Here is a 461,373-nt window from a genome sequence, read left to right as displayed (position 1 = left end):
TTCGCTGCAACGATGTCGATTCCTTCTTCTTTTGCTTCTGCTTCAGTGTATCCAACAGTTGCAAGTTCTGGCTCAGAGAATACAACAGCAGGAATACCAAGGTAATCAATTTCAGCTGGCTCTCCAGCGATTGCTTCAGCTGCAATTTTACCTTCGTAAGAAGCTTTGTGTGCAAGTGGTGGTCCATCAACGATGTCACCAATTGCATAGATGTTAGATACGCTTGTACGGCATTGTTTGTCTGTTTTGACAACTCCGCGGTCAGTCAATTCAACACCAACTTGCTCAAGACCAAGCTCATCTGTGTTTGGACGACGACCAACTGTAACAAGTACGTAATCAGCATCAACTGTTTTTTCTTCACCTTTTACTTCGAAAGTAACAGTGACACCATCAGATTTTTCTTCAACGCCTTTTGCAAGAGCGTTTGTATGGATTTCAACGTTTCCTTTTTTCTTCAGGTTACGTTTAACCAATGAGCTCATTTGCTTTTCGAAACCTGGAAGGATTTCGTCTCCACCTTCAAGGATGACAACTTCTGTTCCAAAGTTTGCATAAGCAGTACCAAGCTCAGTACCGATATATCCACCACCGATAACAACTAACTTCTTAGGTACTTCTTTAAGCGCTAAAGCACCAGTTGAGTTGATCACGCGGTCTGTGTATTTAAAAGTAGGCAATTCAATTGGACGAGATCCAGTTGCAAGAATTGCATTTTTGAAAGTGTAAGTCTGTGCTGAATTTTCATCCATTACACGTACAGAGTTGCTGTCTACGAAATAAGCTTCACCTTTAACGATGTCTACTTTATTTCCTTTAAGAAGACCTTGAACTCCACCTGTTAATTTGTTTACAACAGAAGCTTTCCACTCTTGAACTTTTGTGAAATCAACTGTTACGTTTTCAGCTTTGATACCCATGTCTTCAGAATGCTTAGCATTTTCGAAACGATGGCCAGCATTGATTAATGCTTTGGAAGGAATACAACCAACGTTTAGACATACACCGCCAAGAGTTCCTTTTTCAACAATTGTTACTTTTTGTCCAAGCTGTGCAGCACGAATAGCAGCTACATATCCACCAGGACCTGCACCGATGACAAGAGTATCTGTTTCGATTGGGAAATCTCCTACTACCATGACATTACGCCTCCATTAAAATTAATTGTGGATCATTCAATAAACGCTTGATGTGGTTAAGGGCATTTTGCGCAGTAGCTCCGTCGATCATACGGTGGTCAAAGCTTAGGGAAAGAGCTAAGACTGGAGCTGCAACGATTTCGCCATCACGAACAACCGCTTTTTCAGCGATACGGCCAATACCAAGGATCGCTACTTCTGGGTGGTTGATGACTGGAGTAAACCATTGTCCACCAGCAGAACCGATGTTTGTGATTGTGCAAGATGCACCTTTCATTTCAGCTGGAGCCAATTTACCATCACGTGCTTTTGTTGCAAGCTCGTTGATTTCGTTAGACACTTCGAAAATTGCTTTGCGATCTGCATTTTTCACAACTGGAACGAGCAGGCCTTTTTCAGTATCAGCTGCAATTCCGATGTTGTAGTAATGCTTTTGAACAACTTCATCTGTTTTATCATCGATAGAAGTGTTAAGTACTGGGTACTTTTTCAAAGCAGAAGTAAGAGCTTTTACAACGTAAGGCAAGTAAGTTAACTTGATTCCTTGATCAGCTGCAACTTGTTTGAATTGTTTACGATGTGCAACAAGGTTCGTTACATCAACTTCATCCATTAATGTTACGTGAGGAGCTGTATGCTTAGAGTTCACCATTGCTTTCGCGATCGCTTTGCGGATTCCGCTCATTTTCTCGCGAGTTTCTGGGAATTCCCCTTCAAGAACTGGAGCTGCTGCCGCTTTAGGAGCTGCTTCTTCTTTTGCACTTTCAGCTGCTTGAGGTGCTGCTTCTTGAGCTGCAGAACCACCATTAACGAAGCTGTCGATATCTTCTTTTAACACACGACCGTTTTTACCAGAACCTGCAACTTTGTAAATTTCAATGCCTTTTTCACGAGCATATTTACGTACAGATGGCATAGCAATTACGCGTTTGTTTGGATCAGCATCTACTTGCTCTTGTGCGCCTGCACCAGTTGCTGCTGCCGCTTCTTCTTGTGCCACTTCTTTCTTCTCTGGCTCGTTACCAGCTTCAGCAGTACCTTGTACTTGAGCTTCAGTTTTTGCTTCGCCTTCTTCTTCACTGCCTTTAAATTGAAGATTTTCGTAACCAGGTGCATCAAACGTAATGATTGTTTGTCCTACAGTTGCAACTGTTCCCTCTTCAACTTTTAATTCTAATACTTTTCCTTTAACAGGTGAAGGAATTTCTACAACTGCTTTATCGTTTTGTACCTCTGCTAAAACGTCATCTTCATTAATTTCGTCGTTTGGTTTTACAAACCACTTAACGATCTCACCTTCGTGGATACCTTCTCCGATGTCCGGAAGTTTAAATTCAAATGCCACTGTTTTTCGCCTCCTAGATTTTGTTGAATCCTTGTTGTGTAAACATTACACGATCATGTAATTGATAAAGGGGAAGAGAAATAAATTCTTTTCCCCCCTTGTCATTTAATTAAAATTCAAGAACTTTCTTAGCTGTTTCAAGCACGTCTTTATGGTTTGGAAGCCATACAGTTTCAGCTTGAGAGAAAGCAAATACAGTATCAGGTGCAGCTACACGAAGTACTGGAGCTTCTAAGCTAAGGATTGCTCTGTCATTGATTTCAGCTACTACGTTTGCAGCAATACCAGCTTGTTTTTGTGCTTCTTGAACAACGATCGCACGGCCTGTTTTTTCAACAGAAGCGATGATTGTTTCAATATCAAGCGGGCTTACTGTACGAAGGTCGATCACTTCAGCAGAAACGCCTTCTTTTTCAAGTTCTTCAGCAGCTTTAAGTGATTCGTGAACCATTGCACCGTAAGTAATGATTGAAAGATCAGAACCTTCACGTTTCACGTCAGCTTTACCGATTTCAATTGTGTACTCTTCTTCAGGAACTTCCTGACGGAAAGAGCGATAAAGTTTCATATGCTCAAGGAATACAACTGGATCGTTGTCGCGAATTGCAGAAATTAATAGTCCTTTTGCATCGTAAGGTGTTGAAGGAATAACCACCTTGATACCAGGCTGTTGTGCGATAAGACCTTCTAAGCTGTCAGCGTGAAGCTCAGGTGTGTGAACTCCCCCGCCGAATGGAGAACGGATTGTCACTGGAGAATGCCAGCGTCCGCCAGAACGGTAGCGCATACGAGCCATTTGTCCAGAAACAGAATCTAATACTTCGTAAACGAATCCGAAGAATTGAATTTCCATTACTGGGCGGAATTCTTGTAGTCCAAGGCCAATTGCAAGACCGCCAATACCAGATTCAGCAAGTGGAGTATCGAATACGCGATCCTCACCAAACTCTTTTTGCAATCCTTCAGTCGCACGGAATACGCCGCCGTTTTTACCAACGTCTTCTCCGAAAACGAGAACGTTTTCGTCATTTTTCAGTTCTGTGCGTAACGCATCAGTGATCGCTTGAATCATTGTCATTTGCGCCATGGCTTACTTCGACTCCTTCTGTTTGTAAATTTCAAGCTGTTCAACTAGGTTGAATGGTTTTACTTCATACATGTTTTCAATCAAGTCAGTGACTTTTTGCTTAGGCTGTTCGTCAGCTTCTTTGATTGCTTGTTTGATTTGTTCCTTTGCATCTTCGATGACTTTATTCTCTTCTTCTTCAGACCATAGGCCTTTGTTTTCCAAGAATTTGCGGTAGCGTACCAATGGATCTTTTTGCTCCCACTCGTTTTCATCTTCTTTTGTACGATATCTTGTTGGATCGTCACCAGCCATTGTATGTGGGCCGTAACGGAATGTAAGAGTTTCGATTAATGTTGGACCTTCACCATTTATAGCACGCTCACGAGCTTCAGCAGTCACTGCATATACAGCTAATGCATCCATACCGTCAACTTGTACGCCTACGATACCAGCTGCAGCTGCTTTTTGTGCAATCGTTTGCGCAGCAGATTGCTTTTCAACAGGTGTAGAGATCGCATATCTGTTGTTTTGGACAACAAAAATCGCTGGCGCTTTGTAAGCCCCTGCAAAGTTAATACCTTCGTAGAAATCACCTTGTGAAGCTCCGCCATCACCTGTGTAAGTGATTGCAACAGCTTTTTTACCGCGTTTTTTCAAACCAAGAGCTACACCAGCAGCTTGAATGATTTGTGCACCGATAATGATTTGTGGAGAAAGTACATTCACACCTTCAGGCATTTGGTTACCAACAAAATGTCCTCGAGAGAACAAGAATGCTTTTGTTAGTGGCAGGCCATGCCAGATTAATTGTGGTACATCACGATATCCTGGAAGAATGAAATCTTCTTTCTCAAGTGCAAAGTGAGTTGCAAGCTGAGAAGCCTCTTGTCCAGCTGTTGGCGCATAGAAGCCAAGACGTCCTTGACGGTTCAATGAAATTGAACGTTGATCTAATACACGTGTAAACACCATACGGCGCATTAATTCTTTTAATTGGTCATCTGAGAGATCTGGCATTGCCGCTTCGTTTACGACTTCGCCTTTTTCGTTTAAAATTTGAAACGTTTCAAACTGCTTTTTGATGGCATCAAATTGCTTTTTGCTATCAACAATTGCTTTTTTTGTTTTTGCAGCCATTCTAAAGTCACCTCTTCCTTTCTTTTAACAGTCAATTTGTCGTGAATCCATTTATACATACAGATATAGGATAACCCAAAATACACATATGACTCCTGTATTTAATAGCCACTAGGATCGTTGTCGAAACATGAGATGATCGCTCGTTTTTGAGTTCTTCTAACTGTATTAACGATAGTTCACAAATAACTAATACAACTTCTGTTAACAAGGACTAGTTTACAACAAGAAAAATAGTCCGTCAATTGATTTAACGGCTTTATTTAAATAAATGTATTCGCTTTACTTTTTATGGTGAGCTGTATCAATCTGTTTAACAAACACATCGAACTGTACTAGTATAGAGTATACTACTGTACTACAATAGAAAATGTTTGTTTTTGTCGAAAAATAAAAAAAGAGCTGTTTTTTCAGCTCTTTTTGGACTCTTGATCTGCCGCTTTAGACAAAGCCTGTTTATGCTCATTCAATTGCTTTGTATATTGATTGAACTTTTTACCTTCTTTTCTGACTTTGCTATAAGAACGGTTCACCGTCTTCAGCTTGGACTTTAGCTCTTTATATCCTAAGTCCTTTTTCTTTAAAGTTTGATATAAATGCTGATCTTGTTTCAACGCCTTTTGATACTCCTTGTAAAGCTGGTCATACGACGCATATCTTTTCTCAAGCGATTTGACCGTTTCATCTGCTTTTTCTTTTAAATCTGTATCTTGTATACGTCCCGCAGATTTCTTGACCGTTTTCAATTCTTTTTTCGATTCATCCATGCTGTCTTTTTCTGTTTTCAAATGTTCTTCTCGTTTCGCTGCAGATGCTAACGCCTGATCAGAAAGGCTTGTCACTGTTTTAGTGTGATCCTTTGTGGTTTGAATCATTTTTTTATAGAGCTGCTGCTCTTTTTTCTCATAGCTTTGCAGTGTGCCTTGCTCTTTTTCAAAGGATGCTTCTTTTTCGCTCATTTTCGTCATCGCATCTTGCATGTCATGAAATGAACTTTGACCTCCGCATCCCGCCAGCAAAAGGGTACATATCCCCGCTAAAGCAGCACCTGCTTTCATGCTTCTTCTTATTTGTTTCATCACAAGGTTCCCCCTTTACATCTCCACATACCACTATAATTTTTATAGGCGTTTGTGACAAGGAAAGAGGTCATTCTGATGAGCTCAAGAAGATTTTTTTCAAGTGATAGGCGCATGACTATACAAATAGTGCATTCATACATAGTTTATATTACACGCTTCGCCTTCACTTATGAGAGGCCGAGTGTATTTTCAAAGGAGGTCAAAAGTATGTCTAATTATAGTCATGGAAGTATGTATGGTGGATACGGCGGTTACGGGTATGGACACGGTGGTGGATATGGCGGTGGCTGTTGTTACCCAAGTTATGGCGGTGGATACGGATACGGCGGTGGACGGACATTCGCTTTAATCGTTGTCCTTTTCATCCTATTAATCATCGTTGGCGCAGCATTCTTAGGCGGCGGTGGCGGCTGCTGCTAATGGCTGTTTAAGCCTCTGACCGGTCTCATAGGACCGGTCTTCTTTATTTCATTGCATATGTTGTGTATCATTTTATATACTTTACATACAAAAGAAATAGGAGTGAAGATTTGTGATTACCATGGAAGATATCGTACGGGACGGACATCCCGTCTTAAGACAAACAGCTGAAGCGGTCGAGCTCCCGCCGACAGAAGAGGAAAAACAGCAATTAGCTGACATGATTGAATTCGTTAAAAATAGTCAGGATGCTGACATAGCTGAAACGTATGGACTCAGACCCGGCGTTGGACTCGCGGCTCCGCAAATTAATGTCAGTAAGCGAATGATCGCTGTTCACTGTGAGGATGAAGATGGAGAGGAATACAGCTATGCCCTTTTCAACCCGCGCATTGTCAGTCATTCCGTCAAAAGAGCTTATTTAACTACTGGTGAAGGCTGCTTATCTGTTGATGAAGCCATTCCTGGATTTGTCCCTCGATATCAAAAGATCAGGGTGAAGGCCACAACGCTTGAAGGAGAAGACATTGATATTCGCCTAAAAGGGTTTCCGGCCATTGTGTTTCAGCATGAAATCGACCATTTAAACGGCATTATGTTTTATGATCATATTCAAAAGGATCAGCCATTCGCTGAGCCTGACAACTCTGTTGCGATCGGCAGATCATAAAATAAAAATAAGACCCAATAACCTAAGGGTCTTATTAGATTGTTGACAAAGTGCTAAAATGATGTTTATTTTAGCACTTTGTCTTCTTTTCAGCGTGATAGAAAACCTTTGCAGTCTAGGAAGGGCGAGTACTGGCGCGGAGCGAATTGAACATTCGTGAGCACCAGCGCGCAGACCTGACAACGAATGCGAGTGTTTGTCTACACGCTGAGAAGACCCAATCACCTAAGGGTCTTTTTTTTATTCTTCAATCAAGCCTAAATGAGTCACTGAATGGAATATGCCGTCTTCATCCACCGGCTTTGTCACAAAATCAGCCAAATCTTTTAGTTCATTCACAGCATTTCCCATGGCGACGCCTGTACCAGCAAACGAAATCATCTCTCGATCGTTCAGACCGTCTCCAAAGGCAACGGTATCCTTTTGCTCGTAAGGCAGTCTTTCGATAACTCGTTTAATTCCCTCAGCCTTCGATCCGCCTTTTGGCAAGACATCTGTTGACAGCTCGTGCCATCTGACAAGATCAATTTCTTCGCGGAACGCCTCGTATTGGACTTCCTCTTCTGCCTTACAGAATAACAGCATTTGAAAAATCTCATTTTGTTTAAAGTAAGACAAATCATGTTCAGGATGCTCTGTTTTTAAAGTCCCAATCCCCTCATGGATAAACGGATGATTTGGCACAGAAGCCTTCATCGTTTTTTCCCCCATGAAAACAAGCGGATGATCATGACGATCCGCCGTTTCATAAATTTGCTCCATTAGCTCCAGTTTAAGCGGATTGCCGTAAATGACTTCTCCCTCATACATGACATACTGACCGTTATAAGCTATAAAGGAGTCAAGCCCCAATTCCTCTAAAATAGGCTTAATTAAAAAAGGCGAACGCCCAGATGCAATGAAGAGATGATGGCCTTTTTCTTTTAATAAACGAACCGCTCGCTTCGTTGATTCAGGTATTTTTTTATCATGATCATATAAAGTACCGTCGATATCAAAGAAGATGACTTTTTTATTCATATCCCGTCTCCTGTCTCTTGTTATGTATACCCACTCCCTTTTATCATACAGAAAGATTTCTGCTTTCGAAACCACTTCCTATGAAAACGCCCATTTCCCACATATAACCATGTAACATTCAATGGAAACGTCATATAATACAAGTATAAAGAGAGAACGGAATACAAGGTCTAATCTAACTTCAATTCGAAAGGAGGCGACCTGCGATGCTTCGTCGTCTGCGCAAGAAAATTAGAAGACAATGGAAGGACATGCTTCGTAAAAAATCGATCGCTTAAAAGGATCTTCCGCACATTTGCTGAAGGTCCTTTTTTCTCAGAGACTTTTCTTATGCGCGTTTTTTTAATATAATAGAAATAGCGAGTGTAACATACGGTATTTAAGGAGAGATTTGGATGATATATAAGGTATTTTTTCAGGCAAGTACTACTGAGGTACCTGTAAGAGAACACACAGATTCACTATACGTTGAAGCGGTTTCTGAAAGAGACGTACGCGATAAGTTGAAAAAACATAGCTACAACATTGAATTCATTCAGCCTGTAGACGGTGCTTTTTTAGACTATGAACGAGAAAGTGAAAATTTTAAAGTATTGGAGCTATGAGAGGAATGAAATTTGTAAAAAACGATCAGGCGGCAGTTTTTGCGCTCGGCGGTTTAGGCGAGATCGGTAAAAACACGTATGGCGTTCAATTTCAAGATGAAATCATTTTAATTGATGCTGGTATTAAGTTCCCTGAAGATGAGCTTCTTGGAATTGACTACGTCATCCCTGACTATACGTACTTAGTTAAAAACGAAGATAAAATCAAAGGTCTTTTCATCACTCACGGACATGAAGACCACATCGGCGGTATACCTTACCTTCTCAAGCAAGTGAATATTCCAGTTTACGGCGGCAAACTCGCAATCGGCCTACTTCGTAATAAATTGGAAGAGCACGGTCTCTTGAGACAAACAAAACTTCACATTTATGAAGAAGAAGATACCATTAAATTTAGAAAAACAGCTGTGTCTTTCTTTAGAACTACACACAGTATTCCAGATTCTTATGGAATTGTCGTGAAGACACCTCCTGGTAACATCGTACATACAGGTGATTTCAAGTTTGACTTTACGCCTGTTGGCGAACCTGCCAACTTAACAAAAATGGCTGAAATCGGGAAAGAAGGCGTTCTATGTCTTTTATCCGATAGTACAAACAGTGAAATTCCAGAATTTACGATGTCTGAAAGACGCGTAGGCGAAAGCATTGATGACATCTTTAGAAAAGTCGACGGACGTATCATCTTTGCTACGTTTGCTTCAAACATTCACAGACTTCAGCAAGTGATCGAGTCCGCTGTTGCCAACGGCCGAAAAGTTGCGGTGTTTGGACGAAGTATGGAGTCTGCCATTGATATTGGACAAGATCTTGGCTACATTAAATGTCCAAAAAACACGTTCATTGAACATAATGAAATCAACCGTCTACCAGCAAACAAAGTGACTATTCTTTGTACTGGGAGCCAAGGTGAGCCGATGGCTGCTCTTTCTCGTATTGCAAACGGCACTCACCGCCAGATTTCGATTAATCCTGGTGACACTGTTGTCTTCTCATCTTCACCAATTCCGGGTAACAATATTAGCGTAAGCCGTACCATTAACCAGCTTTACCGTGCTGGCGCTGAGGTCATTCATGGCTCACTTAATAATATTCATACATCTGGTCACGGCGGACAAGAAGAACAAAAGCTGATGCTCCGTTTAATTAAACCAAAATTCTTTATGCCGATTCACGGCGAATACCGCATGCAAAAAACGCATATTAAACTTGCGAATGATTGCGGAATTCCTGAGGAAAACTGCTTTATCATGGATAACGGTGAAGTACTTGCACTAAAAGGTGACGAAGCAAGTGTCGCTGGCAAAATTCCATCAGGTAACGTGTATATCGACGGAAGCGGAATTGGCGATATCGGGAATATCGTCTTAAGAGACCGCCGCATTCTTTCAGAAGAAGGTCTTGTCATTGTGGTCGTCAGCATGGACATGAAAGAATTCAAAATCTCTGCTGGTCCTGATCTCATCTCAAGAGGCTTTGTCTACATGAGAGAATCTGGAGATCTCATCAACGACGCACAAGATCTCATTTCAAAGCATCTTGAAAAAGTAATGGAACGCAAGACAACTCAGTGGTCGGAAATTAAGAACGAAATTACGGACACACTTGCACCTTTCCTTTACGAAAAAACAAGACGCCGCCCAATGATCTTACCGATTATTATGGAAGTGTAATCACAAAAAGAGACACGAGCCGACTGGCTGTGTCTCTTTTTTTCATCAAGTATTGAAAAAAGCCGCATATATACATCATACACATGCGGTTTCTCACTTTTTATGATTGAATCGGGAGGTGCTGAAAGTTTCTGACATCAAACAAGCCCTTTGTCGTCATTTTCACATCAGGAATGACTGGAAGTGCCAAGAAGGACAGCGTCAAAAACGGATTAAAGTCTAAGGTAAAACCTGTTTCTTTAAGCGCTTCATGAAGTGTATGAAGGCTTTCATTGACGAGATGTGCCGGCTGATCTGACAATAAACCAGAGATCGGTAATGGCAGCGTATGAAGAGAACGCCCTTCTTTAACAACAGTCAAACCGCCGCCTGCTTCTTTTAACGCCTCAATCGCTTTGATGATATCAGCATCATTTGTGCCAACTGCAATTAAGTTATGTGAATCATGTGCAACCGTTGTTGCAATCGCGCCCTGTTTGATGCCGAAGCCACTGACAATCCCTACGCCCATTTCAGATAAACCTTGATGACGTTCAACAAGCACCATTTTCAATACATCTCTGCCTGTATCACTTGTAAATTGTCCGTTCATTTCTGAAGGAGAGACTTGTTCTAACTTTGTTTCAAGCTGATTCGGAATAATACGGATGACATTCATATGTTGATCGCCCGTGATAGGTAGTGCAATGTCTTCCTCTTGAACATCTACTGCATGAACAGATTGTAATAATGCTGGGCTCGGTGCGCTCTTTTCGACACTCGGCTTGTACTCTCCGTTCTGTGCAACCAATTCACCTGCGATAAATACGCTTGTAATGTCTACATGATGAAAGTCTGAAACGAGCATAAAATCAGCATCATAGCCTGGTGCAATGGCTCCCTTTGTTTTAAGACCAAAACACTCTGCGGCATTTAAGCTTCCCATTTGATAAGCTAAAAATGGATCTAAACCTTCTTTTATGGACATCCGTACTTGCTCATCAATACTTCCCTGTGCCATTAAATCATCCAAATGTTTATCATCTGTACAAAAGAAAAAGCGTCTCGCATTCTTTTCATTGACAGCGGGTAAAACATTTTTCACGTTTTTGGCAACAGATCCTTCTCTCAGCATCACATACATACCCCTTTTCACACGTTCAAGGGCTTCCTGTGCAGTTGTCACCTCATGGTCTGTTTGGACATTGGCCGTCCGGTAGACGTTGATTAATCGATCTGTTAAGCCTGCTAAATGGCCATCAATCAGTTTATTCTCATTTTGAGCATCAAGCAGCTTTTGAAGCATATCTTCTTCTGCCTGCTCCACACCGACATAGTCCATCACCTCAGCAAGACCAAGCACTTCCTTTTCTTGATAAAGAGGCTTTAAATCTTTCGCTTTTAATGTAGCACCTGATCGTTCAAAACTGACTGCCGGTACACAGGATGGCAGCATGAAATAAATATGTAAGGCAGCTTTTCTCGCTTCTTCCAGCATAAAACGGATGCCTGTTATACCTGACACATTGGCGATTTCATGAGGATCTGTTACGACAGTTGTCACACCGCGCGGAACGACAGCTTTGGAGAATTCAGCAGGGGTAACCATAGAAGACTCGATATGAACGTGGCCATCAATAAAACCAGGCACAAGCATTTGACCTGCTGCATCAAGCTCCTGTTCTCCCTCGTACTCCCCTATCCCGACTATTTGTCCATTTTCAACAGCGACATCAGCGTCTATCCATTCCTGGTTAAACACATCCATGACTTTCGCATGTTTAATCACGAGGGCTGCTTTTTTTCTCTTTGCCGCTACCTCAATTTGATGTCTGAAAAGCTCCTTATCCAACGACACTGCCTCCTCCAAGTAAACAATATAATGTTTCTTATCGTAAACGAATCTGTTTGTCCAGTCAATGACATTTAGAGAAAATCAACCATATCAAAACACTGATTTTTATTTCTGAATAGTGATAATTGCACGAAAAATAAGATGACTCATTTTTGCGGTTATACATGAACAAAACAACCCTTTTCAGTGTCTATTTCCGTCTCAATGTCCACCTACCATGAACACATTCATATAAAAAAACACCCCGTTATCGGAGTGCTTAATAATCGTTCTGCATTTCTCGTTTTTCAAAGCGTCCTATATCGGCTACTGCCCCAATGACAATGAGGATATCTTCTTTTTGAATCATTTCATCTGCCAGCGGGGAAACAATGACTTCTTTTCCGCGCTTAATGGCCACGATGTTGATGCCGTACCTTGCCCGTATATCAAGATCTAAAAGAGAATGTCCCGCAAGCCTGCTGTTTGCCACAATCTCAATCAGGCTGTACTCATCTGACAGCTCGAGGTAATCAAGCACGTTATTTGAAATGATTTTATGTGCAATCCGTCTGCCCATATCTCGCTCTGGATGAACGATGCGATCCGCTCCAATTTTGTTGAGCACCTTTTCATGGTAGTCATTTTGCGCTTTCACGGTGACCATTTTGACGCCAAGCTCTTTCAACATAATCGTTGTTAAAATACTTGCCTGAATATTTTCACCGATTGCAACGATGACATGATCAAAGTTGCGAATACCAAGATTTTTTAAAACGTTTTCGTCCGTCGAATCACCAATGACCGCATGTGAGGCAATTTTCGCGTACTCGTTTACTCGATCTTCATTCATATCCATCGCCATGACTTCAAGTCCTTCTTCGCTCAGCGCCTTGCAAATACTTCCGCCAAAGCGTCCAAGACCAATGACTGCATATTCCTTTTTCATGTTCAGACTCCTTTTATCTCACTTACCATGCATTTTACTACGGTTTGATTAATGAATCCATATGCGAACGAATTTTTCTGCGGAACGCTTCACTTAAGTAAAGGTCTGCTCCTTTTTCGATTTCACTTCGATAATGAGCTGGCGGAGCGATTTCTTCGCTCTTTTGAAGCACAAGAAAGGTTAAACAGTCCTCATAAATTTGATCACCTATTTTGACATCGACAAAAGCTGGACGATATGTACCTTCATATACTCCCTCTCGTTTATACAAATAACGAATGGCATCAAAAGGAACTTCATATAATACACCCTCTGTTTCGCCGCCGTCTTCTACCATATCAGCTCTTGATCCATCTGGCCTCACCAATGTAAATCTCGTAGTAAAACCATTTAGTACACCACCGCCGATGATTTGTCTGAAGTGATGATCGACTTCTGCTAGCTTAAACCTAGCATCATCCATACAGGAGCCATAGGCAAAATAATAGAAGGATGATGGCTTCTGTTGCCACAGTTTATAAGCTTTCCAGCACCCTCTCTTTATTTCTTTCAGCGCTGATGCCTTCTGCTCTGGCAAAGTGTATGTCACGGCTGCTACCTGACCTTGATCCGTCATGACATTGATTTCCTGCTTGTCATACCCTTCCTCTAGTACGTCTATCTTATTCAACGTGTCAGCGGTTACCTCGTACAATTCCCCGTATACAGTGCCTTTTTCTGCGGGAACACACGCTGGATATCCTTGACTTGTATCATAAATCCTTCCATTCATCCAAGCAGATTTAGCTATTAGTCTGCTTTCTTTCATGTACGCTTCGTGGTGCTCTTCATGCTGCAATAGCGTCCCATATACAAATAAAGCTTTCACCGTCATGACTTCACGTCCTCTCAACTTGCTGCTGTCTGCTTTTTTGACACACAGGCAAATAAATATGAAAAGCTGTGCCTTTTCCAAGCTCACTGGATACGTCCATTGTTCCGTGATGATCTTTTAAAATCGTCGCACAGATGGTCAGACCAAGCCCTGTCCCTTCTTTTTTCGTTGAAAAGAAAGGATCATATATTTTTTGAATATCCTTTTCAGACATCCCTTTTCCTTCATCTTGAATGGTAATCTTCCATTCATTCAATACTTTTTCTGTAGATATGTATATGCTACCACCTTCAGGCATTGCCTCAATCGCATTTTTGATTAAATTAATGAACAGCTGCTTCATTTGGTTAGCGTCTGCTAGGATTGCGCCGGTATCCTGCCTTTTAAATGGCTGCTTGAGATCAATATTTGAAAGAACGGCATTTGTTTTTAATAAAGTAATCACTTGTTCTAGAAGCTCATGAAGCTGAACTTCTTGAAAATGGACCGATTGAGGCTTAGCCAATACAAGTAGCTCACTTAAAACAAAATCAATCCGTTTAATTTCAGAGAAGATAATGTCAAAATAATCGGTTCTTTCAGGATATTGTGTCTTCATCAGCTGTAAAAAACCATTTACTGATGTCAGTGGATTTCTGACTTCATGGGCGATTCCAGCGGCTATTTGTCCAGCGACGGCCAGCTTTTGCGCCTGCATTTGCAATTGCTGATTGGATCTTTCAAGCTCAAGCTTTGCCTGCTTTTGTTTCGTAATATCTGCTACTGTTCCAATTCCTCCGGTAAACTGGTGATGCTCATCAAAATAGAGCTTGTAATGAACGTCTCCCCATACCTTCTTTCCCTCTTTATGTAGAAGCTGCAGTTCTACCCGCCCCGCATCCTTATGCTCCTTGATCACAGATAACAAATGCTGCACCACGCGTTCCTCTTGATCAAAGTACTGATTGTACATGGTGCCTAGACATTCATCAATTTCATAGCCTGTCATTTGTGTCCATGCTTGATTCAAAAAAATAATTTCACCTTTTTCGTTTGTTTCAAAGACGATTTCTTGCAAGTTATCTGTGATTCGATTCAGCCGCTCTGTCAGTTCGTGTGCTTCTTTCTCTCTCGTATTTAAGTCTGACACAAATAGATTTAAGCGGTCTACATAGCCTGAGACAACCCAGATCCCTGTTAGAACAAGGACTGTAAAGGCTAGATCGAGCGGCCAATTAATTTGATAGCCGCCTAGATAATAAAAGAAATCCCAGCTTAATATTAAAATAAATGCAAGAACAGATAACACGATCCGCACTTGATATGTTTTGTTCAAATGATTCCACCTGCCGCCCTGAGATTCTTTGTCAATTGTACCATTTTCCACTTATTTTTTGAGGGAGATGGGGCATTTTTAAGGAACTTTTTTCATAAAAAATAGCCTGTTCTCCGCACAAAGAAAGAGAGCAGGCTATTTTCATTACTGTTGAAGGGCTTCTTGCAGCTCTTTTAGCAGTAGTTCTGCGCCTTCAGCGCTTAAATTAATTTTACCATTTCCATATTCATGATTCTCAGAAGTAATCTCACCAGTCATGAGACAAACACCTTGAGGCTGATATTTTTTCAAGACGATTTTATCTCCATCTATAAAAAATTCCATACTGTCTTTAATAGCAATATCAAGTGCTCTTCTCAATTCGATTGGCATCACAATACGCCCTAGTTCATCTACTTTTCTTACGACTCCGATAGATTTCAATTTCGTTCCCTCTTTCTTTCATTAGCTCAAGATCAATCTGTTTTTCACCAATTGATATATCGTAGACGTAAGAGATTCACGAAAGGTTTCTCCAACTTGAAAATTTTTTTCACAAAAGAAAAAACAAAGGGAAAATTTATTGTGATTGTCAAAATGATACTTGAATTTTACAAGTTCATTTCAAGGTCATCACAAACCCCCACAAATGACCTCAACCCTCTGAACTTTTAAATGTAAAATTGTTTAAAACAGCAAAAATAGAGATTGGGTGAAAACATGTTTCAAAATGCCGAAATTGGAATTGATTTAGGAACAGCTAACATATTGGTTTATAGTAAAAATAAGGGAATTATTTTAAATGAACCGTCCGTCGTGGCAGTCGATACAGAAACAAAAAATGTACTTGCCGTCGGAACAGAAGCAAAAGAAATGATTGGGAAAACTCCTGGGAAAATTGTGGCGATCCGTCCGATGAAAGACGGTGTCATCGCTGATTATGATATGACAACAGATTTACTCAAACAAATCATGAAAAAAGCAGGGAAAAATATCGGGTTTACCTTCAGAAAACCAACGGTCGTCGTATGTACACCTTCTGGTTCAACAGCTGTTGAGCGCCGTGCCATCAGTGATGCTGTGAAAAACTGCGGAGCAAAGCACGTGCATTTAATTGAAGAACCAGTTGCAGCCGCAATCGGCGCTGATCTCCCAGTAGATGAGCCTGTTGCAAACGTCGTAGTCGATATTGGCGGAGGAACAACGGAAGTTGCCATCATTTCGTTTGGCGGCGTTGTCTCTTGTCATTCCATTCGAATTGGTGGAGATCAGCTGGATGAAGATATCATTACATTTGTGCGAAAGAAATATAACCTATTAATCGGCGAGCGGACAGCTGAGCAAGTTAAAATGGAAATTGGTTATGGTCTCATTGAGCATGAGCCAGAGTCATTAGAAGTACGTGGACGTGATCTGGTGACAGGTCTTCCAAAAACGATCACACTTGAATCTCATGAAATTCAAGGTGCCATGCGAGAGTCACTTCTTCATATTTTAGAGGCGATTCGTGCCACATTAGAGGACAGCCCTCCAGAGCTTAGTGGTGACATCGTAGACCGCGGCGTGATCTTAACTGGCGGTGGCGCTTTGTTAAACGGGATTCAAGAATGGCTCTCACAGGAGATTGTCGTTCCAGTTCATATTGCAGCAAATCCACTTGAATCTGTCGCAATCGGAACAGGTCGTTCACTAGAAGTCATTCATAAATTGCAAAAAACATTAAAATAATCTTCTTGTTCTACTTCTTTTTTTATCATTTCGATCATATCGTGAGGAATGGATAAACGTGAAGGAGGAAGAACATGTTGCTTGATTTAGGTAAACGGGTCGTTGTCACAGTCATTTTAACGGGTATTATATTAGGAGGAATGAGCCTGTCGTTTTCACATATGCCCCCTTCTAATGCACAGCCTGTGAAACAACTGAACCGCTAAAAAAGCCGCATGAAAGCGGCTTTTTTATTTTGGCTTTTCGCGTGCTCCCCATTTTCCTTTTCGGTCTTAAATCTGATATGATGAACATGACTAAAGGAGGGTTTTTATGAATTCATTTGAAAAACAACTAGATCAATATGCGAAGACCATCGTTGAAGTCGGTGTGAATGTTCAAAAAGAACAAGAAGTCGTCGTATCTGCATCTACTGAATCTGCAGACCTTGTTCGTCTTGTTGCGAAACATGCGTATGAGCGCGGGACGAAAAACGTACATATCCGCTGGAGTGACGGTGTTCTTGCTCGTTTAAAATATGAACATGCACCGCAAGATGTGTTTGAGCAATTCCCAGAATGGGAAGCACAGATGATGGAAACCATCGCAAAACGCGGCGGCGCTTTTATCACGATCTTGTCAGAAAGCCCTGACCTTCTGCGAGGCATTGATTCGAAAAAAATCGCTGCACAGCAAAAAGCCGCTGGATCCGCCCTTCATACATATCGCCAATACGTTCAATCAGACAAAGTGGCTTGGACGGTTGTAGGCGCTGCATCAAAAGATTGGGCTAAAAAGATTTTCCCTGACCAGACAGATGAAGAAGCTGTCGCTTTATTATGGGATCAAATCTTTAAAGTCGCTCGCGCTGATCAAGCAGATCCTGTGGAGGCTTGGAAAAAGCACGATGAGTCGCTAAATGAAAAGGTCAAAATCCTAAATGAGCGCCACTACCAGAAGCTTCATTATGATGCTCCTGGCACTGATTTAACGATTGAGCTCCCTGAGCAGCACATTTGGGTAGGTGCCGGCAGCGTGAGTGAGCGCGGCGTCTCTTTCATGGCTAACATGCCGACTGAAGAAGTCTTTACTGTACCTAAAAAAGACGGTGTAAATGGGACTGTCTCAAGCACAAAACCGCTCAGCTATGCAGGAAATATCATTGATGAGTTTACTTTAACATTTGAAAATGGCCGAATTGTCGATGTGAAAGCGAAGGAAGGCGAAGACATTTTAACTTCGCTCGTTGAAACAGATGAAGGCTCTCATTATCTAGGTGAGGTTGCTCTTGTACCAGATGATTCACCAATCTCAAACTCGAATATTCTCTATTACAATACCCTTTATGATGAAAACGCATCGAATCACCTTGCCATCGGTAGCGGATATGCGTTCAATATCGAAGGCGGAAAAGAGATGAATCGTGAAGAATTGGATGCGGCTGGTGTAAACAACAGTATCACACACGTCGATTTCATGATTGGTTCAAAGGAAATGAATATTGACGGTATTACAAAAGACGGAAAACGTGAACCGATCTTCCGTAATGGGAATTGGGCGATTTAAGCGAAAAAAAAGACATCCAATTGTGGATGTCTTTTCTTATTTACGCATAAAGCTCAACGAGTCTCTTTTGAATCTCTTGATCTGATAAGAACTCATCATATGTTGTTTGTTTATCGACGATGCCATTTGGCGTCACTTCGATAATACGGTTTGCCACTGTTTCAACAAACTGATGGTCATGAGATGAGAAGAGCATCGCTCCTTTAAAGCTCATTAAACCGTTATTCAGCGCCGTAATGGATTCTAGGTCTAAGTGGTTCGTCGGCTCATCCAGAAGCAGTACATTCGCTCCTGACAGCATCATTTTCGATAACATACAACGAACCTTTTCTCCTCCTGATAAGACGCTTGCTTTTTTCTTTACTTCTTCCCCAGAGAAAAGCATACGTCCTAAGAATCCGCGTAAGAAGCTTTCGCTTTGATCATTAGGAGAATATTGGCGAAGCCAATCCACTAAATCGACATCGTTTCCTTCAAAGTATTCACTATTGTCTTTCGGGAAAAAGGCTTGAGATGTTGTGACGCCCCATTTATATGTCCCGCTGTCTGGCTCCATCTCACCAGCAAGAATTTTAAATAAAGTAGACACAGCAAGCTCATTACGGCTTAGGAACGCAATTTTATCCTCGCGATTCATGATAAAGCTGACGTTATCAAGTACTTTCACACCGTCAATTGTTTTCGATAGACCTTCTACTTGAAGGACATCATTTCCGATTTCACGCTCTGGCGCAAAATGAACATACGGATATTTACGTGAAGAGGGCTTAATATCGTCTAAAGAGATTTTATCAAGCAATTTCTTTCTTGAGGTCGCTTGCTTCGATTTAGAAGCGTTCGCACTGAACCGGGCAACGAACTCTTGAAGCTGCTTAATTTGCTCTTCTTTTTTCTTATTTGCATCTTGGCTGAGTTTCAGCGCTAGTTGGCTAGACTCATACCAGAAATCATAGTTACCGACATATACTTGAATTTTTCCGAAGTCTAGGTCCGCAATATGTGTACACACTTTGTTTAAGAAGTGACGGTCATGCGAAACGACGATGACGGTATTTTCAAAATGAATAAGGAACTCTTCTAGCCACTGGATGGCTTGTAAGTCCAAGTGGTTCGTTGGCTCATCCAGAAGAAGGACGTCAGGCTTGCCAAATAACGCTTGGGCTAGTAGTACTTTTACCTTTTCAGAACCACCAAGCTCAGACATTTTCTTCGATTGAAGGCTCTCTGGAATGCCAAGACCTTTTAATAAGATCGCTGCTTCACTTTCTGCTTCCCAGCCGTTTAACTCAGCGAACTCACCTTCAAGCTCTGCTGCACGAATCCCGTCTTCATCTGAGAAATCAGGTTTCATATAGATCGCATCTTTCTCCTGCATCACATCATATAAACGCTTGTGACCCATCATGACGACTTTTAATACTTCAAATTCTTCGTATTCAAAGTGGTTCTGTTTTAAAATCGCTAAACGCTCACCAGGGCTCATATGAATATCGCCCGTCTGAGCCTCAATTTCACCTGAAAGAATCTTTAGAAACGTTGATTTACCAGCTCCATTGGCACCAATTAAACCGTAGCAGTTGCCAGGAGTGAATTTAATATTTACTTCTTCAAATAGTTTACGATCAGCAAATCGCAAACTAACATTATTTACTGCAATCATTTATTAATCCTCCATCACTCATTCATCATTATGAAGTATAACATGAATAACGTTTGATAGAAACGTCTCTCACTAAGAACGAAGGCAAATTGTCCAATATGGTATAATAAGTGGGAATGATTTATTGAAGGAGTTCGTGCGATTTGAGATTACTTACACTGATGGAATACTGTTTATTGATTTTCTTTATGGGTATTTATTTATCTGCAACAGGCTTTAATGCGAGGGATTTTGGCCTTTATATTGGGCTTGTGCTTATTTACACACTGGTACACATCTTTTCGAAACGCTTTTTACAAAAGCGAGGGAAAGAAAATCATAAGATCGGATTGTTTCGGTCCGTTTTAGCCATTACTGGGTCTGTCTTCGCTTCTGTGTTGGCCATTGTGCTCATTGTTACAGTGCTCACGCCAAATTAAAAGCGACCCTTCTTTTAAGGGTCGCCCATTCAAGCACTTTTCTCACGCACCTGAGAAGGGTGCTTTTATTTTGTTTGCCGAATGTCGCCAAATGGGAAGAAAACAAATTCTGATGTCCCGACAACCCGATCCTTTTCAATGAGTCCAAGTCCATTTCTGCTGTCCATGGAATTGAGTCTGTTGTCCCCCATCACAAAGTAATCGTTTTTCGGTACTTTCACTGGACCAAAATCACCTGTCAAATGCACTTCATACTCTTTCGCATGTGCCTTGTTCTCTTTTAAGTAAGTCTCATCTACTTTTTTACCATTAATGTAAAGCGTATCATCCTTCATTTCAATCGTGTCTCCCGGAAGACCGATCAATCGTTTTACATAATGAATTTTCTGGCCATCTTTTCCATTAATAATCACGATGTCACCTCGTTTGACACCACCTAGATAGTTAATGGTTTTGTTGACAAACAGCTTTTCCCCATCATGAAGGGTCGGTTCCATTGACTCTCCTTCCACCACATACGGCTCAAATATAAACGTACGGATGAGCAAGACGAGCGCAAGTGCAATTAAAATGGCTTTGATCCATTCAAACAGTGAACTTTTCTTCTCTGTTTTGGCTTGCTTTGCATCAGATTGAATATCATTTTCGTTTTGTTTGTTTTCTTCGTTCAAAATACTGCTTCCTCCTAAGACTTTCTGCTAAAAGACTTGAAACGTGAATTGAATAACTTTACTTTATCACATGTCATTTAAAAATTCACAAGACAACCATTCAATTAGATATTTTTTCCTAATTTGTTCATAATTAAACAAAAAGAAGCACCGCTGTTCACGATGCTTCTCTTCTACTTTACGCTTCTAGTTTCACTGGTTTTTTCAAAATACCAAGTAAAATCGCTGTTACAACGGCACCGATTAAGATGCTGATGATATAAAGTATCGGATGATTTGTTACCCAGAAAACGAATAGTCCGCCGTGCGGTGCAGGAAGCGTGACTCTAAAGAATTCCGTTAATCCGCCAGCCACAGCTGCTCCAATGACAGCTGAAGGAATCACGCGTAGAGGATCAGCCGCTGCAAACGGGATCGCCCCTTCAGTGATGAAGGCAGCTCCCATGAAGTAGCATGTAATTCCTGCTTCTCGGTCACGTTTTGAGAATTTATTTCTAAAAATTGTTGTAGCAAGTGCAATACCTAATGGTGGTACCATTCCGCCTGCCATAATGGCAGCATGCGGTGCATAGTTTCCAGCAGCAATCATTGCAAGACCAAATGTGTAAGCCGCTTTGTTAATTGGCCCACCCATATCAATCGCCATCATACCTGCCAAAATAATGCCCATTAAGACAAGGTTTCCAGTACCTAAAGTTTCAAGCCAATGAGTTAATCCGTCCATCACCATTTTTACTGGTGTGTTAACAACGTAATGCATAATGATACCTGTGAAGAAAATACCGAACAATGGATAGAGCAGAACCGGTTTAATCCCGTCGAGCGACTGCGGTACGAAAGTGAATACTTTTTTAAGTAACACAACGACATAACCAGCAAGGAAACCGGCAATGAGTCCACCTAAGAATCCTGCACCTGCTGCTGACGCCATAAATCCACCGACCATACCTGGCGCAAAACCTGGACGATCAGCAATACTCATCGCAATAAATCCGGCTAATACAGCCACGATTAAGGCAAGTGCATTATCTCCGCCAATTCCTTTTAAAACAGCTGCAAATGAATTAAATGAAGGGTCATTAGGGTCAGCCGATTTAATACCCCAGAAGAATGAAATTGCAACAAGGATACCGCCCCCGACAACAAATGGAAGCATGTTGCTTACACCGCTCATTAAGTGCTTGTAGAAACCACTTCTCCCTTTGCCAGATGACTCATGTTCGTCTTTTGAAGAACTGCCGCCAGATCCTTTATAGATCGGCGCATCTTGATTGACTGCTTTTTCAATCAATTCCTGCGGACGACGAATTCCTGCTGTCACAGGTACTTCAATGACATGTTTGCCTTTAAAGCGTTCCATTTCAACTTGCTTGTCCGCTGCCACAATGATGGCTGGTGCTTCTTCGATTTCTTTTGCCGTAAGAGCGTGTTTAATACCACCAGAGCCGTTTGTTTCGACTTTAATGTCAACGCCCATTTCTTTCGCTTTTTCTTTCAAAGCATCTGCTGCCATAAATGTATGTGCAATACCTGTTGGGCAAGCTGTTACTGCTAAAATCTTAGCTGGTTTACCTGATGCAGCCGGCTCCTCTTGAACTTCCTCTTCTTCATCGTCCTTGTCATGCGTATTGATGATATCGATGATTTCATCTTCAGTAGCCGCTTCAAGAAGCTGCTTTCTGATTTCTTCACGCATCAGAAGTGTTGATAAACGAGAAAGTGCTTCTAAGTGCGTGTTGTTTGCGCCTTCAGTTGCTGCAATCATAAAGACAAGATGACTCGGCTGCGCGTCCAGTGATTCATAATCTACACCAGCTACCGAGCGGCCAAATGCAATGGCAGGCTCTTTGACACTTGCTGTTTTAGCGTGAGGGATAGCAATTCCTTCACCAATACCAGTAGAGCTCTGTTTTTCACGGTTGATCACTGCTTCTTTGTAGCCCTCTTTATCATTTAACTTGCCAGCTGTATCTAAAACAGTGACTAGTTCTTCAATGACTGCTTCTTTCTGCTGGCTGTCTAATTGAAGCTTAATGGTTTGCTTTGTGAGTAGTTCTGTTATTTTCATGATGACTCCTCCTTTAAATGCGTGTGACTTTTACTTGTGGTAATAGTGTGTCGACAAGCTCTTTTGTCCCAAGCTCCTCAGAAAATGCTGTAGCACTGCCTGATGTGACGCCAAGCTTAAATGATTCTTCAATCGAAAGGCCTTTCGAAACGCCGGCTAAAAATCCTGCAACGACTGAATCCCCTGCACCAACCGAATTAACAAGCGTACCCTTTGGAACATTGGACTGATAAATCCCTTCCTTACTGAATAAGAGAGCGCCATCTCCAGCCATGGATACGATGACATGTTCAGCACCTTGTTCTAACAGCTTCTTCCCATAAGGAATGGCTTCTTCTGCAGTAGAGATGCTCGTCTCAAACATTTCACCTAGTTCATGATGGTTTGGCTTCATTAAGAACGGTTTCAAGCCTGCTGCTTTTTTAAGGGCTTCCCCGGAAATATCAAGAACAACTCTAACGCCTTGCTTTTCGCACACTTCAGCAATACGTTCATATGTGTTATGAGGCAACGAAGAAGGAATGCTGCCAGCTAACACAACGACATCTCCTTCAATCAATGAAGTAAATTGAGACAGAAACGACTCAAATTGCGCTTCAGTAATTAATGGGCCGAGTCCGTTGATTTCGGTTTCTTCACCTGTTTTTAGTTTCACATTAATTCGTGTATCTTCTGACACCTCGTGAAAGGCTGTTTGTAATTGTTCGTTTTGTAAAAAGTCTTGAATATATTTGCCTGTAAATCCGCCTATGAATCCAAGCGCTTTTGATTCAACACCGTGACGTTTTAAAAGCCTTGAGACATTGATCCCTTTTCCGCCTGGATATTTTTTGTCATAGGTTGAACGATTCAAACCGCCGACTGCGAAATCCTCCACGTGTACGATGTAATCAACTGATGGGTTTAAAGTAACTGTATAAATCATGTTTTCACTACCTTTATAACCGTTTTTTCATGGTAATTATCGAATGAATCCTCTTTTGCGTCGTTTGTGATAATGGTGGCTTCCTGTAAACTAGCAAAGGTTGAAAACGATATTTCGCCAAATTTAGAGGCATCTGTTAAGATATAGGTTTTTTTCGCCTGCTTCATGGCCCTTTTTTTCATGAGCGCTTCCTCTGGATCAGGTGTTGTAAACCCTGCCTCGGGATGAATGCCGTTCGTCCCAACAAAGCTTTTGTCAAAACGGTAATTTTCCATCGCCGTCAAAGCTGCGGCTCCCACCATGGCTCCTGTTCGATGTTTCACTGATCCGCCTATCAGGTAAAAAGAAATGCCTTTTCTCATGAGTGCTTCAATGTGCATAACACCGTTTGTCACCACAACAATATCTTGTTCTGGATCGATATATTCAATCATTTGCTGTGTGGTCGTACCAGCGTCTAAATAAATACAATCACCTTGTTTTAAAAGTGAAGCAGCTGCCTCTGCAACCAATGACTTTTCTTGAAGGTTTTTGGCAGATTTCTCAAATACATCTGGTTCAAGACGGATACTTGATATCTTGGCTGCTCCCCCATGAACTCTTTTAAGAAATCCTTTTTCTTCAAGGGCTGATAAATCTCTTCTAATAGTAGATTCAGACGCATCCGTCATAATCATTAAGTCCTGTATTTTGATGACATCATTTTCTTCTAAACAGTCGATAATGAGTTGATGTCTTTCCGATGTTAACATGAAAACACCCCCTCTTGAAAACGTATTCATTTTGCGCGCACCTTTATTGTAATCGCTTTTTTCAACATTATCAATACAAAACAATCAAATACATTCAATAACTATCAAAATCTTTCACCATGGTCATCTTACCTTTATATGTACCATTTGTAAACTGAAAAATATGTGACATTAAGATGAAAGTCATGATCTTAGCATTTCTATCATTTTTCATTTCATTCAATAGAACTAAAAAAAGCTTTTATGCGATGTGCATAAAAGCTTTTGATGTTTGATTACAGCGGAATTCACACTGTTTGTATACTTTTGTTCTTCTCGAAATTATTCATATCTAAGAGAATCAATCGGATCTAGTCTTGCTGCTTTATTCGCAGGAATTAACCCAAAAACAATCCCAATAAGCATACTAAACAGCACACCTACACAGATGATTTGCCAAGATACTAAGGACGGCCAGCCGGCAATGAGTGATACTAACGAGGCACCGCCTATACCTAGTGCAATCCCCATCAACCCGCCGATCAAGGTTAAGACGACAGACTCAATTAAAAATTGAACGAGTATTTGAGCCCTCGTTGCTCCAATCGCTTTTCGAATACCGATTTCCCTTGTCCTCTCTGTCACAGAAACAAGCATGATATTCATCACGCCGATACCGCCGACAAGTAAAGAAATTCCAGCTATTGAGCCAATGATTGTGGTCATAACAGACGTGATTTGACCGATGCCTTCTGCGATTTCTTCCATGTTGATCATTTCATAAGCATCTTCTGTATGATGATTTTCATTTAATAATGCAGCCGCACTCTTTCCTACTTCCTTCATTTGATCAGCATGTGCGACTTGAATTGACAACTTATCGTATTCATTGATCCCAAATGTGGAGGTGAGCATTGCAAAAGGGACATATATTTCATTCATATCGAATGAGAGCATCCCTTTTTGTTTGGCTAAAACACCGATGACTTCAACCGGCTGTCCGTTCATCCAAATCATTTCGCCCAATGCCTTCTGTCCATTAAATAATTCTTTTTGTAAGCCTTCAGAGATGAGGGCGGCTCTTCTGCCGCTTCTAAAGTCAATATCTCTTAAATTCTGCCCTTCTGCTATTTGTAATGAATGTACATTCGTATACCCTTCATTTATACCGTTAACTGTCGCATCCACTGTTGTATCTTGAAATCTCAGCTGCATTCCTTGCGCAGTCGAAGAGGCAACCTGATTCACCCCATTGATTGTCTTAATACTTTTTATGTCTTCCTCAGTAAATGTGGCATCGAATAAAGCGTTGGGATTTGCATTTAACTCTTCGTCAGACGGCGTATACGTCATATCAACGGTATTGTTTGGACCTGAAATTGACCCTTTTAGCATTTGCTCGCCGCCTTGACCGATAGCCACGACCGCAATGACTGATCCAACACCAATAATAATCCCAAGCATCGTTAAAATAGAACGTAATTTATGAGCTAAAACAGAATTCATCGCTATTTTGATATTTTCAAAGAGTTTCATTCATAGCGTCCCCTTGTGTCAATCTATCTTCAACGAGTCGGCCATCTCTTACAACGACCGTCCGATTTGTATATGCAGCTATTTCTTCTTCATGGGTGACAAGCACAATCGTTGTCCCTTCCTCATTCAGCTTAGTAAACTGTTCCATGATTGAGAAGCTTGTTTTTGAGTCAAGAGCGCCTGTCGGTTCATCTGCTAAGATAAGCTGCGGCTTATTGACAATTGCACGGGCTATTGCCACTCTTTGCTTTTGTCCTCCCGACAACTCACTTGGCATATGTTTCATTCGGTCTGTCAAACCAACCTTTTCAAGTGCCATCTCTGCGCGTTCTTTTCTTTCCTTTTGACTGATACCAGCGTAAATCATCGGAAGCTCAACATTACGCCTCGCATTTAACCTCGGCAGCAGATGAAATTGCTGAAAGACAAATCCAATGAATTGATTTCGAATCACTGCGAGGTCTTGATCCTTTGCTGCTGACAGCTCTCTTCCTTGAAAATGATATTGTCCTGTAGTTGGCCGGTCTAAACAGCCAATGATATTCATTAACGTCGATTTTCCAGAGCCGGACGGGCCCATAATGGACATATACTCGTCTTTTTCGATGACAAGATCGACCTCACTTAATACATCAAATGATTCTTGGGCAACCTCATAGCTTTTTGTCACGTTTGAAAGCTGAATCATTCAGCATTCACTTCCATTCCGTCATACATGTCATCTGATGGATGAGAAATGATTTGATCCTCTGCTATGACACCTTTTGTCACTTCAAGATCATGACCTGACGTTTCCCCTAGCTCCACTTTTACTTTTTTAAGTACATTCTTTTTGACAACATATACATATTGTCCATCAGCCTCTTTTTTTACAGCTGATTCAGGAATCGTTAGGGCTTGACGCTTATCTGTTTCAATTTCCATGATCATTTTAAAACCAGGTTTTGCTTCAGGTTTTTTTCCCTTTATTTCGATTTCAACTGGATATTGCACCGTTTGATCACCTGCAGTTGTTTCAGATGCTGCCTGAGCAGGTACAACCCCCACTTTTTTCACGACCCCTTGCCAGCTCTTTCCGCGAATGACATCAGACGTTATCTTTACTTTTTGTTTCTTTTTCACTTTTATGGCGTCATACTCAGAAATCAATCCTCGCACAATCATTTTTTTCTCATTGCCAATATGAATGATCGGCTGCCTTTCTTCCGGCTTTCCTGCCCCTCCTTCTTGCTCAATGGAAATGACTGTACCGGCAATTTTACTATGTACGATTAAATCTTCTATTTGTGCTTTTACTTTTTCTTGGCTGATCTCTGCTTGTTTTTGTTCTAATTCAGCCGCTTTCAGCTCTAGTTCAAGCTGGTCTCGCTCGGTTTTAGGATTGGCAGCGGAGTCGCCTCCTTGTTTTTTATCTAATTCGCTCAATCTATTTTGTAATTGTTCGCGTTTTAACGTACTGGATTCAGCCGCAAGAGCTTGCTGCTCTTCTTCAAGCTCCAGCTCTCTATTTTCATATGTAAGAAGCGGCGTTCCGGGCTTTACCTTTTCTCCTTCTTTCACAGAAATCCCCTTCAAGTGTCCCTTTTCCTCTTCTGCATAAATGAACTGCTCTTCAGAGAATGAAAGTGTCCCTGGCGTCATGACCGTAGTGGTGATTTCTTTTTGCGTAGGTTTTACTGTTTTGATAGCTGCTGACGAAGCAGGCTTTGATTGATTTTTCGCAATGTTAAAGCCAATAAATAGACCGATAACAATAATAAAAATGGATCCGATGATGATTTTCTTTCTCATAAAGACATTCTACCCCCAGCTTACTGATATGGTGATTGCAGTTCCTACATATTGAAAAATGATAGATAAGAGATAAAAGACTCCTATAATGGTCCAAGCGATTCTTGGCGATATATGGCCAACTTTCATCAATAAAAAGCCTGTTAAAACAAGGTTCCAGATCACAAATAGATCAATATTGGCAAGCACAGCATGCCATGGACCAGGCGTTTGAATGAGTGCATTTAATGAGGTGATTGTGATGTTTTTTGGCACATGGAACAGAATGATGGACAGATGAGAAATAATCGTACCAACGATCGTAACTGGTGTAATAAAAAGGACTGCTGAAAATAGCTGCTGAAACGATGCATCACCCTTTGCTAAAAATACGATGAACTTATATATTGCAGCATTAATCACAAGCCCGAGAAGTAGACCAATTAGCGTCACCACATAAACGACCGATACCGGCAAGCTTAAATCTGCCCACATTCCTTCATTCACCAGCTCTGACAAATAAGTGACAATCACTGTTAAAAGAAGTACACAGGATAAAGGCCACCAAACCACCGGATTTTCCCATACTCTTTTCAGGTGCTCTGAAGGTCTTATGCTCACTCCAATGATCGTAGGCTTTTGCATATTTTCTTTCATCAAATGTCACCCTCTCTATGTCATGCAAGTATGCAAACGCACATGCTCTCTCTTATTCTTTCTATTTTATCAAAAGATTGCCAATAAGTGATGGATGATTTGATTTTCTTATTTTCATTGCGGAAAAAAATGATCTATTATTCTATTATCATGAATGACAACCTCCAAATGACACCATGACCAGACCATATTCATATCAAAAAATAGAGGTTTTACTGTCCTAAAAACATTTTATCAAAAAACACATGTCTTTCGGAATAAATATCCTTTTCCTTTGAATTTGGATAGTCTTCGTGAGACACAACAATTTTTTGTTAAAATAATCCTAGTAATTTCAACAAATCCCGGCTTTATAGGACTACGAATAGTTTCTTTTATAGAACAAATGAGCCTTTAGTAACAATACTTTCATATTAAAAAATTAAAAATATAATGATTTTACTTGATCAAAAGTTATTTTTTCATATAATGTAAAATAGAGGTAGGTTAAATGATAGTGGAAATGGAGTCAAGTGAATGTTAAGAGAAAAATTGAAAACGCAATTGATTTTACTTTATGAAAAGGAACAAGAAGCATGGCAATACTTTCGAAAGGAAAGAGAACTGATTTATCATGAGCTCAAATTACTTGATATGAAAGAAAGCAGACCATCTAATGACAAAATATACTACGCTGCCAGATGTGTAGATATTATTAAAGAGAAAAAGGGTAGCATTGTGAGCACAAAAGAATTAAAAGAACAGCTTCAAGCCCAGACAGATTTCAATGTGAGACGAATTAGTGAATTGTATGATCTGATTCAGCAGCTCGATCCTCACATATCTAAAGCACGAAGGGGATGTTTTATTTACGAAGATCACACCCAAATACCTCTACAATCTTTTCACACATAAAAAATTGGTTACAGCCGCTGGCCATAACCAAATCCTCTAATATCTATTATCCACCGCTTACAGGAGGAATGAATGCAACAGTGTCCCCGCTACGCACTTCAGCGTTTCCCCTCGTATATAGTTCGTTGACTGCAACCATCACATTTTGTGCAGCATCAACACCATATACCTCCTGTAATTCTAATTTAATCTCATCAACCGTTGTTTGATCTTTTTGAATGATGATTTGTTGTTTACCGGCCTTCTCAGCAAGGCCGGCGAACAATAATACACTAATCAAGCTGATCACCTTCTTTCTTTGCAAGTTGAAGATCGCTAGGTTTCCCCTCTGGATATGAAACTTTTTCAAGCTGATCACCTATCCAGGCTTCCCCGTCTTCCCAATATTCTTTTTTCCAAATCGGAACGATTTCCTTAATTCGCTCAATGGCATATTCGTTCGCTTCGTATGCAGCCTTCCTATGAGGAGATGAAACGGCTATCGCAACAGCAATATCCGTTATATCAAGTGTCCCGATCCGGTGCACAATGGCTGCTTCAGTATCAGGCCATCGTTTCTTGATTTCTTGTCCAATTTGACTTAGCATACTTTCAGCCATTGGTATGTAAGCTTCATAAGTTAAGCGCAACGTTTTCTTACCGTTTGTCCACTCTCTGACCGTCCCGATAAACGTCGTAATGGCCCCTGCCTTCCGCCTTGTCACATGCTGAATCAATTCATTCACATCAATCGGCACTTTTGTTATTTTAAAAAGTTCACTCAAATAGAGCCACCTCCCTTCAATAAGTTATAACAAAATGTATGCGCATCCTTTTCAAAGGCTGAAAACACTGGAAAAGAGTAATTTTTGGCTAACTGAAACTCTTGAGAAAAATAAATAGCTGCTTGTATATCGGAAAGTGTTGAAAGATCAATGAGCTCCTCTTCATTCTTCACACAAACGATTTTGCGGTATGGTGCCTGTTTATACCCTTCTATCAAGACCGCGTCTAATGGAAGATACTGACACATGTTGAGCAATTGCTTTAACGTGATGTGCTGCATTGAAAAGTGAAATTCACCCTCTCCTTCTACGCCAGTGGCAAATGCACCTGCCCCGACATATCGATCGGTGTCTTTTTCTTTCAAAAGACGATCTGGTTTACCGCCATGTCCATGGTGTTTAAAACAGCCTAGCTTCAGTTCATCAATTACAGCCAGCTGACAGAGCTTTTCAATCAACGACGTCTTTCCGCTGTTTTGATAACCGACCACCTGTAATATGCTTAATGTGTCATCCAGCATGGGGAACCCTCGCCTTCGTGCTGAAACAGCAGAACATGCACCTGATCACCAGCCTTAAAACCTCTTGTTCCACCTGGCAGCACGATGAAACAGTTAGCCTCTGCTATTGAGGTCACGGCACTTGATTTATCGAGACCTGTTGGGGTCACACTGAGCTGACTGCCAGTGAACTCAAGTGCCGCTCTAACAAATCGAGTAAACGGATTGGCTTTTGGGAAATCGTGTGTCAGCTTCGCCTCAGCAAAATCGGGTAACGACTGTGTCTTGAAAGACCATTTATAGATCATCGGTTTCACAAATAATTCAAAGCCAACGAAACAGGCAGCAGGATTTCCAGACAGCCCAAACAGCAGTTGACCATTTGGCATTGCAGCAACCGTCGTCACACTGCCGGGTCTCATGGCCACTTTATTAAATAGCACCTGAGCTCCCAGCTTTTCATAAATTGCAGGAAGAAAGTCAAAATCACCTACAGAAACTCCGCCTGTTGTAATTAAGAAGTCTACCTTGCTTAAGGCTGCTTTGACTGCATGATAGCTTTTGTCAAATTCATCGGACACACCGCCTAAATCAAGCGGCTCTCCCCCAGCCTTAAGGATCTGGGCATAAACCATACTAAGGTTACTGTTTCTAATCTTCCCGTCCACCATCGCATCACTCACTTGAAGAAGCTCTGTACCTGTTGAGATGATGCCGATCACTGGCTTTTTGACAACTGGAACTACCGCATATCCGAATGTCGCCAATAAGGCCGTAACGCCCGGAGTTACTTTGGTTCCTTTTTTGAGCATCACATTCCCTTCAAGTACCTCTTCTCCTTGACGAGAAATATTGTCCCCTTTTTTCAGCGGTCTTTTAAGTGACATGTAGGATTTTCCATCTTTTTCAAAGGTTTTAGTCAGCTCAAGCATGATGACGACATTTGCTCCATTCGGGATTTTTGCTCCTGTCATGATACGAATGGCTTGAAAGGGACCGATGGTTTTTGCTGAGACCACTCCTGCCCCAATATGATCAATGACCTCAAATTCAACCGGATGCTCGCTTGACGCTTCTTTTGTATCTTCTGCCCGAAGTGCAAAACCATCATACGGGGACCGATCAAATGCAGGCACATCATGATCTGCCAAAATATCTTCTGCAATGAACCTTTCAAGGCTATTTCTTAAGGGCACCCATTCTGCTTCTCCATGCTTTTCATATTGATGGACTTTCTGAATGGCTTCTTGTACTGGAATTGGCTGACGTCTTTCCATCACACTTCACTCCTATATCCCTAGCAGTTTTGCTAGTAATGAATTGGCTGCTTTTTCATCATTTGTCCCATGGATTAATGCACGTCCACCTTTGAAAAAGACAATACGATAAGATTCATAGCGGACATGGATTAAGAAGTCATTCACTTCCACCTCACAAATGGATGACAGTCGATCTTTCACATGCTGAAATGATAGATTAGCTAGATCCTTAGATACAACTTGGACTGTATCCCGCCCGCAAAGAATCGTCGTTTTTTTACGCTGCTCGTGTAAATAAGGATAGGTTCTATCTTTGCCGCAAGATGGACAGTCCTTCTGCTTAGTAAGAGACAAATCCATTTTAAACGATGTCGCCTGCCAAAGATCAAATGTGACAAATTTCCGTTCGATTTGATCTTCATGTCCTGTTAAATACTTTAGCGCCTCTGTTTGCTGATAAGCAGAAACCATCTGAACTGCTGGAGAAATAATCCCCGCTGTATCACACGTCAAGCCGCCAACAGGCAGTTCTGTAAAGACACACGATAAACACGGCGTTTTATCCGGTAAAATGGTCATATACAACCCCTGACTGCTCACACAAGCGCCATATATCCACGGCGTCTTCGTTTCCTGCGATAAATCGTTCATAATCATTCTCGTCTCAAAATTATCCGTCGCATCAATGACAATATTTGCGCTTTGAAATAACGGTCTTAACAGCTCCACCCCTGCATCTTCAATCAGGGCGTGTATGGTCACTTCATGATTGATCTCTTGGAGACGTTTTTTTGCCGCAGCTGCTTTTGGCACATGTGCCTTTGCATCATCTTCTGTGTACAGCTGCTGCCGCTGTAAATTTGAAAACTCTACATAATCACGATCAACAATCGTCAACTTGCCGATCCCAGACCGGACAAGCCCTTCCGCAGAGGCCGTTCCAAGTGCACCCGCTCCAACAATTAGAACATGACTGTCAGCAAGCGCACGCTGACCCTTTTCCCCAACCGGAGGGAACAAGATTTGTCTTGAATATCGGTCATTCAATGCTGTTCTCTCCTCACCATTTTTATGTATCATATCATACCGTTTTCAGGTAAATCGCTTCTTTTATTGATATTTCGAAATTCATTTGGTGTTGCGTTCAGTTGCTCCTCTGGGACGATACGCACCTTAAGCCTTTGAAGCAACTCTTTCATGGCTAATTGATTCTCTTTTAAACACGCATCAATGGACGGCAGACAGCGGCGGTGATAAAGCGCAAATAAAGGCTGTAATCTGCCCTGAACAAGCGGGATGATAGCATCTGCATGATCGCTGCAATAGGACGATAATGCTTCGGCGGTCTCCCTCCGTATGAAAGGCATGTCACATGCCGTCATTAAATACCATGCTGCTTCTTGCTTTTGCATCGCCGTATACATGCCGGCAAGCGGCCCGCATCCGCGAACCTGATCATCATCCAACCACACATCTCGTTCACCTCTTTCTTTAAAAAAAGTTAGAAGTGATGGATGGCTGATGATAACTGTCTGTCCTTTCAAAAGCTGCTTTTTCACATGCTCATATAGTGGTTTTCCTTGATACATATAACTTGCCTTTGGCTCTCCAAAACGTCTGGATGCTCCTCCAGCTAAAATGACATTGACTACGTCCATCCGCTCACCCTCCTTTGATATGGTTGTTCTAATCGCACTCATCTCGCATACTTTATTGGTAACATGAATAAGGAGGGTCTATCGATGAAAAGGCGCCATGCTTCTCCCCTATTCCATGACCTATCTCAAGAGAATTTATACTTAAAAGCGGAAACAGCCAAATATCAACAAATGATCGCTGATTTACAGTCCTCATATACGTATGCTAAAAATAAGAAGTTAACTCAAGAATATCACGAGATGAAAAAGGATTACACGCAATTAAAACAACAATTGGATGAAATGACCATTGATCAAGACGATGCAGCCTCAAAAATACAGGATCTTTCCTACAGCAAATCTGAATTATTACATAAAATAGTCCTTCTTCATGAAATGCTCCAAAAAGAAACCTTTCATAGAAGGAAAGAAACGGAAGAAAAACACCGGCTGCATTTAAAAGTAGTCAAATATAAAGAAATCTCTCAACAATTAAATGAACGGATGCAGGATCAAGATAAACGGCTTGCAAAAGAGGAGAAAAAAGGAAATACTTTATCCGCTGTGATTGAGAAACTGCAGCAAACATTAGGTGATAAAAACGCAGAGCTCAATCTATTACAGGAAGGCGTTAAACACCTGCAGGAGCGTTTTTTTGAAACACAAGAGAAATTACTGCAAATCGAAAAAGCAAAGGAAGCGATTTTTTATGAAACACTCACAAGCTATCAAAAGCAGTTAGCAGAAAGTGAGGAATGGATCGCATCTCATTTTGCTGATATTGACCAGTCAGCCCAAGCAAATTCACAGCCATTCTCTCGAGACAGCCTCCTGCAAACAACGGAAGAAATCGAACCCATCTTGAAAAAGCTGAACGAACAAGTTCAAACACTCCAAGCACAAGTCGATGCGGTGCAGCAAAATGGAGAAGTCATGACAGTGAAGATTGAAGGCTTCAAAAAACAGCGTGATCACCTGTCAAAGGAACGAAAAATTGTCTATACAGTTGATCAAAAAAAGTAATGCTCGCAATAAAAAAACTGCTGGCTTTTCGTCAGCAGTTTCTTTTTTATTTATTCGTCTTCTGTTTGAATATCGCCTTCTAAAATATACTGTCCGCGATATGGCTTTTTCACTTCAGGATACATTTTAATTAAGCTTTGCATAAACGTTGTCATATTTGGAATTTCAAGACCGCTCTCTTTTTCAATTTCTTTTTGAAGTTCAGAGCTTTTAATCGCTGCATTATGACGCTTTAACGTTTTAATCGCAGCTTCACGAAGCTTAGCTGCCTTTGAACCAGGGCGAGCTGTGCCTCTTCTGCGTCTTGTAGATCCTTCAGGAATACCTACAGGTGCACCGTTTAGCTGTCCTGTTCCTAAAGTTGATGCAGAATTTGATTGTGATTGTGCAGGCGGCTGGTAGCTTCTCATTTCTTGTGCAGCCAGTTCAGCTAATACAGGCAGTGAATCCGTTTTTCTTTCTGTACGCACTTCTTTTTTTGTATCTGACACTAGACCTGTTCCTTGACGGTCTAATTCTCTTAATTTTGCATAAATCGCATCTCGCTCAATTTGATATTCACGGATGACCTTTACTTCTGCTTCGTTTAATTGTTCCAATCGTAATCGTAACGCTTCCCTCTCATTAAACAATGGATTTCCCCCTCATCATATAAAAAATATTCTATAGTAAATATTAGATTAGAAAACTAATTTTATCAACTATTTTTTTATCATTTTACAGTTTGTTATCAGATAGGTATTTTCAACTAAAATTTTGCCAAAGAGGAACAATCGGCATCCATTTCATTGCCACTAAAGGCTTTTGACAAACCTTAAAATATTGTAAAAAATTTGAATAAACACTTATACTACTTGATTTACATCGTTATTTACCAAACTGAAATTTCTTTTGTGCAAAAACGTTCTGAATAGTAAAAAGTTAAAATCTTTACATTTTCATTTCAAAACAAAAATGTAAATAGGTCGTTATACCTTTTTGTTTCAGGAATATTTTTTTATAAACTCCCTCAATTTCGCTTTTCTTAGAAAGGCGAAGTCCATTCCGTGCAATAGGTCGCCTATTTTTGTCCATGAAAAAACCCCCATTTATGGGGGAAAGCCTATTCTGCAGCCTTTTCAGACTCAGAAAGCACTCGATTGACACGTTTCTCAAGCATTTTCATTCCGCTTCCGCCAGCTTGGAAGTGGCGCAGAGCACCTGTTTTATCAAATACATAATATGCTGGTACATATTCATTTTCAAAGGCTTCTGTTAATTTATGATCACTGTCCACAAAAATTGGCTGCGTGATTTCATGCTCTTTCGCAACTTCCTTGATCTTATCCAGATCTAGGTCATCCTCTGAACGCGGCATATGAACGGCTATCACGTTTAGTTGATCCTTGTATTCATCACGGAATTGATTGACTTGAGGCATTGCCTCTTTACAAAGATGACAGCTGACTGACCAGAAATGAATCAATGTTGGTTTCTCACCAATCAGATCTTCTTTTGTTACTTCTCCATTTAACCATTCTTTTGCACCAGTTAGTTCTGGCATTGGTTGACGTAATTTCATTATGAAGCGCCTCCATCCATTGTATGTGTCGAAACAAAAAGGTCTAACATTAGTTAGACCCTTCTGTTTCTTCAGCTATCAATTAAAGTGTTTTTTGACCAGGCTTCCAGTTCGCTGGGCAAAGTCCACCAGTTTGTAATGCTTGAAGAACACGTAATGTCTCATCTACATCACGACCGATATTGTTGTGGAATACTGTTTGATATTGAAGTTCGCCTTCTGGGTTGATAATGAATAAACCGCGAAGTGCAATTCCTTCTTCTTCAATTAAAACGCCGTATTCTCTAGATACTGTGTGGTTTGTGTCAGCAGCTAGCGGATATTTCAATTCACCTAGACCATTGTCTTTACGGTCTGTGTTGATCCAAGCAAGATGCGTATGGATTGTATCAGTAGATACACCAATGATTTCAGCATCTAAATCTTCGAACTCATCATAACGATCGCTCATTGCTGTAATTTCAGTTGGGCAAACAAATGTGAAATCCATTGGGTAGAAGAAAAGAACTGTCCATTTGTCATTCTTCATGTTTTCTTCTAAACTCACTTTACCAAATTCCTTGTTAGCAAGTACTGCTTCCATTTCAAAACGTGGAGCTTGTTTTCCTACAAAACGCTCTGCCATATGTAAATCCCTCCAAAAATAATATCTTTATACAGACTTCTAAGCTGTATATAAAATGAGAATCAAAAGTTGAAATTCTCATTTAGTTAATAACTTCACAATTACAATTATAATACTTAAGCGGTTTTTAGTCAATATTAATTAATAATAAATTTAATTAACGATTTGTCACAATCTCTTTCTCCACTTAACAAAAGTTTAACATGTCTTGCAGAAGGGAACAAATGATTAGCTTCTCTATTAGAGCATACATAGAAAGGTTTTGAAGATCATGAAAGGATTTGAACAAGTAGATTGGGTTTCCATTATCCTCAATAGCAGTATGATTTTGCTAAAACTAATCGCTATTTTCGCGATTTATTTTATCATTAGAGCCATCGGAAATAAGATGATTAAGCGTGCCTATTCCACATTCTCTGAAAAGCATGATGTCTCTTTATCAAGAGCTCAAACGCTGCAAAGTCTTACGTTAAATATTTTCGCCTACTTATTGATTTTTATTCTAGTGGTCATGATCCTCGACTTATTTCATTATAACCCGACCGCTTTATTAGCTGGGGCAGGCGTTGTGGGGCTTGCAATCGGCTTTGGCGCTCAAGGGCTAGTGAGTGATATTGTGACAGGATTCTTTATCTTATTAGAGAAACAATTCGATGTGGGAGAATATATAACAGTTGCTGGCTTTGATGGGATCGTAGAACAAATTGGACTTAGAACCACGCAGCTTCGAAGCTTTGACGGCACCCTTCATTTTATTCCAAATCGAAGCATATTGAACGTGAGCAATCATTCAAGAGGGACTATGCAGGCACTCGTCGATATCGAGCTATCTCCAGAAGAGAATGTGGATCAAATGATCACAGCTCTTCAAGCTGCGTGTGATGAGGTACGAAAAGACATTCCTCAAATTATCGAAGGCCCTCAAGTTGTCGGCGTGGAGGCGTTCGGATCCTCTTCCCTTGTACTGCGCATCATTGCAAAAACCGAAACAATGGAGCAATGGCGGGTAGAACGAATCTTGCGCAAAAAAATGAAAGAAGTTCTCGATATAGAAAAAGAGCAAAAAGAACCGGGATGATAATCTACCGGTTCTTTTTCTTGTTAGTTTTATTGAACACGCTGTTCTACTTCTTGACAAATTTCATCAGCCGTCATACCTGACGCGGTAATCACAGATGCTTTTGTCGTTGTGTCTGAGATGCCAAGAACATTTGAATCTAGTCCTGTGACAACATAGCAGTCACACTGATCCATTTGCTGTTCATTTTGAATACGTACGACGTCATATCCTTTTTGCTTCAGTAGTTCTTCTACATCGGATAAAGATGGTTCTACACCAATTCTTGTCATAATCAAGAACACCTCCTGTTCATAAGGTGTACAGGAGGCAGCTTGATTATTCATTCCCCTGCTTGCTTTTTGAAATAAGCTGTCATAACGTTTACAGCTGTTTCAATCGCTTTTTCATCAGGCATGAGTTTTGCATGATGCAGGCCATATTCTGAATCGACCCCTAACCAAAACATGAATCCAGGGTATTTTTTCAGCATGTAGCCAAAATCTTCTCCTGTCATGGCTTCTCTGCATTCAACCACATTCGCAAGCCCTTCTCCGGCAACATATGACATGAATTCCTCTGTCAGTTCCTTTGAATTGTCCACTTCGTAATAAGATGAAGGATATCGCACGGTTGCCTTGCATTCGTAGCCAATTTCAATCCCTTTTGCTAGTGCTTCAATTCGCTTTCTCACTTTTTCCATAGATTCTGGTGAAAGTGTACGAATGGTGCCATCAAGCTTCGCATGCTGCGCAATGATATTTTGAGCCGTTCCTCCTGTAATCGTGCCAACCGTAATGACCGCACTATCAAGAGGATCGACATTACGAGAAATAACCGATTGCAGCTGACCTACAAGTGCACTCGCAGCCACAACCATATCATTCGCTAAATGAGGGTAAGCAGCGTGCCCGCCTTTTCCTTCAAGATCAATTACAAGCTCACTCGTATTGGCAAAAAGCAGCCCTGGCTTTGTGGCTATCGTTCCGACAGGATACTCAGGTGCAATATGCAGCGCTGTAATAAAATCTGGCGTCCATTTTTTCAGCACATCACTTGTAAGCATCGGTTCAGCTCCGCCTGGACCTTCTTCTGCCGGCTGGAACATAAATAATAGATCTTCTTTGATTGGCTCATGAACAAAATGATCAATGATACCGAGTGCAATGGTCATATGAAGGTCATGTCCACACGCATGCATCTTCCCTTCATGTACTGATTGAAATGGATACCCTGTGTCCTCAGGAATTGACAGACCGTCCATATCTGCACGATACGCAAATACGCGCTCAGGATTTCTTCCCTTTACTTTGACAAAAAGTCCAGTTCGCCAAGTTTCTATCTCAACTCGATCTTTTGAATAAGCACCAAGATGATTGATGAGGTACGCTTGTGTTTTGAATTCCTTAAAACCAAGCTCAGGGATTTGATGTAAATCTCTTCGAATGGATATCAATTGCTCACGATTTAACAAGTGAACTCGCTTCCTTTCTTCTATACGAATAAGACGTGGATATATCATCCACGTCTATGTCTTCAGCTGCGAATTATTTGAATTAAAGCTGACGCAGTTCTTGTTTAATTTCTGTTTTACCTTTTGTTTTTTCATCAATGTCTTTGATTTTCTTTGCAGGTGTACCTGCTACAACTGTGTAAGGCTCTACATCGTTCACAACGATCGCACCAGCAGCTACGACTGCACCTTTACCAATTGTCACACCTTCTAGAACAACAGCGTTCGCACCAATGACAACTTCATCTTCTACGACAACTGGTTTAGCAGACGGTGGCTCAATGACACCTGCAAGGACAGATCCAGCACCGATATGACAGTTCTTACCTACTGTCGCACGGCCGCCAAGCACCACGTTCATGTCAATCATCGTACCTTCGCCGATCACAGAACCGATATTAATAGAAGCCCCCATCATGATGACTGCATTATCACCGATTTCAACTTGGTCACGAATGATCGCACCTGGCTCAATACGTGCTTTAATGTTCTTTAAATCTAACATCGGGATTGCAGAGTTGCGGCGGTCATTTTCCACGACAACATCTTCAATTTTGTCTTTGTTCGTTTCTAGCGCTTCTTGAATGTCGCTCCACTCACCGAAAACAACTCCAGTGTTTCCTGTGATGAACGTTTTTGCATGTTCACCAAACTCAATACCTTCTAAATCACCTTTAATGTAGACTTTGACAGGTGTTGATTTTGTACTATTTTGAATAAATGAAATAATTTCATTAGCGTCCATTTGTTTCATGTATGTATGTCCTCCTCTTAATTTATACTTCATTACTGTACCAAAGGAGAGTTTTAATGACAAGTGAAAGAGTTGACTCTTCAATGGAAAATAAAACAAGCGGGACCGATTACCCCGCTTCCTGCTGGTGAAGATGAACAAATTGCTTGCCAAAAGAAATCAATTTCTCCTCTTCTTCTCCTTCTGGATTTAGCTCGATCTTGACGGATGGCAGGACAATGTCACCGCCAAGCTCCTTCACTTTTTTTTCGATTAGGTCAACAGCTCCGCAAAAATGCTCATAAGATGTATCCCCGGAACCGAATACAGCAAATGCTTTTCCCGTTAAATCAAGCTCTTCCATTTCTTCATATAAATCAATAAAATCATCAGGAAGGTCACCATCTCCCCATGTGTACGCACCTAACATAATGTGCGTGTAATCATTGAGAAGCTCTGCATCAATATCCATCGCTTCATGACGGTCCACGCTAGCTCCTGCTTCTGTTATTCCTTTTTCAATTAAATCTGCCATCGCTTCTGTATTCCCAGACATCGTGGCATACACCAGTAAAACCTTTTCTGTCACTTTTTCTTCCTCCTTATCAATGAATCAATGCCGGCTCCTCATATGGCCTCACAAACTTGCTTTCATATAAACCAGCACAGAAAAAGTTTTCATTTTGATTGGCTACACGAAAACCGTGTCCTTTGATCGTATCAAACCATTTGAGCTCTTTTTGCTCAATATCAAGCTGATACACTTTAGAAAACCCATGTTCGTCTTGTGAAGTCGTCACATACACAATGCCATTATCCTCTGACACATCCAAGAATGATTCCTCTCTAGCAAAGGCTTGTGATTGAATATCATGCAGCATATTGGTATGTAAATCTAAAATTTGAACAGACCCCTTTTTACCTTTTTTTGACCCCAATGCGCAAACAAGCAGATGCTCCTGACAGAGCAGCATAGAAGCTGTCATTCGGTGCTCCTCTCTGTTTAGGAGAAAAACCTGTTCACTCTCCAAGTCATACACCCATATTCCTCCGTGAACCTCATGAATCTGTGTTCCAATATAAAGGTGATCACCCGCAGCACATAAAGAACGAATGACAGGCGGGTGGTTCACATGAGCAAATGGCTTCATAATTTCCCAGGAAATCCCGAAATCATTTGACACATAAATACTATGTTTTCCATGTGCACACACAAACCCATCTTTGCGTCCTGTAATAGACCAAACGACTGCATTTGTTGGAAATGATGATAGCGCCCATGTATGGCCTTCATCTCCTGATCTAATCACTGTGCCATTTTCACCAACACCGAATAAATAAGGTCCAATATAGCTGATGGCATGAATTTTATGCTTGAACTTAAACAGTTGCTGCCACCCGCGCTCCACACTGTAGTGAAAAATACCTTCACGTTTTACAGCGACAAAGTATCCACCGTTTTTAGATGCAGCAACAGCTGTCGCTCCTTTATGAAACATGATTTTCAACTCGTTTCTCAGATAACGCCGCCCACGTTAAGAAACTCGTGGCAAATTCCTGACAGCATGCCACATCCTCATCGGTATCAGGCGCAAGCTCCATTTTCAATGTTTCAGGAAATACAGATGCACCGGTTGATTTGAGCATGTCATGAAATGTATGGACAGCCTCACAAAACTTCGGGTAGCTGTAATCTCCAGATCCGAACACAGCTGCTTTGATGTCACTTAGTTCAAGCGTAGAGACCTCTTCATAAAAGTCCTCAGCTTCATAAGGTAAATCACCATCACCCCATGTATAAGAACCGATGAACACATAATCGTATGAAGAAAGGTCCTCTGCGCTTGTATCATCAAATTCCAACATCTCTGTATCGATCTCTTTTCCTTCTAGTGTTTGCTTTATGATTGCTGCCATATCTTCTGTATTACCAGACATACTCGCAAATGCAATTAGTGCTTTCATCTATCGGTCACCTCATCTAAATGATAATCATTTTCAATTATTATATGTACACTTTAAATGATAATGATTTTCATTGTCAAATGATTTCATAAAAAAGCTTTGACCAAATCAACACTATAACCCAATGAAAAACCCGCTCATTCCAATTGGAAGGCGGGTTTTTCGTATCGAAGAGATCATCGGTTCCTCATTCGTTCGTTTCATCTATTCGAATAAAATATGGACCATAATCCGTTTCGTGCGTCATCACAAATGTCCATTTTTCATTCCAGTCCATCACATACATATCGTTATAATCCATATGATTAGATTGATATGGTAAATCATTGATTAAAAGAGAGCTGGCATTTTCGAAAAGATACGCCTCGTCCACAAATTGATAAAAAACAGTACACTTATCCTTTGATTGTTGAAGAAATGCGTCTATCGCTTCAACCTTTTCAAGGCATGTAACCATTCCAAAACTGCATAAATGCCATAAAAAATCATCTTTTGATATCTCATTTTGTTCTTTAATTGAAAGATGACTAGCAAAACGTTCACGCCACCTCGCGCGCAAATGATCTCCCCATTCAGGTTTGTTGATTTTGATTAATTGATTGTTTTTCATAAGATCGAAGTCTCCTCTATGATTCGCTCCATCTATCTGTTGCTTTGATATGCGTGCAATAAGTAAATGATCATTCAACTAAAAAAAGCACCTCCTCTTCCAAGAAGGTGCTTACACCGCATCACTTTCAAGCATTTCTTTGACCACACCAACAAATGCTTGCACCTGTTTTAATTGAAAAGAAGCTTCATAGCCTAGCAGCCATGTGTCACGTCCGATTTGCTCTCCATTCACGTCAACAAGCGGTGTTTTATGAACACTTTTTTCGTGGTCGTATAAGGTGACCGAAGGCAAAATGGCGTAGCCGATGCCGTGGTAGGCCATTTGTTTACACGTCTCAATCTGGTCCACTAGAATCGTCTGCTTTGGAGACACTTTGAATTTTTGATGCCACCAGTGCTGGATTTCCTGATAATACGTGCTGTCGCTTTTAAATTGAATAAACGGGCGTTCTGTCTCGATTAACTCGTCCACGTCTTTGATAACAGAATCGACTAAATATAAATGATCTGTCATCAAATATTCCTTTGTTCCTTTCCAATCAGGGTTTCCGCGAATGATCCCAATGTGCACATGGTCCTCATATAAGCTTTTGAGCATTTCACTACTCCAGCCGGTCACAAGTGATACCTTCGCATTTGGGTACTTTTGGACATATCGCTTTAACACTTTCGGCAGCCAGTGCTGTCCAATAATGGATGCAACCGCAAGCTTTAGTGTACCGTGAATTTCCCCTTCAAGTTCATCGATTCGTTCTCTCACTCGATCTTGCTCAACCGTCACCTCTTTTGCAAATTGAATGATCTGTTCACCTGCTGAAGTTACGGTGAGCCCTTTCTGAGAACGAAAAAAGATTTTGATTCCCCACTCTTTTTCGATCGTCTGCAATCTTTGAGATAAAGCAGGCTGAGAGACAAAGAGCCGCTCCGAAGCCTTTCTCATATTCAATTCTTCACTTAGCACAACAAGCATATGTAACTCCTGAAACTGCATGGGCGTCCCCTTTCTCTCTATAAGTTTTTCTTATTCCATATGGTCATTATATAAATTATAGCTTATGAAGGCAAAAAAAATAAGCTGGGTTTCAGCTCATTTTTTCGCGGCATGAATCACTTCATTTAAGCGCTTTAATACAACACGTCGTGTAAATATTCCTTCAAAGACTTGCTCCTCATTTACGACACAAACAAATCCATTATTCGTTACAGCGTGAACGCCTTTTAGCACAGGATCCGTCGTTTTAAGCCTTGGGATATCAGTAAGCATAACCTCTTCTACCTTCAGTTGGTCCAGCTTTTCGAATTCAATTCGTTCTAAACCAAAGATCTTATCCATGATCATATTCGTTCCAATTAACCCATGCAGGTGATAAGAAGGATCTAATACCGGGATGGCTGTATATCCTGTTTTTGTAAGGACCAATAGAGCATGCTCAAGGTTATTTCCAATTTGAACATGTGCCACTTTATCTGCATCAATCATATGCTCGGCTACTGTTGACTCAAGCAATTGAGTTGGTTCTATCTCTATCATGTTTCTTCGACCCCTTTTCTCTCAATCATCAATCATACATTCCCCTTTACCATTAAGCATAAACTAAAACGAAATTTGTCGAAAGATTTTTTCTGCATAAAAAAGATACTCAGCTCCCGAGTATCTAATAGAATGTTAAATCAATATTAATTCTCAAACCTTACTCTGTCATACAATGTGATCAATTGCTTATACGTATTGTCATCGACATTTTTTGTTCCACATTCTATATCATTGATCTCACTGCTTAGTAATTCGACAGCATATTCCTGATTCAGCAATACGTTTAATAATAGCTTTTTCTCTTCTTCATTAAAACGATTTTCGATGACGCTCATCCAACATCAGGCCCCCTGTTTCATATATGCTTTTATATTGATTAGCAGGCTTTTGAATGTCTGCTTCCTCTCTATACAGCTAGAATAAGGAACTAGAATCGAATCGTCAACCGCACGTTTCGACAAGGTTTGGAGAAAAATGACGGAATTTATTTTGTGTATCGATTGGCATAGCAAAATGCTGCGTATGAGTCGGGTTTTATTTTAGCTTCAATTCCCATAGCTGTGATCATTCCGGTCATTTCCTGAATTAGATCTTTTGTACTTCCTTTTTTGCCAATATCCAGATGGGCTTCAAAACGGAGGTCTGCCCCTTCCTCAGCAAACGGAAGAAGCAAATCCATCAGTTCTGTTAAAGGCCCCTCAAGGATGTCTGCACATACCTTTTGGCTAAACGCTGTCTCTAATGAAATTTTTTCTCTAAGGCTTTGCACAGGCCTGCTGATCACTTGTTGCGTGAGGCAACCCCAAGCCCCTTTGCCAATCCGGTGGAGATGAATTGCAGTCATAAATCTTGTGACATTTTGATTGACCTGAGAGTCCGTACCAATTGATAACACATAGGCGGATCTAGGGTCTTTTCGAATAAAGTCTTTCATTCTCATGACGACATCAGAAAACGCTAAATGATCTTCAGAAAGATTGTAGTAAAAAGAATCACTCACAGAAAAGAACTCCTTTTTAATGGTCTCTTATCCGAAATGTGCGCTGATTGATCATCTTCCATTACACTGCCAAAAATGACACATGTATATTGCCGCAAATAAACGAAGGAATCCTTAGAAAAAACATTTCATACGATTCAGCTTAGGATTGTAGAAGCTCAAAAATCTCAATCGAAATCATATCAATGTTGTCAAATGGGAAAGTGTTTGGCTTATCCCCTTGTTGAAAAACAGTCAATTCAAACGTTTGATTCTTTTCGAAATACTTAACACTGCAGATTTTCTCACCGTTCACTTCGAAATAACGCTGTGCCGGTTCGTTTGCAGCTTCTGCTGTCTCTTGAAGACTTTGCAGCCTTGTAATGATACCCATTAATTGTGACATTCTAAAAAAAGACTCCTTTCAAAAAAACAACTCAAGATGAACCCGTATTGATTATACACAAGTCCTACAAAGCATCATACCATAAAGTGTTCTCAGATGATATTTTTCCTCTTGAATTCAAAAAAAGAAAAAGAATCTGTTTTTTTAGTTTGAGTCTTTTTTCTGATCTCATGCACCATGTTTTTATAAACCTGCAGATCTCATCAGCCGTTTGGCAATTTCGTCAAAATCCTCTTTGGAAATGCCTGGGGCAAACTCTTCCGGTAATTCTCTATAATCTGGCACAGGTGCTCCTTGCGGGGTGCCCTCAATCACTGTCAGCGGCTTTCCATCAATCGGATGGCTGCCCTTCCAAATCTTATTGATATCCTTGTAATCCGTATCACTAAATGTGTACAGCTTTGTATGAACATTTTGGTCTTCAAATTTCCTCGCTGAATCAAAGTATTTGTTGTCGAGGTTTGGGATCGGCAGCATCTTTCCTACATCTACTCCTGTGGCTACCTCAAGCGCCTTTGCATATGCCACAACATGCACTCCGCCCCTGACGAGTAAATAACCGATCATCTCTCTTGCTGTAGGATGATCTGTCATTTCATATACGCGCATTTTGTGCGTACGTGCTCCGCATTCTAGGAAGAAATTATGAAGGAGATCAAGAATCAGGTTTCCGCTTGAAAACACGTTCTCTCCAGTCCAAGGTTTTGCCATGGAATCAAACGGATAGCCTGTTTGAGCCGTTTGAATAAAATGCTGTGTATTTCGTTTATCGACAGCCGCTTTCATCGGTGTCGTATCTGGATCTCCACCATGAGTGGTCCCTGTAATCATGAGGTTCACAGCTGTGGTCACTAGCTCTACATGACCGAATTCTTCAGCCGTAATGCTGGATACGAGGTCATAAAACGGCTTGAGTTTTCGTTTTCCTCGAAAGTTAAAGGATTGAAACATGTAATTATTTAATGTGGACATTTCACCGAATTTTCCGCCGAGTAATTCTTGCACAGCAGCAGCACCATTTGCATCTGGGTGATCTGGTCTTGGCAAATCAATCAGCAGCCGCTTGTCGCGTTTAATCATGACGTTCCCTCCTACCATCTAACTGTCATCACTTAAGATGTATGGAAGGATTGGGCTGTCCTATGCATGAGGCAAAGATGAAAAGCACAAAAAAAACTTGGCGGGGGTAGCGCCAAGTTTTTTGGATCTTGATCTGATAGAGGGGTTGGGGAACAGAGAGTAGCTTCTCTCTATAACTAAATGATAATGATTATCAGTTTCATTGTCAACCATTTTTTATTTCTTTTTTTCAATCAAAAAAAGCAGCCTAAAAGGCTACTTAGATTGTTAATAAATGGATAATACAATCTTCACACTTTACTTTTAAATTAATCCATCTTGCTCATATAAATAGGCATACGGAAGATCTATAAATAAATACATATCTCCCTCTAACGGGTAAGAAAACGTACGTATCCTCTCACCAGTTTCTAAATCGCTGTATATATCACTGAAAAATCCTTTCCCGCTCATTCTCATTTGGAGAATATTTGCTAGGAAATAAGGACGCCAGCTCCAGTTTTTCTCGATATATTCAGGCTGAAATAGCCATTCTTTTTCTTTTTTAAACACATTTCCAGTGATTTGAAAGCCTTCTTCATTACACATATAAATTCGAAAGCTACAATCCGTTAATTCTAATGCCAGCTTTTGGATGAGTTCATCATTTGTACTGCATGATTTTTTTAAGGTCGTGACAGCTTGGTGAATTCGCTTATAAAATGTTTCAGAATGTTCGTAGACAGTTTGAAGTTTCTTTTTCTCATGGGCAATAAATTGCTGGAATTCTTCTCTCAGCTGATCTTTTCGTTTATTGCGATCAATTAATTCCGCCGCCGGCTCGTGAAGATAGAACCCTTGAAAGTATCTGCCACCATTTCTCCAAGCATATTGCAGCTGAAAATTTGCTTCAATGTCTTCATAAATTAAAGCCGCCCCTATTTTTCTCGCAAGCAATGAAATGCTGTACAAGACATATTCATAGGAAGGAGAAGGCGCCGATGCCCTTAATGCGTGTAAATCTATTTTTAATAGATCGGGTGAGAGCAAGGCAATCCGGTCAAGATTGCTGCTTTCTTTTCCGATATTCGAGATGGCGATTTTAATACCATATGTACGAAAATACGTTAACGTATGGTAAAGCTGTTCAATATCGCCGCTAAACGTATGCTCTGTAAATTCGATAACAAACCGATTAAGCTGAATGCCCCTTGCTTCATATCGCTTCAAGAGTTCTAAAAAGCTTTCACCATGATCAAGCATCAGGATATTGGCATCATGATTAATAAAAATGAGCAAATCATCATCTGCTGTTGTGAAAAGATCGAGTGCTTGCGTCAGTACTTTATGATCTACTTCCACTTTATATTCGTCAGGAATAGATGAATCCGTAAAGAAGGAGCCTAGGCTAACTGTTTCAGACTCGAGCTTCATTCTTCCTAAAATCTCATAGCCTATCACTTTTTGCTCTTCCGCACTGAATAACGCTTGATAGTGCGGGAAAACATCTTCAATATTCGTTAAAATATCCAATGGATCGACCATTTTCATCACCTGCTTCTCTCTTTGTGTGATTATAACACATCAAAAGCAGGTCTTACATCGTCATTCAAAATGGGGATTGGTTGAGCCATTGCCCCCCATCCATTGTGATACAATCTCCATTTATATAAGACGCTTGTTCAGATAATAAAAAGCTTGCAAGCTTTGCAATTTCCTCTGGTGTGCCAAGTCTGCCAAGAGGAACACTATCTAATGTTCTTTGCGCTGCCTCTTCCGATTCCCATAGTTTATCCGCACCACCTGTTCTCTCGATTGGACCTGGCGCGATGGCATTAACGCGAATTCGATATTGCTTTCCCCATTCCACTGCAAGCGTTCGAGTGAGAGATAAAACACCTGCCTTTGCTGCCGCTGAATGCGCCACACCTACACCAGCACCCCATGCATAAGTCGCCACCATATTGACCATACTTCCCCTTTTCTTTTGACGAATCCAGTAATTGCCCACTGCATGACTGCAAAAAAATGTTCCATTTAATACAATATCAATGACAGCCTTCCAGCCGTTAGGAGATAGTTTTTCTGCTGGAACCAAAAAGTTTCCTGCAGCATTGTTAATCAGAGCATCCACATCGCCAAATGTATCTACGGCAAAATTGACCATTTGATCAGCATCTTCTGGGTTTCGCACATCCATTTGGAAGTAAGCGATCGAGCCGCCATTTTGTTTTATTTCATTTGCTACCTTTTCTAACGTTTCTTCTGTTCTTCCAGTAATCACGACATTCCAGCCTTCATGTGCCAAATGGACAGCCATTGCCTTCCCCATTCCGCTTGATCCTCCTGTGACAATCACTGTTTGTTTCGTCATTTGTTCTCCCCCTCTTTGGTTTTGAATGACTATTCATTCATTATTTTCTATCATATCATGATTGACCCTAGATGCACCATATGGGAGATTCTTTAAATATGATGCTATACTTAATTTTATTTATAAAGGAGTCTTATATGAAGCAACTTTCTCGGAGACAGTTTTTAAAAGGAGCAGCTGGCGCGAGCATTCTCGGTTTTTTAGCTACAACATGTGGATACGGATATGCCAGATACATCGAACCACGCATGATCGATACCGTGTCAATGACCATTCGGGATGCTCAGCTTCCAGCTTCATTTGACCAGTTTAAAATCGCTCAATTTAGTGATGTTCATCTAAGTGATACATTTCCTGCGAAGGAATTAGAATCCGTCGTCCAGCAAATCAACGCTGAGTCTCCAGACCTCATTGTGTTCACAGGTGATCTCGTTGATTTTCAAGCATCGATTGAAGAGCATGAAAAAGCGAAAGCCTATTTGACTAAGCTCCATGCCCCGTTTGGTAAGCTCGCGATATGCGGTAATCATGACTACGGGCCATTTGGCATTGATCTTTATGAGAATACGATGAAAGATTGCGGCTTTACAATATGTAAAAATGATGTGTTTCCATTAGAAAAAGAAGGGACGCATATTCAGATTGCTACAATGGATGACCTGATGATGAGTGTGCCGGATTATGACCTGATTAAGCGAGAAGTATCATCTGATTTATTTACCTTGCTGCTCGTACATGAGCCTGATGCTGCATTGGAGCTGGATACAACCCCCATTAACTTGCAGCTTTCTGGACATACCCATGGCGGACAGGTGCAGCTTCCTTTCTACGGACCCATTCTCACAGCACCTTTTGGCCATACATATGTGGAAGGTTTATACGGAAGCTATCAGCACCGAATCTATGTCAACCGCGGACTTGGGACAACAAGACTGCCGCTTCGATTTTTAGCAAAACCTGAATTAACCTTTTTCACCCTCTCTTCTCGCATTTAGACAGAAGCCAAACCGCTCCTTTTTGCATATGTATAATCAAAGATCTTTCTCATGACAAATGTTAGGAGAAACCTTCCTTAGCCTGATTCCGTCCATATATATATCAAGTGACAGGCATCATGGCTTCTTTTATTTGAGCAAAAGGAGTGTCCTTTGATGCTGCGATATACGGTAAAACGCGGAGAAACGCTTGCTTCTATAGCACTTGATTTCCGAACAACAACAGATGCTTTAAAGGCTGCAAACCCTTCACTTCAAGGTCAAGAGCCGGTACAAAATGAGGTCATCATCATTCCTGGTCTACCCGATCCTAATACGATCCCTTACCGCATCTCTGTTTCGATTTCAAGGAAACGTCTCGTCTTGTTTTCTGGATCAGAGCTTATTCGGTCGTATCCGATTGCAACAGGAAGAATTTTAAATATGACACCGACAGGTTCTTATTATATTGTGAACAGACAGCCAAACCCAGGAGGTCCCTTTGGCGCCTATTGGCTGAGCCTCTCGAAAGTTCATTACGGCATCCACGGTACGAATAACCCGTCTTCAATTGGTAAAGCTGTGTCTAGGGGATGCATTCGTATGTATAATCAGAATGTCATCGAACTTGCTTCAATCGTTCCAAATGGAACACCTGTGACCATTAGCCAGTAGGAGAAATTAATTGTATGAATGCTTAAAATTTTATATGATATAAAGTGGGATCTTCAGGGTAAGGAGCGTATTTATGGATATTTTTAAAAACAGAAATTTTGTTCGTCTCTTTTTTGCAGCACTAGCTTCGCAAATGGGGACAACAGTAGGCAATATGGCGTTTGCCTTTTATTTGCTCGATCATTTTAGTCATCAGCCCGCCTATGCCACATTAGCAGAGCTCATGTATTCACTTCCAACGATCTTTGTCTTTTTTATGGTCGGTGTCGTAGCAGATCGTTTTGATCGTAAAAAAGTCGCAGAGAATTGCGATTGGATACGAGCTGGGCTGTCGATTGTTTTATTCATTGTTATTTATTTCAATTCACTTCCACTTATTTTCTTGATCTTGTTTATACGAAGTGCCATTACGAAGTTCTTCTATCCAGCTGAAGCCTCTCTCGTTCAGGCGATTTTAAATAAAGATCAATATGCAAAAGCCGCTGGCTTAAATCAAATGCTGTTTAGTTTATTCATGGTATTTGGTGTTGGAATCGGTGCGATTATGTATAAGACAATTGGACTTCACGGTGCCATTACCATTGATTTGATCAGTTTTATTGTGTCAGGCATCCTGATTCGTACATGTAACATTCCAATTGAAGCACGTCAGCCAAATGGACAAGCAGGCTGGAGAGGCATGACCATTAAAACGTCTCTAAAAGATTTTAAAGAAGGCATTCTTTACATTATAAAAAATAAATTGTTGGCTTCTTTAATTTTTGGCTTCTTTGTTTTTGGTCTAGTCAATGGCGCATTTGCTGTACTTCCGATGTTTACAATGAAATATGGCCTTTCACCGGACCATTTTGAACTGCATACATCATTCTTTACAATCGCGATCGGTGCCGGTCTACTTGTTGGCAGCTTAATGGGCTCTGTTCTCGCTAAAAAAGTAAAGATGCAATATCTCATGTCGCTTCCAATTTTGGTTGCAGGCATTCTGATTTTTGTACTTGGTTCCACGCATACACTATGGTTGTTTTATGTCACATCATTTGTCATTGGTACATGCATTGGCCCAGTCAACATTGTCATTGGCGGCTGGCTGCCGAGAATCGTCCATCCTCGTCTGATGGGACGTGTGTCAGGATGGGTTGATCCGCTTACCATGTTTGCTCAATCCTTGACATTAGGTTTGATTGCGGTACTATTTCCAAAACTCATTACAAACGTTTCTTATATTTATTACGGAATGGGCGTTATTATTTTACTCGTTTTCCTTTTTTACTTCTTTACACTGCCAAAGTTCAGCAGAGAAACTGACGACTTAGACGTGCAGCGTGAACTTAAAGGTCAGGGAGCGCAATAAATGAAGCAAAAAGGACTTTCTTCTATAGAAAGTCCTTAGATTGTTGACAAAGTGCTAAAATGATGTTTATTTTAGCACTTTGTCTTCTTTTCAGCGTGATAGAAAACCTTTGCAGTCTAGGAAGGACGAGCACTGGCGCGGAGCGAATTGAACATTCGTGAGCACCAGCGCGCAGACCTGACAACGAATGCGAGGGTTTGTCTACACGCTGAGGACTTTCTTCTATAGAAAGTCCTTTTTGCATGGCTGAAACAGAAACGGCGCTTATTTTTTCTGCTCATCGAAATGATTCGAAGCAAAATGAATGATTCTTTCAACTGCATAAATGCTAATAAATAGGATGAGAAATAGAAGCAAAGGATGAATCGACCGATCATCTATCACGTACACAATGCCTCCAACGACAAATGCGACCAATAAAGGAGTTAACATATCTTTCAATCTAAACAGTCCTTTCTGTTCTCATTCACTTTGATCTTCTTATCTTATAACATATTTTTCTTTTTATGAAATAAAAGGAATGTGTATAAAATCGCAATATTTTTAATTAAAAATATTTACATCACTGGAAGTTTTATAGTAGTATAGTCAGGTTGGAGGTGAGGGGTATGCTAAAAAGTTATTATTTTATTCATACAAAAGATGATCAAGGTCAGTATGTTGTACATACAGAGGATTGTGCATTTTTAGGTGATGCTTCAAGCCGTAAATTGATTGGTCTGCACATGAGTGGCGAAAGTGCCATTGATGAAGCTAAACAAATGACGAATGAAACTGATTTTAATGGTTGCTTCTACTGCGCTTATTCAAGTCATAAGAAATAGACCATGTGATTAAACCATATGTTCGGGCATGTTGTCTGGCATATGGTAGATTTTCAAACGCAACATGAATACAAATTGAGAAACTACCCATTTATTTAAAATAGGTAGTTATCACGAAGTAATAGTTCACTTCATGTATATTTCACCCAGTCAATTCTTCTTGCAATGAAAATCTCTCTTTGAACACCCTTCCTTCTCATTTTTTCGGCTGATATAATGCCATGAATAAAATCATGTATACAATACAAGCTGTCCCAGCCCATTGAAAAAAACCAAATGGCTCTTTTAACCAAAAAACAGTCGTGACAACTGCCGCAAGGGGCTCGACACTTCCAATTAAGCTTGACTCTTTCGGTGATAAATATTGCAAACTTTCTATGTAAAACCAAAAAGCGATCATTGTACCAAATATGATAACAAACAATAAATAAACATACGCTTCAACAGGTAAATGTGACAGATTTATCTTCCATGGCGGATGGACTAAGCTAAGGACAGCTCCCCCAATCAGCATCGCCCAGCCGACAACGACTAGAGAATCAAATTCTTTTAACAGATTGATTGGATATAGCGTATAAAACGAAAGCGCTACAGCAGACAGTATTCCCCAAACCACTGCGACAAATGGAACGGTTAATGTTGAAACAGAACCATTCGTCAATAAGAGAAACATGCCCATGAACGCCAATGACACCGTCAACATATCTCTTTTAGTAAAAGTAGATTGGCGGCGAAGTACTAAATACATGATAATCATAACAGGAGCCGTATACTGCAAAAGCGTCGCCACAGCTGCATTCCCAAGTTGAATGGATGCCATATAAGTATATTGAACAGCTAGCATGCCCATTACTCCAAATATAAGGACTTGCATAGCCGTCCTCTTCTTTTGCCACACACCAATTAGTTGCGCTCGTTCTTTTGTCATGAAATGAACAAATAAAAGCAGTCCACCTGAAATAAGCAGCCTGACAGTCACAAGCCAATTGACATAAATCCCATATTGCTGAAACAATTTTTGTGAAACCGTTCCTCCTACTCCCCAACAGATGGCACCAATCAGCACAAGCAAAATTCCCTTATTTCTATCCATTTCATTCTCCTCAACTCTCAAACAATCATGATAATATAGTTGATAGTAGTTCACTTTGTTACATATTGATATATCAATTGAACATAAAAATAAAAGAATATTGAGGAGAAACATGAACAACCATCATTTTCTTATTGACTACAATTTGAAAGAATTAACGGAGCATTCTACTACGACCTGGTCTATCGCTCTTTATCATACGAAAATTTGTGATCATAGAAGCGGCCACATCCCTCTACACTGGCATGACGAATTTCAATTTGTTTTTATTTTAGAGGGGGAAGCTGAATTTCACATCAATGAAGAGACGATATGTTTGAAGGAAGGAGATGGCGTATTCATCAATAGTGGCTGCCTTCATATGGCAAAAGATGCGAATGGGACAACATGTACATATCTTTGTCTAAACGTTTCCCCACATTTCATCACAGCCAATGAATTATTTACCACTTTCGTTCATCCTTATATGCATGCGAGTCAGACACCTTATATTTTATTGAACCGAAAAGACCACTGGCCAAATCATATCTATCAATGTATTCAAACCATTCAGCGATTAATTGATGAAACTCCAGCATATTATGAGCTTGAACTCAATATTCAACTCATCACCATGTGGAAATGTTTATTACAAAATGGCTTTCAAATAAAATATGATGCACGGCAGCATGATAAAAATGAACGGATGAAACCTATGCTGAATTGGATTCACCAGTATTATCATGAAAAGGTGCACCTTCAAGATATCGCTCGAGCAGGTCAGCTAAGCCGATCTGAATGCTGCAGATACTTCAAAGATATTCTAAAGAAGACACCTCTTCATTATGTGAATGAATATAGAGTTCAACAAAGCCTCATCCTGCTTCAAGAAACAGACTTCAATATAACAGAAATTGCTTACAAAGTCGGCTTCAACAGCACAAGTTATTTTATTAGTATGTTTAAAAGAATAAAAAATACGACACCTTTAGCATATAGAAAATTAAAAGCACCGCATTCTTTGTAACTGAAACAGATTGAAGAAAAATCATGATGGATAGATACTAGTGTCTTTGCACACCATTCTGTATTTTTATATACAGACACGTTTTAGAACCGTCATGAATGGCTATTGTATATTGTAAATAAGAACAATGGAAATCCTATCGCTTTTTACAATAAGTCTATTTGCAATTTACTAATAATAATCCAACACGTTACCAAACATACATTCTGAAATAATTGAAGTATTGATATGACTGACTTTCTCCTTATTCACAAAAATTCCACCTTCTTAAAGTCAACTATATGATAGTATTCTTTTGGGGGAAGTTTGGGGGAGTATTGGGGGAGTATTGGGGGAGTTTTTTTATAATGGACAGACGTAGAAGGAGCGCAGAATGAACATAAATAAAATAAGATCGATCCTTTATAAAACATCAAAATACCTGGGTGACGTTAACGCCGTTCAAAAGGGTACTATCGGAAAACGTATCATGCGACGTGCTGCGGGTAAAGCATCCGGCAAGCTAATGAAAAAGATATTCAAATAAAAAAGCCCCCGAAAAGGGCTTTTTTATTTAAGCAAAATAACCGATACTTGTTGTGTGTCCTCGTTGGGCTTCATTATGGATATCGTTTGATGAAACATAACTAAAAGCACCTAACATACTGACAATTATTAATACGGCTGCTACTGACTTAAATTTCATAAAGACAATCCCCTCTCTTAATTTGGAGTTGGAAATAAAGAATCTTCTCATAAAATTCGTTTGCACGCTCTTTATCTCCTGCCTTATTATAATGCTTCGCCGCATCTTTCGATAAATCTTCAAGATTCGCATAAAGAAATTTTGATTCTAAATATGCCATTGCTTCTTTTAAACGACTAACATTGTTTTCTAAATACAATGATCTCAATAGAGTGAATGTATTTATAAATATGTCGTCTTTCAATTTTCCAGCCAATTCAATTCCCTCGTTTAAGGCGTATAACCCTAAATCATTTTGATCAGTTTTAAAGTATGACTTTGTCAACATAACCATCGGATCAAGAATTTTATTTAAATGTTCGTATCCTTGTTCTTTAAATGAATGGATTGATTCGTTAAAGTATTTTATAGCCATTAATAGTTCATCATTGTGAAAATAACTTAATCCTATATTATAAAGCGCCGATCCTTTTAATCTTTTTGTTGAGTTGTCAGAAGATTTTTCTAGTGCGTATTCAAAATGAGGCATTGCTTTTTCGGGGCAACCCATATCAATATAATTTAATCCAATAACAAAAGAACACTGTATCTGCCTAACAGTATAAGTGTTTTTTTCTTTGTAACAATCTATTGCTTGGGCTATATGGTGCATCGACATGTGGTTTTGTTTCATGTGGTAATAGATTTCCGCTATCTTGAAATTAAACTCGGCACGTTCAATATCGTCACTTACTAAAGATAACTTCTTTTCTGCTCGTTTATAGAAGGTAATGGCGTTGAGGTATTCATAGTTTTCAAATTCGTACATGCCATAAAAAAAGTTAAAATAATAATCAAGTAAGCCTGTTAATTTCTCTTGATCCTTTTTGATCTTCATTGCTAACTCTCTAAAGTCGGCACGCTCTTTTCCATTTTCCAACGGATTCAAATAATCCAACATTAATTTATGTCGGAATTCCATAAGAGAGTAATATAATAATAAGTCCTGGTTTTCCTCCATATCATCGAGCAAAGATTTTATTTCTTCTTTATATGCTTCGGCGTCCGGCACGTTAAATCGTTGAATATGGTAATACCATTCATTGATTTTCATACCGACATGAGAAGAAAGCACTTTCTCCATAAGACCCTACCCCTTCCTTGCTATTCCCTATAATGACATATATTATCATTTTCTGAATAATTCCACACCGAAAACAAACCGCAATTTTTGTTTTCGTTCATCTCGTTTTTTTATGTCTATTGATAAGAATTTGAGTCGAAGGTATAATTTAAAAGTATATCTATATTTTAGGAGATGATGAGTTGAAACAATTTTGGGCTAACCAATCAGACGATCCATATACTTTTAAAAAAATATCTGAAAAAGATATTCTGAAAACAGAAAAAAAGCTAGGAGTTAAGCTGCCACAAGAATATAAAAACTTAGTCTTGGAGCAAAATGGCGGTTATTTAGAATGTAATGCTTTCCCTACGGCTAGACCTACTTCCTGGGCAGAGGATCATATACAATTTGATCATTTGCTAGGGATCGGCAAAAAAGAAGGGATTTTAGAAAGTGACTATTTAATAAAAGAATGGGAGCTTCCGAAAGATATTATTCTTATCTCGGGGGATGGTCATTCCTGGGTTGCACTAGATTACCGAAATACTACAGAGAATCCACCCGTTCATTTTTTCGATTTAGAAATGGAAGAGGACTTTAAATTAGCAGATAGTTTTAATGAATTTATTTCAAAACTCTATATTGATGAATCAGATGATAGTGAACCTGATTTAGAAGGGTTAGATCCCGACGACTATGAACTTACATACATATCGCCCGACGATCCAGACGCAATTACAAAGGATGAAGTAAATAGGATATTTGAAAAAAATAATGAAGAATTATTTTCTAATCTCAAGCTCTTCCCTATTCAAAATTATGACGATCTCATTTGGTTATTGAAAAAAATAGAAACTCATACTAATTCAACGAATGACGTTGATGGCGCTCTTGAATTGGGGTTAGTGCTAGATACAGTAGCAACATACAAGAAAAACTTGATTTTAGAGAACAAAGAATCACTGGAAACATTTAAAAGTATCATTAGTAACTTAAATAGATTAAATGATTCAGATGTTGAGATTATTGTTAATCAATTGGAAGATTTTATAGAATAGGTATTGTTTACCTCCAATACTTGTATTATACTTGCAATGTTTGTAAATATAATACAAAAGAGGTGCTTTAATTGAAATTAAGGAAGTTTTTATGTGCAACATTACCGCTATTGCTTCTAGTATCTTTTATTTTACCGGAGTTTGCAAAAGCGGAATCAGCACAAGTTAGAGAAAGTAATTTAACGGAAGATCAATTAAACGACTACATTGAATCTTCTTACGAAAACTATGATGATTTTCCATATGCTCAAGAATACGAGGATTGGGATAACTATGAAGAGTATCAAGGTTTACTTGAAGATGATGTTACAGATGAGGAGCTAGAAAAAGATACAATTTCTGATGATGTTTTTGAAAAAGGGGAATTAGTAGAACCATCGTTTTCTGCTCCAGCCGATGCAATTGGTACAGACGATGACGTTGATATTATTCAAGCTTACCCTTTTTGGTTAGTTCCTCTTGCTTTTCCTGTTGTTATGCGAATCGGTGGGAAACTATATGCAAAACAATATTTGAAAAACTCAACGAAAAAAGTTGTAATCAGAAATGGAAAACTTGCTAAAAAGAAACACCCTAAAACCGGTGTTAAATTCACTGCAAATGGCTTCCCTGTTTTCAATTCAAAATTCAATTACAATCTACCAGGTTTGTTAATAAAGTCATCTAACAAAACTCAATTCGCTAAGGCAAACGCATCTTTAAAAATCGGTATTAAGTCACCTAAACATGCTAAAAAATTTACTAAGAACCAAATCATTGATATAAACCATAACAAAACCCCTAGAGGCTATGTATGGCATCACCATGAAAACACAGGAAGATTACAACTTGTGAACAAAGAAATTCACAAGAAAACAGGACATACAGGCGGTAGAGCTATATGGGGAAGATTAAAATAAACTCTATATAAGTAAAACCCCCCATCCAGTAATGGACAGGGGAGTTTCTTGTTTTAAACTATCTATAGTCATAAGTCTATAGATTTTTTATTTTAATAGCTTTTCTAAAGCTGCTTTAGTCTTCGGTCCATAAATGCCATCGGCAGCAAGCCCATGCATCAATTGGAATCGTTTGACCGCATCCGCTGTTTTCGGTCCGTAATAGCCATCGACGCCGTTGTTTTTTGCTCCTTTGTCCGGGTAGTAGTAAACCGCCGCCAGGGCTTCTTGTACGGCTTTTACTGCTGATCCCTTTGTAAGAGGTTTTGTAACTTTTAAAATGCCTGTTGGCAAGCTATATGACTTTTTAGCAGGTTTGGAAGCTGCTGTTTTGGATGGTTCTGCTTTTGTTGGTTTAGCAGACGGCTTTTTATTTGTGTTAGCAACTGCGATCCCGGCTTTGAAGCTGTCCCAACGATCAAGCAACCTGCGGGGACATTCTTTTCCACTCCATCTTTTATGAGGAACAACGTTTGACAATGGAATGCCTTGATCCTGCATTAACTGGCGAATCAACCATTGAGCGTTCTCGACTGCCTTCTCAAAATTGCCGTCTGCATTTTCACAAATTTCAATGCCGATCGACTTCATATTGCCCGTGCCTCTGCCGTCTCCTGCGTGCCATCCGTTTTCGTTTAATGGTAAATGCTGATAGATACAATTTTCATCCACAGTGTAGTGCCAGCTAACGGCTGTACTAGATCGTTTAACAAAAGCTGCGTGACTTGCTGCGTCTGCGCCCTTTGACGTGTTAGACGTGTTATGAACTGTAATATATAAAGGCTTCATATAGTTGCCTGGTCTGTTGCGGTTACTCTTTGAAATATAGTCTTGAATGATTTTTACCATTGTTCATCTACTCCCTTAAAATTATTTTAGGTATTAAAAAAGAACTGGCTGGGGCAGCCCTTTATTTTGTTAATCCTTTTTGTTGCAGCGCTTCTTTTTGGGCTTTCCCTCGACTTGTCACATAGTTGTTTTTGAACCATGCGACAAGGGTTGTCACTAATGTAAAGACCATCGAGAAGGCAAGATATAAAGTTTCTGTTAATGTATTTACTTGGTCCTCACTGATCGGCAAAACAGGTTTGCCAAACATGATAAGTCCTTGATTGATTAGTGCAATAAAAAGAAGCACCGTGCGAACGACCGTGCCTTTGTCAAAGTTTTTCATATCAAAAATTCCTCTTTTCATTTTTATTTTTGGTTTCTTTCAATACGGTCCAATTTTTCGATTACAACGTCATATTTTTCACTGAATTTTGCTAGTACGTCATTTTGTGCGTCAATTTGTTCGTTTAGCTTGTTCTCACGCTCTTTTGTCGTGTTCAATACATAAAACAACACCCAACAAAAAAGCACCGCAAAGGGTCCTTGTGTCATTAAATACTGCGCCAAATCCATTTCCATAACTCTCACCTTCTCCCGCCATAAGCATAAAAAATAAGCCTATACCTCGTATGGCTCACCTGTTATTTCCTCGTATTGTTCGGGTGTGATTCTCCCCGCTGCTACTGTGTTATAAACCATTTCTTTTGTCCATAATTCTCTATCATAAAAACCTTTGATTCTACTGAACCAATCGAAATCACTCACGATGGATCACCCCCTAATGCAAACAAGTAATAAAGCTCGGCAACTTGTTTCTCCATGAGGTCTATTTTTGACGGCTGCGGCGTTGGTTGCAAGCTCTCTATATACTCTTTAGATGCTGATTCAAACCATACTCTTTTTTTCTCGTCATACTCGGGAAGATACAACCCCTCTTGTGGTCTTACATCCGTAGCATTTTTCGGCAGCTCGTCATGATCAATTACATCTTCGCCTTGATATTTAAAATTTTCGTCATAGTAATAAATGTGCATGATGCTTCCCCTCCTTTACCACAACGGAATAGATTCATTTATTTCAAATCTACTTACAAAAGAATTATCGTTAGCGGACATTCCATCAAAGCGTAAAGAACCATCTTTCTCTAATGTAAATCTAGCAGACCCATAAGAACCTACTGTTGCACCGACAAACACAGCTTTTGATGCCGGTTTTTGAGTAAAACGGGCAATGACTGCATCATTCGCCGGGACTCCCTCAAACGATCCCCGAAGTAGTAAATCATTTTGACGTATGGAAAATTGGAGGGGGTTTCCCGCAAATTGTTTTACTGTTCCAGCGACTAACGTTACCTGATTCCATGTGCTGATTGAATCATCATCCGTCAGCATCCTTTTCCATCCTTTAAATGATCCGTCCGTATGGACTGTGCCGAACCAATGTAAATTATCGCCGCTTCTAACAATATGAAAGTATTTACGGTTGTTACTGTTGTCAATAACGTAAATATTGAACCACGATGAATCGGTTTTACTCGGCATATTGACGACATTTGTTCCAACGGCATAATAACAACCGGACGGGAGCGTTAATATGTCCGTACCATTCGGCAACAATTGGCTTTGCCCTGTTTCAGATAGCAAATTGTGATTAGACAACCTCGCCCAACCGCTCCATACGTTATTGTTAAGGTAATTTGTATAGATATTGTTGATATAATCTGTTGCATACACCCATCCAAACGTACCTTTTCCATTTGTCGTCGCATCTGTAATGTGGAAGAAACCTCTAAAAGAACGGTGATTCGGCAAATCTTTTGAACCAGCTATTGCATAGAAAGTTCCTTGCCCTAATCCATTATTGATAACTTCGTCTAAGATGCTTAAAGAAGTATCCTTAATTGAAATCAATGGCATTCCTGAATCTAGCGTAATTTTCTTTTGTTGAAAACCCACAACTAACTCTTTAGCCATTTTCAATGCTCCGGCGGGTGTCTCTGCGTGATCGTCCGTATATTTTTTAGCTGCTGCAAGCGCTTCGGCTACTTTAGCTTTTGCGCCTTCTTTTGTTTCAAGCGCTTCAAGATCACCTAGTTTTTCTTTCAAGTGATCAAGCTGTTTTTGAAGCTCTTTCGTGATCTTATCAATGTTTCCTTGCATATCGTCAGTTCGCTTTTTTATATCTGCTTCAAGCTCCGCTGCCATGCGTTCAATTTGTTTTTTCAACGATTGAAAATCATCAATATAAAACTCCGCTGCCGGGGCAATGTCCTGGTCAATTAAATTTCGATCAATCTCAAATATAAATTCGTGAATAGACAAGGCTTGTCCATTTCGGTAATACAAATTCAAAGACGCTTGAACCTTGCCATATAGCTTGATCTCGTCATTATCTAGGACGTATTCGGCGATCCCATCGACTTTATCAATAAGAGTGATATTCCGAACGTTCTTGGATCCATTGTTAAATAAAAGTACAAGTTTTCCGTCAACCGCTGAAAGAGGCAAAGGCACGCCATCTTTACGCAATTGAAAAACTAGCTTTGCTGTGCCTATGTCCTGGGTTGAGAAAACAATTTTTGAATCGTACACGCTTTGATCATAGGCATCAACCACAAAAGGCAGCACACCATTTTTAAAAAGTTGATTCGTCATGTTATCCCCCCTCAAGTGATATTTTCAACGGTACGAATAGGATCAACGCTTTTATCGTTTAATGCAGATACTTTCCCGGCTCCTTTTAATCGGTTGCCGTAATGCTGAATAGCTGAACATTTGCTTGTTAAATACATACCATACCTTCCCGTTTTCCCAATTGCTGTATTATTACGAACGGCGCTATTTTTCACGCCATCCATAAATAAAATAAAATCGTAATCATCACCACGCTTGCCCGCATTAATGATCGTGTTTTCATCTACCTGTACATAATCAGAATCACCCGAGACAGATATTCCCGAAAACCCGATTTCTTCTAGCGTGTTATCATCCACAGAAACGAAATCGCAACTTCCTTCCTCGATCCGCACGCCGTTACCCTGGATGTCTCGCCCTGTGTTGTGGTGTACCTTTCCCCGTGTGCTACGGGTAACTAAAATGCCATGATGCCCGACATTTTCTAGGTTATTATCATGAATGACAAAGTGTTTGACGTCAGACACATGAATACCGTGCCTGGTTGTGCCGTCAATTTGATTGCCCTCAATCACCACATGATCAATGGTTTGATAGCCTTTACGACCGTAAACCTGGATTGCATGTTTATTTTTCATTTGTTTAAATTTATTATTTGTGATCGTATGTCGCTTTGTTTTGTTGACTCTGCCCGTTGGGTTACCGTTTTTATCTTGTGTATAAACACTATTAACCACTGGCAGCATGATTCTTACGCCACTGGCACAGTTTTCAAATGTGTTACCGTCAATACTCACATCCTGCCATTTGTTGCCCGACACCGCCCATTCTGTGCAATCGTAAACCTTGTTGTTGAGGAATCTAATACCCGAATAGAAAACGCCGTCCGTGCTTGTATGTGAATCTATCGCTCTAGGATAGCCCCCAAGCTCTGCTGATTTACGGATAGTACAATTTTGCATTGTAAGGTTTTTTGTCGGTGTGTGATCATAAGCGCCAAAAGCGCCAAAATTGCCCGATGATCTCATCAAATCGACTTGAACCGCTGCGGAAAACCATCTATCCCCCACATAATCCGCAAACCCTTCAAATGTCACATTGTCGATCAACACGTTTTCATTGCCCGCACAATCAAGAGCATGTCCCCCGCAAACATTTTTCAATGTGAGGTCTCGCATGATAATACCGGATGCATGAGCGAACCCAAAAATAGAGCACTGCTGCTTGATTTCGTGTCCCATGCTGTCAATTGTTCCTTGTCCGTCAATGATCAAGTTTCCATGCCCTTTGTACCCGGTGAAACTCTCATTTGAATCACCATTTACAAACATGCTGCCTACAAAGCCACGCTTGATCGTTGCCCCTGCCTGTAAAGTGATATGAGTATTTTTATAAATCCTTACCCGTTCACGCAGCGTATAGCTTCCTGGGGGAATATAAAGCCAAATGGGGCGATTCTTTGATAATTCTAATGCTGCTTGTAATGCCTTTGTGAAGTTGCCGTATTTGTTTAAAAACGGCTGCAAAGACACGATCGAAAGCATGTCATTCACTTTCTTTTCAAGCTGATCAAAGTCATATTCAAGACGATCATTCAAAGTCGGATGAATGGTCGCATCAAGCGAAACCCTTCCATCCACAACTTCTTTTATATCGTTGCCATCATGATTGACGATCAGATTAACAAGACGGGACCAATAACTATTGAGCCAGTGCGCAACGCTTTTCCCTCTGTGGACGATGCTTGCCGCTTCGTGGGCTTTTTCGCTCCCTTTATGTTCTTTGATTTCTATGTCTAGTTGGTTCAAAGCGTTTTCTATTGATCTTGCATTTTGCGATAGGTTGTCTTCAAACTCTGCATTTCTGCCAATTTTAAAGACTTTCAATAAATTGAACCTTCCCATGCTATCAGCTCCTTTCATAAAAAATAGCCGACGTTTGATCGTCAGCTATCTAAGTAAAATGAAATATTAATTTGTGCGCCGTTTGGTATATCGGCAGCCGTTGGGCTGATCCTTTGACCGTCTTTAGCAAGCATAATATTCATGCCGCTTGGGTTGGTCGTATCAATGGTTGCGCCTGCCGTGATCCCCTTTAGACTTAAATCAAAATCAACGCCCACCCTCGGGCTTTTCGGTTTTATGTCGAAACCTATATCAATATCTATGGTGTTCCCTATCTCGTCAATTTCAGCTCCGTCTATGCTGCTATCATCAATTGACCAGGTTTTCGTAACGCTTGAATACGACAAACTCAAGTCCTGGGAAACCTTCGTATTGATATTACTCAATTGACTTTGCGTGCTGCTTACTATGCTCTTTTGAGCCTCTAGCATTTCGGCTATTTCTTTCTTGATTAAATTACGCTGCTTTTTCATTGCGACTGTCTGCTCTAGTTGATAGTCAATAATGTCTTTACGATAATTCGTCAACGTGACAGACGGTTTCATGTCCAAATTGAGAGGGTTATATTTGATCTCTTGTACCCTTACCTCTCCTTCAAACAGGATGCCGTATGCTGTATCGGCAATGACTGGAACAATAGCGCCTTTACAAATGTTGTCCTCAATCGCTTCGAGCTTCGGATCATACACTTTTTCAAAATCCAATTCGATTGTTAATTTCGGATAAGGATCAACTTTCTTTTCCAAAAATTTATCCATGTCTTCTTTTTTTGAAATGGAATCCTCGTAAACTGTTTCCGCTACTCTCGGACGACCATCTACAAGAAAAAGTTTTTCGTCGGGGTGAATATATGTCACAGGCGGGAACATGTACTTTTCATCATTTTTAAAGGTCCGATAAAGTCCAATAAAATTCCCGTTAGGCACGCTCACCCGGAAACCCGTTTTCATTTTTTTAGTGTTCGGGTTTTTGCTGTCCTTTCCCTTAAACGTTGCAACGACCGTATGCTCTTTATCCTCAAGACCCCGGATCACGTCAACCGTTTCAACCACATGACTTTCTTTGCCTGTGTCTTTGTACGTGCTGAATGTTTTGTTTGTCTTTTTATCTATGTTGAACGTGATTTTCCCGCCTAATTTTTCTTTGATCAGCTTCACGCTGAAGCCTGTCCCTTTAAACGTAAAAGAGAACGTTTGTCCAACGTCCTCCGCATACATGGCATTTAAATCACTGTTTGTTTTCCATTTCGCCGATTTACTATCATAGCCTTTTGTTTCCTCGCTTGCTGTGTCCTTTTCTTCCTTCACCTTTCCATAACCCTTTATCCGTGTGTAAGACTCGGACAAGCTGCTTTTAACACTAATCGTATTCATATTCGCCCTGGTATCTAATTTGTAATTGATCCGCTTTTTGATTTCTTTATACACGTAAATATGATCGTTGTTTACATCAAGTTCCACAACAAAAGCCGATATAAGATCGTTCATTAGCTCTAACGACTTTTTCTTGCCGAAACCTTCTAGTTTGGCTTTCAATCCTTTAGCATCCGGCATGATGGTAAAGGATAAGCCGCTTCCTTTTAAAGCGTGTTTAAGCGCTGTGTCTATATCTATTTCTCCGTTAATTTCTTCATCCACCTGATTATATGTCAGACGAACAATATACATATGATCAGCCGAAACATTTCGGAATGATATGCCGTTTTCTGTGCGCTTTTCATCCTCTACAATGAAATAACGCTGCGCTTTATGCTCAATCTCATCTACAAGTAATACGTTGTCATTTACAAGCATATCGAAAGCAAGTTCAGTTTCGGGCATTTGTAAACACTGAAATGATAATTGCTTTGTGCCGTCTAATTTATCCGAGACTTCGGGTTCTACATGTTCCAAAGGTACTTTATTTGTTGGATCGTGCTTTGACTGTACAAATAATTGATTCATCATTTCACCTACTTATAGTAAAAGCGCAAGACAAACCGCATATCAATACTGGATGCGCCTTCGATCTCAAATGGATTAAAGCCAGGGCGCAAACTCGGAAAGCGCCCTGACGTGTCCGCCATTTTCCCATCGATCATGACATATTGACGTGTGATAATGATTTTTTGCTTTTTAGAAACTGATCCCCTTATCGTTAACGCCTCTTTCGTGGCATCATTGCGTATCTTCACGTCCTTACCTGTTAAATACATGGTGACGCTATAATCAAAGTCAATCGGATCAATTGTCACATCAGAAGCGTTGTAGACTTTGAACGTCTTGGACGTGAAACGGTATTTCAGATCGTCTTGACTCGGCAAATTCATCCCGAGATAAAAATACTCTCCACTCAAATTTAAGGGCTTTTCAGTATTAAAAACGGTTTCGCCAAGCCCAAGCGCTGCGGTGAATTCCACATCAACTTCTTTATAATTTTTCCCGTCATCTTTTTCGATTTCGATTTCGTCGTCACACGTCACCAGGTAACGTATACCGGGTGAAAAAGAACAACTAATGTAATAGGGTTCTTCTCTTACAAGTTCCCTTGTTAGCGCCGCTCTATATCTATTAAACTGATCCGTGCTTTTTGCTTTAATATAAAATCGGGCTTTGATTTTTCTTTCTTTGAAACGGACTTTTTTCGACGTTTGTTTTAATCCTGGTCTATTTGCCACAACCGCCGTTTGACGCTCGATTGAAGCCGACACAGGCGTAAATTTTACGCAACGTAAAAAGGGAAGGCGCTTGCTAATCAGTTGAAGCCCTTCCCCGTAATCCGTATAAAATTCATAACTCAAGTCGCAAGCCCTCCCCTACGCTGTCTATTTTTAAGTAAATCCATATTGTATTTGTTTAGTCCCTCAACATTTATCGTGGTGTCTTTCATGGCGATCTGTGTCAACAAACCGATCATTTGATCAAATTTGTTTTCTAGCTGCTTAATAGCCTCGGCACTATCATTTTGAACAATCACATTTGTTGAACCTTGTCCCGGCTGCTCGGGCTGATAACCCACCATTCGATTAGCTTGAGCAAGCACCTGCATAGCTCGGTTTCTTCTGAATTGCCTTAAAGGTAAAATCATTTCCCCTTTGTGGACTTCTGCCGTATGATTTCGGGTAATGATACCGCCTTTATCATAGCCAATGTACTTGCCGCCTTTTCTCATGTTGACCAAGCCAGGGTGCTTGTTAATTCCGCCATAACGACTATTCAAATAGTTGATAGCAGCAATAACCTGGTGTACAGGGTTTTTGATATTTCCGTAACCAGGTTCTTTGTTCGCCGTAAAAGTAGACGGAATGAATTGCATAAGCCCCTGGGACGGATGCCCCGCTTTTGCGTTGCTGTCCCAATTGTTTACGACTGTAGGGTTTCCGCCGGATTCTTTCATAGCGATCGTTTCAAGCGCTTTTGAAAAAGATGGGGAAATTCCCTTAATCGCAATTGCTTGAGCCACCCATTTTTTCACTGCTGCGCTGCCTCCCTCACCAGGAACAAAACCAAAGTCTTTGATCTTGTTTTTAATAAAGGAAACCGCTTTGTCCTTGATAAAAGAAAAACTGCCTTTGACGATCTGACCAAAGCCGCCTGCCATGCTCGGGGTCGTGATCCCCATTTTTTGAAGCAATGTATTCATTAGCTTGCTAGGCTTTGTAATGAAGTCAGACACATCAAGTACCAGGTCTTTCACTTTACCGAAAAGACTAGAAATGAAATTACCGCCCTTGCCTGTACCATCTTTATAAAATGGCACATCATCAAACAATGCTTTCGTTTTAGGTCCCGACAATACCTCGGTTCCTTTTGGAAGGTTCATCATTGTATCAGTTGAAGGAGACAGCCCCATTTGACCGCCAGGCGTGATAAACAACTCTTGCATTCCGCCATCACCTAAAATGGCGGGTCCTCCTGGGTGTCCGCCCGTCCCTTTTGCGTATTTCGGCGGCGTCCATTTCGGTATTTGATTTTCCTCGGGTACGCCCACTTTACCAAGAACCCAGTTAACGCCACCTATAACACCATTCACAACAAAGGATAGTTTGTCATTCATTTTATTTGCTAATGCCTTGACGCCTTTTAGTGCCTCCCCTGCCATGTTTTTAATTCCATTACCGATTTTACCCGGTAATTTTTTGGCTGCATCTACAATGTCCCAAAAACGTTTGACCATGCCGTCCTTCATGCTTGTCGCAATTGAAACGGCTTTGTCTTTAAGCCAAGTGACCATTTTCCCGGTATTGGTTGCCCCGTTTTTAAAGAAACCGACAATATTAGACCACATTTTCGGGAAGATGCCTAATAGCCCTTTTCCTAGTGATTTCGCAATCCCGAGAATCTTTCCGAAAAAGGACAATTGCACAAAATTCCATATCGCTTGAATCGAGCCGAAAAACACGCCTTTGATGCCTTCCCACATCTTGCCGAAGTCACCAGTTAACAGACCCGAGAAGAATTTTATGACGCCTTGTATCACTTGCATTGCGCCCATGACAACGCCTTTAATATTGCCCCAAACGCTTTTAATAATGGCAATGATGGCAGGCATGACAAATTGGACCACAGACCATATATTTTGTAAGGCTTGTGTGATCACACCGCCGTTTTCTTTCCAAAACGTTCCCCACACTGTGGCAAGCTGTCCGATAAATGATAAAATGCCGCCCAGGGCTTGTTTTACAATCGGCGCCATTGTGACAAATACATTCATCAAGATACCGCCGATAGCTTGAAAGATTGGCTGCATACTCTTAAATGAATTTTTAATCGTTTCTATTACGCCTTTTACTGTATCAGTAGTGTTTACAATCATATCAACCACGCCAGGCGGGAAAAGCTGCGATAATATGCCATAACCCTCTAATCTTTCAGCGCTACCCTCGCCTTGCAATATGCCCCAAATACCCGCCATTGCCTGTTTTACTGTATTGCCGGCGCTGGACATTTCTTTCATGATCGGATCAGCAATATTAAATGCCTTCTCAAGAAATGTAGCTGCTGCGCCTCCTAATGGCTCTAGCGCTGATAGTGCTTGTCGCCCGATCTTTTTAAAGCGTGTGCCTAGATTGTCTTGCAATGCCGCCCCTGCTTCGTTAGCTTTGCCCTTTACGTCACCGATCTTCCCATCAATGCCGCCCAGGGCATACATGGCATCAGCCTCTAGGTCTTCCCATTTTGTACCGAAAAGAGCCACGCCGATATTGTTAGCGTCCACCTGGTCTTTCATGCCTTTAAGCTCTTTTAAAACGGTGTTTGATACATCCTTGACGGTCCCTTTACCTTTTAAAAAGTCTTGCCATACCTTTTGTGTCGGTTTAGACATACTCGCCATTGCTTCATTAGTCGATTTCGAGCCATCCTTGACACGAATTTGAAACTCTTTCATGACGTCGTTAACGTAATCTAGGTTGTAAACGCCCGCTTTTGTTCCGTTGACGAGTAATTGAAAATATTCTTGTGCTGAATAACCCATTTTTCCGAACAATGTTGAATACTCGGAAAGATTATCGAACATTTCATTTGAGAAATTCAATCCATTTTGTGCGCCATATGTCATAAGATCAAACGCATCACTCACAGACACGCCAAAACCTTTCATAAGGTTGTTTCCTGCTCTCGCAACTTCGTTTACCTCGGAATCAAAAGCATCAGCAAGCACCAGGGCTTTTTTAGTTACGTCCGTAAGGTCCTTGTCTGCAATGCCTCGGATATTTTGTTTAATCTGAAACAGACCATTTCTAGCATCATCCAAGTTCTCTCCGAAGCCTTGTGACCACACGTCTTTCGCTATTCCTGTGAGCCTTTTGGCTTCATCACCCGTCAAGCCTAGCTGCGCTCTTAAACGCCCTTGAGATGCTTGTATATCAGCCGTCATTTTTGCGCCAAGCGTGCCAACGGCTGCCGTTAGTGCTCCAATGGCTGCCGTACCCGCCACCGCTGCCGTAGCAAATCCGCCCTTTAAAATGCTTGAGAGTTTGGATACCTCTTTACCCGCTGCCGTTACATCATTAGATACATTTTGATGACTTGTCGCTAAATCGTCGGCGCTGTTTGCTGCTTCTGATTCGGCACGCTCAAGTCTTTCAACCTGGCTTTGTGAAAGCCTTAAAGCATTTTGCATGTTGCGATAGCTTGTTATTTGAGAGTTTAAACGTTGTGCATATTTCTGCGCCTGGGTTGATCCCTCTCCATATTGCTCAACTTGCTTTTCATATGCTTGTCTATAGGAATCTACAATTCTTTCTTGAATCTTCAATTGATCCGACAAGCCCGACACCTTACTTTTACTTTCGCCGAGCTTGTCATCCAATGCTTTAAATTCGGCTGCGGTTGCTTTGGTTGCGGACTGTGCCGTTTTAAGCTGCTGCCTCAAGGCTGTAACGCCTTTGTCAAAGCCTGTACTATCTAACGTCGTATTAACGACTAAAGAGCCTATCGGACGCCCTTCTGTTGCCATATGGTTTACCTCCTTTCCTCAAAAATAAAAGAAGGCTTAAAAGCCCCCTGGTCTTAAAATCTGATCTATTGGCACGCTTCCTTCGCTTTGACCTTTTCGATTCGCAAGACGCAAAAATCCGTTCAAGTCCATGTTGTCTATCTCATGATACTTGTACCCTTCTTTCATTAAATCTTCGTAAATATCATCTAATGATTCTAGGTAATCTTGCCACGTTTCTAAATGCTCTATTTCTGTGCTTTCACCGCTTTCTTTTTCAAGCCGTCGTTTCCCTTTTTTTGTCCTGTCACTTGCATCATTACATCAGCAATAGTTGGAAATGTCTGATCAGACGGAACATTGTCCAAAAAGTCATCATAGGTAAATTGCTTCCCAAATACATCCACAACATAAGTAATCATTTCATCAAGCATTGTAGTACCTTCAATTTCCTCTTGTTCTGCTTGCGCTTGCAATTCAAGCGCACGTCTTAATTGACGAGCTGAAGGCATATCTTTTGTGTACGTTTTTTCTTCTTTTGTTTGTGCATCAATCATTGTTAATTTCAACATATTAAACACCTCGTATATTTTTTAATGAATCCAGTTTAACCAGGTAAAATAAATTACCTGGCTATCAGAAAACACTATTTTTTTGTTGTGGTGCTTGATGGCGCTTCCGCTGTTCCGTTGTCGCCGTCAGTGCTAGGGGCGATCCCTTTAAAGACAAAATCATAAAATCCCTTTTCAGTGAATCCAGGGCTTGCACTATGCGCCATGACATAGGTTAAGCCATCAGATTTACGGGGCATGAATTGTCCCTCAATAGTTGGCGTGATAAATTCGACTTTATCCTCTTTTGTTTTGCCTTCTGTGGACGGAATACCGAATTTTCCCCTTAAAAGCGCAACATACCAAAAACCGCCCTTTGTTTTCTGCCGGAATGTGACAGCAACGAAAGGTGGATCAGTATCTTTTCCGTATGTCTCAAGCCAACCGCCGATTGTTTCAGCACCTAGCAATTTATTTTTCATTTCTGTTGTAAGATCAGCCACGCCGATTTCTAACTTTGCTTCACCTACGCCCGATCCTTCTTGATCAAATACGCCATCATCACCATAAAGCACCGCAATTTCCGAGCTTGGTTCTAATTTTGATTCAATTGCCCCAGGTACATTTATTACTTCGGTTGCTTCTTTGGCGGCGTCATCCTCAAAAACGCCGACTCTAATATCTCTCAATCCTGTTGTAGCCATTTATTTCATCCTCTCTATGAAAAATTGATTTCTATTTCTTTATTTGCTCTGTACCTTCGTGCATATCTGTACAGCTTTATATCCGGGTCTTTATCAAAGGCGGAAGCGTATTGCTGATAGTCAGCCGAAGCCATCAAACGATCAATAATCGGTTGTATTTCTTGCGCTTCCTTGATTGTCCCGGTCCATAAATCTATTTGAATATCAACGCTTATGCCTGTCGCTTGATCATCCTCATACGCATTACGATAGCTTTCAAGCTCATTGATACGGATCATTGGGGCTTGATCTACCTTTTGATCTGTTTCCGGAACGTCCACAAGAAAGACTTTTTCATCCGGCACGTAGCTTGTCAGATCGGATGATCCTGTCAAAATCATTTCTACTTCTTGAATTGGCAGCATCATAGACCAAGCAACCCCCTATAAACACTTTGCATTTTTGATAAAACGAGTTGTTCATACTCGTTGATCGTGCGCTCTATAAAACTTTGCGGACGCTGCTTGATCGTTCCGAAGTTTGTAAAATGCAGCCTATAAGCCGTTTCCTTACCATAGCCAACGGTAGAAAATATTTCTCCGTCCTCTCTTGGTTTGGAATAGAAAACATCTGATTTTAAATGCTTCTTGTTGCCGCTATTGCTATCAAATGGCGTGTTCTTTTCCAAGCCATCTGCCATTAGTTTTGCGCCGGCATGAACGGCAGCCTTTTCCGCTTTTACATTTTGACGAGCCATCTTTTCAATGGCTTTATATGTTTCTTCTAAACCACTAGTTTCAAGCGCCATCAGCTCACCTTCTTTACAAAGACATTGATCAAGTCTTTGTCCTGCTCGTTCGGCAGAATATCAATGACTTGATAAAGCTCGTTGGTCAAGTGGTCCTGTACATGCATAGCATTGGAAATGGTTGATACTTGTTGATAGCGAATAACATAGGTCAAACTATCTTCTAAAACCGTTCCGGCTGTTGATAGCTTTTCTCTTAATTTTTGATCTCGCCGTTCCGCCCAGGTGGTGAAAAGTCTTTCTAATGTGGTCGTGTTCTCCCTGGATATAGGGTCTTTTGTATTTTCCTTTTTCACAAAAGAGATCGGCGTATTTAATCGTCCATAATCCATGAAGGGTATTCTCCTTTAAATTGTTGAATGTACGACATAACACCGAACGGCACTTCTTGCAAATTCTTGTTTGATACCGCTGATCGGTTTTCATATCTGTGTCCACAAAGCATCATGACCGCATCATCAAAACAAGGATTATCAATAAAAAAAGCGTCCCTTTCTTTCGATAAGGTGACGCAATCTTTAATAAACTTTTCAGAAGCCGCTTTTATGGTTTCTAGCATTTTGTCATCCAGGTCATGAGTGATCCTTAAAGCATGTTTTAATTCTTCAAGGGTCATATTTCTTCACTCCTATTCTGTAGCGCCTGTTTCAACTGGCGGCTTGATTGTTACATAAAAGCCTGCGTTTTTGTCCGCTTGCTTTACGTCGAAACGAATAGCAAGGGAAAGGACTTGACCATACACCGCATTTTCAACCCACTTCGCAACAACGTCTACACGATTCGCAAAGAAGGCAGCTCGTTTTAAGTCACCGATAAACATGTTCATATCACCGGCTTTTTTACCGAGCAACTTATCATCAACAACCTTGATCGGGCTTCCGAAAAGCGTTTTGCCCGATGGTGAAGAAATGTTACTTTGCAAGATGTATTGACCGTTTTTGTCTTTTAACGTATCTAGGAATTGGAATGCGGATGACGTCGAAAGAACATTACGAACATAGGCTTGCTTTAAATCAACATTTAAAATCTTTTTAATGTCGTCCGTTCCTGTAACTGTTTTAGCTGTAAACGTCTTTAAGACGCCTGCAATCTTTGTGTTTCTTGTATTTCGTTTTACTTGTTGCAAATGATCCGCTACAAGTGCCGTCAAATCTACGCCAGCATCATCAATTGATTCTTGAGAAATAGCCAATTGACCACGATACGTTTCAACTTTCCATTCGATGTTATTGAATTTTGGGTTTGCTAGCTCTGGATTTTTCTCAAGTTCCGCAACCGACACAAGTTCGGTTTCTGTGTTTTCCAAAACTGGATATGAACCGGATGGTGCTGTCACATTGACTTTATTTACAAATTCAGCTAGATCAACAATATCTTCCGGCGTTTTCTGCGGTGTCGTAATGACCTCGATAGGAATAACTGCCGCTGCTCCTTCTGTTGTCAAACCGTCTCGGACTTCACCTCTAGTACGCAAGAACTTTTCAAAGCTGCGGCGCTGTTCCTCAATTCCTTTATCCAAGCGAACCTGCGGCGTGCTTAATTGAAGTGATCTTTCTTCGCCTGTTTTTACTCCACGTGCCCCTTCTGTGATTTCTTCCGTTTCCATTCCTGCCAATTCTTCTAATTCTTTTAGCTTTTCTGTCATTGTCTCGATCTCTGCTTTTAAAGAAGTGATTTCATCTTTAATCGTTTTTGCTTCATCTAGCTTGTCTTCTTCCGCTCTTTGATGAGCCTCTTTGATTTTTGTATTGATAGCCGTTTGTCTCTTTGTGATCTCTGAACGTAATTCCTGGATTTTCTCTCTTAACATGTGTACATGCTCCTTTTCCAAATAAAATAAGCACCCGCAATGTACGAGTGCTTTCTAAAGACTTAATTCAATTAGATCAAGCTCTAACTTGATTTTTTCTTTTTCTAAATGGCTGCTTTGATGCTGCAATAAATGCCGCTGTGCGATTGATACGTCTGTATCTTCATAAGCCGGATAAGTGACGATAGAAACATCAGTAATACGTGAAATGTTGTTTAAGCTCCTCAACGGCAGCCCCGATTTTTCATCTCGTTTAAAGCTGTCGCCATTTTTGGCAAGGTGAAAGCCGAATGAACAATTTGAAACGTTGCCAAGTCTCAAGTTTTCATATAGATCGTTTGCGTATTGCGTGTTCGGTAAAGACAATTCAAATCGCAAGCCAATGTCATCCACAGATAGTTTCAATGTTCCGGCTTTGGTCCTTCCCAAAATTTTAGAAGGATCGTGATCAATAAGCGCCCTTACATCTGACATATCAGCATTTTGCAGCGCTCGTTTTTCAATGGTTTCGATGAAGCCGCCCAGGTTTTGGCTGCGTGTACCAAATTTCAATGCATAGCCTGTGATCATCCTGCCTTTATCGGTTTCTTCTGTGGCTTTTAGAGAACCCTCTTGAATGGCTCTAATCTCCTTCTCCAATATCATCACCCCCTTTATCGACCGAAGAAATCGGAAGCCCTTTCGCCTTTGCTTTTTGAATTTCGTCCATTATGTCAACATCCACATAGTTCAAACTCATAAAGCGCCTATCTCCATTTTCAATAGGCGCGATTCCGTATTCTGCTAATGCGTCGTTTTGCGAATAAATGCCGTTTTGAAGTAATGCAATGACATTTTCCCGCTTTGTTTTAGCGTCCGTTTCCTTGAATCTTCTAGCGTCAAACTGAAAACGTTTGGTCCTGCTTTCCGGGTAAAAAAGCATTTTGAAATTTAATTCCGCTGTAATGGCAGCAAAGTAATTTGAAAGCGTGTTTGTCAAATAGTCCAGGTTTGCTTGTTCTAACGAAGTGTTCACTTGCTCGATCCCCAACTTATGAGGCGGCAACCCGAACACTTTCGCAATTTGTTTGGTTGAATGCGTGTAGTTATTGACGATCTCAAGAACCTTCGTACTGATTTCAAGCTGCTTAAATTCTTCGTTTTCACTCAAAATGGCTATTCTTTGTTGATTCCTAACACCCGAATTGACCTTTTCAAATTCATTACGCAAGTTTTCCCTTGCTTCGGGCGACGGTACGCCTTTTTTAAGCGTTACAATACCGCTTAAATTTGTGCCACGTCTAAAAAAGTCCGTGACAAGCCTTTTGCCCGCTTCCTGGCTTTCAAGTTCGTGCTTGAGACATGATAAGAGGCTCTTTCCGTTTACCCCATCCAGTGAGGAAAACTTGATATGCAGTACGTCAGACGGTTTCAAAATAGCTTCTTTTCCGTCAGATGGGTAATAACGATAAACAATATCGTTCCGTCCCTTTATTTGATCAACCGAGACTTCACTATTTAACATGTGAATAAGCTCCCAGGGCGTGCCGTCTATATCCCGTTTGATATAAGCAAACGATTGACCGTTTAAAAGCGCATTGGCGACAAGGATATATTTAAATGAGTACCCCGAGTAATATTCGTTAGGGCGTTCATTGATTAGTTGAAACAGGTCACTATCCTTTTCTTCTATTCCGTTGTTTCTTATCATTATTGGGCTTGCTGCTATGTCAGACGCCAATACGTGAACCGCTGTGAACACATCACTATTTTTAATAGCTGTTGCCGGAACATAACTTAAACCATCTAAGCCCACCAAAATTTCGTTAAATTCCCTCTGTCCTGCGCTTTGTTGATTTATTGATCTAAAGAACGCCAATTTCCTCTACCCCCTTTCTGTTTCATGGTTGAGAAGAATGGCAACAAAGACTAGCAAAATACCACTAGCCGCAATCCCCAAAATCATCCCGACCATATAAACGGCGGTATTGATGAGGATTAGCCCTAACAAAAACAAAAGAGTATGAAGGTTCGATATGAAGAACCGCCATACTCCTAAAATTAGATGATTGAATTGTTTTGGCACTCTTTCCCCTCCTTCTATATTCCAAAGTCTTCACTTTGATAGTAGGCGTCCCAATCTGTTTCGTTTTGCTCGTAATGGTACATTGCTTCTGTATATGCATTCATTAAGGCAGCGATCGGGTCAATTTTTTCACGGTTCAAGTCCTTGTCGATCTGCACCGTATCATTGACCTTTTTCAAAATGGCGTTATTAATTGCAAGGTTTAGCAATGGGTTGTTTGTATGAAGAAGGCGTTGATCCATGACGTTGAGTCTAAAGTTTTTCGTCGGCTCTGATAATGTCCGTACCCCTTGCCTTACTTCAATAGCAGGATAGCCATATTGTTCAATTTCATTTAAAAACAATGAAATGTTATATGGATCATAAAAGATGCCCTTCACTTGCAAATCATTTTTCGTTAAGTGATCGACCATGTAATCAATCACTTGTTGTAAATTAATGATGCCGGACTCTTTGTCTGTTATTGTGCAATACCCTTCTTGCTCAAGCCGCTTGTAGTCAATTTTGTCACGCTGTATCTTGTTTTCTAAACCGCCTTTACGCCCGACAAATGAATGACTATCAATATAAAAGTTTTCCTCGGCATCCTCTAAAGGATAAATAAAACCGAGTGAAGATAAATCTTCCGACCTGGACAAATCCACACCGATATAGACAGGTTTCCCGTATATATCCGGCTTTTCCTCAACGGCACAATCTTTCCAATCGTCACCGTTCAATAAACTATCGGAAGAAGCAGAACGCCACAAATTAAAGTTTTTAACAAGCGTTCCGTTCAGATCGTCTTTTTCCTGGGCTTCTTTCAATTTTTTGCGTAAGTTCTTGAGCAATTTCTTTTTCATGCTTTCAACTTCAAGTAACGGGTTACTTTTTATCCAAGTGCTTTCGTCGCTTATCTCTTTTTCGTCATCTTGCTCATAGACAACGGCAAAATAGTTTTCGTTCTCTTTCTTCCCGCTCAATATATCCGTTACATACGGGTATTCTTGTGCATACATAGGACCGTTGAGCTTAAAACCCGCTGTACTAATGATCAAGATAAGTCCCTGGTCTTGCTGACCTTGTGAAGACTCTAAAACCTCAATCATTTTGGTATTTGTAGCTGTGTGAAATTCGTCAAGAATGCCAATTAATACGTTTAAGCCATCAAGGTTGTCTGTATCACGAGATAACGGCATGATGATGCTATCCTCTAGCAAAAAACGAATTTCATTTTGAATAATCTTGGTCATTTTCTTAATTTGTTTTGATTTCTTCCGCAACTTTTTAAGTTGCATAACAATCATGTTAAAAACCGCTTTTGCTTGTTTACGAGAGTTTGCCGTCGTGTAAATCTGTCGATCGTATCTAGGCGCATCACCGAAAAGCAATTCATATAAAGCGATCCCGGCAACAAGAACGGATTTACCGCCTTTACGTGCCATGCTGATATATGCCTTTGTAAATCGTCTATATCCTGTTTCTTTGTCTCGCCAGGCAAATATCATATAGACAATAAATTTTTGAAAGAGTGCTAATGACGTAGGTTTACCCGTTGAAATATCCGGCAGCATTTCAAGAAACTTTACAACCTTCGCCCCTTTTTTTGGCTTGTACTCGTATGGATAGTTAGGATCTTTTGATTTTTCAAGATCCCGCAAATGTCGTTCACACGCTTGGATGACTTTTTTACTTGCTACAATTTCCCCGTTTACTACTTTTTCAGAGTAAAGAGTACCGGGGTCTTTTTTAATCGTCGTCATCCTGCCTCATTGCCTCAAATATATCGTCATCCTCGCTGTCATCACCTAAACCAACTAGACGTAATCGAGCATCAAGCGCAAGACCAAGTTGTCCCGCAATGGCTCGAATCTCTTTCGACATTTGCATCATGATTTCAATAGACGGGTTTTTCTTTTTCACTTCAAACCCTTTACTATTCACTTCAAAAACGACTTGTCCCTCTGATGCCACATCTTCTAGTGCCTGTCGATACTGTGCGTAACTATTACAGTACATAGCCAACAAAGTGCGATCTAGTTCCGATATTGGCAGCTCGATAATATGAGGGTAAATTCTTACCCATTCGTTTTTTGCCATTGTTGACAGCCAATAAGGCGGGTTCTCTTTCAATGGCGAAATGCCTTTCAATTTTTCTTCATGCTGCTGCCGCTGCTCTCGTTCTTCGTTTGATATTTGCCCTTTTAATGTGTCCGTCATTTGTTTTCTTCTCGCCAATAAAAACCACCACCTTTCAGCAAAATCCAACCTATAAATTTTAGACAATCAAACAAATGAGAAATACCGCTCTATCTCAACGCCTGTAAAGGATCAAGCCATTTTATGAATGAGTGAAAAATCGCAAAAAACGGGTAAAACCAAAACTCCATTTCAACACTTTTTTTAAAGTTGAGGGGACGCCGATTTCTAGGAAACAAAAAAGCCCACCCCGCTAATTTGCAGGGGGACTTGAATAATTCCTATAAAGATTAGACAAAAACCATGCTACAGTTTTAAGATAATCAAAACAGAAATCTTTTTCTAAAATAATAGAGTTATGAGACCCGATACTGATTCCCTCCATTTTGTTAATCTTATTTTTAACTTGTGTATACTTTTTTGACCTACCTATGTCACCGCCATTGTGAACTATTTCATTTCTAATTAAATTTACTTTAAGAATCATTCTCCATTGCTCTGATCCACAAGGAAATTGCTGTTCTAGTTTTTCCGTAATAAATGAACCAGCTTTAGTTAAAGTGTTCCACATAACGATTTTCGAGTATTTTTTCGAGTTCTTTTTATTATATTTATGCCATTCCTTTTCATTTCCAAACCTACAAATTTCAACAACATACTCTTCTAATAAAGAATGAATCCTTATTAAAAATGAGTATCTATTCATCTGTTCAAACTCTCTAGCATATGGATCAAGAAACGGCAATATAGATTTATCGTAATGTTTTAAATCTTCATCAGGTAGACTTTCTAAAAAATCACTTGTTCTTTTTTCAAATACCTCTTCTACATAATCCATAAGTTTATGAATGTTATTTATTTTTTGTAGAATAAAGATATCGTACACTTTTGGAATATTTGATGGGGACAAAAACCCAAGCAAAGTAACCTCGCTCATATACTTCTCTCCTCAGCAGGCAAATTTTCTATATTATAGAAAATATTATAAAAGACATCAACTAAAATATTGTCACTTCTTAAATGTCTTCTGGTTATGATGAAACTGGCAAAGCACTTCAAGATTGTTTAAGTCATTACGCTTTATATCATCATGAAACACCTCTCTAAGCTCTTTATACTTATGATGGACCACTAACCTATTGGACATGTTTACACGTCCTTCTGCGGCACATACAGCGCATCTGTAATGACTCTCACGCTTCTTTGCTTCTCGAAGTGATTTCCATTCTCTGCTTTGATAGTATTTGTAATGCGCTTTGTTCTCCCTGTTGTATCTCACATCTTTGTTGTATTGCTTATCAGCATAGCCCTGATGCTTCATACAATAGCTTTCGGTCCAGTCTATATATTCTCGGCATGACGGTACGTTACAACGTTTTAAGGGCATGTATTCATCCCTCTCCCACTCTCCTTTTTTATTTGATCTAAGCCGTCCCTGTTTGAAGCCGCCATTGATTTTGAAAACAGACAGGGACGCTTTACTGCAAATAGCATAAGCACCATCGTTAATTCTACTGCAAGCTCGAACTTTGATTCTATTCAGATCATCTACTAAAAAACGCCCTCCCTTTTGGGAAAGCGCCATAATACAAATATTAAATTAAACATTGATTAGACATATTTTGAATAAGTTTGGCTAGTTATTGGAACTTGAAGTATTTTCAGTCTCAACCTTTTTTTCTTCAATTTTTTCTAAAATAAGATCATTAAGAAGTTCTTCATAAAGCTCGTTCTTTTTATTAATCCTGTGACCTAGAACTAAGAATTTACTCGCATAAATTAATCCCAGTAAAAGCAAAGTTACTCCATTAGTAAGATTAATAAAACTTTTATCAATTGAAGTTGCCCCATGTGTATTGTCAAGATACTTTATTACGTCCTTATTTAAAATGACAGAAGTCGTTAAACCAAGGATTAAAGTTACTATCGAATTACTAAAGAAATTAAACCTTTTTTTATCTGAACTAACTTTATCAAATATTCTTAATAACTTTAATCTTGCTATATCTTGTTCCTTATCTTTTTCTGCCCAATCATTGATAGATTCCTTTATTTTTTGAATCTCTAATATAATGTCATTGGTTTTCGGAATCTCATGCAAAAAATCATTACTCTTTAAATTCTTTATATAGATTGGGTCATTCCTGCTATTTAAATAGAAAACAAAAGTTAAAACCCAATAATTAACAGACAAATAAATTAAATTATATAACAGAAAAATCATAACTTCAAATACTTCCATCGAAACGTGAAAAAGCAACAAAATTATAGAAACTGAAATTCCCCATATTATCAACTGGATAAGTCTTACGGAAGAATTTTTTGATGGAATAAATATAAAAATTATAGTTTTTTTGATCACCACCACCAAATAAAACATCACCCACAAAAAATAAAACAATATCTTATTTATTATCATTATAATTACCTCCCGGATTTATATCGGAAGGAGACATAACTACTGAAGTAATCGCAAATTTTGTCGAACGAAAAAACGACCTCCTTCGGAAGCCGTTCTCAATCTATCGCATAATACAATATTACAACTTTTTTTCTGTCATGCTGCGCCAACATTACGCCAAAAACACGCCAGTTTTACGCCAATAAAACGCCAAAATAAAAAAGCACCTCGAAGGATGCTACATTTTCATTTTCTTATTATGTATCTTGTCTAAAAAACTCCCCTGAAAATAATTTAAGTTTGCGTAGTAGTATTTGAAACTTGATACCGCAATAAATACTATTAAAAGTTGTATAGCTAACATAATCATAACCGGCAGCGGATAATAAAACTTACCATACTTAAATAGTGATGCTATCACTATAAACACGAAAGCTAAACAATGACTTACCAGTACAGTACCCAAAGCATGAATTGTCGATAGCAGATACCTATACCTTTCAACGATATAGTTTCTTTTATCTTCTTTAAGTTTTAATAAATTTTCGTGCCATAAAACCTCAAAATAAAAATAATCGTTCATATTGTTATCTTTCCAATTTGCAGGTTCGGGAAAATCCTTCACCTGCTTAACTGCATTATCAAAAATCCGGTTTTTATTAAATATCCAATTCGCTACAAAGTATAAATGATGAATTATATAACCCACTACCACTCCAAATATACTTAAAGAAATGAAAACTCCTATTAATTTTCCAAACTCATTTAAATTTATGTGCGCTGATATATAGGCATATTCAGTGATTGCAAAGTAGGTCCCAATCCAAAAAATTAACATCCATCTAGGGATGCCCCATCTTATCAAATACTTCGTTTCAAAACTCATAAAATCCCCTCCTTCCTTTTTATCGACAAAAATCGAACACATGATAGTATTCACAAAATTTGTCGAACAAAAAAACACCTCTAAACGGGTGCTTTATATACAACTTCATTGAGAGCGTAAGCCAGGTCTAGGAAAGTCCTTGCTTTTAACCTTGTATACGATCTTTCGCTCATGCCGATTTCATTATAAACCTGGTAATCAAAAACAGGTTCTTGCTGCATATAACGTTTAATGATTATTTGCCTCTCATTATACGGAAGACGATTGACCGCTCTTTGCACCTTCTCAAGAAAGGCATTTCGTTTCTGTTCCCACTCAATACGTTTAATGGCTGTGCTTTCAGTCGAAGAATGAAAAGCATTCGTCGCAGCTGGCGGCACGATACTAAATCCGGCCGTTATTTTAGGCAGCATATCATCAGGAACTTGAAGAAGATACAAACGATAATTGTCTAGTATACTTTCAACTCTTTTTCTCGTTTCTTTTTTATCTATTACAGGTGGTTCACTCAACATAAAATGCCCTCCCCCCTTTATTTGCTTTTTAACACCCCGCCACGGCTTCTTTTATATGTTGGGCGGTAAATACCCACGAGCTCCTTTATCTCTTCATATGAAAGCTTATGCGTGCGATTTCGAGCACGTTTGTTCTTGGGAACGTCAGTTCTTTTTTTAGACATAGATTTACACCTCGTTTTCTTCTTTTCTGAATATAAAAAAGGGACACCAACCAAACAGCGCTTATGCTGTTATGATCAGTGCCCCCCGGCTTTCCGGTAGAACGGTTTTATTCAAATAGTTCGCCTTCGTTAAAAAGCAATCGAGTCACTTTATTATTATGAGTGACAATTTTCGTTTCACCATGCGGCGGTAATTGTGTATATTTCAATATCCCATTAGAGAAAACCAAAACGATGGGCTCTTTTGTGCCTAAAGTCTCGATATCTATAATTTTACTTGGAATGGCTTGTAATCTCAATTATATCATCCTTTCATTATTTAAATTACAACCTCTTAATTTTTTGGTATAATTTAGATTTAAGGAGGTTATCAAAATGACTAATTATGAACTCGTAACAACATTTACAGGGAAAACGTTTAAATTTAAAAAGATCCCTAAATATGACATACTTATAGATTTACCAGATCAAAAAAATAAAGTGATATTGGCTTTTTTAAATTCTATATCCGGCATAGCATGCTATATCCCAGACGAAGATGAAGTTTATCATTATGCAGGAGATGTAAATTTTCACAATTCTAATGGCACTCAATGTATTAACTTCCATAGTAGGGCATTCTCCGAAATAATATTTAATGATGCAGCTGTACCAATTCCTAAAAACAATTCTGAATTCTGTAATTTAAGTATTAAGTTAGATGTTAATAAATCGAAAAAATGGTTTGAAAATATAGGGAAAACCTTTTGATTATTGGAGAAGAGTAATTCTTCTCCAATGTTAGTTAAATGTTATAAATTATTTATTATTCCTCCAATTGAATTTTTGTATGATAATTCTTTAAATGCTCATTCATCTTTTCTTTAAATTTCGGCTGTAGGTAAAAGAAAAGTTTTTCATCTTGGTCCGTCCATTTTATTACTGCCTTTTCGTAAACAAGAAATTCGATTAGCAATATCAAGGCGTAATAATTGAATGTCATCGCCTCGTTATACCAATCTTTGACCGTCATGACGATTGCCTATATTCCAAATTGACGAATTGGTTATATTCTTTGACGAACGCTAGTGACACAGTACCAACGGGACCATTCCGCTGTTTTGCTATGATAACTTCAATTATGTTTTTATTCTCTGACTCTTTGTCGTAATAATCATCACGATAAAGGAAGGCGATCACATCAGCGTCTTGCTCGATCTGCCCTGATTCTCGAATATCTGACATCATAGGGCGCTTATCCTGGCGTTGTTCAACTCCACGTGAAAGCTGACTCAATGCTATGACAGCAATGTCCAATTCCCTTGCCATCTGCTTGAGCATACGGCTAATTTCTCCGATTTCTGCTGTTCTATTTCCTCTGTGGACTGGATTTCCGACGATCAATTGCAGATAGTCAATAATGATCATCATGTCCTTTCCTTCAAATTCCCTTCTCATCTTGCGAGCCTTTGCCCAAATGTCATTAATCGTCATGCCCGGTTGATCAAATATTCTAAGAGCGGCACTATCTAAAACCCCGTTCACTTTGCTTAATCTGCCCCACTCATCAGCGTTTAAATTACTCGTGCGAATGGATTGAGCATTAATGTTTCCTATGCTTGATTGCATCCGTTTTATTAATTGCTTACGTGACATTTCAAGTGAAAAGATGCCAACCGCTCCGCCTTTATTTAAGTTGAGCGGGTTTTCCATGAAGTTACTTGCGACATTCAAACAAAAGGCGGTTTTTCCTACGGATGGACGAGCGGCGACGATGATAAATTCTTGCTTCTGAAAACCCGACGTCATTCGATCCAATTCAGTAAAACCGCTAGGCATACCAGTTACATCACCTTTAGGTGTTTCTAACTCCTGATAGATTTCAACAAGATCATTATTGATAGACCCATCATCATCCGTGCCAGTCGCATCCTCTAAACTCATGAGAGAGCTAATACCTTCTTGAATAACTTGACTTGTGTCCTCACTTTTGGATGATTCTTTAAGGTCAGCGGCTATTTTTGCAATCTCTCGCTTTTGCCAGTATTCAATGATCACATTTTCAAAGTAGGACTGTCTTGCGGTGGTGGCTGCCGTGTTCATCAACCCGGATAAGTATTCTCTACCGCCTATACTTTTTATATTTTCACGCCCAACATGTTCAATAATTGCGACTAGGTCAATAGGTTCGCCCTTTTTATCAAGCTCTTGAAAGGCTTTGAAAATGGATTGATTTTGTTGTCGGTAGAAATGCAGCGGTTTGAGCTGCGAATATTTAATCAAATCCGGCTCTTGTAAGATTGCGCCTAGATATTGCTGTTCCGCTTCATCGTTGTAATAAAATACCGCTCCTGTCATGATGGATCACCTATCCCAAGTACCTTTCGTATCTCTGCTTTATGCCGCTCGATCTGCTCTTGTTCTTCCTCGGTTGGTTCAGCCTTGTCCATTTCAGCAAGATAGTTTTGAGTTTCCTCGGCGTTCGGTATGGCAGCGGATCGGTCTTTTCTTGCCTCTTTCGCTTTGATTAGATCAGCAACTTTAGGAGGAAACTGATTGTATTTCACATAAACGATCAAATTCGCCTCGATCTTCTCGTAATTCTCGGGCTTTAAGATTCTTGCCCATGCGTCTAGCTTTGTTTGATCAAACTCAAAATGCTCGTAATATGTCTTGATTAGTTTTAACAATTCAAGTGTCTCTGCTTTAGTCATCTGTCAAATCAAACTCCTTTTCATTCACAGCTACTTTTCTCTTTGCTGCTTCTCTATCGCTTTTAATTTTTACGGTCAATTTATCGAATTGCTTTCTTAGACTTGCAGGACTTAATATATTCGATTTCCAAAAACTATCTTTTTGCGTCCAGTTAATCAAATACTTCACCTGTGCATCCGTCCGCTTGTCGATCTGTCTAATCAACCTAAAATCACTAGCCCATTTTTCTAAGTTCGGTTTTTTAGCTTGCGGATTATTTTCAAGTATTTTTTGATAAAGCAAATTGGCATTCTCCATGTCACAAGGTTCGTACTTGTGACGAGAATTATTTATCTTCTTTTCATTCTTATAATTCTTTACATTCTTGTTTGTATGTTTTTGTGTTCGGTTCGTGTCTTTTTCGTGTTCGATTTGTGTCTTTTTTTCATTTTCTGAATCGTGGTAAACCCCATAATTGACAATGGTTATAAGCGTCTTTTTTGTGTCTTTTTTATATTCGATCATCCCATCGCTTTTTAACAGGTCGAGAAACTGCGAAACCTTTGTATTTGACCAAGACCAATGAATACCAAGTTTGCGAATTGAAGTCACTAGCTCGCCCTTTTTCAATTCATGCAAGTCATTTCCTGACACGAATTTATAATCTTTATGACTGGCTTTCATAAGTAAATCGAGCCAAGCTTCATATTTAGAAAACTTCCTTTTTTCTTGATATATCCAATGATCTTGTATGCTCCGATGAAGCTTAATCCAACCAATCATCACAATCACCTTACTTTAGAAAATTTACGTTCTTGCTGTACGCTGCTTCATCCATCAAGTAGCGGAAACCTGCCACAAATCCAGTTACAAAAGCGTCTTCTACCTCAAGACCCGCTTTTGCTGCGTGCGCTGAATCAAAATCTTTCAATAGATTTTTTGAGTGAGACAACAATCCTTCTAGTTTTTCGTATAAATCATCTACATTTTCTTGTGCCTGTACTGTTGATTCAGACCATTCAATGTCAGCGGTAAGCGGACCTTGAGGACCATAAAGTATTTTGGTAGCAACAAATTTTAGAACGGAAACCATGCCCGCATCATACATGTAAGCCTCTTTTTCATCTTGACGACCGATATGCTCTAGCTTCGCTCTCGCTTTGAATACCTTTGAAGGTGTCCCCATTAATTTCATTTGAAAAATCCCCTTTTTATCTCAAATTTGATTATTGTATTTTATTGTTAATCGTGTTAAAGTCTATTCAATATCGGGAAGTGTAGGAGCTTCCCGATACCCTTCCTTACTTGCATGACCCTATAATGATGACAAGTAAGAAATCTATGCTGATCCCGAGTGGGTCAGCTTTTTTGGTCGGCTATGTCTAAACGAAACTTGTCCAAACGTTTTAAAGCTGTTTCTATATTGTTGTGTGATAAAATCGAAAAGAACTCGTCGCTTTTTTCATCTTCTAACACCCATTCATGAACAAAATAACAAAATGTATTAAAATCAACTTCCTTAGGAATAGAATCAATATGGCTTTTTACTTCTTTCGCTCTCTCTTTGCTATGGTCAATTGTTAGCAATGACAAGAATTCGTTTTTAGTCATCGGGAAAAATGACAATTCAATAATTTTAGAAATATCCGAAACACGTTTAGGTCTTAAGAAAATGAGGTATCTAACTTGATGCATTAGCTCATAAACTTTTCTAACTTTTTTCTTTACATAATTCTGTCTATACGCTTCCTCTAGTTTTTCAAGTAAAGAATGAATTGTCCAAAGGCGATAACGATAATAACTAATAATTTTTTCTTGCTGATTCAAACCTCTTTGAATTCGTTTAGCCCAAACCAAAGCGTTGAATTTACTATAGTTTTTCAATGGTAGTACCTCATCCCACTCAAATGCCTCTTTTAACTTTGGTCCAAGTAATTCAAGGGCTTCTTCCTCTGTCAGATCGGTCATTATCTCTTTTAAGTTTGCGTGCATAATCTTTTTAATACCGTGTGAATATAAACATTCATAAGCATTGATAGCAGCGGTTAAGAGCGGTTCAATCTCTTTCACTTCGGTGTAAACCTTCTTTAGTCTCTTATTCCATGTTGTGATTGTTGTCATTTGTTTTGTCCTCCTAAAATGTATTTCTGCCAGGAGCGGCAGCGGGTATCACCTGTGAATAGAAAATATTTCAATTCTACCTTTTTTCCAATCCCTTACAATGGTATAATGTTCCTATCTATTAGATAGGAGGTGAAATTATGGCGGTATATCTTGTAACATATGACCTAAACAAAAGTGGCCAGAATTACGAAGATCTGTATAAAACATTAAAACAACAATTCATAGCCTACAACCACATAATGGAATCATGTTGGTTAGTCGAAACAAACAATACAGCTCAAGGAGTATATGAACTATTAAAGGATGCTTTAGATTCTAATGATCGTATACTAGTAACCCTTATTACAGATGATAGACAAGGTTTGCTAGATAAAGATGCCTGGCAATGGATAAGGGACCGAGTTTAAACTTATTCGAATTGTTTTGCTCACCTTTCAAGGTGACAATCGCTATTTTGAAATATAACCAGTCAGGGATTATAGTCGTTATTCAAATTTAGCAACTTGCAATCTTAGACCAATAATTTTAGATTCAAGGTTTTTCTCTTCTTTTCAACCTCTGTTGCCGCAGGGGTTGTTTTCTTTTGTTTGTCGCTCATGCTGTTACCTCCTTTGTTTCGATATTATCTAATGAAATTGCATGTTCTATCGGAATATACGCCCCTTCGCCCTGCGCTTTCAATTTTGCCTCGACGTCTAGTATTTCTTCTACAGACGCTTCTCTCAACCGCAGGACACAGGGAACACCGTTCACATCGAAGCTACTAATCGCAGCGCCACGCTCATGATGAACCTGTTCCACAACTTCAAAGATAGTACCGTTGTTATTGCTTTCCGATTTATAGAATAGGACGAAACCTTTAAGTCTAATAACAGATTGAACATTTCGGATAAAGCTCTCACGGTCTACTGGCTCGGGACAAATGTTTTCTATCAACAATTTCATTTGCTTTACCTTCTTTCTGTTTGTTTTGACTCCACAATTTTGAGGAGTGAGTTTTTTTGTTTGTTTATCGGTGGGGTAACGAAACGTTACGTGATCTCCAGTCATTTAAAACGACACCAGCTCATAGCTTCTTCATAGTTTGACAGCTCAAATTTGAGCTATGCGATTAATTCAACATTTGACGGCGCAAAATTGCGCTGTGAGGGTGTCACAAATCGTGCTTCAAAAGTCGGAAAATGCGACCTTTGAGGATGTCGGTTGAAACTACCCCCTATGTTCAACATAGTCCGTCATCTTTAAATTAACGGTCGCCATGTGCCAATCCATGAAATGGCTTCTTCAAAGTCTAGCTTTCTTAAATCCTTGTATGTCGGCACTGCAAAAGCGTCCCTAAAATTGCGGTGGATGCTCGAAAACATACGGCGTTTAATTTCTTCTTCTCCTCCATATCGCTCGATAAGCTCGTAAACACGCTTGTTAATTCGTTTTTGAATGACGGTTTGCTGATACGCATTGATAGATAAATTGTTCTCTAGTTTGCCAATCCGCTCATCTGTTTCGTTCTGCCTTTGCTCAAGTCGAATCATCTGTTGAAGCTGCGGGCTAAGATTAGAAAAGTTTTGTAAGTTTTGTTCCATCTGATTGAATTGGGTTACGTAAGCAGCGGTGAACAATACGCCCTTCTCGCCTGTCATTTTGTTAGCGACCATTTCGCAACCTTGTTTAGTAAGTAAATAATGTTTATAAAGTTTCCCAGTACCCGCTTGGTACGTGCTTTCAATAAAGAATCTATCAGGGCTCAAATTTGAGCTTTGACCCAAAACCTTTAAATATCCTTCGATATCTCTCACAAGGTTCTTGTGAAGTTTTCCAGTCATTTCCGCTACTTCTCGACTGTCCACCAAAAGCTGTCCATTCTGCTCAATTACTTGTAAATTGTTATTCATGTTGTTCCTCCTGTTTTTCAAGTTATTTGTCATTCCCCAAGTTTGGGGAGTGAGTCTTAAAACGACCTGTATATAAAGAGTGACCATTTAACAAAACGAGTTGCAGCGAATTTAAATTTTTTCAATTTGCGTCTGTCCACGCTGTTTTTTTACCATTCGTCCATAATTTGTTTCATTACTTCTTTTGATTCTTCATAGAACCAAAACCGCTTGCCACGTTCTTTACGTCTTTCAAGTAACTTCATTCTTGGATCATGCAAAAATTCGTTTTCTAAAAAGCTCTTACTCATGCATGTTCTCTTTGACATTTCATCTATGTCCCAAGTGAACAAAGTTTTTGCGATTGCGGAATTTAGTTGATCATTAATATAAGTCCGTAATTCATCTTGATTAAGGCTTATATTCAACTCTGCAAATTGCATACTTTTCCACCTTTCAGGCAAATTACAGAAAACTGTAATTACACTATTGCGTTATTTTAAATGACGGTTTATAATAATGACTATCGGAGCTTTAATACTTTTACTTCTACATCTAATAGATCAGGAAACAACTTTTCAGGTGAAGTATTAAAGTATTTCGATATTTTAAAAAGGAGTTTTGCGTCAGGGTTTCCCCTGCCAGCTTCTATGTTTCGCATATGATTTTCGCTAATATTTAAATCAATAGAGACTTGGCGTTGTGACACTTTATATTGTTTACGAAGTTTACGGAAAACTTCTCGACGACGTGTATCTTGCATAATTTTCACCACCTTCATTGTGCTTTTAATTGACACTTAGATCGTAACACGTCATTTATATAAACGTCAACTAAAAAAACGTCATTTTAAATGAATTTTTTCAGGAGGATCAATAATGACGGAAAATGAAAAGAAAGAACTAGGGAAGCGGATCAAAGAATGTAGGTTAGAAATAGGGCTATCACAAGAAGAATTAGCAACAATGTTAAAAATGAAACGGACCAATATTGCTAACTACGAGGGGGGAAGAATTGTTCCTCCAGGTTCAGTGGTTTTAGATATGAGTAGAATTTTCAACGTTTCAACTGATTATTTGTTAGGTAGAACTAAGGATAAAGAAGAATTAGTTAATTTAGATGAAATAGACAATATGACTTTAGCTTTTCACCGTGATGGTTCAGATTTAAGCAAAGAAGAAAAAGAAATGGTATACGACTTTATTCAATTTGTTAAATCAAAAAGAAACAAGAAATAGGAGTGACTGTTATTGTTTAATTACGAACAATTATTAGAGCAAGCGCAGTCATGGAATGTGTTTGTATATGAAAAAGATACAAAAGGAACAACCAAAGGTCTCTACGTTGACAGTCATATCTTAATTGACAAAAAGATGTCCACGATAGAAAAGAATTGTATCTTAGCAGAAGAATTGGGACATCATCATACAACCTTCGGAAATATATCAAATCAAAATAAATTACCAAACAAAAAACAAGAATTGCGTGCACGTGAATGGGGCTACAAGTTGTTGTTCCCGCTGGAAAAATTAATTGATGCACAAAAAGAAGGAATAAGAAATCGTTTTGAATTAGCTGGATACTTGAATGTAACTGAACAATTCCTTGAAGATGCTCTAAAAAGATATAAGGAGAAATATGGCTTATATAAACAAATAGGAAAGCATACTATTTGTTTCGAGCCTTTAGGAGTCATTGAAAATTTTGAGGTGGTGATGCCTAAATAAACGCCCCTTTTAATGCGTCTGTCCACGTAGAAAGGGCTGATACAATGAAGATGGAAAAAAGCAATAAAGATGATCATTTGTTTTATTATTATAATGCTAAAAATGAAAAACGGTGGTGCTATCGATACCGTTATTATGATGAATTTGGCAAGCGTCGTGAAGCCTCGAAACAAGGTTTCAAAAGTGAAAGCGAAGCCTATAGAATGCTTTTAAAGGTTAAATCTTCTATATTAGATGGAGAGATTAAAGAAATAGAAAGTACAAATTTAACTATTTCTAAGTGGTTTGATATTTGGATGGAGACAAACCGAGATCAATGGAAAACGCCCACTATCAAAGCGAGGGTTTTCACAATAGAGAACCACATCAAACCTTTGTTGGGGAATATAAAGATCAATAACCTAGACGCAGCAACATATAAGAAGAAGTTTATTAATAAGTTATTAGACAAATTAACTCCCAGTACGGTTCATGCGTACCATACAATCTTCAAAATCGGAATTAATGCTGCTGTCGAAAACGAAATAATAAAGAAAAACCGCTTTAAAAAGGTGAAAATAAGAAAAGACAATCCAAGCACTCTGATTGTCGATAATTTTTATACTGCTGAACAATTAAGCATTTTTCTGGAAGGCGCTCAAGCGCTTAAAAGTATTTCACATTATACTGCACTTCTCATACTTGCAAGTACAGGTATGCGTAAGGGTGAAGCGTTAGGTCTAACATGGAAAGACATTGATTTTAACAAATTCAGAATCACAATAAACAAAACCCGTGATTATGATGGTTTACGCCCCCCAAAAACTAATAATAGTTACCGCACTATAAAAGTCGGGGGGAAAGTAATAAACCAATTAAAATTATATCAAAAATGGTGTAAAGAATTAAAGCTTTCCTTTGGTCAACCTCTAAAAGAAGAAGATTTCATATTAATCAGTCGGACAAGCGGAAAACCTATATCACCTAACTCACTTAATTATGCTGTAAATACTGTCGCTGATAATCAAAAACTAAAAAAAATAACTGTTCATGGTTTAAGGCATACTCATGCGACTATACTTATAAGCAAAAGAATTCCAGTCAAAGTAATAGCTGATCGTCTTGGGAACAGCCCTCAAATGATTAATGATATCTATAGCCATACTTTTGAAGAATTAGAAATAGAATCAGTTGAAGTTTTTGAAGAGGCTATGAATTTATAATTTGGGGGATGTTTTGGGGGGGATTCTAAAACAATCAATTTTTAATCCCCTCTAATCCCTTTATACCAAAGGTTTTCTTTTTACAATAAGTCTATTTGCAATTTACTAATAAAAACGTATAATTTATACTAAGCACAGGAAGACGAAAGACAAAGGAGAGAAAAAATGGACGATTATGCTCATACTAAAGACATAGAACCTACAGCAGAAAACATCGCAAAAGCCATTTATACTGTTAACCGTCATGCTAAAACCGCACCAAATCCCAAGTTTCTTTATCTTTTGAAAAAACGTGCGCTGCAAAAACTATTGCAAGAAGGTAAAGGAAAAAAAGTGGGCCTACATTTCTCTAACAATCCCAAATATAGTCAACAACAGTCCGACGTGCTGATTGAAATTGGAGATTATTATTTTCACCTGCCACCAACCAAAGAAGACTTCGAATTTTTGCCACACTTAGGAAATTTAAATCAATCATATCGCAATCCGAAAGCGAATATGTCATTAAACCGAGCAAAGCAAATCCTTCAAACGTATGTCGGTTTAAAAGAAAAACCTGCCGCCACAAAACAAAAATCACATTATACGAAACCCGTCTTCAAACGACTAGGGGAAAGTTATTTTTAAACAAAAAACCACTCATGACGAGTGGTTTTTTGTTTAGATAATAAAGTGATCAACCTTTTCAATGAGCTGATGAATTTCTGGTTTACTAATTTGATCATCAGCACCAATTGTTTCCCCTTTATGCCGCAAATCTTCAGTGATTAACGAAGAGAAGATGAGAATCGGTATGGAACTCGTTAAAGGGTTTTCCTTTAGCAGTTTTGTTAATCGGTGACCATCCATTTTTGGCATTTCAATATCCGTAATAATCATATCAATTTCTTCTGTCACAGTAATTCCTTTGCTAACAAGATCCATGACGTGATCATATGCCTGTTTGCCATCTTCAAAGGTCACAATGTTTTTATAGCCTGCTTCAGTTAATTCATTTGATAATAAACGCATGAGAAGCGGAGAATCTTCAACGACATATAGCTTCTTCCCTGTTCTTCTTTCGTCTTTCTCACCGTCAAACATATGGTACGTTTCTACACCAGAAGCCGATTCAATATCATAAATGATTTTTTCATAGTCTGGAAGGAACATCATTTTCCCATCAAGCTTAATAATGCCTGTTAAATGACGTTCCATACCTTGATTGAGTGCAGTTGGCTTTTCAATCTCTTCCCAGCTGACGCGGTGAATTTGTGAAACCGTTCCTGTATGGAACACAAATTTCCGTTGGTTGAATTCAGTCACGATATACTTCTCTTGTTCGGACTGATCTGACTCGACATTAAAAAAGGAAAATAGATTGATGACTGGCAAAATCTCGCCTCGTAAACTAATCATACCTTCTACGTCTTTGTGAGAGTGCGGTACAACAGTCAACTCTACCGGCTGAATGATTTCTCTTACTTTCATCACGTTAATGCCGAATTGATTTGAACCAATTTCAAACTTTACAATTTCCAATTCATTTGTACCAGAATCAAGTAAAATTTCTTGTTTGTTTAAAGCCACGGAAATCCCTCTATTCTTCAATATAAGATTGTACTTTTTATATCGGCAGCATAGGTAAAAAGTTGACGTTTCTTTACGCTTTCTCTCGTACGAATTGATGAATCACAAGTCCTATCGCTGCGAGAATGAGTAAAGACCCTAGTGCAAGACGGCTTGCGAGGTTTCCGTGCTCTGCAAACAGCAGAGTGACTGACCCATAAATGATGGGTCCAATAATGGAAGACACTTTCCCTGAGAATGCAAAGAGACCAAAAAACTGTCCTCTCTTTTCCTTTGGTGTCAGCTCAATAATCAATATTCGTGATGCCCCCCAGCTTGCGCCGAGTGAAATACCGAATAAACTGCCAGCCACCCAGAAGATCCATTCTGTTGTGGCTGTCACAGCCAGAATCAGGGCAACGATCAAAATCACATACACGACTGTAATTGAGCGCTTTGCCCCAATCGCTTTTGTGATATATCCAAATAAAAAGGAGCCAATGATACTTGAAATGGTCGACACAAGATAAAGCAGAATAAATTGTCCTGCAGTAAAGCCAATGATGATTTTGGCATACACAGCCATCATCGCAATCGCTGTCTGTAAGGCATCATTCATAAAAAAGAAAGCAATCATAAAGATAAAAGCCGGCTTGTAATGCTTCATCTCTTTAAACGTGCGAATAATTTCTTTATACCCGCTGAAAAATGACGCCTTTTTCTCTTGCTGCGGAAGTGGATGAGGGTCTTTTACATAAAAGAGAAATGGCAGGAAAAAGAGAAAGAATAATAGTGCTGTCGGAATAAATGCTTCATGAAATTGGTCATTGCCAACAAGTAAATAAACTGAGAGACCGACGAGTGTCCCTAAATAACCAACGGCAATGCCAAATCCAGAAATTAGTGGTATTTCATCCTTTGTCCCAAGATCAGGCAGGATGGTGTCATAAAACACTAGGCTCGAGTGATAGAAAAATTTTGCAATCACAAACAAGGTGACCACTACTAATAAAGAGACAGGCAGCCCAAACCATTCGGCTGAGAAATCAATTCCAGCAAAGATCCCCATCAAAAACGTACAAGCTATACATATTAGAGTAAACACTGTGATGTAGCGCTTCTTTTTTCCTGTACGATCAATCAGGACTCCATATAATGGTGTGAAAATGACGAGGAAAAAACTAGCTAGTGCGTTTGCATAAGATATAAATGTACTAGCGATCTGATCCATTCTCGCACTGTCTCCGATCGTTTCCTGCAAGTAGAACGGGAAGAAAATGGTGATCATATTCGATGAAAATATCGTATTTGCAAAGTCATACAATGCCCAGGCCAAAATGGGTGCTGTCAAAAACAACCCGAAGCCTGCCCTTTTTTTCTGCATGGTCTTTTTCCCTGTTTTCAATCGTTTGTCTCCCTTCCCTGCCTAATTTTCCACTATCATTCTATTTTATGTCATACGTCCCTCTTCCATACAAGCAATCTATATAAAAAGCACCTCTTACGATTGAGCAGAGGTGCTTTTTTTCATTATTTCTTCACAACAATAGTACTTGCAATTAAATCGTGAAGTGCTTGTTTTTTCTCTGTGAAAAAGGCAATGATGTAGCCAATATATAAGATTGGAGACAAAAAGCCTTTTGCAAAGAAGCGGCCTGTTGCACGGCCGAATGTCACTTTTTCGCCCGTTACTCTTGTCACTTTAATCCCAAGAGCCATCTTACCAAGCGTTCCTTGCAGTTTTGTTGATTCCATAATGGCGTAATAAAGCCATGTCACCACGATACCGATCAAGATCGCTCCTATATAGAAAAAGATAAGTCCCATAATCACTGCCCATTCTTCATCTGTCATCACGGTTGTTGAATAGTAATAGCTGTCGTCATCCATCATCAAGGCTGCCTCTGGACTTGAGACAAAAAAGAGTGTTGCCAAAATAAACATGATAAAAGAATATGGTACGCCGATGATGATACCATCCAAAAGGTGTGCAAGAAAACGATAGCCTACGCCTGCTAGCTCAGGATGCTTCTTTTCTTGGATGTGTGGTTCTGTTATGTTTGTTTCCATCCTATTTCTCCTTTATTATGTATGTTTTCTATAAATTTCTTATAATCATTCGTTATTATATCTTATGAATATCGCAAGATCAATGTAACTTTACACTTTTACATATATTTTAGATCAGTTCATCCTCAATGATTTATGTGAATAAATACTGAAAATTTGTGAAAATCATGGCATTTCTAGTTCTTTTACCTCCTGATTTTTTAACATTTTGTGATATTTTCGTCTTGTTTCCATTCTGCTGTTGACAATCGTTCTTCACATGGTACAATAGTCAAGGATTTTTTAAAGAAAGGTGTTCATGATGGGAACTGTCGTACTATTAAAGAACAATGAAATGACTGTGATTGAAGATATTTGCGAAGCTGATTTTTTAGACATGAAGCATGATTTGTCAAATGATGACGCAGCTTATATCTCTTGGTATGAAGATTACGATACTGCTTATGGATATTGATTTCATTTCATAGATGAAGCGTAAAAAAAGGCGATACAACCTAAGTTGGTTGATCGCCTTTTTTACGTTTGTGAAGTCCTTTCACTTTCAGGTTCTACATGAATAAAGATTTGTGCATGCGGAAATTCTTGCAAAATCTTCTCTTCAATTCGATCACATAATTGATGAACATCTTCAATCGTTGTCTTGCCATCTACAATCAAATGAAAATCAATATATTCCTCTGCACCGGATCGTCTTGTTCGAAAGTCATGATATTCGATAAATTCTTGACTGAATCCTTGAATGATTGCTTCGATCGATTGTTCTTCCTCGGGCGTTAGCCGGGCGTCTACGAGCGGCGGGAAGGCTTCTTTCATGAGTTTAAATGCTTCACGCATAATAAAGAGAGCAAGTATCATTCCAATGATCGGATCTAAGAAATACCAGTCGGTTAATGCGACGAGCAATAAACTGAATGCGACCCCTAATGACGTATACACATCTGTTAACAGGTGCAATGCATTCGATTTCATGGCGACAGAATGTACTCGCTCTGCCTCTTTGTTCACAACCTTCGATACGATAAAATTGATGAGCGCGCCTATCAGCATCACCACAATGCCAAGCACAGGCAGCTTGACTGGCTCTGGATGCATTAGTTTGTGAACACATTCGTAGATGATCCAAATGCCCGCAACGAAAATCAGCAAGGTCTCAATCGTTCCAGAAATATTTTCGACTTTTCCGTGTCCATAAGGATGTTTAGAATCTGCTGGCTTTCTTGAAATACGAACAGAGATAAATGCAATAAAAGATGCCATTAAATCGAGAAAAGAATGAATGGCTTCTGATAAAACCGCAACAGATCCAGTGAGCAGACCTACAATGACTTTTAAGATGACAACAAATGTGTTACTTATCACGGATAGAAACGCTATTTTTGATGTCTTCGCTGATTGTTCCATTTATCGTCCTCCTTTAGGAGATCGTATGTCTATGAAAGCAATTCCCATGACCCTGATTCTCACGTTCTTTCAGTTTACGCAGTTGTGACGTTTTCTAATCATGTTCACCGCAGCCTGTATTTTCTCGTGAGGTTACGCTATAATAAATGTTGCTCTTTCTTCAATATATCACTCATGCTGTGATGAATAGGAGAATAGACTACAGATAATGATATCCAGTGCCTTTCGCAGGTGACATTTATGCAGTGAATGGTAAAATAGGATAAAAACATAAATTTTTAAGGTGATGAGAAATGGAGCATTTGCTGAATCCAAGAGTAAAGGATATTGAAATTTCAGGCATTCGAACATTTTCAAATCTCGTATCGTCATATGAGGATGTCGTTTCTTTGACGATAGGCCAGCCCGATTTTTATACGCCGCATCATGTCAAAACAGCTGCAAAAGCAGCCATTGACGAGAATTTTACTTCGTACACTCATAATGCTGGTTTCCTAGAGCTAAGACAAGCAATCCAGCACTACATCAAGAAGAAAGTCAACCTTGATTATGATGCAGAGTCAGAAATCATTGTGACGACAGGTGCAAGTCAAGCGATTGATGCTGCGTTTCGAACCATTTTGTCAGAGGGTGATGAAGTGATTTTACCTGGACCTGTCTACCCTGGCTATGAACCGATCATTCGAATGTGTGGCGGGAAGCCCGTACATATCGACACAACGAATGCTGGCTTTAAATTAAATGCCAAGCTGATTGAGGATGCATTAACGGAAAAGACAAAGTGTGTTGTGCTTCCTTATCCTTCAAACCCAACTGGTGTCACGCTTTCAGAAGAAGAATTGAAAGAGATTGCCCAGCTCCTTGAAGGAAAAGACATCTTTATTTTATCCGATGAAATCTATAGCGAGCTGACATTTGACCGGCCGCATCATTCAATCGCTTCTTTCTTAAAGGAACAGACCATTGTGATTAACGGACTGTCTAAGTCTCATAGCATGACCGGCTGGAGAATTGGCTTTTTATTTGCTTCAGCTCCCATTGCTAAACATGTATTAAAAGTACATCAATATAACGTGTCTTGTGCCTCGGCTGTCTCACAAAAGGCGGCACTTGAAGCTGTGACAAATGGTGTGGATGATGCACTCATCATGAGAGAGCAATATAAGAAAAGGCTCGATTATGTATATGATCGGCTCATTTCTATGGGGCTTCCGGTCATTAAGCCTTCTGGCGCTTTTTATATTTTTCCATCCATTGAATCGTTTGGGATGAGTTCCTTTGATTTTTGTATGGAGCTGTTAGAAAGTACAAGACTCGCTGTCGTACCAGGGTCTGCTTTCTCTCCACTCGGCGAGGGGTATGTGCGTCTATCCTATGCTTATTCACTTGAAACACTGAAAGAAGGACTTGACCGCCTAGAACAATTCGTTCTTGAAAAACGTTCCATTCATTTAACAGACTGAAACAACGGCTCTCCTGCCGTTGTTTTTATTTTGCAGGAAACATGATGTGAAATGCGGTGCCCTTTTCGGGATGACTATCCACACGGATCGTGCCGTTGTGATTTTCTAAAATATTAAATGTCACCATAAGGCCAAGTCCAGTCCCTTTTTCCTTTGTCGTTAAAAAGGGCTCTCCTATTCGCTTCATGACCGATTCAGGAATACCGACCCCTTCATCACGAATGGTAACGTGGATTCCATCTCTTTCTGCTTTGGCCGTAATGTCAACCTTCCCTCCGTCCGGCATGGATTCTACGGCATTTTTGATTAAATTGATAAACACCTGCTTGAGCTGATTTTGATCCCCGTTCATCAGGAGACCCTCTTCTATCTCACTAGTATTCATTAAAATGCCATTTAAGTTCGCTTGTGTTTCTAATAAAGCCGTGACTTCGCTGATGATTTTTTTCAAATCTAGTGTCTGCATCGATGCCGTTTGCTGCGGTTTTGCCAGCATGAGCAGCTCACTTAAAATAATTTCTATCCGGCTCAGTTCAGAGAAAACAATCTCGAAATATTGATCCCGATCTTTTGTTTGCGGTTTAATGAGCTGTAAAAATCCTTTGATGGCAGTCAATGGGTTTCTGATCTCATGTGCAATGCCCGCAGCCAATTGGCCTGCGATCGATAATTTTTCAGATCGGAGCATGAGCTCTTCTGTCTGCTTGCGTTCGGATATATCTCTTAAAATAATTTGAACGGCTGTTTCTCCAAAAAATGTAGTTGGGATACACACCATTTCTGTATAAATCAGCTTGTGTTTAAACGTATGACAGCTCATCGTGACAATCTCAGAATCTGATGCTCTTTCAATAATACGTGATATGCTTTTTTTCACTTTTTGCTGGTCACATGAATGGATTTGATGGAAAATATCTTTTCCTATTAATTTATCGTAATGCTCGGCTTCAAATAATTTAATGCCTGATTCATTCATAAACACCCATTTGTGATCATGAATAACCGCAATCGTATCAATGGAGTTTTGGATGAGCAGCTGATACCGCTCACGGCTTTTTTGCAGAACGGTTTGAAATTTCTTACGAGATGAGATGTCTACTAATAGCAAAAGCTCTGCCCGCTGATTTTGATAGATCGTTGGTGATGACTTCACTTCGATATGAATGCTGCTTCCATCTTTCCGTTTCCAAATCTGTTCAATCATTCCGACTGGAAGACCTTGCTGCAGCCTCGTAATTCGGCTTCTCACAATGTCATGGTACTCCTCAGCAATAAAGTCAAATGCAGTTTTGCCGATCATGTCATCTCTTGTACTTACCCCCATTAATTGAAGCATCGCATCATTCGCATAAACAATTTCCCCTAAAATCGTAATACATAACGGATTTGGCAGCATGGCAATCAATTGTTCAGCTTCACTGACATGTTGGAAAGCCGGCAGACTGCCTAACGACTGTTCTGACACTTCTGATGTTGTTTGAAATGCTGCTTTTTGCGGTTCAGCGTCCAGCACCCTCATTTTTAGGATCATTTCTCTACTTAATTCACTGTCTAACTCATCACAAGCAACAAAATCAATACTAGCTTCAATCCATACAGCTGTTAGGTCACTTCTAAGCAGCCTAAAGTGGGAAATCTCTAGCATGTGCTGATTGTAGAAATAACTCTCGACGAGAAATTGATCTTCGGTATGAACAAAGTCTTTCAAAAAACACCCTAGTAAATCCTTTTGTTCATAGAGCAAAAGCTGCTTACAGCTAGAAGAAATGTAGAGAAAGCGGCCATTAGAAGAAAGAACGGCATGTAAATCAATATTCGAATAAAGCTGATTCGAATCTTTCATTTTTTGTTCCATCGTCGTCCGACCCTCCTTTTCATTTTTTAGGGTTGTCCTTAGATTGATGTATAAAAAAGATTCGCTAGAAAACCCGTATTTTCCTTCCGTCATCGAGGGAAACGTCCATATTTTCAGCAAAAAAGAGCACATTCTCTTGATGTGCTCTCTGCTGTTTACTGCTTTTCGTATTTCTTTTGTAATTCAACGTACTTATCAATAATTTTACTTGGGATGGTTTTAATGACGGAATCTTTGTCTGAGACATAAGGGGTTACGACACTAAAAGCCACCTTCGGATTGGACGATGGATAATATCCTCCAAAGGTTAAATTGTACGTGGCATTTCCCCACCAGCTGCGGTTAGCACCATAGTAAAAGGTTTGGGCCGTCCCTGTTTTTCCTGCGACATCATGCTGACCAAAGCGGCCAGCGGCAGTACCGCCAGTCGATGTGACCATTTTCAGCCCCATTTTGACGCGGTCAATATCTGCTTTTGAATTGTTAATCGTGTTCAGCACCTTCGGCTCATATTTTTTCACGACTGGGCCTACTTCATTCTTCTTCGTTGGAAGGTGAACGCTTTTCACCACTCTTGGCTGAACGCGATTTCCTCCATTGGCGATCGTCGACATGTACTGGGCAACTTGAAGCGGTGTATACGTGTCATACTGGCCAATTGCTTCATCGAGCAAAAGTCCGCCGACCGTCTTCGGATGTGTCTGCATCCCGCTTGATTCCTGCGGCAAATCGATCCCTGTTTTCACGCCAAGACCGAATTGCGCATAGTAGTTTCTCATTTTTTGCAAGTGCTCAGGTCTTGCTCGTAACGGACCATTCTTTTGATAGTTAATACCTGCCATTCTCATCGCCACATGAAACATATAGACGTTCGAACTTTTTTGGAGTGCCCGCAGATCGTTGACCCATCCTAGATTGTTGTAAGACTTCTTAGGCTTTCCACTTCCTGCAAAATAGAGCGGTGTATCCATATAGGATTGGTTGTGCGACATACCGTCTTGATAACCAGAGAGGACAGTAGCTCCTTTGACAACAGAGCCCATTTCGTACTGGGTCGTAAATGTTCCGATGGCATAATCAGTGACGTCTCTGCCGTCCATTTTCTTGCCAGACATCGCAAGAACATCCCCAGTGTTAGGGTCCATCATCACGACAAATGCACGGTCCATCATATAGTTTCTCGCACTAGCGGCTCTAAGCTCTGATTCGACGATCTTGTCGACTTCCTTTTGCAGCTCCATATCAAATGTCAGTGCAAGATCAAGTCCTCTTCGTCCCTCTGTCCGCTTGATTTCATCGAGCAGCTTCCCGCCAACCTGAGTATATTGAACGGTCGCTTTCTCCGGGTTCAGAAAATCCTCGTATTGATACTCTAAATAGCTCTTCCCTACTCGGTCATTACGTGAGTAGCCTCTTACCATATAGTAATCTTCACGCTCTTTTATAATCCCTTGCTCTGGTGTGGTCACACCGCCAAGTACATTATAAAGGGTCTTCTCATACGGATATTTTCTTGTCCAATCATTGATGACATTCACACCAGGCAGTTCATCAAGATGCTCTGACACAAGTGAAATCTCTTCATAGGTCAAACTCACAGATGATGTCTGCTTTGACTCTTTTGTTTCATCGAGTAAAGCAACTTTTTCGTCCCCTTTTTTCTCTTCATTGGGGTCCATTGCTTTCACGATTTGAGGCTCAAAGGCATATCCGCCTGTAAATCGACGATAGATCGCTGCAACTGCTTTTTCCTCTGCATCTTTTTCGATCGCCTTAACTTCTTTCTTAGGCACACGCTCTACTTGAAGCGGATAGACATCTTTTGCTTTAAGATTCTTTTGCTCTGCTTTTGAAATGAGCTTATCCGCTTCTTTCGGATGGCTTGCCAGCCAAAAATCTCGAATGTCACGCTCTCTCAAAAAATCAGTATCCATTTTTATATAAGTCGCAAGTTTTCTTGCTACCTTAATCTTATCTTTCGCTTTCACACCGCTTTCTGATGTATAAACGATGGCAGGTACACTTTCATTATCAACGACGACTCTTCCTCTCGCGTCATACATTTTTCCTCTCGGAGAAGGGTATGATGCTGTTTTGACCTCTGTTCGGTTTGCTTGCTTTTTATAATCCTCACCATTGACGATTTGCAGCACACCAAGCTTGATCACAAGCACAGCAAACAAACTAAAGACAGCGAAGAAAAAGAGATTAATCCTCCAGGCGTTCCGGCGCTTGAATTTTTTCTGCTCGGCACCACCTTGATGCTGTTTCTCTCCCACTTATGTAGCTCCTCTCATCCTTTCAATCTTTTACAATTACCACTCATTATTGTAACACTTTTGTAATAGTTGTTACAGCGAAACAAGTGAAAAAAAGCTGTCAATCCCTATTATGCAAAAAAATATACTAACACTTTAAAATATTGGTATGTTTATGTCGTTTTCATTAAATGGAAGAATTCCCTATCCTTTGATATGAGGCGGGTTTTTTTGTCACTTTAACAAAAATGACAAACAGGCATTGTCAATGGAGGATGCTGGTACGTTTATAACAAAAAGTCCATGTTATGATTTTCTGTGAGAAAACAAAACAAAGATTTTAGGAGGAGTTACAATATGAAGAAGAAATCATTCTTTTTTTCAGCGCTAACGGCTGCTGCACTCATCACATTCACTGGGGGACATTCAGCTGATGCGAAGGAGCTTAACCTGAAACAAGTAATACATGTACAGCATCAAACCATTGATCTTCATACATTAGCTACAAAATTACATATCTCTTCAGATGTAAACAAGCTAAGCAAGTCGAATCAAAAAGAGATCGAAGCTCTTTTAAACAAGCTGATTAAAAGCGGTCAACCTGTCACTGGCACAAAAGTGGTGAAAGAAGTAAACAAAGCAAAAAATGAACAAAAACAAGAATCAGTGAAAAAACCTACTGCTTCTAAACCAAGTGCGCCAGCAAAACAAAATACAAACAACAATAACAATACAAAAGCTGATCAAAAAGACACAACGACAGCAAAAGCAGACAGCAGCTTGAATGCATTTGAAAAAGAAGTCGTTGAGCTTACAAACAAAGAGCGTGCAAAGCAAGGATTAAAAGCACTTTCTGTTGATTCAAAGCTAAGCAAATCTGCTCGCGCAAAATCTCAAGATATGAAAGATAAAAACTATTTCTCTCATACAAGCCCAACTTACGGATCTCCATTTGATCAAATGAAGAAATTCGGGATCACTTACAAAACAGCAGGTGAAAACATTGCCCAAGGTCAAAGATCTCCTCAAGAAGTGGTGACTGCTTGGATGAACAGTGAAGGTCATAGAGCTAATATCTTAAACAAAAACTATACACATATCGGTGTTGGTTATGTGAAATCTGGCAACTACTGGACGCAGCAATTTATTGGAAAATAATATCAAAAAAACCTGTCCCTCATTGGGGCAGGTTTTGAATTTGTCTTCTTTTTAGCGTGATTGAAAACCTTCAAAAAATGAGAGGGTTTGTTTACACGCTACAATCTGTCCCACGTAGATGGGACAGATTTTTTATTTCATCCATAATTTATATATACTTTGGGTGCCGCTGTTTTCTTCTCCCTGCTCACTCAGCTTTTCATAAAGTGACTTTGCAAGTGAGAGTCCTGGCATTTCTTCTCCCATCAGCTCTGCTTCTTCAAGTGCAATGCCCATATCTTTAATAAAATGCTTCACGTAGAACCCTGGCTCGAAATCACCTTTCAGCATTCTTGGTGCAAGGTTTGACAAGGACCAGCTTCCTGCCGCGCCCGTTGTGATGCTTTTGAGCACGTGCTCTGGATCAAGGCCTGATTTTTCGGCATAGGCCATAGCCTCTGCGACACCTACCATGCCTGCTGCAATCGCAATTTGGTTACACATTTTGGTATGCTGGCCGCTTCCTGCAGGTCCTTGATATTGAATGTTTTCGCCCATTTTCTCAAATAAGGGCAAACACGCTTCATAGGCTGATTTTTCTCCGCCAATCATGATCGCAAGCGTTGCATTTTTTGCGCCTACGTCTCCGCCAGAAACTGGTGCATCTAATGCAAACAGCCCTTTTTCTTTCGCTTTCACTTCAATTTCTTTTGCCAGCTGAGGCTTCGATGTCGTCATATCTATCAGATAAGTACCAGGCGCAGCATGTGCCACAAGCCCCTCTTCACCTAAATAGATTTCTTCTACATCTGATGGATATCCTACCATTGTGATGACAGCATCTGCATGTTGTGCAATTTCCTTCACTTCCGGCTTCCATGATGCGCCTTTTTGAATGAGTGCATCTGCTTTCGCTTTTGTTCTTGTATAAACGAGAACTTCATAACCTGCATCCATTAAATGTTCTGCCATACTGCGTCCCATTACACCAGTTCCAATAAAACCAACTGTTTTGATTTGTGTCATCACTTGTTCCTCCTTAAAGAGACTTTGTCAATCCACCATCAATGATAAGTGTTTGACCTGTCATATATGTACTTGCTTCAGATAAAAGAAAAGCTGCATATGCTGCAAATTCCTCTGGCTGTCCATAACGGCCAAGCGGAATCGTACGTTCAGCCTGTGCTTTGATTTCTTCAACCGTTTGGTGCTCTACCTGCGCGCGGTGCTTATCTAGCTGTTTGACGCGCTCTGTTTCAATTTTCCCTGGGGCTAACGTATTAATCAAAATACCATCCTTTGCAAGCTCCTGAGCGGCTGTTTTTGTCCAGCCGGCAATAGCCGGTCTAAAAGTATTTGACAGCATTAAGCCTGGGATCGGTTCTTTTACTGACATAGACGCAATGTTTAACACGCGTGCACCGTGTTTTTTCAAATAAGGCAAGGCCTCTTTTAATAATCGAATATAGCTGAGTAAATGAAGCTGAAATGATTCCATCCAGTCTTCATCTGTTAAGGTTTCAAGCGTCCCTGTTTTAGGCCCGCCTGTATTGTTCACAAGAATGTCTACACACTTCTCATCACCAGCTGCCGCTTGAACTAGCGCCTTGATTTGCTGCGCGTCAGACACATCACATACTTGATAAGTCAGCTTTCCTTTTACAAGCGGAGATAATTCTTTCACCGTTTCTTTCAGCGTGTGCTCATGCCTTCCTGAAAGCATCACATCTGCTCCCTCTTTTGCTAGAGCAAAGGCAATCGCTTTTCCGATACCTTGACTGCTTGCAGCGACCAATGCTTTTTTTCCAGATAAATTGACATTCATGTCAACACCTCCTCTGCTTTATTTTATCATACAAAAAGAACCTTGCTCACGTCGCAAGGTTCCTTTCCGCTTCATTACAGCTTAAACCGATCTACTGCCTGACGTAATGCATTGCTTGATTCGTTCAGCATTTCAGTCGAGGTTTTCGTTCTTTCTAAAACTTGGACTTGTTCATCTGTAGACGCATGCACTTCCTCAGCTGAAGCCGCCGATTCTTCTGAAATTGCAGCAATGCTTTGAATGGAGTCACTCATCTTCTGCTGTTCTTCTGTCATTTCATTGATCTGTGTATGAATGCTGTCGATTGTACCGACAAGTGCCTGCATTTCCATTGTGATGCTGCTCAGTGCCTCACCTGTTGCATTAATGGCGTCACCTTGTTCCTCATTCATCTTGCTTGCTGCTGTCATCGCTTCAGCCGCCTTCTTCGATTCATCTTGAATGAGTTTGACGGTTTCACTAATGTGTTTGGTTGATTGCGCAGATTGTTCAGCAAGCTTTCTGACTTCTTCTGCAACAACAGCAAATCCTCGTCCGCTTTCTCCAGCTCTCGCTGCTTCAATGCTTGCATTCAGTGCAAGTAAATTCGTTTGATCCGAGATTTGAGAGATGGCTGTCACCACGTTTTCGATATTTTTCGTTTTATGCTCAAGGTCTAGCAGCATTTGCTCTACCTTTTTCGATTCTTCGCTCGCTTGTGTTGATTTTTGAACGAGCACACCAAGTGCATCAAGCCCTTTATAGCTTGCATCTTCAGATGATTTTGAGTTGGTTTGCATTTGCGTGGCAAGCTCACCCATATGGCGCACTTTCTCATACAGTTGCTCTGATTTCTCATTAATTGTTTCTGCATCTGATGCCTGTTTAGACGCGCCTGTTGCCACCTCTTGAATGGCGGTCGCAATCTGTTCGCTCGACAGCAAGGTTTCATTTGAAATTTGTGTGACTTCATCCGTTGATGTCACTACTTGGTCTGAAGCCCCTTTCACTTTTTCAATTAACTCTCTGATTCCCTCAGTCATTTGGTTAAAGCTCTTTGTGAGGATACCAATCTCATCTTGAGATTTCGTTTCAAGTGAATTGGTTAAATCACCTTCAGATACTTTACGCACATGCTCGATCAGACGCTTGATTGGCGTTGTAATGCTTTTTGCTAATAAGAAACTGAGAATGATCGCAAGAATAATGGCAATCACTGAAATAATGATGCTCGTCTGATTCATTTGTTCTGTGATCCAAAGCAGTTTCTTTTTCTCAAAGCTGACACCTATTGTCCAGTCTGCCTCTTTGATTTTAGAAATGACCGTCAGTTCTTTATTATCATCAATACCGGAATTGTCGATCGCTTTTTTTACAGAAGCAACTTTTGATATGTTTTTTCCTTGCTCAGTTGGATGTGCCAAAATCGTTCCTTTGCCATCAACTAAGAAAGCAGTTCCCATATAAGGAATCTTTTGTTCCTTAATATATGATTGAATGGAAGACAGCTTCAAATCAAGTCCTGCGACGCCAACAACTTTTCCATTTCGCACAATTGCCTTGGTGGCTGAGACAACCATTTCATTCGTTGCTTTATCAATGTACGGATCTGTCCAGATGACTTCATCAGGCTTTTCAGCAGAATTAATAAACCAATCTCTCTTTGTTGGATCATATCCCTCGCCAAAATCAGATTCTGGGAAGGCAAACATTTTGCCGTCACTTGTTCCTATATAGGCAAGTGAGATCAGTTCATCCTGCTCCTGCAAGCCTTTTAGTTCATCGTTTTCAAAGGTTAATGTTTGTTTTGTTTGCTTTTGGGCAAAATCTTTTGTCAGTGTACTTGTTGCCAGTCTGTTTATTGTATCCCCGTAATTATCAAGCTTTTGAGCAATAATATCTCTCATGCTTTCTGCTGTTGCTGCTGTAGTCGTTTTTGCATCCCGTTCAATGAGTGGTGTCAATACTATGTTGGAACCCACTTGAACTGCCACAACGGTTAAAATTAAAATAACTGAGATAAAAACAGCTATTCTCACTTGAAGTTTCTTAAACATCTCATCACCCCTACATCCTACTTTCGTATCTTATTTTGTATATCGGCAAAATTGGTACCGCATTCAATAGTTGCAAGAAAATTTAAATAGAAAAAAACAAGCCAAAAAGGCTTGCTTTAAGTAAAATATTCAATTTTTGCAGACGGAAAGTACTGATCAATATATGATTCTAACGTCTGTCTTAGTTCTTGTTCCTCATCTTTTTGGTAGATATATTTCCCAATTCCATACCTACCCCACTTGTAACGTCTTTTTTCTTCATCTAATTCTAATTTTGATTTCGGATAGTTTTTTTGGATCACACGCTTCGCTGGTTTTGTAAAACGATGCTGGATCATTTCAAAGGTGATATCGTGCCTCACATCTTCAGGAAGAGCTGCATCGAGCTTTTCAAAAAGAACTTTATATCCTTCCTGCCAGCCTTCATGAATGTAGATTGGGGCAATAATAAAGCCAAGAGGATAACCTGCTTTCGCAACCTTGACAGCCGCTTCAACCCGCTGATCTAACGGTGATGTACCGGGTTCGAAATATTTAATGACATAATCCGCATTGATGCTAAAGCGGAATCTTGTCCGGCCATTATGTTTTGCATCAAGTAAATGATCGACATGATGAAATTTTGTCACAAAGCGAAGCTTACCAAGATCAGTCTGGCCGAAGTATTCAATCGCTGTCTTTAGTGTATGTGTCAAATGGTCAATTCCTACAATATCTGACGTACAAGAAGCTTCGAATCTCGTGATATCCGGTGCACGCTCGTTCATGTACTGCTCCGCCTGATCTAATATTTCTTCAACATTCACATATGTTCGAATGTATGGCTTACTTCCCATCGTCGTTTGCAGGTAGCAATAATGGCAATGCCCCATACAGCCTGTTGCAAATGGGATCGCATACTCCGCAGATGGTTTAGACGTATCAAACTTCAACGTTTTCCTCACACCAATGACAAGCGTTGATTTCGCATTACGATACTTTTGCAAGTCATTTTTACCCGGAATATTTCTTACTTGGTTATGTGAAGTCGTTTCTCTTATTTCAATACCCATCCCCTCGAACTTTTCCTTCAGCTCTCGTCCTAACGGGTACTCTAACGCCCGTGGTTCAATGTACACAAGCTGGGGCACAAAAGGTTTGATCATATTTAGCACATCCTTACCTTATAGGTTTTCATACCGTTACTTTAACCGTGCAGGATGGCTTTTATCCTTTCTAAAATCTCCCTTATTCAAATAAATCTTGATAAAGAGCTTCTGCTTCTTCATATGTCGGAAAGACCGCATCATCTGGAGCTAAAGGATGGTACGTTTCAAGTAAAAATAGGGCAAGCTCCTCTTCGTTGTATGGATGTGAAACGATTTCTGCTTCTTTGATTTGTGCTACGTTTGCTGCATGTGGATTTCGATAAATCACATATACTTGATCACCCGGTTTATAGTCTGAGAAAGGCAATCTGGACACCTCCATTTTTCTTATAGAATGCCCTTCTCTCTGACGGATATGACCCAATATGATAAAATTCGACAAAAAAACCAGACAGGGTTACTGTCTGGTTTGAATTCACTTAGTGATGTTGAAACGTTTTCTTCACGAAATCAACCACTTCTTCTGTAGTGCTAAGTGATAAAATATGCTCTTTAAATGATGCAGCTTCTTTCTTAGAAAGCTTGCTTAGCTGAGTTCTTGCTGGAAGAATAGATGTTGCACTCATTGAGAATTCATCTAATCCTAATCCAAGAAGAAGAGGAATTGCGATTTCATCTCCTGCCATCTCTCCGCACATGCCAACCCATTTACCTTCTTTATGCGCTGCTTCAATAACAAGCGTAATCAGACGTAAAATCGCTGGATTGTAAGGCTGGTAAAGATAAGACACTCGTTCGTTCATTCGATCAGCAGCCATTGTGTATTGAATCAAGTCATTCGTTCCAATACTGAAGAAATCCACTTCTTTTGCAAATTGGTCTGCAATGACAGCTGTTGATGGAATTTCTACCATTATACCGATTTCAATGGAATCGGATACGTCTATACCAGCGGCAACCAATGCTTCTTTTTCTTCAAGTAAAATGGCTTTTGCTTCTCTAAATTCTGATAACGTCGCGATCATAGGGAACATGATTTTCAAGTTTCCATATGTACTTGCACGAAGTAAGGCGCGTAGTTGTGTTCTGAAAATCTCCTGTTCTTCGAGGCAAAGGCGGATCGCTCTAAAGCCAAGAAACGGGTTCATTTCTTTTGGAAGCTGCAAGTAAGGGAGTTCTTTATCCCCACCAATATCTAGTGTGCGGACAACCACTGCTTTGCCTTCCATTTTCTCTAAAACAGTTTTATACGCATCGAACTGCTCTTCTTCTGTAGGAAGCTGATCTCTGCCCATGTATAAAAATTCTGTACGGTACAATCCGACTGCTTCGCCGCCATTTTCAAGCACACCTTTTACATCTTCAGGTGTTCCGATATTTGCAGCTAGCTCTACGTGAACGCCGTCTTTTGTGACCGTTGGCTGGTCAACCAGTTTCGCCCATTCCACTTTTTTAGCTAAATAGTCTTCATGCTTTTTTTGATACGCTTTCACTTCATCTTCAGAAGGCTGAATGATGACGTCTCCGCTAATACCATCAACAATGATCAGATCATTGTTTTTCACCGTTTTTGTTGCTTCTTTTGTTCCAACAACAGCTGGAATCTCCATTGATCTTGCCATAATCGCTGAGTGAGAAGTACGACCGCCGATATCTGTCGCAAATCCTTTGACGAATTGTCTGTTCAGCTGAGCAGTATCAGAAGGAGTTAAATCTTCAGCAATGATGACCACTTCTTCAGAAATCATGCTTGGATTCGGAATGTCAACGCCTAGCAAATGTCCAGTTACACGTTTTGTTACGTCGCGAATATCCGCTGCGCGTTCCTTCATGTATTCATTGTCCATTGCTTCGAACATCGTAACAAACATTGTCGCTGTTTCTTTTAAAGCAAATTCAGCATTTACTTTATCAGAGTTGATTTTATCCTTTACTGGGTTTAGCAGCTCTGGATCACTTAACACAAGAAGGTGTGCAGAAAAGATATCTGCTTTGTCTTGGCCAAGCTCTTTTAGCGCATGTTCTTTAATTGCTTCAAGTTCTTGTTTAGAAACATGAATTGCTTCTTCAAAACGCTTCACTTCTGTCTCTGGATCGTTGATGTCTTTTTGGTGAACTGTTAAATCTGGTTCTTCCAGACGATATGCTTTTGCAATCGCAACGCCTGCTGAAGCACCGATTCCTTTCAGTTGTTGCATTACTCGCCTAGGCCTTCACTTTTCATTGTGTCTTTAAGCGCAGCAAGTGCATCATTTTCATCAGAACCAGAAGCAGAGATAGTGATTGTAGCACCTTTCGCAATTCCTAGAGACATTACACCCATAATAGATTTCAGGTTCACTGTTTTACCATTATATTCTAAGTTGATATCAGCATCATATTTACTAGCAGTTTGTACAAGTACTGTTGCAGGACGTGCGTGAATTCCAGAATCTGCAGTTACTTTGAATGTTTGTTGAGCCATTTTTATCAATCTCCTTTTTATACAATTAATACATCCACAATATTATATCATACTGCCGAGCTTGTCATCTAACAAGAACGGCAGTTATGAAAATTATTTTGAAATTTTCATGATGTTTTCTTGACCAGCTTTGATTTCACCGGATTCTTGAAGGTCAATAAATTGTCCTTCACTTAAGTTGGTAAATACAATTGGTGTCATCAAAGATGGTACTTCAGACTTAATTTTATCAATATCAACCTCTAAGAGTTTTTGACCGATTTCTACTTGATCTCCCTCTTGTACAAATGCTTCAAATCCTTCTCCTTTGAGGCTGACCGTATCAATACCGAAGTGGATCAAAATTTCAAGTCCACCATCAGATTGCAGGCCAATTGCGTGTTTCGTTGGGAATACATTTAAGATCTTCCCTTTCACCGGTGAAACCACCGTTCCATCTGTTGGCAAGATGGCGAAACCGTCACCCATCATTTTCCCTGAGAATACTTGATCTGGTACATCTGTAATCGGATGAAGCTCCCCTGTAATTGGTGAAGCAAAGATTTCTTCACCTAGTTCGTTTTGAAGCGGTTTTGCAATGACTTCTTCGACCTGCTGGCTGACTTCTTCTTTTGCAGAAGGGTCTTTCGCTGGACGAGGCGTGCGGCCTGCAATGATGTCCTGCATTTGTGTTTTTAAATTATCAGAGCGAGGACCGAAGATGGCCTGGATGTTGTTCCCTACTTCGAGAACTCCTGAAGCACCAAGCTTTTTCAAGCGGTCCTTGTCCACTTTCTTCTGATCGTTAACAGTGACACGTAAACGCGTAATACAAGCATCAAGGTGTTTAATGTTTTCTTGGTCACCCATTGCTTCAAGAATTTCATAAGGTAAGTCATTACCCTTTTCAGACTTAGCACTATCTGCACCGTCAGCTGCTTCATCCTCACGGCCTGGCGTTTTCAGATTAAATTTGCGAATGGCGAATCTAAATCCGAAGTAATAAATAGCAGCAAGTGCGAGACCAACTGGAATCACAAGCCACCAAGCGGTTCTGTTTGGCAAGATACCGAATAAGAAGAAATCGATTAATCCTCCTGAGAAGGTCATACCGATTTTCACGTTTAGAATATCCATTATCATAAAGGATAATCCAGCAAATACACAGTGGATGGCAAATAACACTGGTGCAACAAACAAGAATGAGAATTCAAGCGGTTCAGTAATCCCTGTTAGGAAAGAAGTCAGGGCTGCTGATCCCATAATTCCTGCGACAAGCTTTTTATTCTTTGGTTTTGCTTCATGGTAAATCGCAAGTGCTGCTGCTGGCAGACCAAACATCATGAACGGATATTTCCCTGTCATGAATGTACCAGCTGTCAGCTGAACACCATCTTTGATTTGAGCCATGAAGATACGCTGATCACCACGGATAATATCTCCTGATAAGCTCTTATAGCTAAAGAACTCATACCAGAATGGCGCGTAGAATATGTGGTGCAGACCAAACGGAATTAATGAGCGTTCAATGACACCGAATACAAAGGCAGCAAGCGGCTCATTCGCTGCGAGCAGTCCTGTTGAGAACGAGTTCAGTGCACCTTGGATTGGCGGCCAAATGACTAGCATCAAAAGCCCTAAAATAAGTGCTGAAATAGATGTAACAATTGGAACAAAACGCTTACCAGCAAAGAAGCCAAGATATTGCGGGAGCTCAATTTTGTAAAATTTATTAAACATATAAGCTGCTAATACCCCGACAATAATCCCGCCAAAAACTCCGGTAGACAAGGTCGGTATGCCGAGCATATTAACATATGCTGGATGGCTTTCCTTAAAGAACTTAGCCAATTTGATTGAATCGGATGGAATGGATCCGTTGGCCATTAATACGGCACTCATCGTTACGTTCATGACAAGATAACCGATAATTGCGGCAATCCCTGCCACACCGTCTCCATTAGCAAGACCGATGGCAACCCCTACAGCAAATAAGAGCGGAAGATTCGAGAAGACAATGTTCCCCGCATTTTCCATGACGCTTGCAACAAGCTGAATTGTATCATTGCTTAAAAATTGAGCCACATCGATCAGTTGCGGATTTTGCATCGCATTCCCAAGTGCTAGTAAAATACCAGCAGCAGGAAGGATCGCAACTGGAAGCATAAGTGCTCGTCCAATTTTTTGCAACACACCAAAAAGTGATTTAAACACTAGTTGAACCTCCTTTTATTTTCCCTTACAACATACATGTGGGACGCTCCCTGACATACATTTCATAGTTAACCGTTTACATTTCACTTTCAAACACAAAAAAAGGCATGGTGATATAAGGTTGCGCAAATAACAGGATCTTATCCTGTATTTACCTTAAGTCACTCATGCCTGATCGAATCAGTTACACGTTTCAAGGAAACTATGAAATTTTATTTGTCAATCTGTACAGATGAAGGGTCAGGTAGACAGCCTCTGCATCTTGTACAGGCTTTTTCAATGCATGTTGTAATATTTTGATCATTTTCCAAGCAGTATTGTAGCATAAAGGATATTCATTTTTCAATAGATGAAGCAATTTTTCTGGCTCCTCTAAAGATTCTTCCCGTTTAATACGCTCAATCGAAAACGTAATATGGCGCAATAAGCGTAAATAATGAATACTTTCTCTGTCTACTTTCATATGAAATGAATCTTCTATGACTTGGACCATTTGCGTGATGAGCTGCGAATGACGGTTCACCTCAGATAATGGCCGATTCGTTAAAGCTGAGTGAATGTGGAGCGCAATAAAGCCAATCTCTCCTTCTGGCAGCTTTGTTTCGACATCAGGACGCTCGTTAATTAGCTCAACGACTTCCTTTGCGACCTCGTATTCTTTCGGATACAACGACTTCGTCTCAAGCATAAAGGGATTGGTGATATCATATCCTTGCTGCACCCGCTTAAAACTAAAGGCAATATGGTCAGTCAGGGCAATATGAATATGCTCATTCAAACGGTGTCCCATTTTTTCTCGTATATGATAAATGACGTCATTGGCAAGCTCGATCATGTTCTCATCAATGTGGTGAAGCAGTTGTTTATATTCTGTTTGTTCCTTTGTATTTTTAAGGACAAACATTTTTTCAAATGTATCTTGATCGAGAACATCACCCGATTTTTTCCCGAAGCCGATTCCTTTCCCAATCAGAACTACTTCGCCCAAAGAAGGGTGTCTTGCAATGATGACATTATTATTTAACGCTTTATCAACGGTGAAGGATTCCATGAACATCCCCACCTCCTTCTTATTCAATCCCTCTTATCGTACAAAACAGATGAAACGTGCGTCAACGATTGTTTTTGAAAACGGTGGTTGATCGCTCGATCAGGCGAAATGGCAGCATTCTTTTCTCTGGCACCTCTCCCTTTATGGCCCGATCGAACAAGTCAAACGCTTCCTGACCCATTCGTTTCAGCGGAATATCAATGCTGGAAATCCCCAAAGCCTCACTTAATTGGTTATATTGAAAGCTCAGTATGGCTGGAAATTCTCCTACTTTTATGTCATGACGCTGCGCCTCTAATAAAAAGCCTGCAGAGACATCGTCATTTGTAATGAATAATGCCGTTGGGCGATTTTTCATTTCCTTCCATTCTGCAAACAATCGTTTCCCATCAAGAAGTGATAGCTTCCCTTCGATGATCCACTCTTCATCAATGGCCTGCCCGAGCGATTTCATCATGTCTTGATAAGCCTGAAGGCGCGACTCGCTATTCGCTCCTTCTGTTCTGGCGAGAACAATCGCAATTCGTTGATGGCCGCATGCTGCCAAATGATGCAGGCCTTCCTTAAATGCTTGATCATGCGCAATTGACACTGTTGAGCATGTATCATGCGGCGTGGGATGACAAAATATAATCGGCCCAGATTCCTGCCACTTTAGAAGGTGCCCATCACTTAACGCATTTGAACAAAATATTAAACCATCGACACGGCGTTCTTTTAAACTCATTAACGCTTCTTTTTCTTTTAATGGATCATACCCCGTTTGAAATAAAGCAAAATGCATACCGCACGCCTGTGCTTTTTCTGCAATACCTGTGACAAGTCCGCTGAAATAAGAGTGTTCAATCGTCGGAAGAACGATGCCAAGCATATTTGAATAGCCCTTTGCTAAATGGACAGCTTGAATGTTTCTCGTATATTTAAGCTCTTTCATCGCATGTAGAACACGTTCTCGTTTTTCCTCTTTGACATAAGGATGATCATTCAACACACGTGATACAGTTGTCACAGATACGCCCGCTCTTTTCGCAATCTCCCTTATGTTTGCCATTTTTTCTCCTACTTTCTCTTGCTATGGTAAGCGTTTCATACTTTAAGATGTATGTGAGCTGAACAAATCACTGGATGGAAAGGAGAATTCAAGATGGGTTTCATCATATGGATTATATTATGTATGACTGTTTTGTTTTCTGCTCGTTTTGCACTACATCCTTTAGGAAAAGAACATAAAATCAAACCGTTTGAATCAATTGATGATTTTTTTGTTGATAAGGATCGAAAAGAGTGACAAAAAATCACGATGACACTTCCAAGACATGGACGTTCATCGTGATTTTTTTATTACTTGATGATCGTCAGCTCTTTCGGATAATTAGTTAAAGTGACTGGACCGTCTGCTGTGATCAATACATCATCTTCAATTCTGACGCCGCCGACTCCTGGGACGTAGACCCCCGGTTCGATCGTATACACCATGCCTTCTTGGAGAAGATCATCATTTGCCTGGCTCATCGAAGGAAACTCATGAACAGACACCCCTAGACCATGTCCAAGGCGGTGAGGGAAATAGTCTCCATATCCAGCATCTGTGATCAGCCCGCGTGCTTTTAAGTCCAGGTCTCCAATTCTCACACCCGGCTTACTCATTTCAAGTGCTGCCATTTCTGCGTTTAGAACGGTTTGATAGATGTCCTTTTGCTGATCAGAAGCTTCCTGATAGATGAATGTTCTTGTAATGTCTGAGCAGTACCCATCAACAATGACTCCAAGGTCAAATAACACAAAGTCGCCTTTTTTTAAGGCTGCCTGTCCTGGATTTCCGTGAGGCTCTCCTGATTTTTCGCCAAAGAGAACCATCGTCGAAAAGGACATGCCTTGAATGCCTTTTTTCTTTAGCTCATATTCAATGACAGCGAGCACTTCTGTTTCGGTGACTCCTTCTTTTAAGGCGTTCACCCCAATTTTTACCCCTTCATCTGCCAATTGAGCTGCTTTTTTCAGTGTAGCAATTTCAGATTCATCTTTAATCAGCCTTAGCTGATTGAGCTCTTCTTCTGCCCGGACAAAAGTTTCTGCCCCAGTGGCAGCTTGAAGCTGTTCTACTCTTTGAAGCGGAATCGACTCTTTTTCAATTGCAAGTCGAGTTGCTCTTACACCGCGTTTTTCTACTGCTGACTGAATGAAATCAAATGGATTCTCATGGTCTTCATAACCAATGATATCGCCTGACCATCCAGCATTTTTCGCCTGTTCGACTTCCATTTTAGGCAAAATAAAAAATGGATCTGCCTCTTGAAACACAAACAGCCCCATTACTCTTTCATGCGGCTCTGTGAAGTATCCAGATAGATAAAACACATTTTCCTTTGTATGTATAAATGCACCTTGAATGTCTTTTTCCTTTAGCCAAGAAGACAAGCTCTTCATTCGGTTCATCGTGATCCTCCTCACACGTTTTACTACTGATCTATTGTATCAGTTTTTGCTTTATTTCGCACAAAAGCGCACTGGCAGAAGCCAAGTGCGCTATGATGATTTGCTTAAGATGCACGAAGCAGACGCAATCCATTTAAAATGACCAAAATCGTACTTCCTTCATGCCCGATGACGCCAAAAGGCAAATCAAGCACTTGTAAGAAATTCGCACAAATTAACAAACAAATCACCGTTAATGAGAAAATAATATTTTGCTTAATAACTCGATTCATCTTTCTTGAAAGACGGATCATCTTTGTTAAGTTATTTAAATTGTTTTTCATTAAGATCAAATCTGCTGTTTCTAAGGCTACGTCTGTGCCTCCGCCCATCGCAACCCCGACATCTGCTGTGGCGAGTGCCGGTGCATCATTGATTCCGTCGCCTACCATGATGATCGAGTTCCCTTGTTTTTTTAATTGATTGACCTCATGGACCTTTTCATCTGGCAGACACTCAGCAACAACCGTTTGGATGCCGGCTTCCTGCGCTATGGCTTCAGCCGTTTTTTGCTGATCTCCTGTCAGCATGACGGTTTGGATGCCTAAATCATTCAGCTCTTGAATCATTTTCTTCGCTTCAGGTCTAATTTGATCCTTAAGGCCAAGGCATCCAACGACTTCTTTTTCCTTCTGAACATACACCACTGTATATCCTTTTTCAGAAAGATGCTCTCCTGCCTCTTCAATCTCGCGGTCCATTGAAGCCTTGCCAGCAAAGTCTTTCTTCCCAATCCGCCACGTTTCTCCATTCAATTGTGCCTTTACACCAAAACCAGAGGTTTCTTCAATGGTGACATGAGCTGATCTTTCTATTTGTTGCTCTTGTGCCATATCAGAGATCGCTTTCGCTAATGGATGGTTTGATTGACTTTCAATTTGATAAAGCGCCTGATAAAAGGCCGCTTCCTCTTGTCCTTTAGCGATCACCACCTGCTCCACAGCTGGCTTTCCGCTTGTAATCGTCCCCGTTTTGTCAAAAGCAATCATGCTGCTTGTGCCTAGCTTTTCTAAAAAGACGCTCCCTTTGACGAGCATTCCGTTTCTTGCGCCGTTTGAGATCAATGACAAAGCAGCTGGCATAATGGATGCAACAAGCGCACAAGGTGATGCAACAACCATAAACACCATGGCCCGGTAGAAGGTTTCACTCATACTCCAGCCTAGTACAAAATGAGGCAGAACCATTAAAATCGCAACGGTGATCAGTACACCTTTTACATACACACCTTCGAATTTTTCAATAAAAGCCTGGCTTGGTGACACACTTTCTTGAGCCGATTCGACAAGTTTAATAATTTTATGGAAAAGCGTTTCTTCATTATGTTTTGTCACTTCTACTGTTAAGGAACCATTTAAGTTCACTGTTCCCGCAAACACATCTTCGCCTTGCCCTTTTTCCTGGGGCACAGACTCGCCCGTAAGCGCAGATTCATCCACACTTGTTCTGCCGCTTAGAATCACACCATCTGCTGCAATACGTTCCCCAGCTTTGATCATGATACGGTCACCTGGTGTTAATGATGAAGCAGCGACTTGAATGGTCGTGCCATCTTCTTCAATGAAAGTCGCTTCATCTGGTGCGATGCTCATTAAAGCTGTTAAATCCTTCTTGCTTTTATTTGAAGTATACGTTTCAAGCGCACCACTTAATGAGAAAATAAAAATTAAGATCGCGCCCTCTGCCCAATATCCAATGATTGCTGAGCCTATAGCTGCGAAAATCATTAAAAGTTCAACATTCAAGCTTTTAGACGAAATGGTTTCTTCAATTCCTTCCTTCGCCTTTGCAAAACCTCCAATAATAAACGCAAGGATAAATAAAGGAATACTCCACATGCTCTCATCCTTTAACATCCATCCAACCAAAATGAGAATCCCCGAGATACCTGCTGCTATTAATTCTCCGTGCTGTGCCCATTGATGAAGGGACCATTTCGATTCCTTTTGATTTGTTGTTTGATAAAGTGCTGTATTCTCATTCATGATTGTTTTCTCCTCTCTAATTGATAATGATTTTCACATCATCAATTGTTGCACGTTTCCTTTTTTCATCTATATTTTCTGCTATTTCAAGCTTTTTATAGGTCTGTTATTCATTATAACAGGTTCTGACCGATTTTCAATTAATAATTATTATAATTTCTTTTTGATAATAATTATCATTATTGATGTAGACCATTTCATCTCTTCTGAGCACAGTTTATTCAGATAAAAAGCAATTGAACACAAAAAAAGAACCAAAGGAATGATCCTTGGTTCTTGAAATAATGTTTCGTTCTAAAAATCCGTCCACTCCTTGATTTGTTTTTTCGTCAGTGGACCTACATGATTTTTCACAATTTCCCCTTTTTCATTTATCAAAAAGCTGGTTGGAATGGTGATGATTTGGTATTTCTTCATCATTTCCCCTCGCTCATCTAGTATGACCGGGAATGTAAACTTTCTGTCTTTCACAAATTGGGCAACCGCATGTTTACTTTGTTCTGCCCCTAGTAAATTCACCGTTAAGATATCAACATCACTCTGATTTTCTTTCACGATCTGGTCAAATACGGGCAGCTCCATTTTGCAGGACGGGCACCATGTTGTCCAAAAATGCAAAATGGTCTTTTTTCCTTTCGCCGGAATCATCTGCGTTTCACCAGTTAATGCAGGAGCCTCTATCTTTGGCGCCATAACGGGCTCTTTCGCTTCAGCCTCGCTGCCTATGAGTAATAGAAGCAAGGTCATTATAAGAAGACTGGCGGGTAGATATTTACGATTCATCAGGATCTTCCTTCCCAGTTTTCTTATAGCTTGCCCGCTCGACGAAGAGGACATTCATGCTTTTTTCACTCTAAGAAACATGGAAACGCCGAGCTCCTTACAAATCGTCGCATAATGCAGTGCAGTCAACAGAAGCATGCCCGTATTCATCCCTAATATGACCCCCATCATATTCAAGCTTTCAATTGATCCGAGAAAATACACCATTGAAAACGAGACGACATGCACCCATATATTATGTAGGAACACATCTTTAATGAGCCCCATACCGATTAAGCACGCTTGAAATGGCATCACAAACAGGTGGCATAAAAAGTACGGCCAAAGCAGCTGTAAGTAGACAGCAGCTTGCGGTGAATCAAAAAAGAGCTGCGTGAGCGGATAAGCAAAATAATACATCACCATCACTGCCGGCACCCCGTACCCAAATGTAATGAGAATCGCCTGCCTGACACGTTTTTTCACAAGGTCATACTGACGTAAAGCATAGGCTTCAGATACATTGGGAATCATCACAATCATGATGGAATGAGCGATAAACGCAGGGAAAAAACCGATCGACATCGCGACACCAGCCAGCATGCCGTAATGATCAACAGCAAGTGTGCCAGAGATGCCTGCTGCAATAAGGGCTCCTTTGATTAAAAATGGTTCTATGGCATTTGCGATCGCATGAAAAATCCGCATGCCCGTTGTCGGAATGGAGACAGCTAATAGGCGCTTTCTCACGTCAATTCCTCTTAATTCAACAGACCTGACATTGACAGCATTTTTCGCCATGACGTATTGGGAGTATAAATAAATAAAGACGACGAGATCACTCGCGACAATGACACCAATGGCAATGAGTACCGCTGTTTCAATATCAAACGAATACCAATGGAAGAACAAAAACAAGCAGATAAGCTGGATCGTTTTCTTCAGCATATTGGCAAGAGCGATCCTGCCCATTTGCTGCTTTCCCATAAAATAGCCGCGTGCGATCGAGGTAAACGCAATAATTGGAATAAGAGACAGCACAAGCCCTTTCATGAGCGGATGATACGACTGAAACACTGGAATGAACGGCAGGACAATCGCAGCGATCCCCGTTGTTGTACATGTCACCACAAGCGTCATTTTAAACGCATGGCGGAGCATACTTTTATGGAGCCGCTCATGCGATTCTGCAATGAATTTAGAAATGGAGACTGGCAGCTCTAAGCTGGCAATCACAAGGACAAGCATAATGATTGGAAGGATACTCATATATAGACCCATTCCATGTTCTCCAAGCTCTCTCGCTAAAATCATATTGACTAAAAACTCGATACACTCCGCAATGAAAGCTGCGACAGATAGCAGAATGACCCCTTTTACAAATCGATTCATGTAGCCTCCCCTTTATCTAAAGCAAATTCTTTTCACATTCTATGAGACAAGTCCTGAAAATATTTTGATAAATGAAGACAAAAAAAGAAGCGATCCATCAAATCGCTTCTTTCTTCATACGGCAAATACGTGACGACCGATACGTTCTACAATTTTGCGGGAACGAATCCAGTTATCTGTTGCCGTTTTGGGATTATAAAAATAAATGGCCTTTGTTGTTCTGTCATGTTCTTTCACTACTTGCTTCACAGCTTTAACAGAATCTTGATCTGCTTTATCATGAATACTTCCATTCGATACTGGCTGGAAAGCATTTCGCTGATAAATAACACCTTTGACACTGTCAGGAAAAGAGCGATGCTCCACCCTGTTTAAGACGACGCTTGCCACAGCTTTTTTACCTGCGTAAGATTCACCTTTCGCTTCAGCATGTACCAATCGTGAGAGCAGCTCCATTTCTTCATTAGAATAGCGTTTGGCGCTTTCCTCATTCGTCGTTTCTGATTTTACTCTTTTCTTTTGCTTCGTTTTTGAAGACTTTTTTTCTGTAGACGTACTTAGCATTTTGACTTTCGGCTGACGCTTCTCCTCTGAAAATGCTGGGATGACTTGATCTTGATCATCTTGATCTATATATGAAAGCTCATGCTTAACAGGTGCTTGTGAAAGTTCGTGACTTAGTGTGCCTTGCTGCTCTTGTATGTTGTCCATCTTCATGGCTGCGATTAGCATAAGGATGACAAAAAGAGCGGTATGAATTTTCATCATTCGCCTCATTCCTCCTTTATCAAAGTAGGCGGTAAGATACTTGTCCACTCTAACAAGAGCTCCTTTTATTTTCACGCACAAAGATTTGCATGCTTGTCCAAATTCCGTCATTAAATGGCATGTCCTAGTTGAATTGCGTATCAACTGGAATTGTTAGCGCTTAAAAAGGCCCCTTTTCCGCCTATAATCATCCTTATGCTCCTGATTATGGGTTATTACATTTTCTTTTCAGATGTATCAAGCTCGTTTGAAGTGTGACAAAAGAACTAAAATAAAAAAGCTTTCTCTCATTCATGAGAAAAAGCTTTAGCTTCTTGCTTCTGTAAGATATTCAAAAATAACATCTCCACCATGTTTCGCAATCCCGCGAAAATACTTAAAATCATCTTGATTCACCAAGATCGAACGAAACGTTAAAAAATCATCTTTCTGAATGGTCACTTGCTTTTCTGTCCCATTTCGTAACGATTCAAGTATTGTGAGGATTTGTTCTTCCGTCAAATAAACCGCTCCTTTACAGCCATCATCAAATATTAAATATACCATCCGTTAGGAAAGCATACAACGAAAACAAAACAAAAACGTCTTTATCCTTTACATTGGTATGAAAATATTGCAAAATACTTTTTAATAGGGAATGAAATCTGTTTTTAAAGGAGAGGGATCGGTTGAAGATTGCAAAAATTGGAAATGTGATCGAATTTAGAAATGGTTTAACAGGTGTAGTTGAAAAAGTGAATGAAAACTCTGTCATTGTGGATGTCACCATTATGGACAACTATAGAGATTTAGAACTGGATTCACTAACAGTCGTTAATCATAAAAACTATAAAATCATCAAAGACTCCGTACATTAATTTGCAATCCTCAATTCAGACTATCGATACATACGTAAATACGAAGCAAAGCTGCTTTCTGACAGTTTAGCTCTCTTTGACAATCACATATGAAAAAGACTGACACCATATGAAGAAGTGTCAGTCTTTTTGCGTATGAAAGGTTTGCATTTCCGCTTTCGTTTTGTACATGTCCACTTCCTCGGGGGTGATAACGCCTTTATCAATCAAAAGTGCAATCACTCCAAGCAATGTGGAGGCACTCCATTTATATCGTTCTTTGTTTTGATGTTCGAGCATTTGAAGCTCTTCTTTTAGCTCCATCAGCAGCTTCTCTGTCTTTTCTTCTTTGTTTGCCAACTCAAACGCCTCCGTTATTCGTTCATTGCCTCTATTTTATCTCAAAGCAAATAAGATAAGCAAAAAACACAATTTATCTTTACAAACATACGTTCTGTCATGTATAATAAATTTACGAGCTGGTAGCCCCCAGCCGTCCTAGCAAGTTCTATTCCCATTTGTATGAGGAGAGCGACATGACTCTTCTCTTTTTTTATCACTTCAGTCTAATTCATCTCATTCAAACCCATAAAAAAAGACATGTCATTAGGCATGTCTTTCAGATTGTTGACAAAGGGCTAAAATGATCTTTATTTTAGCCCTTTGTCTTCTTTTCAGCGTGATTGAAAACCTTTGTAGTCTAGGAAGGCCAGCTACTTTTGCGGAGCGAATTTGCAATTCGTGAGCACCAGCGCACAGGACTGACAAAGAATGCGAGGATTTGTCTACACGCTGAAAGACATGTCATTAGGCATGTCTTTTCCTTTATTAGCGATTATCAATCGTTTCAGGATACATATCATGATTCATCATGCGATATGAAGCCATTTCTTCATATTTGGTACCAGATTTTCCGTAGTTCGTGTACGGGTCAATTGAAATACCGCCTCTTGGTGTAAATTTGCCCCATACTTCAATGTATCTTGGGTCCATCAATTCAATGAGATCATTCATAATAATATTCATACAATCCTCATGGAAATCACCATGGTTACGGAAGCTGAACAAATACAATTTTAATGATTTACTTTCAACCATGATTTCATTTGGGATATAGCTGATATAAACTGTCGCAAAATCCGGCTGACCTGTTTGCGGACAAAGTGACGTAAATTCTGGGCAGTTAAATTTCACAAAATAATCTCTATTTGTATGTTTATTCGGAAATGTTTCAAGCACTTGTGGTGCATAATCAAACAAATAATTGGTTCCTTGATTTCCTAGTAAAGTGACACCTTCTAATTCTTCTGGTTTTCTTGTCGTCATGTCGTCTCTTCCTTTCTATACGCCTCGTTTATTTCCCCACAATAATGTGTGCAGCTGCGGCAGCACTCTTACGCGATTTAAGTCTGGGTCTTGCGCTACTTGATCGACAAGCGCTTCATACTTCTTTAATAAGTGCGTCAATAAGTACGCATCATCACCTGTCGTTGTGTCATCATTTCCTACCTGCAAATAAAAAGGAAGCTCTGGATATTTCGCATGAACATCCTTTGCATAGGCTAGATCATGATCGTCAAAAATCACGACCTTCAGGCTTGCATGCTGTAATCTATTTCCGTTTTTCAGCTCATCTATAATACGTGTGAGTTTCGTAAAATCTGTTTTCATATTAGAGCTTGGCGGCTTCGGAGAAATGGTTAAATCATCAATTTTCAAAAACCAGTCCTGATACATCGTCCCTTGTGTTTCAAGCGCTGTATCAATTCCTTCTTCGTGAAGCAAATCAATAAGTGATTCCATTTGTTTTAAAAGCGCAGGGTTTCCCCCTGAAATGGTGACATGGGAAAAAGCCTGTCCACCTATTCTTTTTAATTCTTTGACAATGCCTTCAGCGTGAAGCCACTGAATGTCATGCTTTGCTGAGCCATCCCATGTAAAGGAGGAATCACACCAGCTACATGAGTAGTCACAGCCAGCTGTTCTGACAAACATGGTTTTTTGTCCAATGACCATCCCTTCTCCTTGAATGGTCGGACCAAAAATTTCTAATACAGGAATCGCTTTAGCCATTGTGTTCAACTCGTTTCGGACGGTAAATGCAGTAGCTTGTCGGTGTCTCCCTAACAAAGACCTGAACACATACTGGTTTATTTGCTAAAGTCGATAAATATGCTGCGACTTTGTCATGGACTGTCTTTGCCACAACCTCTGTAGTAGGCATCGCATATGGATCAGTTGATGAGAATTCCTCATGATCATTGAGCAGCGTGTGATCATACTGTCCATGAATAAGTTTTTTCAGTGTACTAAAATTGACAAGGAAGCCCGATTCATCTAGGTCGTCCCCAGCAATGGTTATATTGATGGTGTACGTATGACCATGTACACGGCTGCAAGCACCTGCATCTTCTCTTGGAATGAAATGAGCAGCCGATATATGCATATCTTTGTTCAATTCAAATGAGTATGGATGATTCGCTTGTGGATAGATTTGAGAAAGCATTTATTTTGCCTCCTTCATTTCCATATAAGTGTCATAGCCATTTTTCCGAAGCTTACACGCAGGACATTCCCCGCAGCCATCAGAAATGATGCCATTATAGCAAGTGAGTGTTTCATTTTTTACAAAATCCAGCGCATTCAGATCATCCGCCAGCTTCCATGTTTCTGCTTTATTGAGCCACATGAGTGGTGTATGGATGACAAATGGTTTTTCCATCGCTAAATTCACTGTGACATTACAAGACTTTACAAACTCGTCACGGCAATCTGGATAGCCGCTAAAGTCTGTTTCACATACACCTGTGATAATATGTCTTGCACCGATTTGATACGCAAGAATAGAAGCGAAGGATAAGAACACTAAGTTTCTTCCTGGTACAAATGTGGAAGGCAGCTCTCCTTCTTTTTCCTCAATGTCAATGTCATCTCTTGTTAAAGCATTTGGTGCCAGCTGATTCAAAAGAGACATATCTAATAGATGATTCTTCACACCTAACTTGTCAGCAATTCTTTTGGCGACATCAATTTCTTCTTGATGACGCTGATTATAATGAAAGGTCACGGTTTCTACCTCTTCGAATTGTTGAAGTGCCCATAACAAACATGTCGTACTATCTTGTCCCCCGCTAAAGACAACAACTGCTTTTTCATTTTTCATTTTCTGTTCTCCTCCTTTTGCAGATCTATACTATCGTACAAAGCTGCATCTGAAAGGCTCATGAAAACCCCTATTTTTCTCAAAAGAAAAGACACCTTTACATGTGTATGAGGTGTCCCAGCCATAAAAAATAAAAAATGCCACATCCAAGGATACGGCAAGTCCTTAGTTTTTTATAGAGGGTTTTGCTAGAACCTCTCCCGTTTACACGGATTTTTGTTCAATTTTCACAGAGGATAGTGTACCACATATTTGTCATGCAGGCTATCCCTTCTTTACTTATCAAGTGATGTAGGCACTTTTTTTAGAAAAAGAAAGAGGATAAAAAAGATGCTCACATATCCAAAAATAGGATAAACCGTTGATATCAATGTACCGTAACCAATTTTACTAATCACATAGCAGCACAAGAGAATAAGGGATATCGTCAAGACACTGTTCATTCGTATATACGCCCTCACTTGTCTCTCCAGTCCATATAAATTGCCTATGACGGATGTAAAGACTTCGCCGAAGATCACAAATAAATAAATGAGGTGAATGGAATTTGCTACTTGATACACGACCTGAGCCATTGGAATATCAAACGCCTCCAGCATATCTAATGAAGAAAGAGATAAAAAGCATACAAATAAAATAACTGTCAGCATGACGCCCCCAAGCACAGCTCCCTTTTTAATCACCGCTTCAGAGGTCATTTCATTTGCGACGGGCACTAATACCGCTTGAGAAAGTGCCAAATTAAAAGCACCATATGAGATAGCTGATAAAATCCACTCTCCCTCACCCATTTTCAGCGCAAGAACATAACTTTCACTACTGCTAAAAACGAATGAATCAAGAAATACGATCAATGAAAAGAAAATAAGCATTGGGACGACGAGAACATTGACACCAAATAACCCTTTTGATCCTTTCAAAAGCACAATTACGCTCAGAATAATCGTTAAAAAAATGCCATATTCCTTCGATATGCCAAGCTGTTCTTCAAATATAGCACCTGCGCCAGAAATCATCACTGAAGTGACGCCTAATAAAATAAAAAACATGACGACATTAATATACCTGCTTGCAGCTGCGCCAAATAGAAACCGGTTCATATCTTGATAAGACTCCGCTTCAATTCGTTTAGAAATGAGCATCATTTTTGCCCCAAGTCCAGTAAAAATAGCGCCGCTAATCAAGATTCCGAATAATCCAATCCAGCCAAAACGAACAAAAAATTCTACGATTTCTTTTCCTGTCGCAAACCCAGCTCCAACCACTGTTCCTACATATACAAAGGCAAGCTGAAAAGCGGATTCATTTGAACGTTTCATGTGACCCCTCCGCACCCATCACTTTCGATTGTCTTTTTTTATCCTATGAGACAAGTTCCTTGAAAAGAAGGACAAACCATGATTAAATGCAAAAAAGGATTTTCACCTGCCTTTGAGCAAAACAGTTGAAAGTCAAAATAGGTCAGAGTATACTATAGTCAAAGATGGTCAAACAACAGACCATTTTCTTTAAATTCATTGGTCAAATAAAGTCAAACTTTTATCATAAGGAGGTCATGGCAAATGCGTTGTCAACATTGTCAAGTAAATGAAGCAACAATTCGCCTGAATATGCAAGTGAATTCATCCCGGAGCCAAATGGTTTTATGTGAAGACTGCTACACCTCTTTGATGGAGCAATCAAAAATGAAAATGGGACCTCAATTGTTCGGAGGAAGCTCATTCTTCTCTGGGCAAGAGCAAGCAGGACATACGCAAAACGTAGAGCAGCCAAAGCAAAAAGGCTTACTCGATGAACTTGGCCGCAATTTAACAGATGGCGCAAATGCTGGTTTAATTGATCCAGTCATCGGCCGTGATGAAGAAGTCGCAAGAGTCATTGAGATTTTAAATAGAAGAAATAAAAACAATCCTGTCCTCATTGGTGAACCAGGTGTTGGGAAAACAGCGATCGCTGAAGGACTTGCACTGAAAATTGCAAGTGGCGATGTACCAAATAAATTAAAGAACAAACAAATCTATTTATTAGATGTCTCCTCCCTTGTAGCGAATACAGGGATACGTGGTCAATTTGAGGAAAGAATGAAGCAGTTAATTAAAGAACTACAAAGCCGTAAAAATATTATCTTATTTGTAGATGAAATCCATCTTCTTGTAGGCGCAGGCTCTGCTGAAGGGTCAATGGATGCTGGCAACATTTTAAAACCAGCTCTTGCACGAGGCGAGCTCCAGCTAGTAGGTGCGACGACATTAAAAGAATATCGTCAAATTGAAAAAGATGCCGCACTTGAACGACGCTTTCAGCCCGTCATTGTAGATGAGCCAACACAAGCTGAAGCGATCGAGATTTTAAAAGGCATTCAAGATAAGTACGAAAGCTATCATGGCGTCACCTATTCAGCGGAAGCCATTCAAGCGTGTGTTCAATTATCTTCCCGGTATATTCAAGACCGTCATTTGCCGGATAAAGCCATTGATTTAATGGATGAAGCAGGTTCAAAAGCGAACCTCTCCATTGATGCAGCAAGTGAAGATGAACTAACGAATCGTCTGACAGAAATCGCTGCTGAAAAACATGCTGCTTTAAAAGAAGAACAATATGAAAAAGCGGCGAAGCTTCGAGATGAAGAAGAAGCCATTGAAGCAAGACTTCAAAACAAAACAAATGACAAAGAACATGTCGTCACAGCAGAAGACATTCAAGCCATTGTGGAACAAAAAACAGGCATCCCTGTCGGCAAACTGCAAGCAGACGAACAAACCAAAATGAAAGAAATTGACGTCCGCTTAAAAGCACGAGTGATCGGCCAGGAACATGCGGTTGAAAAGGTAGCGAAAGCTGTGAAAAGAAGCAGAGCCGGCTTAAAATCGAAACATAGACCAACTGGCTCCTTCCTTTTCGTTGGACCAACAGGTGTCGGGAAAACCGAATTGTCGAAAACGCTAGCTGAAGAATTATTTGGTTCAAGAGATGCGATCATCCGTTTAGATATGAGTGAGTACATGGAGAAACACTCAGTATCTAAGCTCATCGGTTCTCCTCCTGGTTACGTTGGACATGATGAAGCAGGCCAGCTGACAGAAAAAGTGCGCAGAAAACCATACAGCATCATTTTGCTGGATGAAATCGAAAAAGCACATCCTGATGTGCAGCATATGTTCCTTCAAATCATGGAAGATGGCCGGTTAACAGACAGCCAAGGCAGAACCGTCAGCTTTAAAGATACAGTCATCATCATGACAAGTAACGCAGGCAGCACAGATAAAACGGTCAAAGTCGGCTTCCAGTCTGATCAGGAAGAAGCGATTGAAGAACAATCACTCATTGATTCACTCAGCGCCTATTTCAAACCAGAATTTTTGAACCGTTTTGACAGCATCATTCAGTTTGACTCATTAGATCGAGATGATTTAGTGAAGATTGTGGATCTTCTGCTCAATGAGCTGTCAGAACAATTAAAAGAGCAGAATTTGACAGTCCATGTGACAAAAGAAGCGAAAGAAAAAATTGCAGAACTTGGATATCATCCTGCATTTGGTGCTCGTCCACTGCGAAGAACCATTCAAGAGCACGTTGAAGATCAAATGACGGAAATATTGCTTGAAGAAGAAAAGCTTTCAGGATTTACTGTAGATGTTGAAGATAACGAAATTGTCGTAAAAAAAGGATAGTTACATCTTAAGAAGGATCTACAGCTCCATCATGTTGCGGTGTCTAAGTTCCATCTGCACGCCGACGCTCCCCCGCCTCTTTTCCTTTAAGATAAAAGAAAAAGAGGTGGATCACATGATGAATTGGAGCTATGATCTTGTCAAAATCATGTATGAAGAAAAATTAAAAGAGCTGCTTTTAAATGAAACTGCTCAAAGAAATTAAAAGAAACTCCCTTTATATCAGAGGGAGTTTCTTTTTTAAGGTAATAGAAAGCGCTTTCGTCAAAAATTCTTCACAGAAACTGCCTTAATTTGATATTCAGACTAAAACCCTTCTAGAAGACACCGATATTAACTATAGAAAAAGATAGTTAAAGGATTTGGTGAGATAATGGACAAAACATCGTTAATAGGTATTATTTTAGCATTTATTGCACTGAGTGTCGGTATGGTTCTGAAAGGTGTAAGTCTAACCGCTCTTATCAACCCAGCGGCTATATTGATCATTGTGGTTGGGACGATTGCAGCTGTTGTCATCGCATTCCCATCTAGTGAAATTAAGAAAACACCAAAATTGTTCGGCAAAATTTTCAAAGACAATAAGCTTCCAACGATTCAAGAAATGATCCCTCTTTTTTCAAACTGGGCACAAATTGCGCGTCGTGAAGGTCTTTTAGCATTGGAAGCTAGCATTGAGGAAGTAGATGACGATTTCCTTAAGAACGGCTTAAGCATGGCGGTTGACGGTCAAAGTGCAGAATTTATTCGCGACGTCTTAACAGAGGAGGTTGACGCCATGTCTGAAAGACATCAGTCAGGCGCATTAATCTTTACACAAGCCGGTACATACGCTCCGACGCTTGGTGTACTTGGCGCAGTTGTCGGACTTATTGCCGCACTTGCTAACATGGGAGATATTGAAGCACTTGGACATGCAATCAGTGCAGCCTTCGTTGCCACACTGCTTGGGATTTTTACCGGGTATGTGTTATGGCATCCATTTGCCAACAAGCTGAAGCGTAAATCAAAGGAAGAAGTAAAACTTCGTCTGATTATGATCGAAGGGATCCTTTCTGTTCTTGAAGGTCAATCTCCAAAAGTGATTGAACAAAAACTTCTTATGTACTTACCAGCAAAAGAACGTGCAAATCTTGTCATTGAAGAAGGAGAAAAACAAAATGGCTAGGAAACGTAAAAAACATGATCACGATGACCATGTAGATGAATCTTGGCTGATCCCTTATGCCGATCTTCTGACGCTTCTTCTCGCTCTCTTCATTGTGCTTTTTGCGTCTAGTTCGATTGACAAGGCAAAGTATGAACAGATGGCCAAGTCTTTTAATGTCGTCTTTACGGGCGGAACTGGTGTCATGGATCAGACCAGCATGCAAAGCACTGAAGAAACTGAAAATAGCAACCAGACCAAGAAAGCTGCTGAAGAAGATGAAGAAGCTAAAGCGAAAGCTCGAGATCATGCCGTTCTCTCAAAGGTCAAAAAGCAAGTGGATTCCTTCATTGCCAATAAGAAACTTGGAGCTAAGCTCGAAACAAAGCTCACGGACGAAGGTTTGCTCATTACGATAGAAGACAGTATCTTCTTTGATTCTGGCCGGGCGGTTATTCGCCCTCAAGATGTCCCGTTAGCAAAGGAAATCTCAAAACTACTCGTCATTAACCCCGCTCGTGACATCGTCATTAGCGGACATACTGATAATGTACCGATCAGAAATTCAGAATTTGAATCCAACTGGTATTTAAGTGCCATACGTGCTGTAAACTTTTTGAGTATTCTTCTTGAGAACAGCAATTTAAACCAAGAGAACTTTAGTACAAAAGGTTTCGGTGAATTCAAGCCAATCGCTTCAAATGATACAGCAGAAGGCAGAAGTAAAAACCGACGCGTAGAAGTACTTATTTTACCGATCGAGAAAAAAGCAAAATAAAAAAGGGAGCCCTCGGCTTCCTTTTTTATTTATTCTTTATGATCATATAAATGTTTTGCACGGAGTCCCACATGTTTAAGCATGTCAATGCAGGCATCCTTCTCTTCTTCGCTCAGGACACTGATCATCTCATGAATTTCTTTCGCATGATCTGGGAAGATATCATCAAGCAAAGCTCGTCCCTGCTCGGTAATATGCGCAAATGTGACCCTGCGGTCTTCTGCACAGGCCTTACGACTGAGGAGTTCTTTCTTCTCCAATTTATCGACCACATACGTGATGCTGCCGCTTGCAAGTAAAATCTTATCACCGATTTGCTGAAGCGGCTGATCCCCTTTATGATACAGCAATTCTAATACTGCAAATTCAGTCGGATTCAGCCCGTGCTTCACAATATGCTTGTTCATGTGATGATTAATCGAGCGATAGGCACGTGATAATACAATAAATAATTTCAAAGATTTCTCAACATTATGATTTTCCATTTTTTTATCATCCTTTATGAAATGCAACCCACTAATGTGACATTAATAAACAATAAGTAAAATGTCAACATCTTGATCCATCTTTAGCATGAAAATGAGACCAGAACGAATCACCTAATTTTTTAAAAATCACACAAGTCATCGTAATAAAGATAGGTTCAATGCTATAATAAGTCTATTAGGTAATACGTTGGAGCGATGAATGATGAGTATATTGAAAGGGTTTTGGAAGAAGATCAGGCTGTACCTTATTTTGGTCATGATTCCAACCCTAATCATTAGTTATTTTATCTACGAAAAAGAAACGGAAAAAATCGACTTAAAAAACAAACAAACTGCTACACTTATGTTAAATATTCACAAAAACCAAATGAATTATTTAATTAGTGAAACAGAAGCGAGATTAACTTCTCTTGCCATGGGATTTGACCAGCCTCTCGAGACGAAAAAAGTACAAAACATCCTAGAGAAAATCTATAAACAAGAACCTCGTTTTTCAGGTCTGTATCTCCTAGACAAAAAAGGAAATGTAACAGTAAGCACGACACCGTTAAAGGAAAAAATCAACCTATCATTCAGAGATTACTTTAAGCGCATTCAAGTGACCAAGCAGACGGTGATCACAGATAACTATGTGAGCCGAATTACAAAACAGCGGATTCTTTCCATTTGTGTGCCTGTGCTGGATGAAAACGAAGAAGTCACCAATGTGCTAGTCGCCGCCATTCAAATTGATTATTTAAGAAATATTATGAATGTATTGAACCCTGATCTTCATTTTAAGATGCTGAATCAAAATGGACATGTCGTGTTTACAAGTGGTCCACAGCCAGCATCAGAAAATGGCAGCACCGTGTCTACATATTTAGATGAAAACAGCTGGAAGCTGGAAGTCTATCCGCAGCGCGCTTCTACAGGTGAAGTGCTGTCTGTTATGCTGATCCCTTTATCCAGTGCTTTTATTTTATTAAATATTTTATTCACACTTGTTCAATATATCATTTTAAGGCGTCAAACCCAGCAGGAGCGTCACCAAAATGAAGCGCAAAAGCTTGAATTAATCGGGACCCTCGCAGCAAGTACGGCACATGAAATTCGCAACCCATTAACAGGGATTAGTGGATTTATACAGCTTTTGCAAAAGAAGTATCACTCTGAAGAAGATCAGCTCTATTTCTCTGTCATTGAAGAAGAAATCAAACGAATTAACCAAATCGTCAGTGAGTTTCTTGTATTAGGGAAACCAACGGCAGAAAAATGGCAGAATAACTCTGTAAAAGAAATTGTAAGTGAGATCATGCCGATCGTTTTCTCTGAGGCGAACCTTTATAATGTTGAGGTTGATTTGCAAATTAATACGATTCAAGATGTTGGTGTTTATTGCACAAAAGATCACATTAAACAAGTTGTATTAAATGTAGCGAAGAACTCATTAGAAGCGATGCCAAATGGCGGTCATTTGAAGATTTTGATTGAGGCTGAAAAAGAACATGTCATTATTAAAGTGAAAGATACGGGTGAAGGCATATCAGAAGAAATGTTAAAACATATCTTCCTCCCTTTTATTACGTCGAAGGAAAAAGGGACAGGTCTTGGGCTTGTCGTGTGTAAACGAATCATTTCGATGTATGGCGGAACAATTGATATCGAGAGCGAAGTGAATAAAGGATCAACCGTCGTGATCATGCTTCCTTCTGCTCACTCAGCATAGCTGAAACATTCAGCCGGTTTTGCTTAGGCAAGACCGGTTTTTCATGTCAATAAGAGGGACGGTTTACAGATAGAAGACTCATTTGAGATACAAGATCATGAAAGGAGGGGGCAGATTGTTTCTCATGAAAAAGGAGATGCTGATACTCATTCATCAGGTTGTCCAGTTCTTGACTATATTTAATTGTCGTCTCACCAGTGTAGCCTTCTGCTTGAGCAGCTTCTACCATCTGTTTTCTCTTCTCATCAATTGACATTAGCAATTGTTCTTTCCTTACATAACTATTCATGATCTCAGCTCCCACAATGAATTCGACTGTCTATGCTCAAAATGATCCGACACCAAAATTATACTTTATTTGTAAATTAAATTAAATATGCTAATTTTATTTAATTTTATACAGCCTAAAGACCTCTTACCCAATCATATTTGGGGGTAAACTTCAAATTTGGACAGGACTGACACATGGATTAAACAGAATTTTATCCTATGTAGAAGATCAAAATCAACTATTTTCTTTCTCATTTTATGTCTATTTCCCTAAAAAAAAGCTGATCTTCCGCCTCATGCGGAATGATCAGCTTTTGTCATTAAACCTTTTCTTCCTCGTAAATTGGCACCCAGCCCTCAGTTGTGACAAATATGCGAACTGCAACCACTTTTCGATCCTCTTGCAGTGTAAAGTAGTGACGAATATGTGGCGGAACAGAAATTAAATCGCCTGGATTCAGTCTCACGTCAAAAAAGACGCCATCCTTACCTTGAATGGCAAAGATTCCATGTCCGCTTACAATAAAACGTACTTCATCATCTGTATGGTGATGCTCACGCTGAAAGTTTTGGAGCAGCTCGTCAAGATTTGGTGTCGCATCAGATAATGAAATCACGTCCTGCGCTTTGTATCCTCGTTTTTCAGATATACTCTCAATTTCCTTTTGGAAAACAGTCAAAATCTCTTTCTTTTCCTCATCTGTTAAATCATACTTTTCTGATAAACGGTTTGGCAGCTTTGCAATATCCCAATGTTCATAAATGACCCCTTGGTTTTCTAAATAGGCTGCCACCTCTTGCTCGCTTTCAAGTAATGTGTTCTCTTCATTATGAATCAAAATCGTCGCCATGTGCTTTTCCTCCTTTTTATGTGACAAGCTGCTTTTGATAAAGTGTTAATTTTAAGTGGTAGCTAAACAAAAATTCATACGCCTCTAATACTCGTTTTGCTTCAGAGGCTGTTTTTCCCCAGACTGTGATGCCGTGATTTCGAATGAGCACAGCACCTGATTCCGACTCTTCAGTGAGATGCTTTGCAAATTGTGCTGCAAGATGCGGGATATGGGCTGGATTTTCAATAATCGGTAACGACACTTCTGCATCCTCCTCCCAGTAACCAAGCGCTTTGATGATTTCGTTTCCTTTGAAACGAACCTCGCCCTTATCCCCATACAGTTCAGAGATCACATTATTATCGATTGTATGGACATGGAGACAGCAGCCTGCATTCGTCTGCTCATACACGTAGTTGTGAAGCAGTGTTTCAGCTGATGGTCTAAGCGGTTCATTCAGATCAACAGGCTTACCTGCTGCATTTACTAAAACAAAGTCTTCATCTGTTTCTTTTCGTTTATCTTTGCCGCTTGCCGTCACCAAAAACGTGATTGGATCATCCGACACCTTGATCGATAAATTGCCGCTTGTTCCATAAAACCAGTCTCTTTGTGCCAGTTCACGTTTGACGTCTGCTAGCTCCTGCCAGCGCTTGCTCTTTGCGTCTGCCATTCCTTCACTTCCTTTATTTGATCAAATTGTGCTTTAAGATCAATAAATGTTTCATACTCTAGATGGACAAGCCCGAGCTCTTTACATTCGTTTAGTAAGTAGTCACGCGCAAATGTGAGATCCGCATGCTTTGCCGCCTCCACATCGGTGACTGAATCTCCAATCATGATAATGAAGTCATTCTCATGGGTCAGCTCTCGAATGATTGACGGCTTGCAGCATCCGCAGCCATTTTGACATTGCGAATCGCAGGCATGCGGCCATTCAATCTGAATATGCTCTTCCCCAAATGACGCATGATTGCAATAAATATCGTCTCGATCCACAATGCCCTCGAGTATGGGATAAACAAAGAAGTCCATCCCGCCACTTAGCACATAGAAGGGAATATCAGCCTTTTTCACATGATCAACAAATTGCTTGAATCCTTCTCGAATCTCTGTATCTTCTAAAATAAACGATTGAATGGCTTCTTTTTGATCACTCGTCAGTAATTGAAACATCTGCCCGACGCCTTCTTGAATGGTGATCTCCTTTGTGAGAACATCGTCCTTCAGCTCCGTCCATTCACTTGGTGCAAAGTGTTTCATGATGCGAATGATATTATCATTTTTCGTAATGGTTCCATCAAAATCACAACATACAATTGGTTTTTTCATTTATTCTGCTACCCTTCCCCATAGTTCAAGTGCTGCTTTTAAATCTTGGCAAGAAGCTGCCTTCTCTTGGATCGACTCTCCATGTGTCACCGCATCAATGATCGATCGAAATGCTTTCCCTCCCCCGATGGCTCCATGCGGATGTCCGTGAATTCCTCCACCAGCATTTATCACATGATCGAGTCCAAAATCTTTCATCAAAACTGGTACCATTCCAGGATGAATGCCTGCTGACGGAACAGGGAACGTTTTTTGAACCGAATCCTCTTTTACACAAGCTTCATAGATTCCAAAGGCATCTTTTTTCGGAAGTGCGACCGACCCATACGGTGAGGGAAAAAGACTCAAATCAGCACCAGCATATCGATTTAATTTACCTAAAAGAAGAGAATGGGAGAATCCATATTCGTGCGATGATGTTAAAGCACCGCTTACTGCGGGATGGGCCATAATAGGCAATCGAATATCTGGATCCTCAGCTAAGCTTTGCATGACATCTAGCCCATAGGCAAAGACATTGAATAAGAGTGCATCCGCTCCAAGTTCAGCTGCCTTTCTTGCTCGATCCTTTAGTTCAAAGGTTCTGCCTGTTAAATTAACGGCATATAGCGTTCGGTGCCCTGTCTCTTCATATGTTTCTTTTAATATCTTTTTTCCTTCTTTGATTCGTTCTTCAAAAGGGGCTAGTGGGCTCTCAAATAAAATTTCATCGTCTTTGATAAAGTCAACGCCGCCTAATGCTTGTAAACGGAGCTGTTCTTTTAAATCTGCCATATCACGGCCAATGACACCTTTAAAAATACTCATCAACAAAGGTCGATCAAACACGCCTGCTTTTTTTCGTATGCCATCAATTCCAAATACCGGTCCTGGCAGACTTCTTTTAAATCTATCTGAGAATTGAATGTCGACTAGCTTCACTTTTCCATCTAGTGAAAGCTTTCCAAAGATCGTCGTCAAAACGGCCGGTATATCCGCTGAAAAGTTAGCCTCAGGATAAGCAATGGTCACCTCAGATTGATATAGGCCATTTTCGGCTGGAGCAAACTTTTCTGATACCTTTTCCACCCGGCCTTTATGCTTTTGAAGCTGCTCTTTTTTGAGCTGCGGCAAATCCGTCCATGATCCAACTGTTAAACCAAGCGCGATCTGCTCCGCTTTTTGATTCACTTGTTCATCCTCTCGATGTGTTAATACGTATGTTGCCAGTAATTCACTCACTAGGGATCCCCTTTCGATTGCGTCATGCATATGGTCAATAAAAAAACCTCTTCAAGTGCTTTATCAGCGCCTTAAAGAGGTTGTTTCGTGTCATTCATCCGAATCTTATCTCTCAGCGCTTGCTGCAAGAATTAGCACCGTGCTTCATGGAAGTCGGTTGCCGGGCTTCATTGGGCTAGTCCCTCTGCCTACTCTTGATAAGAATATTCAATTTTCTTAAATATTGTCTGAATTATCGCACCGTTTATTCATGTTGTCAATGGCTTATTTTCAAACAGATTCAAGGCATCGATTCGCCGAGCGGCTTCTTTTAACCGCTCCTCATTTGTTAAAAGTCCTACTCTCACGTATCCTTCACCGTGAGTACCAAACCCATTCCCCGGCGCCACAACCACATGTGCTCTCTCTAATAATACGCCAGCAAAAGATTCAGATGTATATCCTTCTGGCACCTTTAGCCAAGCAAAAAACGACCCCTTTGGTGCAGTGACCTCCCAGCCAATCTCCTTGCAGGCAGCAATCCACACATTTCGCCTTTTCTCATATCGTTCATTTTGCACCTGTACGCACGTTTGGTCGCTTAATAAAGCTTCCGCTGCTGCATCTTGAGTGGCTTTGAACAGTGAAACAAACAGGTGATCCTGATAAAGCTCAATCGCTTCAATAACAGACGGATTTCCTGCTGCAAAACCTACTCTCCAGCCTGCCATATTATACGTTTTAGACAATGTGTATATTTCAATTCCTGTCTCTTTCGCTCCATCTGTTTGCAAAAAGCTGATTGGCTTTTCTCCATCAAACCCAATGCCGCCATAGGCAAAATCATGGACAACACAGAGCTTGTGATTTTTTGCGAATGTAACGGTTTCTTCAAAAAATGAACGGCTTGCCGTGGCACCTGTCGGATTGTTGGGATAATTTAAATACATCAACTTTGCTTTTTTCTTAACATCCTCAGGCAACCGGTCATAGTCAGGTAAAAAATCATTTTGTTCAAGAAGCGGCATCGTCACCATCTGAGCCCCAGCAAGCACGGCACCTGACCAATAATCAGGATAACCTGGGTCTGGAACAAGGAGTGTATCACCCGGATTCAGCAGGCATTGCGGCAGCTCAACAAGCCCCGCTTTTCCGCCAAATAAAATCGCAATTTCCGTCATCGGATCAAGCGTGACACCATATTCTCTGTCATAAAAGGCAGCGGCAGCCTTTTTTAATTTCGCTGTTCCGCGGAATGACGAGTATTGATGATTTTCAGGTTTTAATACCGCTTCCTGCATGGCTTTTACAATGTGCGCGGGAGTTGGCTGGTCAGGATTTCCCTGCCCTAAATTAATAATATCTGCGCCTTCCTGCACTTTTTTCTGCACCTTTTGGACAAGAGATGCAAAAAATTGTGTCGGTAATTGTTTCAATACATCTGATTGCTGAAATTCCATTTATCTTCACCTTCTATTCAAGTTACATAGCAATACAAATACTGTAATGGATTGTTTTACGAATTGTAAAGCAATTTTGAAAAAGGATTGACATGTGAAGCGCAGCTCTGATAATATCTTGAATTAAGAAATGCAAACAGACACGAGACAATGACATATTGATTTCTCTTATCGAGAGTTGGGCGAGGGATTTGGCCTTTTGACCCCAACAGCAACCGACCGTTAATACCACTGTGAAGTGGGGCGCAGCAAGTAAGCGCCAAGACAATTGTCTTATAGGGCACGGTGCTAATTCCATCAGACGTATGTGCTGAGAGATAAGAGAGGCTTTGAGCATACACACCATCAAGCCTCTTTCTCTCAGGAGAAAGAGGTTTTTTTATATGATTTGGAGGGGAAGCAATTGGTTACACTTACGGCATCATATGAAGAATTAACAGAAAGCTCGGCAGTTGCACTCGCAATTAGACTTGGCTTGATCCAAGAAAGCAGTCATTTGACATGTACGGAAATCGGTGACGGGAATTTAAATTACGTCTTTCATATTTTTGATCATAAACAAGAAAAAGGTTTGATCATCAAGCAGGCACTGCCTTACGCCAAGGTGGTCGGAGAGAGCTGGCCGCTTACATTAGACCGTGCGAGAATCGAAAGTGCTGCCCTGATCAAGCAGTCAGAGTATACACCGCATCTCGTACCAGCAGTCTATTATTCAGATACAACTCTTGCTGTGACGGCAATGGAGGATCTATCACACCTAGAAATCGTCAGAAAAGGGCTAATTGCCGGAAAACAATATCCGCATTTATCCGATCATGTCGGAGAATTTTTAGGAAAAACACTTTTCTACACTTCTGACTTTGCCACAAATCCTAAAGTCAAAAAACAATTTGTGAAGCAATTTACGAATCCGGACCTTTGTGACATTACCGAAAAGCTCGTCTTCACAGATCCTTTCTTTGATAGCGGCACAAATGATTTCGAAGAAGAATTAAGAGAAGCTGCCGAAGCGCTTTGGGCAGATCTTGAAGTACAGGCAAAAGCAGCTGAATTGAAGCGTATTTTCCTGACATCTGCCGAAACACTTGTTCATGGAGATCTTCATACAGGTAGTATTTTTGCAAGTGAGACGGAAACCAAAATCATTGATCCAGAATTCGCATTTTATGGTCCCTTCGGATTCGATATCGGTCACTTTATCGCTAACCTGTTCCTGAATGCTTTGTCCCGTGAGAATGAACATGATCAGCAGCACCTTTTTTACCATGTCGTCAATGTATGGGCAACCTTCAAAGAAGTGTTCGCAAAAGCTTGGAAAGAAGACAGTATTGAAGCGTTTAGTGTATCTGACAGTTTTTTAGAAACAACCTTTGACCGTATTTTAAAAGAAGCGACAGGCTTTGCGGGCTGTGAGCTTGTCCGCCGAACAATCGGTCTTGCTCATGCCGCTGATCTCGATGCGATTCCATCACCATCTAGACGGATTCAGCAGAAAAAAGCAGCACTTACGCTCGGAAAAACATTCATCAAACAATATCATGCAGTGGAAACAGCGTCTGACCTCGTCGCATTATTCCAGCAATCTGTAAAGGAGTGACGGGTTTTGTCTAAAGAATTTGAAGTCCCCCGTTCTGTCGAATGGGAAGAAAACCATATTAACATTTTGAATCAGCAAAAATTACCGGCAGAAACCGTATTTGAACATCTATATACAAAAGAAGACGTGTATAATGCCATTGTCACGTTAAAAGTGCGGGGAGCACCTGCCATTGGCATTACAGCAGCTTTTGGACTGGCGCTCAGTGCCCAAGACATTGAGACAGAAGAGATTGATGTGTTTAAACAAGAAGTCATTCAAATAAAAGAATATTTAAACAGTGCTCGTCCAACTGCTGTGAATCTAGCCTGGGCATTAGAGCGATTGTTGCAGCGCATTGATCGTGCAGCTTCGGTCAATGCAGCCAAAACAGACCTTGTCCATGAGGCCATTCAAATTCAAATTGAAGATGAAGAAACATGCAAACAAATCGGTCAAAATGCACTCCATCTCTTTAAATCGGGTGATCGGATTATGACCATTTGCAATGCAGGCTCCATCGCCACGAGCCGGTACGGAACAGCCCTTGCTCCATTTTATTTAGCCAAAAAGAAAAATCTCGATCTTCACATTTATGCCTGTGAAACACGCCCTGTTCTCCAAGGGGCTAGGCTGACAACATGGGAACTCATGCAAGGCGGCGTAGATGTGACGCTCATTACAGATAACATGGCAGCCCATACGATGAAAGAAAAGCAAATTTCTGCTGTCATTGTTGGAGCTGATCGCATTGCCCGTAATGGAGATGCGGCGAATAAGATTGGCACGTTAAGTCTTGCCATTTTAGCCAAGCATTTTCAAATTCCGTTTTTTATAGCTGCACCGCTTTCTACCTTTGATATCTCAACCAAAGACGGGGCAGATATTCCAATTGAAGAGCGCGACCCGCTGGAAGTAAAAGAATTAAACGGCGTCCAAATTGCACCACCTGATGTTCAGGTATTCAATCCCGCCTTTGATGTCACTCCTCACCATCTCATTTCAGGGATCATTACAGAGAAAGGGATTATTACGTCGAACTATACAGAAGAGATTGACGCTCTGTTCACTGAAAGCATCTCACTCTGATCATAAAAAAAGCGCCGTGTACTTCTTATTTAAGAGCACCGCGCTTTTTTATTTCATTCGTTTTTGCTAAAATTTCTTTTTTCTGTTCTTCTGTCAACACCTTCATTTTGACACATAGTGATGTGACGGCATACATTTTATTCTTTTTGTCCCAAAACATTCCCTAGCGCCCTCCTTTTTCCCTCAACCAACTTTTTTAGCTTAATAAAAGGATATGTCGCTAGGAAAACATTTGGAACAGGTCAATCGATTTATTTTTGAACAAATGGGATACCTTCTAATTCAAGCAGAACCGCTTTCATATCTGTCTTCGTTCCTGCATAGCCCGTCAGAGAACGGTCTTTTCCAATCACTCTGTGACAGGGAATAAAAATAGGTAATGCATTGCGTCTATTGGCTTGTCCAATCGCCCTCACTGCCTTTGGGTGACCAATCGCTTTTGCAATGTCTGCATAGCTTTTTGATTCACCATACGGAATAGTCGAAAGTGCTTCCCACACTTGCTCTTGAAACGAAGTTCCCTTTTGCTTGAGCGGGAGATCGAATACTTGGCGCTCCCCCTTGAAATATTCATCTAGCTGCTTTTTCGCTTCTTGTAATACTGACGTTTCTTCTTCTTTTAGATTAGATTCTTGCTTTTTTGCTAAAAACGGCTCATTTAATGAAAAGAGACATGATTTTAAAGATATTTTATGCTTTATTTTCTTTTTCATCAAAAAGAAAAAGACATCCTGTTGCAGAATGTCTTTTCGTCTTTCTTATTTTGCTTCTAGTCTTCTGATTCTTTCGTTTAAATCAGGGTGTGTTGAGAAAAGAGAAGCTTTTCGTTTACCACTGATTTTAAGGGTAGCAACTGCTGTTTGATCATCATCTTTGATTCTTGACGTATACGCCTCAAGTGAGCGAAGCGCATGAACCATTTTATCTTTACCGGCAAGGTCAGCTCCGCCGCGGTCTGCATGGAATTCACGATGTCTAGAATATGCAAACACGACAAGGCTTCCTAGGACAGAGAAAATGATTTGGAAAACAATCACTGCAATAAAATGAACAATCGGAACAAGCTCTTCACGCGAAACAAAGCGGCTTGCGATCCATGCCGCAATTCTTGAAAGGAAGACAACGAACGTGTTGACAATCCCTTGAAGCAGCGTCATTGTCACCATATCACCGTTCGCAACGTGAGCAACTTCATGAGCGATGACACCTTCAACTGCTGCATCATCCATTTCATGAAGCAATCCAGTTGAAACGGCAACAAGTGATCTTCTCTTAGAAGGACCTGTCGCAAAAGCATTTACTTCAGATGATTGATAAATACCAACCTCAGGCATTTTAGAAAGGCCTGCTGCTCTTGATAATCTGTGCACGCGGTCAACAAGCTGCTGCTCATCATATGTTAATGAATCCTTTTCAGGGTTTAACACCCGGACACCCATCATCATTTTTGCCATCCAGCGAGACATCGCAAGTGACATGAACGAGCCAACAAAACCAACAACTGCACTGAATACTAGCAGTGCCACCAAATTAATTCCACCGTCTGCTCCTATATAAGAACCAACACCAGTTGCTGCACTAATAACCGACAGTACAATACCAATCGTAGTGATAACAAGAATGTTCGTTAATATAAACAGAAATATTCTTTTACCCATACATAACCTCCGCTGTCATATTAAGTTCATTTGAACTTATTAATAAAATTATAAAAATAAACGTCTCAAATTGCAAGGAAAAAGGAATCATTCCTTCTGTTTATCATAACGGCTTAAGCCCCGTCACTTCAATATTTACGACTTTGTCACAGCTGAAAAGTGAACAAATTGTGACGCTACGTTCTGGATTTTAGTTTATTTTGCATTTTCATCAAAAAGAGATTATGATGTTGAATTAGATCAATAATCACGTTTTTGACGTACAAATGAGGTGGAACATGGTGACTTTTAAATTAACGAGAATTGACATGACGAGACTTCTATATTCTCTAAAAGGAGAGGGAGATCTGACTCCGCTTCAGCTTTTGAATCTATCTGTAAAGGGCGATAAGGATCATGAATATGATGAGTTAAAGATCCCTTCGTTTTTTGAAAAGCTCGAACGGCGGAAGCAAAAATCAGAGCACGGTCTTTCTACAAATGAAATTGTTGAGCTTGGCAACTTGTGTGAGCTAACGTCTCTTAAATCGACGGCGATTCAAAATTGGATCAAGCGTGATATTAAAGATATGATTGGTCATCCAGAGCTTGGCAAGAAGTACTCCATTGATCAGGTCATTATTTTATTAATAGTCAGGGATTTAAAATCAGTTTTTGACTTTGATGCCATTCGCATGATCTTATCTGCCTTATTTAACACGATCACAGATCGAACAGATGATATTATTAGTCCAATCCGTTTTTATGAAGCATATGCGCACGTCCTAGATTTTATTTATCACCATACACATTTTCCGTTAAAGGAAACAAATTTACGAGAAATGACTGAGGAGCAGACAGACATGCTCCATGAAGAGTTTACAGAATTAACGAAGAATCAATGGAATTTGATTAAAGGCATTATCTGTTCTACCGTCTTCTCTGTGTTCACTTCCCACTTGCAAAGTACAGCGCAAGAAATGATGTTTAATACGCTGCAGGCAGCTAAATAAGGATAAAAGAAAACCGAGGTGATGAGGTCACCTCGGTTTTTTTGTGCAGCAATTGCCAGCATAATTGTACGCCGTTTTCTTCAAAATAAGAAGGCGCAACAAAGATGAGGTGAAAGGAGGAATATGGACATGGCAAATCGAAATCAGCTTCTTGTTCCTGGAGTAGAACAAGCATTAGATCAATTTAAATACGAGATCGCTCAAGAATTTGGCGTGACTCTCGGTTCAGATACAGTCGCACGTGCAAATGGTTCTGTTGGCGGTGAAATTACAAAAAGACTCGTTCAACAGGCTCAATCACAAATGGGCAATCAATCTAAATAAAAACATGGTGAAATACGCCGGAGCTATTCTGGCGTTTTTTTATTGTTCATATGTGTGCTCATACCGGTTCTCACGATACGGGGACGGTGCACCTTTTCCTTGCTTCTTCATATGGTCTTTTTTTCGTTCAGTAAACGGCTGTTTCTGATCCCTGGCGTTTTTTTTTGCGTGCTTTTCAGCACCACCACGTGATGTGCCGTTTGGATTCCTTTTGTCACCAGGTTCCGTTGAGTGATTTTTTTTTTGTTCTTTATCGAGCGAGCGATCCTTTTCTACCTTTATTTGATTGTCTTTGTTTTTATCATCAGGTTTTGTTTGGTGAGGCTTTTGAATAGATCCTTGCTCTTCCCTCTCTTGATCCTTCTGCTCTTTGTCTTCAGCTTCAGGAGCCTCTTGATCTGGCTTCATCTCTTCGCTATCGTCTGTCTTGACGTCTTCTTGTTTGTCTTTCTCTGCTTGATCTACATCATCTTTTTTAGGCTCTTCTTCTTTAACAGCTTCACTCTCTGCTGCGTCTTCATCCTTTTGAATGTCTTCTTGTTCTTTATCTTGCATTTCTTGATTTCTGATATATGTGCCTGTTGAAATGCCTGCCTTTTGAGCTTTTTCTCTTGTTTCCAGGTCACTTTCTACAGTCTTTAGCTTGTAATCGCGCTTTTGATATTCACCAGAGATGGTGTTAATTTTACTTTTGACGTTGGTTTTATATGTATGGTCCTGCTTGTTTTCATAAACCGTTGAAATATAAATGCTCTTAGAGTTGTTCACATAACCTTTTTTGTCACAGTCATCTATGATTTCCTGCACGACTTTGGTCATGTCGTTTTTTTCTAAATCCTTCATACTAGCCAGTACTTGTCTCGCATCTTTATTCAGTGGTGTGACACCGATCACTTGATAATTGTGATCAAGCTTCAGTTCAAAGCTTGGATTAATGTCAATCGTCATATATGCATATGCTTTTTGACTTGAGAAAGATGGCATCATAGTAAAAATCACGACAATAATCGCTGCGATTGATAGGATTCCTGCATTTAATGGACGTAAACGAAGCAAGTCAAAAAAACCGGCTTTTTTTCTTTCGAGACGTGATTCATTCGGAAATGTCACTTCTTGACCGATTTCATAATCTTGCTGTTCATATTTTGTCCGCAGAAATTGTCCATCAGGGGTCAGCAGCGTGACATATTTTTTGTTTTTCTCTACTATAATGCCTCTTCTCATGAATTAAGCACCCCTTTAAGGTAATCTTTCAAATACACATAATCACCCGTCATAATGATCGCCATCGCAATGATATATTTTCTATTTCTCTCAATCGTTTTGCGGCTGACTTCCACTAGCTTTTCAAGCTGTTTGACTGGCAATTGTTTTTTCTGAAATAAAATGGTTCTGAGCTCATCGTGTTCAACGAGTGTGTGAGCTACTTTAATGGCATTTTGCCTTGCATCTGCATGCTTTGGTGAATGTTCAAGCAGCTCTTGAAACGTGAGGCCGTATACTTTCAATCGTTCTTTAAAATGTTCAATTTCTTCTCTTCTGTGTTCTTGTTCAATTAAACGTCTATATTCATTTGTAGACAGCTCTGCTTCAATCATGCTTTGAGAGTACTCGCCATTTTCACTTTCTTGCAGGTCCATTTGAACCGTTGGCGCATTTCTTGCTTCTTTTCGAATATAGTCGATCACTTTTCTTTTAATAATTAATTCTGCGAAAGCAAGGAGTGAGTTTCCTTTTTCGGCAGAGTATTTTTCTATCGCTTCGTTAAAGGCAATTAAGCCTATGCTGAATTCATCATCTTTTTCATCTATATATCGTTTACAAACGGATGAAACCGTCTTAGCGACAAATGGTTTGTATTGCTCTATTAATGCATTTTGCAGCTCGATATCACCTTGTTGAATACTGATAGCCGACTGCTCTAATGTTTGCTTTTTCTTTCCTTTTTTAAACAAAAGGCTAAGCAATGGTTTCACCTCAGTTCTCCCTATATTACTCATTTATGATAGCTAATTTATGAGGGAAGCGCAAAGGAAGAAATGAGGAATTCATTTCCTGTTACTCAATTATGACATGTATATCATCATCTACTTTACAATGTTTCGTCTAAAAGCAAAGAAATAAGGGGGTATCTCCCCCTTATTTGTAATATACGTGTTATGAAAATGAAATGATATTTCTTTCAAAAAACCTACTCTTCTAGGCGTCCCTCTTGTTTTTCCTTGTTTTGTTGCCCGCCTTTTCTTGATGGACTTGATAAAAACCAACCAAATGCTGCAATTGCGAGAAGCACTGTCCAGAAAATCACTTTCCATAATGTTGAATGAATAAAATGAGAGGACACGATACCAATGGCTGGATGTGACAGTGTGTAAAGCGTGAGCTTCACACCAACCCATCCGACAATGACAAAGGCTGCTGTTTCTAGGCTCGGTCTTGTTTTGAGCAGTTTCACAAAGACAGTCGCTGCAAATCTCATGATGATCAGACCGATGATACCACCTAAAAGAATGACAATAAATTGACCACCATCAAGTCCACCGATTTGCGGAAGACTTGTTGTCGGCAAAGTTACGGCTAATGCGACCGCCGCCAAGATGGAATCGACAGCAAAAGCGATGTCAGCAAGCTCGACTTTTACGACTGTTGCCCAGAAGCCGCTTTGCTTCATGTTTGTGTCTGATTCCTTTTTCTTAAATACGTGCGATTTTAAAATATGGTGAATGGAAATATAAAGAAGATAAATTGCACCAATGGCTTGAACTTGCCACACATCCACTAAAAACGAAATAAGAAACAGGGAACCAAATCGCATGACAAACGCACCCGCAAGTCCGTAAAACAATGCTTTTTTCCTTTGCTTTTCTGGAAGGTGCTTCACCATCACAGCCATGACCAGCGCATTATCAGCGGCTAAAATCCCTTCTAATCCAATCAGTACGAGAAGAACCCACCCGTACTCTAAAATAATTGCTGCATCCATCATCATTCCTCCTTGTTTTTTATCTATTGTCCCACAACAGACAAAGGCTTATGAATGCAAAAAAGACCTTTGCCTGTATTGGCAAAGGTCTTGCTAGACATGTGATATGTAGAATCATGCCAACAAAGCCGATGGAACTTAAGTCCATGTAATGACGACTTTGTTTCCGGTAAAAACCGGACGCTACTCCCCTTTGGTGGGATATAAGAATATTTAGATTACTTATATTTTAATCAATAGACACTGTATTGTCAACAGGGGACTTTCACCTTGTGTCCAGTGATTAGGCAGTTGGTGTTTCTGCTTTTCTTTTTCTACGTTTCAGCCATATATACATCACGAACAACAACACAATCCCGATCCCAATCGGCAGAAGATATGGATCTAACATTGCGCCAACCTCTTTCCAGTTCTCCCCGAGCACAAATCCAAGATACACATATACAAATGTAATAGGCGTAATCGCTAAAAACGTGTACAGGCAAAAGACCCACACATTCATCTTGGCAATACCGCACGGGATGGAAATAAGCGTTCTGACTCCTGGAATAAACCGGCCGCTAAAAGCGACGAATCCACCATGCTTTTCAAAGAAGGCATCCGATTTATCAAGCGACTCCGGTTTAACAAAAAAGTACTTCCCATATTTATTTAAAAAGGGTCTACCGCCATAACGTCCTAACCAGTACAAGGTCAAAGGACCAGCCACGCCGCCAATAGAGCCGGCTGCCACAACACCAATGAAGGCCATGTCCCCTTCTGAGACCCAGTAACCCGCAAGAGGCAGAACCACTTCAGCAGGAACAAATTCAATACATAATGCAAGGAAGATGCCAAAGTACGACAAGTTCTTAAAGGCATCAGCTAAAGAAATAATAAAATCTTCGATGTTTATCAATCCCTTTCACACATAATCGTTTAACTGATTCTATCTCTTTTAGAATCGCACATATATTAAACGAATAAAACCGAAGAAACGATTCACTTTTCGTCGTTTTTTTACATTAAATTTGATTTTACTATAAAAGACAAGTGAAAAAAACGTTGATTGTGGTATTTAAGTGAAGGAAAAGTGAACACAGAAGCCATTCGATCCGATATATTAGGTATACGTCTGTTTTAAGATACTGGAGGTTTTCTTACATGACCCATTTAACAGGAAGCTACAATGGATGGCTTGTCTTTCTGTCAATCGCAGTCGCCGCTGCCGCCTCCTACTCAGCTCTTCAATTAGCCAGCCGAGTGGCTCAGTCAAGCGGTGTAAAGAAAAAGGTATGGCTGATCGTTGGTGCCATGATCATGGGAATGGGGATATGGTCGATGCATTTTATCGGCATGATGGCATTTCACATGCGTGCTGGCATCACATATGAAACACCCTTGCTCATTTTATCGATTTTGGCATCTTTTGTCGGGTCCTTGATCGCATTCACAATATGCATTCAAGAGCAGCTCTCCACAAGACGGCTGCTCATTAGTTCAATCACCATGGGCTCAGCTATTTGCAGCATGCATTATCTTGGAATGGAATCAATGGCCAATGTCTCAATCAGCTATGATCCAGTCCTCTTTTTTCTTTCTTTTTTCATTGCTGCGATAGCGTCTTTCTTTTCGCTTCATCTCTTTTTTCGGCTCCATCGAACCGGGAAAAAGCAGGAGGATCATCTGTTAAAAATAGCTGGTGCACTCGTGATGGGCGGGGCTGTTTCTGGCATGCATTATACCGGTATGGCTGCTTCTACTATGTTTTTTCATTCAGACGGACAGTCCTATGGGGGTGGTTCTCTTGAATTATCACCATTCAGTCTGTCGATTTTCATCGGCTTAATGACACTGATTGTTCAAACACTGATGATTTTTGGTGCCTATATAGATCACCGAATCATGAAGCAGGCGGATAAGCTAAAGGAAAATGAACAGCGTTTCCAATCGCTCATCAAACATAATATCGATGGCATTATCGTGTTATCGGTCAATCGAAAGGTGCTTTCTGCGAACGACTCAGGTAAACAAATCCTAAAAATGTGCAATTCTTGGATTGGTGATGATGTCAGCCAATACGTCATGCCGACTGACACGTGGGAAGAATTTATTTACGAGTCAAAAAAAGCCATCACACGTGAAGCAGAACTAAAAACAGCAGATCGCTTTTATTATTATCATGTCACTTACATACCTGTTCATGTCAACAATACGCTTGACAGTATTTATCTTGTCTTAAAAGATTTAACGCAGCAGCGGATTGCAGAAAAAGAAATTCATGTCATGGCACATTATGATGCGTTAACTGAGCTTCCTAATCGGCGCCACGCCATCAACCATTTAAGTGATGTTCTCTCCGCTCAAGAAGAGACAGGAACATCGACGGCTGTTCTGTTTCTTGATTTGAATCGTTTTAAAATTATTAATGATGCACTTGGTCATAACATAGGGGACTTACTTCTTAAAGCAGCTGCAAACAGACTAACGCAATGTTTACCAGGCAACGGCTTTATAGCCAGACTAGGCGGGGATGAATTTTTAATGATCTTCCCTGACATGGGGCATGACACACAGAAAATTGAACAGCTTTCTCAAAATATCATTCGGCAATTTGAGCGTCCTTTTTTCATCCAGAATCATCAGCTCATTACTTCTATCAGCATTGGAATCGCTATCTCACCTCAAAATGGCAAAGATGGGATGGAGTTAATGAGGAAAGCCGATATGGCGATGTATTTATCCAAAAAACATAAGCAAAGCCGTTATGAGTTTTTCACCGAATCAATGGAAAGATCAAGTGAAGACAGGTTGAACCGAGAGCTTGAGTTACGGGATGCCATTCAAAGAAAACAGTTTGTGCTCCACTACCAGCCGCAAGTGAGTGCGAAAACAAGACAGATGACTGGCGTAGAAGCTCTTCTAAGAATGAAAGCACCAGATGGTTCGTTAAAATCACCCGAGGCTTTTATTGAACTGGCAGAGGAATCAGGACTGATCATTGATATTGGCAGATGGGTGATTGATACCGCATGCAGGCAGGCTAAAACGTGGTATGACAACGGGCTGAAAATTCCCGTGGCTGTCAATTTATCTGCAAAACAATTCAATTCTGAAGACTTAATTGATTTGATTAAGCTGACACTGAAAAAATACGATATGACACCGTCACTGCTCGAGCTTGAAGTCACAGAAAGTATGACAATGGACAATATCAAGCAATCAAAACAAGTGCTGACCTCACTGAAACATCTGGGCGTTCGCATTAGTATTGATGACTTTGGTACAGGGCATAGCTCCTTAAGCTATTTAAAGGATTTGCCCATTCATCGACTAAAAATCGACAAGTCCTTCATTGAAGATATTTTAAATGATTCGAAATCTGAACAGATTACAGGTGCCATTATCGCGATGGGACATCAACTATCTCTCGAGGTCATAGCAGAAGGTGTTGAAACCTTTGCGCAGGCGCAGCTTTTATCTGCGCAAGGATGTGACGACTTGCAAGGCTTTTATTATGCGAAGCCCCTTCCAGCAAACGATATCGAAAAATTCATTGCCTATCCAGCGCATCAGCTGGACACATAAAAAAGGTGCCAATCATGGCACCTTTTCGTTCTATCTAAATAATAAATGTTGACTGTGAATACCTGCTTTTTTCAATAGACTAATCAATTGTTCTTGTTCTTCTCGCGAGAGGCCAGAGAAGGCACGCGCAATCCGGAGAGAATGAATCGGGTAAATCTTATCAAGATAACTGCGCCCTTTATCCGTTAAATGGGCATAAACCGACCGTTTATCCTTTGGGTCCTGCTCTCTTTCAATGAAACCATTTCGTTCTAATTTGTCAATTACGTACGTCACATTCCCGCTGACAAGCAGGAGTCTTGAGCCGATTTGCTGAAGTTTTTGAGCACCTCTCGTATACAGCAATTCAAGAACCGCAAATTCAGTTGGATTAAATCCATGCTCTTTGCTGTCTCTAATGCTGTGTTCTGAAACGCTTTTAAATGCTCTTGCAAATACCTTGTAAAGTGTCATTGAACGTTCTACTTCTTCTTCATTAAACGATAGTCTCATCACATATCTACCTCTTATAATATTTTTTTAACTTCAAGGCTTTCTTGCGGTGCAGTTGGAGCCTTTCGTAAAAAATAGAAGTACGTTTTTGAAAACCCTTTCAACCACATAAGTGACTCCATTCGTGTTATGTATAAGATTTCGATATAAACTTTTAAAATCCTTCTTATTTTTCACAATCATCTCGAAAAAAAGGTTTTTTAGCAAACCATCAAGATACGACACAGTTTAACATAATCTGTAAGGACTCTATGTTTCTTTACACTGTATTCGTCAAATTTCTACAAAATTCAATATTGCTATAATATTGAGCACAAAAAAAGAACCCTTTATGTGACATACGCACATTTCAAGGGATTTTTACAAATCACGCTCTGTTTTGTTGAAATAGAAGTGATACTCTTTTTTTAAGTCACTAATTGTCATGTTCTTGGCCGCACTAGGGCTGTACACTCCCAATGAACAGAGCTGCTTCGTATAATAATGTCTTTCCTTTGCTAAAGCTTCTGTTAAGATACGCCGCACCGATTATCCCCCCTATCAATTGATCTGGAGCAGGTGCTTATGAAGACCTTTTATACAAATCATTTTGTACAGCTCTTAGAAGAGCATGCGCATTCTGACCTGCAGCCTGCATGAATCGCTCCAGTAATTCATCCCTCTTCATATCTAATGCGATAATTTCTTTTGCCATACAGATGATCCGTGTTTGCTCCATCATATGCTCCTCCTCCTATTTCAACTCATCATCATTATATTCATGCGTAGCAATCACTTCACATATGTTGTCAACTTTCCTTCCATCGTTTTTTCACTTTTATGTTTTTGTGTTATATTTTCTAACAAACGATAGGTTTTTTTCGTTGTCATTTTGTATAATATGAAGAAAAGACTTGCAGGGGTGAGTATATGACGCAGGAAGATGTATCTTATAAAGATAAAAAAGTCATTTCAATCGGGATTGTCAGTGAATTAACAGGGCTATCCGTCAGGCAAATCCGATATTATGAGGAACGCAGACTCATCTACCCCCAGCGCTCAACAAGAGGCACGCGTAAATATTCTTTTTCTGATGTAGAACGATTAATGGACATTGCCAACAAACGAGAAGACGGTGTGCAAACAGCGGAGATTTTGAAAGACATGAAGAAAAAGGAACAGGCCTTAAAAAGCGGACAATATAAGAAAAAAATGCTGGAAGGTCAAATTAACGCACACTTCAGGTACAAAAATCGATAAACAAATAAAGTTTAGCTGACTCTTTTAGGCTTTGTTCGCACTTGATTTTTGGTCATGGCTTAATGAAAAAGAGACAGCTTTTTTTGCTGTCTCCGTTATCAAACCAAAGCCCTTGGAAACCAATTACAGCTTAGAGCTATTTTAGTGAGAGTATAGCTTTAATAGTTCTTGTGTTGGCAAACGATTTGTATTGTTCGTGCCAACAAAATATTCTAATTGCCATTTCTGCGTTTGGATAGCTTGTATGCTAGCAGGTTTATCCCAGCTAGGATAAACCCTCATGGCCATTTTTCCTTTAGTCGTATCTGTTTTAAGAATATGTTGTTTTACAAGAACTTCTTTTGGAAAAACGAATTGACCAAAATCATTTTCACTAGTAAAGGTATTGATCACCAATAAATCCATAGCTTTTTCATATGAAAAAGGTTGGTTTTTATTTTCCTCATCCTTTTCCCAAAAAGCAACAAACTGTCCTATCTTAGTAGGCGTTATTTTTGCCACTCTAAATCTAATCGACTTTGAATTTAGCTGAAACACACCAGCTCCATAATTCGAATTTTGGACTTCTTCTCGGACAGCTTTCAAGGACAGTCGATTGGGTTCATAAAACATTTTATTTACATATGTTAACGCGTTATAAAATTCATTCACTGCTTTATCCCCTTATTTATTACTCATTCCAACGCTCTTTCAACATTATCTTAATTTGAACACAATGCCAAATCCTATTAAGTGAAATAAGCTATATAAGCAAGGACATCAGTTTAAATTTACTTTTTTCAGGCGGCGTGCAACAACATTTCATTCTAAGAAACAACACTATATCAAATAGCGTTTAGGTATATTGTTAAGTGCAGGCGATCTAGCGTTTATCCATTCGTTCAGGAATCGAAACAGTTCGTTCATTGATCACATTCCCCGTGTTTAGAGTCGTTTTTGGTTCAATTAAGAGCAAATGAACTTCTTCTTCAGCAATTGGCTGATGTTCAATTCCTTTTGGAATCACAAGAAACTCTCCTTCATTAAGCGCTATTTCTCTATCCCTAAAACGGATGACTAGATTTCCTTTCCATACAAAGAACATTTCATCCTCGTCATCATGGTGATGCCAAATGAATTCACCCTTAATTTTTACCATTTTCATGTATGAGTCGTTCAACTCTCCGCTTATTTTTGGATTCCAATAATCATTTATTTGCGAAAATTTCTCTTGGATATTAACCTTTGAAATCAATAGATTCCCTCCTCATTTACTTGAAAACGTCTTTTTATCTTTCCTAAGCTAAAACTCCCTACCTCGCAAATTCTCCTCCTCATGATCAGACACCAAGGGACACAATGAGCATCAACCTCTTATATTATTAAGTTTACTTATTCTATTGGATCACGTAAAATCAAAAAATAGTGTATAGTTCATCACAATTTGTGATGCAAAAAGGAGCATTATTTTGGATATTAAATCTTTGGAGATATTTAAAGCAGTAGCTATTGAACAAAGCGTTACAAAAGCTGCTGAGAAATTAAATTATGTGCAGTCCAATGTCACTGCACGAATCCAGCGTCTTGAACAAGAATTAGGTGTTCCTCTTTTCTATCGATATCACAAAAAGATATCCTTAACGCCTGCAGGGCGTGAATTGTTGCCATATGCAAACAAATTACTCTACGATTTTGAAGAAGCGATAGAGGCCGTAAAGCTTTCCTCTACTCCGCGGGGAACTTTGCACATTGGATCTATAGAGTCTACTGCTTCGACAAGATTGCCCAGCATTTTCGCAGCATATCACAAGACATTTTCACAAGTAGAATTGAGCTTGTATATGGCACCTACTGTAGATCAGGTTCATGCTATTCTCAACTACAAGGTAGATGGTGCATTGGTTGATGGGCCTATTCTTCATCCCGACATTATTGAATATCCGGTATTGGAAGAATCTCTTGTTCTCATTACAAGCTACTCCCAGGAGGAATTCCAGGTAGAATCAATTTTGCATGAACCATTGCTTTCGTCATTTGCGCATTGCATCTATTTGGGGCGTTGGCAACGATGGTTAGAGAGCAATGGCTTTGCTCCGATGAAGGTAATGGAATATGGCACTTTAGAGGGCGTGCTTAAATGCGTCGAAAACGGGCTAGGGGTTACCGTATTACCAAAATCTATGGTCGAATCTCGGGTGCAAGGCAAATTTACCTGTCATCCTTTACCGGAACCACATAGAATCGTGCCCACTGTGTTTATAAGGCGCCGCGATTCGTACATGACCAGTGCCCTCTCACGGTTTATGGAATTATTGGGCATAACTCATATGTGATCAGGTCATTTGTGGTAAAAAAGAGGATAGATAGAGCAAAGTTCTTTCAGCTCTTCTATCCTTTTTAAATAAAATCATTTTAACTTTCATTGAGAGGAAGCATCAGTTCCTTCAACGAGCCCTACAAAGTCAATCCGTACACCGCCTTTTTCAGGATCTTCTATGACCCGCATGGCCAGTGCCTTTTTCTCCCCTGTTTTTTCATCTTCGTAATTCGCACGAAAGACGTGAATGCTGGCTTCTTCCAATTGAAAATCTTCATAAGAAAGTGTCTCTATGCCCCATTCTTTTTTCATTTTTAGAATGTCTTTTGGACTTGGGACAGCGCCTTCAACATAGATGTTTTCTATTTTTTGTTTATTTCCTTCGGTAATCGCTTCAATCATATGCTCTGCTGCCACCAGTCTTCTGTCTTTCCCCTCGTCTTCCCTTGAACATGCACCTAGCAATACAATTACAATGCACATTAAAATGAATAAAAACTTCTTCATTTTTCTCTCCCACCTTCTCCTTAAAATGTAAAGGATGGAAGCGCTATATGCAATCTTTATTCAAAAAAGACTGTAAAACGTCACGTTTTACAGTCTTTTTGCTACATCAGTGTATGAAGGAATGCTGTTGCAATTCCAAAATAGATCAGTAAGGATAAAATATCATTCAATGTTGTGATCAGCGGCCCAGATGCAATAGCTGGGTCCACGTTTAATCTGTGTAAAATAATCGGTACGACCGTACCTGCCATAGTCCCAATAATCAGTGTTGCAAGCAGCGAGGAACCGACAACAAAACCTAAAATCATATTGCCCTGCCACACCATTGCGACGACTGTAATAATAATGGAACACACAATCCCAATGTAAATACTCGTTCTCAGCTCTCTAAAAATAAGACGCATGATGGTTTTTTTCGTTAATTCTTCTTTTGAAAGCCCTCTAATGACGACGGCAAGAGACTGTGTCCCTGTATTCCCTGTCATCCCGGCAATCATCGGCATGAAGAACGCTAAAGCAACGACTTGCTGAAGGGTACCTTCAAAATAATTTAAAATACTGCCTGAAATCAGCCCAATGAACAAGAGTAAAATGAGCCACGGAAGACGGCGGTATGCCGCCACAAATGCCGGCGTATCGAACGTGATATCTTTACCAGAGGCAGCAAACTTTTCATAGTCTTCGCCCGCCTCTTGAATCACAACATCAATGATATCATCGACTGTAACAATTCCGACTAGAACATTGTTCTCTTCCACAACAGGAATCGCAAGGAAATCATATCGTTCAATCAGCTTTGCGATTTCCTCCTGATCCTGAAAGGCTCCAACGGCAATGACTCTTGTAAACATGAGATCCTGTACCTTTTCATCCGGTTCACCTAAAATGAGATCCCGGTATGAGAGAACGCCTACAAGCTGTTTTTGATCATTAATCACATATAAATAGTTGATTGATTCCGCAATTTCAGCAAAGCTTTTCAGCTTCACAACTGCATCCTGCACTGTAAAATGCTGAGGAATCCAAACGTAACGGTTGGTCATGATCCGTCCCGCTGTCTCAGCAGGATAATTCATAAGAAGCTGGACGGCTTTTGATTCCTCTGCTTCCATGTTAGATAAAAGCTGATCCTTTAGTTCATCCTCCATCTCATCAAACAAGTTAGCTAGATCATCGTTATCCATTTTGTTTGTGACGAAGGTCGCTTTGTCTTTCCCTACTTTTTCAAGAACAATTTCTTGATATTCCCGCTCCAGCTCACCCATCATTTCTGTCACGTCATCGACTGGTAAAAAGCTGAGGAAGCGGCCGCGGTGTTTCTCTGGAAGTTCTTTAAATAAGTAGGCCATATCATATGGCTGAAGTTCTTCCATGATGTTTTTAAATTCTTTTCGTTTTCCATCTCTTAGTAAAATAATGATGCGTAAAATGAGTTCATCATACGTAATATTTTGTATCATCGCTCTTACCTCCCCAAAGTCAGGAGATACCCGAATCCCTTAGAATGTGCGGGGGTCAGGATCTCCTCTATCTGATGTCTCAATCTGATCTTTTGACATATCCTCTATGTGTCTAGAATCGGGATGATCCATCCCCACACCTCCTTTTCTCATAAAAAAGCACCTTCAACCGAATGAAGGCGCTTTGTAAGCATGACAAATAAACACTTGCTCCTTCAATCGTAGAGCTTTAGCACTGTATGGCATAGGAAAAATCCAGCTGCATTAAAAATCACCTTATGTCGATGATTTCTGTTGACCCATTGGCGTCTTTGGACATTTTTGGGCAGCAGCGTATCTCCATACAGGAGCCTCACCTAACGAAGTCTCATATTGTTGACACACTGAGATTACAGAAAAAGCGCAGTGATGTCAATAAGCAAGATGCCAATTTCCCTTATGTATTCGCTTACTTTTGAAAAAAAGAGCGATAGACAAAGTAGACCATCGCCCTTTCATGTCTTTTATTCCTCTTCTGGCTGATTCATATCCTCTTGGGAGAGGAGATGAAAGGAATCATGCAAAAACAAAGCATATCCTTCTCCGTCAGGATGCGGAACATATTCCGCATGGTCCATTGTTTGCTCTTCTTCTTTTTTCTTCATATTCTCTCGCCTCCTTTCCCGTAGTTTGTCCCAATGAAAAAACCTTACACATGAAAGTGTAAGAAGTGATTAGTACAAAACGGCTGAACTCATAAAGGTGCGGCGAATGTCACCATTGGCAATGCACTGATAACCGTCGCTATAGCTAAAAATGAATGATTGTTTACAAAAAAAAGATCTCTCTGATTAGGGTACAGCCATTGATTGATAACACAATGTATAATACTAAGTATAAAAATTGAATATTGGGGGATATGATAATGAACGAAACTACACTGAACATGCACTTTTCAAATGATTTATTAAAAAAAGTAAGAGAACAATTTTTATATATTGATGAGGATCCTATCCTAAAAAAGGAACGACTTTTTTTTGACAATGCAGGTGGCTCTCTTCGTTTAAAACAGGCAAATCATATATTTTCAATCATTGATGGCATCCCAGATTGTTCTGAAAGAAATCATAAAACTGCAAAACACTTGATTGATATCCATAAAAAGGGGATTGTTGATCTTCAAACCATTTTTAACGTGAAACAAGGAAGCTTCGCCACATATCTGACAGCATCACAGGCTATCTTTCAAACTACGGGTATCATTGCAGAACATATTCAAGGAACAAATATTGTCACAACATCCTTAGAACATCCAGCAGCCTATGACGCAGCTAGTTTTTATGCAAATAAATTAAACAAAGAGCTGAGAGTGGCCAAGTCTAATCCTTTAACAGGTGGAGTGAACGTAGAAGACATCTTGGCATTAATCGATCAAGATACTGTTCTTCTAAGCGTCATCTATGCTTCGAATATCTCTGGTGCTATTTTAGACATTGAACAAATTGTACAAGAGGCAAGAAAAAAGAAACCAAACTTATTTATCATGGTTGATGCCGTTCAACATGCACCTCATGGTTTAATTGATATTGAAAAAACACCTGTGGATGTGATAAATTTTGCCCCATATAAATTTTTTGGTGTTAGAGGCTGCGGGATTGCTTATTTATCGGAAAGAGCTGCTCTTCTCCCTCATCATAAGTTAAAAGGAAAGAAAGAAACTGAATGGGGTCTAGGAACTCCAGCACCTGCTCATTATGCGGCTATTAGCGCAATTGTTGATTATGTGTGCTGGCTTGGAGGTCATTTTACAACAGTGAATGCCAGACGACAGTTATTCGCAGCAGGTATGGAAGCTATCGGAAAACAAGAAAGGTCTTTATTAAAAATAATGCTAGACGGGACACCCAACGTAAAAGGGCTAAGAGAAATCAAAGGAGTTACCGTGCATCTTGATGACCATGATTTATCAAAAAAAGATTTCATCGTAGCCATATCGATAGAAGGAACAAACCATGAGGATGCAGTAAGACAATATGAACAGCACGGTGTGATCGTATATGAAAGGTTGAATACAAGCATTTATTCTAAAAGGATGCTGGATTCCTTTGGAATGAAAGGGGCTATTAGAATATCACCTCTCCATTGTCATACTATTCAAGAGATTGAGACGTTTTTAAGAACAACTGAAATGATAAGCAATCAATATAAAAAGCATTAACATGCTTGCAGATTGTTGACAAAGGGTAAAATGATCTTTATTTTAGCCCTTTGTCTTCTTTTCAGCGTGATAGAAAACCTTTGAAGTCTAGGAAGGACGAGTACTGGAGCGGAGCGAATTTGACATTCGTGAGCACCAGCACGCAGGACTGACACCGAATGCGAGGGTTTGTCTACACGCTGAAAGCATTAACATGCTTGGTGTACAGATACATGGAAGTACGCTATTCAGTTTGATATTCATTTGTACTTGTATACAATCAATTAGGCAAAAATAACGGTCTGAACCATCGGTTCAGACCGCATACAAATTTATCTTAGGATTGCTGGCGTATTAATCATCCCATTCTTGCTTCAGGATTTTGCCTGTTTTAGCGGAAATCTCAAAATCAACTTCCTCGCCGTTTGGTGTGGTGATTTCGACTTCATATAAGTACACACCATTTTCTTTATCTAAATCAGAATCTGTGACTGTTCCTTTTACTTTTGCAAGGGCAATTTGTTCAGCCTGCTTTTTAGTGATTTTCACATTTTGTTTCTTTTCTTTGACTGGATCATTCAACGCTTTTCCTGTTTTGGCATCGACATATACTTTATATTCAAAGCCGCCTTTTTTAATCTCGACCTCGTACACCCATTTTCCTTTTTTACGCTCAAGATCCACATCGTCCACATACCCTTTCACCACTTTTAGGGCTGCTTTTTCTGCTTGTTTCTTTGAGACAAACGAAGATTTCTTTTGCACCACTTGCTCCGCGTGTGCTGTTTGATTTGTATTTTGCGCTTGAAGTGTGAAACCACCTGCGACAAGAGTTCCTGTTAATGCTGTAATTACTAGTACTTTTTTCATCATGTTCATGTCCTCCTCTATTTGATTTCTCCTTTATCTTAAAGAAACAAGATGATAAAGGAAGGAAAGAAACATGAGAAAATCATGAGAAAAGGATTAGTTTTCGTACGTAATTCCTTCTATATCCCCTGTATATGCGTTCACAAGCACCTCTGCCTCTCGCCCATCAGGCAAATCCAGCTCCACCTCAAATACGAGCATACCGCTAAATGTTTCAAGATCGGCATCATCCACTGTCCCTCCGACTTCTTTTACTGCAATTCGGATGGCTTCTTCGACCGTGATTTTTGTCATTTTCTTTTCTTTAGAGGTCGGGTTTTTCTTTTCTGCTTCAAGCACCTTAAACGTTTGCTTATCGACATCGACTTGATATAATTCTTTTTTTGATTGGATCGTAAAGATAAAACGATCGGACTTTTCTTTCTTTTGAATGACCGTACCGCTCACTTTTTTAACAGCCGCTTCTTCTGCCAGAAGCTCAGCATTTTTTTCATTTGGCTTTTGATAGCTTTTTAACTGCTTGATTTCTTTCATTTGACCGCTTGCGGAGGATACAATGATTTGATAGATCCCATTTGAATTTTCCAGGGTCAAGGTATAGTCCTGTTTATGATTGATTAAATCAATATTTGTAATGTTTCCATTGTAGTCTTTTGCGATGATTTTTTTGATCTCTGCTTCACTTAATATTTTTTGATCAATGGTTTGAATCATGAGCATTGCAAAGGCTGCAACGACGAGACATCCTGCAAGCGCAAGCACCATTTTCGTTTTTCTAGACATGCAGCGCCTCCTTCCTATTTCCTATTTTATAAGGAGGAAATGAGAAATTGATGAGAAAAGACCCATTTATTTCGGGAAAAGAATGGTCATGGTTGTCCCTTCGCCGATTCGGCTGTCTACCATCAGCTCAGCTCCATGCTCTTCTGCAATTTGCTTCGCAATTGAAAGACCAAGACCCGTTCCGCCGGTCTCACTGTTTCTTGCTTCATCCACACGGAAAAAGCGGTCAAAGATTTTCGGAAGATTCTCTTCTTTTATGCCAATTCCATGGTCAACGACTGAAATATACGGCTTCTCTCCTCTCCATCCGCAGGTCACATCAACTGGCTCTGTACTATATTTGACCGCATTATCAATCAAGATGGTCAAAAGCTGTTTGATTTTCTCTTCATCCCCCTCAGCGACGAGCGGCTGATCTGTTTGCACATCAGGATCAATGGTTCGATTCGTTGCGACTTCAAGTGTATGGCATATCTGCTTGCATAAATGGCCAAGATCAACTGGCCTCATGTCCAAGTAAAGCGGCTGACCATTTTTCGCAAGTGTTAATAATTGATCTGTCAGCCTTTTCATTTTTTTCGCTTCATCATGAATCGCTTGAGAGGATTCTTCTATAACCTCTGGACGTGTTTGTCCCCAGCGCTTTAGTAAATTGCTGTAGCTCATAATGACGGTAATCGGTGTCTTCAATTCATGAGAGGCATCATGCAAGAATTGCTGCTCTTTCTCATAATGCTTCTCGAGTATTTCTGACATTTCATTAAAGGTTTGTCCCATTTGATACAATTCATCCTTTGAATCCCCTGCTAGTTTGATTCGCTTAAACGCCTTCTCCTTCATACTTGCCTTCATGGTGCTCGTCATTCTACTAATAGGGCGTACGATTTGTTTTGTTAAAATGTGGCCAGCAAAATAGGAAAGCACTATAATTAAAACGCCAGCAGCGATTAAAATCATTCTTAATAACGCCAAATTCTCTTCCGTATTTTCGATTTCTTCATATACTTGAAGCGACACAATCTCTCCATTTGTCCAAATGACCGGAATCGCAGCGAACGCAATCATATGCTTGTTGTATTCTTTTATTTCTGCTGTCTGACCAGTTTCATATGTAAAAGGCAGTGAGCTAAACGTTGATTCCTTTGTGACAGTCAACTTTGACTCACCCTTTTCTGTCACGACACGGATCATACCATTTTGGGGCAGGTACGCTTTCAGCAGCTCCGAGGATGGAAGACCCTCTTCTTCTGATTTTTTTAAGGCAATGGCAATATTTTCAGCGACCTCAGACAGCCGGGACATATCTTTTTGCGTTAAGGTCATCGAAAAAATAAAATAAATGGCTGTATGAAATAGCAGCACCATTAAAAACAAGGACAACGATGTATAAAGCTGAATTTTATTTTTTAATCTCATTCTTTATCCTTTCATCACATAACCCACACCTCTCACTGTGTGAATCAGCTGTTTTTCGAATGGGTAATCGACTTTTTTCCTTAAATAACGAATATAGACATCCACTACGTTTGTGTCACCGAAGTAATCAAAGCCCCAAACGGCTGTTAAAAGCTGATCTCTTGTAAGCACTTGCTGCTGATGCTTCAGCAAGTGGACAAGCAGGTCAAATTCTCTCGGTGTGAGCTCAAGCATTTGCCCGGCCCTTTGTATGTCTCTTGTTTTCTCGTTGACGGTCAAATCTGCTATGCTAAGCTCTGTTTCCTTTTCTTCTTGCGCATGAATATTCAACCTTAGCTGCGCACGAATTCGCGCTAATAATTCTTCTATGTCAAAAGGCTTTGTAATATAATCATTCGCCCCAAGATCGAGGCCGCTTACTTTATCAGGCACACTCCCTCTTGCTGTTATCAAAATAATAGGTGTCGCTGTATTTGTCTTTCGAACCCTTCTCAGCACTTCAAGACCGCTTAATTCTGGAAGCATGACGTCAAGCAGCACCAAATCGAAGCTTTCCTCTTCAAGAGCCTGGAGTCCATCCATTCCTGTCTCTTTGACTGTCACCTCATATCCTTCATATTCAAGCTCTAGTGACAGCACCCTTGCAATTTTCTTTTCATCTTCGACTACGAGTATCTTCCCTTTGTTCATCTCTATCTCTCCTATCTGAAAGGCAAGCTTGTCTTTCCATTATTATATGTTGCCTTTCCCATTTGGAACAGTCACAAACTTCACGTCTTTTTTTACTTAAAAAAGGGACACATATTTAATAAAGCTGTATTCATTTTCATCAATTTTTAAACATAGTCATTCAATCTCACGAAATACAGAGAAATCAAATTGAATAGATGCTCAACAAAAAAAGCCTCTTTCTTGAGGCTTTTTATTTATTTCGTTTTAGGATTATTGTCAAAAAGCTCGTCTACTGTGGTATCCAGAACAGTTGCAATGTCAAAGGCTAATTGTAAAGTAGGATCATATTTATCATTTTCAATGGCATTTATGGTTTGTCTTGAGACCTTACAACGTTTAGCCAGTTCTTCTTGGGATAATTTAAAAGATTTTCTGAGTTCTCTAATATGATTTTGCATTTAATCACCATATTTTTTTCTGTAAATGATTAATGAAAACAAATATATGATTGAGATCAGAGTCAAAAACATGATAGGGGAAACTCCAAAACCTTTATAAGAATTTTTTTCTTGAATCATTAAAAATATGGCCTGTGCGACTTCTAATACCAGTATACCGATTACCACCATAAAAGCATAGGATTGAGCTTTCGAGTAGATAAATTTCTTTCTCTCATCACCTTTTTGAATCATTGGTGCAATAAAGATGAACAGTCCGATCAGTAATAATATAACTGAATACAAAATTTTTACAACATCCATTTATTCGTCCCCTCTCCATCAAAATGTAAAAAACTCTTTACATTTAAAATCATAGCATCATTCCGATAAATGTCAAATATTTTTTACATTTTATTTTATATAACGTTATCATAAAAAAACAATCATTCGCCCCTCGCTTGTGCTCTTCCTTCCCTTCTATTTATCATCTCCTGATTTCATTGTTATGTAGTTTGCCTCTTTTAGTCCTTTTCACCCATTTTCATCTATACAGGTGCAAGCTCACTATGCAGCATTTCCTTCTTTTTCATATGATATCAAGAGTTTTCCTCAAAAGTTGAGTTCTTTCGTCAAGAAGTGAGGAGAACTGCACTTTTGATAATAGATTGATTATTTGAAAAATTATTACAATTGACCCTTTCCGATCAAAAGGTTCTTTTATACAATAACATTACGCAGCCTGAATCTACTTTGAAAACAAAATAAGGAGGGCTTTCTTATGAAAGGTGAAATTCGCTTAATTCCGTATGAAGTAAAAGCCAATGTGATGGAAGCGAAAGAGACGCCAGAAAGTATTCAGGAGATTAAAGCACCCGAACTTTGGTCAAGTGGCTTCAAAGGAAAAGGCATAACCATTGCTGTCCTTGATACAGGCTGTGACACAGAGCATCCCGACTTAAAAGATCAGATTATCGGAGGCAAGAACTTTACCGATGATGACAATGGAGATGCTGAAAATGTAAAAGACTACAACGGGCATGGTACCCATGTAGCAGGAACGATTGCAGCAACAGATCAAAATGGCGGAATTCTAGGGGTTGCCCCTGAAGCCAAGCTGCTGATCGTGAAAGTTCTTGGCGGTGAAAATGGCAGCGGGAAATACGAATGGATCATTAATGGCATCAACTATGCCGCTGAGCAGAAGGTGGATATTATCTCTATGTCTCTCGGTGGTCCAAGCAATGAGCCCGCCTTGCAGGAAGCCATTCAAAATGCGGTGAAAAGTGGTGTACTTGTTGTGTGCGCAGCAGGAAATGAAGGGGACGGGGACGAGCGTACAGAAGAATTCTCCTACCCAGCAGCATACAATGAAGTCATTGCCGTCGGCTCTGTCTCCCTTGCAAGAGAATCCTCTGAATTCTCCAACGCCAATAAAGAAATCGACCTCGTCGCTCCAGGAGAAGACATTTTATCCACTCTTCCTAACCATAAATATGGCAGACTCACAGGCACCTCAATGGCTGCCCCTCACGTGAGCGGTGCACTAGCCATTATTAAAAATGCCGAAGAAGAAGCGTTCCAGCGCAAGCTGACAGAGCCTGAGGTCTATGCTCAGCTTGTCAGAAGAACCCTTCCACTGAAGCAATCTAAAGCCCTCGTCGGAAATGGATTTTTATATTTAACTGCGCCTGATGTCCTTTTAGAAAAAACATTGGAAGCAGATCTTTTATCTCTATAGCTTGAATAGAGGTCCTGAGAATAGATAGAATTTTCTCAGGATTTTTTTAATTAAAATTATTCAAAATTTACTTTGACGAAATGAAATGGACGTTATATAATCGAACACAATAAATTCATAGTTTGAGAGTCGGTAATTCGATCATACGTCGAATTTTAATTGGGAAGACCGGTGAAAATCCGGCGCGGTCCCGCCACTGTGAGTGAGGAGAGCTTTTCTCATGAATCCACTGTCATAAGGACGGGAAGGAAGAAAAGCTTGCAGATTCACCAGCCAGGATACCAGCCGCTCTATCACATCAAACCCCCTACGGTTGATAGGAGATGTCGGAAAAAGCGTCAGTTATGCTCACGTCTTATTTCGCACACACATTTTGTCTTTTTAAACCAGACATTTGCCCTCATCAATCTTCACCATGAGTGTAAATGTCTTTTTATATTTAGAGGAGGAATTGGAATTGACAATTGTTAAAACAAGTAATCTAGGTTTCCCGCGAATTGGTTTAAACAGAGAATGGAAAAAAGCACTTGAGTCTTATTGGAAAGGTCAAACTGACCGTGAAACCCTCTTAAGCACACTGGATGAACAATTTTTAACTGCCATTAAAACGCAAATTGATCAACAAATTGATGTTGTTCCTTCTGGAGATTTTACCTTCTACGATCACGTGCTCGATACTGCTGTCATGTTCAATTGGATTCCAGAGCGCTTCCGCAGCTTAAAAGACCCGCTAGATACATACTTCGCGATGGCAAGAGGAACAAAAGATGCTGTCTCAAGTGAAATGACAAAATGGTTTAATACAAACTATCACTACATCGTTCCAGAATACGAAAAAACCACCGAATTCAAACTCACACATAACAAACCGCTTGAAGCTTACGAAAAGGTGAAAAAGGCGTTTGGTGTTGAAACAAAACCTGTCGTACTTGGTCTTTATACATTTGTCTCACTTTCTAAAGGCTATGAACCAAATGAAGTAAAAGAGATTCAGCAGCGTCTCGTCCCGCTTTATACTCAAGTTTTAAAAGAACTTGAAGAAGCCGGCGTCAAATGGGTACAAATTGATGAGCCAGCACTTGTCACAGCTTCATATGAAGACGTGAAATCCGTCAAAGAAATCTATCAAACGATCAAAGAAGCCGTACCTGCCTTAAATATTCTTCTTCAAACATACTTTGATTCAGTAGATGCCTATGAAGAGCTTGTCACATATCCTGTTGAAGCCATCGGTCTTGATTTTGTCCACGATCAAGGACGCAATCTTGATCAAGTGAAAAAGCATGGCTTCCCGAAAGATAAAATTTTATCAGCAGGCGTCATTGATGGAAGAAATATTTGGAGATCAGATCTTGGCGAAAGATTGTCATTCGTTTCTGAGGTCATTGCTGACGCTCAGCCGAAGGAAGTATGGCTGCAGCCATCAAGCAGTTTGCTGCATGTACCAGTTGCAAAACACCCAAGCGAACAGCTTGAAGAAAAACTATTAAACGGACTGTCTTATGCTACTGAAAAGCTGGCTGAATTAACAACATTAAAAGAAGGCTTAACAAAAGGCGCCGCAGCGATTGAAGCAGACATCAATGAAGCCAAGCAAGCACTTCTTACTTTAAAAGAATTTGCAAAAGGAACCAATGCGGATTTGACAGCAGAACGCAACAATCTTTCATCGAAAGACTTTAAACGTCCAGTTGCCTTTGAAGAGCGCCTTCGTATCCAAAACGAATCTCTTGAACTGCCGCTCTTGCCAACAACAACCATTGGCAGCTTCCCGCAGTCTGCTGAAGTGCGAAGTGCTCGTCAAAAATGGCGTAAAAATGAATGGACAGATGCAGAATATGATGAATTTATTAAGAAAGAAACAAAAAGATGGATTGATATTCAGGAGGAAATCGGTCTGGACGTTCTCGTACATGGAGAATTTGAACGTACAGACATGGTTGAATACTTTGGTGAAAAGCTAGCCGGATTTGCCTTTACGAAATTTGCTTGGGTACAATCCTACGGCTCACGCTGCGTGAAGCCGCCAATCATTTATGGAGATGTCGAGTTTACAGCGCCAATGACCGTGAAAGAGACGGTTTACGCACAAAGCTTAACGGAGAAAAAGGTCAAAGGAATGCTGACAGGTCCTGTCACCATCTTAAACTGGTCTTTCCCAAGAACAGATATCTCCCGAAAAGACATTGCCTTCCAGATTGCTTTCGCATTACGTAAAGAGGTAGAAGCGTTAGAAGAAGCAGGGATTCAAGTCATTCAAGTGGATGAACCTGCACTAAGAGAAGGTCTTCCGCTCAAGGAAAGTGATTGGGCAGACTATTTAAACTGGGCAGCAGAGTCATTCCGTCTATCAACATCATCTGTTCAAAATGAAACGCAAATTCATACACATATGTGCTACAGTAACTTCGAGGATATTGTCGATACGATCGAAGACCTTGATGCCGACGTGATTACTATTGAACATTCACGCAGTCATGGTGGATTCCTCGATTACCTAGAGAAGCACCCGTATTTGAAAGGACTTGGACTTGGTGTATATGACATCCATAGCCCGCGCGTTCCATCTATCGAAGAAATGAGTCAAATCATTGATGATGCACTGAACGTATGCCCGGCAGATCGCTTCTGGGTGAATCCTGACTGTGGTCTAAAAACGAGACAAGAGCCTGAAACCATTGCTGCTTTGAAAAACATGGTGACGGCAGCTGAAGTCGCTCGTAAAAAGCTGGCGCAGCATGCATAATTGATACCCTCTCCCCTGCTATCATGGCGGGGGATTTTTATGCGTAAATTGTCCTGCTTGACCATCTACTAGGAGGTTTCCTTTTCTAGCATGATTCGTTTATACTAGAGAAGTCAGTCGAACAAAGGGAGGAAGACAATGAATCACGAAGATTTTTTACAACGCGCAATTGATCTTGCAGTAAAAGGAGTCAATAGTGGTACTGGCGGCCCTTTTGGAGCAGTCATTGTCAAGGATGGACAGATTATTGCCGAGGGAAGCAACAATGTGACAACAACAAATGATCCAACCGCACATGCTGAAGTCACAGCCATTCGAAAGGCGTGCCAGACGCTGAATACATACCAATTAGAAGATTGTATTTTATATACAAGCTGTGAGCCTTGTCCGATGTGCCTTGGTGCTATTTACTGGGCTAGACCAAAAGCGGTCTATTTTGCTGCTGGACATCAGGATGCAGCAGTTTCTGGTTTTGATGACTCGTTTATTTATGAAGAAATCAATAAAGATTACGAATCAAGAAATATTCCATTTTATCAGCTGACACTTCAAAAAACCCTTGCACCATTTGAAGCATGGGAAACCTACGAACAAAAGAAAGAATATTAAAAAAGACACCTGCTCATCAGCAGGTGTTTCTTTTTTTCAGCGTAATAGAGAACCTTTTTTATTCAGCCACTTCAAGCTCTACTTCGATGTTTCCTCTTGTTGCTTTTGAATATGGACAGAATTCATGCGCAGCCTCGACAAGCTCTTTCGCCTTGTCATGGTCAAGGCCTTTTGCAGATACAATCAGCTTGACACCAAGCTTAAATCCGCCATCACTTTCATCTTTTAAAAGACTGACATGTCCCTCGACTTCTGATTCAATGTTGACCCCTTGCTTTTTCGCTACTTGTTCAAGTGCCCCTCCGAAACATGCTGCATAGCCCGCTGCAAATAATTGCTCTGGATTCGTACCAGTTTCTCCGTCTTTCTTTGCATTAGGCATGACAATGTTATGATCGAGCACACCATCTTCTGAACGAATATGTCCAGCTCTTCCGTGTTGTGCCTTTACTTTTGCTGTGAATAATGGTTTCATCTTCATCTCCTCCTTTATCTATTTATTCCTTTCACGTTCTATCCAATTCTCAAACATTTATCGCACATTAAAGAATTTTTTCGTTTTTGGGCTGTATTTATTTTAAAAAAGAAGAAAATCTTATACAATGATAAGTATGACAAAAAATAGTTGGTGACTGACATGACAAATGAATTCGAGCATATGAAGCTGGAAAATCAGCTTTGTTTCTTGTTATATGCAAGTTCAAGAGAGATGACGAAGCAGTATAAACCGTTATTAGAAGAGTTAGACATTACGTATCCGCAATATTTGGCACTGCTTTTATTGTGGGAGCATGGGACATTAAATGTGAAAACGATGGGAGAGCTTTTATATTTAGACTCCGGTACACTCACACCAATGCTGAAACGGATGGAGCAAAACGGACTCATCATCCGCGAGCGCTCGAAAGAGGATGAACGTTCTGTGCAAATTCGTTTAACGGAATATGGTGAGCAACTAAAAGAGAAGGCTACTGCAATTCCATTTCAGATGCTGTCTGGGACAGGCAGATCGGAAGAAGAGTTAAAAACGCTGCGCGCCTCTTTGCATGAGCTTTTGCAAAAATTAACACAATCAAAAGGCTGAGGGAATATTCCCTCAGCCTTTTATGATATCAATTATTGTGCGACAGCTACTAATTCTACTTCAATATTTCCTTGAGTTGCTTTTGAATATGGGCATACGCCGTGTGCTTTATGAACAAGCTCATCTAATGCTGATTGCTCGATTCCAGTTCCTTTTACTTCTAGCTTAACGCCTAGTTTGAAGCCGCCATCTGAACTGTCTTTTACTAAGCTCACATGTGCTGTTACTTCACTTTCAAAACGGATACGCTCTTGTCTTGCGACCATTTGAAGGGCTGAATCAAAACATGCAGAGTAGCCTGCTGCAAATAATTGCTCTGGATTTGTTGCTTTTTCAATTTTTTTCGCTCTTGGTGTTCCAGGCATTGCTACATCATGCTCAAGCACACCATCAGTTGAAACAACCTTTCCTTCTCTTCCTCCTACAGCTGATACCGTTGCAGTAAATAAAACTTCTGACATGTATATAACCCTCTTTCTCTCCAATAATATTTTCTACAATTGAATTGTACACAATTAAAATTCAAGAGTCAACGAATACACACTCTTTTTTTAAGATTTCCTTTCTCCTCTATTTTATGTACACAGTAAAAAAAGCCCTTAATAAGGGCTTTTAGAGGATGTCATACTGCGCATTTGGTTGTTGTAGCGTATGGTTTCTGTTATCCGGGTCGGCATTTGGTGCTGCTGCCAGCCATAATGCCAGGATGGTGATGCTTGTACAGACGACTGCCCATTTTTTAAAATTCATATAAACAATCCCCTCTCTGAATATAGATTCGAGCATGTTCCGCTTCTCCGTAGAACACGGAAGATTTTTCATAATCTTCCATTTCATTATAATGCTTTGCGGTGTCTAATGCCAGCTCCTCTATATCTGGATATGCATAGGAAGACTCTAAAAAATGAAAAATTCGTTTAATATGCTCCGCATCTTGCTTTAAATACAATGCTTCTAAAAATATCGTCTTTTGAATATGAATATCATCCTGAAGTGCTTCTGCTCGCTTCATACATTCTTCTCTGTAGTGTAAGGCTTCTTCGTGTTTACCTTGTTTGTATAATATCTGAGCGGCTGTATAAAGAGGGTCTATGGATCGACGAAGGTGATCGGATTGATTTTGGTCAAATAACGAGATGGATTCTTTCATTAGTTCCAGTGCGCGGTCAAGATCTCCCATTCGGTAATAACTGTTGCCCATATTAAACAAAGAGGAAGCAATAAAACGCACATTTTGAAAGTCTCTTGATCTCGCAAGCGCTCTCTCGAGATGTGGTAATGCCTTTTCATGTCTTCTCATATCATCATAATTACCTGCCACAATAAATTCGCACTGGATCGTGCGAAGCGCATATAGCTCATGCTGAATATAGACATCTAGCGCCAGTTTGGCATGATGCATCGAGATATGTGTTTGTTTCATGTGATAATATATTTCTGACATTTTAAAATGAAATTCCGCACGTTCAATATCATCTGACACAAAAGAAAGCTTGTGCTCTGCCTTTTGATAAGACGAGATGGCAGCAATATACTGCCTACGGCCAAATTCATACATGCCTCTGAAAAAATGATAGTAGTATTCAAGCATGCCTGTGACATGTGTTTGATGCTCATCTATTTCTTTCGAAAGCTCGGAAAAGTTGGCGCGAAGCTTTCCTTCCTTTAATGGCTTTAAATAATCGAGCATAACCTCATGTCTGAATTCCATTAAAGAAAAATAGAGAAGCAAATTCTGATCTTCTTCCATTGAATCAAGAGAGGTGCGAATTTCCTGCTTTAGTTGTTCTGCTTGTTCTGAATCAAATCTGCGGATTAATTCATACCACTTATTGATTTTCACTCCAATATCCGAAGAGGGAATGATTTTCGCCATACGTTGCCTTCTCCAATCTTCTCAAAATATAAAACATTACCATATTTTATCATACTTGACCGAAGAAATACAAAAATGAAAGGAAAAAGAGAGCCTATTGTCACGAGACTCTCTTTTGAATTCGTTATTCTCTTATTTGTCCTTGACCGCGAATGACAAACTTTTCAGAGGTTAAGGCAGGCAGACCCATAGGTCCTCTTGCATGCAGTTTTTGTGTGCTAATCCCTATTTCTGCTCCGTAGCCAAATTCAAAGCCATCTGTGAACCGAGTAGAGGCATTATGATAGACAGCGGCAGCGTCAACAGCTGTTAAGAAAAGTGACGCACTTTGATCATTTTCCGTAATGATCGCTTCAGAGTGCTTGGAGCTATACGTTTGTATATGCTGAATCGCTTCTTCTATGCTCTCTACGATTTTAATACTGACAATCGGGGCTAAAAACTCTGTTTCATAGTCCTCTGTGGTCGCTAATGAAGCACTTGGCGCAAGGGCACATACAGCTTTATCGCCCCGTATCTCTACCCCATTTGCATGAAGGGCTTCAAATAACGAAGCGCCATATGTTTTTGCCCATGTTTCATGAATGACAATGCTCTCGATCGCGTTGCAAACAGATGGCCTTTGGGTTTTAGCATTCAGAACAATCTGCTCAGCCATTTCGTTTTTCGCTGTTTCATCAATGTAGATATGACAGTTCCCTGCACCTGTCTCAAGCACTGGCACGGTAGACTCTCTCACGACAAGATCAATTAAATTTTTCCCGCCGCGCGGAATAAGGACATCCAGATATTCATTTAAAGTGAACAGCGTTTTCGCCGTTTCACGGCCTGTATCTTCAATCAATTGCACACTGTCTACTGGAATATCCGTTGTGTGAAGCGCTTCATGGATCACCTTCACAATCGCTTTATTACTATGAATGGCAGAGGAGCTCCCGCGAAGAATAACAGCATTCCCAGTTTTCAAACAAAGGGTGGCAGCATCTACAGTCACGTTTGGTCTTGCTTCATAAATCATTCCAACCGTTCCAAGAGGCACACGCACCTTTTCGATGTACAGACCGTTTTCTTTTTGAATGGTTTCTAATGTTTCACCAATTGGGTCTTTTAGATGAATGAGTTGAAGGGTCGCGTCTGCGATGTCTTCAATTCTCTCTTCCGTGAGTGTAATCCGGTCAATAACAGAAGGCGTGAACTGCTTTTCCTCTGCAGCCTGCACATCCTTTTTATTCTCCTCGAGTAAATAAGCGGAAGATGCTTTAAGTGCAGTTGCGATGGCATGTAAAGCTGCATTTTTTTGCTCCGTCGTTTTTAGGAGCATCTGATCTTTGGCTACACTTGCTTTTTTTGCTTTTTCAAGAACTTCATTCATCGTATTCCCTCCTCAGTTTTGTACATGCTGTACCCAGTGATCTCTGTGTATGACTTCAGGCTTCTCATTTGAAAGCTCATCACTTCGCATCCCTTTAATACCGAGAAGCTCATCGGATGCATACAAGGTTTGTCCTTTACCTACTAGTCCGTTCGGCCCTACGACTTCAACGACCTCTCCTTTAGAAAAGTCCCCAGCGACATCAATGACGCCAGCTGGGAGAAGACTTCTGCCATGATGCAAAATCGCCGCTTCTGCTCCTGCATCTATCATAATTTTCCCAGAAACGGGTGAATGGAATTGAATCCATTGACGGCGGTTGTTAACAGCTGATAAGTCCTGTTCTCCGATATACGTTCCGTCTCCTTGACCCGCTAGAATATGAAGCAGCTTATCTTCACCAGTACCTGTGCCAATGAAGACTTTCACGCCTAGTGAAAGTGCCGTTTGTGCAGCAGACAGCTTTGATTTCATCCCGCCTGTTCCCACTTTTGAGCCTGTGCTCTTCGCATATGAAAACAATTCTTCTGAAATGTGTGTTAGAACATCAAAACGCTTCGCCTCAGGATGCTCATTTGGATTTGCATTATAAATTCCATTAATGTCTGTTAAGATGATCAATTGGTCTGCATGAATTAAACCGCTGACAAGAGCTGACAGCATGTCATTATCCCCAAAGGTAAGCTCCTCAATGGAGACAGAATCATTTTCATTAATGATCGGTAAAATTTTTCTTTCTATCAGCTCCATCATCGTTGCGTAAGCATTTCGATATCTTGTTCGATCTGAAAAGTCATTACGGGTTAAAAGCATTTGCGCAGGTGTCATGTGAAACTGTGAAAATAATTCTGTATATTTCTGCATTAACAAGCCCTGACCAACGGCTGCTGCTGCCTGTTTTCCCTTTAAGGTCACAGGTCTTGATGGATACCCTAAGCTGCCAAACCCTGCTGCCACGGCTCCTGATGAAATTAAAATAATTTCATGCCCAGCCTCTTTCAGCTTTGCTATCGCTTTCACATGATCCTGCATTTTTTGTTCATCAATGGCTCCTTTTTGCTCTGTTAATGAACTGCTGCCAATTTTGATGACGATCCTTTGCTTTTTCATTATTGATTCCCTCCGCTATACCTTTAGGCACAAAAAAATCCCTTTTTCTCCTTATGTAAAGGACGAAAAGGGATTTTCCGTGGTACCACCTTCATTGAATAAGCATACATCTACTTATTCCACTCAACTCCTGTAACGCCAGGCACGCGCTTAGATTTTTCCTCTAAGGCTCAAAGGGTAGGTTCAGCAGCTGTCTGCGGCAAATGTTTCAGCATGTCATTTGCTCTCTTTACGCATCAGTTCCTGCTTACTATTCCTTTTCAACGCTCGTTAATTTTTTTATATTATCACCAATTGCTAAGGAAAAGTCAAGCGGTCAATTAAATACAATCGTTTTATTCTCATGCACAATAATTCGATCTTCTAGATGCCATTTGACGGCACGTGCAAGCACACTCCGCTCAATTGTTCGGCCAATATTTTTTAAAGCTTCCGCATCATCCCGGTGATCTACACGCTCAATATCCTGTTCAATGATCGGTCCTTCGTCTAAATCATTGGTCACATAATGAGAAGTTGCGCCAATTAATTTGACTCCTCGCTCATATGCCCGCTTATATGGATTTGCACCGATAAACGCTGGCAGGAAGGAATGATGAATATTAATGATTTTGTTCGGGTGCTGTTCTATAAATCCAGGCGTTAAAATTTGCATGTATCTAGCAAGCACAATGGCATCAATATCATACTCTTCTAATAATGCGAGCTGCTGTTTTTCCGCTTCTTTGCGAATGTCTTTGTTCGCCTTTACAAAATGGAATGGGATTCCAAGCGCTTCTACTGTATCTTTTGCCGTTTCATGATTGCTGATCACGACCGCAATTTCAGCCATCAAATTGCCGCTTTGCCATTCCCATAGCAGCTCATGTAAACAATGAAGCTCTTTTGACACAAAGATTGCCAGCTTTTTCAGCTCACTTGCACGCGACATGCTCCACGTCATTTGAAAAGATGCTGCAATTGGCTCAAACTGCTGCTTCAGCTGATCCATATTTGCCGAGATGTCTTTCCAATCAAATTCAATTCTTAAAAAGAACCGGCCGCTTTCATGATCTGTTGTGTATTGGCTGGATTCAATGATATTTGCTCCGTGCTCAAATAAAAAGGAAGAGACAGCGGAGACAATTCCAGGCTGATCCGGGCAGCTGACAAGCAATCTTCCTTTTTGCTCATGCTTTTGTCTGTGTAATTCAAGTTTCTCTGTTATCAAAGTTCTCATGTATCATGACCTCATTTACGTTTTCATTCTAATGAAATATTATACTGGACTGGAAAGAGAAAAAGCAATGTAGAGCCCTATTTTTTATTGAATATTCATTCAATTCTGCACCTGGCGTGATATAATGTGAATAGACCTTTTATCATAAAAGGAGTGGTGGAGATGAAAAGTATGACTTTGTTTGGAAAAGTTAGCTTTTGGCTCGGCATCGTTTGTCTGATCACAGGTATTTCCCTTTTTATAGCCGGTGAAAGACTCATTCCTTTTCTCACATTTGGTGTGTGTTTTCTGCTTGTGAGCCAGCTTTACCGCAAAAATGAAAACGATTCCAATCATCATTCGATGTAACAAAAGGCTGGCATCTATCTGCCAGCCTTTTCTTATTCAATGATTTTCAATCCTACTGCCGCAGATAAAATCAGCGCGATAAAGAAAATACGTTTTGCATCTTTCGACTCTCCGTAAAACAGCATACCGACGGTGGCGCCTCCAGCAGCTCCGATTCCTGTCCAAATGGCGTACGCCGTTCCCATCGGAATCGTGTTCATCGCAAGAGACAGCATCAGAAAGGACATCGAAAAGCCAGCCGCAATGAATAAAATCCATTTGACATGCTTGTCTTTTTGGAATTGGTTCATCATGGTCACACAAAACATTTCTAAGATGCCTGCTCCAATAAGTAAAAGCCAGCTCATGATTCAGCCTCTCCCTTCTTTTCACCTGTTGTCAGCTTCAGTCCTAATACACCGCACAAAAGCATGACAATCAAAAGCAGTTTAACAAGCTGAACCGGCTCACCAAGCACCATGCCTATGACGACGGTACCTGCTGTCCCAAGCCCGGTAAAAACGGCATAAAGTGTGCCAACTGGCAGTACACTTGTTGCTTTCATGAGTAAATAAAAGCTCACGATAATACAAACGATGGTTGCGCCCCATTCTATGAGCGAGTGGGCATATTTCAGCCCCATCACCCAGCCGACTTCAAAGATGGCCGCAATAAAGACATTTCCCCATTTCATCTGATCTTCTCCTTTCTGAACGATTCCAACCAACAAAAAAAGCCTGGAAATCGATCGTTTGATCAACTCTCCCGGGCTTTTATCCCTCCGTGTCCATATGGCCTCTTCTAAAGACCCTATGTGTTTTCTCTCGGTCCAGACTGCACCAGCGCACGGAACCCTAGAAAACCAATTCATGATAAACAGATCTGACTTAGAGCAGATTCTGTATTAAAAATCTTATCACACCCCGATATGCCGGTCTACCAGTGTGCTCTCCCTCTTCAAATATACTTGTTCAATTTTCGAAAGAAATGATTTGGGACCGGCGTATACTAAGTGTTAGAAACAGATCAACTGATAAAGAATATCTGCGGGATATTTGCGTGCTGCTAACCGAAGGGAAATGAACGTATATGACAATCCATTTATTTTTTATTACATTGACGATCAAGCGTAAATACAAGGACATGGAGACCGTTCTTTACGAACAAGAAGTTGAAACATTTTATGAAGAAATGAAACAGAAACAACTAAAGTATATGAGCTAAAACAGAAAAAATATGGAAGAAGGACCAAGTTAGACACGCTCAGACGTTAAAGGAACGATCATATCGCTGGTATAATGAACTCAGATTGATGTGATGAACGTTCAACTTTAGGATGCTGCATTTACAGATCATCCGTTGTATCGGCCCAAATAATGAAACCAAGAGGTGAATCGTATGATGATAACCGACGAACAGAAACATGAATTTTATCAAGCACTGGTTGACAAGAATCCGCAATATGACGGCACATTCTTCGCCGGCATTAAGACGACCGGTATCTTCTGCCATGCCACATGTACCGCTAGAAAACCAAAATATGAGAACTGTGAGTTTTTCTTTACAGCAGAGGAAGCACTGCTAGCAGGATATCGTCCGTGCAAGCGCTGCACTCCATTAACCTATCCAAACAGCATTCCAGAAGAAGTCAAAACACTCGTTTCAGCAGTTGAAACACATCCTGAAAAACGCTGGAAAGAAGAGGACTTTCGTCAATTAGGGATTCACTCTGCAACGGCTCGGCGAAAATTCAAAGAAATCTACGGCATGACCTTTGTTCAATATGCGAGATCACGCCGAATGGGGCTTGCCTTTAAAGAAATTATGAATGGAAAAAAAGTGATTGATCAGCAGGTCGCCTTGGGCTATGATTCTTCGAGTGCCTTCAATGATGCCTTTACGAAAATCATGGGAAACCCCCCTAAAAAGGCACAGACTAAGATTCTCCATGCCAATTTTATTTCCACACCGATCGGACGGATGATCAGCGTGACAGATGCCGCGCATGTGTATTTACTGGAATTTATGGACAGGCGGGGACTAGAAAAGGAAATTGAGAACATGAGAAAAAAGCATCATGCACGTATTTTAGTTGGGGAAACAAACGTCCATCAGCAATTGGTAAAGGAATTGACCTTATATTTCGAGAAAAAACTGACGCAGTTTACCGTACCGCTTTCCATGCATGGCACCCCTTTTCAAATGAAGGTGTGGGACCTACTTACACGCATTCCTTCAGGCGAAACAAGTTCTTACCGAGATCTTGCTGTGATGCTGGGCGATCCGCATTTGGTCCGAGCGGTAGGGAATGCAAATGGTGCCAATCAATTGGCGATCATCATTCCATGCCACCGCGTCATTCAAACAAGTGGTGAGCTTGGCGGCTACGGCGGAGGGGTTGAACGTAAGAAATATTTACTTCAGCTAGAACAGCGGATATAAAATAAAAACGGCTCTGCTTATTTTGTAAGCGAGCCGTTTTCTTCGTTGCGGGTGATGCTGTATACATCAATGATTTGGTCCCATTTTGAAATGGTTTTTTCTTTTTTCATGCCCATTTTTAAAGCGACCTTTACCGATGCTTCATTGTCTGGGCGGATTAAGCTCACCATTCGTCTGACCTTCATTTCTTGAAAACCATAGGTGAGACAGCCTTTTGCGGCTTCAGCAGCATAGCCATTTCCCCACGCTGCTTTTTTTAGCATGTAGCCGATTTCAAGTTCTGTTTGTCCTTCAATGTTTTGCAGAACAATCCCGCTTTGTCCAAGTGGTTCATTCGTTTCTTTGTCTTCAATGATCCAGAGAGAAGTATGATACATACGGTCATTCTTTTGATTCCATGCAATCCACTCTTTCGTCTGCTGCTCATCCTTCAAAGAAGGATAATACTTCATTACTTCTTCATCTTGGAACAACATGTCATATAAAAATGGCGCATCATGTTCATTCATCGTTCTCAGTCTAAGGCGCTCTGTTTCAAGCACTATGCGTGTTTGAAGTTTCATTTATGGTCTCCCCTCACTTACTGATTAAAAATATCACCGAACAATCCATTTGAATCTGGGGCAAAGTAATGGATTCCCGCACCGGTTAAACTAGCTGCCAATGCCGTCCACATGATTAAACTGACTGTCATCCACACTGCGACTTGCTTTCTTTTCGTTCCGAAGCTCATGCACATAAATGCCGCTAGATGACTGCCGATGATAAAAGGACCAATGAGCGCTAATCCCGGGAGACCATATCGTTCCCAAATTTTTCTGGCTCGTAGTTGCTTTTTTTCTCCTTTTCCATCACTTTTGTCCTCTTTTCTCCTCAACCGCCATGCTTTGAAGCGGTCTACGAAAACAATGAGGAGCAAGACTGTGAGAAAGTTGCCGATGAACCCGATTACAGCCGTTGTCACAGGATGCAGTCCACCTAAGATGGCCAGTGGAACAACACCAACCACTTCAAAAAAAGGCAAAGCAGCCAATACAAAAACAAGTACATATCCCCATAAGATATCCAAGCACAGAACCCCTTTTCATTTTTGTCCTCTTCCCATTGTAATGAAAAATACGCTACCATTTCTACATTTTTTTAGAAAAAGAAAAGCACATCGGATAGGATGTGCTCTCAGATTGTTGACAAAGGGCTAAAATGATCTTTATTTTAGCCCTTTGTCTTCTTTTCAGCGTGATTGATAACCTTTGAAGTCTAGGGAGGACGAGCACCAAAGCAGAGCGAATTTGACATTCGTGAGCACCAGCGCGCAGAACTGACAACGAATGCGAGGGTTTGTCTACACGCTGAAAGCACATCGGATGGGATGTGCTCTGTTTTTTACTTCGTGTTTTCATTTTTCTTGTTCGCCCGGCGTAAGACCATGAGCATAAGCCCTATTACGATCACAACCGATAGTAGACTTTGCATGAGAAGCACGCTTGGTGATGTCCAGCCAATCCATTCGAATATGAGCTGCGGTCCGAAGAAGATGACCGGAATCAATGAAATGAGATTCGCCTTCATGATCGCATTAAAGACAATGATACATAACAGCATAAGCAGGATGACGCCCCATCTTTGACCTGAAGTCAGCACAAGTAATGGTGTGCCGAGCTTTTGATCCAATAGTTTGATTGTGACCATTGAAGTCAGTTGAAAGATTCCTAAGATCCAAAAATAAAGAAATGCCCGGCCGCTTGTCTGAAAGGCAGACGCTCTAAACATCACAATGATCATGATAACATTGGCAACTAAAACGAGCGGATATCCTATTAACGCATACCAAGAATAGGATAAGCTTTGACTGATCGCATCTGATAAAATCATATAGAAGAGTGATCCAATTAAGAAGGCACTGACGAAGGGAATCCAGTCTTTATGGTTTCCTGACAGCTCTTTTGCGAGTTCATCAGCATAGCCCCTCGGATCTCCGCCAAACACAGCCTCCCCTGTTTTGCCATCTTTTTCAGCCTCAACGGCATGTGTCGTTAGCTCATCCATTAGCTCATCAATTTCGTCCTGATTTTTCCCCTTTGATATGAGATAGAGTTTCAGCTCTAGTAGGATGTGTCTTGTTTCTTTTGATACCATAATCTCACTTCCCTTTTTGTAGTAAACAGTTCACATTTTTTGAAAGCTCACTCCAGCGAGTAATAAACTCTGTGAGCGCTTGTTCTCCAGCTTGTGTGAGCGTATAGTATTTCCTTTTCGGCCCGCTTGCTGATGCTTTTGTGATAGTGGTCACGAGCTGTTCCTTTTGCATACGCAGCAGGATCGGATAGATACTTCCTTCACTAATTTGATCAAACCCATAATAAGCGAGCTTCTTCGTCATTTCATATCCATAAATCTCACCCTCTGAAATAATCGACAGCAGGCAGCCTTCTAAAATTCCTTTTAGCATTTGTGTGGATGTTGTCATCTTTGTTCCTCCGATTTCAGTATCTTGCATCACAAGATAGCATCATCTTACCACACACTATCTTGCCATGCAAGATACCGTTCTAGAAAAAAATCACCGCTTAAAGGGTGATTTTTACGCCCATGGTTTATCTGTCCCAAGTGCGTCAGCCAGTGCCTTGCTATGCTTTCGGCGGCTTTTTCTTTCTTCAGCTCGCTGTTTTGCGGTTTGATGCAGCATGATTTCTTCCTCTGTTTCCGGCATGACTTGTGGGACTTTCTTTGGCTTCCCATTGTCATCTAACGATACAAAGGTAAGAAATGAAGTCGCTGCGAGTCTGCGCTCTCCAGACATCAAGTTTTCTTTGATGACCTTGACGAACACTTCCATAGAAGACGTACCCACCCATGTGACATAGGACTCTAAACATACCGACTCCTTTTGTCCAATCGGCTCTAAAAAATCAACTGAATCCATTGATGCCGTGACCGTTTCACATCGGCTGTGCCTTGCTGCCGAGATGGAGGCAATGTCATCTATATAACTCATTAATTTCCCGCCAAATAAGGTTTGGTGATTATTCGTATCGAGAGGAAATACCCTGCTGGTTTTGACAACTTTCGATTCCTTGCAGTATTTGAAATTTTCTTCACTCATCATCATAGCTCCTTCTTGCTGTTTTCGTGAATGCGGAACGACTTTTATTAAACACTATTCTTTTAGGTTTGTCTAAACTTTTTGCTTTAGTCTCTTGTGAGAGATTTTCTTTCGGAAATGTTTCAACTATGACTAGAACGAGGAATAATAGAACTATGAACAAACAAGGAGGCCATTTGATGGATTCTATGAGAGCAGAACAAATACACAAAATGCCGCAATGCATGAGTGAATATGATGATTTACAAGAAGTCCTTTTATGCAGTCCCATCTATATGGAAATCAAACAGATCATCAACGAAACCCAAAAACAATTTGCAAGAGAAAATATTTCTCAAATGAAAGCCGTTGCTCAGCATAAGCAATTGATCCAAACCCTAAAAGACCATCAAGTACGCCCCATTATGCTTCCTGCAAATGACCGCTTTCCTGAGCAAGTCTTTACTCGGGATATTGGGTTTACGATTGGACATACACTTTTTGTTTCAAGCATGGCCGCTCCGGTTCGGCAAGGAGAAGAACAATTGTTAAAAGAGTGGGCACAGGGAACTGGCTTGAAAACTGTTACCCTGACAAACGGAACGATTGAAGGCGGCGATGTGCTTGTGGATCAAAGACGCGTATTTGTCGGAACGAGCAAAAGAACAAACCCAGCCGCTATTCATGAGCTTAAAAAAGAATTGCCGGATCATGACATCATTTCCATTCATCTTCCTCCTCACATTTTGCATCTCGATTGTGTGATGAATATTCTCTCTCATGATGAGATATTGATTTATCCAGAAGCGTTCAAAAAAGAGGATCTTCACCTGCTCAACATGCATTATCATCTAATTGAAATAAGCGAACAAGAGCAATTCACACTCGGCCCAAACGTTTTATCCATTGGACAGAAAAAAGTGATCAGTTTGCCCATCAATCAAGAAACAAATGCTGCATTAGCCGCTCACGGCTACACTGTCATTGAAGTGGATTTTTCAGAAATCATTAAATCTGGCGGCTCTTTTAGATGCTGCACATTGCCGATTCGGCGTTCGTTCACTAAAAAAGCCAGCGTGTAGAACAGCTTGTCTACTTGCTGGCTTTTTATCTGCCTATTTTTATGTCCGATCGTATAAATGACAGGCGACATCATGCCCTTCTTCTACTGCTTGTAATATTGGCTTTTTTTCAGCACACACATCCATCGCTGCAGGACACCTTGTTCGAAATACACAGCCGCTTGGCGGGTTCACTGGACTTGGAATTTCTCCTTTTAAAATGAACCTTTTGCGCTTGTCCTCCACGTCAGGATCTGGAATGGGGATCGCAGACAGCAATGCTTGTGTATAGGGGTGCAGCGGTGTTTGATATAACGTATCACTGCTGGTCAATTCGACGAGATGACCTAAATACATGACACCGATTCGGTCGCTAATATATTTGACCATCGACAAGTCATGCGCAATAAAGAGAAATGTCAGCCCTTCCTCCTTTTGCAGTTTCTTCAGCAAATTCACGACCTGCGCTTGAACGGAGACATCTAGTGCAGAAATTGGTTCATCTGCCACAATAAATTTCGGCGCTAAGGCGAGTGCTCTTGCAATACCGATTCTCTGCCTCTGTCCTCCGCTGAATTCATGAGGATAGCGCGTGGCAAAGTCATAGCTAAGTCCAACAGCTTCCAGTAGTTCTTTCACCCGGGCAACCCTTTTCTTTTGACTCCCATAAAGGTTATGAATCTCCATTGGCTCCAGCATAATATCTTTTACAGACAGCCGCGGATTTAAGGAGGAATACGGATCTTGAAACACCATTTGAATTTGCCGATTAAAATCAAATGATTCTTTTTGAGAAAGGTGATGAAGGCTTTTCCCTTCATATAAGGCTTCCCCATCTGTCGGTTCATAAAGACGCATAAGCACTTTTCCAAGTGTGGATTTCCCGCAGCCGGACTCGCCAACAAGGCCAAATGTTTCGCCTTGTTTCAGCTGAAAGGAGACACCGTCTAGCGCTTTTAGCGTTCTTCCTTTCGATAGATGAAAATGTTTTTTGAGATTGTTTACTTGTAAAAGTGGTTCAACTGCCATGACCTTTGCTCCTCTCGCTTGGCAAATACCGTCTTGCACCTGCCCATTCTTTTTCATATGAAGTGCCAGCAAGGGAAAGAAGTTCAATTTCTCTGCCGGTTTTAGGCGAATGAAGCATCATACCGTCACCTGCGTAGATCCCAACATGGCGGACTGCTCCCTTTCCGTTGTCATTGGCGAAAAACAATAAGTCGCCTTGTTCTAAATGGCTTGATGCGACCGGTGTTCCTTGCACTGCTTGGTCACTTGCGTCCCTCGGCAAAAGATATCCGCACGCTTTATACATGCTGTAAGCAAAGCCCGAACAGTCATAGCCAAAGCTGCTCATGCCGCCCCATAAATACGAAAGACCAATAAATTGTTTTCCCTTGTCTACAACATCTTTGCCGGCCATAGAAGAAATGGTTGAAACTGGCTGCACATCTGCTTTATTGATTTCTTTCGTACCTGATGGTGTGACAACACGAAAGCGATCACTCGTTTCTTCTACAGCTACGAGCTCTGTTAAAAAACTAATTTCCATGTCCGCTTGCCCGTTTCGATAGAGCATGGCTTTTTTCTGACAAACGATATGAGATGCAGTAGGTGCACTTCCTTCTGTCACTTGCTTTAGTTGGTTCGCAGGTATATAGCCAGGATAGCCTTGTGGATGTTTCCGGCTGGCCTGCTGCGGAATAACGACTTTCATCCAGCCGTCTGTTTCTTCTAATCCAATGACTCGTTCGCCGAGCAGTACTTGCGACTGGATCAGATTTTCTTCACATAAAGCCAGTTTTTCTTCATATGTTTGCTTGTCAATCCACTCTTTGATTTTGAAGGAGCCATGAAGAACCTTTTGATCGATTTCTCTCGGTGACTGCGGCGCTGTCCATACGTTCGCAACTGCAACCTTTGATTCAAATATCATCATGAGACTCCTTTCACCCCTTGAATGCCTAACCCATGTTGCGGCGGGAAAAAGATATTTTTTCCTTTGTACACGATTCCTCCGTCTACCATGTCCTCTTTTAGCATCAGCGGGGCATCAAAATCATAGCGGGTGATATTTGGCTGGCTGGCGGCGAGATGAGCGGCTGCTGTAATGCCAAGTTTTGACTCAATCATACTGCCAACCATGCACTTTACGCCGTATGCTTCTGCCAAAGCATTGATTTTTAAGGCTTCTTTTATGCCGCCTGATTTCATTAATTTTAAATTGATTAAATCACAGCTTCTCGTTTCAAGCACCTTGATCGCATCATGAAAACTGAAAATGCTTTCGTCTGCCATAATCAGTGTATTTGTTGCCTGCGTCACATGGCGCAGACCTTCGATATCTTCTTTTGGCACTGGTTGCTCGACTAGTTCGATATTCAGTGATTCCATTTTCCGAATGGCTACAACCGCTTCCTTCCACGTCCAGCCCTGGTTCGCATCGAGCCTAATCTGAATATCCGGCCCGATCTTTTCTCGAATTCGCTTGATACGCTGAATATCCGTGTCTATATCATCTTTTCCTACCTTGATCTTTAATGTCTGAAAGCCTTCTGCTGCGTATTGCTTCGCATCTTCCGCCATCTCAAGCGGACGGTTTACACTGACCGTATAATCGGTTTCAAGCTGACTGCGATATCCGCCAAGGTATTGATAAAGCGGAAGCCCTGCCTGCTTCGCTAAACCATCATAAATGGCCATGTCAACCGCTGCCTTTGCGCTTGTGTTGCAAGCGAGCACCCGGTTCATATGAGAAAAAATTTGTTCATATTCTGACAAGGAAGCTCCAAGCAAAATCGGTCTGATCACTTCGCAGATGGCATAGTCGATGCTTTCCAGCGTTTCACCTGTAATCACCGTTGTCGGGACTGCTTCTCCGTAGCTGACGTCACCTTGATCATATGTGATGATAACGATCAGAGATACTGCGTCATACACCGTTCGTAAAGCGGTTTTGAAAGGCTTTTTTAGCGGTACACTCATTCTGCATGTACGAACATCGACGATTTTCATTTGATCGCCTCTTTCGCTGCAACGCCTGGAGAAATATGCAGTTTTTTTCCTGTCGCATCTAATGCAGCCTGCGTGCCCATTGGAATGGCAAAGTTCGGCGAAGAATGACCGATTCGGAAGCCCCCAAGTGTAGGTTTCTTTTGCGGAACAATATAGGTGTCCCATACTTGATTCAATGTGAGAGACTGATCTTTCTTTTTTGGCTCACATTGATGAAAATCTCCAATGATGAATCCAGCCGCATCATCCAATTTTCCAGCAGATTTGAGGTGCTGCATCATTCGATCGATTTTATAGGGCTCTTCGTCAATATCTTCAATGAACAATAGCTTTCCCTTCGTATCGATTTCAAAAGGCGTACCAAGTGTTGTCACGATGAGGGCAAGATTTCCTCCTACAATCTCACCTGAAGCGGTGCCCGGATAGAAAGTATGAAGGGGTGACAAGTGGTGCGCATACGTAAAGGCTTTCGGTGCGAACAGCTGTAAAAAGGTATCTTTCGTATAAGGATGGACCTCCTCAAGTCCCACATCAGAGGAAAGCATTGGCCCATGAAACGTCACAAGACCCGTCTGCTGCTGGATGGCCGTATGTAAAAACGTAATATCACTATAGCCCCAAAAGATTTTTGGATTCCGGCGAATGAGGTCATAGTCAATGGCTTCCGCAAGTCTGCCAGTCCCGTATCCTCCGCAAGCACAAATAATCGCCTTCACTTCTGGATCTTGAAACATACGATGAAGATCCTCCACTCTTTCATGATCATGACCTGCTAAATATCCATACCGGTGGCCCAAATACTTTCCTTTTTCCACCTTTAGCCCGAGGCTTTCTAAAAAGGCAATCCCTTTTGCTAATTTCAGCTCATCAGGCGGACTTGCTGGTGCAATAATCCCCACCGTATCCCCTGTTTGAAGTGCCACTGGCAGCTGGCTCATGCCATATCCCCTCTTTCTCTTTATTTCTTTCAATCTATGGGTTTCTGCTTCATAACATGAACGAATATAAAGGAACAGACGCTTTTATCTCAAAGCGTCTTAGATTGTTGACAAAGGGCTAAAATGATCTTTATTTTAGCCCTTTGTCTTCTTTTCAGCGTGATAGAAAACCTTTGAAGTCTAGGAAGGGCAGCTACTTTTGCGGAGCGAATTGAACATTCGTGAGCACCAGCGCGCAGACCTGACAACGAATACGAGGGTTTGTCTACACGCTGAGACGCTTTTATCTAAAAGCGTCTTTCGACCCTAATATCACTCTCCATCTACTTGTGCCCATTTCAAATCGATATACCCAACAGGGTGACGGACAATCCCCTTCACGCCTTCTTTTTGTAAATGAACTTGGTTATAAAAATGAATCGGAATGATCGGTGCTTCTTCAATAAGTAGTGCCTCTGCATCATGAAGGATGTTGTTTCTCTTTTGTTCGTCTGCTTCCTGGCTCGCCTTCTTGATCAGTTGGTCATAGGTATCGTTTGACCATCCTGTCCGGTTCATGGCATTCCCTGTTTGAAAGCTCTCTAAGAAATTGATCGGATCTGCATAGTCTGCTAAAAATGAACTTTGTGAGAATTGAAATTTCAGTGCCTTTTGATCTTCTGCAAACACATTGGCTTCCATGTTTGCAAGCTTCACATCTACACCTAGCGCTTCTTTCAGCTGCTGCTGGATGGCTTCAGCTTTTTTCTTGTTCTCAGGCTTTGTACTGTATGTCAATGTGACGGCTGGCAGTTTTGAATAGTTCTCTTCTTTCAGCCCTTTTTCTAGCAGCTTCGCAGCTTCACTCTTATCATTCTTCACAAGATCACCGCCAGCTTTTCTGAAATCTTCACCCTTTGAATCAAGAATGCCTGGCGAGACGAAGGCACGTGCTGGCTTCTCTTCATTTTTCGTTACATAATCCACGATATCTTGCGGGTTGATCGCCATTTGAAAAGCTTTGCGGATGTTCTTATTTTGAAAAGGTTCCATGTTCACATTCAGACGATAAAAGAACAATCCAGCCTGGTCTTCAATTTGTACATCTTTATTTTTCAGCAGGTTTTCACTTTGCTCTGCTGGGACAAAGGCAGTATCTAAATCTCCTGATTGATACATTTGATAGTCTGTGTTTCGATCACTGATCATCAGCCACTTCACTTGATCCAGCTTGACTGTTTTTTTGTCCCAATACGTCTCACTTTTTTCCATTGTGAAGCTCTCATCATGCTTCCACTCTGTCAGCTTGAACGGTCCATTTCCGACAAAGGTTTTGGCGTCTTTTGCCCAGTTTGGGTCCTTCTTAGCTACCTGTTCATTGACAGGAAAAAAAGCAGGGTTTGCGGTCATATTTAAGAACGATTTCTGCGGATATGCCAGTGTGACCTTGAGCGTTTTGTCATTTACAGCGCTGACTTTCACGTCTTCTTTTTTTCCTTTTCCGCTGTTAAATGCCTCTCCGCCTTCAATCATGTAGGCTAGGAACGATGCAGATGAGCCTGTTTTCGGATCAAGCAGCCGCTTCCACGCATATTCAAAGTCACTCGCTTTCACTGGATCACCATTTGACCACTTGATGCCATCTCTTAAATGGAACGTGTACGTTTTTCCATCCTCTGAAATCTCCCATTTTTCAGCCATTGCAGGAGATGGTTCCTGCTTTTCATTTAGTCTTGTTAATCCCTCCATTAAGTTATTGAGTCCTTGCCACGATACATTATTAAAACCAATCGGCGGATCAAACGACGTCGGTTCATTTTCGTTATTTAAGGTTAATACTTTCTTTTCACCCTGATTGCTTGATGATCCTTTCCCTGCCTGCTCATTGGCTGTACATCCTGCGAGCAGCATGATCGTGAACAAACATATACTGATGATCCACCCTTTTTTTTTCATCAAAAACTCCCCCTTTGTGTTGAAGATAAAACCGTTTGATTCGCTCGCTCATCTTGGAGCCAGCAATGCACTGTGTGGGTAGGTGACCGTTGCGTTTCGTGCGGCATGATATGATCACATACCTTCATGGCGGACGGGCAGCGATCTGTATACGGACAGCCCTTTGGCGGAGCAAATAAATCAGGTGGGCTTCCTTCAATTGGAATGAGTTCATCTTTCATATCAAGTCTTGGAACGGATTGCAGAAGTCCTTTTGTATAAGGATGCTGCGGACTGTAAAAAATATCTCGCCTCGTTCCGACCTCCACCATTTTCCCTCCGTACATGACCGCCACTCGGTCTGCGACTTGGGCGACGACCCCTAAATCATGTGTGATTAAAATAATGGTGACACCTGTTTTTCTCTGAATCTCTTTAAACAGCTCTAATATTTGTGCCTGTATGGTCACATCCAGCGCTGTCGTTGGTTCATCAGCAATCAGCACTTTGGGCTCGCAAATCAGTGCCATGGCAATCATGAGCCGCTGCCTCATTCCCCCGCTGAACTGATGAGGGTATTGCTTTAGCCTTTCCTTCGGCTGCGGAATGCCGACCAAATCAAGCATCCGAATGGCGGCTTCTTTCACTTCTTTTTTCGTCAGCTTTTGGTGCTCCTTTGCCGCCTCCATGAGCTGATCGCCGATTGTCAAGGTTGGGTTCAGTGCGGTCATTGGATCTTGGAAGATCATCGAAATATCGACACCTCGTATGGCGCGCATTTCTTTTTCAGATAACGACAGCAAATTGCGGTCTTCAAACCAGATTTCTCCCTGATCAACATGAGCGCTGTATGCTGGCAGCAGCCTCATGATGCTTTGTGAAGTCACACTTTTCCCGCAGCCTGACTCTCCTACAATGGCAAGGGTTTCTTTTTCATATACATCCACATTCACTCCGCGTACCGCTCGAACTGAGCCGCCATATGTCCGAAAGCTGACGTGCAGATCGATGATTTGTAGAACTTTTTTCAAAGCGCCATCACCTCTTCATCTTCGGATCAAGCGCATCTTGCAAGCCATCACCTAAATTGTTAAAGCAAAACATCGTGAGCGAAATAAAAAACGCAGGGAAAAATAAACGCCACCAATGCCCGTTATCTGACAGCACTGTCGGCAGCGCATCATTTGCCATCACGCCCCAGCTTGCAAACGGTGCTTGAATGCCTAAACCAAGAAAGCTTAGGAACGCTTCTGCAAATATCGCGGTCGGTACAGTTAAGGTCATCTGAACGATAATCGGCCCCATCGTATTCGGCAGCAGGTTGCGGCGAATGATACGAAGGCTCTTTGCACCAAAGGTTTTTGAGGCAAGGACATATTCCTGGCTTTTCAGCTGAAGAACTTGACCTCTCACGATTCTTGCCATTCCAATCCATCCGGTGACAGTGAGCGCTACAATAATGGTGACGAGCCCTGGCCCCATCAGAACCATCAATAAAATGACAACAAGTAAATAAGGAAGACCGTAAAGCACCTCGACGATTCGCATCATGACATGGTCATATCTCCCGCCCTTATAACCGGCAATCCCTCCATAAATCACGCCGATGGCAAAATCAATCAAGGCTGCCATGACGCCTACAAATAAAGAAATACGAGCCCCGTACCATGTACGCGTGAACACATCTCGTCCAAGCTCATCCGTTCCGAACCAGTGAGCAGCGGATGGCGGCAGATTTTGCATCGAAAGACGCTGCTCTGTCACGCTATTAGGTGCAAGCAATGGGCCTAATAGTGCCATGATAAAAAGAAAAATCAATACCGATAGACTAAACATCGCAAGCTTATTTTGCTTCAGTCGTCTCCATGTGTCTGCCCAATACGAAAGAGAGGGCCTTTTAATGGCATGGGTCTCTGTGTTCTTTTGCTCTCTCGGAGAAAACCATTCGTCCGGCACTTCATGATGCGGATTCGGTTGATCCTGCTGCAAATGTATACTCATGCCTTGCCTCCTTTCTGATGCAGCTGAATCCTTGGATCAAGCAGGCGATACGCCACATCAACAATGAAAAGAAGTGTGATTAAAATGATGCTGTAAAAAACAGTGGTTCCCATGATGACAGGATAATCACGGTTGTTAATACTCTCGACAAAGTATTTTCCCATGCCAGGAATCGCAAATATTTTTTCAATGACAAAACTTCCTGTTAAAATGCTTGCGACAAGCGTGCCAAGAATGGTCACAACAGGCAAAAGCGCATTTCGAAGCGCATGTTTGAACACAATTTTAAAGGGAGAAAGTCCTTTTGCTTTAGCAGTGCGAATATAGTCCTGAGACAGCACTTCAATCATGCTCGATCTTGTTAACCGGGCAATAATGGCCATCGGACTAACGGCAAGAGCAATGGTCGGTAGCACCATATGCATCGGACTTGTCCACATCGCTGTAGGAAAGAGCTTCAAATTCACAGCAAGCTGCTGAATTAATAAAGTAGCAAAGATAAAGTTTGGAATGGATATACCGAAAACAGCAATGGTCATGGCGATATAATCAATCAAGCCATTGTGCCGGAGGGCAGCCATGACCCCTAGCAGGATACCGGAGATGACAGCAATCAATATTGAGATAAGACCAAGTTCTAATGAGACTGGGAAGCCTCTCGCCAATAGATCATTGACACTTTCAGAAGGCTTTTTAATGGAAGGACCAAAATCAAAGGTAACGATGGATTTTAAATAGATGACATATTGAACATACAGTGGTTCGTCTAAGTGATAGTAGCTTTCGAGGTTTCGCTGGACGGTTTCGTTTGTATTTCGTTCTTCATTGAAGGGCGATCCTGGGATGACCTTCATTAAAATAAACGTTAACGTCGTAATCGTTAAGATCGTGGCAATCATCGCAATAAAACGCTTGAGCAAAAAGCTGGTCATCTGCCGTCTCCCCCTCGCTTAACAAAATGTTGTACGTGCGGCAAGCTCTGTCATGACAAGCATCGCTTGGTAGGCTTCTAATATATTCTCTGCTTGATACGTCACCGTTGTTGTCCCTTCAATAATGGCAGTACCAGGCATTAAATTCGCCCATTCAGCTTGTCCATAATTGGCAAACTCAATCTTCAGCAGCGGCTGATCAGGAGGCGTCAGCGGCTTGATGTGATGAATCTGTTTCATTGCGACTTCCACTTGCTGTGAGATTTGTTGGTTGACTTTGGCAGGAGTGAGACATTTCACAGCAGATCTTGAAATGGTCTCTTTCACTGCCACTGTTTTCACACCAGGCATCAGCTTTTCTGCTTCAAGTGCCGCTTGATCATCTCCGCAAACAAGAATCACCGGTACACCATAGTAGCCTGCAACATACGCATTAAAGCCCATTTCACCAATTGGATGATCATTTATGTAAAAATGTCGGACACCAAAAATCATACTGTGGGACATCACACCTTTCATAGACGCCCTCGCATGATAGCCTAAAAAAACAGCAGCATCATAGGTTTGATCTAACCCTTGAACCATTGAATAAGGCTTGACGTCACCAGATATAAGAGATGCTTCTTCATGCAATTCTTCAATCAACAAATTATTCATTTTAGAATGACTGTCATTGACCAAAATATCCGTTGCGCCATGCTGAAGAAGTGCCTCCACACAGGCATTCACTTCACCCGTCATGATCTTTCTGCCCCGTTCATAATTGTGCTGACGGGCATCGACAAATGTATGATCAGCTAGACCAGTAATTCCCTCCATATCGACAGATACATAGAGCTTCATCCCCATCCCCCTTTAATTAAACTTAAAATTTGTGTATATTTTTCTAAATTTTCTAAAAAATTATATGATTACTTGATTGATTTTTCAATACAATGTCTGAAAATAAGGAAATTAGACTCAGTTAATACAGGTCAATAGACTGAATGAGAAAGGATTTTTTTAACAAATAAAACACCACTAACTGTGTCTTTAGTGGTGTTTGTCCGCTTCGTTAATCTGTGATTTCAGTTGTTCATATTTCTTCATGGTTTGTGTAAATAGATCATCAAACATCTGAGGTGCCTGCTTTTGAATCACCTCGGCGCCTTCTCCTGTAATGCCCCCTTTTGTCGCCACCCTATCGACAGTTTCAGCAAAGGTGAGGCCTCGTTCTACAAGGACTTGACCTGTGCCTAAAAGGGCATACGTTAAAAATTCATACGCTTCCTCTAAGGAAAGCTCACTATTTCTCACAGCGGCTCTCGCCATTTCTTCAAAAAGAGCAGCGATAAAACCAGGAGATGAACTCGTCAAGTTACTCGCCGCATCAAGCCGGTCTTCCTCCACTTCACGTACGATGCTAAAAGCTGAAAGCAGACGATGCAAACGCGCCTTTTCTTCCTTTCCAGCAGTTTCGCCATGCACAACGAGGGATACGCCCGTTCCAACAGCTGACGTGAGCGTTGGGATGTATCTGGATACTGGTTGAGTCGAATGCTTTGATAACTTGTCTAACGTCACAGCCGCGGCTACTGATACAATATGGACCGATTTGGTTGCTGAAGGCAGTTGATCGAGTACATCAAGTACAGCAAGTGGCGGCACGCAGATAAAAAGTACATCACATGACGCAGAAAGTTCGTCTAATGAGCAGATGTTTATTTCTTGATGCTTGTCTTTGAGTTGAAGCAGGCGGTCCGTTTCACTTCTTGTGTGGATCATGATTTGATGGGCATTGAGTACTTCTTTTTCCAGCCATTTTTGCACCATCATATCAGCCATGCTTCCATATCCAATGATTCCAATTGTCTCCACAGTTTAATCTCCTCTATTTTGCTTAGATTCACTACTTATTTTAACAATTTCCCACAATGTTTTCATTTTTATCCCACACTTTTTTCTTACGATCAAGTCAGTATCCACCACAAAAGGTAAAACCCCTTAAACCCATTCATGAAAAAATGATGAAAGAGAGTGATTTGAATGACACATCACAAAAATGAACAACAACCTTCTCAAGAACTTCAAACAACGGAACAGCCACAAAAACAAAAGAAGAAGCCAAACGGATGGTTTAAGCCATTTGTCAGCGGTGTTGTAGGCGGTACGCTGGCGTTAGGTGTGTACGTCCTTTCGCCATATGCCCAGCACGCATCAGACAACACAGCACATAACTCAGCAGCAAAAACAGAAGCTGTATCGACAAATGATACAAGTGCCAATTCCTCAAAAACAAGCGCCGTCCAAACATCACATTCATCAAACAGCATCTCCAGCATGGTAGAAAATGTATCACCAGCCATTGTCGGCATTACAAACTACCAAGCGCAAAGTCAAACAGACACGAGCTTCGGCGATTTCAATACACCTTTTGATGAGTCACAGCAAAATAAAAGCAGTCAAGAGGAAAAAACAGGTACAGGCTCAGGAGTGATTTTCAAAAAATCCGGAAGTAAAGCCTATGTCTTAACAAACAACCACGTCATTGAAGGGGCAAATAAACTAACAATCTCCTTGCACGATGGCAAAACCGCCAAAGGTAAATTAGTCGGAGCTGACCCGCTGACTGACCTAGCAGTTGTAGAAATTAGCAGCAACCAAGTAACGAAGGTCGCGGCATTAGGCGATTCCTCCTCGCTGCGTGCTGGAGAAACCGTCATCGCGATCGGAAACCCGCTTGGTGAAGATCTATCAAGAACCGTGACCCAAGGAATTGTCAGCGGTGTCGATCGAACAGTCTCGATGAACACATCAGCAGGCGAAAGCAGCATTAATGTGATTCAAACAGATGCAGCTATTAACCCAGGAAACAGCGGCGGCCCGCTTCTTACGACAAATGGAAAGGTTGTTGGGATCACGAGTATGAAAATTTCTGAAACAGGTGTTGAAGGCATTGGATTCGCGCTTCCAATCAATGATGTCAAACCAATCGCCGATCAGCTTCTCGCAAAAGGAAAGATTGAGCGTCCATATATCGGCATCAGCATGCTGGATCTCGAACAAGTCCCGGACGTGTATCAGAAAGAAACACTCGGTCTCAAAAATAGTCAGCTTGATCAAGGCGTATACGTCAAAGAAATCGCCGCAGGCTCACCTGCCGCCAAAGCCGGCTTAAAGTCAGAGGATGTCATTACCGCCATCAATGGGAAGCAAATCAAAACCGGAAGTGAATTACGTCATGAGCTATACACGAATACAAAGATTGGAGACACCGTGAGCATCACACTCATTCGAAACGGAAAAGAAGAAACGAAGAAGGTGACATTAACACAAACTGAATCTAAGCAGGTAAGTTCCTAATGCAAAAGAAGGGCTAAAATCATCTTGATTTTAGCCCTTTTTCTTCTTTTCGGCGTGATAGAAAACCTTTGAAGTCTAGGAAGGCCGAGCACTGGCGCGGAGCGAATTTGCAATTCGTGAGCACCAACGCACAGGACTGACAAAGAATGCGAGGGTTTGTCTACACGCTGAGCAGCTCATGAATGAGCTGCTTTTATTATGATGACTGAATTGGCGTTAATCTTTGTTCTATTTCTGTTCGTTTGTGCTCTAGAAATGGCGGAAGGGCTAATTGATCGCCAAGCTCATCTACTCCTTCGTCCACTGTAAACCCAGGACCGTCTGTTGAGATTTCAAATAAGATATCATTCGGTTCTCTAAAGTAAAGGGCTTTAAAGTAGAAACGTTCCACAACACCAGAATTCGTGAAGCCTGCTTTTGATATTTTGTCATACCATTTTTCCAGTTCCTCTGCATCTTCCACGCGAAAGGCTACGTGATGCACACTTCCTCTGCCGGAACGCTCAGAAGGCCCTTCCGTTTTTTCGATCACATGAATTTCTGTTCCAGCACCGCCATTTCCTGACTCAAAAATGGTCACGATCTCACCATCATTTGATTGTTCACGCGCTCTTTCGGTAAAGCCAAGGATGTCTGTTAAAACACGAATCGTTTTGTCCGCTTCTGCAACGGTTAATTCCACTGGGCCCAAGCCTCTAATGGCAAACTCTGCCGGAATATCATCATGCACTGGCGGTGAGCCTGCTTCTTGTGCGTTCGGTTCTACTGTTAAAAATAGCTGCTGTCCTTCTGGATCTTGAAAGCGCAAGGCAGGTCTGCCCCCTCTCAAGGAAGCCGTTTCTTGCTGCACGCCTGTCTCTTCAAAACGCTTTTCCCAAAATGAGAGTGCTTCTTCAGAAGAAACGAGAAGGCCTGTGCTTGTGATCGCGTTTGTTCCTTTCAAACGACGGGCGAGCATTGGAATTTCAAAGAATGTGAGCTCCGTTCCCGGTGAAGCGACCTCATCTCCATAAAATAAGTGATACATAGATGGATCATCCTGATTGACCGTTTTCTTTACAAGTTTTAAGCCAAGAATCTGGCGGTAGAAATCAACATTTTTTTGAGCATTGGCTGTTAATGCAGATACGTGGTGAATTCCATTGATTTTCATTACGTTCACTCCTCTTTCAAAATATCTCGAATTCAAGATAATATCCTTATGAATAAAATAGGTCATTTTTTAAGAAAAGTCAACCATTTGGCTAGATGTTCGGTTTCTAACGATAAAATTAACATTAAATCAAAAATAATCTTTTATTGTTCGTTTTTAACGAAACATTTACCCTGATATCTCCAATAAACGAACACTTTTAAATACAAATACGAAAATCAGAAAATTTTTTTAATTCTTGTTTTCCTAAAATCGTATTACAATGAACAAAATACATGTCACAGTAACGTACGAAAGTGATGCAGGAGGTCGCGAGTAATGAACAAAGAACAACCAGCGTTAAAACAGGACATCGGCTTATTTTTCGCCCTATCTCTTGTCATCGGGACGATTATCGGGTCCGGCGTCTTTATGAAGCCAGGCAACGTCCTTTCCTATTCAGGAAGCTCAAATATCGCATTATTCGCTTGGCTGCTAGGCGGCATTTTAACCCTTGCAGGCGGACTCACTGTTGCTGAAATTGGTACACAAATCCCTCGGACTGGCGGATTGTATGCCTACCTTGAAGAAGTGTATGGTGAGTTTTGGGGCTATTTATGCGGCTGGGTGCAGATTATCATTTACGGACCTGCCATCATCGGTGCGCTTGGTCTTTATTTTGGTTCATTGTTAGCAAATTTATTTTCTCTTTCTTCTTTATGGTCGACAACAATCGGCATTATCACTGTTTTATTTTTATGTTTGATTAACATCATGGGAACAAAATACGGCGGTTTTGTACAAGGACTGACCACCATCGGGAAGCTTGTCCCGATTGCCGCTATTATTGTGTTTGGCTTATGGAAAGGAAACGAAAATATTTTTATGGCTGTCAATGATAGCATTGCTCAAATGAACTTCGGTGCAGCGATCTTGGCTACGTTGTTTGCCTATGATGGCTGGATATTGCTTGCAGCACTTGGCGGTGAAATGAAAAACCCAGAGAAACTGCTTCCTCGTGCAATGGCAGGCGGGATTTTAATCGTCACGGCTTGCTATCTCTTTATTAATGTCGCTCTTTTGCACGTGTTACCAGCAGATCAAATTGTACAGCTTGGAGAAAATGCGACAAGTACTGCTGCGACAATGCTCTTTGGACCAATCGGCGGTAAGGTCATTAGTATCGGCATCATCATTAGTATCTTTGGCTGTTTGAACGGAAAGGTTCTTTCATTCCCACGTGTGATTTTCGCGATGGCAGAGCGAAAGCAAATTCCTTTCGCAAACGCGATCTCACGTATTCACCCTACATTTAAAACACCGTGGATTGCTGTATTTGTACAAATTTTGATCGCCATTGTGTTTATGGTCGTCAGCAATCCAGAAAAGCTGTCAGAGGTTTCGATCTTCATGATCTACATCTTTTATGTCATGGCCTTTTTCGCAGTCTTTAAACTGAGAAAACAAAACAAAGGAATGGAGCGTGCTTATAGCGTACCACTTTATCCGCTCACACCAATCGTTGCGATTATCGGTTCTTTGTTCGTCTTAATCAGCACCATGATCACCGACTGGAAAAGCTGTCTCATCTCCATGCTGATCGGGATTGCTGGACTGCCTATTTATTATTATATGAAAAAAGCACACAAAAAAGCAGAGCGTTAGGGACTGACCCCCGTTTTTGAGACAGGGATCAAAACACCTTTATACAGCCAATTGCCGATAGTTTATCGGTGATTGGTTGTTTAGTTTCGTTTGAATACGAATGTTGTTATAATAATAAATGTATTCTTTGACAGTGCGTTCTACGATGCTGGTCGTAGTGCGGTCAATCCTGTTAAGATAGAACGTTTCAGACTTTAGTGAGGAATGAAACGATTCGATGGAGGCATTATCAGCGGGCGTCCCTTTACGGGACATGCTCATGGTAATGCCTTTTATATGAACAGCTTTCTGATACTCGTAAGATGTATACACAGAACCTTGATCGCTATGTAACACGCAATTCTCAGGCAGTGCTGGGAGCTGATTAAGTGTGTTTAAGATAAAGTCTGTGTCCTGCTTATCACCAATCGTAAAAGCAATCACTTCTCCATTATATAAATCCAATATACTGGAAAGGTACAATTGTTTCTGTCCATAAGGCAAATACGTGATGTCCGTTACTAGTTTTTCAAGAGGGCGATCAGACTGAAAGTTCCGATCCAGTATATTACCGGCCACGGCATAGGGCTGCCCATTCTTCTTACGCTTTTTCATTTTAACCCGGCATTGCCACTGGTTTTTCTGCATGATACGTTGAACAGTTTTATGGTTAATACGCATTCTCATTTTTAGTATGGCTGTGATTTTTCGATAACCATATCGATATTTGTGCTTTCGGCACAACGTGCCGACCTGTTTCTCTAGTTGTCTTTTAGAATGATTCTGAGTCAGATCCTTTTTCCATCTATAATACGAAGTACGTAAGATGCCTAAATGGACACAGATGTCCTGTACCGTCATCGTTTTGCACAATTCTTCTACCAGTTTGATTGACGTTTCCTTATCAACTTCCTTTCCAATTCGTTGTACTTTTTTAAAACTTCATTCTGTTGACTCAAATAGCGATTTTCTGCCTGCAGTCTCTCTAATTCGGAAGAGTACTCGGGACCCTTTCCATAGGTATATTGTTTTCCAACAGGCTGTTCGAACCGGTGTGTATCCCCAGCCTTATGCCACCTCACCCATGTCTGAACCTGCGTCTTATTCTTGATATTCAATTTCTGCATGATCTCTTTCATAGGTACGCCTGCCAATCTCATTTCTACAGCCTTCTGTTTGACTTCAACCGGATAACTCACTCTTGTCCCCATAGAAAAAACACCTCCATGTTTTATTTCGGATCACAACGATCCATTTTCAAACTTGAAGGTGTTTTTTATTTGTCTCATCTTATGGGGTCAGTCCCATCAGCTCTGCTTTTTTTTATATTGCTTAATCACTTTGTATGATTCGTTTAAATATCTCATGAGCCGGTATGGCTTACTAAGCACGCGGATTGGGAGTCTTGAGATAAATCCATTCAAATTCGCCTTGTATTCCTGCGTCATCCGCTTTGGCTTTGTCGCAATTTTTTCGTATACTTCTTTGTAAAATTCCTTCATGATGTCGACTTGCACACTGATCTTCTGATGACACTCTGTACACTCAACGCTTTTCATCTGATCATTCACATAAACGATGCTGTGGAGGGTCTCTTCTTGGCACCGAGTACAATGTAGGTTTGCTTCCATTTCGGTTTTCTTCAAGATACACAGCTCCTTTCTCGTTTGATGTTGCTCTTTTTATACAATTCGATGGCTGTTAGCCGTTTATTGGACGGAAGCTTCCTTTAATATGGCTGCGGCCGTTAGTTCGTCTGTCACCAGCACTTGAATAAAGCCGCCATTTAAAGCCCCTAAAATACTTTCAGCTTTATGGGTTCCTTCTACAACAGCGATGACCGTTTTGACGCTCTTTAACTGCTCCAGTGATAAACCAATGACCTTTTGATTCAATTCATCTTGGACAGGCTTGCCTTGACCGTCAAAGAAACGAAAGCCAATATCACCAACAGCCCCTGATTGCCTTAAACCAGATAAATCCTCTTCTTTTAAGTAACCAACTGTTTTTAACGTTGAACCTTTATGCGGGTTGCCAATACCGATGAGGGCAATGTCTACATTTTTACCTTCTTCAAGCACAGCTTCTATATCCTGCATTGCCATGAGCCGCTCTTTTAATTCTTCTGTTTCTAAAATCGCCGGTGCATATAAATAGGAACATGTGCCATTCATTTTCTTTGCCAGCTCATATGCCAGCTGATTGGCATGAATGTCGACTGCCTGCCTGCCCATTCCGCCCTCTAAAGGAATGACCTTCACATCGTTTCTTCGCTCGAACGGGTATTCCTTTACAAGCGCAGCCAGTGTAGTTCCCCATGAAATACCGATTTTCTCCGCGTCTTTCATGTTTTTAGATAAATAATAGGCGCCTGCTTGACCGACTGCCCGTTTCACCATCTCAGACATTGTCCCGACGCTTGGGACAACGACAGCATCTGTTAATTGAAAAGTTGTTTCTAGCTGCTTTTCCAGTTCCACCGTATGAATACTTTCGTCTTTAATGTACACCTCAACGATTCCCACATCTTTTGCTTTTTGTAAGAGCTTTGAAATGACTGGTCTTGAGACATTGAGCTTTTTTGCAATTTCCTGCTGCGTCCACCCGTCTGTATAATAAAGATGAGCAACTTTGACGAGCTGTCGTCTTTCTTCCCAATTCAGCATGTGACATCATCCTTTTAATATACTATGATTCCCAGTATACCAAACATTCGTTTCTAATTGGCACAATTGTTATGAAAATGACAAAAAGAGCGATTACCTCTCCGCTCTTTTTCCCTCCGTATATTTTGGCTGATACGTTCTCCCGCCGTCTAACAGGATAATTTGTCCGTGTAAATAGCGTCCCTCGTCACTTGTAAGAAATAAAGTGAGTCCTGCGATATCCTCTGGTTTCCCTAATCTCCCGACAGGAATGAGCGATTGCAGCTGCCTTTTCTCCACCTCAGTAGGATAGAGCGTATCAAGCATTTGAGATTCAATCACGCGGGGTGCAATCACATTGATACGCACATGGTGTGCCCCTAATTCCTTTACAAGCGAACGCATCAGGCCAAAAGCACCTGCTTTTGAGGCGTAATACTGAATTCCACCGCCTGAGCCAGTGATAGCAGATCCTGATCCAATCACGACAATGCTTCCTTCTTGCCGCTCACATATATAAGGTGCTGACGCTTTGATGCAATAGTAAAGACCATACAAGTTCACAGCCAGTGTCTTTTTCCAAAGTGAAAAATCGACTTCTAAAAAAGGAAGTGATTTTGTCATCCCTGCTGAATACACAAGATGAGCAATGCCGCCTAGCTCCCTTTCAGCTGCTGAGATCATCTGCTGAACACTTTCCCACGATGAAACGTCAGCTTGAAATGTCAGCAGCTCAGAGTGCTGTTTTTTTAAAAGCGAAAGTCCTTGTTCATCTATATCAGACACAGCCACTCTGTGCCCTTCTTTTAAAAAACGCTCGGCAATTTCCTTTCCAATCCCTTGGGCACCGCCAACGATGAGAACTGGTTTTTGATCATTAGCCAGCACTCTCACCCCCATCAAGCATAATCGCTGCACCATCTGTAAATGCGCCATATGATGTACTTAAAAAGACCGTCATATTGGCCACAGACTCCTTGATTTGCTCTGCATTAGGAATCAAATGGAGAGGCGGCGGCAATAAAGCGAGCACCCGAATTCCTTTGTCTTTAAATTCTCGCGCCAGCCCTTTTGTCATGGCATTCAGCATAGAATTCGATGTCGCATGTGAAATTCCGCCATCACCAGTAATACTGCCTGATGACGATATATTAATAATGCAGCCTTTTTTCTGGTCAACCATGTGCCATACGGCAGCTTGACTGGAAAGAAAGACAGTATTCACAGCTGTTTCCACTTCGTCCATCCACTCATTAGGGTGAGCGGCATCAAGCTCCGCTTCAGCTCCTTGCGCTGCTTGATTGACCAAAATATCCAGTTTCCCGCATGTATCGATCACTTGCCTCAGCATACGCGTGGCATCACGTGGCGTTTCTAGCGGGTTCATGATGATACTCGCCTGACCACCCATTTTTTGAATGTCTTCACAAATGGTTCTAGCCTTTGATTCATCATGAAATGTGTGTAAAAAAACATGTGCACCTGCCTGGGCTAAAGCTAGGCAGATGGCTTCTCCAAATCCATCTGTGCTACCTGTCACAAGTGCCGCTTTCTGATGAAGCTGGACGTGCACATGCATCTCCTCCCTATCCCTTGTTTGGCATTTATTTTCTCAGCTTACTCACGATATCAAGAGCTGCTTCATAAAAACCTTCTGAGATGGTCGGATGCGGATGAATCATTTTCGCCATCTCTTCTGCTGTTCCTTCTAAATACATAAAGGAAGAAGCTTCTGAAATCATTTCTGTGACATGCGGACCAACCATCGTTGCACCGATCACTTCACCATATGCTGTATCGTACACCAATTTAATAAAGCCTGTTTGAACACCTGCCGCTAACGCTTTACCGCTTGCCGCTAAATCAAATCGTTCTGTTTGTACGCTGAGCCCTTTGGCTTTTGCCTCTTTCTCCGTAAGACCGACACTTGCTACCTCTGGTAATGTATAAATACATCTAGGCATAATATCAGCATTCATTTTTTCAGGCACGCCGCAAATATTGCTGACCGCAACAGCAGCCTCTGCCATCGCCGCATGAGCCAGCTGATAACCGCCGGCGACATCCCCAACTGCGTATACACCTTCAGCACTTGTCTGCATCTGATTATTCACCTTGATAAACGGGCCATCGAGCTGAAGATCAAGCTGGTTAACAGCTGATACATTCGGTTTTCTTCCAACGCAGACAAGCAGTCTTTCCGCTGTAAAGATGTGCGTCTCCCCTTTATCATCTATTGCATGAACCGCTTTGACTCCTTCGCTTTCCGTCACCTCTGTCACAGTGGTCTTCTTCGCGATATGGATGCCCTTTTTCTTGAGTTCTCTTTCTAGCAGCTTAGATGCTTCTTCATCCTCTTGTGGAATTATGGACGGTGCCGCTTCAATAATGGTGACTTTTGATTGAAGACTTTGGAAGATACAAGCAAGCTCAAGACCAATGACACCTCCGCCAATAATGACGACAGAAGCAGGAATATCTGGGATATCAAAGATTGTATCACTTGTATCAAATGAAATATCTTTAAGCCCCGGTATTGGTGGAATGGCTGGTGTAGATCCAGTAGCAATGATTAATTCTTTCGTTTCAATCGATTCTGATCCATCTTGTTTTTCTATTTCAATCCGATGCTTTGTCACTGCTGTGCCTCTGCCGTTATATACATCAATCTTTCCTTGCTTTAATAAAAAGGCGATTCCGCCTCTGAGCTTTTCAATGACGTCATCTTTGCGCTTTCTCATTTTATCGAAGGAAAGAATCATGTCACCTGTTTCGATTCCCCAGCTTTTCGCCTTCTCGATTGATTCAATGACTTCTGCATGTTTCAGCAGGGTCTTTGAAGGGATACAGCCTCGATTTAAACAAGTACCGCCTAGAAAATCCTCCTCAATCAAAGCAACCTTCCGTCCGCGCTCAGCCGCTTGAAGGGCGGCAGTATACCCGCCAGGCCCTCCGCCAATGACTGTCAGATCATACGTTTTCGTCATCCGATTCATCTCCTACATTAGCAATTCAAATGGTTGTTCAAGCACTTTTTTAAGGTCTGTTAAAAAGGCAGCCGCTGGTGCGCCATCTACCACTCGGTGATCAAACGATAAACTGACACCCATCATTGGCCGCACCTGAATTTCTCCATCTACTGCAACAGGTTTATCCTGAATCCGTCCTACACCTAAAATCGCCACTTCTGGCTGATTAATGATCGGGGTAAAGGTATCAATGGCATACATGCCTAAGTTACTAATCGTAAAAGTGGACCCTTTCAACTGGTCTGGAAGTAGTTTTTGATCGCGTGCGTTTCGGCCAATTTCTTTCGCTTCTTTTGTCAGTTGTTTTAATCCTTTTTGATTCGCATGAGAAATGACTGGTACCATCAAGCCGTCTTTCACTGCAACAGCGAGACCAATGTGTACATCTTCATGGAAATGGAGCTCATTTTGTTCAAATGTCATATTGATCTGCGGGTGGCGCGTGAGTACATGGCTGACCGCATGAATGATGATTTCTGTGAACGACAACCTGTAGCCTGTCTCTTTTTCAATCGCCGGAAGTAACTGCTGACGCACTTCTTTCGCTTTCGTCATATCAATTTCACTTGTTAATGTGACGTGCGGTGCTGTAAAGGCACTTTGTGACATGCGATCAGCAATCACTTTTCTCATGCCAGCTAATTTTTGTGTTTTCACAGGCGAAGCCTCTTTTGTTTGCGTTGCTGCTTGTACGTCACTCTTCATGATCTTACCGTGAGCGCCAGATCCAGAAACTGCTGCTAAATCGATTCCTTCACGAGCAGCGACTTTTTCTGCAAGCGGTGAGACGCGCTGGTCTTTCTCGCTAGAATGAACGACTGCCTCGACATCCCGCTTTTGGACTCTGCCTTTTGGCCCTGTGCCAGATACCTCTTGAATCGCCACATGATGATCCTTTGCCGTTTTTCTCGCTGCGGGCGTGGCACGTACTTTTTCATCAGATGTTTTTGGGGCTTCAGTAGAACTGGATGAAGACGAGTCTGGTGAAGACGATTCGCCGCTTTCTGAGGAATCTTCATCTGCCTGTGCTGGCGGCTCGCTTGGCACCTGTTCATTTGCCTCTCCGATATATCCAATAACAGCATTGACTGGAATTTGATCATCAGCTTCGTAGTATTTCTTTAGAAAAATGCCATCATCATAGGCTTCCACCTCGATGTTGATCTTGTCTGTCATAATTTCAAAAAGAGGCTCACCGACTTCAACCGAATCTCCTTCTTCTTTCAACCATTGAAGCAAGGTTCCGATCTCCATCGTACTGCTTAGCTTCGGCATAAATATCTCTTTTGGCATGATCTTCTCCCCTTTATTTAAGAGCGTACAAGCTCTTTTGCTGCTTCAATAATATCTGGCACTTGTGGAATGACCGCTTTTTCAAGCGTTGGGTTATAAGGTATTGGTACCGCAAGTCCGCCAAGACGTTTAATAGGAGCATCTAAGTAGTCAAACGCTTCACTTTCCGCTATCATACTTGCAATCTCTCCGCCATAGCCGCCTCGTTTGACCGCTTCATGAACCACGATACATTTACCTGTTTTCTTCACAGATTCGATAATGGTTTCTTCATCTAATGGGACAAGTGTTCTTGGGTCAATGATTTCAACATCGATTCCCTCTGCTTCTAGTTCCTTCGCCGCTTCTAATGCTTTGTGTACCATAATCGCTGTTGCTACAATCGTGACGTCCTTCCCGCTTCTTTTCACATCAGCTTTCCCTAGAGGAATCGAATACGGTTCTTCAGGCACTTCACCGATTGTTTTATATAAAAGCTTATGCTCGTAGAAAATAACAGGGTTGTCATCATCCATTGCTGCTTTTAAAAGTCCTTTGGCATCATAAGCTGTTGAAGGCTGAACCACCTTTAGTCCCGGAATATGAGCCATCCACGCTTCTAAGCTTTGTGAATGCTGCGCTGCGGCACCCGTTCCTGATCCTGCTGGTGTTCTCACAACGAGTGGTACTTTTCCTTTTCCGCCAAACATGTATCGTGTTTTGGCTGCTTGGTTTACAAGCTGATCCATTGCGATTGTAATAAAGTCAGAGAATTGAAGTTCTAAAATCGGACGCATACCTGTCAAAGCCGCTCCGACTGCACCTCCTGCGATGGCAGCCTCAGAGATTGGTGTATTGCGTACGCGCTCTGGACCGAACTCTTCAATCATGCCGCGCGTGACCCCAAAAGCACCACCATATACGCCGATATCCTCACCTAAAATGAATACATCTTGGTTCTCTCTCATTTCCTGACTCATAGCCTCTCGAACGGCTTCTAAATATGAAATCTCTCTCACTGTTGTTTTTGTCACGTGATTCCCCTCCTAATTAGGCGTATACATCCTCTAATAGTGTATCGATTGACGGTTCTTTACTGTTTTTAGCGAATTCTACAGACGCTTCAATTTCCTGCTTCGCTTCTTCCTGTAAGACCGCTGCCTGCTCTTCTGTCAAAACATTTAGTTCAATCAAGAGAGACTTAAAGCGTTTGATTCCGTCTTTTTGTCTCCACTCTGTTTCTTCTTCACGTGTACGGTATTTTTTCGCATCACTCTTAGAGTGACCTTTCCAGCGATACGTTTTCATTTCAATAAGTGATGGACCTTCTCCAGCTCTTGCGCGGCTGACTGCTTCATCTACTGAGTTCATAATCTCGACCATGTCATTTCCATCAATCGATTTCCCTGGTATTCCGTAGCTTTCTGCTCTTGTTGAAATGTCTTCAATGTTGATCATTTCTTTTACAGGGCCAGACATACCGTACTGGTTGTTTTCACAAATGAATACAACAGGTAGATCCCAAATGGATGCAAGATTTAGCGCTTCGTGAAAGCTACCTTCATTTGTCGCTCCATCTCCGAAGAAACAAAGAACGACAAAGCCTTCCTGTTTCATTTTAGATGTGAGCGCTGCACCTGTTGCCAATGGGATACCGCCGCCAACGATTCCATTTGCGCCAAGGTTTCCTTTTTCTAAATCAGCGATATGCATCGAGCCGCCTTTTCCTTTGCAATAGCCAGTCTCACGTCCGAATAGTTCTGCCATCATCTTATTGACCTCTGCACCTTTTGCAATACAGTGACCATGTCCACGGTGCGTGCTGATGATCTTATCTTCGTCCTTTAATACGGCAATTGATCCAACAGCTGACGCTTCCTGTCCGACACATAAATGAGTGGTTCCATGGATAAGTCCTTTGGCAAAGAATTGATCGACCTTTTCATCAAAATATCTCACTAACCACATTTGTTTATATAAATCTGCTAATCTCTCATGACTAATCTGTTCAGGCAAAGTGATTTGTTTTTGCATTTCTTCTCTCCCCTTTACATTTGTTCTTGTATGTTACATTTGTAATTATCATACGTTTAAGTATCATTGAAGTCAAGCATTTCTCTTTCATTTTTAAGCGTTTTCATCTTTTATCAGAAAAAAAGAGAAAGGCAAAGCCCTTTTCTAAAGAACTTCTCTTTCTCTTCCAATCTAGTGCGCCCTCATTCATCTGGATACATCATGATTTTGACACTCTCACCTTCAGGATGCCTTGCGCATTCTATTGCCTGAAGGAGCTGACTTAACGGATAACGATGCGTCACCATCTTTTCTGTGTTGACTACTTTTGCTCTTAGAAGTTCAAGGGCTTCGAGATAATGATAAGGATGTGAGGAATAGGCTCCAACTACTTTCACTTCATCATGGAAAAACCGATCAGCCGGAATGGAGACGTCTCCCTTTGGAAAATGAGCAAACACTAAAATCGATCCACCTCTCGCTACTGCTTGAAACGCTTCTTTTAAAAGCGCACTACTCCCAACAGAAATAATGACGAGGTCTGCTCCCTTTCCATTTGTTTCTCTCATGACCCGGTCTTCCACCGGCTCAGAGGCAGGATGAAAAGCGACGTCTGCACCTAAATTTCTCGCTTGCAGCAGCCGATTCTCATTCACATCCGTTATCATCACTTTCCCAGCCAAGTAATGTTTGGCAAGCTGTAGTTGAATACAGCCAATTTGCCCCGCTCCAAGGATCAGCACAGAATCTCCTGGATGAACAGGTGCTCGTTCAAACCCGTGCAGGCAGCAGGCGACTGGCTCCACCATCGCCCCTTGCTCATATGAGACGTCATTCGGGAGCTTGCCCATTGTGTGCTTGACATGCAATGCAGGTACGCGGATATACTCTGAAAACCCGCCTGGCTCTACATTAGTGGCTGCAAACTGCGGACACATTGTATAAAATCCCTTTTGACAAAAGTCACAGGTGAAGCAAGGTACATGGTGCGCAACATAAACCCTGTCTCCCGTTTTTATATTTGTTACATGCTTTCCAGTTTCAACAATATCACCAGCGATTTCGTGCCCTAGTATCGTTCCTGGAGGTACCGTCTCATGTGTTGCTTTGTAAATATCTGTGCCGCATAAACCGCAGGCACGCATTCTTAATAGCACTTCATCATCACCAATCGCAGGCCGGTTCCGCTCCTCATACCGAATGTCCTCTGAAGAATAAAAGACAGCTGATTTCATGTAGCTGCATCCTCCTTTTCATCACCTTTCGCAAAATCCTGCAACGTTTGCACAAGCTGCTTGTACTCACTCATCTCACTGGATATCCAGTAACGTCCTCCGAATATGCGAGATGGACCCACCCTGACATAAACTTTTCCGATATGAGGGTATGGCTTGATAAAAAGCTTTCCTTTAATATCAGAGACCGCATATGTGTGCCATCTGCCAAACGCTCCGATTTTGAGTTTATCTTCACTAATAATGACGTTTGTCGGCTGGTTCAGTCCAGTGATGCTAGAAAGCATGAGAATAGGCAGCGTATAAACGCCTAACACAGCTAACGGTTCAGGTCCTGCTGACATTAACGTATAAAGAGACCAAAGGAAAAACAGACAGATGAGTACGGCTGGAAGAAAAATAGACAACACTGCAGACGTTCGGCTATAAGCATGATGCTGCATGAGACGTCCTCCTTTCAGATACATAAAAGGAGCCGGGAAAGCTCCTCCATGGAATGATTGTTTACTTAATATGATCGATGATTTTTTCAATATCATCTTCAATGCCAAATCCGGTTAAAAAGGATAATGTTTGAATCACAGGCGTTCCTTTCGTATCACTCACTGGTGTTGTCGTTACGATTAAATCGGCGCCCTCCGCTTTTTGCGGGACTTCAGATGCCTTGCACTGTTCAACCACGACATCATATCCTTTTTCCTTTAACGTCTCTTCGACCTTTTTGGCAACAACCGTTGATGTTGCAACCGCTGTTCCGCATGAAACCAATATTTTCTTTGCCATAAGAATCCCTCCAGCTCTTTTATTGATCTTTCTGATCTAAGCCCATTTCTTTCGCATACTGCTTTCTAATATCATTTCGCACCCAGTACCATAGAAGCGCATAAGCCAGAGCACAGATGATGGCTGCAATAAAGTACGGGTTGCTCGGATCAAGAAGTCTCACCATGATCCAAGGAATGACGTGGGAACCAAGGTCAATACCTGAAATCATATTGGCTCCTTCTGGGAAGTCAAACCCGACTGCTTTCCCCATTGTTGTCGCAAGCGGTGCGAGATTCGTTGCGATAAAGAAGACAATCATTAATGTAAAAATACTGTTAATAAGACCGCGAATAATGTTTCCACGAGCGGCTGCTACTGCCCATACAACTGTAAATGGTAGAACTGATAAATCAGCAAACGGCAGCATGCCATTGTAAGGCAGAACGACTGCAAGTAGAATCGTAATCGGCACCATAAGAAGGGCTACCGCCATATTCGCCGGATGACCAATCACAATCGCTGTATCTAAACCAATATAGACATTTTTCCCAGGGAAGCGCTTTTGAATATAAGAACGAGCGCCCTCAGAGATTGGAATAAGACCTTCCATTAATAACGCAACCATTCTTGGCATTAGCACAAGAACTGCTGCCATTTGAATACCAAGTGTCATGACGCCTTTCGCATCATAGCCGCCTAAAAGACCAATAATGATACCAAGTATGAGACCCATCACAAGCGGTTCGCCAAAAATACCAAAACGTTTCTTCAATGTTTCTGGATCAGCATGAATTTTGTTTAAGCCAGGGATCTTGTCAATGATACGGTTGGACGCATACATAAGCGGTGCGAAGTTGACCGTTTCAGCATGAGCCATCGATACGCCTTTCAATCCAAAATGGTGTTCGATTGTCGGTGCCGTCCAATCAGCTAATTTAAGCGTGATAGCAGAGACGATCAAACCAACAGCAAGTGCCAAGAACATATTATGATAAGCGTAGTAAGTCACAGAGGCTGCGAAAATCAAATGCCAGAAGTTCCAAATATCCACATTCAGCGTTTTCGTAAAGTTAACGGACAATAAGATGACATTTAACAAAAGCACAAGAGGTATCATCAAAGGGGCAACAGGTGTACCGAAGGATATAGCCGCTCCAATCGGCCATCCAACATCCAAAATATCAAGCTTTAGTCCAAGGGAATTAACCATAGCTTTTGCTGCTGGCCCAAGGCCGCTCACAAGCAAATTAATGACAAGGTTGACACCGACAAAACCAATTCCAATTGTAATACCGGCTCGGAAGGATTTCTTAAAGCCTTGCCTTAAAACCATACCGAAAAGCGTCATAATAATCGGGAGCATAATAGTTGGTCCAAGGTCTAATATAAAATCGACAGCTTGCTTGATCATACATCCACCTCCTGGATTTTTCGTATAAAGCGCTTACATTCTTTTTGTGAAAGGCTATTGGTTTAATTCTTTCTGAAGCACAGCAACCGCTTCTTCATACAACGTCATATCAGACAACCTCATCATCACCTCTTCTTTTCTAAAAAGTGTCATGAGCTTCTCTAACATCACAAGCTGCTTACTAGGTTCAGAGATTGCTAGGACGAACACAATTTTGGCTAGCACAGTTTCATCAGGGCTCCCCATCTTGTGAAAGATAACAGGTTCCTTTAAAGTGGCTACACTAATCGCCGGTTTGTTCACATGCTCAGGATCTGTATGTGGAATTGCTACCCCAAAGGTCGCAAGTGGAAGGCCCGTAGGATATGTTTTTTCTCTTTCAAGCACCGCTGGTAAAAAGCTCGACTTAATATATCCTCCCGCTTCTAATCGCTCTGCTAAATATGTGGTCACCTCCTCTCTCGAAGATGCATCGTACTGTAGCTTGATCAGCTGTTCATCTAACTCAAACAAGTTGTTCAAACAACCACTCCTTTCATTTGGTATAAATATGAACACATGTAACAAAAAGAAAGAACATTTTGGAATAGAACCTTTTATAAAGCGCTTACAAATATACGTTCTGAAAAATGTTCAATGTTGTTACCTTTGTAAAGATATTATAATATTCTAAATTATAAGTCAATGTTCCTAGGAAAAATTTTATAAAAAAAGATGCAGTCTTTTCTGCATCTCAGATTGTTGACAAAGGGCTAAAATGATCTTTATTTTAGCCCTTTGTCTCCTTTTCAGTGTGACCTGAAAACCTTTGAAGTCTAGGAAGGACGGCTACTTTTGCGGAGCGAATTTGCAATTCGTGAGCACCAGCACGCAGGACTGACAAAGAATGCGAGGGTTTGTCTACACGCTGAGATGCGGTCTTTTCTGCATCTTTCATCAACTCTTCTTATTAAATGTGACTTCCTCTCTCTAATTACTCTGTACTTGCTCTTTGATGTCAGCAACAAATTTGTCATTCATACGCAAAAAAGACCCTTAATCATTGAGAAATACATTACAGTCCTGTACTTCATAAATGGCGAAGCGTCTTCCGCTCTCTGATCAGCTGTGTTTCTTTTATTTTAAATAAAAAAAGAAACGCCATCCTTAAGAGGCGCTTCTTTTCCCGGGAAATGTTCTTATTGGGCAGATAGCTTTAAATTGACGCCAACGGCAGTTCCGTTTCTCGAGGAGTCAGCCACTCCAGTAAAGGTTCCTGCTTTTCGATCAATGAGTAGTGCTTGGACATTTCCTATATCAATAGGCGAATTGCCGAAACGATGTCCCATGTCATTAAGCTTTGTTCTCACATCGAGAGGGACACCTACTTCATAACGATAAGAAGTTGGGCTGTTTGTATAAATTCTTGGTTCTTCAACTGCATCCTGAAGCTCCATCTCATATTCAAGCAAATTCAAAATGGTTTGTGAAACAGAAGCAATGATGGTCGTTCCCCCCGGTGAACCTACTGTCATGACAGGTTCATTATCTTTAAAAATGATGGTCGGTGTCATACTGGACAATGGTCGTTTATTCGGCTGAACTTCATTTGCTCCGCCTGGCCTTGCATCAAAATCTGTTAGTTCATTGTTTAAGAAAAAGCCATATTCCGGGACGAGAATCCCTGTACCAAATAACTGTTCAATGGTTGTCGTGAATGACACAACATTTCCCCACTGATCGGCAACAGTAAAATGTGTGGTCTCACCAATGGTTTTATCTTCAGGCTGCGGAACAATAGGGGATGGATTTTTTTCATCCTCATACGCCCATGGATCTCCTTCTTTCGGGTTACGATTCATTTGATCTAATTGAATAAGAGAGGCTCTTTCTGAAATGTAATCATCGTCTAATAGTCCGTTTAGTGGAACATCTACGAATTCGGGGTCGCCGGCATATGCAGCACGGTCAGCATAGGAGAGATGCATTGTTTCAGCAAGTAGTTGATATTTTTCGAATGATTTGGGGTCATATTGAGATAGGTTAAAGTGATCAAGTATTTTGAGCATTTGCAGCATAAACACCCCGCCTGAGCTTGGTGGAGGCATACTTGCAAGCTGGTATCCTTTATAGTCTCCCCAGATAGGCTTGTCAGTCTTGACCTCATAACGACCAATGTCATTAGTTGTCATTGTTCCGCCAAAATCTTGGACTGTATTTGCAAGTGCCTTTGCTACTTTTCCTTCATAAAATGCTTTGCTTCCTTTTTTCGCAATGAGCTTAAATGTTTTTGCAAGACCTGGCTGAACTAGGAGGTCCCCTTCTTTGAGCGGCTGATCATCTGGAAGAAAGATTGGCGCTGCGGCCGTTTTTTTCAATTTTCCTTGATGATCATCAATGGCTTTTGCCAGAACAGAATCGATTTCAAATCCATCCTCTGCAAGCTGAATGGAAGGCTTAATTAATTCCTTCATCGAGCGGGTTCCCCACTTATCTAATGCCGCCTCAAGACCTTTTACAGTCCCTGGAACACCAACAGCATTACCGTGTGTAGATCGCTCATCGAACGGGATGACTTTTCCCTCACCTGTTAAAAACATGTCTGGTGTTGCGCCTTGTGGTGCTCTTTCTCGACTATTGATGATGGATGTTTCTTTTGTCTTCCCATCATAAACCATCATAAATCCTCCGCCACCAATTCCAGACATCATTGGCTCTGTCACATTCAGTGCGTACTGGATGGCAACAGCAGCGTCAACAGCGTTTCCACCTTTCTTTAATACATCTGCACCCACTTCTGATGCGAGTGGATGGGCAGTAGCCACCATGCCATCCTTCCCAACAGCTACTTTATTCCCATGAGTTTCGTTTGCAGTGACCTGACTGACAGGCAGGAAAAACGAGAAAACCAACAGACATATGGACAAAATAGTTAGAGAAATGCGTTTCATACACAACACCCCTTCCATATTCTTACTTTGACCATACCGACTTCTTGACCAGAATACAATAGATTATTCTAAAATTTCTAAATTTTTCATTCTATCATCCTATATTCATCAAATATAAAGCGGATTTTCAAAACATATGACATACTTACTAAGTAGGGATAAAGACATGTCCTTTCATGTTTTTGATTTCGCGGTATAATAAACGCATCACGAAGGGGGAAGGATGATGAATCAGAAGAGCACCTTATTTTGGGAAACATATTGGAAAGAAAAATCAGAAAGTGCACCAATTGACGCATCTGTTTCCGCTTGGGCATTTGGAGCAAACCCAGATCATTTACTTGACCTTGTTCTGAAAGGGAAAAAAACAGCGACTTGTTCTGGACATCTTTTTTACGAAAAGGAACAGGAGCCGCTTCCTAAGGCAGGACAATATGCGGTCATTTTGGACAGCCATGACGAACCAAAAGCCATCATAGAAATCACGCATGTAGATGTCATGCCAATGAATGAGGTTCCAGAATCATTTGCCCAAGCAGAAGGTGAAGGCGATCTTTCATATAACTATTGGTACAGAGCCCATCAAGCATTTTTCACAGAAGCACTCAAACCGTACGGATTAGAATTTAAAGAAGACATGCTCCTAGTTTGCGAGCGATTTAAACTAGTTTATTCAGCTACTTAAGCTTTAAGCGGCGCCAAAAATGGACCGCTTTTTTCATTTCTTTTCTCCTTTCTGCAAAAGGTGTGTTGAGAACACATCTTTAGGTCAGAATAAGATCAAATAGAAAAAGTGAAGAAATTTTCGACTACACCTGTTTTTTTTCGACAAAAGAATATATAATTATTTGATGTGTGCATTGTCTCATTTATACAATGGAGGGTTTTTACATGTTAAAAAGGAAAAAAGACAAGTTTTCCGTCTTGTTAACGGAAATTGCTAAAAATTTAGATGAAACTGCTGAGTATTTTGTTAGCTATAAAGTAACAAATCAAACCACTCTGAAAGAATTTTCTGACACATTGAAGGAATATGAGACAAAAGGTGATAATCATGTTCATACGATGATTAAAGAACTGAACAAAGCCTTTATTACGCCGATTGAACGTGAAGACATTCTTCAATTGACGAATAGCCTCGACGATGTTTTAGATGGAATTGAGCATTTTTCAGCAACAATGGAAATTTATTCAATGACAAGCTCTGACGAACATATCGACAAATTCAGCCACTACATCAGAGAATGTGCAAAGGAAATTTTAATTACAATCGATTTACTGGCTGAAAATCGCTTAAAAGATATTCAACCACACGCAATCAAAATCAAAGAGATCGAGCATAATTGTGACAATCTTTATCGTAAATCACTAAAGAACTTGTTTGGAAAAGAAACTGATCCAATCAAGGTCATTCAATACAAAGAAATTTACGAAACACTTGAAGAAATTGCTGATTCCTGTCAAAGTGTTGCCAACAATCTAGAAACAATCATTATGAAGAATGCGTAACGGGGTTAGTTAAACATGGACACATTACTCATCCTTACCATATTTATTGTCATTTGTGCACTTGCTTTTGATTTCATCAACGGATTCCACGATACAGCAAATGCCATTGCCACTTCGGTTTCAACAAAGGCGTTAAAGCCTAGACATGCTATTATTATGGCAGCGTTCATGAACTTCTTAGGAGCAATGACATTTACAGGTGTGGCAAAGTCCATTACAAAAGACATCGCAGATCCTTTCACACTTCAAAACGGTTCTGTCGTCATTTTGGCTGCTTTAATTGCGGCCATTACTTGGAACTTGCTTACTTGGTATTACGGAATTCCGAGTAGTTCTTCGCACGCACTGATCGGATCAATTGCAGGAGCTGTTATTGCCTCTGCTGGTTTTGGCGCTTTAAACTATTCGGGGTTCATTAAAATCATTCAAGCACTGTTGCTTTCACCTATCCTAGCTTTCGTATTGGGATATATCGTGTATACCATTATCAAAATTATATTCAGAAACAACAATCTCGCAAAAACAAATAAACAATTCCGACGTGTTCAAATTTTAACTGCTGCACTGCAATCGTATACCCACGGAACAAACGATGCGCAAAAAGCGATGGGAATTATTACGATGGCTTTAATTGCAGGTAATTTGCATACAACTGACGACATTCCTTTCTGGGTACAATTTTCTTGTGCGCTTGCAATGGGACTAGGTACTTCTATTGGTGGCTGGAAGATTATTAAAACAGTCGGCGGTAAAATTATGAAAATTCGTCCAGTAAACGGAGTATCTGCCGACTTAACGGGTGCAGCTATTATCTTCGGTGCGACATTTATTCACTTACCTGTTAGTACCACTCACGTGATCTCATCTTCTATTCTAGGTGTAGGTTCTGCACACAGAGTAAAAGGAGTAAACTGGGGTACGGCAAAACGCATGCTTGTCACTTGGGTGATCACATTACCGATTTCGGGAACTCTAGGGGCTCTTATATACTTTGTGTTACATGCGATTATCTAATATCAAAGACCTGTCTGACAGGTCTTTTTTTATTTGCCCGCACACTTCAACACCTTTTCCTACAAGCCATTTTTTCATGAAGCAGGGTTTCCAATCATATCCATAGAAATGAATAAGTATCCATCTGTCTATGGGAGAGAAGAACATGCTATTATTTTTTCAATTGACCGTGTGGTTATTGCTAGGTGCTCTTGCTGTATATGTATTTGCCGTATGGCGCTTTGAACAAAAAGTAAAAGAAAAGATGTTTGCCATTCGTAAAACGTGGTATTGGATTTATGTAGCTGGTGCTGTTGTGTACTGGACAAATGACCCTTCTTCAATCTTTACCGATTGGATGCACTACTTGATTATTGCCGTTTTTTTTGCATTAACCGATGCATTCATCTTTCTCAGCTCCTATATTAAAAAACTCGGAAATCACGAACTGGAAACCGACACCCATCAACTCCTAGAACAAAATAACGATCTACTTCATTCTTACCTCAATAAGCTAAAAACGTACCAATACCTATTGAAAAATGAACCGATTCATGTATATTATGGAAGTGTAGAGGCATATATAGAGGGAATTGAACGGCTCATTTATTTTTTTGCCGACAAGATGAATATTCAAGCAGTTCTTTGTCCATACGATACGCAGGAACAAAAAGATGACCTGCTGCGGACACTTGACCAGCGAGCTCTTATTCAGGCGAAGCTTGACAGGCAGGAAGTCTATTACGATGATTTCGGCAAATTGGTGCTCATCCCGTTTTCTGTAGCAGATGATCACTTCGTCATTAAGCTCACCTCTGATGACATTGTCACTGAGTTCGACTATTTATTAATGACGTCACTTACAACAATTTATGACCTAATCTTGCCTGACGAAGAGGAAGGTGATGAAGATGGACCACGCACTTCAAGGGGATAACAACAATCGCAAGAAAAACCCTTTTAAGATTTTAAAGAAAAAGCAACATATCAGTATGGCGGATTACAAGGTAAGCCCCCATACAGAGCGTATTTTTAAAAAGAACGAACAGCTCTTGGGTGAGTATAAAAATAAAAGGGCTTGATTACACTAAAGGACGCGGAACAAAATCCGCGTCCTGCTTCCATTTTCACATAGACTTGCATACAATAATCTATACGCTGCAACGATTGAGGTGCCAATAAATGAAAAAGAAAATCAAACAATTGAGATATGTTCAGTTTGCTGAATATAAGTCGTCGCCTTATATGCGTCGATTAAATGAGCAAAGTGAAGCAGTCATCCAATCATACAAACAGAAACACTCACTTACTTAACAGCTTCAGAAGTTTTTCCTTCGTTTTAGGTCCGTATATCCCATCACTTGTCAGACCATTTACCAGCTGAAAACGCGCTACGGCGTTCGCCGTTTTTTCTCCGTAAACTCCGTCTATTCCTTTATTTGCAGCTGCTTTATCAGGATAAAAATAAACAGCAGCAAGCGCCTGTTGGACGAGGCGTACGTGCTCTCCCTTTGTCAATGGAGAAGTCACCTTTAAAACCCCATCTGGCAGCTCATACAAGCTCTTTGCATCGTTAAGATAAATTTTGAGAACCTGTCCAATTTGAATCTTATTCGGATCGCTAATGTCATTCCACTTCTGTAAATCCTGAACTGTGACCCCATGAGCTTTCGCAATACTCGTTAACGTATCCCCGCTTTTCACGACATACGTGATGACCGTCTCCGGATCTTCTGCCGTTTCAATCCCTTTTTTAAATTCATCCCAAGTAGATAGAAGCTGGCGTGGGCATGCTTTTCCAGACCAGTACTGATGTGTGACCACGTTTGCTAGCGGAATGTGATGTTCTTTTAACAGCTTTTGAATGAGCCATTGTGCATGTTTGACCGCTTGCTGAAAATTTCCATCTTCATTCTCACAAATTTCAATACCGATCGACTTCCGGTTACCCTTCCCATGACCATCCCCTGCATGCCAGCCATTTTCATTTAATGGCAGATGCTGAAAGATTTCATGATCATCCACTGTAAAGTGCCAGCTCACCTCAGTCGTTGGGCTTTTTACATAGACCGCATGACTTTTCGCATCCGCTCCCTTTGACGTGTTTGCTGTGTTATGCACCGTTACATACTCCGGTGTCATCGCATATCCTGGGCGGTTCCCGTTTCCAACTGGAATAAAATCTTGATAAATTTGTACCATCTACTGCACTCCCTTTTGCTAGATTGAATTGATCTTTCTCATCAATCGGTGGCGTTCGTAAGACAATACTTGTTTGTTTTCATGAGAAGACTATGGTAAAATTTGAATTCAATTCACTCTTTTTATTAGTGAAAAGTGCAAAAATACAGAAAAAAACAGGAATTAATTCCATTTTTCCTTGATTTTATGTTAAAATTGTTAAAAATATGCCGATATAAAAAGTAAGTAATAGCTCATTTAGCTATTTAGTCCTATATGGACTTTTCTTTTACGCCAAAAATAGAACATACGTTTGTATGGAGGTTTTCAAATGACTGGTTTTTTAACCCATTTAGAAGAAGATATTAAGCGTTTATATGATCAATTGCAAATAAGCGGTCCTGCTTATAGAGAGATGCAAAGGATCGCTTCTGAATTTCGTGTATGGGTCCATTACGAAGAGACTGGCAGCATGATGATCCAGCATCAAGGTCTTTACAGTATTATCTTAAACAGATCCCTATCACCTGAAGAACAGTGGCAGGATTTTGCCCACGAGCTTTGTCATGTGCTAAAGCATACAGGCAATCATTTCAAAATGAACAAACTCTTTCGAGAACTGCAGGAGTTTCAGGCAAAACAATTCATGTACCACTTTTGTGTGCCAACCTTTATGCTGCTGAAAATGAAGCTTCCAACCCTTCGGCAGCAAGCCATTTTGCATATTGCTCAAACGTTTCACGTCACTTGGGCTTTTGCTGAAAAACGGGTTGCCTTATTCGAACAGCGAAAAGCAGGTATTCGCTTTCAACAGGAGTTTACGTCTTATTTAATGAAAGCAGAAAGAGTCGCAGAAAAAGAAGCCGTTTATCAAACGTAAATAATCGGACATAAAACGATAGAAGTTTATTCATAAAGGGCTAATACTTGTTTGAGTACATTTGTGTACCGATAAAATTGTTCAGTTTGTGTATCTCGCCGGTATCGACGCCTAAAGTCTTGAAAGAATGCTCTTCTTTGCGCCTGACTAATTTCAAGTTGTACACTTTTTCCTGTCAAACATTTGTTATTGATATTATCAGGATGCGTTCCAGAAAAACGATCAGATTCGGCTAGCAGCAATGCGTGAAAGCCATTTAGCGTTAAACGCTTCACAGTTTCTGCCGCTCTTTCTCTGTCCGTACCCCCCACTAACGTTTGAAGCACCTCTGTTTCTCCGTAACCATGAAGTGCAAACGTATAATGATGGGTATGCACCTCTGAAAGGCAAAGCGGCTCATCAAAGCGTGTGCTTGTAATATGAAGAACATGATTGCCTTTTACTTTAAGGCCTTCAAATAAATACATAGAATAATCACAAGATATTTCATGAACGAGCTCACTCACGCCTGATTCAATTCCTCCGGCATGAGGCGACAAAACTAGTAGCTGGTCACCTTTCCGCTCATGAAGAATTTGATAATCAATCCCTTTTCTTTCATGAGCGGAAAGCTCTTCATAACTTTGATACGTATCGATAATTTGCCTCATGTCATCTGCTCCATTTCTTTATATGAGCATAAGTCTACTGATCCCTCATTCTTTTGTAAAGAGGTTTCGAATCAAATATACCACTTGAATTCTTCCTTAAATCTTCCTTACATTTACGCCATTCTGTTGAATTTTGAGAAAAAATGACCGATAATTGAAATGGATAGAACTTTTGGACTATATGAATCTTTTTGTATTCTCTCTCATAAATTAGAAATATTGTGATCTACATCTGGAGGAAATCATGTTAAAAAAGAAAACGACCCTCACTCTGATCATTTTACTCCTTAGCTTCGCTGGCATTATTTATTGGAAATGCTTCTCTCTTCAAGGCGTGTCTCACGGAACATTCATCCGCTCGATGTCATCACCTGACGGAATGTACATCATCAACACCTATCAGCATAGCGGAGGAAAGCTAAAGGAAAACGCAGTCAGAGCAGAAATTGAAAACAAACTGACCCACCGCAAGAAAACGATTTACTGGAAATACCCTGATAAAGACCCTCTCATCCAATGGAAAAACGGACAGCTTGTTCAAATTGGACATGAATTTTTAAATGTGGTGAAAGGCGACACGTATGATTATCGCTTTGATCAGAACAAGAGAAAATAACGACATACAAAAAACGAATCCTCTTGGATTCGTTTTTTACGTTGACATGACGGTTTGCATGAATTTCTCCATATCCTTACTAACCGTCGTCAATCGATCGACAATTTCACTAAACTCTGTCACAAGTGAAGCCTGTTCTGATGAAGAACCTTTCATATGGTCCATACTCTCAAGTAATGTATGTATATTGGAGGAAATTCCTTGCAGTGAGCTTTCGATGTTTTCTGTTGCACGTGAAGTTTCACTTGAAAGCTTTTGAACCTCACTTGCTACAACACTAAAACCTGCTCCCTCTTTTCCTGCCCTGGCCGCTTCAATTGACGCATTCAATCCTAGCAAACTCGTTTGTTTCGAGATGCCTTTAATCATTTTTGTAATATCGGTTGTTTGTTTCGAGCTTTCAAGAGTTTGCTGCGTTTGTAAGGTCATCTCCTCACTTGTAGCAGAAAGCTCCTCTGAATGTGCCGCCACCACGTGTACTTTTTCTTGAATACTTTGAATAATGTCATTCAATGATTCCATATATGCTTCAAGCTCTAATTGATTTTTGAGCGGAAAACCTAAAGCGAGTGCACCAATCACTTGCCCATTTCCATCAAAAATGGGCAATCCCATTGCATTTAAAGGTACTCCATATACTGATTCAGGCACAAACATACTCGATGTCTCACCTCTCAGCGCTTTTTTCATATTCAGATCATCTGGTTTAATACGTTCACCAGCTCGAATTTGAAAATCAACATCTTTCGATGGCAAATACAGCAAAAATTTCTCTCGGTCAATGACACCCATCGTCACTTCATTTTTTAAAATTTGCATCATATAAGGTGCTGCTGTCACTATACTCTGTAGTATATCCATTTTCCCTACCCCCTTGTATTATTTATCGGTCGTTCTTCTTAAAATAATAGTTATTTTTTAAAAATAATGATGATGATGAAAGTTATTTCTCATATGTACGAGTAAAAAGAAGGATATTCCCTATTTATATTCAACAAAACGTAAATTTGCTATAATTTAAGTATCAACATATGATGAAATGGTCATGTAATCATTTTATATATATTCATTGGAGGCGCATGTTGTGAGACAACCTATGACATATGAGCGGGCGATCGTCATTGGCAGTGGTATGACGGGAATACTCGCCGCAAAAGTTTTATCAACGTTTTATCATCAAGTTTTCATGATCGAAAAGGACGAAATGCCAGACTCTCCTAAGAATCGTCTCGGCACTCCTCAAGCTTTTCATCCACATAGAATGCTGCCACTAGGCAAGCAAATAGTGGAACGTCTATTTCCTGGTTATACAAAAGAGTTACTGACAATGGGCGGATTTAATACGTGGCATCAACCCTCTCGATTTATCACAAAAGATGGTGAATTAACGCTTACCGATACCGAAGAAACAGCCGTCACAAGACGTGCCATGCTAGAGTGGGTGCTGATGCAAAGAATGTTAAGTGAAAAACGGGTGCAATGTTTAGAAAAACATGAAGCCCTCTCACTTCAGTTGAAAGAGGGAACAAACCAAGTCATCGGACTGATCGTGAAAGATCGGCATGAAAAACCAGGACGCATTTTTGAAATGAAAGCAAACTTAGTGATCGATACATCTGGAAGAATGTCTAAATTGCCAAAATGGCTGAAGGATGCTGGACTGACCTTACCGCGGGCAGATGAATTAACTGTGTCACTCGGTTACAGCACAAGATACTACAAGATACCACCAGAAGCGCCATACCAGCAATCAATGGTCGTCGTGGGTCAGCCGGAGAGGCAAATCCCAACAGGACTGTTTGAACGGGTAGATCATGATTTAGTAGCTGTTCTTCTCTCTGCAGCTGGCGGATCACATTATCCAACAACGGATGCTGATCAATTTGATTCCGAAACGGCTGCACTGACCCATCCCGCAATAGCAGATGCCATTACTCATTTAACGCCCTATACAAAACCAAAAGGATTTAGAGTCCCTTCTTGCGTGAGATATCACTATGAACAAATGCACGATTGGCCGAGTGGATTATTGGTGATGGGCGATGCCTTGTGTACGTTAGATCCTATTCATGGGCAAGGAATGACAAAGGCCGCACTCGAAGCACAAACTCTTGAGCGTATGCTCAAACAAGCACAAAAAAAGGAGCAGCTATCTTTTGAAAAGGACACATTACAACAAATGCAGCATGCCAATGAACTCGGCTGGTGGCTTTGTGCGATTGCTGATATGGCGTGGGAAGGCGTCAAATTAAAAGGAGAAACAACCATTCCCCATTTGACGTTCATACAAGGATTTTTAAATCGCTACGTACAATACACCATAGTAACAAAACAGCCTGAACGTCTTGAAGCGTATCACCAAATGCATTCTTTCTTATTAGAACCGAGAGAAATCATCAACTTAGAACAGTTGCATAACATGATTCAAGCCGACACCTTTGGAGAAACGGCCGAATGGTGGAGTCAGTGGGATCAAGAGGACGATGAACGCAATCGAGCTTTTATCCATGAAGCGGTTCCTGACTTTCGTTTACAGCACTTGCTTTCATTAGATTGAAACAAAAAAAGCCCCTTAGTGGGGCTTTTTCATTAACGTAATAATTGAAGTACGTTTTGTGGCTGTTGATTTGCTTGAGCTAACATTGCTTGAGAAGCTTGAGAAAGAATGTTGTTCTTTGTGAACTCACTCATTTCTTTTGCCATGTCAACGTCACGAATACGAGACTCAGCAGCTGTTAAGTTTTCAGCAGAAGCGCTAAGGTTGTTAATTGTATGCTCTAGACGGTTTTGGACCGCACCAAGCTTAGATCGCTGATCAGACACTTGCTTAATGGCTGTTTCAATAATACCAAGTTGTGCATCAAATCCAGCAGCTTCCTCGCCATCTTCACCACTTGCACTAATAAATTTTGTCACATCGATTCCAGCAACAGAACCAGATCCATCTTCACCTTCAGCAGTCCCATCTGTACCTAAAACTGAAGCACCCATGTTTTCAATGTTAAGTGTAATTTGTTGTGTTGCGTTTGCACCGATTTGGAATACAAGGCTTTGTGCCTCACCTTCTCCTTCAGTACCCTTAGACGAATAAGTCCCGTCTAATAATTTTTTCCCGTTAAACTCTGTACGAGTAGAAATGCTTGTAATCTCATCTTGCAAGTTTGAGATTTCATCTTGAATTGATGCTAAATCCTCTTCCTGTTGTGTACCTGTGTTCCCTGCTTGAACAACAAGCTCACGAATACGTTGAAGTATCGCATGAGATTCAGTCAATGCACCTTCAGCCGTTTGAATAAGAGAGATACCATCTTGAGAGTTTTTAGTAGCCATTTCTAAACCACGGATTTGACTTCTCATTTTTTCAGAGATCGCAAGTCCTGCTGCGTCATCCCCTGCACGATTGATGCGAAGACCAGAAGAAAGTTTCTCCATGTTCTTTTGGCTTGAACCGTTGTTAGCAGAAAGACGATTCAATGTGTTAAGTGCTGCGATATTGTGGTTAATTCTCATGTTAAATGACCTCCATGTGTTTGAACCAATTAGACATCCTTGCCCAAAAGTTCTAAATTAGAATTTTTTTGTAAGCCTTACAATCCATTTATCGAACTTTAATGGAATTTGTTTAACAAAAAAGGATTAAATAAGGGAAAAGTCTCACTCATTATGATCATTTCGCTAGTGTATACCAAATTTAAAGGTCATTTTTCATGATTTACCAGAGGGATTTAAGAATCATAAGACTGGGGAAAAATCGAAGAAAAAAACACCATAAAAAAAAGCCCCATTAAGGGGCCTGTCATTAACGTAGTAATTGAAGTACGTTTTGTGGCTGTTGGTTCGCTTGTGCAAGCATTGCTTGAGACGCTTGAGAAAGAATGTTGTTCTTTGTGAACTCACTCATTTCTTTCGCCATGTCAACGTCACGGATACGAGACTCAGCTGCTGTTAAGTTTTCAGAAGAAGCACCAAGGTTGTTGATTGTGTGCTCTAGACGGTTTTGAACTGCACCAAGTTTACCACGTTGAGCAGATACTTGGTTGATAGCTGAATCAACAATGTTTAATTGCTCATCAAAACCACCAGTGTCATCAGCAGCTACATCTGCAAATTTAGTTACATCAATATCTTTAACAGATTGGTTAGCTAAGATTGCTCTTCCAGTTGTATCAGCTGGATCTTTAGCTCCAAGTCCATCAGTGCTCATCTTTTCAATGTTGACTGAAATTTGTTGAGTTGCGTTAGCACCGATTTGGAATACTAAAGATTTCTCAGTAGCAGTTGGTGCTGCAGGATCAGCAGGAGCTTTAAATGTACCATCTAATAATTTCTTACCGTTAAACTCTGTACGATTTGAGATACCGTCTACTTCTTCTTGTAGAGCTTTAATCTCATCTTGAATAGATTGAAGATCAGTAGTTTTATCCTGTGTACCAGTATTTCCAGCTTGAACGACTAGTTCACGTACACGTTGAAGGATTGAGTGAGTTTCAGTCAATGCGCCTTCAGCTGTTTGGATAAGTGAGATACCGTCTTGTGCGTTTTTAGAAGCCATTTCTAATCCGCGGATTTGTCCACGCATTTTTTCAGAAATCGCAAGACCTGCTGCGTCATCTCCTGCACGGTTGATTTTAAGACCAGAAGAAAGTTTCTCCATGTTCTTTTGGCTCGCACCGTTGTTTGCAGACAAACGGTTTAAAGTGTTAAGTGCTGCGATATTGTGGTTAATTCTCATTTCCTATTACCTCCATGTAATTGGGACCTGACAGACGTCCTTGTCTGAAAAAAGTCCTTTGTTCTAGGGTTTATCTACCCTGATAATTAAAATATCGGTTTGTTTGAGAGGATGTTTAGCATGATTTAAGATTAATTTATTAAATTATCTGTCTAAATTCATAATTTCAATTGGCACTTTTTCTCAATTCTTATTAAAAAATTCAAGGTTATCCATATTTTTTAATTAATAAATGTAAAAAAAGCCCCATAAAGGGGCCTGCCATTAACGTAATAATTGAAGTACGTTTTGCGGTTGTTGGTTTGCTTGTGCAAGCATTGCTTGAGACGCTTGAGAAAGAATGTTGTTCTTTGTGAACTCACTCATTTCTTTCGCCATATCAACGTCACGGATACGAGACTCTGCCGCTGTTAAGTTTTCACCAGAAGCACCAAGGTTGTTAATTGTATGCTCTAGACGATTTTGGACCGCACCTAGTTTAGCACGTTGAGATGATACTTGGTTAATTGCATCGTCAACAATTTTTAACTGTGCATCGTAACCAACAGTTGCTGTCGCAGGTGCATTATCAGCAAATTTAGTTACATCTAAAGAAGAGACATTTAAAGTATCGCTTGTTCCAAGTGCATCAGCAGACATTGCATCAATGTTAACTTTAATTTGTTGCGTAGCATTTGCACCAATTTGGAAAACCAAATCCTTTTGATCTGCAGGAGTATCTGTATTAACTTTGTATTCTCCAGTTAGTAATTTTTTACCGTTAAATTCTGTACGGTTAGAAATACCGTCAATCTCTTCGATTAATGCATCCATTTCATCTTTAATAGCAGTTAAATCTTCACCTTGTTGTGTACCCGTGTTACCAGCTTGAACTGTTAGTTCACGCATACGTTGAAGGATTGAGTGAGTTTCAGTCAATGCACCTTCAGCTGTTTGGATAAGAGAGATACCGTCCTGTGCGTTTTTAGATGCCATTTCTAATCCGCGGATTTGTCCACGCATTTTTTCAGAAATCGCAAGACCTGCTGCGTCATCTCCTGCACGGTTGATTTTAAGACCAGAAGAAAGTTTCTCCATGTTCTTTTGGCTCGCACCGTTGTTTGCAGACAAACGGTTCAATGTGTTAAGTGCTGCGATATTGTGGTTAATTCTCATTTCCTATTACCTCCATGTATGTGGGACCTGACAGACGTCCTTGTCTGAAAAAAGCCCTTTGTTCTAGGGTTTATCTACCCTGACAATTAAAATATCGGTTTGTCTTAAAGGATGTTTAGCATGATTTAAGATTAATTTATTAAATTATCTGTCTAAATTCATAATTTCTATCGGTACTTTTTTCTCAATCCTTATTAAAAATTCAAGTTTTTCCATATTCTTTAATTAATAAATATAAAGAAGCCCCATAAAGGGGCCTGTCATTAACGTAGTAATTGAAGTACGTTTTGTGGCTGTTGGTTTGCTTGTGCAAGCATTGCTTGAGACGCTTGAGAAAGAATGTTGTTCTTTGTGAACTCACTCATTTCTTTCGCCATGTCAACGTCGCGGATACGAGACTCAGCAGCCGTTAAGTTTTCAGCAGATGCACCAAGGTTGTTGATTGTGTGCTCTAGACGGTTTTGGACTGCACCAAGTTTACCACGTTGAGCAGATACTTGGTTAATAGCTGCATCAACAATCTTTAGTTGAGTATCAAAACCAACATCAGTAGCATCTGCTGCATTATCAGCAAATTTTCTTACATCGATGTCTTTAACGGCTTGATTTGCTACAATATTCCCAGCATTTTTAACTCCTAATGCATCAGTACTCATTTTATCAATATGAACTGAAATTTGTTGAGTTCCGTTAGCTCCGATTTGGAACACTAAAGCATTACCAGTTGCTGGGACTGCTGGTGTTCCTGTACTTGGATCAGCTGGATCTGTTGGCGGAATTGCTGGTGTTCCTGGGGTTCCTTCAAACGAACCATCTAATAATTTTTTACCGTTAAACTCTGTACGATTTGAGATACCATCTACTTCTTCTTGTAAAGCTGTAATTTCATCTTGGATAGATTGTAGATCTGTATCTTTATCCTGTGTCCCAGTGTTTCCAGCTTGTACAACTAGTTCACGAACACGTTGAAGGATTGAGTGAGTTTCAGTCAATGCACCTTCAGCTGTTTGGATAAGTGAGATACCGTCTTGTGCGTTTTTAGAAGCCATTTCTAGTCCGCGGATTTGTCCACGCATTTTTTCAGAGATTGCAAGACCTGCTGCATCGTCTCCTGCACGGTTGATTTTAAGACCAGAAGAAAGTTTCTCCATGTTCTTTTGGCTCGCACCGTTGTTTGCAGACAAACGGTTCAATGTGTTAAGTGCTGCGATATTGTGGTTAATTCTCATTTCCCATTACCTCCATGTAATTGGGACCTGACAGACGTCCTTGTCTGAAAAAAGTCCTTTATTCTAGGGGTTTTATGCCCCGTCAATTCTTTTATCGGATTATTTTATAGGAAGTTTAGCACTTTAAAGATTTATTAATTAATTTATCAGCCTTAATTCATGATTTAATTCTATGAAAAAGCTATGTTGTGAGCTCCGTTTGAAAATTTTATTGTTTCTTAACGCACTTTTAACTTAAAGTACGACAGCACATAAAATGATTCCAAAATGAGATCGCCTACAAGCAATAAACCAGTGAACAAAAAAAGCCCCATTAAGGGGCCTGTCATTAACGTAGTAATTGAAGTACGTTTTGTGGCTGTTGGTTCGCTTGTGCAAGCATTGCTTGAGACGCTTGAGAAAGAATGTTGTTCTTTGTGAACTCACTCATTTCTTTCGCCATGTCAACGTCACGGATACGAGACTCAGCAGCTGTTAAGTTTTCAGAAGAAGCACCAAGGTTGTTGATTGTGTGCTCTAGACGGTTTTGAACTGCACCAAGTTTAGAACGCTGTGCAGAAACTTGTTTGATAGCTCCATCAACGATTGCTAACTGATCATCGAATCCACCATCTTCATTAGCTGCAATTGTTTCAAATTTAGATACATCGATATCTTTAACAGATTTACCTGTCTCAATTGCACCATTGCCGTCATCAACGCCTAAAGCAGCAGCGCTCATACCTTGAATGTTTACCTTAATTTGTTGTGTAGCATTTGCACCAATTTGGAATACTAAAGCATCACCAGGAATTGCAGGTGTACCTGTACTTGGATCAGCTGGATCTGTCGGCGGAACTGCTGGTGTGCCTGTTCCATTAAACGTACCATTTAATAATTTTTTTCCGTTAAACTCAGTACGATTAGAAATACCATCTACTTCTTCAACAAGCGCTGTGATCTCATCTTTAATTGCAGTTAAGTCTTCACCTTGCTGTGTCCCAGTGTTTCCAGCTTGAACAACGAGCTCACGTACACGTTGAAGGATCGAGTGAGTTTCAGTCAATGCACCTTCAGCTGTTTGGATAAGTGAGATACCGTCTTGTGCGTTTTTAGAAGCCATTTCTAATCCGCGGATTTGCCCACGCATTTTTTCAGAGATTGCAAGACCTGCTGCGTCATCTCCTGCACGGTTGATTTTAAGACCAGAAGAAAGTTTCTCCATGTTCTTTTGGCTCGCACCGTTGTTTGCAGACAAACGGTTCAATGTGTTAAGTGCTGCGATATTGTGGTTAATTCTCATTTCTTATTACCTCCGTGTAATTGGGACCTGACAGACGTCCTTGTCTGAAAAAAGTCCTTCGTTCTAGGGCTTATCAACCCTAACAATTTTATTATCGGTCGTGGTTATAGGATGTTTAGAAGATTCTTTAAAAGATATCACATTTTTATCATGACGATGATCCTAATTTTAACAATTTCATAAAGACAAAAGCTGCTGATCTATCATCAGCAGTTTTGCCATTATATGAATATCATACAGTATTGTTTGATATCAAACATTAAAATATTTTGGTACACAACGTACTCTTTCTTACTTGTGAAAGGACCTTTATTGTGTTCATAGAAGTTCATACCAACTCCAAAGCTTCTTTCTTTGTACCAGTTAAGAAAATCGTTGATTTCTTTCATTGAGAGCAAATAATCCTTTTGCAGTCCGTTTATCATGGTAATTGAAAGTATACCTTTTGTTGCTTCTTCACCAGGTTTTGTCCCGTCCTGATCTTTTGGTTCTTCTGTTGACCCATCACCAGGTTTTGTTCCATCCTGATCTTTCGGTTCTTCTGTTGTGCCATCACCAGGTTTTGTTCCATCCTGATCTTTCGGTTCTTCTGTTGTGCCATCACCTGGCTTAGTTCCGTCCTGATCTTTCGGTCCTTCTGTTGTGCCATCATCTGGCTTTGCTTCATCTTCAGTTATTCGCAACTCGCTTAATGGAATAGAAATCACTGATTTGTAATCACTTTTTACAGAGAGGTTTCTCATGCTATTCGAGTAGTCACGTCCGCCAATGACATACAATTGGTCATCAACAATTACTGCCACAGCTGATACTCTACCTTCTGGCAAATCATACGCTGAATTTTTAAATTGACCATCTTTCGGATTGAAAATTTGAACGATATTCAGCATTTCACTTGAACGATCACCAGTCCGTTGTCCACCAATAACGAAGAATTTCCCATTATTTGCTTCGTAGGCCGGTTCAAATACAGTTGAAGTTAAGTCACTATCTTTTAATTTACTCTATTTATCTGTTGAAATATCATACTGGAACAAAGATCTTTCTCTACTATGTCCAATCAAATTTTCGCCGCCTGCAACATATATTTTGCCGTCAATTGCAGAAATGGCTCTCCCATTTCGAGATGGTAAAGCCGATGAGTTCAAGCTCTTCCATTCACCAGAGGCTGTATTATACTGATAGACATTATTCTTATAAGAGTTTTTTGAAGATACAATATATATATTCTCTTTCACTGCAACTGCGTACAAAGTTCCTTTGTCATAAGTTGAAAATACAGGGTCTCTTGGAATTTGAATCGGTTCTTCAGCCCACTGATCAAGTTCTGTATCATATATATCAATCGTGTTATAAGCTGTTTTTGTTTCTTCGTTTATTCCACCTATTAGATATATTTTCTTACCTACTGTAGCATATGTACCGCCTGTTCTATTTGTCGGCATGCTCGTTTTTTCTTCCCAAACATCTTTCTTAGGGTCATACATAAATGTTTGATTATTTAACTTATTTTTTCACTTGCGCCACCAAATAAATAAATTTTTCCATCTACCACTCCTACACCGGCATTAATACGTTCTTCTGGTAAATCAGCTCGTTTTGTCCATCCAGTTGATTTTGTTTCTGCATCTGCTTTAAATGGACTAAGAGTACTTGTTAAAAGAAGTACCATGATAAATAGTAAAAATTTCTTTTTCATTTTTATTCCTCCACATCATTATATTCCCTCCTTTTATCGATCTAACATTTGTAAAGTTTACAATTTAATGGTTTTTCAAATAAACTTTTTATAATAAAATCCTCATACATACATCACCGGCGTTGTATTTTAATAATCTTGCCGCCTCGACGATAAAACCTCGGCACACGGCTGCTTAAAGTAGCGATGACTTCGTAGTTGATTGTATTGAGCATTTCAGCGATTTCATCGACAAAAATTTCTCCGCCTTTTTGACGACCGTATATGACGACTTCCTCATCTTGCTTTGCTTTCATTTCTCCCAGACTGATCATCGTCATATCCATTGTGACTCGGCCAGCAATCGGCATTCGTTTTCCGCGGAAAAGCATAAATCCCCGATTTGATAAAGCACGTGAGTACCCATCTGCGTAACCGATCGGTATGGTGGCAATGACTTCATCCGGTTTTGCTACATATGTTGCACCATAACTGACGGTCCTTGGCTCTGTCACCATTTCCTTTACGAACGCAATCCTTGCTTTTAAACTGAGAGCGGGCTCTAGCTGAACAGCGTCTAAGCTTTTAATGTATTGAGAAGGATACAGTCCATAAAGTCCGATGCCTAGCCGAATCATATCGGCGCTAAATTCAGGAAACGCGATGGCAGCCGCTGTATTGTTCATATGTACGGTCGGCAGCTTAATTCCTTGTTTTTTCAAAAAACGAAGAAAATCAATAAAAATGCTGTGCTGCAGCTGCGTAAAATCAGGGTCAGGCTCATCTGCAGTGGAAAAATGCGTAAAAATCCCGTCCCATCTAAGGTTTTCACTCTTTTCAAGTGCCTCCACCACTCCTAAAAGCTCTTCCTTCGTCCGTACACCTAATCGCCCCATCCCTGTGTCGACATTGACATGTATCCCAAGCCGGCGCTGACTTTCTTCTTCCGCTAAGATCTCATTTGCTTCAACAATCCAGTCTTCACGAAGGCCAGATAGATCAATTCTCCAGGCCGCAGCCCTTTTCACACAGTCGAGCGGGGTAAATCCAAGAACCAAAATCGGTGCTTCAATTTTTGCTCTTCGCAGCACAATGCCTTCCTCCAAGCTAGCTACTGCGAGCTCCGTCGCACCGCTTTCCAGTGCCTGCCGGGCTACCTCCACTGAGCCATGTCCATAAGCATTCGCCTTCACGACAGCCATGATCTTACTTTTCCTTGGAATATGCGCTTGAATGGCTTCGATATTTCTTTTAATCGCATCGAGATTGACTTCGATCCAGACTTCCCTGCATAGCTTTTTCATTTATTTTTCCTCCTCATCACATGAGCGTTCTTTCTATCTCCATGCTCGCTTTTGCGTCTAGTCTATCTTTATTCATTTTTGAGAAAAACATTCAACTACAATGACTGGACCTGCTTTGTCTTGTTTCACATAAAAAAAGAAACCACATCAACTGTGATTTCTTCTCTATGAGCGATGATATTCAATTTCATCCGCAGATTTCATCATTTCATCAATATCATGATAAATCTCCTGCAAATTTTCCCGTTCAGTTAAGTATTGAGCATTGCTCTTAGGAACAGGCACATCAAATTGCAGGAAGTTGATTGTCATCGCGTGTAATTCTTGGTCATTCATTGTGAACCTTAATTCAAGCGTCGAGACCTCTTCTTTATCATCACTCTCCGCTACATCATCAATCGGCACACCATCTTCTAACATCTCAACTTGTTTCAAATCTTTCAAGGAAATATCTGTGACTGCAAATCTTTTTTTTCTAGTTGACCCGCCAGGCTGATGTTCAATAAAGCGCATTTTCTTTAACTCATCATCAATCGCAAAGCCCTTATCAACTTGCTCTGAAAATATATAGGTAGATGCTTGAAACCCATCTTCGTGAAAAAACATCATCATTTTGTCCAATAATATGTTGGGATCATTCTGTTCTTTTCGCCTTTGTAATCTACCGGCTATGAATAAAATGACCAGTCCTCCGATGATGCTGAGAACCGTCCCCAATCCATTCCCTACATCTACGAAAACAGTAAAACCTAAAATAGCAATCATAAAAGCAATGACAATGCCTATGATGAATATCACACAATGCTCCTCCTATCATGACCCTTCATGAATGGTTTAGCCATAGTATAGCATTTGAAGCAAGATGATTTAAGAATATAAATCTGATAGGAAGAAAAACAGACCATAAAGGTCTGCTTTTCTTATTGAATTTCGTTCAAGTGTTTAAAAGATAGGTAGTAAGAACTCACACACGCCTTCTTCTTCTCTATATCTCTCCATAATAGATGCCTGACGCATGTTCAATTGATTGTTTTGGATCATTTGAGGCAATTGGCTCCAAAACAAATTCACTTTTTCGATTGTATGTGTCACTGTAAACACAGCATACTTTCCCCCTTCAAAATGTCCAGTCTGAACCATTTGATCTTTTGAGAAATCTCTATTTGTCATCAACATGAGGTCGTATCTGCATTTTTCTGGTGGAATTTTTCCAGGATCATCTTGAGGAACACCATATATACCAAATTCCTTTAATTCATCATTTAATTGATGTTGATTGATCCATTTTTTAAATCTCTTCATCATCTCTATATTTTCTTTGTTGCCATATGGTCCTATATTCCTCATATACACCATCTTCATATTGCTTACTATTTCAATTTTGTAATTCATGATTCCCCTCCAACTCTTATTGGAAGATTGGCCAATCATTCCTTACATCCAACGGTAACATCCTTTAAAATATAATGCAGTAGGATATTAAAAATAATTGAATTATGTTGGAAAAACATTCACAGGAATTGCGATTTAGATAATTAAGTCATCTCATTTTCTCTTAAAATAGCATGTCCAATTTTTTAAAATAAAAAAGACCGGTCTTTAGCCGCTCACTTGTTTATTGATTTTCCTTTGAAGATTTAGCAAAGAGAAGGGTGACAATCAAATAGATAATTGTTCCGAAAAATAGACCATTTAACAAGCTGATAAACAACATCTTACAAACCAGGCCAACATAATAAGACACTGGCGTCCCCGGAAACATCGCCATATTGAACAGACTAATCATAAAGGTTAAAGCAAAAAATATAATGAAAATCTTTCGAAATACTGTTGATTTTAACATTGTCATTTCACTTCCTCCTCTGTATGTTTTCTATGGGAAAAATATTCTTTATACATAGCGTATATTCCGTTTTATAGTAAAAAGCCCTTTAAGGGCTTTTTACTTAAGCAGTATAACCAATACTTGCAGTATGACCTCTCCTAGCTTCATCATGACTTGCTGTCACTTCAGACGTAAAATAACCAACAACACTTATGACACTAATCATCACGAATACTACTGATAACGTTTTAAATTTCATACTGACAGTCCCCCCGCTTTACTTGAGTTTGGAAATAAAGAATCTTTTCATAGAAATGCATCGCGTTGTCTTTATCTCCCATTTCATTATAATATTTTGCAGCATCTTTTGCTAAATCTTCAAGGTCAGGATACATTGACTTTACTTCTAACAATTCCATTATTTTTTCCAACTGCTCAAAATTATTGTCAATGTATAGGGATCTTAAAAACTTGAATATCAATAATAAAATATGGTCTTTCAGCTTTTCAGATAGTTCTATGCCGTTATTTAAAGCGTATGTACCTAAATCCTGTTCTTTCTTTTTGAAGTAGGCTTTTGACAACATAATGAGCGGATCTAAGATTCTATTTAAATGCTCGTATCCCTGCTCTTTAAATGCTCGAATTGAATCATTAAAGTGAGTAATCGCTTGTGCTAATTCTTTGTTATGAAAATAACTCAACCCTAAATTATAAAGTGCTGATCCTTTTAATCGTTTTGTTGAGTTGTCGGCGGCTTTTTCTAGTGCGTGTTGAAAATGGGGTATCGCTTTTTCGGGGCAACCCATATCGATGTAGTTTAATCCAATCACAAAAGAACATTGAATTTCTCTGACTGTGTATGTATCTTTTTCTCGGTAACATTCTATCGCCTGTGCGATATGGTGCATCGACATGTGGGTTTGTTTCATGTGGTAATAGATTTCTGCCATCTTGTAATTGAACTCGGCACGTTCAATATCGTCGCTGACAAGAGACAGCTTTTTTTCTGCCCGCTTATAGAAGGTAATCGCATTTAGGTATTCATAGTTTTCAAATTCGTACATGCCGTAGAAAAAATTGAAGTAATACTCGAGCAATCCTGTTAATTTTTCTTGATCCCTTTTGATCTTCATTGCGAGTTCCCTAAAGTTCGCCCGCTCTTTCCCATTTTCTAAAGGATTCAAGTAATCAAGCATTAATTTATGTCTGAACTCCATAAGTGAGAAATACAATAATAAATCTTGATTCTCTTCCATATGATCAAGCATTGATTTGATTTCTTCTTTATATGCCTCGGCGTCCGGTACGTTAAATCGTTGAATATGATAATACCATTCATTGATTTTCAAGCCGACGTGAGAAGAAAGCACTTTCTTCATCAGACCTTACCCCTTCCTCTATTTCCCCTATAATGACATATATTATCATTTTATGATTCTTCCAGCACCGAAAAGAAACCGCAAAAGAACAAAAAAAGCTTCTTGAAAGAAGCCATGTGAGTGATCATAATTTTGAGAAGGAGGAATAACTGAGCTCGAATCAGTGCCCTCTGTACTCTCTAAGATTTGATGATAACATCAGGTCTAACGAAATATATGTATCTAGTCTATCCTTCACGTCATACTTGTTTTAATCGTTTCCATTTACGAATTTGAGTACGGAAATTTTTAAAAGGGGCGACGGTATTCACATGAATAAATTTATAAACTGGCCAAACAGCCTTTGCTGTAGCTTCATCCGCCCATTTTCGTTGATGAGGTTCAAACAATTCTTCTTCACTCATACGATCCAACATATCACAAATAGTTAACACATTCTGTTTGAGCTGAGCTCTTAATGCGACTAGTGGTTGACAAGCATACTTCTCATTAAAAAGAGAATATAATGCGCCAAGCTGATTCCATTTATATCCTTCTGCTGGCGTATGGACAACCTTTCCTTCAGTTTCGTCTTGCTCCCATTGAAGCAGCAGGGTTGTCCAACCAACTTGATAAGCCAAATTTTCTGCAGGAGTTCGGCTCACATCCTCTATTCGATCATCTTTCATTTCTTCTGGAATCATATCAAATTCTTCATCGTATTGATTGTACGTCTTCATGATTGCTTGCTTTAAAACATCTTTTGACTCATAGCTTGTCATATGATTCACCTCTAGTTTTTTTTGTGCAAATTTTTCTCGGAACATATCTTGCAAAAGTACAAAAAAGTAACTGTAGCTCATGCCTTCTGTTTTACAGTCTCTATGATAATCAAACTCTTAATCGAGCGAAAAAGCAATAGCTCAATAAAGAAAAGCTATAAAAGCGGCTGCGAAAAAAGAAGACACTCTTTACGTTCCATCATAAACAAACACTCAGTATCTCTCCCCAGGCCCCCCTTCTTCTACAACAGCCTTCCAGCCTCTTTTTTGATAAAAAGTCAAAGCGTTGTGATTGTCAGAGACACATATAAGGGTGACTGGAGTTCCCAGCACTTTGATAGCATGTTTGAGCAGCAGATCGCCAGCTCCTTGACCAGTCGCTTCTGGATGTACAAACAAGAGGTGAATAAAACGATCTGGTACATAGAGCAAGATGAATCCGAGGATTTTATTGTTTTCCTCAGCTAAGAAAATTTTTTCCTCCCATGTATTCTCATCAAAGTCATATAAATTCATGTCATCTGAGTTCAACCAATGAAAGCTTTGACGACGAGACGCTAAATAAACCTCTCTTAATTGTGGATAGTCTACCGTTTTTGCTCCTCGAATGAGCAATAGAATCCCCTCGTTTTGATTGAAATGTGAAGCTCTGATTTAACTCGACACTTCTTCCTCTTTTCTACCTAGTTTCATTGATAACTGAACACCAATCATTAACGAGACAATGACAAGCATGGCAACAATGGAAGCTTGAAAGTGTCCGCTTAGATCGAAAACTAGGCCAATAAAAAATGGACCAAACCCGCCCATGATATACCCGCCCATCTGCGACATGGCGGACCAGGTTCCGGCTTCCTCTGGAGTACGCGTCTCAATAATGGGCAGCATAAGTGCTAAAGGAAATAATCCACCTGCCCCAATACCTAGGAAAATGACGGCTGGCAAAATAGGCATTGGAAGTAGAAGGAAAATAAGGCCGATCAACTCTGACACACTGCATAAGATCAGAAATAATTTCGGTTTTCCTAAGCGAGTGACAACCCCTGGAACAAGTAATGCCACTGGAATCTGAATCAGTGTAAATATCGTTAGCAGCATAGCGGCATACTGTGGACTATTGCCAAAACTAAGGGCGATGGGTGAAATCCATGCTGTTAACGAGTAAAACATACTGGACATAAAGCCAAAGAACAAGGTGAATTGAATGGCTTTTTTGTTTCGCAGTGGCAGCCTTAGCGGTAAAACTGTATGATCAGCTTGTTGTTTTTTCCGAGCCAGCCCTAGCCATAAGATCAATGCGATGATCCCTAAAACCGCCCAGCAAGACAAGGCGAGCGGAAGATTATGCTCATTGCGAAGATAAATCGGAATGGTGAAGCCGGAAGCAAGTGCTGCCCCAATCGTCATCGAAATAGAATAAACACTCACAATCCCCGGATTTTTCGGGAAATACTTTTTGATAAAACTAGACAACAAAGGACCTGCAAAGCTAATCCCAACTCCTCCTGCAAATGCAGTGATAAGAAGGACGGCAACCGTTTGACTCGTCCCACGTAGTCCAGTAGCGATCGTGATGAGAAGAATCGAGAAAAAAAGCGTTCTCTCTAAACCAAAACGGCGGCTTAGTTTAGTTGCTACAGGTGCAAACACCCCCATGCACAAGACCGGTAAAGTGGTTAGAAGACTTGCTGTCAGCGCACTAACACCAAGCTCTGATTGGATCATACTCATCATAGAAGCCACGGACGTAATGATTGGGCGCAAGTTTAATGCAGCTAAAAATAAAGCGGCTAAATAAAATATTTTTTTCATCAATGCACTTCTTCCTCTCTCAACTTGTTGAAGTTACTTTGAGTATAAATCTGCCGCATTCATTGATCAATACAATAATTCGTATTATAATGATAGTAAAAAACTATCATCAATGAGAGGATGACAAATGGATACTCGGCATATTACATATTTCATGGCTGTATTCGATCATTTACATTTCACAAAAGCTGCTGAGCAATTAGGGATATCACAGCCTACATTAAGCCAGCAAATTCGGCTGCTTGAAGCAGAAGTTGGGATGCCGCTCTTTGATCGAATCGGCAAAAAAGTCGTCGCAACCGAAGCGGGTACTCTGCTTTATCAATATGGGATGAAAATGCTTCAAGCTGAAAGAGATGCAAAAAATGCGATGAAAGAACTATTATCTGAAAAACGGGGAAACGTTCGACTTGCAGTTCTCCCTTCCGATCTTGACTTTCAGCTTGTTCCGCTATTTGTAGAATTTAAAACACTTTATCCTGAAACCAATTTGAAAGCATATTCAACGATCTTCGTTCGTGAAGAAGTTCTGTCGCATAAAGTGGATCTCGGCATCGGACTGAGAGGGCCTGCGGATAAGCGTCTCATTCAAATTCCACTTGGAAGTGAGCCCTACGAATTATTTGTTCATTCAGAAAGTGAACTAGCCCAAAAGAATGAAGTGACATTGGAAGAGCTAACGCAGCATGCTTTGGTCATGTATCCGAAGGGGTATCTAGGAAGGGATTTAGTAGATGACGTATGTAAAGAACAGGGTGTTGAACTAGACACTGTCATGGACGTTGGGTCCGCAGCTTCATTATTGCAGCTGGTTGAAGCTGGCATCGGTGCAACCATTCAGCCGCGAGGATTGCTACAACAACATTCGACGTGGCCAAATATTGTTTCGATTCCTATTGCTGATCCGGCACCTGTTCGTCACTTGGAATTAACTTATTATGCAGATCGATTTGTCAGCAAAGCGCAGCAGCAGCTATCTGAATGGCTGATAGACTTTTTCAAATCGAAAACAAACTAAAAAGTGAGGTTAAAACATGAGTGCAAACAGCATATTTACAAGGACACACCGGGTTGTTATTCGCCAATTTGATCTGCAAGATATTGAAGCATTTTATCAGTATCGAGCAGATCCCTTTATTGCAACATTTCAATCCTAGGAAAACTATACGTACGAAGAAGCTGAATCATTTGTTCAACATCTAATGACGCAAAAACCTAATCAACCAAGGACATGGTTTCAATGCGCCATTGCCTTACCTGAATCCAATCAACTGATAGGAGATTGCGCCATTCATACACTTGACAGCGAGCTTAGAATCGTTGAAATCGGATTTACACTCGCACCTGAATTTCAAGGAAAGGGCTATATTCACGAAGCATTGAGTTCAAGGCTCGAATATATTTTCACTACACTGAACAAGCATAAAATCATTGCCTTTACTGATGTGCGCAATGAAAAATCTATTCGAGTGCTGGAACGTTTAGAAATGAGTCGCGAAGGACATTTGCTTCAAAATGATATGTCAAAAGGACATCGGGTTGATGAATATCAATATACGATTCTTCAATCGGAGTGGGTCCGTACCTCATTAAAAGACGCTTTTGATAAACCTTCTATATACATATAGAACTTTTCTATAACGCTCACCATGCTTTCTTTTTTTATAATAGAAAAAAAGAAATGTGGTGGCGTATATGTCTACAACGATCGGAATTATGGGCGGGATGGGTCCTTTAGCAACGATTGATCTGATGAAAAAAATCATTTCTCATACTCCAGCGATAAAAGATCAGGATCATATCCATGTGATTGCTGATAATTATCCGCAAATCCCTGATAGAACCAATGCCATATTTGGGAAAGGCGAAGATCCTACAGATGATATGATTGCATCAGCTAAGAGATTAGAACGTGCAGGAGCGGACTTTATTCTCATTGCATGCAATACCGCTCACTTCTTTTTAGAAAACGTACGACATTCCACTCATATCCCTATCATGAATATGCCATTAGAAACCGCAAATTATCTAAACAAACATCACTATACATCTGTGGGCTTACTATGTACTGATGGAACATTAAAAACTAAGCTCTATCAAAAGGCTTGTGCTCATCACAATATTGACATCATCACTCCTAGTGAAGAGCTTCAGAAAAACGTGATGAATGGGATATATGCGGTGAAAGCAGGAAAATTAAGTGAAGGCGAAAGTGAATTGGCGTTAGCTGCAGAAATATTAATCAATCAAGGGGCAGAAGCCATCATTGCCGGCTGTACAGAAATCCCCTTAGTCCTAAGGTCAACTAAAGATGTGAAAGTGATTGACCCTACTGTCATTTTGGCGAAAGAAGCTGTAAAATTAGTGTATGAGCTTGAAAAGCTAAACATTTAAAGAACGTAACATAAGGGGATAAAATGAATATTGAGAATATAGAAGCGTTTATTTATGTATGCCAGCTAGGCAGTATCAATAAAGCTGCGGAAGCACTGTATTTAACCCAGCCTTCTGTTTCGGCACGTATTCAATCGTTAGAAAAAGAATTAGACCTGAAATTATTTGATAGACAGAGAAATAAACTATCTCTGACGGAAAAAGGTGAACAGTTTTACCCGCATGCCAAAAAGATCCTCCATTCTTATCAAGAAGCAAAGCATAGTCTCAAACAAATGATGATTCCTTATGAATTGACGATTGGATGCGCATCCTCTATTTCCAATAATCTATTGCCTAACATATTACCCGCACTAAAAGAAAAATACGAAAACCTGAAAGTGAAAATTGTAACAGGACATTCAAAGGATGTTGTCAAAAAAGTGATTAACAACCAAGTAGACTTTGGGATTGTCAGGACTGAAACACATCCTCAAATTGAATCGATTCCTATTTTCAGCGATCCAATTGGGCTGTTCGTCCCAACTCATCACCCGCTCGCCAGCCATGACAACATCAATATGAAAGAACTAGAAGAACAGCCTTTTATTTTCTTTGACTATGGGTCATTTGATTGGCTGATGCTCCACCGATTATTTCAAAAGAACAACATCACACCGAACATTTCCATAGAGGTTGATCATATGGAAACCGCAAAAAATTTAGTGCTTCAAGGAATGGGACTATCGTTTCTACCTCATCATTGCGTTAGAAATGAGGTAGAACAAGGAACATTAAAACAAATTTCAATCGATCCATCCATCAATTTCAATATCAATATCGAGTTCATTTATAAAAAAGGAAAATCAAAATCCGTTTTCATTGATCAACTCAAACAGTTTTTTCATGAATTAGATTAAAAAAAGCCCTTTTTAGGGGCTTTTTCAGATTGTTGACAAAGTGCTAAAATGTTCTTTATTTTAGCACTTTGTCTTCTTTTCAGCGTGATAGAAAATCTTTGCAGTCTAGGAAGGACGAGTACTGGCGCGGAGCGAATTTGACATTCGTGAGCACCAGCACGCAGGACTGACACCGAATGCGAGGGTTTGTCTACACGCTGAAAAAGCCCTTTTTAGGGGCTTTTTTTTGGATTCGTCCTGATTGATTAGCTTTCGTTTGCCAACATGTATGCTGCAGTTTCATGCATATCTTTTAATCCTGATCTCTGTGCGTACTCGGCCACAGTGATCGCACTTGTCGTCAGAAGTTCTATTATATGTTCATCCATTCCTGGCCAAGTTCTCCCGCCTGCTTTTTCATACGCATGGATAAGTTTTGTTAATCCTTCTTTCCCAAAGAGAAGTTGATGCGACAAAAAGTCTGCAGATACATCACCAACCCCCACTTCAGACCAATCAATCACACCCGTAACACATTGATTTTCATCAATCAGAATGTGGCCAGGATGTAAATCTCCATGCTTCACCCCCACGAAAGGCGGCCATAAAGAATCTTTTGCTAGCCATGTTTGCCAGCGCTCCCATAAACCGCTGTTAATGGTGTATTGCGATTTGACACGTTCCATTCGCTGTTTCATTGATTCTCTTAATTCATGAGCACTGAGCATCTCCACACCGAGTGTTTTAAAAGGCTGTTGATCTAAGGAATGTACATTCGCTAAAACGCTTCCTAATGATTCATAATAAGCTTGCGGTACATTCGTTTGATCAAAACTCCACACATAAGATTGCTGTTCCACATCAATACTAGCCGCCGGTACACCCTCTAATTGTTTATAAGCAATCAGACTTTCTGTAAAGATAGACCACTTAGGAACCTGAAAGTGAACCTGCCTACTAATGTGATCTAATGTCTTTTTTTCTTGTAAGGTATGTTTCATTGATTCAGGTCTGCGAGGCATTCTTAATATCCATTGATCACCATGTAAACCTTCGACATGTGCAACACGGAAATCAACACCTGATTCATTGATTTTGATGGTATTCTCTAAAATCTCTAACCCGTGATGATTGGCTAACTGCTTTAATTCTAGTCTATTCATATCCATTCCTCCAATTGCTCATTTAGTCATGATCAATAGGCATCAAGAATATCATCACAAAAAACCACAAACAGGCTATTTTATGTGGTCAGAGTAAACAAAGCTAGACTTATGCCTTTCTTTGTATGATAAAAACATACAAAAAAGACAGATCTGCCTGTCTTCTAGTGAAATTGCATACTTTCCCGCTGAAGATCATTAAAAATGTGCAGACTCCCCCGTTTACTCCGTTTGATGAAAACAGAGCCTTTGAACATATGAAATTACTGATTGTTCAAAGTTTGCTGGCGTAATCTTCCTGCATGCATCATCTTTAACCATCCTCTTCTTTGTAATATAAAGTTACTATACTTTATTTAAATATGACTTTCAATAAGATTACAAAAAGAAGGATTTAAAATCATCAGACACCTTATTAAATTACACATAATGTAATAAATGTATTTATTATGATGCGATATGCTTGTTGATTCTTTTGTCTAATAAATTTATTAAACTCAAAAACCCGATGTACAATGAATTTTGAGTGTATGAGAGGCAATTAGAACAAATCAAATGTTGTTAAGTTATTTAAAGGGAGAATTGATATGACTCATTTAGAATTCGCATTCGGCTTGCTTCCAGTCAGTATGATTATCGCCTCTTTTATCGTCACATTGATTGTACAAAAGGTTTATTTCATGCCAGTTGTGAGCTTTATCATTTTACTCATCCTGACATTTACACTTTTTAATGTCTCCTTCTTAGGATGGGCAGTTGTTTACACTTTTGGCTCATTCATTGCTTCATATATAGCATTATTCATCATGAAAATTTTAAATAAAAAGAGGTCATAAACTACTACATTTAAAAAGCCCTTTTCAGGGGCTTTTCTTCTTTCACTATCGTTTTTTCACTGGATGAATGTCTTCTCCCAAAAAGGTGGTATTAGGCTCTCCACTCTTTTCTAGAAACTCAGCAATTTCTTGCAGCTCTTGATTGATACGGTCATTCCTTGGCATATCCGGGTTTAATAGAAGGATGGAGTGAATCGTTGTCGCTGTTTCATACAAAACATGTTGATCTTTTATCTGTTGGATGCATTGTTTCATACGATTGAAAAACCATTCGATCTCTTCCGTTTCTTCCATCGGATAATGTGCCATTTTGAAGAGATTCTGTTGACGAAGGTCTTGCCTCTCAAACTTGTGTTCAAGCTCTTCTTTACTGACATATAAATCCGAAGCTTCCTCCTCAATCTCTACTACTTCGATCATCGCATCTTCAGCTGTATATAACTTCTCAATAAAATCATCGAAAGTATCTGCAAGCTTAAAATCTACTTCCAGCTCTAAATCAAAATAGTGAATAGGAGGATGTTCCTTCGTTTCTCGATAATCCATGGCGATCCATGTATCTTCTTCTCCGCTGATGATCACAAGTCCCTCAGGCAGATCCAATTCATCACTTAACTGGGGACTATTCATGATGCCATCATCTTTGGCGATTCCTCTTAGATGTTCAAAATGAACATGATCCTCTGCCCATGAGTTCGGCTGTTCCGTTGGAAAAGCATTACGAACTGTAAAACCACCATTCCATTCTAAAATGAGCTTTTTGTATGTATTAGGTAAACTGACTCCAAGTGTTCCCTCTGCTTCACGAATTTGTTCCTCATTTATCTTTTTTAATGTGAAAGGGCTCTCTTCTTCTTTTTCCCAGAATGATATCAAAGTGGGTGCCTCCTCGTATCTATTGAGATAAGTATAACATTGACCAACGATTCATTTGCTCATTTTATACACTTACTGTGTCACTTTGAAATTGATATAATAAATAGAAAGATCATAGGTCCATTTAACAGTGGGTTCTCTATCATTATGTTAAAAACGATTCTAAGGAGCGACAATTGATGAAAAAGGCGTTTTTTCTTCTATTAGATGATTATGCGGATTGGGAAGGTGCTTATTTAGCCTCTTCATTAAATCAAAAGGAAGGTTGGTCAGTTTATACTATTTCTTTAGAGCAAATTGTTCGTTCAATAGGTGGTTTTAAAACAACTGTCGATTACATCATAGGATCAGAACCTGACCATTTTGATTTGCTCGTGATGATTGGTGGGAACTCCTGGGGTGATGACAGTAAAGAGCTGTTACATTTCGTTAAAAATACATTTCGGCAAAACATTCCGGTAGCAGCGATATGCGGAGCGGTGGATTATTTAGCAAAAAACGGATTGTTGAATCACCATATCCATACGGGGAATTCTGTTGACCTATGGAGAGATGAAGAACATTATGAACCGGCCTCTGAGTTCATAGAGAAACAGGCGGTAAGAGATAAACAATTGGTCACCGCAAATGGAACTGCCTCGATTGAATTTACTAGTTTAACTTTAGAAATGATAGAATTTGATACTCCTGAAAACATTGAAAAAATAATGTTTATGAATCGTTACGGTTTTTATGAATATTGTCGTAAATATGGAAATCCTTATGCTTAATAAAGGTAGAAGATATCTGTGAAGGTTTTATTATAAGCCTTGCTGTTTTAACATGTTTCCCAAAAAGAAAACAGACCTCCTTAAGGTCTGTTTTCTTTTCATCTATACGTTTTGAGATACTGTGTTTCGATCGATTTTTTGTGGAATGAAAGTTGTATTTCTATTCGAATCTTCCATTGTTGTATTTCGATTTGATGCTGGTTTTATCGTACTAGATGCTTCATATACACCTGCACCTAGAAAGATTATAGAGCTTATAACAATCATTTTTTTAATACTCATAAAGACACTCTCCTTTTTGAATATTTTGTTGGGCTTGAAATGCCATCTTGTAATATTCTGTTGCTTTCTCAAACTTTCCTCTTTTTTCATGAATAACTGCAAGATTTTTAGTGAATTCTTCTACGAAAACAAACAACTGCTTTTCTTCAAATGTCTGAAGCATAGCTTGAATCTTATCCTCATCATTACTTTCATATGTAGTTCTTATAGAACGTATTAATAGAATTTCGTGCGGATTCTCTTTATGAGAGATCAGCTTCAAAGCTTTATCCACTAATTTGGATGCTTCATCAGTTTCTCCTGTCTTATATAGCGCCCAACAAAGGTTAACATATATGACCGATTTTACATCGTCCATACCATCTTCTGATATTTCAAGAGACTCTTGATAATATTGGATAGCCTTTGCATAATCTTGTTTTTTTTCATAATTGTTTCCTATATTTAAAAGTACCTTGGCAATCAATCTTTTATCCGCTGTTTTTTCAGCGATGGAATAGGCTTTATTGAGATGTATTAATGATTTTTCATACTGCTTAAAATCATCATAATTTCCTGCTATTACAAATAAACATTGAACTTTTCTAATTTTGTATAACTCATACTGATCGTAAATTTCAAGCGCCTTAATTATGTGATGCATGGAAACATGGGTTTGTTTCATAATATAGTAGGCTTCAGCCACCTTGAAGTGAAACTCCGCTTGCTCAATATCATCTACAACCAGTGCGAGCTGTCTTTCAGCGATCTTATAATATTGGATAGCCTGTATGTATTCTTTCTTACTAAATTCATGCATTCCTCTAAAAAAGGCATTGTAATATTGCAGCATACCAGAAAGTTGATGATTTGAGTTTTCAATTTTATCAACCAAATCAGAAACAGAAGGAGATCGTTTTTCTGATGGTTTGATATAATCAAGCATCAGCTGATGGCGAAAGCACATCAATTGATAATAAATGAGTAAATCCTGATCTTCTTCCATCCGTTCAATTTCTTGTTCGACCTCAGCTTTCAAAATCTCTGCATCAGGTACACTGAATTGCCGAATCATTTTATACCATTCATTTATTTTCACACCTACATATGAAGAAAGAACTTTCTCCATCCCTTATTCCCCTTCCACTAAACTCCCTTATATTACATTTATTATCACATACAATAATTTACAAAGCACCGAAAACCAACTAAAAAATAAAAAAGAGCTCCTTCAAAGGAGCAATGTAAAAAATACACGAATAGTAGTGTAACTATACATAGGTTGTCAGATAACCTTTTCTTTAGCTGATACTTAATTTGTTATTCTCTTTGAGCTGTAATAAAACTTTAGCTCTATGCTTGTTACTATGAACTGATGAACTATTTTGGTGGCTGATTTTCTTCTAATAATTTTATAATTTTTTCATTAGATTGTTTTATATTCCTTAAAATCGACACAATGTTTCCTGTAAATCCTATCAATATGATTAACAAAATAATGATAATCCACATAAAATTGCCCCCTATGGTTGAATTAACGTTCTAATTGAAGAATAGCCTCTAAAATTAACTTCCTCAAATTTAGTACTATTATCAAAAGGTGCAGGAAAAGCAATTATTTGAAAATTATTTTCCTTTTTAACTTTTGGCAATTTTATTTTATAAACATTTGTTTTTTCATTCTCTACAGATACATACATCACATGTTTCCCATTAAATTTTTGTTGATTGTTTTCCGAGAAAGCCACTAAAGCATAATTCATTTTTTCTTTACCGTTATTATACAATTGGAGATAGACAGGCATTTGACTTTTGGAAGTATATAAAACCTTATTTGACATTTTTCCTGAAGCCATGAAAATTTCTTCTCCAGTTAATTCATCCGTTTTATATGTGGGGTGAAGTTCACTTCCAAACTTATTAGATGAAGCTTTTTTTGTAATGTAGCGCATAATATAGTTTTCTTGTAAGCCAGTGGCTATTTCTATATCATTGTCTTTTAAATGATACTTTGCCTCAGGAACGATAATAAACGCGATTTCTCCAACATCTTTCGGTAATTTAGCTTTAATTGGTAATGCGATCACCTGATCTTTAGTCATCTCAAATGTGTATGATTTAGATGGCTTATGATTATCTGCAGAGAATTCTATTTGTTTAAAATTTGCTAGTAAGAGTAACGTGTACTTTCTATCTGCATCTATGTAATGTGAGAAGGAAAGAACTTTGTTAATTTGGTTATTTTTAATGAAACCGATATCTAGTGTATCAAGCAATTTCCCCTCAGGTTCATACATACCATATGAAACGGTATCTGTTCCTGGACCAGTAACATCCATCATTTCATCATTATACTCTTTATCACTAGAGACTTTTTCTTGTCTGAGAAATAAAATAAGTGTCACTAGTAACACTATGAAAATTATTATGAATAAAATTGTTCTATGTCTCATCACTAATATTATATTTTAAAAGTCTTTTGGCGACTAACAGTTTTATAACCACTATCTTTATATAATGAGTTTCCTATCGCTTTACCTTTACATCCCCAACCCCCACTTACACCACCGGCAGCATTTGCTCCAGCATAATTAGATTTCTTTGCAGAATCGGTTTTGCTTTTAGAAAGTCCTCCATCTCCTCCATATAGTCGAGATTTCGCTTCAATATAATCAATTTTCCCCTTTGACTTCGCTGTAGTTAACATGCTGTATTTACATTGAAATATCTCACCAATCGCTCCACCAGTTTTTCTTAGTTTCCAATTAGTAACATAGTCAGATTTAGCCGATTTTTTGTTAATTGAATGCGATACAGAATCCCTTGCAGAATCCTCTGCAATCGTTATCCATTCATTTTCATTTTTATCAACATTTGTTGCTGAAACAGTTGCTGGGAATATCGTTCCAGCTAAAAGTATTGAAGAAAGTAATAATGTATTGCTTTTTTTCATAATTTAAACCACCTTTAGTCAATTTTTAGTAAAATATATACTGATAGTACAATATAACGGTATGAAGTTTCAGTGAGTATTAAGTTTTGTATATTTGACAAATAACTGTTTTTCTTTATTTAGAGTCTACCCCACCCTTCTTACTAAAAGGAAAGATTATTCTTAATTCCGTAGTTCATCACCTATAATATTTGATAAAAAACATATATAACAAACACTCAGAATCGTAACAATCAAGTTTACAGGCATACTCTTTAAGACAGTTTAAACTAGAATTCCCCACACCTCCTACTCACTTCCATTAAATTACCTTATATTACATTTATTATCACATAAAGGGATTTATAAAACACCGCAAAAAAACCGCAATAAAGAACTTCCGAGAAACATAACTTGATTGCTATTTTGCACACCAATAACCTTTAGCACAAGTACTTGTACATTCATCACAAAACAAAAAGGCAGACTCATTTCAGTCTGCCTTCATCTTCTAGATTTCCATAGGAGCACCTTTTGTCTTCAGGTAATTTGCATTGAATCATTTAACCACTCTTCACAATGTTCAATAAGCCACCTCAAATATTCTACATATTGACCGACGTGATAGCCATCACAAACAGCATGATGTACTTGTAAGGCAACGGGCAAAATGACTTTTCCTTCTTCCATCTTAAATTTGCCTATCGTAAATATTGGCAGTAAATAAGCTTCATCTGTAGATACATTAAGGTTAAAAGAAGTAAAATCAATCCACGGTAGACTTGAAATATTGAACATGTTTTCTGGCATATGAGGTTTCGGAAATAGGTTGTTGCTTTTGCTATATGTTTCAATGTCGGCTACACAGCTTTTATAAAACTGAGCAAAGTTTTCGTCATAAGGCGTCCAAATACTTGAAAATGTCTTTGTTTCTTTATTTAGAATCGTATAACTAGGATGGAGAATCTCCCAGTAACCCAGTTCATCGTTCACTTGATCCATCCGAAACTCAGGAATTTTTTGCACAGCTCTTGCTAACAAATAAATTTGCACAGGATATACTTTTAGCCTTTTTTCTTTTAATATTGCATGCAATGTCGTGATGTCTAGATTGATCACCAAGCTATATGAGCATCGGGTTAACGTCATATAATGGTGAAAGTGCTCTTTTCTTGGATAATTTTCGTCTATTTGTTTAAACATTTTTTATCTCCTCCTGAATGTGATTTACTGTATTCAGGAGGAGACTTTATCTGTTTTCACCACCACAATCATCCTTTCAAAAGATTTGTCATGTTTCTGTCTATCACTAATGTAAGTTATAACGTTTTCATTCAAAGGCTACCATAAGCTTAGCCTATGTTAAAGCCTGCAGCAACTCTTCGTAAGTTATCTTGCCCAACGTGAATTTTTCTAGTGCTATATATGTATTCTCCGCTGAGGTATTCATTCTATTATGACATTCATTCACTAACTCATGTTCATTTGGCAATGGTTCATGTATATGTTCTTTTTTTCGAAATGCTTCATAATATCTTATACCAAATATTCTCTGAGACATCGCATTGATGTGAATTCCGTCTGGGTTAGATGCAAGGCCTTTCGCAGTAACATAATAACAATTTTCATTATGATATGCATATTTTTGTAGTTCCTCATTCATCAGTTGATATTCCACACACCCTGCGCCAAATGCTCTCTTTCCCAAGAAATCGCCCAAACCTCCTATCACAAGCGGAATGTTAGGTACAGATAATTCAGTTCTTAGTTCATGAAATAATCTTCGTATTTTTTCATAGTATTCTTTGTATTTCCCATCTTGGCTGTCACTTTCTCCTTGATGCCATAATATCCCGACCAATTCGCTATCTTCCTTTGCAAATTTAGCTTCATTTATTGCATGACGAAATAATGCCCCATCTCGTGACCACTCATCAATGGAACTGCCACCCTCGGCACATGGAATAAGACCAATCTTCTCTCCCTCATGATCCTTGCACCAAGCCTCCGCGAAGGAAGCCGCTAGTCCTACACCAGCTACCGGCCTATCAAAATGAATAGGTTCAGTCATCATTTGCCATCTACCATTTCGCAGCATCATGATTCTTTCATTATAAATCGGAGGCACTTCATGCTTGAAGCCTCGACCCGCCATATTTGATTGTCCAATTAGTAAAAATGACTTCATATCATTTTCCCCTCCACTAAATATTTTATCAAATGTGTATTCGCTTGAACGTTATCATTTTCTTTTTTTATAAATTTCAACAATCTCAAGCCCTATTAGCGCTTACTTTAATTAATTCAAAAAGTGCATTCAGCTATTCACACAATGAAAACACAACAATCCTATAAAATGGTATTTTAGTCTCTTTTATATTTGTTGAAGAAGATAAGATGGTGTCGCAAGACTATATTTTCCATAGTAGGAATTACATGAAAAAACGGGCATTGTTTATTATTTTGTTGTCCTTGTCCCTGATTTTGACCTCTGTTCCCCCAAGTTTTGCAACCGAGAAAAACACTTCAAAAGAAAACGACTCTTTTAAAAATCACGAAGAATTCACCGAAGAAATAGACGGATTGAAAACAAATATATAAACCATGGAAAACGATTCACAACATGTTACCACTTTTAAAACTGAACTTGGCACAATCACCTATACATCTAACAAAGAGACAGGTAATATTTCTGTTTCTAGTAACTATCTAAAATCTGACGAAATAGCTGCAATTGAAGAACAGGTAAATAAGATTGCAAACAGCATTGTACTAGAAAATCAAATGAATCCAATGGTCACTAATTCCCTTGAACAATTAGCAAATGTTGATTTTACAACACTGAAACAAAAGGTAAAATGAGTGTGGTCCAAATATGATCATTACCGTATTACAGTAGAAGGAAAGGCAGTTTTAGGAGTAATTGTAGCAGCCATTTTAAACCGTATTCCTTATGTTGGTTGGATTGCTACTGCGGCTGCTCAAATAATGATTCAATTGAAAATGAAAACAGGTTACTTCTCCGCACGTTGGGGAACACGAGCCGACACTGATATTTGTTATTTGTGGAGAAAGAGACACTTGAAAATGTTCTCGGTCAGTAAACGTAAAAATAAAAAACTGGACGAAGTAGGATCGGCAGGAAAGCATTACATGTGCGGAACATAATTAAAACAGCCCCAGTCTAATGCAGACTAGGGCTGTTTTTATTGCTGTTTTTGCTCTTTTAGCTTTTTGAAAATCACAAATTGGTATACTCCAAATAGTACGGTTAGAATCATAATTGCGGTAAATATTTGATCGACTGGAAGCAAGAAATATACGACAATAAAAGATAAAAGCAATACAAAATAACCTATATTGAACGCTTTTTTAAATGTCATCACATTACCTCCTTTTTACAATCATATCACGTTTCACCTAACCTTATAACCAAATTTTTCCCAATTAAAACAAAAAAAATTCCCCATCCAACAAAAATGAGCTGGAATCGTTTAACCACATTTTCTGTTTTTGCTCCAAGTAGCCGTCTATTCCATTGTTTATGGCATCCTTTTCAAAGGCTCGGTCACTTTAACGATGCCAGATGATAAGTCGAATACCTTAATCGTTTTGATCCTAAAAATGCTGAGAAACAATCTGGTGGATAAAGTTCGGCCCCCATCAAAAGAAACTGAACAAATATTCGTTACTGAAAAAACAAAAAACCCTTGCTAGGCAAGGGTTTAAACGATGATTCCGACTGGGCTCGAACCAGCGACCTCTATCCTGTCAAAGACGAGACACGTTTTCTAACTAATTCTATAAAATTCTGAATAGTTGTCCAAATCATTGATGCATAAGGATTCATTCGATTTAGTTTACTAACTTATACTAAGTGATTCTTAATAGTAAAAACATTTCTTGTGACACCTCTGTGACTAAAATCTTCACCAATCCATGAGGTAACATCTCCTCTAAAAAAATAGACAAGGTTGCATCTCCCTGTCTACAAATTTAAGCTTTATCACCATTAATATATTTTACTAATATGGCTGCTGCGTACATAAAGAAAGCAGCGATTAATCCATTCACCATACTTCCAAAAACGACAATCAAAATCTGTCCTGCGTAATCTGTCCATGTCTTATCTGGAAATACAGCAATGTTCCATATACTCACCAGCATATAGAATCCAGTCACAACGATAAACGTCCAAACAACTAACTTTGATTTGTGCATTTACTGACAATCCCCCAATATCCATTTTCTTCTATGATAACCTGGGTTCTTTTCAAATCCTCGATTAATTCATCATGATCCATATTCCTCGCTTCATCTATCTCACGTTTTAATCGCTTCTTATCTTGTTCCGCTTCCTTTAATGCTTTCTTCACTTCACGCAACTCACGCACAGTCATTTCGTCTACAGTTTTTGTTTCACCTGTTGATGGGATTTGGTGAGAAATGGTTCGAGCATCTTCGGGTATCGTCGCAATTTCGTACAAAGTTTTCAGACCTAAATGTGCGCCCAGGCGCACATTTGATTCGCTTAGATTATCGAATACTTTGATGAAACGTGCTGCCTGATATCTATCCATGTCTATATTCTCTAACCACTTAATCCACTCACCATGCACCAAATCATTCTCTTTAACATGTTTTAGTCGTCTGCCAATCTCAAATATGGCTTGACCAGCTACTTGTTTATATGAGTTGATTTCTATTAAAAAGGCCAAAGAGACTACTACACTCTTTGACCTTTTTATTATTCTATTGGTAGAGTAAATTTATCCACTAAAATTCGTTGATTCTTTTCATTTTTTTCATAAGTTTTAATAGTGTATGTACTGCCATAAACGGCTTTAGTATAAACTTTACCATCAAATGAAAAACTATTATTTACATTGTTTATTTTTAAGTTTTTAATTCCAGACTTTCCATTGTTTGATAATGCATTCCAATAATTAATTGTGTCATCGGAAATACTACCTTTTTTGAGATGTGGTGTTCCATCGTACGCTATCCACATTGCAGTAGTTTTAATATTTGTTCTACCTAAATTACCTTTGGCTGTATAGGTAGTTGTGAAATCATATTGATCTCTAGTTAAATATGTTTCTACAACATAAGTTTTATGAGCAGGAACCTTAATTGTTTGAGGAGAAGCTGTAAGTCTTTGATTCTTTGTTTCGCTTGATACTGTTTTTGATGCTGTATTTTGAATAATATCAAACTTTTTTCCATCAATCATCTGTAACAAAATAGAAATAAATCTATTGCCGCCTAAATTGAAACCAGAAACATTTGAAGTGTCAAATGTTTGAGAAATCTCTTCTGAATAAGTTTGGGTCGTAAATCTCTGGGATTTATCTGTTCCATTAGCAAATTCACTTTGACCTATAAATACAGGTGATATAGAAGTTCTATTGCTTGTTGTCTTTACGCTAGACCTATCAATATCAAAATTGTAATAACTTGTATCTACTGATTTGGGTTCACTAGAATATTTGTATAAACCAGTCATAGTAGTACCAGCTAATCGTTCGTGATAATAACTTATTCCAATTTGATCTAAATCGGATTGGAGATTGTGAATCTGAATATCTTGTGCTTTTGTAACTAATGGGAATGAACTTAAAATAAAACTAAAGATAATCGTACTAAACAAAAAGACTTTTTTCATGTAATCTCATCCTTACCGTTTGTATTTTATATTGAACATAATTATCATAACACAAATATACATAAATACAATTTATTGTAAATTTAATTCACCCCTAATAGAATACCTTAGTTTTAAACGACTCAATTGTTCGTTAGATTATATCTCCACTCCTACAGTGGGCTACTTCACTTCCTTAAGTTCAACTTATCAGCTTAATACTCTCATTTAAAATGATAGTGGTGACCGTCATAGTGTTCCTATCATATAGGGTGTCGGTTAAAACTACTCCCTTTAATACCTGTCAAATGGACAGACATGAAGCTAACCCTTTGACATAAGTTTGAGGAGTCCCCATGTTTTCTTACAACTCCTCAATTTATTTTCACTATTAGTCTTGACTTGTCGTTTGCTATTTGGCTTGATAGGTTGAAAGCAATGGACAACGGCTATACAAGTTGTCTGCCTGAATTTGCTTATAAAAAAAGAAACAAACTCAGACAGGCAACTGATCATCTTGATAGTGTCAAACAAGCCTACTGTGTCAAGTGTCCCTAACAGTTTCAGAGCCCCAAAAAATGGATTCTCCTACTTGTGGCTTGTCCTGCATCGTCAGAAACGATACACCCATCCTTCGTACAGCACTTAATGGCAGCTTTCGCCTTTCAGATACATGTGCAAATAGGGAAGCAGGGTATGCTATTCTCATTAATTGCATTGATTTTTAGAACTTTTTCATTTTAAATAGACAAAAGCCATCCTTGAATAACTCAAGAATGGCTTTATATCAACGTCTTTTTATATGATTCCGACTGGGCTCGAACCAGCGACCTCTCCCCTGTCAAGGTTAATGACCTTATCCACAGCAAACAAACGTTCTCTGAAAAAGACTGATTTAATAAGGTTTTATGATGAGCCTTTCTGATAAAAAATGTGCATTTCTGAACAAAACTGAAAGGGTTGGTCCCCAATCCGTCCCCATAAAAAACAGACCTTAAAGGATCTGTTTTATTTTTGCCTATAGATTTTAAGTTGATATGTCTTTTGGGGATCATTGTCAGGTTTTGATCATTTTTTACTTACCCTGGCCGCCCTTGAATATCGTACTTACAAGGATCGATTTCGCAGCATGAATTTTTTATGGTTTTCCGAACTTTACCTCTTACAACTATCACACCCCTATCCATCATCCTTATACGTATCATACCAACTTTTTTGGATAACGGTCTTTCAAATTAATTGGATATATTTTTCCGTATTATCACAGAATCACCCATATCTATGGGATTCAACCTCATAAGGAAGAGTTTATGTACATTTTTATTATTATTTAGAAAGACTTGTAAAGAAAAACATTTAATGCAATCGATGCTTTCTTTCATTGCCATAAATATAAATCTCAAAAAATCACAGGACATGAAAAAGATCATGTCCTGCTTAAAACAAAAGATATTTATCTGGAATAAACAAAGTACAAACTGAATATGCACTTATCCTGCAATTTTCTTGATACTAGAGGGGTTAGATTAGAAGTCTACGAAATTCTGAAAATTGCTAACCTTATTTGAGCAGCTGTAATGGCCTGCCCACTGGTATTTCTTAAAGTTATATTCGCACCTGCAGCAATTTGCCCAGTAAAACCTATAGCAGTTACTTGTTGACCCAGACCGGTTCCATTATTTATCCCACTGGCAAAAGGAGTCACAGAATTATTTATAAATACGCCAATAGATGTCGGGCCACTTTGGCCAGCAGTAGGAGCAACTAATGCAGAGATATAATAATTACCTGCTTGCTGAATCGTGAAGGTATCTGGTGCTGTAAAAGTTACATTATCCAAAAACTGAGCACCAGCTAATGAAAAATTAGCATTATTAGCAACTGTTTGATTAGTACTATTAACAGTAGAAGCAGAGGCTGTTGCAAGCGTTCCTGTGGCTCCGGTAGGGCCGGTTGCTCCTGTGGCTCCGGTTGCACCGGTTGCGCCGGTGGCTCCGGTAGGGCCAGTTGCTCCTGTGACACCCGTTGCTCCGGTTGCGCCTGTTGCTCCGGTGGCTCCGGTTGCACCTGGATCTCCTGTGGCTCCTGTGCCTCCTGTTGCTCCGGTTGCGCCTGTTGCTCCGGTTGCACCTGTTGCACCTGGATCTCCTATGGCTCCGGTAGGGCCAGTGGCTCCTGTGACACCCGTGGCTCCGGTTGCGCCTGTTGCTCCGGTTGCACCTGTTGCACCTGGATCTCCTGTGGCTCCTGTGCCTCCTGTTGCTCCGGTTGCACCTGGATCTCCGGTTGCGCCTGTTGCTCCGGTTGCGCCTGTTGCTCCGGTTGCGCCTGGATCTCCTGTGGCTCCTGTGCCTCCTGTGGCTCCGGTGGCTCCGGTAGGGCCAGTTGCTCCTGTGACACCCGTGGCTCCGGTGGCTCCGGTGGCTCCTGGATCTCCTGTGGCTCCGGTAGGGCCAGTTGCTCCTGTGACACCCGTTGCTCCGGTGGCTCCCGTGCCTCCTGTTGCTCCGGTGGCTCCCGTGCCTCCTGTATCTCCTGTGGCTCCGGTTGCTCCTGTGGCTCCTGTGGCTCCTGTGACACCCGTTGCTCCGGTGGCTCCGGTCGCACCTGGATCTCCTGTGGCTCCTGTGCCTCCGGTTGCTCCTGTGGCTCCGGTCGCACCTGTTGCACCTGCGGCTCCGGTGGCTCCCGTGCCTCCTGTTGCTCCGGTTGCTCCGGTTGCTCCTGTATCTCCCGTGCCTCCTGTTGCTCCGGTTGCTCCTGTATCTCCTGTATCTCCTGTGGCTCCGGTAGGGCCAGTGGCTCCTGTGACACCCGTGGCTCCGGTCGCACCTGGATCTCCGGTGGCTCCCGTGCCTCCTGTTGCTCCTGTTGCTCCGGTTGCTCCGGTGGCTCCCGTGCCTCCTGTTGCGCCTGTTGCTCCGGTTGCGCCTGTTGCTCCCGTGCCTCCTGTTGCTCCCGTGCCTCCTGTTGCTCCGGTTGCGCCTGGATCTCCTGTGCCTCCTGTTGCTCCGGTTGCTCCTGTTGCTCCGGTTGCGCCTGGATCTCCGGTGGCTCCTGTGCCTCCTGTTGCTCCGGTGGCTCCTGTGCCTCCTGTTGCTCCGGTTGCACCTGGATCTCCTGTTGCTCCGGTTGCACCTGGATCTCCTGTTGCGCCTGTTGCTCCGGTTGCGCCTGTTGCTCCGGTGGCTCCTGTTGCTCCGGTTGCGCCTGTTGCTCCGGTTGCGCCTGGATCTCCGGTGGCTCCTGTGCCTCCTGTTGCTCCGGTGGCTCCTGTGCCTCCTGTTGCTCCGGTTGCACCTGGATCTCCTGTTGCGCCTGTTGCTCCGGTTGCGCCTGTTGCTCCGGTGGCTCCTGTTGCTCCGGTTGCGCCTGTTGCTCCGGTTGCGCCTGGATCTCCGGTGGCTCCTGTGCCTCCTGTTGCTCCCGTGCCTCCTGTTGCGCCTGTTGCTCCGGTTGCGCCTGTTGCTCCCGTGCCTCCTGTTGCTCCGGTTGCGCCTGGATCTCCTGTGCCTCCTGTTGCTCCGGTGGCTCCTGTTGCTCCGGTTGCGCCTGGATCTCCGGTGGCTCCTGTGCCTCCTGTTGCTCCGGTGGCTCCTGTGCCTCCTGTTGCTCCGGTTGCACCTGGATCTCCGGTTGCGCCTGTTGCTCCGGTGGCTCCCGTGCCTCCTGTTGCTCCGGTTGCGCCTGGATCTCCGGTGGCTCCTGTGCCTCCTGTTGCTCCGGTGGCTCCTGTGCCTCCTGTTGCTCCGGTTGCACCTGGATCTCCGGTTGCGCCTGTTGCTCCGGTGGCTCCCGTGCCTCCTGTTGCTCCGGTTGCGCCTGGATCTCCGGTGGCTCCTGTGCCTCCTGTTGCTCCGGTGGCTCCTGTTGCGCCAGCATCTCCGGTCGCTCCGGTTGGACCTGTTGCGCCGGTCGCTCCTGCTGCTCCGGTGGCTCCTGTTGCTCCTGCTGCTCCTGTTGCGCCGGTCGCTCCCGTTGCTCCTACTCCTGGTCCAGTTGGACCTGTTGGACCTGTTGGACCTGCTGGGCCTCTTCTACCTCTACCCCCTGGACGACCTTGGATGACACACACACAAGGATCCTTTCCACAGCAAGGATTTTTCACTGGTTTTCTTGTTTTTCCTTTCTTACAGCTATCACACTCCCAGTCATAATCTTCATACGAACCATACCAACTTCCTCGTTTATTATTATTTCCCAAATGAGATGTACATAATTTCCCACAATGCCTACACCTTTTCATAAAATCACCTCTTTGACATCTTATGCACCTTATCTACATTAGTGAGATTGTTTAGCAAAAATGTATAAACAGTCTAAATTAACAGATGATTTATAACAACATTTTTATTATTGATAAATATGTATAATGTTCTTTTTCTTATATAGTTTTCAAAAAAGCATTAGTAAAGCAATTACAATAAATTATTCCCCTCCACAAGAAAAGAAAAATAAGATAAAGACACAAAAAGAAAAGACCTCCCCATAGGGGGAGATTTTTTCTAGATGGGGTAAAACCATGAGAGATTAAAGACATGCGGCCTGTATACTATATGTAAGTGGAATTGGAAAAGTGATTTTTTATAAATTTGGAGTTATAACCACTAGAAAATTTAGGTAAAATATGTAAGAGGAACCTCCTCTAACGCTTGCGGATAGAAAAGGACCTCATTTGATGGTGAGGTCTTTTTTTTAATCGTTCAATTTCAAAGACAGTTGATGGCAAACCCTATGTTAAAGAACCTAAATCAAGAAGTTCTAAACGTTTTGTAAAGATGCCTAACTAGTATGGGAAGGAGATGATCACCAATATTTATTTCATAATGGCTTAATGGTCTAAGATCAAAAATAAACACAAATTAAAAAACATTCGATTACATGATTTAAGACATACAATGGTCGCACTCCTTATTGAGGCTGGTGAGAGCATGAATGCTATTCAAAAAAGAGCCGGGCATGCTAGTGCTAAAACTACCTCAGATATTTATGGTCATGTCACAAACAAATTAGAATTTAACACTGCAGAACACCTTAATCGTTCTGATCCTAAAAATACTCAGAAACAATCTGGTGGATAAAGTACGTCCCCAATCAAAAGAAACAGAACAAATATTCGCTGTCAAAAAAAACAAAAAAACCCTTGCTAGGCAAGGGTTTCAACGATGATTCCGACTGGGCTCGAACCAGCGACCTCTACCCTGTCAAGGTAGATATATGGAATCCTGTGATTATCAGCGATACCCTCTATTCACTTATAAACCCTGATACATAAGCTTTCCTTACCTTTCTGTATCCTATGGTGTTTCTTCGTATTCTTTAAAAATCGAAAAAAATGTTACCTTTTTTGTTACCTTTTTATACACCTGTTTTAAGCTTTATCACCATTAATATATTTCACTAACATAGCTGCTGCGTACATAAAAAATGCAGCGATTAAACCATTCACCATACTTCCAAAAACTACAATCAAAATCTGCCCTGCGTAATCTGTCCATGTCTTATCTGGAAATGCAGCAATGTTCCATATACTCACCAACATATAGAATCCAGTCACAATGATAAACGTCCAAACGATAAACTTTGATTTAAGCATTTATTGACAATCCCCCATTATCCATTTTCTTCTATGATAACATGGGTTAATAATTAATCCTCAATCAATTCATAGTCTTAGTTTCGTCTAACTCACGTTCTAAACGCTTCTTATCTTGTTATTCTTTCCAAACGTATATGAGCAATACACATAATTGGTTTCTTCATAAGTTGAAAAGTCTTCTACTTGTAAATAACCTTCAAAGCCTAAAGCAACTTCAACTATTTTTTCACTCTTTTTTAGCATATCTCTTTGAATATCATTATCTTTCATGCTTGAAATATCGTCCATAAACATTGCGTGTATTTCAAATCTATTATTCTCATATTCAAACCTAAGAACCTTCACTTTTAATCCTCCTAATTAATTTTCCTTAATTATACAGGGGATTTAGATTGAATGGAAAGAATATCATAGTTTTAAACGACTGAACGCAAATATGCGTTTTGATATAAGCTGATGTCATTTTAAATGACGGTAGGTATTTATGAGATCCCCACTGTAGGTTAAAACTACTCCCTTTGTAATACTGCAATTTACGATGAAGTAAACCCAGTATGAATAAAAAGGCAAGGGAGAGCCTAAACAATTTCAATATCATTCTTTTTCTCATCTCTAGCAAGGATTAGCAAGTCCTTAAAATAATTAACTGTTGCTTTGCTGAAACTGTCCATTATCACTGCCCAAGAAAACATTAGACAAATAATTACGGGAACTATGTATATCATTGCAATAGTTATAGCAATATCTAAATTGGTTGCATCAGGATCGAATTCTATATTTCCAAGAATGGTACCAATTGCAGCACCGATAATTGTGGACATTGCTCCAATAAAGAAGAAGAATCTTTTTTGATCATTAACATGATTAATCCTATCCATACGAGCAATTGCGCATGATATATCTTCCTTATCTAATGATTTCAGAATCATCATCTTCTTTTTATGTTCGGGATAATCTTGACCATCTCTAGGGAAGTTTTCTGTTAAGTAAACAATGAGTCCACGTGTACTCAACTTAACCAAATTATGCTTTAAATTTTGCTTAGTAAACTTCTGTTTTCTCAATTCCTTAATTTCTCTATTTTCCTTCAGTGTGCTTCTCACTTATAGTCACCTCATGGATAATATCGGAAACTATGTTAATGAACTGAAGTTGTTTTGAGCCTTTTTTAAAAAGTCTTGCCGACTTTTTCTCTAGCATATAATCAAATGATCGAATTAGATGTAATTATTAATTAAAAATAGAAATTATTTCAAAATTACTACACAATTCGACAAAATATATGTAAAGTAAATGTTAATATTAGGATGTCTATTGGTAATTCAATAGATACATAAATTTGAGAAGGAGTGTAATTTATGAATCTGAAAAAAATTATCGGGGCTATTTTTGTTGCAGGGGCTTTATTTGTTTCTGGAATTCCAGTCAATGCAGAACCAGTAAAACCAGGAGATTTAACACCTATCCGAAACAAACACGATACAGGCGAAGAGTATAGATGGATGGGTTATAAAAATGGGATAGGACAAGTTCGTATTTACTTTAGAGATGATGATGGAAAATCTTATTATGATGATTTCGATTGTGTTAAAGTTATCGAGGGCACGTGTTACGTCTACAAATGAGTCTATGCCTGCTTCTAACTAATGGAAGCAGGTTTTTATTTTATCGAATTTACCCATGGAATTTTCACAACTCATTCCTATACCACCTCAAAAGAATTATCGGCAGAAGAGGAAAATTGTTAAATGATGGCATAGAAAAACCCCACGTTAAGTGAGGTTCAAATTAAGATTGGGAATGTTGGAGTTCTCTTTCTTTAAATTCATTATACTTCTTCGCGCGGGTAACTACCTCGTTATAAAGATGGTCGTATCTAATTCTCGCAACACGCCTTTGGGAAATAGTTAGCCTCGGATCGCCCATCATGCTCAACCACTCGTCTAGCATCTTTTTCTCTTGCGCAGTTACAGCAATTTCCATCTTGATCCCTCCCCACAAATCATATTTATACAAATTAATTTTACCAAATTTAATCAGGACTTACCACTATGTTCTTTAGAAGAAGTAGCAGCTGCTTGTTTTTCGCCTTCATGAATAGTTTTCTTAGCTTCCTCAACTTGCTCCTCATCTGTTTTGAAAACGTTTGTTTTGTTTTTCTTTTCATGCTGCATATCAGTTTCAGAACGGTCTTGTACTTTTTGCAGATATGTGAATCCTCCGTAACCAGCCAACAATGAACCTGTTACTATTGCAGGAACGTTTGTAACTCCCGAAGTTACCACAGCACAATAGGCAAGAGTACCTGTCCCGATTCCGACCAAAAGATCACCTAAGAATCCCAATTCTAGAGTAATAGCGCCAGCTTCTATGTTCCTTTTGAAGCGTGCCCCTATAAGGAACAAAATGAAATCACCAATACACAGAGGTATTTTATAAAAACAAGAAAAAACATTAGCATTATGAAAAGACACATTGCTCTTATAATGTATGTAAACAACAGGCAATGTTATAACACCATTTATTCTAAAATGTCCAATTAAAGAACCTATTAAACTTGCACTAATAGCTAATAGGAACTTACTAAGTGTAATTTCTTCAATACTGAGCAATCTCATCAATTCCATGAACTAATCACCTTTACCACTTTTATTTAATTTTAACATATAAAGGTTTTGTATTCTATTTTATCAATGAATGAAATTCTTCTATTGAAATGGTGAATAATATTTACTTTCAATATTAGTCTTGACTTGTCGTTTGCTTTTTGGCTTGATAGGTTGAAAGCAATGGACAACGGCTGAACAAGTTGTCTTCCTGAATTTGCTTGTAAAAAAATAAACAAACTCAGACAGGCGACTGACTAACTTGATAGTATATCAAGCTTATGGTATCCGTATGTGTCACCCTATTTGCCGTTGGTTATTCCCCAAACAAGCCTACTGTGTCAAGTGTCCCTAACAGTTTCAGAAAGCCCATATCTGGACTCTTTTACTTATGGCTTATCCTGCATCGTCAGAAACGATACACCCATCCTTCGTTCAGCACTTAATGGCAGCTTTCGCCTTTCAGATACATGTGCAAATAGGGAAGCATAGTGGTATCCTATCCTCATTTATCGCATCGGCTGAGTCACTACCCTTTCAAGTTTAACGTGTGTTAGCGCATTCCACGACAGCCTTACCCTTAAATTTGGCATCACTAAAGACAACACCTTGATCCAGGAGTATAGACTGATTCTATTTAGTTAGATGAGGTAAACTCTACTTACCTCAAGAAATGCACGACCTATGTTTAAATGAGGTCATAATGCGAAATATTGAATATAGATTAAAAATAAGTTAGAATGGGCTGGTATCATGGAAGTGTACCAACCCATCAGATTAGATAGTGCGCCAACACTTTTCTAATCAGCTAGAAATGACGATCATGAGCAGTAGGAATAGCCCTAATGTGCTCATGATTGTTACAAATAGTAACTCATCTATGAACCTTCTAAACAGCTTCCCCATTAATTTAACCCCACTACAGCTAACTCATCACGATCATAAATATCAAGCATGTTGTACTCATCATCAGCGACTCCATATTGATTATTGCTATGTACTTCTTCAATTGTTCCTAGTCCGTATAACGTTTGTACTCTTTGACCTACAGATAACTTCATGTTTGGATTCACATTGTTTAACATGTTCATTTCCCCTTTGTAATTGGTTTAGTTGGATCAAGGATAATGCAATCAAATTCAGTTTCTTGATTCTTCGGTTCTAATATCCTCAAATTAGTTAAGACTTCCCACAGCGTGATTTGTTTCAATAGATGTGTAACGACCTCAGCAAGCGTTTCTAAGTCTGCGTATGGAACATTTCTTCCTATATACCAGATCGTTCTCTCATCGTAGTTACCGTCAGTTCGTTGAGTGATTTCAGCTAAAACAATCTGGCCATCACACTCCCCTACTGCATAACCTTCTTTAACAATGATTGCTGAGTAAAGGTTGTTAATTTCTTGTGTGTTGAATTCCGTTTGAACGATTGTGATATGGTTCATTCAATCACCTCCATTACGCATTTCGTGTAGTTATGTTTAAACTATACTACTCGAATCGTGTATTGTAAACCCATTTTTCAAATTAATACTTTCTGTAATCATTTGATTACGCAGACCGTGTAGTTATAATAGAGGTATACCAAATCGTGAGGCGGTTATTTATGGATTTTAAAACACGTTTAAAAGAACTACGAAAATTAAAAAACCTTTATCAAGAAGATCTAGCTTCTGAGTTAGGAATAGCCCGAACGACATACGCTTCGTATGAGCAAGGAAGTAGAGAGCCTGATCGTGAAATGTTGATTAAACTAGCTGATTTTTTTAATGTATCCCTTGATTTTTTGATGAGAGGCGAAGAGCATTATAGTGAGATAGCGAAGGATATAAATCAAAGAGAAGACGTTCACCACAGTTCGATTGATGGTCAAACTATTAAAGATGATGAAAAAGATGATATTCTAGTGGATGTCCTAAAACAAATTGACGGACTCGAAAAAGTAATCAAAGATCACCTAAATAAAAAAGACAAGGGTTAATTGCGCCTTTTATTAAACAAAACAATTGCAATGGTGATACAAATAAATTAGAGGTAAGCAAAATGGACGAAAAATTATTCAAGTTGATTGAACAATTGGCTGCGGACGTATCAATCATTAAACAAGATGTGAAGGAAATTAAATCCACAGTCACCAAGCTGGAAGAAAATGAGCAGTATTATAATTGGTCAGAGGTGAATTGAAATGACCGATCAAATTCTTAATGTGCTTAATGAGATGCGTAATCAGTTGCATGCAGGCTTTGAAAATGTCTATACACACTTAGACAAGATTGAAAATTCTTTGACACGAATTGAAGATAAAAACCATTATAAGGTTTAGAGGTGAAGCTATATGCCTGAAGCCGAACGAATTCTAAAAGCTATACAAGAACTTTCAACACAAATAAAAGAAATTGAATGCAATATTGTTGAATTCAGTGATGAAGTAAAAGATGAATTCAATCAGATAAATGAAAAATTAGATAGACAAATGACCACTTACATTCATGTGTAGGTGGTTTTTTTGTGTGCAAATATACCCCTTTTATGCTGTAAGAAATTAGTAACAAATCAAATAAAACAAAGACAAATTATGTGTGATTTAAATACTATTTCTTCTAATTTATGTAAAATTTATTTCATTTTGTGATATCCTCACTATTGAAAAATGATTAGAAAGGAAGTATTCCAATGAAAAAGTTTTTTGTTAAGATGTTGCTAGTTCTCATATCAGCAGCAGTATTTATTCCAACTACAGCTACATATGCAGCAGAAAAGATCGAACAGAAAGAAGATTTGGTAGTAACTATCAATCCTACTGAGCTACAAAAACAACTTGCTTTAAGAGATGTACCATTAGAAAAACAAGAAGCCTTGCTTCAAGCATTTAAAGCTATTGAGAATGCTAACAATGATCCACTTGCTACTACAAATGGCCCTAAGGGTGCGGCTATTAAGGCAGCAATCAAAGTAATTAAAGGATTAGTAAATAACGACTGGGCAAAATGGGTATTACAGCAACGTTTTGGGAAGGAAGCTGTAAATGGTACTGTCAAAAATGCAAACAAGATCATTAAAGAATTAGAAAAAATTATTGATACTCCAAAAAATGCAGCTGGCAGGGCTCGAAAGGTTGTCTCTGCAGAGCTTAAAAAACATATAGACTCAGGTGTAGCTGATACAATCGGACTTGTTGTTGAATACATTGTTCTCACTGCTGATCTACTCATACTTTAGAAAAAGGATGGTGACTGTATATGTCACAAAATCAATTCATTCAGTTCCAAAAAGCCAATGGTTTAGACGATGAAGACGTTCAATTCCTCATCACTCTCTCAGGAGCATTTTGCAGTTGTGAAGAGGAAGACAAAAAGGCATATGATATAACAAGGTTAGCGTTCATTAGACACTTTGGTGAGGATTTAAACCTTTCAGAAATTGAAGGAAACACTAGAGAAGAATATGAAAAGATCATCAATCAATTTCTAAGCAAGAAGGATAAAAAAATCAATGTAGATGAACTTTTACAATCTTTTTATGCTGCAGATATGATGGATGGATTAAAAAAGAAATTCAATTAATGGCCTTCATTTGAAGGTCTTTTTTAATACCATCATTTACATATAGACCCTCTCCTCTATTCTTCTTATTATTAATTTTATAAAATTAATTAGAGGAGTTTTATCGTGGTCAAAACTAATAGAGGAAATTGGAAGGAAATCTTTGAACATGCAAAGAAGAATACGACAGAGACATTAACTTTTCCAGGTAAGCCCTACTCAATAGCAATCTTTCCTCAAGTATACGGTGACCTTGTTACAGAAGATCAATTCTATCAAGATTTAGCAAACATAATCATAAAAGAAGCCCGTATGGAATCTAAATTTAATGAGGATGATCAACATGAGCGAACTGGAGAAAAACAAGTCAAAGAAGAAAAAGGAATCAATCGAAAACTATAAGATTGTTATAGATTTAACTGAAGAGGAAATTGAAGAACACGTAGATGAAATAATGGAATCTGAAGAGTTCTATAAGGTATTCGAAAAATTTATGTACAAATATAATCTAGTCTAAAATAAACAAACCAGTCCTCTCGATCAACTCAAGAGGACTATTTATTTACTTCAATAATGATGCAAGTTTTGCTCTAGTTTTATCACCATAAATTCCGTCAGGTACTAAACCATGCATAGACTGGAATCGTCTTACCGCATCAGCTGTTTTCACTCCGTAGTATCCATCAATGCCGTTGTTTTCAGCACCTTTTTCTGGATAAAAGTAGAGTGCAGCTAAAGCTTCTTGAATTTGCTTTACAGCCGTTCCTTTCATCATAGGTGTACTTACCTTAAAGATACCTTTAGGAAGCGTGTACTTAGCTTTTGAGGATGATTTAGAAGGTGTTTTTGTTGGGGTTTTTTTAGGTGGTTTTGATGCTGAAGAAGTCTTACCTGTAATTGATTTCAACTCTTTTTCAATTGACGCTTTAAACGATCCCCATCGACCTTCTGCAAGAATACGGTGTGGACAATACTTACCAGACCAATCTTGGTGCTTACGGATTCTATCAATGCCCCAACCACGTTCTTTTAAAAGTTGTGCGATAAATTTAATGGCCATCGCTTCAGCCTTTTTATATTTATCTCCACCTGATTTTGAATAGCAGATTTCTACACCAATTGATGTTCTATTACCTGAATTTACTGCTTCTCCATCACCAGTGTGTCTAGCTGAACGATTAACAGGCACACCCTGTACAACACTGTCACCATCTACAGCATAGTGAAATGATACTGCCTGGTTGTTGCCAATCATATAGTTTACCTCATTAGCTGCAGGAGCATCATTATAAGTGTTATGTACTGTGATGTATTTTGCATTCATAGAGTAAGGTGCTTTCAGTCTGTGTTTAGATGATGCTAATAGATTCTTTTTAATTGTAATTGCCATATTATCTACTCCTTTATTTTGTTAGTCCTTTTTGTTTGAGTGTTTCCTTTTGCAAATGCCCTTTAGAAGTTACATAGTTGTTTTTAAACCATGCTGCAAGGGTTGTTGCCAATGTAAAGACCATTGAACCAGCAAGGTATAACGTATCAGCCAATGAAGTCACTTGATCTTCCTCAATTGGCAAAACAGGCATACCAAACATAATCAACGATTGATTGACAAGCGCAATTAAAAGAAGCACTGTCCGAATTACTGTTCCTTTGTCAAAGTTTTTCATGTACAAATACCTCTTTCTTTATTTTTGGTTTCTTTCAATACGATCCAATTTCTCTATCACTACGTCATACTTCTCACTAAACTTTGCTAGCACGTTGTTTTGAGCATCGATCTGTTCATTGAGCTTGTTTTCTCGCTCTTTAGTTGTGTTTAGGACATAAAACAATACCCAACAAAACAACACTGCAAATGGCCCTTGTGTCATTAGGTATTGCGCCAAATCCATTTCCATTTAAATCACCTTCTTTCTCACAGGCATAAAAAATAAGCCTACACTTCATATGGCTCACCTGTGATTTCTTCATATTGTTCAGGCGTGATTCTCCCTGCAGCTACAGTGTTGTACACCATTTCTTTAGTCCATGTACCTCTTTCATAAAAACTTTTGATTCTGCTGTACCAATCAATCATGATGGATCACCACCACTCCCCAGTGCTAATAAGTAATAAAGCTCAGCAATTTGCTCTTCCATAATTTCTAATGCTGAAGGTTGTGGCTTTGGTTGCAAGCTTTCAATATATTCTTTGGATGCTGATTCACTCCACACCCTTTTTCCCTCATTATATTTCGGCAAATATAATCCTTCTGGAAGACGCACATCCGTAGCGTTTTTCGGCATCTCGTCATATTCGCTTATTACATCTTCACCCATGTACATAAAATTTTCGTCATAGTAGAAAATTTGCATAGTCAATCACTCCTTTACCACAATGGGATTTCTTCGTTTATTTCAATTCGTGTCACCTTTGAATTGTCATTTGCGTTTAAACCGTCAAATTTGAGAGCACCATCTACGCCAAGCGTCAAACGTGCTGTTCCGTATGATCCAACTGTTGTACCCCCAAAAGCTGTTGTACCCGATGGTTTTTGAGTAAACCGTGCAATAACTGTATCGTTCGCCGGGATTCCCTCAAACGATCCCCGAAGGTGTAAAGCATTTTGACGAATTGAAAATTTGAGTGGGTTACTAGCAAAATGTTTTGTTGTTCCAGTAACAAATGTGACTTGATTCCAGGAACTAGTTAAATCTTTTTCGCTTAACATTCGTTCCCAACCCTTAAATGAACCGTCAGTATGAACCGTTCCCCACCAATGAAGATTATCTCCACTTCTGATGATATGGAATGTTTTACGATTGTTGCTATTATCAACAACATAGATGTTAAACCATGAAGAATCCGTTTTGCTTGGCATATTGACTACGTTTGTGCCCACAGCATAGTAGTAGCCGGAAGGCAGCGTTAAAATGTCCGTGCCATTCGGAAGTAACTGGCTTTGTCCTGTCTCTGATAGCAAATTGTGATTAGATAGCCTTGCCCATCCACTCCATATATTATTGTTTAAATAATTGGTGTAGATGTTGTTAATGTAATCTGTTGCGTATACCCACCCGAATGTACCTTTTCCATTTGCCGCATCTGTAATGTGGAAGAAACCTCTAAAAGAACGGTGATTCGGCAAGTCTTTTGATCCTGCAATTGCATAGAACGTTCCTTGACCTAATCCATTATTGATAACAGAATCTAAGATGCTTATGGATGTGTCTTTAATAGAGAGCAATGGCATTCCAGTGTCAGTTGTAATTTTCATTTTCTGAAATCCTGATACAAAGTCCTTTGACTTTTGCACAGCTGCATCTGCTTTCGATTGTGCTCCTTCAGGTGTTTCTTTTGCATCCCATGATTTTTGTTTTGCTTCTGTGACATGCAACTTTGTATTCTTAGCGTGTTCATCTACCTTAGCTTGTGCGCCTTCTTTGGTCTCGATCTTTTCTAGATCTTCAAACTTCGCTCTTAATTCCTCTAGAGTTTGTTTTGCTTCAGAAGACATTTTCTCTATTGCGTATTTAAGAGTCTCAAAATCATCAATATAATATTCAGCTAGTGGCACAATGTCTTGATCTAATAAACTTTGTTCAATATTGAATGTAAATTCATGAACTGACATTGTTTGTCCATTGCTATAAAATAAAACAAGGACAGCTTTCACTGTCCCAAATTGCTTAATCTCATAATCATCAAGAATATATTCTGCTTTGCCTTCCACTTTATCAAGAATTGTAACTTCTTTCATCCTCTTTGAACCATTAATGAAGACCATTGTTAATTTCCCTTTTAAAGCAGACAATGGCAGAGTCTCACCATCTTTAAATATCTGAAAATCTAATTTAGCTGAACCTTTATCCATTGTAGAAAACCTTATTTTTGTTCCAGTTACTCCTTGATTATAAGGATTTACAGTGAATTCAATTGGTGCTTTTTTGTAAACAGGCATATGTTCTCTCCTTTAAGAAATGTTAACAGGCGTTGTTATCGCATCGCTGCTTGAATCTTTATAGCTTGATGAGTAACCCGATCCTTTTACGTTGTTTCCATAGTGCGTAATGTTCGATGTTGTGTTGGTGAAGTTGATTCCATGTCTCATTTTCTTACCTGATACTCGAATTTCTGTAATCTTTGAATCACTCACTCCAGTCATCAAAATAAGACCATCATATTCATTGTTTGAACCAGAAACAGAACGAGTCCCTGCATTAATAACTGTATCATTGTTAGAAACAAAGCCTTTAGAACTACCTGAAACAGAAATGCCCGAATAACCTGTATTCACGATAGTATTACTCTTTGAGGTTACATAGTTGCAAGACCCTTCTTCTAGGCGTAACCCGTTACCTTTTACATCTTTAATTGTATTGTTTTCGACTGTACCATAGCTACTTCTTGTAACAAGTACCCCATGATGACCAGCATTCTTTACGGTGTTATCTTTAATAATAAAATCATTAACGTCTGACACTTGAATACCGTGCTTCAACTTAACTCCATCAATTGTATTTCCGTTAATTTGAACATCATCAATTGTCTGATAGCCTTTTCTTCCATACACTTGAATCGCATGTTTTCCTGTAATATTTGTGAATGTATTACTGTTGATTTTTTGTCTTTTCACCTTGTTAATACGGTTAGTAGGATTACCATTTGCATCTTGAGTGTATTGTGAACTGATTGAAGGTAAAAGCGTTCTAACGCCTCCATAGCAGTTGTTAAAGGTATTCCCTTCTATTGCTATGTCTTGCCATTTGTTACCCGACACCGCCCATTCTGTAGTGTCCTCAACGGTGTTATTTTTAAAGTTAATGTGAGAGTATAGATAACCGTCAGTGCTTGTGTGAGAATCAATTGCTCTGGCGTAACCACCAAGCTTTTTAGATTTTCTAAACTTGCAGTTCTCTACATTTATTTTTCGAGTCACTGTATTGTCGTATGCTCCAAATGATCCGAAGTTTCCAGATGACCTCATTAAATCGACCTGGATTGCAGCAGAAAACCATCTGTCTCCTTTATAGTCCACAAACCCTTCGAATTTAATGTCATTGAAATCACTTTCTTCTATTCCTGCTAGGTCAAAAGCGTGACCTCCACATACGTTACTTACGGTTATCCCAGACACCTTGATGCCTTTAGCGTGACCAAAACCAAAGACTGAGCATTGTTCTTTCACTCTGTCTCCTGCACTATCTAATTCACCGAAACCATCAATCTTAATATTTCCATGTCCATTGTACCCAGTGAACATATCTCCACTCTGTCCATTTACAAACATTGATCCTACAAATCCATCTGCTCTAGCTAGGTAAACCCCATCTGAAAATGTAATGCGTGTATCTTTATAGATAGTAAGTTTCTCTGAAATTGTATAGTTACCTGGTGGAATAGCAATCCAAACTGGATAAAGCAACCCCAGTTGCAATGCTTCTTTCATAGCCTTAGTGAAATTACCATTATGTTTTCTCAATATCTCTTTGAACGGTACAGTCATTCTTGCGTCTTCAATCTTGTTATGAGTTAATTGGAAATCATAGTCCAATCTTTCATCCAACGTGGCCAATATCTTTGCATCTAAGGCTACTCTGGATACAATCAACTCTTTAATATTGTTGCCGTCTTGTTCAGTTGCCAAGTTCGACATTTTAGCTCTTAATCTATTCACTAAAGCAGCCAATTCAAATCCTTCATGATTTATATTTTTTGAACTGTGTGCTTTGGAGTTGCTTTTGTGATCACTAATAATTCTCTCCAAATCATTCAAGGCTCTCTCAATAGTGGACATATCGCCCTTTAACGCTGCTTGATAAACAGAGTTTAAAATCGTTGGGTATTCTTTTTTTAGTCTTACCGTCATTACTTCACTCCTTTATTGAGATGTAAAGTCTGCTAACCGAACATCATCAAAATATTTTTTTGTCTCAAGGATTTTTTTGGTTGCATTTAATTGGTAGTCAACAATGCTTCTTCTTGTATTGGAGAATGTTAGTTTGGGGCTTGAATAGGGGTTTAAGGGGTTGTACTGAATTTCTATGAGCCTAACATCAGATTCATATGTTATGCCGTAGCCAGTGTCCGCTATGATGTGTAGAGTGTCACCTTTCCAAAACTCTTCTTGAATATCTAAAAGTTCTTCGTCAAAGACGTTCACGTAATCAATTTCAACTGTGATTTCTGGGAATGGATTTACATGCTTCTTCAATTTAGAAAGCATAGTTGATGGTTTTTTAATCGTTTCATCTTTCAATGGTTCTCCCCAACGATACCCCCCATCTAATAGATATTTATCTTCATCGGGATGAATATATAAGATAGGTTCAAATAAATACTCAGGTTCCTTTGGCTTCTCTTTGTCTTTATCATCAGATGAAGATGCTTTATTTTCTTTCATAGCGCCATATCCCCAAGCTCTAGTGGTGCTGTTCTTTGTTGAGAAGGAGACGTTGATGCCTTTCATGTTTACTCTGGAATCTAATGTATGGTCAATGGTTTTTCCCATTTTCTTATAAACAATTATTTTATAGTTATTAACATCCAACTCTGCTTCATAGTCTTCTATAATTTGAGACAACAATTCAGAAGAGTTCTTATCACCGAAATTTTCTTGCTCAATTTCAGGAAACTTGCTCTCACTATCTTTCAAAACGTATGTGAATTTTGTATCCTTTAAAGCAATATCCAAAGCTTCTTTTATTTTCATTTTCTTAGTGATTGGCTTTACATCGTCATTTCTTTTGTTAATTAATAATACAAAAACATGACTCGCTTTAATTGTCTTTGTTACAGTGCCATTTTCATCTTGTTTCAGTTCAACATCCGTTATGAAATACTTTTGATGCTTATGTACTTTTTCATCAAGATATATAACATTATCAGGAACAAGCAAATTAAATTCAGCTTGGTTATCTGTAGTCCTAATTAGATTGAATGTGATGTCTTTCTTTCCTTCTGCATTATCAGTCATATCAACAGACGTTCCAATTATCTCAATTAAGTCTTTTCCATCTTTAGAAGCGACATGAATCTGATTAAAGTATATATCTTTTGGTAGGTTCTCATTTTTTTCGGATTCTGATCCCAAATCTTCTTTGCTTGGGAAAGGTATATCATCAGGAGTATCAGGAATGTCAGGATCATATGGCACGTTATTTATATCATCATATTGAGTTAGATTATAAGTCTCGATAATATTAATCAATTTAGAAGGATAGTTGATATCTGTCGCATAGCCAGCATCTTTAACAGCCTGACAAGCCTTCTTATAGTTTTTCTCACCAACAACTGCTTTGTACCTTGATAAACGAGTGTATAAACTTCCTAAATCTTCTAAGCTTTGAGTATATGATGGGTATTTTCTAAACTTAGCTTGAATTCTTGTTACATTCCCACGCTTGTCTTGTTCATAAGTCCACATCAGAACATATTTGCCATTATATGTTCCTTTAACACCAAATAAGTTCTTTGCCGATTTAGCTAGTCCACTTCCACCAAAACCACTCTCTAAGCAACCTTGAGCAATAACGAGACTGGCCAATACATTATACTTTTTATATACCTTTTGAGCGCCTGAAGACAGATCCTTTATAAAATCTTTCGCTGCCATTTTAGCCCCCTATTTATAATAAAATCTTGTGTTGAAATTAATGTTGAAACTTTTACAATTTCTCACTTCAAACTCATTCCATCCAATGTCTAGTCCAGGCATCCTTCCAGATGTTTTAAGCCTTTGATTTCCTACAACTAGATACTGACGCACATTCTTAACCTCTTGATTTTTTTTCAATTCATCACTTATAGTAACAATTTCTCCAGTGGTGTGATTGATCAATGAGATATTCTTCCCTGCTCCTTTGAATGAAACCTTATAGTCATGATTAACTGTATTGATGTAAGCATCACCCATGTTAAAGACTCTAAAAAAGTTTTGATTAGTAAATGAGTATTTTTTATCATCAATCGATTCCATATTCATTCCTATGTTCCAATTCTCACCACTCAAATTTAGAATTGTAGATGAAGTATGAATTGATTCTGCTAAACCATTAATCGCTGTGAATACAACATTAAAGCTCGTAGCAGTGCGTCTATCAGCTTTAGGTATTTCATAAGCATCATCACAGGTTACAAGAAATCTTCGGTTAGGCAATAAAGAAGAAGATATGTAGTACGGTTTTGGTCTAGTCAGTAATCTATAAATTTCGTGCCTATGTTGATAAAAGTTTTCATCAATGCCTGAATCAACCTTAATTTGAACAGTTATTTTTCGCTCTTTGTAAGTAATGTCTCTTGGGTGCTGTGTTTGAACGACACCATTCGTTCTAGAAAATGAAGTGGTCTCTCGTTCAATTGATGCTGATTCAGGAGTGAATTTTAATGCTTTAAAATAAGGAAGCCTCTCACTTAATCCGAGACTTCCTTCACCATCGTTAAAATCAATATTCAATATATCTCTCATATCCCTACTCTTAGACCACCTTTAAATGCCTTATCTTCTAACCTAGCTCCACTTTGTTTCTCTATCTTTGAAGTATCTATATGTTTTAAAGCTAATTGACCAATTGTTTTACCTTCTAGTGTAATTGGGGCAGGTTGAATAATTATCTGCTGTCCTTGCCCACCTGTGTCAACGCCTAAAGCACCAGCACTACTTAAAGCTGTGATAAGCTCATTTAGTTTTCTGTTTAATTGAGGAGTATCCACCTCGTTTTTAACAACTAAATCAGATTTAAAATTTAACATTTGTTGTTTTGCACCCTGAATATTCATGGACATTCCTTGAAGTTCGTCCTTTAATGATCCATGTGCAGTTTTCCCCATTGAAGCAGCACTAGCTTTAACTTTACTCGCAGTTTTAGACATCCCAATGACTAAACCCTCACCAAAGTTAACACCTTCCGCAATTGTTTTCTTGGCAGGAGACTTTGAGTCTATTGAGCTTTTAAGGGATCGAATTGCTACTTTACCAATAGCCCAAGCAGCTTTCCATATCGTTCCACCATCTCCACCCATACTACGGATACCATTAGCAAAACCCTTAGAAAAATCAGCTCCAGTGTTTTTTGTTTTTATGCTAGAGAGACCTTTCTTACCGCTGTTAGCAACAGTCCTACCAGATGCACCCGCATTACCTGATTGACCTTTTAATCCTGTAGCAAATTGAGATCCTGCTTTCGTACCTCCACCACCATCAGTTGTTTTAGAGAGTAGATTGGTTACACTAGAACTCAAAGAACTAGCTGTAGATTGGTTAGCTCCTTTTGTAGAACTTAAACCTGTATTATGAGCAGACCCTTTTCCTTTGCCTGCATTCAAAGCTTGCCCATTATTTTTACCAAGCTCAGTTAAAACAGTTTGCTGCAAGACTGAACTTGTTGAAACAGTGCCTTGTCTTGTTGACCCTAGTCCTGCATTAAACGAATTTCCTTTGTTAATACCAGCTTGTCTAGGAATGCCATTGTTACTATTAAGTTGATTATTTGCCGCTTGCTGAAGAATTGTTCCTTTTTGAGCACTGAACGGTTCAATTGATCCTAAACCATCTGCAAATTCTAAGCCTTGTTTTTTCCCAGCTTCCTTTGCGTTGGTCGGTTTGTTTAGTTCCTGCTCTACAGAATAAATTAATTCTGCAGCTTGCTCCTTAGCGTCAGCAGCTGTCATTCCTGAGCCTTGATAGAAGTCTTCTAACGCCTGTTGAGTAGCTTTACGAGCCTTATCTTTGGATTGGCCAAGGCTTTGCAGAAACTCTATTTGTTTATTCGCCCATCTCTCTTGATATAGGGTTTCATTTTCCTCAATCTCTGTTGCTAATCCCATTGAGTTTGAAGCGAACTCTCTTTGCTTCTCAAAAGCTTTTCCTGTTTCTAAATCCAGCAGTTTACCTTGATCAGACATTTTAGAAAACAAGGCTCTAGAATTTTCTTCATAAACGGAAGTGTTCTCCGCTAGTGCTGATTTATAATCTGCTGTACTCTTTTTCAATAGGGTTGTTCTATCTTTTGATTCAATATATCCTTGTGCATGAAGCTTATTAATTACTTCGTTGCGGTAGTTAAAATCTTGTTTAGCTGCTTTCTGTCCTTCTTCATAAATTTTCTTTATGTTGCTGTTGTATTCTTGTGCTTGTTTGTAAGAGAGCTTCCCTTGTTGGGCAGTAACAGCTTTTTGCATAGCGATAGCTTCTTTTTGATTCGCAGCAAATTTACTTGTAGACTGTTCGAAATAACTGAGGATGTTGTTGTATTGCTTTAATTGAGAGGCGTTCATTTTAGAGGTATCAAGATTGGTTTCTTCTTGAAGTTTTTTGAGGGCTTTATATTTATTCTTTGCTTCTAGAACATCTTTATCAATTTCACCAATCATCTTATCAGTGATTTTTTCGCCTTGCTTCTTTACGTTTCCATCAGTATCTTCATACAAACCCTTTAAAACAACTAAAGCATCCGTTTTAAGTTGCTCAAGTTCTTTGACTAACTCGTTTCTCATTTGTGAATAAGTCTCAACTAGCTGTGAAGACATCTTCTTAGCTTCAGCACCAGAAGTTCGAGTTAATTCAAAAAGTTGTAATTCTGCTTTTTCTCTTAGATCGACATAAGCTTTTGCAGCTTTCTTTGTCCCTTCAGATACACCTTCACCGTATAACAACATTGATTCTCTAGCTTTCTCTTGCTGTTTTTCTAGGTTTTTATGAGCTTCTACGGAAGCGTATATTCCGACACCTAGAACTCCTAAGAGAGCAGTTGTTCCAATAATAGCTAAACCTACAGGCCCCGCAAAAGCCATTAATGCCCCAATTCCAGCTACTAAAGTTGCTGTAGCAGCTGTCACACCTAGCACACCAGCTGTTAATAAAGCGGTTTTACCTACGATTGCTTGTGTACCACTGTCTAAATTATTGAACATTGAAATAAGCTTAGTCCCTTTATCCGCAAGCTTTCCGATGCTAGGAAGTATACCGTTAGCAATATTGATTTTTGCACCTTCTAATGCGGAATCAAACTCAACGATGCTTCCTTTGGCGTTATCTAACATCGTTTTGGCCATTTTCTTAGCTGCACCATCAGATTTTTTTAATTCTGCTGTATTTTTAGCTAACGCTTTTGACCCTCTTTCTAACAGGATTGCCCAATGCTTATAAGACTCTGCACCGACAATTGTTTTTAGAGCAGCTGCCTTTTGTTCTTTCGTCATACCTTTCATGCCTATTTCAAATTCTCGTACTACTTCAGGCATTGATTTCATGTTTCCAGCAGCATCAAAGAATGAGAAGCCCAATTTATCAATTTCTTTTTGAGCTTTCTTCGCTGGAGTCGCAAGACGAATAAGAGATGTACCAAATGCTTGACCAGCAATTGACCCTTGAAGACCAGCATCTCCAAATGCCATTACCGCAGCAGCAGACTCTTCCATACCCCACCCTAAAGAATTGGCATTTGGGGCTAGGAACTTCATAGCCTCACCCATTTGTTCAACGTTTGTATTGGCATTGGCGGCTGCATATGCAATAACATCTGATGCGTGTCCTGCTTTGCTGGCTTCTAAAGAAAATGCTTGCATCATGTTTGAAGAAATGTCAGCGGCAGCACCTAATTCTAGTTGCCCTGCCGCTGCTAAATCAAGCATCCCAGGCATTGCAGCCATAATATCTTTAGTTTTAAAGCCAGCCATAGCTAAGAATTGTTGGGCTTCAGCTGCTTGTGTTGCTGTAAACACGGTTGTTGCACCAAGATCCATAGACTGTTGTCTAAGTTGAGCAAACTCCTTAGCTGTTGCACCAGAGATAGCTTTAACACCGCTCATTTGCTTTTCAAATGTCATAGCTGTATCAATTGCATTTTTAAGTGGTGCAGCAACTCCAGCAAAAGCAATGCCTGTAGTAATAGCAACAGATGAACCTATATTCCTCATCTTGTTGCCGGTGCTCTCCATCCTATCACCAAGTTGATTAATTCTTGAAGCGCTTCTTCTTGCCTGATCTTCAAACTGTCTTAACCTTTGAGTTGTTTGAGTTATGGAGTTTTGAGTTCTGTTCATAGAAGTTTGCGCTTGATTCAATTGAATAGATAATCTTCTGGTTGTCTCAGCGATCTTCTTAGTTTCCTGAGCGTCTTTCCCCTTAGCCTTAGATGCTTGTTCATGAGCTTGTTGTAAAGCTTTTACTCTCGTCTTGTTAGCTTCTAAAACGTTGTTTAAATGCTTTAATTTTGCTTCAGATTCTTTAATTGAGTTTCCCCAAGTTCCAACCGCTGTTCTATTTTTATCAAACTCTGCTTTAGATTGCTTCATTATATTTGAAGCATCTTTCATATCTTTCCTAAATTTGGTGCTGTCTGCGTACAATTCAACGCCAATACGTCTATTACTCATCTTCCACCTCCAATCTTAAATAAATAATGGTATTTGATCGATATATAGCTTTTCATCTTTTTTACCAGGAGCATCGCTTTTAGAGTTTGCAACTAATCTCGCTTGGCGTTTAATATGGTAAAGCAAATCCATACTGTCTATTTCGTTTTGAGAATAGCCGAGTTCAGCTAGTGCATTATATAGATCTAGGACTGAATCGACTAATGTGACTTTCCCAATTCCTCACTAACTTCATTGTTTGAATTTAAAAGAGACAATGCTTCATCAATTGCACCTACAACATAAATACAGGTTGCGTAAACAACATTTCTTAAACTTCTAGAATCAATGCCTTTTTCAAATTGTTCCACATCAAACTGGTTGTCAAAGACTTCGACCACAAAGGAGCAGTATTGATCCAGATTGAATACCGCAAAGCCTACAGTTTCTAATTCTTCTGCTGTTTGAGCAGCTAATCTGTAATGTTCACCGGAAATAAATGGTTTCGTTGTAAACTTCTTTTTCTTGTTATTAATTTTTAACTCAATTGTTAATGGTTTCAAAAATTATTCCTCCTCATATAAAAAAGGAGTGCAAAAAGCACCCCTTAAGATTTGTCTGTTGTTGTTTTTTTAGAAGCTTGTGTGAAAACACTTCCTTCAAATACAACATCGTTGAACCAGTTCTTCCCGTTAGTGAATTCGCTGTCTCCATCCTCAGCGGTAGCCTTCCATCTGTTTTGACCATAATCAACAGGCATAAATTTAATTGAAATCTTAGGTACAGAACGTTCTGCAGATGCTTCATCAGTTTTATGTTCAGATCCCACAAGAGACGGAAGACCTTTTAATAACCAAGCATATCTGTAGTTTTCCGAATTGGATTGCTTCGCTCTAAACCCCAAAGCAATGTAAGCTGTCTGGTCGTTTTTGCTTGAGAACTGAACTCCATTCTCTCTCTTTTGATTGTAAATTTTCTCTTGAAGTTTTAACGGTAAATCAGCTACTTCAATTTCAACATCAATATCACCTAAACTGTTTGTAACATCATAAGTGCCATTGTCAGCATAGAATGAATCTGATTCAGATTTAGGATCAATTGATACGTTTACTGCACCAGGAAGCCTTTCTGGTTTTTCGTATTTCAAGCTTTCATATGTGTCCTCAGTTAGGATTGCAACATGAAACATGTCTAATCCGTGAATTGTTTTACCCAATAAATTTCCTCCTAATTAAAAAAGCTCTTGCGATATCGCAAGGCCTTATGATAAATTTTTTCTTCAATTTCTGGTAAGTCTTGAGAGTCATACCTGACATACCCCAATTCTTTGATGCATTTATTTAAAGCTTTAACAATGAGTTTCTCCTTTGAAACAGTAGCTGAATTACAGAATACACTGAATTGATAACGCACTTCTGAACCTTGTGATTCATTGTCATAAAAATTATCTTCAGCGTTTTTAAGCTCAAGGAATATAATTCTCGGATACTTGGTCGAATCAGATGCAATTCCTCTATGAATTCCGCCTTCAACTAAAGTATTTAATTCTTTGTCCAATTTTAACTTAGAGGCGATTTCTGAAGCTGCATCCAAACTCATTTAATCACCCCTGTTAAAATTCTTTCCACAGCTTGCATAGCTGCATCCCCAGCACTATCAGCACTTTTTTCGATGAATGGATGCGGACTCATCTTGGAAGTACCGTACTCTAAAAAACGAACACGATAATTCACTTTTCCATTACCGCCTATTGTTACAAACTTTTCAAGTGCTTTGTTTTCTTTAGACCTAGAAACAACTATATTATCCTTAATATGCGGCTGTTGCTTATCAGACACACCAACAGTTTTTCTTTGTTCGGCGGCAATTATTTCTCCACCTGTTTTTAATGCAATATCTTCTACTTTCTGGACATCATCAGCTACACGCATTAGGTCAGAAATAACTTGATCGAAGCCTGTGATATCGAGATTAGCTATTTAACTCAACCTCCTCACACAGAATTTCCAACGTTCTGTTTTTCTCTTCAACATTGTTTATATCTAGAATATTGAAAACCCTATACAGCTGCTCGCCATTTAAACCTTTTCCATTTCTTAATGTAAAACGCATGTCTCTAGTTATAAAAGGTCTATACCTAACTTCAATTCTCTTTGGAGACTTTGCTCCTAGAGCCCCTGCAATAGTCATTTCAGCATTTCTCAACATACCATTTATAGAGCCTTTAAACTCTGTTATGTCTTGGTATTCTTCAATTGTATTTAATTCGTCATCCTGATAGGAGACCCACTTCTGAAGAATCAAATTCTTGTTGTATTTTCCAGCACTTTTATTTTTCAAATAAGTAAACCTCCTCTTAACTTCCGATGCTCAGTTGAGTAAGAATACTTTTTAAGCTGAAATCTAAACTTTTTACACTTGAATCTGTAACTGGCAGTCTATTTTCATAATGATGAGACACAAATAGGAATAAACCAAGCTTATGCAGATCATCATCAGTATCCACTGTAATTCCGAGCATAGTGAAATGATTGACAGCTGCATTTAAAAGAAGAGTGAGGAGTTTATCATCCCCACTCCAATCTTCTTCTATAGATAGATATTGCTTCACCTCTTCCAACATAATAGCACCCCTTTTTATTCAGTAGGTTCAGTAGGCATTGGCGTAGGGTCAGGCGTAGCAGTTAAATCAATTTGACCGTACATATAAGCTTCCTTATCAGCAGGGATAACATCAAAAGACTCGATTAAACGCAATGCAACTTGGTTTTTATTGAATAGAGCATGATCCGACATGTCTAATTGCATTTGTTCACGTTCCACAAATGTGACTCCTTCTGTTGTTGCACCGTAAAAGATTGGCGCTTTCTTTTTCTCTGTTGGAAGTGTTGCGTTTGAGAAAACTTCAATGACTGTCCCATTAATCATCTTTTGAGTTTTGTTTGCTGGATTCGGTTCTAGGATAGGTCGTCCAAAACCGTCTTTTTCGTTATCCAAAAAGTCAAAACCATCTTGGTTTGTAATAATTTTCATACCGATTTGGAAAGTAGGATCAAGATCTTTATTGATAGAAGTTTTAAGATCAGAATAACCTTTGAGAACTTTTGGAGTCTTATCTTTCTTTAATTCAGCAAAGATTTTAGTGTTTTCAGTCTGGATAGCCTTTTTATTAAACCACTTTCCTAAATAGGGTACTAAACCTCCAGTTTCATTCTTTAAAAGTTTTCTAGAAACAGGGAGGAGAGCTCCGTAGTCTTTAACACTATAAGAAACATTTTTGAACTGAGGTTTATCGCTATCAGGAATTGTTTCACCGTCAGTAAAGTTCTCTAATTCAACAATTTCCCCATTGCTTTCATACACAAAAGAACCTTCAAGCGTAGTTGTAGGATAATTGTTTACTAGGTCTTTCGCAGATTTATATTCACGTCTAAGTTCAGTAATTTGAGTGTGAATATCTTTTGGCACTAAGTAATTCGCACTATCATCACCACCTGTGAGCAATGCATTCTCAGCGTCTGTAAGTGATTCACCTCTGATTACTTTGTTGAATGCTTCCATCTCATCAGCTTTGGTAGCTTTATCATTAAATTTATCTTCGAAGGCCAAATCTTCTTTGTCATCAGCAAGCAATGCAGACTGAATCTCAAATTCTTTGCGTAGATTTTCAATTTCATCACTTACTTCTTTAGCTTTATCCAAGTTTTTCTGTTCTAGCAAGCTTTTAGCTTCAGCCTTTTTGTTGTTGATTTGCTTCAGTAGTTCTCTTAGTTCTTTATTCAATATTTTTCCTCCTATATTTGAGCTTAAATAATCGATAGCTCAATTAACATTTGATTGATTTTATTTTGTTGGGATAGTTCTTTCTTTGTTTCTTTGGATTGGTTTTGAGGTTTTGTAAACTGTTGAGGTATTTTACTGTAGTTTTTGAAATAATCAGAGGTGCAAGCGACCATTTCATTTTCTTGGGATACTTCAACATTGAAGTATTTTGAAGCTTCAAATCCATTCAACCAAGTTTCATCATTGACCATTTGTTTAATAGTATTGATATCAACCCCCTCTTTTAAATTCTCTGCATACACGTTAAGAATTCCTTGCTCAATTTGTTCAAGGTCATCAGCAGTTTTCCTCATGTCATCAGAATTGCCTACAATGCCACTCCACGGTTTGTGGATCATTAGAAAGGCGTTTGAAGGGATCACTATTTTATCCCCTGCCATAGCAATAACAGAAGCTATTGAGCCAGCTAAACCATCTACATGAACTGTTTTAAATGCACTGTTCCGTTTCAGCATGTTATAAATTGCAAGACCTGCAAATACAGAGCCACCACCACTATTGACGTAAATATTTAGATTCTTCACACCTTCCACTTGCGTTAAAAAGTCTCTAACGTCTTCAGGACAAGTATCAGTATCTTCCCATTTGCCCCATTCAGAGCTAACAATGTCTCCATAAAAATAGACATCGGCTGATTGCTCAGATTGGTTTTTAATCTTTAAGAATTTATTCGCTATTTGAATCACCTCCTTTTAGAGCATTTGATTTACCTAGTTGATAGTTATCTGCAATATCGATAGAAACTGAATTTAAGCTAACTCTATGAGAATTACCTGACTCCCCAATTCCATTCATATCTTCTAGATTCAGTACATCGTTGATACTCAAAGCTCCAATGTCAGTCATGGTTTTATAATAATTCGATCGGGATTCATCATCACTTCTCAGTGAACTTCTAATATTGAACTTTACATAATGGTCAGAGTCGCTTTCAGTGAATAACTTAAAATTCAATTCCTCCTCAATGGCCACTAATTCAGGCTGTATCGTGTTAGAAACAAACTCCATTGACTGATGTTCAATGTTGTTAAACGAGCTCTTATCAAGTTCAGAAAGCATATGTAATGGAACGTTAAATATCCTAGCAATTTCAGCGATATTAAATTTCTGAGTTGCAATATACTCAGCATCAACTAGGTTCATCGACAATGGTTGATAATCAAACTTCCCATCTAAAACGGCAACTTTGTTAAAATTATCTAGACCAGAGTTAGCTTCCTCCCACGCCTGTCTAACTTTCTCTTTAGCCTCTCCTGAGAGTATTTCTTCGCTTTTCAAAATCCCTTTGGTAGTAGTTCCATTCTTATAGAAAGACCCCACATATTTCTGTGCCGCCTTCATAGTTCCAGCAGTTTCTCTTGCGATAGTTACTGGAGACTTACCAACTATTCCATCGATTGATAAATAAGGAACGTGCAAGATTTCTTCTGAGTGAAATATTTTAATATCCCCACTCTTACCTTGATATAAATACCATATATCCTCATTAGCATCTTCAACGATTCTTACCCTACTAGGCTCAAGTATTTTCAACTCTTTCGGATATCCATTTTTTCCAGATACAATTCTCACATAAGCATTCCCCCATAAATTCCTGTGGACTGTTATTGTGTGCTTAAAGACATATGGTGTTTGTAGTGAGTTTGGTCTCTTTTCCAAAAGCTTAACAACAGGATGATCTATAGCTCTTTGTCTTCCATTCTCAGTTTTTTTGAATACTTGTAACGGCAACTTCGCTGTGTGTCGAGCCTTAATATCAACAGCAGCAAAGATAGCACCTATGTTAAGTGAATTTTCTGGTGTAATGACTTCACCACTACTTGAAATACTTAAAGAAGAGAACGCTCCTAACCCATTCCAATTTGTTGCGCTGTTTTTAAAAATCTTATCTAAGATTATGATCTTTCACCTCCTTTCCACAGCAGAACACCCCAAGAAATAAGAATCCCACCTAGTAAATAATTACCGAAATTAAGGCTGATTCCATAAGATGTTAGAATAATTAGGAGTAATCCTGATAACAGAAAAAAGTCGCCCCATGTTAGTTTCACGACTCCTTTAAAACTGTTGAATTTATTCATGATGTTGCCTAAAATAGTTTTCAAAATACACCTCCTAAAAACTAAAATCATCTTTCAGTACGTGTTTATCTAAGCTGTTGCTATATTCATGCAGCATAGCTCCTGTGTGTGCATTCATAAGAGCAGCGACACTATCTATTTTTTCTTTTGATCTCTTCTTTGAAAGCTTGTATGCATATTCATCGCCTTCGGTTACAGCATTGGACATGGAGTATGTTAGTAAAGGGTTATTATCGTGAATCACTTTATTTTGGAAAACGAGGTGTTTGAAGTTTTTGGTTGCTGGAGACAGAGATTGTAGCCTTTGAGGAGTTTCGACTACAACAAAACCCGATTCTTCTAATAAAATTTTCAATTGACTTGCATCCCAAGAATCATAGTGGATTTGTTTTATTTTCCATTCTTCTTTTTCAGCTTTATCGATTAACCATTTCGCTATGTCTCGATAATCATTGACTGATCCTGGAGTTCTAGTAATCCAACCCTCCTGCTCCCATAAATCGTAAGGGGCTTTTTCATTATTTATTTTATTTTGCATCATTTCATCTGGAACGAAAGAATGACTTTGAATCGCAATCCGACCATCATCGAGAGGATGAATTGTAGACACTGAACAGTTATCGTCAGTTTTCGCTAAATCAATCCCAACATAACACTCGGAACCTCTTAAATTAGGAAATCTATCGCTGTCTAATCCTGACTCTTTCCATTTTTCAATTGGCATGTAAGAGCTGTCATGTTTTGAATCTAACCACATATTCATAGACTTTATTAAGTAGTCTTTTAAATCATCGCCTTGCTTTTCTTTTGCCTCTTTAGAAAAATCGATTAACTTTTCAAGTGAATCCTTGTCTTCTGCCGCTAAAGGATTTGCTTTAATAAAGTTTTTAACATCAAACAGATCATCATTTTTATCTAATTGTGCAATATATACGAAATACTTTTCATTTTTTACTGCACCTTTTAAAATTTTTTCACAGTAATCTTGTTCGACTTTACAAGCAGAAGTTGGATCATCCCCAGCTGTACTTATAATTGATATTAAACTTTGTTTTTGTGTCACAGTTCCCTTTTCAAGAAGCTTAACCATCTGATTGTCTTTGTGCGCATGGTACTCATCGATGATACCGCAGTGAGGATTAAACCCATCTATTGTGCCTGTGTCTTTACCAAGAGCGACAATAGTCCCTCCGTTAATTTTACATACTATCTCACTAGCATGTTCTCGTATTTTGAACATTTTTAACAAATCTTTATCTTCTTTTATGAACTTTGCAGTCTCTCCCCAACATATCCTCGCCTGACTTCTTATAGTTGCAGTCATATATGTTTGAGCTCCAGTATAGTTATCAAAGCCAGTCATATATAGGCCTATGCCGCTATTCAAAAGTGATTTAGAATTTTTCCTAGCAAGTAAGTTGAAACTCTTGTTAAACCTTCTGTAGCCACTTTCCATATGTATCCAACCGAATACAGATCCTAAAATAAAACACTGAAACAACTTTAGCTTGATCAGTTTTCCTTTTGTGTCTGATTCTCCACTGGTGAATTTAAGCTTCTCGAAGAACTTAAGCACTCTATTGGCTTTATCCTCGTCAAAAACATAAGGAAAATCCTCAGTTCCTTGCCTTTCTAAGTCATCCATATGCCTTTTACAAGATAGTTTAACGAGCTCTCCAGCTACAATTTCACCACTTAAAACTTTTGTAGCGTATTCAGTCACTCTATTCATTTTACATAAACTCACTGAATTTATTTTCTTCTATTTTTGTTTCAGGAACTACCAATTTCAAACGAGAATTTATGGTCAACCCTAGCTCTGTAGACTGTTTTCTAATTAATTCGGCATATTTGGTCTGGACTTGCACATGAGGGCTGACAACTGTATTTGTGTTTCCTGTAGCATTCGTATGTTCTACAGTCGTTCCATGCTCCTGAATTGCTTTAGAGGCTTTAAGGTAATTGGAGTAAGCATCACAATACACAGCCAGTGCCACAGTGTCTAAATTTGTAACTAATTCTAACTCAACTAAATCTTTTATGACTCTTTTCCATTCCTTTTTTGCATCTTTATCGAGCCAATTTGGACATTTAATTTTGTCATTTTTGGGTTTTAGCTTACTCTCGATTTCTTCTCTTTCAGCAATCTCTGCCTTAGTTAAATGCGTTTTACCTTCTGCTTTTATTACAGAAATCGGCTTGCTTGATCTACCTGCCAATTTACCACCTCCTTACAAATTCAAAAGGGAAGGTTTAAAAAAGGAAATTCACCGTAGGTTGGGGGGAGTGGGGTCTACAGAATGTTCTTTTATAGAGATTTAGGTACGGGGGGTGTATTTAATCTTGAGTTCATCTTTTCAAGAAAGCAATCTACTGAATATCTTCCATCGATTCTAATAAGGAAGTGTTTGTCTAGTGTTCGTAAAGCGAGTGCAGTTCCTTCCATCTCTCTAAGATATATCTCTCTTTCTCTCTCTAAGTTTTCCATGTGACCTAAGATTGTTCTCAATTTAGCTGCAAGATTATCTGAAGCTTCCTCGATGAATGCGTTATACGTATCTCTATCTTGCAACTCTAAGTCTGGATATATTGCCTTAGCTTGTTGGTATGTAAGACTTCTTTGAACTATATCACCCCTCTTCTTCTCGCTATCTACCCACACATCTACAATTTTCCCAGTACCTTCTTCATGTAATTCTAAACTATACGCCATACTTCAATTCATCCTCCATAACTTCTCTTTTATTTTCAAACACTTCAGTATGAATAGCCATGCAAATATTTCATATCGAACAACAATACGATTCAATAGACCAGCTACTCTTTTCCTCAAGCTAAGCATTACCCACAACCTCTAAGTGAGTATACTTTTTCTTAGCTGATTCATATGTATACCCATCCCATTGATCTTCCCTCTCTTCACCAGAAACACACACATCAACAATACGCCGTTCTTTTTCACTCCATAATTTTATTGTCTTACAACCCTTTCCCATACCTTAGCTCATCCTCTCTGGTCTTTTTATTGTGGCATTCATGACATAGCATCTGTAGGTTGTCATAGTCTAATCGCTTACTCCAGTCAACCATAATAGGTACGATATGATCACATACATCAGCCACTTTTAGTTTCTTATTCTCTAAACAGAATTCACACAGATTGTTTTTATCTCGCTTCCTTCTATCACGAACACTCTTCCATTTTGTAGAGTTGTAGAACTGTTTTGATTTCTTATTTCTTTTATGTTGATCATAGAATCTTCTATTGACTACAGACTCATCTATTGTTTCTTTGTGTTCTGCACAATACTTATCTCTCGTAAGGTTAGGACACATTACCTTTGCACATTGTTTAACTGTCCTACACATACCTATTCCTCAAACTTTAATCTCAACTCATGAATGCGTAACATGTTTGCATCCTCAAGAGCTTTAATCTTTTTCTGGTAATGTTTGATCTCCATAACATTCTTTCTAACAAACTTATCATTGTAGAAATATCTATACTCCTCTAGACAATGATCACACTTGAAGTAACTTACGTTAGTTTCGTTGTCGAGTTTCCTTTCCTTTACCGAACTGATGACAAAGTGTTTTCCACACTTGTCACACATGATTCCCTTTTCGCTACTCATTTTCTTCCCTCCAATAAAAAAAGCATCCAACAGGACGCTTTAGTTTGTCTCAATTTCTATACCAGTTATCATCTTGCTACCATCTTGAGCTTTGTCAACATACCCGTAAACAACTATATCATCACCTGGTTTGTATGTATCTGTAGTTAGATTAAATACAGTAAACGTTCCTGTTTCATTTGAAAGCATTAGATAATCAAGCGGACTTCCATCTTTAGCTACAGTTACAATATCCCCTGACACCTTAACTTGATCATCAAAGGATGATTCTTTTAATTGGTCTGCAGATATCTCTTGAGCGTTTTCAACCACGTTACTTTTATTTTCTTCAACGGACGCTTTTTCATCTATGTCTGCTTCGAATGAACCTTCTTCAGATGATACTGTGGTTTCTTCTTTAACATTCTCTTTGCTTGAATCACTTTGTTCTTTTGTACCCGAACAAGCAGCAAGCATCATAAGTATTAGAATAGCTATAAACACTTTCATATAATCCCCTCCCAAGAAGATTATACCATTATTCAACTAATTCAATTAAGCTTACTGAATCTCTTGAAGTCTTTCCTTTATCATGTTTGATCGTTTCTTTAAAAAATGCTCCAAAATTATTTGTATGTAACCTTTGAATCTCAAGATTGAACGGATTTTCATCTCCTTCATCAGTATCCCATTCAAAGTGAATTTTCACTCTGTTTGTAATTTCTTCTCCTTTATAAAACACTACTGGTATTCCATCTTCTTCATGCAATTTGATTTCAATTAACGCTGGATTTTCAATCATTGCTCGTCTCCTCTATATAACATCTTCCGTACGTTTGAAGCAGTCTCATTATAAGTCTTGCCCAATAGTTCCTTGCTGAATTTAATAACTCCTTCTGGAACTTCCTCATCTGCATAGTAATCAATTTCATAACCACTAATCACTGTTCCGTAAGTTCCATCACCACGATAAAGTGTATCAACTATTGGTCTAACGTTCCCAAATACAATCTCTCCATTATTATGATTGTGTTTTTTATGTAGGTTTTCAAAATAAGCATCAGTCTTCTTTGATTCACTCATAAACAAATTATCCTCAAATTCCGCAATCATTTCATCCAATCTTTCTCCAAATTTTTGCTGTGCATCTATAAATTTATCTAATTGATCCATATGTTCTCCTCCAATTTAAAAAGAGAGAGTGTCTATGATGCTCTCTCCGTTATGTTCATGTGTTTATATAGGGTTATGTATCTGAAGTTGTTATCGAAGTGTTATCCTAATTCAGAAGGCGTTCTGTAGAGTTATAATGGTATTGTGGATTGTTTACTCATCTTCTTTTGTTGCAAAAACTTTATCTCCAATAAGAATGGATTTACTTGCATGAAACCACGTTGAGCCCATACATTTTCCACATTCCATGTTTTCGTCTTTGAAATAGAGATCACACTTTGTACAATATATACCTGAGTCTAATAGCTTCTTCCTCATCCTACAAGCATCTCTTTCTTCAGTTTCTTGATGAAATAAACTTGCCCTTTACCTGTAATACGTGGAGTGAAACTGATTCTTTCAAACGTACCAGGTAAGTATCCAGCACTCTCTGCAAACGCAATACTCTCTCTTGCATCAATCACACCTAGATCCAAACTCTTTTGAGAAGGTCTATTCCAATCCTGAGTTAATAGGTATCCTTCCCGTCTAAGCCAAGCTGCGAACTTATTTCTTCCCAAAGGAATACCAGCGTTCTTCAACTGAGTCGCAAATTCCCCTAGACTTATAGTTGCTGAAGAACTTTCTATTGATACAGCAAACTCAACCTTAGGAACCTGTTCTTCTAATAAACGTTCGTTATATTTGTTCTTTTCTTGCTCACTCTTCAATTGAGTGGCCAGTCTAATAATGAAGTCAGGGTTAGTTAATGTTTCTTCTACAGCTTGCGGAGTTAAATAACCGCCATGTTTATGAATAGCAGGAATAACTTCATGAGTAATCCAACGTTTAAATTGTTTCGCTTCTTTCTTTCTGCTACTCAGAACCAAAGAATACAAACCATACTCGCTTATAATATTCGTTTCACCAGATAAGCCGCCTAAGTTGAACTTAGTCACCTCATCATAATCTAATCGACCAATCGCTACAGTCGGGTTACTCAATTCTAAAATCTCACATACATCTTTCGCTACAAACCATACCTCTTCATTCTTTACCACTGTTCTTACTTGTTGATCTTCATAATTAAAAATTTGTTCCATTGAAATACCTCCGATTATTTGATTTGTGCAAGCAGAAAAAGCCCTTCGACCATTTAAGGCGGGCTTCATCTCTTACATCAACTCATCTAAGCTATTGGAGGCTAAATTGTTTGCCAAGCGTATATTCTTAAGAACATACGGTACGATAGAGCGTCTCACCTCTATCCCATTCCCTGTTACTCTTTTTAATTCATTAACAGTTTAAAAAAATAATGATATAACCGTCATAGGGGAGATATACTAACCTTTTTAATTTGGATATTTGCTTTTTACCTCCCTTATGACGATTATCTCAAAAAGTGGTCTAAACCCTTGTGGCTGTAAGGTTGAAGCCACTTTTCACTAGGCTTATTTTTGCACAAAAACGCTGTAACCCTTGTGGCTCTAGGGCTCAAGGTACTTCCTAAACCGTCATTTTTATCCTGGATGAATATAATTTCTGTCTTTTTCTATGTTTTTCTTTTTCAATTGTGACTGAACACTTTGAACAAAAACTAGAGTTGTTAGAGGTAGGCTTATAGATTTGTCCGCACTTTACGCAACCTTTGAAAGTTTTTAAATTCCTTTTTAGATTATTGAGTATGGTCTCACCAAAACATTCCCACAACGTTGCTTTATATCTGCTTTTCTTTTTGTACAGATGTTTCATTAGATAACTGTTCCACAATACATTCACCTTGATTTTATTTTGTCGGTCTTTTTGTTTTAAAGACAGTTTTATCTTCAAGACATTATCAAATCTATAACATGGGGGATGCTTTAGATAGATAATGTTCCACTACGTTCCAAATTATCTATCGTGCAGCCAACCATCCCCCATACCCCCTTCAGACTGTGATTGGGATTTTGTTTTTCCTTCTAAAAAATAATCTCAATTATGCTGATTCACTATATTTAGAATAATACTAGAAAAATTCGACCAACAAAGGTAAGTATAGTTATTTGGATAAGGACGTTTACTGGTCGAATTTTATCAACTGAAAATTAGAGCTATTTCCTCATTGGTCTTCTCATCAAGCGTGCTAACGTCTATTTCTTTTAACTCTTCTGAAATAGATTCAGCATCATGTTTAATTAAAATATCTATCAATTTATTAATATCATCTATGTATTTTGACTGATTCCTATATACGTTTTGAGATGAATCAGTATGACGTTTTTTTGCGTTTTGTAGTAATCTAGCACACGCTTTAATATTAATCTCTTGAATATACTTAATGCGAGTTGCCTCTTTCAAAAGCAATTCCAACATACTAATACATTCATCTTCTAGGTGCTTACTGTTGAGAATAATTTCGTATACTTGAAAATAGGAACTGATGTTATTATACAAATATAACTCTTTATTAACTTTTGATTCGAAATCTCTCCACACCTTTTTCCCTTTTGCTCTAATTTGCGAGAGCTTAGTGCACCCAAATTCTTGCAATATTTTCTTTTGACTAACCAGAATTGCGTCTGTTTCTTTTGCTGTTGCTACTCTAGAACTTTGACCATTTTCGTTCACTTTATAAACAGTTGTGAAATGTATAATGCTTCTATCCGAAAGGCTATCTAAAGCAGCTTTGATAGTCTTTTTGAAGCTGCCTTGACATGTATTATAAAAATCTTGTACTACCTCACTGTCGGAGCCAATTAATAAAGCAATTTCGCTTTTTTTATGCATAGTACTAAAATAATTTTTATTAACAAAGCCAAGAGAACTAATTAATTTGCTTTTTGTAATATGAAGAAGTTTATTTCTTCTATATTCCTGTGCTAGCATATCTAACAAAAGCCATTCTATTAATTGAATGTACACGGCATTTTTAGTGTTTTTTTCTTTCGGCAAAGGTATTGTATAACGTGATTTAATAACAATTGTATGCCCTTGCTTTTCATATTCACAGTATCGGGCTAACTCTTTTAATTGAGACTTTTTGCTATTCGTAGAATTTTTATAAACCAAACCCGTTTTTGCACAAAAATCTTTATGATTTTTAAAAATTGCTCCTGGTTCAAGAACTTCAATTTTTATAACAATCTCTCCCCTTATTCGATGATAGACTTTTTAGTTTTTTCAAATTTGAATCAAGATGCTTAAGCACATGTATTTGATCATTAAAAAAATTGATTTCCTTTGGTGAAATCTTTTTTAGAACTTTATATTGATATGAATCCAATTCAGCAGAGTCACCAATGTCATCTTTAATAATTACATGCTTGACGTTCTTAACCTTTATAACTTTATAAACACTATCAAATCTAAGATTATTTAGAACTCGAAATCTATTGCTGAAACATGTATCCATATGTTTTTCTCTATTATCAACTGGAAGTATCCAATCACCCTCTAACGGCCATCTGTCTATAGCTCTAAAATATTGTTTTTCACCATTATCTTGAACAACTTCAACAATCTCCATTGAAGAGAACCTACTTTCTTTAAATTTGGTAATTACAGTATAACATTTCCATATCAATTAATGTCTCAATGTAATCATTATCTAAAATCCTTCGATGATGCACCTTCACCTTGATCAGATAACATACGAAGACACTTATCATATTGCCTATTTATGTATTTTGAAGCTTCCCAGATACGTTTCTTTTTTTCTGATTCAACAACAGATGATTTTTCATTATCGTTTGGTTTCATTGAATCCTCCCTCACCCATATTTTATCAACTTCGTCCAAAATCACTAATGAGATCAAATTTGATCAAAAAGGCAGGGATCCAACTCCCTACCCTTCCAATATGTATCGATTTATGCTCCACGCCCCATTCCTGCAGTATGATAATCAGCTGCAGTTTGAAACGATTGCTGACCACCTACAAAAGATACGGCTAGTGTTGCTGCAATAACAATACCAAATAATACTTTCTTCATATAATCACCTCCCTTCAAGTTATTTTGCTATTAAATAGCTAATAACTCTAAAATTCTCTCGCTCTCCCCTTGGCGTTCTAATTCACGTAAAGGAAGTTTTATGCAGTATTTATCTCCTGCCTTTTTAAAATGTTCAATTGAGTCATAGAGATAAGCCTTTTCATTGAACGCTAGTGCTTTGAGATAAAAATGATAACCTAGATACGAATCATGTTGATCCATTCCCTCTAGTTCTAAAAGTATTTGCTGTGCTCTAATCATTTCTCCTTTATTGATTAAGCTAAAAGCCTCTTCTTGGATATCTAATATGTTGTCAGCATTTTTAATGACCCAGGGATTATCTTTTCCCCAAACATTCTCTACAAAGCAAAGGCTGCTGATAATGTCATCATAAAAAATATCTCCTATGTTGCTTCTTTCTAACCCCTTAAGTAAGTTTTCCTTCGCTATGTCATAATCTTCGAAGATGTAGGTATTACCAATGTTCAAATATGCGTAAACAACAAATCTCCTAATCTTTGTTTCTGCAAGTGCATAACCAGCATACATACGACACTTCTTTGTGTTGTTTCTATTGAGGGCGTTGTTAGCTAACAAAATTAACATACGACACCTATAAGAGTCTCTGAAGTAGGTGTCTGTTTCAAGTACATCCAAGTCTATTTCACCAATAATCTCATCCAAAAGATCAAAACGTCCAAGATTTAAGTACCTGTAAAGAAGCATCAACCTGGAGAAGACTTTCATTTCCATTGAGATAATGTCTAACTTCGCTGTCTTCTTAATTGCATTAACTGTGCTTAACTCTCCATTTGTTAATTCTCTATGTACAGAATAGATTTGAGCACATTCTTTATTAATACAATTAGATGATTTCGACAGGAGCGTTATAAGGGCATCTGTAAGCCTGTGATACTGATTCACGTCCGCATACTCTAATATATCTCTTGCCCAATTTGCATCAATGTCCAGCCTTTCAGATACCTTCTTGATCGTACTGGGTGCTTCCTTTTGCCAACTTTCTTCTATTAATTTTATGATTGAATCAAAACCCTCAGAAACAACTGTTTTCATAGTAAACCCCCGAATTTATTTAATAAGAATAGTCTGGATCAAACATTTTTATTTCGGTGTCGATTTCTTGTTGAGCTAAAAAACTAAGTTCTGGTGTGTTTCTATAATTATTAAGAAATTGAACATAAGCATCAGGATTATTAAAAACAAACTCAGATCTCATAATAAGATTTGCTTGCTCTTGTCTGTCACTCACATTCGATTGAAAGGTTTCTGGATGTTCAAGTAAAGCTGACATTCGTTTACCTCCTTTTAATGTATAAGGGGGAAGCACCCCCCTCTCTTATACAGCTTCTCTATTTGCTAATAGATCAGCTATGAAGTCTGCGCCCTTTGGTGTAACAAGTGTGATTGTTTTAATTCCGATATTGGTTTCCTGTGTTTTCACCTGAAAGAATCCTCGGTCTACATATTTCTGATAAGGAACGTTTTTGTTTGTCCCACTCATTAAAATATTGTTTTCTCTTAAATATTTGAAAAGGTTATTCTGCCCCATTCCTTTGATACAGAGCACTTTAGCTAGTTGTCCAATTTTCATTAACCCGTCTGCATCTAAAAATTGGTTGTATTTCTCTACTTTAGGCTCTGCCAATGACAACTGCGCTTGTAGTTCACGCTTCGCCTTTCTTTCAGTGAAGTAAGCAATGGCTCGCTCTTCTTCATCCAGCCCAAGATAAGTGTCAATTAATGAAGGTCTAGCTTTTAACGCCTTCTCCATTTCTTCAAATCTAGAAACATATTGAGCTGTGAAAGATATCCCTTTATCTCCCGTCATCTTATTGGCTACCAGATCGCAACCTTTTTTTGTGAGTAGATAATGTTTGTAAAGTTTTCCCGTCCCTGCTTGGTATGTGCTTTCTATAAAGAAATCATCAGAACGCAATTTTGCGTTTTGATCTATTACAACTAAGTAAGACTCAATACTCCTTACCAAATCCGCATGTCTTTTCTCAACCATCTCTGCCACTTCACGACTATCCACCATAAGCTGTCCATCCTGTTCAATTACTTTTAATTTGTTTTCCAATATACTCCCTCCAGTTTAGATTTTTTGCTCTCAACTATATTGTAGGCAAAAGTAAACATTTCAATAACAATTGGCGTTCGTAAGACATGCTCGTAAGACAGTTATGTAAAAAAGTTTATTTAATTTTCAAGGAACGTATATGACTCTATTAATCTAGGTTGAGTTGGAGTAGTGCCAGTTTATTTTTCCGTTAGATATGTAAAGACTTTTCATTTGAATCACTCCAATTATGTAAAAGGTATTGCTTATGTATGTATTCGTTTATTCTGATACTCCGTTAAACCAGTTGAAAAATGCTTTTGCTGGAATACGGTATACTGTGCCAATTTTATGCGCTGGGAATAATCCTTTTTTCACAAGATCGTAAGCCTGTCTCTTGCCAATGCCCATAAAATTCTGGATGTCTTTCACTTCAAGTACCGGTTTCTCAAGAATTGCCGTCAACAAATTTCCTCCTTTTCTTTTGAACTCCCCTCATATCCTCTGGGTGTAATCTTATAATAATATTAAAATTAATTAAAGTCAACTTGAAATCAAATTTAAATTAAATTTATTTTATAGTTAAATTGAATAACGTTAATTTAAGTGCTATAATTGATTTGCTTTAAAGGAGGGATTTTGAATGGCCGAAAAACTTTTAATGAAAATTGGGAGTACGATAAAACTAGCCCGAGAACAAAAACAACTCAGAGCTGTAGATATCGCAGATGAAATTGATATTTCAACAGCAACTATCAGTAATATAGAAAACGGAAAAATCGGTAGAAGAGTCAATGCAATTAGAAATTTGTTTAAATTGTTAGAATATCTCGATATCGATCCTGAAGAAAACTCAGATATACAGAAGTTTTTGAACACTGTTCACCCTACAATAATGTTTCAGCTGTCTCACAAAGATAGTGATAATGAATCTTCTCGCAATAAAAAAGAAAGCAAGAAGCCACAAGAAGTTGAAGCGCAATTAGTTTTTAATGTAACTTCACCAATCGTTGGCACAATGACTAGATTTAATATTAGAGTTGCTTCATTTATTGGATATAACCCAGGTGAGGAAACTGAGTCTGACAGAAACATGTATCAACTAGAACATAAGGCCATTGAAAAAGTATTTAACGAATTTTTTGAAGAAGAGACTTTGTTTGAACTTGAAAGACTGGTTAACGAGCAGATTGAAGAAGATTTTAAAAAATCCTTGGAACGAGGAAGAAGGCTAGAGAAAAAAGGTTGGGAGACGAATACGAAAGGAAGATAATATGGCCTCTATTCATTCATATGAAAAGCAAGGAAAAGAGCATTACTATGTCATGTACGACATTTATGTGAATGGCAAACGCAAACAGAAAAAGAAAAAAGGCTTCAAGAAAATGAAAGAGGCTAAAGCATTTAAATCTAAAGTAGAGAATGAAATCAACGAAGGCACTTACATTGATCCAGCAAAGATATCTTTTTCTGAGCTTGCTGAAAAGTGGTTCACTAAGAAAAAAATAGGTTTAGCTAAGCAAACAATTGAAAATTACAGAATTAACTTAGATCAATATGTGCTACCTTTCTTGGGTGATGCAGCAATATCCAGGATTACCACAGAGGATATTGACAATTTTATAGCTGACATGCTTACAAGAAAAACAAAAAAAGGGAAAATAAAAAAAGGATATGCACCCGAAACTATAGATAAAGCTTTTGATGTTATTAGCGCATGTTTTAATTATGCGATTGATCATGAATTAATTAAAAAGAACCCCTGTGACAAAGCAACTCTCCCGAAGATGAAAAAACAAGAGACAAGTGTTTGGACTGAAGAAGAGGCCAAAACTTTCCTGGATGGTGTTAAAGATCATAGGCTATACTGTCTTTTTTATATAGCCTTACACACTGGTATGAGGCAAGGAGAGCTTTTAGGATTGCGTTGGAAGGACATCGACTTTAAACACAAACGCTTATCAATTAAACAAGTGATGTCGCATGATGCTAGAGAGATGTATCTTGGGGCTAAAACCGAAGCGGGTAATAGAAGTATCGATTTAGGCAATAAAGCCCTTGAAGTATTAAAAGAGCATAGAGCTAAGTTAGAAAAAGAAAAAGAAAAATATGCTGATATATATAAAGATCAGGATTTGGTCTTTTGTACACCGCGCGGAACACCATTAAATCCATCTAACATCCGAAACAGAATAATGAACCCTGCAATAGAAGAAACAGGCGTTACCAAAATACGGTTTCATGATCTGAGACACACTTGTGCAACGATCTTATTATTGAATGGCGCACCTGTAAAAGCAGTGAGTGAAAGACTAGGACATAAAAGTATAAAAGTAACACTTCAAACATATGCTCATGTACTACCTTCAACAAGCCAACAAATAGCTGATCAAATGGACGGCATTTTAAATTGACCACACTATATTTCAGTGTGGTTTTTATTATGCAATGTTACCTTTTTGTTACCTTCTTGGTTTTAAAAACACAAAAGCCACTCTCGATTATCTCAAGAATGGCTCTGTATCAACGTCTTTTCATATGATTCCGACTGGGCTCGAACCAGCGACCTCTACCCTGTCAAGGTAGCGCTCTCCCAGCTGAGCTACGGAATCGGGTTATGTATCAGTTCTGGGCTTTCTGTTACTGACAGTCTCTATTATATAATCATCATAATCCGTCGTCAATGGTTTTGTTGAAAAAAGGTCAAAAAGCCGGCGGCTGTGCCGGCTTTTTCTCTTCTTTATGATTGGTTTACAAGAACGGGCTTTAGTTGATCGAGTGCTTGTTTGAAGTCGCGTTTGAGGTCTTCTCCGTTTTCTACTCCTACACTTAATCGAAGCAGGCCGTCCGTAATCCCTCTTTTTTCTCTTTCTTCTTTTGGCATAGCAGCATGTGACATTTTGGCTGGGTATGACAGAATGGATTCGACGGCGCCAAGGCTGACAGCGAATACAGGTAATGTGACAGCATCCACTAATTCTTTGACCGCTGCTTGGTTTTCTAATTCAAATGAGAGAACTGCTCCAGCTCCGCTCGCTTGCTTTCGCTGAATGTCTGCCCCTGGATGGTCATCTAAGCCTGGATAGTATACTTTTTTCACCGCAGGATGTTCTTTGAGAAATGAAGCGAGTTCTAATGCCGTTTGGCTTGCTTTTTCTAATCTGACTTGAAGGGTTTTTAACCCTCTTAATACGAGCCAGCAATCCTGCACGCCAAGGACCGCACCGAAGGAGTTTTGCAGCGAATAAAGTTCCTCACCCAGTTTCTCGTCTTTCACTACAGCTAAGCCTGACAGTACATCACTGTGACCGCTTAAAAATTTCGTTGCGCTGTGCAGGACAACGTCAACACCAAGATCAAGCGGACGCTGAAGAGCGGGTGTTAAAAATGTATTATCTAAAAAAGTCAGACAGTCATGTTCTTTGGCAAGCTGGACGACGCCCCCAATATCCGTAATTCCTAGAGTCGGGTTTGACGGCGTTTCCATGTAAATGACTTTTGTATTCGATTGAATGCCTCTTTTGACTTCATACAAATCCGTCATGTCCACAAAGGTATGCTCAATGCCAAATCGCGAAAGAACTTGAGTAATCATTCTGAAAGTACCGCCATACACATCTCTTGTGACAAGGACGTGATCTCCTTTTGATAATAGAAGAAAAGCAGTTGAGATGGCTGCCATGCCTGATGCAAAAGCAAGCCCTCTTGTTCCTCCTTCTAGCGCCGCAATCGTATCCTCTAATGCTTGACGTGTAGGAGTTCTCGATCTTGAGTAGTCATATTGACCAAAATCATCGAAGCTGCTTTGATGAAAGGTGGATGCATGCTGAATCGGCACACTGACTGCACCTGTTGAACGGTCTGTTTTGAATGCATTATGAACGAGTTGGGTTTCGAATGTCCAATCATGTGTGGTCATTTGGCATGTACCTCCTCTTTTATTTGTGATAGTGCCTGCTTTAGGTCTGCCTTCAGGTCATCTACGTGCTCAATACCAACGGAGAAACGGAGCAGTTTGTTACACACACCGTTTTCAATGCGAATTTCCTCAGGGATATCCATGTGCGTTTGCGTCGCAGGATACGTAATGAAGCTTTCGATTCCGCCAAGACTTTCAGCAAAACAAATCGTTTTCAGCTGCTTTAAAAATGGATTGACCCAGTCCTCTTCAGCTACACGGAATGACAGCATTCCTCCTTTGCCCGGGTAAAGGACATCTTGAATTTCTGGCTGTTTCTTTAAAAACTCAGCTAGCTCCTTCGCATTTGCCTCGTGCTGGCGCATTCTAAGTGCCAGTGTTTTCACCCCTCTCATTAACAGCCATGAGTCAAATGGAGATAAAACGGCGCCAATTGCGTTTTGATGCTGGAACATGTCTTCAGAGAGCTTCTCTCCTTTTGTCACCACAAGCCCGGCAAGAACGTCATTGTGTCCACCTAAATATTTGGTTGCACTATGGATGACAATGTCCGCTCCAAGCGTAATCGGCTTTTGCAAAACGGGTGTGTAAAAGGTGTTATCGACAATGACCAAAGCGCCATGTTCTTTTGCAATCTTCGCTATTTTTTGAATATCCGCTTCCTGCATAAGTGGATTTGTCGGCGTTTCAATAAAGACTGCTTTTGTGTTTGGCGTGATTTTAGAGCGTAAACAGTCTTCATCTGAAAAATCATCGTAAAGAAAACGTAAGCCGTACTTTTTCCATTCGTTTTCAAACAAACGATATGTACCGCCATATAGGTCTGATGAGACGATGAGTTCATCACCGCTTTCAAATAGCGCCATGATCGTTTGGATCGCAGCCATTCCCGAACTGAAGGCAAATCCGGCCGTCCCTTCTTCGAGTGAAGCAATCGCATCCTCTACAAGCTGCCTTGTTGGGTTTTTCGTTCGAATGTAATCAAATCCGGTTGATTCCCCTATGCCTCTATGTCTGTATGCTGTTGAAAGATAAACGGGGGGACTGACCGTACCAGTTGCCTCTTCGCTACGGTTTCCAATTTGCGCTAATGTCGTTTCCACATGTTCTGTCATTTGACACCATCCTAAGTAAAAATCTGATTTCAAAACAGAAAACCCCTTCTTCATAAGAAGAAGGGGTTTTAATCGCTTCCTCTTATCTTCCAAGCAAAAAAGCTGCTTGCTGGATTTAGCACCTTGGTACATCACATGAAGTGATGCATACCGGTTGCTGAGGTTTCAAAGGGCCAGTCCCTCCACCTCTCACGATAAGAATGTGTTGTCTGTCTGTTCTAATTCTTAATACTGTAACGCATTAAATCTCATTTTTCAAGAGGAATCTGAACAATTAATTGAAATTTTCTGTATTTTATAACAGATTCGGTGTTAACTGAATTGATTGCATGTTAGCATATAGGAACAACGCTATTTTTCATGTTACAATGAATGGAAACGTTTCACTTTGTGATGAAATCGGTTAGCTGGAGGAATGGATTATGGTGAAGAAAACAGGCATTATTCAAGAAGAAACCTTACATTCAAAAGAACTTGGGGCGGATATGACCCTTTTGATCTATTTGCCAGTCAATTATTCCCCCCTTTATACATATCATGTCATCATTGCCCAAGATGGTCATGATTATTTCCGCTTAGGAAAAATAGGCAGACAGGCAGAAGAATTGATGCAAAACAAAGAAATGGAACGCTCCATTATCATTGGTGTCCCTTATGAAAATGTCACGGAAAGACGGAATACGTATCATCCAGATGGCACAAAATTTGAAGCATATAAACGCTTTTTAGCAAATGAACTTGTCCCTTATATTGATACGCACTACCCTACCTATCAAATTGGCTCAGGACGCACGTTTATTGGTGATTCGCTAGGTGCTACGATTTCCCTTATGACAGCGATTGATTATCCTTCTTTATTTGGCGGACTCATTTTGCAGTCTCCTTACGTTGATGATTCAGTCTTAGAAGCTGTTAAACAGTCGACAGCCCTTTCTCATTATGCGATTATCCATCAAATTGGACTGGAAGAAACGGCTGTGAAAACGACAGATGGCCAAGTGCTTGATTTTATTCAACCAAACGACGATTTAAAGGCACTTCTTGAACAGTCAGGTGCGGATTATTTATTTGAGACATTCGAAGGGGATCATAAATGGACGTTTTGGCAGCCACTCATTGCGCCTTCGTTAAAAAGAATGCTCCCATATTCGTTAATCAACTGAATTTTGTTATAATAAACAATAATAAATACTTTCTTAATCAGGAGGGAACACGATGAAATACGGAGTTGTTATATTTCCATCAAAAAAATTGCAAGATATTGCGAACTCTTACCGGAAGCGTTATGATCCGAACTATGCACTCATACCGCCTCATTTAACACTTAGAACACCTTTTGAATTAACGGATTTAGAAGCGGCTGAGGTCGTCTCAACGTTAAGAGAGTATGCAAAAAATGTTTCTCCTATTACGTTACGTATTAAAAAATTCAGTTCATTCGCTCCTGTAAACAACGTCATTTATATGAAAGTAGAACCGAACGAGGAAATCATGGCGCTCAATGAAAGATTGTACGCAGATCCACTTGCTGGCACACCTGAATATGCCTTTGTTCCGCATGTGACAGTGGCTCAAAAACTATCAGATGATGAGCATTCAGACGTACTTGGCACATTAAAGCTGAGAAAGATTGACCATGAAGAAACAGTGGATCGCTTCCACCTTTTATATCAATTAGAGAACGGATCTTGGACCGTCTATGAAACATTTATTTTAGGAGAAGAGGGTTAAAGACATTTGAAAACAGTCATCGCAACAGCACAAACACAACGAGAAGATGCATATTACGTTCGAAAAGAAGTATTCGTCAAAGAACAAGAAGTCCCAATAGAGATTGAAATAGATGAACTAGAAGACGAGGCCATTCATTTTGTCATTTATAACGATGAAATGAAGCCTCAAGCAGCAGCTAGATTACGGATCATTGAAGGGCCAAAGGCAAAGCTAGAACGAATTTGTGTGTTAAAAGAGGCGCGCGCTTTCGGCCTTGGCCACAAACTATTAGAAGCGCTGGAAACAGAAGCCATTGCGAATGGAGCGAAGGAAGCAGTTATGCACGCACAAGTCCAAGCTCTTCCTTTCTACGAAAAAAAAGGCTACAAAGCCGTATCTGAACCGTTTGAAGAAGCGGGGATCACACATATCAAAATGACAAAAACACTGTCTGTTTGACCAAAAGAAAAGCCAGAGCATTCAAGATGCCCTGGCTTTTCTTTCTTTATCATCGTTCGTCAACGGAAGAAAGCGCAATCATTTATATATACGTATTAATATGAACGCCTTTGCCTTCCTCCATAAACATATCTCGTACAAAGCGTTCCCGCTTTTTTTGCTGTACTTTCGTTTCCGCTTCTGTCACTAAGTCCTCTTTTTTCTCCAGCTCTCTGTATATCTTGTCATGAAAGGTGCGAGTAACCTTAGTTACTTTCGCGTAGTCTTCTTTATCCTGAGGAGCAGGACGATTGATATACTGAAAATACAGATCCGGCTGAATCGGGGCTATATATCCCATCAAGAACGCCTCCTTTGCTTCTCTTCTACTCTACTATTCCCTAATTATGACTGTTTGAAACACGTCTCATTTGATATGATTAGATGTGTTTCTTTTTAAGATTGATTAACTATTGGAGGACTAGCTTTGAAATGCGCACGACGACATGATCGAACGATCTCATTACATACGTATTCGAGAGAACATTATCAATTCCTCCATGACGAGGGAAAAAAAGGGCACTTATTCTGCCCATATTGCGGACAACCAGTCTTTTTCAGATTAAATATACATGAAGAACCTGCCTTTATTCATAAACATATGTCTCAGCACGAGCTGTGTGAACAAGCAGAAGAACAAGATAATCAGAAAAAACACGCAGAGCGAGAGGAAAATGCTTCTTATAAAGAACTTGGGGGCTTCCGTTTTCCAACAGGTAAACAAATCATCTCGCAAACGAATGAATCATATGACTGGCAGGAACCAAGGTCGATTCAATTTAGTGATGCGTTACATTTAGAAGAGAATGAACAAGCACATACCATCGATCTCTTTCCGCATATCACCTTTAGCACACCGCAGCTTCAAGCTGTCACACATAAAGACGGTCCAATGCTGGTGCTGGCTGGCGCTGGCAGCGGGAAAACAAGAGTCCTGACAGCAAGAGCGGCTTATCTCATGTCACATCATCATATTCCTGCTCACCATATCTTACTTGTGACTTTCACCACAAAAGCCAGCAGTGAAATGAAAGAAAGACTGCGCAAGCAATATCAGCTTCACCCATCACAAGCAAGCCAAGTGGTGACAGGCACCTTCCATAGTCTTTTTTATAAAATGCTGCTTCACGATGACGCAAACAAATGGAATGGCCAGCACCTGATTAAGTTTGATTGGCAGAAGGAACAGTACATTCGGAAAGCCATCATGAATGAAGGACTAGATGAAAAAGACTACCCTACCGATCAAGTCCTGCAATCGATCGGCTATTGGAAAAATGCTTTTTTACCAGGTGAGCTTCCTGATTTGAAGGATGAAAAGGAAAAGCACATGTGGACGATCTATCAATCCTATGAACATCAAAAACGAGATAATCAGCAATTTGACTTTGATGACATGTCCATTGCCTGCTTGCACATGCTGACTGAACAGCCTGAACTGCTGAAACGGTATCAAGAACGGTTCAAATATATATTGGTGGATGAATTTCAGGATATAAATCCAGTTCAATATCAATTGATTCAGCTGTTAGCTGGAGAATCTGAGCAGCTATTTTGTGTCGGTGATGATGATCAAGCCATTTATGCCTTTAGGGGCAGTAATCCTGCTTTCATTCTTGAATTCAAACGAGATTATCCTTCGGCTCAGATTGTCCATTTACATGCCAATTATCGGTCGCATCATACAATTGTCGCAAGTGCGGATGCCATTATTAAGAAAAATCAGCATCGTTATGAGAAAACGTTAAAAGCCGTCCGATCGGAGACAATCCCTCCTAAGCTCTTTTATCCATATGACGAGGAAGAGGAAGCGACCATGATCGTGGCAGATATTCAGGAGAAAATTAAAAACGGCGCAAAGCCGAATGATATCTGCGTACTCTTTCGCACCAATACGGGAGGCCGCGCGATTTATGAGCGTCTGCATCAATCCGCGATTCCGTATGAGACGGAGCCTGGTGTCAAAGCCTTCTACAGCAGACGAATTGTTCGGGTTCTTCTCGCCTTTCTCTCTTTAAGTCAGGATGCCGATGATGTGGCGGCTATGAAACAGCTGCTTCCGGTTTTCTTTTTAAAGCAGCAGACCTTAAACACAATGAAGGCACTAACCATCACGGAAGATTGTTCAATGGTCGACGCACTCGGAAAACTAACAGATATTCAGCCGTTTCAACGGAAAAAGCTGCAATCCATTGTTCCTCTGTTCCGCACGTTACGCAATTTAAAGCCGTCTGACGCTGTGGCGTTTATTGAACAAAAGATGGGACTTGGTGATTACTTGAAAAAACGAGTGAATGATACGAATGTACTTGAAAAGGGCGCGGATGATGTACGAGATGTAAAAACCGCCGCCAAACGCTTTGAAACGATTGAAGCCTTTCTCGCACATGCCGAACATATGAAATCTGCCGAAAAAGAAAAAACAGACGAACCAGGTGTTCAGCTCATGACGATTCACCGTGCAAAGGGACTGGAATTCCAAACGGTGTACATCACTTGCGTGGTCGACGGAGCACTGCCACATGATTTCTCACTCGATGAACTCAGAAACGGTGATGAAGAAGCCTTGGAAGAAGAGCGCCGTTTATTATATGTGGCTATGACAAGAGCTGAACAATCTCTTTATCTATCGGTTCCATCATTTAGACGAGGAAAAACTGCTCATCGCTCGCGCTTTTTGTATCCCCTTCTAAAGAAAAACCGAGAATTATTCACAGAAAAACAACAGGCCCCCCTTTAAGCGGAGAGCCTGTTGTTTATTTTTTGTTGTTCATCATTTTAGCGATGGTATTGAAATCAAGCTTTTCTTTTCCACTTGTAATCGATTGAACGATTTTGTCTTCCATTTCTTTCGGTACACGTTTATTCGCAAGCTGTGCTACTTTTTTAATGACGCCTCGAACTGTTGCTTCATCTTTAAAGTTGGCATTTTGCAAAGAACCTGCAAGTTTAAAAACGTCGTTCATATTCACACCTGTTTTATTTTCAACGCTTTTAAAGAATTTATTATCCATTCATTTGCCTCCTCTTTGTGGAGTAATCACCTTACTATATGAAAATAGGCGAGATATGTGCCTATCCTAAAGCCTTGTTTGCCCAAAGAGAAAGGAAAGCAAAAGGCTCCCCTATTGCTTCCCTCACCTTCTTACTGTTTAGTTAAAGAAAGAAGCACCAACGATGATTAGAAGGATGAAAAGCACAACGACAAGAACAAATGTTGATCCATATCCGCCGCCATAACCTCCGCCGTAGCCGCCGCAAGAACCGCCACCGTAACCGTAACAACTCATATATAAGCACCTCCTCTTCTCCCTTACAAAATATGAAAAATACAACAAATGGTTTGGACGATCACATAAAAAAGTGCGGAATTTTTATTTCTGCTGTTTAAAGACGTAATCTGCCTCTCCATGACGTATCATGAATGCTTCTGTTTCTTTCGCAAAAGCATCCATCTTCACGCCAAATGCTTTTAAATGCTCCTCAAGATCCTTCGCTTTATCCGTTAGATCCATTTCAACCTTTTCATGCGCTTGCTCTTTCCCATCATGGGGTTTAGTGAACAAGGAACCGATTAATTGTTCGAATGCATCCATTCTGGTCACCCCTTCTCTCTTACATATGCATCACTCAAAAAAAGGGCAACAAAAAAACCGGATAAATCCGGCTTTTGTTTTCTCTTCTATTGAGGTTTCTTTTTCTTTCCACAGCCGCAGCCTGCTTTTTTAATTTTCTTCGTATAAACAGATTGTTGATTTGACTGCGCTGGATAACCTTGAAGCATGTGTGACGGTGTTTCATTTGGTTTCATCGCAACCCTTCCTTTCCTCTTCCATGATAGTATATGCATTTTTTAAAAGCGTGTCTGATCAGAATGCCTGTTTATTTCACCAGCTTTGAGACGATCGCTTCAATCATGCCTGCTGCTGCGGCAATCGCTAATAGTAAATTAAGCCACATGCTAATGACAGGAAATAATATGTATATCAGAAGTAAAGCAGCAGTGCACCACATGCCAGTACACCAATAACAGCTTAACAGCTCTCCTACCCAAGACCGCAGCCCTTTACCTTTAATGATAATATATGTCTCTACTTCACCTTGTTCATTGACCTCTTCCTGTTCTTCATGAAATAAACGGCGGAAAGGAGCAGTAATGGTATCAAATACAATCAGCCTCGTCAGTCTAAAGGATGCGAGGGCAAACACGACAAATGACAAAGCACCGCTCAGGAGCCTCCACCTCCTTCTTTCTTTTTTTTTGCGTCCTTTCTTTATATATGCAAAAAGAATGAACGCCATGATGAATCGAGCGGAAATAAAATTGGGTTGTACTTTTTCACACTTTCCGATTCCACCTTGAGCCTCTGCTGCATTAAATAATGTATAGATAAGAAAGGAGTGAAAGTATTGTCTATTGAAGAAAGTGCTGATTTATTATACACACAACTGTTATACGAACTAATCAGCAATTATGATGATTTCATTGAGATCAAAGATTCCGAAAATGTCACAATTCATAAAACAGATGTAACAGCCGCACTCTCCCTTCAAGCGACCGTAACGACAATCATTACTCTTTTAATCCAACTTCTTGTACCAGACGATGAATTGGCTGCAGACATCACAGATCAGCTTTTAGCCACACAACAAGTAACAGTCCAAAAGAAAACTGTGATCCAAATCATCAATTGCTATAACGTCACGATTACATTATCAGATGCATCTATTATGAACTCTGTCCAAATTCTCACTCAAACATTGAATGTACTCTTAGTTGAAGCCGGCATTCTTTGACCCTTTCTTTTTCTAACATTATGTATGAAAGAGGTGAAATAATCGTGGCTGAAGAGAACGAAAAAAAGGAGTTTCAAATCAACACTGATGTTGATCCATTAACGAGCCTTCTTGTAAGTGATATTTTAAACAAAAACAATATCACAGATGATCAGAAAGCAAATATTTCAGATGATCAAAGAAGAATGATTTTGAAATTAGTTGAGGACTTACAAAAGAAAGCAGATGAATTCGTACAGCAGCAGCAGGAGAAAAAAAGGCAGGCAGAGTCAGCAACACATGTGGAAGAAGTACAGCCTGAACCAAAAGTACGTCCAAAACGAAATTCACTTCGAGATCGTATTCAGCAGCGCCGTGATGCGCAGCGAAACAACGATTAAATAAAAATGGGTTGCCTGCTAGGGTAAATGCCCGAGACAAAACCATTCATTCCAGCATTTAATAAAGTAAACGGAAGGAGGAATAGAAATGGATTCTAAACCATACTCTTGGGTCGCTCTAGATCGTAACTGTACACACCACGGCGATTACAACTATGAAAGAAAAGCAGTTTGTGACGGCCACTATTATGATGATGAAGATGTCTTGCAAGACTTTGATCAAGTGAGTTTTACAAAGCAGACATCTGAGGAAGTCATTATCGTCAGAGACTCTTGTGACATTAATGTCTCTTCTGTTGATGCACAGGTTGCAGCATCTATCCAAGTAGCTGTTCAAACAGCGATCATCACCATTACAAATATCTCAATCGCAGACGGTGATTTAGCAGACCGCGTCACACAGGATCTTTTACAAGCTGCTACTCACAAACAAACAAACCGCCAAAAACTTGTCATCGAAAATTCAAGAAACGTTACAGTATCGACAATCGATGCGGACATCTCAATCGCAATCCAAACACTTACACAAACACTTGTTGCGACAATCATTGCGATCGGTATCCTCTAATGTACAAAAGCAGAGCGAAAAGCTCTGCTTTTCCTTTTATAAAAATACAACAAATATAAATAGTCATTTACCCACACCAACTAGAGGGCGCATACATATGTTGTTAAGGACTAAAGTCAAATACCTTGTTAAAGGAGCTGAAATCCATGAGCTGCGGAAAACACCATGGCCGACATGATGAAAACTGTGTATGCGATGCGGTTGATAAGATTTTAGCAGAGCAGGAAGCTGTAGAAGATAAATGTCCTACGAGCTGCTACAGTAATTTATTAAGCCCAACCGTTTCTGGAAAAGATACGATTCCGTTTTTACTTTTCGATAAAAAGGGCGGATTGTTTTCTACTTTCGGAAACATTGGAGGATTTGTTGACGATTGCCAATGCTTCGAATCCATTTTCTTCCGGGTTGAAAAATTACACGACTGCTGTGCTACGTTATCTGTATTAAGACCTGTTGATGTACACGGACATACGCTAAGCGTTTGTCACCCTTGTGACCCTGACTTCTTTGGTCTAGAAAAAACGGACTTTTGTATTGAGGTTGATCTAAACTGCTTCTGCGCAATCCAATGTTTAAACCCAGAACTAGTAGACAGAGTCATGCCATCGAAAGATAAAAAGCATCATCACCACGGCTAAATCAACCGCCATTGATCTCACTTGTCATGAGTCAAAGCATCCCCTTCCTTACGAATGACAGTCAATCATGCGGAGCAGTCAGCATAAGAGCTGCCGCTTCCGCATTGATTGTAAGTAGAAGTATCAACCGGCAAAACAAAAAGCTTGTAGATGATGACAGTGCTCAAACACTCAAATAAATTTCCTAGTATAGGAGGGTTGAATATGAGCCGCAAACATTCATGGAATTGTGTAGCAGAGGCTGTTGAAAATATTAACGACTTACAAAATGCCGTCGAAGAAGAATGCCCGACCAGCTGTTACAGCAATCTCCTTTCTTCATCCCATTCATTAGGTGACACTGTCCCGTTTGTTCTCTTTACATCCAAATCAAAACCATTCGTCGCATTCGGAAACGTCGGAGAAGTAGATGCAGGTCCTTGCTTCAGCACTACATTTTTCAGAGTCGAACACATCTCTGACCACTGCGCAACACTCAGCTTGCTTATCGCATTTGACAAAGACCGTCATATTTTAGATTTTACAGACAAAGATTCCGTATGTGATGTGTTCCGATTAGAAAAATCGAAGTATTGCATTGAAGTAGATCTTGACTGCTTCTGCGCAATCGAGTGCTTAAATCCACGACTCATCAACCGTAACTGCTAACAAAAAAAGTCCCTCTATGGGACTTTTTTTTATTTGTTAAAAGCCAAGCGGATGAATTGAGGAAATTTCATCTATTGCTAATTCAACTGGATTTCCCCCGCCTGCTGTTCGAATGACCACTGTATCTTCTTTTCGATCCATGATAATCCCTCTATATGTTTTACCAGCAGCTTCAATCAGGCAAAGGGCTCTTGGCATATTATGAGGCAGGCTTGTGAGAAAATCGACTTTTTCGTCAATGCTCATCTGACTTAAAGGCTTTTTCACTCGTTTTCTTCTAGGTTCTTCTTTTGTTTCATGAAATACACCTTCTGGCGGCTTCTCCTCTTCTCGCTGAGGTTTTCGTTCTTGTATAAGCTCTGGTTCTTTTATGATGTCTTGTTCTTGGGTAAGCTCTGCTTCTTGCATCATGTCTTGCTCTTGCTGACGCTCAGGCGGCTTTGCTTCTTTTTTCTTCTCGATTTCTTGAGCCACGGGTTCCTCGTGTGTACTTTCTTCGATCTTGTCTTTTTTACTCTTAGAAATTTCTTGTGATTTTTCTGATTTCTTTCGCTTTCTCACAATATTTTGCATGGCCGGCATTGATTCATCATAGCTCGGCTGAACAATATACATAAGCGGCTTCTGGTTCTCATCACCTTTATTTGACATACTAATCCCTCCCGAATGATTCATTCCTTATATATATGAGCGGACGCCTCAAATCAGAAGAAAAATAAAAAAACAGCATACCCTTATTCGGTATGCTGCAAATCAATTAGTTGTTTAGCGAGCAATGATATGGAAGCCAGAATCAACATGCAGATTCTCACCTGTCATGCCGCGTGATAGATCACTGAATAAGAATAGAGCTGTATCGCCAACTTCTTCAGGAGTCGTTGTACGACGAAGCGGTGCACGCTCTTCAATATCCTTCAGAATGGTATTAAAACCACTGATGCCTTTTGCAGACAGCGTACGAATTGGACCAGCAGAAATACTATTCACACGAATACCTTCTGCGCCTAAATCAGCTGCTAAGTATTTCACACTTGCTTCAAGTGCTGCTTTCGCTACACCCATTACGTTGTAGTTAGATACTACACGCTCTCCGCCTAGGTATGTAAGCGTGACAATGCTTCCACCTTCTGTCATCAATGGACGTGCTGCTTTTGCTACAGCTGTTAAAGAGTATGCACTAATGTTGTGCGCCAAGAGGAAACCTTCACGGTTCGTGTTTAAGTATTCACCGACAAGCTCTTCTTTGTTTGCAAATGCAATCGCATGCGCAACGCCATGAATGACTTGTACTTTTTCTTTAATTGTAGCGAAACATTTTTCGATTTCTTCGTCACTTGTCACGTCACATGGAAGAATGATTGAATCATCACGCTCAAGTGTGCTTGCAAGTTCTTTTACAGATTTAGCAAGACGATCTCCAACATAAGTAAAAATCAAACGAGCTCCAGCTTCGTGAAGTGAGCGGGCAATTCCCCAAGCGATGCTTCGTTTATTGGCAACACCCATTACCACGATATTACGGCCTTCTAAAGAAAAGTTCATATGTAATAAAGCCTCCTATTTTTTCAAGACATAGTATTAGTACCTGATCATAATATTATCACAGATCAAGAGAGAATGACAATTTCCGCTGAAAGAAATTTCTTTTTCATCAAAAAACCGTCCTCGCAAATGAAGACGGTTCGATTCTCTTATCGTTTGAGCCGGTTTTGCTGATAAGCAAAATGGTTGGTAGGTCCGTGTCCAGCCCCAATATTCAAAGGGAACTTGATGGCTTCATGGACAAAGGTTTCTGCTGTGTCAAAAGCCTCCCTCATGGAGGATCCTTTCGCTATTTCAGCTGTTAATGCCGCTGCAAACGTGCAGCCTGTGCCATGTGTATGCGGTGTATCAATATGTTCATTTGTGACTTCTATAAAGCCTTTTCCATCATACAATAGGTCTGTAATCATCCCGCCAGATGGACCGTGACCGCCTTTGATCACGACATGCTTCGTACCAAGCTCATATAAACGCTCCGCTGCTAGATAGCGATCTTCTTTTGTCTGAATGCGCACATCTGTCAGCACTTCTGCCTCAGGAAGATTCGGCGTTACAGCATAGCTGACAGGCAGCAAGTGTGTTTTCAACGCTGAGACCGCATCTTCATTTAATAAAGAAGCGCCTCCTTTTGCGATCATCACTGGATCGACAATGAGCTTCATGTCATATTGAACCGTTTTTTCAGCAACTATCTTGATCATGTCTGCGCTCCACAGCATTCCTGTTTTGACGGCATCTGGCAGTAAATCCTCTGCCACTGCATCAATTTGACTTTCTAACGCCTCGTTTGAAAGCGGATATACTCCGTGAACACCTAGTGTGTTTTGTGCTGTAATCGCTGTGATCGCAGACATTCCGAACACACCGAGCTCCTGAAAGGTTTTTAAATCAGCTTGAATGCCTGCTCCGCCGCCAGAATCAGAACCTGCAATTGTGAATGCTTTTTTGATCGTCATTTCATCACACCTCTCATTAGCCAATCCATTGATGATAAATGGTTCTTGCTTTTGCCACATCATTTGTGCCATGGACAAGGGCTCTGCCGTCTTTAAATAAGACAAGCTTATATTCATTCTTTTGACAGGAAAGCAAATACGGATTTTCAAGAACATCCATCCCTGCTTTCTTTAACCGAAGAGCCACTTCGTGTAACGACGGCGGGGTTTCGGCTGCACTGCGGATTTGGACCGTATTGCGGCCGCATAGTACATCTGCTTTCGCTCTCTTGTCATAGGAGAGAAAAGGATATGTCTTCAGTCCGCAGCTTGGACATTGTTTCTTCTTTAAGGAGCTGGTTGATCGGATGTCAGACCGCTCATTGGTCCATAAATCAAACGATCTTAAAATTGGCGTCACTTGATGACCTGTTAAATACTTCAGGGCATCTGCCACTTGATATGCTGCCACCTGCTGCACAACTGGACTAATGATACCGGCTGTATCACATGTCATGCCTTGTGCAGGTAAATGTTCAAGCAGGCAGTGTAAACACGGTGTTTCATCAGGAATGACAGTAAATTGAATACCATAGCTGGCGACGCAAGCTCCATAAAGGAATGGAATTTGATGTTTGACAGCTGCATCATTAGCGATCATTCTCACCTCGAAATTATCCGCTGCATCGACAATAATTGAAGCGCCGCTGACCAGTTCATCAATATGTTCAGCGGTCACATCGACGACGATTCCTTTGACCTGCACGTCACTATTTATCTGTTTGAGTCTATTTTCAGCCGCCACGGCCTTTGGCAGCCGATCCTGCACATCTTGCTCTGTGTAAAGCTGCTGACGCTGAAGGTTGCTCCACTCAATATAATCTCGATCTAAAATGGTGACAGAACCAACGCCAGCACGAACGAGCATTTCCGCACTAGCTGTTCCAAGCGCTCCCGCACCAATAATGACAGCCTTTGAGTCATTTAACCGCTTTTGCCCCTCTAGTCCAATTGGCTGAAAGAGCTCTTGTCGTGAATAGCGTGTGCTCAAAATGCCGGCATTCCTTCCTGCGGACTGCTTGCTGTCCCATAGTTTTTCAAAGAAATACGTCCCGCCTCGAAGCCTAGCCTTCCTGATTCAATCGCCAGCTTCATGGCTTTTGCCATTTTCACAGGGTCCTTTGCACCTGACACAGCGGTGTTCAGTAATACAGCGTCAGCCCCTAGCTCCATCGCATAAGCCGCATCCTTTGGAGAGCCTACACCAGCATCAATAATCACCGGTACCTTTGCCTGCTCGATAATAAATGAGAGATTCAGAGGGTTTAGTAAGCCTTGCCCTGAACCAATCGGCGAAGCACCTGGCATGATGGCATGGACACCAAGCTCTTCTAATTTTCTTGCCAGTACCACATCATCAGATGTATATGGAAGCACGATAAATCCTTCTTCGAGTAGCATTTCGGATGCTTTTAACGTTTCGACTGGATCTGGCAGAAGAGACCTTGAGCAGCCAATGACTTCTACCTTGATCATGTCACACAGTCCAGAAGCCTTCGCTAAACGAGCAATTCGAACTGCCTCTTCCGCTGTACTAGCACCAGCTGTATTCGGAAGCAGCGTATATTTTGATAAATCAAGCTGCTCCAAAAAGTTTGGCTGAGATGCTTCGAAAATGTTCATTCTTCTCACAGCAAAGGTTAATATTTCTGCTTCTGATACGTTCACGGCTTCTTTTTGAACTTCAAATGATGGGTACTTCCCTGTACCAAGTAATAATCTAGATGTGAATGTTTTCCCGCCAATGTGCAGCATGTTGTCATCCTCCTCCTACAAAGTGAACGATTTCGATCGTGTCATTAGGTTCAATTTTCACTTGTTGAAACGCTTCTTTATCAATAATTTCTTGGTTCTTTTCCACAATCACTACTCGATTTTCAAGCTGATAGTCTGATAGCAGGTCATAGATCGTTCCATTCTCTTGTTCGAAATCAACGATTCTGCCATTCAATTGAATTTTCATACAAACAGTGCCTCCTTTCGGCCAATACGAAATGCGTGAAGCCATTCCGTTTTGACCGGCTCACCTAATATCAGGTCGCGAATGATTTCTCCAGTAATCGGGGCAAGTAAAATACCATTTCTGTAATGCCCTGCAGCAAAAAGAATACGCTGATCTTCTGGATGTCTACCAATGTAGGGATGCCGGTCACTTGTCGCCGGACGAAGGCCAGCCCAGCACTGATCAATCGGCATCTCCTTGATCGAAGGCATCAGCTGTGACGCCTTTTGAATGACAGCTTCGATGCCGCCAAGCGTCGGAACAGTTTGCCACTCGTTTGGCTTCATCGTTGCGCCAACGACCAGTTTGCCGCTATCTCGTTGAACGATGTAACAATGATCATGATAAATGGTGTGTTGGAGTGCTGGACCATGATTCCATACAGACACACATTCCCCTTTTACTGGATAAAGAGAATGAGATAATCCAAGCTCTTCAAAAAAACGGCCAGACCATACACCACTTGCTACAGTGAGATCATCACATGTGAATGTTCCCTTCGTTGTTCTAATCGCTAACTCTTCTTTCTCCCGCTTCACTTCGATCACGGGTGTACACTCTTTCACTTCTGCCCCGTACCTGACCGCCGCCTGCCAAAATGCCCGGCATACCGCATAAGGTTCGACATGAACATCCTCTTTAATCAAACCTGCTCCTAAAATGTTCTCTGCTATTTGAGGCATGCATTTTTTTACGCTGCTTGCGTCAAGCCACTCAAATGTAGACAAATGCTGCATCCGGCAAAGTGCTTGTTTCTCCTCTTCTGAAAAGGCTACCTTCATGATACCGCCCGCTGATGTTCGAATATCAATGCCAGATTCATGCTGTAGATCGACTTTTAACTTTTCGTACAATGCCTGGCTTGCTCTGCCTACTTGAAAAAAAATATCCTCATGACCCTCTCCTTCAGCATGTGCACCGAGCATCCCAGCAGCCGCACTTGTTGTTTGCTTCCCTACCTCATTCGCCTCAAGTAAGACGACCTGCTTTCCTGCTTTTGCAAGGTGATAGGCAATGGACATCCCTATGATTCCACCACCAATGATTGCAACATCATAATGCTTCTTCATAAGGATGCTCCTTTACTTGTTTAGAAAATGCTTGTGCCATCTTGCGCGGCTGATGATGAGTAAAAATTCCAGACATGACAGCAATCCCTTTCACATTCGCATGTCTCAATTCTGGAATGCGGTCAGGTGTCACACCACCGATCGCCACGACTGGAATAGATAGTAGAGATGTCAGTTCTTTCACAAGCTGTACGCCTCTTGCCTGAAGTCCTGGTTTACAAGTGGTGTCATATACGTGCCCAAATATGACATACTCTGCTCCATTTTTCTCAGCTGCTTTCCCTTCTTCTATCGAATGAACAGAGACGCCCGCATGAAGATGAGGGAATTTTTTCCGCAGCTCTTTTGGCGAAAAGCTATGGCCCGGGAGATGTACCCGGTGAATATTGGTGAGCAGCGCAACGTCTACTCTGTCGTTGATGATGAGCTTCTCTTTCGGTACACCTTCTAAAAGGAGACCTTTCACGAGATCAACAAGCTCACTTGCTGTTTTAGACCGTTCCCGGATATGAATAAAATCCACTTCAGGTGCAATGTTTTTTATTTGTTTGATCAGCTCACCCGCAGGAAGCGAATCATTTGTCACTGCGTGGAGTTCCATTTGCACCAACCCCATCTAAACATGCTGTTTGCCACAATTCTTTTTGATACGCCATCTCCCAGAAATGGTATTCGTAATAGCTAGAAATCACAAAATTTTCTTTCATATTGGTCCGTACATGTTCTGGTGCTTTTTCGGCTAGTTCATCAAAGCGGTTGACCTGTTCAAAGACGAGTTCCTTAAACCAATCCCCTCCATATGTCAAAATCCATTCTTGATAAATCGGATGGTCAGGTGTGGTTTGTTTCAGCTTTTCACCCACCTCATAATAAAGCCAGTAGCACGGCAATAACGCAGCTAAAATCTCTTCGAATCGTCCACTTTTCACAGACCGGTACATATGTGAGGTATACGCGTAAGCAGTGGGAGAAGGCTTAAAGTTTTCGATGGCTTCATCTGAAATCTCTAAAAGCTCTGTAAACTTTCTATGCAGCGACAGCTCCGCTTCATACGTTCCCTGCGCATGATACGCCATTCTGCCCGTCGTATGTAAGTCCTCACTAATCGCCGCTCCATATGCTTGCACCTTTGCAAAATGAGTTAAATAATATGAATCCTGCATCACATAATACGTGAAACGATCGAGTGACAGCGTGCCATCTCCAATTCCTTTCACAAAGGGGTGTGTAAAGCTTCCATTCCACCATGTTGCTGCTGCTTCTTTACATTCAATTGAAAACGTCATGTTCCTCTCCTCCTGTTTTTCCATATAAAAAAGCCACTTTCCGCGTGGAAAGTGGCTTGGAATTTGTCAAAAACATAGTCAAAAACCGCACCACTTCCCTACGCAGGTATGAACCTGTTCAGGTAATGAGGGTCTAAAAGTCGATACTTTTATCTCAGCCCTTTTAAAGGACTCCCCTAGTGGATCAAATATATGATGTTGTACTTCTATCTTAATCAGGAATTGTTCATTGGTCAAGGGTTCATTCTCACTCTAATTGGGCTCTAAGTCCTGCTACATACTCACGAGAGCCCGACACAAGCACACGGTCACCGCTTCTAAGCGTCGTATCTCCATGTGGGACTAAACTGTCTACCCCTCTGAAAATACGGACAAAGACCAAATCGCCGGTAAACGGAAATTCCCTCAGCATGACATTGTGATAGCGATGATTATTCATTTGAATTTGATACAAGGAAGTATCCTCATTTGTTAATAATCGAATCGCATCCGGTGCTTCAATCAAGGCTCTTAGCACCGTTTTAGATGATAGGAAATTAGAAAACGTATCAATGCCCGCTTCCTTCAATGTCAGCTCTGCCTCAGCTTTGCTCACACTCGCAATGACTTGTTTCGCTCCTTCTTCCTTTGCAAATAAAGCAATTTCCTTATTTTTCGTCTCACTGCCTGTTGCGACGACGAGGACATCCTCCTGGCCAACGCCTGCCTTTCGCAGCGTCTCATCATCGTACTCTTCAATCGATTCGACTTCAAAGATGGAGTCGGCAAGCATCGCTTCTTTATTTTCTTGAAAGACATGCAAAATTCGAATATCATATTCATCCTGATGTAAATCGAGTGTGACAGGTAAGGTCAGCTGATTTGCACCAATAAAGGTCACACGTTTTTTATGGCTCGCAGCTTGCTCTTTTTTAAACAGCGCTTTAAACCAGACAGGCGTTAATATACTTGTGAGTATCGCGACTAAAATCAGCGCGCCGGACATTTTATGATCAATGACTCCGAGCCGCTCCCCGATCGTCGCAGCTGCAATGACGAGTGATAATGTCGATGTTAATAAAAAGCCAGAACCGATCACTTTTTTCATGTCATACCATTTTTTCAAATAAAGAATCGGGATGAGCTTACTAATCAATAATGCAATAAATAGCAGCGGGATCATGATCATAATGGTTGGGTCCTTGAACAGTGCCCATATATTCAAATCCACGCCGACCATCACAAAGAAGATGGGGATCAAAAATCCGTAGCCAAATGAATCCAGTTGCTGGACAAGCTCTTTATTCGGCGAAAGAAGGGACACAAGTACGCCCGCTAAAAACGCTCCAAGAATATTTTCAGCACCGAGTGATTCAGATAAGGCAACTAAGACTATAATGAGAGTAAAGATCGCCCTTGTCCCAATTTGCACGGTCCCTTTTGACATGGACTGAAAAATTGACTTTGTCTTAAATACGCGGCCAAATAAATAAAGAAGGATGCCCGCAGCAAATAATAAGAGCAGAAGCCACATATTCCCTGTACCATCGCCATAAATAGAGGAAAATACAGCAAGTAAAATCATCGTCACCAAATCAGCAATGACAGCGACAAGCAAGATGATTTGACCGATATTCGTCTGCATCAACTTTTCCTCTTTTAAGGTGGGAACCACTACCCCTAATGAGATCGTCGATATAATGAGCGTCATTAAAAAGGCATTTTGGATAAACCCTGCAAGGACAAACGCATAGGACAGAATAAAAGAAATACTAAATACGCCAAGAAAAACAATAGTGGCTGCTTTAAACGTATTCGGTTCTTTTAGACCATTTGGTAGTTCTCGTGCTTTCTTCTTTGACTCGAAAGAAGAAAAATCTATTTCAAGTCCACTTAAAAACATCAGAAAAATAAAACCGAGCATGGATAACGTATCTAACCATGCATCATGTTCAACAACCAGCTGAAGACCGCTTTTTCCAATGATGAGCCCCATGATGATTTCAGCAACAACGACCGGAATGGTCAGCTTAAATCGGTGCAATAAAAGTGGGGTGAAAAAGGCGACAATAATAACGACAACGAGTGATGAAACAGATGTATGCTCCATTGGCTAAAGCCTCCTAACATTGATGTTTAATCTTCTAAGGTTTACGTTAAAGCATTGATTCTAACAATTGCCTAAACGAAAAGAAAGCCATTCGTTATATGTTCTAAAATTCAAACTTCTTTAGCCCCGATGAATGGATGAGAAAAATCAGGAGGAAATCTTATGGAATTTGATATCATTGGTGATATCCACGGCTGCTACGAAGAGCTGCTTACCCTCATACACAAACTAGGATACGAACTCAAACATGGATTACCCGTCCATCCTGATAAGAGAACGCTAGCCCTTGTCGGTGATTTAACAGATCGAGGACCTCAGTCTGTAGATGTGATGCGATTTGTCATTCATGCCTACTCACACGGCGCGATCCGCTACGTACCTGGCAACCATTGCTTTAAGCTTTATCGTTATTTAAAAGGAAATCCGGTGAAATTACTTCATGGCATCGAAACCACAGTGAACGAAATAAAAAAGCTGCCCCTTCATGAACAAACCAAATTGTCACATGAATTTAAACAGCTATTTGAGAAGGCTCCGCTTTACGATGTACTTATTCCTGATGAACTGATGATTGCTCACGCAGCGATGAAGGAAAAGGACATTGGTAGAAAGCCGAACAAACAGATGCGATCCTATCTATTATTTGGCGCAGTCACAGGAGAGACGTGGCCGGATGGACGACCTGTGCGGAAGGATTGGGCAAAGGAATATCGCGGAAAACCATGGATTGTCTACGGACATACACCAGTGAAAGAACCACGATTTGTTGGCAGAACTGTCAACATTGATACAGGCTGCGTATTTGGCCACCGGCTGTCTGCCCTCAAATATCCTGAGCTTGAAACGGTTTCTGTTCCTTCCTCTATGCCTTATGACGATTCAAGGTTTCAGCATTTCACATCATAAAAAAACCCGGCCCTGCGCTTGCAGGTAGCCGGGTTTCTCTATTTAAAGCAGCAATGATTTCATGTCTTCAGGAAGCGGAGCCGAAAATGTCATTACCTCTCCAGTCATCGGATGAGGAAAGACAAGAGTCTCACTATGCAGTGCCTGCCGGTTCATCCGCTCACTCGTTCCGCCATATAACGTATCTCCGATGAGTGGGTAACCAAGATACTGCATATGAACACGAATTTGATGGGTTCTCCCCGTTTCAAGTGCTAGCGTCACATCTGACATGTTCAACTCAGCGTCCACCGCTCGCACTGTAAAATGCGTCACAGCTTCCTGTCCAGTATCATCGACCATTCGCTCAATGATACTATCTCCTTTTCGGGCAATTTTTGCACGAATGGTTCCATGCTTTTCTTTGATCATGCCATGTGTAAACGCTCTGTATGTTCGTTTGACCGCTCCACTTTTCTGCGCTTTTGATAAAAGGCTGTGGGCAAAACGATGCTTGGCCACAAGCATGACGCCAGATGTATCACGATCAAGACGATTCACTAAATGAACTGTCAGCCGAACAGACTGCTCTGCATAATGGTGCAGCAACCCATTTGCAATACTGTGCTCTGGGTGCTCCCTAGAAGGAATGGACGGGATATATGGCTTTTTATTTAGCACAAGGACATGCTCGTCCTCAAATAAAATATCAAGCGGAATCGAAGCAGGCTTTAGCCCTTCACTCACTTTTTCCTGTGGGAATAAAATGGTGAGCCTGTCTCCGTTATGCAGCTTGTATCTCACAGTCACATGCTCTCCATTAATGAGAAGATCACCGCCTTCAAATTTAATATCCGTCAGCATTCTTTTCGAAATGCCAATATCTATTAAATAATCCTTTAAAAGCAACCCTTCTTCTTTGGCTGTCATGGTTTTGTTTAGTGTAAAGTATTCCAGCGAGAACGACCTCTTTCTTATTCTCCTTTTCCGATAAAGGAATCTTGCACCCTTTTCCAAAACGGAAATGGTCTAAATCGGGCAAAGCGGACATTCTCGTCTGCTACCCGGCATTGAATGGATTTGACATCCTTATGAAGCAGCGTCAAATGATCAATGGTTACCTGAAAATCGACATCATTCCTCGGTTTTATGACACAAGTATGGTGGTCTGGTAAAATAAGCGGCGAACCGACCGTTCTAAACACTCTGTTATTGATTGAAGCCATTTCTGCCAGCTGAATGGCTCTAATGGAAGGATGAATAATGGCGCCCCCAAGTGCTTTATTATAGGCTGTACTGCCAGACGGTGTAGACAGACAAAGACCGTCACCTCTGAATGTTTCAAACAGCTGACCCCTAATTTCAACATCTGCCACAAGTGTCCCTTCCATACTTTTAATCGTACATTCATTCATGGCTAAATATTTCTCTTCTCTGCCACCGTCGTTGTATCTGACAATGACTTCTAAGATCGGATATTCCACAATGTGATAAGGGGTTTTCGCAATAGCTAAGACGAGTTTTTCAATTTCACTTGGCACCCAGTCAGCATAAAAACCAAGATGACCTGTATGAACACCGACAAAAGCTGTTTCATTCAGACGGTCGCTATAACGGTGAAACGCATAAAGAAGGGTGCCGTCTCCACCAACCGTAATGACAAGATCTGGTTCCTCTTCATTGAGTTCCATCCCGAAATCCAATAAGTAGGTCTGAATTTTACTTTTAAGTGTGTCAGATACAGAATTCCCTTTCGAAGAAACTGCAAATTTCATGAATTCTTCTCCTTTTCCACCTTGCTGCTATGAGAGGGCAGCATCATATTTGATCAAGCACAGGCTCAGCTATCGTTTTTCTTTTTCCGGGAAAATGCCACTTGTGCTTCTTGAATTTCCCCTCTAATTTCAGACATCTCATCATCAAGAAGAGATGCTGCCTCAGAAGCTCTTTGAAGGCGCAGCTTGACTTTTTCCGGGATATTCCCGCTATATTTATAATTCAGAGAATGCTCAATGGTCGCCCAAAAGTTCATCGCAAGTGTACGAATTTGGATTTCGACGAGGAGCTGCTTCTCTCCGTTGATCGTTTGCATCGGATATAACACAACAAGGTGGTACGAACGGTATCCGCTTTCTTTATGCTCTGCAATATAGTCGCGTTTATCAACAACCACAAAGTCTTTTCGTGACTGGAGCATTTTTTTCACGACTTGTATGTCTTCTACAAACTGGCACATAATGCGAAGCCCAGCAATATCCTGCATCGTTTCGATTTCATGCATTGGGATGTTTTTACGCTTTGCCTTTTCTAATATGCTGGCAACAGGTTTCACTCGGCCTGTAACAAATTCTACTGGTGAATGGTCATCCTCGAATTCATATAGCTTTCGAATGCCTTTTAGTTTCACTTTTAATTCTTCGACTGCTTGTTTATACGGTGCGAGGAATTGATCCCATTGTTTTTTGTCCATGAAACTTCCCCCAATTCCATATACCTAATTATTTCAGAGGAATGTGCTCTTCACTTTCTCTTCCATATCTCCGTAATTGGCATTGTCTTTAATATTGTCGATTAAATAATGTAATTCTTGATGAAGCTGAATGAGTTCTAACGAATGTCCTCCCGCTGTCAAATAGACAGGGATGTCAAGATTCATTGCTTCTTTTAATGGAGCCCATGTATGTTCCCCTAAGATAAGATATGAAAAGGACTGCTCGTTTTCAAGTATGTAAACGAACGCAAAGTGATCAGAATCAACAAGCATTTGTCCTGATGCTTTTGCTTTTTGGATTTGCTCTTCTGACTTGGTCGTCAAAATCAGCCTGTCTTCTTTTAAAGTTGCTTCTGCGATTTCAATTCGGTTTTGCATCATGATCTCCTTTACAACAAAGTACAGCTTTATTTTATCATATCAAGTTCAATATTGATAAACCGAACTTATTGAGAAAATCCTATTTTCTTCTTATAAATGATCCTTTCACGTAATTATCCATTGATTTTGGCACATGTGGAAAGAGAAATAATAGATAAAAACAGTCTTTTACATGATGAACATACTTCATGTACAATAATCATATTTCCTCTAAATGAAAGGTTGATGTCAAAATGGCACAGGAAATTGAAATAGAACTAAAGCAATTGTTAATGAAAGAAGAATTTGAACAGTTGAAACAACATTTTCAATTGAAGGATTCGGATTTTCACACGCAAACCAACCATTACTTTGATACACCTCAATTTGATATAAAATCTCAATTCGCTGCATTAAGAATGAGAGAAAAAAACGGCCAGTGGGTTCTCACGTTAAAGGAACCACACGAAATAGGCTTGCTCGAAACCCACCAAACGATCGCTCCTCCTTCAAGCCTTGACGATTTTCAGCTACCAAAAGGTGAAGTGGCTGATAGGCTAGACCATCTGAACATTCAAAAGGATCAAATTGTGTATTTTGGTTCACTAGAAACGTCAAGAGCTGAAAAAATGATCAAAGAAGGCTTAATTGTTTTGGATCACAGCCGATATTTAACAGTAGAGGACTATGAACTTGAATTTGAAGTGAGCGACCTGGAAATCGGACAAGCCGCATTCTCCGCATTGCTCCAAAAATTCCAAATCCCTGTACGAAACACGAAAAACAAAGTCGTACGTTTTTATGAAGAGAAAATGAAAACACAGAAATAGATGAATTCCTTGAAGGAGGAACATGATGAACGTCAATCAACTTCAATCCTTTATGCAGCTCCAAGCGCTTAAAACATTACAATCAGACCCTGGACAAACGCAAATGCCGGGCGGCCAAGAATCGAATGCTCAAGCTTCCTTTCAGTCGCTGCTGCAAGATTTTTTAGGCGGATCAGAATTATCACGTCTGCCGCTTTCAATTTCTGCATTTATGGGAACGGACCCATCAACGGCTCCGAACACGCAATACGCGCGTACAAACCCATACTTATCTGCTATCGCTGGCGGTGAGCAGCTTCAAGCTCAACCTTCATATGCGAATGACGCTCAATTGAATACAGCGAATGGTATTGGAAATGTCTTAAACAACAGCTACACGCCGCCGCTTCAAAAGGCTGTTTCAAGCGGCTCATCATCAAAAGAAATTAATCAAATTGTGTCACAAATGGCTCAAAAACATGGTGTTCCAGAAAAGCTGATTCATGCGGTCATCAAGCAAGAATCCGGCTATCGTACGAATGCGGTCAGCCATGCAGGCGCGCTTGGTCTTATGCAGCTTATGCCATCTACAGCTAAATCACTTGGCGTGAATAATGCCTTTGATGCGGCCCAGAACATCGAAGGCGGCACGAAGTATATCAAACAAATGCTTCAGAAATATAATGGAAATGTCTCACTCGCCTTAGCTGCTTATAATGCAGGCTCAGGAAATGTTGATAAATACGGCGGCATTCCACCATTTAAAGAAACACAAAATTATGTAAAGAAAATCACAGCACAATATTTCGCTTAAACCGAAGAGAATAACCTCTTCGGTTTTTTGTATGTCGCTTTTCACCCTTTTTTGACTGAATGTGTTATGATATGGTCAATTGATCACGGAACCCGCCTCTCCCCTTATTTCCAATAGACCAAAGCGGTTTGTTTGTGGAATTGAGATGAGGTTGTTAAAATAAGTACAAGAATAGAAACATTAAAATAGAACAAACTGAATATCACTTTTGAAATAAATAAATTCACAATAGGGCGCTTCATCCTATTAACTACGAGTAAAAGGAGTAGTCAACATGGTACAATCGTTTAACGCACCTTACGAAGCGGTTGGAGAGGAACTTCTATCGCAACTTGTTGATACTTTTTATGAAAATGTAAAGTGTCATCCTTTGCTTCATCCTATTTTCCCGGATGACTTAAAAGAAACAGCAAGAAAACAAAAACAGTTTTTAACGCAATATTTAGGCGGACCCCCGCTTTATACAGAGGAGCATGGCCACCCCATGCTACGGGCGAGACATCTCCCTTTTCCGATTACTGAGGAGCGGGCTGACGCATGGCTTGAATGCATGGAGGATGCAATGGATCAAGTAGGATTAACCGGCGATATTCGTGACTTTTTATTTGAGCGGCTTTCTTTAACGGCTCGTCATATGGTCAACCAAACACCTGAAAAGGATGGACGATCTTGAGCTGCAATACGCACGATCAATATTTCTCACACTGTCACGGACATCCTCAAAAGCCGATTGAAATTTATGTATTCATTGACCCTCTAAGTCCAGACTGCTGGTTATTAGAGCCATCCATTAAAAAATTGAAAATGAAGTACGGCCGTTTTTTCACTTTGCGAACGGTGACAAGCTCTAGTATTAATGCATTGAATCGAAAACGAAAAAAGCATTTACTGACCGAAGCGTGGGGGAAATTTGCGACCAAAACTCAGACAAAAAAAGAACAAATGCTGTCTGAACAAATTGTGACTTCACCTTATCTCGCCTCGCTTGCATTAAAAGCGGCTGAACTTCAAGGCAGAAAATGCGGAATGAAATTTCTGCGTCTCATTCAAGAATCACTTTTTTGCCATCAGCAAGATGTTACAAGTGAACATGTACTGCTAGAAAATGCAAAAAGCGCTGGACTAGACATCGAGGAATTCCAGCGCGATATTCATTCTCAAAGTGCTGTCAAAGCACTAAAATGTGATATGAAAATTGCCGCTGAAATGGACGTGTCTGAGCTTCCGACCTTTGCCTTTTTTAATACAGTAAACGGAGATGAAGGATTAAAAATTTCAGGTGCGTACTCTTATGATATATACGAGGAAATCCTTTTTGAAATGATTGGTGAAAAACCAACACCTTCAGAACGGCCTCCAATTGAATGGTTTATTGCTTACTTTCAATTTGCATCTGCCAAAGAGATTGCGGTTGTTTATGACCTGACACTTGAAGAAGTTGAACGAGAAATGAAAAAGCTAGCTTTCGCTAAAAAAGTCGAACGTGTACAAGTGCATCAAGAAATGTTTTGGCGCTATAAAGAAGATGATCATCATTCAGATCTTGATGTCTATCGCTGTGAGAATGAACATGGGTGCTGACCCATGTTTTTTCTTTACCTCAAAAGGGAACATTTGTTCTTTTTTAAACCACGAAGAAACCGCGCCGGGATAAGCGCGGTTTCACTATGTCTTAACGACAACAAAGGGGATGGGAGAAATTTTTCACGGTCAAACAAAGGGGTAATGTTTGTATGTGATTAATTTCACATCTGTAGTATATCAAATTTTGTCGACTTATGACAACAGATATACTATATGTTCATATTTTTGTCACAAAACATAAGAGGGTTGTCACTTTCATATAGTGAAAGTAACGAAAAAATGGAGGGATCTGCATGCGCAGCACAACCATTGGACTTGTTTCCATTGGCTTATGTTTCTTTTTAAACATATTAGGCTTAATGAAAATGCTTCCTCTTTATCTCACATCGCCACTCTTATTTGCTGCAATACTTTTTACACTTTATCGAATGAACCACCGGAAGACCTTTAAGGGATTTAAAGGTTGATGTTAAGGATCGGCCTCTTCATGCGAAGAGGTCTCAGCATGTAGACAAACCCTCGCATTCGTTGTCAGTCCTGCGTGCTGGTGCTCACGGCTCCGCGCCAGTACTCGTCCTTCCTTGACTGCAAAGGTTTTCTATCACGCTGAAAAGAAGACAAAGGGCTAAAATCTGCGGCCTCTTCATGCGAAGAGGTCTTTTTTGTGAAAAAAACTCCTGTCAAAAGATGAGTATGCACTCACACGTCTGACAGAAGTCTTTTCATTACTCACCCGTTGTGGAGATGAGTTCTTCCATTTCTTTTAATTTTTCTTCGAACAATTGACATGCTGCTTCGATTGGTTCTTTGGAAGCCATATCAACACCCGCTTTTTTCAGCACATTGATTGGATAATCAGAGCTGCCTGCTTTAAGGAAGTCTGTGTAGCGCTCCACCGCAGGTTTTCCTTCTTCTAAGATTTGCTTGCTTAATGCCTGTGCAGCACTATAGCCTGTTGCATATTGATAGACATAATAGTTGTAATAGAAGTGAGGGATTCTCGTCCATTCTAATCCGATTTCTTTATCCACAACCATGCCGTCTCCAAAATACTTCTTGTTCAGGTCGTAATAAAGGTTCGTCATGAATTCTGGCGTTAAAGCCTCTCCTTCTTGTGCTTTCACATGAATCAGATGCTCAAACTCAGCAAACATCGTCTGTCTGAATACCGTTCCTCTAAATCCTTCTAGCAAGTGATTTAACACATACAAACGCTGTTTTTTATCATCCAGATGATTCAGCAGGTATTCGCCTAGTAACGCTTCATTTGTCGTGGAAGCTACTTCAGCTACAAAGATGCTATAGTTTCCATACGGATATGGCTGGTGCTTTCTTGTATAGTAGCTATGAACAGAGTGCCCAAATTCATGAGCCAGTGTAAATAAATTATCAATATTATTTTGCCAGTTCATGAGGATATAAGGATTTGTGCCATAGCTTCCAGATGAATACGCACCGCTACGTTTCCCTTTATTCTCATAAACGTCTACCCAGCGATTATTGAGTCCCTCTTTTAACACGGACACATATTCTTCTCCTAATGGCGCTAACCCTTTTAGCATATAATCCTTTGCTTCATCGTAGGTTAGCTTCATGCCAGCATCTTTTACAAGTGGTGTATACAAGTCATAATTGTGCACTTCATCAAGCTTTAACACCTTTTTACGCAATTCAATATAACGGTGTAATAACGGTAAATATTGATGAACTGTATCAATTAGATTGTCATATACTTCTTCTGGAATACTGTTTCGAGATAGTGCTGATTCTCTTGCCGATTTATAATTTCGTACTTTTGCATAAAAATTATCCTTTTTAATCGAACCGCTCAGTGTCGAAGCAAGCGTGTTTTTATACTGATCATACGTTTTATACACAGCTTTAAAGGCATTCTTTCTCACTTCACGGTCATCACTGTTTAAAAATGTGATAAAGTTGCCGTGGGTAATTTTCTTTTCTTCCCCATTTTCATCCTTTACAGAAGGGAACGAAATATCAGCATTGTTAAACATACTAAAAGTAGTAGATGAAGTTGAGAGAGGTTCAGATGCCTCAGCTAATAAGGCCTCTTGCTCCTCACTTAAAATATGTGGACGTTCTTTATTAATTTCTTCAAGAGCATGGGAATACAGTTTTAATTCTTCTTTTTCCAGAATAAACTGCTGCAATTTATCTTCTTGAATCGATAAAATCTCTGGAACAATATAAGCAGAAGTACTAGAGAGTTGTGTAAATAAATTCGATGCTTTATCATTCAGCGCTTGAAATGATGAGTTAGTTGTATCCTCATCGTATTTCATGTGCGCATATGTATAAAGCTTGCCAAGCTTTTCAGAAAGCTGATCCTGAAAGGTTAGGGCTTCATACAGTACATCAGCAGAATGGGCGAGCTTGCCTTTAAATTGAGCGAGCTTAGGAATTTCTTTTTTGACCGCTTCGAATTCCTTGTTCCATGCATCGACGCTTTCAAAAATATCTTCAAGTCGCCATTTGTTTTCTTCTTTTACTTCGCTTCTGTCTGGTAAATGGTTGTTTTTGCTTTGTGAAGTCATATGAATCCCCCTTGCATAAGTTGTGTTGAACCAACCTTTCGGAAAGTGAAAGAAATTGGTGTTGTATTTATCTTCTTTGTTTTGAACTATATTTGTCAAATCATATGCAGAAATAAATACCAAACAGACTAAAAAAATGAGAAAAAAGCGTTTCTTTCTATTCAATCGCAGCACCACCTTTTTCTTATCATGATCAAAGTGGGCATGAAACATGCTAATGAAATAAGAAAGTATCTCGTTTGAACGCTTCATCTACTGTTTGTATTGGCATTTGATTTGACGCTACTTCATAATTACCCTCTTTTGTCATGTGTAAAAACCCTTGTCTAACAAGCGCATGAACATATGCAGTGATGACCTCTTTTATTTCTTCTATTGAAATATCGCCATATCGGAGCTTTACTTCTTTCATCTGGACACACCGCTTGATTTCTTTCATCAGCAGTTGAATCGTTACTGACCTGTTTCCTTTTTTCCTCATTATCCAATCATACAGACACCCCTGCCAGACGTAAACGGGACTTGTGAAGATATACGCTTCTTTCAGCGGGATAAATAATTCAGTTGGCAGAAAAGGAAAAGCTGTTTGATGATGCTCATAAAAAACGTCTCTCAACCGTTTGCTTTCATTTGATAAAATACGAGGAGGCCGCTGCCTAAATTGCTGTATACATTTTAGCCATTGTTTGTAGACTTGACGCTTGCTTGAGGGCGGCGATAGAATATCCGAAAGTTTGCGGTATGCTGTTGGCGGTCTGACAGTCATGGCAGCACATATTTTCGTTGGTTGAAATACAAGGAGTTGAGCAAGATGGATGAATCGGTTCTGGAGCGGACAATAAAAAATCAGACTTCCTTTCTGTGATTCCCTTAACATTTCCCAATGAATGGAGGAGAAGGAAAAGAGCTGGGCAGATTTTCGCTTTAAACGATTTGCTCCTATAACCCATATAGGGAAGAGCCCTGCTTCGCGGAGTCCTGCTGTCCTTTTACGGAGCTCTTGCCGTGAAATATTTGAGCATTGATATTCGATTGCATAGCTTGTTCCTCCAATAGAGACAGCCACGTCAGGACGCTGATGAATCTTTGACACATACTTTTCAAGCACCGGTTTATGTCCAAGCCGCAGAAGCCAATTCATAATGGCTTCTTTCCCCGCCTGATGATATGCCGTTTCGCCTGAGGCTAGTGGACATGTTGTCAGCTGTTTATGTGCAAAATGATAAACACGTTGTTCACCAAGCTTTAATTGCACTTCTTCCCTGCATTCAGGGCAGTAAAATTTGCACGTCGTCCTGACATGCTCCAACCTGTTTTTAGATAAGTAATGTGTAATTCGAATAAGTTTTCCATTATCCATGATCGCTGTATTCATTCAGTTCGCCCCTTAGTCTTTGTTGACCGTATTATAGCTTTTTCATCTATAAGAGAGCGAATAGGTAAAATGAACTTTTATTGTGTGAAAACATGATTTTACTGTTGTTTTCCTGAGGAAAATGAAAAAACCCCCTCATAAAAAGGGGGGAAAATACAATCTTTATAGTAATGGCGATAATAATCTTGCTGTTGATTCAAAGAGTCTGACCCTTAACGGTCTCTTTGCAAATTCCTCTGGGACAATCTCGTGCGACTGCTCTAAATCACCTAAGAAGTCGTTCACGAGCTTCTCAGTGCTTTTCGTTTTATAGAGGAAGGCATTCACTTCAAAATTCAAATGAAAGCTTCTCATATCCATGTTGGCCGTTCCTATCGAAGCCAGCTCACTATCCACAATGATAAATTTACTATGCATAAAGCCTTGATCATATTCATACACCTTTGCCCCTGCTTCTAAAAGCTCCGGGAAGTATGAACGGGACGCATGGAAGACGATCCGTTTATCTGGATTCTTCGGTGCAATAATCCGTACGTCTACTCCGCTTAATGCAGCAATTTTCAGTGCAGACAAAATATCATCATCTGGCACAAAATATGGTGAAGCGATCCAAATAGACTTTTTGGCAGAGATAATCATGGAGAAAAAGAGATTTTTAATGACCTCCCACTGTTTATCAGGTCCGCCAGCGATCATTTGTACGCCTTGTGTTGTGCTTTCAAGGTGGCTGAAATCTTTAAAGTAGTCCACACCTGCGCATCTTTCATTCGTCATATAGTACCAATCCTGCATGAAAATCTGCTGCAGGTCACGAACAGCTTCACCCTTAATCATCAAATGGGTGTCACGCCAAAATCCATATTGTCTACTTCTACCCATATATTCGTCTCCAATGTTCAGCCCGCCAACAAATCCAACTTCTCCATCAATCACGACAATTTTTCGGTGATTTCGGAAATTGATTTTATTATTTAACAGAGGCAGCCTCACGGGTAAAAATGGAACGATCTGAACGCCAGCCTTTTCGAGGTCAGCAATATATTGACGAGAGAGCTTTAAACTCCCTACATCGTCATATAAAAAGCGGACAATCACGCCATTTTTCGCTTTATCAATGAGAATATCTTTTAATTCTTGTCCAAGGTCATCGTGGCGGAGAATATAATATTCTAAATGAATGTGATGTGTCGCCTTTTTGATTTCTTCAAAAATATGAGAGAATGTTTCTTCTCCATTCGTCAGGACTTTAGAGGACGTGCGATACGTAATAGGGGTATGTCCAAGTCTGTGGGCCAGCTTAAATAAGAGCTGCTGATGATCACCCATATGCGTCATTTTCTCAATCGCTTCTCTATGAATATGTTCATCTTCCTGGATTAACTGTTCGTCCAGGATGGCTTTCTTTTCAAACAACCGGCGCTTTTTGATATTGCGTCCAAAGAAAATATAGAACAAAAAGCCGAATAACGGAAAGCTGCCAAGCAGGACAAGCCACGTTATCGTTTGAGATGGATTCCGGTTCTCCAAGAATATGACAAACCCGATGAAGATAATCGATAAAGTGAATAGAACACTGACAGAACTTAATACACTTACCGCTAAATCACCGGCAATTAATTGAATGACTAAATAAGCACCTATCGTAATGATAAGAAAAAATAGAACTTTGACTAAATTTCTCATTTCATTTTCTCCTTGCCGATCTCTTTATTTACCTATTCATTCAGATAAAAAAGCCGATTCCTCTATAGAAATCGACTTTTGTTGGTTACGAGAAGTGCTGTTGAATCGTTTCAAGGGCATTTCCTTCGATAATCAGCTGACCATATTCTTTCAGTCTGTAAATGCTGACCACTGATTCATGAGCATATTCAAGCAAAATGCTGAGCTTATTCTCCACTTGCTCATCTGACAAATCCTCGTGGAAGTCAACATATAGATAATAGCGGTTTTCAAACGAATATAAATTTGTGGTAAAATCCTGCATATTTAATTGAGAAAGTGCAATCAAATCTTCAAAGTCATCCATTTTCAACACAAATTGAAGTTGAAGTTTTTTGTCCTTCTCATTATCGTCTTCTTGATCCTGCTCTTCTTTTTGAAAATCATCAAGCAGTGCGTCTAGACTTTCTTCATCTGTTTGATCTTTTTTATCTTCTGGAATCGGCAATTCGAGCTTTTGTCCATCTTTAGAAAGTTGGGCTTTCGTCACGACAATTTCAAGACCTTTGTCAAGTGCCTGCACTTGAATCCAAAGCGGTCCCTCAACTGCAAATTCTTCTTCTTCGTGCACTTCGTCCATTACTTCCCAAAACAGCTCTTCACTGCGTTCACGATTATACCAAATCTCTTCACGGTCAAATCCGCGGTCTTCAATATCACCGTAGGAAATATAAAATTTCACTGTATGTTCATTAATTCTTTCAATTTCCATTTTGCCAACCTTCCCTTCTATATAAGATGTTGAAGGGACATACAAGCTCCCAATTAATAGTACTTTACTACACTTTACCCGTTCCGTCTACATGTTAACCTTTTAAAGAATTGAGGTATTGCTTTGTACTGTCTATTTTATGATAAAACATGAATAAAAGAAATAAAAACGCATTTTTTGCAGAGAAAACTTACAGAAACATATATTTGAATTGTCTTCATATATTGGTTGTACGAGCTCTATTAGATATGAGGTGAAATGGATGGAAACAGAGTGGATCATATCCTTACTGATGATTATTGGCATCGATCTGATTTTAGGCGGAGATAATGCGTTGATCATTGCGATGGCTAGCCGCAGCTTGTCAAATGACAAACGCAATAAAGCCATATGGATCGGCACACTTTTGGCAGTGCTGATGAGAATAACAATGACAGGTGCCGCAGTTTATTTATTGACCATCCCTTATTTGCAATTTATCGGCGGACTTTTTCTCCTTTATATAGGATACAATTTGTTAATTGAACAAAAGAAAGAATCGATTCGCATTAAAAGCAGCGGCTCCCTTTGGCGTGCGGTTCAGACCATTGTGATTGCCGACCTCTTTATGTCACTTGATAATGTTATTGCAGTTGCAGGAGCGGCAAAAGGCAACATGCTGCTGACCGCTTTTGGCCTGATGATTTCAGTACCGATTATTATTTGGGGAAGTAAGCTGATTCATGCCGCTTTCACCAAATTTCCGTATCTATTATACGGAGGAAGTGCTCTTTTGGCTTTTACTGGCGGTGAAATGATTGTTCGTGATGTGAAATTGAATGAATTTATGGCTCAGCATGCGACTCTTGAATTGATGCTTCCGTTTTTAACAGTCGTAATGGTCATTTTAGCCAGCCTGTTTTACGAACAAACGGCTGAAAACAAATAAAAAAAGCTGCCAAATGATCGGCAGCTTTTCGTTTTTTTCTATTAGTTAGCAAGTCGCTGAGCTTCTCTTAGTTGGAATGTACGAACCGTTCTTGGAAGGAAACGTCTAATTTCATCTTCATTGTAGCCAACTTGTAGTCTTTTTTCATCCAAGATAATTGGACGTCTTAAAAGACCTGGATGCTCATTGATCAGTTTATACAATTGTTGAAGAGGCATTGTCTCAACATTCACATTTAGCTTTTGAAATACTTTTGAACGTGTTGAGATAATTTCATCTGTACCGTCTTCAGTCATTCGAAGAATTTCTTTAATTTCATCGATTGAAAGAGGCTCTGAAAAGATGTTTCTCTCTTGATACGGAATATTGTGCTCTTCTAACCACGCTCTTGCTTTTCTACATGATGTACAGCTTGGTGATGTGTATAATGTTACCATAAATCTTCACTCCTCAATTTGTAGAATGAATATTGATCTGTATTCTTAAATTAAAATTGTTCTAAATAAGTAATCTTTATAGTGATTATACTATAAAAAAGTAAGTGTGAACAGATATTCTTGCAATTTTTGTGACAAAAACTAGACAATTTCATTCATTTTGTGGTGTTGCTTGATGTCTGAACATTCTCATTTAGTCGAGATGATCGAAAATATTTTTTTGTTTTTTATTTTCAATGACCTTCAACACATCATCAACATCCTCATACGACTGCCCATACCATTCTTCATCTTTATACGTATGGATTCGTTCATAGGTCTTCCTCATAGCCTCCATCATTTCTTCCTCATTATCTGTAAGAGGCGACCAATAAAGGATTTCCATGCGGTTCACTTCATTTGTTGCAAGTGACCTGCGTTTATAACCGATTGATTCGGCATGCTTGAAGTGCTCTCTTTGGTAAAACTTTAGGCGTTTTGCAGTATCTGCATCATCTTCATCTACAGGCTCGACCTCAAGCAAGATCGGTTTCTTTTTTTCCTTCAGCTTATGAATGAGCTTTGATCCGAGGCCTTCACCTCTTGCATCTCTGGAAACAAATAAATAATCAATAAAGATGAAAGAATCAAATTCGGCGTACATCATCACATGATGAGGCCCTTCTTCCTTATGATAAATTTCACTTCTTTCCTTTAATAAAGCTTCCATATGCTCTTTTGACTTCATTTCTTCTATCGGGAAGTATTCACTGAGCTTTTCATACCAATTCATGGATCCGCTCCTTATGATATAGTGAAGAACCACTTCCTTATATATTCCCGATTTCCTGCTATTTAAACGCCTGTACTAGTAAGACGCAGCAAAGTCTCCTCTAGTTTCACTTTTTTTCAAACAACAGAAAAAAGTTTTATATCGAACGATTCATGAGTAATTGAAAACAGACAAACAGGATGAGTGTCATCCCAGTTTGGAACATGATGAAATAAAGATACTTCATGCGCCTTGCTTCCTCTTTCTGATTGCTTGTTTTCCGATGAAGCATATATTAGACAAGATGCCAATGAGCACCATAAATATGAGCATCCACTGCCCTCCATTTGGCTTTCTCAAAAAAGACGTTGAAAAAAGCATGAATACAATGAGAAAGTGAAAGAATGAATAGCGAAACGTCTTCCATATCGACATTTGATTTCCTCCTAAAACCCGCTTGTTGCTAACTAGAAATTACCATCATCTTGTTTTTTTGTAAAATAAAAAAAGAAGCACTGACATAGCAGTGCTTCTTCCTTCTTATGATTGTTTTGCCTGAAGCTCTTTGAATTCTTCCTCTGTGCAGCTCACAAAGTGACCTGGCTTCACTTCACGGAAATCAGTGTTTGTTCCTTTGTGAACGGAAGGATCATACTTGATTCGCTTGCGGTTACGCTCATAATCTGGATCTGGAAGCGGAATCGCAGATAGTAATGATTTTGTATATGGATGAAGCGGGTTTTCGTATAATTCATTCGCTGGTGCCAGCTCTACCAATTTCCCGAAATACATCACGCCAATACGATCGCTGATGTATTTTACCATGGACAGGTCATGGGCAATGAATAAATACGTTAAGCCTTTTTCTTCTTGCAGTTCTTTCATTAAGTTAACGACCTGCGCTTGAATCGACACATCTAATGCAGAGATTGGTTCATCGGCAATGATGAAATCTGGCTCAACTGCTAATGCACGGGCAATTCCGATACGCTGCCTTTGACCACCAGAGAATTCATGCGGATATCTGTTTGCATGCCCTTTGTTCAAGCCAACGGTTTCAAGCAACTGGTACACACGCTCTTTACGCGCTTGCTTTGATTTCGCAAGGCCATGAATGTCAATGCCCTCTGCAATGATATCAAGCACTGTCATTCTAGGGTTCAGTGAGGCATATGGATCTTGGAAGATCATCTGCATTTGACGGTTGAACTCAAGCATTTTTTGTCTTGATTTCTTCCCGTGTACATTTTCCCCTTTATAAAGAACCTCGCCATCTGTCGCATCATAAAGTCTAATGATAGATCGGCCCGTAGTCGATTTACCACATCCAGACTCACCTACAAGACCTAGTGTTTCACCTTTGTAAATATCAAATGAAACGCCGTCAACTGCTTTCACCGTTCCTCTTGCTGTATGGAAATGCTGCTTTAAATTTTTGATTTCTAACAATTTTTCTGCCATGCTATTCACCCTCTTTTACTAATACAGGTTTTTCGTAGCTACCTTCTAGTTCACGCATTCTCGCCTTTACAGCAGCAGGCGGTTCAACTTTAGGTGCATTTGGATGAAGTAGCCATGATTTCACATAATGCGTATCTGATACTTTGAACATTGGCGGTTCTTGTTCAAAGTCAATTTTCATTGCATAATCGCTTCGGAGTGCAAATGCATCTCCTTTCGGCGGGTTTGTCAGATCTGGCGGTGTTCCTGGGATTGCAGTCAGCTTTCCTTCAGCTCCGCCATCTGTGTCTAGGCTTGGCATTGATGCCAATAGTCCCCACGTATACGGATGTTGTGGATTGTAGAAAATTTCATCAACAGTTCCTGTCTCCACAATTTGACCTGCATACATAACAGCTACACGATCAGCGACGTTGGCGACAACACCTAGATCATGCGTAATAAAGATAATTGACGTTTCAACCTTTTGCTGAATTTCTTTCATTAATTCTAAAATTTGCGCCTGAATTGTTACATCTAGAGCTGTTGTCGGCTCATCGGCAATCAATAGCTTTGGATCTGCTGCAAGTGCCATCGCAATAACAACCCTTTGTCTCATCCCGCCACTAAATTCGTGTGGGTATTGTTTGATTCTTTTTTCAGGCATTGCAATTCCAACAAGCTCAAGTAATTCAATGGCTCTTTTTTCAGCCGCTTCTTTTGAAATTTGTTCGTGCTTGAACAGCACTTCTGTAATTTGTTTCCCGACCTTCATCGTTGGGTTCAAGGAAGTCATCGGATCTTGGAAGATCATTGAGATGTCTTTTCCTCGAATGTTTTGCATTTGTTTTTCAGTTTTCTTGACAATATCTTGCCCATCAAACAGGATCTGTCCGCGCTTGAAATAACCCGGCGGCATCGGAATTAATCTCATGATGGCCTGTGATGTCACACTTTTACCAGAGCCAGATTCACCTACAATAGCAAGTGTCTCGCCTTTATTTAAGTGGAAGTTCACACCACGAATGGCTTGAACCTCTCCACCATATGTTTTAAATGAGATTGCAAGGTCTTTCACCTCTAGAATACGTTCACGTTCCATCCTAATCACTCCTTATTTACGCAACTTCGGATCTAAAGCGTCTCTTAGTCCGTCTCCAACCACGTTAAAACCAAACATTGTAATACAGATAAATGCGGCTGGGAACCATAATCTCCACGGGTAGTACGTCATGGCTGGAATTCCGTCAGACGCCATTGTTCCCCAGCTCGCTAATGGCTGAGGTACACCAAGCCCTAGATAGCTTAAGAATGCCTCTGTGAAAATAGCAGAAGGAATGGTTAATGTCATGGTCACAAGAATTGGTCCCATTGAGTTTGGAATCAAGTGTTTAAATAAAAGTCTAGATGTTTTCGCACCTAATGTTTGTGCGGCAAGAACGTACTCTTGACTCTTCAATTGTAAAACCTGTCCCCGAACGATACGTGCCATGTTTATCCAGCCTACGACTGTCATGGCTAGGATAATCGTTAATAAGCCTTTTGGCAGAACAACCATCATTAAAATAACCATTAATAGTGTTGGGATTGCCCATAAAACGTCTGCGATACGCATCATCACTTCGTCCGTACGTCCGCCTTTGAATGCAGCAATACTTCCCCAGATAATACCGATGATCACATCAAGAACAGCTGCTGCAAGACCGATAAAGATCGAAATTCTTGCCCCAACCCATGTACGAACAAACATGTCTCGGCCTAAATCATCCGTACCAAACCAGTGCTCTTTTGAAGGCGGCTGATCTGCATTAAGCAAATCTGTCGTAGAGTAATCATATTTAGAAAACACCGGAACGAAGATCGCCAGCATCACAACAATAAAAATAATTGTAAGTCCTACCATCGCAAGTTTATTTGCACGGAAGCGAAGCATAGCATCCTTCCATAAAGATAGACTAGGTTTAGAAATTTTTTCGGATTCTGCTGCGTCAGCTGTCGCAGGAACAAATAAATCTTTTCTCATCTCTTCCATGTGTTAGACCCCTTTCTTCGCCTTCGTCAGTTTAATTCTAGGATCGATAATACCGTAAAGGACGTCAACGACTAGAATACTGATTAATAGAATAATACTGTAGAAGACTGTGACACCCATGATGACGGTGTAATCACGGTTTGTAATACTTGTGACAAAGTGAGAGCCTAATCCAGGAATACCGAAAATCTTCTCCACGACAAAACTACCTGTTAAAACTGAAGCAGCCATTGGTCCCATGTAAGTAATGACAGGTAACAATGCGTTTCGAATCGCGTGTTTGATCGTCACAGCTGATTTCGTTAATCCTTTCGCTCTAGCCGTTCTAATGTAGTCACTGTTTAGCACTTCAAGCATACTTGACCGTGCAAGTCTAGCGATAAATGCCATAGGCATGAAGGAAAGTGCAATAGAAGGTAGTACGGTGCTGGCCCAAGACTCCCATCCTGCAACTGGGAAAATCGCTATAACGCTTGCCTCAGATGCAAATACATATTGTAGTAGCGCAGCTAAAATGAAACTTGGAACTGAAATTCCAAAGATCGTTAAAATGGCAATCGTATAGTCTTGCCACTTGTTATGATAGAGCGCTGCAAGGACCCCAAACAATACACCAAATGCTAATGCGAGGAGAATTGCCTCAATTCCGAGGGTAAAGGAAACGGGGAATCCAGAACTGATTAAGTCATTTACAGTTTGTCCTTTATATTTAAATGAGGGACCAAAATCTAATTTTGCAACTGAACCTAAGTAGCTTACATATTGAACAAATAAGGGCTTGTCCAACCCGTAGTGCTCGTTTAGGTTTGCTTCAATTTCAGCAGGAAGTTTCTTCTCACCAGAGAATGGACCACCCGGTGCTGCCTGCATGAGAAAGAAAGTTGCAGTTACAATAACAAACAGTGTGATTAAAATATATATTAATCGCTTACCGATATATTTAAGCAACGGAATTGCACCTCCATGATTTTACAACATTTTCTCTAATCAGCAAGAAAGGTATATGGAGAGACATCCTCCATATACCTTAAGATCCTTGCCGTAGATCTCTTACATTATAACTCTTACTTTTCGAAATGTGCCCATTTGTATTGAACATCACCTAGTCCAGATACGACGACACCTTTAAGTTTTGGATCTTGTACCCAAAGCTGAGTGTAGAAGTAAATTGGTGCTATAGGCATATCGTTGATGATGATTTCTTCTGCTTTTTTCAGCATTTCTTCACGCTTCGTTTTATCTGTTTCTTTCGCAGAATCATTCAACAATTGTTTGTACTCTTTGCTTTCCCATCCAGTGTCGTTGTTTCCACCGTCTTTATCTTTGTAAAGCTCAAGGAAGTTCACTGGATCGTTGAAGTCACCTAACCAGCCCATACGTCCGATTTGGTAATCTCCGCTGTGGAGTTTGTCGATGTATACGTTCCACTCAGAGTTATCAAGTTCAACTTTCACACCTAAATCTTTTTTCCACATTTCTTGAATTGCTTGTGCAATCTTTTGGTGGCCTTCATCTGTGTTGTAAGAAAGTTTCAATGCTGGAAGATCAGAAACAGACTTATAACCTAATTCTTTCGCACCTTTTTCAAGAAGTTTTTTAGCAGTATCTACATCGTGATCTTTAAAGTAGCCAGTTTTGTTATCAGTGAATCCTTCCATTGTTGGTGGAACGATTGCCATAGCTGGAACTTGTTCACCTTGCGTAATTTTGTCAACGATCGCTTGACGGTTGATTGAGTATGCAAGGGCCTTACGGATGTTAGCATTGTTTAAAGGTTTTACTTCTGTGTTGAATTTGTAATTATAAATACCAGCGATCGTTTGGATTTTAAGACCGCCTTCTTTTTTCAATGTTTTTAAAGACTCAGTTGGAAGGCTTCCAGTTGGTGAACCAGCCCAGTCAAGCTCGCCTTTTTTGAACATGCTAAGCTCAGTGTTTGTGTCTTTGATCATAGACATGTTAATCTTTTTCAATTTCACAGTATCTTTATCCCAGTATTCATTGTTCTTTTCAAGCGTGATAGAACCGCCATGTTTCCATTGAGAAAGAACAAATGGTCCGTTAGATACGTAGTTTTCACCAGCATTTGTGAACCAGTTTTTATTCTTTTCAGCCACTTTTTTGTTGACTGGCATATACGTATAGAATGCAGTTAGTTCAGTAAAGAACGGTGTTGGGTTCTCTAGCTCAACTACAAGCGTTTTGTCATCTTTTGCTTTAATACCAACATCAGCAACTTTCGCTTTCCCTTTGTTCGCTGCTTCAGCACCTTTAATATAGTAAAGCTGGTAAGCATATTGAGATTCATTTTTAGGATCTAATGCCCATTTCCAAGCATATTCGAAATCTTTAGCTGTGACAGGGTCACCATTAGACCATTTCGCATCACGAAGTGTGAATGTGTATGTTTTACCATCAGCACTTGTTTTGATATCAGAAGCCATTGCATTTTCTGGCTTTCCTTCAGCGTTAATTCTTGTTAATCCTTCAAAAGTCTGACGGATGACACTTCCTGAAGTTGAATCATTTGCCAATCCCGGATGTAAAGAAAAAGGCTCAGTGGAGATATTCACATTTAGTGTTGTTTTAGCCTCTCCAGAACTGCTCGTGCTGTCGCCTGATTTGTTTCCGCTGAAACCACAAGCGCTTAATACAAGTGTGAAAATAAGCATTAAAGTAACTACAGACCAACGCTTTTTCAACTGTATTCCCCCTTATAATATGTTTTAGTTCAAAGGTCTCGATAGAAGATGAGATTCAGATTTAAGAAATAGCGTAAAAAAGTCCCTAAATAGCTTACTTTCTATTTCTTTTGTTTTTTCTGAATTTTCACTATGTAAAGAGCCTAGCACAAACGTGTGAACAAATTAATTATAATGAATAGAATAATTTATTGCAATATCAATTTCATATATTTTTAAAAAACGTAAATGGGGATAAAGAGGGATTTTTATAAACTAAAGTCTCAATCACTTCAACAAATTAAAGCGGAAATTGATTAAAATAATTTAACAAATTCAGCAGGAATAATGTTTTATACATATAATTAATCATCCTTTTTTAAAAAATTCTGACAGATAGTTGGTATTTTATCTAAAATTTTAAGTGTCAAACGACATGCTGAGAAGGTCACATGAGGGCTTCGTGACTTTTTTATGGTCATCCTTTATAATAGATAGACATACTGTTGCGATGAAAAAGAAGAGTACATATATTCACCATTTACAGAGAGTCTGCGGCCGGTGCGAGCAGATAATGGCATGTATGGAATGGGCTTTGGAGCAGCTAACCGAACACTTTTGAAAGTAAGTAGGCTTAGACGGAGCAGTCTCCGATATCAACGTCTTGAGTGATTTCCATGTGAAATAACAAGGGTGGTACCACGGTTCATTCGTCCCTTTTCTGTTGAAAAGTGACGGGTGGGCCTTTTTATATTGAAGAAAAGAGGTTTTAGTATGACAAAGAAGACAATTTTTTCAGGCATTCAGCCGAGCGGTTCTGTGACATTGGGGAACTATATTGGAGCGATGAAGCAATTTGTCGATTTGCAGCATGATTATCACGGCTATTTTTGTGTAGTCGACCAGCATGCGATTACGGTGAGTCAGGACCGGCTAGCCCTACGCCAAAATATTAGAAGCTTAGCAGCTCTTTATTTAGCAGTTGGACTTGATCCAGAGAAGGCGACATTGTTTATCCAATCAGAGGTACCTGCTCACGCCCAGGCAGGATGGATGCTGCAATGTGTTGCTTATATTGGAGAATTAGAAAGAATGACCCAATTTAAGGACAAATCCGCTGGTAAGGAAGCGGTTGTTTCAGGACTATTAACGTATCCCCCATTAATGGCTGGCGATATCTTATTATATGGTACTGATTTAGTCCCTGTCGGAGAAGACCAAAAGCAGCATCTTGAATTGACTAGAACGCTTGCTGAACGTTTTAACCGCAAATACAATGACATCTTCACTGTACCTGAAGTGAAGATTCCAAAAGAAGGCGCTCGGATTATGTCTTTAGCAGATCCAACGAAAAAGATGAGCAAATCCGATCCGAACCAAAAATCGTTCATTACCTTATTAGATGAACCAAAGCAGCTTGAAAAGAAAATCAAAAGTGCTGTGACGGATTCAGAAGGCATCGTTAAGTACGACAAAGAAAACAAGCCTGGGATCGCCAACTTGCTGACGATTTACTCTGTCTTAGGTAACATATCGATTGCAGAGCTTGAGCAAAAGTATGAAGGCAAAGGGTATGGCGAGTTTAAGGGAGATCTTGCGAACGTCGTCGTTGATGCTTTAAAACCAATTCAAGATCGATACTATGAACTCATTGAGTCAGACGAGCTTGACCACATTCTTGACGAAGGTGCTGAAAAAGCAAACCGCGCAGCAAACAAAATGCTGAAAAAAATGGAGAATGCAATGGGTCTAGGTAGAAAACGCAAATAAAAAAAGCTTGCAGCACATCACGCTGCAAGCTTTTTCTAATTCACCTTTGATTCGTTTTCCATTTCCCAAAGCTTTTCAAAAAACGGCTGTCCCTTAATCATTTTTTCACAAAATGCTAAATGATTCTCTGACCATCCATCAATGGTTTCATTGTAAAGCATATTCCAAATCTCTTCGAATGACATTCGTTTGATTTGATTGTACAAGCGCGGATTCCATTCCGTATACCAATACGCAATCTCCGCCCTGTTTTGAAGACCTTTTAATTGATCGAGCGCCATAAACATTAGCTGCTTCAGCTGTCTTTCTTTTCTCGTTAATCCGCTGATGTGCTGCGGAGGCAAAGACAAAATATGATACTCCTTCCCCGACTCAAGACTGTCCTGCGAGAATTCATATTCCTCAGCCTTCACATCCTTCACCATTTCATACACCAATTGCTCCTGCCTTGGGATTAAGCGGCTTTTCCTCACAGGAATGGAATACCCAATCGTATCCACAGCAATGATACGAATGCCGTCCGTGACCACAAAGCAATACTCTAATTTACGCCGTTCATGATTTTTTCGAATATATGATTTCTCAAATACAGACTCTAGCAGCGTCTTCGGCAGCTCTGAAAGATCATTCTCTATGTAATCAAACAAAGGACTCTGCACCTTAAGTAAAGGCACTTGATCTAACAGCTCCACACTGTCCTCCTTACGCCACTCATGAAAATGACACACATTGTAGCCATTTTCTTCCCCTTCAAACCAATTCACCCATACGTCATGAAGAAATAACATAACCAATCCCTCACTTTATAAAAACTGTTGTCCACAGTATGGGCAAGGGATAGAGAAATTATTCCAACTTTATTAAACTTCAAGCGGAGTGAATGATGGCATGCTTTTCTTTATGACATAAAGAAAAGCAAGGGTGCCGCAGAGTCCCTTTCATCTTGTCATAAAAATGAGGCATTACTTTAACTTTTTAGGATCAAGCGCATCTCTCAGTCCATCTCCTAAGAAATTAAAGCATAAAACGGTCAGCAATATCAGTAAACCTGGGAAGAGCGGATACCACCACGCCTGCACCATAATCGAGAAGTTTTGTGCATCTTGCAGCATGTTGCCCCAGCTCGCTGTTGGCGGCTGTATGCCAAACCCTAGATAGCTCAGCGTTGATTCGGCTAAAATGACGGAACCTACTTTTAGTGTAGCTGACACAATAATAGGACCGATACAGTTCGGTAAAATATGTGAAAAGATGATGACATGGTTTTTCGTTCCAATGGTTCTTGCAGCGAGTACGAATTCTCTTGTTCGCAGTGATAAAAATTCACTGCGGATCAGTCTCGCGGTTGTGGTCCAGCCGGTCAAAGCAAAGATTAAAATCAATTTATCAATGCCCGGTTTGAAAATGGTAACGAGCGTGATCAAGAGAAAAATATCGGGAATCGACAACACGACATCCACAAGTCTCATTAACAAGGAATCAACAAATCCTTTGAAATACCCCGCTACCGCTCCGACCACCGTACCAATGGTAATCGCACCGACCACCGAGACGAAACCGACTAATAAAGAGACCCTCGCGCCATAAAGCACCCTTGAGAAAATATCTCTGCCAAACTTGTCAGTTCCCATCAAATGCTCAGCACTTGGCGGCTGGAGTCGTTTTAATAAATCTTGCTGCTCTGGTGCGTAAGGGGCAATTACTGGAGCGAAAATGGCTGAAAAAATAATCACCAATAAGATCACGGAGCCGGCAACCGCCAATTTATTTTTGAAAAATTTCTCGCAAAATAAACGCAGCATCGTCTCTGGCTTTGACGGAAGACCTTCCTTTAATTTGATATCTACAGGAGGTGTTCCCATATTAGGCTGTGCCAATTGTGCTTCAGCTCCCTTCTAATATTCAATACGCGGATCAACGATCGCATAGAGAATATCCGCTATTAAATTTCCAACCACCACGAGCACTGCGGAAATAACAGTCATCGCCATAATGACCGGATAATCTCTCGAAAAGGCAGAATCAATGAACAGCTTTCCAAGCCCTGGCCAAGTGAAAATTTGTTCCACCACGACTGCACCACCAATAAAGGATGGAATCATCAATCCGAAAATCGTAATGACAGGCATAAGACCGTTTCTTAACCCGTGCTTGAAAATGACTTTGTTTTCTCGAAAGCCTTTCGCTCTTGCGGTACGAATGTAATCCTGCCTCATGACATCAAGCATACTCGACCTTGTGTATCGGGTGAGCCCTGCCATATCAGCGGTTGCTAAAACAAAGGCTGGTAAAATGATGTGATGAAGCCGGTCAAATACATTAAAATCGGCATTTAAGGTAGAGACGCCGCCTGTTGGGAACCATCCTAAATTCACAGATAACACCATTATTAGAATGAGTCCAAACCAAAAATTCGGAATAGCCAGTCCGATAAAAGATGTAACCGTAATGCCATAGTCTAGCTTTGTATATGGACGTTTTGCTGAAAGAACACCGAATGGGATGGCGATAATCAGGGCGACTAATGTAGAAAAGATCATGAGGATGAGGGTATTTGGCAGCCGGGCAAAAATCAAATCAGCCACAGGCGTTCCTTTTTTAACAATAGAGGTGCCAAAGTCACCTTGAAGCATATTGCCAAGCCATTTCATATACTGCACATATTCAGGGTCGTTCAAGCCGTACTTATCAATAAAAGCTTCCCGGTCTGCCGCACTAATGGTTGGGTCCATCATAAGTGACATCGGATCGCCTGGTGCTGCTTTCATAATGGCGAAGGACAAAATGGTAATCCCAAATAAGATGGGAATGGAAAGCAGTGTCCTTCTAATGATATATGTAACCATATGCACAACTCCTTTTTCATCGGATCGCCATACTGTGATGAAAAAGGGCTAAAATGATCTTTATTTTAGCCCTCTGTCTTTTTTGGTGTCTTCACGCTGAAAGGGGAGAACTCCCCTTTTTCACTAGCAGCCTACTGTTCAATCCACCATTTCTCGATTTTGTAATACTCATCTTTCGGGTGGTAAGAGTAGCCTTGGAGATTAGATGGCATCGCGCGATGTGAGTTGGCATAATAAAGGAACGTATATGGCTGATCTTCTGCGATCAATTCATAAATTTTTTCATATGCCTTTGAATATTCTTTTCGATCGCTTAAGTTCTTAGCATCCACTAACAGCTTATCGACCTCCTCATTTTTATACCAGATGTTATTCAAGCCTTTTTCTGACTGGCTTGAGTGGAAGATGCTGAATTGATCAGGGAATGTGGCAAGGCTCCAGCCGAGCAGCAGCGCATCATAATCCCACTTAGGCGGTGTCGTCTGCTCAATGAGTGCACTGAATTCCACAATTTGCGGCTTCGCTTCCACACCAATTTCTTTGAGCTGCTGCTGGACAACGACAGCAATATCTTCACGGACTTTGTTTCCTTGGTTGGTCTTTATGACAAAGGAGAATTTTTTGCCGTCCTTATCAAGATAGCCATCTCCATCTGTATCCTCCCAGCCCTCTTCTTTCAGCATCTTTTTCGCTTTTTCTTGATCAAACTCAAATACTGGAACACTTTCATTCTTCGGATAGTTCCATGACAGCGGACTTTCTGGAATGTTGGCTACTTTGCCGTCTCCATCTAACACTTGATCAACAATCGTTTGACGATCAATGGCATGTGTCAGCGCTTGACGGACCTTTTTACTTTTAAACAGATCATTTTTCTGGTTCCAGCCAATGTATGAATAATTGAGCCCTAGATCAGATTCAATTTTAATGTTGCTGACTTTTTCAGCCGTTTGCAGCTCTGCTCCCGGTACAGCAAAGAAATCAATATCACCTGCTGACAGCTGGGCAATCGCTGCGTTCTGATCAGGAATGGTTTTAATCGTGACGGTATCAAGATATGGACGTCCATCCCAATAATCGTCAAAGGCTTCTAGTTTCACGTAGTCGCCTTCTTTCCACTCGGCAAATTTAAATGGACCTGAACCAATTGGTTTTTTTCGGTTAAATTCATTTTCACCGAGATCCTTTACAGGCACATCACCTAAAATATGCTTAGGCAAAATGCCATAGCTTCCTAGTGTGACATTATAGAAATAAGGATCTTTTTTATTGAGCTTGAATTCGATTGAGTAATCTCCTGTCTTTTTAACAGAATCTAATACTTCAAAGCCTGATCCGCGCTCCCCGTTGTAGTCCTTATTGATCGGAATGCTGTATGTAAACACAACATCATCAGCTGTCAATTCTTCTCCATCATGAAACTTTACGCCTTTTTTAATGGTCACATCAAACTGCTTCCCGTCATCAGATTCTTTAATATCTTCTGCGAGTGATAGCTGAGGGTTCAACTTTCCGTCCGTTTGAAGTAAAAAGCTGTAGATTCTTTCTTCAATATCAGAGCTAGCCACATCTGTTGAATACAACGAGTTAAATAATGTTGGTTCTGCAATGGAACCGATGACAAGATCTCCGCCCTGTACAGGTTTACTGGTGGATTTCTTTTCACTGTCTCCAGAGGTTTTATTTCCACTAGAGCAAGCCGCAAGCATGAGCGTGAAAATCAGCAGTAAACTGATCAAAATGGATTTTCTATTTCTACCTTTCATATACAATTCCCCCTATCCTTTTTTAGAAATGACGACAGATGCTGCTTCATCCCCCCTCTCAAAGATGAAATCATCCAAGCTGATTAAGCGTCGTAGAGGTGGCAGGCAACGAAGTGATTTGGTTTTAATTCTTGAAATGCTGGTATTTTTTCTTTACAGATTTGTTTCGCATGCGGGCATCTTGTGTGAAATACGCACCCTTTTGGCGGATTCGCAGGACTTGGCAGATCGCCTTGAAGCATGATCCGTTCTCTTTTGATCTGACCCTTTTTACGGGTAACAGGTACAGAAGAAAGCAGTGCCTGTGTATATGGATGGAGTGGTTCATCGTACAGGCTGTGCTTATCGGCAAGCTCCATCATTTTGCCGAGATACATCACGCCGACTCGATCACTAATGTGCCTGACCACACTTAAGTCGTGAGAGATAAATAGATAGGTCAGGTCAAATTCCTCCTGAAGCTCCTCCATCAAATTAATCACCTGCGCCTGAATGGATACATCCAGTGCTGATACCGGCTCATCTGCGATGATCATTTCGGGATTCATGGCAAGCGCACGAGCGATGCCGATTCGCTGCCTCTGTCCGCCAGAAAATTCGTGGGGATAGCGATTAGCAAAGCTTGGATGAAGGCCCACCTTTGATAAAAGCTGTTCTACTTTTTCATTTCTTTCTTTTAAGGAATATAAGTGGTGTGTTTTGTAGGGTTCTTTGATGATGCTTCGAAGTGTTTTTCTAGGGTTGAGTGATGCAAAGGGATCTTGAAAAACCATTTGGATGTTTTTTCGTGTTGATTGTCTTAGCTTTGATTCTGATACACGGGAGATATCTTGCCCTTTAAAAAGGATTTGACCGTCAGTTGGTTCATATAAACGAATCATGGTCCGGCCTAATGTCGATTTACCGCATCCTGATTCCCCCACTATCCCTAACGTTTCACCTTTATAAATCTTCAAATCTATGCCGTCAACAGCTTTGACTGCACCGACTTTCTTCTGAAAGACGCCTGCTTTAATCGGAAAATGTTTTTTGATTTGTTTCAGTTCAAGAATGGTTTCTTTCTCTATTAGATCTGTTGCATGTGGTTGATTTTGAGCAAGAGTCATGTTTGGTCTGCCTCCTCATATAAGAAGCATCTGACGCTTCTGCCATTTTCAAAAGTCCTCAGCTTAGGCAGTTCACCTAGGCAGCGCTCCTTCACTTGCGGGCATCTAGGAGCAAAGCGGCAGCCGGCTGGAAGCTGATCTGGCGCAGGGACATTCCCTTTTATCGCTGTTAGCGGCTGTATGTCTCCGTCAATGACAGGAATCGATTCAAGTAGCCCTTCTGTGTAAGGATGCAGCGGCTGATCAAATAATTCTTCGACGGTCCCATTTTCAACAACCTGTCCGCAGTACATGACAATGACTCGATCTGCCACTTCAGACACGACACCTAGATCATGAGTAATGAGGAGAATCGATGTACCAAATGTCGTGCATAAATCTTTCATCAATGTGAGCACCTGGGATTGAATGGTCACATCTAGTGCCGTTGTCGGTTCATCTGCAATGAGAAGCTTTGGATCACAGCTTAGCGCAATGGCAATCATCACTCTTTGCCGCATACCGCCGGATAAACGGTGCGGATAATCTTTGATGATTTGTTCCGGTCTGGAAAAACCAACAAGCTTCAGCAGATCAATCGCTTTTTTCGTCGCTTCTTTTTTTGAAAGTTTTTTGTGATAGATGAGGATTTCTGTTATTTGTTCCCCGATGGTTAAGACGGGATTGAGTGAGGTCATGGGCTCCTGAAAGATCATCGACACGTCATTACCACGAATGCTGCATAATTCCTTTTCACCATATGTAACGAGATCCTTACCATCTAGCTTGATGGAACCGTCCATAATTTTTCCACCAGTGCCGTTAATCAAGCCCATAATGGATAAGGACGTAATGCTTTTGCCAGATCCAGACTCACCGACTAATGCAACAGTTTCTCCTCTGTTGATGCTGAAATCAACGCCATCTACAGCAGGTATCGCTTCTTTTTTTCGAAAAAAATAGGTTTTTAAGTTCTGCACTTCAAGCAGCGTGGTCATGTATTCGCCCCTTTCACCATCAATCAATCGAACTAAATCTAAAAATTCCGTCTTTTTTGAATAAAAAGAATTATCAAAATTTATATTTGTATATTATTACATTGTTATGACGAAATCAAGAAGAATTTAGTAAATTTGTAATATGTCTCTTTTTATGTGAATCATTCACTTTATGAGTCTATCGCCTTTAAAAAAGTTTCGGACGGCTCTGCAATCATAGACTCCTCGCTGATTCTGTGTTCACTGAAATACTTTTTCACAATATAATACCCAGTGGCGTAACCAAGCATTTTGGGGTAGTTCCCTTTTCCATAAAGGAGGTTCTGTATCAGTCTTTCGTCGTCCTGCACTTTTTGATCAAGATGACTGGATACCCATTTCTGATACATACGCTGAAGCTGCGTTTCGTCATAGAGAGTGGTCCATTTGGCTGTATAGCTTTCTCCGTATCTATGATACACAGCATATTCAGCGAGCCCCTCCATCATGATTGTATCAAGGAATGTAAAATCTTTTTCTTCTTTCGTGAGAAAATGCAACCTGCATACATGGTGATATTCATGAGTCAGCAATGTGCCGATACGTTCTTTCGGGGTATTTGGCGACAAAAAGAGAAAGACCTTGTCGTCAAATGCCATGCCGGATTGATAATAAAATTGCTCTCTAATTTCTTTACTGCTCTCATTGACTGGCAAAATAAAGACTGGAATGTCAGGGCCTTTCCACTGCTTTTGGAGCGCCCTGTATTCTTTCATGACGAGCTGGAAGTACCCTTTTTCTTTGAGCTTGTCGATCATGTCTTTGCATGATCGAAAAGACCGAATCATGCCGTGATGTTGCAGGTGGGAGAGAATAGAGGACCATTCTTTTTCCTCCGCCCCTTTAAAATAAGGAACAAAGCGCGACGCAAGCTCCTGAAATGATGAAGATTGATGAATGAGATATTGTGTATTGACTAGACCCATACCGCTAAACACCTCCATTTTCATCATATGCAAAAAAGCGGCGATCTGTTTATAGATCGCCGCTTTCCTAGGAAATATTACGCTTCGTATTTTTTAAAGATAATTGTCGCATTGTGTCCGCCAAAGCCAAGTGAGTTACTTAGAGCCACTTGTACTTCTTTTGAACGTGCTTCATTTGCCACATAATCAAGATCACATTCTTCATCCGGTGTTACAAGGTTAATGGTTGGAGGAATAACACTGTCTTTAATCGCAAGCACAGAGAAAATAGCTTCTACTCCACCTGCTGCACCAAGTAAGTGACCTGTCATTGATTTTGTCGAACTGATCGCAAGCTGATTCGCATGCTCTCCGAACACTTCTTTAATCGCCATTGTTTCAAATTTATCATTGTACGGTGTGCTTGTTCCGTGGGCATTGATATAATCAATTTCTTCCACAGACAAACCAGCATCTCGAATCGCTTCTTTCATTGCGCGTACGCCGCCTTCTCCGTTTGGAGCCGGTGCTGTAATATGATACGCATCTCCAGTTGATCCATATCCAACAATTTCTGCATAAATCGTCGCGCCACGTTTTAATGCATGCTCAAGTTCTTCAAGAACGACAATCCCTGCGCCCTCTCCCATAACAAATCCGTCACGGTTTTTGTCAAATGGACGGCTTGCTGTCTCTGGATCAGGATTTGTCGAAAGAGCTTTGTTCGCACAGAAGCCAGCAAACGACATTTTTGTTAACGGCGCTTCTGTTCCGCCTGTGATCATCGCATCTGCATCTCCGCGCTGAATGACTTTAAATGCATCACCAATTGAGTTTGTACCTGTTGCACATGCTGTTACAGTACAAGAGTTAACCCCTTTTGCGCCAAGTGCAATTGAAATTTGGCCTGTTGCCATATCTGGAATCATCATTGGAACGAAGAACGGGCTTACGCGTCTTGCCCCTTTATTTGAATACACTTCAAACTGCTCTTCAAATGTTTCAAGTCCGCCAATACCAGATCCAACCCATACACCAACACGCGGTGCGATTTCATCTGTGATTTCAAGACGTGAATCTTCTAGCGCCTTTTGAGCAGCAACGACTGCATATTGCGTGAAGCGTGCCATTTTTCGTGCTTCTTTTTTCTCCATGTAATCTTCAATGTTAAAATCTTTTAATTCTGCAGCCACTTTTGCTGTATATTCACTTGAGTCGACACGTGTGATCGGTCCAACTCCTGATACACCTGCTAAAGCATTTTTCCATGTTGATTCTACATCGTTGCCAAGAGGTGTCAAAGCACCTAATCCTGTAACAACTACTCGTTTTTTATCCATTAATTTGTGCACCTCACTCTTTTATCGGCCCCATCGCATAGCGATTGCGCCCCACGTTAATCCGCCACCAAAACCTACCATTACAATCACATCGCCGTCATGAATTTTTCCGGCTTCGATTTCTTCACATAGTGAAATTGGAATGGATGCTGCTGATGTGTTTCCATATTTATGGACTGTCTTCGACATTTTTTCAACTGGCAGCTCTAGGCGTTCGCGGGCTGCTTCCATAATGCGAATGTTTGCTTGATGCGGGATCAAGAAGTCAACGTCTTCTTTTGATAGTCCAGCTTTTTCGATGACGTTTACGCTTGATTCGCCCATTTGTCTTACAGCAAATTTAAATACTTCTCGTCCATTCATGATTGTATGATCTTTTTCATCTAAGTACAAGTGCTTACCGCCTCTTCCATCGGCTCCAAGCTCAAATGAGAGAATTCCTTTCCCTTCGCTGACCTCTCCTAACACAGCAGCACCTGCTCCATCTCCAAACAGAACAGCAGTATTGCGGTCATCCCAGTCGGTAATGCGAGAAAGTTTTTCAACGCCAACGACGAGTACGTGCTTGAACGTACCTGATTCGATAAATTGTTTTCCAGTAACAAGCCCGTACATAAAGCCAGCACACGCAGCGCTAATATCCATTGCACATGCTTTATGTGCACCGAGCTGCTCTTGAATCATACAAGCGACTGTCGGAAATGATTGATCTGGCGTGACTGTCGCCACAAGAATCATATCGATATCTTCTGCAGCTACATTTGCGTCAGCTAATGCTTTTTTTGCAGCAGCAAGCGCCATATGTGATGTATTGACATCATCAGAAGCAATTCTTCTTTCTTCTATACCTGTTCTAGTACGAATCCATTCGTCAGAAGTTTCAACCATTTTTTCTAAATCAAGATTTGTTAACACTTTTTCAGGTATATAGCGGCCAAGGCCAATAATTCCAGCATTCATTGAATAAGACTCCTTTTACTCATACGAGCATGTGATATTGTGATCTTATATTAGTATCTGGTACTAATTTTACCTTATTTTTTTCTCCTTGGCAATACAAACGTCTAACCTTTCCTCTCACTTTTTTCATAGATTATTGATATACCAAAAGTAGAAAGGAGCATTTGATATGGCGCAAAAAGATATTTTTTCGGCTATGATGTTTGGACAGCCGCTTGAAAAGGAGAAAAGCAAGGAAGAAGCAAAGGAGGAACGCGTGGAGACATCTTCAAGTGAAAAGTCCATTGACTACATGCATGTCATGAACCAAATTGGGAACATTATGAACTCCATCGATGAGCTGAAGCCTGTGTTTAAAGATGTTGGCCCTATGATTAGTGCCTTCAAAAAAAAATTATCATAAAAAAAAGCCACTATTCTGTGGCTTTTTCTGATTCTGCATCTGCTTTTCCAAGCTCATAAGCCTCTTGCATAACAGATGTAAACAATGATAAAAGCGGCTGAAGAGCTTCGGGCTCAAGCTGAATACCTGCTTTATCTAATTCTTCTTTTGCCTGCGGAAAATACTTCATGGCAATTTGTAAAAATTCCATCGATTTTTCGTGCTGCATCGCCTTGTCCTCACTTTTCATTTGGCAGTTTGCCAGTTTTTTTGTAAGACGCAATATCACTTTCAATGTCTTTCAAAAAAGCACGGTCAATGGTGGAACTAAATTTCCCCATTTCGATCACTCCTTCTTTAAAGTCAAAGGAGTACTCACCTTGTGCATTTAGCTTGCCTTCATTAAATTTCTTCGCAATAATACTATACGCTTTATCCACATGCTGGACTGTGCTTGTTAAGACAGTATGGCTGCCGAGGTTAGATTGATCGGTGACATATCCGATCGCTGATAAATTATCGGCTTTGATTTGTTCAATGACAGGGATATTATAACCATCACCTGCTGGATATACAACATCTACGCCCTGTTTTTTCAATTTTTGATAGAGCTCCACGGCTTTGTCCGCATCATCCCAGTTTTCGACAAACTCGGCAAGCACTTGTACATGTTCATCTTGATACTTTGCACCTTTGATAAAGCCGTCTACTTCGCTTTGCCAATCATATGTAGCAAGAATACCAATCTTTTTTGATTTTGACATATGTGCTGCTGTCATGCCTCCAAAAAAGCCCATCGCTTCACCTTTAAACGTCACATTCGCAACATTATCCGCCTGAGGCTTGTTTCCATTTACCGTGATAAATTGTGTTTTCGGATAATCTTCACTAATGATGTTGAAAATTTCGCTGTATTCATTGCCATGGCCAATAATCAAATTGACTCCTTTTTTGTGAAATTCTTCAATGGCATCAACGATTTTCTCTTTGTCGACCATTCCTTCCTTATAATAAACATCTACACCAAATGTCGATTGAATACTTAATAAGCCTTTATAACCTTTCGTTCCCCACACTTGATCATTAATTGTATCGGGGACGAGTAAACCCACCTTCTCAATCTGTCCTTTTAAAGGTGCCTGTGAGCAGGCAGATAATAGGAGAAGGAACGAAAAGATCATGACAAGCCGCTGATACTTCATGCCATGTTCAACTCCCTTTGCCACATGCAGGCATGAACCTGTATGTTAAATATAGGTTTATTTTATACTGAAAAAAGATAAGATGGAAGATCATTCTTGCTTTTTGTCGAAAAATGTTGAGTTTTGTCTTTTCCATTCTGCCATCATTTCTTCTGCTTGTTTGTCATCTGTTTGTCTTTCTACCTTCAATTCATGTGTTATTTCCTGTCTTTGTTCAGAGCCTGATGCCCACTTGAACAAATCCCTTGCCACATCTTCTACAAAAAATGCCTCATCACGCTTCGTTCTTTCTTTATCAAGTGTCCATGGTCCAAACATGCGAGGAAGAATAATAGCCGGCACTTTCTGATTGGATGATTCACCTTCGTTTTTTTCGTAAAGTACTCGGTACATGCCATGCGCCGCTTTCAAATCTTCCTGTCTTTTATCTGGTTCTTCTGATTGAATAAAGATCAGATCATACGTGTCTTTTCCATCCTGAAAGTCAATGACACGGAAAAGATCATTTCTGCCAAGCCACATCATTCGTTCTTCTAATAACCTCTTTTGCTCTTCTGTTTGATTATGAGGGCATGTGATATCCACATGAATGCCCTCTTTCATCATATATTCACACAGCGCTAGGCCAAAAAATTCATCTGCCCCTATGATCAGTCCTGTCTCCATGTTCATGTCCCCTTTTTTAGCTTATCAAATAAAAAGAAGAGCCCTTTCCATGAAGGGCTGTTATCATCCTATTCATCACAATTCTCTTTCATGCGATTTATAAAACTTGTGAATGGATTGAAAGATTCTTCTCGGATGATCAAACATATGCAAGGTGAGATCGATTTGACAATGCTCTGGATTCTTCATGTGCTGATCAATAAAAGGCTTTGCATGCAGTTCATATGCATAGGGTGCACCGTTTAGTCTTTGCCATATGTGAATCGGTACATGAGCAGAATGAACAGGGCAAGCTGGGAGCGGATACGTTTCCGCTTCCTTTTCAGAGCAGCCGTAGCTCTTCGCTAATTCTTTGATTAGCTGTTTATAAAAGAATTTGTGTTCCTTTTCTCTTTCTCGTTGTGCATAGAGATGCAGACATGGATTCACCATCGCAATGGATCTTAGCACTTCTGGCATCTCTTCAGCAAGGCTCATAGCAACGAGTGCACCCATCCCCTCTGCCAGCACATGAATTTCCCGGTTTAATATTTCTTGTTTTAATGTGTGATGAACGAGCTGCTTTGTACTAAAAACAGCATCTTCGCATCCCCAGTGATTCCCATGAAGATGACTATTAAACAATGTATATCCTTCATCCTTTAAGGCAGTTAAAAGCTGGTTTCTTCCATAGTGCTGAAGCCAGAATGATGTATTTTCCTGCACAAAGTGATTTCGGTCACCGAGGATAAGAATGCCAAAGCCATTTGGTTTTTGAGGAAGGTGAATGACGTTCCACTGGGAACCAAGCTGGAAAAACCGTTCGCTTACACCCATATGGCCAGCCTCCTTTCAGTGATTCTGCTTTCTATGATATGAACAACAACTCTTGTAGGAATAAGGAAATCCCCTAATGACAGAAGAATTCTTTTTATTTTTATAGAAGAAGGTCTAAAAATGGTCACATAAAGGCTAAAACAGTCTTTTCCCCTCACTCGTATCTATGGTATGATAATCAATAGATTGTTACATAAAGGACGGTGGGATTATGCATTATATTATCACCCTCATTTGGACTTTTCTGCTGACACATATGGCTGGTTACATCGTTGCTTCGATGAATGGCGCTGCTTATGACTTTACTTTGACTTCTATTCTTGCAGTGGTGTTTACGGTTATTTTATTCATCTTTGCTGAAGTAAGTCCAATGAAAGAAACGGAAAGTTCAACAAAACACTCTTAATACGTAAGAGATGAATGTGAGAAAGAGCTAAAATGATCTTGATTTTAGCTCTTTTTCTTTTTGCTTGAAAAGCGGTACGCTAAAACCCCCTGCAGCCACAGGGGGTTTTTTATTGCTTACACCTCGACGGTTTCGGATTTCTGTTTGTCTGCTGTCAAATGGCTTTTCGCAAGCCCTGTAAACAGGAAGATCGCGATACCTGATAAAATTTCAAGGACCCCACCACCAGCAATGACAGGTCCCGCTCCAAATCTTTCTGCCAGGACGCCTGATACGACAGCTGCAAACGGGAGGAAAACATTTGATGAAGCATTGATCACCGCGTATACTTGCGGCTGATCATCTTGGTCGACAGACGTTTGAATAATGACCATTTCCGGTACATTGATCGCACTAACGGCGGCACCAAATATAAAGGAAGCAAGTAAAACGACCGGCAGCCATGTACTCATCCCTGTGATAAAGAATGCAGCCCCTTCAATCATACCAGCGACAATAAAGAACAAACCAAATCTCTTAATTTTTACCTTCGCCAAAGCAAAGCCCATCATAAACGCACCGACTGCAGCAACTCCTCTTAAAATGGAATACACCATGGAATCACTTTGCAGCGCTTCTGCTACGTATACAGCAGATAGTGCCTGCCACGGAGCTGCGGCGACATTCATTAAAATACAATACAACGTCAGCGCAAATAAAATGTGATGATTTTTGACGACGAGAAACCCTCTTTTTAAGTTATACAAATATGTATTCTTTGCTTGTTTTATACCTGCTGCTTTATCTTCATCGGTTTTCTTTAATTTAACACCGATAATAAACAGGCCGGATATGATGAATAAGGCAGTGGTGATGAGCAGGGTATCTGCAGGTCCGATTAATTTGACTAAGAGACCAGCGACCATGACTGCTGCAAGTGCAACAATTTCAAAAGAAGATTGCAGGATGGCATTTGCTTTTTGAATCAGATGCTTCGGTACAATCTGCGGTAAAATCGCCACCGAGGCTGGGTTATACGCTGCACCTGTTGCCGATTGAATAACCATTAATGAGATCAATAACCATAATGGCAATAGATGCGAAAAATGCAGTAGCGGAATAATGAGTACAATGGTTGCTCGAACGACGTCTGAAGCGAACATCCATTTAGACAAATGGTGCTTTTTCATAAGAGGTCCTAGTATTGGGGCTAGCAAAGATGAAGGAAGTACGGTTACTGCTAGGAGAAGTCCTGTACCGAGCGCTCCATCCCCTCTCAAAATCAATAGCCAAAGGACGGATGTAAAAGCAAAACTTTCTCCTGTGTTTTTGATGAGTCTTGATATGAATAATGAGGTGAAGCGTTTATTCCAAACACTTTCACTGAGATTCGTCTTTTCCATCACACAAATCCTTTCAACAATGTATTACAATTACATATTTTACCTTATATTCTCTTTTATTCATACTATTTATTTGAAAATTTGAACTTAATTGTTTTTTATTATAAAGAAAAAAGAGGCATGACACATGCCTCTAAAGACTTATTCCAACCGACTCTTAGTCAATTACTTACGGCTTTCTCTGATAGGTCCAAACACGGTTATGGTTCGAGTTATCCGGAAAGACGTCGCCTGCTTGAAGCTTAATCTTTAAAGGATCTTTCACCATACTGCCGGTTTCACCGATCTCGACATACACACCATTATTTGGTGCTTTATTCCCTGATTTAAACTGATGCTGCTGACCCATTTTCATCCTCCTTTCTCGATGATGTTATTATGTCCCGTGACTTGCCCCTCCAATCCTTTATGCAAAAAGTCCCTGCTCCTACGAGTCAGGGATACTTTTCATTTATTTGGTTTGTTGATACATGAGCTCTTTGATTAATGCTTTTTGAACATGCAGGCGGTTTTCTGCCTGCTGAAATACTTTTGAGTGCGGTCCGTCAATAATGTCTGCTGTCACTTCTTCTCCGCGATGTGCCGGGAGACAATGAAGGAAAATATATTCTTTTGCTGCATGACGCATTAGTTTGTCATTGACTTGATATTCTTTAAATTCAGCAAGGCGTTTCTCTGTTTCTGCTTCCTGCCCCATGCTTGTAAACACATCGGAATAAATGACATCTGCATTTTTGACAGCAGAGATTGGGTCTGTTGTAATGATGACTTCTGCGCCTGATTGTTTTGCAAACTCACGTGCTGTGTCTGTTACTTCTTGAAGTGGTTCATAGCCTTTTGGTGATGCAACTGCAATATCACAGCCTAGCTGCGCACAGCCAACCATCAAGGAGTGTGCCACGTTATTTCCGTCACCGATGTAGGCGACTTTGATTCCTTTTAATGTTCCTTTTGCTTCTTTTATCGTCAATAAATCAGCAAGTGCCTGGCATGGATGGGAGTAGTCAGTCAGTCCATTGATGACAGGAATGGACGCGTATTGTGCCAGCTCCTCGACCTTCTCATGTTCAAAGGTTCGAATCATAATGCCGTCTACATAGCCAGACAGCACCTGCGCTGTATCACTGATCGTTTCTCCTCTGCCGATTTGCAAATCATTTGAGCTGAGGAAGAGCGCATGTCCCCCCAGCTGCGTCATTCCGGCTTCAAACGACACGCGGGTTCTAGTTGACGATTTTTCAAAGATCATCGCTAACGTTTTCCCTTTGAATAAATCTTGGTATGGGTTTTGTTTCATTTCTTCCGCTTTTTCAATTAAATAAGCAATGTCTTTGATTGAGAAATCTTTTAATGATAAAAAGTCTTTTCCGTATAATGTTGGTTGCAGATCAACTTGACTCATGCCGTCACTTCCTTTTTGTATAATTCTTGGAGCGATACTGGTGATACATCTCCATTTTTTCCTTGCAGGAATGCTTGAACTGTTTCATATTCGGTTAGAACCTGGACGCCATGTGTGAGTGCTTTTACGCGTTGCTCTTTTGCCTCTTCATCTTCGCCTAAATGGATGTGAAGGGATTTATCTTCGTTTTGCAGCCAAGTGTCAAAGCTGTCCGTCCAGACATCAAATCCTACATGTTTTGCTTCATCTACCAATTGTTCACTGCCTTTTATAAAGAGGCTACCTTTCTGATGCCAGATCGACGCAAACACTTTTTTCAAAGCGCTTTCTACGTTCTTGCCTACACACATTCCTTCTCCTGTCGCTTTCATTTCAGGTGTCAGCTTTAAGTCAATATCTTGAATGGCATGTGATGAGAAGACTGGGAATTTGACCGCTGTTCCCCCTTTGTTTTTCGTTACTGGGTTCAGTTCTTCAAGCGTTGCACCCGCTAATAATTGAGTCGCAAGCGGAATCATGTCAATGCCCATCACCTTGCTGACAACTGGAACGGTCCGGCTCGCCCGCGGATTCACCTCTAGTACAAGCGCCTGATCCCCTTTGATCACAAATTGGATATTCATAATGCCCTTAAACGCTAATTTCTTCGCTATTTGTTCGGACGCAATATGCACCTGCTGTTTGATGTCTTCACTGATGGAGACACTTGGTAAGATTGCAAAGCTGTCACCTGAATGGACGCCCGCTTTCTCAATATGCTCCACGATCGTTGGGATGAAAGTCGTTTTTCCGTCAGAAATCAGATCCACTTCAGCTTCTTTTCCAGTGACATACTCATCAATTAAAATTGGATATGGCAGATGATCTGGCTGATCAAGTAGTGACGTCAAATGCGCTTCTGACTGGACAACAATCATTCCCATTCCGCCAATGACATACGATGGGCGAATTAACACAGGGTAACCGATGCTTTTAGCATGCGTGAGCGCTTCTTCTTTTGAATGAGCTGTATTTCCTTTTGCATGAGGTAGGTTCAGTTCATCAAGAAGCTGATAGAACAGATCACGATCTTCCAGCGCATCTAGCGTGTCAAAGGATGTACCTAACAACGTAATGCCCGCTTTTTCTAAACCTTCTGCTACATTGATGGCAGTCTGTCCGCCAAATTGAACGATGACGAAATCAATTTGCTCTGCTTCCACAACGTTTAAGATGTGCTCTAATGTAATGGGCTCAAAATATAAACGATCTGCGATTTCATAATCCGTACTGACCGTCTCTGGATTGTTGTTCATCATAATGGTTTCAAAGCCAAGCTTTTGTAGGGTAAGAACGCCATGCACCGCACTATAGTCAAACTCGACTCCTTGCCCAATCCGAATTGGACCAGAGCCAATGATGAGTGCACGCTGTTTGGTTTTCTCTTGATGCTCTCCATCACTTTTGCCAAAGTATGTGGAATAGAAGTAGTTCGTTTTTGCATCAAATTCCGCTGCACATGTGTCGACAATCTTAAATGAAGCCGTAATGCCATATTCTTGACGAAGCTGTCTAATAGCCTCTTCACTATTGCCTGTTAGTAGAGCAATCGTTTCATCAAGGAAGCCCTTTTCCTTTACCTTTTTCAAGGTGTCTTTTGAGATCGTTCCCTCATGGTTCTTCAATTCCTGTTCGAGAGTGATCATATTGTTGAACACATGTAAGAAGAATAGATCGATTTTCGTCGCTTGATGGATCGCTTCAACCGTTTCCTGTCTTGAAAGAAGCTCCATGACAGCGAAGAAACGTCGATCGTCTGGTGTTTTGACAAGCTCAAATAGTTGTTCAGTCGATTGGTCTTTCAATTCTGGCAGGTGAAAGCCCTTTGTTTTGATTTCAAGAGAGGCGACCGCTTTTTGGATGGCTGATTCTAAATTACGGTCAATCGCCATGACTTCGCCAGTCGCCTTCATTTTTGTACCTAATTGCCGATCTGCCTGTTTAAATTTATCAAACGGCCAGCGCGGGAATTTCACGACGACATAATCGAGTGCCGGCTCAAAACTAGCATAAGTTGTGCCTGTGAGCGGGTTTTTCAGTTCGTCTAGTGTATAGCCTACCGCAAGCTTTGCTGCCATTTTAGCAATTGGATAGCCCGTTGCTTTTGAGGCAAGAGCGGATGAACGACTAACCCGCGGATTCACCTCAATGACAAAGTATTCTTTACTGAGTGGATCAAGGGCGAATTGGATGTTGCATCCCCCGACTACATCCAGTGCTGAAATGATTTTCAGGCTCGCTGAACGAAGCATTTGATAATCCTGATCCGTTAATGTTTGCGAAGGTGCAACGACAATCGAGTCTCCTGTATGCACGCCAACTGGATCGATATTTTCCATATTACAAACCGTAATACATGTATTTTGACGGTCTCTCATGACCTCATATTCGACTTCTTTAAAACCCGCGATGCTTTTTTCAACTAAACACTGATGAATCGGGCTCGCTAAAAGGGCTCCTTCAATAAGCGGTTTAAACGCTTCTTCTGTTAAAGCAATTCCGCCGCCCTTTCCGCCAAGTGTGTATGCTGGTCTTAGGATGACTGGGAAGCCTACTTCTTTTGCAAATTGAAGGGCATCCTTTGCATTATCCACAATTTCACTATCTGGCACAGGTTCGTTCAACTGCTTCATGAGAGCACGGAATTTCTCTCGATCTTCACCGTTTTCAATTGTTTCAACTGACGTTCCGAGCAGGGTTACCCCGTGCTTTTTCAGCACATCGGCTTTTTCGAGCTCGACAGCAAGGTTTAAAGCGGTCTGTCCGCCAAGGTTGGCTAAAAGACCATCTGGTTTTTCCTTTTCGATGATTCTTGTCACTGAATCAACTGAAAGCGGTTCAAAATAGATTTCATCAGCAAATGATTCGTCTGTCATAATGGTTGCTGGGTTGTTATTCACTAAAATGACTTTGTAGCCCTCTTCTTTTAGGGCCATACATCCTTGTGTTCCTGAGTAATCAAATTCTGCTGCCTGACCAATGATGATTGGACCAGACCCGATGACTAGAATGGTTTGTATGCTTTGATCTTTAGGCATGTGCAACTTCTCTCCTTGCTTGTTTCACTTTCTCAATAAAATCATCGAATATCCATTCACTTTCAGCAGGACCTGGGTGTGCTTCTGGATGAAATTGAACTGACATAATGAGCTTCTCTTTATGAATGAATCCTTCGACAGATCCATCATTAACATGAAGGAATTTCACGTCCACTTCTTTGTCATTCATGCTTTTTTCATTCACCACATAGCTGTGATTCTGACTTGTCATGAAAACACGTTTGGATTCTGTATCTTGTACAGGGTGATTCGCCCCGCGGTGGCCAAATGGAAGCTTATACGTATCCCCGCCAAGTGCAAGAGCGATTAATTGATGACCTAAGCAGATTCCAAGTGTCGGGAAGGTCATCATGATGTCATGAATGGTTTTTAAATATGGCTTCATTGTTTTGGGATCTCCAGGCCCATTTGATAGCAGGACCGCATCTGGCTTAATCTCAAACACCTTTTCCAGCTGTTTGTACGGAATGACGGTTACTTTACAGCCGCGCGCTTCAAGCGAATCTGCTATTGATTTTTTAAAGCCAAAATCAATAAGCGCTACATGTTCCTCGCCGCTGCCTTGAGTGTAGATTTCATCCTCTGTCACCTGTGCGACCACATTGTCTTGTTTCATGGCCGGCGGTGTTTCGTTTTCGTCTACACTGATCACAGCGTTCATCGTCCCATTTGCCCGGATGTTTTGCACGACTGCTCGTGTATCTGTATGAGTCAGAAGCGGAATGTTCCACTTCTGTAAATAATCTTTTAAGCTAACCGCTGCCAGATGGTGAGAGAAATGATCCGCTGCTTCATACACAACGACAGCTTTCACTTGTGGTTTTTTGCTCTCAAAGTCTTCATGATTAATGCCATAATTTCCGATGAGTGGATATGTGAAAACAATGATTTGTCCCTTATAGGAAGGATCTGTGAGCACCTCTTGGTAACCGGTCATCCCTGTAAAGAAAACCACTTCACCCGTCATGCCAGCTTCTCCTGTCAGATCTCCTTCAAAAGAGGCTCCATCTTCTAAATTTAAATAACCTTTCATGCTTGTGTCACCCCAAATTGAATAATTAGTAATATAAATGCATTTTTATGCGTTTTGGTGTAAAAAAATTTATGCCGTCACTGTTTCATTTGCTAAAACATGAGTCATCGCTTCTATTGCTTGATCTATTTCTGCTTTTTCTACATTCAGCGGAGGCAATAACCGAATCACATTCGGACCAGCTGGAAGTACTAGCAACCCCTGTTCTCTCAGAGCTGTGATATAATCTCCGACTGGCTGATGACATTCAATCCCTGCCATCAATCCTTTTCCGCGTACTTCTTTTACGATATTCAGTTGTTTCAGATCTTGCAGTTTTTCTAGCAGATAAGCGCCTTTTTCTTTGACTTCTGTCAGAAACTCATCTTTGAAAACGACATCGAGTGTTGCATTCACAGCAGCCATGGCAAGCATGTTGCCACCAAAAGTTGTTCCATGTGAACCTGGTAAGAATGCGTCTCCTAAAGCCTTTTTCCCGATGACTGCACCGACTGGGAAGCCATTTCCTAATCCTTTAGCAGAAGAGATAATATCAGGATCAAGTCCCGTCTGTTCGTATGCAAATGCTGTTCCTGTACGTCCAATACCCGTTTGAATCTCATCTACGATCAGAAGTGCTTCATGCTTTTGGCAAAACGCTTGAACAGCTTCTAGAAATTCTGTTGACGCTGGATTCACGCCACCTTCTCCTTGCACAACCTCAAGCATCACCGCTGCCACATCATCAACTTCACATGCGGCAATAGCGTCTGGGTCATTGAACGGTACATAATGAAAGCCTTCCAGCATGGGGCCAAAGCCCGTTTTGATTTTATCTTGACCTGTAGCAGCCATACCAGCATACGTGCGCCCATGAAAAGAGTGCAAAAATGTCACGATATTTATTTTCCCTGTTGCTTTACGCGCTAATTTGATTGCACCTTCATTTGCCTCAGCTCCGCTATTACAGAAAAACACGAGATCCCCTGAACTGTTTGCAGCCAGCTTTTCTGCTGCTTTTTCCTGCAGCCCATTTTCAAATAGATTCGATACATGCCAGACGTGATCAAGCTGCTTCTTGATGGCTTGATTAACCTTTGGGTGATTATGACCGAGATTTGTGACCGCAATGCCTTGTATAAAGTCTAAATATTTTTCCCCATTTGTATCGACTGCCCAAGAACCTGCTGCCTCTTTAATTTCAACATTCCACCGTCCATAAGTTTGAAAGAGATGACTCACAGGACCGCCTCCTTTTCCTTCACAATTCTTGTTCCTTTAAAGGTTTCCCCTGTAAAGATACTTCCTTTACCATTGACGATCATGACTTCATCCACATCTCCTGATAAAGCACTCAAAGCGGATTGTACTTTTGGAATCATTCCCCCGGAAATAATGCCTTCATCAATGAGCATGAGAGCTTCTTGTTCGGTGACGACATCTAATAATTCACCATTTTTTAAAATGCCTTCCACATCTGTAACAAACATGAGCTTATCAGCTTTCATCGCTCCTGCGACAGCTGATGCTGCTAAATCAGCGTTTACGTTTAACGTTTGGCATTCTTCTGTCATAGACAGCGGTGCAATCACAGGAATAAATTGTTTTTCCATTAATGCTTCTACCATCTCTGGATGCACTTCTTTGATTTCACCAACGTACCCGTACACGTCTTGATCAAGAAAATCAGCGACAAGCATCTGACCATCTTTCCCAGACACGCCGACAGATGAGATATCATGCTTTGCGAGCTCTGACACAAAGTATTTATTGACCGTTCCCGAGAGGACCATTTCGGCTACCTCTAATACCGGCTTCGTTGTTTTACGCTGCCCGTCAACAAATTCTGTTTTCACTTCTAATTTTTGCAGCATGCTAGTGATTTCAGGGCCTCCGCCATGGACGATAGCCAGCTTAAATCCAGCAGCTTGAAGTGAGCGGACATTTTCATAAAAGGTATCTGAAAGTTCTCGAATGACACTGCCTCCACACTTGAATACGATCGTTTTATCCATGTCTATCTCCTTCATTATGTGCGATAGCTCGCGTTAATTTTCACATAATCATAGGTAAGGTCACAGCCCCATGCCGCTGCCTGACCGTTTCCCTCATTCATTTGAATCAAAATCGTAATCTCATCCTGCTCTAGATACGATTTTGCTTCCTCTTCTGAGAATGGCTGCGGTTCATTATGTTTAAACAGACATTGTCCACCTAAATACACTTCTACCTCTTGTGGTGTGACGGACGCTGCGCTATGGCCAATCGCTCCAATGATACGCCCCCAGTTGGCGTCGGTACCGTATACGGCTGTTTTCACTAGACTTGAACCGACGATTTTCTTCGCTATGATGCCAGCTTCTAAATGATTTTTAGCACCAGCAACTTGCGCTTCAATTAATTTCGTTGCACCTTCTCCGTCTCTTGCAATCTCTTTAGCAAGATCCTCACAAGCTAGCTTTAATCCTTCTTTGAACAATGGCCATTCTGGATGCTCTTCATTTAGCACATCATTTTCTGCCATGCCATTTGCCATCACGAGCACCATATCGTTTGTCGATGTTTCTCCGTCGACAGTAATTTGATTAAAAGTCACATCGGTAATATCACGCAGTGCATTTTGCAGAGCTTCCTGTTCGACATTTGCATCCGTTGTTACGAAGCCAAGCATTGTTGCCATGTTCGGATGAATCATGCCAGAGCCCTTCGCTGCACCTGAAATGAGAACCTCTTTGCCGTTTATCGTCAGGGTGTATGTTGTGTTTTTAATGACTGTATCTGTCGTTAAGATTGCCTCTTCAAAATGACCATTTCCTGCTTTTGCTTCTTTCAGCTGAGTGATGCCTTTTTTGATTTTATCCATATCCAGACACTCTCCAATGACACCAGTAGAAGAAACAGCAATGTAATCAGGTTCTATCCCTAACATATCTGCGCAGGCTGCCTGCATTTCGTATGCGTCTTTCAAACCTTGCTCACCGGTACATGCATTGGCGATAGCACTATTGACAATGACCCCTTTTAATTGCCCTGTCTTTTTTAAGCTTTTCTGAGTGACTTGTAGAGGCGCAGCTTGAAAGTGACTTTGTGTGTATACAGCTGCACTCGCTGCCGGTACTTCACTGACGATCAGTCCAAGGTCTTTTTTTGAATAACGTAATCCAATATGAATTCCCTTTGCTTCAAAGCCTTTTGGTGATGATACGTCACCGTCTATTTTAACAATGCTTTTTTCATTCAATTCGATCATGTTTGTTGTCTCCCCTGTTCTTATGGATAGAGAGGTGTCATTGTGAGGCCCGCCTCTTCATCTAAGCCTTTGATGATGTTGAAGTTTTGAACCGCTTGGCCGGCTGCGCCCTTCATGAGATTGTCGATCACAGACACAATCGTGAGTCTGCCTGTACGTTCATCTAAATGAAAGCCAATGTCACAGAAATTACTGCCATATACTTCCCTTGTTTGCGGATACACCCCGTGATCTCTCACTCTGACAAAATAGGAATCTTCATAAAAGCCTTTCATATGCTTCATCAATTCCTCTTTTGTGATATCTGATTTCAGCTGGGTATACATCGTCGCCATAATCCCCCTTGTCATCGGGACAAGGTGCGTTGAAAAGGTGATGTTCGCCGTTTGCGGATTCCATTCTCTTAATATTTGCTCTATTTCAGGTGTATGTTGATGTTCATTTACCTTATAAATTTTGAAGTTATCGTTTAGCTCTGAAAAATGCGTTCCAAGTGAGGCAGATCGTCCTGCACCAGACACTCCTGTTTTTGCATCTATGATGATCATAGATTCATCGATTAGATTCTGTTTCATCAGCGGTGCTAAGCCGAGAAGAACTGCGGTAGGGAAGCACCCTGGGTTTGCAATGACTTCAGCCTGCTCAATCGTTTCACGATTCAATTCAGGTAACCCATACACAGCTTGTTGAACAGATGATTGATCAGCTGCCCTTCGTTTATACCAAGCTTCATAGGTTGCACCGTCTTGAATGCGCAAATCACCTGATAAATCAATGATAGGCACTCCTTGGTTCATGAGCTTCGGTGTGAGTTCACTTGATACGCCTGCTGGTGTCGCTAAAAACACAGCATCTGTTTCTCGCACAATGGCAGCAGGATCAATGGCTTTTAATGTTTGATCAGTAATCGTTGTTAGATGTGGATAAGATTGACTGTATAATTGACCATCACCACTTGATGAATACAATATACATTCATCCACGTGTGGATGTTGCTTGAAGATACGAACTAATTCCGCACCACCGTATCCCGTAGCACCTATAATACCTATTTTCAACGTCAATACACCCTCTTGATCTTTGTGAAATTATTTAACATTATAACATGTATAAAAATTAATTCAATTGTATATTTAATATTTCTTTTCATTTTTTTTCATAAAAAAATCCACATATCTTCGTGAGACATGCGGATTTATCTTTCGTATTTCATCAAGATGATCATAAGAGCACTGCATAAATATATGATGGAGCTTGCATAAAAAATGAAATAAACGGTAAAGAAATCTGCAAACAGGCCGCCAAGCATAATCGCTATCGCTGAAAAAAGAGCTGTCCAAAAATGGTAGCGGCCAACCTCCTTCATTCTTTTATTCTCTGTTGTCAGTTCCGTAACGATGAGTTTTTCCCCGTGCTTTTGAAAGCCGCCAAGCGCACCAAGTGCCAGCTGAATCATATACACTTGCTCCACTTCTGTTATATGAGGAAATAGCAGTAAAAGAAATGCCATTCCGAACGAATGAATGATTAAAAAGAGACGCCTGTCAGTGGTTTCGGGCAGTTTCCCTAAGAGTAAATGAATAAACGCTCCGCTTAAACCAAACAAGCCATAGGCAAGACCAAACTGTGAATAGCTTGAACCAACATTTTTAATAAAAAGAATGTAAAAAGGGAAAATCAAACTGCTGGCGAAAAACAGCAGGCTTTGTGAGTAGACGAACCATTTCATTGCTTTTGCATTCATTGTGTATTGTACCTTTCATAAAAGTAATTGATAAACCTGCCATCTGGATCTGCTTGCTTTTTCTTTTGGAAGAATACATCGGTTTTAGGATAGGCCCGCTTCATTTGTATCTTCGTTTGATAAGGCATGTACGGTAAGTAATAGCTTCCATGATGCTGAAGCGTGATATCTGTCATTTGCCGGATGATCCGCTCTGCTTCTGTCTTCTTTTCTTTCTCAAAACCATAATTCACTAAAAGAACAAGTGCAAACATATCTTCTTTCGCATATGAGAGATCCGCTTTTTCATTTTTTTGTACGTAGCGGATCGTGATGTTCATTAAATTCAAATCTTCCTGTTGTAAAAAGTGTCTCATTTCATCGATATACGCACGAAAGCGGTCGACTGGGACGTAATATTCCTGAAGCACATCTGTATCTGACTCATTTTCATATTCTAAAAAAGCAGAATCTGAGCGCATCACATTGTTTCTTGTGATCAGCTGATCATTTTGACTTTGGAAATACTTCTTTTGCAAATGCCATAGCAGATCTTTCCCCATATCAAACCTTCTTGAAAGACCGAGCATAAATTTGAGTGGCATAACGAGTTGATCCTCTTTCAGCTCTTGATATGATTCAATCTCTTGTTGTGAAGTGAGGGAATAATTCGTTACATAAATCTCTTTCAAAAAGTTTGTTTTCGCTGTTGAGATTCTGGCAAGATGCATGCGTACTTCTTTATTTTGTTTGACATGTTTTTGAAAATAATCAGTGTATTCATCGTAATTTAGAGAGGTTGTCTCCATTTTATATAATTCATCCTTTGTTAAGGAAAGTTCAACATCTAAAATGACACCGAACAAGCCGTACCCTCCAATAACGGCAGTAAATAAATCATCGCCTGGCCTCACTGTGATAATCTCACCATCTGCTTTTAACAGTCTGAAGGAACGAACGGTGTCTATGAGTGAGCCGTAGCGAATGTCACGTCCATGTGCGTTTGCACTGAGAGAACCGCCAATCGTGAAGATATTCTGTGATTGCATGACCTTCACGGCAAGACCATATGGGTTCACATATGTTTGTATATCATCCCATGTAACGCCGCTTTGGACCCGAATCGTTTTCTTTTTTTCATCAAACGCTAAAATTTGGCGGAATTCTGTCATATCGAGCACAATGCCATTTTCATAATACGTGTGGCCGCCCATGCTATGCTGTTTGCCGGCTATTGATATCGGCAAGTTTTTTACTTTCGCTTCTTCTACTACTTCTTTTAAAGTATCTATTTCTTTACCTTGAACGACTTTTTTTATTTTAACAGGCATAAGATGACTGACATCTGTAAACGCCTCAAGATCTTGTTTTTTGTGTGCTTGTTCCTCGCGGATGGTGATTGATGTAAAAAATGCAGCAGCGTATCCCATTAAAAGAACAATCCATAACCATTTTCGTTTCATTATGAGGTACTCCGATCTGTCATATTACACCCATTATATCAATCCATTCTCTTCCTCCACCTTATTTTTTCATAAAAAAACCTGGCATGAGTTCAACTCATACCAGGCATTTTCATTTGTGCTTATTGAATACCGAGCGCAATTTTTGCGTATCTTGACATTTTGTCTCGTGTCCAAGGCGGATTCCATACGATGTGAACTTCTGTTTCTTTCACTTCTGGAAGATCACTTAATGCTTTTTTCACTTCATCCACGATTACTGGTGCAAGAGGACACCCCATTGATGTTAAGGTCATCGTGATATCCGCTTTTCCATTCTCATCAAGATCGACATCATAGACAAGTCCAAGGTTGACGATGTCGACATTCAGCTCAGGGTCAATCACCTGTTCTAGGGCGCCTAAAATATTTTCTTTCAATGCTTCATCCATGATATCCACTCCTTTTCCATTAGTATAACGTACTTTTTCTTTTGACTAAACGTTTGTGCTTTTCAGATGTGTCACAAACCAGTCAATCGTTTCAAACATTGCTTGTCTTGAGACCTTATGGCCAGCCTGTCCATCTGTAATAAAACGAATCAGGTGCGGATCTTCTTTATATTGGGTTGCTGCTAACTCGTCATAAAGAGCTTTTGCATGCCGGTAAGGGACAACTGGATCATTTTCTGCATGCCAGAATAACAGTGGTCTTTTGTTTAATCGATCTGTTTGCAGCGTTAAATCATAAGGACGCAGCACGTCTAATTGCTGATGAACCTCTTCGTCTGTAATCTCTTTCATCAACCCTTTGTTCCGCATGTTCATGATTTGTGCTTGTAGAAATGTCGTATATTTCGGACTGCCCATCAAGCTAACTGCCGCTTTAATCCAATCATGCTTGGCGAGTGCACCAAAGGTCGTGATGCCGCCCATGGAAGTACCTGCAACACCGATCAGATCGGCTTCAATCAAATGTTTTTCTTCAAAGTATGTTTTGAGTATATCGATTTCACGTATTTCGTTCAAGACAATTTCCCAGAACCTTGACGCCAGTTCCTCTAAGCTGAGGTTTTCTGATCTTACACCATGATAAGCACAGTCAGGCAAAATCACTCTCATGCCTTTTTCCGCCAAATGAAAGGCGAAGTGTAAGTTGTGCTCGCGTGCACTTGTAAATCCGTGTATAAAAAATACAAGCGGTAGCGGTTTGTCTTTATTTTCAGCTTTTACGATATGTAAAAATGGAATATCGCGCGCAATTTGCTCATCAATGGTGATCACTGCCTATGAATCCTCCTTTATCATTCCCGTCTTTGTTTATTTTAACATGTAGACAACAAAGATGTGATAAAGATACACTATAGGTAGAGGCGCCGCACGAACTGCCTCCTATCACTTACAGATCAAAGGAGATTTTATGGAGACTAAACCTTACCTAATCGCACTTGACCTGGATGGCACGTTATTAAAAGATGATAAAACCATCTCTACACACACACTTGACGTCATTCAAAAAGTGAAAGACAGCGGGCATCATGTCTGTATTTCAACCGGCCGGCCATTTCGTTCCAGCTCTCCTTATTATCAGCAATTACAGCTTGATTCACCCATTGTGAATTTTAATGGAGCGTTTGTCCATCATCCTCTTGATGAAAAATGGGGCAGATTTCATACGTCACTTGATCTTCAAGTCGTTAAACAGCTTGTAGACATTAGTGAGGAGTATAAAGTGCATAATGTGCTAGCTGAAGTGTTAGACGATTTGTATTTCCATTATCATGATGAGAAGCTCATTGATATATTTAATATGAATGCAAATAAAGTCACTGTTGGAGACCTTCGGGACAACCTTGGAGAGAATGTGACGAGCGTGTTAATTCACGCAAAAGAAGAGGACGTCGGAGCCATTCGAAGCTATTTATCAGATGTTCATGCAGAAGTGATTGATCATAGGCGATGGGCTGCTCCGTGGCACGTGATTGAGATCATTAAAACAGGCATGAACAAGGCCGTTGGACTGCAAAAGATCAGTGATTATTACGGCGTTCCACAGGAGCGGATTGTGGCATTCGGAGATGAAGACAATGATTTAGAAATGCTTGAATTTGCTGGATGCGGTGTGGCTATGGGCAACGGAATCGATGCCGTGAAACGTGTTTCAAAGAAAATCACAGATACAAACGAACAAGATGGGATTGCAAAGTTTCTAACGAATTACTTCTCCCTTTAATTTTTCCATTCATACATAACCGAAGGAAGCGGGCATACTACCTTTAGACAGGTTGTCCTGTCAGCTTGTGTAAAGGGGCGGATTCCGAATGGGTAAAAGAAGCAAATCGAAACGCTTTATACAACAAGGTAAAGATTCAGTCAGTCTGCATGACGCACGTTTTCCTTATCGTTCTACGCTTGAAGAAGCGTCTGGCAGAGAAAATATGAAGACTGATGCTTCTGGAGGTTCATTGTGAGAAACGAACTTTTTGATCAAGCCAAATCATTTACTGAAGAAGCCCTTACTTCTTCATTTTCATCTGGGTTAGAGCGTCAACAGGCGGTCAAACGAGCCAAAAATGCCGTATCTTCTGCATTTGCCAATTCGACAGATGCAGAAAGAAACCAGCTGCATACCTTCCAAGACTTGCTCGATGATCTCTAACATAAAAAAGCTGTCCAACATTGGACAGCTTTTTCTGATTCTCATGAAGCTGAAAGCACTTATTTCACTTGGAACGTTTTCTTTTCCGTGATTTGCTTCAGCCCTTCTGCTTTTCCTTTAAATGTGACGACCGCTTCATACGTTCCCGGCTTGACACCATTTGACCACGTATCTTGAAAATCATAGGCTTCGCCTTTCTTCAGCACAAATGATTGGATGGCGTGTGTGAACATACGGTCTTTTGAATAGCGGTATTGTTCATTTCCGTTTTCATCATACACACTGAGTTCGAATTTCTGGCTTGTGTTAAAGGTAAATTCAATATCTCGATCTGATTCATTTTTCAATGACATGTTAAATTGAACCGAAGAACCTTTCTGGACGGGGTCTACTGTGAGTACAACCGTTTTTTCTCCCATTTGACCTGATACCTCCTTGTTTGGTTCATCCTTTTTTTGTTGTCCACAAGCGGTTAAAATCAATACAACGAGGAGAAGCACCAACCCTTTTTTCATTCGCTACCCACCTTTTAATCTCGTCTGAAAAATCCAAGAATATTAGTTGTTTGCACAATATTTGTAAAGGCTTTTGGATCGACTTCTTTAATAATTTGTTCAAGTTCATACAGCTCATACCTTGTAATGACGATCACCATCATTTCTTTTGGCTCATTGGTAAAAGCTCCCTTTGCAGGTACAGTCGTAATACCTCTGACCATTTTTCCATAAATGGCTTCCTTGATTTCATCAGCCTTCTTCGTCACAATCATCGCGGTCAGCTTCTCATGTCTTGTATGGATGGCATCAATGACCCTTGTGGTCACATACAATGTGACAAGGGTATATAATGCTTTCTCCCAACCTTGTAATAATCCTGCTGTAAAAATGATGATACCATTTAAAATGAAGAAATACGTGCCGACTGGTTTATCCTTCCACTTCGCTAAGATCATGGCTATGATGTCGAGTCCGCCTGTCGATGCCCCAAATTTGAGCGTGATCCCAATCCCTACTGCGGATATCACGCCTCCAAACACAGCATTTAGTAAAATATCATGTGAAACACTCGTTTCTGGTAAGATGCCGAGGAAAATGGTCGTCAGAGCCACACTGATGATGCTGTAAAACGTAAAGGAACGGCCCACTTTCATCCAGCCTAAAATGCCGACTGGAATATTTAAAATAAATAATAGAATCCCTGTGGATACATAAAATGGCGCATATTGATCCATTAAGCTGGATAACAGCTGGGCTACCCCTGTAAACCCACTCGCGTATACATCAGCTGGGATTAAAAATAAATTCAGTCCAATCGCATTGAGCAGTGCACCAATGACGACGACAATGAGTTTTTTTGCTTCTCCGATGAACATATTGTCATTCCTCCACTTACCATTCTCTCTATGGTTTTCCCTAAAATTTAGAATTTGAACACGAAAAGTTGATTTCTGTGATATAGTTAGGCTAAAAAGTTGTAAAATATGGCTGATTTTTTTAGAAAGAAGGGATTTTGATGACTGTTCATATCATAGCAGACAGTGCTGCTGATCTGCCTCTTTCTTATTATGATGAACATAACATGACGGTTATTCCGCTCCGTGTATTGCTTGGCGAGCAGGAATTTGAAGATTTGGTCACCATTGAACCAAAACAAGTATTTGATGCGATGAGACAAGGTGCCAGCCCAAAAACGTCACAAGCTTCACCAAACCGAATCAAAGAAGCCTTTGTTTCTCTCGCACAAACCCATACATCTGCAATCTATGTTGCCTTTTCATCAGAGCTTTCTGGTACATATCAAACCGCTATGATGATGGCAAACGAAGTGAAGGAAGAATACCCTGATTTTGATTTACGAATCATTGATTCTAAATGTGCTTCACTCGGCTATGGGCTTGCTGTCAAACACGCTCAATCACTTGCCATTGACGGAAATACAATACAAGAAATTGAAACGTCTGTAAAGCATTTTTGCGAATCTTTACAACATATTTTTACTGTAGACGATTTATCGTATTTAGCAAGAGGCGGAAGAATTAGTAAAGCGTCCGCATTTGTTGGCGGTTTATTGAGTATTAAGCCCATTTTACACGTCGAGGATGGAAAGCTCATCCCCCTTGAGAAAATCCGCGGACGTAAAAAGCTGTTGAAACGCATTATTGAACTGATGAAAGAACGTGGAACGGATTGGTCAAATCAAACTGTTGGCATTAGTCATGGTGATGATCCTGCACTTGCAGAAGACATGAGACAATTGATTGAAGCCGAATTTCATCCAAAAGAAATTGATATTCAGATTGTCGGCGCAGCTGTTGGGTCCCATTCAGGCCCAGGCACGCTTGCCATCTTCTTTACAGGCAAACCATCATAAAAAGCACCCTTCCCTGACACATCACGGGAAGGGTGCTTTTCTTATGACTTATGAAAGTTTAAAACGGTGGACGGTTTCATTTAACCTTGCCGTCATACTCATCAGTTCTTCTACCTGTTTGTTCATTTGATGGAATGATTGCAGCTGTTCATTGGCCGAGGCAGAAATTTCTTCACTGCCAGCTGCTGTTTCTTCTACAACCGCACTAATATTTTCAATCGAGTTGAGCACTTGTCCGCCAAGCTCTGTTGATTGAACAATTTGGTCATTTAAGACCGCCATTTCTTGTTTAATGTGCTGTGCTTTTGTTTCTATATCTTCAAAGGAGTGTGAGGTTTTGTCCATCGCATCCTGCTGTTGAAGTGAAAGCTTGACTCCTTCTTTGACAGTTTGACTAATGGATTGAATGCCTCTTTCAATATGACTGACCATATCAAAAATTTGTCTTGTAGCGTTAGATGATTCGTCGGCAAGCTTACGAATTTCATCTGCTACAACGGCAAAGCCTTTTCCAGCCTCACCTGCTCTTGCCGCTTCGATCGCCGCATTTAGCGAAAGTAAGTTTGTCTGATCCGCAATGTCAGAAACTGTTTTGGCCATAGCCGAGATTCCGCTAGCATATTGCGTGAATTCTCCTGCCGACTGCTCGATTTGCCTTGTGGCATGTGTATTTTTTTCAATCGCCGTTTTTGTTTCTGTTAACGTGTGCTTTCCACTTTCCACTGCTTCTATCGCATCCTCTGTACTTTGGATGACTGTTTGTGAACGTTCGGAATTTTTACGTCCATGCTGATCCATCTTTTCAATCAAGCTAACGCCATGCTGGAGATCCTCTGAAATGGCTTGTGACCCATTTGCCATTTCGTCTGTCGAGACAGATACTTGATTTGCAGATTCCATCAGCTTTTTGTTTTCATCATCTAACTGGATCGAGAATGTCTCTACTTGATTTGAGACATTACTGATTTCTTTAATCAAACTAATCAGTTGATCTGTCATTTGATTAAAGGATTCATTCAAGCCGCCGATTTCATCCTTACGCTGAATATCCAGTCGCTCGACAGCAAGGTTGCCTTCTGCGATCTGCTTCGCTCGGTAGGAAAGTGATTTAATCGGTGTCACGATGGATCTTGTTAATCCAATATTTAAAAAGACAGCAATGACAATCAGTGTGAGGGCTGCGACGAGTGCACTTGTGATGATCCATTGCACATTATCCGCTGTATTCTCTAGATTTTGTTTATATGCTTCTTCTGCTCTTTTATTCATTGTATGGATGTCGTTTAAAACACCATCAATTCTTGCAGCGACCCGTCTTGTATCCGATGCGTTTTTTTCACCAATGGCATTATTTGCTTCTTTGGTCCATGTGTCATATTTTGCATTTAACCTTGTTAATTCATCTTTATTTATATTTCCTGCATGTTTGTTTAAGGTTTGCAGTTGTTTTTTTGCTGTAGAAATACCGGTTTGAACAACCTCTAGCTGTTCATCAGAAAGTGTCATTGAATAATTGGTCATGGTTTGTTCGACGCTTTCAAAGCTTGCCTTTGTTTTTTGAACATTTAATAAGGTTTGAACTTCTGTTTCATTTGATGATTGGATCTTTGTCATACTGACAATGATAAAGGCGATGACGCCAACTGCTAAAAGAAGTGAGACGAGTGAGTTGAGTAAAATTTTGATGCGCAAGCTCATGATGCGTCCCCCTCATCTTTTAGCAATTTCTGCTTCAGTTCATTTACTTTTTTGGTCAATGTTTCAGCATCTTTGAGCACCCGAATTCTTGCCATATCGATTCCGTCATTGCTTAAGTCGTAAATAACATGCCCATTTTTGATTTGATTGCTCTTGACGAGCTGTTCGCTGAATTGATAGACCACTTCATCGACTTTTTTTACCATGGACGAAATCACCGCTTTTTCAGCGGTGTAGTACTGATCACTATCTACACCAATGGCATATTTGCCCTGCGCTTGCGCTTCTTTTAATACACCGACACCTGTATAGCCAGCTGCGGCATATAAAACGTCTGCTTTCTTTTTGATCATGCCTTTGGCTATTTTACTGCCTTTGTCCGCATCACTAAACGTATTAGCATAGGTGGATAAGATCTTGATGTTCGGATTCACTGATTTGGCGCCTTTTTGGAACCCTTTTTCAAAACGATGGATCAACTCCGCATCGACACCGCCAACAAATCCAATGACATCACTTTTCGTTGTCATTGCAGCAAGTGCGCCCGCTAAATAGCTGCCTTGCTCTTCTTTAAACGTCACGGAGGTCACATTTTTCAGCTCAGATACGGCATCGATGAGCAAAAAGTGCTTCTTCGGATATTTCTTTGCGACTTTTTCTAAGTCTTCTTGCATACTAAAGCCTACCCCGATGACGAGATCATTGCCAGCTTTTACAAGCTCGGTCAGTCCTTTTTCATATGTATCGGTTTCTGCAATTTCTCTATAATCAAATTCAATGCCTAGGTCATCACGTGCTTTTTCTAATCCTTTAAACGATGAATCGTTAAATGATTGATCACCAAGACCATCATCTGTGAGCATAACGCCAATATGCTTCGCATTTGATGCTGGTGGTTTCCCTTGTTGATTGCTGCATGCGGCGAGCACCATAAGCACGGCTGCCAACAGAAGCAATGAAATTTTAACTTTCATCCAAACACACACTCCTTTTATCATCCTTACTCCTTTCTTATCGGATTTGAGAGGCGTTGTTTCAATGATTAAGTGAAGGTTTTTCAGCTTTTTTCATGACTTTTTTCACTAAAAAAACCCATTATTTATCACAAATATAAAAAAAGGGATAAAACCATGATGATTTTATCCCTTTTTCTTCATTTCAGTGTGATATGAAAACCCATGAGGTTAGGGTTCTCTTTCACGCTGCTCACTTTTTCTCGTATGTCCAGCCCTCTTTTTGGTAAACTAGGCCGTTTTTCATCAAATGACCTAATGCTCGTTTAAAGGCTGCCTTGCTCATTTGGAATCGTTCGCGGATGTCTTCTGGATCACTTTTGTCTCCATAAGGCATAGCACCATTTCTCGTTCTCATATAGGTTAAGATTTCTTCTGCATCGACAGATAACGCTTCCTGTTTTCTAGGAAGCAGAGAAACATTCACGGTTCCATCCTCTTTCACTGCAATGACGCGTCCTGTCACGGTCGATCCTAATCTTGGCTCTTCCTTTCGTTCCGTACGGTGGATAAACCCTCGCACGCCTGTATCTGTCAGCATAAAAGAGCCTGTCGCAATTAAGCGATAAATCGTACCAGTGATTTCTTTGTTCATTAAGGTTTCGGGTGCTTCAGTAAACAATTCACTGATCACATCTTCAGTGGCTGGCTTTGCGAACATTCTGCCGTAGCTTGTGACTTTCAGCATACAGTAAAGTTTGTCTCCTTTTTTCGGCCATGCTTCCTCGAAAGGCGGAAGGTGTTCTGTTGCAACAAGTGCATCCTTTGACAGCCCAACATCCACAAATGCGCCCATGTCTTCTAGGACGTCTACGACTTCTACCCAGCCATATGTATGCGCATTGATTGTCGGTATTTTCATCGTCGCAGCTAGCCTTTCTTCATGATCTACGTATAAGTAGACCTCTACTTCATCTTGGTCACCAATATCTTCTGTCATTTCACTGCGGTGCAAGAGGACAGAATCTTCACCATCTGTCAAAAAGTAACCGTATTCCATTTCGTTCTCTATTTGCAAGGTCAGTTGCTCACCTGGTCTCATGTTCTCTTCCTTCCTATCTGCTCATAAAAGAGCGTTCGTTCATCTTTTGATTCACTTTATTCTACTATACTTCTCCTCACATGAACATCTCTAGTTATGTTAGCTAAAGTGGTCAAACCGAACGCGATTTATACCGCTGCCAGCAGAACTCTTTGACTCGTCTCTTCGATAAAGTTTCTTCTTCTCCACGTTGCATGATAAAATAGACGCAATATCTATCCATGGAGGTCATGTGTTATGGCAAAAGAAAGCTCATTTGACATTGTATCGAAGGTTGAACTGCCAGAGGTGCAAAACGCCGTTCAAGCAGCGCTGAAGGAAATTAAAAACCGTTATGATTTTAAAGGAAGTAAAAGTGATATTTCTCTTGAAAAAGAAGAGCTTGTGCTCATCTCTGATGATGACTTTAAGCTTGAGCAGCTAAAAGATGTACTTGTGTCGAAGCTGATCAAACGAAATGTTCCAACTAAAAACATCGACTACGGAAAAACCGAGCATGCCCTTGGCGGAACCGTACGCCAGCGTGCGAAGCTGATCAGCGGAATTGATCAAGACAACGCCAAAAAGATCAATGCACTCATTAAGCAATCCGGCATCAAAGTGAAGTCACAGTTTCAAGATGACCAAGTGCGTGTAATAGGAAAAAATAAAGATGATTTACAAGAGGTTATTTCTCTTATGCTCAAGGCAGATTTACCGATTGACGTTCAATTTATAAATTTTCGATAAATTTCAAATTTTCCATTGATTATTTCCGGTTTTTTCGATACAGTGGATGGAAGTTCAATTTATTGACATGTTCATATCGCTTTCTTATCAAGAGAGGCAGAGGGACTGGCCCTGTGAAGCCTCAGCAACCGGTGTAGTAGAAATATATTTTCTATGACCAAGGTGCTAAATCCAGCAAGCAACTGCTTGGAAGATAAGAAGAAGAATTACGATACAGCCAAAAAGTCTTCTTCTTATCAGAAGGCTTTTTTTGTTACATAAAAATAAGGAGGAAACCAATGGGCCTATTACAAGACTTACAAAACCGCGTACTGATTGCTGACGGTGCAATGGGAACACTTTTATACTCTTACGGCATTGACCGCTGCTTTGAAGAATTAAATTTATCGAAAGAAGATGAAGTAAGGCGCGTACACGAAGCATATGTGCAGGCTGGTGCGGACATCATTCAAACAAATACGTATGGCGCAAATTATATTAAACTATCCCGCTACGGCTTAGAGGAAGAAACAAAGCGTATCAATACAAAGGCGGTGCAAATCGCAAAAGCAGCCGCAGGCTCTGCTTATGTCCTTGGAACGATCGGCGGCATTCGAACGTTTAACAAAAATGCCTATACGATTGAAGAAATTAAACGAAGCTTTAGGGAACAGCTATACATTCTATTAAATGAGCAGCCCGATGGATTATTGCTAGAAACGTATTATGACATGGAAGAAGCGAAGGCCGTTCTCCAAATTGCACGAAAAGAAACGACTCTCCCGATTGTCATGAACGTCTCCATGCATGAACAAGGTGTGTTGCAGGATGGAACACCGCTCAAGGATGGTTTATCTGAATTGTCCTCTCTTGGCGCAGACGTCGTTGGCATCAACTGCCGGCTGGGCCCTTATCATATGATTCAGGCACTCGAAGGTGTTCCAATTTTAGAAAATTCCCACTTATCAGTCTATCCTAACAGCAGTCTTCCCTCTCTTGAAGAAGGCAGACTCGTCTATGATACAGATAACGATTATTTTCGAAAAAGTGCACTTGAATTTAGAAATCAAGGCGCACGTATTATCGGCGGGTGCTGCGGAACAACGCCTCAGCATATTCACGCAATGGCTGAAGCGGTCAAGGATTTAGCCCCGATCACTGAAAAAGAAGTAAAAGTATTAAAAGAAGAAATCATTTCGATTCAAGATCAGCGGACTGAACCAGGTCTTGATGAGCTCGCTACGAAAAAACGGACGATTATTGTAGAGCTTGATCCGCCGAAGAAGCTGAACTTCGAAAAATTCCTCGTCGCAGCAAATGAATTAAAGAATGCAGGTATTGATGCCTTGACATTGGCTGATAATTCTCTTGCGACTCCGCGCATTAGCAATGTGGCTTGCGGCGCTTTATTGAAACAGCAGCTTGATATGCGTTCACTCGTCCATATCACATGCCGTGATCGTAATTTGATTGGGCTTCAATCCCATTTGATGGGTCTTGACACCCTTGGTTTAACTGATATTTTAGCCATTACAGGCGACCCTTCTAAGATTGGAGATTTCCCCGGGGCAACGTCTGTGTATGATTTAACCTCCTTTGATTTGATTCGGCTGATTAAGCAGTTTAACGAAGGCCTTTCTTTCTCAGGGAAGCCCCTTGGCAAAAAGACCAATTTTTCAGTAGCTGGCGCGTTTAATCCGAATGTTCGTCACATTGATAAAGCGGTCAAACGTCTTGAGAAAAAAATTGAATACGGTGCTGATTATTTTATTTCACAGCCTGTTTATTCTGAGGAACAGCTTGTGAAAATTCATGAGGAGAGCCGTCATTTAGATAAACCGATTTATATTGGCATTATGCCATTAACAAGCAGCCGAAATGCGGAGTTTATTCACCATGAAATTCCAGGCATCAAATTATCTGATTCCATTCGTGACATTATGGCCAAGGCTGGTGAGGATAAAGAGAAGCAGCGAGCAGAAGGCTTAGCGATTGCCCGCTCTTTATTAGATACAGCCTGCGAATTGTTTAACGGCATTTATTTAATTACCCCTTTCCTTCGATCAGACTTAACAGCAGAACTAACCACCTACATTCATCAGAAAGAAAAGGAGTCAAACACCCATGTCAACTATCACTGAACAGCTTAAGAAACGCATCCTCGTCCTTGATGGTGCAATGGGGACCATGATTCAAAATGCCAATCTCACAGCAGAAGACTTTGGCGGAGAAGAGTATGAGGGCTGTAACGAGTATTTGAATGTGACAGCCCCTCACACCATCCGCGCGATTCATAGAGAATACCTTGAGGCAAGCGCCGACCTCATTGAAACAAATACGTTCGGGGCTACAAAGCTCGTCCTTGACGAATACGGGCTTGGCCACCTTGCCTATGAACTCAATATACGGGCTGCCCAGCTGGCAAAGGACGAAGCTGACCGTTTCTCCACGCCGGAGCAGCCCCGATTTGTTGTAGGCGCGATGGGTCCCACTACGAAAACATTATCTGTGACAGGCGGCACAACCTTCGATGAGCTCGTCAGAAACTATGAAGAGCAGGCCCGCGCCTTGATTGATGGCAAATGTGATGCCCTTCTTTTAGAAACAAGTCAAGACATGCTGAATGTAAAAGCTGGTTTCAAAGGCATTCAGGAAGCCTTCCAGCAGACAGGTATTGAGTTGCCTCTTATGGTATCAGGTACGATTGAACCGATGGGCACTACCCTCGCTGGTCAGGATATTGAAGCCTTTTATATCTCTCTTGAGCATATGAAACCAATGAGTGTCGGCCTGAACTGTGCGACGGGTCCTGAATTCATGACAGACCATATCCGCACGCTCTCCTCCATCGCCAAGTCAGCAGTTAGCTGCTATCCAAATGCTGGTCTACCAGATGAAGAAGGTCAATATCATGAATCCCCTGCTTCACTTGCTAAAAAAATTTCCGCCTTTGCCAAGGAAGGCTGGTTAAATATTGTTGGCGGCTGCTGCGGAACAACACCTGCACATATACAGGCATTGTCAGATGAAGTACGAATGATTCAGCCGCGTCACATTGCGCATGAATCGTCTCAGCATACCGTATCAGGAATTGAGCCCCTGATATATGAGGAATCAATGCGCCCTCTTTTTGTAGGAGAACGGACCAACGTGATTGGTTCACGCAAATTCAAACGACTCATTGCGGAACAAAAGTTTGAAGAAGCATCAGAAATTGCTCGTGCACAGGTAAAAAACGGCGCTCACGTGATTGATGTGTGTCTCGCTGATCCAGATCGCGAGGAGGCGGCTGACATGGAAGGCTTTTTACAAGAGGCTATGAAAAAAGTCAAAGCCCCTTTTGTCATTGATTCAACGGATAAACACGTGATCGAAAAGGCGCTCACATATTCCCAAGGGAAAGCCATCATCAATTCCATTAACCTTGAGGATGGCGAAGAACGCTTCGAAGAAATTCTTCCACTTGTGAAGCTGTACGGCGGTGCACTTGTTGTCGGCACGATCGATGAAACAGGGATGGCCGTAACAGCAGAACGAAAGCTGGAGATTGCGGTACGCTCTCATGATCTATTAACGAAGAAATATGGCATTCCCGCAAGTGACATCATTTTTGATCCACTTGTCTTTCCAGTAGGCACTGGAGACGAGCAGTATATTGGCGCTGCCGAAGAAACGATCAAAGGCATCAAGATGATCAAGGAAAACCTGCCTGAGTGCTTGACGATTTTAGGCATCAGCAACGTGTCTTTTGGACTCCCGCCTCTTGGGAGAGAAATCTTGAATGCCGTCTACTTGTATCACTGCGTCCAAGCAGGACTTGACTACGCCATTGTGAATACAGAAAAACTTGAACGCTTCGCTTCTATTCCAAAGGAAGAAATCAAGCTCGCCGAAACGTTGCTCTATGAAACAAATGATCAAACCCTTGCTGAGTTCACCCAATTTTACCGCGGCAAAAAGAAAACGGTGAAAAAACCAAAGGTCTCCTTATCACTTGATGAAAGGCTAGCACTCTACGTCGTCGAAGGAACAAAAGAAGGTCTTATCGATGATTTATCCCTTGCTCTAGAGCAATTTGAATCACCACTTCATATCATCAATGGTCCGTTAATGCAGGGAATGGCTGAGGTTGGACGTCTTTTCAATCAAAACGAACTGATTGTGGCGGAAGTACTTCAATCGGCAGAGGTCATGAAGGCATCTGTATCGTATCTCGAGCAATATATGGAAAAGCAGCATGCAAGCGGGAAAGGTAAGATTCTACTTGCCACTGTAAAAGGAGATGTCCATGATATTGGGAAAAACCTTGTCGACATCATTTTGAGCAATAACGGCTTTCACGTGGTCGACCTCGGGATTAAGGTGACACCACAAACATTGATCGAAGCTGTGCAAAAGGAAAAGCCCGATATGATTGGATTATCAGGATTACTTGTGAAGTCAGCCCAGCAAATGGTACTCACCGCTCAGGATTTACAAAAAGCGAATATTTCCGTGCCCATTTTGGTCGGCGGCGCTGCACTTTCTCGTAAATTTACGAAAATGAAGATTTCGCCTCATTATGACGGACCGGTCCTTTACGCAAAAGATGCGATGGACGGCTTATCTTTAGCCAATGAGTTAAAAGCAAATCCTTTTCAGTTTCAAATAAAGCCCGATGAAGAGTCTGTGGCACCTGTCAAAGAGAAAGAAACAAAGCAGCCACAAGCTGTCATTGAATTACTAGAAAAACGTGTGGCACTCCCTGAGGCACCTATTTTCACGCCGGAAAATACGGCACGTCATTATGTAAGAAATATCGACCTGCACCACATTATGCCTTATGTGAATGAACAAATGCTCATCGGCCACCACCTTGGATTAAAAGGAAAGGTCAAAAAGCTGTTGGCCGAACAGCATCCAAAAGCATTGGAATTAAAGCAGCTTGTCACAGATCTTCTAAACGAAGGTAGAGAAAAAAACTGGTTTGCCCCAGCGTTTGTCTATCAATTTTATCCTGCTAGTTCAAACGGAAATGATCTGCATATTTATGATCCCGAAGTGCCTAACCGTATCATTGAAACATTCCAATTTCCAAGACAGGAGAAGCTTCCGTACCGCTCCATTTCTGATTATGTGCGGGGAAGCGGTGAAAAGGAGAAAGATTATATTGCTTTATTTGCCGTTACAGCTGGTGCGCGTATACGTGAAGTCGCGCAGCAATTTAAGCAAGAAGGAGATTATTTAAAAATGCATGCAGTTCAAGCTCTAGCACTTGAGCTTGCAGAAGGATTAGCCGAAAGAACCCACCAAGTGATTCGTGACAAATGGGGCTTCCCTGACCCAGTCGATTTCACAATGGAAAAACGATTCCAAGCGAAATATCAAGGGCAGCGCTATTCCTTTGGTTATCCCGCTTGTCCAAATCTTGAAGACCAAGAAAAGCTGTTCAAGCTGCTTCAGCCTGAAAAAATCGGCATCCATCTAACAGAAGGATTTATGATGGAACCTGAAGCATCTGTTTCAGCGATCGTCGTTTCTCATCCTGAAGCTCGATATTTTAATGTTCATTAATGCAGAACCTCCGAAACTGGAGGTTCTTTTTTGCTGGGAAAATTAGATAAACTTCAATTTTTACACTATATCTTCTTATGGTACGATACACATAGATGAATTCAGCTAAGAAGGAGTTGCGTGTCATGACAAACGTTGTTCAACGAGCATTAACACTCGATGACATACCAGATCTTATCGCATTGTCTCAAGAGGTAGACTGGCCTGATTACAATGCGGAAGAGCTCTCATCTCTTTTAACAAATGGATATTTCACAGGTTTTTCAACAGCGGATGGACAAGTCATCTCATGCGCAGGACTTTTCCAATATGATCGAATGGCGTCAATTGGTGCTGTCATTGTATCTGAGACACATCGCGGCTTAGGTCTTGCAAGGAAAATGATTGACACCCTGCTAGATCAATGTGATCAAAGCGTTCCTGTCGTTTTAACCGCTACTGTCCAAGGGCGGCCAGTTTACGAAAAAATCGGGTTTCACACGGTTGGCTACATTACGACTTACAAAACGCAAAACCCAAACCCAGAAGCGCTTCGTGTGTCAGATGACATCCACCTGTCTCCTGCCGATGAATCGCACCTTCCGTGTATTGAAGCACTCGATGAAAAAGGCGCAGGCACAAATCGATCAAGCTTTTTAAAAAACAGGATGAACCGAGCAGCACGGCGTATCATTGCAAAGAATGAACGTCACGAAACAACTGGCTTTGCGTTTGGTGTTGAAACACCTGCCAATTTAATGATTGGACCGCTTGCTGCAAATGATGAACTTACAACTCTCTCGCTGATCCGTTCTCTCATTTCGTCTTATTCGGGTCCGATTCGTTTAGATATGCAGGAGGAAACAGCTGAGCGCCTCCATGAATCACTTGTTGAAGCAGGTTTTACGAAAACAAACAAGGCGCATTTTATGATGATTCGTGGAAAAGAAAAGCTGAACGATCCCGCACTTCTTTATTTCCTTGCCTCTCAAGCATTTTCGTAAAATATAAAAAGCTGTAGACACTTAATGTCTACAGCTTTAGATTGTTGACAAAGGGCTAAAATGATGTTTATTTTAGCCCTTTGTCTTCTTTTCAGCGTGATAGAAAGCCTTTGCAGCCCTAGGAAGGACGAGCACTGGCGCGGAGCGAATTTGTGATTCGTGAGCACCAGCGCACAGGACTGACACCGAATGCGAGGGTTTGGCTACACGCTGAAGCTGTAGACACTTGATCCCAGCTTTTCTATTATTTCTCGCCGACGGACGAAAGAACATGCGCGAGTGCATTTGTGACCTTTCCATGCTCTGATGCATGTGGGCGGTCATCTCCATCTCCATACCCATAATCAATCATTCGATTACGATTTAAGCACAGTTTTGTCAGCTTCGGCTGGAATAGATCAAATAGGTCAAAACGGTCCTTCAGCTGTGGGAATTGCTTTTGATACTGCTGAATTTCTTCAGCAAGCAAGCGCCAAAGCGCTGTTTCATCTAACAGTTGATGATTGTCTAACACATTTGATACGTAACGCAGGTTACAAATAAACAATCCTGTAAAGATAAACTGCACTAACCCTTCCGGCGGCTCACTCCGCAGCACTTCTTTTAAATCTTCTCCTAGAGAAGCCAATTCAGGCAGCGGCTGATCACTAATGTTCACATCGTCAACAAAATCTTTGATCGCTAAACGATGAGGCTGATGATCTTTTAACACAAGAATCGTATTTTGTCCGTGCGGTGAAAAGACGGTGCCGTATTGATACATAAAGTGCAATAGCGGTGGCATCACCACATGGAAAAATTTCGCCATCCACTCTTTTGCTGAGAGACCTGATTTTTCAATCAGCTGTTTCACATAGGGCTCACCTTCATGATCCTCATAAGTGAGTGCCGCAAGTGTAACAGGATTCTCTCCTTCATCTAAGTACGAGTAAATGCTTTCTCTAAAAATGACACCGAGCATTTCAAGATATTGATACGGGGCACCAGGCAGTTTGCTATAGTAAGGATGATCGACATTGATACTTGCATTCTCACCAGGTAATATCACGCGGCAGACATCAGATAAAAATGAATCTTGATCCGCGATCCCTTTAATATGCGCTGTAATGCGAGGGGCAATGACTGTCCGTTCTGACGGAAGTCCTCGGTACACAAGTGTATTTAAAATGCTCATTGGCAGTTTAATATGATGCTTGCCTTTATTTGAGATGTTCGTAAAGGTTCTGATCGACTGCTGCGGGATATATTGATCCAGTCCCTCTCCTACATACACAATCCGGCGCAACGCCAAATCTTCTGGGAAATGTTGAATAATCATATGTGTCCACTGCCATTTATGAACAGGCATCAAATAATAATCAGCTGTATTCAATCCTTCATCCTTTAGCACGCGGTGAAATTGACGAATCGTGACTTCATCTAACTCTTTGGCAATTACCTGCTCATAGTTTTCATGATCGACTGCATGGAATGTGGCAAGGTCCCGGTGAACAGCAATCCAAGACAGCTGCACACTTTCTTGCCTTTCAGGTGCATAGGCTAGGTAGTCATCGTAACTGAACCCAATGCGTCCTTTGTTATACACAATCCAAGGATGACCTGTCATTTCTCCTTCAATCCATGCATAATCAGTATCTGTCAGTTCATCCGCACGAAGTGCTTTTTTCGACAGCAAATGTACATCTGCTAACAGGGTGTGATGAAGCTCTTTTATTAGGTGTCCTGTTGTCTCAGAAGACATTGGAATGAGCGGCTGAATGTCTAGTAAAAACACAATTGCACTGACATCCTTTGACCATTTTCCGTCTTGACAGCACTCGATTGATTCAGCGATTGTATCAAAACTATCAAACAAACGAGGTTTTGTAAGATAGCGATATTTCTTATGTTCGTGAATGATTAATTCATACTGAGCAATGCCATCCTTATGATCTAGCTGCACGGGATGAAGCATATCCTCATACATGTATTCAGACAGCATTTTTGCCACCATTCGCTGGTTTGCCTTTTTCCAAGCAGCAGGATTCACCGCTTTTTTCAATTCATCTTGTACACTCATCGCTTCATCCTCCTTAACCTTTGATTTCTTCGAATGTATTGACGTGCTTTTGTGTACCAAATGTCTGGAAGACGTGCTTTTGATAAAGTGGATACACGGTTTGACGAGCAAGTTCATTGATAATCACACTGTTTCGATAAGCGCCAAGACCTAAATCCGGAGCGCCAACGCCATGTGTATGAAGCTCTGCATTTTGGACAAAAATATCATTTTCACCCATTGTATTTGTTTTCAAGCGATATTCACGTTCGACTTGGAACCGTCCTTGATCATCCCATTGAATGTGATGAGAAATTGGGTTGATAAACGGCGGCAGTACGGATTGATAGCCCGTCGCCAGCACGACAATATCTGTCTCGTGGGTAAAGGTGTCCTCTTTGACCCATTGCGTGCATGAAAGGGACAAGCCGCAAGCTGTTTCCTCAATCAAGTTGACCTCTGTCATCGCTTGAAGCACTGTGTTCAACTGCTCTCCGCAGGCAGAACGTTCATAAAGCAAATGATAAATATCACGGATCATTGCAGAGCTGATGCCCTTATACAGCAAGTCTTGCTGCTTTAACAACGCATCCTTTTTTGTTTGCGGAAGCTCATAAAAGAAATCAATATAATCTGGAGAGAAATATTCAAGACCAAGGTTTGAATATTCCATTGGGAAAAATCCTTTAGAGCGTGTGAACCAGTGAATATCCTTCGCCTCATCATCTGATAAAATATCATAGAACACTTCTGCCGCACTTTGACCAGAGCCGATCACTGTCACAGATTTCCCTTTGAAACAGCCTTCTTTCTTTCGTTTTAAATAGTCGGCAGAATGAAAAACTTTCTCTCCTAAAGCTGGCTGGAGCGATGCTGGTATCGCCGGCTGTGTACCAATTCCTAAGACGAGATGCTTACTTTCAAACACCCCTACCGTTTGGTCTTTCACATGACGCACATGCACTTCATATCGCTTTTCTCCTGCTTTCTCGATCAATGAGACAGATTCGACGTTCATGCCAAATCGGCAAGAGTCTAACTGGTCTGCGACCCAACGGCAATAATGACTATATTCCTTGCGAGGGATATGAAAATCCTCTAGAAAGTAAAATGAATACAAACGGTTTTGTTCCTGTAAATAGTTGAGAAAGCTATATTTACTTTTCACATCTGCCATACTGACAAGGTCCGCTAAAAAGGGAACCTGCAGTGTCGTCCCCTCAATGAGCATCCCTGGGTGCCAATGAAAGGCTTCACTTCTTTCAAAAAACAAAGCGTCAATTTCATTTACCTCTTCAGATAATGCGGCAAGTCCTAAGTTAAACGGGCCAATGCCAATTCCTATTACATCCACTACATTATTTTGCTTGTTGAACCACGTCATGGTTATACTTCCTTTCGAATCGTTCTCGATCACAAAACATTAAAAGACCTGTTTTATCCGGTAAATTGACTGGTTTTACACGTTCAAAGCCGCATTTTTCAAATACATGGATCATTTTTTCATTGCGAATATCCGGCTCAGCGACGACTTTTTCTGTTCGTTTGTTCTGCTCAAATTGAAATGCTGTCATGGCCAGAAGTAGCGGGGTCGCAAAACCTTTTCCCACATAATCCGGCTCCCCTATTAATAGATGGATTCCTTGATCATGCGGAGAAGGCTGATAGTAAGATTCAATGATGTCACCTTTGACGTTGTATGCCTCAAAATAACTCATGGGCGTCCCATCAATTGTGCCTAAATATAGGGTTTGATGCGGATCATGAATCGCCTGATAAAAATGCTTTTCAAAAGCAGGAAACGGAATATTCAAATGCCAAAATGGGTGAACATACTCCTCTTGCATCCACTTGTGGACAAGCCGGACATCTCTTTCATATTCAGCGCGAATAAACTTAATACGATCCCTCATCCAATCAGCGCCTCCTTATGTAAAAAGAGCGGATTCAAGACAGCTGTGTAACGAGACTGTGTTTCCAGAGATCCTGTCAGTTCATCCATATCTTCAAACCGTGTCAGCAAATTCGCTTTTGAAGGCAGTTCTTTTGAGCGCAGAAGGCTGTTTGTCAGCTCAGATGCCCCGTAAGTTTCCTCATGAGCAAGCAATGTGTCTCTCACGAGTGCGAGCAAGTCTTCTTCTTTCGCCAGACCTTCTGTACCAAAACCGTTAATGAGACCAAATAAATGATTAAAGAAGAAATAATAACGCAGTCTCTCAACGGCTACCTCATCTGCACAAATCGTTTCACTTCTCACGCTCAGGTTTTGGACAAGATTTGCGAGTTTATCCTTTTTCGATTCACTATAGTAGTAGCCTTGGTTGTCACGATAATAGAAGGTGTGCGGGTAACCACCCTTCATTTGCACAACAGCGTTTTGCTGATGGGCTTCCAGTGCAAGACCATACGTTTCAAACAGCCAGAGCATCGGTTCTAACGAAATGGTTAAATATTGCTTAAACCAATCTTGGCTTACAGCCTCTGGTGATCGACCTTCTGCGTCTGCAAGGTCATGGATGATCCCTGCTAATCGCGATTTTCCACCATACGCATGATCCTGACATAATCCAGCAATTAAGCTTGCCCCTTTTTCACGATGTAAAAATGGATTTTGACGAATGACTACTTCAAAGCCAGATTCCGCCTCTTCTCCTTGAATGGATAAATAGGCAGGATCTTCAATGACCCGGAATCCAGAGAATTCGTCGTATAGAGAAACGCCTAATTCTGTTTTTAAAATGCGCGACATCTCTACTCCGCGATCCAGTTCCTTTTGTTTATTGACACGTAAGGAGTTTGTAATTTTCACAGGAACAGAGAATTTGAGCATGTAAGCAGAATCCTTTTGATAGACTGTTCTGAAAGATGAAGTCGCTGTGTATTCAGAACCCATCGGTCCTAAATAAGTGAGTTTCCCTTCCTCTATATAACGGTTCACGAACGCTTTCTCCATGACCACCTTCACTTGAAGCGGGTGAATCGGAATGAGCACATATTCTCCGTTTTCTACTAACGTATTCAGTCTCTCTTTTTCTGCTGGTACCTGGCGCAAGAGCTCCTCTAGCATGAGGCTTGCCGCAGACTGTGTAATTGACGAATCCTGAAGCACAATCGAATGATGCGCTTTAAAGTAATGAAGCTGGAAAGTCCCTTTCAGCTCAGGAGAATAGATCGCTTCCTCCTCCTCTGTCATTCCTTGTCTGCTTTTTGGGGTAGGATGCGTTAAATGACCAAGGAGAAGTGACTGCTCAGCCTCGATATACTCAAAATCGGCTTCAGAAAGAGCGGCTCGATCACTTTCTCGCTCCTTTAAGAACCGTTCAATATTTCGGCAGCTTAAAATGATGCGAAGCATGAATTCATCCTCTGCATCTGTACGGCCATATTCAATGAGAAGCTCCTTTGAACATAAAGCAACAAGTGTCGTGTAATCGACGATTGCGCCATCTTGTTCACTGCCTTGCGGGCGAAAGCGAATCGGAAAATCAAAGAGATGGCGGCCAACAGATGAAACATATCGGATCGGAATCACAAGCTCTAGGTCTTGCTTTGCTAGTTTTGCGATGAAGACAAGCGAGCCATCTGCTCTCGTCTCTTTTTTTGCAGATCGATCGATTCCTGTTTCGCGTAAAAAACAGTTTAAAAAGCTTTGCATGGTTGCATTTTCAGCCATTTGTTTATATTGACTCAACGTAGTACCCTCCCGGATTGAATATGAGCGATCCCGATATCAACGATGTCAGAAAGGATTTCCTCAATATGTGTGATTGTCGTTCTCGGATTTAACAAAGTGAATTTTAAGCAGGTTTGACCATCCACTACTGTTTTTGCAACGACAGCAGTTCCTGTTTGGAATAATGTGCGATGAATGATTTTATTGACATCATCTGTTTGGTGGTCATCCTTAAATCGGAACACAACTGCATTGATTTCTGGCTCAGGATTGATCACTTCAAGGTCATCATTTCTCTCAATAAGCGCGGCCACATCCTTTGCAAAATGAATGGTATGGTCAATGATTTCTCCAAAGCCTTCTTCTCCAATTAAACGAAGAGAAAGAAGTAATTTCAGAGCATCAAACCGGCGCGTCGTTTGGACAGATTTATTGACGAGATGTAGAATACCATCGAGCTCGTCTTCCTTTGGATTAAGATAATCGGCATGATAATTGATCAAACCAAAATGTCTTTTATCCTTTAGCAAAAATGCCCCGCAGGATATCGGCTGATAAAATTGTTTGTGAAAGTCAATCGTGATTGAATCAGCAAGCTCAATACCGTCTAACTTCTTACGGTAGGTTTCGCTTAATACAAGTGCTCCGCCGTAGGCAGCATCTGCGTGAATCCACAGACCGTATGGCTTGACGAGGTCATATACCTCTCGAACTGGGTCAATACTGCCAAAATCCGTTGTCCCGCAAGTGGCTACTACCGCAAAAGGCAGCAAGTTCTGCTCCTTCAACTCAGCCAGCTTCTTTTTCAAATCATTGAGGTCCATTCGATGATGCTCATCTGTCTCGACTAGTACGACTGCCTGCTCTCCTAAACCTAACTGGGAGGCAGATTTTTTCACAGTGAAGTGAGCATTCTTCGAGCAAAGGATTCTCATGCGGTGAGATTCACTTGGTAAGCCTTTCTGCTGAACATTCCACTGCCATGTGTTTTCACAAAAGGCATCTCTCGCTAGAAGCAGCCCCATGTAGTTAGATTGGGTTCCACCGCTTGTAAATGTCCCATCTGCTAGGCTGCCATAAGAAAACTTCGCACATAGCCACTTGAGAATTTCTTCCTCAACCAAAGAAGCAATACCGCTTTGATCAAAGGAATCCATTGATTGGTTAAAGGAACTTACCATCACCTCTGCGGCAAGTGCAGGAATGAGCGGTGGACAATGCAGATGTGCCAAGCATTTAGGATGCGATACATCAATCAAATGCGGCAAAAGATGTTCTTTTATATCTTGAAAGACGGATTCAATGGATTCACCAAACGGTTGAAATCGGAATAGTGATTCGACACTAGCCGCTAATTTCCCAGGCAATATTCCACTGTAGGGGCCTGTGTCTTTTTGCCATTGATCCAGTAAGCTGTCGATAGATGTATGAAGAGCCGCTTGGAAGGACTCTCTTCCAAGCTGGCTTTGATTGATAAATAATGAATCCACAGAAGCTTTAGTTGATGGCATCGTACACGGCCTCTTTAAAAATAGCGATGACTTTTTCAAGCTGTTCTTCTGTCATAATGAGTGGTGGCAGAAATCGAATGACACTTCCGAAACGGCCTCCTGTCTCCACAATTAATCCTTTATCAAAGCAATTCTTTTGAATAAGACTGGCCAGCTCTGGATTCGCTGGATAGCTTCCATCCACATCCTGTTTCTCATTTGGATTGACTACTTCAACGCCAATCATTAAACCTCTCCCTCGAACATCACCGAGAGCAGGGACTTGTTTTTGGATGTCTTTTAGATGAGCCTGCATACGATCTCCTAACCGTTCTACATGATCAAGCAGGTTGGTTTCTTTGATAAATTTAAGCGTAGCGGTTCCTGCAGCCATCGCCATTTGATTCCCTCTAAATGTCCCGATGTGTGCACCTGGATTCCATTGATCTAAATCTTGATCATAAATCACAACTGAAAGCGGCAGGCTTCCACCAATGGCTTTTGACAGCACAATAACGTCAGGTACAATTCCTGCATGTTCAAAGGCAAACATCTTACCTGTTCGGCCAATGCCTGATTGAACCTCATCAATAATGAGTGGGATCCCTTTTTCTTTTGTGATTCTTCTCATTTCCTTCATCCATTCAATCGATGCTGGAATGGAGCCTCCCTCGCCCTGCACTGCTTCAAAGATCATACCTGCTGGCGGAAGAATACCACTTTCAGGATCATTTAATACGCGCTCAATATACGAACTTGAGATGCGGTGCGAATCCTTCCCACCAATTCCAAATGGGCAGCGATATTCATATGGGTAAGGCATAAAATGAACATCAGGTATTAACCCTTGCACTCTTTCCTTCGGAGATAAATTCCCGCTTAATGACATCGTGGCATGTGTCGCACCGTGATACGCACCATGGAATGATAGAATGCTTCGATTCCCTGTCGCTGTTTTGACTAATTTAATTGCTGCTTCTATGGCGTCACCACCAGTTGGCCCACAAAATTGAATTTTGGCTCTTTTTGCAAACTCTTCTGGCAAGTGTGAAAAAATTTCATTCACAAATTCTTCTTTAATTTCTGAGGTTATGTCCAGCGTATGCAACGGTCTTTTTTCATGAAGCATACGTTCAATAGCTTCTATAACAACTGGGTGATTGTGACCAAGTGCAAGTGTTCCTGCGCCTGCCAGGCAGTCATAAAACTCTCTGCCATCCGCATCTGTCACGATCATACCCTCGGCTTTTTGCATGGCTAATGGGAACCGTCTCGGGTAAGACCTTGCATTCGATTCTCTTTGACTTTGCTGCTCTAAAAATTGCTGATTTTTAGAAACGGTTTTGATGGACATAATAAAACACTCCTCCAATTGATAAAGATTATCATTTTCATTTACTAGCCTAGAGGATGTGAGATATGAAAGTCAATTGTATTCAAAAAGATGATTCGAAAAGCATATGAATGCTATATTCTCTTTTTAGCGAGTATTTTCGTGTAATCTTTACAAACCTCTACTGCCATAAAGACATAAAACGGATGAGACGGAATGATGTAGAAAAAAATTACAAATCATTATTCCTAGTTCTTTTGCTCTAATCATGATGAAACTCTCATTTTATATAGGAAACTGGATGAAAATGATGTAGAAAAAGAAAGAAAGAAACGTCATTCTATATTGATATAAATGGTTATAATGGTATAATTTCTCTGAAACAAAAGGGATTGGAGAGGGATCTGATGATTTTAACAAAGCATGATCTTCACCACTACTTAGCTCAGGACAAGAAAGCATTAGCCATTAAGCGCAAACGACCTAAGTGGTTTGGGGATGATATATGGAAATATCAAAGGATTTTACGAAAATATGAATACTATTCTAATAGCGGTGCTGCACTTCGCAAATGGTTTTATCGCTATTTACATAAAAAGAAAGGCATGCAGCTTGGCTTTGATATCCCGATTGGTGTCTTCGGTCCCGGTCTTAGAATCAATCATACGGGGCTCTTAATTGTGAACAAGTATGCAAAAATTGGGGCATTTTGTGATATTCATCAAGGGGTGAATATTGGTCAGAATCATCATAAAAAGGATGTGCCAACCATTGGGAATCATGTATGGATCGGCCCAGGTGCTAAGCTGTTTGGGGATATCCATATTGCAAATCATATTTCCATCGGAGCAAATGCTGTGGTAAACCGTTCTTTTCACGAGGAGAAGATTGTTATTGCAGGTGTGCCTGCGCAAAAGGTAAAAGAAAAAAGCCCTTCTTCATGAAGGACCCACCTGATAAAAAAGAATGATACCGATCAAAACAGAGATGAGCAGCATGAGGTAAAACAAAATCGTTAAAATAAGAATGGTCCAGCCAAGTCCCTTCCTCTCTGTCTTGATCAAATAAATACCGAGAACGATCGTACTAAATAAGACACCTAAAATGGCCCACAGCCATTTGTCTTTATCATGCTTTGGCGCATCAAACCATAAATAAATGGCAACAGCAAGTGAAACGAATAAACCCGTGATTCTCAAGATCAAACTCCCCCTTATGTACACACGTGCTTTCTATTATGCGTTTGAGTATCCGATCATCAGCAATAAGAAGTAAAAGACATAGACTAGAATGAAAATAGAATAGATGATAATGGACACGATCAGAACCGTCCAGCCCAATCCTTTTCTTCCTGTTTTGATCAGGTATATTCCAAATGTAAAGAGCCCGAATAAAAGGCCTAAAATCGCCCACAGCCATTTATTTTTCCCATGTTTAGGCGCATCTACAAATAGGTAAACGGCCACTATAATCGACACAAACCATCCGGTAATCCAGCGCAACTCATTCGCCCCCCTTCTTTTTTAGTTTATTCAATCCCGCTACTTTTTTACTAAAAAGAAAAGGAATTATTCAGTTGAATGTTGCAGAAGGCTTTGCCATTCCTCTCTCAGCATCCCGTAACGCATAGAATCATAATACTCTCCTTGGTAGTAACGGACCTTTCTCAGTCTTCCCTCAAGGGTAAACCCGCATTTCTCTGCGCACCGCATCATTCGTTCATTCCCAGACCAGGTGGTGAGACCGATTCGCGGGATATCAATGTGTGAAAATAACTCATTTATCCATAGATTTAAGGCCTTTGTTCCAACTCCTCCATTCCAAAAACGTGAGTCATAAATAAGAATCCCGCATTCAAGCCAGCGCGTTCGTTCATTCTCCCAATAATAAGAAACGGTGCCTTTCAATTCGCCACCTATGACAATGCCATATAGCTTTGGCGGAATGGCGTCATCCTGTACATATCGTTTCTTAAATGCAGCAAGCGGGATCTCGTGTTCATGAAAATAAGGTGCATTCCACTTTCGATAGGACTGGTCTGATGCTTTAAACTTTAAATGCCACACGACCTCTAGATCAGTTTCGTCTAATGGACGTATGCTCACATGCTCTTTTTTCCCTTTCATCATTTCACGTTCCTTTACTTTGTCGTTCTTTTTGCGAGATGACGGTACTCGATAGGCGTCATGCCTTCGTTTTGCCGAAACAGCTTAGAAAAATAAGTAGGGTCGTCAATGCCTATCTGTTCAGCAATCGCTGCGATTTTATCATTCGTTGAGGCAAGCATGCTTTTGGCTTTTTCGACCTTGAGACGATTGATATATTGGTTTGGCGTCAGTCCATAGACAGTCTGCATACACCTTGTCATGTAATCAGGGTGATAGTGCAGCTTCTCTGCAAGCTCCTCCATTTGCAGTTTCTTCATAAAGTGACGCTCAAGAAAATGAACCACTTCTGAGGCGACATTCTCCTTTGCACTTGGAATGTGAAATGCTTCTTTTTGTAAATGAATGAGCAGTTCTTCAAACTGAAGCTGTTTTTTCAGTGGCAGTTCAGATGCATCATCATTTAGTGCCCGCATCTGTGCAAGGTGCTTTTCTAATACATTTCTTCCTTTCACTTTTCCTTTACGGGGCAGGCTAAATTCATATGTTGCCGGTTTTTCAAAGGTGGCTTGATTTTGTTTCATATCAAACCAATGTTCTCTCGGCCGATTCGTGAGCTCATATGGGTCAATTGAGAAATGCAGCCACTCATAGTGCGTTTCTTCTTCGCATGGCAGGTGTCCGCCATGCGACAAGCCAGGTGAGAGAATGATATATTCTCCTTCTTTTACGTGATGAGCCTCTCTGTCTTCTATGATCCATAGCTGCCCTCTTGTGACATAAAGAAGATCAAACACGGTGAAGGTTCTAGAGATATGTCTTTCTCCTTGATAAAATACGCCTTTGCCTGAAACGATATAAACCGGGAACGGCGGTACAGTAAATGTAATAAATCGATTCATATTCATCCCCTTATGAAGTCGGATTTCTCCAATAAGTTTCGGTTTCATCTCTTCTTATTATAGTCGATGCAAGGTACACTATAAATCGGATTTATACGAAAGGAGGCTTATGATGAAACCTCAAGCACTGCCAATTCAAAAGATTCAAGCCAAGGATAAGAAAACCCATCCTTCATTATTTGCATTAACTTGGCCTATTTTTATTGAAATCTCTTTATATATGCTGATGGGAAGCGCGGATACCCTCATGCTCAGCCAATATTCCGATAATAGTGTTGCCGCAGTTGGTGTAAGCAATCAGCTCCTGAATTTATTGATTGTCATGTTCAGCTTCATTACAACTGGAACGACGATTGTGATTGCACAGCTTTTAGGAGCGAGCCGCAGGCAGGAAGCGACTCAAGTCGCCTATGTCTCACTAGGAACCAATTTTTTGATTAGCTTTGTCATTAGTCTTCTCATGTTTGTATTAGCTGTTCCCATTTTACACCTGATGGGCCTATCAAGTGAGCTCATGCCGGATGCGACTGTATTTTTACAAATTGTCGGGCTGCTGTCTTTTATTCAAGCGCTCATTATGACGTATAGTGCTATTTTAAAAAGCTACGGATATACAAGAGATACGATGTATGTCACCATCGGAATGAACTTGTTAAACGTTGCCGGTAACTATTTGGTGATTTTTGGTCCGTTTGGCTTCCCTGTATTAGGTGTCATGGGGGTCGCTTTTTCAACCTCACTCGCTCGATTGATCGGTTTAATGGCCATGATCCTCATTGTACGCCGCCGAATTGGATTACGCTTTTCACTAAAGAAGATGTTTCACATCCAGCGGACATATTTAAAAAAGTTGCTGAAAATCGGCATTCCTTCTGCTGGAGAGCAGCTTTCTTATAACGGCTCTCAAATGATCATTACACTGTTTATTACATTTATGGGGACGCAGGCATTAGCTGCAAAGGTTTATACTCAAAATGTCATGATGTTCATTATGCTATTTGGTGCAGCCATTAGCCAAGGGACACAAATTTTAATCGGGCGCCATATTGGGGCGAAGGAATTCGATGCTGCCTATCACAGATGCATGAAAAGCTTATACTGGGCCATTGGCATCTCCCTTCTTTCTTCTATTGCTTTATCTTTATCATCGACGCATTTGCTTGCTTTCTTTACTAGCAACAGCGAGATCATTCAAACCGCCGCCACCCTCCTCCTTTTGACCATTATTTTGGAACCGGGCCGTTCTTTTAATATGGTCATTATTAATTCCTTGCGGGCTGCTGGCGACGCGAAGTTTCCAGTGTATATGGCGATGATTTCAATGTGGGGTATTGGGCTTCCAATCGCTTACTTGTTAGGCATCCAGCTTGAGATGGGCCTCATTGGGATTTGGATTTCTTTTATCGTGGATGAATGGGTAAGAGGCATCTTTATGTATAGGCGGTGGCGTTCAAGGGTTTGGACGGAATATCGCTTTTCTTCCACATAAAAAGGACTGCGGGTGCAGTCCTTTTTTACGTAATATTTTCTAAAATAAGTGCTTTTTCTTGGTTTGAAATAAATGATCGCTGTGTAAATACGCGGTATTCATTTTCTCTTGTCTTATCTAAAATGGCTTTATAAAAGTGAGCAGCTGCTTTCACTGGTATACGTGAATAAAGCGGGAATTCATGAAGATGGTCAAAAAACTCCTCATAGTATGCCTCTGCCTCAAAGGCAATGTACTCCCATACGTGCTGAAATGCTTGATTGACAATGCCTTCTTGCAATTCTTGCTCTGTATATCCGAATTGATCCATGACTTGCTTTGGCAAATAAATGCGGTCTCTTTCGGCCTTATCCTCGCCAATGTCACGAAGAATATTGGTCAGCTGCATGGCAATCCCTAATGAAATCGCTGCTTCTTTCAGCTGTTCTTTTTTACGTGGTGCAATAATAGGAAGCAGCATAAGTCCAACGGTACTAGCAACATGGTAGGAATAAATGAGCAGTTCATCTAACGTTTCATATCGGTGCTGCTCTAAATCCATCTCCTGACCTTGGAGCAAGTCACGGAACGGAGCTTCATCCATACGGAACTCTTGAAATGTATGTTCTAGCGCCACCCACATCGGATCATTCCGATCTACCTCACCTTGTAAAAATCGATCAAACGTCTCTCGAAAGGAGGCAAGCTCCTCTTTTGGCGAGGGGGACTCATCTACAATATCATCTGCTTTCCGGCAAAAGGAATACACAGCCCAGACGGCCTGTCGTTTCTTTTTAGGCAGCATGGAAAAGGCACGGTAAAACGTTTTAGAATGGGTTTGAATCGTCTCCTCACATAATTTCAATGCTGTTTGTACATCAACCACTTAGCTTCACTTCCTTTCTGTCATTCAAATCTTTTAACAGCACAGAGGCCATCAGCTTCGCACTTTGCATCACGATCGGCACTCCGCCACCAGGATGGATGGAAGCACCTACTGCATAAAGATTATCAGTCTCAGCTGCCTTCACTTGCGGGCGGAACACACCTGATTGAAATAAGTTAGGCGCAAGTCCAAAGCTGCCACCTTCAAACAATCCTTCTCGCAAGGAATCATTTGGTGTTCTGATTTTTTTCCAGACAATCGACTCTCGCAAGCTTGGAAAGCCTCTTTTCTCAAGACGATCGACCATTTTCTCTACAAAATCTGTCTCCTCTTCCCAGTTGATATGATCTCCTGAGGGAACGGGAATCAGCATATATAAAACACTACAGCCTTCCGGGGCAAGAGATGGATCAATAATCGATGGATTAAATGTATAAAACGACGGGTCTTGAGGGATCGTCTTCGTTTGAAAAACCTCTTTCATATGCTGATCAAAGTGTTCGCCCATAAAGAATTGGTGCACAGGCGCATCATGGTACATTTTGTTTAACCCGAGATACACCATTACACAGCCAGAAGACGGCACGTATTTACGCCGATCTTGTTCGTCTAAACCAAGCTGTTTTAACGCAGCTGGATAATCTCCGTTGATGACAAAAGCATCAGCTGCTATATGGGCTTCACTGACTTTTGCTTTAACCACGCGCTTCCCATCAAACTCTAGCTCCGTGACTTCTGCATTTTTTCTCACATGCACACCCTTTTTCATGAGCTCCCTCTCCAATATATCTACTAAACTCGCATAGCCGCCTTTTAAATAGTAGATTCCATGTGCGTGCTCACTATATGAAACAAGCGAATATATAGCAGATGATTCATATGGATTTCCTCCGACATAGAGGGTTTGAAGTGCATATGCATCTCGCAGGCGTTCGTCTGAGAAATACTTTTTCAGGGCACTTTGAACCGTGCGATACGCCTTTAATTTCATTAAAATTTTCATGTTTGCTTTTGTAAAAAATGTACGTTTTTCATGAAATGATTTCTCTAGAAAGGCTTGTTGTCCTTCTTGAAACCGGTCTGTCATTTCTTCCATAAACCTTAGGAATCCTTGATCTTCCTTTGGAAATACACGTCTGATTTCCTCTAGCTGACGAAGTGCATCGGAGTACTTCGTGTAGGAGGTACCATCTTGAAATTGAATCGTATACAGCGGATCAAGCTGCAAAAGATCAAGAGATGCTTCGTCAATTCCAACCTCATGTAAAATACCTTTTAACATATCTGGAAGTAGGACAATGGTCGGACCTTCATCTACTTTATATCCTTTCTCACGTACAAAAGCAAGTCTTCCGCCAAGTCGCTCATTTTTTTCGACAAGCGTGACATCATGTCCCGCTTTTTTTAAATAAAGTGCTGAGATCATCCCGCCAATACCGCCACCTGCAATCAATATATGTTTTTTCATGAGGCGCTCCCCTTTTCTTGTTGCGGCAATGTTTTGTGCGTATGTTTCTCTTTTGAAAGAATCGCATTTGTCGTGATACGTGCTGATTCTAAAATGGTCGGCAGTCCGCTTCCTGGATGCGTTCCACCTCCTACGAGCCAGCAATGATCCAATTCATCAAATTCATTGTGCGGCCTTAGAACCATCATCTGCGTCAGCTGGTGACCAAGGTTAAATGTGGCTCCTTCGTATACGTAAAGGTCTTCCTCCCATTGCTTCGGTGTGATCATCCGCTCGACTTCTATATGCTGCCTTACATTCTTAAAACCGGTTTTTCGCTCCAGTGTATTCAGTACAAGTTCTCTGAATTCATCTTGATGCGCTTCCCAGTCAATGCCGCTTTGATTGTTAGCAACGGGTGTCAATACATAAAGAGCTGACTTTCCTTTTGGCGCAAGTGAGTCATCTGTGACACTAGCATTTTGAATATAAATAGATGGATCATCTGGCAGCTCATATGTTTTCGTAATGCCTTTGACAAATTGCGCATAATCATCAGAAAAAACGATGGTATGATGCGGCTCCTTATATATGGTATCTAATCCTAAATAAAGCATAAAGGTGGAGCATGAGAATTTTTTCTTTTTTAATTTTTTCTCGCTATATTTCTTTAAAAGTCCTGGCTCTACAAGCTTTGTCATCACATGTGCAAAATCTCCATTTACGACAACCTCATCTGCCTGTATTTCTTCCCCAGATTCTAAGCGAATGCCCTTTACTTTCCTGCCTTCTGTCAGCAGTTTTTCGACGCCGGCTGACAAATGAATCGTTGCTCCAGCTTCAATTGCCACTTTTGCCATCGCTTCTGACAGCTGATTGACCCCGCCCTTCGGATGGAACACACCTGTGTCATGCTCCATAAATGATAGAATGGAGAAAGCACCAGGGCACTCCCACGGTGACATGCCTAAATACTTTGATTGAAATGTAAACGCATATTTCACTGATTCATTTGAGAAATAATCTGACAGCACATCATATAAACTCTTATTCAATGAAAGCTGCGGAAGTGCTTTGAGCACCTTTGGACGCAGATAATGATGAAAACGATCCATTTTACTTTGTAAAATAGGTGTCAGCCGATCCATTTTGCGCTTCGTATCGTTCATAAATCGTATATACCCTTCGCCCTCTCCAGGTGCAAAGGCTTCTAACCGTCTATACATTTCATCACGATCTCGTATCATATCTAGCTGATCGTCTTGGAAAATCAATCTATACATTTCTTTTAATTCAATCACATCAATATAGTCATAAAGATTTTTACCAGCAAAGGTGAACAGCTCCTCTGCAATATGAATCATGCTGAGAAAGGTAGGACCCGTATCAAACGTGAAATCACCAAGTTGAAACTTAGAGTTACGTCCGCCAACAAAGGGCTGTTTTTCGTAAACATGAACATCATGTCCTTTGCTTTGAAGCATCATAGCTGCCGCAAGTCCCCCTGGTCCTGCTCCGATCACAATGATTTTCATTATCCTTTTTCCTCCAAATTAATTCACTTTAAGTTAATTATATAAATTAGAAAGATTAGATCAACTTTCGATGTGCTCTATTCGTCTCATGTTATGTATCAAAAAAAGCCGGCTTCCCTTCAACAAATGTAAGAAAGCCGACCCTTTATTACGCTTCTATATCAATTCGATACGTTTCAAACCAATGATGAATTTGCGCCAGATGAGCGATTAATTGCGGGCCCTTCATGAGCTGGCCATACCAAGGCACTTGAAAGGAAGCTCCTTCCGTTTCAATCAGCTGCTTTAATTGATGTGGATCTAGAAATTCGTGAAGGACAGAATCTTTTTGCGCAAGGCAGTCTGTTAACATCTCTTTCACAGCCTGGGTATAGGCTGGATGATGTGTTTTCGGGTAAGGACTCTTCTTGCGATAAAGCACTTCATTCGGTAAAATTCCCTCTAATGCTTTCCGTAAAACCCCTTTTTCACGATTTCCATGCATTTTCATTTCCCAAGGAATATTCCATACATATTCGACAAGACGATGGTCCGCAAATGGTACACGTACCTCAAGACTCGCCCCCATACTCATTCGGTCTTTTCGATCTAGCAGCGTTGTCATAAACCAGACCATATTTAAGTAAAAAAGTTCTCTCCGGGCTTTATCTACTCCAGTTTCTCCATCTAAAAGAGGCGTTTCAGCCACGGTTTCTTCATATTTGCTTTGTGCATATTCTTTTAGTGACAGCTTCTTTTGCCACGAGTCTTGTAAGAGCTGCGTTCTAGCTTCCGTCGATCTCATCCAAGGAAAACCATTCGTTTCATTTGCCGAATGGAACCAAGGATAACCTCCAAAAATTTCATCCGCACATTCACCTGACAAACCGACAACAAAGTCCTTTTTAATTTCTCGACAGAACCAAAGCAAAGAAGAATCAATATCTGCCATACCCGGTAAGTCTCGGACCTCAACCGCTTCCTTTAAATAAGCAGCCAGCTCCTTTTGTCCAATGATGCAGCTGTGATGATTCGTTTGAAACGCCTTGGTCATGTGGTCAATCCATGGACCGTCCGCATTTGGCTGGAATTGACTTGCTTCAAAGAATTGATCATTCCCTTCGTAGTCAACGGAATACGTATGAAGCGGTGCTTTCCCTATTTTCTCAAAGTGCTTAGCGGCAATGGCGGTAATGGCACTCGAATCGACGCCACCCGATAAAAATGTACAAACAGGCACATCAGAGACGAGCTGCCTTGTGACGGCATCTGTAAAGAGATCCTTGACGTGCTGTGCGGTGTCATCAAGTGAGTCCGTATGCACCTTGCTTTTGACATTCCAGTATCTCCACACACGCAATCCGTCTTTTGAAAAGGTCAAGGCATGAGCAGGTCTCAGCTCTTTTACCCCTTTAAACACTCCTTGCCCTGGTGTTCTAGACGGTCCTAAACCAAAAATCTCCGATAATCCCTCATGATCGACTTTTGCTTTCATATCAGGGTGAGCAAGAAGCGCCTTGATTTCTGAACCAAATAAAAAGGAATGATGACGTTCTGTATAGAAAAATGGCTTGACGCCGAGCCGGTCTCTCCCTGCAAATAATAATTCACGCTCACTATCCCAAATCACAAATGCAAAAATACCATTAAAATGGGTCACACACTCTTCCTTCCATTCTGTGTAGGCGTGAAGAAGTACCTCTGTATCAGAATGCCCTAGAAAACGGTGGCCTCTTTTTAACAATTCTTTTCTTATATCCTCTGTGTTATAAAGCTCTCCATTGTATACAACGGTATAAGCATGGTTTTGATGTGTATATGTCATCGGCTGTTTTCCGCCTTCTACATCTACAACCGCTAACCTTTTATGCCCAAATAGAACGTGCTCACTTTTCCACGTATTTGTATCGTCTGGCCCTCTTTTAGATAATGTATCTGTCATTTGATTGATTACATGGTCCTGTTGGATGAGCTGCTTTTTAAAGTCTGCCCAGCCTGTTATTCCACACATCATCATCAGCTCCCATCCGTTTTTCCTCAAGTGTTCTCATTCAGCCTTTCTTAGTTTATGCATCGTCTCCTTGATAGTTGATTTGTCCTTTTTTCTCGGGCGTATAGGACAAGCATGATTTGGTAAGAAAAGAAAGAGGAAAGGAGTGTCTGCAAATGGAAAAACGAATGAAGCAGCTTGAACGCTGCAGCCGAAGATGGCGCAGCGGGTATTTACTCATTGAAAACGGGCATTGTCTGATTGAAGATGAAGAAGGAGAAATCATGCTACCAGAAAGTCTTCAAAGCACGATGATCTGTTTGAAGGAAAATGACACGTGGACAAAAGGGGAACTGCTCGGGTCCATGATCCTTCATGAAAGTGGACAGCTTGTAGAAGTACAAGGCGGTGAAGTGATTCAATATACGGCATCACTTGCCAAAGGATGGCTTGACCTACTGATGTTGGTACCTGAAAACGTCTTTTATGAAATCATTGCACAGGTAGAGCAGCTTGGTTTTTCCGTCTACGATTGTGTTTTCTCCTCCTTTTATTCTTTTCAACGAGTTTCTTTCTTTCAGTTTTCGACAGATACACAATCACTTGCTCTTCAATGTCACCACGACTCTGCCGCAGGTCAAATTCGTTTTGAATGGACCTCTTCTGACGGTCACCGGTCGGTTTCGCAATTTGAAGGCATATAAAAAGGACACTGCTTCGTATAAGCAATGTCCTTTTTATGTTAAAAGATATGGAAGCCGATCGGCAGACGTAAACCGAGAAGAATGGTCACAATCGCGAGTACGATAAAACCAATCAATACACCAGTCACCGATTTTCCTTTTTTCTTGCGTACAAGAACCATTTCCATGAAGCCGATCACAAGGATACCGAAAATCATTTTACCGATATACTCGCCACCGAAACCTGGAATCTTCATTCCTGTGCGAACATACAGCTCTACGCCTGTTGCAATAATGATCAAGTACAATAGTCTGACAATCATGTGCACAATTTTAGCACCTTTGTCGTTTTTACCTGCTAGAGCAAAGGCCACGAAGAATAAAATAATTCCTAGCACCCATGCTGTAATATGTAAATGCGTTCCCATCTGTTATTTCCCCCTTTATCAGAACAATTACCTTCTCATCGTACCACGAAATAAGTCGAACACAAAGCGACAATCCTGTGTCACCTCACTCTTTATTTGACGCGATTTGATAGCGTCCCAATCGGTTCAATCGTGATGTCGATTCGATCCCCTGAAGCTAAGAATTTAGGCGGTTCAAAGCCTTTGCCAACCCCAGAAGGTGTTCCCGTTGCAATGATGTCACCAGCTTCTAGTGTCATCCCTTTTGAAAGAGTAGACACAATGTTCTCGATGGAGAAAATCATTAATTCTGTACTTGCAGACTGGCGAACCTCTCCGTTAACCTTTGTTTCCACATGGAGCGCGCCGTGATCCTCGATCACAGACTTATGCACAATATAAGGTCCTATCGGGCAGGTTGTATCTAAGCTTTTACCTACAAAAAATTGTTTGTGTTTTTTCTGTAAATCTCTTGCCGTTACGTCATTTAAAATAGTGTAACCAAATAGATAATCATGGACTTCTTCAGGTGCAATATTCTTCCCTGATTTGCCCATCACGATCGCAAGCTCTCCTTCATAATCCAGTTCACTCGTCACATCTTCATGAAGGAGGATATCCGCTTCATGTCCAACGACTGAAGTAGGTGCCTTTGTAAAGATCATCACATCTTTAGGGATATCCGCTGCACTTCCCATCTCCATGACATGATCTTGATAATTCTTTCCAACACACATAATGTTTTTAACTGGCTTTGGAATCGGCGCATGGAGTTTCACGTCTGACAGCGGATATACATAAGAACCCCGATCCTCTTCTTTTTTCTCAGCCCAGTCAAGGAGCTGTTTGACATGCTCAACAAACTTGTCCCCCATATGAATACATTCAGCTAAAGAGTTTGGCAGTGTCTCAAGCTCGAATAATTTGGCTTCTGCCTTTTTAACGTCCATGACCCATTCATCATCAATGACTACCCCGATAAACATCCTGCTATGTATCTCACCTGTAAAAAACTTCATGTCTTCCCCTCACAATCTTCTTTTCGCTAAGTGATGATGTCTCATTTTATTTCTCTATGAAATAAAAAAAACCCTTTTTTATCATACTCTCTTTTAAAAAGGGTTTCAAAAAAGATGATCTGATGTTTAGCGGTAGCGGCGATACTCCCACATGTTCCCTTGATCCCATTTGCGATCAACATTTCCTCTGCTGCGGGAATGATGCTTTTTCTTCCCACATCTTTTGCAAGAGCGGCTGCGTCTATGGTGATGAGATCGCTTAGATCGATGGCTGCGGCGCGACTTGCGGCTCTTCTTATGATGCGATCTGTGCTTGCTGCGATGTGACTTGCGGCAGCTCTTCTTATGATGCGATCTGCATTTGCTGCGGTGTGACTTGCGGCAGCTTTTCTTATGATGGGATCTGTGTTTGCTGCGACATGACTTTTTCGGTTCGCTCTTTTTGCTTCTGCAAGATTTCTTGCTTTTATATGACTTTTTACTCTTCATGCTTTTCTTCGAGCGATAACTTTTCTTTGAACGATAGCTTCTGTAGCTTTTTTTACTGCGGCATGATTTACGGCGTCCACCACCGCCAAAGAACCAATTACCGCGATTTGAATGACGAGAACGAGCTGACTTGTGCGATCGTCTCGATTCTGGTTCACGATCTAAGTGATGATCACGTCCTTCACTTCGAAGTGAATCCACTGCATGTTCAATATGTGAATGATCAAATGTGCTCACGAACGATTCCCCTCCCAGTCTATACTTTGACAAAACAAACAGATCAAACTGTTTATCTTCTCTGCTTTATGTTACGAGACTTGGTAGACAAGTGTTCTTGGCGGATGCCCCTTTCTTTTAAAACTCCATGAATACCTAACAAACGGGTACAGGACATTCCTTCATTTTCATATCGTAAAGAAGAGCATAGGAGGAGGATGAACGTATGACCACAGAACCTTTAAAGCAAATGGATATTTGGATTCACCCAAAGGACCTGATTGAATTACGAAAAGACATATGGAACGACGAACCTGTTGAGGGCATATTGAAAACTGGTCAGATCAAATCACACATTTATGCTTCATACCGGGGGTCTCACATCAGAAAGCTGAAAAAAAAGTCCTATCAAATTGAATATCGAAAGCCAAAACAAAGACAAGGCGAATCTATCTTTCATTTAAATGCAGAATACAATGACCCTTCGTTTATCCGAAACAGACTGTCCTTTTATTTCTTTGAGCAGATAGGGGTGCTGAGCCCTGCTGCGTCTCATGTGTTTCTTACTATAAACGGAAGAAAAGAAGGCATTTATTTAAAAATAGAATCCGTCGATGAGCACTTTTTTCAGAAAAGACTGCTTTCAGAAGGCGGCATTTATTATGCAGTCGATGACGACGCCAACTTTTCCCTTTTGAGTTCGTTTGATAAAAAGCCAAAAAAACACCTTCTCCTCGGGTACGAGAAAAAAACAGGGACTTCTCAACATGATCAGCAGCTAAGTGAATTTATTTACTTTCTCAACACAGCGAAAGATGACATATTTGCAGAAAAGATTGAGCATTACCTAGATGTGACCCAGTATTTCCGCTGGCTCATTGGTGTCGTGTGCACTCAAAACTTTGACGGCTTTGTCCATAACTACGCTCTTTATGTGAATGAACAAGGCAGATTCCAAGTGCTTCCTTGGGATTATGATGCGACATGGGGCCGTGACATTCATGGAGAAGAAATGGCGTTTGATTATATTCCAGTAAGCGGCTTTAATACGTTAACTGCTAGATTACTAGATATCCCTTCGTTTAAGAGAGCCTATTACACGCTTTTCCAGCATGTACTCGATACACAATTTTTAGAAGAACGTCTTTGTCCAATTATTGAGAAATGGCATGCTTCTATTGAGAACCGAATTGGAGATGATCCTTATACGAGAGATAGAAAAGACATCCTACAATCAGAACGAGAGGTCATCCGGCAGTATATCAACAAAAGACGACGTTATTTACAGGCTGAAATAAGAAAAGAGAGAGATCGCACGTAAGGACGCTTTCGAATTTTGTCACTTTATTACTCATATTGACGAAACAACTTTTTTTATAGAAAAATAGGGTATACTAACCATATCCTTCTATTCGATAAAAAATGTGAGAGTTGGCGTCCGTTATGATCAATTATGAAATTGAACAAAAAAGATTACATTTAATTGAGACCGCAAAAAAATTCGGGATGAATGCCGAAGAAACCATCAGGTGCAGTCAAGAGCTTGACACACTCTTAAATAAAGGCAGCAAATACACCTCGAATGAATGCTCTAAAAAAGGGTAAACCATACACCTCAACCCTCTCATCAAAAGCTTTCAAAAAGACAATCACACATTAAAAGACCCATCATAAGCTATGGTGAAACGCCCAAAAACAAAGTGCCTTATTTTTATAAAGGATGTGCACCGCTATGCCGGCTATTGTTGGAGCCTTTAAAGTAAATGCCGTCGGAACGAGCGGAGTCGTTCATGTTGGAGACTGCATCACCATTTCTCCAAATAGTCAGGTTAAAACGTTTGCTGGCGCAGGCAGTTTTAACACTGGTGATCAATTGCGCATTAGCAACTATAAAAGTGTGACAAATACGTATGACAGTGATGTCATTGATCAACCGCTTGTTGGTAACTTGTAAGGAGTGAGAATCCGTTGAACTTCTATATTAATCAAGCGATACAAATTAATTATTTACGCGTGGAGTCTGTCAGTAACTCATCTGTTCTGCAAATTGGGAGTGCTGGATCAATCAAGGCGCTTTCCAACCTGTATAACACAGGCAGCTACGTAGAATCAGCACCTGCCGCAGCAGGCTCACAAGGAATTGAAGAATCCCAAGGCGCAAGCACAGCACCTTTTGTACCGCTTCAGTCACCAACAACTTAAGTTCATCTGCAATCCCCGGAGGTGTATGTAAATGTATGACTATCAAAGCAACGCTTCACAAGTGTATGGCATCATTCAAAAACAAACACAACAAATCATGATGCTTGAAAAAAGGCTTAACGAGCTTCAGCAGGAAATGCAAATGATCAAAGATAAACCGACAACGAATATTGAACGGATTGATTATCAATTTGATCAACTGAAAATCGAGCGGCTGGAAGGTACATTGAATATCGGCCTCAATCCATCTGATCCAAACAGTGTTCAAAATTTTGAAGTGGGCCAAACAACAACCCCGGGCATTGGTATGATGCAGCAAGAAACGGCTGATCAATTTTTCAATCAAACACGCCAGCTTGTCGACGCATTCTTAAACGAAGAAGCGCCAGAACTTCTTGAAGAACTAGAGCAGCGATATGAAGGCTCTCTTGATGAAAGCAATAAACACCATATCATTGAGGACATTCGCAAGCAAATTGACAGCAGAATCAAATACTATGCAGGACAGCTCCCGCACCGGGAAGATATGACCCCGCTGCAACGTTCAGAGCAAATTGCTGAATATGTGAAGCATGATGTCAAACGGGCAATTGAACACTTCTTAGCCCATATTCCAAATGAAACGAAAGGAGAGGAAAACGGATGAATTTCACAGTCGTCAACCGCAACATCGAGACCGGAAGCATTAAAGTAGTTGGGGTTTCGTCCTCTTCCCTATTTATCATCGGGGACACAGATCACGTACAATTATCCTCCATTTTTGATACACCGCCAGAATCTTTGATCATTGGCCCGTTTGTTCCTCTGGCTCCTCGATAATGATAAAGCGCACATCTCAAGTGAAGTTCACGAAGGTGAATTCTGTCGGGATCTCAAGTGTTGTTCAAATCGGCGATACGCAGGAGCTATGCCCGAAGGTCAAGGTGTTAGCTGTTCAACGGACGCTTAGTTTGTTTTATGGCTATGAAGCAGAAAACTTAAATGCGAAAGAATTTGAAGTATATTTTGAGCCGATTCCATTGATGCTGCCAGAACGATCAGTTAGAACGGCATTTTACCATGAAAAGCCTGTGATTAAAGTTTCTTCGATACATGTAGAAGGGGTATCATCGTCCTCTGTCTATCAAATCGGCTCTACTTGTAGAATGAATGCCGTTGCGCGAGTGAAGCATATTCGAGAGTTATTTAGCAACGACGAAAGTCCGCCAAACTCACAAATGGACCTACCTGCGCATATGATGGTGATATGACTTCGAATAAAGGATGTCGATTATGCCAGCAATTGTCGGACCCATTTACATTAACTCTATTTCTGGAGGCGTCGTAAACGTCGGTGACTCATTCTACTTGTCGCCTAAAAGTTCGTCGAAATCTGCTTTAGGCTCTGGAGCGGGAAATACCGGAGATTTCTTGATATTAAATAATGGCATTAGCGCCACCAACTATGTGGATCCTGACTTAAATGATCAGAATATGGTAGGCAATGCATAAAGCAGCTCCTCTACAGTCATTTCATGAGAGGAGCGCTTTTTATGCTTATTTTTTTCTGTGTTGTCTCGATTTTTTTGTTTTGACCAGCTTGCTTGCGGGCTGTTTTCGAATCCATTTGATGTACGAAGCAAGCTTTTCATCCTGCCTTAGTGCATCAAGTGTGTTTAAGCGCACGGCAAGCTCCTGGTTTGTAAAGAGGGCATGCACTTGTTTATGGCAAGGGATACACAGGAAGGCAGTCGGTAAAAAAGCCCCACCTTCTTCTCTTGGTGTTAAGTGGTGTTCTGTGAGCAGGACATGTTGTCTTCCGCACAGCTCACATAATCCAATGGTTTGCTTTGCCACCCTGTCATCACCTCAACATTTACATTAATTCCATTGAGACCGTTGTCCCTTTCCCGCTTGGATCTGCTGGATGGACAATCAGTTTCTTCGGTAGTCTCATTTTCAATTCTTCCACGTGGCTAATAACACCAACTGCTAAATTGTGAGACTGAAGCTTTTCTAATGCGGTAATGACCGTATCAAGCAAGTCTTGATCGAGCGTACCGAATCCTTCATCAAGGAAAAAGAATTGCAGCGGGAATTCACCTCTCAGCTGAATTTGTGCAGAAAGAGCAAGCGCAAGCGCCAATGATGTCAAGAAGGTTTCCCCGCCGGACAAGCTGGACACGGGACGCCTAACACCGCCATTTGCATCATCACGCATAACAAAGCCGCCTTCTGAGTCGACCTCAATCGCATATCTTTGTCTCGTCAACATACCTAAGCGGGCGGATGCATCACGACTGACACTTTCCAGCTGTTCTTCTGCTAAAAATTCAACAAACGTATTCCCTTTAAAAACAGTTTGCAGTTTATCAAGGCGATCAATTTCTTCCTGCAGTGCTTCCAATCGTTCGTGAATACTTGCAAAGCGCTTATGATTCTCTTCAATCACACGCAGGTGTTCATGTGCGGACCCACTCATTGCTGTCGCTTCTTCCAATGCTTTTTCAGCTGCAGCTTTTCTGTGCTGAATGTCCGTCCACTGCTTTTCATCCAGTGACTCTTCTTTCAGTAATTCAGAAATTCGCTTTAAGTTTGCGGCACATTCCTTTCTTTTATCCTCAAACTCCTCAATTTCCTGTTTGACCGATTGACGTACTGGCTGTTCCATTGAAACAGACTCAATTTCCTGCGGCATATGAAAAGGAGAAGATTCTGCTTCTTTTTCCCATGCTGCTTCTGCTTCTTGTTTTCGCCTGTTCGCCTCTTGAAGCTGACGCTCACTGCTTGAAAAATGACTTTGCGCCTCACTAAACAACTGCTGCGCGTGCTGCAATTGCTTGTACGATTGCTGCTCTTTTTCATTAAGAAGAGAAAGGGTGTGTTCAACCTCTATAAGTTCATCAGAAATAGAGGCAGCTTTTAATGGATATCGGCCTAAATCTATTTCATATTGTTGGATAAGCTGATGCTGACTTTCTAGCTGATGCGCTAGTTTATCAAGTTCTTTCTCGACATTGTATATCACTGTCTGCAGCTGCTCTTTTGCTAGCTGTTTTTCTTCCAAAAACGAAATGCTTTTCTCAATACGTTCTTTATAGCCTTCCGCTTGTTGGTCCTTTTCATCGATTTGCTTTTGCATTTCTTGTACTTGATTCAATATAAGATGCGGGAAGGTCTGTTCAAATTGAGTCGTTTGCTCTGAAAGCTCAGCATCAAACTCTTTGATCAGCACCTCTAATTCTTCGATGCGCTGCTGTTCAAAAGTCAATTGCTCTTTTATCTTGCTCATCTCTGCTGCTTGATCATGCGTTTCATCCATTAAACGAGCTCGTTTATGTTCAACTTCTTGAATATCTTGCTTTATGCCTTTCCATTCTTGCATTAGATCCTGCAAAGACTGCGAATTTTGTACTGTTTCTACTGCTGCAGCGACTTCCGCCCCAGGGGCTTTCTGAGATAAGAAAGCGAATTGCTTCACTAATTGATTGGCATGCGTTTCGAGAAGCTGCTTTGCGGCATACATGTCTCTCCCATAATCCTCTGCCTGCTTGAGCTCTTTGTCCATCCGTTGAATGACTTCATCAACTTGTGCCACGGTTTCTTCATGGTCATTGGATTTCAAAGCCTTTGGATCATGATGAATCGACCCACAAACCGGACATGGCTCACCATCTACTAGCTCTGCCGCTAATTCTTTTCTTAATTCTGCAGCCCTTACCGCATCTCGCTGCTTTAATTTTTCGAGTTTCTGTTGTTGTTCTTTTTGACTCCATTCTGTCAGAGCTCGTTCGAGTTCACATACATAAAAATAGAGGTGTTCAATTGCTTGAAACGATTGGTCTATTTTTTCATGATGGTCGCTTTGCTGCTTTTGAAGCTTTTCATATGCTTCTGAAGTCTGTGAGGCTCGCTTGTTGAGCTCCTCCAGCTTTTGCTTTTCCTTTTGAATACTAAGGTTTATTCTTTTAACATTTTCACTTAAACGTAAAGCATCCTGTACACTTTTGCGTTCTTTCACTGAAACTTGTAACTGCTCCAGCTCATTCTTCAGCTGTGTTTGTTTCGTTAGTGCACGCTCTAATAGAGATTGGAGATTCTCCGCTTCTTTCTTCTTTTGAAGGAGTTGCTGCGCTTTTTCATTTTTTTGGCGCTCTATGCTCGTCTTTTCCTGAAGAGCTGCCTCTTTTTTACGTTCAATTTCTTTTAGCTGAATCAGCTGTTCTTTCTTTTGGAGAAGGTCTGGCTCTGTCTCTATTTTCTTTTGCCGGGCTTGCTCATACTCCCGCGCCATTTGATCATAGATCGTTCGTTGATGCTGCAGCTGCTTTTCTGCTTCCTGTTTCTCTTTCGATGCTTGAGAAAGCTGTTTTTCAGCCTTTGTCAATGCATCCGCATAAGGCTTTAGCGTCTCTGCCTGCTCTGCGATATGGAGCTTCGTCTTTTTCTCTTCTATTGATGGTGCCAGTAAATTCAGCTTGTTTTGTTCAGTCTCGTAAGCTTCTTGTTCCTTTTGATACTGCCAGATCGCTTGCGCCTTTGTAAAAGCAGTGAACGCTTCGTCCCGCGCTTGTTTTTTCTCATGAAAAATAGCCTTTGTCTGCTCAGCTGCTTCCTTTGCTTTTGCCAGCGCCTCTGGACCAGCTTCTCCTAAACCATTCAGTTCAGCCAGCAGTTCATTTTTTTGCCCATAATGTTTTTGAGCCTTTGCACGCAATCGCTTGACGAGTTGATCCCCATATTTCTCCAAGTTAAACAACCGCTGAAGCATTTGACGTCTGTCTGTCCCTTTGAGTGAAAGAAATTCTGCAAACTTCCCTTGAGGTAAGACAACCGCACGGGTAAAGTCATCAATGGTTAATCCGAGTAGTTCTTCTACTTTACGATTCACCTCACTCGCTTTATCTGCGAGAACTGTCTGCGTATCACCGATTTCAATTAGGCGGCATAATGTCGTTCTGACTTTCATTTCATCCGCTCGTTTGAAAGCACGTTCAACTTTATAAGAAATGTGGTGTTCCTTTTGCAAAGCAAATGTAAAGGAAACCGACAGCTTTTCTTCCGCTTGGTTCAAAATACCATGTGTATTATTTAACGCACGCTCCACTTTGCCATAGAGTGCCAGTGTCATGGCGTCTAATATGGACGACTTTCCACTTCCTGTCGGTCCAAATATGCCAAACACACCCGCATCACATAATGAGCTAAAGTCAATTATTTGTTCTTCTCTGAAGCTATGAAGTCCTTTAATGGTCAGCGTAATCGGCTTCAAGTCGCTTCCTCCTCTTGCATATCATTGGCTAGCTCTAAAAACAGTTTGACTGTTTTTTCATCAGGCAGACCGCCACCTGTCTGGCGCTCATAAAACTTCACGAACCTCTCTTCGATCGAGAGTTTTTCCACTTGCTTTTGCTCTTCTATTTGCTGTAGTTCTTTGAATTTTGGACGAATGTGAACAAATCCACTATGCTGCTTTCGGAGCTGATGAATCTCTTCAATAGAGAGCTGATCTGTTAAATGAATCTCTAGATCAATCCATGCCTGAAGATCCCGTTTTTCATCCAGCCACTCGTACACTTGACTCAGTCCCTCAGTCGCCTTCCATTTCATAAGTGGTTTTCCGCTTGATAAAAACACTTCTTTCCAGCTCGCTTTTTCATTCGGTTTTGCCTCCACAATTGTGACTGATTTGGCATAGCCTGATTCAGAAAAGCTATAAGCAAGAGGTGATCCAGAATACCGGGCAATCGTTTTGGCACGTTTGATCGTTTGCGGGCGGTGCAAATGACCAAGTGCAACATAGCAAGCGGCTTCTGGCAGACTTTCAGCCGCAACAGTATATGCGCCGCCTACTTCAATCGGTCTTTCTGAATCTGTTTGACTTCCCCCTGCCACATAAATGTGGCTTGTTGCCATATTGACCGTATCCGGTTGAAATTGATTACTTAAATGTTGAAACGCTTGTTGAATCTTTAAATTGTAATGATCACGAAGCAATTTCTCTTCAAATGTTTCAGCTAGCACCTCATTTAGTCTCGCCTCAGACGGATAAGCGAGTGCTGCAATGGATAAACGTTCATCCGCAGAAGGAACATCGACACGGATGATGTCATTTGTCGGATATCCAATTAAATGAATCCCTTGATCATTTGTTAAAGGTGATGCGGCTGATAAGCGATCCGGATTATCGTGGTTGCCTGAAATGACCACTACCTGGCGTTTTCCTTTATCAGATAAAGCAGATAGACTTTCATAAAAAAGCTGCTCTGCTCTAGCAGGTGGATTCACTGTATCAAAGGCATCACCGGCCATCACAATGACATCAATGTGTTCGTCTTTCACGATTTGATACAGTTCATCTAAAAACTGTGCTTGCTCATCAAGCCGGCTTCGACCTTCAAGGGTTTTCCCTAAATGCCAATCCGCTGTATGCAGAATCCTCATGTGATTCACCTCTCATTCCGATACATTTATAAAGAAATTTCTAAATTCCCATCGAAGAAATAGAGAATTTTCTCCTCTAATGTTCTGTTTGTCAAACGTTCTACAGCTTTTGCATATAACGCTATTTGGGTTTCATAACGCTTTTTCAAGATCGGTTCAGCAGCGTCAACTGTATATCTGCCTTGTACTCTATCAGTTTTATAATCTAGTAAATATAGCTTTCCATCTGTTTCAAATAAACAGTCAATCATCCCTTGAATCAGAACAGGCTCTCCCTCCGTATCAATATGACTGTATACCTCTTTAACAGGTAACACCATACTAAATGACACCTCTCGTTTCACCCAGTCCGCTTTTAGCAGTTTTTGACCAATTGAAGTAGAGAAGAAAGCAGCAATTCCCTCTTGATTTATTGACTGGATCTGCTCATCTGTTAGCAAGTCTCGCTGCTGTAAGGATTCGAGCAAGTGTCCTATACGTGATTCATCATAGGGCTCCTCAGAAGGAAGCGGGATATGCTGCATCACTGTATGCATTGCGGTGCCTTGTTCTGCGGCAGTGAGTGTTTTTTTCTTCATGAAAGCCGGCCGGTCATACAATGTTGCACGAGCTTTTCGAATAGAAGAAGGAACACTGTACTCATCCTGTATTTCTTTCATTCTTTTTATCTCGGAAACAGACTGCTTTGTGCCGACTTGCGAGGCCGCTAGATACGGATATTTCCATGAGAGCCTCTCTGCCACCTGCTCATCAGCATCACCATATCCTTCAACAGGCAGACCATTGATCAATGCTTGTACAATCTCGTCTTGCTCATTCTTTTCAAGTGACATATCTTCCTTTAAAAGATCAGAAGCTTGCGTAAATGAGATAGTGAATGTAGACGGATGCGAAAGAACAACATCTCCTGTTTCTTCTAAAACAGATGACATCGCTTGATGACGGATGAGGGCAGGGCCAATGAAATCTAAGTATGTTTTCGATTGATACCGTTCAAAATCAGGGAGCAGCCACTCTTCTCCGGTTGCGGCATTTTGCCATTTGCTTAATGCTCTCACCTGATTTTTGACAGAGCCGACCAGAAATAATTTTTCTTTAGCCCTTGTGAGCGCTACATATAGGACCCTTAATTCTTCAGATAATAACTCTTTTCTCATCTTTTTTTTCATCGCCACAAGCGGTAATGTCGCATAACTAATTCTCAGCTCAGGATGGATATACTTGCTTCCAAAGCCTAGTTCTTTATCAAGTAAATAAGACTGGTTTAAGTCCATCATATTAAAGTTCCTGCCGAGCCCTGCGGTAAAGACGACTGGAAATTCTAATCCTTTACTGCTATGGATCGTCATCATGCGCACAACGTCCTCTGTTTCACTGAACGTTTTTGCCGCACCAAGATCATCCCCACGCTCCTGCATTCTTTCAATAAAACGAAGGAATCGAAATAGCCCTCTAAAGGCAGCTTTTTCATATTGCTTGGCCCGGTCATAAAGGGCACGAAGATTCGCCTTCCGCTGCTTACCTCCAGGCATCCCGCCAACATAATCAAGATACTGCGTGTCACGGTAGACTTCCCAAATTAATTCTGCCACCGAATGATTGATAGAAAAATCACGCCACTTGCGCAGTAATTGGAAAAATCGCTCTAGTTTTTTGCATGTAGGGTGATCAGAATGCGTCACACTCATAAATGCCTTTACAGCATCATAATACGTGCCTTTTTTATCACTTGTTCGAATCAGTGCCAATTCATTTTCGTCTAAATAAACAATAGGTGATCTTAAAACAGCAGCAAGCGGGATATCCTGATATGGATTATCGATGACTTTTAACAAAGAAAGAATGACAGACACCTCTGTTGCTTCAAAATAACCAGAGGAAAGATTCGCATATACAGGGATTCCCTGCTTCTTTAATTCCTCCATCATTTGCGGAGCCCAAGGCATAGATCGAAGCAAAATGACAATGTCACGATACTGTAAGTTACGGGTCATTTGCTGCTTTGCATCGTACACTTGAAATGGCTGCTCCACTAATTCTTTTATTTTTTTAGCAATGATTCTCGCTTCAAATTGGACGGTCTCGAGCTCTTCTCGCTCTTCGCCGGGTTCTGTTTCCTGCTGATCTAAGTGGACAAGAAGCATTTCTGTCGTTGTATCTTTGCTTTCTGGATAACTCGCTCCAAGCTTTAATTCAGCTTGTTCATCATATTCAATTTCTCCAACTGTTTCCCCCATCAGCTGCTTGAACAAAAAGTTCGTACTATCTAAAACATCTGAACGGCTGCGGAAGTTTTTATTTAAATCGATCCTCTTCCCTGTTTCTTTGCCGTCTGGTTGAAAGTGTTTATATTTGTTTAAAAAAAGCATGGGCTCAGCCAGTCTAAAACGATAAATAGACTGCTTTACATCACCAACCATAAACAGATTGCCCTCTGCAGAATGTTTCCCCTTAGATACAAGCTTTAAAATCGTTTCTTGTACAAGGTTTGTATCCTGGTATTCATCAACGAGTACTTCTTCAAACTGCTGTTGATAGTACTTGGCAGCTTCTGTTTCGATCAAATGTCCTTCTGCATCCTGCTCCGCTAAAATGCGTAAGCAATAGTGCTCTAAATCCGAAAAGTCGACAATTGACTTTTCCTGCTTCGCTCTTTCGAAACGCTCACCAAATTGGATCACAAGCTCTACAAGTGTCTCCACAACTTGCTTCATTTCAGCTAAGCTTTTTAAATGCTGGGCAGGACTGCGCATGAAATATTCATCTTTTAGTTTTTCTAATTGTTTTTTTGCTTGATTACGTGCATCTGTGGCTTTTTCTATTAAAGCAGGGTCATATTCGTCCCCTTTGCACGTTTTGAGCCTTTTAAAATTGACGTTCGGCAAAAGCTCATAAAGTTTCTCAAAATCATCTTGATGACGGATTAATTCATTAACTTGCTCTAAATCATCTATAAAATTCTCTGCTCTCGGTGCTGGGCCGCTCGGTTCTTTTGATAGCGAAAGAGCTCGTTCAAGCAGCTCCTGGCAGCTCCGGAGAACGAGAGAAAGATCTTCTTTGATATATGGATAAAACGGTAATTCTTCTACTTTTGTTTGAGCATCTACATCATAAAGTGAAAGAAATGCCCGCATCCATTGCTCCGGAGAAGGATGTGATCTCGAAAACTCATAAATTCTCTTCACGAGCCATTGCAAATCTAAGTCGTGACGGTCAGACGTGTAACGATCAACCAATTCAAAGAATGATGGCTTTCCAGCCTTATATTCATCCTCAAACAGTTCGTCTAACACTTCATCTCCTAATAGTTCTCCTTCTGTTTGGTCAGCCAAACGAAAGCCTGGATCAAGATCAATTTCATAGTAAAAGGTGCGCAAAACCTGCAAGCAAAAGGAGTGCAAGGTTGAAATATTGGCTCGATTCATGAGGGACAGCTGCCTTCTCATATGAAGAGACCCAGGGTTTTTGGCTAATTCTTTTTCAAGTGCTTCTGTGATCCGATGCTTCATCTCTGCCGCAGAAGCATTTGTAAAAGTCACAACGAGCAGACGGTCCACATCAACTGGATGTTCAGGCCGGGTCATTTTTCGAATCAGGCGTTCAACCAAAACAGCTGTTTTACCTGACCCAGCCGCCGCCGCAACCAAGATATCTTGTCCTTCTGAAACGATGGCTTCCCACTGGTCATCCGTCCACGTACTGTTATTCGGTTTTGGTATTTGCATACTGATCCCCTTCTTTTTTGATCCGTTCTATCACAACATCATCCTTTTCAGAGGTGAGCACCCTAAAATCATTATCTTCTATTGATTCATCGAATTGGCAAATAGACTTGAATGAACAAAAGCGGCAAGGTGTTTGATCCTTTAATTTATATGGATTAATTGCGACCTCTCCATTTGTAATTCTTTCGCCTGCTTCTTCAAATGTGCGCCGAACGTGTTGTGTGAGTATATGGAAATGATCTTCACTTAAAACTGCCGAATCAGAACGGAAAGACCCATCCTTTTTCAAACCGGCTTGAATGACTTGCGATCTACCTGAATCAAGCGTTTGATCCATTAGCTTTACTGCTTCCACATCTTCAAGCAATAAACCCTTCATTTTAAATTTCTTGAATATTTCCTGCTCAATTTCATCCTCTGCAAGTGGAATCGGTGCTTGAATGAGCGGATCATGAATATGGAAATATAAAATGCCAGCAGGCGTTGCTTCTACGCCGAGCCACTCTTTCGAATACGTAATGGTTAGGTCTAAGTATGTGAGCATTTGCAAGGCAAGACCATAGTATACTTCTGCTAGGTCAAGACCTTTCTCACTGGATTTGTAATCGACGATTCTTAAAAGCAGCCCTTTTGAACCTTCTGCTTTATCTACCCTGTCAATTCTTCCGACAAGCTCCATCGTGCAGCCATTCTTTAATTGAAAAGTAAACGGCGGCAAAGGCCCTTGGCCCCCAAAACCTAACTCAAGCCCTACTGGAGAAAATCCACTCAATTTGGCATGTTCACTTAATATAGAAGAGACTCGAATTAAGATTTTCTGAAGCTTTTCTTTAATATAAGCATGCCGATTAGAGCTTAATAGAATCTCCTTTTGAAGACGCGGAGCAAGCTGTTCGATTGCATATCTTGAGTAGTTTACACAATCTTCCTTCGTTAGGTTTTTCCAATCCTTTTTTTGTTCAACTAGCGTATCTGAAATATGCTTCAAAGCCGAGTGAAACAACTGGCCAATATCGGGTGCTTCCAATTTGTAAAATTGTCGATCCTTTAGTTTTAAACCGTGGGAAGCAAAGTGAGAAAATGCACACGCATTGAATTTCTCCATTCTTGAAACACTGCCCTGAATATGGTCACCGTAAAGTTCTTTTGTGACATTAGGTTTTAATGGCTGCGCTCGATTTGTAAAAAACAAACTTGACATGATGTTTTTTGATACATCCCGATGAGGAGATGTCATTAAGTAGTTATAGACACTCCACCATACACCGCTAATGGGATATTGATTGAGCCATTGCTGCAGCTGTGAGACGGTATACGACAACGAAACATGCTCATTCGCTACAAATTTTAATTGCTCCTCATCTTCTAGCTGTTCTGGATCTAACACATAAAGAGCCTGCTGATGATTTGGCATAAGCTCTTGGCAATACTTGATGAGTGTCGAAGGCAATAGAGAACGTCCTTCTGCATCAGAAGCCGCATAGGATAGATACAAATGTCGGGATGGACTTGATAACGCTTGGTAAATTAAAAATTGCTCATCTAGCAGCCGTTCCTTTCCTGTCTCTGCTAGCTCTGCTCCTGCTCGTTTTAACCATTCTCGGTCATCCTCAGACAATACACTCTCATCAGAGGGGCGTGCGGGAATAACGCCATCATTTACACCAATGATAAACGTACACTTCACTTGATACATTCTGGATAAATCCATACTTCCGATAAATACTTGGTCGAGTGAAGGCGGAATCAAAGCGAATTTTAGAGAAGCTAATCCTGTATCTATCATCTGTTGGAATAAAGGAAATGAGAGCTCTTCGTCACCTAGCATGTCAACAAATTCATCCATTAATTGAATCACCGCATCCCATACTTGCCCGTGCTGCATTGCTTCAGCTAATCGACCTGCTTCTTCAGCCTCAAGCCTCGCTTTTTCAAGCTTATCTGGTACTTGTATCTCTTCTAAAAAGACATAGACAGCCTCTACCATGTCCCTTACCTTTTGCGCTTTTTTGAGCCCTTTTTGCAACTGGTAAAGCGGGGGCGCGATCCATTCTTTGACGTCATTTAGCATTTGTTCCATTTCAATTTCTTGATCTGTTTGTCCGAAATCCTCATCTAATGATTGGAAACGCCTGTAATGAAACCGGGAACCGTTTGTCCAGCGCTCTCCTTTTACACCATAAGCAATACAATAGTTTTCAAGCTGATCTGCATGCTCTCTCGCTTTGTTCTTAGTGATTTCAGCCGGAAATAAGAACTCTGTTTTCACGCAGCGAAATACCGCTTCATACCGCCAATTTCCTTTTATGACATCCAAGCTCGAACGAATCAATTCGATGAGCGGATGATACTGCATCGATTCATTTCCATCAATAAAAAAAGGAATATCGTAATCTCTAAAAACCTCTTTTAACGTATCTTTATAGTCATCTACATGCCGCGCTACAATCGAGATATCTCGCAGTCTGAGTCCTTTTTCTCTCACTAAATCAAGAATATCTCTTGCTACTCCCTCAATTTCAGCTCGTTTATTTGCACTTTTAGACACTGTGAGATGAGGGGTGTTTTCCTGATATGGCTGCACGGGCCGCTGCTCATATTGGTGTTCTAAATAAGCAAGATCTGGTGTATAAAGGTGCCGATGATTTCTTTCAAAAATGTTTTCAGAAATGTCAGCTCCGCACTCTTTAGCAAGCTGATAGAGCTGGAAATACGTTTTACCTGTCATACGAAATAAATCAAGTTCATTTGGCTGCCTATCATGATAGGATCGATCTACTGTGAAAGCCGCAGTTATTTTTGCTGCATGCAGCAAGAGCTGTTCAATGACAAGAAGCTGCTGCGGTGTAAATTGATAAAAACCATCTATATAGATGTGTGCTCCTTTTATTTCTTCAGCTGAAGGAATTTGCTGGGCAAGAAGAGTCAAATAGTCTTCTGAGTGCACATATTCATCTTGTAAATGCTGCTCCATCTGCTGATAAAGAACATGGAGATCATGCAATTTTTCGGCTGCCCGTCTTTCTTCTGTATACTCTGAATGCATGCTAGACGCTGAAATTTTCTCAATATCCTCCGGCAGCATACAGTATCTTTTGAATTCAGCCATCGTTTTTTCGATTTGCTCCACAAACCCCGGCTTATCACTCGCTTTTTTGAATACTTTAAACTTGTCTTTCTGCTCTTCAATCACTTTTCTTAAAAGCATTTGAATTCCTGTGCTTGTCACAAATTGCCGGTTCGCTCCACCAGTCTGCTGTAAAATAGACCAAGCAAGACGAGTGAAACTAAATACTTTAGCTCTGATCATTCCACCAGCTTCAGACGTTTTCGCAAGCTCATATTCCATTAAAAATGTCATTTGATCCGGGACTAAAAAAATGATTGGCGGACCCAACGGATCAAGCCGAAGCTGTTCTTTGATTTCCTCTAAGATTGCAGTCGTTTTTCCACTCCCCGATCTGCCTGCTAAAAACTGAATCTCCACGTTCCACAACACCTTTCTTATGTACTCATATTCTAGCGAAAATAAAGGTAAATAGCTATTTTCCTATCACGTTCCCATTCTCCTTTCTGAAAAAAACATAGGCACCTTTCCTCACTCTTTTCATATCATAAACCATCATGAACTAAAAGGAGGCTGGCAATATCATGTATTACGGTTACTATGACTACTCGCCTTATGACATGCGCCAAAACACAAGAATCATTTCAGACCTTGAGAAAGCGATCAATGGTGAGTATTCTGCGATCCAATGCTACGAAAAACTTGCCCAAAAGGCAAAAAATCCTGAAGCAAAGAAGATCATTCAAGAAATACGCCAGGATGAAGTCAGACACTATCAACTATTTTCAAAGCTATATTATTCTTTAACAGGTAAAAACCACAAACCAAGCGTAACAGAACCTTGTCCAGACCAATTCAGAGAAGGACTTATGTTTGCCTTTAAAGATGAACAAAAAACGGTCGATTTTTACTTAAGCGTATCAGACTATGTCCGGGATCAAGGAACAAAAGAGCTAATGAAACGTATCGCTCAAGATGAGCAGCAGCACGCTGTATGGTTTTTATATCTTTTAACGCACCATGCATCATAGATAGTCCTATTTTAATAGGAGATCGTATGTTCCGTCAAAAAATGAAATCGATATTTCGTTCATTCAATCTGTCAAAGAAAGCGCTAAATATAGCAAAGCCTCACATCCCTTCCTTATTTTCAAACGAGAAAATGAGAATTCGACCATTAAAAAAACTCCTCTGCCACAAAGAGCAGAAGGAGTTTTTTATCATCTTTTAATGAAATTTTGCTTCATTGCTTTGCTGCTGATGCTTGAGAATCCCATCAATTGATAACAGCTTACTGCCACTAAGAGTTAAATAAAGCGCCATGACGAAAAGCGAAAGTTCAAATTCATAACCACCAACAAATCCTTTAGAAAAACCAACAGTGATAATCGCTACTGCCATAATTGGTACGAATAATGCTGCGAAAATACGTGTTCCTAGACCTAAAATCAAGGCGATACCACCGACTAGCTCAATTGTCTTGACAATGTAGGCCATGAATTCAGGTACACCGATTTGTCCGAAGAATGCTGCTGTGCCTCCCAGCCCTTCTTGATATGCCTGAAGCCCATGTAAAAAGAAAATAATACCTAAAATAACGCGTACAAAAAGTGTTCCTATTTCTTGATTTGTTTTCATATAGTGATTTCCTCCTGTTTTTACACTACATAATGTAATGTTAATAAGTAAAAAAATTAGTAATTAAGGTTGAGCATAATCATTAAGACCACCATCAGAATCGCTGAAGTGACGATTGGAATCATTGGTACATTAAAAGGAATATTGTAAGTTGGATTTAAAATTTTTTGTATTCTTAAATTCAATGCCCGATCCCCAAAGGACACCGCAAACTTTGTTTGTTTTTGAAACTGGGTTCTCTTTTTAATCAGCTTCAAAAGGGCCTGCCCTACTCCAAGCTCAGTACCTGTCTGCTGAATGGCATAGTCATCTGCAATCACTTCACGAAAAACAGAGTAGCTTTGTCTCATATGCTTTAACACTGGAATGTACCAAATGACTTTTGTGAGCATTGAGAACATGAAAGCCTTTAAAGGATCATAGCTGTATTTGTGATGCAATTCGTGATGAACAACAGCGTCAATCTCTTCTTCATCTAGCATGTCCATGAGAGCTGTTGATAAATAAACCTTTGGGTGAAGCATCCCCATTGCAAAAGCAAGCGGTTCATGACAATGAAACACGATGATGTCATTGGCATATTTCTCAGATAAAGATTCGGTCGACTGGTGATCGACTGCAAGCATCAGATTTTGCTTGAATTGAATGTACTTTTTGATTTGTTTCGTCATATAAAAAATCGCAAAACCCAATGTGTAAAAGACTAAGGCATCCAGAAAGTATTTTAAAGGAGTGAACCCATAGAATTCGAGCACAGACTGGCATACATGGATCAGGTTATATGCTTGACTCCAGCCAAAAAAGCTTGAAAGTACGTAATACCCCATCTGATAAAAAATGGCTAAACCAATCAATATACCGCCTGAAAACAGCAGACTCGACTTCATTTTATTCATTTTGCTGCTCCTCTTTTTTAGACGCTAGTCGTGCTTCTAGTACTTTGAGTAATTCAGGATCAGCACTTTCAATCGCATCCACCATATGATTCACTGCCAGTGGACCGAAATCGTCCATCAATCCTTGTGTAATCCATTTTGTTTGCTCATTTAGAAATTCTTCTTTTGTTAAAATAGGATTATAAATAGATGAGCGCCCTTTTGTTTTTTTCTCCACAATTCCTTTTTCGGTTAAGCGGTTCAGCACAGTCATCACGGTGTTGAAATTAATCGGCTTCTCATCTGACAGCTTTTGCTGCACCTCTTTAATCGGCATATCCTCACCTTCATAAAGGATCTCCATAATTCTTCCCTCTAAAGGACCAAAAAAACGATTCAATCCCTTTTCATTATATTTAAAAGAAGGAATTTTCATGTTATCACCTCACACTAAGCATTGTAGTGTAATTGAAAATGATAGTCAACTGATAACATAAATAGGGGAAAATCGTTGTATATTGACTTTGTTTTTGGTAAAAATTATATCTTTCTTTATAAAAATATACTAACCATTTAGCGATAAGATAATCTTATGAAAATAGTGAAAAAATTCGTATTTTATTTATAGAGACTTTTGTATTATAGTGAAGTTAACAACATTTCACTTACTGAACAAACATATAGGAAGAAGGTTTACATGTGATGAAACAAGGAAACAGCCTTCGAACCGATCTCATTCTCATTGCGATAAGCGGTTTAGGTGGATTTCTTTTGTCTTTAACAGGTATGTCTATTGGCTGGATGGTAGGTACATTAATTACAGCAGCTTTTATTGCTATGCGCCGCCCCACCCTGTTTCAGCGTAAAGGAACCAGCACCTTACGTATTCACAGCAGATGGCTGCTCCTTGGTCAATTCATTCTCGGAATCGAACTCGGACAGAAAATGAATATGAAGGTCCTTCACATTTTCGCTGAAAATTGGCTCCCTGTGAGTTTCATGCTCGTCTTTTCTATTCTACTGGCGATGCTCTCAGGCTTTGTCTTATGGAAGCTGAGCAAAACAGATATGCTGACAAGCTTTGTCGGAACTGCCCCCGGCGGTTTATCCGCTATGCCGGGGATTGCCCAAGAGGTGGGAGCCAATACAGCTGTTGTGAGTCTTGTGCAAACGATACGTGTATTAATGGTTGTACTCACTATCCCATTTACAGTGTTTTATTTAAATACAAAAAACCAAGCGGATGCGGCTGTAGTTACGCAAGGGAGCGCTTTTTCTTCGGGTGTTTTCACCCTTTCAAACATCTCTTGGACCGCTGCGCTTATTTTAGGTGCCTGGCTCATGTCACGCCTAGCAGTTCGTCTTCATTTCCCTGCTCCTTGGCTGATCGGCAGCATGCTAGGCGTCGCAGCTCTTCAAGTTGGTGCGGGCGCACTCATAGGTTATGATTTGATTCCTTATTGGCCGGCACAAGCGAACATTGCGTCTCAAGTATTTCTAGGTGCAACCATCGGGTCAAAAATGAATAAAGAGATGTTTGTCGGGCTAAAAAACACTCTCATTGTGGCTGTCGTCAGCTCAGCTGGGCTAATTGCTGCGACTGTCCTCAGCTCTATTGCCATTGCTGAAATCACAGGTATCTCTGTCATTACAGCCATTCTTGCTTTTTCGCCTGGCGGTATTGCAGAGATGGCAACAACTGCAGTCACACTGCACGAGGATTCTACCTTTGTTGTGGCTGTACAAGTCGTCAGAATTATTCTCGTTATTGCAATGCTGCCACCGTTTTTCCGGTTCTTACACCATGTATGGGCAAAAAGGCAGCCTGATTATAAAGCCGCAAAATAAAAAAAGAGACGCTTTGCATGTGCAGAGCGCCTTTTTTTATTCGCTGGTATTCCTTTTGACACCGACAACTTGATCCTTTGAAATGGTGCCAAAATGCCGGCTGTCGAAGCTATGTATTCGGTTATCTCCGACCACAAAGTAATGATTGTTTTTGATTTTATCGTCTCCTGTGATGGCTTTCAGCTGAAAATCCCCTGTCAGGACGTTCCCCATTTTATGTTGTTTCTGCTCTTTTAAATAAGGTTCCTTCTTTTTTTCACCATCGACAAATAACTGATCATCTTCATACTTGATCGTTTCTCCTGGGAGTCCAATGACCCGCTTGATCAAGATTTGATTTTTAGGTCCGTGAAATAACACATAATCAAACCGGCTAATTTTCGTGAGTTTTGGCGAGAACTTATTGATTAATAATTCTGTTCCATCTGTAAAAGTTGGGTCCATACTAACCCCTTCTACTTTGTACGTGACAAACATGAAATTCTTTACTTGGAACAATAAGACGATGCCTGTAATAATCATCAACCATAGCAATGGCTTCTTTTTCATTAAGAGCCTCCTTTGTCCTCACGTTTGCTCATTCGAATGTTCAATCTATTTTCTACTCTCTTTCCAACATACCATAATAACGCAATAACTAGAACCGCAAAAACACTTCTTAACGGATTCTTAACTAAAGCAGAAAGATCATAACCAATAAAACTAATGATAAAGAGCATGACACACTTGCCCGATAAAGTAGCTAATGAGAATTGCCAAAAACTAATTCTTGATAAACCTGCTACAACATTGACGGCAGCAGAGGGCGTGAAAGGAAAGCAAAGTAAAATAAATAATGGACCAAACCCCCGCTTCTCCACCCAAAGCATCAATTTTTTAATGGAAGGATGCCTGCTGATAAAGTTGAGCATTCTCATCTGTCCAAATTTTCTGATCAGTAAAAAGACAAGAATAGACCCTGCACTTGCGCCAATCCAGGTCAATAAAAATCCTTCCCAAAGACCGAATGCATTTGCATTCGCTACAGCAAACGCAACGAGTGGTAAAAACGGAAGAAATGCTTCTATTAAAGGGAGCAATATGGCCACAATCGGTCCAAAGGCCTTGTAGCTCTCAAAAAATGATGTGATATTTTCGTGAGTAAATAGAGAAAGAAATGATGTCAACTTGTTTGACTCCTTCAAGATTTGTCTACTTTTCATTTTACATGGAAAACATAAAAATATACAAATGAATCCCCCCCTTGAGATTATTTGACTCATTCGGTATAATAAACAAGAACATGTGTTCTATCAAGAAAGAAAGCAGGCTTGGACATGACGAGACTATCAAGAATACAGCTTCAGATGATGGAACAGGCCATCTTTCTTCCAATGGTCGTCTCCATCCTCAATCGTGATTTGACTCACTTAAAACAACATCAAACATTCAAACTAAATGAACCATACATTCAGCTTGTAACCTCCGCCTTAAAGGAAGCACAGAAAGCACTTTATGAACTAAAGCAGCATTTACGTAAAGAAAAAATGAAGGTACAGCAAATTGAACACGATGAAGGATTTACAACGTATCTATTTATCATGGATGGCTATGAAGAAAAACATAAATACTTTAATCCACGTATACGTCACCGGGTAGAGGAACTACTGACTCGTTATTTTCTTCATCAAGCGAATTGAAGTTGCTTCATTGTCGCGCTTCCCCATTCAAAGCAAAAAGCCTGCCACAGCGGCAGGCTCCTACTTATTTATGATAATTCAAGCTGTTCTCTCAGCTCTGTTCTCACTTCTTCTAATCCAGCGCCATCTAACTCAAAGTAATACACATTCCCAGGCTGATAATCATGGCCCTTTAGCTGAATGGGATCCACTGATTTCAATGAGCTCAATAATGGGAAAAGACCGATAAACTGCTTCATGGACAGATTGGTTGAAACATTATCACCAAGTGTATCAATGATGTTGTCATAGGATGGGATCGAAGAAATAGATTTAGACTTTTCAAAGATGGCTTGAAGTGCTTCCATTTGGCGCTTCCCGCGCATGAGGTCACTATCTGCCTTTCTCGTTCTTACAAAGGCTAATGCTTCTTCGCCATTTAACGTATGTGTTCCTGTTTGCACATGAACTTTCCCTTTTGAATCCTTTTCCATTTGTTTTGCGATACCTTCATCTTCAATCGTTACTTCAATTCCATTTAACTCATCTACAATGTCTTGAAACGCCTTAAAGTTCCCTGAAATCACATAGTCTACCGGAATATTCAACAGGTTTTCGACCGTTTTGACTGACAAATCTGCACTCCCAAACGCATGGGCGTGGGCGATTTTATCATATCCTCTTCCCTGAATATCTACATAAGAATCACGAGGAATACTAAGGAGCTTGATGGTTTTCTCTGTTCGGTTCACAGCCGCCAGTAAGACCGCATCACTTCTTGCTTCGTCTACCGTTTCACCTGGACGGCTGTCAATTCCAAGCAGCAGGACCGAGAAGCTGTCCTTTCCTGGATCAAAAGCTTTCACACGCTTTTGCGAGGTGTCTCCTCTTTCTAATGACACTTGCGCCTTATTCGACGCTTTTGAAATTTTATAGTAGGCATATCCTGTCACGGATATTGCCATCACCATGACAAATGCCATGATAAACAGCACGACTTTCACCCAAGGTCTCAGCCTTCTTTTTGATCTTGTTTTCTCCTTCATCCTTTCCGAACCCTCACTCTATCTTAGTCTATCAATGTAGGTTCCACTATAACATATTTCAATGAAAGTTTCCTGCACGCAACATATTTTTATGAATCCACAATAAAAAAAAGCCGCTCAGTATGAGCAGCTTTTCTTCCATTATTTTTGGTCAATTCCTTGTTTTACTTCATCAATCATGGCAGTCAATGATTTAAGGCCGCCGCCAGATAAATACCACATGTCAGAGTTTAAATACACCACATGGTTGTTTTTGACCGCTTTGACTGATTTCACATAATCATTCTCAACAAGCTGTTTCGCAGAAGTTTCTTCTCCGATCGCTGCGCCTCGATCAATGACAAATAAGTAATCCGGATTCGTTTTGACCATGTACTCATACGAAATGCTTTGCCCGTGTTTGTCAGATGGCTCAAGCTTTTGATCTGCCGGCGTGATACCAAACACATCATGAATGAGTCCGTATCTTGACTTAGCACCAAAGGCTGTCATTTTACTGTCGTTGGCCATGATCACTAAACCATTCTGTTTCAACTCTTTTGTCTGTTTCTTTAATGCATCTACTTTTTGATCAATAGCTGCTAGTTCTTTTTTGACTTCGTCTTCCTTATCAAAAATTTCCCCTAACGTCGTGGCATTTTTTTTAAATGATTCCATATAGTTGGCAGTATCTACATCCATCAAAATCGTAGGAGCAATTTCAGAAAATTCATCGAATGCATCTGATTGACGTGACTGAATAATAATCAAATCGGGCTTAATCTCTGCAATTTTTTCGAAGTTCGGCTCTTTTAAACCGCCGACATTCTCATATTTGTCATCCTCATATTTGGATAGATATTTTGGGACCACTTGTTTTGGTAATGCTGTCACATTTACACCTAGCTTGTCTAACGTATCAAGACTTCCCATATCAAACACGACAACTTTTTTCGGGTTTTTCTTGATCTTCACGCCATCTTTATTCAGCATGTCTTTTACCGTGACGGTTTCCTCTTTTGTTCCTTCTGTTTTTCCTTGGTTCCCGCAGGCAGCGAGTACAACAATCGCTGTTAATACAGTCATCATCCAAATCCATTTTTTCATACGTGATCACCTCTTCATTTTTTTAAGAAAAATATAAGCAAATACGCTCACCGTGAATGACTTCAATCGGTATGCGCATGTCATAAATTTGTTCAAGTGCATCTGCTTGAATCACTTCTTCTACTCCGCCTTCTTTGATCACCTGACCATCTTTTAAAGCGACGATATGATCGGAATACACAGATGCAAAGTTAATATCATGGAGAACCACAACAATCGTTTTCTCAAGATCGTTGACGAGCTGCTTAAATAGCTTCATCATCTCAACAGAATGATTCATATCCAAGTTGTTTAAAGGCTCATCTAAGAAAATATAATCCGTATCCTGAGCCAGCACCATCGCAATAAAGGCTCTTTGCCTTTGTCCTCCGCTCAGTTCATCTACATATTGATGCTGGATATCGGCAAGCCTCATGTATTGGAGGGACACATCAATCATTTTCTCATCCTCTTTTGTCAGATGGCCCTGTGAGTAAGGAAAACGACCAAAGCTGACAAGTTCTCGAACGGTCAGGCGCACACTCATGTGATTGGCCTGCTTTAAAATGCTCATCTTTTTTGCTAGTTCCTGTGGTGGGTACGCGCTATATGGCTTGTCTTCTAAATAAGCTGCACCTGAGTCTGGCTGAATCAAGCGGCTCATGATTGATAAAAGTGTGCTTTTCCCCGCTCCATTGGGACCAATGAGAGAGGTCAGCTGTCCTTTTTTCACACTGACAGTTGTTTTGTGAAGCACTGTTTTTCCGTTATATGTCTTACTGACTCCCTTCATCACGACCATGAGCGACTCTCCTTTAAAAGTAAGTAAATAAAATACAACCCGCCTACTAAATCAATCAGGACACTCAGCGGCGTTTGAAAAGTAAATACCTTTTCTACAAGAAACTCCCCGCCTACAAGGGCAATCACACTGATGAAAAAAGAGCCTAGTAGCAAGTATGTATGCCGGTAAGTCCGAAAGAGCTCTCGTGCGACATTTACGACGAGTAAGCCGAGGAACGTAATCGGTCCCACAAGTGCTGTTGCGATGGACACAAGAACGGCTATCACGATCAGCATCTTTTTTGTGATGCTGTCATAGCCAATTCCCAGATTCACCGCATGCTCCTTCCCAAGTGACATGACATCTAATTTGGAGCGGAATGTCCAAATATAAAGGCACAGCGCCGCAAATAAAACAGAAGCAATGAGTAAGATATCTGTGTTCATGTGATTAAAGCTTGCAAAGGATTTATCTTGTACGACCTGGTATTCATTTGGATCAATCAGCATTTCCATAAAAGAAGAAAGGCTTTTGAACAATGTCCCAAAGACAATACCAACAAGCAGAAGCAAGAAAATGTGTTTATTTTTGCGTTTGAACATCACCGTATATAACAGCACAGAAAATAGAATCATCAGCCCAACGCAAAGGAAAAAATTCAGGTTTTTATTGACGATCATAAAATTGGTCGAGCCAAACAGATAAATAATCGCTGTTTGCAAAAACAAGTATAGTGCGTCTAAACCCAGTATGCTCGGCGTTAAGATTCGATTGTTGGTCAAGGTTTGGAAGACAACAGATGAAAAGGCAATCGCGCCTCCAGTCAATGTCATCGCCAGCACTTTCTTTAATCGACTTGGCACTGTGTACGGCCAGTACCCCATTTGAAAGGTAATGAAAATCACGATCAGCACGGCTGCAATGGCTGCAATCAGGCATAATGTTCGTTTCTTATGCATAGTGTTTCCTCCTTAATAACATGTACAGGAAGATCCCACTTCCGATGATGCCTACCATGAGCCCAACTGAAATTTCATATGGATAAATGATTACCCTTCCGAGCACATCACAAATCAGAACAAAAATGGCTCCTAGTAAGGCTGTATGCGGAAGGCTCTTTTTCAAGTGATCGCCGCGGTAGATCGATACAATATTCGGAATGATTAAGCCTAGGAATGGTAGCATCCCGACAGTTAATATGGTGACAGATGTAATCATCGAAACAATCACCAAACCAACCGCCATCACACGTTTATACGTTAAACCTAAGTTGATGGCAAAGCTCTCACCCATTCCCGCCACTGTAAAGCGGTCAGCATATAAATACGCGATGATCAATAGTGGAACACTCACATAGAGAAGTTCATAACGCCCCTGAACAATAAGAGAAAAATCCCCTTGAAGCCATGCGGATACGTTTTGAATCAGATCATATTTATAGGCTATAAACGTAGATATTGAACTGACAATCCCGCCAAACATTAAACCGACTAAAGGTACATAGATCGTATCGTTCACCTTAATATGCCGCAGGATTTTTAAGAAAAGAAGATTCCCAGCTAAAGTAAATAGAAACGCGATTCCCATTTTCATGAGCGGGCTCGCATGTGTAAAAACAAGCATTGCTGCTAAAATACCAAGCTTCGCCCAATCCATCGTTCCTGCAGTGGTTGGTGAAACAAATTTATTCCTCGTCATGCTTTGCATAATAAAGCCGCATAAACTAAGGCTCATGCCAGCAAGCACAATACTCATGAGACGCGGGATGCGACTTGAAACTAACGTATGCACTTGTTCATCTGTTAAATGAAACAGCTGTAAAATGGACAGATCCTGTACACCGACAAACAGTGATACACATGCCAAACATACAAATAATAAACTTAATTGATACAACTTCATACTGGTTTCTCACTTTCTATCAAGCTCTTCCCACTAAAAATGATTATCATTATCAATTAAACGACAATTCATATATTATCACATCTAGTAAAATATTCAAATAGCAGAATGAGAAAGACGGAAACTCATAAAAAAACAGCCTGCGGTAGCGGCTGCTTTTTCACCATTATTGAATACTCACTTGAAATTGTCCCTTCAATTCCTCTTCTGCTTCTTGAAATAACTGCTTTACGCTTTCTGCATACTCGCCAAGAGCGTCCTTGCTTGTGTCAAAATTCACCCATGTTAGCTCTACTGGCAGATTTACTTCTCCTGTCAAACAGTCCCATAGGGCATCAAGATTTTTCCCGTAATAGTCAGGAAGGTGTAAAACTGTTTTTAGTTGGTCATGAAGCTCTTCTTGCGACCTGCACGATGCGCCGTCCAGCTGCACTTTTTTCATGTCATCTTCCCCTCTCATGCCTTTATTTTAAACGAATGGAAGGAAAAAGAGAAAGCAAGACTCCTCACTTTTGTTTCTGTCTGACACTTGAGATCAAAAGGGTGAGACAAGCTGCCAAAACGACCAAGAAAAAGACGGTTAACACCATCTGGGTTCCGTACAGATCAGCGAAAAGCCCGACAAAAACACTTGGAAGTCCCAGACCTAAATAGGCAAACAAATAAAAACCTGCAACGGCTCTAGCTGCCTCCTTTTTTCCCCGCTCGACAATAAGCTGAAGACCACCTAAATAAGTAAATCCATAGCAGGCAGTACCCGCAATCATCGTTCCGGCAAGCACAAGAATGATGGACCCACTATTTGCTCCAAATAGCAAGAGACCGTATCCGCATGGAAGACAGATAAATCCGGCAAGGAGCGCTGCTGTGCTATTCATTTTGCGAACAAAAGGCTGCATCAGGACACCTGCCATATTAATCAAAAACAGTGCCGGACCTACCCATAATTCATATCCATACAATTTAAGCTGTGCTGGCAAAACCGAAATGACGAGGCCGCACACCGACCACGCGACAGCAATCGCTGCATTCGCTGGAATTGTTCCTTTTGGAAATGTTGGCATATTCATCATCCGTTTACCTGAATCTCCTTGTACAGGTGGAACGAAAAAGAAGACACCCACGATCGTTAGGATTAAAAAGCCAAGCACAATCCAATAACTAAGCGGCGCAAGCGACACATGCTTAAAAGAAAGAAGTGCCGTAAAAAGAGCACCGCCCCCAAAGCCAACCGAACTGCATAACGCAATAAAAGTTGGAATCCAGCTTGATTTTTCTGGATATAAAGCAATCAAATAAGCGGTGCATGTACCAACACTCAGGCCAAGCCCCACCCCTTGCAGCAGCCGGGCCAAAAAGAGCATCTGAATGGTAGGATGTACGATCATCAATAAGGTAGCACATAACGAAAAACTAAGTGCGACCAATAAAACCGGTTTGCGTCCAGCCCGGTCAGATATCCCGCCAAGAAAAAGCAAAACTGGAATCAGTCCGAAGACATATGCAGCAAATACAAGGGCTGTAGCTGCTTTTCCGTACCCTGCTTGTTCGGCATACAACGTATAAAGGGGCACCTGCAGGTTCACTGCGGTTGTAATCATAAAAAGACCAAATAAAACAAATATAAATGGAATGATGGATAGGGGTGCGATTTCTTCTTTAGATGCAGGGATCATTTCACTCTCTCCTCTAGTCATAAGCATATGAGAACAGTGTACACACCTTTTGGCTTACTTCCTATATCCAAAAATGACGCTGTTGACCACTCCATATTTCCGTGTCATCATCATGTTATATGTGACAATGAGAGAAGGTGCCCGATGTATATTTATTTAGACCGCTCAAGTACTACCCCGCTCTGGCAGCAAATCGTGACTGGGATCATTCAACAAATTCATTCCAAAAAACTGAATCCTGATGATCAGTTAACACCGACACGCGTATTAGCACAGGAGCTCAATGTATCAAGATCAACTATACAGCTTGCTTATGATGAACTGCTGGCAAGAGGATATGTCAGCACATCTAGAAGAGGCGGTACGAAGGTTATTTCGAGTGACCACTATGCAGCCTCCGCTCCCCATCAAGGTGAGCCTCCTTTTCCTCTTCCAATAAGACCACACTTTCAAGAGGCGGAGAAACAAATGAACCACTGGCTGTCGGCCAATCAATTTCATGAAAAGCTTGATATTGATTTTCGTCATCAGGAACCAGCCATCGATGAACATTTCCAAAACATATGGAAACGCTCGCTCATGAAAGCTTTACAGCGATTAGAGATGAAAGATTGGGGCTATTCCTCCCCGCATGGTTTATGGGAAGTACGTTCAGAAATACGCCAATACTTATCTGTAGAACGCGGTATCGATGTAGAAGAGGATCAAATCGTGTTAACAGGAGGCACGCAGCAAGGCTTTCCTTTATGCATCGTGAAATGAACATTTATCCCGCGCCCGTCGATGAAGAAGGAATGATGGTGAATACATTGCCACGGCGAACAAAGCTGATTGCGGTGACGCCCTCCCATCAGCGTCCAACCGGTGTATGTATGAGCGTCAACAGAAGGCAGCAGCTGCTGAAATTTGCCGTCAGCCATCAGTCTTATTTACTAGAGGATGATTTTGATGGAGATTATCGTTATCATGGCGGACCGCTTCCTTCATTATTTTCAGAAGCATCAGGCCATGTGATTTATATCTTAAGCTTCTCCAAAGTACTGGCACCCGGCATCCGTCTTGCTGCCATTATCGGCTCCAAAGCGATCATAAAAGAAATCGCTTCCTTGCAATCACTCATTCAAAGACAGCTGCCCATTATGGAACAGATCACACTCGCCTCTTTTTTCAGAGAAGGAGAATTTACGCGTTATGTCAGGCGAATGAGACAGCTATATAAAAAAAGACAGGATGCCCTTTTGACACAACAATTTGACAAGCACTTTCATATTTATGGAACAGATACCGGTCTTCATGTCTTTTTGGAAGGAGCGCCAGACTTTGACGAAAAAGGCAGTATTGAGGCAGCAAAAGCAGCAGGTATTGGCATTTATCCATTAAGTCCTTATTGTTTTGAGAGCAATCGAAAAGGATTACTGCTAGGCTTTGCTTGTACGGACGAAAACATGATTCAAGATGGTGTGCACCGCTTAAAGCAAATACTTTATATGTAAAAAAAGCCTGGAAGTCCGCCGCCTTCCAAGCTTTTTTATGTTGATTGCTGAATGCGGCCTACTTCTTCAATAAATGCAGCTGTCTGTTGCAATCCATCTTGGAGATGATGAGTAGCGGAAATAAACAGCTTTTCTTGATCTGGGCGCTTTAATAGCTGCTCCACCTGACCAATTCCTTTTTCAAATGAATGAAGACCTGTCTTTAATTGTTCATCTGCCTTTTGATAAGCGGCTGGAACTTCTTGATGAGCAAGCCCCTTTTGAATCACACGATCAAAGGCTTTCGTCGCCTTTTTCAATTTTTTATTTACTTGGATCTTTCCCTGTCCATCTGAAATAAATTGGTCGGTCATGTTTTCATAAGCTTCATTTAACTCATCCATATAACGCTGAACCCATTGTTCATACGCAGCTGCTTTTGTGTCTTGTTTTGAAGGCGATTGACCCGCTTGCTGACAGGCTGCTAGTAATGTCACTGTCAAGGTGAATAGCAGCAGCAATTGCGATTGTTTTTTCATACAGAGCCTCCATTTCTTATTCCCATTCGTTCATATCGGTCAAAATAGGAGGATCCTTTACCACATACGAACACTTTGCAAGAAATGATTTCTTTTATTGTAACAGACGGCTCGTGTCACTTCTGTGATTTATGAATAATTGCTTGAAAATACGTCTAAGGATCCACATTTCTCTGTCATTTGGTGGACAGTCTACCGATACACACTCAATAGACGACTGGATATATGGATTTGGTTTCAACAAATTCATGTGCATGGTGGATGTTGTCGTGTCATCATAATGATGCCCCAACGAAGTCGCCTTGTCCTGTTGATTTATTGAAGTTTACCTTTACAAGCAATGTCAAGCTCTTCGACTACTTCACCATCTTGGATGAGATAGGCTTTTTCATGGAGATTGACAGCGGGACAAATATGATTTGAAATGATTTGCACCTTCTCACCGATCTGGACAGTCTGACGGAAGCCTTCGTGATAAATGATGGCATGCTCATCAAATACACTGGAAACAAATACATCATCAAAGTCTTTTACCTTACCTAGTCCCTTTGTTTTCGTCAGCCCTTTTGTACGGGTTTGAGCCGTGAGCCCTTTGGCTCCAACATCTGTTATGACACGAGTCTTTGTTGGCTTACTAATCACCGTCGTCAGGACAGCTGCTGCGCAATGTGAAAAAGTGCCGATCACATTGGACTGAGAGGCATCCATGAAGATGTAAGTACCTGGTCTGATTTCGGTCACTCCCTTGGGAATATCAAATTGAAATAAGAACGGCGGTGTTGATCCTATGCTCACTACCTCTAGCAGCATGCCTGATTCTTTTGCAATCTGTGCAAACCGAAGCGTTCGATTCACAGCGTCTTCATATAATGTTTGACAATGCGCTTTACTTTCCGCCTTGTATGTATGACCATCATGAGAAAAAATCCCCTTTAAATGAACGAAGTCACATGTTTTTATCCCCTGCAAGATTTGACGGAAATCATTCTCTTCAATGACACCAGACCTCTCTTCTCCAACCTCTATCTCAATTAAAACCTCCGCTTTTTTCTCTGCTCCACGAAAGACATCTTCAATTTGAAACACATGCTCTACACAATCTATTCCAAATGAAATGTGTATCGACTCTGCCAGCTTTCGAATTCGCTTCAGCTTTGTCTCACCTACAATTTGATTGGCGATAAAGATATCTGTTAGCCCATGCGCTGCCATCACTTCCGCTTCCCCTACTTTCGCTACAGTTAAGCCAGATGCGCCCATCTCCTCCTGCACCTTTGCAAGACTAGGTGTTTTATGTGTTTTCGTATGAGGACGCAGTTTGACTTGCTGACGGTCCGCATATTGCTGCATAGCAGCTAGATTCTCCATCATCACCTGTTTATCAATTAATAGCGCCGGTGTATCTAGTTCATCATAACTCATCATCATATCCCCTTTCACTGCTGCACATTACATAAAAATCTATACATTTCAATTAAATTATATAATTTTTTATATAATTATCAATGTTTTTGATATGCTAAACCCTCGCTTCATAAGGAGTCCAGCGGCTGTGCTGCCGCTGGTTTTAGTTAATATCTGTTCCGAAGCTCCCTTAATATAAAATCATATACAAGGTTGAGCTGTTGTTCCTTTGGATACAGCATAAATTCTTGTTTTTTAGGAAGACCACCATCAAGGCGATCTTGAAATTTCGTTCGGAGATACGCTGTTCTGTGCACCTGACTCTCAAATGACTTATATGAGACATCGAGTTTGACGGTTTGCTCATTTGTAAAGATGACCACCGTGTCTCCGAGGGATGATTCCTGGAAGGTATGAATGTATTTGTGGGAGATCCAACCGCACTGAGGACGGTTGGATGAATAGGTTGGGAAGAAATACAGATGATTGGATGAGTCAATCACAATGGGAGGCTTGTGAGAAATTCCTGTTACTTCATATGTTCCCGCTTTTCTGCCTGCATAGCTTGAGCCGAAGAATCGGCAGCTGCGTTCAATAATTTGCAGGGGCTTTAATTCAACGTAAAAGCTTGTCTCTCTTTCTATGACTTTTGAATATACTCTTTTTCCTTCTTCAACCGGAAGGATCGCCATTGTTGTTTGATTAATGACGTATGAATCTAAAGGTGTTTCACTAATTCCTGACACTTCATTTCCTCCTGTGTTAATTTTTGGTTATTTTAGATACTATTAATCTATCACCAACATATAAGAAACGACAGGATTTTTTCAAAATTTATTAAAAATCATTTTTTTATCGTATTATTTAGTCCATTCGATCTATCGAAAAGCCTTTTTTAAAGATATATCACATTGTGTCGATCGGACAAGAGATGTCGATTTCGCTCAAAAATAAATTGTCTAAAAATTATAAATTCTTGTTGATTTTTTCTCCGCCAATCCATATACTATAAAAAAGGCATCGGGGGGATTCTTTATGAAAGAGAAAAAAACGTATGCTGAGCTCATGAAGTCCCGCAACACCCAAAAAACCGAAGAAAACGGCGTGACGATTTTAGACATCTATATTCAAATGGTTTTAGATGAGGCGCTTTATAAACAGCGCTTAACCTTCCTTAGAGAAGAGATTGATAAGGCACTGGATCAGCGCGATGAAAAACGATTCAACGACCTGTCAGCTCAATATGCAGAACACTGCTTACATTAATCATGATGATTTTACTTGCGGCAAAGAGGGCAGCAACTCGTCTCTTTACCGCAAGTTTTTTGTTTATCCATTTAAAATGGTTCCGCCATTTACATGCAGGATTTGTCCATTTATATAAGAGGAGTCTTCGCTCGCTAAAAATAAATAACTCGGTGCAAGCTCTACTGGCTCACCAGGACGCTCCATTGGAACATCTCCGCCAAATTCAGAGACTTCCTTTTCCGTAAAGGTCGATGGAATGAGCGGTGTCCAAATGGGTCCTGGGGCTACCCCATTCACTCTAATCCCTTGCTTAATGAGCGATAAAGATAATGATCTCGTAAATGTCACGACTGCCCCTTTTGTAGATGAATAGTCGATCAAGGTTTCATGACCTTTATAGGCTGTGACAGATGTGGTATTAATGATACTGCTTCCTTTCTTTAAATGAGGAAGTACCGCTTTTGTTAAGTAAAACATGGCAAAAATATTCGTTTGAAATGTTCGAAGAAGCTGATGTGAGGTAATCTGTTCAATGCTTTTTTGCGGATGTTGTTCCCCGGCATTGTTCACCAAAATATCAATGGAACCGAAAGCATCCTTCGTTTTTTTGACGACCTCGTTTGAAAACGACTCATCTCCTAAATCACCTGCAATTAAAATGGCGCGGCCTCCCGCCTTTTCAATATAGTCCTTCGTTTCCTCTGCATCGCGGTGTTCACTCAAGTAAACAATGGCGACATTGGCGCCTTCCTTCGCAAATAAGACCGAGACTGCTCTTCCGATCCCGCTGTCTCCACCTGTCACAATAGCTGTTTTCCCTGCTAACTTTTTATCCGGCATCTCTCGATCAAAAACAGGCCTTGGATTCATTTTATATTCAAGACCTGGACGCTCACTTTGATGCTGAGGCGGCAATGTTTTCTTCGGCTGCTTTGTTGACACGTCTGACCACTCCTTCCTTTTATCTTGTTTATTTTTATGTGTTGGCTATTTTTTTATGTATGCCGAACTAGTTTCCTTTCAAATGTATGATTTTCTTCATTGTGGAAAAATTATACACAACAAGTCACTAACTGGAGGCGACAGTATGGAACAAGAACATAAAGGATTGGAACAGGCAAAATCATTATGGATAGCGGATAGTCAAAAGCATTCTTTTCCTGCAGTAGATGAGGATCTCACAGCAGATGTCATCATTGTTGGCGGTGGTATTACCGGTATCGCTACCGCGTTTGAAATGACAGAACGCGGGCTGAATGTCATCATCATTGATGCTGATCAACTGCTGCAAGGTACGACCGGACATACGACAGCTAAGATTACCTCACAGCACGATGTGTACTACTATGAGCTGATCCAGCAAATTGGTATGCCCAAAGCCCGTTTGTATGTAGAAGCAAATGAGAAAGCAAAAGAGCTGATTCAAGCTCGTGTCAAAAAGTACGACATTGATTGTCAGCTAGAAGTCAAAGATGCGTACCTCTATACAAAGGAAGAAAGCGGTGTAAAAAAATTAAAAAAGGAATTAGATGCCTACAAACAGCTTGGGATTGATCGAGAATGGAAAACAGCGCTTCCTTTTGATGCTGACATCAAGGCTGCCCTAGCAATGACGCAGCAGGCACAGTTCCATCCCCTTCATTATCTCAATGCACTCATTGACCAGCTCCTAGAGCGAGGTGTACGTATTTATGAACAGACAACTGCTGTTGACGTGAAAGAAGGAAACCGCCCTGCTGTCGTCACAAAAGACGACCATCACCTGACAGGCCGCTATATCATTTCCTGTTCGCACTTTCCTTTTTATGATGGAAAAGGACTTTATTTCACGCGCATTCACCCAGAGCAATCTTATGTGGTAGCAGCCAAAACAACGAAGCCGCTACCAGATGGAATGTACTTAGGGATCGACCAGCCTGCTCATTCTTTAAGAACGGCAGAATGGCATGGTGAGGAAGTGGTTCTCATCGGAGGAGAAGGTCATAAAACTGGACAAGGCGGGGATGAATCTGCTCACTATGAAGGACTAGAAAGGTTTGGAGACGCTACCCTTGGAATTGAAGAGGTGCTGTATCGCTGGTCTACACACGATATGGTCACAATGGATCAAATCCCTTACATTGGCCGCCTAACCAAACACCATCAAAATATCTTTGTTGCGACCGGTTTTAGAAAATGGGGCATGACGACAAGCCATGTCGCAGCTACTCTTATCGGTAATTTGATTGAAGGAAAATTGAATCCATACGAATCCATTTTTACGCCATCAAGACCTGTTTCTGATTCTTTCGTCAAAGATTTCGTTAAAGAAAACAGCAATGTCGCTGCCAAGCTGATCAGTGGTAAATTAAAACGAACCGATCAAACCATTGATGATTTAAAGCCAGGAGAAGGCGGCATTGTCTCTTATGAACATAAAAAATGTGGCGCCTTTAAATCAGAGGACGGGAACATCTTTCTTGTCGATACAACGTGTACTCACCTAGGCTGTGAAGTCGCTTGGAATAATAGTGACCGCACTTGGGATTGCCCGTGTCACGGTTCACGTTTCTCCATTACTGGAGAGGTAGTAGAAGGCCCAGCAAAGAAACCACTAAAAAGGTCTTATAAAGAACAGTAAAATTTTACTGATTCCCTTTAAAAAATCCAATATTATCCGATAGATAATATAAAGTCTGATAATTTGTGATGATTATAGGGGGACAAAAACATTGTTATTTAAAAAAGAGACGAAAAGAAAAAACACTGCTTTTTTCACACAGCAGAATGATGGGATAAAACGTATCAACTTTTCTGACAATACGGATATCGCGAAACAAATCAAAATGATAGACCTGACGCAGCATGACCTATTGATTCTAAAACAGCTCAATCCAATTGTTCAGGAGGATATTGCACGTATCGTTGATAAATTTTATAAAAATTTAGAAGTCGAGTCTTCCTTGATGCATATCATTCAGGATAATAGTTCTGTCGAGCGTTTGAAAAAAACACTCCGCATTCATATTAGTGAAATGTTTGCAGGTGTGGTTGATGAAGCCTATGTGGCAAAACGAATTAAAATTGCGCAAGTTCATTTACGGATTGGCCTCCAGCCTAAGTGGTATATGGCAGCATTCCAGGACCTTCTGCTATCAATTATGGATTTATTTGCTCAGCATATCCAAGATTTCAAAGAATATCAGACAGCAGTCAAAGCGACGACGAAAATCTTAAATTTAGAGCAGCAGCTTGTCCTTGATACATTCCAAAATGAATATTCTAAAATTCGTGATGAAGCAGAACAGCAGCAGCAGGAGCTCCATACAAAAATCACAGAAACATCAAATTCGCTTGCATCTCTCTTCTCAAACACAACGAATGCAGTGGACAAGCTTGTATCAAAATCTGATGAGATGGCGGACATGTCGCAAGCTGGAACGCAAATTTCAGCACAGGTCGAGGAAAAATCGATTGGCGGAAAAAAAGAATTAGAGATTCAACAAACACAAATGAACCAAATTGATGGCAGCATGACAAAGATTGAAACAGAAATTAAACGTTTAGAAGAAATCGCCAAACAGATTGAACAAATCTTTGGGATTGTCACAGGCATTGCAGAGCAGACGAACTTGTTATCTTTAAATGCTTCCATCGAATCTGCACGAGCAGGCGAACACGGAAAAGGCTTTGCTGTCGTCGCAAACGAGGTTCGTAAATTATCAGAGGACACAAAGAAAACGGTTTCAACCGTATCTGAACTCGTCAACAATACCAATTCACAAATCTCCATTGTGTCTCAGCACATTGGGGACGTGAATTTACTCGTGACAGATAGTAAAGAAAAAATGACTCAAATCAATTCGCTCTTCGATGATATCGTCAGCAGCATGAACTTAAGCAAAAATCAAAATGGAAAAATTGAAATAGACCTTCAAACCTTCCTGAACGAATTGAAGGAAGTCAAACAAACGGTGTCCCAAGTTGCCAGCTCAGTCGAATCCTTAACAAGTCTCACAAATCGCTGATCCAGTCTTTTTTCTTCTGCTTTAGTATAATAGAAGAAAAGATAGAAAAGGCGGGATTTAATTGACAACAATTTGCCTAGTCAGACACGGGGAAACAGATTGGAATGCAGCGAAACGAATTCAAGGACGAACAGATATCCCTTTAAATGATACTGGTAAATGGCAGGCTGAACAAACGGGCCTTTATTTGAAGAATGCCCGTTGGGATGTTGTCATTTCCAGTCCACTCACAAGGGCAAAAGAAACAGCACACTTGATTTTAAAACATGTAGATGCGCCTCTTGTCATCATGGATGATTTCATTGAGCGTGATTATGGCGATGCTGAAGGCATGTCATTTGAGGAGCGCCAAAAGCTTTTTCCAGATAAACAGTATCCAAATATGGAGCCGCTTGAGACAATTCAAGATCGAATGGTAGAAGGCATTGAGAAAGTTAGAGCAGCCTATCCGAATCAACAAGTCCTGATCGTGGCACACGGCGCTGCCATCCATGCTTTACTCACCACCATAGCGGGTGAACATCTTGGTCTTGAGAACACGAGGCTCGTCAATGCTTGCTTAAATTATATGGAATGGAAAGATGGTAAATGGAAGGTGCTTGATTACAACGTGGTCAGCCATTTAACTCAATCCTCTCCTACTTAAAGAACCTGTTATGTAAACAGGTTCTTTAAGCGTGTAGACAAACCCTCGCATTCGTTGTCAGTCCTGTGCGCTGGTGCTCACGAATTGCAAATTTGCTCCGCGCCAGTGCTCGTCCTTCCTAGACTGCAAAGGTTTTCTATCACGCTGAAAAGAAGACAAAGGGCTAAAATCTGAGAACCTGTTATATAAACAGGTTCTTTTTAAATGACAAAAACAATGATAAAATAGTATTTTTTTATATCGAAATTCGAAATAGATGCTAGACGTTTCTACCTATTTTAAGGCTTTTCGGGTATCGAATATTTCTCCGAAAATGGATCATAAGAAAAAAAGCACACTTCCTTTTTAATAGATAACCGCTGAAATAGTAGAATAAACATATTTTACCATCATTTCCAAGTGACTTAATTCCCCACTTTTCGCTAGGACTTTCACAAAAATTCAGGTCTACTCTTATTTGCCTACTTCCCTTAAACTGAATATACAGAATAGTCAAACGGATCATTCTTATAGACTACGGATGATTATTCTGAAATAAGAAAAAAGGGATGTGGATTGTGCGTGAAAAAGAAAAATGTGATGACAAGTGTTTTATTGGCTGTCCCTCTTTTGTTTTCAGCAGGGTTTGGAGGCTCCATGGCAAATGCCGAGACGGTCTCAAAGTCAGATAGTGAAAAGAGCTATATTGTTGGCTTTAAAGCCTCTGCCACTACAAACAGCTCTAAGAAACAAGCCGTCACTCAAAATGGTGGAAAACTTGAAAAGCAATATCGTCTCATTAATGCCGCACAAGTAAAGATGTCCGAACAAGCCGCAAAAAAACTTGAACATGACCCTAGCATTGCTTACGTAGAAGAAGACCACAAAGCAGAAGCATATGCACAAACCGTCCCTTATGGAATCCCTCAAATCAAAGCTCCAGCTGTACACGCTCAAGGTTATAAAGGTGCTAATGTCAAAGTAGCTGTCCTTGATACGGGCATCCACGCTGCACACCCTGATTTAAATGTTGCAGGCGGTGCCAGCTTCGTCCCTTCAGAACCAAATGCCACCCAAGACTTTCAATCACATGGAACTCACGTAGCCGGAACTATCGCTGCCCTTGATAACACAATTGGTGTTCTTGGGGTCGCTCCAAGTGCTTCCCTATATGCTGTTAAAGTATTAGACCGTTATGGCGACGGACAATATAGCTGGATCATTAGCGGTATTGAATGGGCAGTAGCCAATAATATGGATGTCATCAACATGAGCTTAGGCGGACCGAACGGTTCAACAGCGCTTAAAAATGCCGTTGATACAGCGAATAACCGCGGAGTCGTTGTTGTGGCGGCTGCAGGTAACTCAGGTTCAACTGGCTCTACAAGTACAGTTGGCTATCCAGCAAAATATGATTCTACCATTGCCGTTGCCAATGTAAACAGCAGCAATGTCAGAAATTCGTCTTCCAGCGCAGGTCCTGAATTAGATGTTTCTGCACCTGGTACTTCTATTTTAAGTACAGTACCAAGCAGTGGATACACATCTTATACTGGAACGTCTATGGCGTCTCCTCATGTAGCAGGAGCAGCAGCGCTTATCCTTTCTAAGTACCCGAATCTATCAACTTCTCAGGTTCGCCAGCGCTTAGAAAACACGGCAACACCGCTTGGTAACTCCTTCTATTACGGAAAAGGGTTAATCAACGTTCAAGCGGCTTCTAACTAATAAATAAAATCCGGCTGATGCAGCCGGATTTTTTATTTATTGCTTCCTCGACGTTTCCTCTTTTTCCGCTGCTTTTTCCATTTCCATGATTCTCTCCATCATAGTTGGGTGCCCGTAGCGGAAGACCTTCACTAAAAGTGGTGGATTCACCTGAGACAGCCCTGATTTTGCAAGCTTTTGAAAAGACGTCACCCCTGCCTCTCCGTCTTTTGTCAGGTTTACCGCATACTCATCAGCTGCACGTTCTTGATGTCTTGAAACTGCATTTGTAAAAGGTGATGCTGCAAATGACAGCATCGATACAATAATGAGAAGAAGCGGAAGAGCAGCGATGTCGCGCGGATCCCTCAGCCGAAATAGAACTGCTCTCTTACGATAGAAATAAAAATAGAGACGGTCAATCGCAAAAAATCCCGCAAGTGACAGCACTAGATATCCTGCTAATCCTATATAGACATGCTTCATGACGTAATGTCCCATTTCATGTGCCATGATAAATAAAATTTCGCGATCTTTCAGCTTTTGCAATGTCGTATCCCATAACACAATACGCTTATTTTCACCAATCCCTGTGACATAAGCATTCATCGTGTTCGTTTTCTCAGACATATTGACCTCATATACATGATCTGCTGGGATATGAGCTTTGTCTGCAAGTGTTAAGATCTTGTTCTCAAGAGCTTGATTCTTTAGTGGATAAAAATTGTTATATAACGGATCAATGACGACCGGCTGTATAAAGAAGAGAAATAGCGTGAATGGAACTGTCAAACACCAGGCATACAGCCACCAACGCTTTCTTCTTTTTTGAATAAGCCAAAAGAATACAATGGCACATAGGGCAAGAAGCGGATATTGAATCCAAAAATCTAGAATTTGATCTTTAAACCAGCTTGCCGTACTTTGAGCAGATACTCCGTAGTGCAAAGACAGCTGATAACCAATCCACTTAATGGGAAGTGAAATCAGCATTGTCAAAAGCGACAGCACAAACACATATACAAGTTTACTTAAAAATGTGAAACGAGCTGCTGCCAGGCTCCAGTCTGCTAATTTTCGTGAAAACCCTGAAATGAGCAGAAGAAAAAAGACATACCAATCTAATGGAATTGTCATGAAAAATAGCAAGTTACGTAATCTCGAGAAATTCTCGCTGATGACAAGCTCATGGCTTGTCATAAAGGTATGCGGATCTGCACTTGTTCCTTTTACACTGTCAGGAACTGATGCATCCCCAAATAGAAACAAATAAGAATAAATAAAAAGACCGTACAATATGTATGCTACCGTTGCAAGAACTACCCATTTACGTACTCGCACAGGTCAGCCTCCTTTCCATCCCTCTCTCTATTCTAATCATCCATTATTTTGTTTAGAACCTGTCTCATGTGGCTCCATCATAGCATGCCCTATCTGAAAAAGCTTTCACGAAAAAAATGATTATGCTACTCGAAAATCGGAGATGCTACATATAAAATAGAGAGTTGGAGGATCGAAATGAAGAAAATCCTTGCAGGAGTTGTAATCTTTGGACTTTTACTTATTACCTTCTTTTATGTATTCAGCCGGACGAGCGAAATCTTTGATGAGAATCGAGCAGAAAAATTGCTCCTTTCATCTGAAAAAGAGTCCATTTCTTATGAAATAGATGATAAGGACACAGCAGAAGATTTAATAGAAGATTTAAACAAAGGTAAACAAACAAGCAATCATCTCAAGAAAAATTTAAAGAAACCAGATTATATTGCCAAGGTGATGTACGGCCGAACAAACGGCACCACCTTTCAGCTTTGGACAAACCGTTCGCAGGTCGTTTTTTTAGTAGATGGGACTTATTATGAGCTGAATCAAAAACAGTCTAATTCTTTTCAGAAACAGTTAAAAGAAGCCATTCAAAAGGGCTGAAATTTTATTTTATCCCTTTGTCTTCTTATCAGCGTGATAGAACCTGTACACACTAAGGGAGTCTCTTCATAAAAGACTCCCTTTTTTTTATTTACTTTCCTCTGCTTGATACTTTTCCTTTAGTGCTCTTCTTAAAATTTTACCTGTTGTGTTCTTTGGAATATCATCTATGAAATGGATCGTTTGGGGCTGCTTATATTTCGCTAAAAAGCGTGAACAATGTGTGATGATGTCTTCTTGATCGATGTGAGCATGTTTCTTAGGGGAAATGTAACAGACGACAGCCTCTCCGGTGTTTGGATCTGGCACACCGATGACAACGGCTTCTGCTACAGCTTCATGTTGATAAAGCACTTCTTCTACTTCTCTTGGATACACATTATAACCGCCAACGAGAATCATATCCTTTTTCCGATCGACAATATAAATGTATCCTTCTTCATCTCTTCTCGCTAAATCACCGGTGTACAGCCACCCGTCTCTTAGTGCAACTTCAGTATCTTCTGGCATTTGATAATAGCCTTTCATAATGTTTGGCCCTTTTGCTATGAGCTCTCCGACTTCATTTGGACCGACTTCTTCTCCCAGTTCATTCACAATCTTATTTTTCACATTCATAATGTCGGTCCCGACTGAACCGGGTTTTCTTTTTCCATCAAGAGGATTGAATGCAGTTACTGGGGAAGCCTCTGATAATCCGTAACCCTCCAGCACCGTGACACCAAATTTTTTCTCAAAACCGTGAAGTAAAGCAACAGGCATTGAGGCACCGCCTGATATACAAATCCTCACAGAGGACATTGCTTTCTCATGCCCTTCCTGGCGGTACAAATAGTTATACATAGTCGGAACACCAACAAATAACGTTGGCTTCTCTTTTTCCATCATACGCAAAAGCTCTGATGGGCTGAAATGCGGCAGAACATAGATGGTCGCGCCATGAATCAATGGTGCATTCATACAAACCGTTAAACAAAATACGTGGAACATCGGCAATGCGGCAATCACCTTGTCCTTTTCATCAATGGATAGGTACTCAGCAACGTCCCTGGCATTTGAATACAGATTAAAATGAGTCAGCATCGCACCCTTTGGTTTTCCTGTCGTGCCAGATGTAAATAAAATAACTGCCGTATCGTCCTGATGAATAGAAGGATGTACGCTTTCTTTCGCATGACCAGACACAAGCTTTCCAAAGAAGACAAGTCGATCAGATACTTCCTTAAAACTTGATCTGCACGCAGATTCATTTTCTGCACAAATAATCACCCGTTCAATAGACGGAAGCTGTTCGTACACCTGCTCGTACACTGGCAGTAGCTGTTCAGGGGCAACAATCCCTTTTACATCACCTGTAATCAGCATATAGCCAATTTCACTAGGCGTGTATGTTGGATTGATTGGTACTACGACAAGCCCTGCCTTTAAGGCACCAAAAAAAGAAATGACAAAATGCGGTGAATTTCCTAAAATAAGCGCGATATGATCCCCAGCTTGAAACCCTTCGCTCACTAAACCATCTGCAAAGCGCTCGATACTTGTCATGAGCTCTCGATAGGTCCACTGATTTCCTTCAAAGATCAGTGCGATATCTTCTCCCTTCGTCATCGCCGTCTGCTCTAGATTTTTGATCAAATCCATTCTCCCACCCCTTACATGTCATCAATGAATGAATAGCCATTCATTTTATGGCCAAACATTCCTCCTTTCTATTATAATAGACAATCGAAAAAATCCACAAGATCAAATGTAAATCGCTTTCATTTCTTTCAATCAAAAAAGCACCGCTATCTCTAGCCGTGCTTGTCCCTCTTAATAAATCAAATCAAGAAAATCCTCTTTTGATACGTTGCCAAAGTAGTGGCGCATGTCCATATCTTCTAATACGTCACTGATCGTTTTGCGATCATATTGCTGCCCAATGAGTCTTTTTTCAATATCAGCAATATCCCCTACACCAAAGAAATCACCAAAGATCTTGCAGTCCTGGATCATCCCTTTTTTCACTTCTAATCGAAGATCAATGGAGCCTGCTGAGAATCTCTTAGAATGCTGTAAATTAAATTTCGGTGAACGGCCGTAGTTCCATTCCCATTTTTGATATCGATCCCGAGAAATCTCGTGAATCTTTTCCCAATCCTTCTCAGTCAACTGATATTGAGGGACATCCCCATTCGTATCGAAAATGTAGCTTAACAGAATTTTTCTAAATTCTTCTGTTGTCATCTTTTGATCCATTAATTCACTAATATTGGCAACCCTGCTTCTAATGGATTTAATGCCTTTAGATTCAATCTTTTCTTTTTTCACATTTAAAGCCGAAACAACATGTTCAATTTCTGAATCAAATAGCAGCGTGCCATGGCTGAAAATGCGCCCTCTTGTAGCGAACTGGGCATTTCCAGAAATTTTCCGACCATCTGCCATGATGTCATTTCTGCCACTTAATTCAGCCTTGACGCCTAGCTTTTCAAGCGCCTGGATGACTGGCTCCGTAAACTTTTTAAAATTATGGAAGCTGTCCCCATCATCTTTTGTGATAAAGCTGAAGTTTAAGTTTCCTTTGTCATGATAAACTGCGCCACCACCGGACAGGCGGCGGACAACTTTGATGCCGTTGTCTTCCACATACTTCGTGTTGATTTCTTCTATTGTATTTTGGTTCTTTCCAATGATAATCGACGGCTGGTTAATATAGAACAGCAAGTACGTTTCTTCTGGGTCTAAATATTTTAAGCAATATTCTTCAATTGCCAAATTAATCATTGGATCATAATGTTGTTCGTTATCGATAAAGAGCATCTCTATCTTCCTTCCTTGTTCCACCTAAGCCCTGAATGGGCAAGCTGTATATTGCCAGTATATAACGCCTGTGCTTCATTGACTAGGTCTTTATGACGACCAAAATGGGGCAGGTGGGTGATGATAAGTTCCCCAACATTTGCTTCCATTGCAAGCTTGCCCACCTCTGTACTATTCATATGTCCTACACTCGATCCGTCCTGTCCAGCGTAAAAATTGCTTTCAGCAATCAGTAGATCTGCATCCTTGCTAAATGGGACAAATGCCTCCTGATAACTTGAGTCTGCTGTATACACCACCACAGCATCCTCTGCCTGAATTCTCATCGCATAGCATTCTGCTGGATGAACCGTTTTCAAAAAATCAATTTGAAATGGACCAATTTGAATACCCTCTTCTGGCTGATAAGCCTTTGCCTTAGTATGTACATCATCCGCAAGCCGCCCAAAAGCTTCTTGATTACCTGTATGTCCATAGACCGGAAGCGGACCGCTGCTTTTTCCTAAATGATATCCCACTAGCTTCGCATATTGGAGTGGTCCGATATCTGCAATATGATCGTGGTGATAATGAGAAAGGAGAACAGCATCAAGTTCTTCTATATCTATGTATTGCTGCAGTTTGGAAAGAACACCGCTTCCGCAGTCTACAAGTAGACGAAAGCCATCTGATTCAAAAAGATACCCTGACGTCGCTTCACCAGCGGCCGGAAATCCTCCGTAGCATCCAATGACAGTTAATCTCATCGTCATTTTTCCCTCCTTTTCTAAAAATCCCCTTCTTACAATATACCCATTTTTCATGAAAAAAGCATTCTTCTTGCCTATTGTTACAAAACAGATTGACAATTATTAATCTGTTATAATACAATAATAGCAACAAAACGTATTGGAGGATGACAAATGCTAGGAAAAATCACAGAGTTTTTTAGAAATTTGCCCTCAAAAAAATGCACAAAATGTGGAAATGATTTAATGGAACAACACGAGTGTTACGGTAATGAATGTGAGGAATGCTCACAAGTAAGTTATCTTAAATAAGGTAAAAAAATGAATTAAAAAGCACTTTTTTCCTCCGTCGTCAGTTGGAGTCAAAAGTGCTTTTTATTTTTTCTGAAAAATAGGTAAAAAGGTAAAACCCTTGTCCTAAAAGGGTTTTTTAGTATTTTCATCTGATGAGTTTTAGTTCTGAAGACACTTTTTATTGACTTGAATCAATAAAGGAGGTTCTAAATGTTCATTTTTTCAAACAATTTTGTATTTTCTTAATATAATTTAATCGTGGACGAACCTCTTTAATTTTAGTTATACTTTATTTCATATATTAAAACTTAATATGATGGGAATATTCCTTTAATGAATATGCTAGGGAGGAAATCTATGAAAAAATTAAAATTTGGATTAGCTACACAAATCCTAATCGGTCTTATTCTCGGTGTCGTTGTTGGGGCAATCTTTTTCGGTAACCCAGGCGTTGAGACTTATTTAAAACCAATTGGAGACTTCTTCTTAAGACTCATTAAGATGATTGTTATACCAATTGTCGTATCTAGCTTAATTTTAGGAGTTGCAGGTGCCGGTGATGGTAAAAAGGTAGGGAAACTTGGTTTTAGAACCATTCTTTATTTTGAAATTATCACAACATTTGCGATTATCCTTGGTCTTGTGCTTGCTAACTTTGTTCAACCTGGTGCAGGCGTTGACTTTGGAAATACGGAAAAACAAGATATTAGCCAGTATGTTGAAACGGAAAAAGAGCAAAGCAGCAAATCAATTGCTGATACGTTCCTTCATATCGTTCCAACGAACTTCTTCCAATCATTGGCGGAAGGTGATTTGCTTGCGATTATTTTCTTCACTGTGCTATTTGCTCTTGGCGTTTCTGCCATTGGTGAACGCGGCAAACCAGTGCTCGCCTTTTTTGAAGGTGTATCACACGCCATGTTCCATGTCGTCAACGTCGTGATGAAAGCTGCACCATTTGGTGTCTTCGCACTCATTGGTGTGACTGTATCAAAATTTGGTCTTGAATCGCTTATTTCATTAGGTAAGCTTGTAGGTCTTGTTTATTTTGCGCTCGCTCTCTTCCTTATCGTTGTATTCGGAATTATTGGAAAGATGATTGGCGTCAATATTTTCAGATTTCTTGCTTACATGAAAGACGAAATGCTTCTTGCTTTTAGTACATCCAGCTCTGAAACAGTTTTACCAAGAGTCATGGATAAAATGGAGCGCATTGGATGTCCGAAGGGAATTGTTTCTTTCGTTATCCCAATCGGTTATACGTTTAACCTGGACGGCTCCGTCTTGTATCAAGCGATTGCTGCGCTTTTCCTTGCACAGGTATATGGCATTGACCTCACGATCGTCCAGCAGCTCACACTTGTTCTTGTGCTGATGGTGACATCAAAAGGAATGGCTGCCGTTCCTGGTACGTCCTTTGTTGTATTACTCGCCACGTTAGGAACGATTGGTGTACCTGCTGAAGGTCTTGCATTTATTGCAGGTGTGGACCGTATCATGGATATGGCGCGAACAGTTGTTAACTTAACAGGAAATGCACTTGCAGCTGTTGTGATGTCTAAATGGGAAGGGCAATATGACCCTGAAAAAGGACATCGCGTAATGACTGGACAAGATGTACCTGAACCGACACAGCTCTCAAGCTAATGAAAAAGAACCCCATTTATCGGGGTTCTTTTTTTATGCTGTGATTAAGGATGATTGCACGTAGTGATAAAGAAGATTCGCTGTATGGACAAGGGAATCTTCATGTGTTCGTTCAAAAGCATGCGAGGAATCTATCCCCGGTCCAATCAGTCCATGAATGATATCATGACCTGCTCGAATCGCTGCTGATGCATCAGAGCCGTAATAAGGGTAAATATCTAGACGGTAATCTATGTTGTTCTCTTGTGCCAATGCGGCTAAATGCTTGCGTAATCCATAATGATAAGGACCGCTTGAGTCCTTCACACAAATAGACACGCTATATTCATCTGTTGATTGACCATCGCCGATCGCTCCCATATCAACAGCGAGATATTCCACCGTTTCTTCTGGAATATTGGAGTTTCCACCGTAACCAATCTCTTCATTATTAGAAATTAAGAAGTGCGTCGTATGCGGCAGTGTGATATTTTCCTTTTGAATACGGTGGATGAGTCGCAGCAAAAGCGCTACACTTGCCTTGTCATCAAGGTGTCTTGATTTAATAAAGCCTGATGACGTCACTTCCACTCTAGGATCAAATGAGATAAAGTCCCCTACTTGAATCCCAAGTGCTTTGACATCGTCTGCATTTTTCACCTTTTCATCGAGACGAATCTCCATATTTTCTTGGTTTCGTTTTGCTTTTCCAGCATCCGCATAGACATGAACGGACGTTTGATGCATAAGAATAGTACCTGTGTATGTATGACCTGTTGCTGTTTCAATTTCACAATATTCGCCTTCAATTGAGTTATATTGAAAGCCTCCAATGAGTGCAAGACGAAGCCGTCCATTTGATTTAATTTCCTTTACCATCGCACCGAGCGTATCGACATGTGCTGTCAGCATGCGGTGTTCCTCGTCATCAGTTCCTTTAATAGTGGCAATTAAGCCGCCCTTACGATTTCGTTTTGTCTCAATATTTACATCTTGTAAAAAGCGTTCAACAAAGCCGATCACCTTTTCTGTATTCCCTGACGGACTTGGGATCGATACGAGCTTTTGAATCAGCTGAACGGTTTCGTTTACTTCAGTAGTCATTCGGCATTTCCTCCTTTGTGTGAAAGCAATTCCTTCCATGTATGCCTTTTATAGCATCTCTCCTTAAAATATATCGCTTCGGGTTCAAGATGTCTAATTTCAAATCAAAAATCCTTCCTCTATCAAGAGAAAGGATTCATTGATTAAGCTTCGTCTTGTTTCATTTTTCTTACGTTCCAAGCAAAGTATGCAGTTGTTGCCGCCATCATGATGATCGCAACTGAACCGAGAATCGCTGCTTGGTGCCATAAATAGCTGTCATCACCGCTTGCAATGATCGTTCTAAATCCATTGATTGTATACGTCATTGGAAGCAGACTATGAATGATTTGGAAGAACTTCGGCACAAGCTCAAGCGGGAATGTACCAGCACTTGCTGCGAGCTGAAGAACTAAGATAATGACGGCAATGAAGCGTCCTGGGTTCCCCATTGTTGTGGCTAGCAGCTGAATAATCGCTAAGAATGTCAGACTGACGACGATCGCAAAGAGATAGAAGCGCCAGAGGCTTTCCACCTCAAGACCAAGCCCAAAGATGAGCATCGTACTTGCAATGACTGCTTGAAGGATACCGACAAGAAGAAGCACGCTATATTTGCTGACAAACCATTCAAACGCATTTCTAGGGCGTCCAGCAGGGTCTTTCATTGGGAATACAACGGTGAGCATTAGAGCCCCAACAAAGAGTCCCATGGATAAAATATAAGGCGTGAGCCCTGTTCCATAATTATCAATCTTTTTCGCTGTATCGTTTTCTGTTTTAACAGGGCTTGCAATCATATTGTAATTGTCTTGATTTGCATCAATTTCACCTGTTTCATCAGCAGCGCTTTTCAATTTATTGGACAGCTTACCTGTACCGCTTTTTAAATCTCCCAATCCTTTATCAAGCGATTTTGAGCCTTCGGCAAGCTTAGATGTATTGCTTTGGATATTTGTTGAACCACTTTCCAGCTTATTTAACGCTGCGCTAAGCTGACTTGATCCATTTGCAAGCTTATCCGCTCCGCTTTTCGCCGTATCAAGCTTTCCATTTGCTGTTTGCAGGCCATCTTGTAATTGACCTTGACCTGTTTGAAGCTTCAGTGCACCTTGATACAATTTATTCGTACCAGATGTCATTTGATCGATCGCATTTTGTATCGCAACTGTAGACGTGTACAGCTGTTCTGTTTTCTCTGGCAGCTGTTTGACTTGCTGCAGCTGCGCTTTTGCAGATGCAACTGCTTGTTGAACCTCACTTGCATCAGGCAGTTCCTGCAAGGCTGCTAAGCTTTGTTCGAGTCCAGACAGATCAGGCAGTTCGATTTTAGGCAGACTGTTCAGCTGATCCATTGCCGCCTTTTTCTCTTCATCTGTCATGGAGCTGTTTTGGATAATGCTTTTTACTTTAGCATCTCGATTTGATAATGCTTCTTTTAATGAAGCAAGTTTTGTACTGAACGTTTTTGCGTCTTTTTTCACCTGATCAAGTTTAGGCGCCATCTTTTCAAGATTCGCTAACTCTGGTGACGACAAGACTTTTTCTACTGCTGCAATTTTTTCTGAAAAGGATTGGGCTTTGTTGTTTAACTGCTCAATGCCTGCTGTGAATTGCGGCATTTTAGAAGCGAGTTGCTGATGTCCTTCTTTGCTTGTGTTTAATCCTTCGGTTAATGTATCAATTCCTGAACCAAGCTCTCCAAATTTCTGATCAATGGTTTGATAGCCTGTTAAGAGCTGACCAAGCCCACTGTCTAGAGACTGTATGCCTGTGTTCAGTTCACCCATTTTCCCTGCGAACTGATGAACACCTTCGCTATAGGTTAACGTACCTTCAGCCAATTTGGCTAAGTTGTCTTTTAACTTTGTACTGCCATCTTTTGCGCTTTTTGTTCCGTCATCAATTTTCTTCGCACCATCGCTTGCTTGATCTAATCCTTTTGCAATCGTTTTGAAGTTATCAAAGATGACCTCGGCGTAATTTTTTGTGACTTCTTTTGAAACTGAATCTTTTAATTTGATAATGGCATTATTCGCAATTTGTGACGCCGCATAGTTGGCGCCTGGATTCGTATAATATTTCAGATTCGATTTTTTCGGATGTTTTTCTAGCACTGTACTTGCATTTTTCGAGAAATTCTTTGGTATTTCCACCACGAGGTAATAGTCCTCGTTATTTAATCCTTTTATAGCCTTTTCATGACTATCGACAAAGTTCCATTTGAAATTATCGTTTTTCTTTAATTCCTTTACTAAATCATCGCCAACTTGAAGGGTTTTCCCGTCATAATGACTGCCTTCATCCAAGTTGACAACCGCTACAGGCAATTGATCAACTGTACCATAAGGGTCCCAGTACGCTTTTAAAAATACACCACTGTAAATCAGCGGAATAAATAAGACAGCTAAAATCGGGATCAGTAGTTTTTTGCTCGTTACAATGTCCTTCCATTGATTCCGAATTAAATTCATTGCTGTTTTCCTCCCATAGATGAATGACTAAATATAAAATTTGGTCATTTGAACTCAAAAAAAATTATGTTGTTGCAGATAGTCCTTTTAAGACATAAAGCTCCAGCGATTCGGCTACCTCTTCTTTTGTTAAAGGCTCGTATCGCTTTTCCCAATCAAAAATCAGTGCAATATATAGTTTCACCATCACAAATGCAGTCAATTCAGGATCACAAGGCTTAATGTCGCCTTTATCCATCGCTTCTTGTACTTTCATTTTGATATAGCGAATGATCATCTGCTCCATTTTTTCGATCATTTCCTTGACCGCTGACGTGCCAAGCTCTGCATTTTCCTGAAAAATCTTAATTGTGAGCTGGTGGTTTTTTCGAAATTCTAAAATTGCAAAGAGTGCTAAGTGAAGGTTTTCAGAGAAACTATTCTTCTCATCAATTGCCTCATCCGCAATTTTCCTCATCTCTAGTAAAAGGGATGTGAAAATTTCATCAAACAACTCTTCTTTGTTTTTGAAAAATGTATAAATGGTTCCTTTTCCGACGTTGGCAATCTTTGCCACAAGGTCCATTGTGGTCGCTTTATACCCGAATTGAGTAAATGCCTTCGTCGCACCATCTAAAATCATTTGTCTCCTATCAACACTCATGATCTCACTCCCGAAATGACTATTTGAACGTTTTGGTCATTAAGTACAGAAAGTAATATACCATATCCTTTTCCCCAGATGCAACAACTTTGTTCACATTTATGATTCCCCACTCTTTTTGAATGATTCGATCATGAAAAACTCCCTTTCCATGACAGAAAAGGGAGTCGTTTTTTATGAAAATAGGTACGATAAAGCCTCTGAGATGGCAGCTTTTCCTTGATCAATACAATCAGGGATTCCGACACCTTCAAAAGCGGCACCTGTGATATAAACACCAGGATATGATTGCTTAAACGTTTCTCGCATGTTCGAAATAGCTTTCTGATGACCGACGTGATATTGCGGCATACTTGTCTTCCAGCGAGTCACTGTCGTCAATTCTGGATCTGCTTTAATATCCATGATTTTCTTTAAATCTTCCAGCACGATGCTGACGATTTGACTGTCTGACTGCTCGACAATCGATTCGTCACCAGCTTTTCCGACGTACGCACGCAATAGCGTTTTTCCTTTCGGAGCGGTATGCGGCCATTTTTTGTTTGTCCATGTACAGGCCGTAATAGAGAAATCACTGTTTCTTGAGATGACAAAACCAGTGCCGTCATATTCATTATGAACATCCTCTTCTTTAAAACCGAGTGCTACTGTTGCAACAGAAGTAGAGGTCATGTCATGCAAATACTCTAGCCCTGCTTCTTTAGGAAACATGGAATAAATCGATTGATGCGGAGTCGTGACAATGGCTGAATCGGCAAAAAGCGTTTGACCGCTGTCTAATTGCAAGCCATAGCCCCCATCCGTTTTTTCAATCTGTTTTACTTTTGTCCCTTTATACACCGTTGTCAGCTTGAGCTTACTTTCTACTGCTTCCACAAGCGACTGCAATCCTTGATTGATCGTTTGGAACTGCCCTTGTTTTTTCGCAGTCACTTGCTGCGCTTTCGCATGCTGCTGTGATTTTTTCATCCCAAGAATCAAACTGCGATGCTGCTGTTCTGTTTGATAAAATTGCGGGAAGGTAGACATTAAGCTGAGGCGATCAATGTCACCCGCATAAATACCTGATAGAAGAGGCTCGATTAAATTCTCAACGACCTCATCACCCACACGTCTTCTAAAAAATTCACCAAGCGACTGATCTTCGGTCTGCTTGCTTTTTGGCAACACGAAATCCATCGCTGCTCTTGCTTTTCCCGCAACTGAAAAAAGACCAGTTGTAATAAATGGGCTGATTTGAGTTGGAATCCCCATAACAGCACCCTTTGGCATCGGGTGAAGCTTTTCATTGACTAGTACATACGCTTGCCCAGTTTCATTATTGACGAGCTGATCGGTCAGACCGACATCCTTTGCCAGCTGCGGCCCACTGACCTTTCTTTCTAAAAATGAATCAGGTCCACGTTCAATGATGTAGCCGTCTTTATATAATGTTTGTATTTTTCCACCTAGCCTAGGGCTCGCTTCAATAAGTGATATTTGAATCGGAAGACCTTTTTCTTCGACTTCCTTTTCCAAATAGAAGGCGGCGGCTAAACCAGTGATGCCACCGCCAATGATGACAAGGTGTTTTTGATTGTCATGCATAGGATCGCCTTCTTTTATATGATTACTTGCTTTCGTCAAGCTTCTTTAATACGACTGTTGCCAGAGCATCAATAAATGCTGGTTTCGCATTTGGCATTTCTGGACGATAGTAGGCTGCACCAATTTCATCTGTCACGACTTTACATTCATAATCGTTGTCGTATAACACTTCAAGATGATCAGCGACAAAACCAACAGGCACATACACGAATGTTTGATAGCCTTTTTGTTCAAATAAGTCCCGCGTTAAGTCTTGTACGTCTGGTCCAAGCCATGGATCCGGCGTATTGCCTTCACTTTGCCAGCCAATTTCATAGTGTTCAATTCCCGCACCTTCTGCAATCATTTTGGCAGATTGTGCGAGCTGATCAGGATATGGATCTCCTGCTGCAATAATTTTTTCAGGAAGGCTGTGTGCAGACACAATAAGTACCGCGGAATCTCTTTCCTCTTGACTCATTGATGCATACGTATCCTTCACTTGCTTCACCCAATAGTCCACAAACTTTGGCTCATCGTACCAGCTTTCAACAGACGTAATCTGTAGATTGCCGAGCTTGTCTGCCTCATCTTGTGCACGTTTGTTATATGATTTCACACTAAAGGTAGAGAAATGCGGCGCTAAAACGATACTCACAGCTTCTGTCATGCCGTCCTTGTGCATGTCAGCAACTGCATCCTCGATGAAAGGCTCGATATGTTTTAAGCCAATGTACACATGAAATTCAATGTCGTCTTGAATGTCATTCAAGTGCTCACACAAACCATGTGCCTGCTGCTCTGTAATTTTTGATAAAGGAGAAATACCGCCAATTGCCTTGTAGCGATCCTTTAAATCTTGCAGCATTTCCGGCTCAGGCTTTCTGCCTCTACGAATATGTGTATAATAACGCTCAATGTCTTCTTCTTTATATGGGGTGCCATATGCCATGACAAGAAGCCCCATTTTCTTTTTCTCCACAACCAACACTCCTTCAGATCAATTGAAATAGTTTAGATGGATGATTTTTTATGTGAAGCTGAATAGTCGTGAATAAAATCGGTCAGCTTCTTTAACGTATCTGGTGAAACATCTGGAAATACCCCATGACCTAAGTTAAAGATGAAGTGATCTGATTTCATCCCTTGATCTAATATGTCTTTTGCTCTTTCTTCAATGACTTCCCAAGGAGAAAGTAAGATCGTTGGATCAAGATTTCCTTGTAACGTTTTTGTGAGCCCTTCTTTTCGCGCTTCGTCTACACTCATTCGCCAATCAAGTCCAACGACGTCTAGCGGCAGGTCATGCCAATCTTTCACAAGATGGCTTGCACCAACTCCGTACATGATCATTGGTACATTTTCACTCTTCAACTCTGTGAAAATTCGCTGCATGACAGGTTTAATGAATGTCCGGTAATCCGCTGCATTTAAAGCGCCCACCCATGAGTCGAAGATTTGAAATGCACTGACCCCTGCTTTTACCTGCGCGCGTATGTACGTGATCGTCATATCAGCTAATTTGTTCATGAGTAGCATCCATGTCTCAGGCTCACTGTACATTAGCGCTTTTGTTTTATGATAGTTTTTAGACGGGCCGCCTTCAATCATATAGCTAGCCATCGTAAATGGTGCACCAGCAAAACCGATGAGCGGTACATTCAGCTGCTCTTTCGTTAAAAGCTGAATCGTATCGAGCACATATGGCAGGTCTTCTTCAGGATGAAGTTCCCCAAGACGTTCGATATCTGCTTTTGACCGAATCGGTGAATCAATGACAGGTCCAATGCCATTTTTAATTTCAACGTCCACTCCAATAGCTGGAAGCGGGGTCATAATATCTTTATATAAAATCGCGGCATCTACACCATATTGTTCTACAGGAAGTCGTGTTACATAAGCACATAGCTCTGGCTGATGCGTAATTTCAAATAGCCCGTACTTTTCTTTAAGGGCACGATATTCAGGCTGTGAGCGTCCTGCCTGCCTCATATACCAAACTGGTACATGGTCTGTTTTTTCCCCTTTGCACGCCTTTAAGAAAGTGTCGTTAAAAGCCTTCGTTTTTCCCATTACCTTTCATTCCACCTTTCGCCTTACACTCTCTTTGTATAAGGCTCAAACACTGCTTTTACTATACCGCTTTTTCAAGGCACGGTATACTAAACCGGCTCATTGTTCAAAAAATCGCCGAATATTAACGTCCAAAAGCCTCTGGCTTGACATATGGACTGCCTTCTCCTTCTTCTTGCGTTTGGGTATTATATGGAACCACCTTATACTCCGCATCTGAAAACACATTGGCATACGGCATTGTGTAGCTATTTGTGCCTGTCACTGAGTCAATCAGCGTTTCGCTTCCATTTCTCTTTTCATAGATGCGGTATTCAACGCGTTTATCCTCCTGCTTGTCCCAAGACAGCTCTAATGTAAACAATCCTTTGATTTTAAACACATAGCGGGCTTCAAATCCAGAAAGTCCTTCTAAATGAATTGGCGCTTGAAGTTCTTTAATCCCCTCTGGTTTTTTAAACGTTTCATTCGTTATTTGGGCTGCCGTTAAAATATCCTTAAACAGCTGCACTGGGTATTGACTTCCGCCAGTTAAATAGTGACTGTTATCGGTTTTGTCATACCCCATCCAGATCGCACCCGTTGTACTTGGCGTATAGCCGGCAAACCAAGCATCTTTTGTTGCACCCTTCACACCTGAATATGTGGTCGTGCCTGTTTTACCTGCTAAATCTCCAGCATACGAACCGCTCTGGGCTGTTCCGCCTTTGACGACTTGCTGCAGCATTCTTGTCATATTCCAAGCATTCTGCACGCTGAACACTCGTTCTGGCTTACTGCGATTTTTCTCTACCGTTTCTCCTTCATCATTGGTGATTTTCTGAATGAAGAAAGGCTTTTTATATACGCCTTCGTTGGCAAATGTGTGGAAAGCTCCCGCGATTTGAAGTGGAGAAACCCCTTTTTCTAAACCGCCAAGGGCTATCGCAAGTCCTTGATCCGAAATATCGATTCCCATTTTCTCGAGATATGTTTTCGAAGTATCAATACCAAGCTGGCTTAATGTCCACACCGCTGCTGTATTCTTACTTTTCATGAGGGCCTCCACCATCGTGACCTTGCCTTCATACTGTCCATCGTAATTCTTTGGTGAATAACCCTCATAGCTTTTTTCTTCGTCTTCAAGCAGGGAATAAGGTCGGAATTTTTTCTCCTGCAGCGCAGGTCCATATACCGCGATCGGCTTGAAAACAGATCCAGGCTGTCTAACAGCAGTCACCCTGTTATAGCCCCTCGCTTGATATTCTCGTCCTCCGATTGCTGCTTTTACTCCGCCAGACTCATTATCAATAAAGATGGCACTGCTTTCAGGAGAACCGCTTTTTCCCGGGAAATAACGGTTGTTTTTCATCGCATCGTAGGTGACCTTTTGCAGATTCATATCGATCGGAACTGTAATGGTATAACCACCTTGAAGCAATTGCTCATGTGAAATGGCATACTCTGATTCAGCTTCCTTAATGATGAGATCGACATAGCTATCGACCCAAGGCGTTTCCGATTTCTTTTTCAAATGAATGCCTAGTGTTCTCCCTTTTGCTTCTACTGTTTCTGTTGATGATAAATATCCTTGCTCATTCATTAAGTTAAGAATCGTGTCCCGCCTTTGTTTATTTTTATCAGGGTGTAAAACAGGCGAGTAAGTAGACGGCGCCTTTGGCATCGCAGCGAGTGTAGCCCCTTCGCTGACCGTTAAATCTTTCACATCTTTACTAAAGTAATAATTGGCTGCTGCTTGGATACCGTAGACGCCATGACCGAAGTAAAGCTGATTCAAATACATTTCGAGCAGCTTATCCTTTGAATAATCTCTTTCTAAATTAATTGCAATGATGACTTCTTTTGTTTTTCGCAGAAAGGTTTTGTCATTTGTGAGAAAAATATTTTTTGCGAGCTGCTGAGTAATTGTACTGCCGCCCTCTACCTTTCCACCTGCTAATATATCTCGATAAACCGCCCTTGAAATTGACTGCGCATCAATTCCATGATGCTCATAAAACCGCTTGTCCTCAACAGCCACAAAGGCTTTTGCTACTTTATCAGGTACATCCTTTATTGACACAGGGTCCCGATTTTCTGAATACATACTTGTGAGTTCTTTTCCATTCTGATCAATGATTTGGGATGAAGCGTGAAATACAAGCTTCTTTTCATCTATGACATAATGTCCTAAAAATAAAATGGTCAGATAGCCAATAAATGAAAGCACGATTGTACTTCCTGCAATGACTAATGGAATGATTATCTTCTTTTTCTTCAAATTAGGTCACCTCATTCCTTTATACGGATAGTATGGGATGTATGGCTTCATAATATGTTTTATGGATTGACTACCAAAGAATTATATATCATTCTTTTGTTATACTATCAAGCAGGAGGCGGTTTAGATGAATGTCTATATGACTTATGGAACAGCAGATTTCTTGCATAAAATCGCAAAAAAACACGATCAGGAGAATCTGCTTTATATGGTCGGAAAAGAACAAGCAGCTCTTTTCCATGAGACGGAGGGTGAGACTGTTTTTAAAGCCCCTCATGCCTATGATGTGATTTATGCGAAAGGCGAGCTAGTCCATTCTGGCTTCGTCACCTTGAATCATATCCCTGTGAAGCTTGAAAGTAGAGCACTGTTTGAATCTACTTTTCAGAAGAAGACGAACATCTCAGAACATCAGCGGGGCTTCAAGGCTCTTCGAGTGTTAAGACCGAAAAAAGATGAAGAAGTGTATTTGATTATGACACTCTGGGAATCAGAGGACTTATTTGAAGACTTTCAAGAATCAGAAGCTTTCTTTCAGCCAAACGATGATACTGGCTCCATCTTCTCTCGTCCTGCTTATCTCACATCCTATCATGCCGTTACAGACAATTAAGGAAGTGCTGCTTTCAGCACTTCTTTTTTCATGAAAAAAAGCCCAATCGCTGGGCTTTTCAGATTGTTGACAAAGGGCTAAAATGATCTTTATTTTAGCCCTTTGTCTTCTTTTCAGCGTGATAGAAAACCTTTGCAGTCTAGGAAGGACGAGCACCGGAGTGGAGCGAATTGATTATTCGTGAGCACCGGAGCGCAGACCTGACACCGAATGCGAGGGTTTGTCTACACGCTGAAAAGCCCAATCGCTGGGCTCTTCATTTTATCGTCGT

The 461,373-nt window shown here is 40.4% G+C and carries 499 protein-coding genes, 1 tRNA gene, 2 pseudogenes, 10 riboswitches and 2 other annotated features (2 of these 514 only partly in view); of the genes and pseudogenes, 131 read left to right on the top strand and 371 right to left on the bottom strand.

Annotated elements, in window-relative coordinates; all coding sequences use genetic code 11:
* The 5 genes from lpdA (MKY83_RS07535) to MKY83_RS07515 form a co-directional block, all read right to left on the bottom strand.
* On the bottom strand, window positions 1–1,139 hold the 5' portion of the coding sequence (gene lpdA / locus MKY83_RS07535) for a dihydrolipoyl dehydrogenase (protein ID WP_003211097.1). 274 nt of this gene lie to the left of the window's left edge; 1,139 of the gene's 1,413 nt are visible here — the first part of the coding sequence; it begins with the start codon at window positions 1,137–1,139; its stop codon lies beyond the left edge, outside the window.
* 4 nt (window positions 1,140–1,143) lie between these two features.
* Window positions 1,144–2,484 (bottom strand): dihydrolipoamide acetyltransferase family protein, encoded by a 1,341-nt coding sequence (locus MKY83_RS07530; protein WP_003211261.1) that lies wholly within the window; start codon window positions 2,482–2,484, stop codon window positions 1,144–1,146.
* A 109-nt stretch (window positions 2,485–2,593) separates the two neighbouring features.
* Window positions 2,594–3,571, bottom strand: a complete 978-nt coding sequence (gene pdhB / locus MKY83_RS07525; protein ID WP_003211433.1) for a pyruvate dehydrogenase complex E1 component subunit beta — start codon at window positions 3,569–3,571, stop codon at window positions 2,594–2,596.
* A 3-nt stretch (window positions 3,572–3,574) separates the two neighbouring features.
* Window positions 3,575–4,690, bottom strand: a complete 1,116-nt coding sequence (gene pdhA, locus MKY83_RS07520) for a pyruvate dehydrogenase (acetyl-transferring) E1 component subunit alpha (protein WP_044142026.1) — start codon at window positions 4,688–4,690, stop codon at window positions 3,575–3,577.
* A gap of 410 nt (window positions 4,691–5,100) precedes the next feature.
* Complete coding sequence (locus tag MKY83_RS07515; protein ID WP_065097209.1) at window positions 5,101–5,769, bottom strand: YkyA family protein; 669 nt, start codon at window positions 5,767–5,769, stop codon at window positions 5,101–5,103.
* 234 nt (window positions 5,770–6,003) lie between these two features.
* On the opposite strand from MKY83_RS07515, the gene MKY83_RS07510 reads away from it, so the two are divergent.
* Window positions 6,004–6,192, top strand: a complete 189-nt coding sequence (locus MKY83_RS07510; protein ID WP_106067392.1) for a YjcZ family sporulation protein — start codon at window positions 6,004–6,006, stop codon at window positions 6,190–6,192.
* Window positions 6,193–6,304: 112 nt separating this feature from the next.
* The gene (gene def, locus MKY83_RS07505; protein ID WP_065097207.1) at window positions 6,305–6,862 is read left to right on the top strand and encodes a peptide deformylase; all 558 of its coding nucleotides are present in this window, start codon (window positions 6,305–6,307) and stop codon (window positions 6,860–6,862) included.
* A gap of 240 nt (window positions 6,863–7,102) precedes the next feature.
* Here the strand turns inward: def and MKY83_RS07500 are convergent, their stop codons facing one another.
* Complete coding sequence (locus MKY83_RS07500; protein ID WP_342488455.1) at window positions 7,103–7,882, bottom strand: Cof-type HAD-IIB family hydrolase; 780 nt, start codon at window positions 7,880–7,882, stop codon at window positions 7,103–7,105.
* A 395-nt stretch (window positions 7,883–8,277) separates the two neighbouring features.
* Between MKY83_RS07500 and MKY83_RS07495 the strand changes: the two genes are divergently transcribed.
* Together MKY83_RS07495 and rnjA are read left to right on the top strand one after the other, a co-directional pair.
* On the top strand, window positions 8,278–8,487 hold the full coding sequence (locus MKY83_RS07495) for a DNA-directed RNA polymerase subunit epsilon (RefSeq protein ID WP_003211882.1): 210 nt from the start codon (window positions 8,278–8,280) through the stop codon (window positions 8,485–8,487).
* Window positions 8,488–8,492: 5 nt separating this feature from the next.
* Entirely contained in the window at window positions 8,493–10,160 is a 1,668-nt protein-coding gene (gene rnjA / locus MKY83_RS07490; protein WP_003212511.1) for a ribonuclease J1, read from the top strand.
* 100 nt (window positions 10,161–10,260) lie between these two features.
* Here rnjA and ade read toward each other — a convergent pair whose 3' ends face one another.
* The 5 genes from ade to MKY83_RS07465 all read right to left on the bottom strand — a co-directional run bounded on the left by ade (window position 10,261) and on the right by MKY83_RS07465 (window position 15,534).
* Complete coding sequence (ade, locus tag MKY83_RS07485) at window positions 10,261–11,991, bottom strand: adenine deaminase (protein WP_065097205.1); 1,731 nt, start codon at window positions 11,989–11,991, stop codon at window positions 10,261–10,263.
* 262 nt (window positions 11,992–12,253) lie between these two features.
* Window positions 12,254–12,922 carry a TrkA family potassium uptake protein gene (locus tag MKY83_RS07480; RefSeq protein WP_044142031.1) on the bottom strand — a complete coding sequence of 223 codons (669 nt, stop codon included), beginning with the start codon at window positions 12,920–12,922 and terminating at the stop codon, window positions 12,254–12,256.
* A gap of 37 nt (window positions 12,923–12,959) precedes the next feature.
* Window positions 12,960–13,796: a gamma-glutamylcyclotransferase family protein gene (locus tag MKY83_RS07475; protein WP_065097204.1), complete on the bottom strand. Its 837-nt coding sequence runs from the start codon at window positions 13,794–13,796 to the stop codon at window positions 12,960–12,962.
* 4 nt (window positions 13,797–13,800) lie between these two features.
* On the bottom strand, window positions 13,801–15,111 hold the full coding sequence (locus MKY83_RS07470) for an ATP-binding protein (protein ID WP_342488454.1): 1,311 nt from the start codon (window positions 15,109–15,111) through the stop codon (window positions 13,801–13,803).
* 144 nt (window positions 15,112–15,255) lie between these two features.
* Window positions 15,256–15,534, bottom strand: coding sequence for an AbrB/MazE/SpoVT family DNA-binding domain-containing protein (locus tag MKY83_RS07465; RefSeq protein WP_034325036.1), 279 nt, complete (start codon window positions 15,532–15,534; stop codon window positions 15,256–15,258).
* Window positions 15,535–15,810: 276 nt separating this feature from the next.
* Between MKY83_RS07465 and mreBH the strand changes: the two genes are divergently transcribed.
* The 3 genes from mreBH to MKY83_RS07450 all read left to right on the top strand — a co-directional run bounded on the left by mreBH (window position 15,811) and on the right by MKY83_RS07450 (window position 18,363).
* The gene (gene mreBH / locus MKY83_RS07460) at window positions 15,811–16,818 is read left to right on the top strand and encodes a rod-share determining protein MreBH (RefSeq protein ID WP_342488453.1); all 1,008 of its coding nucleotides are present in this window, start codon (window positions 15,811–15,813) and stop codon (window positions 16,816–16,818) included.
* A 74-nt stretch (window positions 16,819–16,892) separates the two neighbouring features.
* A complete protein-coding gene (locus tag MKY83_RS07455; protein WP_003210922.1) occupies window positions 16,893–17,024 on the top strand; it encodes a protein YkpC in 132 nt (43 codons plus the stop codon).
* Window positions 17,025–17,130: 106 nt separating this feature from the next.
* Entirely contained in the window at window positions 17,131–18,363 is a 1,233-nt protein-coding gene (locus tag MKY83_RS07450) for an aminopeptidase (RefSeq protein ID WP_113767616.1), read from the top strand.
* Window positions 18,364–18,403: 40 nt separating this feature from the next.
* Here MKY83_RS07450 and MKY83_RS07445 read toward each other — a convergent pair whose 3' ends face one another.
* A complete protein-coding gene (locus MKY83_RS07445; RefSeq protein ID WP_065097200.1) occupies window positions 18,404–20,023 on the bottom strand; it encodes an ATP-binding cassette domain-containing protein in 1,620 nt (539 codons plus the stop codon).
* A 143-nt stretch (window positions 20,024–20,166) separates the two neighbouring features.
* Here MKY83_RS07445 and MKY83_RS07440 point away from each other — a divergent pair, with 143 nt between their 5' ends.
* A complete protein-coding gene (locus MKY83_RS07440) occupies window positions 20,167–20,442 on the top strand; it encodes a hypothetical protein (protein ID WP_034619939.1) in 276 nt (91 codons plus the stop codon).
* 65 nt (window positions 20,443–20,507) lie between these two features.
* Here MKY83_RS07440 and lepB (MKY83_RS07435) read toward each other — a convergent pair whose 3' ends face one another.
* The 8 genes from lepB (MKY83_RS07435) to MKY83_RS07400 all read right to left on the bottom strand — a co-directional run bounded on the left by lepB (MKY83_RS07435) (window position 20,508) and on the right by MKY83_RS07400 (window position 28,800).
* Window positions 20,508–21,080 carry a signal peptidase I gene (lepB, locus tag MKY83_RS07435; protein ID WP_034620046.1) on the bottom strand — a complete coding sequence of 191 codons (573 nt, stop codon included), beginning with the start codon at window positions 21,078–21,080 and terminating at the stop codon, window positions 20,508–20,510.
* 211 nt (window positions 21,081–21,291) lie between these two features.
* Complete coding sequence (locus tag MKY83_RS07430; RefSeq protein ID WP_113767615.1) at window positions 21,292–23,181, bottom strand: PTS fructose transporter subunit IIABC; 1,890 nt, start codon at window positions 23,179–23,181, stop codon at window positions 21,292–21,294.
* A 13-nt stretch (window positions 23,182–23,194) separates the two neighbouring features.
* Window positions 23,195–24,106 carry a 1-phosphofructokinase gene (gene pfkB / locus MKY83_RS07425; protein ID WP_065097198.1) on the bottom strand — a complete coding sequence of 304 codons (912 nt, stop codon included), beginning with the start codon at window positions 24,104–24,106 and terminating at the stop codon, window positions 23,195–23,197.
* Window positions 24,103–24,858: a DeoR/GlpR family DNA-binding transcription regulator gene (locus MKY83_RS07420; RefSeq protein ID WP_342488449.1), complete on the bottom strand. Its 756-nt coding sequence runs from the start codon at window positions 24,856–24,858 to the stop codon at window positions 24,103–24,105. The genes pfkB and MKY83_RS07420 overlap by 4 nt, the downstream gene beginning before the upstream one ends.
* A 321-nt stretch (window positions 24,859–25,179) precedes the next feature.
* A complete protein-coding gene (locus tag MKY83_RS07415) occupies window positions 25,180–26,373 on the bottom strand; it encodes an ABC transporter permease (RefSeq protein WP_065097196.1) in 1,194 nt (397 codons plus the stop codon).
* Entirely contained in the window at window positions 26,360–27,061 is a 702-nt protein-coding gene (locus MKY83_RS07410) for an ABC transporter ATP-binding protein (RefSeq protein ID WP_065097195.1), read from the bottom strand. Before MKY83_RS07410 ends, MKY83_RS07415 begins: the two co-directional genes overlap by 14 nt.
* The gene (locus tag MKY83_RS07405) at window positions 27,058–28,164 is read right to left on the bottom strand and encodes an efflux RND transporter periplasmic adaptor subunit (protein ID WP_065097194.1); all 1,107 of its coding nucleotides are present in this window, start codon (window positions 28,162–28,164) and stop codon (window positions 27,058–27,060) included. Before MKY83_RS07405 ends, MKY83_RS07410 begins: the two co-directional genes overlap by 4 nt.
* 9 nt (window positions 28,165–28,173) lie before the next feature.
* Window positions 28,174–28,800: a YIP1 family protein gene (locus tag MKY83_RS07400; RefSeq protein WP_106065212.1), complete on the bottom strand. Its 627-nt coding sequence runs from the start codon at window positions 28,798–28,800 to the stop codon at window positions 28,174–28,176.
* Between the two features lie 516 nt (window positions 28,801–29,316).
* Here MKY83_RS07400 and MKY83_RS07395 point away from each other — a divergent pair.
* Window positions 29,317–29,694: a hypothetical protein gene (locus tag MKY83_RS07395; protein WP_003211488.1), complete on the top strand. Its 378-nt coding sequence runs from the start codon at window positions 29,317–29,319 to the stop codon at window positions 29,692–29,694.
* Window positions 29,695–29,740: 46 nt separating this feature from the next.
* Here MKY83_RS07395 and moaD read toward each other — a convergent pair whose 3' ends face one another.
* The 6 genes from moaD to MKY83_RS07365 are packed head-to-tail and all read right to left on the bottom strand — an operon-like array spanning window position 29,741 to window position 33,875.
* The gene (gene moaD, locus MKY83_RS07390; RefSeq protein ID WP_065097192.1) at window positions 29,741–29,974 is read right to left on the bottom strand and encodes a molybdopterin converting factor subunit 1; all 234 of its coding nucleotides are present in this window, start codon (window positions 29,972–29,974) and stop codon (window positions 29,741–29,743) included.
* The gene (locus MKY83_RS07385) at window positions 29,967–30,458 is read right to left on the bottom strand and encodes a molybdenum cofactor biosynthesis protein MoaE (RefSeq protein ID WP_044142044.1); all 492 of its coding nucleotides are present in this window, start codon (window positions 30,456–30,458) and stop codon (window positions 29,967–29,969) included. Before MKY83_RS07385 ends, moaD begins: the two co-directional genes overlap by 8 nt.
* On the bottom strand, window positions 30,455–30,979 hold the full coding sequence (gene mobB, locus MKY83_RS07380; RefSeq protein ID WP_065097413.1) for a molybdopterin-guanine dinucleotide biosynthesis protein B: 525 nt from the start codon (window positions 30,977–30,979) through the stop codon (window positions 30,455–30,457). Before mobB ends, MKY83_RS07385 begins: the two co-directional genes overlap by 4 nt.
* Window positions 30,961–32,238, bottom strand: coding sequence for a gephyrin-like molybdotransferase Glp (gene glp, locus MKY83_RS07375; RefSeq protein WP_260564573.1), 1,278 nt, complete (start codon window positions 32,236–32,238; stop codon window positions 30,961–30,963). The genes mobB and glp overlap by 19 nt, the downstream gene beginning before the upstream one ends.
* Before the next feature lie 9 nt (window positions 32,239–32,247).
* Window positions 32,248–33,264, bottom strand: a complete 1,017-nt coding sequence (locus tag MKY83_RS07370) for a thiazole biosynthesis adenylyltransferase ThiF (RefSeq protein ID WP_185107987.1) — start codon at window positions 33,262–33,264, stop codon at window positions 32,248–32,250.
* Window positions 33,265–33,293: 29 nt separating this feature from the next.
* The gene (locus MKY83_RS07365) at window positions 33,294–33,875 is read right to left on the bottom strand and encodes a molybdenum cofactor guanylyltransferase (RefSeq protein ID WP_185107989.1); all 582 of its coding nucleotides are present in this window, start codon (window positions 33,873–33,875) and stop codon (window positions 33,294–33,296) included.
* Between the two features lie 84 nt (window positions 33,876–33,959).
* Between MKY83_RS07365 and MKY83_RS07360 the strand changes: the two genes are divergently transcribed.
* On the top strand, window positions 33,960–34,877 hold the full coding sequence (locus MKY83_RS07360) for a sigmaE regulated sporulation protein (protein WP_065097188.1): 918 nt from the start codon (window positions 33,960–33,962) through the stop codon (window positions 34,875–34,877).
* 50 nt (window positions 34,878–34,927) lie between these two features.
* Here MKY83_RS07360 and rok read toward each other — a convergent pair whose 3' ends face one another.
* The 3 genes from rok to ahpA all read right to left on the bottom strand — a co-directional run bounded on the left by rok (window position 34,928) and on the right by ahpA (window position 37,063).
* Complete coding sequence (gene rok, locus MKY83_RS07355) at window positions 34,928–35,509, bottom strand: transcriptional regulator Rok (protein ID WP_044142051.1); 582 nt, start codon at window positions 35,507–35,509, stop codon at window positions 34,928–34,930.
* 470 nt (window positions 35,510–35,979) lie between these two features.
* Window positions 35,980–36,438 carry a TlpA disulfide reductase family protein gene (locus tag MKY83_RS07350; RefSeq protein ID WP_050945138.1) on the bottom strand — a complete coding sequence of 153 codons (459 nt, stop codon included), beginning with the start codon at window positions 36,436–36,438 and terminating at the stop codon, window positions 35,980–35,982.
* 82 nt (window positions 36,439–36,520) lie between these two features.
* Entirely contained in the window at window positions 36,521–37,063 is a 543-nt protein-coding gene (gene ahpA, locus MKY83_RS07345) for a biofilm-specific peroxidase AhpA (protein WP_003211758.1), read from the bottom strand.
* A gap of 271 nt (window positions 37,064–37,334) precedes the next feature.
* On the opposite strand from ahpA, the gene MKY83_RS07340 reads away from it, so the two are divergent.
* A complete protein-coding gene (locus MKY83_RS07340; RefSeq protein WP_065097187.1) occupies window positions 37,335–38,141 on the top strand; it encodes a mechanosensitive ion channel family protein in 807 nt (268 codons plus the stop codon).
* 29 nt (window positions 38,142–38,170) lie between these two features.
* On the opposite strand, the gene MKY83_RS07335 is transcribed toward MKY83_RS07340, so the two are convergent.
* The 15 genes from MKY83_RS07335 to fadH form a co-directional block, all read right to left on the bottom strand.
* Complete coding sequence (locus MKY83_RS07335) at window positions 38,171–38,413, bottom strand: YkuS family protein (RefSeq protein ID WP_003211408.1); 243 nt, start codon at window positions 38,411–38,413, stop codon at window positions 38,171–38,173.
* 50 nt (window positions 38,414–38,463) lie between these two features.
* Window positions 38,464–39,642, bottom strand: coding sequence for an N-acetyldiaminopimelate deacetylase (locus tag MKY83_RS07330; protein ID WP_065097186.1), 1,179 nt, complete (start codon window positions 39,640–39,642; stop codon window positions 38,464–38,466).
* Between the two features lie 34 nt (window positions 39,643–39,676).
* Window positions 39,677–40,387, bottom strand: a complete 711-nt coding sequence (gene dapD / locus MKY83_RS07325; RefSeq protein ID WP_044142056.1) for a 2,3,4,5-tetrahydropyridine-2,6-dicarboxylate N-acetyltransferase — start codon at window positions 40,385–40,387, stop codon at window positions 39,677–39,679.
* A 109-nt stretch (window positions 40,388–40,496) separates the two neighbouring features.
* A complete protein-coding gene (locus tag MKY83_RS07320; RefSeq protein ID WP_065097412.1) occupies window positions 40,497–40,922 on the bottom strand; it encodes a flavodoxin in 426 nt (141 codons plus the stop codon).
* Window positions 40,923–40,971: 49 nt separating this feature from the next.
* A complete protein-coding gene (locus MKY83_RS07315) occupies window positions 40,972–41,865 on the bottom strand; it encodes a hypothetical protein (protein WP_065097185.1) in 894 nt (297 codons plus the stop codon).
* Window positions 41,855–42,331, bottom strand: a complete 477-nt coding sequence (locus MKY83_RS07310) for a flavodoxin (protein ID WP_065097184.1) — start codon at window positions 42,329–42,331, stop codon at window positions 41,855–41,857. The genes MKY83_RS07315 and MKY83_RS07310 overlap by 11 nt, the downstream gene beginning before the upstream one ends.
* Before the next feature lie 187 nt (window positions 42,332–42,518).
* A complete protein-coding gene (locus tag MKY83_RS07305; protein WP_065097411.1) occupies window positions 42,519–42,941 on the bottom strand; it encodes a DUF4275 family protein in 423 nt (140 codons plus the stop codon).
* 111 nt (window positions 42,942–43,052) lie between these two features.
* The gene (locus MKY83_RS07300; protein WP_342488446.1) at window positions 43,053–43,934 is read right to left on the bottom strand and encodes a LysR family transcriptional regulator; all 882 of its coding nucleotides are present in this window, start codon (window positions 43,932–43,934) and stop codon (window positions 43,053–43,055) included.
* Between the two features lie 96 nt (window positions 43,935–44,030).
* A complete protein-coding gene (cbpB, locus tag MKY83_RS07295; RefSeq protein ID WP_003210874.1) occupies window positions 44,031–44,474 on the bottom strand; it encodes a cyclic-di-AMP-binding protein CbpB in 444 nt (147 codons plus the stop codon).
* 146 nt (window positions 44,475–44,620) lie between these two features.
* Window positions 44,621–44,812, bottom strand: a complete 192-nt coding sequence (gene abbA, locus MKY83_RS07290) for an antirepressor AbbA (RefSeq protein WP_003210802.1) — start codon at window positions 44,810–44,812, stop codon at window positions 44,621–44,623.
* A gap of 149 nt (window positions 44,813–44,961) precedes the next feature.
* Window positions 44,962–45,477, bottom strand: coding sequence for a ribonuclease H-like YkuK family protein (locus MKY83_RS07285; RefSeq protein WP_003212504.1), 516 nt, complete (start codon window positions 45,475–45,477; stop codon window positions 44,962–44,964).
* 142 nt (window positions 45,478–45,619) lie between these two features.
* On the bottom strand, window positions 45,620–45,862 hold the full coding sequence (locus MKY83_RS07280; protein WP_003212254.1) for a DUF1797 family protein: 243 nt from the start codon (window positions 45,860–45,862) through the stop codon (window positions 45,620–45,622).
* A gap of 183 nt (window positions 45,863–46,045) precedes the next feature.
* Window positions 46,046–46,942, bottom strand: coding sequence for a manganese catalase family protein (locus tag MKY83_RS07275; RefSeq protein ID WP_003210823.1), 897 nt, complete (start codon window positions 46,940–46,942; stop codon window positions 46,046–46,048).
* Window positions 46,943–47,245: 303 nt separating this feature from the next.
* Window positions 47,246–48,466, bottom strand: a complete 1,221-nt coding sequence (locus tag MKY83_RS07270) for an EAL-associated domain-containing protein (protein WP_065097182.1) — start codon at window positions 48,464–48,466, stop codon at window positions 47,246–47,248.
* A gap of 64 nt (window positions 48,467–48,530) precedes the next feature.
* The gene (fadH, locus tag MKY83_RS07265) at window positions 48,531–49,295 is read right to left on the bottom strand and encodes a 2,4-dienoyl-CoA reductase (RefSeq protein ID WP_065097181.1); all 765 of its coding nucleotides are present in this window, start codon (window positions 49,293–49,295) and stop codon (window positions 48,531–48,533) included.
* 137 nt (window positions 49,296–49,432) lie between these two features.
* Between fadH and MKY83_RS07260 the strand changes: the two genes are divergently transcribed.
* The 3 genes from MKY83_RS07260 to MKY83_RS07250 all read left to right on the top strand — a co-directional run bounded on the left by MKY83_RS07260 (window position 49,433) and on the right by MKY83_RS07250 (window position 52,295).
* Window positions 49,433–50,290, top strand: a complete 858-nt coding sequence (locus MKY83_RS07260) for a metallophosphoesterase (protein ID WP_065097180.1) — start codon at window positions 49,433–49,435, stop codon at window positions 50,288–50,290.
* A gap of 156 nt (window positions 50,291–50,446) precedes the next feature.
* Complete coding sequence (locus MKY83_RS07255; protein WP_342488445.1) at window positions 50,447–50,944, top strand: L,D-transpeptidase family protein; 498 nt, start codon at window positions 50,447–50,449, stop codon at window positions 50,942–50,944.
* A gap of 73 nt (window positions 50,945–51,017) precedes the next feature.
* A complete protein-coding gene (locus MKY83_RS07250) occupies window positions 51,018–52,295 on the top strand; it encodes an MFS transporter (RefSeq protein ID WP_342488444.1) in 1,278 nt (425 codons plus the stop codon).
* Between the two features lie 264 nt (window positions 52,296–52,559).
* Here MKY83_RS07250 and MKY83_RS07245 read toward each other — a convergent pair whose 3' ends face one another.
* Window positions 52,560–52,736 (bottom strand): hypothetical protein, encoded by a 177-nt coding sequence (locus tag MKY83_RS07245; RefSeq protein WP_164847174.1) that lies wholly within the window; start codon window positions 52,734–52,736, stop codon window positions 52,560–52,562.
* A 167-nt stretch (window positions 52,737–52,903) separates the two neighbouring features.
* Here MKY83_RS07245 and MKY83_RS07240 point away from each other — a divergent pair, with 167 nt between their 5' ends.
* Window positions 52,904–53,119 (top strand): hypothetical protein, encoded by a 216-nt coding sequence (locus tag MKY83_RS07240; protein ID WP_050945147.1) that lies wholly within the window; start codon window positions 52,904–52,906, stop codon window positions 53,117–53,119.
* A gap of 196 nt (window positions 53,120–53,315) precedes the next feature.
* On the opposite strand, the gene MKY83_RS07235 is transcribed toward MKY83_RS07240, so the two are convergent.
* Window positions 53,316–54,212: a DMT family transporter gene (locus MKY83_RS07235; protein WP_065097178.1), complete on the bottom strand. Its 897-nt coding sequence runs from the start codon at window positions 54,210–54,212 to the stop codon at window positions 53,316–53,318.
* A gap of 112 nt (window positions 54,213–54,324) precedes the next feature.
* Between MKY83_RS07235 and MKY83_RS07230 the strand changes: the two genes are divergently transcribed.
* Complete coding sequence (locus tag MKY83_RS07230; protein WP_065097177.1) at window positions 54,325–55,218, top strand: helix-turn-helix domain-containing protein; 894 nt, start codon at window positions 54,325–54,327, stop codon at window positions 55,216–55,218.
* Between the two features lie 553 nt (window positions 55,219–55,771).
* Here the strand turns inward: MKY83_RS07230 and MKY83_RS07225 are convergent.
* A complete protein-coding gene (locus tag MKY83_RS07225; RefSeq protein WP_265208118.1) occupies window positions 55,772–55,903 on the bottom strand; it encodes a hypothetical protein in 132 nt (43 codons plus the stop codon).
* Entirely contained in the window at window positions 55,893–57,026 is a 1,134-nt protein-coding gene (locus MKY83_RS07220; RefSeq protein ID WP_283924453.1) for an aspartate phosphatase, read from the bottom strand. The genes MKY83_RS07225 and MKY83_RS07220 overlap by 11 nt, the downstream gene beginning before the upstream one ends.
* A 182-nt stretch (window positions 57,027–57,208) precedes the next feature.
* Here MKY83_RS07220 and MKY83_RS07215 point away from each other — a divergent pair, with 182 nt between their 5' ends.
* Both MKY83_RS07215 and MKY83_RS07210 read left to right on the top strand, forming a co-directional pair.
* Window positions 57,209–58,066, top strand: a complete 858-nt coding sequence (locus MKY83_RS07215) for an SMI1/KNR4 family protein (protein ID WP_283924452.1) — start codon at window positions 57,209–57,211, stop codon at window positions 58,064–58,066.
* A 71-nt stretch (window positions 58,067–58,137) separates the two neighbouring features.
* A complete protein-coding gene (locus MKY83_RS07210; protein ID WP_283924451.1) occupies window positions 58,138–58,965 on the top strand; it encodes an HNH endonuclease in 828 nt (275 codons plus the stop codon).
* 87 nt (window positions 58,966–59,052) lie between these two features.
* On the opposite strand, the gene MKY83_RS07205 is transcribed toward MKY83_RS07210, so the two are convergent.
* The 28 genes from MKY83_RS07205 to MKY83_RS07070 form a co-directional block, all read right to left on the bottom strand.
* On the bottom strand, window positions 59,053–59,853 hold the full coding sequence (locus tag MKY83_RS07205; RefSeq protein WP_283924450.1) for an N-acetylmuramoyl-L-alanine amidase: 801 nt from the start codon (window positions 59,851–59,853) through the stop codon (window positions 59,053–59,055).
* 61 nt (window positions 59,854–59,914) lie between these two features.
* Complete coding sequence (locus MKY83_RS07200; protein ID WP_265208113.1) at window positions 59,915–60,178, bottom strand: phage holin; 264 nt, start codon at window positions 60,176–60,178, stop codon at window positions 59,915–59,917.
* Between the two features lie 23 nt (window positions 60,179–60,201).
* Window positions 60,202–60,414, bottom strand: a complete 213-nt coding sequence (locus tag MKY83_RS07195) for a BhlA/UviB family holin-like peptide (protein ID WP_034324986.1) — start codon at window positions 60,412–60,414, stop codon at window positions 60,202–60,204.
* A gap of 39 nt (window positions 60,415–60,453) precedes the next feature.
* A complete protein-coding gene (locus tag MKY83_RS07190) occupies window positions 60,454–60,600 on the bottom strand; it encodes an XkdX family protein (RefSeq protein WP_106038152.1) in 147 nt (48 codons plus the stop codon).
* The gene (locus tag MKY83_RS07185; protein ID WP_265208112.1) at window positions 60,597–60,869 is read right to left on the bottom strand and encodes a hypothetical protein; all 273 of its coding nucleotides are present in this window, start codon (window positions 60,867–60,869) and stop codon (window positions 60,597–60,599) included. Before MKY83_RS07185 ends, MKY83_RS07190 begins: the two co-directional genes overlap by 4 nt.
* A gap of 15 nt (window positions 60,870–60,884) precedes the next feature.
* Complete coding sequence (locus tag MKY83_RS07180) at window positions 60,885–62,489, bottom strand: BppU family phage baseplate upper protein (protein ID WP_283924449.1); 1,605 nt, start codon at window positions 62,487–62,489, stop codon at window positions 60,885–60,887.
* An 11-nt stretch (window positions 62,490–62,500) separates the two neighbouring features.
* Entirely contained in the window at window positions 62,501–64,372 is a 1,872-nt protein-coding gene (locus MKY83_RS07175; RefSeq protein WP_342488443.1) for a right-handed parallel beta-helix repeat-containing protein, read from the bottom strand.
* A gap of 41 nt (window positions 64,373–64,413) precedes the next feature.
* Window positions 64,414–66,315: a phage tail protein gene (locus MKY83_RS07170; protein WP_342488442.1), complete on the bottom strand. Its 1,902-nt coding sequence runs from the start codon at window positions 66,313–66,315 to the stop codon at window positions 64,414–64,416.
* A gap of 8 nt (window positions 66,316–66,323) precedes the next feature.
* Window positions 66,324–67,151 carry a phage tail domain-containing protein gene (locus MKY83_RS07165; RefSeq protein ID WP_283924446.1) on the bottom strand — a complete coding sequence of 276 codons (828 nt, stop codon included), beginning with the start codon at window positions 67,149–67,151 and terminating at the stop codon, window positions 66,324–66,326.
* Entirely contained in the window at window positions 67,148–70,810 is a 3,663-nt protein-coding gene (locus MKY83_RS07160; protein WP_283924445.1) for a phage tail tape measure protein, read from the bottom strand. Before MKY83_RS07160 ends, MKY83_RS07165 begins: the two co-directional genes overlap by 4 nt.
* Window positions 70,811–71,037: 227 nt before the next feature.
* Window positions 71,038–71,358: a hypothetical protein gene (locus MKY83_RS07155; RefSeq protein WP_268508155.1), complete on the bottom strand. Its 321-nt coding sequence runs from the start codon at window positions 71,356–71,358 to the stop codon at window positions 71,038–71,040.
* Between the two features lie 77 nt (window positions 71,359–71,435).
* Window positions 71,436–72,044 (bottom strand): major tail protein, encoded by a 609-nt coding sequence (locus MKY83_RS07150; protein ID WP_185106897.1) that lies wholly within the window; start codon window positions 72,042–72,044, stop codon window positions 71,436–71,438.
* Window positions 72,045–72,058: 14 nt separating this feature from the next.
* Window positions 72,059–72,451: a hypothetical protein gene (locus MKY83_RS07145; RefSeq protein ID WP_342488440.1), complete on the bottom strand. Its 393-nt coding sequence runs from the start codon at window positions 72,449–72,451 to the stop codon at window positions 72,059–72,061.
* A complete protein-coding gene (locus MKY83_RS07140; RefSeq protein WP_185106900.1) occupies window positions 72,448–72,831 on the bottom strand; it encodes an HK97-gp10 family putative phage morphogenesis protein in 384 nt (127 codons plus the stop codon). Before MKY83_RS07140 ends, MKY83_RS07145 begins: the two co-directional genes overlap by 4 nt.
* A complete protein-coding gene (locus MKY83_RS07135; protein ID WP_113387281.1) occupies window positions 72,831–73,163 on the bottom strand; it encodes a head-tail adaptor protein in 333 nt (110 codons plus the stop codon). The genes MKY83_RS07140 and MKY83_RS07135 overlap by 1 nt, the downstream gene beginning before the upstream one ends.
* A complete protein-coding gene (locus MKY83_RS07130; RefSeq protein ID WP_283924443.1) occupies window positions 73,145–73,447 on the bottom strand; it encodes a head-tail connector protein in 303 nt (100 codons plus the stop codon). The genes MKY83_RS07135 and MKY83_RS07130 overlap by 19 nt, the downstream gene beginning before the upstream one ends.
* A 12-nt stretch (window positions 73,448–73,459) precedes the next feature.
* Complete coding sequence (locus MKY83_RS07125; RefSeq protein WP_342488436.1) at window positions 73,460–74,641, bottom strand: phage major capsid protein; 1,182 nt, start codon at window positions 74,639–74,641, stop codon at window positions 73,460–73,462.
* A gap of 54 nt (window positions 74,642–74,695) precedes the next feature.
* Window positions 74,696–75,286, bottom strand: a complete 591-nt coding sequence (locus MKY83_RS07120; RefSeq protein ID WP_185107940.1) for an HK97 family phage prohead protease — start codon at window positions 75,284–75,286, stop codon at window positions 74,696–74,698.
* Window positions 75,264–76,499: a phage portal protein gene (locus tag MKY83_RS07115; protein WP_342488434.1), complete on the bottom strand. Its 1,236-nt coding sequence runs from the start codon at window positions 76,497–76,499 to the stop codon at window positions 75,264–75,266. Before MKY83_RS07115 ends, MKY83_RS07120 begins: the two co-directional genes overlap by 23 nt.
* Before the next feature lie 6 nt (window positions 76,500–76,505).
* Window positions 76,506–76,706: a hypothetical protein gene (locus tag MKY83_RS07110; RefSeq protein WP_106032436.1), complete on the bottom strand. Its 201-nt coding sequence runs from the start codon at window positions 76,704–76,706 to the stop codon at window positions 76,506–76,508.
* A 14-nt stretch (window positions 76,707–76,720) separates the two neighbouring features.
* Entirely contained in the window at window positions 76,721–78,448 is a 1,728-nt protein-coding gene (locus MKY83_RS07105; protein WP_342488432.1) for a terminase TerL endonuclease subunit, read from the bottom strand.
* Window positions 78,435–78,923 (bottom strand): phage terminase small subunit P27 family, encoded by a 489-nt coding sequence (locus tag MKY83_RS07100; protein ID WP_342488431.1) that lies wholly within the window; start codon window positions 78,921–78,923, stop codon window positions 78,435–78,437. The genes MKY83_RS07105 and MKY83_RS07100 overlap by 14 nt, the downstream gene beginning before the upstream one ends.
* Window positions 78,924–79,137: 214 nt before the next feature.
* Window positions 79,138–79,821 (bottom strand): hypothetical protein, encoded by a 684-nt coding sequence (locus tag MKY83_RS07095; protein ID WP_159159648.1) that lies wholly within the window; start codon window positions 79,819–79,821, stop codon window positions 79,138–79,140.
* 72 nt (window positions 79,822–79,893) lie between these two features.
* Complete coding sequence (locus MKY83_RS07090) at window positions 79,894–80,271, bottom strand: HNH endonuclease (protein WP_159159647.1); 378 nt, start codon at window positions 80,269–80,271, stop codon at window positions 79,894–79,896.
* 249 nt (window positions 80,272–80,520) lie between these two features.
* A complete protein-coding gene (locus tag MKY83_RS07085) occupies window positions 80,521–81,303 on the bottom strand; it encodes a hypothetical protein (protein WP_276736209.1) in 783 nt (260 codons plus the stop codon).
* Window positions 81,304–81,523: 220 nt separating this feature from the next.
* Complete coding sequence (locus MKY83_RS07080) at window positions 81,524–82,171, bottom strand: hypothetical protein (RefSeq protein WP_342488430.1); 648 nt, start codon at window positions 82,169–82,171, stop codon at window positions 81,524–81,526.
* Window positions 82,172–82,251: 80 nt separating this feature from the next.
* A complete protein-coding gene (locus tag MKY83_RS07075; protein ID WP_185106920.1) occupies window positions 82,252–82,686 on the bottom strand; it encodes an ArpU family phage packaging/lysis transcriptional regulator in 435 nt (144 codons plus the stop codon).
* A 271-nt stretch (window positions 82,687–82,957) separates the two neighbouring features.
* Complete coding sequence (locus MKY83_RS07070; RefSeq protein WP_185106922.1) at window positions 82,958–83,149, bottom strand: XtrA/YqaO family protein; 192 nt, start codon at window positions 83,147–83,149, stop codon at window positions 82,958–82,960.
* 76 nt (window positions 83,150–83,225) lie between these two features.
* On the opposite strand from MKY83_RS07070, the gene MKY83_RS07065 reads away from it, so the two are divergent.
* Entirely contained in the window at window positions 83,226–83,600 is a 375-nt protein-coding gene (locus tag MKY83_RS07065; protein WP_185106924.1) for a hypothetical protein, read from the top strand.
* Between the two features lie 258 nt (window positions 83,601–83,858).
* On the opposite strand, the gene dnaB is transcribed toward MKY83_RS07065, so the two are convergent.
* From dnaB to MKY83_RS07040, 5 genes are all read right to left on the bottom strand, one after another.
* A complete protein-coding gene (gene dnaB / locus MKY83_RS07060) occupies window positions 83,859–85,187 on the bottom strand; it encodes a replicative DNA helicase (RefSeq protein ID WP_061418855.1) in 1,329 nt (442 codons plus the stop codon).
* Window positions 85,184–85,543: a replicative helicase loader/inhibitor gene (locus MKY83_RS07055; protein ID WP_250026781.1), complete on the bottom strand. Its 360-nt coding sequence runs from the start codon at window positions 85,541–85,543 to the stop codon at window positions 85,184–85,186. Before MKY83_RS07055 ends, dnaB begins: the two co-directional genes overlap by 4 nt.
* The gene (locus MKY83_RS07050; protein ID WP_047947400.1) at window positions 85,536–86,306 is read right to left on the bottom strand and encodes a hypothetical protein; all 771 of its coding nucleotides are present in this window, start codon (window positions 86,304–86,306) and stop codon (window positions 85,536–85,538) included. The genes MKY83_RS07055 and MKY83_RS07050 overlap by 8 nt, the downstream gene beginning before the upstream one ends.
* A gap of 10 nt (window positions 86,307–86,316) precedes the next feature.
* On the bottom strand, window positions 86,317–86,718 hold the full coding sequence (locus MKY83_RS07045) for a hypothetical protein (RefSeq protein WP_075621652.1): 402 nt from the start codon (window positions 86,716–86,718) through the stop codon (window positions 86,317–86,319).
* Window positions 86,719–86,882: 164 nt separating this feature from the next.
* Window positions 86,883–87,644, bottom strand: a complete 762-nt coding sequence (locus MKY83_RS07040) for a hypothetical protein (RefSeq protein ID WP_283924436.1) — start codon at window positions 87,642–87,644, stop codon at window positions 86,883–86,885.
* A gap of 140 nt (window positions 87,645–87,784) precedes the next feature.
* Between MKY83_RS07040 and MKY83_RS07035 the strand changes: the two genes are divergently transcribed.
* Complete coding sequence (locus tag MKY83_RS07035) at window positions 87,785–88,054, top strand: hypothetical protein (protein ID WP_283924435.1); 270 nt, start codon at window positions 87,785–87,787, stop codon at window positions 88,052–88,054.
* Window positions 88,055–88,241: 187 nt separating this feature from the next.
* Here the strand turns inward: MKY83_RS07035 and MKY83_RS07030 are convergent, their stop codons facing one another.
* The 4 genes from MKY83_RS07030 to MKY83_RS07015 all read right to left on the bottom strand — a co-directional run bounded on the left by MKY83_RS07030 (window position 88,242) and on the right by MKY83_RS07015 (window position 90,281).
* Window positions 88,242–88,697, bottom strand: a complete 456-nt coding sequence (locus MKY83_RS07030; RefSeq protein ID WP_283924434.1) for a hypothetical protein — start codon at window positions 88,695–88,697, stop codon at window positions 88,242–88,244.
* A 191-nt stretch (window positions 88,698–88,888) separates the two neighbouring features.
* The gene (locus MKY83_RS07025) at window positions 88,889–89,539 is read right to left on the bottom strand and encodes a Rha family transcriptional regulator (protein WP_283924433.1); all 651 of its coding nucleotides are present in this window, start codon (window positions 89,537–89,539) and stop codon (window positions 88,889–88,891) included.
* Window positions 89,540–89,688: 149 nt separating this feature from the next.
* Entirely contained in the window at window positions 89,689–89,961 is a 273-nt protein-coding gene (locus MKY83_RS07020) for a hypothetical protein (protein ID WP_283924432.1), read from the bottom strand.
* 80 nt (window positions 89,962–90,041) lie between these two features.
* On the bottom strand, window positions 90,042–90,281 hold the full coding sequence (locus MKY83_RS07015) for a helix-turn-helix transcriptional regulator (protein ID WP_283924431.1): 240 nt from the start codon (window positions 90,279–90,281) through the stop codon (window positions 90,042–90,044).
* Window positions 90,282–90,396: 115 nt separating this feature from the next.
* Here MKY83_RS07015 and MKY83_RS07010 point away from each other — a divergent pair, with 115 nt between their 5' ends.
* From MKY83_RS07010 to MKY83_RS06995, 4 genes are all read left to right on the top strand, one after another.
* Window positions 90,397–90,756 (top strand): helix-turn-helix transcriptional regulator, encoded by a 360-nt coding sequence (locus MKY83_RS07010; protein ID WP_061418827.1) that lies wholly within the window; start codon window positions 90,397–90,399, stop codon window positions 90,754–90,756.
* Between the two features lie 12 nt (window positions 90,757–90,768).
* Window positions 90,769–91,245 carry an ImmA/IrrE family metallo-endopeptidase gene (locus MKY83_RS07005; protein WP_283924430.1) on the top strand — a complete coding sequence of 159 codons (477 nt, stop codon included), beginning with the start codon at window positions 90,769–90,771 and terminating at the stop codon, window positions 91,243–91,245.
* Window positions 91,246–91,289: 44 nt separating this feature from the next.
* Window positions 91,290–92,447 carry a tyrosine-type recombinase/integrase gene (locus tag MKY83_RS07000; protein ID WP_047947392.1) on the top strand — a complete coding sequence of 386 codons (1,158 nt, stop codon included), beginning with the start codon at window positions 91,290–91,292 and terminating at the stop codon, window positions 92,445–92,447.
* Window positions 92,448–92,612: 165 nt separating this feature from the next.
* Window positions 92,613–93,074, top strand: a complete 462-nt coding sequence (locus MKY83_RS06995) for a YkyB family protein (RefSeq protein ID WP_044139814.1) — start codon at window positions 92,613–92,615, stop codon at window positions 93,072–93,074.
* Window positions 93,075–93,107: 33 nt separating this feature from the next.
* Here MKY83_RS06995 and MKY83_RS06990 read toward each other — a convergent pair whose 3' ends face one another.
* From MKY83_RS06990 to MKY83_RS06980, 3 genes are all read right to left on the bottom strand, one after another.
* On the bottom strand, window positions 93,108–94,016 hold the full coding sequence (locus MKY83_RS06990; protein WP_044139813.1) for a chemotaxis protein: 909 nt from the start codon (window positions 94,014–94,016) through the stop codon (window positions 93,108–93,110).
* 73 nt (window positions 94,017–94,089) lie between these two features.
* Window positions 94,090–95,400 carry an MFS transporter gene (locus MKY83_RS06985; RefSeq protein WP_081277092.1) on the bottom strand — a complete coding sequence of 437 codons (1,311 nt, stop codon included), beginning with the start codon at window positions 95,398–95,400 and terminating at the stop codon, window positions 94,090–94,092.
* Window positions 95,401–95,525: 125 nt separating this feature from the next.
* Window positions 95,526–96,065, bottom strand: coding sequence for an RDD family protein (locus MKY83_RS06980; RefSeq protein ID WP_065097176.1), 540 nt, complete (start codon window positions 96,063–96,065; stop codon window positions 95,526–95,528).
* Between the two features lie 301 nt (window positions 96,066–96,366).
* Here MKY83_RS06980 and MKY83_RS06975 point away from each other — a divergent pair, with 301 nt between their 5' ends.
* Window positions 96,367–96,519, top strand: coding sequence for a hypothetical protein (locus MKY83_RS06975; RefSeq protein WP_162839369.1), 153 nt, complete (start codon window positions 96,367–96,369; stop codon window positions 96,517–96,519).
* Window positions 96,520–96,581: 62 nt separating this feature from the next.
* On the opposite strand, the gene MKY83_RS06970 is transcribed toward MKY83_RS06975, so the two are convergent.
* Window positions 96,582–97,466, bottom strand: a complete 885-nt coding sequence (locus MKY83_RS06970) for a cation diffusion facilitator family transporter (RefSeq protein WP_065097175.1) — start codon at window positions 97,464–97,466, stop codon at window positions 96,582–96,584.
* 293 nt (window positions 97,467–97,759) lie between these two features.
* On the opposite strand from MKY83_RS06970, the gene MKY83_RS06965 reads away from it, so the two are divergent.
* Window positions 97,760–98,929: an aminotransferase A gene (locus tag MKY83_RS06965; RefSeq protein WP_003210942.1), complete on the top strand. Its 1,170-nt coding sequence runs from the start codon at window positions 97,760–97,762 to the stop codon at window positions 98,927–98,929.
* Window positions 98,930–98,954: 25 nt separating this feature from the next.
* Here MKY83_RS06965 and MKY83_RS06960 read toward each other — a convergent pair whose 3' ends face one another.
* Both MKY83_RS06960 and MKY83_RS06955 read right to left on the bottom strand, forming a co-directional pair.
* Entirely contained in the window at window positions 98,955–100,784 is a 1,830-nt protein-coding gene (locus tag MKY83_RS06960) for a PAS domain-containing sensor histidine kinase (RefSeq protein WP_268508008.1), read from the bottom strand.
* A 155-nt stretch (window positions 100,785–100,939) separates the two neighbouring features.
* Window positions 100,940–103,063 carry a penicillin-binding protein 2 gene (locus MKY83_RS06955; RefSeq protein ID WP_342488426.1) on the bottom strand — a complete coding sequence of 708 codons (2,124 nt, stop codon included), beginning with the start codon at window positions 103,061–103,063 and terminating at the stop codon, window positions 100,940–100,942.
* A 336-nt stretch (window positions 103,064–103,399) separates the two neighbouring features.
* Here MKY83_RS06955 and MKY83_RS06950 point away from each other — a divergent pair, with 336 nt between their 5' ends.
* The gene (locus MKY83_RS06950; RefSeq protein WP_044139808.1) at window positions 103,400–104,200 is read left to right on the top strand and encodes a CAP domain-containing protein; all 801 of its coding nucleotides are present in this window, start codon (window positions 103,400–103,402) and stop codon (window positions 104,198–104,200) included.
* Window positions 104,201–104,332: 132 nt separating this feature from the next.
* Here the strand turns inward: MKY83_RS06950 and MKY83_RS06945 are convergent, their stop codons facing one another.
* The 10 genes from MKY83_RS06945 to MKY83_RS06900 all read right to left on the bottom strand — a co-directional run bounded on the left by MKY83_RS06945 (window position 104,333) and on the right by MKY83_RS06900 (window position 115,887).
* Entirely contained in the window at window positions 104,333–105,205 is an 873-nt protein-coding gene (locus tag MKY83_RS06945) for an NAD(P)-dependent oxidoreductase (RefSeq protein WP_065097172.1), read from the bottom strand.
* A 13-nt stretch (window positions 105,206–105,218) separates the two neighbouring features.
* The gene (locus MKY83_RS06940) at window positions 105,219–106,004 is read right to left on the bottom strand and encodes an SDR family oxidoreductase (RefSeq protein ID WP_065097171.1); all 786 of its coding nucleotides are present in this window, start codon (window positions 106,002–106,004) and stop codon (window positions 105,219–105,221) included.
* Window positions 106,005–106,078: 74 nt separating this feature from the next.
* Complete coding sequence (locus tag MKY83_RS06935) at window positions 106,079–108,040, bottom strand: methyl-accepting chemotaxis protein (RefSeq protein ID WP_044139805.1); 1,962 nt, start codon at window positions 108,038–108,040, stop codon at window positions 106,079–106,081.
* Window positions 108,041–108,156: 116 nt separating this feature from the next.
* A complete protein-coding gene (gene splB / locus MKY83_RS06930; protein WP_065097169.1) occupies window positions 108,157–109,185 on the bottom strand; it encodes a spore photoproduct lyase in 1,029 nt (342 codons plus the stop codon).
* A gap of 82 nt (window positions 109,186–109,267) precedes the next feature.
* Window positions 109,268–109,510: a transcriptional regulator SplA domain-containing protein gene (locus tag MKY83_RS06925; RefSeq protein WP_044139803.1), complete on the bottom strand. Its 243-nt coding sequence runs from the start codon at window positions 109,508–109,510 to the stop codon at window positions 109,268–109,270.
* A 97-nt stretch (window positions 109,511–109,607) separates the two neighbouring features.
* A complete protein-coding gene (gene ptsP, locus MKY83_RS06920) occupies window positions 109,608–111,326 on the bottom strand; it encodes a phosphoenolpyruvate--protein phosphotransferase (protein WP_106067351.1) in 1,719 nt (572 codons plus the stop codon).
* Window positions 111,326–111,592, bottom strand: coding sequence for a phosphocarrier protein HPr (locus tag MKY83_RS06915; RefSeq protein WP_003211078.1), 267 nt, complete (start codon window positions 111,590–111,592; stop codon window positions 111,326–111,328). The genes ptsP and MKY83_RS06915 overlap by 1 nt, the downstream gene beginning before the upstream one ends.
* Window positions 111,593–111,685: 93 nt before the next feature.
* Window positions 111,686–113,785 carry a glucose-specific PTS transporter subunit IIBC gene (gene ptsG, locus MKY83_RS06910; RefSeq protein WP_106067350.1) on the bottom strand — a complete coding sequence of 700 codons (2,100 nt, stop codon included), beginning with the start codon at window positions 113,783–113,785 and terminating at the stop codon, window positions 111,686–111,688.
* A gap of 202 nt (window positions 113,786–113,987) precedes the next feature.
* Window positions 113,988–114,842, bottom strand: coding sequence for a transcription antiterminator (locus tag MKY83_RS06905; protein WP_003212366.1), 855 nt, complete (start codon window positions 114,840–114,842; stop codon window positions 113,988–113,990).
* A 55-nt stretch (window positions 114,843–114,897) separates the two neighbouring features.
* Entirely contained in the window at window positions 114,898–115,887 is a 990-nt protein-coding gene (locus tag MKY83_RS06900) for a LacI family DNA-binding transcriptional regulator (protein WP_268508012.1), read from the bottom strand.
* A gap of 93 nt (window positions 115,888–115,980) precedes the next feature.
* Here MKY83_RS06900 and MKY83_RS06895 point away from each other — a divergent pair, with 93 nt between their 5' ends.
* A complete protein-coding gene (locus tag MKY83_RS06895; protein WP_003211556.1) occupies window positions 115,981–116,124 on the top strand; it encodes a hypothetical protein in 144 nt (47 codons plus the stop codon).
* A 53-nt stretch (window positions 116,125–116,177) separates the two neighbouring features.
* Here the strand turns inward: MKY83_RS06895 and MKY83_RS06890 are convergent, their stop codons facing one another.
* The 6 genes from MKY83_RS06890 to MKY83_RS06865 form a co-directional block, all read right to left on the bottom strand.
* A complete protein-coding gene (locus tag MKY83_RS06890) occupies window positions 116,178–117,272 on the bottom strand; it encodes a Xaa-Pro peptidase family protein (protein ID WP_268508014.1) in 1,095 nt (364 codons plus the stop codon).
* Window positions 117,273–117,376: 104 nt separating this feature from the next.
* Window positions 117,377–119,296, bottom strand: a complete 1,920-nt coding sequence (locus MKY83_RS06885) for a heavy metal translocating P-type ATPase (protein ID WP_268508016.1) — start codon at window positions 119,294–119,296, stop codon at window positions 117,377–117,379.
* Window positions 119,297–119,590: 294 nt separating this feature from the next.
* Complete coding sequence (gene stoA / locus MKY83_RS06880) at window positions 119,591–120,079, bottom strand: endospore biogenesis thiol-disulfide oxidoreductase StoA (RefSeq protein WP_044139797.1); 489 nt, start codon at window positions 120,077–120,079, stop codon at window positions 119,591–119,593.
* Between the two features lie 54 nt (window positions 120,080–120,133).
* Complete coding sequence (locus MKY83_RS06875) at window positions 120,134–121,450, bottom strand: polysaccharide biosynthesis protein (RefSeq protein WP_106067346.1); 1,317 nt, start codon at window positions 121,448–121,450, stop codon at window positions 120,134–120,136.
* 114 nt (window positions 121,451–121,564) lie between these two features.
* Complete coding sequence (locus MKY83_RS06870) at window positions 121,565–122,218, bottom strand: cell wall hydrolase (RefSeq protein ID WP_106067345.1); 654 nt, start codon at window positions 122,216–122,218, stop codon at window positions 121,565–121,567.
* 306 nt (window positions 122,219–122,524) lie between these two features.
* Complete coding sequence (locus MKY83_RS06865) at window positions 122,525–122,719, bottom strand: hypothetical protein (RefSeq protein WP_044139794.1); 195 nt, start codon at window positions 122,717–122,719, stop codon at window positions 122,525–122,527.
* Window positions 122,720–122,886: 167 nt separating this feature from the next.
* Here MKY83_RS06865 and MKY83_RS06860 point away from each other — a divergent pair, with 167 nt between their 5' ends.
* On the top strand, window positions 122,887–123,075 hold the full coding sequence (locus MKY83_RS06860; RefSeq protein ID WP_003211747.1) for a DUF2187 family protein: 189 nt from the start codon (window positions 122,887–122,889) through the stop codon (window positions 123,073–123,075).
* 120 nt (window positions 123,076–123,195) lie between these two features.
* On the opposite strand, the gene MKY83_RS06855 is transcribed toward MKY83_RS06860, so the two are convergent.
* The 6 genes from MKY83_RS06855 to MKY83_RS06830 form a co-directional block, all read right to left on the bottom strand.
* Window positions 123,196–123,414: a hypothetical protein gene (locus tag MKY83_RS06855; protein WP_044139792.1), complete on the bottom strand. Its 219-nt coding sequence runs from the start codon at window positions 123,412–123,414 to the stop codon at window positions 123,196–123,198.
* A 468-nt stretch (window positions 123,415–123,882) separates the two neighbouring features.
* Window positions 123,883–124,380: a preQ(1) synthase gene (queF, locus tag MKY83_RS06850; RefSeq protein WP_106067344.1), complete on the bottom strand. Its 498-nt coding sequence runs from the start codon at window positions 124,378–124,380 to the stop codon at window positions 123,883–123,885.
* A 15-nt stretch (window positions 124,381–124,395) separates the two neighbouring features.
* Window positions 124,396–125,127: a 7-carboxy-7-deazaguanine synthase QueE gene (gene queE, locus MKY83_RS06845; protein ID WP_268454837.1), complete on the bottom strand. Its 732-nt coding sequence runs from the start codon at window positions 125,125–125,127 to the stop codon at window positions 124,396–124,398.
* Window positions 125,120–125,560: a 6-carboxytetrahydropterin synthase QueD gene (queD, locus tag MKY83_RS06840; RefSeq protein WP_044139790.1), complete on the bottom strand. Its 441-nt coding sequence runs from the start codon at window positions 125,558–125,560 to the stop codon at window positions 125,120–125,122. The genes queE and queD overlap by 8 nt, the downstream gene beginning before the upstream one ends.
* Window positions 125,561–126,217: a 7-cyano-7-deazaguanine synthase QueC gene (gene queC / locus MKY83_RS06835; RefSeq protein ID WP_106067342.1), complete on the bottom strand. Its 657-nt coding sequence runs from the start codon at window positions 126,215–126,217 to the stop codon at window positions 125,561–125,563. It lies immediately after the preceding gene.
* A 159-nt stretch (window positions 126,218–126,376) separates the two neighbouring features.
* Window positions 126,377–126,421: riboswitch (PreQ1 riboswitch) on the bottom strand.
* Window positions 126,422–126,492: 71 nt separating this feature from the next.
* The gene (locus MKY83_RS06830; protein ID WP_106067341.1) at window positions 126,493–127,536 is read right to left on the bottom strand and encodes a hypothetical protein; all 1,044 of its coding nucleotides are present in this window, start codon (window positions 127,534–127,536) and stop codon (window positions 126,493–126,495) included.
* A gap of 243 nt (window positions 127,537–127,779) precedes the next feature.
* Here MKY83_RS06830 and MKY83_RS06825 point away from each other — a divergent pair, with 243 nt between their 5' ends.
* The 3 genes from MKY83_RS06825 (at window position 127,780) to motB (ending at window position 131,813) form a co-directional block, all read left to right on the top strand.
* Window positions 127,780–129,888: an ATP-dependent Clp protease ATP-binding subunit gene (locus MKY83_RS06825; RefSeq protein ID WP_185106963.1), complete on the top strand. Its 2,109-nt coding sequence runs from the start codon at window positions 127,780–127,782 to the stop codon at window positions 129,886–129,888.
* A 373-nt stretch (window positions 129,889–130,261) separates the two neighbouring features.
* Entirely contained in the window at window positions 130,262–131,056 is a 795-nt protein-coding gene (gene motA, locus MKY83_RS06820) for a flagellar motor stator protein MotA (RefSeq protein ID WP_003212085.1), read from the top strand.
* A complete protein-coding gene (gene motB, locus MKY83_RS06815; RefSeq protein ID WP_106067340.1) occupies window positions 131,049–131,813 on the top strand; it encodes a flagellar motor protein MotB in 765 nt (254 codons plus the stop codon). Before motA ends, motB begins: the two co-directional genes overlap by 8 nt.
* 29 nt (window positions 131,814–131,842) lie before the next feature.
* Here motB and MKY83_RS06810 read toward each other — a convergent pair whose 3' ends face one another.
* Entirely contained in the window at window positions 131,843–132,298 is a 456-nt protein-coding gene (locus MKY83_RS06810; RefSeq protein WP_003211701.1) for a MarR family transcriptional regulator, read from the bottom strand.
* Between the two features lie 205 nt (window positions 132,299–132,503).
* Between MKY83_RS06810 and MKY83_RS06805 the strand changes: the two genes are divergently transcribed.
* Complete coding sequence (locus MKY83_RS06805; protein ID WP_065097156.1) at window positions 132,504–134,009, top strand: ATP-binding protein; 1,506 nt, start codon at window positions 132,504–132,506, stop codon at window positions 134,007–134,009.
* 46 nt (window positions 134,010–134,055) lie between these two features.
* Here the strand turns inward: MKY83_RS06805 and MKY83_RS06800 are convergent, their stop codons facing one another.
* The 6 genes from MKY83_RS06800 to MKY83_RS06775 form a co-directional block, all read right to left on the bottom strand.
* Entirely contained in the window at window positions 134,056–134,298 is a 243-nt protein-coding gene (locus MKY83_RS06800; RefSeq protein ID WP_065097155.1) for an aspartyl-phosphate phosphatase Spo0E family protein, read from the bottom strand.
* 301 nt (window positions 134,299–134,599) lie between these two features.
* Window positions 134,600–135,130, bottom strand: coding sequence for a cupin domain-containing protein (locus MKY83_RS06795; RefSeq protein ID WP_065097154.1), 531 nt, complete (start codon window positions 135,128–135,130; stop codon window positions 134,600–134,602).
* A gap of 16 nt (window positions 135,131–135,146) precedes the next feature.
* Window positions 135,147–135,785, bottom strand: coding sequence for a methylthioribulose 1-phosphate dehydratase (locus MKY83_RS06790; protein WP_065097153.1), 639 nt, complete (start codon window positions 135,783–135,785; stop codon window positions 135,147–135,149).
* On the bottom strand, window positions 135,749–136,444 hold the full coding sequence (locus MKY83_RS06785; RefSeq protein WP_065097152.1) for a 2-hydroxy-3-keto-5-methylthiopentenyl-1-phosphate phosphatase: 696 nt from the start codon (window positions 136,442–136,444) through the stop codon (window positions 135,749–135,751). Before MKY83_RS06785 ends, MKY83_RS06790 begins: the two co-directional genes overlap by 37 nt.
* A complete protein-coding gene (gene mtnW / locus MKY83_RS06780; RefSeq protein ID WP_065097151.1) occupies window positions 136,445–137,665 on the bottom strand; it encodes a 2,3-diketo-5-methylthiopentyl-1-phosphate enolase in 1,221 nt (406 codons plus the stop codon).
* Window positions 137,666–137,767: 102 nt separating this feature from the next.
* A riboswitch (SAM riboswitch) is annotated at window positions 137,768–137,869 on the bottom strand.
* Window positions 137,870–137,913: 44 nt separating this feature from the next.
* On the bottom strand, window positions 137,914–139,104 hold the full coding sequence (locus MKY83_RS06775; RefSeq protein WP_065097150.1) for a pyridoxal phosphate-dependent aminotransferase: 1,191 nt from the start codon (window positions 139,102–139,104) through the stop codon (window positions 137,914–137,916).
* A gap of 165 nt (window positions 139,105–139,269) precedes the next feature.
* Window positions 139,270–139,428: riboswitch (SAM riboswitch) on the top strand.
* A gap of 79 nt (window positions 139,429–139,507) precedes the next feature.
* Between MKY83_RS06775 and mtnK the strand changes: the two genes are divergently transcribed.
* Window positions 139,508–140,701, top strand: coding sequence for an S-methyl-5-thioribose kinase (mtnK, locus tag MKY83_RS06770; protein ID WP_065097409.1), 1,194 nt, complete (start codon window positions 139,508–139,510; stop codon window positions 140,699–140,701).
* A gap of 6 nt (window positions 140,702–140,707) precedes the next feature.
* Complete coding sequence (mtnA, locus tag MKY83_RS06765; protein WP_065097149.1) at window positions 140,708–141,769, top strand: S-methyl-5-thioribose-1-phosphate isomerase; 1,062 nt, start codon at window positions 140,708–140,710, stop codon at window positions 141,767–141,769.
* A gap of 25 nt (window positions 141,770–141,794) precedes the next feature.
* Here the strand turns inward: mtnA and MKY83_RS06760 are convergent, their stop codons facing one another.
* The 3 genes from MKY83_RS06760 to htpX form a co-directional block, all read right to left on the bottom strand.
* Window positions 141,795–141,929, bottom strand: a complete 135-nt coding sequence (locus tag MKY83_RS06760) for a hypothetical protein (RefSeq protein ID WP_003211599.1) — start codon at window positions 141,927–141,929, stop codon at window positions 141,795–141,797.
* A 91-nt stretch (window positions 141,930–142,020) separates the two neighbouring features.
* Window positions 142,021–142,482 (bottom strand): methylated-DNA--[protein]-cysteine S-methyltransferase, encoded by a 462-nt coding sequence (locus tag MKY83_RS06755; RefSeq protein ID WP_342490547.1) that lies wholly within the window; start codon window positions 142,480–142,482, stop codon window positions 142,021–142,023.
* A gap of 45 nt (window positions 142,483–142,527) precedes the next feature.
* The gene (htpX, locus tag MKY83_RS06750; RefSeq protein ID WP_003212518.1) at window positions 142,528–143,427 is read right to left on the bottom strand and encodes a protease HtpX; all 900 of its coding nucleotides are present in this window, start codon (window positions 143,425–143,427) and stop codon (window positions 142,528–142,530) included.
* Window positions 143,428–143,705: 278 nt separating this feature from the next.
* On the opposite strand from htpX, the gene MKY83_RS06745 reads away from it, so the two are divergent.
* Both MKY83_RS06745 and MKY83_RS06740 read left to right on the top strand, forming a co-directional pair.
* The gene (locus tag MKY83_RS06745) at window positions 143,706–144,419 is read left to right on the top strand and encodes a DUF1836 domain-containing protein (protein ID WP_065097144.1); all 714 of its coding nucleotides are present in this window, start codon (window positions 143,706–143,708) and stop codon (window positions 144,417–144,419) included.
* A gap of 129 nt (window positions 144,420–144,548) precedes the next feature.
* Window positions 144,549–144,743, top strand: coding sequence for an alpha/beta-type small acid-soluble spore protein (locus tag MKY83_RS06740; protein ID WP_003211343.1), 195 nt, complete (start codon window positions 144,549–144,551; stop codon window positions 144,741–144,743).
* Between the two features lie 39 nt (window positions 144,744–144,782).
* Here the strand turns inward: MKY83_RS06740 and MKY83_RS06735 are convergent, their stop codons facing one another.
* The 4 genes from MKY83_RS06735 to MKY83_RS06720 form a co-directional block, all read right to left on the bottom strand.
* The gene (locus tag MKY83_RS06735; protein ID WP_065097143.1) at window positions 144,783–145,967 is read right to left on the bottom strand and encodes an anti-sigma factor domain-containing protein; all 1,185 of its coding nucleotides are present in this window, start codon (window positions 145,965–145,967) and stop codon (window positions 144,783–144,785) included.
* Window positions 145,964–146,719: an RNA polymerase sigma factor SigI gene (gene sigI / locus MKY83_RS06730; protein WP_034662939.1), complete on the bottom strand. Its 756-nt coding sequence runs from the start codon at window positions 146,717–146,719 to the stop codon at window positions 145,964–145,966. The genes MKY83_RS06735 and sigI overlap by 4 nt, the downstream gene beginning before the upstream one ends.
* A gap of 215 nt (window positions 146,720–146,934) precedes the next feature.
* Window positions 146,935–147,726, bottom strand: a complete 792-nt coding sequence (locus MKY83_RS06725; protein WP_065097142.1) for a TerC family protein — start codon at window positions 147,724–147,726, stop codon at window positions 146,935–146,937.
* Window positions 147,727–147,822: 96 nt separating this feature from the next.
* Window positions 147,823–147,930, bottom strand: a riboswitch (yybP-ykoY riboswitch).
* A gap of 79 nt (window positions 147,931–148,009) precedes the next feature.
* Entirely contained in the window at window positions 148,010–148,624 is a 615-nt protein-coding gene (locus MKY83_RS06720) for a DedA family protein (RefSeq protein ID WP_003210834.1), read from the bottom strand.
* Window positions 148,625–148,869: 245 nt separating this feature from the next.
* Here MKY83_RS06720 and MKY83_RS06715 point away from each other — a divergent pair, with 245 nt between their 5' ends.
* Window positions 148,870–151,293 (top strand): EAL domain-containing protein, encoded by a 2,424-nt coding sequence (locus tag MKY83_RS06715; protein ID WP_185106976.1) that lies wholly within the window; start codon window positions 148,870–148,872, stop codon window positions 151,291–151,293.
* Window positions 151,294–151,323: 30 nt separating this feature from the next.
* Here the strand turns inward: MKY83_RS06715 and MKY83_RS06710 are convergent, their stop codons facing one another.
* The 3 genes from MKY83_RS06710 to MKY83_RS06700 form a co-directional block, all read right to left on the bottom strand.
* Window positions 151,324–151,788: a MarR family transcriptional regulator gene (locus MKY83_RS06710; RefSeq protein WP_088004396.1), complete on the bottom strand. Its 465-nt coding sequence runs from the start codon at window positions 151,786–151,788 to the stop codon at window positions 151,324–151,326.
* 357 nt (window positions 151,789–152,145) lie between these two features.
* Entirely contained in the window at window positions 152,146–152,310 is a 165-nt protein-coding gene (locus tag MKY83_RS06705; protein ID WP_044138874.1) for a hypothetical protein, read from the bottom strand.
* A gap of 37 nt (window positions 152,311–152,347) precedes the next feature.
* Window positions 152,348–152,503, bottom strand: coding sequence for a hypothetical protein (locus MKY83_RS06700; RefSeq protein ID WP_095117785.1), 156 nt, complete (start codon window positions 152,501–152,503; stop codon window positions 152,348–152,350).
* Between the two features lie 191 nt (window positions 152,504–152,694).
* Here MKY83_RS06700 and MKY83_RS06695 point away from each other — a divergent pair, with 191 nt between their 5' ends.
* Window positions 152,695–153,024, top strand: coding sequence for a MerR family transcriptional regulator (locus tag MKY83_RS06695; protein WP_012009715.1), 330 nt, complete (start codon window positions 152,695–152,697; stop codon window positions 153,022–153,024).
* A gap of 141 nt (window positions 153,025–153,165) precedes the next feature.
* On the opposite strand, the gene MKY83_RS06690 is transcribed toward MKY83_RS06695, so the two are convergent.
* Both MKY83_RS06690 and MKY83_RS06685 read right to left on the bottom strand, forming a co-directional pair.
* Complete coding sequence (locus MKY83_RS06690; protein WP_106067725.1) at window positions 153,166–153,675, bottom strand: MepB family protein; 510 nt, start codon at window positions 153,673–153,675, stop codon at window positions 153,166–153,168.
* A 211-nt stretch (window positions 153,676–153,886) separates the two neighbouring features.
* Complete coding sequence (locus MKY83_RS06685; RefSeq protein ID WP_080772912.1) at window positions 153,887–154,258, bottom strand: cupin domain-containing protein; 372 nt, start codon at window positions 154,256–154,258, stop codon at window positions 153,887–153,889.
* Between the two features lie 214 nt (window positions 154,259–154,472).
* On the opposite strand from MKY83_RS06685, the gene MKY83_RS06680 reads away from it, so the two are divergent.
* Window positions 154,473–155,336 (top strand): LysR family transcriptional regulator, encoded by an 864-nt coding sequence (locus MKY83_RS06680; RefSeq protein ID WP_065097139.1) that lies wholly within the window; start codon window positions 154,473–154,475, stop codon window positions 155,334–155,336.
* Window positions 155,337–155,422: 86 nt separating this feature from the next.
* Here MKY83_RS06680 and MKY83_RS06675 read toward each other — a convergent pair whose 3' ends face one another.
* From MKY83_RS06675 to MKY83_RS06665, 3 genes are all read right to left on the bottom strand, one after another.
* Complete coding sequence (locus MKY83_RS06675; protein WP_065097138.1) at window positions 155,423–155,827, bottom strand: hypothetical protein; 405 nt, start codon at window positions 155,825–155,827, stop codon at window positions 155,423–155,425.
* 101 nt (window positions 155,828–155,928) lie between these two features.
* Window positions 155,929–157,287, bottom strand: coding sequence for a magnesium transporter (gene mgtE / locus MKY83_RS06670; protein ID WP_003212108.1), 1,359 nt, complete (start codon window positions 157,285–157,287; stop codon window positions 155,929–155,931).
* Between the two features lie 207 nt (window positions 157,288–157,494).
* Window positions 157,495–157,658: riboswitch (M-box (ykoK) riboswitch) on the bottom strand.
* 132 nt (window positions 157,659–157,790) lie between these two features.
* Entirely contained in the window at window positions 157,791–157,931 is a 141-nt protein-coding gene (locus MKY83_RS06665) for a hypothetical protein (RefSeq protein ID WP_003212346.1), read from the bottom strand.
* A 260-nt stretch (window positions 157,932–158,191) separates the two neighbouring features.
* On the opposite strand from MKY83_RS06665, the gene MKY83_RS06660 reads away from it, so the two are divergent.
* Window positions 158,192–159,484, top strand: a complete 1,293-nt coding sequence (locus tag MKY83_RS06660) for an aminotransferase class V-fold PLP-dependent enzyme (RefSeq protein ID WP_185106978.1) — start codon at window positions 158,192–158,194, stop codon at window positions 159,482–159,484.
* Between the two features lie 333 nt (window positions 159,485–159,817).
* Here MKY83_RS06660 and MKY83_RS06655 read toward each other — a convergent pair whose 3' ends face one another.
* The 6 genes from MKY83_RS06655 to MKY83_RS06630 form a co-directional block, all read right to left on the bottom strand.
* Window positions 159,818–160,336 (bottom strand): PepSY domain-containing protein, encoded by a 519-nt coding sequence (locus MKY83_RS06655; RefSeq protein WP_003211816.1) that lies wholly within the window; start codon window positions 160,334–160,336, stop codon window positions 159,818–159,820.
* A 93-nt stretch (window positions 160,337–160,429) separates the two neighbouring features.
* Window positions 160,430–161,116: a PepSY domain-containing protein gene (locus MKY83_RS06650; RefSeq protein ID WP_106067723.1), complete on the bottom strand. Its 687-nt coding sequence runs from the start codon at window positions 161,114–161,116 to the stop codon at window positions 160,430–160,432.
* A 66-nt stretch (window positions 161,117–161,182) separates the two neighbouring features.
* Window positions 161,183–162,532 carry an ATP-binding protein gene (locus MKY83_RS06645; protein ID WP_106067722.1) on the bottom strand — a complete coding sequence of 450 codons (1,350 nt, stop codon included), beginning with the start codon at window positions 162,530–162,532 and terminating at the stop codon, window positions 161,183–161,185.
* Window positions 162,533–162,535: 3 nt separating this feature from the next.
* Window positions 162,536–163,222 carry a response regulator transcription factor gene (locus MKY83_RS06640; RefSeq protein ID WP_003211113.1) on the bottom strand — a complete coding sequence of 229 codons (687 nt, stop codon included), beginning with the start codon at window positions 163,220–163,222 and terminating at the stop codon, window positions 162,536–162,538.
* 236 nt (window positions 163,223–163,458) lie between these two features.
* Window positions 163,459–163,662, bottom strand: coding sequence for a helix-turn-helix transcriptional regulator (locus MKY83_RS06635; protein ID WP_050945187.1), 204 nt, complete (start codon window positions 163,660–163,662; stop codon window positions 163,459–163,461).
* Window positions 163,663–163,965 carry a hypothetical protein gene (locus tag MKY83_RS06630; RefSeq protein WP_065097134.1) on the bottom strand — a complete coding sequence of 101 codons (303 nt, stop codon included), beginning with the start codon at window positions 163,963–163,965 and terminating at the stop codon, window positions 163,663–163,665.
* Window positions 163,966–164,422: 457 nt separating this feature from the next.
* Here MKY83_RS06630 and MKY83_RS06625 point away from each other — a divergent pair, with 457 nt between their 5' ends.
* The 3 genes from MKY83_RS06625 to MKY83_RS06615 all read left to right on the top strand — a co-directional run bounded on the left by MKY83_RS06625 (window position 164,423) and on the right by MKY83_RS06615 (window position 168,737).
* The gene (locus tag MKY83_RS06625) at window positions 164,423–165,382 is read left to right on the top strand and encodes a S8 family peptidase (protein WP_003210884.1); all 960 of its coding nucleotides are present in this window, start codon (window positions 164,423–164,425) and stop codon (window positions 165,380–165,382) included.
* Between the two features lie 113 nt (window positions 165,383–165,495).
* Window positions 165,496–165,687, top strand: a riboswitch (cobalamin riboswitch).
* 152 nt (window positions 165,688–165,839) lie between these two features.
* Window positions 165,840–168,128, top strand: a complete 2,289-nt coding sequence (gene metE, locus MKY83_RS06620; RefSeq protein ID WP_106067719.1) for a 5-methyltetrahydropteroyltriglutamate--homocysteine S-methyltransferase — start codon at window positions 165,840–165,842, stop codon at window positions 168,126–168,128.
* A gap of 138 nt (window positions 168,129–168,266) precedes the next feature.
* Window positions 168,267–168,737 carry a nucleoside deaminase gene (locus tag MKY83_RS06615; protein ID WP_342488411.1) on the top strand — a complete coding sequence of 157 codons (471 nt, stop codon included), beginning with the start codon at window positions 168,267–168,269 and terminating at the stop codon, window positions 168,735–168,737.
* Between the two features lie 58 nt (window positions 168,738–168,795).
* Here the strand turns inward: MKY83_RS06615 and MKY83_RS06610 are convergent, their stop codons facing one another.
* Complete coding sequence (locus MKY83_RS06610; RefSeq protein WP_065097132.1) at window positions 168,796–169,212, bottom strand: organic hydroperoxide resistance protein; 417 nt, start codon at window positions 169,210–169,212, stop codon at window positions 168,796–168,798.
* Between the two features lie 162 nt (window positions 169,213–169,374).
* Here MKY83_RS06610 and MKY83_RS06605 point away from each other — a divergent pair, with 162 nt between their 5' ends.
* A complete protein-coding gene (locus tag MKY83_RS06605; protein WP_003212097.1) occupies window positions 169,375–169,821 on the top strand; it encodes a MarR family transcriptional regulator in 447 nt (148 codons plus the stop codon).
* Between the two features lie 32 nt (window positions 169,822–169,853).
* Here the strand turns inward: MKY83_RS06605 and MKY83_RS06600 are convergent, their stop codons facing one another.
* The 6 genes from MKY83_RS06600 to purU all read right to left on the bottom strand — a co-directional run bounded on the left by MKY83_RS06600 (window position 169,854) and on the right by purU (window position 175,398).
* Window positions 169,854–170,282, bottom strand: coding sequence for an organic hydroperoxide resistance protein (locus MKY83_RS06600; protein WP_044138892.1), 429 nt, complete (start codon window positions 170,280–170,282; stop codon window positions 169,854–169,856).
* A 151-nt stretch (window positions 170,283–170,433) separates the two neighbouring features.
* Complete coding sequence (locus tag MKY83_RS06595) at window positions 170,434–170,571, bottom strand: phosphatase (protein WP_342488410.1); 138 nt, start codon at window positions 170,569–170,571, stop codon at window positions 170,434–170,436.
* The gene (locus tag MKY83_RS06590; RefSeq protein ID WP_106067718.1) at window positions 170,561–171,697 is read right to left on the bottom strand and encodes a Rap family tetratricopeptide repeat protein; all 1,137 of its coding nucleotides are present in this window, start codon (window positions 171,695–171,697) and stop codon (window positions 170,561–170,563) included. Before MKY83_RS06590 ends, MKY83_RS06595 begins: the two co-directional genes overlap by 11 nt.
* Window positions 171,698–171,821: 124 nt before the next feature.
* Window positions 171,822–173,069: a glutamate-5-semialdehyde dehydrogenase gene (locus MKY83_RS06585; RefSeq protein WP_342488408.1), complete on the bottom strand. Its 1,248-nt coding sequence runs from the start codon at window positions 173,067–173,069 to the stop codon at window positions 171,822–171,824.
* 12 nt (window positions 173,070–173,081) lie between these two features.
* Window positions 173,082–174,179, bottom strand: a complete 1,098-nt coding sequence (proB, locus tag MKY83_RS06580; RefSeq protein ID WP_265208303.1) for a glutamate 5-kinase — start codon at window positions 174,177–174,179, stop codon at window positions 173,082–173,084.
* Between the two features lie 55 nt (window positions 174,180–174,234).
* Window positions 174,235–174,452, bottom strand: a binding site (T-box leader).
* Between the two features lie 43 nt (window positions 174,453–174,495).
* Entirely contained in the window at window positions 174,496–175,398 is a 903-nt protein-coding gene (purU, locus tag MKY83_RS06575; protein WP_113767580.1) for a formyltetrahydrofolate deformylase, read from the bottom strand.
* Between the two features lie 162 nt (window positions 175,399–175,560).
* Here purU and MKY83_RS06570 point away from each other — a divergent pair, with 162 nt between their 5' ends.
* Window positions 175,561–175,746 (top strand): hypothetical protein, encoded by a 186-nt coding sequence (locus MKY83_RS06570; protein WP_034663011.1) that lies wholly within the window; start codon window positions 175,561–175,563, stop codon window positions 175,744–175,746.
* Window positions 175,747–175,778: 32 nt separating this feature from the next.
* On the opposite strand, the gene MKY83_RS06565 is transcribed toward MKY83_RS06570, so the two are convergent.
* Complete coding sequence (locus MKY83_RS06565; protein WP_065097126.1) at window positions 175,779–176,093, bottom strand: multidrug efflux SMR transporter; 315 nt, start codon at window positions 176,091–176,093, stop codon at window positions 175,779–175,781.
* Complete coding sequence (locus MKY83_RS06560) at window positions 176,090–176,419, bottom strand: multidrug efflux SMR transporter (protein WP_065097125.1); 330 nt, start codon at window positions 176,417–176,419, stop codon at window positions 176,090–176,092. The genes MKY83_RS06565 and MKY83_RS06560 overlap by 4 nt, the downstream gene beginning before the upstream one ends.
* Before the next feature lie 66 nt (window positions 176,420–176,485).
* Window positions 176,486–176,594: riboswitch (guanidine-I (ykkC/yxkD leader) on the bottom strand.
* Window positions 176,595–176,814: 220 nt separating this feature from the next.
* Between MKY83_RS06560 and MKY83_RS06555 the strand changes: the two genes are divergently transcribed.
* Both MKY83_RS06555 and MKY83_RS06550 read left to right on the top strand, forming a co-directional pair.
* Complete coding sequence (locus MKY83_RS06555) at window positions 176,815–176,949, top strand: YrzI family small protein (RefSeq protein WP_065097124.1); 135 nt, start codon at window positions 176,815–176,817, stop codon at window positions 176,947–176,949.
* A gap of 174 nt (window positions 176,950–177,123) precedes the next feature.
* Window positions 177,124–178,167, top strand: a complete 1,044-nt coding sequence (locus MKY83_RS06550; protein WP_185106983.1) for a trifunctional transcriptional activator/DNA repair protein Ada/methylated-DNA--[protein]-cysteine S-methyltransferase — start codon at window positions 177,124–177,126, stop codon at window positions 178,165–178,167.
* Window positions 178,168–178,184: 17 nt separating this feature from the next.
* Here MKY83_RS06550 and MKY83_RS06545 read toward each other — a convergent pair whose 3' ends face one another.
* The 5 genes from MKY83_RS06545 to MKY83_RS06525 form a co-directional block, all read right to left on the bottom strand.
* A complete protein-coding gene (locus MKY83_RS06545; protein ID WP_065097122.1) occupies window positions 178,185–178,730 on the bottom strand; it encodes a GNAT family N-acetyltransferase in 546 nt (181 codons plus the stop codon).
* Between the two features lie 17 nt (window positions 178,731–178,747).
* The gene (locus tag MKY83_RS06540; RefSeq protein WP_106067714.1) at window positions 178,748–179,236 is read right to left on the bottom strand and encodes a small multi-drug export protein; all 489 of its coding nucleotides are present in this window, start codon (window positions 179,234–179,236) and stop codon (window positions 178,748–178,750) included.
* A 314-nt stretch (window positions 179,237–179,550) separates the two neighbouring features.
* Window positions 179,551–180,303: a hypothetical protein gene (locus MKY83_RS06535; RefSeq protein ID WP_283924410.1), complete on the bottom strand. Its 753-nt coding sequence runs from the start codon at window positions 180,301–180,303 to the stop codon at window positions 179,551–179,553.
* A 4-nt stretch (window positions 180,304–180,307) separates the two neighbouring features.
* A complete protein-coding gene (locus tag MKY83_RS06530; protein ID WP_342488401.1) occupies window positions 180,308–180,634 on the bottom strand; it encodes a PadR family transcriptional regulator in 327 nt (108 codons plus the stop codon).
* 114 nt (window positions 180,635–180,748) lie between these two features.
* Entirely contained in the window at window positions 180,749–181,270 is a 522-nt protein-coding gene (locus MKY83_RS06525) for an acyl-CoA thioesterase (protein ID WP_034619972.1), read from the bottom strand.
* Between the two features lie 179 nt (window positions 181,271–181,449).
* Between MKY83_RS06525 and MKY83_RS06520 the strand changes: the two genes are divergently transcribed.
* Window positions 181,450–182,331, top strand: a complete 882-nt coding sequence (locus MKY83_RS06520) for a dimethylarginine dimethylaminohydrolase family protein (RefSeq protein WP_342488399.1) — start codon at window positions 181,450–181,452, stop codon at window positions 182,329–182,331.
* Window positions 182,332–182,370: 39 nt separating this feature from the next.
* Here MKY83_RS06520 and MKY83_RS06515 read toward each other — a convergent pair whose 3' ends face one another.
* The 10 genes from MKY83_RS06515 to proG all read right to left on the bottom strand — a co-directional run bounded on the left by MKY83_RS06515 (window position 182,371) and on the right by proG (window position 192,967).
* On the bottom strand, window positions 182,371–183,339 hold the full coding sequence (locus MKY83_RS06515; RefSeq protein ID WP_065097116.1) for an oligopeptide/dipeptide ABC transporter ATP-binding protein: 969 nt from the start codon (window positions 183,337–183,339) through the stop codon (window positions 182,371–182,373).
* Complete coding sequence (locus MKY83_RS06510; protein ID WP_342488397.1) at window positions 183,329–184,246, bottom strand: NlpC/P60 family protein; 918 nt, start codon at window positions 184,244–184,246, stop codon at window positions 183,329–183,331. Before MKY83_RS06510 ends, MKY83_RS06515 begins: the two co-directional genes overlap by 11 nt.
* Window positions 184,246–185,325 (bottom strand): dipeptide epimerase, encoded by a 1,080-nt coding sequence (locus MKY83_RS06505; protein WP_106067751.1) that lies wholly within the window; start codon window positions 185,323–185,325, stop codon window positions 184,246–184,248. Before MKY83_RS06505 ends, MKY83_RS06510 begins: the two co-directional genes overlap by 1 nt.
* Window positions 185,322–186,263, bottom strand: coding sequence for an LD-carboxypeptidase (locus MKY83_RS06500; RefSeq protein ID WP_319610481.1), 942 nt, complete (start codon window positions 186,261–186,263; stop codon window positions 185,322–185,324). Before MKY83_RS06500 ends, MKY83_RS06505 begins: the two co-directional genes overlap by 4 nt.
* Window positions 186,264–186,575: 312 nt before the next feature.
* Window positions 186,576–188,198 (bottom strand): peptide ABC transporter substrate-binding protein, encoded by a 1,623-nt coding sequence (locus MKY83_RS06495; RefSeq protein ID WP_268508054.1) that lies wholly within the window; start codon window positions 188,196–188,198, stop codon window positions 186,576–186,578.
* Entirely contained in the window at window positions 188,198–189,208 is a 1,011-nt protein-coding gene (locus MKY83_RS06490) for an ABC transporter ATP-binding protein (protein ID WP_106067754.1), read from the bottom strand. Before MKY83_RS06490 ends, MKY83_RS06495 begins: the two co-directional genes overlap by 1 nt.
* Before the next feature lie 7 nt (window positions 189,209–189,215).
* A complete protein-coding gene (locus tag MKY83_RS06485; protein ID WP_319610480.1) occupies window positions 189,216–190,178 on the bottom strand; it encodes an ABC transporter permease in 963 nt (320 codons plus the stop codon).
* Window positions 190,175–191,110, bottom strand: a complete 936-nt coding sequence (locus MKY83_RS06480) for an ABC transporter permease (RefSeq protein WP_003211100.1) — start codon at window positions 191,108–191,110, stop codon at window positions 190,175–190,177. Before MKY83_RS06480 ends, MKY83_RS06485 begins: the two co-directional genes overlap by 4 nt.
* Before the next feature lie 18 nt (window positions 191,111–191,128).
* Window positions 191,129–191,953 (bottom strand): M55 family metallopeptidase, encoded by an 825-nt coding sequence (locus MKY83_RS06475; protein ID WP_224925177.1) that lies wholly within the window; start codon window positions 191,951–191,953, stop codon window positions 191,129–191,131.
* 189 nt (window positions 191,954–192,142) lie between these two features.
* The gene (proG, locus tag MKY83_RS06470) at window positions 192,143–192,967 is read right to left on the bottom strand and encodes a pyrroline-5-carboxylate reductase ProG (RefSeq protein WP_065097108.1); all 825 of its coding nucleotides are present in this window, start codon (window positions 192,965–192,967) and stop codon (window positions 192,143–192,145) included.
* Window positions 192,968–193,135: 168 nt separating this feature from the next.
* Here proG and MKY83_RS06465 point away from each other — a divergent pair, with 168 nt between their 5' ends.
* Window positions 193,136–194,452 carry a trypsin-like peptidase domain-containing protein gene (locus MKY83_RS06465; protein WP_342488395.1) on the top strand — a complete coding sequence of 439 codons (1,317 nt, stop codon included), beginning with the start codon at window positions 193,136–193,138 and terminating at the stop codon, window positions 194,450–194,452.
* Between the two features lie 196 nt (window positions 194,453–194,648).
* On the opposite strand, the gene MKY83_RS06460 is transcribed toward MKY83_RS06465, so the two are convergent.
* Window positions 194,649–195,605: a ring-cleaving dioxygenase gene (locus MKY83_RS06460; protein WP_342488394.1), complete on the bottom strand. Its 957-nt coding sequence runs from the start codon at window positions 195,603–195,605 to the stop codon at window positions 194,649–194,651.
* Between the two features lie 318 nt (window positions 195,606–195,923).
* Here MKY83_RS06460 and MKY83_RS06455 point away from each other — a divergent pair, with 318 nt between their 5' ends.
* Window positions 195,924–197,249 carry an amino acid permease gene (locus MKY83_RS06455; RefSeq protein WP_217012898.1) on the top strand — a complete coding sequence of 442 codons (1,326 nt, stop codon included), beginning with the start codon at window positions 195,924–195,926 and terminating at the stop codon, window positions 197,247–197,249.
* Window positions 197,250–197,288: 39 nt separating this feature from the next.
* Here MKY83_RS06455 and MKY83_RS06450 read toward each other — a convergent pair.
* The 15 genes from MKY83_RS06450 to ggt all read right to left on the bottom strand — a co-directional run bounded on the left by MKY83_RS06450 (window position 197,289) and on the right by ggt (window position 212,528).
* Window positions 197,289–198,439, bottom strand: a protein-coding gene (locus MKY83_RS06450) for an IS3 family transposase (protein ID WP_342488393.1) whose coding sequence is annotated in 2 segments (ribosomal slippage) — window positions 197,289–198,166 and window positions 198,166–198,439 — 1,152 coding nt in all. Because the reading frame shifts where the segments join, the coding sequence is not laid out codon by codon here.
* Window positions 198,440–198,535: 96 nt separating this feature from the next.
* The gene (locus tag MKY83_RS06445; protein WP_044138921.1) at window positions 198,536–198,874 is read right to left on the bottom strand and encodes a bh protein; all 339 of its coding nucleotides are present in this window, start codon (window positions 198,872–198,874) and stop codon (window positions 198,536–198,538) included.
* 63 nt (window positions 198,875–198,937) lie between these two features.
* The gene (locus MKY83_RS06440) at window positions 198,938–199,894 is read right to left on the bottom strand and encodes a sugar-binding transcriptional regulator (protein ID WP_003211594.1); all 957 of its coding nucleotides are present in this window, start codon (window positions 199,892–199,894) and stop codon (window positions 198,938–198,940) included.
* Between the two features lie 93 nt (window positions 199,895–199,987).
* Window positions 199,988–200,773 carry an SDR family oxidoreductase gene (locus MKY83_RS06435; RefSeq protein ID WP_340913791.1) on the bottom strand — a complete coding sequence of 262 codons (786 nt, stop codon included), beginning with the start codon at window positions 200,771–200,773 and terminating at the stop codon, window positions 199,988–199,990.
* Entirely contained in the window at window positions 200,751–201,452 is a 702-nt protein-coding gene (locus MKY83_RS06430) for an SDR family NAD(P)-dependent oxidoreductase (RefSeq protein ID WP_342488391.1), read from the bottom strand. Before MKY83_RS06430 ends, MKY83_RS06435 begins: the two co-directional genes overlap by 23 nt.
* Before the next feature lie 25 nt (window positions 201,453–201,477).
* Window positions 201,478–202,860: a dihydrolipoyl dehydrogenase gene (gene lpdA, locus MKY83_RS06425; RefSeq protein WP_340910428.1), complete on the bottom strand. Its 1,383-nt coding sequence runs from the start codon at window positions 202,858–202,860 to the stop codon at window positions 201,478–201,480.
* 12 nt (window positions 202,861–202,872) lie between these two features.
* A complete protein-coding gene (locus MKY83_RS06420) occupies window positions 202,873–204,195 on the bottom strand; it encodes a dihydrolipoamide acetyltransferase family protein (protein ID WP_106067730.1) in 1,323 nt (440 codons plus the stop codon).
* Between the two features lie 17 nt (window positions 204,196–204,212).
* Window positions 204,213–205,193, bottom strand: coding sequence for an alpha-ketoacid dehydrogenase subunit beta (locus tag MKY83_RS06415; protein WP_034620051.1), 981 nt, complete (start codon window positions 205,191–205,193; stop codon window positions 204,213–204,215).
* A 31-nt stretch (window positions 205,194–205,224) separates the two neighbouring features.
* Window positions 205,225–206,208 carry a thiamine pyrophosphate-dependent dehydrogenase E1 component subunit alpha gene (locus tag MKY83_RS06410; protein ID WP_044138927.1) on the bottom strand — a complete coding sequence of 328 codons (984 nt, stop codon included), beginning with the start codon at window positions 206,206–206,208 and terminating at the stop codon, window positions 205,225–205,227.
* A 182-nt stretch (window positions 206,209–206,390) separates the two neighbouring features.
* Window positions 206,391–207,422, bottom strand: a complete 1,032-nt coding sequence (locus MKY83_RS06405) for an alcohol dehydrogenase catalytic domain-containing protein (protein ID WP_342488388.1) — start codon at window positions 207,420–207,422, stop codon at window positions 206,391–206,393.
* The gene (locus tag MKY83_RS06400; protein ID WP_003211419.1) at window positions 207,419–207,865 is read right to left on the bottom strand and encodes a hypothetical protein; all 447 of its coding nucleotides are present in this window, start codon (window positions 207,863–207,865) and stop codon (window positions 207,419–207,421) included. The genes MKY83_RS06405 and MKY83_RS06400 overlap by 4 nt, the downstream gene beginning before the upstream one ends.
* Window positions 207,866–207,926: 61 nt before the next feature.
* Window positions 207,927–208,205, bottom strand: a complete 279-nt coding sequence (locus MKY83_RS06395; RefSeq protein WP_003212259.1) for a PTS sugar transporter subunit IIB — start codon at window positions 208,203–208,205, stop codon at window positions 207,927–207,929.
* Between the two features lie 19 nt (window positions 208,206–208,224).
* Window positions 208,225–209,598: a PTS transporter subunit IIC gene (locus MKY83_RS06390; protein WP_044138930.1), complete on the bottom strand. Its 1,374-nt coding sequence runs from the start codon at window positions 209,596–209,598 to the stop codon at window positions 208,225–208,227.
* Between the two features lie 54 nt (window positions 209,599–209,652).
* Window positions 209,653–210,120, bottom strand: a complete 468-nt coding sequence (locus MKY83_RS06385; RefSeq protein ID WP_283924402.1) for a PTS sugar transporter subunit IIA — start codon at window positions 210,118–210,120, stop codon at window positions 209,653–209,655.
* A 656-nt stretch (window positions 210,121–210,776) separates the two neighbouring features.
* A complete protein-coding gene (ggt, locus tag MKY83_RS06380) occupies window positions 210,777–212,528 on the bottom strand; it encodes a gamma-glutamyltransferase (RefSeq protein WP_342488381.1) in 1,752 nt (583 codons plus the stop codon).
* A gap of 226 nt (window positions 212,529–212,754) precedes the next feature.
* Between ggt and MKY83_RS06375 the strand changes: the two genes are divergently transcribed.
* From MKY83_RS06375 to MKY83_RS06350, 6 genes are all read left to right on the top strand, one after another.
* A complete protein-coding gene (locus tag MKY83_RS06375) occupies window positions 212,755–213,213 on the top strand; it encodes an ASCH domain-containing protein (RefSeq protein WP_044138933.1) in 459 nt (152 codons plus the stop codon).
* Between the two features lie 206 nt (window positions 213,214–213,419).
* Window positions 213,420–214,037, top strand: a complete 618-nt coding sequence (locus MKY83_RS06370; RefSeq protein WP_003212390.1) for a DUF47 domain-containing protein — start codon at window positions 213,420–213,422, stop codon at window positions 214,035–214,037.
* 15 nt (window positions 214,038–214,052) lie between these two features.
* Window positions 214,053–215,051, top strand: coding sequence for an inorganic phosphate transporter (locus MKY83_RS06365; RefSeq protein WP_044138934.1), 999 nt, complete (start codon window positions 214,053–214,055; stop codon window positions 215,049–215,051).
* Window positions 215,052–215,196: 145 nt separating this feature from the next.
* On the top strand, window positions 215,197–215,967 hold the full coding sequence (locus MKY83_RS06360) for a type II toxin-antitoxin system SpoIISA family toxin (protein WP_342488378.1): 771 nt from the start codon (window positions 215,197–215,199) through the stop codon (window positions 215,965–215,967).
* Window positions 215,936–216,112: a type II toxin-antitoxin system SpoIISB family antitoxin gene (locus tag MKY83_RS06355; RefSeq protein ID WP_080550290.1), complete on the top strand. Its 177-nt coding sequence runs from the start codon at window positions 215,936–215,938 to the stop codon at window positions 216,110–216,112. Before MKY83_RS06360 ends, MKY83_RS06355 begins: the two co-directional genes overlap by 32 nt.
* A gap of 100 nt (window positions 216,113–216,212) precedes the next feature.
* Window positions 216,213–216,344 (top strand): hypothetical protein, encoded by a 132-nt coding sequence (locus tag MKY83_RS06350; protein WP_257474525.1) that lies wholly within the window; start codon window positions 216,213–216,215, stop codon window positions 216,342–216,344.
* Here MKY83_RS06350 and MKY83_RS06345 read toward each other — a convergent pair.
* Window positions 216,333–217,232 (bottom strand): N-acetylmuramoyl-L-alanine amidase, encoded by a 900-nt coding sequence (locus MKY83_RS06345; protein ID WP_342488377.1) that lies wholly within the window; start codon window positions 217,230–217,232, stop codon window positions 216,333–216,335. The genes MKY83_RS06350 and MKY83_RS06345 overlap by 12 nt on opposite strands.
* Before the next feature lie 310 nt (window positions 217,233–217,542).
* On the opposite strand from MKY83_RS06345, the gene MKY83_RS06340 reads away from it, so the two are divergent.
* Window positions 217,543–218,091, top strand: coding sequence for an ImmA/IrrE family metallo-endopeptidase (locus MKY83_RS06340; RefSeq protein ID WP_065097685.1), 549 nt, complete (start codon window positions 217,543–217,545; stop codon window positions 218,089–218,091).
* A gap of 26 nt (window positions 218,092–218,117) precedes the next feature.
* On the opposite strand, the gene MKY83_RS06335 is transcribed toward MKY83_RS06340, so the two are convergent.
* Window positions 218,118–218,741, bottom strand: a complete 624-nt coding sequence (locus MKY83_RS06335; RefSeq protein WP_065097686.1) for a poly-gamma-glutamate hydrolase family protein — start codon at window positions 218,739–218,741, stop codon at window positions 218,118–218,120.
* 244 nt (window positions 218,742–218,985) lie between these two features.
* Here MKY83_RS06335 and MKY83_RS06330 point away from each other — a divergent pair, with 244 nt between their 5' ends.
* Window positions 218,986–219,357 (top strand): DUF5412 domain-containing protein, encoded by a 372-nt coding sequence (locus MKY83_RS06330; protein WP_044138938.1) that lies wholly within the window; start codon window positions 218,986–218,988, stop codon window positions 219,355–219,357.
* A gap of 36 nt (window positions 219,358–219,393) precedes the next feature.
* On the opposite strand, the gene MKY83_RS06325 is transcribed toward MKY83_RS06330, so the two are convergent.
* Window positions 219,394–220,218: a methyl-accepting chemotaxis protein gene (locus tag MKY83_RS06325; RefSeq protein ID WP_342488375.1), complete on the bottom strand. Its 825-nt coding sequence runs from the start codon at window positions 220,216–220,218 to the stop codon at window positions 219,394–219,396.
* A 223-nt stretch (window positions 220,219–220,441) separates the two neighbouring features.
* On the opposite strand from MKY83_RS06325, the gene MKY83_RS06320 reads away from it, so the two are divergent.
* A complete protein-coding gene (locus MKY83_RS06320; protein WP_342488374.1) occupies window positions 220,442–221,914 on the top strand; it encodes an FAD-dependent monooxygenase in 1,473 nt (490 codons plus the stop codon).
* 32 nt (window positions 221,915–221,946) lie between these two features.
* On the opposite strand, the gene hag (MKY83_RS06315) is transcribed toward MKY83_RS06320, so the two are convergent.
* The 17 genes and pseudogenes from hag (MKY83_RS06315) to MKY83_RS06235 form a co-directional block, all read right to left on the bottom strand.
* Entirely contained in the window at window positions 221,947–222,867 is a 921-nt protein-coding gene (hag, locus tag MKY83_RS06315) for a flagellin Hag (protein WP_319610467.1), read from the bottom strand.
* Window positions 222,868–223,156: 289 nt separating this feature from the next.
* Window positions 223,157–224,089, bottom strand: coding sequence for a flagellin Hag (gene hag / locus MKY83_RS06310; RefSeq protein WP_319610466.1), 933 nt, complete (start codon window positions 224,087–224,089; stop codon window positions 223,157–223,159).
* A gap of 264 nt (window positions 224,090–224,353) precedes the next feature.
* Entirely contained in the window at window positions 224,354–225,244 is an 891-nt protein-coding gene (gene hag, locus MKY83_RS06305) for a flagellin Hag (protein ID WP_319610465.1), read from the bottom strand.
* A gap of 263 nt (window positions 225,245–225,507) precedes the next feature.
* Window positions 225,508–226,473: a flagellin Hag gene (hag, locus tag MKY83_RS06300; protein ID WP_319610464.1), complete on the bottom strand. Its 966-nt coding sequence runs from the start codon at window positions 226,471–226,473 to the stop codon at window positions 225,508–225,510.
* 328 nt (window positions 226,474–226,801) lie between these two features.
* Window positions 226,802–227,755 carry a flagellin Hag gene (gene hag, locus MKY83_RS06295; protein ID WP_319610463.1) on the bottom strand — a complete coding sequence of 318 codons (954 nt, stop codon included), beginning with the start codon at window positions 227,753–227,755 and terminating at the stop codon, window positions 226,802–226,804.
* 221 nt (window positions 227,756–227,976) lie between these two features.
* The gene (locus MKY83_RS06290) at window positions 227,977–228,645 is read right to left on the bottom strand and encodes a hypothetical protein (RefSeq protein WP_342488370.1); all 669 of its coding nucleotides are present in this window, start codon (window positions 228,643–228,645) and stop codon (window positions 227,977–227,979) included.
* A 114-nt stretch (window positions 228,646–228,759) separates the two neighbouring features.
* A complete protein-coding gene (locus MKY83_RS06285; protein WP_319610461.1) occupies window positions 228,760–229,200 on the bottom strand; it encodes a kelch repeat-containing protein in 441 nt (146 codons plus the stop codon).
* Between the two features lie 56 nt (window positions 229,201–229,256).
* Window positions 229,257–229,454 carry a hypothetical protein gene (locus MKY83_RS06280; RefSeq protein WP_319610460.1) on the bottom strand — a complete coding sequence of 66 codons (198 nt, stop codon included), beginning with the start codon at window positions 229,452–229,454 and terminating at the stop codon, window positions 229,257–229,259.
* A 102-nt stretch (window positions 229,455–229,556) separates the two neighbouring features.
* Window positions 229,557–230,737 (bottom strand): annotated as a pseudogene (alr, locus tag MKY83_RS06275) (alanine racemase).
* Between the two features lie 165 nt (window positions 230,738–230,902).
* On the bottom strand, window positions 230,903–231,535 hold the full coding sequence (locus MKY83_RS06270) for a hypothetical protein (RefSeq protein WP_065097691.1): 633 nt from the start codon (window positions 231,533–231,535) through the stop codon (window positions 230,903–230,905).
* A 144-nt stretch (window positions 231,536–231,679) separates the two neighbouring features.
* On the bottom strand, window positions 231,680–232,129 hold the full coding sequence (locus MKY83_RS06265; protein ID WP_342488367.1) for a GyrI-like domain-containing protein: 450 nt from the start codon (window positions 232,127–232,129) through the stop codon (window positions 231,680–231,682).
* Between the two features lie 223 nt (window positions 232,130–232,352).
* Entirely contained in the window at window positions 232,353–232,586 is a 234-nt protein-coding gene (locus MKY83_RS06260) for a hypothetical protein (protein WP_065097693.1), read from the bottom strand.
* A gap of 97 nt (window positions 232,587–232,683) precedes the next feature.
* The gene (locus MKY83_RS06255; RefSeq protein ID WP_012009633.1) at window positions 232,684–232,821 is read right to left on the bottom strand and encodes a hypothetical protein; all 138 of its coding nucleotides are present in this window, start codon (window positions 232,819–232,821) and stop codon (window positions 232,684–232,686) included.
* Window positions 232,811–233,944: a tetratricopeptide repeat protein gene (locus MKY83_RS06250; protein ID WP_342488366.1), complete on the bottom strand. Its 1,134-nt coding sequence runs from the start codon at window positions 233,942–233,944 to the stop codon at window positions 232,811–232,813. The genes MKY83_RS06255 and MKY83_RS06250 overlap by 11 nt, the downstream gene beginning before the upstream one ends.
* A 239-nt stretch (window positions 233,945–234,183) precedes the next feature.
* Complete coding sequence (locus MKY83_RS06245) at window positions 234,184–234,705, bottom strand: ClbS/DfsB family four-helix bundle protein (protein WP_342488365.1); 522 nt, start codon at window positions 234,703–234,705, stop codon at window positions 234,184–234,186.
* 213 nt (window positions 234,706–234,918) lie between these two features.
* A complete protein-coding gene (locus MKY83_RS06240) occupies window positions 234,919–235,320 on the bottom strand; it encodes a GNAT family N-acetyltransferase (RefSeq protein WP_342488364.1) in 402 nt (133 codons plus the stop codon).
* Between the two features lie 39 nt (window positions 235,321–235,359).
* Window positions 235,360–236,517, bottom strand: a complete 1,158-nt coding sequence (locus MKY83_RS06235; RefSeq protein ID WP_065097696.1) for an MFS transporter — start codon at window positions 236,515–236,517, stop codon at window positions 235,360–235,362.
* Window positions 236,518–236,644: 127 nt separating this feature from the next.
* Between MKY83_RS06235 and MKY83_RS06230 the strand changes: the two genes are divergently transcribed.
* The 4 genes and pseudogenes from MKY83_RS06230 to MKY83_RS06215 all read left to right on the top strand — a co-directional run bounded on the left by MKY83_RS06230 (window position 236,645) and on the right by MKY83_RS06215 (window position 239,810).
* Complete coding sequence (locus MKY83_RS06230; RefSeq protein ID WP_065097697.1) at window positions 236,645–237,535, top strand: LysR family transcriptional regulator; 891 nt, start codon at window positions 236,645–236,647, stop codon at window positions 237,533–237,535.
* A 16-nt stretch (window positions 237,536–237,551) separates the two neighbouring features.
* Window positions 237,552–238,145, top strand: a pseudogene (locus MKY83_RS06225) (GNAT family protein).
* A 67-nt stretch (window positions 238,146–238,212) separates the two neighbouring features.
* Window positions 238,213–238,911, top strand: a complete 699-nt coding sequence (locus MKY83_RS06220) for an amino acid racemase (RefSeq protein WP_065097698.1) — start codon at window positions 238,213–238,215, stop codon at window positions 238,909–238,911.
* A 23-nt stretch (window positions 238,912–238,934) separates the two neighbouring features.
* Window positions 238,935–239,810, top strand: coding sequence for a LysR family transcriptional regulator (locus MKY83_RS06215; RefSeq protein ID WP_342488363.1), 876 nt, complete (start codon window positions 238,935–238,937; stop codon window positions 239,808–239,810).
* A 245-nt stretch (window positions 239,811–240,055) separates the two neighbouring features.
* Here MKY83_RS06215 and MKY83_RS06210 read toward each other — a convergent pair whose 3' ends face one another.
* Window positions 240,056–240,952, bottom strand: coding sequence for a macrolide 2'-phosphotransferase (locus tag MKY83_RS06210; RefSeq protein WP_113768782.1), 897 nt, complete (start codon window positions 240,950–240,952; stop codon window positions 240,056–240,058).
* Between the two features lie 587 nt (window positions 240,953–241,539).
* Here MKY83_RS06210 and MKY83_RS06205 point away from each other — a divergent pair.
* On the top strand, window positions 241,540–241,788 hold the full coding sequence (locus MKY83_RS06205) for a DUF2651 family protein (protein WP_003211793.1): 249 nt from the start codon (window positions 241,540–241,542) through the stop codon (window positions 241,786–241,788).
* A gap of 45 nt (window positions 241,789–241,833) precedes the next feature.
* Here MKY83_RS06205 and MKY83_RS06200 read toward each other — a convergent pair whose 3' ends face one another.
* Window positions 241,834–242,664, bottom strand: coding sequence for an SMI1/KNR4 family protein (locus MKY83_RS06200; RefSeq protein WP_342488362.1), 831 nt, complete (start codon window positions 242,662–242,664; stop codon window positions 241,834–241,836).
* Window positions 242,665–242,843: 179 nt separating this feature from the next.
* On the opposite strand from MKY83_RS06200, the gene MKY83_RS06195 reads away from it, so the two are divergent.
* Window positions 242,844–243,434 (top strand): type 1 glutamine amidotransferase family protein, encoded by a 591-nt coding sequence (locus MKY83_RS06195; RefSeq protein WP_065097701.1) that lies wholly within the window; start codon window positions 242,844–242,846, stop codon window positions 243,432–243,434.
* Between the two features lie 102 nt (window positions 243,435–243,536).
* Here the strand turns inward: MKY83_RS06195 and MKY83_RS06190 are convergent, their stop codons facing one another.
* The 6 genes from MKY83_RS06190 to MKY83_RS06165 form a co-directional block, all read right to left on the bottom strand.
* Entirely contained in the window at window positions 243,537–243,716 is a 180-nt protein-coding gene (locus MKY83_RS06190) for a RapH phosphatase inhibitor (protein ID WP_065097702.1), read from the bottom strand.
* Window positions 243,706–244,824, bottom strand: coding sequence for a tetratricopeptide repeat protein (locus MKY83_RS06185; protein WP_113768779.1), 1,119 nt, complete (start codon window positions 244,822–244,824; stop codon window positions 243,706–243,708). The genes MKY83_RS06190 and MKY83_RS06185 overlap by 11 nt, the downstream gene beginning before the upstream one ends.
* A 394-nt stretch (window positions 244,825–245,218) precedes the next feature.
* Window positions 245,219–246,100: a hypothetical protein gene (locus tag MKY83_RS06180; protein ID WP_223249863.1), complete on the bottom strand. Its 882-nt coding sequence runs from the start codon at window positions 246,098–246,100 to the stop codon at window positions 245,219–245,221.
* Between the two features lie 56 nt (window positions 246,101–246,156).
* Complete coding sequence (locus MKY83_RS06175) at window positions 246,157–246,648, bottom strand: hypothetical protein (RefSeq protein WP_044142121.1); 492 nt, start codon at window positions 246,646–246,648, stop codon at window positions 246,157–246,159.
* A gap of 519 nt (window positions 246,649–247,167) precedes the next feature.
* Complete coding sequence (gene catA / locus MKY83_RS06170) at window positions 247,168–247,830, bottom strand: type A chloramphenicol O-acetyltransferase (protein WP_268508133.1); 663 nt, start codon at window positions 247,828–247,830, stop codon at window positions 247,168–247,170.
* Between the two features lie 154 nt (window positions 247,831–247,984).
* The gene (locus MKY83_RS06165; RefSeq protein WP_044142117.1) at window positions 247,985–248,815 is read right to left on the bottom strand and encodes a sialate O-acetylesterase; all 831 of its coding nucleotides are present in this window, start codon (window positions 248,813–248,815) and stop codon (window positions 247,985–247,987) included.
* Window positions 248,816–249,063: 248 nt separating this feature from the next.
* Between MKY83_RS06165 and MKY83_RS06160 the strand changes: the two genes are divergently transcribed.
* Genes MKY83_RS06160 through MKY83_RS06150 form a run of 3 tightly spaced genes read left to right on the top strand, consistent with a single transcriptional unit; the run spans window position 249,064 to window position 249,795 of the window.
* Entirely contained in the window at window positions 249,064–249,228 is a 165-nt protein-coding gene (locus MKY83_RS06160) for a hypothetical protein (RefSeq protein ID WP_155758697.1), read from the top strand.
* A 3-nt stretch (window positions 249,229–249,231) separates the two neighbouring features.
* On the top strand, window positions 249,232–249,489 hold the full coding sequence (locus MKY83_RS06155; RefSeq protein ID WP_044142116.1) for a hypothetical protein: 258 nt from the start codon (window positions 249,232–249,234) through the stop codon (window positions 249,487–249,489).
* Window positions 249,490–249,795, top strand: a complete 306-nt coding sequence (locus MKY83_RS06150; protein ID WP_044142115.1) for a hypothetical protein — start codon at window positions 249,490–249,492, stop codon at window positions 249,793–249,795.
* 38 nt (window positions 249,796–249,833) lie between these two features.
* On the opposite strand, the gene MKY83_RS06145 is transcribed toward MKY83_RS06150, so the two are convergent.
* The 5 genes from MKY83_RS06145 to MKY83_RS06125 form a co-directional block, all read right to left on the bottom strand.
* Window positions 249,834–250,010, bottom strand: coding sequence for a hypothetical protein (locus MKY83_RS06145; RefSeq protein WP_181462043.1), 177 nt, complete (start codon window positions 250,008–250,010; stop codon window positions 249,834–249,836).
* 613 nt (window positions 250,011–250,623) lie between these two features.
* Complete coding sequence (locus tag MKY83_RS06140; RefSeq protein WP_185108882.1) at window positions 250,624–250,848, bottom strand: hypothetical protein; 225 nt, start codon at window positions 250,846–250,848, stop codon at window positions 250,624–250,626.
* Window positions 250,830–251,345: a DUF3102 domain-containing protein gene (locus tag MKY83_RS06135; protein ID WP_221450810.1), complete on the bottom strand. Its 516-nt coding sequence runs from the start codon at window positions 251,343–251,345 to the stop codon at window positions 250,830–250,832. Before MKY83_RS06135 ends, MKY83_RS06140 begins: the two co-directional genes overlap by 19 nt.
* Window positions 251,346–251,374: 29 nt before the next feature.
* Complete coding sequence (locus tag MKY83_RS06130; RefSeq protein ID WP_065097708.1) at window positions 251,375–252,292, bottom strand: ETX/MTX2 family pore-forming toxin; 918 nt, start codon at window positions 252,290–252,292, stop codon at window positions 251,375–251,377.
* A 1,513-nt stretch (window positions 252,293–253,805) separates the two neighbouring features.
* Window positions 253,806–256,517, bottom strand: a complete 2,712-nt coding sequence (locus MKY83_RS06125) for a hypothetical protein (RefSeq protein WP_342490546.1) — start codon at window positions 256,515–256,517, stop codon at window positions 253,806–253,808.
* Between the two features lie 598 nt (window positions 256,518–257,115).
* On the opposite strand from MKY83_RS06125, the gene MKY83_RS06120 reads away from it, so the two are divergent.
* Entirely contained in the window at window positions 257,116–257,352 is a 237-nt protein-coding gene (locus MKY83_RS06120; RefSeq protein WP_258395193.1) for a tyrosine-type recombinase/integrase, read from the top strand.
* A gap of 290 nt (window positions 257,353–257,642) precedes the next feature.
* On the opposite strand, the gene MKY83_RS06115 is transcribed toward MKY83_RS06120, so the two are convergent.
* The 3 genes from MKY83_RS06115 to MKY83_RS06105 form a co-directional block, all read right to left on the bottom strand.
* Complete coding sequence (locus MKY83_RS06115) at window positions 257,643–257,867, bottom strand: hypothetical protein (protein WP_342488360.1); 225 nt, start codon at window positions 257,865–257,867, stop codon at window positions 257,643–257,645.
* A gap of 99 nt (window positions 257,868–257,966) precedes the next feature.
* The gene (locus MKY83_RS06110; protein ID WP_342488359.1) at window positions 257,967–258,215 is read right to left on the bottom strand and encodes a hypothetical protein; all 249 of its coding nucleotides are present in this window, start codon (window positions 258,213–258,215) and stop codon (window positions 257,967–257,969) included.
* 233 nt (window positions 258,216–258,448) lie between these two features.
* Window positions 258,449–258,973: a hypothetical protein gene (locus tag MKY83_RS06105; RefSeq protein WP_342488358.1), complete on the bottom strand. Its 525-nt coding sequence runs from the start codon at window positions 258,971–258,973 to the stop codon at window positions 258,449–258,451.
* Window positions 258,974–259,228: 255 nt separating this feature from the next.
* Here MKY83_RS06105 and MKY83_RS06100 point away from each other — a divergent pair, with 255 nt between their 5' ends.
* A complete protein-coding gene (locus MKY83_RS06100; protein WP_342488357.1) occupies window positions 259,229–259,495 on the top strand; it encodes a hypothetical protein in 267 nt (88 codons plus the stop codon).
* Between the two features lie 163 nt (window positions 259,496–259,658).
* On the opposite strand, the gene MKY83_RS06095 is transcribed toward MKY83_RS06100, so the two are convergent.
* The 4 genes from MKY83_RS06095 to MKY83_RS06080 all read right to left on the bottom strand — a co-directional run bounded on the left by MKY83_RS06095 (window position 259,659) and on the right by MKY83_RS06080 (window position 261,920).
* Window positions 259,659–259,853: a hypothetical protein gene (locus MKY83_RS06095; protein WP_342488356.1), complete on the bottom strand. Its 195-nt coding sequence runs from the start codon at window positions 259,851–259,853 to the stop codon at window positions 259,659–259,661.
* 53 nt (window positions 259,854–259,906) lie between these two features.
* Entirely contained in the window at window positions 259,907–260,497 is a 591-nt protein-coding gene (locus MKY83_RS06090) for a hypothetical protein (protein ID WP_342488354.1), read from the bottom strand.
* Window positions 260,498–261,381: 884 nt separating this feature from the next.
* A complete protein-coding gene (locus MKY83_RS06085) occupies window positions 261,382–261,567 on the bottom strand; it encodes a hypothetical protein (protein ID WP_342488353.1) in 186 nt (61 codons plus the stop codon).
* Window positions 261,564–261,920: a hypothetical protein gene (locus tag MKY83_RS06080; protein ID WP_342488352.1), complete on the bottom strand. Its 357-nt coding sequence runs from the start codon at window positions 261,918–261,920 to the stop codon at window positions 261,564–261,566. The genes MKY83_RS06085 and MKY83_RS06080 overlap by 4 nt, the downstream gene beginning before the upstream one ends.
* Before the next feature lie 161 nt (window positions 261,921–262,081).
* On the opposite strand from MKY83_RS06080, the gene MKY83_RS06075 reads away from it, so the two are divergent.
* The 6 genes from MKY83_RS06075 (at window position 262,082) to MKY83_RS06050 (ending at window position 264,419) form a co-directional block, all read left to right on the top strand.
* Window positions 262,082–262,456, top strand: coding sequence for a helix-turn-helix transcriptional regulator (locus MKY83_RS06075; protein WP_342488351.1), 375 nt, complete (start codon window positions 262,082–262,084; stop codon window positions 262,454–262,456).
* Between the two features lie 62 nt (window positions 262,457–262,518).
* Complete coding sequence (locus tag MKY83_RS06070; protein ID WP_155887867.1) at window positions 262,519–262,659, top strand: hypothetical protein; 141 nt, start codon at window positions 262,519–262,521, stop codon at window positions 262,657–262,659.
* A 151-nt stretch (window positions 262,660–262,810) separates the two neighbouring features.
* Window positions 262,811–262,972: a hypothetical protein gene (locus tag MKY83_RS06065; RefSeq protein WP_342488348.1), complete on the top strand. Its 162-nt coding sequence runs from the start codon at window positions 262,811–262,813 to the stop codon at window positions 262,970–262,972.
* Between the two features lie 176 nt (window positions 262,973–263,148).
* A complete protein-coding gene (locus tag MKY83_RS06060; protein ID WP_342488346.1) occupies window positions 263,149–263,694 on the top strand; it encodes a hypothetical protein in 546 nt (181 codons plus the stop codon).
* 20 nt (window positions 263,695–263,714) lie between these two features.
* A complete protein-coding gene (locus tag MKY83_RS06055; protein ID WP_073979946.1) occupies window positions 263,715–264,038 on the top strand; it encodes a hypothetical protein in 324 nt (107 codons plus the stop codon).
* Window positions 264,039–264,143: 105 nt separating this feature from the next.
* Window positions 264,144–264,419, top strand: coding sequence for a hypothetical protein (locus MKY83_RS06050; protein ID WP_342488344.1), 276 nt, complete (start codon window positions 264,144–264,146; stop codon window positions 264,417–264,419).
* Between the two features lie 160 nt (window positions 264,420–264,579).
* On the opposite strand, the gene MKY83_RS06045 is transcribed toward MKY83_RS06050, so the two are convergent.
* From MKY83_RS06045 to MKY83_RS05875, 35 genes are all read right to left on the bottom strand, one after another.
* Window positions 264,580–265,407 (bottom strand): N-acetylmuramoyl-L-alanine amidase, encoded by an 828-nt coding sequence (locus MKY83_RS06045; RefSeq protein ID WP_342488343.1) that lies wholly within the window; start codon window positions 265,405–265,407, stop codon window positions 264,580–264,582.
* Window positions 265,408–265,420: 13 nt separating this feature from the next.
* The gene (locus tag MKY83_RS06040; RefSeq protein ID WP_321999269.1) at window positions 265,421–265,684 is read right to left on the bottom strand and encodes a phage holin; all 264 of its coding nucleotides are present in this window, start codon (window positions 265,682–265,684) and stop codon (window positions 265,421–265,423) included.
* 18 nt (window positions 265,685–265,702) lie between these two features.
* On the bottom strand, window positions 265,703–265,915 hold the full coding sequence (locus MKY83_RS06035; RefSeq protein WP_056704963.1) for a BhlA/UviB family holin-like peptide: 213 nt from the start codon (window positions 265,913–265,915) through the stop codon (window positions 265,703–265,705).
* Window positions 265,916–265,953: 38 nt separating this feature from the next.
* On the bottom strand, window positions 265,954–266,094 hold the full coding sequence (locus MKY83_RS06030; RefSeq protein WP_269195447.1) for an XkdX family protein: 141 nt from the start codon (window positions 266,092–266,094) through the stop codon (window positions 265,954–265,956).
* The gene (locus tag MKY83_RS06025) at window positions 266,091–266,372 is read right to left on the bottom strand and encodes a hypothetical protein (protein WP_216927391.1); all 282 of its coding nucleotides are present in this window, start codon (window positions 266,370–266,372) and stop codon (window positions 266,091–266,093) included. Before MKY83_RS06025 ends, MKY83_RS06030 begins: the two co-directional genes overlap by 4 nt.
* Before the next feature lie 14 nt (window positions 266,373–266,386).
* The gene (locus MKY83_RS06020; protein WP_342488340.1) at window positions 266,387–267,958 is read right to left on the bottom strand and encodes a BppU family phage baseplate upper protein; all 1,572 of its coding nucleotides are present in this window, start codon (window positions 267,956–267,958) and stop codon (window positions 266,387–266,389) included.
* Between the two features lie 12 nt (window positions 267,959–267,970).
* Window positions 267,971–269,866 carry a right-handed parallel beta-helix repeat-containing protein gene (locus MKY83_RS06015; RefSeq protein WP_342488338.1) on the bottom strand — a complete coding sequence of 632 codons (1,896 nt, stop codon included), beginning with the start codon at window positions 269,864–269,866 and terminating at the stop codon, window positions 267,971–267,973.
* Window positions 269,867–269,878: 12 nt separating this feature from the next.
* Window positions 269,879–271,612: a phage tail spike protein gene (locus MKY83_RS06010; protein ID WP_342488337.1), complete on the bottom strand. Its 1,734-nt coding sequence runs from the start codon at window positions 271,610–271,612 to the stop codon at window positions 269,879–269,881.
* 9 nt (window positions 271,613–271,621) lie between these two features.
* Entirely contained in the window at window positions 271,622–272,464 is an 843-nt protein-coding gene (locus MKY83_RS06005; RefSeq protein ID WP_321999273.1) for a phage tail domain-containing protein, read from the bottom strand.
* Complete coding sequence (locus MKY83_RS06000; RefSeq protein WP_342488335.1) at window positions 272,461–276,372, bottom strand: phage tail tape measure protein; 3,912 nt, start codon at window positions 276,370–276,372, stop codon at window positions 272,461–272,463. The genes MKY83_RS06005 and MKY83_RS06000 overlap by 4 nt, the downstream gene beginning before the upstream one ends.
* A gap of 200 nt (window positions 276,373–276,572) precedes the next feature.
* Entirely contained in the window at window positions 276,573–276,914 is a 342-nt protein-coding gene (locus MKY83_RS05995) for a hypothetical protein (protein WP_342488333.1), read from the bottom strand.
* 44 nt (window positions 276,915–276,958) lie between these two features.
* Entirely contained in the window at window positions 276,959–277,567 is a 609-nt protein-coding gene (locus tag MKY83_RS05990; protein ID WP_216927404.1) for a major tail protein, read from the bottom strand.
* Window positions 277,568–277,578: 11 nt separating this feature from the next.
* On the bottom strand, window positions 277,579–277,950 hold the full coding sequence (locus tag MKY83_RS05985; RefSeq protein ID WP_342488332.1) for a hypothetical protein: 372 nt from the start codon (window positions 277,948–277,950) through the stop codon (window positions 277,579–277,581).
* On the bottom strand, window positions 277,947–278,315 hold the full coding sequence (locus MKY83_RS05980) for an HK97-gp10 family putative phage morphogenesis protein (RefSeq protein WP_342488656.1): 369 nt from the start codon (window positions 278,313–278,315) through the stop codon (window positions 277,947–277,949). Before MKY83_RS05980 ends, MKY83_RS05985 begins: the two co-directional genes overlap by 4 nt.
* A 7-nt stretch (window positions 278,316–278,322) precedes the next feature.
* Complete coding sequence (locus MKY83_RS05975; protein ID WP_254117489.1) at window positions 278,323–278,691, bottom strand: head-tail adaptor protein; 369 nt, start codon at window positions 278,689–278,691, stop codon at window positions 278,323–278,325.
* Window positions 278,692–278,707: 16 nt separating this feature from the next.
* Window positions 278,708–278,974, bottom strand: coding sequence for a head-tail connector protein (locus MKY83_RS05970; protein ID WP_342488331.1), 267 nt, complete (start codon window positions 278,972–278,974; stop codon window positions 278,708–278,710).
* A 14-nt stretch (window positions 278,975–278,988) separates the two neighbouring features.
* Window positions 278,989–280,134: a phage major capsid protein gene (locus MKY83_RS05965; protein ID WP_342488330.1), complete on the bottom strand. Its 1,146-nt coding sequence runs from the start codon at window positions 280,132–280,134 to the stop codon at window positions 278,989–278,991.
* A 23-nt stretch (window positions 280,135–280,157) separates the two neighbouring features.
* On the bottom strand, window positions 280,158–280,871 hold the full coding sequence (locus MKY83_RS05960; protein ID WP_342488654.1) for a head maturation protease, ClpP-related: 714 nt from the start codon (window positions 280,869–280,871) through the stop codon (window positions 280,158–280,160).
* Window positions 280,861–282,000 carry a phage portal protein gene (locus tag MKY83_RS05955; protein WP_342488653.1) on the bottom strand — a complete coding sequence of 380 codons (1,140 nt, stop codon included), beginning with the start codon at window positions 281,998–282,000 and terminating at the stop codon, window positions 280,861–280,863. The genes MKY83_RS05960 and MKY83_RS05955 overlap by 11 nt, the downstream gene beginning before the upstream one ends.
* A gap of 309 nt (window positions 282,001–282,309) precedes the next feature.
* Window positions 282,310–284,007: a terminase TerL endonuclease subunit gene (locus MKY83_RS05950; RefSeq protein WP_342490545.1), complete on the bottom strand. Its 1,698-nt coding sequence runs from the start codon at window positions 284,005–284,007 to the stop codon at window positions 282,310–282,312.
* 1 nt (window position 284,008) lies between these two features.
* The gene (locus MKY83_RS05945) at window positions 284,009–284,494 is read right to left on the bottom strand and encodes a phage terminase small subunit P27 family (protein ID WP_216927410.1); all 486 of its coding nucleotides are present in this window, start codon (window positions 284,492–284,494) and stop codon (window positions 284,009–284,011) included.
* Between the two features lie 89 nt (window positions 284,495–284,583).
* Window positions 284,584–284,988, bottom strand: coding sequence for a hypothetical protein (locus tag MKY83_RS05940; protein WP_342488328.1), 405 nt, complete (start codon window positions 284,986–284,988; stop codon window positions 284,584–284,586).
* 266 nt (window positions 284,989–285,254) lie between these two features.
* Window positions 285,255–285,611, bottom strand: a complete 357-nt coding sequence (locus MKY83_RS05935; RefSeq protein WP_342488652.1) for an HNH endonuclease — start codon at window positions 285,609–285,611, stop codon at window positions 285,255–285,257.
* A 338-nt stretch (window positions 285,612–285,949) separates the two neighbouring features.
* Complete coding sequence (locus MKY83_RS05930; protein WP_342488327.1) at window positions 285,950–286,399, bottom strand: hypothetical protein; 450 nt, start codon at window positions 286,397–286,399, stop codon at window positions 285,950–285,952.
* 28 nt (window positions 286,400–286,427) lie between these two features.
* Window positions 286,428–286,691 (bottom strand): hypothetical protein, encoded by a 264-nt coding sequence (locus MKY83_RS05925; protein ID WP_342488326.1) that lies wholly within the window; start codon window positions 286,689–286,691, stop codon window positions 286,428–286,430.
* Window positions 286,688–287,062 (bottom strand): hypothetical protein, encoded by a 375-nt coding sequence (locus MKY83_RS05920; protein WP_342488325.1) that lies wholly within the window; start codon window positions 287,060–287,062, stop codon window positions 286,688–286,690. The genes MKY83_RS05925 and MKY83_RS05920 overlap by 4 nt, the downstream gene beginning before the upstream one ends.
* Window positions 287,063–287,376: 314 nt before the next feature.
* Window positions 287,377–288,144 carry a phage antirepressor gene (locus MKY83_RS05915; RefSeq protein ID WP_342488324.1) on the bottom strand — a complete coding sequence of 256 codons (768 nt, stop codon included), beginning with the start codon at window positions 288,142–288,144 and terminating at the stop codon, window positions 287,377–287,379.
* Between the two features lie 973 nt (window positions 288,145–289,117).
* Window positions 289,118–290,092, bottom strand: a complete 975-nt coding sequence (locus tag MKY83_RS05910; RefSeq protein ID WP_342488323.1) for a hypothetical protein — start codon at window positions 290,090–290,092, stop codon at window positions 289,118–289,120.
* Between the two features lie 58 nt (window positions 290,093–290,150).
* Window positions 290,151–290,549 carry a hypothetical protein gene (locus tag MKY83_RS05905; RefSeq protein WP_342488322.1) on the bottom strand — a complete coding sequence of 133 codons (399 nt, stop codon included), beginning with the start codon at window positions 290,547–290,549 and terminating at the stop codon, window positions 290,151–290,153.
* A 77-nt stretch (window positions 290,550–290,626) separates the two neighbouring features.
* Window positions 290,627–290,782: a hypothetical protein gene (locus tag MKY83_RS05900; RefSeq protein ID WP_342488320.1), complete on the bottom strand. Its 156-nt coding sequence runs from the start codon at window positions 290,780–290,782 to the stop codon at window positions 290,627–290,629.
* Between the two features lie 110 nt (window positions 290,783–290,892).
* The gene (locus MKY83_RS05895; protein ID WP_342488319.1) at window positions 290,893–291,015 is read right to left on the bottom strand and encodes a lysogeny pheromone AimP family peptide; all 123 of its coding nucleotides are present in this window, start codon (window positions 291,013–291,015) and stop codon (window positions 290,893–290,895) included.
* Between the two features lie 30 nt (window positions 291,016–291,045).
* Window positions 291,046–292,089, bottom strand: a complete 1,044-nt coding sequence (locus tag MKY83_RS05890) for an AimR family lysis-lysogeny pheromone receptor (protein WP_342488318.1) — start codon at window positions 292,087–292,089, stop codon at window positions 291,046–291,048.
* A 19-nt stretch (window positions 292,090–292,108) separates the two neighbouring features.
* Window positions 292,109–292,327 (bottom strand): hypothetical protein, encoded by a 219-nt coding sequence (locus MKY83_RS05885; protein ID WP_342488317.1) that lies wholly within the window; start codon window positions 292,325–292,327, stop codon window positions 292,109–292,111.
* 45 nt (window positions 292,328–292,372) lie between these two features.
* Window positions 292,373–293,116 (bottom strand): phage antirepressor KilAC domain-containing protein, encoded by a 744-nt coding sequence (locus MKY83_RS05880; RefSeq protein WP_342488316.1) that lies wholly within the window; start codon window positions 293,114–293,116, stop codon window positions 292,373–292,375.
* Window positions 293,117–293,377: 261 nt separating this feature from the next.
* A complete protein-coding gene (locus MKY83_RS05875; RefSeq protein WP_342488315.1) occupies window positions 293,378–293,560 on the bottom strand; it encodes a helix-turn-helix domain-containing protein in 183 nt (60 codons plus the stop codon).
* 178 nt (window positions 293,561–293,738) lie between these two features.
* On the opposite strand from MKY83_RS05875, the gene MKY83_RS05870 reads away from it, so the two are divergent.
* Together MKY83_RS05870 and MKY83_RS05865 are read left to right on the top strand one after the other, a co-directional pair.
* Window positions 293,739–294,368 carry a helix-turn-helix transcriptional regulator gene (locus tag MKY83_RS05870; RefSeq protein WP_342488314.1) on the top strand — a complete coding sequence of 210 codons (630 nt, stop codon included), beginning with the start codon at window positions 293,739–293,741 and terminating at the stop codon, window positions 294,366–294,368.
* 1 nt (window position 294,369) lies between these two features.
* The gene (locus tag MKY83_RS05865) at window positions 294,370–295,509 is read left to right on the top strand and encodes a tyrosine-type recombinase/integrase (RefSeq protein ID WP_342488313.1); all 1,140 of its coding nucleotides are present in this window, start codon (window positions 294,370–294,372) and stop codon (window positions 295,507–295,509) included.
* 125 nt (window positions 295,510–295,634) lie between these two features.
* Here MKY83_RS05865 and MKY83_RS05860 read toward each other — a convergent pair.
* The 3 genes from MKY83_RS05860 to MKY83_RS05850 form a co-directional block, all read right to left on the bottom strand.
* Window positions 295,635–295,707 (bottom strand) — tRNA-Val (locus MKY83_RS05860).
* A 128-nt stretch (window positions 295,708–295,835) separates the two neighbouring features.
* Window positions 295,836–297,014, bottom strand: coding sequence for a cystathionine beta-lyase (gene metC, locus MKY83_RS05855; protein WP_342488312.1), 1,179 nt, complete (start codon window positions 297,012–297,014; stop codon window positions 295,836–295,838).
* Window positions 297,011–298,129 (bottom strand): methionine biosynthesis PLP-dependent protein, encoded by a 1,119-nt coding sequence (locus MKY83_RS05850; protein ID WP_342488311.1) that lies wholly within the window; start codon window positions 298,127–298,129, stop codon window positions 297,011–297,013. The genes metC and MKY83_RS05850 overlap by 4 nt, the downstream gene beginning before the upstream one ends.
* 79 nt (window positions 298,130–298,208) lie before the next feature.
* A riboswitch (SAM riboswitch) is annotated at window positions 298,209–298,330 on the bottom strand.
* 221 nt (window positions 298,331–298,551) lie between these two features.
* Between MKY83_RS05850 and MKY83_RS05845 the strand changes: the two genes are divergently transcribed.
* Genes MKY83_RS05845 through MKY83_RS05835 form a run of 3 tightly spaced genes read left to right on the top strand, consistent with a single transcriptional unit; the run spans window position 298,552 to window position 300,301 of the window.
* A complete protein-coding gene (locus MKY83_RS05845; RefSeq protein WP_044140431.1) occupies window positions 298,552–299,292 on the top strand; it encodes an esterase family protein in 741 nt (246 codons plus the stop codon).
* A 52-nt stretch (window positions 299,293–299,344) separates the two neighbouring features.
* Window positions 299,345–299,860 (top strand): YjcG family protein, encoded by a 516-nt coding sequence (locus MKY83_RS05840; protein ID WP_106030372.1) that lies wholly within the window; start codon window positions 299,345–299,347, stop codon window positions 299,858–299,860.
* A 6-nt stretch (window positions 299,861–299,866) separates the two neighbouring features.
* Window positions 299,867–300,301 (top strand): GNAT family N-acetyltransferase, encoded by a 435-nt coding sequence (locus tag MKY83_RS05835; protein ID WP_342488310.1) that lies wholly within the window; start codon window positions 299,867–299,869, stop codon window positions 300,299–300,301.
* 82 nt (window positions 300,302–300,383) lie between these two features.
* Here the strand turns inward: MKY83_RS05835 and MKY83_RS05830 are convergent, their stop codons facing one another.
* On the bottom strand, window positions 300,384–300,641 hold the full coding sequence (locus tag MKY83_RS05830) for a hypothetical protein (RefSeq protein ID WP_003210759.1): 258 nt from the start codon (window positions 300,639–300,641) through the stop codon (window positions 300,384–300,386).
* A 126-nt stretch (window positions 300,642–300,767) separates the two neighbouring features.
* On the opposite strand from MKY83_RS05830, the gene MKY83_RS05825 reads away from it, so the two are divergent.
* Window positions 300,768–303,080, top strand: a complete 2,313-nt coding sequence (locus MKY83_RS05825) for an ATP-dependent helicase (RefSeq protein ID WP_342488309.1) — start codon at window positions 300,768–300,770, stop codon at window positions 303,078–303,080.
* 16 nt (window positions 303,081–303,096) lie between these two features.
* Here the strand turns inward: MKY83_RS05825 and MKY83_RS05820 are convergent, their stop codons facing one another.
* The 5 genes from MKY83_RS05820 to MKY83_RS05800 all read right to left on the bottom strand — a co-directional run bounded on the left by MKY83_RS05820 (window position 303,097) and on the right by MKY83_RS05800 (window position 304,573).
* Window positions 303,097–303,354, bottom strand: coding sequence for a stage VI sporulation protein F (locus tag MKY83_RS05820; RefSeq protein ID WP_003212292.1), 258 nt, complete (start codon window positions 303,352–303,354; stop codon window positions 303,097–303,099).
* A gap of 138 nt (window positions 303,355–303,492) precedes the next feature.
* Window positions 303,493–303,630, bottom strand: a complete 138-nt coding sequence (locus MKY83_RS05815) for a YjcZ family sporulation protein (RefSeq protein ID WP_003212017.1) — start codon at window positions 303,628–303,630, stop codon at window positions 303,493–303,495.
* A gap of 84 nt (window positions 303,631–303,714) precedes the next feature.
* The gene (locus MKY83_RS05810) at window positions 303,715–303,936 is read right to left on the bottom strand and encodes a hypothetical protein (protein ID WP_335365315.1); all 222 of its coding nucleotides are present in this window, start codon (window positions 303,934–303,936) and stop codon (window positions 303,715–303,717) included.
* A gap of 86 nt (window positions 303,937–304,022) precedes the next feature.
* Entirely contained in the window at window positions 304,023–304,151 is a 129-nt protein-coding gene (locus tag MKY83_RS05805) for a hypothetical protein (RefSeq protein ID WP_258395192.1), read from the bottom strand.
* Between the two features lie 71 nt (window positions 304,152–304,222).
* Entirely contained in the window at window positions 304,223–304,573 is a 351-nt protein-coding gene (locus MKY83_RS05800) for a DUF1360 domain-containing protein (protein ID WP_044140434.1), read from the bottom strand.
* A gap of 177 nt (window positions 304,574–304,750) precedes the next feature.
* Between MKY83_RS05800 and MKY83_RS05795 the strand changes: the two genes are divergently transcribed.
* From MKY83_RS05795 to MKY83_RS05775, 5 genes are all read left to right on the top strand, one after another.
* On the top strand, window positions 304,751–305,137 hold the full coding sequence (locus tag MKY83_RS05795; protein ID WP_342488308.1) for a spore coat protein: 387 nt from the start codon (window positions 304,751–304,753) through the stop codon (window positions 305,135–305,137).
* A 44-nt stretch (window positions 305,138–305,181) separates the two neighbouring features.
* Complete coding sequence (locus tag MKY83_RS05790; RefSeq protein ID WP_342488306.1) at window positions 305,182–305,517, top strand: spore coat protein; 336 nt, start codon at window positions 305,182–305,184, stop codon at window positions 305,515–305,517.
* A gap of 88 nt (window positions 305,518–305,605) precedes the next feature.
* Window positions 305,606–306,085, top strand: coding sequence for a spore coat protein (locus tag MKY83_RS05785; RefSeq protein ID WP_113768431.1), 480 nt, complete (start codon window positions 305,606–305,608; stop codon window positions 306,083–306,085).
* Between the two features lie 146 nt (window positions 306,086–306,231).
* Complete coding sequence (locus tag MKY83_RS05780; RefSeq protein WP_003211658.1) at window positions 306,232–306,723, top strand: CotY/CotZ family spore coat protein; 492 nt, start codon at window positions 306,232–306,234, stop codon at window positions 306,721–306,723.
* A 204-nt stretch (window positions 306,724–306,927) separates the two neighbouring features.
* Window positions 306,928–307,371 carry a CotY/CotZ family spore coat protein gene (locus MKY83_RS05775; protein WP_044140422.1) on the top strand — a complete coding sequence of 148 codons (444 nt, stop codon included), beginning with the start codon at window positions 306,928–306,930 and terminating at the stop codon, window positions 307,369–307,371.
* 36 nt (window positions 307,372–307,407) lie between these two features.
* On the opposite strand, the gene MKY83_RS05770 is transcribed toward MKY83_RS05775, so the two are convergent.
* The 10 genes from MKY83_RS05770 to MKY83_RS05725 form a co-directional block, all read right to left on the bottom strand.
* On the bottom strand, window positions 307,408–308,022 hold the full coding sequence (locus MKY83_RS05770; protein ID WP_342488305.1) for a spore coat CotO family protein: 615 nt from the start codon (window positions 308,020–308,022) through the stop codon (window positions 307,408–307,410).
* A gap of 114 nt (window positions 308,023–308,136) precedes the next feature.
* Window positions 308,137–308,913: an enoyl-ACP reductase FabI gene (gene fabI / locus MKY83_RS05765; protein ID WP_342488303.1), complete on the bottom strand. Its 777-nt coding sequence runs from the start codon at window positions 308,911–308,913 to the stop codon at window positions 308,137–308,139.
* 149 nt (window positions 308,914–309,062) lie between these two features.
* A complete protein-coding gene (gene thiD, locus MKY83_RS05760) occupies window positions 309,063–309,869 on the bottom strand; it encodes a bifunctional hydroxymethylpyrimidine kinase/phosphomethylpyrimidine kinase (protein WP_282061880.1) in 807 nt (268 codons plus the stop codon).
* 16 nt (window positions 309,870–309,885) lie between these two features.
* Complete coding sequence (locus MKY83_RS05755; RefSeq protein WP_044139613.1) at window positions 309,886–310,899, bottom strand: thiazole biosynthesis adenylyltransferase ThiF; 1,014 nt, start codon at window positions 310,897–310,899, stop codon at window positions 309,886–309,888.
* The gene (locus MKY83_RS05750) at window positions 310,896–311,663 is read right to left on the bottom strand and encodes a thiazole synthase (protein ID WP_185107543.1); all 768 of its coding nucleotides are present in this window, start codon (window positions 311,661–311,663) and stop codon (window positions 310,896–310,898) included. Before MKY83_RS05750 ends, MKY83_RS05755 begins: the two co-directional genes overlap by 4 nt.
* Before the next feature lie 4 nt (window positions 311,664–311,667).
* Entirely contained in the window at window positions 311,668–311,871 is a 204-nt protein-coding gene (gene thiS, locus MKY83_RS05745; RefSeq protein WP_044139614.1) for a sulfur carrier protein ThiS, read from the bottom strand.
* Complete coding sequence (thiO, locus tag MKY83_RS05740; protein WP_044139615.1) at window positions 311,868–312,980, bottom strand: glycine oxidase ThiO; 1,113 nt, start codon at window positions 312,978–312,980, stop codon at window positions 311,868–311,870. The genes thiS and thiO overlap by 4 nt, the downstream gene beginning before the upstream one ends.
* The gene (tenI, locus tag MKY83_RS05735) at window positions 312,964–313,581 is read right to left on the bottom strand and encodes a thiazole tautomerase TenI (RefSeq protein ID WP_044139616.1); all 618 of its coding nucleotides are present in this window, start codon (window positions 313,579–313,581) and stop codon (window positions 312,964–312,966) included. The genes thiO and tenI overlap by 17 nt, the downstream gene beginning before the upstream one ends.
* Complete coding sequence (gene tenA / locus MKY83_RS05730) at window positions 313,556–314,266, bottom strand: thiaminase II (RefSeq protein ID WP_044139617.1); 711 nt, start codon at window positions 314,264–314,266, stop codon at window positions 313,556–313,558. The genes tenI and tenA overlap by 26 nt, the downstream gene beginning before the upstream one ends.
* A 78-nt stretch (window positions 314,267–314,344) precedes the next feature.
* Window positions 314,345–314,454: riboswitch (TPP riboswitch) on the bottom strand.
* A gap of 59 nt (window positions 314,455–314,513) precedes the next feature.
* Window positions 314,514–316,355 carry a monovalent cation:proton antiporter family protein gene (locus MKY83_RS05725; protein WP_065098850.1) on the bottom strand — a complete coding sequence of 614 codons (1,842 nt, stop codon included), beginning with the start codon at window positions 316,353–316,355 and terminating at the stop codon, window positions 314,514–314,516.
* Window positions 316,356–316,517: 162 nt separating this feature from the next.
* Here MKY83_RS05725 and prpE point away from each other — a divergent pair, with 162 nt between their 5' ends.
* Window positions 316,518–317,261, top strand: a complete 744-nt coding sequence (gene prpE / locus MKY83_RS05720; RefSeq protein WP_113768423.1) for a bis(5'-nucleosyl)-tetraphosphatase PrpE — start codon at window positions 316,518–316,520, stop codon at window positions 317,259–317,261.
* Between the two features lie 42 nt (window positions 317,262–317,303).
* Here prpE and MKY83_RS05715 read toward each other — a convergent pair whose 3' ends face one another.
* The 4 genes from MKY83_RS05715 to MKY83_RS05700 all read right to left on the bottom strand — a co-directional run bounded on the left by MKY83_RS05715 (window position 317,304) and on the right by MKY83_RS05700 (window position 320,109).
* Window positions 317,304–318,170, bottom strand: coding sequence for an RluA family pseudouridine synthase (locus MKY83_RS05715; protein ID WP_342488302.1), 867 nt, complete (start codon window positions 318,168–318,170; stop codon window positions 317,304–317,306).
* A gap of 44 nt (window positions 318,171–318,214) precedes the next feature.
* The gene (locus tag MKY83_RS05710) at window positions 318,215–319,015 is read right to left on the bottom strand and encodes an NAD kinase (RefSeq protein WP_003211364.1); all 801 of its coding nucleotides are present in this window, start codon (window positions 319,013–319,015) and stop codon (window positions 318,215–318,217) included.
* 65 nt (window positions 319,016–319,080) lie between these two features.
* On the bottom strand, window positions 319,081–319,710 hold the full coding sequence (locus tag MKY83_RS05705; protein ID WP_044139621.1) for a GTP pyrophosphokinase family protein: 630 nt from the start codon (window positions 319,708–319,710) through the stop codon (window positions 319,081–319,083).
* Between the two features lie 33 nt (window positions 319,711–319,743).
* Window positions 319,744–320,109, bottom strand: a complete 366-nt coding sequence (locus tag MKY83_RS05700; RefSeq protein WP_044139623.1) for a hypothetical protein — start codon at window positions 320,107–320,109, stop codon at window positions 319,744–319,746.
* Window positions 320,110–320,345: 236 nt separating this feature from the next.
* Here MKY83_RS05700 and MKY83_RS05695 point away from each other — a divergent pair, with 236 nt between their 5' ends.
* The 5 genes from MKY83_RS05695 to MKY83_RS05675 all read left to right on the top strand — a co-directional run bounded on the left by MKY83_RS05695 (window position 320,346) and on the right by MKY83_RS05675 (window position 323,765).
* Entirely contained in the window at window positions 320,346–320,921 is a 576-nt protein-coding gene (locus MKY83_RS05695) for a CYTH domain-containing protein (protein ID WP_044139624.1), read from the top strand.
* 25 nt (window positions 320,922–320,946) lie between these two features.
* A complete protein-coding gene (locus MKY83_RS05690) occupies window positions 320,947–321,714 on the top strand; it encodes a lytic transglycosylase domain-containing protein (RefSeq protein WP_003212377.1) in 768 nt (255 codons plus the stop codon).
* A gap of 274 nt (window positions 321,715–321,988) precedes the next feature.
* Complete coding sequence (locus MKY83_RS05685) at window positions 321,989–322,387, top strand: thiol management oxidoreductase (protein ID WP_008355333.1); 399 nt, start codon at window positions 321,989–321,991, stop codon at window positions 322,385–322,387.
* Window positions 322,384–323,295, top strand: coding sequence for a ClpXP adapter SpxH family protein (locus MKY83_RS05680; RefSeq protein WP_044139627.1), 912 nt, complete (start codon window positions 322,384–322,386; stop codon window positions 323,293–323,295). Before MKY83_RS05685 ends, MKY83_RS05680 begins: the two co-directional genes overlap by 4 nt.
* A 296-nt stretch (window positions 323,296–323,591) precedes the next feature.
* Entirely contained in the window at window positions 323,592–323,765 is a 174-nt protein-coding gene (locus MKY83_RS05675; protein WP_044139629.1) for a hypothetical protein, read from the top strand.
* Window positions 323,766–324,023: 258 nt separating this feature from the next.
* Here MKY83_RS05675 and pepF read toward each other — a convergent pair whose 3' ends face one another.
* The 4 genes from pepF to mecA all read right to left on the bottom strand — a co-directional run bounded on the left by pepF (window position 324,024) and on the right by mecA (window position 329,659).
* Complete coding sequence (gene pepF, locus MKY83_RS05670; RefSeq protein ID WP_282959899.1) at window positions 324,024–325,850, bottom strand: oligoendopeptidase F; 1,827 nt, start codon at window positions 325,848–325,850, stop codon at window positions 324,024–324,026.
* A 214-nt stretch (window positions 325,851–326,064) separates the two neighbouring features.
* Window positions 326,065–327,225, bottom strand: coding sequence for a competence protein CoiA family protein (locus tag MKY83_RS05665; protein WP_185107549.1), 1,161 nt, complete (start codon window positions 327,223–327,225; stop codon window positions 326,065–326,067).
* A 162-nt stretch (window positions 327,226–327,387) separates the two neighbouring features.
* The gene (cls, locus tag MKY83_RS05660; RefSeq protein ID WP_003212118.1) at window positions 327,388–328,908 is read right to left on the bottom strand and encodes a cardiolipin synthase; all 1,521 of its coding nucleotides are present in this window, start codon (window positions 328,906–328,908) and stop codon (window positions 327,388–327,390) included.
* 85 nt (window positions 328,909–328,993) lie between these two features.
* On the bottom strand, window positions 328,994–329,659 hold the full coding sequence (mecA, locus tag MKY83_RS05655) for an adaptor protein MecA (protein WP_065098853.1): 666 nt from the start codon (window positions 329,657–329,659) through the stop codon (window positions 328,994–328,996).
* A 262-nt stretch (window positions 329,660–329,921) separates the two neighbouring features.
* Between mecA and MKY83_RS05650 the strand changes: the two genes are divergently transcribed.
* Window positions 329,922–330,587, top strand: a complete 666-nt coding sequence (locus tag MKY83_RS05650) for a TerC family protein (protein ID WP_003211565.1) — start codon at window positions 329,922–329,924, stop codon at window positions 330,585–330,587.
* 41 nt (window positions 330,588–330,628) lie between these two features.
* Here MKY83_RS05650 and spxA read toward each other — a convergent pair whose 3' ends face one another.
* The 8 genes from spxA to MKY83_RS05610 form a co-directional block, all read right to left on the bottom strand.
* On the bottom strand, window positions 330,629–331,024 hold the full coding sequence (gene spxA / locus MKY83_RS05645; RefSeq protein WP_003211421.1) for a transcriptional regulator SpxA: 396 nt from the start codon (window positions 331,022–331,024) through the stop codon (window positions 330,629–330,631).
* A gap of 193 nt (window positions 331,025–331,217) precedes the next feature.
* On the bottom strand, window positions 331,218–331,796 hold the full coding sequence (locus MKY83_RS05640; RefSeq protein ID WP_044139639.1) for a GNAT family N-acetyltransferase: 579 nt from the start codon (window positions 331,794–331,796) through the stop codon (window positions 331,218–331,220).
* 222 nt (window positions 331,797–332,018) lie between these two features.
* Entirely contained in the window at window positions 332,019–332,210 is a 192-nt protein-coding gene (locus MKY83_RS05635; RefSeq protein ID WP_260406797.1) for a hypothetical protein, read from the bottom strand.
* Between the two features lie 105 nt (window positions 332,211–332,315).
* Window positions 332,316–333,236 (bottom strand): ATP-binding cassette domain-containing protein, encoded by a 921-nt coding sequence (locus MKY83_RS05630; protein WP_044139933.1) that lies wholly within the window; start codon window positions 333,234–333,236, stop codon window positions 332,316–332,318.
* A 1-nt stretch (window position 333,237) separates the two neighbouring features.
* A complete protein-coding gene (locus MKY83_RS05625; RefSeq protein ID WP_095117782.1) occupies window positions 333,238–334,326 on the bottom strand; it encodes an ABC transporter ATP-binding protein in 1,089 nt (362 codons plus the stop codon).
* A gap of 3 nt (window positions 334,327–334,329) precedes the next feature.
* Complete coding sequence (locus tag MKY83_RS05620; protein ID WP_003211545.1) at window positions 334,330–335,247, bottom strand: ABC transporter permease; 918 nt, start codon at window positions 335,245–335,247, stop codon at window positions 334,330–334,332.
* 3 nt (window positions 335,248–335,250) lie between these two features.
* Window positions 335,251–336,195, bottom strand: coding sequence for an ABC transporter permease (locus tag MKY83_RS05615; protein ID WP_044139932.1), 945 nt, complete (start codon window positions 336,193–336,195; stop codon window positions 335,251–335,253).
* 116 nt (window positions 336,196–336,311) lie between these two features.
* Window positions 336,312–337,949 carry a peptide ABC transporter substrate-binding protein gene (locus MKY83_RS05610; protein ID WP_342488295.1) on the bottom strand — a complete coding sequence of 546 codons (1,638 nt, stop codon included), beginning with the start codon at window positions 337,947–337,949 and terminating at the stop codon, window positions 336,312–336,314.
* A 481-nt stretch (window positions 337,950–338,430) separates the two neighbouring features.
* Window positions 338,431–338,649: a binding site (T-box leader), on the top strand.
* A gap of 53 nt (window positions 338,650–338,702) precedes the next feature.
* Here MKY83_RS05610 and trpS point away from each other — a divergent pair.
* A complete protein-coding gene (gene trpS / locus MKY83_RS05605; protein WP_106067200.1) occupies window positions 338,703–339,698 on the top strand; it encodes a tryptophan--tRNA ligase in 996 nt (331 codons plus the stop codon).
* A 35-nt stretch (window positions 339,699–339,733) separates the two neighbouring features.
* On the opposite strand, the gene MKY83_RS05600 is transcribed toward trpS, so the two are convergent.
* The 9 genes from MKY83_RS05600 to MKY83_RS05560 all read right to left on the bottom strand — a co-directional run bounded on the left by MKY83_RS05600 (window position 339,734) and on the right by MKY83_RS05560 (window position 349,637).
* Window positions 339,734–340,486 carry a YjbA family protein gene (locus MKY83_RS05600; protein ID WP_217012846.1) on the bottom strand — a complete coding sequence of 251 codons (753 nt, stop codon included), beginning with the start codon at window positions 340,484–340,486 and terminating at the stop codon, window positions 339,734–339,736.
* 174 nt (window positions 340,487–340,660) lie between these two features.
* Window positions 340,661–341,560 (bottom strand): oligopeptide ABC transporter permease, encoded by a 900-nt coding sequence (opp4C, locus tag MKY83_RS05595; RefSeq protein ID WP_106067199.1) that lies wholly within the window; start codon window positions 341,558–341,560, stop codon window positions 340,661–340,663.
* A 33-nt stretch (window positions 341,561–341,593) separates the two neighbouring features.
* Window positions 341,594–342,544 carry an ABC transporter permease gene (locus MKY83_RS05590; RefSeq protein ID WP_044139928.1) on the bottom strand — a complete coding sequence of 317 codons (951 nt, stop codon included), beginning with the start codon at window positions 342,542–342,544 and terminating at the stop codon, window positions 341,594–341,596.
* A gap of 131 nt (window positions 342,545–342,675) precedes the next feature.
* Complete coding sequence (locus tag MKY83_RS05585; RefSeq protein WP_065098858.1) at window positions 342,676–344,310, bottom strand: peptide-binding protein; 1,635 nt, start codon at window positions 344,308–344,310, stop codon at window positions 342,676–342,678.
* Between the two features lie 83 nt (window positions 344,311–344,393).
* Window positions 344,394–345,416: a dipeptide ABC transporter ATP-binding protein gene (locus tag MKY83_RS05580; protein WP_065098859.1), complete on the bottom strand. Its 1,023-nt coding sequence runs from the start codon at window positions 345,414–345,416 to the stop codon at window positions 344,394–344,396.
* Window positions 345,413–346,393, bottom strand: coding sequence for an ABC transporter ATP-binding protein (locus MKY83_RS05575; protein ID WP_044139925.1), 981 nt, complete (start codon window positions 346,391–346,393; stop codon window positions 345,413–345,415). The genes MKY83_RS05580 and MKY83_RS05575 overlap by 4 nt, the downstream gene beginning before the upstream one ends.
* Window positions 346,394–346,563: 170 nt before the next feature.
* Entirely contained in the window at window positions 346,564–347,358 is a 795-nt protein-coding gene (locus MKY83_RS05570) for a DUF2268 domain-containing protein (RefSeq protein WP_044139924.1), read from the bottom strand.
* A gap of 77 nt (window positions 347,359–347,435) precedes the next feature.
* The gene (gene fabF, locus MKY83_RS05565; protein WP_003211631.1) at window positions 347,436–348,677 is read right to left on the bottom strand and encodes a beta-ketoacyl-ACP synthase II; all 1,242 of its coding nucleotides are present in this window, start codon (window positions 348,675–348,677) and stop codon (window positions 347,436–347,438) included.
* Window positions 348,678–348,698: 21 nt separating this feature from the next.
* Window positions 348,699–349,637: a beta-ketoacyl-ACP synthase III gene (locus MKY83_RS05560; protein ID WP_003212296.1), complete on the bottom strand. Its 939-nt coding sequence runs from the start codon at window positions 349,635–349,637 to the stop codon at window positions 348,699–348,701.
* A gap of 169 nt (window positions 349,638–349,806) precedes the next feature.
* Between MKY83_RS05560 and MKY83_RS05555 the strand changes: the two genes are divergently transcribed.
* Window positions 349,807–350,040, top strand: a complete 234-nt coding sequence (locus tag MKY83_RS05555; protein ID WP_065098860.1) for a hypothetical protein — start codon at window positions 349,807–349,809, stop codon at window positions 350,038–350,040.
* A 10-nt stretch (window positions 350,041–350,050) separates the two neighbouring features.
* On the opposite strand, the gene MKY83_RS05550 is transcribed toward MKY83_RS05555, so the two are convergent.
* From MKY83_RS05550 to MKY83_RS05535, 4 genes are all read right to left on the bottom strand, one after another.
* Window positions 350,051–350,248: a ComZ family protein gene (locus MKY83_RS05550; RefSeq protein ID WP_003211983.1), complete on the bottom strand. Its 198-nt coding sequence runs from the start codon at window positions 350,246–350,248 to the stop codon at window positions 350,051–350,053.
* A gap of 10 nt (window positions 350,249–350,258) precedes the next feature.
* Entirely contained in the window at window positions 350,259–351,221 is a 963-nt protein-coding gene (locus MKY83_RS05545) for a BMP family ABC transporter substrate-binding protein (RefSeq protein WP_106067197.1), read from the bottom strand.
* A gap of 90 nt (window positions 351,222–351,311) precedes the next feature.
* Window positions 351,312–351,887 (bottom strand): nad binding enzyme, encoded by a 576-nt coding sequence (locus tag MKY83_RS05540; protein ID WP_065098862.1) that lies wholly within the window; start codon window positions 351,885–351,887, stop codon window positions 351,312–351,314.
* A 75-nt stretch (window positions 351,888–351,962) separates the two neighbouring features.
* Window positions 351,963–352,703, bottom strand: a complete 741-nt coding sequence (locus MKY83_RS05535; RefSeq protein WP_003211061.1) for a hypothetical protein — start codon at window positions 352,701–352,703, stop codon at window positions 351,963–351,965.
* 211 nt (window positions 352,704–352,914) lie between these two features.
* On the opposite strand from MKY83_RS05535, the gene MKY83_RS05530 reads away from it, so the two are divergent.
* Complete coding sequence (locus MKY83_RS05530; protein WP_003211779.1) at window positions 352,915–353,109, top strand: YjzD family protein; 195 nt, start codon at window positions 352,915–352,917, stop codon at window positions 353,107–353,109.
* 116 nt (window positions 353,110–353,225) lie between these two features.
* Here MKY83_RS05530 and MKY83_RS05525 read toward each other — a convergent pair whose 3' ends face one another.
* The 13 genes from MKY83_RS05525 to MKY83_RS05465 all read right to left on the bottom strand — a co-directional run bounded on the left by MKY83_RS05525 (window position 353,226) and on the right by MKY83_RS05465 (window position 367,701).
* Complete coding sequence (locus MKY83_RS05525; protein WP_065098863.1) at window positions 353,226–354,491, bottom strand: MFS transporter; 1,266 nt, start codon at window positions 354,489–354,491, stop codon at window positions 353,226–353,228.
* A gap of 169 nt (window positions 354,492–354,660) precedes the next feature.
* Window positions 354,661–354,840 carry a YjzC family protein gene (locus tag MKY83_RS05520; protein ID WP_003211282.1) on the bottom strand — a complete coding sequence of 60 codons (180 nt, stop codon included), beginning with the start codon at window positions 354,838–354,840 and terminating at the stop codon, window positions 354,661–354,663.
* 102 nt (window positions 354,841–354,942) lie between these two features.
* Window positions 354,943–355,893, bottom strand: a complete 951-nt coding sequence (argF, locus tag MKY83_RS05515; protein WP_106067196.1) for an ornithine carbamoyltransferase — start codon at window positions 355,891–355,893, stop codon at window positions 354,943–354,945.
* Window positions 355,890–358,970: a carbamoyl phosphate synthase large subunit gene (locus tag MKY83_RS05510; RefSeq protein WP_106067195.1), complete on the bottom strand. Its 3,081-nt coding sequence runs from the start codon at window positions 358,968–358,970 to the stop codon at window positions 355,890–355,892. Before MKY83_RS05510 ends, argF begins: the two co-directional genes overlap by 4 nt.
* Window positions 358,963–360,024 (bottom strand): carbamoyl phosphate synthase small subunit, encoded by a 1,062-nt coding sequence (locus tag MKY83_RS05505; RefSeq protein WP_106067194.1) that lies wholly within the window; start codon window positions 360,022–360,024, stop codon window positions 358,963–358,965. The genes MKY83_RS05510 and MKY83_RS05505 overlap by 8 nt, the downstream gene beginning before the upstream one ends.
* 69 nt (window positions 360,025–360,093) lie before the next feature.
* Window positions 360,094–361,245: an acetylornithine transaminase gene (locus MKY83_RS05500; protein ID WP_065098867.1), complete on the bottom strand. Its 1,152-nt coding sequence runs from the start codon at window positions 361,243–361,245 to the stop codon at window positions 360,094–360,096.
* Entirely contained in the window at window positions 361,242–362,018 is a 777-nt protein-coding gene (gene argB, locus MKY83_RS05495; RefSeq protein WP_065098868.1) for an acetylglutamate kinase, read from the bottom strand. Before argB ends, MKY83_RS05500 begins: the two co-directional genes overlap by 4 nt.
* Window positions 362,019–362,032: 14 nt before the next feature.
* A complete protein-coding gene (gene argJ, locus MKY83_RS05490; protein ID WP_065098869.1) occupies window positions 362,033–363,253 on the bottom strand; it encodes a bifunctional ornithine acetyltransferase/N-acetylglutamate synthase in 1,221 nt (406 codons plus the stop codon).
* Between the two features lie 20 nt (window positions 363,254–363,273).
* Window positions 363,274–364,311, bottom strand: a complete 1,038-nt coding sequence (argC, locus tag MKY83_RS05485) for an N-acetyl-gamma-glutamyl-phosphate reductase (protein ID WP_065098966.1) — start codon at window positions 364,309–364,311, stop codon at window positions 363,274–363,276.
* Window positions 364,312–364,448: 137 nt separating this feature from the next.
* Window positions 364,449–364,997, bottom strand: coding sequence for an MFS transporter (locus MKY83_RS05480; protein ID WP_065098870.1), 549 nt, complete (start codon window positions 364,995–364,997; stop codon window positions 364,449–364,451).
* Window positions 364,994–366,439 (bottom strand): FAD-binding oxidoreductase, encoded by a 1,446-nt coding sequence (locus MKY83_RS05475; protein WP_065098871.1) that lies wholly within the window; start codon window positions 366,437–366,439, stop codon window positions 364,994–364,996. Before MKY83_RS05475 ends, MKY83_RS05480 begins: the two co-directional genes overlap by 4 nt.
* 122 nt (window positions 366,440–366,561) lie before the next feature.
* The gene (locus MKY83_RS05470) at window positions 366,562–366,870 is read right to left on the bottom strand and encodes a metal-sulfur cluster assembly factor (RefSeq protein WP_003211530.1); all 309 of its coding nucleotides are present in this window, start codon (window positions 366,868–366,870) and stop codon (window positions 366,562–366,564) included.
* 45 nt (window positions 366,871–366,915) lie between these two features.
* Window positions 366,916–367,701, bottom strand: coding sequence for a prolyl oligopeptidase family serine peptidase (locus tag MKY83_RS05465; protein ID WP_044139908.1), 786 nt, complete (start codon window positions 367,699–367,701; stop codon window positions 366,916–366,918).
* Between the two features lie 136 nt (window positions 367,702–367,837).
* On the opposite strand from MKY83_RS05465, the gene MKY83_RS05460 reads away from it, so the two are divergent.
* From MKY83_RS05460 to MKY83_RS05450, 3 genes are all read left to right on the top strand, one after another.
* Window positions 367,838–368,650 carry a Cof-type HAD-IIB family hydrolase gene (locus MKY83_RS05460; protein ID WP_065098872.1) on the top strand — a complete coding sequence of 271 codons (813 nt, stop codon included), beginning with the start codon at window positions 367,838–367,840 and terminating at the stop codon, window positions 368,648–368,650.
* An 88-nt stretch (window positions 368,651–368,738) separates the two neighbouring features.
* Window positions 368,739–368,888, top strand: coding sequence for a hypothetical protein (locus MKY83_RS05455; protein ID WP_060699564.1), 150 nt, complete (start codon window positions 368,739–368,741; stop codon window positions 368,886–368,888).
* Window positions 368,885–369,076 (top strand): DUF3813 domain-containing protein, encoded by a 192-nt coding sequence (locus tag MKY83_RS05450; protein ID WP_024425070.1) that lies wholly within the window; start codon window positions 368,885–368,887, stop codon window positions 369,074–369,076. The genes MKY83_RS05455 and MKY83_RS05450 overlap by 4 nt, the downstream gene beginning before the upstream one ends.
* 59 nt (window positions 369,077–369,135) lie before the next feature.
* Here the strand turns inward: MKY83_RS05450 and MKY83_RS05445 are convergent, their stop codons facing one another.
* Complete coding sequence (locus MKY83_RS05445) at window positions 369,136–369,591, bottom strand: BsuPI-related putative proteinase inhibitor (protein WP_342488285.1); 456 nt, start codon at window positions 369,589–369,591, stop codon at window positions 369,136–369,138.
* 14 nt (window positions 369,592–369,605) lie between these two features.
* Window positions 369,606–370,448 carry a YitT family protein gene (locus MKY83_RS05440; protein WP_003211320.1) on the bottom strand — a complete coding sequence of 281 codons (843 nt, stop codon included), beginning with the start codon at window positions 370,446–370,448 and terminating at the stop codon, window positions 369,606–369,608.
* 140 nt (window positions 370,449–370,588) lie between these two features.
* On the opposite strand from MKY83_RS05440, the gene MKY83_RS05435 reads away from it, so the two are divergent.
* On the top strand, window positions 370,589–371,446 hold the full coding sequence (locus MKY83_RS05435) for a DegV family protein (protein ID WP_065098873.1): 858 nt from the start codon (window positions 370,589–370,591) through the stop codon (window positions 371,444–371,446).
* Between the two features lie 48 nt (window positions 371,447–371,494).
* On the opposite strand, the gene MKY83_RS05430 is transcribed toward MKY83_RS05435, so the two are convergent.
* The 3 genes from MKY83_RS05430 to MKY83_RS05420 all read right to left on the bottom strand — a co-directional run bounded on the left by MKY83_RS05430 (window position 371,495) and on the right by MKY83_RS05420 (window position 375,199).
* A complete protein-coding gene (locus tag MKY83_RS05430; RefSeq protein WP_268452844.1) occupies window positions 371,495–373,144 on the bottom strand; it encodes a methyl-accepting chemotaxis protein in 1,650 nt (549 codons plus the stop codon).
* Window positions 373,141–374,118: a BMP family ABC transporter substrate-binding protein gene (locus MKY83_RS05425; protein ID WP_278178571.1), complete on the bottom strand. Its 978-nt coding sequence runs from the start codon at window positions 374,116–374,118 to the stop codon at window positions 373,141–373,143. Before MKY83_RS05425 ends, MKY83_RS05430 begins: the two co-directional genes overlap by 4 nt.
* 232 nt (window positions 374,119–374,350) lie before the next feature.
* The gene (locus MKY83_RS05420; RefSeq protein ID WP_003212403.1) at window positions 374,351–375,199 is read right to left on the bottom strand and encodes a S1 RNA-binding domain-containing protein; all 849 of its coding nucleotides are present in this window, start codon (window positions 375,197–375,199) and stop codon (window positions 374,351–374,353) included.
* Window positions 375,200–375,436: 237 nt separating this feature from the next.
* Here MKY83_RS05420 and MKY83_RS05415 point away from each other — a divergent pair, with 237 nt between their 5' ends.
* From MKY83_RS05415 to MKY83_RS05400, 4 genes are all read left to right on the top strand, one after another.
* Window positions 375,437–375,928 (top strand): YajQ family cyclic di-GMP-binding protein, encoded by a 492-nt coding sequence (locus tag MKY83_RS05415; RefSeq protein WP_268452847.1) that lies wholly within the window; start codon window positions 375,437–375,439, stop codon window positions 375,926–375,928.
* A gap of 81 nt (window positions 375,929–376,009) precedes the next feature.
* A riboswitch (SAM riboswitch) is annotated at window positions 376,010–376,128 on the top strand.
* Between the two features lie 78 nt (window positions 376,129–376,206).
* The gene (locus MKY83_RS05410; protein WP_044139898.1) at window positions 376,207–378,048 is read left to right on the top strand and encodes a bifunctional homocysteine S-methyltransferase/methylenetetrahydrofolate reductase; all 1,842 of its coding nucleotides are present in this window, start codon (window positions 376,207–376,209) and stop codon (window positions 378,046–378,048) included.
* Entirely contained in the window at window positions 378,032–381,460 is a 3,429-nt protein-coding gene (metH, locus tag MKY83_RS05405; RefSeq protein ID WP_106067191.1) for a methionine synthase, read from the top strand. The genes MKY83_RS05410 and metH overlap by 17 nt, the downstream gene beginning before the upstream one ends.
* 125 nt (window positions 381,461–381,585) lie before the next feature.
* The gene (locus MKY83_RS05400; protein ID WP_341027465.1) at window positions 381,586–382,443 is read left to right on the top strand and encodes a GNAT family N-acetyltransferase; all 858 of its coding nucleotides are present in this window, start codon (window positions 381,586–381,588) and stop codon (window positions 382,441–382,443) included.
* Window positions 382,444–382,687: 244 nt separating this feature from the next.
* Here the strand turns inward: MKY83_RS05400 and MKY83_RS05395 are convergent, their stop codons facing one another.
* From MKY83_RS05395 to MKY83_RS05370, 6 genes are read right to left on the bottom strand one after another with little or no spacing between them, the layout of a single operon-like run.
* Window positions 382,688–384,502, bottom strand: a complete 1,815-nt coding sequence (locus MKY83_RS05395; protein ID WP_342488281.1) for an IucA/IucC family siderophore biosynthesis protein — start codon at window positions 384,500–384,502, stop codon at window positions 382,688–382,690.
* A gap of 13 nt (window positions 384,503–384,515) precedes the next feature.
* On the bottom strand, window positions 384,516–385,865 hold the full coding sequence (locus MKY83_RS05390; protein ID WP_342488280.1) for a lysine N(6)-hydroxylase/L-ornithine N(5)-oxygenase family protein: 1,350 nt from the start codon (window positions 385,863–385,865) through the stop codon (window positions 384,516–384,518).
* The gene (locus tag MKY83_RS05385) at window positions 385,840–386,394 is read right to left on the bottom strand and encodes a GNAT family N-acetyltransferase (protein WP_044139893.1); all 555 of its coding nucleotides are present in this window, start codon (window positions 386,392–386,394) and stop codon (window positions 385,840–385,842) included. Before MKY83_RS05385 ends, MKY83_RS05390 begins: the two co-directional genes overlap by 26 nt.
* Complete coding sequence (locus MKY83_RS05380) at window positions 386,391–388,172, bottom strand: IucA/IucC family protein (RefSeq protein ID WP_106064971.1); 1,782 nt, start codon at window positions 388,170–388,172, stop codon at window positions 386,391–386,393. Before MKY83_RS05380 ends, MKY83_RS05385 begins: the two co-directional genes overlap by 4 nt.
* The gene (locus tag MKY83_RS05375) at window positions 388,169–389,665 is read right to left on the bottom strand and encodes an aspartate aminotransferase family protein (protein WP_278178559.1); all 1,497 of its coding nucleotides are present in this window, start codon (window positions 389,663–389,665) and stop codon (window positions 388,169–388,171) included. The genes MKY83_RS05380 and MKY83_RS05375 overlap by 4 nt, the downstream gene beginning before the upstream one ends.
* The gene (locus tag MKY83_RS05370) at window positions 389,652–390,998 is read right to left on the bottom strand and encodes an aspartate aminotransferase family protein (protein ID WP_127686852.1); all 1,347 of its coding nucleotides are present in this window, start codon (window positions 390,996–390,998) and stop codon (window positions 389,652–389,654) included. Before MKY83_RS05370 ends, MKY83_RS05375 begins: the two co-directional genes overlap by 14 nt.
* 386 nt (window positions 390,999–391,384) lie before the next feature.
* Between MKY83_RS05370 and MKY83_RS05365 the strand changes: the two genes are divergently transcribed.
* Window positions 391,385–391,921, top strand: coding sequence for a serine acetyltransferase (locus MKY83_RS05365; protein WP_341027460.1), 537 nt, complete (start codon window positions 391,385–391,387; stop codon window positions 391,919–391,921).
* Here the strand turns inward: MKY83_RS05365 and MKY83_RS05360 are convergent.
* The 4 genes from MKY83_RS05360 to MKY83_RS05345 form a co-directional block, all read right to left on the bottom strand.
* On the bottom strand, window positions 391,916–392,176 hold the full coding sequence (locus MKY83_RS05360; RefSeq protein ID WP_044139886.1) for a hypothetical protein: 261 nt from the start codon (window positions 392,174–392,176) through the stop codon (window positions 391,916–391,918). The genes MKY83_RS05365 and MKY83_RS05360 overlap by 6 nt on opposite strands.
* A 36-nt stretch (window positions 392,177–392,212) precedes the next feature.
* Window positions 392,213–392,479, bottom strand: a complete 267-nt coding sequence (locus tag MKY83_RS05355) for a hypothetical protein (RefSeq protein ID WP_003212235.1) — start codon at window positions 392,477–392,479, stop codon at window positions 392,213–392,215.
* Between the two features lie 66 nt (window positions 392,480–392,545).
* Window positions 392,546–393,103, bottom strand: a complete 558-nt coding sequence (locus MKY83_RS05350; protein WP_106067187.1) for a GNAT family protein — start codon at window positions 393,101–393,103, stop codon at window positions 392,546–392,548.
* Between the two features lie 14 nt (window positions 393,104–393,117).
* On the bottom strand, window positions 393,118–393,984 hold the full coding sequence (locus tag MKY83_RS05345; protein ID WP_065098886.1) for an AraC family transcriptional regulator: 867 nt from the start codon (window positions 393,982–393,984) through the stop codon (window positions 393,118–393,120).
* 112 nt (window positions 393,985–394,096) lie between these two features.
* Here MKY83_RS05345 and MKY83_RS05340 point away from each other — a divergent pair, with 112 nt between their 5' ends.
* A complete protein-coding gene (locus MKY83_RS05340) occupies window positions 394,097–395,473 on the top strand; it encodes an MATE family efflux transporter (protein WP_044139882.1) in 1,377 nt (458 codons plus the stop codon).
* A 25-nt stretch (window positions 395,474–395,498) separates the two neighbouring features.
* Here the strand turns inward: MKY83_RS05340 and MKY83_RS05335 are convergent, their stop codons facing one another.
* From MKY83_RS05335 to asnB, 4 genes are all read right to left on the bottom strand, one after another.
* Window positions 395,499–396,338: a phytoene/squalene synthase family protein gene (locus MKY83_RS05335; RefSeq protein WP_065098887.1), complete on the bottom strand. Its 840-nt coding sequence runs from the start codon at window positions 396,336–396,338 to the stop codon at window positions 395,499–395,501.
* Window positions 396,331–397,806: a phytoene desaturase family protein gene (crtI, locus tag MKY83_RS05330; protein ID WP_065098888.1), complete on the bottom strand. Its 1,476-nt coding sequence runs from the start codon at window positions 397,804–397,806 to the stop codon at window positions 396,331–396,333. The genes MKY83_RS05335 and crtI (MKY83_RS05330) overlap by 8 nt, the downstream gene beginning before the upstream one ends.
* Window positions 397,803–399,320 carry a phytoene desaturase family protein gene (gene crtI, locus MKY83_RS05325; RefSeq protein ID WP_342488275.1) on the bottom strand — a complete coding sequence of 506 codons (1,518 nt, stop codon included), beginning with the start codon at window positions 399,318–399,320 and terminating at the stop codon, window positions 397,803–397,805. The genes crtI (MKY83_RS05330) and crtI (MKY83_RS05325) overlap by 4 nt, the downstream gene beginning before the upstream one ends.
* Window positions 399,321–399,468: 148 nt before the next feature.
* On the bottom strand, window positions 399,469–401,310 hold the full coding sequence (gene asnB, locus MKY83_RS05320) for an asparagine synthase (glutamine-hydrolyzing) (RefSeq protein ID WP_106067184.1): 1,842 nt from the start codon (window positions 401,308–401,310) through the stop codon (window positions 399,469–399,471).
* 155 nt (window positions 401,311–401,465) lie between these two features.
* Here asnB and MKY83_RS05315 point away from each other — a divergent pair, with 155 nt between their 5' ends.
* The gene (locus MKY83_RS05315; RefSeq protein ID WP_342488274.1) at window positions 401,466–401,993 is read left to right on the top strand and encodes a DUF2777 family protein; all 528 of its coding nucleotides are present in this window, start codon (window positions 401,466–401,468) and stop codon (window positions 401,991–401,993) included.
* 38 nt (window positions 401,994–402,031) lie between these two features.
* Here MKY83_RS05315 and MKY83_RS05310 read toward each other — a convergent pair whose 3' ends face one another.
* Both MKY83_RS05310 and MKY83_RS05305 read right to left on the bottom strand, forming a co-directional pair.
* Entirely contained in the window at window positions 402,032–402,400 is a 369-nt protein-coding gene (locus MKY83_RS05310; RefSeq protein WP_003212021.1) for a YisL family protein, read from the bottom strand.
* Window positions 402,401–402,492: 92 nt separating this feature from the next.
* Window positions 402,493–403,398 (bottom strand): fumarylacetoacetate hydrolase family protein, encoded by a 906-nt coding sequence (locus MKY83_RS05305; RefSeq protein WP_065098892.1) that lies wholly within the window; start codon window positions 403,396–403,398, stop codon window positions 402,493–402,495.
* A gap of 931 nt (window positions 403,399–404,329) precedes the next feature.
* Here MKY83_RS05305 and MKY83_RS05300 point away from each other — a divergent pair.
* The 8 genes from MKY83_RS05300 to MKY83_RS05265 all read left to right on the top strand — a co-directional run bounded on the left by MKY83_RS05300 (window position 404,330) and on the right by MKY83_RS05265 (window position 407,796).
* Complete coding sequence (locus MKY83_RS05300; protein ID WP_065098893.1) at window positions 404,330–405,424, top strand: CotH kinase family protein; 1,095 nt, start codon at window positions 404,330–404,332, stop codon at window positions 405,422–405,424.
* Between the two features lie 122 nt (window positions 405,425–405,546).
* Window positions 405,547–405,708, top strand: coding sequence for an aspartyl-phosphate phosphatase Spo0E family protein (locus MKY83_RS05295; RefSeq protein ID WP_065098894.1), 162 nt, complete (start codon window positions 405,547–405,549; stop codon window positions 405,706–405,708).
* A 127-nt stretch (window positions 405,709–405,835) separates the two neighbouring features.
* On the top strand, window positions 405,836–406,057 hold the full coding sequence (locus tag MKY83_RS05290; protein ID WP_003211745.1) for a spore germination protein: 222 nt from the start codon (window positions 405,836–405,838) through the stop codon (window positions 406,055–406,057).
* Between the two features lie 14 nt (window positions 406,058–406,071).
* Window positions 406,072–406,305, top strand: a complete 234-nt coding sequence (locus MKY83_RS05285; RefSeq protein ID WP_034323585.1) for a spore germination protein GerPB — start codon at window positions 406,072–406,074, stop codon at window positions 406,303–406,305.
* 31 nt (window positions 406,306–406,336) lie between these two features.
* Window positions 406,337–406,951, top strand: a complete 615-nt coding sequence (locus MKY83_RS05280; RefSeq protein ID WP_065098895.1) for a spore germination protein GerPC — start codon at window positions 406,337–406,339, stop codon at window positions 406,949–406,951.
* Complete coding sequence (locus tag MKY83_RS05275; protein ID WP_003210893.1) at window positions 406,948–407,124, top strand: germination protein GerPD; 177 nt, start codon at window positions 406,948–406,950, stop codon at window positions 407,122–407,124. Before MKY83_RS05280 ends, MKY83_RS05275 begins: the two co-directional genes overlap by 4 nt.
* On the top strand, window positions 407,124–407,555 hold the full coding sequence (locus tag MKY83_RS05270) for a spore germination protein GerPE (protein ID WP_065098896.1): 432 nt from the start codon (window positions 407,124–407,126) through the stop codon (window positions 407,553–407,555). The genes MKY83_RS05275 and MKY83_RS05270 overlap by 1 nt, the downstream gene beginning before the upstream one ends.
* Window positions 407,556–407,577: 22 nt before the next feature.
* Window positions 407,578–407,796, top strand: coding sequence for a spore germination protein (locus tag MKY83_RS05265; protein ID WP_003211468.1), 219 nt, complete (start codon window positions 407,578–407,580; stop codon window positions 407,794–407,796).
* Window positions 407,797–407,841: 45 nt separating this feature from the next.
* Here MKY83_RS05265 and MKY83_RS05260 read toward each other — a convergent pair whose 3' ends face one another.
* Genes MKY83_RS05260 through addB form a run of 5 tightly spaced genes read right to left on the bottom strand, consistent with a single transcriptional unit; the run spans window position 407,842 to window position 419,940 of the window.
* Window positions 407,842–408,141 (bottom strand): hypothetical protein, encoded by a 300-nt coding sequence (locus MKY83_RS05260; protein WP_044139870.1) that lies wholly within the window; start codon window positions 408,139–408,141, stop codon window positions 407,842–407,844.
* A 19-nt stretch (window positions 408,142–408,160) separates the two neighbouring features.
* Complete coding sequence (locus tag MKY83_RS05255) at window positions 408,161–411,556, bottom strand: SMC family ATPase (RefSeq protein ID WP_106067180.1); 3,396 nt, start codon at window positions 411,554–411,556, stop codon at window positions 408,161–408,163.
* Window positions 411,553–412,728, bottom strand: coding sequence for an exonuclease subunit SbcD (sbcD, locus tag MKY83_RS05250; protein ID WP_106064954.1), 1,176 nt, complete (start codon window positions 412,726–412,728; stop codon window positions 411,553–411,555). Before sbcD ends, MKY83_RS05255 begins: the two co-directional genes overlap by 4 nt.
* Before the next feature lie 26 nt (window positions 412,729–412,754).
* The gene (gene addA / locus MKY83_RS05245; protein ID WP_065098900.1) at window positions 412,755–416,453 is read right to left on the bottom strand and encodes a helicase-exonuclease AddAB subunit AddA; all 3,699 of its coding nucleotides are present in this window, start codon (window positions 416,451–416,453) and stop codon (window positions 412,755–412,757) included.
* Window positions 416,431–419,940 (bottom strand): helicase-exonuclease AddAB subunit AddB, encoded by a 3,510-nt coding sequence (addB, locus tag MKY83_RS05240; RefSeq protein WP_065098901.1) that lies wholly within the window; start codon window positions 419,938–419,940, stop codon window positions 416,431–416,433. Before addB ends, addA begins: the two co-directional genes overlap by 23 nt.
* A 164-nt stretch (window positions 419,941–420,104) precedes the next feature.
* On the opposite strand from addB, the gene MKY83_RS05235 reads away from it, so the two are divergent.
* On the top strand, window positions 420,105–420,551 hold the full coding sequence (locus MKY83_RS05235; protein ID WP_044139865.1) for a ferritin-like domain-containing protein: 447 nt from the start codon (window positions 420,105–420,107) through the stop codon (window positions 420,549–420,551).
* A gap of 196 nt (window positions 420,552–420,747) precedes the next feature.
* Here the strand turns inward: MKY83_RS05235 and MKY83_RS05230 are convergent, their stop codons facing one another.
* Genes MKY83_RS05230 through MKY83_RS05220 form a run of 3 tightly spaced genes read right to left on the bottom strand, consistent with a single transcriptional unit; the run spans window position 420,748 to window position 422,469 of the window.
* Window positions 420,748–421,158: a DoxX family protein gene (locus MKY83_RS05230; RefSeq protein ID WP_065098902.1), complete on the bottom strand. Its 411-nt coding sequence runs from the start codon at window positions 421,156–421,158 to the stop codon at window positions 420,748–420,750.
* A 56-nt stretch (window positions 421,159–421,214) separates the two neighbouring features.
* The gene (locus MKY83_RS05225; protein WP_065098903.1) at window positions 421,215–422,054 is read right to left on the bottom strand and encodes a M56 family metallopeptidase; all 840 of its coding nucleotides are present in this window, start codon (window positions 422,052–422,054) and stop codon (window positions 421,215–421,217) included.
* Window positions 422,047–422,469, bottom strand: a complete 423-nt coding sequence (locus MKY83_RS05220; RefSeq protein ID WP_003210872.1) for a BlaI/MecI/CopY family transcriptional regulator — start codon at window positions 422,467–422,469, stop codon at window positions 422,047–422,049. The genes MKY83_RS05225 and MKY83_RS05220 overlap by 8 nt, the downstream gene beginning before the upstream one ends.
* A 266-nt stretch (window positions 422,470–422,735) precedes the next feature.
* Between MKY83_RS05220 and MKY83_RS05215 the strand changes: the two genes are divergently transcribed.
* Window positions 422,736–423,881 carry an AbrB family transcriptional regulator gene (locus MKY83_RS05215; RefSeq protein WP_044140720.1) on the top strand — a complete coding sequence of 382 codons (1,146 nt, stop codon included), beginning with the start codon at window positions 422,736–422,738 and terminating at the stop codon, window positions 423,879–423,881.
* A gap of 36 nt (window positions 423,882–423,917) precedes the next feature.
* Here MKY83_RS05215 and lepB (MKY83_RS05210) read toward each other — a convergent pair whose 3' ends face one another.
* Window positions 423,918–424,430 carry a signal peptidase I gene (gene lepB, locus MKY83_RS05210; RefSeq protein ID WP_041815362.1) on the bottom strand — a complete coding sequence of 171 codons (513 nt, stop codon included), beginning with the start codon at window positions 424,428–424,430 and terminating at the stop codon, window positions 423,918–423,920.
* Window positions 424,430–425,047, bottom strand: a complete 618-nt coding sequence (locus tag MKY83_RS05205) for a TVP38/TMEM64 family protein (protein ID WP_080772985.1) — start codon at window positions 425,045–425,047, stop codon at window positions 424,430–424,432. The genes lepB (MKY83_RS05210) and MKY83_RS05205 overlap by 1 nt, the downstream gene beginning before the upstream one ends.
* Before the next feature lie 150 nt (window positions 425,048–425,197).
* On the opposite strand from MKY83_RS05205, the gene MKY83_RS05200 reads away from it, so the two are divergent.
* Window positions 425,198–425,560: a hypothetical protein gene (locus tag MKY83_RS05200; protein WP_003210969.1), complete on the top strand. Its 363-nt coding sequence runs from the start codon at window positions 425,198–425,200 to the stop codon at window positions 425,558–425,560.
* Window positions 425,561–425,628: 68 nt separating this feature from the next.
* Here MKY83_RS05200 and MKY83_RS05195 read toward each other — a convergent pair whose 3' ends face one another.
* The 7 genes from MKY83_RS05195 to MKY83_RS05165 form a co-directional block, all read right to left on the bottom strand.
* The gene (locus MKY83_RS05195; RefSeq protein WP_065098905.1) at window positions 425,629–426,585 is read right to left on the bottom strand and encodes an LCP family protein; all 957 of its coding nucleotides are present in this window, start codon (window positions 426,583–426,585) and stop codon (window positions 425,629–425,631) included.
* Between the two features lie 141 nt (window positions 426,586–426,726).
* Window positions 426,727–427,671, bottom strand: coding sequence for a siderophore ABC transporter substrate-binding protein (locus MKY83_RS05190; protein WP_065098906.1), 945 nt, complete (start codon window positions 427,669–427,671; stop codon window positions 426,727–426,729).
* Between the two features lie 22 nt (window positions 427,672–427,693).
* Window positions 427,694–428,452, bottom strand: coding sequence for an ATP-binding cassette domain-containing protein (locus tag MKY83_RS05185; RefSeq protein WP_044140715.1), 759 nt, complete (start codon window positions 428,450–428,452; stop codon window positions 427,694–427,696).
* A complete protein-coding gene (locus MKY83_RS05180) occupies window positions 428,443–429,393 on the bottom strand; it encodes an iron chelate uptake ABC transporter family permease subunit (protein WP_065098908.1) in 951 nt (316 codons plus the stop codon). Before MKY83_RS05180 ends, MKY83_RS05185 begins: the two co-directional genes overlap by 10 nt.
* Window positions 429,386–430,336, bottom strand: coding sequence for an ABC transporter permease (locus MKY83_RS05175; RefSeq protein WP_065098909.1), 951 nt, complete (start codon window positions 430,334–430,336; stop codon window positions 429,386–429,388). The genes MKY83_RS05180 and MKY83_RS05175 overlap by 8 nt, the downstream gene beginning before the upstream one ends.
* A gap of 166 nt (window positions 430,337–430,502) precedes the next feature.
* A complete protein-coding gene (locus MKY83_RS05170; RefSeq protein ID WP_044140712.1) occupies window positions 430,503–430,778 on the bottom strand; it encodes a barstar family protein in 276 nt (91 codons plus the stop codon).
* Between the two features lie 64 nt (window positions 430,779–430,842).
* Window positions 430,843–432,012, bottom strand: coding sequence for an MFS transporter (locus MKY83_RS05165; protein WP_065098910.1), 1,170 nt, complete (start codon window positions 432,010–432,012; stop codon window positions 430,843–430,845).
* Between the two features lie 144 nt (window positions 432,013–432,156).
* Here MKY83_RS05165 and MKY83_RS05160 point away from each other — a divergent pair, with 144 nt between their 5' ends.
* Complete coding sequence (locus MKY83_RS05160; protein WP_223252845.1) at window positions 432,157–432,774, top strand: GntR family transcriptional regulator; 618 nt, start codon at window positions 432,157–432,159, stop codon at window positions 432,772–432,774.
* A 38-nt stretch (window positions 432,775–432,812) separates the two neighbouring features.
* On the top strand, window positions 432,813–433,505 hold the full coding sequence (locus tag MKY83_RS05155) for a PLP-dependent aminotransferase family protein (RefSeq protein ID WP_223252844.1): 693 nt from the start codon (window positions 432,813–432,815) through the stop codon (window positions 433,503–433,505).
* Window positions 433,506–433,540: 35 nt separating this feature from the next.
* Here the strand turns inward: MKY83_RS05155 and MKY83_RS05150 are convergent, their stop codons facing one another.
* From MKY83_RS05150 to MKY83_RS05140, 3 genes are all read right to left on the bottom strand, one after another.
* Window positions 433,541–434,023 carry a hypothetical protein gene (locus MKY83_RS05150; RefSeq protein ID WP_106067179.1) on the bottom strand — a complete coding sequence of 161 codons (483 nt, stop codon included), beginning with the start codon at window positions 434,021–434,023 and terminating at the stop codon, window positions 433,541–433,543.
* A 315-nt stretch (window positions 434,024–434,338) separates the two neighbouring features.
* Window positions 434,339–435,445 (bottom strand): D-TA family PLP-dependent enzyme, encoded by a 1,107-nt coding sequence (locus MKY83_RS05145; protein WP_106067178.1) that lies wholly within the window; start codon window positions 435,443–435,445, stop codon window positions 434,339–434,341.
* A gap of 149 nt (window positions 435,446–435,594) precedes the next feature.
* The gene (locus tag MKY83_RS05140; RefSeq protein ID WP_003212419.1) at window positions 435,595–436,173 is read right to left on the bottom strand and encodes a competence protein ComK; all 579 of its coding nucleotides are present in this window, start codon (window positions 436,171–436,173) and stop codon (window positions 435,595–435,597) included.
* A 289-nt stretch (window positions 436,174–436,462) separates the two neighbouring features.
* Between MKY83_RS05140 and MKY83_RS05135 the strand changes: the two genes are divergently transcribed.
* Entirely contained in the window at window positions 436,463–436,693 is a 231-nt protein-coding gene (locus MKY83_RS05135) for an IDEAL domain-containing protein (protein WP_003210924.1), read from the top strand.
* Between the two features lie 63 nt (window positions 436,694–436,756).
* On the opposite strand, the gene MKY83_RS05130 is transcribed toward MKY83_RS05135, so the two are convergent.
* Window positions 436,757–437,617, bottom strand: a complete 861-nt coding sequence (locus tag MKY83_RS05130; protein WP_113768384.1) for an SDR family oxidoreductase — start codon at window positions 437,615–437,617, stop codon at window positions 436,757–436,759.
* Window positions 437,618–437,762: 145 nt separating this feature from the next.
* Between MKY83_RS05130 and MKY83_RS05125 the strand changes: the two genes are divergently transcribed.
* The 4 genes from MKY83_RS05125 (at window position 437,763) to MKY83_RS05110 (ending at window position 443,035) form a co-directional block, all read left to right on the top strand.
* Window positions 437,763–439,295: an FAD-dependent oxidoreductase gene (locus MKY83_RS05125; protein WP_268452869.1), complete on the top strand. Its 1,533-nt coding sequence runs from the start codon at window positions 437,763–437,765 to the stop codon at window positions 439,293–439,295.
* Between the two features lie 91 nt (window positions 439,296–439,386).
* A complete protein-coding gene (locus tag MKY83_RS05120) occupies window positions 439,387–440,682 on the top strand; it encodes a globin-coupled sensor protein (RefSeq protein ID WP_065098915.1) in 1,296 nt (431 codons plus the stop codon).
* 61 nt (window positions 440,683–440,743) lie between these two features.
* Complete coding sequence (locus tag MKY83_RS05115) at window positions 440,744–441,328, top strand: histidine phosphatase family protein (RefSeq protein ID WP_113768382.1); 585 nt, start codon at window positions 440,744–440,746, stop codon at window positions 441,326–441,328.
* A 561-nt stretch (window positions 441,329–441,889) separates the two neighbouring features.
* Window positions 441,890–443,035 carry a S8 family peptidase gene (locus MKY83_RS05110; protein WP_044140726.1) on the top strand — a complete coding sequence of 382 codons (1,146 nt, stop codon included), beginning with the start codon at window positions 441,890–441,892 and terminating at the stop codon, window positions 443,033–443,035.
* Between the two features lie 36 nt (window positions 443,036–443,071).
* Here the strand turns inward: MKY83_RS05110 and MKY83_RS05105 are convergent, their stop codons facing one another.
* Window positions 443,072–444,355: a M48 family metallopeptidase gene (locus tag MKY83_RS05105; protein WP_113768381.1), complete on the bottom strand. Its 1,284-nt coding sequence runs from the start codon at window positions 444,353–444,355 to the stop codon at window positions 443,072–443,074.
* Between the two features lie 177 nt (window positions 444,356–444,532).
* Here MKY83_RS05105 and MKY83_RS05100 point away from each other — a divergent pair, with 177 nt between their 5' ends.
* On the top strand, window positions 444,533–444,940 hold the full coding sequence (locus tag MKY83_RS05100; protein ID WP_106067175.1) for a sporulation protein: 408 nt from the start codon (window positions 444,533–444,535) through the stop codon (window positions 444,938–444,940).
* An 87-nt stretch (window positions 444,941–445,027) separates the two neighbouring features.
* Here the strand turns inward: MKY83_RS05100 and MKY83_RS05095 are convergent, their stop codons facing one another.
* From MKY83_RS05095 to MKY83_RS05085, 3 genes are all read right to left on the bottom strand, one after another.
* Window positions 445,028–446,581: a fatty acid--CoA ligase family protein gene (locus tag MKY83_RS05095; RefSeq protein WP_106067174.1), complete on the bottom strand. Its 1,554-nt coding sequence runs from the start codon at window positions 446,579–446,581 to the stop codon at window positions 445,028–445,030.
* Between the two features lie 171 nt (window positions 446,582–446,752).
* The gene (locus MKY83_RS05090) at window positions 446,753–447,742 is read right to left on the bottom strand and encodes a lipoate--protein ligase (protein ID WP_044140700.1); all 990 of its coding nucleotides are present in this window, start codon (window positions 447,740–447,742) and stop codon (window positions 446,753–446,755) included.
* A gap of 2 nt (window positions 447,743–447,744) precedes the next feature.
* On the bottom strand, window positions 447,745–448,488 hold the full coding sequence (locus MKY83_RS05085) for an MBL fold metallo-hydrolase (RefSeq protein WP_342488650.1): 744 nt from the start codon (window positions 448,486–448,488) through the stop codon (window positions 447,745–447,747).
* Between the two features lie 156 nt (window positions 448,489–448,644).
* On the opposite strand from MKY83_RS05085, the gene yhfH reads away from it, so the two are divergent.
* Together yhfH and MKY83_RS05075 are read left to right on the top strand one after the other, a co-directional pair.
* Complete coding sequence (gene yhfH, locus MKY83_RS05080) at window positions 448,645–448,782, top strand: protein YhfH (RefSeq protein ID WP_008359029.1); 138 nt, start codon at window positions 448,645–448,647, stop codon at window positions 448,780–448,782.
* Window positions 448,783–449,121: 339 nt separating this feature from the next.
* On the top strand, window positions 449,122–450,411 hold the full coding sequence (locus tag MKY83_RS05075; RefSeq protein ID WP_044140699.1) for a cation:dicarboxylase symporter family transporter: 1,290 nt from the start codon (window positions 449,122–449,124) through the stop codon (window positions 450,409–450,411).
* A gap of 33 nt (window positions 450,412–450,444) precedes the next feature.
* On the opposite strand, the gene MKY83_RS05070 is transcribed toward MKY83_RS05075, so the two are convergent.
* The 7 genes from MKY83_RS05070 to MKY83_RS05040 all read right to left on the bottom strand — a co-directional run bounded on the left by MKY83_RS05070 (window position 450,445) and on the right by MKY83_RS05040 (window position 460,489).
* Window positions 450,445–451,494, bottom strand: a complete 1,050-nt coding sequence (locus MKY83_RS05070; protein ID WP_106067171.1) for a M42 family metallopeptidase — start codon at window positions 451,492–451,494, stop codon at window positions 450,445–450,447.
* Window positions 451,495–451,637: 143 nt separating this feature from the next.
* On the bottom strand, window positions 451,638–453,947 hold the full coding sequence (locus MKY83_RS05065; RefSeq protein ID WP_319610717.1) for a YhgE/Pip domain-containing protein: 2,310 nt from the start codon (window positions 453,945–453,947) through the stop codon (window positions 451,638–451,640).
* A gap of 64 nt (window positions 453,948–454,011) precedes the next feature.
* Window positions 454,012–454,590 (bottom strand): TetR/AcrR family transcriptional regulator, encoded by a 579-nt coding sequence (locus tag MKY83_RS05060; protein WP_065098922.1) that lies wholly within the window; start codon window positions 454,588–454,590, stop codon window positions 454,012–454,014.
* Window positions 454,591–454,764: 174 nt separating this feature from the next.
* Window positions 454,765–456,177, bottom strand: coding sequence for a protoporphyrinogen oxidase (gene hemY / locus MKY83_RS05055; protein WP_065098923.1), 1,413 nt, complete (start codon window positions 456,175–456,177; stop codon window positions 454,765–454,767).
* Between the two features lie 22 nt (window positions 456,178–456,199).
* Entirely contained in the window at window positions 456,200–457,138 is a 939-nt protein-coding gene (gene hemH, locus MKY83_RS05050; protein ID WP_050945387.1) for a ferrochelatase, read from the bottom strand.
* Between the two features lie 32 nt (window positions 457,139–457,170).
* The gene (gene hemE, locus MKY83_RS05045) at window positions 457,171–458,229 is read right to left on the bottom strand and encodes a uroporphyrinogen decarboxylase (RefSeq protein ID WP_065098924.1); all 1,059 of its coding nucleotides are present in this window, start codon (window positions 458,227–458,229) and stop codon (window positions 457,171–457,173) included.
* A 124-nt stretch (window positions 458,230–458,353) separates the two neighbouring features.
* Complete coding sequence (locus MKY83_RS05040; RefSeq protein ID WP_106067167.1) at window positions 458,354–460,489, bottom strand: PBP1A family penicillin-binding protein; 2,136 nt, start codon at window positions 460,487–460,489, stop codon at window positions 458,354–458,356.
* 127 nt (window positions 460,490–460,616) lie between these two features.
* Here MKY83_RS05040 and MKY83_RS05035 point away from each other — a divergent pair, with 127 nt between their 5' ends.
* A complete protein-coding gene (locus tag MKY83_RS05035) occupies window positions 460,617–461,102 on the top strand; it encodes an antibiotic biosynthesis monooxygenase (RefSeq protein WP_044140691.1) in 486 nt (161 codons plus the stop codon).
* 261 nt (window positions 461,103–461,363) lie between these two features.
* Here the strand turns inward: MKY83_RS05035 and MKY83_RS05030 are convergent, their stop codons facing one another.
* Window positions 461,364–461,373, bottom strand: partial view of a hypothetical protein gene (locus MKY83_RS05030; RefSeq protein ID WP_223252843.1) — the final stretch only. The gene runs 143 nt beyond the window's last position; only the last 10 of its 153 coding nucleotides appear in the window; its start codon lies off the right edge, out of view; the stop codon is at window positions 461,364–461,366.

The sequence above is a fragment of the Bacillus sp. FSL M8-0266 genome, assembly GCF_038613425.1.
GTDB classification, from domain to species: Bacteria; Bacillota; Bacilli; order Bacillales; family Bacillaceae; genus Bacillus; species Bacillus pumilus.
Note: the sequence above shows the minus strand (reverse complement) of the source record. Positions and strands in the feature narration are given on the sequence as shown.

Excerpts from the sequence above, each read along its gene's own strand:
- MKY83_RS07125 (WP_342488436.1), bottom strand. The coding sequence starts at position 74,641 with ATGTTAAGAGAGAAAATCCAGGAATTACGTTCAGAGATCACAAAGAGA.
- MKY83_RS06630 (WP_065097134.1), bottom strand. The coding sequence starts at position 163,965 with ATGGATGTTGTAAAAATTTTGTATTCAGTTATATTATTACTGATCGGA.
- MKY83_RS05175 (WP_065098909.1), bottom strand. The coding sequence starts at position 430,336 with ATGAAGTTGTATCAATTAAGTTTATTATTTGTATGTTTGGCATGTGTA.
- MKY83_RS06570 (WP_034663011.1), top strand. The coding sequence starts at position 175,561 with ATGAAAAGTATGACTTTGTTTGGAAAAGTTAGCTTTTGGCTCGGCATC.
- MKY83_RS06505 (WP_106067751.1), bottom strand. The coding sequence starts at position 185,325 with ATGAAAATCGTCGATGTTCGTACATGCAGAATGAGTGTACCGCTAAAA.
- MKY83_RS05400 (WP_341027465.1), top strand. The coding sequence starts at position 381,586 with ATGACAAACGTTGTTCAACGAGCATTAACACTCGATGACATACCAGAT.
- MKY83_RS07430 (WP_113767615.1), bottom strand. The coding sequence starts at position 23,181 with ATGAAAATAACAGAACTACTCACAAAGCAAACCATTAAGCTTCAATTA.
- MKY83_RS06390 (WP_044138930.1), bottom strand. The coding sequence starts at position 209,598 with ATGATCAAGCAAGCTGTCGATTTTATATTAGACCTTGGACCAACTATT.
- MKY83_RS05865 (WP_342488313.1), top strand. The coding sequence starts at position 294,370 with ATGGCCTCTATTCATTCATATGAAAAGCAAGGAAAAGAGCATTACTAT.
- MKY83_RS05265 (WP_003211468.1), top strand. The coding sequence starts at position 407,578 with ATGCCAGCAATTGTCGGACCCATTTACATTAACTCTATTTCTGGAGGC.
- MKY83_RS06405 (WP_342488388.1), bottom strand. The coding sequence starts at position 207,422 with ATGAAATCAGCTGTCTTTTATTCTTCAGAGGACATTCGGTATGAGGAG.
- MKY83_RS05440 (WP_003211320.1), bottom strand. The coding sequence starts at position 370,448 with ATGTTCATCGGAGAAGCAAAAAAACTCATTGTCGTCGTCATTGGTGCA.
- MKY83_RS07130 (WP_283924443.1), bottom strand. The coding sequence starts at position 73,447 with ATGACCCTTGAAGAATTAAAACATGCTTTAAGGATCACTCATGACCTG.
- MKY83_RS07420 (WP_342488449.1), bottom strand. The coding sequence starts at position 24,858 with ATGTTAACATCGGAAAGACATCAACTCATTATCGACTGTTTAGAAGAA.
- MKY83_RS06265 (WP_342488367.1), bottom strand. The coding sequence starts at position 232,129 with ATGAATTACAAAATTGAAATAGTAAGCAATATGAAGATGGTGTATATG.
- MKY83_RS06420 (WP_106067730.1), bottom strand. The coding sequence starts at position 204,195 with ATGCCAAAAGAGATATTTATGCCGAAGCTAAGCAGTACGATGGAGATC.
- MKY83_RS06475 (WP_224925177.1), bottom strand. The coding sequence starts at position 191,953 with ATGAAGCTCTATGTATCTGTCGATATGGAGGGAATTACTGGTCTAGCT.
- MKY83_RS06000 (WP_342488335.1), bottom strand. The coding sequence starts at position 276,372 with ATGAGTAATAGACGTATTGGCGTTGAATTGTACGCAGACAGCACCAAA.
- MKY83_RS06600 (WP_044138892.1), bottom strand. The coding sequence starts at position 170,282 with ATGTCAGAAGTTTTATTTACTGCAACGGTATCAGCTGTAGGAGGAAGA.
- MKY83_RS06090 (WP_342488354.1), bottom strand. The coding sequence starts at position 260,497 with ATGGAATTGATGAGATTGCTCAGTATTGAAGAAATTACACTTAGTAAG.
- MKY83_RS07395 (WP_003211488.1), top strand. The coding sequence starts at position 29,317 with ATGTTAAGAGAAAAATTGAAAACGCAATTGATTTTACTTTATGAAAAG.
- MKY83_RS06465 (WP_342488395.1), top strand. The coding sequence starts at position 193,136 with ATGACACATCACAAAAATGAACAACAACCTTCTCAAGAACTTCAAACA.
- pfkB (WP_065097198.1), bottom strand. The coding sequence starts at position 24,106 with ATGATTTATACAGTTACTTTAAACCCATCAGTTGATTACATCGTACAC.
- spxA (WP_003211421.1), bottom strand. The coding sequence starts at position 331,024 with ATGGTAACATTATACACATCACCAAGCTGTACATCATGTAGAAAAGCA.
- MKY83_RS06795 (WP_065097154.1), bottom strand. The coding sequence starts at position 135,130 with ATGGCGACGATTTTGATTCATAATGAAGAGAACACATTACTTGAAAGC.
- pdhA (WP_044142026.1), bottom strand. The coding sequence starts at position 4,690 with ATGGCTGCAAAAACAAAAAAAGCAATTGTTGATAGCAAAAAGCAATTT.
- MKY83_RS06545 (WP_065097122.1), bottom strand. The coding sequence starts at position 178,730 with ATGAAACTTCAAACACGCATAGTGCTTGAAACAGAGCGCCTTAGACTG.
- MKY83_RS06995 (WP_044139814.1), top strand. The coding sequence starts at position 92,613 with ATGGACGATTATGCTCATACTAAAGACATAGAACCTACAGCAGAAAAC.
- rnjA (WP_003212511.1), top strand. The coding sequence starts at position 8,493 with ATGAAATTTGTAAAAAACGATCAGGCGGCAGTTTTTGCGCTCGGCGGT.
- MKY83_RS05520 (WP_003211282.1), bottom strand. The coding sequence starts at position 354,840 with ATGGGTCAGCAGCATCAGTTTAAATCAGGGAATAAAGCACCAAATAAT.
- MKY83_RS07280 (WP_003212254.1), bottom strand. The coding sequence starts at position 45,862 with ATGTCACAATTAATGGGTATCATTACAAGGCTGCAAAGTCTTCAAGAG.
- MKY83_RS07515 (WP_065097209.1), bottom strand. The coding sequence starts at position 5,769 with ATGAAACAAATAAGAAGAAGCATGAAAGCAGGTGCTGCTTTAGCGGGG.
- MKY83_RS07350 (WP_050945138.1), bottom strand. The coding sequence starts at position 36,438 with ATGAAATTACGTCAACCAATGCCAGAACTAACTGGTGCAAAAGAATGG.
- MKY83_RS06010 (WP_342488337.1), bottom strand. The coding sequence starts at position 271,612 with ATGGCAGCGAAAGATTTTATAAAGGATCTGTCTTCAGGCGCTCAAAAG.
- MKY83_RS05195 (WP_065098905.1), bottom strand. The coding sequence starts at position 426,585 with ATGAAGGAGAAAACAAGATCAAAAAGAAGGCTGAGACCTTGGGTGAAA.
- MKY83_RS05365 (WP_341027460.1), top strand. The coding sequence starts at position 391,385 with ATGATTTTAACAAAGCATGATCTTCACCACTACTTAGCTCAGGACAAG.
- mecA (WP_065098853.1), bottom strand. The coding sequence starts at position 329,659 with ATGGAAATTGAAAGAATTAATGAACATACAGTGAAATTTTATATTTCC.
- catA (WP_268508133.1), bottom strand. The coding sequence starts at position 247,830 with ATGTTTAAACAAATAGACGAAAATTATCCAAGAAAAGAGCACTTTCAC.
- MKY83_RS07495 (WP_003211882.1), top strand. The coding sequence starts at position 8,278 with ATGATATATAAGGTATTTTTTCAGGCAAGTACTACTGAGGTACCTGTA.
- MKY83_RS05950 (WP_342490545.1), bottom strand. The coding sequence starts at position 284,007 with ATGAATAGAGTGACTGAATACGCTACAAAAGTTTTAAGTGGTGAAATT.
- MKY83_RS06755 (WP_342490547.1), bottom strand. The coding sequence starts at position 142,482 with ATGAAAAAGAAAATAAAGCATAAAATATCTTTAAAATCATGTCTCTTT.
- MKY83_RS05885 (WP_342488317.1), bottom strand. The coding sequence starts at position 292,327 with ATGTCAGCTTTACTTGAACATCCAGAAACCTTTCAATCGAATGTGAGT.
- MKY83_RS07170 (WP_342488442.1), bottom strand. The coding sequence starts at position 66,315 with ATGAATCAATTATTTGTACAGTCAAAGCACGATCCAACAAATAAAGTA.
- MKY83_RS06035 (WP_056704963.1), bottom strand. The coding sequence starts at position 265,915 with ATGGAAATGGATTTGGCGCAATACCTAATGACACAAGGGCCATTTGCA.
- MKY83_RS06775 (WP_065097150.1), bottom strand. The coding sequence starts at position 139,104 with ATGGAATTTCAGCAATCAGATGTATTGAAACAATTACCGACACAATTT.
- MKY83_RS06610 (WP_065097132.1), bottom strand. The coding sequence starts at position 169,212 with ATGAAACCATTATTCACAGCAAAAGTAAAGGCACAACACGGAAGAGCT.
- MKY83_RS06950 (WP_044139808.1), top strand. The coding sequence starts at position 103,400 with ATGAAGAAGAAATCATTCTTTTTTTCAGCGCTAACGGCTGCTGCACTC.
- MKY83_RS05215 (WP_044140720.1), top strand. The coding sequence starts at position 422,736 with ATGAAACAAGGAAACAGCCTTCGAACCGATCTCATTCTCATTGCGATA.
- MKY83_RS06725 (WP_065097142.1), bottom strand. The coding sequence starts at position 147,726 with ATGGATGCAGCAATTATTTTAGAGTACGGGTGGGTTCTTCTCGTACTG.
- MKY83_RS06640 (WP_003211113.1), bottom strand. The coding sequence starts at position 163,222 with ATGAACAAAGGGAAGATACTCGTAGTCGAAGATGAAAAGAAAATTGCA.
- MKY83_RS06735 (WP_065097143.1), bottom strand. The coding sequence starts at position 145,967 with ATGAGAAGAGGCATTATAGTAGAGAAAAACAAAAAATATGTCACGCTG.
- motB (WP_106067340.1), top strand. The coding sequence starts at position 131,049 with ATGGCTAGGAAACGTAAAAAACATGATCACGATGACCATGTAGATGAA.
- MKY83_RS05920 (WP_342488325.1), bottom strand. The coding sequence starts at position 287,062 with ATGGATCAATTAGATAAATTTATAGATGCACAGCAAAAATTTGGAGAA.
- fabI (WP_342488303.1), bottom strand. The coding sequence starts at position 308,913 with ATGAACTTTTCTTTAGAAGGCCGTAATATCGTGGTAATGGGTGTTGCC.
- MKY83_RS06215 (WP_342488363.1), top strand. The coding sequence starts at position 238,935 with ATGAATATTGAGAATATAGAAGCGTTTATTTATGTATGCCAGCTAGGC.
- MKY83_RS07090 (WP_159159647.1), bottom strand. The coding sequence starts at position 80,271 with ATGCCCTTAAAACGTTGTAACGTACCGTCATGCCGAGAATATATAGAC.
- yhfH (WP_008359029.1), top strand. The coding sequence starts at position 448,645 with ATGCTAGGAAAAATCACAGAGTTTTTTAGAAATTTGCCCTCAAAAAAA.
- MKY83_RS05685 (WP_008355333.1), top strand. The coding sequence starts at position 321,989 with ATGGTACAATCGTTTAACGCACCTTACGAAGCGGTTGGAGAGGAACTT.
- MKY83_RS05940 (WP_342488328.1), bottom strand. The coding sequence starts at position 284,988 with ATGGCGTATAGTTTAGAATTACATGAAGAAGGTACTGGGAAAATTGTA.
- MKY83_RS06115 (WP_342488360.1), bottom strand. The coding sequence starts at position 257,867 with ATGCTTAAATCAAAGTTTATCGTTTGGACGTTTATCATTGTGACTGGA.
- MKY83_RS07040 (WP_283924436.1), bottom strand. The coding sequence starts at position 87,644 with ATGACAACAATCACAACATGGAATAAGAGACTAAAGAAGGTTTACACC.
- MKY83_RS06255 (WP_012009633.1), bottom strand. The coding sequence starts at position 232,821 with ATGAAATTTAAAACGTTATCAGTAGTATTCGTGATGATTAGTGTCATA.
- crtI (WP_342488275.1), bottom strand. The coding sequence starts at position 399,320 with ATGAAAATCATTGTGATCGGAGCAGGACCAGGGGGACTTGCGGCAGCT.
- MKY83_RS05200 (WP_003210969.1), top strand. The coding sequence starts at position 425,198 with ATGACGAGACTATCAAGAATACAGCTTCAGATGATGGAACAGGCCATC.
- MKY83_RS07205 (WP_283924450.1), bottom strand. The coding sequence starts at position 59,853 with ATGGTAAAAATCATTCAAGACTATATTTCAAAGAGTAACCGCAACAGA.
- MKY83_RS07230 (WP_065097177.1), top strand. The coding sequence starts at position 54,325 with ATGAACAACCATCATTTTCTTATTGACTACAATTTGAAAGAATTAACG.
- MKY83_RS06830 (WP_106067341.1), bottom strand. The coding sequence starts at position 127,536 with ATGAAACGTTCAAATGAATCCGCTTTTCAGCTTGCCTTTGTATATGTA.
- MKY83_RS05900 (WP_342488320.1), bottom strand. The coding sequence starts at position 290,782 with ATGAAACCAAACGATAATGAAAAATCATCTGTTGTTGAATCAGAAAAA.
- MKY83_RS07510 (WP_106067392.1), top strand. The coding sequence starts at position 6,004 with ATGTATGGTGGATACGGCGGTTACGGGTATGGACACGGTGGTGGATAT.
- MKY83_RS05345 (WP_065098886.1), bottom strand. The coding sequence starts at position 393,984 with ATGAATCGATTTATTACATTTACTGTACCGCCGTTCCCGGTTTATATC.
- MKY83_RS05715 (WP_342488302.1), bottom strand. The coding sequence starts at position 318,170 with ATGACAGCCAAAGAAGAAGGGTTGCTTTTAAAGGATTATTTAATAGAT.
- MKY83_RS05535 (WP_003211061.1), bottom strand. The coding sequence starts at position 352,703 with ATGGGTGTAAGCGAACGGTTTTTCCAGCTTGGTTCCCAGTGGAACGTC.
- MKY83_RS06905 (WP_003212366.1), bottom strand. The coding sequence starts at position 114,842 with ATGTTCATGGAATCCTTCACCGTTGATAAAGCGTTAAATAATAATGTC.
- cls (WP_003212118.1), bottom strand. The coding sequence starts at position 328,908 with ATGAGAAATTTAGTCAAAGTTCTATTTTTTCTTATCATTACGATAGGT.
- hag (WP_319610464.1), bottom strand. The coding sequence starts at position 226,473 with ATGAGAATTAACCACAATATCGCAGCACTTAACACATTGAACCGTTTG.
- MKY83_RS06395 (WP_003212259.1), bottom strand. The coding sequence starts at position 208,205 with ATGGCAAAGAAAATATTGGTTTCATGCGGAACAGCGGTTGCAACATCA.
- MKY83_RS06175 (WP_044142121.1), bottom strand. The coding sequence starts at position 246,648 with ATGAAAAAAAGCAATACATTATTACTTTCTTCAATACTTTTAGCTGGA.
- MKY83_RS06130 (WP_065097708.1), bottom strand. The coding sequence starts at position 252,292 with ATGAAAAAAGTCTTTTTGTTTAGTACGATTATCTTTAGTTTTATTTTA.
- MKY83_RS07025 (WP_283924433.1), bottom strand. The coding sequence starts at position 89,539 with ATGAATAACAATTTACAAGTAATTGAGCAGAATGGACAGCTTTTGGTG.
- MKY83_RS06280 (WP_319610460.1), bottom strand. The coding sequence starts at position 229,454 with ATGAAAAAGAAATTTTTACTATTTATCATGGTACTTCTTTTAACAAGT.
- MKY83_RS05390 (WP_342488280.1), bottom strand. The coding sequence starts at position 385,865 with ATGACGTGGTTCAACAAGCAAAATAATGTAGTGGATGTAATAGGAATT.
- MKY83_RS07235 (WP_065097178.1), bottom strand. The coding sequence starts at position 54,212 with ATGGATAGAAATAAGGGAATTTTGCTTGTGCTGATTGGTGCCATCTGT.
- MKY83_RS07475 (WP_065097204.1), bottom strand. The coding sequence starts at position 13,796 with ATGACGGTGAAAGCTTTATTTGTATATGGGACGCTATTGCAGCATGAA.
- MKY83_RS05125 (WP_268452869.1), top strand. The coding sequence starts at position 437,763 with ATGGAACAAGAACATAAAGGATTGGAACAGGCAAAATCATTATGGATA.
- MKY83_RS07085 (WP_276736209.1), bottom strand. The coding sequence starts at position 81,303 with ATGATAATAAATAAGATATTGTTTTATTTTTTGTGGGTGATGTTTTAT.
- MKY83_RS06875 (WP_106067346.1), bottom strand. The coding sequence starts at position 121,450 with ATGAATCGATTTGTAAAAGGGGTCATTCTGCTATCTGTCGCAGCTTTC.
- MKY83_RS05630 (WP_044139933.1), bottom strand. The coding sequence starts at position 333,236 with ATGGCAGAAAAATTGTTAGAAATCAAAAATTTAAAGCAGCATTTCCAT.
- MKY83_RS05060 (WP_065098922.1), bottom strand. The coding sequence starts at position 454,590 with ATGAGTGTTGATAGGAGACAAATGATTTTAGATGGTGCGACGAAGGCA.
- MKY83_RS07415 (WP_065097196.1), bottom strand. The coding sequence starts at position 26,373 with ATGAAACTCTTTGAAAATATCAAAATAGCGATGAATTCTGTTTTAGCT.
- MKY83_RS06060 (WP_342488346.1), top strand. The coding sequence starts at position 263,149 with ATGAAAAAGTTTTTTGTTAAGATGTTGCTAGTTCTCATATCAGCAGCA.
- MKY83_RS05100 (WP_106067175.1), top strand. The coding sequence starts at position 444,533 with ATGAAGAAAATCCTTGCAGGAGTTGTAATCTTTGGACTTTTACTTATT.
- MKY83_RS07185 (WP_265208112.1), bottom strand. The coding sequence starts at position 60,869 with ATGCACATTTATTACTATGACGAAAATTTTAAATATCAAGGCGAAGAT.
- MKY83_RS06970 (WP_065097175.1), bottom strand. The coding sequence starts at position 97,466 with ATGGAACAATCAGCGAAGACATCAAAAATAGCGTTTCTATCCGTGATA.
- MKY83_RS06605 (WP_003212097.1), top strand. The coding sequence starts at position 169,375 with ATGACAAATGAATTCGAGCATATGAAGCTGGAAAATCAGCTTTGTTTC.
- MKY83_RS06495 (WP_268508054.1), bottom strand. The coding sequence starts at position 188,198 with ATGAAAAAAAAAGGGTGGATCATCAGTATATGTTTGTTCACGATCATG.
- MKY83_RS06935 (WP_044139805.1), bottom strand. The coding sequence starts at position 108,040 with ATGTTTAAGAAACTTCAAGTGAGAATAGCTGTTTTTATCTCAGTTATT.
- MKY83_RS05095 (WP_106067174.1), bottom strand. The coding sequence starts at position 446,581 with ATGGATTTGATCAAAAATCTAGAGCAGACGGCGATGACGAAGGGAGAA.
- MKY83_RS06800 (WP_065097155.1), bottom strand. The coding sequence starts at position 134,298 with ATGAATAGTTATGTAAGGAAAGAACAATTGCTAATGTCAATTGATGAG.
- MKY83_RS06260 (WP_065097693.1), bottom strand. The coding sequence starts at position 232,586 with ATGACAATGTTAAAATCAACAGTATTTCGAAAGATTTTCATTATATTT.
- mgtE (WP_003212108.1), bottom strand. The coding sequence starts at position 157,287 with ATGATACAAAATATTACGTATGATGAACTCATTTTACGCATCATTATT.
- MKY83_RS05725 (WP_065098850.1), bottom strand. The coding sequence starts at position 316,355 with ATGGAGCATACATCTGTTTCATCACTCGTTGTCGTTATTATTGTCGCC.
- MKY83_RS06095 (WP_342488356.1), bottom strand. The coding sequence starts at position 259,853 with ATGGAAATTGCTGTAACTGCGCAAGAGAAAAAGATGCTAGACGAGTGG.
- MKY83_RS05230 (WP_065098902.1), bottom strand. The coding sequence starts at position 421,158 with ATGAAAACAAATCAAGAAATAGGAACACTTTTTGTACGCGTTATTTTA.
- MKY83_RS06140 (WP_185108882.1), bottom strand. The coding sequence starts at position 250,848 with ATGCACAAATCAAAGTTAGTTGTTTGGACGTTTATCGTTGTGACTGGA.
- MKY83_RS07310 (WP_065097184.1), bottom strand. The coding sequence starts at position 42,331 with ATGAAAGCACTAATTGCATTTGCGAGTATGTCTGGTAATACAGAAGAT.
- opp4C (WP_106067199.1), bottom strand. The coding sequence starts at position 341,560 with ATGGGAACACCTCCTGTAGATATCAAATTAAAGGAAGGTCTTCCGTCA.
- MKY83_RS07455 (WP_003210922.1), top strand. The coding sequence starts at position 16,893 with ATGTTGCTTGATTTAGGTAAACGGGTCGTTGTCACAGTCATTTTAACG.
- MKY83_RS05545 (WP_106067197.1), bottom strand. The coding sequence starts at position 351,221 with ATGAAGTATCAGCGGCTTGTCATGATCTTTTCGTTCCTTCTCCTATTA.
- MKY83_RS06080 (WP_342488352.1), bottom strand. The coding sequence starts at position 261,920 with ATGAACCATATCACAATCGTTCAAACGGAATTCAACACACAAGAAATT.
- MKY83_RS06805 (WP_065097156.1), top strand. The coding sequence starts at position 132,504 with ATGAGTATATTGAAAGGGTTTTGGAAGAAGATCAGGCTGTACCTTATT.
- MKY83_RS05235 (WP_044139865.1), top strand. The coding sequence starts at position 420,105 with ATGTATTACGGTTACTATGACTACTCGCCTTATGACATGCGCCAAAAC.
- MKY83_RS05420 (WP_003212403.1), bottom strand. The coding sequence starts at position 375,199 with ATGAGACCAGGTGAGCAACTGACCTTGCAAATAGAGAACGAAATGGAA.
- MKY83_RS05075 (WP_044140699.1), top strand. The coding sequence starts at position 449,122 with ATGAAAAAATTAAAATTTGGATTAGCTACACAAATCCTAATCGGTCTT.
- MKY83_RS06945 (WP_065097172.1), bottom strand. The coding sequence starts at position 105,205 with ATGACACAAATCAAAACAGTTGGTTTTATTGGAACTGGTGTAATGGGA.
- MKY83_RS05410 (WP_044139898.1), top strand. The coding sequence starts at position 376,207 with ATGGGCCTATTACAAGACTTACAAAACCGCGTACTGATTGCTGACGGT.
- MKY83_RS05850 (WP_342488311.1), bottom strand. The coding sequence starts at position 298,129 with ATGACAGAACATGTGGAAACGACATTAGCGCAAATTGGAAACCGTAGC.
- MKY83_RS05570 (WP_044139924.1), bottom strand. The coding sequence starts at position 347,358 with ATGGGTCTAGTCAATACACAATATCTCATTCATCAATCTTCATCATTT.
- MKY83_RS05275 (WP_003210893.1), top strand. The coding sequence starts at position 406,948 with ATGAATTTCACAGTCGTCAACCGCAACATCGAGACCGGAAGCATTAAA.
- MKY83_RS07220 (WP_283924453.1), bottom strand. The coding sequence starts at position 57,026 with ATGGAGAAAGTGCTTTCTTCTCATGTCGGTATGAAAATCAATGAATGG.
- MKY83_RS05225 (WP_065098903.1), bottom strand. The coding sequence starts at position 422,054 with ATGAATAAAATGAAGTCGAGTCTGCTGTTTTCAGGCGGTATATTGATT.
- MKY83_RS06025 (WP_216927391.1), bottom strand. The coding sequence starts at position 266,372 with ATGCAAATTTTCTACTATGACGAAAATTTTATGTACATGGGTGAAGAT.
- MKY83_RS06015 (WP_342488338.1), bottom strand. The coding sequence starts at position 269,866 with ATGACGGTAAGACTAAAAAAAGAATACCCAACGATTTTAAACTCTGTT.
- MKY83_RS06960 (WP_268508008.1), bottom strand. The coding sequence starts at position 100,784 with ATGGAACAAAAAATGAAAGATTCGAATCAGCTTTATTCGAATATTGAT.
- MKY83_RS06435 (WP_340913791.1), bottom strand. The coding sequence starts at position 200,773 with ATGGGGGTGAGAGTGCTGGCTAATGATCAAAAACCAGTTCTCATCGTT.
- MKY83_RS05085 (WP_342488650.1), bottom strand. The coding sequence starts at position 448,488 with ATGAGATTAACTGTCATTGGATGCTACGGAGGATTTCCGGCCGCTGGT.
- MKY83_RS06760 (WP_003211599.1), bottom strand. The coding sequence starts at position 141,929 with ATGTTTTGGGACAAAAAGAATAAAATGTATGCCGTCACATCACTATGT.
- MKY83_RS06650 (WP_106067723.1), bottom strand. The coding sequence starts at position 161,116 with ATGTCTAGAAAAACGAAAATGGTGCTTGCGCTTGCAGGATGTCTCGTC.
- MKY83_RS06675 (WP_065097138.1), bottom strand. The coding sequence starts at position 155,827 with ATGAAGAAGTTTTTATTCATTTTAATGTGCATTGTAATTGTATTGCTA.
- MKY83_RS07095 (WP_159159648.1), bottom strand. The coding sequence starts at position 79,821 with ATGAGCGAGGTTACTTTGCTTGGGTTTTTGTCCCCATCAAATATTCCA.
- MKY83_RS06895 (WP_003211556.1), top strand. The coding sequence starts at position 115,981 with ATGGGTTTCATCATATGGATTATATTATGTATGACTGTTTTGTTTTCT.
- MKY83_RS05775 (WP_044140422.1), top strand. The coding sequence starts at position 306,928 with ATGAGCCGCAAACATTCATGGAATTGTGTAGCAGAGGCTGTTGAAAAT.
- MKY83_RS06550 (WP_185106983.1), top strand. The coding sequence starts at position 177,124 with ATGATGATAACCGACGAACAGAAACATGAATTTTATCAAGCACTGGTT.
- MKY83_RS07075 (WP_185106920.1), bottom strand. The coding sequence starts at position 82,686 with ATGTTGAGTGAACCACCTGTAATAGATAAAAAAGAAACGAGAAAAAGA.
- MKY83_RS07035 (WP_283924435.1), top strand. The coding sequence starts at position 87,785 with ATGGCGGTATATCTTGTAACATATGACCTAAACAAAAGTGGCCAGAAT.
- MKY83_RS06980 (WP_065097176.1), bottom strand. The coding sequence starts at position 96,065 with ATGGAAACAAACATAACAGAACCACACATCCAAGAAAAGAAGCATCCT.
- MKY83_RS06745 (WP_065097144.1), top strand. The coding sequence starts at position 143,706 with ATGGTGACTTTTAAATTAACGAGAATTGACATGACGAGACTTCTATAT.
- MKY83_RS05340 (WP_044139882.1), top strand. The coding sequence starts at position 394,097 with ATGAAACCTCAAGCACTGCCAATTCAAAAGATTCAAGCCAAGGATAAG.
- MKY83_RS05065 (WP_319610717.1), bottom strand. The coding sequence starts at position 453,947 with ATGAATTTAATTCGGAATCAATGGAAGGACATTGTAACGAGCAAAAAA.
- MKY83_RS07255 (WP_342488445.1), top strand. The coding sequence starts at position 50,447 with ATGCTGCGATATACGGTAAAACGCGGAGAAACGCTTGCTTCTATAGCA.
- MKY83_RS07195 (WP_034324986.1), bottom strand. The coding sequence starts at position 60,414 with ATGGAAATGGATTTGGCGCAGTATTTAATGACACAAGGACCCTTTGCG.
- MKY83_RS05890 (WP_342488318.1), bottom strand. The coding sequence starts at position 292,089 with ATGAAAACAGTTGTTTCTGAGGGTTTTGATTCAATCATAAAATTAATA.
- MKY83_RS05160 (WP_223252845.1), top strand. The coding sequence starts at position 432,157 with ATGTATATTTATTTAGACCGCTCAAGTACTACCCCGCTCTGGCAGCAA.
- queC (WP_106067342.1), bottom strand. The coding sequence starts at position 126,217 with ATGAAAAATGAAAAAGCAGTTGTTGTCTTTAGCGGGGGACAAGATAGT.
- MKY83_RS06410 (WP_044138927.1), bottom strand. The coding sequence starts at position 206,208 with ATGCAAAAACAAATCACTTTGCCTGAACAGATTAGTCATGAGAGATTA.
- MKY83_RS06235 (WP_065097696.1), bottom strand. The coding sequence starts at position 236,517 with ATGAAAAAAATATTTTATTTAGCCGCTTTATTTTTAGCTGCATTAAAC.
- MKY83_RS06245 (WP_342488365.1), bottom strand. The coding sequence starts at position 234,705 with ATGACAAGCTATGAGTCAAAAGATGTTTTAAAGCAAGCAATCATGAAG.
- MKY83_RS05830 (WP_003210759.1), bottom strand. The coding sequence starts at position 300,641 with ATGGGATATATAGCCCCGATTCAGCCGGATCTGTATTTTCAGTATATC.
- MKY83_RS06040 (WP_321999269.1), bottom strand. The coding sequence starts at position 265,684 with ATGAAAAACTTTGACAAAGGAACAGTAATTCGGACAGTGCTTCTTTTA.
- MKY83_RS07320 (WP_065097412.1), bottom strand. The coding sequence starts at position 40,922 with ATGTCTGGGAATACAGAAGCGATGGCAGATTTAATTGAAAAAGGAATA.
- MKY83_RS06290 (WP_342488370.1), bottom strand. The coding sequence starts at position 228,645 with ATGCTGAATATCGTTCAAATTTTCAATCCGAAAGATGGTCAATTTAAA.
- mobB (WP_065097413.1), bottom strand. The coding sequence starts at position 30,979 with ATGCTGGATGACACATTAAGCATATTACAGGTGGTCGGTTATCAAAAC.
- metH (WP_106067191.1), top strand. The coding sequence starts at position 378,032 with ATGTCAACTATCACTGAACAGCTTAAGAAACGCATCCTCGTCCTTGAT.
- MKY83_RS07480 (WP_044142031.1), bottom strand. The coding sequence starts at position 12,922 with ATGAAAAAGGAATATGCAGTCATTGGTCTTGGACGCTTTGGCGGAAGT.
- MKY83_RS05185 (WP_044140715.1), bottom strand. The coding sequence starts at position 428,452 with ATGGTCGTGATGAAGGGAGTCAGTAAGACATATAACGGAAAAACAGTG.
- MKY83_RS05135 (WP_003210924.1), top strand. The coding sequence starts at position 436,463 with ATGAAAGAGAAAAAAACGTATGCTGAGCTCATGAAGTCCCGCAACACC.
- MKY83_RS06485 (WP_319610480.1), bottom strand. The coding sequence starts at position 190,178 with ATGAGTATACATTTGCAGCAGGATCAACCGAATCCGCATCATGAAGTG.
- hag (WP_319610463.1), bottom strand. The coding sequence starts at position 227,755 with ATGAGAATTAACCACAATATCGCAGCACTTAACACATTGAACCGTTTG.
- addA (WP_065098900.1), bottom strand. The coding sequence starts at position 416,453 with ATGCAAATACCAAAACCGAATAACAGTACGTGGACGGATGACCAGTGG.
- queE (WP_268454837.1), bottom strand. The coding sequence starts at position 125,127 with ATGGCTAAAGCGATTCCTGTATTAGAAATTTTTGGTCCGACCATTCAA.
- MKY83_RS06165 (WP_044142117.1), bottom strand. The coding sequence starts at position 248,815 with ATGAAGTCATTTTTACTAATTGGACAATCAAATATGGCGGGTCGAGGC.
- MKY83_RS06350 (WP_257474525.1), top strand. The coding sequence starts at position 216,213 with ATGAAAAAGAAAATCAAACAATTGAGATATGTTCAGTTTGCTGAATAT.
- MKY83_RS07240 (WP_050945147.1), top strand. The coding sequence starts at position 52,904 with ATGCTAAAAAGTTATTATTTTATTCATACAAAAGATGATCAAGGTCAG.
- MKY83_RS05780 (WP_003211658.1), top strand. The coding sequence starts at position 306,232 with ATGAGCTGCGGAAAACACCATGGCCGACATGATGAAAACTGTGTATGC.
- MKY83_RS07300 (WP_342488446.1), bottom strand. The coding sequence starts at position 43,934 with ATGCAGTTTCAGGAGTTACATATGCTTGTTGTGCTAAGTGAAGAATTG.
- MKY83_RS05190 (WP_065098906.1), bottom strand. The coding sequence starts at position 427,671 with ATGAAAAAATGGATTTGGATGATGACTGTATTAACAGCGATTGTTGTA.
- stoA (WP_044139797.1), bottom strand. The coding sequence starts at position 120,079 with ATGAATCGTAAATATCTACCCGCCAGTCTTCTTATAATGACCTTGCTT.
- MKY83_RS05270 (WP_065098896.1), top strand. The coding sequence starts at position 407,124 with ATGATAAAGCGCACATCTCAAGTGAAGTTCACGAAGGTGAATTCTGTC.
- MKY83_RS05305 (WP_065098892.1), bottom strand. The coding sequence starts at position 403,398 with ATGAAGTTTTTTACAGGTGAGATACATAGCAGGATGTTTATCGGGGTA.
- cbpB (WP_003210874.1), bottom strand. The coding sequence starts at position 44,474 with ATGATAGAGATAGAACCAACTCAATTGCTTGAGTCAACAGTAGCCGAG.
- MKY83_RS05435 (WP_065098873.1), top strand. The coding sequence starts at position 370,589 with ATGACTGTTCATATCATAGCAGACAGTGCTGCTGATCTGCCTCTTTCT.
- MKY83_RS05480 (WP_065098870.1), bottom strand. The coding sequence starts at position 364,997 with ATGAATGCAAAAGCAATGAAATGGTTCGTCTACTCACAAAGCCTGCTG.
- MKY83_RS05145 (WP_106067178.1), bottom strand. The coding sequence starts at position 435,445 with ATGAGTTATGATGAACTAGATACACCGGCGCTATTAATTGATAAACAG.
- MKY83_RS06220 (WP_065097698.1), top strand. The coding sequence starts at position 238,213 with ATGTCTACAACGATCGGAATTATGGGCGGGATGGGTCCTTTAGCAACG.
- MKY83_RS05300 (WP_065098893.1), top strand. The coding sequence starts at position 404,330 with ATGACCACAGAACCTTTAAAGCAAATGGATATTTGGATTCACCCAAAG.
- MKY83_RS05710 (WP_003211364.1), bottom strand. The coding sequence starts at position 319,015 with ATGAAATTTGCAGTTTCTTCGAAAGGGAATTCTGTATCTGACACACTT.
- tenA (WP_044139617.1), bottom strand. The coding sequence starts at position 314,266 with ATGACGTTTTCAATTGAATGTAAAGAAGCAGCAGCAACATGGTGGAAT.
- MKY83_RS05590 (WP_044139928.1), bottom strand. The coding sequence starts at position 342,544 with ATGGTTACATATATCATTAGAAGGACACTGCTTTCCATTCCCATCTTA.
- MKY83_RS06890 (WP_268508014.1), bottom strand. The coding sequence starts at position 117,272 with ATGAACCGAATGAAGAGCTTGTCTTCTTGGCTAAAGGAAAAAGACATT.
- MKY83_RS06250 (WP_342488366.1), bottom strand. The coding sequence starts at position 233,944 with ATGAAGAAAGTGCTTTCTTCTCACGTCGGCTTGAAAATCAATGAATGG.
- MKY83_RS06625 (WP_003210884.1), top strand. The coding sequence starts at position 164,423 with ATGAAAGGTGAAATTCGCTTAATTCCGTATGAAGTAAAAGCCAATGTG.
- MKY83_RS06190 (WP_065097702.1), bottom strand. The coding sequence starts at position 243,716 with ATGAGTATTAAAAAAATGATTGTTATAAGCTCTATAATCTTTCTAGGT.
- sbcD (WP_106064954.1), bottom strand. The coding sequence starts at position 412,728 with ATGAGGATTCTGCATACAGCGGATTGGCATTTAGGGAAAACCCTTGAA.
- MKY83_RS07030 (WP_283924434.1), bottom strand. The coding sequence starts at position 88,697 with ATGACTGGAGATCACGTAACGTTTCGTTACCCCACCGATAAACAAACA.
- MKY83_RS06195 (WP_065097701.1), top strand. The coding sequence starts at position 242,844 with ATGAAAAAGGCGTTTTTTCTTCTATTAGATGATTATGCGGATTGGGAA.
- MKY83_RS06585 (WP_342488408.1), bottom strand. The coding sequence starts at position 173,069 with ATGAATGAAGTTCTTGAAAAAGCAAAAAAAGCAAGTGTAGCCAAAGAT.
- MKY83_RS05415 (WP_268452847.1), top strand. The coding sequence starts at position 375,437 with ATGGCAAAAGAAAGCTCATTTGACATTGTATCGAAGGTTGAACTGCCA.
- MKY83_RS06900 (WP_268508012.1), bottom strand. The coding sequence starts at position 115,887 with ATGGCAAACATAAGGGAGATTGCGAAAAGAGCGGGCGTATCTGTGACA.
- MKY83_RS07145 (WP_342488440.1), bottom strand. The coding sequence starts at position 72,451 with ATGATGCTGCCAATTCAAGAAGTAGAAATGATTTTGACAGGATCATCC.
- MKY83_RS06965 (WP_003210942.1), top strand. The coding sequence starts at position 97,760 with ATGGAGCATTTGCTGAATCCAAGAGTAAAGGATATTGAAATTTCAGGC.
- MKY83_RS07010 (WP_061418827.1), top strand. The coding sequence starts at position 90,397 with ATGACGGAAAATGAAAAGAAAGAACTAGGGAAGCGGATCAAAGAATGT.
- MKY83_RS06560 (WP_065097125.1), bottom strand. The coding sequence starts at position 176,419 with ATGAAATGGGGAAATGTCTTTATTGCGGCCATCTTTGAAGTCGGCTGG.
- MKY83_RS05620 (WP_003211545.1), bottom strand. The coding sequence starts at position 335,247 with ATGGAAGAGATGAGAAAAGATTTATTTGTTCCTGCGACAGCTGACGCA.
- MKY83_RS07360 (WP_065097188.1), top strand. The coding sequence starts at position 33,960 with ATGAAAAGGCGCCATGCTTCTCCCCTATTCCATGACCTATCTCAAGAG.
- MKY83_RS06700 (WP_095117785.1), bottom strand. The coding sequence starts at position 152,503 with ATGGAGCAAACACGGATCATCTGTATGGCAAAAGAAATTATCGCATTA.
- MKY83_RS05290 (WP_003211745.1), top strand. The coding sequence starts at position 405,836 with ATGCCGGCTATTGTTGGAGCCTTTAAAGTAAATGCCGTCGGAACGAGC.
- MKY83_RS06020 (WP_342488340.1), bottom strand. The coding sequence starts at position 267,958 with ATGCCTGTTTACAAAAAAGCACCAATTGAATTCACTGTAAATCCTTAT.
- MKY83_RS06375 (WP_044138933.1), top strand. The coding sequence starts at position 212,755 with ATGAATCAGAAGAGCACCTTATTTTGGGAAACATATTGGAAAGAAAAA.
- MKY83_RS05750 (WP_185107543.1), bottom strand. The coding sequence starts at position 311,663 with ATGCTGCACATTGGCGGGAAAACATTCACATCTAGATTATTACTTGGT.
- MKY83_RS07015 (WP_283924431.1), bottom strand. The coding sequence starts at position 90,281 with ATGCAAGATACACGTCGTCGAGAAGTTTTCCGTAAACTTCGTAAACAA.
- MKY83_RS06160 (WP_155758697.1), top strand. The coding sequence starts at position 249,064 with ATGAAAAAACGGGCATTGTTTATTATTTTGTTGTCCTTGTCCCTGATT.
- MKY83_RS05430 (WP_268452844.1), bottom strand. The coding sequence starts at position 373,144 with ATGAGCTTGCGCATCAAAATTTTACTCAACTCACTCGTCTCACTTCTT.
- MKY83_RS06365 (WP_044138934.1), top strand. The coding sequence starts at position 214,053 with ATGGACACATTACTCATCCTTACCATATTTATTGTCATTTGTGCACTT.
- mreBH (WP_342488453.1), top strand. The coding sequence starts at position 15,811 with ATGTTTCAAAATGCCGAAATTGGAATTGATTTAGGAACAGCTAACATA.
- MKY83_RS06635 (WP_050945187.1), bottom strand. The coding sequence starts at position 163,662 with ATGCAAAATCATATTAGAGAACTCAGAAAATCTTTTAAATTATCCCAA.
- MKY83_RS07270 (WP_065097182.1), bottom strand. The coding sequence starts at position 48,466 with ATGGTCGATCCATTGGATATTTTAACGAATATTGAAGATGTTTTCCCG.
- crtI (WP_065098888.1), bottom strand. The coding sequence starts at position 397,806 with ATGAAAAAACATATATTGATTGCAGGTGGCGGTATTGGCGGGATGATC.
- trpS (WP_106067200.1), top strand. The coding sequence starts at position 338,703 with ATGACAAAGAAGACAATTTTTTCAGGCATTCAGCCGAGCGGTTCTGTG.
- MKY83_RS05070 (WP_106067171.1), bottom strand. The coding sequence starts at position 451,494 with ATGACTACTGAAGTAAACGAAACCGTTCAGCTGATTCAAAAGCTCGTA.
- thiO (WP_044139615.1), bottom strand. The coding sequence starts at position 312,980 with ATGAAGAAGCATTATGATGTTGCAATCATTGGTGGTGGAATCATAGGG.
- hemE (WP_065098924.1), bottom strand. The coding sequence starts at position 458,229 with ATGGGAAAAACGAAGGCTTTTAACGACACTTTCTTAAAGGCGTGCAAA.
- MKY83_RS06205 (WP_003211793.1), top strand. The coding sequence starts at position 241,540 with ATGACTCATTTAGAATTCGCATTCGGCTTGCTTCCAGTCAGTATGATT.
- ggt (WP_342488381.1), bottom strand. The coding sequence starts at position 212,528 with ATGAAACGCATTTCTCTAACTATTTTGTCCATATGTCTGTTGGTTTTC.
- MKY83_RS06330 (WP_044138938.1), top strand. The coding sequence starts at position 218,986 with ATGTTAAAAAAGAAAACGACCCTCACTCTGATCATTTTACTCCTTAGC.
- MKY83_RS06335 (WP_065097686.1), bottom strand. The coding sequence starts at position 218,741 with ATGAGGCAAATTATCGATACGTATCAAAGTTATGAAGAGCTTTCCGCT.
- argB (WP_065098868.1), bottom strand. The coding sequence starts at position 362,018 with ATGGATAAAACGATCGTATTCAAGTGTGGAGGCAGTGTCATTCGAGAA.
- MKY83_RS06100 (WP_342488357.1), top strand. The coding sequence starts at position 259,229 with ATGAATCTGAAAAAAATTATCGGGGCTATTTTTGTTGCAGGGGCTTTA.
- queF (WP_106067344.1), bottom strand. The coding sequence starts at position 124,380 with ATGACGACAAGAAAACCAGAAGAATTAGAAGGTGTCACTTTACTAGGA.
- MKY83_RS06530 (WP_342488401.1), bottom strand. The coding sequence starts at position 180,634 with ATGACAACATCCACACAAATGCTAAAAGGAATTTTAGAAGGCTGCCTG.
- MKY83_RS06480 (WP_003211100.1), bottom strand. The coding sequence starts at position 191,110 with ATGACCAGCTTTTTGCTCAAGCGTTTTATTGCGATGATTGCCACGATC.
- dapD (WP_044142056.1), bottom strand. The coding sequence starts at position 40,387 with ATGAAACAAATGGACGCTAATGAAATTATTTCATTTATTCAAAATAGT.
- MKY83_RS06230 (WP_065097697.1), top strand. The coding sequence starts at position 236,645 with ATGGATACTCGGCATATTACATATTTCATGGCTGTATTCGATCATTTA.
- MKY83_RS06615 (WP_342488411.1), top strand. The coding sequence starts at position 168,267 with ATGAATCACGAAGATTTTTTACAACGCGCAATTGATCTTGCAGTAAAA.
- MKY83_RS07105 (WP_342488432.1), bottom strand. The coding sequence starts at position 78,448 with ATGACGACGATTAAAAAAGACCCCGGTACTCTTTACTCTGAAAAAGTA.
- proB (WP_265208303.1), bottom strand. The coding sequence starts at position 174,179 with ATGAAAAAGCAAAGGATCGTCATCAAAATTGGCAGCAGTTCATTAACA.
- MKY83_RS05805 (WP_258395192.1), bottom strand. The coding sequence starts at position 304,151 with ATGAAACCAAATGAAACACCGTCACACATGCTTCAAGGTTATCCAGCG.
- pepF (WP_282959899.1), bottom strand. The coding sequence starts at position 325,850 with ATGACTTCACAAAGCAAAAACAACCATTTACCAGACAGAAGCGAAGTA.
- MKY83_RS07305 (WP_065097411.1), bottom strand. The coding sequence starts at position 42,941 with ATGAAAAACAATCAATTAATCAAAATCAACAAACCTGAATGGGGAGAT.
- MKY83_RS06885 (WP_268508016.1), bottom strand. The coding sequence starts at position 119,296 with ATGAATGAGAATACAGCACTTTATCAAACAACAAATCAAAAGGAATCG.
- MKY83_RS05640 (WP_044139639.1), bottom strand. The coding sequence starts at position 331,796 with ATGAATTGGTATGAAAAGCTCAGTGAATACTTCCCGATAGAAGAAATG.
- MKY83_RS05935 (WP_342488652.1), bottom strand. The coding sequence starts at position 285,611 with ATGTGTCCTAACCTTACGAGAGATAAGTATTGTGCAGAACACAAAGAA.
- MKY83_RS06715 (WP_185106976.1), top strand. The coding sequence starts at position 148,870 with ATGACCCATTTAACAGGAAGCTACAATGGATGGCTTGTCTTTCTGTCA.
- MKY83_RS05505 (WP_106067194.1), bottom strand. The coding sequence starts at position 360,024 with ATGAAAGGTTATTTAAATTTAGAAGATGGAGCCTCTTTTGAAGGAGAT.
- MKY83_RS06645 (WP_106067722.1), bottom strand. The coding sequence starts at position 162,532 with ATGAGATTAAAAAATAAAATTCAGCTTTATACATCGTTGTCCTTGTTT.
- MKY83_RS06460 (WP_342488394.1), bottom strand. The coding sequence starts at position 195,605 with ATGAAAATCAATGGAATTCACCACGTATCTGCATTAACAGCCAATGCT.
- MKY83_RS06665 (WP_003212346.1), bottom strand. The coding sequence starts at position 157,931 with ATGAAGAAAAAAGAAGAAGAGCAAACAATGGACCATGCGGAATATGTT.
- MKY83_RS07250 (WP_342488444.1), top strand. The coding sequence starts at position 51,018 with ATGGATATTTTTAAAAACAGAAATTTTGTTCGTCTCTTTTTTGCAGCA.
- MKY83_RS05395 (WP_342488281.1), bottom strand. The coding sequence starts at position 384,502 with ATGAGTGTACAAGATGAATTGAAAAAAGCGGTGAATCCTGCTGCTTGG.
- MKY83_RS07200 (WP_265208113.1), bottom strand. The coding sequence starts at position 60,178 with ATGAAAAACTTTGACAAAGGCACGGTCGTTCGCACGGTGCTTCTTTTT.
- MKY83_RS06455 (WP_217012898.1), top strand. The coding sequence starts at position 195,924 with ATGAACAAAGAACAACCAGCGTTAAAACAGGACATCGGCTTATTTTTC.
- MKY83_RS05090 (WP_044140700.1), bottom strand. The coding sequence starts at position 447,742 with ATGCTCTTTATCGATAACGAACAACATTATGATCCAATGATTAATTTG.
- MKY83_RS07225 (WP_265208118.1), bottom strand. The coding sequence starts at position 55,903 with ATGAAATTTAAGTCAGTAGCAGCCGTATTAATAATTGTCAGTATGTTA.
- MKY83_RS06520 (WP_342488399.1), top strand. The coding sequence starts at position 181,450 with ATGGATTCTATGAGAGCAGAACAAATACACAAAATGCCGCAATGCATG.
- MKY83_RS05560 (WP_003212296.1), bottom strand. The coding sequence starts at position 349,637 with ATGAATGCTGGAATTATTGGCCTTGGCCGCTATATACCTGAAAAAGTG.
- MKY83_RS06360 (WP_342488378.1), top strand. The coding sequence starts at position 215,197 with ATGCTATTATTTTTTCAATTGACCGTGTGGTTATTGCTAGGTGCTCTT.
- MKY83_RS05315 (WP_342488274.1), top strand. The coding sequence starts at position 401,466 with ATGGAAAAACGAATGAAGCAGCTTGAACGCTGCAGCCGAAGATGGCGC.
- MKY83_RS07055 (WP_250026781.1), bottom strand. The coding sequence starts at position 85,543 with ATGACTAAAGCAGAGACACTTGAATTGTTAAAACTAATCAAGACATAT.
- MKY83_RS07120 (WP_185107940.1), bottom strand. The coding sequence starts at position 75,286 with ATGATATTGGAGAAGGAGATTAGAGCCATTCAAGAGGGTTCTCTAAAA.
- MKY83_RS05585 (WP_065098858.1), bottom strand. The coding sequence starts at position 344,310 with ATGAAAGGTAGAAATAGAAAATCCATTTTGATCAGTTTACTGCTGATT.
- MKY83_RS05915 (WP_342488324.1), bottom strand. The coding sequence starts at position 288,144 with ATGGAACAAATTTTTAATTATGAAGATCAACAAGTAAGAACAGTGGTA.
- MKY83_RS07400 (WP_106065212.1), bottom strand. The coding sequence starts at position 28,800 with ATGAAAGAAAATATGCAAAAGCCTACGATCATTGGAGTGAGCATAAGA.
- MKY83_RS05770 (WP_342488305.1), bottom strand. The coding sequence starts at position 308,022 with ATGTCAAATAAAGGTGATGAGAACCAGAAGCCGCTTATGTATATTGTT.
- MKY83_RS05425 (WP_278178571.1), bottom strand. The coding sequence starts at position 374,118 with ATGAAAGTTAAAATTTCATTGCTTCTGTTGGCAGCCGTGCTTATGGTG.
- MKY83_RS06590 (WP_106067718.1), bottom strand. The coding sequence starts at position 171,697 with ATGGCGAAAATCATTCCCTCTTCGGATATTGGAGTGAAAATCAATAAG.
- MKY83_RS06515 (WP_065097116.1), bottom strand. The coding sequence starts at position 183,339 with ATGGCAGTTGAACCACTTTTACAAGTAAACAATCTCAAAAAACATTTT.
- thiD (WP_282061880.1), bottom strand. The coding sequence starts at position 309,869 with ATGACGATCAAAAAAGCATTCACAATTGCAGGTTCTGATTCTGGCGGC.
- ahpA (WP_003211758.1), bottom strand. The coding sequence starts at position 37,063 with ATGGCAGAGCGTTTTGTAGGAAAACAAGCTCCACGTTTTGAAATGGAA.
- MKY83_RS07160 (WP_283924445.1), bottom strand. The coding sequence starts at position 70,810 with ATGGCAACAGAAGGGCGTCCGATAGGCTCTTTAGTCGTTAATACGACG.
- MKY83_RS06285 (WP_319610461.1), bottom strand. The coding sequence starts at position 229,200 with ATGCCGACAAATAGAACAGGCGGTACATATGCTACAGTAGGTAAGAAA.
- MKY83_RS05350 (WP_106067187.1), bottom strand. The coding sequence starts at position 393,103 with ATGAAAGGGAAAAAAGAGCATGTGAGCATACGTCCATTAGACGAAACT.
- MKY83_RS07500 (WP_342488455.1), bottom strand. The coding sequence starts at position 7,882 with ATGAATAAAAAAGTCATCTTCTTTGATATCGACGGTACTTTATATGAT.
- hag (WP_319610465.1), bottom strand. The coding sequence starts at position 225,244 with ATGAGAATTAACCACAATATCGCAGCACTTAACACATTGAACCGTTTG.
- splB (WP_065097169.1), bottom strand. The coding sequence starts at position 109,185 with ATGATCAAACCTTTTGTGCCCCAGCTTGTGTACATTGAACCACGGGCG.
- argF (WP_106067196.1), bottom strand. The coding sequence starts at position 355,893 with ATGAGTCAAGTTGATCTGCAACCAACATTATACGGAAAAGACTTTTTA.
- MKY83_RS07275 (WP_003210823.1), bottom strand. The coding sequence starts at position 46,942 with ATGATTAAACGCGACAAGCGGCTGCTGATTGATTTGCCAAGACCAGAT.
- MKY83_RS06785 (WP_065097152.1), bottom strand. The coding sequence starts at position 136,444 with ATGAAAAAACCAATTGTATGTTGTGATTTTGATGGAACCATTACGAAA.
- tenI (WP_044139616.1), bottom strand. The coding sequence starts at position 313,581 with ATGGAACTCCACGCAGTGACAAATGATTCGCTTCCTGCGGGTGAGCTG.
- MKY83_RS07020 (WP_283924432.1), bottom strand. The coding sequence starts at position 89,961 with ATGCAATTTGCAGAGTTGAATATAAGCCTTAATCAAGATGAATTACGG.
- MKY83_RS06155 (WP_044142116.1), top strand. The coding sequence starts at position 249,232 with ATGGAAAACGATTCACAACATGTTACCACTTTTAAAACTGAACTTGGC.
- MKY83_RS07140 (WP_185106900.1), bottom strand. The coding sequence starts at position 72,831 with ATGGCGCTTGAAACTAGTGGTTTAGAAGAAACATATAAAGCCATTGAA.
- MKY83_RS05540 (WP_065098862.1), bottom strand. The coding sequence starts at position 351,887 with ATGGAGACAGGACTGATCATAGGGGCAGATGAATTTTTTGGCCTAGCG.
- asnB (WP_106067184.1), bottom strand. The coding sequence starts at position 401,310 with ATGTGTGGAATAACAGGCTGGGCAGACTTTAAAAAGCAGCTCATCCAA.
- MKY83_RS05220 (WP_003210872.1), bottom strand. The coding sequence starts at position 422,469 with ATGAAAATTCCTTCTTTTAAATATAATGAAAAGGGATTGAATCGTTTT.
- MKY83_RS07260 (WP_065097180.1), top strand. The coding sequence starts at position 49,433 with ATGAAGCAACTTTCTCGGAGACAGTTTTTAAAAGGAGCAGCTGGCGCG.
- MKY83_RS06595 (WP_342488410.1), bottom strand. The coding sequence starts at position 170,571 with ATGAATTTTAAAAAATGGGCAGTCGTCTGTACAAGCATCACCATCCTG.
- MKY83_RS06125 (WP_342490546.1), bottom strand. The coding sequence starts at position 256,517 with ATGAAAAGGTGTAGGCATTGTGGGAAATTATGTACATCTCATTTGGGA.
- MKY83_RS07450 (WP_113767616.1), top strand. The coding sequence starts at position 17,131 with ATGAATTCATTTGAAAAACAACTAGATCAATATGCGAAGACCATCGTT.
- MKY83_RS07000 (WP_047947392.1), top strand. The coding sequence starts at position 91,290 with ATGAAGATGGAAAAAAGCAATAAAGATGATCATTTGTTTTATTATTAT.
- MKY83_RS06340 (WP_065097685.1), top strand. The coding sequence starts at position 217,543 with ATGACTGGTTTTTTAACCCATTTAGAAGAAGATATTAAGCGTTTATAT.
- MKY83_RS06345 (WP_342488377.1), bottom strand. The coding sequence starts at position 217,232 with ATGGTACAAATTTATCAAGATTTTATTCCAGTTGGAAACGGGAACCGC.
- MKY83_RS06210 (WP_113768782.1), bottom strand. The coding sequence starts at position 240,952 with ATGAATAGACTAGAATTAAAGCAGTTAGCCAATCATCACGGGTTAGAG.
- fabF (WP_003211631.1), bottom strand. The coding sequence starts at position 348,677 with ATGGATAAAAAACGAGTAGTTGTTACAGGATTAGGTGCTTTGACACCT.
- MKY83_RS07340 (WP_065097187.1), top strand. The coding sequence starts at position 37,335 with ATGAAAGGATTTGAACAAGTAGATTGGGTTTCCATTATCCTCAATAGC.
- MKY83_RS07315 (WP_065097185.1), bottom strand. The coding sequence starts at position 41,865 with ATGTTTCATAAAGGAGCGACAGCTGTTGCTGCATCTAAAAACGGTGGA.
- MKY83_RS05165 (WP_065098910.1), bottom strand. The coding sequence starts at position 432,012 with ATGATCCCTGCATCTAAAGAAGAAATCGCACCCCTATCCATCATTCCA.
- MKY83_RS06915 (WP_003211078.1), bottom strand. The coding sequence starts at position 111,592 with ATGGCTCAACAAACATTCAAAGTAACTGCAGATTCTGGAATTCACGCA.
- MKY83_RS06925 (WP_044139803.1), bottom strand. The coding sequence starts at position 109,510 with ATGGAGGTGTCCAGATTGCCTTTCTCAGACTATAAACCGGGTGATCAA.
- MKY83_RS05930 (WP_342488327.1), bottom strand. The coding sequence starts at position 286,399 with ATGAAAGTGTTTATAGCTATTCTAATACTTATGATGCTTGCTGCTTGT.
- MKY83_RS06440 (WP_003211594.1), bottom strand. The coding sequence starts at position 199,894 with ATGCTGAATTGGGAAGAAAGACGACAGCTCGTCAAAGTTGCTCATCTT.
- MKY83_RS06555 (WP_065097124.1), top strand. The coding sequence starts at position 176,815 with ATGACAATCCATTTATTTTTTATTACATTGACGATCAAGCGTAAATAC.
- MKY83_RS05700 (WP_044139623.1), bottom strand. The coding sequence starts at position 320,109 with ATGCAAAACCGAATTGAAATCGCAGAAGCAACTTTAAAAGAAGACAGG.
- MKY83_RS05510 (WP_106067195.1), bottom strand. The coding sequence starts at position 358,970 with ATGCCTAAAGATCAAAGCATACAAACCATTCTAGTCATCGGGTCTGGT.
- MKY83_RS07445 (WP_065097200.1), bottom strand. The coding sequence starts at position 20,023 with ATGATTGCAGTAAATAATGTTAGTTTGCGATTTGCTGATCGTAAACTA.
- MKY83_RS05375 (WP_278178559.1), bottom strand. The coding sequence starts at position 389,665 with ATGCCATCAACTAAAGCTTCTGTGGATTCATTATTTATCAATCAAAGC.
- MKY83_RS07365 (WP_185107989.1), bottom strand. The coding sequence starts at position 33,875 with ATGGACGTAGTCAATGTCATTTTAGCTGGAGGAGCATCCAGACGTTTT.
- hag (WP_319610467.1), bottom strand. The coding sequence starts at position 222,867 with ATGAGAATTAACCACAATATCGCAGCACTTAACACATTGAATCGTCTT.
- MKY83_RS05705 (WP_044139621.1), bottom strand. The coding sequence starts at position 319,710 with ATGGACAAAAAACAATGGGATCAATTCCTCGCACCGTATAAACAAGCA.
- MKY83_RS05970 (WP_342488331.1), bottom strand. The coding sequence starts at position 278,974 with ATGTTGGAAGAGGTGAAGCAATATCTATCTATAGAAGAAGATTGGAGT.
- MKY83_RS05180 (WP_065098908.1), bottom strand. The coding sequence starts at position 429,393 with ATGCATAAGAAACGAACATTATGCCTGATTGCAGCCATTGCAGCCGTG.
- MKY83_RS07080 (WP_342488430.1), bottom strand. The coding sequence starts at position 82,171 with ATGAGTTTTGAAACGAAGTATTTGATAAGATGGGGCATCCCTAGATGG.
- MKY83_RS06065 (WP_342488348.1), top strand. The coding sequence starts at position 262,811 with ATGCCTGAAGCCGAACGAATTCTAAAAGCTATACAAGAACTTTCAACA.
- MKY83_RS06740 (WP_003211343.1), top strand. The coding sequence starts at position 144,549 with ATGGCAAATCGAAATCAGCTTCTTGTTCCTGGAGTAGAACAAGCATTA.
- MKY83_RS05035 (WP_044140691.1), top strand. The coding sequence starts at position 460,617 with ATGAATGTCTATATGACTTATGGAACAGCAGATTTCTTGCATAAAATC.
- MKY83_RS07050 (WP_047947400.1), bottom strand. The coding sequence starts at position 86,306 with ATGATTGGTTGGATTAAGCTTCATCGGAGCATACAAGATCATTGGATA.
- MKY83_RS06075 (WP_342488351.1), top strand. The coding sequence starts at position 262,082 with ATGGATTTTAAAACACGTTTAAAAGAACTACGAAAATTAAAAAACCTT.
- hemY (WP_065098923.1), bottom strand. The coding sequence starts at position 456,177 with ATGCATGACAATCAAAAACACCTTGTCATCATTGGCGGTGGCATCACT.
- MKY83_RS07150 (WP_185106897.1), bottom strand. The coding sequence starts at position 72,044 with ATGGCTACAACAGGATTGAGAGATATTAGAGTCGGCGTTTTTGAGGAT.
- MKY83_RS05310 (WP_003212021.1), bottom strand. The coding sequence starts at position 402,400 with ATGGGAACGCATTTACATATTACAGCATGGGTGCTAGGAATTATTTTA.
- MKY83_RS07065 (WP_185106924.1), top strand. The coding sequence starts at position 83,226 with ATGACTAATTATGAACTCGTAACAACATTTACAGGGAAAACGTTTAAA.
- MKY83_RS05905 (WP_342488322.1), bottom strand. The coding sequence starts at position 290,549 with ATGGAGATTGTTGAAGTTGTTCAAGATAATGGTGAAAAACAATATTTT.
- MKY83_RS06085 (WP_342488353.1), bottom strand. The coding sequence starts at position 261,567 with ATGAACATGTTAAACAATGTGAATCCAAACATGAAGTTATCTGTAGGT.
- MKY83_RS05460 (WP_065098872.1), top strand. The coding sequence starts at position 367,838 with ATGGAGACTAAACCTTACCTAATCGCACTTGACCTGGATGGCACGTTA.
- MKY83_RS05635 (WP_260406797.1), bottom strand. The coding sequence starts at position 332,210 with ATGTCGATATGGAAGACGTTTCGCTATTCATTCTTTCACTTTCTCATT.
- MKY83_RS05475 (WP_065098871.1), bottom strand. The coding sequence starts at position 366,439 with ATGAAACGAAAATGGTTATGGATTGTTCTTTTAATGGGATACGCTGCT.
- MKY83_RS05555 (WP_065098860.1), top strand. The coding sequence starts at position 349,807 with ATGGCGCAAAAAGATATTTTTTCGGCTATGATGTTTGGACAGCCGCTT.
- dnaB (WP_061418855.1), bottom strand. The coding sequence starts at position 85,187 with ATGACAGGAGCGGTATTTTATTACAACGATGAAGCGGAACAGCAATAT.
- MKY83_RS07330 (WP_065097186.1), bottom strand. The coding sequence starts at position 39,642 with ATGATATATCCACGTCTTATTCGTATAGAAGAAAGGAAGCGAGTTCAC.
- MKY83_RS05150 (WP_106067179.1), bottom strand. The coding sequence starts at position 434,023 with ATGAAAAAACAATCGCAATTGCTGCTGCTATTCACCTTGACAGTGACA.
- MKY83_RS05575 (WP_044139925.1), bottom strand. The coding sequence starts at position 346,393 with ATGACCACGCTGCTTGAAGTGCAGAACTTAAAAACCTATTTTTTTCGA.
- MKY83_RS06810 (WP_003211701.1), bottom strand. The coding sequence starts at position 132,298 with ATGGAAAATCATAATGTTGAGAAATCTTTGAAATTATTTATTGTATTA.
- MKY83_RS06055 (WP_073979946.1), top strand. The coding sequence starts at position 263,715 with ATGTCACAAAATCAATTCATTCAGTTCCAAAAAGCCAATGGTTTAGAC.
- MKY83_RS05785 (WP_113768431.1), top strand. The coding sequence starts at position 305,606 with ATGGATTCTAAACCATACTCTTGGGTCGCTCTAGATCGTAACTGTACA.
- MKY83_RS06045 (WP_342488343.1), bottom strand. The coding sequence starts at position 265,407 with ATGGCAATTACAATTAAAAAGAATCTATTAGCATCATCTAAACACAGA.
- htpX (WP_003212518.1), bottom strand. The coding sequence starts at position 143,427 with ATGGGTAAAAGAATATTTCTGTTTATATTAACGAACATTCTTGTTATC.
- MKY83_RS05810 (WP_335365315.1), bottom strand. The coding sequence starts at position 303,936 with ATGGATGCATTCGAACAATTAATCGGTTCCTTGTTCACTAAACCCCAT.
- MKY83_RS07405 (WP_065097194.1), bottom strand. The coding sequence starts at position 28,164 with ATGAGAAAGAAAATCATCATCGGATCCATTTTTATTATTGTTATCGGT.
- hag (WP_319610466.1), bottom strand. The coding sequence starts at position 224,089 with ATGAGAATTAACCACAATATCGCAGCACTTAACACTTTAAACCGTTTG.
- MKY83_RS06535 (WP_283924410.1), bottom strand. The coding sequence starts at position 180,303 with ATGGTATCAAAAGAAACAAGACACATCCTACTAGAGCTGAAACTCTAT.
- MKY83_RS06005 (WP_321999273.1), bottom strand. The coding sequence starts at position 272,464 with ATGAGAGATATATTGAATATTGATTTTAACGATGGTGAAGGAAGTCTC.
- MKY83_RS05525 (WP_065098863.1), bottom strand. The coding sequence starts at position 354,491 with ATGGAAAAGACGAATCTCAGTGAAAGTGTTTGGAATAAACGCTTCACC.
- MKY83_RS05870 (WP_342488314.1), top strand. The coding sequence starts at position 293,739 with ATGGCCGAAAAACTTTTAATGAAAATTGGGAGTACGATAAAACTAGCC.
- MKY83_RS05650 (WP_003211565.1), top strand. The coding sequence starts at position 329,922 with ATGGAAACAGAGTGGATCATATCCTTACTGATGATTATTGGCATCGAT.
- MKY83_RS07335 (WP_003211408.1), bottom strand. The coding sequence starts at position 38,413 with ATGACAAGAATTGGTGTAGAACCATCTTTATCCGATGTAGAAGAACTA.
- MKY83_RS06510 (WP_342488397.1), bottom strand. The coding sequence starts at position 184,246 with ATGATATTTGAATCAAAGGTTGCAGTTGCGAACGTATGGACAGCGCCG.
- ptsP (WP_106067351.1), bottom strand. The coding sequence starts at position 111,326 with ATGCAACAACTGAAAGGAATCGGTGCTTCAGCAGGCGTTGCGATTGCA.
- MKY83_RS05895 (WP_342488319.1), bottom strand. The coding sequence starts at position 291,015 with ATGAAGAAAGTATTATTTGGTATTGTTATTGCAGCAACACTAGCCGTA.
- thiS (WP_044139614.1), bottom strand. The coding sequence starts at position 311,871 with ATGAAAATTCAATTGAATGGCAGAATCGTTGATTTCGAACAAGAGAAT.
- MKY83_RS06370 (WP_003212390.1), top strand. The coding sequence starts at position 213,420 with ATGTTAAAAAGGAAAAAAGACAAGTTTTCCGTCTTGTTAACGGAAATT.
- MKY83_RS05455 (WP_060699564.1), top strand. The coding sequence starts at position 368,739 with ATGGGTAAAAGAAGCAAATCGAAACGCTTTATACAACAAGGTAAAGAT.
- MKY83_RS05820 (WP_003212292.1), bottom strand. The coding sequence starts at position 303,354 with ATGGATAATAAATTCTTTAAAAGCGTTGAAAATAAAACAGGTGTGAAT.
- MKY83_RS07135 (WP_113387281.1), bottom strand. The coding sequence starts at position 73,163 with ATGGATTATGGACGATTAAATACGCCGATCTCTTTTGTGAAAAAGGAA.
- MKY83_RS06940 (WP_065097171.1), bottom strand. The coding sequence starts at position 106,004 with ATGAATGTCAATTTATCTGGAAAAAAAGCATTGGTCGCTGCAAGCAGT.
- MKY83_RS06030 (WP_269195447.1), bottom strand. The coding sequence starts at position 266,094 with ATGATTGATTGGTACAGCAGAATCAAAAGTTTTTATGAAAGAGGTACA.
- motA (WP_003212085.1), top strand. The coding sequence starts at position 130,262 with ATGGACAAAACATCGTTAATAGGTATTATTTTAGCATTTATTGCACTG.
- MKY83_RS05675 (WP_044139629.1), top strand. The coding sequence starts at position 323,592 with ATGCGCAGCACAACCATTGGACTTGTTTCCATTGGCTTATGTTTCTTT.
- MKY83_RS05530 (WP_003211779.1), top strand. The coding sequence starts at position 352,915 with ATGCATTATATTATCACCCTCATTTGGACTTTTCTGCTGACACATATG.
- MKY83_RS06825 (WP_185106963.1), top strand. The coding sequence starts at position 127,780 with ATGCGTTGTCAACATTGTCAAGTAAATGAAGCAACAATTCGCCTGAAT.
- purU (WP_113767580.1), bottom strand. The coding sequence starts at position 175,398 with ATGAGAACTTTGATAACAGAGAAACTTGAATTACACAGACAAAAGCAT.
- MKY83_RS07180 (WP_283924449.1), bottom strand. The coding sequence starts at position 62,489 with ATGACGAATCAACTTTTTAAAAATGGTGTGCTGCCTTTTGTGGTTGAT.
- MKY83_RS06430 (WP_342488391.1), bottom strand. The coding sequence starts at position 201,452 with ATGCATGTGCACGTCCAGCTTCATCAGAAAGCGGCACTTGTGACAGGT.
- MKY83_RS05695 (WP_044139624.1), top strand. The coding sequence starts at position 320,346 with ATGGCACAGGAAATTGAAATAGAACTAAAGCAATTGTTAATGAAAGAA.
- argJ (WP_065098869.1), bottom strand. The coding sequence starts at position 363,253 with ATGATCGAATTGAATGAAAAAAGCATTGTTAAAATAGACGGTGACGTA.
- MKY83_RS05295 (WP_065098894.1), top strand. The coding sequence starts at position 405,547 with ATGATCAATTATGAAATTGAACAAAAAAGATTACATTTAATTGAGACC.
- MKY83_RS06400 (WP_003211419.1), bottom strand. The coding sequence starts at position 207,865 with ATGCAGCATCATGCTTATAGCCGAACGTCTGCAGTGTTGTCTATTTTT.
- MKY83_RS06185 (WP_113768779.1), bottom strand. The coding sequence starts at position 244,824 with ATGGAGAAAGTTCTTTCTTCATATGTAGGTGTGAAAATAAATGAATGG.
- MKY83_RS05385 (WP_044139893.1), bottom strand. The coding sequence starts at position 386,394 with ATGAGGGATCGTATTAAGTTTATTCGCGCTGAATATGAAAGAGATGTC.
- lpdA (WP_340910428.1), bottom strand. The coding sequence starts at position 202,860 with ATGACGAAAACGTATGATCTGACAGTCATTGGCGGAGGGCCTGGCGGG.
- MKY83_RS06870 (WP_106067345.1), bottom strand. The coding sequence starts at position 122,218 with ATGATGAAAATTCATACCGCTCTTTTTGTCATCCTTATGCTAATCGCA.
- lepB (WP_041815362.1), bottom strand. The coding sequence starts at position 424,430 with ATGAAAAAGAAGCCATTGCTATGGTTGATGATTATTACAGGCATCGTC.
- MKY83_RS05690 (WP_003212377.1), top strand. The coding sequence starts at position 320,947 with ATGAACGTCAATCAACTTCAATCCTTTATGCAGCTCCAAGCGCTTAAA.
- MKY83_RS05840 (WP_106030372.1), top strand. The coding sequence starts at position 299,345 with ATGAAATACGGAGTTGTTATATTTCCATCAAAAAAATTGCAAGATATT.
- prpE (WP_113768423.1), top strand. The coding sequence starts at position 316,518 with ATGGAATTTGATATCATTGGTGATATCCACGGCTGCTACGAAGAGCTG.
- MKY83_RS05580 (WP_065098859.1), bottom strand. The coding sequence starts at position 345,416 with ATGACTCTTGCTCAAAATCAACCACATGCAACAGATCTAATAGAGAAA.
- MKY83_RS05600 (WP_217012846.1), bottom strand. The coding sequence starts at position 340,486 with ATGTTATTTCTTCATGACGTATGGGTGAATTGGTTTGAAGGGGAAGAA.
- MKY83_RS06655 (WP_003211816.1), bottom strand. The coding sequence starts at position 160,336 with ATGATGAAAAAAGTACTAGTAATTACAGCATTAACAGGAACTCTTGTC.
- pdhB (WP_003211433.1), bottom strand. The coding sequence starts at position 3,571 with ATGGCGCAAATGACAATGATTCAAGCGATCACTGATGCGTTACGCACA.
- MKY83_RS06695 (WP_012009715.1), top strand. The coding sequence starts at position 152,695 with ATGACGCAGGAAGATGTATCTTATAAAGATAAAAAAGTCATTTCAATC.
- MKY83_RS05550 (WP_003211983.1), bottom strand. The coding sequence starts at position 350,248 with ATGCAGCACGAAAAATCGATGGAATTTTTACAAATTGCCATGAAGTAT.
- MKY83_RS06525 (WP_034619972.1), bottom strand. The coding sequence starts at position 181,270 with ATGAGTGAAGAAAATTTCAAATACTGCAAGGAATCGAAAGTTGTCAAA.
- MKY83_RS05280 (WP_065098895.1), top strand. The coding sequence starts at position 406,337 with ATGTATGACTATCAAAGCAACGCTTCACAAGTGTATGGCATCATTCAA.
- MKY83_RS06355 (WP_080550290.1), top strand. The coding sequence starts at position 215,936 with ATGAAGATGGACCACGCACTTCAAGGGGATAACAACAATCGCAAGAAA.
- metC (WP_342488312.1), bottom strand. The coding sequence starts at position 297,014 with ATGACCACACATGATTGGACATTCGAAACCCAACTCGTTCATAATGCA.
- MKY83_RS06790 (WP_065097153.1), bottom strand. The coding sequence starts at position 135,785 with ATGGCAGACGCAAAGAGCAAGCGCTGGCAGGAGCTAGCAGACGTCAAA.
- MKY83_RS05985 (WP_342488332.1), bottom strand. The coding sequence starts at position 277,950 with ATGAGTTTGGATGCAGCTTCAGAAATCGCCTCTAAGTTAAAATTGGAC.
- MKY83_RS06145 (WP_181462043.1), bottom strand. The coding sequence starts at position 250,010 with ATGACATTTAAAAAAGCGTTCAATATAGGTTATTTTGTATTGCTTTTA.
- MKY83_RS05815 (WP_003212017.1), bottom strand. The coding sequence starts at position 303,630 with ATGAGTTGTTACGGTTACGGTGGCGGTTCTTGCGGCGGCTACGGCGGA.
- MKY83_RS05925 (WP_342488326.1), bottom strand. The coding sequence starts at position 286,691 with ATGATTGAAAATCCAGCGTTAATTGAAATCAAATTGCATGAAGAAGAT.
- MKY83_RS06070 (WP_155887867.1), top strand. The coding sequence starts at position 262,519 with ATGGACGAAAAATTATTCAAGTTGATTGAACAATTGGCTGCGGACGTA.
- MKY83_RS05170 (WP_044140712.1), bottom strand. The coding sequence starts at position 430,778 with ATGAAAAAAGTGCAGCTGGACGGCGCATCGTGCAGGTCGCAAGAAGAG.
- MKY83_RS06325 (WP_342488375.1), bottom strand. The coding sequence starts at position 220,218 with ATGGATATACTACAGAGTATAGTGACAGCAGCACCTTATATGATGCAA.
- MKY83_RS05665 (WP_185107549.1), bottom strand. The coding sequence starts at position 327,225 with ATGAATACAGCGATCATGGATAATGGAAAACTTATTCGAATTACACAT.
- MKY83_RS07410 (WP_065097195.1), bottom strand. The coding sequence starts at position 27,061 with ATGATTCAGCTTTCAAACGTGACAAAAAGCTATGAGGTTGCCCAAGAA.
- MKY83_RS06565 (WP_065097126.1), bottom strand. The coding sequence starts at position 176,093 with ATGAGCTGGCTTTTACTTATTGGAGCAGGCATCTTAGAAATGTTTTGT.
- MKY83_RS05445 (WP_342488285.1), bottom strand. The coding sequence starts at position 369,591 with ATGAAAAAAGGGTTGGTGCTTCTCCTCGTTGTATTGATTTTAACCGCT.
- abbA (WP_003210802.1), bottom strand. The coding sequence starts at position 44,812 with ATGAGCGTCATCGAAAATCGTTTTAATGAAGAAGAGAAAAAGCTATTA.
- MKY83_RS07045 (WP_075621652.1), bottom strand. The coding sequence starts at position 86,718 with ATGAAATTAATGGGGACACCTTCAAAGGTATTCAAAGCGAGAGCGAAG.
- MKY83_RS06975 (WP_162839369.1), top strand. The coding sequence starts at position 96,367 with ATGGGAACTGTCGTACTATTAAAGAACAATGAAATGACTGTGATTGAA.
- queD (WP_044139790.1), bottom strand. The coding sequence starts at position 125,560 with ATGCTTTCTCAAATCTATCCACAAGCGAATCATCCATACTCATTTGAA.
- MKY83_RS06660 (WP_185106978.1), top strand. The coding sequence starts at position 158,192 with ATGAACGAAACTACACTGAACATGCACTTTTCAAATGATTTATTAAAA.
- MKY83_RS05370 (WP_127686852.1), bottom strand. The coding sequence starts at position 390,998 with ATGTCCATCAAAACCGTTTCTAAAAATCAGCAATTTTTAGAGCAGCAA.
- MKY83_RS07175 (WP_342488443.1), bottom strand. The coding sequence starts at position 64,372 with ATGGGAAGGTTCAATTTATTGAAAGTCTTTAAAATTGGCAGAAATGCA.
- MKY83_RS06500 (WP_319610481.1), bottom strand. The coding sequence starts at position 186,263 with ATGAGCCAGCTGCCAGTGGCACTTCAAACAGGGGATACGGTGGGGATT.
- MKY83_RS05845 (WP_044140431.1), top strand. The coding sequence starts at position 298,552 with ATGGTGAAGAAAACAGGCATTATTCAAGAAGAAACCTTACATTCAAAA.
- fadH (WP_065097181.1), bottom strand. The coding sequence starts at position 49,295 with ATGACGAAACAAACAGTGATTGTCACAGGAGGATCAAGCGGAATGGGG.
- MKY83_RS05470 (WP_003211530.1), bottom strand. The coding sequence starts at position 366,870 with ATGGATGAAGCATTGAAAGAAAATATTTTAGGCGCCCTAGAACAGGTG.